Source organism: Streptomyces nymphaeiformis, assembly GCF_014203895.1.
GTDB lineage: Bacteria > Actinomycetota > Actinomycetes > Streptomycetales > Streptomycetaceae > Streptomyces > Streptomyces nymphaeiformis.
The window spans coordinates 57,672-519,044 of sequence record NZ_JACHJY010000002.1 but is presented as its reverse complement, the minus strand read 5'-3'; the positions used below and the strand labels follow the sequence as shown (position 1 = coordinate 519,044).

The 461,373-nt window shown below is 72.6% G+C and carries 370 protein-coding genes, 1 tRNA gene and 15 pseudogenes (2 of these 386 running past the window's edge); 191 read left to right on the top strand and 195 right to left on the bottom strand.

The genetic code is table 11. The annotated features are described in order from the left end of the window. A protein-coding gene (gene zapE, locus GGE06_RS08205) for a cell division protein ZapE (RefSeq protein ID WP_184930399.1) crosses the window boundary here: on the bottom strand, positions 1–882 show its 5' portion. Its footprint begins 210 nt before the window's first position; the window shows 882 of its 1,092 coding nt (coding positions 1–882); its start codon is at positions 880–882; its stop codon lies beyond the left edge, outside the window. A gap of 366 nt (positions 883–1,248) precedes the next feature. Here zapE and GGE06_RS08200 point away from each other — a divergent pair, with 366 nt between their 5' ends. Further along, positions 1,249–1,851 carry a hypothetical protein gene (locus GGE06_RS08200; RefSeq protein ID WP_184930398.1) on the top strand — a complete coding sequence of 201 codons (603 nt, stop codon included), beginning with the start codon at positions 1,249–1,251 and terminating at the stop codon, positions 1,849–1,851. 64 nt (positions 1,852–1,915) lie between these two features. Here GGE06_RS08200 and GGE06_RS08195 read toward each other — a convergent pair whose 3' ends face one another. Continuing rightward, positions 1,916–2,491, bottom strand: a complete 576-nt coding sequence (locus GGE06_RS08195) for a TetR/AcrR family transcriptional regulator (RefSeq protein ID WP_116157160.1) — start codon at positions 2,489–2,491, stop codon at positions 1,916–1,918. Positions 2,492–2,619: 128 nt separating this feature from the next. Between GGE06_RS08195 and GGE06_RS08190 the strand changes: the two genes are divergently transcribed. From GGE06_RS08190 to GGE06_RS08160, 7 genes are all read left to right on the top strand, one after another. Next, entirely contained in the window at positions 2,620–3,465 is an 846-nt protein-coding gene (locus tag GGE06_RS08190) for an SDR family NAD(P)-dependent oxidoreductase (protein ID WP_184930397.1), read from the top strand. A 313-nt stretch (positions 3,466–3,778) separates the two neighbouring features. Further along, entirely contained in the window at positions 3,779–4,546 is a 768-nt protein-coding gene (locus GGE06_RS08185; protein WP_184930396.1) for a GntR family transcriptional regulator, read from the top strand. 112 nt (positions 4,547–4,658) lie between these two features. Beyond that, positions 4,659–4,886 (top strand): 4Fe-4S dicluster domain-containing protein, encoded by a 228-nt coding sequence (locus GGE06_RS08180; protein ID WP_116157163.1) that lies wholly within the window; start codon positions 4,659–4,661, stop codon positions 4,884–4,886. 14 nt (positions 4,887–4,900) lie between these two features. Beyond that, positions 4,901–6,247: an ABC transporter substrate-binding protein gene (locus GGE06_RS08175; RefSeq protein WP_116157164.1), complete on the top strand. Its 1,347-nt coding sequence runs from the start codon at positions 4,901–4,903 to the stop codon at positions 6,245–6,247. After that, on the top strand, positions 6,244–7,185 hold the full coding sequence (locus GGE06_RS08170) for an ABC transporter permease (RefSeq protein ID WP_312883058.1): 942 nt from the start codon (positions 6,244–6,246) through the stop codon (positions 7,183–7,185). The genes GGE06_RS08175 and GGE06_RS08170 overlap by 4 nt, the downstream gene beginning before the upstream one ends. Next, positions 7,182–7,922, top strand: a complete 741-nt coding sequence (locus tag GGE06_RS08165) for an ABC transporter ATP-binding protein (RefSeq protein ID WP_116157165.1) — start codon at positions 7,182–7,184, stop codon at positions 7,920–7,922. The genes GGE06_RS08170 and GGE06_RS08165 overlap by 4 nt, the downstream gene beginning before the upstream one ends. 108 nt (positions 7,923–8,030) lie before the next feature. Continuing rightward, the gene (locus tag GGE06_RS08160) at positions 8,031–10,811 is read left to right on the top strand and encodes a fumarate reductase/succinate dehydrogenase flavoprotein subunit (RefSeq protein ID WP_184930395.1); all 2,781 of its coding nucleotides are present in this window, start codon (positions 8,031–8,033) and stop codon (positions 10,809–10,811) included. A gap of 30 nt (positions 10,812–10,841) precedes the next feature. Here GGE06_RS08160 and GGE06_RS08155 read toward each other — a convergent pair whose 3' ends face one another. Together GGE06_RS08155 and GGE06_RS08150 are read right to left on the bottom strand one after the other, a co-directional pair. Then, positions 10,842–11,795: an immunity 49 family protein gene (locus GGE06_RS08155; protein WP_184930394.1), complete on the bottom strand. Its 954-nt coding sequence runs from the start codon at positions 11,793–11,795 to the stop codon at positions 10,842–10,844. Positions 11,796–11,994: 199 nt separating this feature from the next. Further along, positions 11,995–12,816 (bottom strand): lipase family protein, encoded by an 822-nt coding sequence (locus GGE06_RS08150; protein WP_312883056.1) that lies wholly within the window; start codon positions 12,814–12,816, stop codon positions 11,995–11,997. A gap of 456 nt (positions 12,817–13,272) precedes the next feature. Between GGE06_RS08150 and GGE06_RS08145 the strand changes: the two genes are divergently transcribed. Next, positions 13,273–13,959, top strand: a complete 687-nt coding sequence (locus GGE06_RS08145; protein WP_184930392.1) for a hypothetical protein — start codon at positions 13,273–13,275, stop codon at positions 13,957–13,959. Positions 13,960–14,135: 176 nt separating this feature from the next. Here GGE06_RS08145 and GGE06_RS08140 read toward each other — a convergent pair whose 3' ends face one another. Both GGE06_RS08140 and GGE06_RS08135 read right to left on the bottom strand, forming a co-directional pair. Further along, positions 14,136–14,627, bottom strand: a complete 492-nt coding sequence (locus GGE06_RS08140; protein WP_312883055.1) for a DNA-3-methyladenine glycosylase I — start codon at positions 14,625–14,627, stop codon at positions 14,136–14,138. Positions 14,628–14,665: 38 nt separating this feature from the next. After that, the gene (locus GGE06_RS08135; RefSeq protein ID WP_312883054.1) at positions 14,666–15,271 is read right to left on the bottom strand and encodes a TetR/AcrR family transcriptional regulator; all 606 of its coding nucleotides are present in this window, start codon (positions 15,269–15,271) and stop codon (positions 14,666–14,668) included. 136 nt (positions 15,272–15,407) lie between these two features. Between GGE06_RS08135 and GGE06_RS08130 the strand changes: the two genes are divergently transcribed. Beyond that, the gene (locus GGE06_RS08130; RefSeq protein ID WP_184930391.1) at positions 15,408–16,469 is read left to right on the top strand and encodes an NAD-dependent epimerase/dehydratase family protein; all 1,062 of its coding nucleotides are present in this window, start codon (positions 15,408–15,410) and stop codon (positions 16,467–16,469) included. 6 nt (positions 16,470–16,475) lie between these two features. Here the strand turns inward: GGE06_RS08130 and GGE06_RS08125 are convergent, their stop codons facing one another. Together GGE06_RS08125 and GGE06_RS08120 are read right to left on the bottom strand one after the other, a co-directional pair. Then, positions 16,476–17,588: a sensor histidine kinase gene (locus GGE06_RS08125; RefSeq protein WP_184930390.1), complete on the bottom strand. Its 1,113-nt coding sequence runs from the start codon at positions 17,586–17,588 to the stop codon at positions 16,476–16,478. Then, positions 17,585–18,313 carry a response regulator transcription factor gene (locus GGE06_RS08120; RefSeq protein WP_116157171.1) on the bottom strand — a complete coding sequence of 243 codons (729 nt, stop codon included), beginning with the start codon at positions 18,311–18,313 and terminating at the stop codon, positions 17,585–17,587. The genes GGE06_RS08125 and GGE06_RS08120 overlap by 4 nt, the downstream gene beginning before the upstream one ends. Before the next feature lie 133 nt (positions 18,314–18,446). Here GGE06_RS08120 and GGE06_RS08115 point away from each other — a divergent pair, with 133 nt between their 5' ends. Genes GGE06_RS08115 through GGE06_RS08105 form a run of 3 tightly spaced genes read left to right on the top strand, consistent with a single transcriptional unit; the run spans position 18,447 to position 20,480 of the window. Beyond that, positions 18,447–19,124, top strand: a complete 678-nt coding sequence (locus tag GGE06_RS08115; protein WP_116157172.1) for a glycosyltransferase family 2 protein — start codon at positions 18,447–18,449, stop codon at positions 19,122–19,124. A 46-nt stretch (positions 19,125–19,170) separates the two neighbouring features. Continuing rightward, positions 19,171–19,818 (top strand): TIGR04282 family arsenosugar biosynthesis glycosyltransferase, encoded by a 648-nt coding sequence (locus tag GGE06_RS08110; protein WP_184930389.1) that lies wholly within the window; start codon positions 19,171–19,173, stop codon positions 19,816–19,818. After that, entirely contained in the window at positions 19,815–20,480 is a 666-nt protein-coding gene (locus GGE06_RS08105; protein ID WP_184930388.1) for a class I SAM-dependent methyltransferase, read from the top strand. Before GGE06_RS08110 ends, GGE06_RS08105 begins: the two co-directional genes overlap by 4 nt. Here the strand turns inward: GGE06_RS08105 and GGE06_RS08100 are convergent. Then, positions 20,453–20,875 carry a hypothetical protein gene (locus GGE06_RS08100; RefSeq protein ID WP_312883053.1) on the bottom strand — a complete coding sequence of 141 codons (423 nt, stop codon included), beginning with the start codon at positions 20,873–20,875 and terminating at the stop codon, positions 20,453–20,455. The two genes, GGE06_RS08105 and GGE06_RS08100, sit on opposite strands and share 28 nt — an antisense overlap. After that, positions 20,872–22,047 carry a molybdopterin-dependent oxidoreductase gene (locus tag GGE06_RS08095; protein ID WP_221517891.1) on the bottom strand — a complete coding sequence of 392 codons (1,176 nt, stop codon included), beginning with the start codon at positions 22,045–22,047 and terminating at the stop codon, positions 20,872–20,874. The genes GGE06_RS08100 and GGE06_RS08095 overlap by 4 nt, the downstream gene beginning before the upstream one ends. Before the next feature lie 113 nt (positions 22,048–22,160). On the opposite strand from GGE06_RS08095, the gene GGE06_RS08090 reads away from it, so the two are divergent. Continuing rightward, positions 22,161–23,561, top strand: coding sequence for a glycosyltransferase 87 family protein (locus GGE06_RS08090; RefSeq protein WP_184930386.1), 1,401 nt, complete (start codon positions 22,161–22,163; stop codon positions 23,559–23,561). Positions 23,562–23,583: 22 nt separating this feature from the next. Here the strand turns inward: GGE06_RS08090 and GGE06_RS08085 are convergent, their stop codons facing one another. Then, complete coding sequence (locus tag GGE06_RS08085; RefSeq protein WP_116157176.1) at positions 23,584–24,801, bottom strand: PucR family transcriptional regulator; 1,218 nt, start codon at positions 24,799–24,801, stop codon at positions 23,584–23,586. Positions 24,802–24,889: 88 nt separating this feature from the next. On the opposite strand from GGE06_RS08085, the gene GGE06_RS08080 reads away from it, so the two are divergent. The 6 genes from GGE06_RS08080 (at position 24,890) to GGE06_RS08055 (ending at position 32,946) form a co-directional block, all read left to right on the top strand. Next, on the top strand, positions 24,890–26,431 hold the full coding sequence (locus tag GGE06_RS08080; RefSeq protein WP_184930385.1) for a flavin-containing monooxygenase: 1,542 nt from the start codon (positions 24,890–24,892) through the stop codon (positions 26,429–26,431). Positions 26,432–26,505: 74 nt separating this feature from the next. Next, positions 26,506–27,474 carry an alpha/beta fold hydrolase gene (locus tag GGE06_RS08075; protein ID WP_184930384.1) on the top strand — a complete coding sequence of 323 codons (969 nt, stop codon included), beginning with the start codon at positions 26,506–26,508 and terminating at the stop codon, positions 27,472–27,474. Continuing rightward, positions 27,471–28,331 carry an SDR family NAD(P)-dependent oxidoreductase gene (locus GGE06_RS08070; protein ID WP_184930383.1) on the top strand — a complete coding sequence of 287 codons (861 nt, stop codon included), beginning with the start codon at positions 27,471–27,473 and terminating at the stop codon, positions 28,329–28,331. The genes GGE06_RS08075 and GGE06_RS08070 overlap by 4 nt, the downstream gene beginning before the upstream one ends. A gap of 273 nt (positions 28,332–28,604) precedes the next feature. Next, positions 28,605–28,787, top strand: a complete 183-nt coding sequence (locus tag GGE06_RS08065; RefSeq protein ID WP_116157179.1) for an SflA family class IV lanthipeptide — start codon at positions 28,605–28,607, stop codon at positions 28,785–28,787. Positions 28,788–28,789: 2 nt separating this feature from the next. Continuing rightward, positions 28,790–31,345, top strand: a complete 2,556-nt coding sequence (lanL, locus tag GGE06_RS08060; RefSeq protein ID WP_184930382.1) for a class IV lanthionine synthetase LanL — start codon at positions 28,790–28,792, stop codon at positions 31,343–31,345. Between the two features lie 92 nt (positions 31,346–31,437). Beyond that, complete coding sequence (locus tag GGE06_RS08055; protein ID WP_184930381.1) at positions 31,438–32,946, top strand: DUF4246 domain-containing protein; 1,509 nt, start codon at positions 31,438–31,440, stop codon at positions 32,944–32,946. A gap of 81 nt (positions 32,947–33,027) precedes the next feature. Here GGE06_RS08055 and GGE06_RS08050 read toward each other — a convergent pair whose 3' ends face one another. Next, a complete protein-coding gene (locus tag GGE06_RS08050; RefSeq protein WP_116157182.1) occupies positions 33,028–33,690 on the bottom strand; it encodes a deoxynucleoside kinase in 663 nt (220 codons plus the stop codon). A 352-nt stretch (positions 33,691–34,042) separates the two neighbouring features. Between GGE06_RS08050 and GGE06_RS08045 the strand changes: the two genes are divergently transcribed. Further along, a complete protein-coding gene (locus GGE06_RS08045) occupies positions 34,043–35,905 on the top strand; it encodes an alpha/beta-hydrolase family protein (RefSeq protein ID WP_246532377.1) in 1,863 nt (620 codons plus the stop codon). A gap of 19 nt (positions 35,906–35,924) precedes the next feature. On the opposite strand, the gene GGE06_RS08040 is transcribed toward GGE06_RS08045, so the two are convergent. Both GGE06_RS08040 and GGE06_RS08035 read right to left on the bottom strand, forming a co-directional pair. Continuing rightward, the gene (locus tag GGE06_RS08040; RefSeq protein ID WP_184930380.1) at positions 35,925–36,698 is read right to left on the bottom strand and encodes a CPBP family intramembrane glutamic endopeptidase; all 774 of its coding nucleotides are present in this window, start codon (positions 36,696–36,698) and stop codon (positions 35,925–35,927) included. Positions 36,699–36,744: 46 nt separating this feature from the next. After that, entirely contained in the window at positions 36,745–36,927 is a 183-nt protein-coding gene (locus GGE06_RS08035; protein WP_116157184.1) for a CsbD family protein, read from the bottom strand. A gap of 172 nt (positions 36,928–37,099) precedes the next feature. Between GGE06_RS08035 and GGE06_RS08030 the strand changes: the two genes are divergently transcribed. From GGE06_RS08030 to GGE06_RS08020, 3 genes are all read left to right on the top strand, one after another. Next, positions 37,100–37,489 carry a TOBE domain-containing protein gene (locus tag GGE06_RS08030; protein WP_116157185.1) on the top strand — a complete coding sequence of 130 codons (390 nt, stop codon included), beginning with the start codon at positions 37,100–37,102 and terminating at the stop codon, positions 37,487–37,489. A 117-nt stretch (positions 37,490–37,606) separates the two neighbouring features. Then, positions 37,607–38,419, top strand: a complete 813-nt coding sequence (gene modA / locus GGE06_RS08025; protein ID WP_116157186.1) for a molybdate ABC transporter substrate-binding protein — start codon at positions 37,607–37,609, stop codon at positions 38,417–38,419. 91 nt (positions 38,420–38,510) lie between these two features. After that, complete coding sequence (locus tag GGE06_RS08020; protein ID WP_116157187.1) at positions 38,511–40,454, top strand: ABC transporter permease; 1,944 nt, start codon at positions 38,511–38,513, stop codon at positions 40,452–40,454. Between the two features lie 70 nt (positions 40,455–40,524). Here GGE06_RS08020 and GGE06_RS08015 read toward each other — a convergent pair whose 3' ends face one another. After that, positions 40,525–40,944, bottom strand: a complete 420-nt coding sequence (locus tag GGE06_RS08015; RefSeq protein ID WP_184930612.1) for a TOBE domain-containing protein — start codon at positions 40,942–40,944, stop codon at positions 40,525–40,527. Positions 40,945–41,401: 457 nt separating this feature from the next. On the opposite strand from GGE06_RS08015, the gene GGE06_RS08010 reads away from it, so the two are divergent. From GGE06_RS08010 to GGE06_RS08000, 3 genes are all read left to right on the top strand, one after another. Continuing rightward, positions 41,402–42,478: a hypothetical protein gene (locus GGE06_RS08010; protein WP_184930379.1), complete on the top strand. Its 1,077-nt coding sequence runs from the start codon at positions 41,402–41,404 to the stop codon at positions 42,476–42,478. 40 nt (positions 42,479–42,518) lie between these two features. Continuing rightward, positions 42,519–43,610 (top strand): hypothetical protein, encoded by a 1,092-nt coding sequence (locus GGE06_RS08005; protein WP_184930378.1) that lies wholly within the window; start codon positions 42,519–42,521, stop codon positions 43,608–43,610. Between the two features lie 116 nt (positions 43,611–43,726). Beyond that, complete coding sequence (locus GGE06_RS08000; protein ID WP_184930377.1) at positions 43,727–44,338, top strand: hypothetical protein; 612 nt, start codon at positions 43,727–43,729, stop codon at positions 44,336–44,338. A gap of 68 nt (positions 44,339–44,406) precedes the next feature. Here the strand turns inward: GGE06_RS08000 and GGE06_RS07995 are convergent, their stop codons facing one another. The 8 genes from GGE06_RS07995 to GGE06_RS07960 form a co-directional block, all read right to left on the bottom strand. Further along, positions 44,407–45,084 (bottom strand): HAD family hydrolase, encoded by a 678-nt coding sequence (locus GGE06_RS07995; protein WP_246532376.1) that lies wholly within the window; start codon positions 45,082–45,084, stop codon positions 44,407–44,409. A gap of 27 nt (positions 45,085–45,111) precedes the next feature. Next, a complete protein-coding gene (locus GGE06_RS07990; RefSeq protein ID WP_184930376.1) occupies positions 45,112–48,153 on the bottom strand; it encodes an alpha-mannosidase in 3,042 nt (1,013 codons plus the stop codon). A 45-nt stretch (positions 48,154–48,198) separates the two neighbouring features. Further along, entirely contained in the window at positions 48,199–49,944 is a 1,746-nt protein-coding gene (locus GGE06_RS07985) for a glycoside hydrolase family 35 protein (protein ID WP_184930375.1), read from the bottom strand. A 38-nt stretch (positions 49,945–49,982) separates the two neighbouring features. After that, complete coding sequence (locus GGE06_RS07980) at positions 49,983–51,947, bottom strand: glycoside hydrolase family 5 protein (RefSeq protein WP_184930374.1); 1,965 nt, start codon at positions 51,945–51,947, stop codon at positions 49,983–49,985. A 93-nt stretch (positions 51,948–52,040) separates the two neighbouring features. After that, positions 52,041–52,886, bottom strand: a complete 846-nt coding sequence (locus tag GGE06_RS07975; RefSeq protein ID WP_116157194.1) for a carbohydrate ABC transporter permease — start codon at positions 52,884–52,886, stop codon at positions 52,041–52,043. A 7-nt stretch (positions 52,887–52,893) separates the two neighbouring features. Beyond that, the gene (locus GGE06_RS07970) at positions 52,894–53,895 is read right to left on the bottom strand and encodes a carbohydrate ABC transporter permease (protein ID WP_184930610.1); all 1,002 of its coding nucleotides are present in this window, start codon (positions 53,893–53,895) and stop codon (positions 52,894–52,896) included. A 5-nt stretch (positions 53,896–53,900) separates the two neighbouring features. Continuing rightward, positions 53,901–55,184 (bottom strand): ABC transporter substrate-binding protein, encoded by a 1,284-nt coding sequence (locus tag GGE06_RS07965; RefSeq protein WP_116157196.1) that lies wholly within the window; start codon positions 55,182–55,184, stop codon positions 53,901–53,903. A gap of 139 nt (positions 55,185–55,323) precedes the next feature. Then, complete coding sequence (locus GGE06_RS07960; protein ID WP_220378515.1) at positions 55,324–56,514, bottom strand: ROK family transcriptional regulator; 1,191 nt, start codon at positions 56,512–56,514, stop codon at positions 55,324–55,326. Positions 56,515–56,694: 180 nt separating this feature from the next. On the opposite strand from GGE06_RS07960, the gene GGE06_RS07955 reads away from it, so the two are divergent. Further along, complete coding sequence (locus GGE06_RS07955) at positions 56,695–58,821, top strand: alpha-galactosidase (RefSeq protein ID WP_184930373.1); 2,127 nt, start codon at positions 56,695–56,697, stop codon at positions 58,819–58,821. A gap of 35 nt (positions 58,822–58,856) precedes the next feature. Then, on the top strand, positions 58,857–59,711 hold the full coding sequence (locus GGE06_RS07950) for an alkaline phosphatase family protein (RefSeq protein WP_184930372.1): 855 nt from the start codon (positions 58,857–58,859) through the stop codon (positions 59,709–59,711). A gap of 4 nt (positions 59,712–59,715) precedes the next feature. Here the strand turns inward: GGE06_RS07950 and GGE06_RS07945 are convergent, their stop codons facing one another. Next, positions 59,716–60,414, bottom strand: coding sequence for a substrate-binding domain-containing protein (locus GGE06_RS07945; protein ID WP_184930371.1), 699 nt, complete (start codon positions 60,412–60,414; stop codon positions 59,716–59,718). A 75-nt stretch (positions 60,415–60,489) separates the two neighbouring features. Here GGE06_RS07945 and GGE06_RS07940 point away from each other — a divergent pair, with 75 nt between their 5' ends. The 8 genes from GGE06_RS07940 to GGE06_RS07905 all read left to right on the top strand — a co-directional run bounded on the left by GGE06_RS07940 (position 60,490) and on the right by GGE06_RS07905 (position 68,582). Then, on the top strand, positions 60,490–61,257 hold the full coding sequence (locus GGE06_RS07940; protein WP_116157200.1) for an IclR family transcriptional regulator: 768 nt from the start codon (positions 60,490–60,492) through the stop codon (positions 61,255–61,257). A 104-nt stretch (positions 61,258–61,361) separates the two neighbouring features. Next, positions 61,362–62,573, top strand: a complete 1,212-nt coding sequence (locus GGE06_RS07935) for a 4-hydroxybenzoate 3-monooxygenase (protein ID WP_116157201.1) — start codon at positions 61,362–61,364, stop codon at positions 62,571–62,573. A 25-nt stretch (positions 62,574–62,598) separates the two neighbouring features. After that, entirely contained in the window at positions 62,599–63,624 is a 1,026-nt protein-coding gene (locus tag GGE06_RS07930) for an amidohydrolase family protein (protein ID WP_116157202.1), read from the top strand. Between the two features lie 29 nt (positions 63,625–63,653). Beyond that, a complete protein-coding gene (gene ligK / locus GGE06_RS07925; protein ID WP_184930370.1) occupies positions 63,654–64,343 on the top strand; it encodes a 4-carboxy-4-hydroxy-2-oxoadipate aldolase/oxaloacetate decarboxylase in 690 nt (229 codons plus the stop codon). A 9-nt stretch (positions 64,344–64,352) separates the two neighbouring features. Continuing rightward, positions 64,353–65,273, top strand: coding sequence for an amidohydrolase family protein (locus tag GGE06_RS07920; protein WP_116157204.1), 921 nt, complete (start codon positions 64,353–64,355; stop codon positions 65,271–65,273). 24 nt (positions 65,274–65,297) lie between these two features. Then, positions 65,298–66,602 (top strand): protocatechuate 4,5-dioxygenase subunit alpha, encoded by a 1,305-nt coding sequence (gene ligA / locus GGE06_RS07915; protein WP_184930369.1) that lies wholly within the window; start codon positions 65,298–65,300, stop codon positions 66,600–66,602. A 1-nt stretch (position 66,603) separates the two neighbouring features. Then, positions 66,604–67,578 carry a Gfo/Idh/MocA family oxidoreductase gene (locus GGE06_RS07910; RefSeq protein WP_116157206.1) on the top strand — a complete coding sequence of 325 codons (975 nt, stop codon included), beginning with the start codon at positions 66,604–66,606 and terminating at the stop codon, positions 67,576–67,578. Between the two features lie 2 nt (positions 67,579–67,580). After that, the gene (locus GGE06_RS07905; RefSeq protein WP_116157207.1) at positions 67,581–68,582 is read left to right on the top strand and encodes an aldo/keto reductase; all 1,002 of its coding nucleotides are present in this window, start codon (positions 67,581–67,583) and stop codon (positions 68,580–68,582) included. Between the two features lie 186 nt (positions 68,583–68,768). Here GGE06_RS07905 and GGE06_RS07900 read toward each other — a convergent pair whose 3' ends face one another. After that, on the bottom strand, positions 68,769–69,854 hold the full coding sequence (locus GGE06_RS07900) for a tyrosine-protein phosphatase (protein WP_246532374.1): 1,086 nt from the start codon (positions 69,852–69,854) through the stop codon (positions 68,769–68,771). A gap of 168 nt (positions 69,855–70,022) precedes the next feature. On the opposite strand from GGE06_RS07900, the gene GGE06_RS07895 reads away from it, so the two are divergent. Continuing rightward, complete coding sequence (locus GGE06_RS07895; protein WP_147321039.1) at positions 70,023–70,754, top strand: hypothetical protein; 732 nt, start codon at positions 70,023–70,025, stop codon at positions 70,752–70,754. Next, positions 70,751–71,077 (top strand): winged helix-turn-helix domain-containing protein, encoded by a 327-nt coding sequence (locus tag GGE06_RS07890; protein WP_184930368.1) that lies wholly within the window; start codon positions 70,751–70,753, stop codon positions 71,075–71,077. Before GGE06_RS07895 ends, GGE06_RS07890 begins: the two co-directional genes overlap by 4 nt. On the opposite strand, the gene GGE06_RS07885 is transcribed toward GGE06_RS07890, so the two are convergent. From GGE06_RS07885 to GGE06_RS07875, 3 genes are all read right to left on the bottom strand, one after another. Continuing rightward, positions 71,074–71,754: a DUF6445 family protein gene (locus GGE06_RS07885; RefSeq protein ID WP_184930367.1), complete on the bottom strand. Its 681-nt coding sequence runs from the start codon at positions 71,752–71,754 to the stop codon at positions 71,074–71,076. The genes GGE06_RS07890 and GGE06_RS07885 overlap by 4 nt on opposite strands. 108 nt (positions 71,755–71,862) lie before the next feature. Continuing rightward, the gene (locus GGE06_RS07880) at positions 71,863–72,942 is read right to left on the bottom strand and encodes a hypothetical protein (RefSeq protein WP_116157211.1); all 1,080 of its coding nucleotides are present in this window, start codon (positions 72,940–72,942) and stop codon (positions 71,863–71,865) included. Positions 72,943–72,976: 34 nt separating this feature from the next. Continuing rightward, positions 72,977–77,767: a DUF6531 domain-containing protein gene (locus GGE06_RS07875; protein WP_184930366.1), complete on the bottom strand. Its 4,791-nt coding sequence runs from the start codon at positions 77,765–77,767 to the stop codon at positions 72,977–72,979. A gap of 418 nt (positions 77,768–78,185) precedes the next feature. Here GGE06_RS07875 and GGE06_RS07870 point away from each other — a divergent pair, with 418 nt between their 5' ends. Beyond that, positions 78,186–79,469, top strand: coding sequence for an extracellular solute-binding protein (locus GGE06_RS07870; protein WP_376773512.1), 1,284 nt, complete (start codon positions 78,186–78,188; stop codon positions 79,467–79,469). Positions 79,470–79,563: 94 nt separating this feature from the next. Here the strand turns inward: GGE06_RS07870 and GGE06_RS07865 are convergent, their stop codons facing one another. Together GGE06_RS07865 and GGE06_RS07860 are read right to left on the bottom strand one after the other, a co-directional pair. After that, on the bottom strand, positions 79,564–80,157 hold the full coding sequence (locus GGE06_RS07865; protein WP_147321040.1) for a hypothetical protein: 594 nt from the start codon (positions 80,155–80,157) through the stop codon (positions 79,564–79,566). Between the two features lie 11 nt (positions 80,158–80,168). Continuing rightward, positions 80,169–88,754, bottom strand: a complete 8,586-nt coding sequence (locus tag GGE06_RS07860; protein WP_246532430.1) for a golvesin C-terminal-like domain-containing protein — start codon at positions 88,752–88,754, stop codon at positions 80,169–80,171. A gap of 364 nt (positions 88,755–89,118) precedes the next feature. Here GGE06_RS07860 and GGE06_RS07855 point away from each other — a divergent pair, with 364 nt between their 5' ends. From GGE06_RS07855 to GGE06_RS07820, 8 genes are all read left to right on the top strand, one after another. Further along, entirely contained in the window at positions 89,119–89,820 is a 702-nt protein-coding gene (locus GGE06_RS07855; RefSeq protein ID WP_184930364.1) for a VanZ family protein, read from the top strand. Positions 89,821–89,888: 68 nt separating this feature from the next. Beyond that, positions 89,889–90,566: a response regulator transcription factor gene (locus GGE06_RS07850; RefSeq protein ID WP_116157217.1), complete on the top strand. Its 678-nt coding sequence runs from the start codon at positions 89,889–89,891 to the stop codon at positions 90,564–90,566. Then, positions 90,559–91,641, top strand: a complete 1,083-nt coding sequence (locus GGE06_RS07845) for a sensor histidine kinase (RefSeq protein ID WP_116157218.1) — start codon at positions 90,559–90,561, stop codon at positions 91,639–91,641. Before GGE06_RS07850 ends, GGE06_RS07845 begins: the two co-directional genes overlap by 8 nt. Positions 91,642–91,726: 85 nt before the next feature. Then, positions 91,727–92,938: an NAD(P)/FAD-dependent oxidoreductase gene (locus tag GGE06_RS07840; protein ID WP_184930363.1), complete on the top strand. Its 1,212-nt coding sequence runs from the start codon at positions 91,727–91,729 to the stop codon at positions 92,936–92,938. Between the two features lie 18 nt (positions 92,939–92,956). Next, entirely contained in the window at positions 92,957–93,910 is a 954-nt protein-coding gene (locus tag GGE06_RS07835) for a sigma-70 family RNA polymerase sigma factor (protein WP_312883052.1), read from the top strand. Positions 93,911–94,043: 133 nt separating this feature from the next. Continuing rightward, entirely contained in the window at positions 94,044–94,406 is a 363-nt protein-coding gene (locus GGE06_RS07830) for a hypothetical protein (RefSeq protein WP_116157221.1), read from the top strand. Beyond that, complete coding sequence (locus GGE06_RS07825) at positions 94,403–96,259, top strand: GMC family oxidoreductase (protein ID WP_116157222.1); 1,857 nt, start codon at positions 94,403–94,405, stop codon at positions 96,257–96,259. The genes GGE06_RS07830 and GGE06_RS07825 overlap by 4 nt, the downstream gene beginning before the upstream one ends. Further along, positions 96,256–97,122: a hypothetical protein gene (locus tag GGE06_RS07820; protein WP_116157223.1), complete on the top strand. Its 867-nt coding sequence runs from the start codon at positions 96,256–96,258 to the stop codon at positions 97,120–97,122. Before GGE06_RS07825 ends, GGE06_RS07820 begins: the two co-directional genes overlap by 4 nt. 13 nt (positions 97,123–97,135) lie before the next feature. Here the strand turns inward: GGE06_RS07820 and GGE06_RS07815 are convergent, their stop codons facing one another. Together GGE06_RS07815 and GGE06_RS07810 are read right to left on the bottom strand one after the other, a co-directional pair. Beyond that, positions 97,136–98,296: an amino acid aminotransferase gene (locus tag GGE06_RS07815; protein WP_184930362.1), complete on the bottom strand. Its 1,161-nt coding sequence runs from the start codon at positions 98,294–98,296 to the stop codon at positions 97,136–97,138. Next, positions 98,289–99,347, bottom strand: coding sequence for a DMT family transporter (locus GGE06_RS07810; RefSeq protein ID WP_312883051.1), 1,059 nt, complete (start codon positions 99,345–99,347; stop codon positions 98,289–98,291). The genes GGE06_RS07815 and GGE06_RS07810 overlap by 8 nt, the downstream gene beginning before the upstream one ends. A 158-nt stretch (positions 99,348–99,505) precedes the next feature. Here GGE06_RS07810 and GGE06_RS07805 point away from each other — a divergent pair, with 158 nt between their 5' ends. Continuing rightward, the gene (locus GGE06_RS07805) at positions 99,506–99,994 is read left to right on the top strand and encodes an Lrp/AsnC family transcriptional regulator (protein WP_116157225.1); all 489 of its coding nucleotides are present in this window, start codon (positions 99,506–99,508) and stop codon (positions 99,992–99,994) included. Between the two features lie 88 nt (positions 99,995–100,082). Further along, positions 100,083–103,457, top strand: coding sequence for a pyruvate carboxylase (locus GGE06_RS07800; RefSeq protein WP_116157226.1), 3,375 nt, complete (start codon positions 100,083–100,085; stop codon positions 103,455–103,457). Positions 103,458–103,502: 45 nt separating this feature from the next. Here the strand turns inward: GGE06_RS07800 and GGE06_RS07795 are convergent, their stop codons facing one another. Together GGE06_RS07795 and GGE06_RS07790 are read right to left on the bottom strand one after the other, a co-directional pair. Next, the gene (locus GGE06_RS07795) at positions 103,503–105,116 is read right to left on the bottom strand and encodes a multicopper oxidase family protein (protein ID WP_184930361.1); all 1,614 of its coding nucleotides are present in this window, start codon (positions 105,114–105,116) and stop codon (positions 103,503–103,505) included. Positions 105,117–105,190: 74 nt separating this feature from the next. Beyond that, entirely contained in the window at positions 105,191–105,610 is a 420-nt protein-coding gene (locus GGE06_RS07790; protein ID WP_184930360.1) for a DUF6153 family protein, read from the bottom strand. A 178-nt stretch (positions 105,611–105,788) separates the two neighbouring features. Here GGE06_RS07790 and GGE06_RS07785 point away from each other — a divergent pair, with 178 nt between their 5' ends. Then, positions 105,789–107,588, top strand: coding sequence for an ATP-binding SpoIIE family protein phosphatase (locus GGE06_RS07785; RefSeq protein ID WP_184930609.1), 1,800 nt, complete (start codon positions 105,789–105,791; stop codon positions 107,586–107,588). 48 nt (positions 107,589–107,636) lie between these two features. Here GGE06_RS07785 and GGE06_RS07780 read toward each other — a convergent pair whose 3' ends face one another. After that, a complete protein-coding gene (locus GGE06_RS07780; RefSeq protein WP_184930359.1) occupies positions 107,637–109,853 on the bottom strand; it encodes an RICIN domain-containing protein in 2,217 nt (738 codons plus the stop codon). Between the two features lie 211 nt (positions 109,854–110,064). Between GGE06_RS07780 and GGE06_RS07775 the strand changes: the two genes are divergently transcribed. Then, entirely contained in the window at positions 110,065–111,099 is a 1,035-nt protein-coding gene (locus GGE06_RS07775) for a LacI family DNA-binding transcriptional regulator (protein ID WP_221517940.1), read from the top strand. Positions 111,100–111,145: 46 nt separating this feature from the next. Here GGE06_RS07775 and GGE06_RS07770 read toward each other — a convergent pair whose 3' ends face one another. The 3 genes from GGE06_RS07770 to GGE06_RS07760 all read right to left on the bottom strand — a co-directional run bounded on the left by GGE06_RS07770 (position 111,146) and on the right by GGE06_RS07760 (position 115,216). After that, positions 111,146–112,312: an esterase-like activity of phytase family protein gene (locus GGE06_RS07770; RefSeq protein WP_116165154.1), complete on the bottom strand. Its 1,167-nt coding sequence runs from the start codon at positions 112,310–112,312 to the stop codon at positions 111,146–111,148. 134 nt (positions 112,313–112,446) lie between these two features. Continuing rightward, positions 112,447–114,048, bottom strand: a complete 1,602-nt coding sequence (locus GGE06_RS07765) for a M4 family metallopeptidase (RefSeq protein WP_116157232.1) — start codon at positions 114,046–114,048, stop codon at positions 112,447–112,449. A gap of 187 nt (positions 114,049–114,235) precedes the next feature. After that, positions 114,236–115,216, bottom strand: a complete 981-nt coding sequence (locus GGE06_RS07760) for a LysR family transcriptional regulator (protein WP_184930358.1) — start codon at positions 115,214–115,216, stop codon at positions 114,236–114,238. 236 nt (positions 115,217–115,452) lie between these two features. On the opposite strand from GGE06_RS07760, the gene GGE06_RS07755 reads away from it, so the two are divergent. The 4 genes from GGE06_RS07755 to GGE06_RS07740 all read left to right on the top strand — a co-directional run bounded on the left by GGE06_RS07755 (position 115,453) and on the right by GGE06_RS07740 (position 120,125). Next, positions 115,453–116,073, top strand: a complete 621-nt coding sequence (locus GGE06_RS07755; RefSeq protein ID WP_116157234.1) for a carbonic anhydrase — start codon at positions 115,453–115,455, stop codon at positions 116,071–116,073. A gap of 8 nt (positions 116,074–116,081) precedes the next feature. Continuing rightward, positions 116,082–116,726 carry an L-threonylcarbamoyladenylate synthase gene (locus GGE06_RS07750; protein ID WP_184930357.1) on the top strand — a complete coding sequence of 215 codons (645 nt, stop codon included), beginning with the start codon at positions 116,082–116,084 and terminating at the stop codon, positions 116,724–116,726. A gap of 212 nt (positions 116,727–116,938) precedes the next feature. After that, positions 116,939–118,489, top strand: coding sequence for a FadD3 family acyl-CoA ligase (locus GGE06_RS07745; RefSeq protein WP_184930356.1), 1,551 nt, complete (start codon positions 116,939–116,941; stop codon positions 118,487–118,489). Between the two features lie 13 nt (positions 118,490–118,502). Next, entirely contained in the window at positions 118,503–120,125 is a 1,623-nt protein-coding gene (locus GGE06_RS07740) for a flavin-containing monooxygenase (protein WP_116157237.1), read from the top strand. Positions 120,126–120,198: 73 nt separating this feature from the next. On the opposite strand, the gene lipP1 is transcribed toward GGE06_RS07740, so the two are convergent. From lipP1 to hsaA (GGE06_RS07690), 10 genes are all read right to left on the bottom strand, one after another. Further along, positions 120,199–121,113 carry a LipP1 family hormone-sensitive lipase gene (gene lipP1 / locus GGE06_RS07735; RefSeq protein WP_220378516.1) on the bottom strand — a complete coding sequence of 305 codons (915 nt, stop codon included), beginning with the start codon at positions 121,111–121,113 and terminating at the stop codon, positions 120,199–120,201. Next, a complete protein-coding gene (locus GGE06_RS07730; RefSeq protein ID WP_184930355.1) occupies positions 121,110–121,874 on the bottom strand; it encodes a glucose 1-dehydrogenase in 765 nt (254 codons plus the stop codon). Before GGE06_RS07730 ends, lipP1 begins: the two co-directional genes overlap by 4 nt. Further along, the gene (locus tag GGE06_RS07725) at positions 121,874–122,644 is read right to left on the bottom strand and encodes a glucose 1-dehydrogenase (RefSeq protein WP_184930354.1); all 771 of its coding nucleotides are present in this window, start codon (positions 122,642–122,644) and stop codon (positions 121,874–121,876) included. Before GGE06_RS07725 ends, GGE06_RS07730 begins: the two co-directional genes overlap by 1 nt. A gap of 8 nt (positions 122,645–122,652) precedes the next feature. Further along, positions 122,653–124,332 carry an FAD-dependent oxidoreductase gene (locus GGE06_RS07720; protein WP_184930353.1) on the bottom strand — a complete coding sequence of 560 codons (1,680 nt, stop codon included), beginning with the start codon at positions 124,330–124,332 and terminating at the stop codon, positions 122,653–122,655. A gap of 98 nt (positions 124,333–124,430) precedes the next feature. After that, positions 124,431–125,300: a MaoC/PaaZ C-terminal domain-containing protein gene (locus tag GGE06_RS07715; protein ID WP_116157240.1), complete on the bottom strand. Its 870-nt coding sequence runs from the start codon at positions 125,298–125,300 to the stop codon at positions 124,431–124,433. Continuing rightward, the gene (locus GGE06_RS07710) at positions 125,300–125,788 is read right to left on the bottom strand and encodes a flavin reductase family protein (RefSeq protein WP_116157241.1); all 489 of its coding nucleotides are present in this window, start codon (positions 125,786–125,788) and stop codon (positions 125,300–125,302) included. The genes GGE06_RS07715 and GGE06_RS07710 overlap by 1 nt, the downstream gene beginning before the upstream one ends. Beyond that, positions 125,776–126,669, bottom strand: coding sequence for a VOC family protein (locus tag GGE06_RS07705; RefSeq protein ID WP_116157242.1), 894 nt, complete (start codon positions 126,667–126,669; stop codon positions 125,776–125,778). Before GGE06_RS07705 ends, GGE06_RS07710 begins: the two co-directional genes overlap by 13 nt. Positions 126,670–126,694: 25 nt before the next feature. Then, on the bottom strand, positions 126,695–127,567 hold the full coding sequence (gene hsaD, locus GGE06_RS07700; protein ID WP_184930352.1) for a 4,5:9,10-diseco-3-hydroxy-5,9,17-trioxoandrosta-1(10),2-diene-4-oate hydrolase: 873 nt from the start codon (positions 127,565–127,567) through the stop codon (positions 126,695–126,697). Positions 127,568–127,579: 12 nt separating this feature from the next. Then, on the bottom strand, positions 127,580–128,746 hold the full coding sequence (hsaA, locus tag GGE06_RS07695) for a 3-hydroxy-9,10-secoandrosta-1,3,5(10)-triene-9,17-dione monooxygenase oxygenase subunit (protein WP_116157244.1): 1,167 nt from the start codon (positions 128,744–128,746) through the stop codon (positions 127,580–127,582). 117 nt (positions 128,747–128,863) lie between these two features. Next, entirely contained in the window at positions 128,864–130,033 is a 1,170-nt protein-coding gene (gene hsaA, locus GGE06_RS07690) for a 3-hydroxy-9,10-secoandrosta-1,3,5(10)-triene-9,17-dione monooxygenase oxygenase subunit (protein WP_116157245.1), read from the bottom strand. A 182-nt stretch (positions 130,034–130,215) separates the two neighbouring features. On the opposite strand from hsaA (GGE06_RS07690), the gene GGE06_RS07685 reads away from it, so the two are divergent. After that, positions 130,216–131,091 (top strand): IclR family transcriptional regulator, encoded by an 876-nt coding sequence (locus tag GGE06_RS07685; protein WP_221517889.1) that lies wholly within the window; start codon positions 130,216–130,218, stop codon positions 131,089–131,091. A 67-nt stretch (positions 131,092–131,158) separates the two neighbouring features. Here GGE06_RS07685 and GGE06_RS07680 read toward each other — a convergent pair whose 3' ends face one another. From GGE06_RS07680 to GGE06_RS07640, 9 genes are all read right to left on the bottom strand, one after another. Continuing rightward, positions 131,159–131,935, bottom strand: coding sequence for an SDR family oxidoreductase (locus GGE06_RS07680; protein WP_184930351.1), 777 nt, complete (start codon positions 131,933–131,935; stop codon positions 131,159–131,161). A 13-nt stretch (positions 131,936–131,948) separates the two neighbouring features. Continuing rightward, on the bottom strand, positions 131,949–132,995 hold the full coding sequence (locus tag GGE06_RS07675) for a ferredoxin--NADP reductase (RefSeq protein ID WP_184930350.1): 1,047 nt from the start codon (positions 132,993–132,995) through the stop codon (positions 131,949–131,951). Next, a complete protein-coding gene (locus GGE06_RS07670; RefSeq protein WP_184930349.1) occupies positions 132,988–133,305 on the bottom strand; it encodes a hypothetical protein in 318 nt (105 codons plus the stop codon). The genes GGE06_RS07675 and GGE06_RS07670 overlap by 8 nt, the downstream gene beginning before the upstream one ends. Before the next feature lies 1 nt (position 133,306). Further along, positions 133,307–134,461 carry a 3-ketosteroid-9-alpha-monooxygenase, oxygenase component gene (locus GGE06_RS07665; RefSeq protein WP_184930348.1) on the bottom strand — a complete coding sequence of 385 codons (1,155 nt, stop codon included), beginning with the start codon at positions 134,459–134,461 and terminating at the stop codon, positions 133,307–133,309. A gap of 25 nt (positions 134,462–134,486) precedes the next feature. Further along, a complete protein-coding gene (gene dmpG / locus GGE06_RS07660; protein ID WP_184930347.1) occupies positions 134,487–135,509 on the bottom strand; it encodes a 4-hydroxy-2-oxovalerate aldolase in 1,023 nt (340 codons plus the stop codon). Positions 135,510–135,521: 12 nt separating this feature from the next. Then, on the bottom strand, positions 135,522–136,433 hold the full coding sequence (locus GGE06_RS07655; protein ID WP_221517888.1) for an acetaldehyde dehydrogenase (acetylating): 912 nt from the start codon (positions 136,431–136,433) through the stop codon (positions 135,522–135,524). A gap of 7 nt (positions 136,434–136,440) precedes the next feature. Beyond that, positions 136,441–137,223 (bottom strand): 2-keto-4-pentenoate hydratase, encoded by a 783-nt coding sequence (locus GGE06_RS07650; RefSeq protein WP_116157251.1) that lies wholly within the window; start codon positions 137,221–137,223, stop codon positions 136,441–136,443. A gap of 312 nt (positions 137,224–137,535) precedes the next feature. Next, a complete protein-coding gene (locus GGE06_RS07645) occupies positions 137,536–138,450 on the bottom strand; it encodes an SDR family oxidoreductase (protein ID WP_184930346.1) in 915 nt (304 codons plus the stop codon). Between the two features lie 40 nt (positions 138,451–138,490). Then, on the bottom strand, positions 138,491–139,267 hold the full coding sequence (locus GGE06_RS07640) for an SDR family oxidoreductase (RefSeq protein WP_184930345.1): 777 nt from the start codon (positions 139,265–139,267) through the stop codon (positions 138,491–138,493). 78 nt (positions 139,268–139,345) lie between these two features. On the opposite strand from GGE06_RS07640, the gene GGE06_RS07635 reads away from it, so the two are divergent. From GGE06_RS07635 to GGE06_RS07615, 5 genes are all read left to right on the top strand, one after another. Continuing rightward, positions 139,346–140,119, top strand: coding sequence for an enoyl-CoA hydratase family protein (locus GGE06_RS07635; protein WP_116157254.1), 774 nt, complete (start codon positions 139,346–139,348; stop codon positions 140,117–140,119). Positions 140,120–140,133: 14 nt separating this feature from the next. Beyond that, positions 140,134–140,982, top strand: coding sequence for a CoA transferase subunit A (locus tag GGE06_RS07630; RefSeq protein ID WP_184930607.1), 849 nt, complete (start codon positions 140,134–140,136; stop codon positions 140,980–140,982). Beyond that, entirely contained in the window at positions 140,979–141,746 is a 768-nt protein-coding gene (locus tag GGE06_RS07625) for a CoA-transferase subunit beta (protein WP_116157255.1), read from the top strand. The genes GGE06_RS07630 and GGE06_RS07625 overlap by 4 nt, the downstream gene beginning before the upstream one ends. Next, positions 141,743–142,807: an NAD(P)H-dependent flavin oxidoreductase gene (locus tag GGE06_RS07620; RefSeq protein WP_184930344.1), complete on the top strand. Its 1,065-nt coding sequence runs from the start codon at positions 141,743–141,745 to the stop codon at positions 142,805–142,807. Before GGE06_RS07625 ends, GGE06_RS07620 begins: the two co-directional genes overlap by 4 nt. 98 nt (positions 142,808–142,905) lie before the next feature. Next, positions 142,906–143,451 (top strand): VOC family protein, encoded by a 546-nt coding sequence (locus GGE06_RS07615; RefSeq protein ID WP_184930343.1) that lies wholly within the window; start codon positions 142,906–142,908, stop codon positions 143,449–143,451. Between the two features lie 111 nt (positions 143,452–143,562). Here the strand turns inward: GGE06_RS07615 and GGE06_RS07610 are convergent, their stop codons facing one another. Genes GGE06_RS07610 through GGE06_RS07595 form a run of 4 tightly spaced genes read right to left on the bottom strand, consistent with a single transcriptional unit; the run spans position 143,563 to position 147,295 of the window. After that, positions 143,563–144,720, bottom strand: coding sequence for an acetyl-CoA C-acetyltransferase (locus tag GGE06_RS07610; protein WP_184930342.1), 1,158 nt, complete (start codon positions 144,718–144,720; stop codon positions 143,563–143,565). Between the two features lie 33 nt (positions 144,721–144,753). Beyond that, a complete protein-coding gene (locus GGE06_RS07605) occupies positions 144,754–145,347 on the bottom strand; it encodes a TetR/AcrR family transcriptional regulator (RefSeq protein WP_116157259.1) in 594 nt (197 codons plus the stop codon). Further along, on the bottom strand, positions 145,344–146,132 hold the full coding sequence (locus GGE06_RS07600; protein ID WP_184930341.1) for an SDR family oxidoreductase: 789 nt from the start codon (positions 146,130–146,132) through the stop codon (positions 145,344–145,346). The genes GGE06_RS07605 and GGE06_RS07600 overlap by 4 nt, the downstream gene beginning before the upstream one ends. Continuing rightward, complete coding sequence (locus tag GGE06_RS07595) at positions 146,129–147,295, bottom strand: acyl-CoA dehydrogenase family protein (RefSeq protein WP_116157261.1); 1,167 nt, start codon at positions 147,293–147,295, stop codon at positions 146,129–146,131. The genes GGE06_RS07600 and GGE06_RS07595 overlap by 4 nt, the downstream gene beginning before the upstream one ends. Positions 147,296–147,340: 45 nt before the next feature. Between GGE06_RS07595 and GGE06_RS07590 the strand changes: the two genes are divergently transcribed. The 9 genes from GGE06_RS07590 (at position 147,341) to GGE06_RS07550 (ending at position 165,904) form a co-directional block, all read left to right on the top strand. Further along, complete coding sequence (locus GGE06_RS07590) at positions 147,341–148,201, top strand: enoyl-CoA hydratase (RefSeq protein ID WP_116157262.1); 861 nt, start codon at positions 147,341–147,343, stop codon at positions 148,199–148,201. Further along, positions 148,201–149,379: an acyl-CoA dehydrogenase family protein gene (locus GGE06_RS07585; protein ID WP_116157263.1), complete on the top strand. Its 1,179-nt coding sequence runs from the start codon at positions 148,201–148,203 to the stop codon at positions 149,377–149,379. Before GGE06_RS07590 ends, GGE06_RS07585 begins: the two co-directional genes overlap by 1 nt. Next, entirely contained in the window at positions 149,379–150,365 is a 987-nt protein-coding gene (locus GGE06_RS07580) for an acyl-CoA dehydrogenase family protein (RefSeq protein WP_184930340.1), read from the top strand. The genes GGE06_RS07585 and GGE06_RS07580 overlap by 1 nt, the downstream gene beginning before the upstream one ends. 87 nt (positions 150,366–150,452) lie before the next feature. Beyond that, positions 150,453–151,823: an MFS transporter gene (locus GGE06_RS07575; protein WP_184930339.1), complete on the top strand. Its 1,371-nt coding sequence runs from the start codon at positions 150,453–150,455 to the stop codon at positions 151,821–151,823. Continuing rightward, the gene (locus tag GGE06_RS07570; protein ID WP_184930338.1) at positions 151,820–152,893 is read left to right on the top strand and encodes an acyl-CoA dehydrogenase family protein; all 1,074 of its coding nucleotides are present in this window, start codon (positions 151,820–151,822) and stop codon (positions 152,891–152,893) included. The genes GGE06_RS07575 and GGE06_RS07570 overlap by 4 nt, the downstream gene beginning before the upstream one ends. A 130-nt stretch (positions 152,894–153,023) precedes the next feature. Next, positions 153,024–154,238, top strand: coding sequence for a Kelch repeat-containing protein (locus tag GGE06_RS07565; protein WP_184930337.1), 1,215 nt, complete (start codon positions 153,024–153,026; stop codon positions 154,236–154,238). Positions 154,239–154,254: 16 nt separating this feature from the next. Next, positions 154,255–155,478 carry a Kelch repeat-containing protein gene (locus tag GGE06_RS43640; protein ID WP_184930336.1) on the top strand — a complete coding sequence of 408 codons (1,224 nt, stop codon included), beginning with the start codon at positions 154,255–154,257 and terminating at the stop codon, positions 155,476–155,478. Then, complete coding sequence (locus GGE06_RS07555; protein ID WP_184930335.1) at positions 155,475–156,620, top strand: Kelch repeat-containing protein; 1,146 nt, start codon at positions 155,475–155,477, stop codon at positions 156,618–156,620. Before GGE06_RS43640 ends, GGE06_RS07555 begins: the two co-directional genes overlap by 4 nt. Positions 156,621–156,658: 38 nt before the next feature. Beyond that, positions 156,659–165,904, top strand: coding sequence for a Tc toxin subunit A-related protein (locus tag GGE06_RS07550; protein ID WP_184930334.1), 9,246 nt, complete (start codon positions 156,659–156,661; stop codon positions 165,902–165,904). Between the two features lie 45 nt (positions 165,905–165,949). Here the strand turns inward: GGE06_RS07550 and GGE06_RS07545 are convergent, their stop codons facing one another. The 3 genes from GGE06_RS07545 to GGE06_RS07535 form a co-directional block, all read right to left on the bottom strand. Continuing rightward, positions 165,950–173,590 (bottom strand): SpvB/TcaC N-terminal domain-containing protein, encoded by a 7,641-nt coding sequence (locus GGE06_RS07545; RefSeq protein ID WP_221517887.1) that lies wholly within the window; start codon positions 173,588–173,590, stop codon positions 165,950–165,952. Between the two features lie 141 nt (positions 173,591–173,731). Then, on the bottom strand, positions 173,732–174,949 hold the full coding sequence (locus tag GGE06_RS07540; RefSeq protein WP_116157272.1) for a glycosyltransferase: 1,218 nt from the start codon (positions 174,947–174,949) through the stop codon (positions 173,732–173,734). Between the two features lie 42 nt (positions 174,950–174,991). Further along, positions 174,992–175,927, bottom strand: a complete 936-nt coding sequence (locus GGE06_RS07535) for a zinc-binding dehydrogenase (RefSeq protein ID WP_116157273.1) — start codon at positions 175,925–175,927, stop codon at positions 174,992–174,994. A 76-nt stretch (positions 175,928–176,003) separates the two neighbouring features. Between GGE06_RS07535 and GGE06_RS07530 the strand changes: the two genes are divergently transcribed. Next, positions 176,004–176,669 (top strand): TetR/AcrR family transcriptional regulator, encoded by a 666-nt coding sequence (locus GGE06_RS07530; RefSeq protein ID WP_184930332.1) that lies wholly within the window; start codon positions 176,004–176,006, stop codon positions 176,667–176,669. 149 nt (positions 176,670–176,818) lie between these two features. Here GGE06_RS07530 and GGE06_RS07525 read toward each other — a convergent pair whose 3' ends face one another. Next, the gene (locus GGE06_RS07525; RefSeq protein WP_184930331.1) at positions 176,819–177,454 is read right to left on the bottom strand and encodes a hypothetical protein; all 636 of its coding nucleotides are present in this window, start codon (positions 177,452–177,454) and stop codon (positions 176,819–176,821) included. Between the two features lie 396 nt (positions 177,455–177,850). On the opposite strand from GGE06_RS07525, the gene GGE06_RS07520 reads away from it, so the two are divergent. Further along, positions 177,851–179,452 carry a hypothetical protein gene (locus GGE06_RS07520; RefSeq protein ID WP_184930330.1) on the top strand — a complete coding sequence of 534 codons (1,602 nt, stop codon included), beginning with the start codon at positions 177,851–177,853 and terminating at the stop codon, positions 179,450–179,452. A gap of 403 nt (positions 179,453–179,855) precedes the next feature. After that, a complete protein-coding gene (locus GGE06_RS07515) occupies positions 179,856–183,218 on the top strand; it encodes a S8 family peptidase (RefSeq protein ID WP_376773510.1) in 3,363 nt (1,120 codons plus the stop codon). Positions 183,219–183,256: 38 nt separating this feature from the next. On the opposite strand, the gene GGE06_RS07510 is transcribed toward GGE06_RS07515, so the two are convergent. Beyond that, on the bottom strand, positions 183,257–184,210 hold the full coding sequence (locus tag GGE06_RS07510) for a nucleoside hydrolase (RefSeq protein WP_116165160.1): 954 nt from the start codon (positions 184,208–184,210) through the stop codon (positions 183,257–183,259). A 145-nt stretch (positions 184,211–184,355) separates the two neighbouring features. On the opposite strand from GGE06_RS07510, the gene GGE06_RS07505 reads away from it, so the two are divergent. From GGE06_RS07505 to xdhC, 4 genes are all read left to right on the top strand, one after another. Continuing rightward, positions 184,356–185,747 (top strand): M1 family metallopeptidase, encoded by a 1,392-nt coding sequence (locus GGE06_RS07505; RefSeq protein ID WP_116165161.1) that lies wholly within the window; start codon positions 184,356–184,358, stop codon positions 185,745–185,747. Between the two features lie 323 nt (positions 185,748–186,070). Further along, positions 186,071–187,558 carry a xanthine dehydrogenase small subunit gene (locus GGE06_RS07500; RefSeq protein ID WP_184930329.1) on the top strand — a complete coding sequence of 496 codons (1,488 nt, stop codon included), beginning with the start codon at positions 186,071–186,073 and terminating at the stop codon, positions 187,556–187,558. Beyond that, entirely contained in the window at positions 187,555–189,915 is a 2,361-nt protein-coding gene (xdhB, locus tag GGE06_RS07495; protein ID WP_116157278.1) for a xanthine dehydrogenase molybdopterin binding subunit, read from the top strand. The genes GGE06_RS07500 and xdhB overlap by 4 nt, the downstream gene beginning before the upstream one ends. A 1-nt stretch (position 189,916) precedes the next feature. Next, on the top strand, positions 189,917–190,726 hold the full coding sequence (gene xdhC / locus GGE06_RS07490) for a xanthine dehydrogenase accessory protein XdhC (RefSeq protein ID WP_184930605.1): 810 nt from the start codon (positions 189,917–189,919) through the stop codon (positions 190,724–190,726). A 108-nt stretch (positions 190,727–190,834) separates the two neighbouring features. On the opposite strand, the gene GGE06_RS07485 is transcribed toward xdhC, so the two are convergent. Beyond that, positions 190,835–193,672, bottom strand: a complete 2,838-nt coding sequence (locus GGE06_RS07485; RefSeq protein WP_184930328.1) for an AfsR/SARP family transcriptional regulator — start codon at positions 193,670–193,672, stop codon at positions 190,835–190,837. Between the two features lie 334 nt (positions 193,673–194,006). Here GGE06_RS07485 and GGE06_RS07480 point away from each other — a divergent pair, with 334 nt between their 5' ends. From GGE06_RS07480 to GGE06_RS07470, 3 genes are all read left to right on the top strand, one after another. After that, positions 194,007–194,804 carry a bestrophin-like domain gene (locus GGE06_RS07480; RefSeq protein ID WP_184930327.1) on the top strand — a complete coding sequence of 266 codons (798 nt, stop codon included), beginning with the start codon at positions 194,007–194,009 and terminating at the stop codon, positions 194,802–194,804. 295 nt (positions 194,805–195,099) lie between these two features. Next, positions 195,100–195,930 (top strand): DUF1684 domain-containing protein, encoded by an 831-nt coding sequence (locus GGE06_RS07475; protein ID WP_184930326.1) that lies wholly within the window; start codon positions 195,100–195,102, stop codon positions 195,928–195,930. Positions 195,931–196,091: 161 nt separating this feature from the next. Continuing rightward, the gene (locus GGE06_RS07470) at positions 196,092–196,640 is read left to right on the top strand and encodes a rhodanese-like domain-containing protein (protein WP_184930325.1); all 549 of its coding nucleotides are present in this window, start codon (positions 196,092–196,094) and stop codon (positions 196,638–196,640) included. Here GGE06_RS07470 and GGE06_RS07465 read toward each other — a convergent pair. Together GGE06_RS07465 and GGE06_RS07460 are read right to left on the bottom strand one after the other, a co-directional pair. After that, a complete protein-coding gene (locus GGE06_RS07465; RefSeq protein WP_116157284.1) occupies positions 196,609–197,943 on the bottom strand; it encodes a uracil-xanthine permease family protein in 1,335 nt (444 codons plus the stop codon). The genes GGE06_RS07470 and GGE06_RS07465 overlap by 32 nt on opposite strands. After that, positions 197,940–199,088 (bottom strand): aryl-sulfate sulfotransferase, encoded by a 1,149-nt coding sequence (locus GGE06_RS07460; RefSeq protein ID WP_312883050.1) that lies wholly within the window; start codon positions 199,086–199,088, stop codon positions 197,940–197,942. The genes GGE06_RS07465 and GGE06_RS07460 overlap by 4 nt, the downstream gene beginning before the upstream one ends. Before the next feature lie 168 nt (positions 199,089–199,256). Here GGE06_RS07460 and GGE06_RS07455 point away from each other — a divergent pair, with 168 nt between their 5' ends. Beyond that, complete coding sequence (locus tag GGE06_RS07455; RefSeq protein ID WP_184930324.1) at positions 199,257–199,811, top strand: helix-turn-helix domain-containing protein; 555 nt, start codon at positions 199,257–199,259, stop codon at positions 199,809–199,811. Further along, positions 199,811–200,341, top strand: coding sequence for a DinB family protein (locus GGE06_RS07450; protein ID WP_184930323.1), 531 nt, complete (start codon positions 199,811–199,813; stop codon positions 200,339–200,341). The genes GGE06_RS07455 and GGE06_RS07450 overlap by 1 nt, the downstream gene beginning before the upstream one ends. 47 nt (positions 200,342–200,388) lie before the next feature. Here the strand turns inward: GGE06_RS07450 and GGE06_RS07445 are convergent, their stop codons facing one another. From GGE06_RS07445 to GGE06_RS07435, 3 genes are all read right to left on the bottom strand, one after another. Next, positions 200,389–202,275: an AMP-dependent synthetase/ligase gene (locus GGE06_RS07445; RefSeq protein WP_116157287.1), complete on the bottom strand. Its 1,887-nt coding sequence runs from the start codon at positions 202,273–202,275 to the stop codon at positions 200,389–200,391. 136 nt (positions 202,276–202,411) lie between these two features. Beyond that, the gene (locus GGE06_RS07440) at positions 202,412–203,722 is read right to left on the bottom strand and encodes a serine hydrolase domain-containing protein (protein ID WP_184930322.1); all 1,311 of its coding nucleotides are present in this window, start codon (positions 203,720–203,722) and stop codon (positions 202,412–202,414) included. Between the two features lie 242 nt (positions 203,723–203,964). Then, on the bottom strand, positions 203,965–205,392 hold the full coding sequence (locus GGE06_RS07435; protein ID WP_184930321.1) for an MFS transporter: 1,428 nt from the start codon (positions 205,390–205,392) through the stop codon (positions 203,965–203,967). Between the two features lie 92 nt (positions 205,393–205,484). Between GGE06_RS07435 and GGE06_RS07430 the strand changes: the two genes are divergently transcribed. After that, complete coding sequence (locus GGE06_RS07430; RefSeq protein ID WP_116157291.1) at positions 205,485–206,411, top strand: LysR family transcriptional regulator; 927 nt, start codon at positions 205,485–205,487, stop codon at positions 206,409–206,411. Positions 206,412–206,449: 38 nt separating this feature from the next. Here the strand turns inward: GGE06_RS07430 and GGE06_RS07425 are convergent, their stop codons facing one another. Both GGE06_RS07425 and GGE06_RS07420 read right to left on the bottom strand, forming a co-directional pair. Continuing rightward, positions 206,450–207,346 carry a formylglycine-generating enzyme family protein gene (locus GGE06_RS07425; RefSeq protein ID WP_184930320.1) on the bottom strand — a complete coding sequence of 299 codons (897 nt, stop codon included), beginning with the start codon at positions 207,344–207,346 and terminating at the stop codon, positions 206,450–206,452. 83 nt (positions 207,347–207,429) lie between these two features. Next, positions 207,430–208,833 (bottom strand): sulfatase family protein, encoded by a 1,404-nt coding sequence (locus GGE06_RS07420; RefSeq protein WP_116157293.1) that lies wholly within the window; start codon positions 208,831–208,833, stop codon positions 207,430–207,432. A 367-nt stretch (positions 208,834–209,200) separates the two neighbouring features. On the opposite strand from GGE06_RS07420, the gene GGE06_RS07415 reads away from it, so the two are divergent. The 3 genes from GGE06_RS07415 (at position 209,201) to GGE06_RS07405 (ending at position 213,110) form a co-directional block, all read left to right on the top strand. Further along, positions 209,201–209,998, top strand: coding sequence for a VOC family protein (locus GGE06_RS07415; protein WP_184930319.1), 798 nt, complete (start codon positions 209,201–209,203; stop codon positions 209,996–209,998). Positions 209,999–210,046: 48 nt separating this feature from the next. Then, positions 210,047–210,847, top strand: a complete 801-nt coding sequence (locus GGE06_RS07410; RefSeq protein ID WP_184930318.1) for a crotonase/enoyl-CoA hydratase family protein — start codon at positions 210,047–210,049, stop codon at positions 210,845–210,847. Positions 210,848–210,917: 70 nt separating this feature from the next. Continuing rightward, positions 210,918–213,110, top strand: coding sequence for an ATP-binding protein (locus GGE06_RS07405; protein ID WP_184930317.1), 2,193 nt, complete (start codon positions 210,918–210,920; stop codon positions 213,108–213,110). 31 nt (positions 213,111–213,141) lie between these two features. Here the strand turns inward: GGE06_RS07405 and GGE06_RS42275 are convergent, their stop codons facing one another. The 3 genes from GGE06_RS42275 to GGE06_RS07390 form a co-directional block, all read right to left on the bottom strand. After that, on the bottom strand, positions 213,142–213,282 hold the full coding sequence (locus tag GGE06_RS42275; RefSeq protein WP_246532371.1) for a hypothetical protein: 141 nt from the start codon (positions 213,280–213,282) through the stop codon (positions 213,142–213,144). A gap of 7 nt (positions 213,283–213,289) precedes the next feature. Then, positions 213,290–218,194, bottom strand: coding sequence for a DNA repair ATPase (locus GGE06_RS07395; protein WP_184930316.1), 4,905 nt, complete (start codon positions 218,192–218,194; stop codon positions 213,290–213,292). Positions 218,195–218,294: 100 nt separating this feature from the next. Continuing rightward, the gene (locus tag GGE06_RS07390; RefSeq protein WP_246532370.1) at positions 218,295–220,355 is read right to left on the bottom strand and encodes a flotillin family protein; all 2,061 of its coding nucleotides are present in this window, start codon (positions 220,353–220,355) and stop codon (positions 218,295–218,297) included. A gap of 218 nt (positions 220,356–220,573) precedes the next feature. Between GGE06_RS07390 and GGE06_RS07385 the strand changes: the two genes are divergently transcribed. Together GGE06_RS07385 and GGE06_RS07380 are read left to right on the top strand one after the other, a co-directional pair. Next, positions 220,574–221,635, top strand: coding sequence for a PucR family transcriptional regulator (locus tag GGE06_RS07385; RefSeq protein ID WP_184930315.1), 1,062 nt, complete (start codon positions 220,574–220,576; stop codon positions 221,633–221,635). 185 nt (positions 221,636–221,820) lie between these two features. Next, positions 221,821–222,855 carry a terpene synthase family protein gene (locus GGE06_RS07380; protein ID WP_184930314.1) on the top strand — a complete coding sequence of 345 codons (1,035 nt, stop codon included), beginning with the start codon at positions 221,821–221,823 and terminating at the stop codon, positions 222,853–222,855. 27 nt (positions 222,856–222,882) lie between these two features. On the opposite strand, the gene GGE06_RS07375 is transcribed toward GGE06_RS07380, so the two are convergent. From GGE06_RS07375 to GGE06_RS07350, 6 genes are all read right to left on the bottom strand, one after another. Further along, on the bottom strand, positions 222,883–224,334 hold the full coding sequence (locus GGE06_RS07375; protein WP_116157301.1) for a cytochrome P450: 1,452 nt from the start codon (positions 224,332–224,334) through the stop codon (positions 222,883–222,885). Then, on the bottom strand, positions 224,331–224,954 hold the full coding sequence (locus tag GGE06_RS07370; RefSeq protein ID WP_116157302.1) for a GTP-binding protein: 624 nt from the start codon (positions 224,952–224,954) through the stop codon (positions 224,331–224,333). Before GGE06_RS07370 ends, GGE06_RS07375 begins: the two co-directional genes overlap by 4 nt. Further along, positions 224,935–225,291, bottom strand: a complete 357-nt coding sequence (locus GGE06_RS07365) for a DUF742 domain-containing protein (RefSeq protein WP_116157303.1) — start codon at positions 225,289–225,291, stop codon at positions 224,935–224,937. Before GGE06_RS07365 ends, GGE06_RS07370 begins: the two co-directional genes overlap by 20 nt. Next, positions 225,288–225,695 carry a roadblock/LC7 domain-containing protein gene (locus GGE06_RS07360; RefSeq protein WP_246532369.1) on the bottom strand — a complete coding sequence of 136 codons (408 nt, stop codon included), beginning with the start codon at positions 225,693–225,695 and terminating at the stop codon, positions 225,288–225,290. Before GGE06_RS07360 ends, GGE06_RS07365 begins: the two co-directional genes overlap by 4 nt. Position 225,696: 1 nt before the next feature. Then, positions 225,697–227,046 (bottom strand): sensor histidine kinase, encoded by a 1,350-nt coding sequence (locus GGE06_RS43635; RefSeq protein WP_184930313.1) that lies wholly within the window; start codon positions 227,044–227,046, stop codon positions 225,697–225,699. 544 nt (positions 227,047–227,590) lie between these two features. Next, entirely contained in the window at positions 227,591–228,133 is a 543-nt protein-coding gene (locus tag GGE06_RS07350) for a sortase (protein ID WP_184930312.1), read from the bottom strand. A 322-nt stretch (positions 228,134–228,455) separates the two neighbouring features. Here GGE06_RS07350 and GGE06_RS07345 point away from each other — a divergent pair, with 322 nt between their 5' ends. Together GGE06_RS07345 and GGE06_RS07340 are read left to right on the top strand one after the other, a co-directional pair. After that, positions 228,456–229,520 (top strand): right-handed parallel beta-helix repeat-containing protein, encoded by a 1,065-nt coding sequence (locus GGE06_RS07345; protein WP_116157306.1) that lies wholly within the window; start codon positions 228,456–228,458, stop codon positions 229,518–229,520. Between the two features lie 49 nt (positions 229,521–229,569). After that, positions 229,570–230,598, top strand: a complete 1,029-nt coding sequence (locus GGE06_RS07340) for a methyltransferase (protein WP_116157307.1) — start codon at positions 229,570–229,572, stop codon at positions 230,596–230,598. An 80-nt stretch (positions 230,599–230,678) separates the two neighbouring features. On the opposite strand, the gene GGE06_RS07335 is transcribed toward GGE06_RS07340, so the two are convergent. From GGE06_RS07335 to GGE06_RS07305, 7 genes are all read right to left on the bottom strand, one after another. Beyond that, on the bottom strand, positions 230,679–231,011 hold the full coding sequence (locus tag GGE06_RS07335; RefSeq protein WP_030690533.1) for a TcmI family type II polyketide cyclase: 333 nt from the start codon (positions 231,009–231,011) through the stop codon (positions 230,679–230,681). 35 nt (positions 231,012–231,046) lie between these two features. Beyond that, positions 231,047–231,526, bottom strand: a complete 480-nt coding sequence (locus GGE06_RS07330; RefSeq protein ID WP_116157308.1) for an SRPBCC family protein — start codon at positions 231,524–231,526, stop codon at positions 231,047–231,049. Position 231,527: 1 nt separating this feature from the next. Further along, positions 231,528–231,785: an acyl carrier protein gene (locus tag GGE06_RS07325; RefSeq protein WP_116157309.1), complete on the bottom strand. Its 258-nt coding sequence runs from the start codon at positions 231,783–231,785 to the stop codon at positions 231,528–231,530. A gap of 27 nt (positions 231,786–231,812) precedes the next feature. Then, positions 231,813–233,063: a ketosynthase chain-length factor gene (locus GGE06_RS07320; protein ID WP_116157310.1), complete on the bottom strand. Its 1,251-nt coding sequence runs from the start codon at positions 233,061–233,063 to the stop codon at positions 231,813–231,815. Beyond that, on the bottom strand, positions 233,060–234,328 hold the full coding sequence (locus GGE06_RS07315; protein WP_116157311.1) for a beta-ketoacyl-[acyl-carrier-protein] synthase family protein: 1,269 nt from the start codon (positions 234,326–234,328) through the stop codon (positions 233,060–233,062). The genes GGE06_RS07320 and GGE06_RS07315 overlap by 4 nt, the downstream gene beginning before the upstream one ends. Beyond that, positions 234,325–234,750, bottom strand: coding sequence for a cupin domain-containing protein (locus tag GGE06_RS07310; protein ID WP_116157312.1), 426 nt, complete (start codon positions 234,748–234,750; stop codon positions 234,325–234,327). The genes GGE06_RS07315 and GGE06_RS07310 overlap by 4 nt, the downstream gene beginning before the upstream one ends. A gap of 89 nt (positions 234,751–234,839) precedes the next feature. Next, on the bottom strand, positions 234,840–235,961 hold the full coding sequence (locus tag GGE06_RS07305) for a SchA/CurD-like domain-containing protein (RefSeq protein ID WP_116157313.1): 1,122 nt from the start codon (positions 235,959–235,961) through the stop codon (positions 234,840–234,842). A 231-nt stretch (positions 235,962–236,192) separates the two neighbouring features. Between GGE06_RS07305 and GGE06_RS07300 the strand changes: the two genes are divergently transcribed. Next, positions 236,193–237,851, top strand: a complete 1,659-nt coding sequence (locus GGE06_RS07300; RefSeq protein ID WP_184930311.1) for an FAD-dependent oxidoreductase — start codon at positions 236,193–236,195, stop codon at positions 237,849–237,851. 65 nt (positions 237,852–237,916) lie between these two features. Further along, on the top strand, positions 237,917–238,597 hold the full coding sequence (locus tag GGE06_RS07295) for an adenosylcobinamide amidohydrolase (protein ID WP_116157315.1): 681 nt from the start codon (positions 237,917–237,919) through the stop codon (positions 238,595–238,597). A 115-nt stretch (positions 238,598–238,712) separates the two neighbouring features. Here GGE06_RS07295 and GGE06_RS07290 read toward each other — a convergent pair whose 3' ends face one another. Next, complete coding sequence (locus GGE06_RS07290) at positions 238,713–239,360, bottom strand: alpha/beta fold hydrolase (protein WP_116157316.1); 648 nt, start codon at positions 239,358–239,360, stop codon at positions 238,713–238,715. 342 nt (positions 239,361–239,702) lie between these two features. Here GGE06_RS07290 and GGE06_RS07285 point away from each other — a divergent pair, with 342 nt between their 5' ends. Continuing rightward, a complete protein-coding gene (locus tag GGE06_RS07285; protein WP_184930310.1) occupies positions 239,703–241,940 on the top strand; it encodes an alpha-N-acetylglucosaminidase in 2,238 nt (745 codons plus the stop codon). A gap of 60 nt (positions 241,941–242,000) precedes the next feature. Here GGE06_RS07285 and GGE06_RS07280 read toward each other — a convergent pair whose 3' ends face one another. Next, positions 242,001–243,587, bottom strand: coding sequence for a TerD family protein (locus GGE06_RS07280; protein WP_221517885.1), 1,587 nt, complete (start codon positions 243,585–243,587; stop codon positions 242,001–242,003). Between the two features lie 185 nt (positions 243,588–243,772). Here GGE06_RS07280 and GGE06_RS07275 point away from each other — a divergent pair, with 185 nt between their 5' ends. The 3 genes from GGE06_RS07275 to GGE06_RS07265 all read left to right on the top strand — a co-directional run bounded on the left by GGE06_RS07275 (position 243,773) and on the right by GGE06_RS07265 (position 248,752). Further along, positions 243,773–245,866: a DUF4139 domain-containing protein gene (locus GGE06_RS07275; RefSeq protein ID WP_184930308.1), complete on the top strand. Its 2,094-nt coding sequence runs from the start codon at positions 243,773–243,775 to the stop codon at positions 245,864–245,866. An 8-nt stretch (positions 245,867–245,874) separates the two neighbouring features. Continuing rightward, complete coding sequence (locus GGE06_RS07270) at positions 245,875–247,437, top strand: DUF4139 domain-containing protein (protein WP_184930307.1); 1,563 nt, start codon at positions 245,875–245,877, stop codon at positions 247,435–247,437. 100 nt (positions 247,438–247,537) lie between these two features. Beyond that, positions 247,538–248,752, top strand: a complete 1,215-nt coding sequence (locus GGE06_RS07265; RefSeq protein ID WP_116157321.1) for a nitric oxide synthase oxygenase — start codon at positions 247,538–247,540, stop codon at positions 248,750–248,752. Between the two features lie 21 nt (positions 248,753–248,773). Here GGE06_RS07265 and GGE06_RS07260 read toward each other — a convergent pair. Next, positions 248,774–249,327 (bottom strand): annotated as a pseudogene (locus GGE06_RS07260) (helix-turn-helix domain-containing protein); the annotation flags it as partial. Between the two features lie 139 nt (positions 249,328–249,466). On the opposite strand from GGE06_RS07260, the gene GGE06_RS07255 reads away from it, so the two are divergent. Then, the gene (locus tag GGE06_RS07255; RefSeq protein WP_246532368.1) at positions 249,467–249,748 is read left to right on the top strand and encodes a hypothetical protein; all 282 of its coding nucleotides are present in this window, start codon (positions 249,467–249,469) and stop codon (positions 249,746–249,748) included. Here GGE06_RS07255 and GGE06_RS07250 read toward each other — a convergent pair. The 5 genes from GGE06_RS07250 to GGE06_RS07235 all read right to left on the bottom strand — a co-directional run bounded on the left by GGE06_RS07250 (position 249,738) and on the right by GGE06_RS07235 (position 254,218). Continuing rightward, entirely contained in the window at positions 249,738–250,355 is a 618-nt protein-coding gene (locus GGE06_RS07250; protein ID WP_116157323.1) for a class I SAM-dependent methyltransferase, read from the bottom strand. The two genes, GGE06_RS07255 and GGE06_RS07250, sit on opposite strands and share 11 nt — an antisense overlap. A 37-nt stretch (positions 250,356–250,392) precedes the next feature. Beyond that, entirely contained in the window at positions 250,393–250,740 is a 348-nt protein-coding gene (locus GGE06_RS07245) for a DUF190 domain-containing protein (protein ID WP_116157324.1), read from the bottom strand. 156 nt (positions 250,741–250,896) lie between these two features. Further along, positions 250,897–251,022: an ALQxL family class IV lanthipeptide gene (locus GGE06_RS41990; protein WP_198540420.1), complete on the bottom strand. Its 126-nt coding sequence runs from the start codon at positions 251,020–251,022 to the stop codon at positions 250,897–250,899. Between the two features lie 65 nt (positions 251,023–251,087). Then, positions 251,088–253,967 carry a class IV lanthionine synthetase LanL gene (gene lanL / locus GGE06_RS07240; RefSeq protein WP_184930306.1) on the bottom strand — a complete coding sequence of 960 codons (2,880 nt, stop codon included), beginning with the start codon at positions 253,965–253,967 and terminating at the stop codon, positions 251,088–251,090. Between the two features lie 92 nt (positions 253,968–254,059). Then, positions 254,060–254,218 carry a hypothetical protein gene (locus tag GGE06_RS07235; RefSeq protein WP_181924412.1) on the bottom strand — a complete coding sequence of 53 codons (159 nt, stop codon included), beginning with the start codon at positions 254,216–254,218 and terminating at the stop codon, positions 254,060–254,062. A gap of 227 nt (positions 254,219–254,445) precedes the next feature. On the opposite strand from GGE06_RS07235, the gene GGE06_RS07230 reads away from it, so the two are divergent. From GGE06_RS07230 to GGE06_RS07185, 10 genes are all read left to right on the top strand, one after another. Beyond that, on the top strand, positions 254,446–255,480 hold the full coding sequence (locus tag GGE06_RS07230) for a hypothetical protein (RefSeq protein WP_116157326.1): 1,035 nt from the start codon (positions 254,446–254,448) through the stop codon (positions 255,478–255,480). 46 nt (positions 255,481–255,526) lie between these two features. Next, positions 255,527–257,395, top strand: coding sequence for a serine/threonine-protein kinase (locus tag GGE06_RS07225; protein ID WP_184930305.1), 1,869 nt, complete (start codon positions 255,527–255,529; stop codon positions 257,393–257,395). 138 nt (positions 257,396–257,533) lie between these two features. After that, on the top strand, positions 257,534–259,048 hold the full coding sequence (locus GGE06_RS07220) for a sensor histidine kinase (protein ID WP_116157328.1): 1,515 nt from the start codon (positions 257,534–257,536) through the stop codon (positions 259,046–259,048). Further along, positions 259,045–259,446 (top strand): roadblock/LC7 domain-containing protein, encoded by a 402-nt coding sequence (locus tag GGE06_RS07215; RefSeq protein WP_116157329.1) that lies wholly within the window; start codon positions 259,045–259,047, stop codon positions 259,444–259,446. The genes GGE06_RS07220 and GGE06_RS07215 overlap by 4 nt, the downstream gene beginning before the upstream one ends. Further along, complete coding sequence (locus tag GGE06_RS07210) at positions 259,443–259,796, top strand: DUF742 domain-containing protein (protein ID WP_030690507.1); 354 nt, start codon at positions 259,443–259,445, stop codon at positions 259,794–259,796. The genes GGE06_RS07215 and GGE06_RS07210 overlap by 4 nt, the downstream gene beginning before the upstream one ends. Beyond that, positions 259,777–260,403, top strand: coding sequence for a GTP-binding protein (locus tag GGE06_RS07205; protein ID WP_116157330.1), 627 nt, complete (start codon positions 259,777–259,779; stop codon positions 260,401–260,403). Before GGE06_RS07210 ends, GGE06_RS07205 begins: the two co-directional genes overlap by 20 nt. Beyond that, entirely contained in the window at positions 260,400–261,629 is a 1,230-nt protein-coding gene (locus GGE06_RS07200) for a cytochrome P450 (protein WP_184930304.1), read from the top strand. Before GGE06_RS07205 ends, GGE06_RS07200 begins: the two co-directional genes overlap by 4 nt. Further along, positions 261,626–262,870: a cytochrome P450 family protein gene (locus GGE06_RS07195; RefSeq protein WP_116157332.1), complete on the top strand. Its 1,245-nt coding sequence runs from the start codon at positions 261,626–261,628 to the stop codon at positions 262,868–262,870. Before GGE06_RS07200 ends, GGE06_RS07195 begins: the two co-directional genes overlap by 4 nt. 211 nt (positions 262,871–263,081) lie before the next feature. Then, positions 263,082–264,176, top strand: coding sequence for a tryptophan--tRNA ligase (trpS, locus tag GGE06_RS07190; RefSeq protein ID WP_116157333.1), 1,095 nt, complete (start codon positions 263,082–263,084; stop codon positions 264,174–264,176). A 55-nt stretch (positions 264,177–264,231) separates the two neighbouring features. Then, positions 264,232–264,669: an Lrp/AsnC family transcriptional regulator gene (locus GGE06_RS07185; protein WP_116165164.1), complete on the top strand. Its 438-nt coding sequence runs from the start codon at positions 264,232–264,234 to the stop codon at positions 264,667–264,669. A 17-nt stretch (positions 264,670–264,686) separates the two neighbouring features. Here the strand turns inward: GGE06_RS07185 and GGE06_RS07180 are convergent, their stop codons facing one another. Continuing rightward, positions 264,687–265,139: an SRPBCC family protein gene (locus GGE06_RS07180; RefSeq protein WP_116157334.1), complete on the bottom strand. Its 453-nt coding sequence runs from the start codon at positions 265,137–265,139 to the stop codon at positions 264,687–264,689. A 235-nt stretch (positions 265,140–265,374) separates the two neighbouring features. Here GGE06_RS07180 and GGE06_RS07175 point away from each other — a divergent pair, with 235 nt between their 5' ends. The 4 genes from GGE06_RS07175 to GGE06_RS07160 all read left to right on the top strand — a co-directional run bounded on the left by GGE06_RS07175 (position 265,375) and on the right by GGE06_RS07160 (position 269,157). After that, positions 265,375–266,463: a substrate-binding domain-containing protein gene (locus GGE06_RS07175; protein ID WP_116157335.1), complete on the top strand. Its 1,089-nt coding sequence runs from the start codon at positions 265,375–265,377 to the stop codon at positions 266,461–266,463. A 104-nt stretch (positions 266,464–266,567) separates the two neighbouring features. Continuing rightward, on the top strand, positions 266,568–267,350 hold the full coding sequence (locus tag GGE06_RS07170; protein ID WP_116157336.1) for an ATP-binding cassette domain-containing protein: 783 nt from the start codon (positions 266,568–266,570) through the stop codon (positions 267,348–267,350). Further along, positions 267,347–268,621 carry a sugar ABC transporter permease gene (locus tag GGE06_RS07165; protein ID WP_184930303.1) on the top strand — a complete coding sequence of 425 codons (1,275 nt, stop codon included), beginning with the start codon at positions 267,347–267,349 and terminating at the stop codon, positions 268,619–268,621. Before GGE06_RS07170 ends, GGE06_RS07165 begins: the two co-directional genes overlap by 4 nt. 29 nt (positions 268,622–268,650) lie before the next feature. Then, on the top strand, positions 268,651–269,157 hold the full coding sequence (locus GGE06_RS07160) for a DUF6328 family protein (protein WP_116157338.1): 507 nt from the start codon (positions 268,651–268,653) through the stop codon (positions 269,155–269,157). Between the two features lie 17 nt (positions 269,158–269,174). Here GGE06_RS07160 and GGE06_RS07155 read toward each other — a convergent pair whose 3' ends face one another. Then, positions 269,175–270,164 carry an aminoglycoside phosphotransferase family protein gene (locus tag GGE06_RS07155; protein WP_246532366.1) on the bottom strand — a complete coding sequence of 330 codons (990 nt, stop codon included), beginning with the start codon at positions 270,162–270,164 and terminating at the stop codon, positions 269,175–269,177. A 252-nt stretch (positions 270,165–270,416) separates the two neighbouring features. Between GGE06_RS07155 and GGE06_RS07150 the strand changes: the two genes are divergently transcribed. Then, on the top strand, positions 270,417–271,700 hold the full coding sequence (locus tag GGE06_RS07150) for an amidohydrolase family protein (RefSeq protein ID WP_116157340.1): 1,284 nt from the start codon (positions 270,417–270,419) through the stop codon (positions 271,698–271,700). Between the two features lie 180 nt (positions 271,701–271,880). Beyond that, positions 271,881–273,155 (top strand): amidohydrolase, encoded by a 1,275-nt coding sequence (locus GGE06_RS07145; protein ID WP_184930603.1) that lies wholly within the window; start codon positions 271,881–271,883, stop codon positions 273,153–273,155. Positions 273,156–273,212: 57 nt separating this feature from the next. Here the strand turns inward: GGE06_RS07145 and GGE06_RS07140 are convergent, their stop codons facing one another. The 3 genes from GGE06_RS07140 to GGE06_RS07130 all read right to left on the bottom strand — a co-directional run bounded on the left by GGE06_RS07140 (position 273,213) and on the right by GGE06_RS07130 (position 275,623). Continuing rightward, entirely contained in the window at positions 273,213–273,587 is a 375-nt protein-coding gene (locus GGE06_RS07140; RefSeq protein ID WP_116157342.1) for a VOC family protein, read from the bottom strand. 262 nt (positions 273,588–273,849) lie between these two features. Then, positions 273,850–274,536: a hypothetical protein gene (locus GGE06_RS07135; protein ID WP_184930301.1), complete on the bottom strand. Its 687-nt coding sequence runs from the start codon at positions 274,534–274,536 to the stop codon at positions 273,850–273,852. 46 nt (positions 274,537–274,582) lie between these two features. Further along, positions 274,583–275,623 (bottom strand): NAD(P)-dependent alcohol dehydrogenase, encoded by a 1,041-nt coding sequence (locus GGE06_RS07130; RefSeq protein WP_184930300.1) that lies wholly within the window; start codon positions 275,621–275,623, stop codon positions 274,583–274,585. Positions 275,624–275,864: 241 nt separating this feature from the next. Between GGE06_RS07130 and GGE06_RS07125 the strand changes: the two genes are divergently transcribed. Then, positions 275,865–276,587 carry a LamG domain-containing protein gene (locus tag GGE06_RS07125; RefSeq protein ID WP_184930299.1) on the top strand — a complete coding sequence of 241 codons (723 nt, stop codon included), beginning with the start codon at positions 275,865–275,867 and terminating at the stop codon, positions 276,585–276,587. A gap of 24 nt (positions 276,588–276,611) precedes the next feature. On the opposite strand, the gene GGE06_RS07120 is transcribed toward GGE06_RS07125, so the two are convergent. Continuing rightward, positions 276,612–277,751 (bottom strand): aminotransferase class V-fold PLP-dependent enzyme, encoded by a 1,140-nt coding sequence (locus GGE06_RS07120; RefSeq protein ID WP_184930298.1) that lies wholly within the window; start codon positions 277,749–277,751, stop codon positions 276,612–276,614. 241 nt (positions 277,752–277,992) lie between these two features. Here GGE06_RS07120 and GGE06_RS07115 point away from each other — a divergent pair, with 241 nt between their 5' ends. The 4 genes from GGE06_RS07115 to GGE06_RS07100 all read left to right on the top strand — a co-directional run bounded on the left by GGE06_RS07115 (position 277,993) and on the right by GGE06_RS07100 (position 282,077). After that, complete coding sequence (locus GGE06_RS07115) at positions 277,993–278,724, top strand: hypothetical protein (RefSeq protein WP_116157346.1); 732 nt, start codon at positions 277,993–277,995, stop codon at positions 278,722–278,724. A 165-nt stretch (positions 278,725–278,889) separates the two neighbouring features. Then, on the top strand, positions 278,890–279,942 hold the full coding sequence (locus GGE06_RS07110) for an iron-siderophore ABC transporter substrate-binding protein (protein WP_184930297.1): 1,053 nt from the start codon (positions 278,890–278,892) through the stop codon (positions 279,940–279,942). A 15-nt stretch (positions 279,943–279,957) separates the two neighbouring features. Continuing rightward, entirely contained in the window at positions 279,958–280,992 is a 1,035-nt protein-coding gene (locus GGE06_RS07105) for a FecCD family ABC transporter permease (protein ID WP_116157348.1), read from the top strand. Then, positions 280,989–282,077: a FecCD family ABC transporter permease gene (locus GGE06_RS07100; RefSeq protein WP_116157349.1), complete on the top strand. Its 1,089-nt coding sequence runs from the start codon at positions 280,989–280,991 to the stop codon at positions 282,075–282,077. The genes GGE06_RS07105 and GGE06_RS07100 overlap by 4 nt, the downstream gene beginning before the upstream one ends. 6 nt (positions 282,078–282,083) lie before the next feature. Here GGE06_RS07100 and GGE06_RS07095 read toward each other — a convergent pair whose 3' ends face one another. After that, positions 282,084–282,656, bottom strand: coding sequence for a histidine phosphatase family protein (locus tag GGE06_RS07095; protein WP_184930296.1), 573 nt, complete (start codon positions 282,654–282,656; stop codon positions 282,084–282,086). A 304-nt stretch (positions 282,657–282,960) separates the two neighbouring features. Here GGE06_RS07095 and GGE06_RS07090 point away from each other — a divergent pair, with 304 nt between their 5' ends. Both GGE06_RS07090 and GGE06_RS07085 read left to right on the top strand, forming a co-directional pair. Next, positions 282,961–283,188, top strand: coding sequence for a CbtB domain-containing protein (locus GGE06_RS07090; protein ID WP_116157351.1), 228 nt, complete (start codon positions 282,961–282,963; stop codon positions 283,186–283,188). 14 nt (positions 283,189–283,202) lie between these two features. Further along, positions 283,203–284,024, top strand: coding sequence for a CbtA family protein (locus tag GGE06_RS07085; protein ID WP_184930295.1), 822 nt, complete (start codon positions 283,203–283,205; stop codon positions 284,022–284,024). A 92-nt stretch (positions 284,025–284,116) separates the two neighbouring features. Here the strand turns inward: GGE06_RS07085 and GGE06_RS07080 are convergent, their stop codons facing one another. Further along, positions 284,117–288,901, bottom strand: coding sequence for a hypothetical protein (locus tag GGE06_RS07080; protein ID WP_184930294.1), 4,785 nt, complete (start codon positions 288,899–288,901; stop codon positions 284,117–284,119). 132 nt (positions 288,902–289,033) lie between these two features. On the opposite strand from GGE06_RS07080, the gene GGE06_RS07075 reads away from it, so the two are divergent. Next, positions 289,034–289,375, top strand: a complete 342-nt coding sequence (locus tag GGE06_RS07075; RefSeq protein ID WP_184930293.1) for a hypothetical protein — start codon at positions 289,034–289,036, stop codon at positions 289,373–289,375. Here the strand turns inward: GGE06_RS07075 and GGE06_RS07070 are convergent. After that, the gene (locus GGE06_RS07070; RefSeq protein WP_116157355.1) at positions 289,357–290,274 is read right to left on the bottom strand and encodes a LysR family transcriptional regulator; all 918 of its coding nucleotides are present in this window, start codon (positions 290,272–290,274) and stop codon (positions 289,357–289,359) included. The two genes, GGE06_RS07075 and GGE06_RS07070, sit on opposite strands and share 19 nt — an antisense overlap. Before the next feature lie 61 nt (positions 290,275–290,335). Here GGE06_RS07070 and GGE06_RS07065 point away from each other — a divergent pair, with 61 nt between their 5' ends. Further along, entirely contained in the window at positions 290,336–290,686 is a 351-nt protein-coding gene (locus GGE06_RS07065) for a DoxX family protein (RefSeq protein ID WP_184930292.1), read from the top strand. Positions 290,687–290,712: 26 nt separating this feature from the next. Here the strand turns inward: GGE06_RS07065 and GGE06_RS07060 are convergent. Together GGE06_RS07060 and GGE06_RS07055 are read right to left on the bottom strand one after the other, a co-directional pair. Next, positions 290,713–291,330 (bottom strand): annotated as a pseudogene (locus tag GGE06_RS07060) (DDE-type integrase/transposase/recombinase); the annotation flags it as partial. Positions 291,331–291,451: 121 nt separating this feature from the next. Then, complete coding sequence (locus tag GGE06_RS07055) at positions 291,452–292,870, bottom strand: polysaccharide lyase 6 family protein (RefSeq protein WP_116157358.1); 1,419 nt, start codon at positions 292,868–292,870, stop codon at positions 291,452–291,454. Between the two features lie 549 nt (positions 292,871–293,419). Here GGE06_RS07055 and GGE06_RS07050 point away from each other — a divergent pair. Further along, the gene (locus GGE06_RS07050) at positions 293,420–297,172 is read left to right on the top strand and encodes a choice-of-anchor D domain-containing protein (RefSeq protein WP_184930291.1); all 3,753 of its coding nucleotides are present in this window, start codon (positions 293,420–293,422) and stop codon (positions 297,170–297,172) included. A 62-nt stretch (positions 297,173–297,234) separates the two neighbouring features. Beyond that, positions 297,235–298,599: a hypothetical protein gene (locus GGE06_RS07045; protein WP_181924414.1), complete on the top strand. Its 1,365-nt coding sequence runs from the start codon at positions 297,235–297,237 to the stop codon at positions 298,597–298,599. A 15-nt stretch (positions 298,600–298,614) separates the two neighbouring features. Here GGE06_RS07045 and GGE06_RS07040 read toward each other — a convergent pair whose 3' ends face one another. From GGE06_RS07040 to GGE06_RS07020, 5 genes are all read right to left on the bottom strand, one after another. Continuing rightward, positions 298,615–299,493, bottom strand: coding sequence for a DUF4232 domain-containing protein (locus GGE06_RS07040; protein ID WP_184930290.1), 879 nt, complete (start codon positions 299,491–299,493; stop codon positions 298,615–298,617). 53 nt (positions 299,494–299,546) lie between these two features. After that, positions 299,547–300,620 carry a 5'/3'-nucleotidase SurE gene (gene surE / locus GGE06_RS07035; RefSeq protein ID WP_184930289.1) on the bottom strand — a complete coding sequence of 358 codons (1,074 nt, stop codon included), beginning with the start codon at positions 300,618–300,620 and terminating at the stop codon, positions 299,547–299,549. 118 nt (positions 300,621–300,738) lie between these two features. Then, a complete protein-coding gene (locus tag GGE06_RS07030) occupies positions 300,739–302,007 on the bottom strand; it encodes an MFS transporter (RefSeq protein ID WP_184930288.1) in 1,269 nt (422 codons plus the stop codon). A gap of 93 nt (positions 302,008–302,100) precedes the next feature. Next, positions 302,101–303,492 (bottom strand): NAD(P)/FAD-dependent oxidoreductase, encoded by a 1,392-nt coding sequence (locus tag GGE06_RS07025; RefSeq protein ID WP_184930287.1) that lies wholly within the window; start codon positions 303,490–303,492, stop codon positions 302,101–302,103. 329 nt (positions 303,493–303,821) lie between these two features. Next, positions 303,822–304,679, bottom strand: a complete 858-nt coding sequence (locus tag GGE06_RS07020; RefSeq protein WP_312883048.1) for a PaaX family transcriptional regulator — start codon at positions 304,677–304,679, stop codon at positions 303,822–303,824. Positions 304,680–304,835: 156 nt separating this feature from the next. Here GGE06_RS07020 and GGE06_RS07015 point away from each other — a divergent pair, with 156 nt between their 5' ends. The 5 genes from GGE06_RS07015 to GGE06_RS06995 all read left to right on the top strand — a co-directional run bounded on the left by GGE06_RS07015 (position 304,836) and on the right by GGE06_RS06995 (position 310,449). Further along, positions 304,836–305,747 carry an SDR family NAD(P)-dependent oxidoreductase gene (locus tag GGE06_RS07015; protein WP_184930286.1) on the top strand — a complete coding sequence of 304 codons (912 nt, stop codon included), beginning with the start codon at positions 304,836–304,838 and terminating at the stop codon, positions 305,745–305,747. A gap of 11 nt (positions 305,748–305,758) precedes the next feature. After that, positions 305,759–306,628 carry an amidohydrolase family protein gene (locus GGE06_RS07010; protein WP_184930601.1) on the top strand — a complete coding sequence of 290 codons (870 nt, stop codon included), beginning with the start codon at positions 305,759–305,761 and terminating at the stop codon, positions 306,626–306,628. 10 nt (positions 306,629–306,638) lie between these two features. Beyond that, positions 306,639–308,153, top strand: coding sequence for an acyl-CoA synthetase (locus GGE06_RS07005; RefSeq protein ID WP_184930285.1), 1,515 nt, complete (start codon positions 306,639–306,641; stop codon positions 308,151–308,153). 30 nt (positions 308,154–308,183) lie between these two features. Continuing rightward, on the top strand, positions 308,184–308,639 hold the full coding sequence (locus GGE06_RS07000; RefSeq protein ID WP_184930284.1) for a MaoC family dehydratase: 456 nt from the start codon (positions 308,184–308,186) through the stop codon (positions 308,637–308,639). Positions 308,640–308,802: 163 nt separating this feature from the next. Further along, the gene (locus GGE06_RS06995) at positions 308,803–310,449 is read left to right on the top strand and encodes an IclR family transcriptional regulator domain-containing protein (protein ID WP_184930283.1); all 1,647 of its coding nucleotides are present in this window, start codon (positions 308,803–308,805) and stop codon (positions 310,447–310,449) included. Between the two features lie 112 nt (positions 310,450–310,561). Here GGE06_RS06995 and GGE06_RS06990 read toward each other — a convergent pair whose 3' ends face one another. After that, complete coding sequence (locus tag GGE06_RS06990; protein ID WP_116157367.1) at positions 310,562–311,272, bottom strand: TetR/AcrR family transcriptional regulator; 711 nt, start codon at positions 311,270–311,272, stop codon at positions 310,562–310,564. Between the two features lie 149 nt (positions 311,273–311,421). Between GGE06_RS06990 and GGE06_RS06985 the strand changes: the two genes are divergently transcribed. Beyond that, entirely contained in the window at positions 311,422–313,056 is a 1,635-nt protein-coding gene (locus GGE06_RS06985; protein ID WP_184930282.1) for an amidohydrolase, read from the top strand. 7 nt (positions 313,057–313,063) lie between these two features. Here GGE06_RS06985 and GGE06_RS06980 read toward each other — a convergent pair whose 3' ends face one another. Continuing rightward, a complete protein-coding gene (locus GGE06_RS06980) occupies positions 313,064–314,119 on the bottom strand; it encodes a LacI family DNA-binding transcriptional regulator (protein ID WP_116157369.1) in 1,056 nt (351 codons plus the stop codon). Positions 314,120–314,264: 145 nt separating this feature from the next. Between GGE06_RS06980 and GGE06_RS06975 the strand changes: the two genes are divergently transcribed. From GGE06_RS06975 to GGE06_RS06955, 5 genes are read left to right on the top strand one after another with little or no spacing between them, the layout of a single operon-like run. Further along, entirely contained in the window at positions 314,265–315,902 is a 1,638-nt protein-coding gene (locus tag GGE06_RS06975; RefSeq protein ID WP_184930281.1) for an ABC transporter substrate-binding protein, read from the top strand. Continuing rightward, the gene (locus tag GGE06_RS06970; RefSeq protein ID WP_184930280.1) at positions 315,899–316,852 is read left to right on the top strand and encodes an ABC transporter permease; all 954 of its coding nucleotides are present in this window, start codon (positions 315,899–315,901) and stop codon (positions 316,850–316,852) included. Before GGE06_RS06975 ends, GGE06_RS06970 begins: the two co-directional genes overlap by 4 nt. Next, positions 316,849–317,718: an ABC transporter permease gene (locus tag GGE06_RS06965; RefSeq protein WP_116157372.1), complete on the top strand. Its 870-nt coding sequence runs from the start codon at positions 316,849–316,851 to the stop codon at positions 317,716–317,718. The genes GGE06_RS06970 and GGE06_RS06965 overlap by 4 nt, the downstream gene beginning before the upstream one ends. Before the next feature lie 5 nt (positions 317,719–317,723). Beyond that, the gene (locus GGE06_RS06960) at positions 317,724–318,707 is read left to right on the top strand and encodes an ABC transporter ATP-binding protein (protein WP_184930279.1); all 984 of its coding nucleotides are present in this window, start codon (positions 317,724–317,726) and stop codon (positions 318,705–318,707) included. Further along, complete coding sequence (locus GGE06_RS06955) at positions 318,704–319,498, top strand: ABC transporter ATP-binding protein (RefSeq protein WP_312883047.1); 795 nt, start codon at positions 318,704–318,706, stop codon at positions 319,496–319,498. Before GGE06_RS06960 ends, GGE06_RS06955 begins: the two co-directional genes overlap by 4 nt. 133 nt (positions 319,499–319,631) lie before the next feature. On the opposite strand, the gene GGE06_RS06950 is transcribed toward GGE06_RS06955, so the two are convergent. Continuing rightward, positions 319,632–321,131, bottom strand: a complete 1,500-nt coding sequence (locus tag GGE06_RS06950; RefSeq protein WP_116157374.1) for an alpha/beta fold hydrolase — start codon at positions 321,129–321,131, stop codon at positions 319,632–319,634. A 138-nt stretch (positions 321,132–321,269) separates the two neighbouring features. Here GGE06_RS06950 and GGE06_RS06945 point away from each other — a divergent pair, with 138 nt between their 5' ends. The 3 genes from GGE06_RS06945 (at position 321,270) to GGE06_RS06935 (ending at position 324,216) form a co-directional block, all read left to right on the top strand. Beyond that, positions 321,270–322,202: a MerR family transcriptional regulator gene (locus GGE06_RS06945; protein WP_184930278.1), complete on the top strand. Its 933-nt coding sequence runs from the start codon at positions 321,270–321,272 to the stop codon at positions 322,200–322,202. Positions 322,203–322,318: 116 nt separating this feature from the next. Continuing rightward, a complete protein-coding gene (locus GGE06_RS06940) occupies positions 322,319–323,146 on the top strand; it encodes a VOC family protein (protein ID WP_312883046.1) in 828 nt (275 codons plus the stop codon). A gap of 113 nt (positions 323,147–323,259) precedes the next feature. Next, the gene (locus GGE06_RS06935) at positions 323,260–324,216 is read left to right on the top strand and encodes an SMP-30/gluconolactonase/LRE family protein (protein WP_184930277.1); all 957 of its coding nucleotides are present in this window, start codon (positions 323,260–323,262) and stop codon (positions 324,214–324,216) included. Between the two features lie 74 nt (positions 324,217–324,290). On the opposite strand, the gene GGE06_RS06930 is transcribed toward GGE06_RS06935, so the two are convergent. Continuing rightward, the gene (locus GGE06_RS06930; RefSeq protein WP_184930276.1) at positions 324,291–325,760 is read right to left on the bottom strand and encodes an MFS transporter; all 1,470 of its coding nucleotides are present in this window, start codon (positions 325,758–325,760) and stop codon (positions 324,291–324,293) included. 122 nt (positions 325,761–325,882) lie between these two features. On the opposite strand from GGE06_RS06930, the gene GGE06_RS06925 reads away from it, so the two are divergent. Further along, positions 325,883–326,338: a MarR family winged helix-turn-helix transcriptional regulator gene (locus GGE06_RS06925; protein WP_116157378.1), complete on the top strand. Its 456-nt coding sequence runs from the start codon at positions 325,883–325,885 to the stop codon at positions 326,336–326,338. Between the two features lie 7 nt (positions 326,339–326,345). Here the strand turns inward: GGE06_RS06925 and GGE06_RS06920 are convergent, their stop codons facing one another. Continuing rightward, a complete protein-coding gene (locus GGE06_RS06920) occupies positions 326,346–326,714 on the bottom strand; it encodes a DUF2568 domain-containing protein (RefSeq protein ID WP_184930275.1) in 369 nt (122 codons plus the stop codon). Between the two features lie 183 nt (positions 326,715–326,897). On the opposite strand from GGE06_RS06920, the gene GGE06_RS06915 reads away from it, so the two are divergent. From GGE06_RS06915 to GGE06_RS06895, 5 genes are all read left to right on the top strand, one after another. Continuing rightward, positions 326,898–328,241 (top strand): RNA polymerase factor sigma-54, encoded by a 1,344-nt coding sequence (locus GGE06_RS06915; RefSeq protein ID WP_184930274.1) that lies wholly within the window; start codon positions 326,898–326,900, stop codon positions 328,239–328,241. A gap of 158 nt (positions 328,242–328,399) precedes the next feature. Next, the gene (locus tag GGE06_RS43370) at positions 328,400–329,332 is read left to right on the top strand and encodes a hypothetical protein (RefSeq protein ID WP_221517883.1); all 933 of its coding nucleotides are present in this window, start codon (positions 328,400–328,402) and stop codon (positions 329,330–329,332) included. A gap of 43 nt (positions 329,333–329,375) precedes the next feature. Beyond that, the gene (locus GGE06_RS06905; RefSeq protein ID WP_184930272.1) at positions 329,376–331,820 is read left to right on the top strand and encodes a M15 family metallopeptidase; all 2,445 of its coding nucleotides are present in this window, start codon (positions 329,376–329,378) and stop codon (positions 331,818–331,820) included. A gap of 2 nt (positions 331,821–331,822) precedes the next feature. Then, positions 331,823–333,211 carry a hypothetical protein gene (locus tag GGE06_RS06900; protein ID WP_181924415.1) on the top strand — a complete coding sequence of 463 codons (1,389 nt, stop codon included), beginning with the start codon at positions 331,823–331,825 and terminating at the stop codon, positions 333,209–333,211. After that, positions 333,196–335,031, top strand: coding sequence for a PKD domain-containing protein (locus tag GGE06_RS06895; RefSeq protein WP_184930271.1), 1,836 nt, complete (start codon positions 333,196–333,198; stop codon positions 335,029–335,031). The genes GGE06_RS06900 and GGE06_RS06895 overlap by 16 nt, the downstream gene beginning before the upstream one ends. Before the next feature lie 98 nt (positions 335,032–335,129). Here the strand turns inward: GGE06_RS06895 and GGE06_RS06890 are convergent, their stop codons facing one another. Next, the gene (locus GGE06_RS06890; protein WP_184930270.1) at positions 335,130–336,554 is read right to left on the bottom strand and encodes a sigma 54-interacting transcriptional regulator; all 1,425 of its coding nucleotides are present in this window, start codon (positions 336,552–336,554) and stop codon (positions 335,130–335,132) included. A gap of 289 nt (positions 336,555–336,843) precedes the next feature. Between GGE06_RS06890 and GGE06_RS06885 the strand changes: the two genes are divergently transcribed. The 3 genes from GGE06_RS06885 (at position 336,844) to GGE06_RS06875 (ending at position 341,420) form a co-directional block, all read left to right on the top strand. Next, positions 336,844–338,619, top strand: coding sequence for a S8 family serine peptidase (locus tag GGE06_RS06885; RefSeq protein WP_184930269.1), 1,776 nt, complete (start codon positions 336,844–336,846; stop codon positions 338,617–338,619). A gap of 203 nt (positions 338,620–338,822) precedes the next feature. Continuing rightward, entirely contained in the window at positions 338,823–339,725 is a 903-nt protein-coding gene (locus GGE06_RS06880; protein ID WP_116157386.1) for an AurF N-oxygenase family protein, read from the top strand. Between the two features lie 33 nt (positions 339,726–339,758). After that, positions 339,759–341,420 (top strand): FAD-dependent oxidoreductase, encoded by a 1,662-nt coding sequence (locus GGE06_RS06875; RefSeq protein WP_184930268.1) that lies wholly within the window; start codon positions 339,759–339,761, stop codon positions 341,418–341,420. 77 nt (positions 341,421–341,497) lie between these two features. Here GGE06_RS06875 and GGE06_RS06870 read toward each other — a convergent pair whose 3' ends face one another. Both GGE06_RS06870 and GGE06_RS06865 read right to left on the bottom strand, forming a co-directional pair. Further along, positions 341,498–342,076, bottom strand: a complete 579-nt coding sequence (locus tag GGE06_RS06870; RefSeq protein ID WP_116157388.1) for a Type-2Aa cytolytic delta-endotoxin — start codon at positions 342,074–342,076, stop codon at positions 341,498–341,500. Positions 342,077–342,189: 113 nt separating this feature from the next. Beyond that, positions 342,190–343,008, bottom strand: a complete 819-nt coding sequence (locus tag GGE06_RS06865; protein ID WP_184930267.1) for a LysR family transcriptional regulator substrate-binding protein — start codon at positions 343,006–343,008, stop codon at positions 342,190–342,192. Between the two features lie 63 nt (positions 343,009–343,071). Here GGE06_RS06865 and GGE06_RS06860 point away from each other — a divergent pair, with 63 nt between their 5' ends. From GGE06_RS06860 to GGE06_RS06845, 4 genes are all read left to right on the top strand, one after another. Continuing rightward, positions 343,072–343,470 (top strand): DUF5997 family protein, encoded by a 399-nt coding sequence (locus GGE06_RS06860; RefSeq protein ID WP_184930266.1) that lies wholly within the window; start codon positions 343,072–343,074, stop codon positions 343,468–343,470. Between the two features lie 87 nt (positions 343,471–343,557). Beyond that, a complete protein-coding gene (locus GGE06_RS06855; RefSeq protein WP_184930265.1) occupies positions 343,558–344,517 on the top strand; it encodes a universal stress protein in 960 nt (319 codons plus the stop codon). A 271-nt stretch (positions 344,518–344,788) separates the two neighbouring features. Then, positions 344,789–345,289: a nucleotide triphosphate diphosphatase NUDT15 gene (locus GGE06_RS06850; protein ID WP_116157390.1), complete on the top strand. Its 501-nt coding sequence runs from the start codon at positions 344,789–344,791 to the stop codon at positions 345,287–345,289. 95 nt (positions 345,290–345,384) lie between these two features. Continuing rightward, a complete protein-coding gene (locus GGE06_RS06845) occupies positions 345,385–346,185 on the top strand; it encodes a VOC family protein (protein WP_116165173.1) in 801 nt (266 codons plus the stop codon). A 51-nt stretch (positions 346,186–346,236) separates the two neighbouring features. Here GGE06_RS06845 and GGE06_RS06840 read toward each other — a convergent pair. After that, positions 346,237–347,331, bottom strand: a pseudogene (locus GGE06_RS06840) (hypothetical protein); the annotation flags it as partial. Here GGE06_RS06840 and GGE06_RS06835 point away from each other — a divergent pair. Beyond that, positions 347,321–347,500 (top strand): annotated as a pseudogene (locus GGE06_RS06835) (CorA family divalent cation transporter); the annotation flags it as partial. The pseudogenes GGE06_RS06840 and GGE06_RS06835 overlap by 11 nt on opposite strands. A 306-nt stretch (positions 347,501–347,806) precedes the next feature. On the opposite strand, the gene GGE06_RS06830 reads toward GGE06_RS06835, so the two are convergent. Continuing rightward, positions 347,807–348,529 (bottom strand): DJ-1/PfpI family protein, encoded by a 723-nt coding sequence (locus tag GGE06_RS06830; protein WP_184930262.1) that lies wholly within the window; start codon positions 348,527–348,529, stop codon positions 347,807–347,809. 142 nt (positions 348,530–348,671) lie between these two features. On the opposite strand from GGE06_RS06830, the gene GGE06_RS06825 reads away from it, so the two are divergent. From GGE06_RS06825 to GGE06_RS06815, 3 genes are read left to right on the top strand one after another with little or no spacing between them, the layout of a single operon-like run. Then, entirely contained in the window at positions 348,672–349,307 is a 636-nt protein-coding gene (locus GGE06_RS06825) for a metal ABC transporter ATP-binding protein (protein ID WP_184930261.1), read from the top strand. Continuing rightward, positions 349,304–350,191, top strand: a complete 888-nt coding sequence (locus tag GGE06_RS06820; RefSeq protein WP_184930260.1) for a metal ABC transporter permease — start codon at positions 349,304–349,306, stop codon at positions 350,189–350,191. The genes GGE06_RS06825 and GGE06_RS06820 overlap by 4 nt, the downstream gene beginning before the upstream one ends. Further along, positions 350,131–350,964, top strand: coding sequence for a metal ABC transporter solute-binding protein, Zn/Mn family (locus GGE06_RS06815; RefSeq protein WP_184930259.1), 834 nt, complete (start codon positions 350,131–350,133; stop codon positions 350,962–350,964). Before GGE06_RS06820 ends, GGE06_RS06815 begins: the two co-directional genes overlap by 61 nt. Positions 350,965–351,032: 68 nt before the next feature. On the opposite strand, the gene GGE06_RS06810 is transcribed toward GGE06_RS06815, so the two are convergent. Together GGE06_RS06810 and GGE06_RS06805 are read right to left on the bottom strand one after the other, a co-directional pair. Then, positions 351,033–352,691 carry a class I adenylate-forming enzyme family protein gene (locus GGE06_RS06810; RefSeq protein WP_184930258.1) on the bottom strand — a complete coding sequence of 553 codons (1,659 nt, stop codon included), beginning with the start codon at positions 352,689–352,691 and terminating at the stop codon, positions 351,033–351,035. Then, the gene (locus GGE06_RS06805; RefSeq protein WP_184930257.1) at positions 352,688–354,463 is read right to left on the bottom strand and encodes a CoA transferase; all 1,776 of its coding nucleotides are present in this window, start codon (positions 354,461–354,463) and stop codon (positions 352,688–352,690) included. The genes GGE06_RS06810 and GGE06_RS06805 overlap by 4 nt, the downstream gene beginning before the upstream one ends. Positions 354,464–354,606: 143 nt before the next feature. On the opposite strand from GGE06_RS06805, the gene GGE06_RS06800 reads away from it, so the two are divergent. Further along, a complete protein-coding gene (locus GGE06_RS06800) occupies positions 354,607–355,785 on the top strand; it encodes an acyl-CoA dehydrogenase family protein (RefSeq protein WP_312883045.1) in 1,179 nt (392 codons plus the stop codon). Here GGE06_RS06800 and GGE06_RS06795 read toward each other — a convergent pair. After that, positions 355,772–356,872: a sugar ABC transporter permease gene (locus GGE06_RS06795; RefSeq protein WP_184930256.1), complete on the bottom strand. Its 1,101-nt coding sequence runs from the start codon at positions 356,870–356,872 to the stop codon at positions 355,772–355,774. The genes GGE06_RS06800 and GGE06_RS06795 overlap by 14 nt on opposite strands. Next, positions 356,869–358,086: an MFS transporter gene (locus GGE06_RS06790; protein WP_312883044.1), complete on the bottom strand. Its 1,218-nt coding sequence runs from the start codon at positions 358,084–358,086 to the stop codon at positions 356,869–356,871. Before GGE06_RS06790 ends, GGE06_RS06795 begins: the two co-directional genes overlap by 4 nt. A 201-nt stretch (positions 358,087–358,287) precedes the next feature. Between GGE06_RS06790 and GGE06_RS06785 the strand changes: the two genes are divergently transcribed. From GGE06_RS06785 to GGE06_RS06770, 4 genes are all read left to right on the top strand, one after another. Then, entirely contained in the window at positions 358,288–359,019 is a 732-nt protein-coding gene (locus GGE06_RS06785) for a hypothetical protein (protein WP_184930255.1), read from the top strand. Between the two features lie 151 nt (positions 359,020–359,170). After that, entirely contained in the window at positions 359,171–359,860 is a 690-nt protein-coding gene (locus GGE06_RS06780) for a sigma-70 family RNA polymerase sigma factor (RefSeq protein WP_184930254.1), read from the top strand. Positions 359,861–360,028: 168 nt separating this feature from the next. Beyond that, positions 360,029–360,274, top strand: coding sequence for a hypothetical protein (locus tag GGE06_RS06775; protein WP_184930253.1), 246 nt, complete (start codon positions 360,029–360,031; stop codon positions 360,272–360,274). Then, a complete protein-coding gene (locus GGE06_RS06770; RefSeq protein ID WP_376773509.1) occupies positions 360,271–362,607 on the top strand; it encodes a heavy metal translocating P-type ATPase in 2,337 nt (778 codons plus the stop codon). The genes GGE06_RS06775 and GGE06_RS06770 overlap by 4 nt, the downstream gene beginning before the upstream one ends. Before the next feature lie 67 nt (positions 362,608–362,674). Here the strand turns inward: GGE06_RS06770 and GGE06_RS06765 are convergent, their stop codons facing one another. The 4 genes and pseudogenes from GGE06_RS06765 to GGE06_RS06750 all read right to left on the bottom strand — a co-directional run bounded on the left by GGE06_RS06765 (position 362,675) and on the right by GGE06_RS06750 (position 365,927). Continuing rightward, entirely contained in the window at positions 362,675–362,917 is a 243-nt protein-coding gene (locus tag GGE06_RS06765) for a hypothetical protein (protein WP_184930252.1), read from the bottom strand. Between the two features lie 554 nt (positions 362,918–363,471). Then, positions 363,472–364,899: pseudogene (locus GGE06_RS06760) on the bottom strand (IS1182 family transposase). Between the two features lie 137 nt (positions 364,900–365,036). Beyond that, complete coding sequence (locus GGE06_RS06755; protein WP_184930251.1) at positions 365,037–365,594, bottom strand: hypothetical protein; 558 nt, start codon at positions 365,592–365,594, stop codon at positions 365,037–365,039. Between the two features lie 156 nt (positions 365,595–365,750). Then, entirely contained in the window at positions 365,751–365,927 is a 177-nt protein-coding gene (locus tag GGE06_RS06750; protein ID WP_184930250.1) for a hypothetical protein, read from the bottom strand. Between the two features lie 679 nt (positions 365,928–366,606). On the opposite strand from GGE06_RS06750, the gene GGE06_RS06745 reads away from it, so the two are divergent. From GGE06_RS06745 to GGE06_RS06735, 3 genes are all read left to right on the top strand, one after another. Then, positions 366,607–368,256, top strand: coding sequence for an AbeC-like domain-containing protein (locus GGE06_RS06745; RefSeq protein ID WP_246532365.1), 1,650 nt, complete (start codon positions 366,607–366,609; stop codon positions 368,254–368,256). Between the two features lie 26 nt (positions 368,257–368,282). Continuing rightward, on the top strand, positions 368,283–368,678 hold the full coding sequence (locus GGE06_RS06740; RefSeq protein ID WP_116157456.1) for a hypothetical protein: 396 nt from the start codon (positions 368,283–368,285) through the stop codon (positions 368,676–368,678). 172 nt (positions 368,679–368,850) lie between these two features. Then, positions 368,851–369,351 carry a very short patch repair endonuclease gene (locus GGE06_RS06735; RefSeq protein WP_312883042.1) on the top strand — a complete coding sequence of 167 codons (501 nt, stop codon included), beginning with the start codon at positions 368,851–368,853 and terminating at the stop codon, positions 369,349–369,351. A 174-nt stretch (positions 369,352–369,525) separates the two neighbouring features. Here the strand turns inward: GGE06_RS06735 and GGE06_RS06730 are convergent, their stop codons facing one another. The 4 genes from GGE06_RS06730 to GGE06_RS06715 form a co-directional block, all read right to left on the bottom strand. After that, entirely contained in the window at positions 369,526–369,840 is a 315-nt protein-coding gene (locus GGE06_RS06730; RefSeq protein WP_184930248.1) for a hypothetical protein, read from the bottom strand. A gap of 177 nt (positions 369,841–370,017) precedes the next feature. Further along, positions 370,018–371,160: a hypothetical protein gene (locus GGE06_RS06725; RefSeq protein WP_184930247.1), complete on the bottom strand. Its 1,143-nt coding sequence runs from the start codon at positions 371,158–371,160 to the stop codon at positions 370,018–370,020. A gap of 1 nt (position 371,161) precedes the next feature. Then, positions 371,162–371,971: an IS5 family transposase gene (locus GGE06_RS06720; protein ID WP_184930246.1), complete on the bottom strand. Its 810-nt coding sequence runs from the start codon at positions 371,969–371,971 to the stop codon at positions 371,162–371,164. A 226-nt stretch (positions 371,972–372,197) separates the two neighbouring features. After that, positions 372,198–372,608 carry a PH domain-containing protein gene (locus GGE06_RS06715; protein WP_147321138.1) on the bottom strand — a complete coding sequence of 137 codons (411 nt, stop codon included), beginning with the start codon at positions 372,606–372,608 and terminating at the stop codon, positions 372,198–372,200. Positions 372,609–373,134: 526 nt separating this feature from the next. On the opposite strand from GGE06_RS06715, the gene GGE06_RS06710 reads away from it, so the two are divergent. Together GGE06_RS06710 and GGE06_RS06705 are read left to right on the top strand one after the other, a co-directional pair. After that, the gene (locus tag GGE06_RS06710; RefSeq protein ID WP_184930245.1) at positions 373,135–374,628 is read left to right on the top strand and encodes a restriction endonuclease; all 1,494 of its coding nucleotides are present in this window, start codon (positions 373,135–373,137) and stop codon (positions 374,626–374,628) included. Positions 374,629–374,776: 148 nt separating this feature from the next. Next, a pseudogene (locus GGE06_RS06705) lies at positions 374,777–375,584 on the top strand (IS5 family transposase). A gap of 193 nt (positions 375,585–375,777) precedes the next feature. Here GGE06_RS06705 and GGE06_RS06700 read toward each other — a convergent pair. From GGE06_RS06700 to GGE06_RS06690, 3 genes and pseudogenes are all read right to left on the bottom strand, one after another. Further along, positions 375,778–375,851, bottom strand: a tRNA-Met gene (locus tag GGE06_RS06700). A 367-nt stretch (positions 375,852–376,218) separates the two neighbouring features. Then, positions 376,219–376,479: pseudogene (locus GGE06_RS43630) on the bottom strand (helix-turn-helix domain-containing protein); the annotation flags it as partial. 151 nt (positions 376,480–376,630) lie between these two features. Continuing rightward, complete coding sequence (locus tag GGE06_RS06690) at positions 376,631–377,191, bottom strand: TetR/AcrR family transcriptional regulator (protein ID WP_116157391.1); 561 nt, start codon at positions 377,189–377,191, stop codon at positions 376,631–376,633. 115 nt (positions 377,192–377,306) lie between these two features. Here GGE06_RS06690 and GGE06_RS06685 point away from each other — a divergent pair, with 115 nt between their 5' ends. From GGE06_RS06685 to GGE06_RS06665, 5 genes and pseudogenes are all read left to right on the top strand, one after another. Beyond that, complete coding sequence (locus GGE06_RS06685; RefSeq protein WP_184930596.1) at positions 377,307–377,993, top strand: SDR family oxidoreductase; 687 nt, start codon at positions 377,307–377,309, stop codon at positions 377,991–377,993. 125 nt (positions 377,994–378,118) lie between these two features. Next, positions 378,119–379,123 carry an NADP-dependent oxidoreductase gene (locus tag GGE06_RS06680; RefSeq protein ID WP_184930244.1) on the top strand — a complete coding sequence of 335 codons (1,005 nt, stop codon included), beginning with the start codon at positions 378,119–378,121 and terminating at the stop codon, positions 379,121–379,123. Positions 379,124–379,215: 92 nt separating this feature from the next. Continuing rightward, the gene (locus GGE06_RS06675) at positions 379,216–380,100 is read left to right on the top strand and encodes an alpha/beta fold hydrolase (protein ID WP_116157394.1); all 885 of its coding nucleotides are present in this window, start codon (positions 379,216–379,218) and stop codon (positions 380,098–380,100) included. 287 nt (positions 380,101–380,387) lie between these two features. Next, a pseudogene (locus GGE06_RS43980) lies at positions 380,388–380,846 on the top strand (helix-turn-helix domain-containing protein); the annotation flags it as partial. A gap of 37 nt (positions 380,847–380,883) precedes the next feature. Then, positions 380,884–381,459: a transposase gene (locus GGE06_RS06665; RefSeq protein ID WP_116157395.1), complete on the top strand. Its 576-nt coding sequence runs from the start codon at positions 380,884–380,886 to the stop codon at positions 381,457–381,459. 50 nt (positions 381,460–381,509) lie between these two features. On the opposite strand, the pseudogene GGE06_RS43975 reads toward GGE06_RS06665, so the two are convergent. From GGE06_RS43975 to GGE06_RS06630, 7 genes and pseudogenes are all read right to left on the bottom strand, one after another. Continuing rightward, positions 381,510–381,845: pseudogene (locus GGE06_RS43975) on the bottom strand (IS5/IS1182 family transposase); the annotation flags it as partial. A gap of 288 nt (positions 381,846–382,133) precedes the next feature. Then, a pseudogene (locus GGE06_RS43365) lies at positions 382,134–382,391 on the bottom strand (ATP-binding protein); the annotation flags it as partial. A gap of 389 nt (positions 382,392–382,780) precedes the next feature. Next, positions 382,781–385,348, bottom strand: a complete 2,568-nt coding sequence (locus GGE06_RS06650) for an ABC transporter permease (RefSeq protein WP_184930243.1) — start codon at positions 385,346–385,348, stop codon at positions 382,781–382,783. A 79-nt stretch (positions 385,349–385,427) separates the two neighbouring features. Further along, a complete protein-coding gene (locus GGE06_RS06645; protein WP_184930242.1) occupies positions 385,428–386,204 on the bottom strand; it encodes an ABC transporter ATP-binding protein in 777 nt (258 codons plus the stop codon). A 265-nt stretch (positions 386,205–386,469) separates the two neighbouring features. Next, positions 386,470–387,147, bottom strand: coding sequence for a response regulator (locus GGE06_RS06640; protein WP_116157398.1), 678 nt, complete (start codon positions 387,145–387,147; stop codon positions 386,470–386,472). Continuing rightward, a complete protein-coding gene (locus tag GGE06_RS06635; protein WP_312883041.1) occupies positions 387,144–388,751 on the bottom strand; it encodes a sensor histidine kinase in 1,608 nt (535 codons plus the stop codon). Before GGE06_RS06635 ends, GGE06_RS06640 begins: the two co-directional genes overlap by 4 nt. A gap of 178 nt (positions 388,752–388,929) precedes the next feature. After that, positions 388,930–389,205 (bottom strand): hypothetical protein, encoded by a 276-nt coding sequence (locus GGE06_RS06630; protein ID WP_184930240.1) that lies wholly within the window; start codon positions 389,203–389,205, stop codon positions 388,930–388,932. Between the two features lie 236 nt (positions 389,206–389,441). Between GGE06_RS06630 and GGE06_RS06625 the strand changes: the two genes are divergently transcribed. Both GGE06_RS06625 and GGE06_RS06620 read left to right on the top strand, forming a co-directional pair. Further along, complete coding sequence (locus tag GGE06_RS06625) at positions 389,442–390,005, top strand: hypothetical protein (protein WP_184930239.1); 564 nt, start codon at positions 389,442–389,444, stop codon at positions 390,003–390,005. 327 nt (positions 390,006–390,332) lie between these two features. Next, positions 390,333–390,674, top strand: a complete 342-nt coding sequence (locus tag GGE06_RS06620) for a DUF5713 family protein (RefSeq protein WP_184930238.1) — start codon at positions 390,333–390,335, stop codon at positions 390,672–390,674. A 25-nt stretch (positions 390,675–390,699) separates the two neighbouring features. Here GGE06_RS06620 and GGE06_RS06615 read toward each other — a convergent pair. Both GGE06_RS06615 and GGE06_RS06610 read right to left on the bottom strand, forming a co-directional pair. Further along, a pseudogene (locus GGE06_RS06615) lies at positions 390,700–391,575 on the bottom strand (IS5 family transposase). Positions 391,576–391,868: 293 nt separating this feature from the next. Further along, complete coding sequence (locus GGE06_RS06610; RefSeq protein ID WP_116157403.1) at positions 391,869–392,360, bottom strand: DUF5994 family protein; 492 nt, start codon at positions 392,358–392,360, stop codon at positions 391,869–391,871. A 299-nt stretch (positions 392,361–392,659) separates the two neighbouring features. On the opposite strand from GGE06_RS06610, the gene GGE06_RS06605 reads away from it, so the two are divergent. The 3 genes from GGE06_RS06605 (at position 392,660) to GGE06_RS06595 (ending at position 394,956) form a co-directional block, all read left to right on the top strand. After that, positions 392,660–392,869, top strand: coding sequence for a hypothetical protein (locus GGE06_RS06605; RefSeq protein ID WP_376773508.1), 210 nt, complete (start codon positions 392,660–392,662; stop codon positions 392,867–392,869). 151 nt (positions 392,870–393,020) lie between these two features. Continuing rightward, positions 393,021–394,208, top strand: coding sequence for a PP2C family protein-serine/threonine phosphatase (locus GGE06_RS06600; RefSeq protein WP_184930237.1), 1,188 nt, complete (start codon positions 393,021–393,023; stop codon positions 394,206–394,208). Positions 394,209–394,395: 187 nt separating this feature from the next. Further along, on the top strand, positions 394,396–394,956 hold the full coding sequence (locus GGE06_RS06595; protein WP_184930236.1) for a DUF5994 family protein: 561 nt from the start codon (positions 394,396–394,398) through the stop codon (positions 394,954–394,956). A gap of 407 nt (positions 394,957–395,363) precedes the next feature. On the opposite strand, the gene GGE06_RS06590 is transcribed toward GGE06_RS06595, so the two are convergent. Beyond that, on the bottom strand, positions 395,364–395,567 hold the full coding sequence (locus GGE06_RS06590) for a cold-shock protein (protein ID WP_093872186.1): 204 nt from the start codon (positions 395,565–395,567) through the stop codon (positions 395,364–395,366). A gap of 247 nt (positions 395,568–395,814) precedes the next feature. Continuing rightward, positions 395,815–396,153, bottom strand: coding sequence for a helix-turn-helix domain-containing protein (locus GGE06_RS06585; protein ID WP_116157406.1), 339 nt, complete (start codon positions 396,151–396,153; stop codon positions 395,815–395,817). 857 nt (positions 396,154–397,010) lie between these two features. On the opposite strand from GGE06_RS06585, the gene GGE06_RS06580 reads away from it, so the two are divergent. The 6 genes and pseudogenes from GGE06_RS06580 (at position 397,011) to GGE06_RS06555 (ending at position 402,112) form a co-directional block, all read left to right on the top strand. Further along, complete coding sequence (locus GGE06_RS06580; RefSeq protein ID WP_184930235.1) at positions 397,011–397,400, top strand: ATP-binding protein; 390 nt, start codon at positions 397,011–397,013, stop codon at positions 397,398–397,400. A gap of 416 nt (positions 397,401–397,816) precedes the next feature. Continuing rightward, positions 397,817–398,673 (top strand): annotated as a pseudogene (locus GGE06_RS06575) (IS5 family transposase). A 928-nt stretch (positions 398,674–399,601) separates the two neighbouring features. Beyond that, positions 399,602–400,105, top strand: coding sequence for a MarR family winged helix-turn-helix transcriptional regulator (locus GGE06_RS06570; RefSeq protein WP_116157407.1), 504 nt, complete (start codon positions 399,602–399,604; stop codon positions 400,103–400,105). A gap of 136 nt (positions 400,106–400,241) precedes the next feature. Continuing rightward, positions 400,242–400,856 carry a DsbA family protein gene (locus GGE06_RS06565; protein WP_184930234.1) on the top strand — a complete coding sequence of 205 codons (615 nt, stop codon included), beginning with the start codon at positions 400,242–400,244 and terminating at the stop codon, positions 400,854–400,856. A gap of 27 nt (positions 400,857–400,883) precedes the next feature. After that, positions 400,884–401,690 (top strand): MBL fold metallo-hydrolase, encoded by an 807-nt coding sequence (locus GGE06_RS06560; RefSeq protein ID WP_116157409.1) that lies wholly within the window; start codon positions 400,884–400,886, stop codon positions 401,688–401,690. Positions 401,691–401,695: 5 nt separating this feature from the next. Next, the gene (locus tag GGE06_RS06555) at positions 401,696–402,112 is read left to right on the top strand and encodes a nuclear transport factor 2 family protein (RefSeq protein WP_184930595.1); all 417 of its coding nucleotides are present in this window, start codon (positions 401,696–401,698) and stop codon (positions 402,110–402,112) included. 166 nt (positions 402,113–402,278) lie between these two features. Here the strand turns inward: GGE06_RS06555 and GGE06_RS06550 are convergent, their stop codons facing one another. From GGE06_RS06550 to GGE06_RS06530, 5 genes are all read right to left on the bottom strand, one after another. Continuing rightward, the gene (locus tag GGE06_RS06550) at positions 402,279–402,935 is read right to left on the bottom strand and encodes an NADPH-dependent F420 reductase (protein ID WP_184930233.1); all 657 of its coding nucleotides are present in this window, start codon (positions 402,933–402,935) and stop codon (positions 402,279–402,281) included. A 35-nt stretch (positions 402,936–402,970) separates the two neighbouring features. Then, positions 402,971–403,420, bottom strand: a complete 450-nt coding sequence (locus GGE06_RS06545; protein WP_246532364.1) for an LLM class flavin-dependent oxidoreductase — start codon at positions 403,418–403,420, stop codon at positions 402,971–402,973. Positions 403,421–403,936: 516 nt separating this feature from the next. Next, positions 403,937–406,561 carry an RICIN domain-containing protein gene (locus tag GGE06_RS06540; RefSeq protein ID WP_184930232.1) on the bottom strand — a complete coding sequence of 875 codons (2,625 nt, stop codon included), beginning with the start codon at positions 406,559–406,561 and terminating at the stop codon, positions 403,937–403,939. Between the two features lie 39 nt (positions 406,562–406,600). After that, entirely contained in the window at positions 406,601–408,970 is a 2,370-nt protein-coding gene (locus tag GGE06_RS06535) for a non-reducing end alpha-L-arabinofuranosidase family hydrolase (RefSeq protein ID WP_184930231.1), read from the bottom strand. A 358-nt stretch (positions 408,971–409,328) separates the two neighbouring features. Further along, positions 409,329–410,909 carry a sigma-70 family RNA polymerase sigma factor gene (locus GGE06_RS06530; protein WP_184930230.1) on the bottom strand — a complete coding sequence of 527 codons (1,581 nt, stop codon included), beginning with the start codon at positions 410,907–410,909 and terminating at the stop codon, positions 409,329–409,331. Positions 410,910–411,484: 575 nt separating this feature from the next. On the opposite strand from GGE06_RS06530, the gene GGE06_RS06525 reads away from it, so the two are divergent. Further along, positions 411,485–411,802, top strand: coding sequence for a hypothetical protein (locus GGE06_RS06525; protein WP_246532363.1), 318 nt, complete (start codon positions 411,485–411,487; stop codon positions 411,800–411,802). A 46-nt stretch (positions 411,803–411,848) separates the two neighbouring features. Here GGE06_RS06525 and GGE06_RS06520 read toward each other — a convergent pair whose 3' ends face one another. Next, entirely contained in the window at positions 411,849–412,031 is a 183-nt protein-coding gene (locus GGE06_RS06520) for a hypothetical protein (protein WP_246532362.1), read from the bottom strand. Positions 412,032–412,102: 71 nt separating this feature from the next. Further along, the gene (locus tag GGE06_RS06515) at positions 412,103–412,723 is read right to left on the bottom strand and encodes a TetR/AcrR family transcriptional regulator (RefSeq protein WP_116157415.1); all 621 of its coding nucleotides are present in this window, start codon (positions 412,721–412,723) and stop codon (positions 412,103–412,105) included. Between the two features lie 267 nt (positions 412,724–412,990). Here GGE06_RS06515 and GGE06_RS06510 point away from each other — a divergent pair, with 267 nt between their 5' ends. After that, a complete protein-coding gene (locus GGE06_RS06510; protein WP_246532412.1) occupies positions 412,991–413,524 on the top strand; it encodes a TetR/AcrR family transcriptional regulator in 534 nt (177 codons plus the stop codon). Positions 413,525–413,924: 400 nt separating this feature from the next. Here GGE06_RS06510 and GGE06_RS44280 read toward each other — a convergent pair whose 3' ends face one another. From GGE06_RS44280 to GGE06_RS06480, 7 genes and pseudogenes are all read right to left on the bottom strand, one after another. After that, complete coding sequence (locus GGE06_RS44280; RefSeq protein ID WP_512701019.1) at positions 413,925–414,203, bottom strand: helix-turn-helix transcriptional regulator; 279 nt, start codon at positions 414,201–414,203, stop codon at positions 413,925–413,927. Between the two features lie 123 nt (positions 414,204–414,326). Beyond that, positions 414,327–414,611 (bottom strand): annotated as a pseudogene (locus GGE06_RS44275) (helix-turn-helix domain-containing protein); the annotation flags it as partial. A 144-nt stretch (positions 414,612–414,755) separates the two neighbouring features. Continuing rightward, positions 414,756–415,109 carry a DoxX family protein gene (locus tag GGE06_RS06500; protein WP_184930228.1) on the bottom strand — a complete coding sequence of 118 codons (354 nt, stop codon included), beginning with the start codon at positions 415,107–415,109 and terminating at the stop codon, positions 414,756–414,758. Continuing rightward, positions 415,106–417,073: an acetoacetate--CoA ligase gene (locus tag GGE06_RS06495; RefSeq protein WP_184930227.1), complete on the bottom strand. Its 1,968-nt coding sequence runs from the start codon at positions 417,071–417,073 to the stop codon at positions 415,106–415,108. Before GGE06_RS06495 ends, GGE06_RS06500 begins: the two co-directional genes overlap by 4 nt. After that, the gene (mhpA, locus tag GGE06_RS06490; RefSeq protein ID WP_184930226.1) at positions 417,070–418,647 is read right to left on the bottom strand and encodes a bifunctional 3-(3-hydroxy-phenyl)propionate/3-hydroxycinnamic acid hydroxylase MhpA; all 1,578 of its coding nucleotides are present in this window, start codon (positions 418,645–418,647) and stop codon (positions 417,070–417,072) included. The genes GGE06_RS06495 and mhpA overlap by 4 nt, the downstream gene beginning before the upstream one ends. A 9-nt stretch (positions 418,648–418,656) precedes the next feature. Next, positions 418,657–419,595, bottom strand: a complete 939-nt coding sequence (locus GGE06_RS06485; protein WP_116157421.1) for a fumarylacetoacetate hydrolase family protein — start codon at positions 419,593–419,595, stop codon at positions 418,657–418,659. A gap of 28 nt (positions 419,596–419,623) precedes the next feature. Beyond that, positions 419,624–420,769, bottom strand: a complete 1,146-nt coding sequence (locus GGE06_RS06480; RefSeq protein ID WP_184930225.1) for a VOC family protein — start codon at positions 420,767–420,769, stop codon at positions 419,624–419,626. 135 nt (positions 420,770–420,904) lie between these two features. Between GGE06_RS06480 and GGE06_RS06475 the strand changes: the two genes are divergently transcribed. Continuing rightward, positions 420,905–421,540 (top strand): TetR/AcrR family transcriptional regulator, encoded by a 636-nt coding sequence (locus tag GGE06_RS06475; RefSeq protein WP_184930224.1) that lies wholly within the window; start codon positions 420,905–420,907, stop codon positions 421,538–421,540. A gap of 169 nt (positions 421,541–421,709) precedes the next feature. Here the strand turns inward: GGE06_RS06475 and GGE06_RS06470 are convergent, their stop codons facing one another. Beyond that, entirely contained in the window at positions 421,710–422,333 is a 624-nt protein-coding gene (locus GGE06_RS06470) for an LmeA family phospholipid-binding protein (protein WP_246532361.1), read from the bottom strand. Positions 422,334–422,829: 496 nt separating this feature from the next. Here GGE06_RS06470 and GGE06_RS06465 point away from each other — a divergent pair, with 496 nt between their 5' ends. Beyond that, positions 422,830–424,443, top strand: coding sequence for an MFS transporter (locus GGE06_RS06465; RefSeq protein ID WP_116157424.1), 1,614 nt, complete (start codon positions 422,830–422,832; stop codon positions 424,441–424,443). Between the two features lie 298 nt (positions 424,444–424,741). Here GGE06_RS06465 and GGE06_RS06460 read toward each other — a convergent pair whose 3' ends face one another. The 4 genes from GGE06_RS06460 to GGE06_RS06445 form a co-directional block, all read right to left on the bottom strand. Beyond that, entirely contained in the window at positions 424,742–425,389 is a 648-nt protein-coding gene (locus GGE06_RS06460) for a TetR/AcrR family transcriptional regulator (protein WP_184930223.1), read from the bottom strand. 99 nt (positions 425,390–425,488) lie between these two features. Further along, positions 425,489–426,577, bottom strand: a complete 1,089-nt coding sequence (locus GGE06_RS06455) for a catalase family protein (protein WP_184930222.1) — start codon at positions 426,575–426,577, stop codon at positions 425,489–425,491. Between the two features lie 28 nt (positions 426,578–426,605). After that, a complete protein-coding gene (locus GGE06_RS06450) occupies positions 426,606–427,946 on the bottom strand; it encodes a Dyp-type peroxidase (protein WP_184930221.1) in 1,341 nt (446 codons plus the stop codon). A 14-nt stretch (positions 427,947–427,960) separates the two neighbouring features. Continuing rightward, positions 427,961–428,569 carry a hypothetical protein gene (locus GGE06_RS06445; RefSeq protein ID WP_184930220.1) on the bottom strand — a complete coding sequence of 203 codons (609 nt, stop codon included), beginning with the start codon at positions 428,567–428,569 and terminating at the stop codon, positions 427,961–427,963. A gap of 419 nt (positions 428,570–428,988) precedes the next feature. Here GGE06_RS06445 and GGE06_RS06440 point away from each other — a divergent pair. After that, a pseudogene (locus tag GGE06_RS06440) lies at positions 428,989–430,039 on the top strand (PP2C family protein-serine/threonine phosphatase). Positions 430,040–431,280: 1,241 nt separating this feature from the next. Here the strand turns inward: GGE06_RS06440 and GGE06_RS06435 are convergent. From GGE06_RS06435 to GGE06_RS06385, 11 genes and pseudogenes are all read right to left on the bottom strand, one after another. Further along, positions 431,281–431,799, bottom strand: a pseudogene (locus GGE06_RS06435) (hypothetical protein); the annotation flags it as partial. A 136-nt stretch (positions 431,800–431,935) separates the two neighbouring features. Next, positions 431,936–432,130, bottom strand: a complete 195-nt coding sequence (locus tag GGE06_RS06430) for a hypothetical protein (protein WP_116157458.1) — start codon at positions 432,128–432,130, stop codon at positions 431,936–431,938. Between the two features lie 114 nt (positions 432,131–432,244). Continuing rightward, complete coding sequence (locus tag GGE06_RS06425; RefSeq protein ID WP_184930219.1) at positions 432,245–432,898, bottom strand: ABC transporter ATP-binding protein; 654 nt, start codon at positions 432,896–432,898, stop codon at positions 432,245–432,247. Further along, entirely contained in the window at positions 432,891–433,883 is a 993-nt protein-coding gene (locus tag GGE06_RS06420) for an ABC transporter ATP-binding protein (RefSeq protein WP_116157460.1), read from the bottom strand. The genes GGE06_RS06425 and GGE06_RS06420 overlap by 8 nt, the downstream gene beginning before the upstream one ends. After that, positions 433,880–434,716 carry an ABC transporter permease gene (locus tag GGE06_RS06415; RefSeq protein WP_116157461.1) on the bottom strand — a complete coding sequence of 279 codons (837 nt, stop codon included), beginning with the start codon at positions 434,714–434,716 and terminating at the stop codon, positions 433,880–433,882. The genes GGE06_RS06420 and GGE06_RS06415 overlap by 4 nt, the downstream gene beginning before the upstream one ends. Further along, a complete protein-coding gene (locus GGE06_RS06410) occupies positions 434,709–435,701 on the bottom strand; it encodes an ABC transporter permease (RefSeq protein WP_184930218.1) in 993 nt (330 codons plus the stop codon). The genes GGE06_RS06415 and GGE06_RS06410 overlap by 8 nt, the downstream gene beginning before the upstream one ends. Beyond that, positions 435,698–437,296 carry an ABC transporter substrate-binding protein gene (locus tag GGE06_RS06405; RefSeq protein WP_184930217.1) on the bottom strand — a complete coding sequence of 533 codons (1,599 nt, stop codon included), beginning with the start codon at positions 437,294–437,296 and terminating at the stop codon, positions 435,698–435,700. Before GGE06_RS06405 ends, GGE06_RS06410 begins: the two co-directional genes overlap by 4 nt. Before the next feature lie 88 nt (positions 437,297–437,384). Beyond that, complete coding sequence (locus tag GGE06_RS06400; RefSeq protein ID WP_116157463.1) at positions 437,385–438,470, bottom strand: acyl-CoA dehydrogenase family protein; 1,086 nt, start codon at positions 438,468–438,470, stop codon at positions 437,385–437,387. Beyond that, positions 438,467–439,648 (bottom strand): acyl-CoA dehydrogenase family protein, encoded by a 1,182-nt coding sequence (locus tag GGE06_RS06395; protein WP_116157464.1) that lies wholly within the window; start codon positions 439,646–439,648, stop codon positions 438,467–438,469. The genes GGE06_RS06400 and GGE06_RS06395 overlap by 4 nt, the downstream gene beginning before the upstream one ends. After that, on the bottom strand, positions 439,645–440,613 hold the full coding sequence (locus GGE06_RS06390; protein ID WP_116157465.1) for an NADPH:quinone oxidoreductase family protein: 969 nt from the start codon (positions 440,611–440,613) through the stop codon (positions 439,645–439,647). The genes GGE06_RS06395 and GGE06_RS06390 overlap by 4 nt, the downstream gene beginning before the upstream one ends. A gap of 68 nt (positions 440,614–440,681) precedes the next feature. Next, positions 440,682–441,269: a helix-turn-helix domain-containing protein gene (locus GGE06_RS06385; protein WP_184930216.1), complete on the bottom strand. Its 588-nt coding sequence runs from the start codon at positions 441,267–441,269 to the stop codon at positions 440,682–440,684. Positions 441,270–441,336: 67 nt separating this feature from the next. Between GGE06_RS06385 and GGE06_RS06380 the strand changes: the two genes are divergently transcribed. Next, positions 441,337–442,290, top strand: coding sequence for an NAD(P)/FAD-dependent oxidoreductase (locus tag GGE06_RS06380; protein WP_184930215.1), 954 nt, complete (start codon positions 441,337–441,339; stop codon positions 442,288–442,290). Between the two features lie 97 nt (positions 442,291–442,387). Further along, positions 442,388–443,161 carry a VOC family protein gene (locus tag GGE06_RS06375; RefSeq protein ID WP_116157468.1) on the top strand — a complete coding sequence of 258 codons (774 nt, stop codon included), beginning with the start codon at positions 442,388–442,390 and terminating at the stop codon, positions 443,159–443,161. A gap of 16 nt (positions 443,162–443,177) precedes the next feature. Here the strand turns inward: GGE06_RS06375 and GGE06_RS06370 are convergent, their stop codons facing one another. The 9 genes from GGE06_RS06370 to GGE06_RS06330 form a co-directional block, all read right to left on the bottom strand. Next, complete coding sequence (locus tag GGE06_RS06370; RefSeq protein WP_147321045.1) at positions 443,178–443,735, bottom strand: hypothetical protein; 558 nt, start codon at positions 443,733–443,735, stop codon at positions 443,178–443,180. 39 nt (positions 443,736–443,774) lie between these two features. After that, on the bottom strand, positions 443,775–444,524 hold the full coding sequence (locus tag GGE06_RS06365) for a PIG-L deacetylase family protein (RefSeq protein WP_246532360.1): 750 nt from the start codon (positions 444,522–444,524) through the stop codon (positions 443,775–443,777). Then, complete coding sequence (locus tag GGE06_RS06360) at positions 444,521–445,468, bottom strand: SIS domain-containing protein (protein WP_246532359.1); 948 nt, start codon at positions 445,466–445,468, stop codon at positions 444,521–444,523. Before GGE06_RS06360 ends, GGE06_RS06365 begins: the two co-directional genes overlap by 4 nt. Positions 445,469–445,573: 105 nt before the next feature. Further along, positions 445,574–446,692: a GntR family transcriptional regulator gene (locus GGE06_RS06355; protein WP_116157471.1), complete on the bottom strand. Its 1,119-nt coding sequence runs from the start codon at positions 446,690–446,692 to the stop codon at positions 445,574–445,576. A gap of 82 nt (positions 446,693–446,774) precedes the next feature. After that, positions 446,775–448,082 (bottom strand): alpha/beta fold hydrolase, encoded by a 1,308-nt coding sequence (locus tag GGE06_RS06350; RefSeq protein WP_116157472.1) that lies wholly within the window; start codon positions 448,080–448,082, stop codon positions 446,775–446,777. A gap of 91 nt (positions 448,083–448,173) precedes the next feature. Continuing rightward, entirely contained in the window at positions 448,174–448,560 is a 387-nt protein-coding gene (locus tag GGE06_RS06345) for a VOC family protein (RefSeq protein WP_116157473.1), read from the bottom strand. Between the two features lie 74 nt (positions 448,561–448,634). After that, complete coding sequence (nadE, locus tag GGE06_RS06340; protein ID WP_116157474.1) at positions 448,635–449,465, bottom strand: NAD(+) synthase; 831 nt, start codon at positions 449,463–449,465, stop codon at positions 448,635–448,637. 66 nt (positions 449,466–449,531) lie between these two features. After that, positions 449,532–450,683, bottom strand: a complete 1,152-nt coding sequence (locus tag GGE06_RS06335; RefSeq protein ID WP_184930214.1) for a sulfite oxidase — start codon at positions 450,681–450,683, stop codon at positions 449,532–449,534. Between the two features lie 256 nt (positions 450,684–450,939). Further along, entirely contained in the window at positions 450,940–453,015 is a 2,076-nt protein-coding gene (locus GGE06_RS06330) for an ATP-binding protein (protein WP_312883039.1), read from the bottom strand. Positions 453,016–453,316: 301 nt separating this feature from the next. Here GGE06_RS06330 and GGE06_RS06325 point away from each other — a divergent pair, with 301 nt between their 5' ends. Next, positions 453,317–454,558, top strand: coding sequence for a GNAT family N-acetyltransferase (locus GGE06_RS06325; protein ID WP_116157477.1), 1,242 nt, complete (start codon positions 453,317–453,319; stop codon positions 454,556–454,558). A gap of 18 nt (positions 454,559–454,576) precedes the next feature. Here the strand turns inward: GGE06_RS06325 and GGE06_RS06320 are convergent, their stop codons facing one another. From GGE06_RS06320 to GGE06_RS06300, 5 genes are read right to left on the bottom strand one after another with little or no spacing between them, the layout of a single operon-like run. Beyond that, positions 454,577–456,181, bottom strand: a complete 1,605-nt coding sequence (locus GGE06_RS06320; RefSeq protein ID WP_184930212.1) for a molybdopterin-dependent oxidoreductase — start codon at positions 456,179–456,181, stop codon at positions 454,577–454,579. A gap of 42 nt (positions 456,182–456,223) precedes the next feature. After that, complete coding sequence (locus tag GGE06_RS06315; protein WP_184930211.1) at positions 456,224–457,141, bottom strand: amino acid ABC transporter permease; 918 nt, start codon at positions 457,139–457,141, stop codon at positions 456,224–456,226. Continuing rightward, positions 457,138–457,803, bottom strand: a complete 666-nt coding sequence (locus tag GGE06_RS06310) for an amino acid ABC transporter permease (RefSeq protein WP_116157480.1) — start codon at positions 457,801–457,803, stop codon at positions 457,138–457,140. Before GGE06_RS06310 ends, GGE06_RS06315 begins: the two co-directional genes overlap by 4 nt. A 10-nt stretch (positions 457,804–457,813) precedes the next feature. Beyond that, positions 457,814–458,662, bottom strand: a complete 849-nt coding sequence (locus tag GGE06_RS06305; protein WP_116165181.1) for a glutamate ABC transporter substrate-binding protein — start codon at positions 458,660–458,662, stop codon at positions 457,814–457,816. 30 nt (positions 458,663–458,692) lie between these two features. Further along, complete coding sequence (locus tag GGE06_RS06300; RefSeq protein ID WP_116157481.1) at positions 458,693–459,448, bottom strand: amino acid ABC transporter ATP-binding protein; 756 nt, start codon at positions 459,446–459,448, stop codon at positions 458,693–458,695. 228 nt (positions 459,449–459,676) lie between these two features. Here GGE06_RS06300 and GGE06_RS06295 point away from each other — a divergent pair, with 228 nt between their 5' ends. Continuing rightward, positions 459,677–460,135: a Crp/Fnr family transcriptional regulator gene (locus tag GGE06_RS06295; RefSeq protein ID WP_116157482.1), complete on the top strand. Its 459-nt coding sequence runs from the start codon at positions 459,677–459,679 to the stop codon at positions 460,133–460,135. Positions 460,136–460,171: 36 nt separating this feature from the next. On the opposite strand, the gene GGE06_RS43360 is transcribed toward GGE06_RS06295, so the two are convergent. Continuing rightward, positions 460,172–461,373: the end of a helix-turn-helix transcriptional regulator gene (locus GGE06_RS43360; protein WP_184930210.1), read on the bottom strand. Its footprint extends 1,627 nt past the window's final position; the window shows 1,202 of its 2,829 coding nt (coding positions 1,628–2,829); its start codon lies beyond the right edge, outside the window; the stop codon is at positions 460,172–460,174.

Below are 461,373 nucleotides of genomic sequence, written 5' to 3'. Positions count from 1 at the left end.
CACACCGTCCAGCACCAGGGTGGGGAACCGTTCGGCGAGGGCCAGGTAGTCGGGCACCCCCGTAGCGGCCTCGCACAGGGCGTCGAAGGCGAACCAGACCACGTCACCGCGCACCGCACGGGCCGGCAGCTCCCGCAGGTGGGCCTGGACGGGGGTGGCCTCCGCGGGCTCCGGGGCGGTGAGGCCGAGCGCCTCCAGGCCGGTGCCGCCCGGGGGCAGGCACAGCCCCGTGGCGAACCGGCGCCCGCCGTCCGCCGCCGCGGGTGCCTCGACGCGGCGGAAGTCCACCGGGCCCGTGACGTCGAGGACGTCCATCCGCTCCTCGATGAGCTGGATGGTCGGCTCGAAGAGGTGGTGGTAGAGCGGGTCCGGCATCAGTCCGGCGGGCGGGTAGTTCGAGGTGGTGACCAGGGTGATGCGACGGTCGAGCAGCGTGCGGAAGAGGCGTGCGATCAGCATCGCGTCGCCCGCGTCATGAGCGTGGAACTCATCGAAGACCAGGACCCGGCTGTCGCCGATCAGCTCGTCGAGGGCGCTGTCGACGGCGCTCTGCCCGTCGTGGCGGGTGCCCGGCCTGTTCACCCCGTCGTGCAGCCTGCGGAAGAAGTCGTGGAAGTGCAGGCGGCGTTTGCGTCCCGTGGGCAGCCCTTCGTAGAAGGTGTCCACGAGCCAGGACTTCCCCCGGCCCACCGGGCCCCAGACGTACAGGTCGCGCGGCGGCCGGGGGAAGGTCCAGGCCGGACGGGCGAGTTCGGCCGCCATGCGGGCCAGCCGCTCGACGGCGGCCTCCTGCGCGGGGGCGACCGAGAAGCCGCGTCGCGCGGCGGCCTCGTGGAAATGGCGGCGCATGGCCTGGGCGTGCTGGGGCACCGGTCGGTTCATCCGTTCGTACGTCGGGGTTCGGTCATGGTGGCGGAAGAGGGATCAGGCGCCGGGTCCGGGGGCCGTCTCCGACTCCCACAGTGCCGCCGGGTCCCCTCCCGTCTCCGCGGCGGGGCCGTCCGACGGCAGCACGAACTCCACGCTCTGATCCCCCTGTTCGGCCCCCGAGAACAATCATGATCACATCAGAGACCGCCACGCGGACAGCCCTTTCCCCTGACGGCGTGATGCCGGTGACGTCGGTGTCCGAGCAGGGGGAGGCAGGGAGATGCAGCTCCCGACCCTGACCGCGACTGCGGGGGTACCCGGGGGTGCCTCAGGGCTGTCCCCGATGTGTGCCGTGTGGCCCGCGAGCATGATCGTTCCATGACGAACACGACGCGCCAGTGGGCCGGTTTCACCATCGCTCCGCTGTGCATGACGGCCTACGGAGTCATCCGGCTCACCGATGCCACCCACGGCCCCGGCATCTCCTGGAGTCTCGGGCATCTCGCGCTGCTGGCATCCGTGTCGGCCTTCGTGCCGGTGATGTGGCGCCTGAGACGGTGGGCGACGGCGGGGCGCGGGCAGGCCGCAGGCCTGTTCGCCGGTTTCGCGGCCGCCGCAGGGCTGCTCGGGGCGGCCGCGGCGACCGCGCAGACGGTGATCGACCTGGCGGTGGGCTTCCTGTGCGCGGACCGGGAGGCCATGGACATCATGTTCGACGAGGTCCGGAGCCACCCGGGCGTCACGCCTGCCATCTACACGATCGGCCCGCTGCTCTTCTACGTGGGCCTGACCCTGCTCATGGTTCAGCTGGCGGCGATCCGGCGCATAGCGGTCTGGCGGCCGCTCCTGGTGGTCGCGGGCATCGCCGTCACGGCGATGAGCCTGGACTTCCTGCCCCTGGGCGGCCTGTTGCTGCTGCTCGCCCTCGCACCCCTTGAGCGACAGCGGCGGCTTGCCCCACCGGACGTGGTCCAGGACTAGCCTGACAGCGCCCGCGGCACGGCGGGTGCGGGGCGTGGACGGGGCCGCCGGCGAGCGGTGGCGGCTACTCGTCCGTCCCGTATCGCAGTCCGTCGAGGATCAGGTCGAGCAGGCGACCGGAGCGTTCGCGCTGGGCGGGTGAGCTGGTGATCAGCGCGACACCGGCGAGGCTCAGGCCGACGTCGAAGGCGTCGACGTCCGAGCGGAGGACGCCCGCCTCGGCTCCGGCGCGCAGGAGCGAGTCGATCGCCGCACCGAGCTTGTCGAGGGTCTCGGCGAAGGGGTCCGCACCGGACGCGACCGCGGCACGCAGCGCGTCCGCCATGCCCTCCTTGGCGGCCAGGTAGTCGATGAACCCGTCCATCCACTGGCGTAGCGCCCGGTCCGGCGGGAGGTCGGCCAGCAATTCGGCGGCGCTGTCGCAGACGCGGGCCAGCTCGTTGCGATAGGCCGCCTCGACCAGCGCCTCGCGGGTGGGGAAGTGGCGGTAGAGCGTGGCGGAGCCGACCCCGGCGGCCTTGGCGATCGCGTCGATCGGCACGTCCGCGCCCTTCTCGGCGAACGCACGCACGGCCGCTTCGAGGATGCGCTCCCGGTTGCGGCGGGCGTCCGCGCGCAACACGCTCGGTTGCGTGGTCAAGGCTGCTCCCTTCGTCAGGATCCAGTCTATCTGGACAACCGGGGAATCCCCCGGTTAGCCTCTCGATTAAATGGGGAGTTCCCCGGTTACTGGCCGGCGCTCCGTTCAGACAGGCAAGGAGACCCTTGATGGCCAGCGAAAAAACCGTTCTGATCACAGGCACCTCGTCCGGCATCGGCCTCGCCACCGCCGTGGCCGCCGCCCAGGCCGGCTGGACCACCATCGCCACCATGCGCGACACCGGAAAGGCCGAGGCCCTGCTCAAGGCCGCAGCCGAGCACGCGGTCGCCGACCGCGTCCAGGTCAAGCGCCTGGACGTCGCCGACGCCGACAGCATCACCGCGTGCCTCGACGAGGTGATCGCCGAGCACGGCCGCCTCGACGCGCTGGTCAACAACGCCGGGGCCGCCCGGGTCGGCACCATCGAGCAGATGAGCCTCGCCGACGTCCGCGCCACCATGGAGGTCAACTTCTTCGGCGTCGTCTCCGCCACCCGCGCCGCCCTGCCCCACCTGCGCGCCTCTCGGGGCCGGGTGATCACCGTCACCAGTGTGGGCGGAGCCGTCGGCCAGCCCTTCAACGAGGCGTACTGCGCGGCCAAGTTCGCGGTCGAGGGCTTCATGCAGTCGCTCGCCCCCGTGGCCGACACCGTCGGCGTCGACGTCACCGTGGTCGAACCGGGCGCGGTGGCCAGCGAGTTCGTCTCCAACCTCGGTCTGGACGTCCCCGCCCTGCTGGCCGCGGCCGGACCCTACGCCCCGGCCCTCCAGGCGTACATCGCCCGCACCCAGAAGTCCTTCGGGAACGCCCAGACGCCGTTCGAGGCCGCGGCCCCGATCATCGAGGCCCTGGCCGCGGAACACCCCCCGTTCCGCGTCCAGACCTCCGACTGGGCCCGCGAGTTCGTCGGCACCACGCTCACCGACCTCGACGGCTCCGCCGTCCAGACCCTCACCCGCGCCTGGCTCCGCTGAAGCACTCCACGTCGACCGGCCGGGACATCGCTGCGCGCGACGCACGCGGCGGGCCCGGCCGCCCGTCGGGGAGCCGGGCCCGCGGCCCTCACGGTGAGATCACGTTCCCGCTGATGACGGCCGGCGGCTGAACGCACCCGCGCGCGAACCGGCCGCATCGTGGGTGGCCGGTGGTCCACGTGGTGGACGCCGATGTGGCGGATCTTGCCGCATCGGCGGAGAAATAGCAGGTCAGGGCGGTTCGTACGAGACGTCAGGTGGCGCAATACTGCGGCAACACCATCGGCGGCACTCCACGAGTACGTTCCCTGCCATGCCAGCCGAACCCACCCCCGCAGCCCGCCCGGTCGCCGCCGCGCGCCGTCGTCGACTGCGTGCGGACCGGGCCCGACAGCTCGCCGATCTGCTGCGCCACCAGATCCTCGCGGGCGGCTTCCCCCAGCGGGTCCTCCCCCTTGAGGACGTCATCGCCGCGGACTACCGGGCCACCCGCAACACCGTCCGACAGGCCCTGGACCTGCTGCGCGGTGAGCAGCTCGTCGAGCGGCAGCCCGGTGTCGGCACCGTGGTGGTGTGCGAGAAGTACCCGCACGGCCTGGACCGCCTCCAGGGCCTGGCCGAGACCCTGCACGAACACGGCCGGGTCACCAACGAGGTCCGTACCGTCGGCCCGGTCTCCGCCCCGGGCCCGGTGGCGCACCGACTGGGACTGCCCGACCACAGCGATGTGCTCTGTATCGAGCGGCTGCGCCGCCTGAACGGGCTTCCGCTGTCCTTGGACCTGTCCTACCTGCCCATGGACGTGGGCGGTGAACTCCTCGGCTGCGACCTGGAGAACACGGATGTGTTCCGGCTCCTGGAATCGCTCACCGGCGGTCCGCTCGGGCATGCCGAGATCACCCTGGAGGCGGTCACCGCCGACGCGCACTCCGCCGCGGTGCTCCAGGCCCCGCGAGGCGCGGCCGTACTGATGCTGGAGCGGCTCACCTGCCTGCCCGACGGGCGCCCGGTGGACCTGGAGTTCATCCGGTTCCGCGGCGACCGCATCACCATGAGCGGCGTGCTGCGCCGGTCCCTGTGAGGCGGGGAAACCGCCACCCGGCTCCCGGCTCGCACCCCCCTTCATCGCTGGTCTTTCGTCTTTCTGCCTTCCTCATCCCTCGTTGCTTCCCCTTCGGGTCCTGGAGACCGCCATGCCTCTTGTTCCACAGCGCTCGGACGTGCCCGTGACCATCGACGAGTCCAAGTGCATCGACGGCTGCACGCTCTGCGTCGACATGTGTCCGCTCGACTCGCTCGCCATCCGCGAGGACGACGGCAAGGCGTACATGCACGTGGACGAGTGCTGGTACTGCGGCCCGTGCGCGGCGCGCTGTCCCACGGGGGCGGTCACCGTCAACATGCCCTATCTGCTCCGCTGAAAGGCCGGCCTTCCATGCCCAGCAAGAGACTTCCGCTCCTCCCGCTCCTGGCCACCGCGCTGCTTCCCCTCGCCACCGCCTGCGGTGGCACGGCAGGCGCCGACAGCGACGGCGCGAAGAGCGTCACGGTGACCGTCGGCTACCAGTCGAAGACCATCAACACCGTCACCGCCGGCACGCTGCTGCGCTCCCTCGGCTACTTCGAGGAGGAGCTCGCGGCGCGCGGGAGGAAGGACGGCGTCTCGTACAAGGTCGTGTGGCAGGACTACGCCACGGGTGCGCCGATCACCGCCCAGATGACGGCCGGGAAGATCGACATCGGGTCGATGGGCGACTTCCCGCTGCTCATCAACGCCGCCAGGGGCAAGCAGCTGGGTCAGCCGACCCGGCTGGTCTCGGTCACCGGGTACAACCTGCGCGGCGGGCTCAACACCGTCGTGACCGCGCCCGGTTCCTCCCTGAAGTCGCTGGCCGACCTGCGCGGCAAGAAGGTGTCCACCAGCGTCGGCTCGGCCGCCGACGGCACGCTCGTACGGGCGCTGGAGCGGTCCGGTCTCGACCCGCAGACGGACATCCGGAAGCTCAACCAGCAGCCCAGCGTGGGCGCGTCAGCGCTGACCGCCGGCAGTGTCGACGCGCTGTCCCAGTTCGTCGCGTGGCCGGGACTGCTGGCCTTCGAAGGCCGGGCCAAGGCCCTGTACGACGGTGCGGTGCTCGATCTGCCGACCTTCCACGGGGTCACCGTACGGCAGAAGTTCGCCGAACAACGGCCCGGCATCCTCGACGACTTCCTCAAGGCGCAGCGCCGGGCCACCGACCACCTGCGCACCCGGCCCGTCGCCGCGGCCGAATCCGTGGCGAAGGCCACCGGACTGCCCGCCGAGGTGGTCTACCTCTACAACGGCGCGAACGGCATCTCCACCTTCGATCCGCAGCTCCGCCCGGAACTGGTCGCCGCGCTGAAGGAGGACGTGCCGCTGCTGAAGGCGGCCAAGCTGGTCGGCGACGTCGACGTGGACGCCTTCGTCGACCCGGCGCCGCTGAAGCGGGCCGCGTCGAGCCCGGCGTACCCGAAGGCGACCACGGCCAAGCCGGAGCTGTGGCTCAAGGGGCAGGCCACCACCCGTTCCTTCGACAGTCCCGAGGAGCTGCTGAAGGCCGTCAAGGGCGCCGACGTACGGGCCGCCTACGTGCCGGACGCGCTGACCGGCACCCTGTGGTTCGCCGACAAGGCGGTGTGGGTCGCGGACGGCGAACGGCTTCGGGCCTTCGTCACCCCTGCCAATGCGCGGACGTACGTCTCCAGGCATCCCGGAGCCCGGGTCGTGGGCTACGCGGACGCCGTGCGGCTGGCGTCGTGAACGCGGGCCGCCGTCTGGTCCGCGCGGGTTCGCTCGCCGCGGCCCTCCTGCTCTGGCAGCTGCTGACCTCGCTGGACGTCAACCTGTGGCTGCGGTTCGAGCAGTTCCCCACGGTCGTCGAGGTGGCCTCGGCCTTCGCGGACCGGGTCGGCACCACGACGTACTGGCAGGACCTGGGCCACAGCCTGGGCCGGATCACGGTGGGCTTCCTGCTGGCCGCGGTCCTGGGGGTGGCGGCCGGCACGGCCGTCGCCCGCTCCCGGTGGGCCGCCGACCTGCTCGGCCCCCTGGTGGAGGTGGTACGGCCCGTCCCGGCCATCGCCCTGGTCCCGGTCGCCATCCTGCTGCTGCCCACCAACGAGCAGGGCATCGTCTTCATCACGTTCACCGCCGCCTTCTTCCCCGTCCTGGTGTCGACCCGGCACGCGGTCCGTGCGCTCACTCCGGCCTGGGAGGAGGCCGTGCTCACGATGGGCGGCGGTCGGCTGCGGGTGCTGCGCTCGGTGGTGCTGCCGGGCGCCCTCCCGGGCGTCTTCGGCGGGCTGTCGGTGGGCATCGGCGTCGCCTGGATCTGCGTGATCTCCGCGGAGATGATCTCCGGCGAGTACGGGGTCGGCTACCGGACCTGGCAGGACTACACCGTCGTCGACTATCCGGGGGTGTTCGTCGGCATGGCCACCATCGGCGGCCTCGGTTGGCTCACCTCGACCGCGGTGGAGTTCCTCGGCCGTCGCGCGACGTCGTGGCTGCCCCGTCCGACGGCGGGCGGGGCGGCCGGCACCTCGCGCGCGCTGTTCCGCCGGGCCGCACGGGTGACCCGTACGACCCCTGAGTTCCCCGCCCACAGCGACACGGACGCCGACGCGGGCGCCAAGGCCGGCGTCCTCGCCGACGCCGCCGCACCCACCGCCGTTCCCCGGAAGGAGCCGGTTCCATGAGCCCCGCACCCGCGCCCGCCGGCGCCGAACTCACCCTGGACGCCGTGCGGCTCGGCCACCCGGACGGCGCCGCCATACCGGGCACCGTGACGCTGAGCATCCCTCCCGGAGAGCTGCTGGCCGTGGTCGGCCCCTCCGGCTGCGGCAAGTCGACGCTGCTGCGTACCCTCGCGGGACTGCTGCCCCCACGGGAGGGAACGGTCCGCCAGGACGGTCAGCCGATCGACCGGCCCGCCGCCGACCGGGCCCTGGTGTTCCAGCACGACGCGCTGCTGCCCTGGCGGACCGTCCGCGCCAACGTGGAGCTGCCCCTGGCGATCCGACGGGTCCCCCGTGCCGAGCGGCGGCGCTCGGCCGCCGACTGGCTGGACCGGGTCGGCCTCGCGGGCCACGCCCACAAGCTGCCGCACCAGCTGTCCGGCGGCCAGCGCCAACGGGTCCAGCTGGCCCGCGCCCTCGCCGGACGCCCCCGCGCGGTCCTGATGGACGAGCCCTTCGGCGCGCTGGACGCGCACACCCGGGCCGGGATGCAGGACCTGCTGGTCGAGATCCTGCGCGGTACCGGCGCCACCGTCGTCTTCGTCACCCACGACGTGGACGAGGCCCTGCACCTCGGCGACCGGGTCCTCCGACTCGGCTCGGGGCAGGTGATGGGCGTTCCGCATCCCCGTGAGCGCGACGCCCGAACGGCCCCCGGCACCGAGGAAGCACGCCGCCGCATCCTCGAATCCCTCTGAGATCTCCCCCGAACCCCGAACCCCGAGCCTCGGACCCCGAACAAATCCCGAGCCCATCCCAGGCATCCATCCCGACATCCATCCGAGCGTCATCCGAAAGGCACCCCTGTGGACACCCTGGTGGACACCCCTCTCGCCATCCCCTCGCTCGCCGACGCGACCGAACTGTCCTGCGACGTCCTCGTCATCGGCGGCGGCACCGCGGGCACGATGGCCGCGCTGACCGCCGCCGGACGCGGCGCGTCCGTGCTGCTCCTGGAGAAGGCGCACGTCCGCCACTCCGGCGCCCTCGCCATGGGAATGGACGGGGTCAACAACGCGATCATCCCGGGCCGGGCGGAGCCCGACGACTACGTCGCCGAGATCACCCGCGCCAACGACGGCGTCGTCGACCAGTCCACCGTCCGGCAGACCGCGACCCGGGGCTTCGGGATGGTCCAGCGCCTGGAGTCGTACGGGGTGAAGTTCGAGAAGGACGAACACGGCGAGTACGCGGTCCGCCAGGTTCACCGCTCCGGCTCGTACGTGCTGCCGATGCCGGAGGGCAAGGACGTCAAGAAGGTCCTCTACCGGCAGCTGCGGCGGCGGGAGATGCGCGAGCGGATCCGGATCGAGAACCGGGTCATGCCGGTGCGGGTGCTCACGCACCCGGAGGACGGACGGGCGATCGGCGCGGCGGGATTCCACACGCGTACGGGCGACTTCGTGATCGTCCGGGCGGGCGCGGTGATCCTGGCCACCGGCGCGTGCGGCCGACTGGGCCTGCCCGCCTCGGGCTACCTCTACGGCACGTACGAGAACCCGACCAACGCCGGCGACGGCTACGCCATGGCCTACCACGCGGGGGCCGCGCTCACCGGGATCGAGTGCTTCCAGATCAACCCGCTGATCAAGGACTACAACGGGCCGGCGTGCGCGTACGTCGCGAACCCGTTCGGCGGGTACCAGGTGAACCGGCACGGCGAGCGCTTCGTGGAGTCGGACTACTGGTCGGGCCAGATGATGTCGGAGTTCGCGGCCGAACTCGCCTCCGACCGGGGGCCGGTGTATCTCAAGCTCAGCCATCTGCCGGAGGAGACCGTCGGCGCCGTCGAGTCGATCCTGCACACCACGGAACGGCCCACCCGCGGCACGTTCCACGCGAACCGCGGCCATGACTACCGCACCCACGACATCGAGATGCACATCTCGGAGATCGGGCTGTGCGGCGGACACTCCGCCTCCGGGGTGCGGGTGGACGCCCACGCCCGTACGACGGTGCCCCGGCTGTACGCGGCGGGCGACCTGGCATGCGTCCCGCACAACTACATGATCGGCGCGTTCGTCTTCGGCGATCTGGCCGGAGAGGACGCGGCCCAGTACCGCGCGTTCGAGGGCGAGTTGCCCGCGGAGCAGCTGGCCGCCGCCCATCGACTCGTCTACCGGCCGCTGCGCAATCCCGACGGACCGCCGCAGCCGCAGGTCGAGTACAAGCTGCGGCGGTTCGTCAACGACTACGTGGCGCCGCCGAAGACCGGGGCGAAGCTGTCCCTGGCGGTCGAGGCGTTCACCCGGATGTCGAGCGAGATCGACGGCATGGGGGCTCGCACGCCGCACGAGCTGATGCGGTGCGCCGAGGTCTCCTTCATCAGGGACTGCGCGGAGATGGCCGCCCGGGCCTCCCTGGCCAGGACCGAGTCGCGGTGGGGGCTGTACCACGAGCGACTCGACCATCCGGGTCGGGACGACGCGGGCTGGCTGCACCACCTCGACCTGCGCAAGTCCGCCTCGGGAACGATGGAGTTCACCGCGCGGCCCGTCGAGCCGTACGTGGTGCCGGTGCCGGAGTTCGCGCCGGCACCGGGAGCCGAGCGGCTGCTGGGCGAGGTCGCACTGGTGCCGGTGGCCACGGCGGGGCCGCGGGAGGCCGCCCCTGCCGCAGCCACGACTCCGGTCGCCGCCCGCCCGACAGCGCCGCCGACAGCCCCCGAAAACGCCGCAGCCCCCGAAACAGACCCGGCAGAGGTCACCGCGCCCAGCCCGGTCCTGCTCCGCCTCCTCTCCCTCGCCGAGGAGTCCGCCGAGCTGGAGGAGTTCCGTCCGTACCTCGCCGATGCCGATCCGGCGGTGCGGTCGGCCGCCGTGACCGCCCTCGGCGAGACGGCGCCGGCCGGCGCCGGGCCCGTGCTCGCCGCACATCTGCTGGACTCGGCACCCCAGGTCCGGGCCGCCGCCGCGGCGGTGCTGCGCGAGCTGGTCGAAGTGCTGCCGCCCGAAGCCGAGTTGGGCACTGCGCTCAAGGCTGCGTCGGCCGTCGCCGACCCGGCCGTCCGAGCGGCGGCGCTCGACGTAGCGCGCGCCTTGCGGCTGGGCGATGCCGTAACCTACGCGGCCGCGCTGGCCGACGACGACATCGAGGTACGCATCACCGCCGTGCGGGCCCTGGTGTCCGTGGACGCGGTCGCCGAGCTGGCGGTGGCCGCCGCCGACCCGGCCCGCGAGGTGCGGGTAGCGGTGGCCCGCGGTCTCGCGGCCGTGTCCGCCCCGGCCCCGGCGACGCTGGACGGGCTGATGGACGACCCGGACCCCCTCGTCAGGGGCGCCGCACTCGGCGCGCTGGCCGCGACCGGCTGCCCACGGCCGTACGCGGCGCGGGCCACGGCTGCCCTGACCGATCCCGCCTGGCAGGTCAGGGCGGGCGCCGCGAGCGCGCTGCGGGCGGCCCCGGCCGCCGAGGCCGTCACCGCCCTCGCGCGAGCCCTGACCGACCCCAACGCGGATGTCCGCAAGGCCGCGGTCCTCTCGCTCCTGGAGCACCGCACCGACCCCGGGGCCCGGACCGCCCTGGCCACGGCCACCCGCGACCCTGATGCCGACGTCCGCGCCTATGCCTCCCGCACGACCGTGTGACCGCGTGACATCCGTGGCCCGGAGGTGTGGCTACCTGGCGTGCCAGTGGCCGAGGTCGTTCCGCTCGGTGTCCGCGGCTCGTCGGAGGGCGTCGGTGCGGCCGACGATGCCGTGGGGCAGGTAGCCGGAGCGGACGCGCAGCTCCCACCCGTGCACCTGGACGGCGAGGGCGGTCAGGGCGAGGGTGTCCAGGGGCAGCAGCGTCCGTGGGGCGGGGTCCGTGCCCACGCTCTCGCGGTGTGCGACCAGCCGGGCCACGAGTGCGTCCTCGAAGGCCGCCTGGTCGTCGTCGAGCAGGACGCGCAGCAGCTGCTGGTCCGGCGTCAACCCGTCGGCCGCGTCCAGCCGTCGAACGGCTTCGACGCGCTCCTCCGGGTCGGGCTTGCGCAGGGGCACGGTCGGCCAGTCGCGGGGGAGGTGCCCGCTCTCCTCGGTCAGATAGCCGCACAGCGCCTCCATGGCCGCCAGATCGGCCGGCGTCGACACCGACGTCAGCTCCGAATACGGCACGCCGTCGCGGATCGCGGACGCGAAGTCGTCCCGGAGCAGCAGTCCGGTGACCCGCCGCCACTCCCACACCAGGCCGCTGACCACGACCGCCGCGAAGGTGTCCAGCCATGTCCGCGCCGTGGGAGCCTCGTCGATGACGTCCTGGAACGCGAGCTCCTCGCTCGTCAGCTCCTCGTGGACCAGCGGAAACCGGATCTCCTGGTCGCCGTTGGGATAGCAGCCCAGGCTGATCACTCCCAGCGCACACTCCGCCGCGGTCAGCAGCACGACGCGTGACGCGTCGTCGAGCTCCGGTGCGCTCAGGGTGCGGGCGGCGACGTGGTCGAGCAGTTCGTCGCCCATCTCGCGCAGTCCGTCGAGGCGGAAGGAGCCGTAACGCATGCTGTGCCAGCGGCCGAAGGCCCTCCCCCCGATGTCCTCGAGCGCTTGGGCTATGCGCTCGTCGTTCACCTCGTGATGTGCCACTCCCTGCACGACTGCCGTCCTTCCATGATCGATCCGGCCGGGCAGCGGCACGCTATCAACGAGCTCGGACATCCCTTCCCCACGCGAGCCCGGCCGAAGGAGGAGCGCGCCGAAGTGCCGGCCCGGCTGTAGGGGATCGGTCCCGGGCGGCTGACGGGCCGTCGGCGCGAGGGGGTCGGGGCACTTCCGTCGTCGGCGTCTCGATCCTTCAGGCGAGGTTCTTCTCCATCGCTGCGACGTAGTTCTTGACGGGGTGGTCACGCAGGGCGTCACTGGCGGGGGCGAAGGGATCGGCGGTGGCGCCCTTGAGCCGGTCCGTCAGCGCGTCCGTCAGCGGCATGGAGGAGCGGACGCGGCCACCTGCGTCGATGTAGTGCAGGGTCTCGACGTGGGTGTAGGCGGGCTCGGGCGGCAGCTGCGGGACGATGTCGTTGTTGTTGACGTAACGGTGCAGGCGGTCCTTGAAGGTCTTGTTGCAGGAGGCCGCCAGAAGCCGGTCGCAGGTGCGGGGCTGGCCGTAGGTGTAGATGCCGTCCGCCTGCAGCCGCGGCTCCTCCAGGTACATGCGGCAGCCCGCGAGCATCGCGAGTGCACCGCCGAGGCTGTGTCCGGTGCACCACACGCTCTGCTCGTTGTCGCGGAAGTCCGCGAGCGCGTCCCTCACGGCGGGAAAGACCGAGTCGAGGGCCTGACCGAAGCCGTAGTGGATGTAGCCGGTCCTGGCCGGCCCCGGCGACGGGGGTGTGGTGGTGTCCGAGAGCCAGTCCCGGATCTGCGCGGGCTCGGTGCCCCGGAATCCCGCGATGATCATCTTGTCGCTGGCCATCGTGTACGCCTGGGTGTCCGCCAGCGGGAACGGCGGGGTGAACCGCGTGTGATGGTGGCGCACCCGGTCGAAGCCCCAGCCTCGCGCCTCGGCCTCGACGGTGGCCTCGTCCTTGTAGGCGAGGTCGGCGGCCTGGACCATCCAGTACGCGAGCCGGGGACTGTGCTTCCTGGCAGCGTGGTCGATCGTCGACGGTACGAACACGGTTTCTCTCCCGGCCATGATGAGGAGGCGGATCGCCCGCGGAGCAGCCCGCGGACCGAAACGCCGGTCCGGGCCGACCGGGCAACCAGACGCTATGCGGGAACCGGTGCGGTTCCCGGCTCCCACAGCCCGGCCGATACGCAGGAACGATCCCTCCTCACCCGGACGGACCGGGGCCGCGCACGGCAGGTGGGCTCGGATACGGCCGCCCGGGTACCGGACTCACCCCCACAGGTGCGGCGGCCCGGACCGTCTCTGAGCGGAAGCCGTGGCCTCTCTCTCGGGAGCGAGCCCGGGACGCCCGCAGCGCTCTTCGCCTGCACCCGTGTCCGACGGACACGGCCCTGACACCCGTCTGAGGCCGTGAGATGCGCGGCCTGCCCACCTGCCCGCTATATCTTCCGAGGGCAGGACGGCGACAACCACTCCGCACTCGAACGTAAGGGCCATTGAACCGTGACCGGACGCATCCCCGAGCCCACCGAGAGATCGAGTCCGCACGGGCCCGTCGGTGAGCACCGGTGGCCGATGGCCGCGGCCGTCGTCGCCGCGATGGTGCTCACCCTCCTGCTTCCCGACGACCTCCGTCTGGCGCCTCGCTGGGTGCTCCCGGCCGTCGAGGGACTGCTTCTGCTCGCGCTCATCGCCGGCGACCCCGGCCGGATCGACCGGCGCTCGACGGTACTGCGCACCATGTCGATCGCCCTGGTGGGCGTGCTCGCGCTCAGCGCCGTCTGGTCCACCGTCCGGCTGGTGGACGACATCCTCCAGGGCGGCAAGGAGACGGGCTCCGCCACCAGTCTGCTGCAGAGCGGCAGCACGGTATGGGCCTGCACGGTTCTGGCGTTCTCCATGCTCTACTTCGAGCTCGACTGCGGCGGGGCCGCTGCGCGTGCCCACCACATGCCCGCAACGCCCGCGCTCGCCTTCCCCCAACAGCTCAACCCCGAAGTGGCGAGGGCGGACTGGCGGCCCCGGTTCGTCGACTACCTCTACCTCGCGCTGACCAACGCCACCGCGTTCAGCCCCACCGACGTGATGCCCCTGGCGCCGTGGGCCAAGATCACCATGGGCGTCCAGTCCCTCGTCTCCCTGCTCATTCTCGGCCTGGTGGTCGCCCGAGCCGTCAACGTCCTCGCCTGACCCGCGGCACAGCGCGCGGCGGCGTGCCCGTCGTGCGGCCTGACATCAGACGCGTCGCCCGCGGCGCCTGGTCTTCGCGCGCGTACCAGCTCATCGACCGCCATCGAAGACCCCCGTCAAGGCTTTCCGGGCCCCAGGGCACCGGCACCAGCGGTCAAGCATGAGCCAACCGCCGGTCACCGGGTCAGCGTCTGGAGGGCGCCATCGCATCGGCCTGGCTCAGCCGGTGAGGTGGAGACCGTCTGCGGTGGGTCCACCTCGTCCGGGCCCGGTTCGCTGCGCCAGAAGAACGCGGCCAGCGAGCCCTCCTCTGCGGCCAGGTCGACCGCTCGGCGGGCGTTGTCGACGACGGCCTCGATCTTGCCCCGGTGGCGGACGATCCCCGGGTCCTGGAGGAGCCGGTCCACATCGGCCTCGGTGAACTCCGCGACCAGATGGAAGTCGAAGCCTGCGAACGCCTTCCGGAAGTTCTCCCGCCTGGCCAGGATGGTCCGCCAGCCGAGTCCCGACTGGAACCCTTCCAGACTGATCTTCTCGAACAGCCGCCGGTCGTCGACGACGGGGAAGACTCCGTCCTCCACGCCTTGCCGGATCCACTCCTGATGGTCTGCCATGTGATCCGGTGCCTGGCTCTTGTCGGCCGCGAAGCGGAGCAGGACGACGAACACGTAGATCTCCTTCGATTGACTTCTGGCGGTGGGCGGGGTCAGTGAGCGGAGCCCGCTATCGGGCGGCCGTGCGCGAGGCGTTCGTCCAGCCAGGCGTGGAGGCGGTCGACCTCCCGCCGTACGAACTCTCCGTCGTGGAAGGCGTTGGACAGGGTCGCCGCGCCCTGGCTGAAGGCCAGGACGTGCATCGCGAGGTCGTCGGCCTCGACGGCGAGGCCGAGCTCCTCGAACTGCGCCCGGAGCCACGTACGGAACAGGTCGAAGACGGCCACGGCCTGGGGCCGCGCGGGATGACCGAGTTTGGCGAGCTCGTTCGTGAGGGTCCCGACCGGGCAGCCGAAGTCCTGGATGTCCGCCCCGTTGGCGATGACGATCTCCACGAACCGCCGCACCCGCTCGGCGGGGCCCGGCTCGTCCCGGTCCCACTCCGCGAGCATCGCGCGCGTGCTCTGGAGCCGGGCCTCGATGACCGCGCCGAGGATCTCGTCCTTGCTCTTGAAGTGGTGGTAGAAGTTGCCCCGCGAGATGCCCACCGTCTCGGCGATCGCCGCGAACGACGTGTGCTCGAAACCCTTCACGTAGAAGAGCCGGTTCGCGGCGTCGACGATCTGCGCCCGCGTCGTCCCCGCACCCTCGGCCACCACGTAACCCCCACGGCCCTCACCCTGCAACTAGGACAGGCGTCCTAGCGCTTCTGCGTGTTGCGCGACCGATGACGGAAGTCTTACGGACCGGCGCGGGCTCCCGCTGATCCCGGATCCGGTCCGTAGCGTCGCTCCCATGCGCGTACTCGTCACAGGAGGAGCCGGGTTCATCGGCTCGCACATCGTCACCGCCCTCACGAAGGCCGGGCACGAGCCGGTGGTTCTCGACGCCCTGCTGCCCAGCGCGCACGGCGTGACCCCGGAGGTGCCGGCCGTGGAGTTCCTCCACGCGGACGTCCGGGACCGGCTCGTGGTCCGAGCCGCACTGCACGGGGTCGACGCGGTGTGCCACCAGGCCGCCATGGTCGGTCTCGGCAAGGGGTTCGCCGACGCGCCGGAGTACGTGGGCAGCAACGACCTCGGCACGGCGGTCCTGCTCGCCGCCATGGCGGACGTCGGCGTGCGGCGGCTCGTCCTCGCCGGGTCGATGGTCGTGTACGGGGAGGGGCGCTACGAGTGCCCCGCGCACGGTGTCGTACGGCCCGGCGCCCGGCTGCCCCAGGACCTCGCCGCCGGCCGCTTCGAACCGCGCTGCCCCGCCTGCGGCGCCGAACTCGCCCCCGGCCTGGTCGCGGAGGACGCCCCCGTCGACCCCCGCAACGTGTACGCGACCACGAAGCTCGCCCAGGAGCACCTGGCGGCGGCATGGGCGCGCGCGGTGGGCGGCACGGCGGTCTCGCTGCGCTACCACAACGTGTACGGGCCGGGGATGCCCCGCGACACCCCGTACGCCGGTGTCGCCTCCCTCTTCCGCTCGGCCCTCGCCCGGGGCGAGGCGCCCCGCGTGTTCGAGGACGGCGGTCAGCGCCGGGACTTCGTGCACGTACGGGACGTGGCGGCGGCGAACCTGGTCGCGCTCGAGGCCGCCGACGGCCTGCCGGCCGGCGGGCTCGACACGTACAACACCGGCAGCGGCGAGCCGCACACCGTGGGCGACATGGCCTTCGCGCTCGCCCGGGCGTGCGGTGGCCCCGAGCCCGTGATCACGGGCGAGTACCGGCTCGGCGACGTCCGGCACGTCACCGCCGACTCGTCGCGGCTGCGCGGCGAGCTCGGCTGGCGACCCGTGGTCGGCTTCGCCGAGGGCATGACGGAGTTCGCCGGGGCCGGGCAGCGGGCCTCGGCGGGCCTCTCCTGACCTCGGTCAGCCCGCCGCAGCCGGCAGGGTGACCTCGAAGCGGCAGCCGCCGGGGACGTTGCGGACCTCGGCGCGGCCCGCGTGGGCCTCGACGATGCCGCGGACGATGGCGAGGCCGAGCCCGGCGCCGGCCGGCGGGGTGCGGGCCTCGGTGCCGCGCCAGCCGGTGTCGAAGACGCGGGTGAGGTCCTCGTCGGGGATGCCGCCGCAGCCGTCGGTGACGGACAGGACGACGGCGTCCGCACGGTGTTCGGCCGCGACCGCGACGGTCCCGTCGGCCGGCGTGTGACGGATCGCGTTGACGAGGAGGTTCGCGAGGACCCGGGTCATCTCCTTGCCGTCCACCTCGACGGGCACGGCCGCGACCTCCTCTCCCACGAGCCGCACCCTGTGCTCGCGGGCCAGCGGGTCGGCGCCGCTCAGGGCGTCGCCCACCAGGTCGTACACGGACATGCGGCTCGGGCTGAGGATCAGGGCGCCGGCGTGGATGCGGGAGAGTTCGAAGAGGTCGGTGACCATGGCGGTGAGGCGCTCGACCTCGGTGCGGATCTGCCGGTGGTAGCGGGCGGGGTCGTCGGCCATGCCGTCCTCCAGGGCCTCCGCCATGGCGCGCAGCCCCGCCAGCGGGGTGCGCAGATCGTGGGAGATCCAGGCGACGAGCTCGCGGCGCGAGGCTTCCAGGGAACGCTCGCGCTTGCGGGACGCGTCGAGCTTGGCGCTGGTCGCGGCCAGTTCACGGCTGAGCGCGGCGAGTTCGGCGGTGGCGGCGCCGTCGGGCGCGGAGAAGCTGCCGCCGTCGCCGAAGTCGCGTGCGGCGCGGGCGAGGGCCCGGCTGCGGGCCACCACCCAGCGGCCCAGGACGAGGGCGGTGCCGAGCGAGACGAGGGCCGCCATGGCGACGACGACGGTCACCACCCACAGGTCGTGCCCCGACAGGAACATCGCCTGCGCGACGGCGAGCGTCCCGGCGAGCATCGCCGTCACCGTCACGGCCGCGACCACCGTCAGCGAGACCGCGACCGAACGGTGCCGTACGAGACGGAGGACGATCGCTCCGGCGAGACCGGCGCAGACGGCTCCCGCCAGGGCGAGAACGGCGATCAGCAGGACGTCCTTCATGAGGCTCCCCCGTCCTTCCGCGGCTCGAAGCGGTATCCGACGCCCCATACGGTCTGGATGAGCCGGGGCCGCGCCGGATCCTCCTCGATCTTGGCGCGCAGACGCCGCACATGGACCGTGACCGTGGAGAGGTCGCCGAAGTCCCAGCCCCACACCCTGCGCATCAGCTCCTCCCTGGTGTGCGCGGCGCCGGGCCTCTCCAGGAAGTACGCGAGGAGGTCGAACTCTCGGAGCGTGAGGGCGAGTTCGCGGCCGGCGCGGGTGGCCCTCCGGGTGACCGGGTCGACGGTGAGGTCCGCGTCGCGCAGGACCGACCGGCCGGCCGCCGGCCCGGCTCCGCGACTGCGCCGCAGCACGGACTCGACGCGCAGCACGAGCTCGCGCGGGCTGAACGGCTTCGTGACGTAGTCGTCCGCGCCCACCTCCAGGCCCGTGATCCGGTCCTCCTCGTCGCCGCGGGCGGTCAGCATGATCACCGGCACCGGCCCGGTCCCCCGCAGCCGCCGGCACACCTCGAGACCGTCGAGACCGGGCAGCATCAGGTCGAGCACGACGAGGTCCGGCCGCCGCTCCTCGGCCCGCAGCAGGGCGTCGGGGCCGTCGGCCGCGTGCTCCACGGCGAACCCGGATCTGCCGAGGTATCCGGTCACCACCTCGGCCACGGTCGGGTCGTCGTCGACCACCAGGATCCGGGCCGGGGGCGGCGGGGCGCTGTGCTCGCTCATGCCGCACAGCGTCGCATCCGCCCGGCGGGCGGTCACGGCCACTCGGGCGTACGGCGGCGGACGTTCGCGTTTCGTAAGGAGTGGAGCGGCCCCGGAAGGCCCTGCGGTTCCTACGGTGAGGCATGTGACACCCATGACCGTAGATGTCGTCCTTCCCTGCCTCGACGAGGCGGATGCCCTGCCCTGGGTCCTGGCCCGCGTGCCGGCCGGATGGCGGGCGATCGTCGTCGACAACGGCTCCTCCGACGGATCGGCGGCCGTCGCCGCCGCGCACGGCGCCACCGTCGTGCACGAGCCCCGGCGCGGCTTCGGCTCCGCCTGCCACGCCGGACTGCTCGCCTCCGACGCCGAGTTCGTCTGCTTCTGCGACTGCGACGCCTCCCTCGATCCCGGCTTGCTGCCCGGCCTCGTCGGCGCGGTGGCCGACGGCTCCGCCGACCTTCTGCTGGGCCGCAGGCGCCCCACCGGGCGCGGCGCGTGGCCGGCCCACGCCCGAGCCGGGAACCTCGCCCTGTCCCGGCTGCTGCGCCGGCGCACCGGGCTGCGGCTGCACGACCTCGGCCCCATGCGGGCGGCCCGCCGCGAGGCGCTGCTCGGCCTGGGTCTCGACGACCGGCGCAGCGGCTACCCGCTGCAGATGGTCGTCCGGGCGGCCGACGCGGGCTGGCGGGTGCGCGAGGTCGACGTTCCGTACCTGCCCCGGACCGGCCGGTCCAAGGTCACGGGCACGTGGAAGGGCACGTGGCAGGCGGTCCACGACATGCGCAAGGTGCTCGACGAACCGGCACCGGCGGGCGGTGGCCGTCCGTGACCAGCCTCTCTCCGCACAAGCCCGCGGCGTCGGGCGGTGGCCGTCCATGACCGCGCCCCTCGTCACCACCCTCCTCGTCATCGCCAAGGAGCCCCGGCCCGGCCGCGTGAAGACCCGGCTCACTCCCCCGTTCACCCCCGAGGAGGCCGCCGCGCTCGCCGAGGCCTCGCTCGCCGACACGCTCTCCGCCGCCGCACGCGTCCCGGCGGACCGGCACGTCCTCGTGCTCGACGGGCAGCCGGGCCCGTGGCTTCCACCGGGCTTCGCGGTCGTGCCCCAGGCGGGCGGCGGGCTCGACGTGCGCCTTGCCGCCGCGTTCGCCGGCTGCCCGGGGCCGGCCCTGCTCATCGGCATGGACACTCCGCAGGTCACACCGGAGCTCCTGGCCCCCGCCCTGCGCCGGGACGCGCACGACGCCTGGTTCGGGCCCGCCGCCGACGGCGGCTTCTGGGCCCTCGCTCTCGCCCGTCCCGCCCCTTCCCTCCTCCTCGGAGTCCCCATGTCGACACCCGACACCGGGGCCGTCCAGTACGCCCGTCTGCGGGCGGCCGGGCTGCGCGTCGGCACCCTGCCCGTCCTGCGGGACGTGGACACCGCCCCGGACGCCCGGCAGGTGGCGGCCGCCGCGCCGGGGACCCGTTTCGCGGCCCGGTACGCCGAACTGACCACCGCGGCCACGGGAGCGGGCCGTTGACCACGACGACGGCGTGGCGGGCCGACCCGTACGACTGCGCCCTGCGCACCGGCAGGGGCCCGCTGTTCCTGCGCCGGCACGACGGCTGGCTCCTGCCCCTCGACATCGAGCGCTGGTGCACGGCCCCCGACGGCGCCGACCGCTCCGTACTCGACCGCTGTCGGGGCACCGTCCTCGACGTCGGCTGCGGACCGGGGCGGCTCGTCGCCGCGCTGGCCGCCGAGGGCCAGCGCGCCCTGGGCGTCGACATCAGCCCCGAGGCCGTCGCCCGCACCCTGCGGATCGGCGGGTCGGCCCTGTGCCGGTCGGTCTTCGAACCGCTGCCCGGCGAGGGGCGCTGGGACACCGCGCTGCTGATCGACGGCAACATGGGGATCGGTGGCGACCCGACCGCCCTGCTCCGCCGGCTCCGGCACGTCGTGTCGCCTTCGGGGCGCCTCATCGCGGAGTGCGCGCCCGTGGACGTCGACGAGTGCTGCGAGGTACGGGTCGACGACGGCCGGGGCGGGCGCGGGGCGCCGTTCCCCTGGGCCCGGGTGGGCAGCCGCGCCCTGGCCGCGCACGCGCGACGTGCCGGGTGGGACGTCTCCGGACAATGGACACGGGAGGGGCGTACGTTCCTGTCGCTCGCCCCTCAGCCGTCCGCCGGCACCCGCCCCTGACGGCACTCCCGCCGGCGCCGTACGGCGATCAGCAGGCCCGTCACCACCGTCACGGCCGCCAGGACGATCGCGAGGTTCCGCCCGTACGGGAGGGGCAGCGCCGAGGGGTTGGGCGGCGCTCCCGGCCGTACGAGAAGAGGGAGCGCCACGAGGACCACGCTCCCCGCGACCAGCAACGCCCCGCGCAGCGGGCCCCGCCGGCGCCGTCCCACGAGCAGCAGTCCCACGGCCAGGACGAGGGGGGCGAGGATCCCGTCGTGCAGGACGAGTGCGCCCGCCAGCCACACGAGCACACCGAGGGGATCCGGCTGGTCCGTCACCAGCCACGCTCCGAGTCCCATGAGGGCGAGGCCCAGCGCCCCGAGTCCGTACCGCAGCACGCTCACCGTCCTCACAGCACCTCCAGCCTCTGCACCCACTTCGTCTGCAGGACCCCGGGCCGGCCGGGTGCGATGATCCGCGCCGGGAAACCGTGGTCGAGCGTGAGCGGCTGCCCGTTGAGGGTGAGGGCGAGGAGGGTGAGCGGATCGTCCGCGTACTCCGCGCCCATCTCCATCACCCGGTAGGCCCCGCTCACCTCGAGCGACGTCACCCGCACGGCGTCCCGGCCGGGCCGTCCGCCGGCCCGCTCGATGAGGTCCCGGAGGCGTACCCCGCCCCAGTCGGCGCCGACGCTCCAGCCTTCGACACAGGCGATCGGCAGCCGGGCTCCGGCTCGGGGCATCGATCCGAGGGCGTCGAGCGTGAGGACGTACGGGCGGGGTCCCGCGACCTCCAGGCGCCAGCCCGCCAGACGGCGCGCCGTCACGCCGGCCGCGGCGGCGGTCCGGTTCACGGGCAGCCCCTGCGGGCCGTGGTCGGGGTGCCGGGGCGCGAGCAGGTCGAACGTCTTCAGGGGCGTGAAGGACTGGCCGACGGTCGTCAGCGTCACCACGCCGACGGCGCCGCCGGTGGCGAGGAGCAACGAGCGCCGGTCGACGGCGTCCTGGACCGGCAGGGCTTCGGTGCCTGCCGAGCGACGGCTCCAATGGTCCCTGATCTCGGGGGCCTTGACGGCGATGTGCAGCAGGATCGAGCCGGTCGCCACCCAGGCGACGGCGAAGTGGACGGGGACGAAGGAGAAGGGCCACGGGTACCACTCGACGATGTTGAGCAGCCCCGTCAGCACCTCGAAGACGGCCGAGGCCACGAGGACCGCGACGGACAGGCGCTCCAGCGCGTGCCGCACCGACCGCACCGGCGGCCACACGAACAACCGGGGGTACACCGCCCACAGTTTCACGAGCAGCAGCACGATCGCCGCCAGTCCGGTGGCGACGTGGAGGCCCTGGGTGAACGCGTACCCCCACGCCGGCCGTGCGGGCAGCCGATCGGCGAGCCAGGCGGGCGGCTGCTGGAGGTAGTGGCTCACGAGGCCGGTGAGGAGGCAGACGGCGAACGCCGCGCCGAGCCACCGGCCGACGGCCGTCGCGGTTCTGGCGTCGTGGAGGCGCCCGGTGAAGGCGGGCGGCCGGACGGCCGGGGGCCGGAACGCGGGGCGCGGCGGCCGGGGCATGCGGAACGTCATGCCGTCCATGACACCGCCGCGAGCGGCGCCGTGGACGGTCCGACACCTTACGAAACCCGAACGCCCCGCCGGGTCTCCTCCGCACCCGTCGTGCGCGCTGCCAGTCTGCGCCCATGACCCGCGACCACCGTCTCCCGCTCCCCCTCGTCGTCACCACGCTTCTGCTGGCGCTCCTGACGGCGTCGCTGGCCCTGCTGCTCCGCGCGGGCGCGCACGGGACCGGGTTCCTGGCCGGGTACGCGGGCGCGTGGGCGGTGTTCGCGGCGGCCGCGGTCGCCCTGCGGCGTGTCCCCCGCCGGCACGTCGTCCCGCTCGTCCTCGCGGGAGCGGTCGCGGTGACGGCGACGGGCCTGGTGGCGGCGCCGCGGACGAGCACGGACTCCTACCGGTACGCGTGGGACGGCCGGGTCCAGGCATCGGGCGTCTCGCCGTACGATCACGCGCCCGCGGACCCGGCGCTCGCCGGACTCCGGGACGACTGGCTCTTCCCCCGCGCCGCGGTCTGCGAGCGGGACGGCGCCGCCCTCGCGTCCCTCGGCGACGGCCGGTGCACCCGGATCAACAGGCCTGCCGTCCACACGATCTACCCTCCGGTGGCCGAGGGCTGGTTCCTCCTCGTCCACGCCCTGTCGCCGGAAGGCGTCCGCCACAAGGGGCTCCAGGTGGGCTCGGCCGTTCTCGCCCTGGCCGTCAGCGGCCTCCTGCTCGGTGTTCTGCGGCGGCGCGGGGATCCCCGCCGGGCCGCCCTGTGGGCGTGGTGCCCGGCGGTCCCCGTCGAGGCCGTCGACAACGCCCACGTGGACGTCCTGGCCGTGCTCCTGTCGGTCGGCGCGCTCGCTCTGGTGGCACGCCGCCGTCACGTCACGGGCGGGGTGCTGCTCGGTCTGGCCGTCGCCGCGAAGCTGTTGCCCGCGCTGCTCCTGCCCGGCGCGCTGTCCGGAATCCGGCGGGCCCGTACGGTCGCGGCCGTGGCGCTGACGGCCGCGGCGACGGTGGTGCTGACGTACCTGCCGTACGTCCTCCTCTCCGACGGTTCGGTCCTGGGCTACCTGAGCGGCTACGTCCGGGAGGAGGGCTACGACGACGCGGGCGCGGGCGGCCGCTACGCCCTGCTCCGCCTCGTGCTGCCCGACGCGTGGGCGCCGCCCGTGGCGATGCTGGTCATCGTGGCGGTGTCGGCGGCGGTGTGGTGGCGCGGCGACCCCGAACGCCCCTGGCACGGTGCCCTGTCGACGACGGGCACGACGTTCCTCCTGCTGACTCCCGGCTACTCCTGGTACGCCCTGCTGCTCATCGCCCTCGTCGCCCTGGACGGTCGCTGGGAGTGGCTCGGCGTCGCCCTGGCCGGCGCGGTGGCGTACCTCGTCGGCCCGGTCACCGGCGCCGTGGGGGTGACCACCGCGTACGGGGCGGCGGGAATCCTGGTCGTCGCCCTGTGGTGGACGCGGCGCCGCAGCGTCGGACGCCGCCCGATGAGCGTCGAGCCGCGAAGCGCGTCCGCTCCCACGAGGTGACGCACAGCGCGCTTCGGCGGTGTCAGGGGTGTCCGCGCCACTGGAGGACCTTGAGGGCGGTGCCGACCTCGACGGTGTGCTGGGCGAGCGGGCGCGGCAGGAGCTGGTCGGCGCGGGCCAGGCGCCGGAGCAGGGTGTTGCGGTGGGTGAACAGCCGGGCGGCGGCCCGGGTGGCGTTGCACTGTTCGGCGATGAAGACGCGCAGCGTCTCGGTGATCTCGGGCGGCGCGGTCTCCAGCTCGCCGAGGGTGCGTTGGACGAACCGGTCGGCGCCTTCGGGGTCCGCGGTGAGCAGGGCGACGAGTTCCACCTCGTGGTGGAAGGCCAGCCGGGACGGTGAGGTGAGACGGGTGAGCATCTGCTGGGTGGTCAGGGCGTCGAGGTGGCTGCTGCGGAAGCCGTCGACGCCCGGTGCGGTGGAGCCGACCGCGACCCGCACGTCCGGCAGCTGGTCCAGTGCGGCGCGCGCCCGGTCGCCGTCGGGTCGACCGTGCACCCACAGCCAACGGGTGGCGGCGCTGGCGATGACGCTCAGGGGGCGGAGCTGGCCGGCGGCCTCGGCGAGCGCGTCGGCCGCCCGGTCGAGCCGGCTCAGGTCGGCGTCGGGGGCCTCGGTCCAGACGATCGCGGCGGTGTGCGTCGGCTGCAGCCGGTAGCCGAGGCGGCTCTCTGCGCGCTCCCGGGTGATCGGAGCCCCCTCGAGGAGCAGGGTGACGGTCTCCCGGCGCTCCGCGTGGGTGCCGCGGGTGAGCTCGTCCCGCTCGGCGCGCATCCGGGCCGAGATCGCGCCCACCGTGTCGTCCACGAAGGCGGAGATGGAGCGCAGGGACACGTCGAGGAGTTCACGCAGCTCCTGTGGATCGCCGGTGAGCGAGCAGGCGATCTGCGTCCACATCCGCACGGCGACGCTCTCGCCGACCCGGTAGGCGTCCAGGGCGGATTCGTCCAGGCCCCGCCGGATCATGTCCCGGGCGACGGCCAGTGGTGCCTCCGTGTCGTTGGCCGGGACCGGCTCCCCCGGCGCGCGGACGTTGGAGGCAGCCCAGAACAGCAGGTTGGAGCGGTTGGTACGGCGTGTCCCCGCAGCCAGCACGGGATCGGCGGCGATCTGTCGCCTGGCTTCGCCGGAGAGGGTCGCCGCGTCCAGCTCGGCGAGCCAGTCGGCCGAGGGGGTGAGCGCGATCTCGGCGCCCCGGCGGATCAGCTCCCGCACCCGGGGAGAGGGCGACTGCCACGACATGCGCCCATCGTACTGGTGCAGATCGTCACCTTCGCGCGATCAGGCTGGTGCTGTTTGCACGTTGGTGCCGGGCCGTGGCGGCACCACCATGGACGCACCCTTCCACCACCACTGCCGGGAGCTGCCCGTGTCCTCGTCCCCCGCAAGGTCCGCCGTCGAACACCTCGACGTCCTCATCGTCGGAGCCGGGATCTCGGGCATCGGCGCCGCCCGGTACCTGAGGACCGAGCTGCCGTCGAAGAGCTTCGCGATCCTCGAAGCGCGCGAGGCGTCCGGCGGGACCTGGGACCTGTTCCGCTATCCGGGCATCCGGTCGGACTCGGACCTGCACACCTTCGGCTACGAGTTCAAGCCCTGGCGCGACGAGCAGTCCATCGCCGACGCGCCCCGGATCCTGGACTACCTGCGGCAGGCGGCCGCCGAGAACGGCCTGGAGGCACACACCAGGTACCGCCACAAGGTGCTCGGCGCCTCCTGGTCGACCGATGACGCACGGTGGACCGTCGAGGTCGAGCGCACCGACACCGGCGAGCGCTCCACGCTGACCTGCGGCTGGCTGTTCTGCGCGGGCGGTTACTACCGCTACGACGAGGGCTTCACGCCCCGGTTCGAGGGCCTGGACCGGTTCCGGGGTCCGGTCGTGCACCCGCAGCACTGGCCGGAGCGGCTCGACTACGCGGGCAAGCGCGTGGTGGTGATCGGCAGCGGGGCGACCGCGGTCACCGTGGTACCGGCGATGGCGGACACCGCCGCGCACGTCACCATGCTGCAGCGCACGCCGACGTACGTCCTGCCGATACCGCGCGCCGACGTCGTCGCCAACGCGCTGAAGAAGTACCTCGGCCAGCGGCGCGGCTACGCACTGGCCCGGCGCAAGAACATCGTCCAGCAGCGTCTGATCTGGAGCTTCTGCCAGAGGTTCCCGAAGGCGGCGCGGCGCCTGATCCGATGGGTCAACACCCGCCAAATGCCTGCCGGTTACCCCGTGGACCTGCACTTCAACCCGCCGTACGACCCCTGGGACCAGCGGCTGTGCGCGGTCCCCGACGGCGACCTGTTCCGGGCGATCCGCGAGGGCCGGGCCTCGGTGGTCACCGATCGGATCGCCACGTTCACCGAGCAGGGCATCGTGCTGGAGTCCGGTCGCGAGCTGGCGGCGGACGTCGTCGTCACCGCCACGGGGTTGAACGTGCAGGCGTTCGGCGGCATCCGCCTCACCGTCGACGGCCGGGAGGTACGGCTGCCGGACACCCTGGCCTACAAGGGCATGATGCTCTCCGGCGTGCCGAACTTCGCCTTCGCCATCGGCTACACCAACTCCTCCTGGACGCTGAAGATCGGCCTGCTGTGCGAGCACTTCTGCCGTCTCCTCGCCCACCTGGACGCCCACGGCTACGACATCTGCCGACCCGAGCCGGCGGACCCCGGGATGCCGACCCGTCCGTTCCTGGACTTCGGGGCCGGATACGTCCGGCGCGCCGTCGACTCGCTGCCTCGCCAGGGGGACCGGATGCCGTGGCTGACCTCGATGGACTACCGGGACGACGTCAGGCTGCTGCGGTCCGGCAGCGTCGCCGACCCGGAGCTGGTGTTCTCCCGGGCCGCCGTCCGGGCGGAGGCGACGGCGTGACGGGCAGGGACGACGGCGTGGCAGACACCGCCGTGACCCGCGGGACCCCGGCGGCCCCGGAAGAGGGAGCCGCCGTGACCAGGGGCACCGCGACCACGCCGGAAGGCGGAGCCGCCGCCGAGGACCTGTTCGTCGACCTGCCGGCCGGCCCTCGGCTCGCGTACCGGGTGCACGGCCCGGCCGACGGCGAACCGCTGCTGCTGGTCGCCGGCCTCGGCCTCGACCTCACCTCCTGGCCGGCCCCTCTGGTGGACGGGTTCACCGACCGCGGCTTCCGGGTGGTGCGGTTCGACAACCGGGACGCCGGCCGGTCCAGCCGGATCGCCGCGCCGCCGCCGGGCCGGACGCGCCAGCTGCTGGCCCGGCCCCGCCCCGACGCGTACGACCTGGCCGACATGGCCGCCGACGCCCTGGGCCTCCTGGACGCCCTGGGCATCGACCGGGCCCACGTGGTCGGCATGTCGATGGGCGGCATGATCGGGCAGACCCTCGCGGCCCGCCACCCCGACCGGGTCGCCACTCTCACCTCGATCTTCTCTACCACCGGCGACCGTCGGGTCGGCCGGCCCGCCTGGTCGACCGTCGCGCGGCTGGTCAAGCCCGCGGCCGCCACCGTCGAGGAGTCCGTGACCCGGCACCTGGAGTTGATGGCGCACATCGGCGGCCCCGGCTTCCCGCCCGACGAGGCGTGGGAGCGGGCCTGGGCGACCGCCGTGTGGGAGCGCACGGGAGGCGGTCGCTCCGGCGCGCCGGTGGCCCGGCAGATCGACGCCATCCGCGCCTCCGGCGACCGCACCGCCGAACTGCGCCGGATCACCGCGCCCACGCTGGTCGTGCACGGGGACCGCGACCTCATGGTGCATCCCAGCGGTGGCCGCGCCACGGCCGCCGCGATCCGCGGCGCCCGGCACGTGGAGATCGCGGGCATGGGCCACCATCTGGCTCCCGGCGTCCTCGGCCGTCTCGTCGAGCTCACCACCGAACTCGCCCGTACCCACGGGGCCCGCCCCGTGCCCGCCCCATCGACAGGAGAACCCGTATGAGCAACAGCGTGCGCGACAAGGTGGCCGTCGTCACGGGCGCCGGCTCCGGCATCGGACGCCGACTGGCCTTCGAACTGGCCAAGCGCGGCGCCCGGTTGGCCGTCAGCGACGTCGACGACATCGGCCTCGGCGAGACCGCCGACCGGGCCAGGGCGCTGGGCGCCGAGGTGCACACCGCGCGCCTCGACGTCAGCGACCGTGCCGAGGTGGAGACGTACGCCGCGGCCGTGGCCGCGCACTACGGGGTGGTGCACCAGATCTACAACAACGCCGGGATCAGCGGCGGCGGTCAGACGGTCCTGGAGGCGGACTGGGAGGTCTACGACCGGACGCTCGCGGTCAACCTGTTCGGTGTCATCCACGGCACCAAGGCCTTCCTGCCGCACCTGATCGCCTCCGGCGACGGGCACGTGGTCAACGTCTCCAGCCTCAACGGCTATCTGGCGCAGCCCACCCTCTCGGCCTACTGCGCGAGCAAGTTCGGCGTCCGGGGGTTCACCGAAGCGCTGCGCACCGAGCTGTTGAGCGAGCGCCTGCCGGTCCGGGTGACCGTGGTCCACCCCGGCGGCGTGAAGACCAACATCGCCACCGCCACCCTGTCGCAGGCACGCGACCAGGGCCTCGCCCCGACGGCGGCCCAACTCGACCGCACGCGCGTGTACAACGACAAGCTCCTGAAGATGCCCGCCTCACAGGCCGCCCGCGTCATCGTCGACGGCGTGGAGGCCGGCGCCCCGCGCATCCGCGTCGGCTCCGACGCCAGGACCGCGGACCGGCTTGTCCGCCTGCTGCCGGGCCTGTACCCGAAGCTGACCGCCGCGGTCGAGCGGAAGCTGTTCGGCGTCGCTGGGCGGTGACCGAGGACTGCGCGTGCGGCGCGTCAGTCCGCCGCCGGGGACGCGGCGCGGCGGGCACTCGGCTGATTGCGAGGACGGTACTCCACGCTTCGAATGCGGAATCCGCCGTCCGTTCCGGAACGTGGGAGTCCTCGAGAGTGGCGTCTGCGGCCCTCTTGCCAGCGCGTTCGACCGCTCCCTACCTTTGTGCAGCGAGTCCCGGCCCAGTGGGTCCACCGGCCCGCGTCGGCCATTGTCCGCTCCTCAACGCACGACACACCATGGAGGCGTCACATGCCCTTAGCCGTGCCGGATCTTCTGGAAACCGACGGATTCCGCGACGCGGGTCTGCTGGAGATCGACGACGAGGCGATCGCGTTCGAGGACGACGACCGCGGTGACCGCGAGCACACGGCGTGTCTCGCCGACCCCTGGGTGACCGCCACCACCCGCTTCGCCTGTGACCTGAACTCGTAGCGGTGGCCGTTTCCATCGCCGGCCGCAGCGGCTGGTCCGACGACACGTGGTCGTACCTCAACGATCCGCGGATGCCGGCGATGGAACACGGATGGAAACTGCACGTCTCGGCACGTCCCGGCGACCTCGACGCCGTGACCCGACTCGTCCTGCCGGTGCTGGCCCGGTACGTCTGCCACGCGAAGTTCGCCCGTGGCCCGGAGACACTGCGCCGCCTCAACTCCGGGGTGGTGAGCGCCGGAGCCGTCGGCAAGGCGATCACCGTCTACCCCGTGGCCGACGCCGTGGTCGACGTGGCCAGGGACCTCGCCGCCGTACTGCGCGACCGGGAGGGCCCGCGGGTCGTCAGCGATCGGCGGGTCGACCCCAGGGCCCCCGTCTACTACCGCTACGGCCCCTTCACCGGCGACTACCGCACCGGCCGGAGCGGACGACTCGAGTCCGTCATGACCGGGCCCGACGGCCGGATCTTCGACGGCCTGGCCGTCGGCCGCTACCGGTGCCCGCCCTGGGCCGAGGACCCCTTCGCGATCGGCTCCGGACGCGGTGACGAGCCGGCCTCCGCGCCCGGCTTCGACGGCGGGCGCTACACCGTCACCGCGGGCATCGCGCGCGCACCCCGCGGAAACGTCTACCGCGCGGTCGACCGCGCCCAAGGGCGGCCGGTGGTGGTCAAACAGGCGAGGGCCTTCGTGGGCGAGGACGAATCCGGTACGGACGCCCGCCACCGGCTGCGCAACGAGCGCACGGTCCTGACCGCGCTCGACGGCGTCACCGGCGTGCCGCGCGCACTGGACTACTTCGCTCACCGGACGGACGAGTACCTGGTGATGAGCGACTGCGGCACGCGAGACCTGCGCAGGGACGTTCTGCTGAACGGCCCCTACCGGGCCGACGGCACCCGGTCGGCGCGCGCCCTCTCCGTCCTCGCTTCCCGGCTCCTTGCCATCCTGGACGCGATCCACGGTCGGAACGTGGTCGTCCGCGACCTCAAGCCCGACAACGTCGTACTCGACGACGCGGGCCCCGGCCGGTGCCACATGATCGACTTCGGGATCAGCGAGTGGAACGGCTCCGGCCCCGGAGGGGCGACCCCCGGCTACAACGAGCCCGTTCTGCCCCCGACGGGACCGGCCTCCCCCGCCGACGACTACTACGCCCTCGGGGCGACCCTCTTCTTCGCCGCCACCGGCATGGACCCGGTGATCGTCGACACCGACCACGAGGTCAACCGGGACCGGACCCTGGCCTGCCTGGCAGGGGCACTCCCCGGGGAGGTCCACCGGGGCATCCGGGCCTCGATCACCGGCCTGCTGAGCTTCGACCCGGCCGTACGGACCGTCTCGGCCGGCCGTCTGCGCTCCGGCACGCCCGGAACCGTGCGCGGGCCCGCGCGCCCCAGGATCGACGACGACCTGCTGGACGAGATCATCGCGCACACGACCGCCTTCTGCGTCGGCGAAGCGCGGGCGATCGTGGACCCGGAACGGGCCGCACAGCTGAACGTCCCCACCTCGATCGACGTCTACGGCGGCAGTTCGGGGCTCGGCCTCGAACTCCTGCACCATGCGCACCGGCCCCATGTGCGGTCGGCCGTCACCGAGTTGGCACGCTGGACCGCGGGTCAGAAGAGGAACCTGGCGCCCGGCTTCTACACCGGGCGCACCGGCGTCGAACTCTTCCTCACGAAGGCGGAGGCGGGGACGGGGATGGGGACGGGGACGGACGCCGAGGCGCAGTCGGGACACCCCGTCCTGCCGGACCGCGCGCCGGACGGCGGGCCCCCGGAGGCGGACCTGATCGCGGGCGCCGCCGGAATCGGCCTCGGCCGGCTGCTCCTCGCCCGGCACGCCCTCGGGTCCGGTCAGCGGCCTGCCGCGGACCGGCACCTCGCCGTCGCCGCCGACTGCGACCGAATGCTGGCATCGGGCACCGCCCGGCTGACCCCGACCGGTGCGGACACGGCCGGCAGCGCCGCACTCCGCGAGGGCATCGCGCACGGCGAGGCGGGCGTCGCCTGGTTCCTGCTCGAGTACGGCGCCGCGACCGGGGACCCGGACGCGATCAGCCGCTCCGAGAAGGCCGCCGCGCACCTGGCCGCCCTGACACCGGACGTCATCGCGGCGGCGGCCGCACCGGGCGCGACGCGCCGCTACGGCTCGTGGTGCCGGGGCCTGGCCGGCATCGGGTCCGTACTCGTGCGGGCCGCCGACCTCCTCGACGAGCCCGGGTACCTCGACCTCGCCCGGCGGGCCGCGCGGGCCTGCGCCGCACTGGCCCCGCGGATGCCGCTGGTCACGCAGTGCTGCGGGCTGGCCGGAGCGGGCGAACTGATGGTGGACCTCGCGGAGGCGTCCGCGTCCGAGGAGTTCCGGGACGCGGCCGAGACCGTCGCCCTGCTCATCCTGAGCCGCAGCGGCGGCACTTGGTCGCGGCCGGTGTTCCCGGACACCGGTCTCACCCGGGCGAGCGCCACGTGGGCCGGTGGCTCCGCGGGCGTGCTCGCCTTCTTCCGACGCCTGCACGACCTGGGCGGCCCACGGCTCGGGTTCGCCTGAGTCGGACGAGCCCGCCTTCGTCCACCGAGGCGGTGTCAGTCGGCTGACGTATCCTTCCCGGCACCTCACACCGACTGGTAGGACCAAGACCATTGACTGACCTGTCCGCTTTCCCGCTGCCCTTCCACACGGCCCGTTCCCTGCCGTTCGCGGATCCCCGAACGCTGCGGGAGCTTCAGATGATGCAGTGCAGCTCGCACCTCCGGGCGAAGCCCGGATGGTTCGACAAGATGAACGACGCCGACATCGTCGCCCGGTGGACGCGGGAAGCACTCGACCAGGGCCTCACCGAGGCGCAGATACGTTACGTACTCGCAGAACTCGCGCACTACGCCGCGCTGCGGGACGAGCGAACCGGCATCGAGGTGTCCGCCGTCGACGGGGTGTGGCACTCGGACGCCTTGGTCGACGACGAGCTCAGGAGCCGGCTGCGCGGCGCGGTCCGGGTGCTGGAAGAGGTCCCCGAGGCAGAACTGGACTGGCATCCCGGCTCCGACGGCCAGGTGCTCGACCTGGTTCATCCCTCCCTGTTCTGCCTCGTGAACGGGGTGAGCGGCGCTCCCGAGCAGGCCTGGCGGAACCCGACGAACCACTACTCGCGGTACGAGTTCTCGGAGAGGTTCCAGTGGCTGCCCACGGACGTCGACGTCACGGACGACGGCGACGTCGCCTTCCGGTCGTACGTCAACAACGTCCACCCCGAGACCCACGGCGAACTGGCCGCCGTTCTCCCGGACTTGTTCGCGCGCATGCGCCCGCTGTTCGAGAACGTGCTCACCGATCTGCGCCATCCTCGGCCCCCGCGGATCGAGGCCGATCCGTACGGATGGTACGGCCCGGAACCGGAGTATCCGGACAAGGCCTCCTACAGCGACGACGAGGCCTACGAGGAAGCCCGCCGCGCATGGAATCGGGCCCAGGACGAATGGTGGGAGAACCGCCGCCCGGTCGTCCCGGACGCCCCGGCCTACACCCCGCCCGAGTCCCCCGAGGAGTCCGCCCGGATCGACCTGCGCGGGCGGAGCCTCCAGGTCATCGTCAAGCTCGCCACCATCCGCCTCACGCCGGACAAGCCCGAGTACCAGGGCGGTTCCTGGCATGTGGAGGGGATGCTGAACGAGCGGATCGTCTCGACCGGCATCTATTACTGGGACAGCGAGAACATCACGGAAAGCCGCTTGAGTTTCCGGGCGGCGCTGGACGACCCGGACTACGAACAGAACGACGACGACGGTCTGCGTGACGTCTACGGTCTCGAGGACGAGGACGCGCTGAACCAGGTTCTGGGATCCGCGTCGACGCCGGAGGGCCGCTGCCTGGCGTTCCCGAACGTCCTGCAGCACCGCGTCGGCTCGTTCCGCCTCGCGGACACCACCCGTCCGGGGCATCGCAAGATCCTCGCGTTCTTCCTGGTCGACCCGTCGGAGAGGATCGTCTCGACGTCCGACGTGCCGCCGCAGCAGCCGTGGTCCGACACGTCGACCATGACGCTGGAACAGGCCGAGGAGTACCGCGAAGAGCTCATGCGGGAACGCAAGTTCTTCGTCGACGAACACAACGAGCAGCTCTACGAGCGGGAGTTCTCGCTCTGCGAGCACTGACGGCTCGGGCGCGGCCGGCCGCGCGGCCCGGAGGGCCGCCGAAGCGGCGGGGACGGTGTTCTCCCCCGCCGCTTCGGCGCCTCAGGCGCGGGACCTGGCGGCGACCAGCGCGTCCTTGACCTCCTGCGCCACGCGGGCCGCGTCGTCCGCGTTGTTCACCACGTCGGTGCGGTTCATGTCGATCACCAGGACCTCGCTGGCCGAGTAGTGCTTGTGCACCCAGTCGTCGTAGCCGGACCACAGCGTCCGGTAGTACTCCACGAGGGCCTCGTCCTGCTCGAAGTCACGGCCGCGCAGCCCGATGCGGTGCAGCACGGTCTCGAAGTCCGCCTTGAGGTAGACCATGAGGTCGGGTGCCTTGCGGTACGGCAGGGCGTCGATCTCGCGCATCATCTCGTTCAGCAGGCCCTCGTACACCTGCATCTCGAGGGAGCTGATGCGGCCCAGGTCGTGGTTGACCTTGGCGAAGTACCAGTCCTCGTAGATCGACCGGTCGAGGACGTTGTCGCCCTGCTTGTACGCCTCCTTGATCGACGCGAACCGGGTCTGCAGGAAGTACAGCTGGAGCAGGAAGGGGTAGCGCTTCGCCTGGATCTCCTCGGGGCTCGCCGTGTAGAAGAGCGGCAGGATCGGGTTGTCGTCCACGCTCTCGTAGAAGACGTCGCTGCCGAGCGCCTTCGCGAGCAGCTCGGCCACGCTCGTCTTGCCGATCCCGATCATGCCTCCGACGCAGATCACCGACATACCTCACTTCTCCCTGGAGACTTCCGTTCGCGGGCGGGGACCGGGCTCCCCGCACCACTGTGACGCGTGGCGACGGCCACTCGATTCCCAAGGATCGGCATGATCAGTGTCACGTGGTCCGCCCGCCCCCCTGAGGCCCGGCCCGGACCGCCGTCCTCGGCGGGTCCGACCGGCCGCTTCGCGGGTGCCGCCCGGAGAGACGAGTCATCGCCTCCCGGCCGCCTTGAAGCATAGATGACGAGTCACCCCAGGTCGGCCCGGTGGACAGGGCCCCGGCCCTTCGGAACGCACGGAGGAGTCACCGGTGGCAGGCCGGGTCGGGCCTTGGGATCATTTGTCCCGGAGGACAGCCATGGCTCCTGATGCACACAAGCCTTCGCCGGACGGCTCTCCGGACCCCGAGGAAGCCGACGGCCCCGAGCCTGCCGACGGTCCCGAACCGACGGACGGTGCCGAGCCGACCGCCGATGCCGAACCGACCGCCGACGCCGAGCCGACCGCCAGTGCCGAGTCGGCCGATGGCACCGAACCGACCGCCGGCGCCGAGCCGCCCGAAAGCACTGAGCCGGCCGAGGGTGCCGGAAAGCGACGTTGGTCGCCGCGGCTCACGCTCCCCGGCTGCTGGGGCGCGCTGCTCCTCGCCTGTCTCTCCTTCACCCCGTCGCTGCTGCCCCGCGGCGGGGTGCTCCAGGGGCTGATCTGCGGCATCAGCGCGGCCATCGGCTACGGGCTCGGTGTGATCGCGGCCTACGTGTGGCGCGCGTTCGCCGACCGCGAGGCACGCGAGGCGTCGCGCAGGTCGTGGCAGGTCCTCGTCGTCTGCGGGATCGCGCTGTTCGGTCTGTCGTTCGGATTCGGCCAGTACTGGCAGCACGAGATCCGCCAACTCATGGGGGTCACCGAATACAACGTCCTCGCCGCCGTCGCCTGTCCCTTCATCGCCGTGCTCGTCTTCTGGCTCATCCTGCTCGCGGGCCGTGGGCTGCGGCGCCTGTACCGGTGGCTCGCCCGTCTCCTCCGCCGCTGGATCGGGCCGCGCGCGGCCCGGGTCGTCGGCTGGGTCGTGGTGGCCGGCCTGGCGTGGTCGGTCATCAGCGGCGTCCTGCTCTCCGGCTTCGTGAACGCGGCCAACGAGGCGTTCTCGCTGCGCGACACGACGACGCCGGAAGGCATCCACCAGCCCACGTCCACGCTGCGGTCCGGCGGACCCGGCTCGCTGGTGCCGTGGGACACGCTGGGCTACCAGGGCCGGGCCTTCGCCGGCAGCGGTCCGACGGCCCGGGACATCGGCGCCTTCACCCACCGCCCGGCCCAGGAGCCCGTCCGGGCCTACGCCGGGCTCCAGACCGCCGACGACACGGAAGCGCGCGCCGAGCGGGCCGTCGCCGACCTTCAGCGGGCCGGCGGTTTCAAGCGCGCGAACCTGCTGGTCATGACGACCACGGGAAGCGGCTGGGTCGACCCCGCCGCCGTGGACTCGTTCGAGTACCTCGGCGACGGCGACTCCGCCACCGTGGCGATGCAGTACTCCTACCTGCCGTCGTGGCTCTCCTATCTCGTGGACCAGTCCAAGGCGCGCCAGGCCGGCCGGGAGCTCTTCGACGCGGTCTACGACGTCTGGTCCAAGCTGCCCCAGGACCAGCGTCCGCGGTTGTTCGTCGCCGGCGAGAGCCTGGGGTCCTTCGGCGGCGAGGCGGCCTTCAGCGGCGAGTACGACCTGCGCAACCGCACCGCCGGCACCCTGTTCGCCGGTCCCCCGAACTTCAACACCCTGTTCCGCGAGTTCAGTGACCACCGGGACGCGGGCAGCCCGGAGATCGAGCCCGTCTACAAGCAGGGGTGGACCGTACGGTTCACCGACGACCCGACCACCGGGATCACCCCGGCGGACGAGCCCTGGAACGGCACGCGGGTGCTGTACCTCATGCACCCGTCCGACCCGATCGTCTGGTGGAGTCCGAACCTGGCGCTTTCCGAGCCCGACTGGATCGGCGAGGCGCCCGGCAGCGACGTGCTGGAAGGGATGTTCTGGATCCCCTTCGTCACCTTCTGGCAGGTCACGGCGGACCTGCCGTTCTCCACGGGCGTACCGGACGGCCACGGCCACACGTACAAGGCGGCGTACGTCGACGGCTGGAACGCCGTCATGCGGCCGTCGGGCTTCACGTCCCAGGACCTGGACCGGTTGAGGGACATCATCCACCCTGATCATTGAGCCCCGTGCGGGCGGGAAGTCAGCGGAGCAGGAACCCGGCGACGTAGCCGAGCGCGTTGACCGCCCAGTGCAGGCCCATGGGCGCCAGCACGCTGCCGCTGCGGCGGCGCAGCTCGCAGAGGAGGACGCCCGCCGCGGCCGTGAACAGCACCGCGCCCGTGATCGCGAGCACGGAGCCGAATGCGCCGTCTCCGACGACCGTGGTCAGCGCGGGCTTCGCGGTCGCCAGGCCCAGGGACGGCAGGATGTGCCACAGGCCGAACAGCAGACTCGACACCGTCGTCGCCCAGACGGTCCCCCGGGCCCGGCGCACCAGCCCGTAGAGCACCCCGCGGAAGGCGATCTCCTCCACCAGGACGGTGCCGACGGGGACGACCACGAGAACGCGCGCCGCCAGCTCGCTCCCCGTCATCCCTTCGTACCGCCGGTCCTCGAACAGCGACCGCGTGTCCGGCAGCAGCGCTCCGACGGCGTAGACGAGTCCGACGAGTCCCACCAGGGCCAGCCCCCACTTCGCGCCACGGGCCAGGGTCCCGGGCGCCAGCCCCGCGTCCGCGAGGGTGCCTCCCGCCCAGCGGAGCACCCCGAGCAGCGACGCGCTGACCGCGACGGCCGTCAGCAGGCGCAGCGGGCCGGTCAGACCGTGCAACAGGAGGTTGGCCGCGACGAGTAAGACGACCACGAGGCCGACGGCCGGCCAGGTGCCGAGCGGCCCGGACCACCGGCTTCGTGCCCGGTCGTCCGCGGTGCGGTGCTCGGCGCCGTCTGGATCGCGGGAGGGCTCCGGAGTCATACCGTCCTCGACTGTGGCCTTCGGGGCGTCTCGTCCCTCCCCCGGGTCAGTGGTCTCGTTTGAGCGAGTCCCTGATGCCTTCGGCCCGGCGGCGAACGCTCGCCGCCTTCTCCCGGATCTTGACCTTCATCTGGTCCGTCTTGCCCTCGGCCTCGAGGCGCTCGTGGCCGGTGATCTTTCCGGCGATCTCCTTGAGCCTGCCCTTGGCCTTGTCCACGCTGTCGCCCATTCCCGGTGTCCCTCCGTCGCGTCGGTCACCACCCTCCAGGTTAGGTTCGGGCGCCCCGACGTGCTCGCCGGGGCGCCGTCCTCGTCCATTCCTCCAAGCACCCTCGCATTCGCCATGGAGACTCCGACGACTTTGTTGCAGATGAGCAAGATCGGGCCCTACGGTGTCGCATATGCAGTCCTACACCATCGGGCAGGCCGCACGGCTTCTGGGCGTGAGCCCGGACACCGCGCGGCGCTGGGCGGACGCGGGCCGGGTGGCGACCCACCGCGACGAGAGCGGTCGTCGAGTGATCGACGGCAAGTCGCTGGCCGCGTTCTCCGTGGAGATCGCGCAGGGCGACGACGAGGACGCGTCGTACACGTCGGCGCGCAACGCGTTCCCGGGCATCGTCACGGCGATCAAGCTCGGTGACATCGCGGCCCAGGTCACCATCCAGGCCGGACCGCACCGCCTCGTCTCCCTCCTCACCCGTGAGGCCGTGGAGGAACTGGGACTGGAAGTCGGCATGCAGGCCACCGCCCGCGTGAAGTCGACCAGCGTGCACATCGACCGCACCTGACCCCTCACGCAGTACCAGGAGATCTCGACCGTCGCGCGGTCGGCCCCGCTCCACGCCTTTCGCACTTCCGCACCTTCCGTTCTTCCGTTCTTCCGTTCCCAAGGAGCTCAGAGCCTCATGACCTTCACCGTCACCAGACGCCGTGCCGCCGCTGCCGCACTCACCGCCGCCCTCCTCGTCCCGCTCGCGGCCTGCTCGTCGAACGACGACACCGACAAGGGCGCCAGTGGCTCCACCTCCTCCGGCTCGGCCGGCACCGCGCCGAAGGCGAACCTCACCGTCCTCGCCGCCGCGTCCCTGACGGACGTGTTCAAGACGGCCGGCGCCGCGTACGAGAAGTCCCACCCGGGCACGAAGCTCACCTTCTCCTTCGCCGGCTCGCAGGAGCTCGTCGCCCAGGTCTCGCAGGGTTCGCCCGCCGACGTCCTGGTCACCGCCGACACCAAGAGCATGGACAAGGTGAAGGCCGAGACGAGCACCCCGGCGGTCATCGCGAAGAACCGGCTCGTCATCGCCACCGGCAAGGGCAACCCCTTCAAGGTCGACGAGCTGAAGGACCTCGCGGACACCAAGCTCAAGGTCGTCCTCGCCGCCCCCGAGGTACCGGCCGGCAAGTACAGCAAGAAGATCCTCGACGCCCAGAAGATCACCGTGAAGCCGGTCTCCCAGGAGCCCAACGTCCGCGCGGTGCTCAGCAAGGTCGAGCTCGGCGAGGCCGACGCCGGACTCGTCTACAAGACCGACGCCGAGAGCGCCGAGGGCAAGGTCGACGCCGTGGAGATCCCGGACGCGCAGAACGCCGTGGCCTCGTACCCGGCCGCCACGCTGAAGGACTCGAAGAACGCCGAGGCCGCCGCCGCCTTCGTCGCCTGGCTGTCCTCGCCCGAAGGCCAGAAGATCCTCCAGGACGCCGGCTTCCAGAAGCCGTGACCGACCGGGGTCGCTCAGACCGCGGAGGGCTGCCCGCCACGGGGGGACGGGCAGCCCTCCGCTTCTTCTCCTCATGTCTTCGGGATCATCGATGAAACGATCAGGCGCACTCGCGTCCGGTACGCGTCCGCCCCTCACCCTGGTGCTGCCCGCGCTGGCGGCCGTGGCCTTCCTGGCCCTGCCCCTGGTCGGCATCCTCGTACGGACCGAGTGGAGCGCGCTCGCGGACCACCTGAGCTCGCCGGGCACCGTCCAGGCGCTGAAGCTCTCGCTCCTGGTCTCCTTCTGGGCGCTCGGGCTCTCGCTGCTGCTCGGCGTGCCGCTGGCGTGGCTGCTGGCCCGGGTGCCGTTCCGCGGCAAGGCGTTCGTCCGCTCGCTCGTCCTGCTGCCCATGGTGCTGCCGCCCACCGTCGGCGGCGTCGCCCTGCTGCTTGCCTTCGGGCGGCGCGGGCTCCTCGGACCGTGGCTGGAGGGCACCTTCGGCATCACGCTGCCGTTCCACACCTCCGGCGCCGTGCTCGCCGCGACCTTCGTGGCCATGCCCTTCCTGGTCATCAGCCTGGAAGGGGCGCTCGGCGGACTGCGTCTCCGTTACGAGGAGACCGCGGCCTCCCTCGGCGCCTCACCGGTCCGGGTCTTCTTCACGGTCACCCTGCCCATGGTGACGCCCGGAGTCGTCGCCGGCGCGGCCCTCACCTGGGCGCGCGCGCTGGGCGAGTTCGGTGCCACCATCACCTTCGCCGGCAACCTGCCCGGCACCACCCAGACCCTCCCGCTCCAGGTCTACCTGCTGCTCCAGGACGAGCCCGAAGCCGCGACCTCCGTGTCCCTGCTGCTGCTCGCCATCGCCATGGCCGTGCTGATCGCCCTGCGGGGACGGTGGACGGGCACACCGGCCGACCGCGAGCGCCACGCCGGACGCGAGACCGTTGCGGACCCGATCGCCGCGGAGCCGACGGCCGGCGTCGCCCAGGCCCTTCCGCCCGCGCCCTCCGGCGGACGCTGGGCGCTCCGGGCCGAGGTCACGGGCTTCACCCGGCTCACCCTCGACGCCGAGCCCGGCACCACCATCGCCGTCGTCGGCCCCAACGGCGCCGGCAAGACCACCCTGCTGCGGGCGCTCCTCGGCCTCACCCCCCGCGCCCACGCCGACCTCACCCTCGGCGCCGTCGACGTCACCGCCCTGCCCCCGCACCGCCGGCGGGTCGCCTGGGTACCGCAGGACGGCGCGCTCTTCCCGCACCTGACGGCCCTCGCCAACACCGCGTACGGTCTGCGCGCCCAAGGCGTCGCCCGTACGGAGGCACGGCGGGAAGCCCAGGCCTGGCTCGACCGCCTCGGAGTCGGCCACCTCGCCCACCGCCGCCCCGGCCAGCTCTCCGGCGGACAGGCCCAACGGGTCGCCCTGGCCCGCGCGCTCGCCGCCCGCCCCCGGCTCCTCGTCCTCGACGAACCGCTCGCCGCGCTCGACCAGACCACCCGGGCCCACGTACGCCACACGCTGCGCACCCATCTCGCGAGCTTCGGCGGCGTCTGCCTCATCGTGACGCACGACCCCGTCGAGGCCGTGTCGCTCGCCGACCGCGTCCTCGTCCTCGACGAGGGCCGCGCGCTCCAGGACGACAGCCCCACCGAGGTCACGCGCCATCCCCGCTCGCCGTGGGTGGCCCGGATGCTGGGCCGCAACGCCTGGCCGGGCACCGCCACCGCGGAGGGCCTCGCGCTCGACGCCGGCGGTGTCCTGGTCGCGACCGATCCGCCGGCGGTCGGCACCGCGGCGCTCGCGATCGTCGCGCCCGAGGCGGTGTCGATCCACCGCGAGAAGCCGGGCGGCAGCCCCCGTAACGTCTGGCCCGGCACCGTACGCGAGATCACCGCGAGCGGCAGCCGGCTGCGCGTCCTGATCACCTCCGAGAAGGCGCCCGACCTCGTCGCCGAGATCACCCCGCAGGCCGCCGCCGAACTCGGCCTCGCCGACGGGGTGTCCGTCTGGACCAGCGTCAAGGCGACCGAGGCCACGGTCGTGGCCGTCTGACCGGCCGTGAACGAAGTCGAGGGCCGTGCTCCGTCCGGAGCACGGCCCTCGTGCATGACGGAGTTCCCGGTCAGGCGGCGGAGACGGAGATCTCGGTCGACTTGATCAGGGCGACGACGGCGGTGCCGGGCTTCAGGCCGAGGTCCTCGACGGCGTCCTTGGTGATGGCGGCGGTCAGTTCCCCGCCCTCGACGGAGACCTTCACGGACGCCATGGCACCGCCGGTCGAGACCTCGGTGACGGAGCCGGCGAGCTGGTTACGGATCGAGATGCCCTCGACCGGGCCGGTCGCGAGGGCGACCTCGGTGGACTTCACGAGGGCCCTGACCGCGGAGCCCTCGGCCAGTGCGAGGTCCTTGACGGCGTCGGCGGTGATCGCGGCGGTGACGTCCTGACCGCCTGCCAGGCGCACCTTCACGGACGCCATGGCCTCGCCCGTGGTGACGGCGGTGACGGTGCCGGGGAGCTGGTTACGAATGGACAGGGTCATGGAGAACGCCTCGCAGAGCCGGAAACGAGCGGTGGTCGCTTCCATCCTCGCGCCTTCGGAAAAGGTCCGCCCGTCGCGGATCCCGCACCGAGGTGCGCGGAACACACCGGCTGACGTGAACCGCACCAGCAAGACGTCAGCGCACACGCACCTTGCAGATGTGCCCCGTTGAGGCCCGATCACCTCTTGGATGATCCACTGCACTCAGGGTGTCCCCGGCCGGATATTTCTGTGCCCAGATCCAATCGCCCCGGCGGTTCCCCGACTGCTTGACTGACTTCCACCGGCCCCGTCGCGGAGGAGTGGCTCTCGCCGCGACGGAACTGCCGGCCAGGAGGTCCCTGCGTGCCGTGCGCGGTGTTCGGCACGCAGGGGGTCCTTCTTCACGGGACTGCGCTCGAACCGTCCTTCGAGCCCCGGTCACCGTCCATGTCGACCATCAGAGAGATGGGATCCGATGACAGGAAACACGTCGCTGCGCCTTGCTCCGAGCAGGGTGCTGGTCCTCGGCGCGGCGCTGGCCCTGGCCGTGCCGGGCACCGCCTACGCCAACACCGTGAGCGTGACGGTGAAGACCCCCGGGGCCACCAGCGGCCCCGCCTCCGCCAACTCCGAGATCTCGACCCACGCGGACTGTGCCGGCGGTCTCGTCTCCGGCGGTGGGATCAACCAGGCCGTCGGCACCGGCGCCGGCGCGAACGGCAACCACGTCAACGGCACTTCGCCCAGCTCCGACGGCACCACCGAGTACACCGGCTCCACCGGTGTCGTCGGCACCGACGTGACGCACTGGCTCGGCATCGGCGGGAGCGGGGGCCAGGTCAGCGCCTCCTTCTCCACCACGCCTTACGCCCTGTGCTTCACCAGCAGCCTGATCAACCACACCCAGGTCGTCATGAACAAGGCCAACACCCCCACCGCCGGGGCGACCGTGGGCCGCGTCACCGCGACCTGCCCCGCCAACACCCGCCTCCTCGGCGGCGGCGCCCGTACCGCTCCGGGCGACACGGGCGGCTTCAAGACGATCGCGAGCTACCCCACCTTCAACGACTCCGCGCACGCCTTCGGCGCGAAGGCCGCGGCGGACGGGGAGACCGACCCCGACTCCTGGTCGGCGGTCGGGTGGGACTCCGGCGCCAACAGCGCCGACTACACGTACGCGTACGCGATCTGCAGCGGTAGCGGCATCAACGTCAGCGGCGCCACGGTGAAGGTCCGCTACGCCGAGGTCGGCGGCCCGACCACCGGGAGCACCGGCCAGACGGCGACCGTGGGCTGTGGGCAGGGCGACGGGAACCTGGTCGGCGGCGGTGCCGCGATCAGCGGGGGCAGCGTGACCACCACCGCCTTCACCGGTCCGGGTTCGCACGGTGACCACCTCAACGGCAGCTTCCCCAGCACGTCCGGCGGCGCCGCCGTCGGCGACGGGACCACCACGGCGGCGTACTGGACGGCCTCCGCCCACACCGGAGGCCAGTCCTCACCCGGCACCTCCACCGACGTATGGGCCCTGTGCGCCAACGACGGCGTCTGAGCCGGCCGGCCATGCGCATGAACACACGGGAGAGAGTTCGATGAGCACGAGAATCCGGCGGGGCTCCGCCACGGGCAAGGCCCTGATCCTGGCCGCGCTGCTGACCGTCGCGGTGCCGGGGGCCGCGTACGCCAAGACCGTCGACGTCGCCGTCGTCACCCCCGGGGCCACCATGGGCCCCGCGACTCCCTTCACCGGGATCTCCTCGCACGCCGACTGCCCCGACGGCCTCGTCTCCGGCGGCGGGGCCGACCAGGCCATCGGCAGCGACGAGATGTCCAACGGCAACCACGTGATGGGCATGGTGCCCAGTGCCGACGGCGCCACGGAGTACACGGACGCGCCCGGGGTCGTCGGCACCGACGCCACGCACTGGATGGCGTTCGGCGGAAGCGGGAGCCGCAGCAGCGAGGCCTTCTCCACCACCCCGTACGCGATCTGCCTCACCAGCAACCTCATCAGGCACACGCAGGTCGTCATGAACAAGGCCCAGGGACCGTCCGCCGGGCTGTCCTCCAAGCTCGTGACGGCGACCTGCCCGGCCGGCACCGTCCTGATCGGCGGCGGCGCCCGCACCACCCCGGCCAGTGTCGGCAGCCTCAAGCCGGTCGCGAGCTTTCCCACGTTCGACGACGCCGGGCACCACTTCGGCTCGATCGCGGCGGGCGACGGTGAGCGCGACCCCGACTCCTGGACGGCGGTCGGCGGGATCGGCGGCGGACGCGGCGAGGACAACATGACCTACGCGTACGCGATCTGCAGCACGGACGACATCGACCTCGAGCACGTCTCCACGACGGTGCGCTTCACCGAGGTCAGCGGCCCGAACACGGCCTCCACGGGCCAGACGGCGACGGCCGGCTGCTCCCGAGGAGAAGGGCGGCTCGTCAGTGGCGGCGCGGCGATCAGCGGCGGCAACGTGACCACGACCGACTTCAGCAAGGCGACCTCGGGCGGCCCCCACCTCAACGGCAGCTTCCCCAGCGACGCCGTCGGCACCCCGGTCGGCGACGGAGGCGCCGACCCGTCGTACTGGACGGCGGCCACCCACAGCGGGGGTTCGCCCTCGCAGGGCAGCTACTCCGACGTCTGGGCGCTCTGCCTGGACGTTCAGCACGGGCACAAGCGGTAGGCACGCCCCCGGACCCCGCATCGCCAATTGGCTTTTCAACAACTCCGTGGTGTAGAAAGCTCCGTCGATCAATCATGATCACGTCACAGAGCACTCTCATTCGGGGGAATGGAAGAATGACCTCAACTCGCCGTGTCCTCAGCGCGATCGCGCTCCTCGCCGCCCTGAGCGGCGTCGCCGCCTGCGGGCCGGAGGACCCCACCGCCGAGGGCGTGACCGGAGGTTCGGGCAGCAGCGCCTCGCCGTCGGCCTCGCCGTCCAAGACCTCGGACTCCGGCGAGGCCGGAGACGGCCCGGCCGATGACGTCGACGGCGACGGAAAGGGCGGCGACTGCGGCAAGCCGCCGACCCTGCCCGCGGGCGTCCTGAAGGTGAAGGTCGAGCTGATGCGTGACGCCGGCGGCTTCGAGGCCGCGGAGGCCAAGCCGCACTGCACGCCGAACGACTGGATCTACGGCGCCGACAAGGGCGACCCGACCAAGCACTACGTCCTCCCCGGGAACGTCAAGGCGTTCCTGGCCCTGGCCGCCGGCCCGGGCCAGTGGAAGCAGGTCGACCACGAGCAGCTGGCGCTGCACGTCGACCGCTGCCTCGCCGAGGAGATCGGGGCCCCCACCGACGACTACCCCAAGGTGGAGGCGCCCTACGGCTGCTTCGGCAACGTCTACGAGATCACGCTGAACGCCAAGGGCGAAGTGGACACGATGAAGGAGATCTGGAGCGTCTGACGACCTCCGAACACCCGGCCGGAGCCCAGGCTCCGGCCGGGTGTTCCGGCGTCCCCGGCGCCGGTCCGCTACAGGGCGGAGTCGTGGCCGGGGTCGCCGACCAGACGCCGCAGCAGGGCGAGGTCCACGTCCAGGAGGCTGCGCGCGACCGTCCGACGCGGGGCGGGGGCGATGGGGGTGTGCGAAGGGATCGCCAGGACCGAGCAGCCGGCTGCCTCCGCCGACGTGATGCCGGTCGGGGTGTCCTCCACGGCGACGCAGGCCGCCGGAGGGACGCCGAGCGTGGTCAGGGCCGCCCGGTAGGGGTCGGGGAACGGCTTCGTGCGCGGGGTCTCGCCCTCGGCGACCGAGGCGGTGAACCATCGCCGCCCGAGGGCGTCGAGGACGGTGTCCACCACCGGTCGCGGCGAGGCGGAGACCAGGGCGGTCGGGACCCCCGCGGCGCCGAGGGCCGTCAGGAGCTCCACGGCCCCCGGCATGGGGACGACCTCCCGGCGTACGCGTTCCGTGAAGCGCCGTTCGAGGGACTCGCCGAGCCGGGCCCGATCGGGCCGCCCGGCGGACCGGGCGGCGAGGTGGGCGGCGCTGTCGTCGATCGCCCGGCCGAGGACGAAGGCGAGGTCCGCGTCCGTGAGGGCGATCCCGAGCCCGAGGGCCTCCTCCTCGACCACCCGCAGCCAGAGCCGCTCGGTGTCGACGAGTGTGCCGTCCATGTCGAAGAGGACGGCCTGCAGTGCGGTGTCCAAGGAAGCTCCCGGGTGCTGGTGAGGTCCTCAGCCCTCGGATCGGCGCGCGATCCTCAGCGTGCGGATCTCGAAGGGGCGGAGGGTGAGGTGCGGTCCCGTGTCCTCCGGGGTGTCCGGGCGGACGGGCACGGTGCCGTCCACGGGGCGTTCCAGGAGGTCCGTCTCGGTCACGGTCTCCCAGGGGAGGGCGAGGGACAGTGTGGTCCGGGCGCGTCCGCCGTGGGCTTCGTACAGGCGGACCACGACGTCGCCGGAACCGTCGTCGGCGAGCTTGACCGCCTCGACGACGACGCCGTCGTCGTCGGTGGCGACCAGCGGTGCCACCGCCGCCGCGCCGGGGACGGCCCGCTCGGGCAGGTTGGCCTCGTAGCCCTCGCGCACGGCGGCCGCGACGTCGGCCCCGATCACGAAGCCGTACCGCAGCCGGTGCCGGCCCTGGTCGGCGTCCGGGTCGGGGTAGCGGGGCGCCCGGAGCAGCGTGAGGCGGACGGTGGTCGTGGTGCCGCCGTCGGGGCGGACGTCACGGGTGACGTCGTGGCCGTAGGTGGAGTCGTTGACCAGGGCGGCGCCCCAGTCGTTCTCGCCGACGTGCAGGAAGCGGTGGGCGCAGATCTCGAACTTGGCGGCGTCCCAGCTGGTGTTGGTGTGGGTGGGGCGCTTCACGTGGCCGAAGGGGATCTCCGCCGTGGAGTGGTCGGCGCGCACGTCCAGCGGGAAGGCGGCCTTGAGGAGCTTCTCCTTCTCGTGCCAGTCGATCCCGGTGTCGACGTCGAGCCGCCGGGAGCCCTCGCGCAGTGAGAGGAGCTGCTCGATCCGGGAGTCGCCGAAGGTCCGGACGACCCGGACACCGCCGGGCTCGGCGCGCACCTCGTCGGCCGCGGTGAGGTCGCGGACGGTGTTGCGGTAGAACTCCTCGATGTCCCAGGCGTCGTACTGGTTGGGGAAGTCCTGGTGCAGTTGGAGCAGGTTGGCCGCCGCGCCGGGGGCGAGGGCCTCACGGCCGGTCTCCAGGTCGACCGCCGAGACGACCAGGCCTCGGGCGTCGATCTCGATCCGTACGAGCCCGTTGTCGAGGGTGAAGCCGTCGCCGGAAGGCACCGGCACGACCGTCGGGTCGGCGGGTGCGGTACGGACGGCCGCGCCGAGCGCGGGGAGGCCGCCGCGGGCGTACGGGGAGGCGTTGAAGACGACAGTCCCCTCGCCCTCGCCGGCCAGCGCGCGCTGCGCCGAGGCGACGATCCCCTCCAGTTCGGCCAGGACCTCGGCGTACGTCCGCTCGGCCTCGCGGTGCACCCAGGCGATGGAGGAGCCGGGCAGGATGTCGTGGAACTGGTGCAGGAGGACGGTCTTCCAGAGCCGGTCGAGCTGCTCGTACGGGTAGGGGAAGTCCGTGCGGACGGCCGCGGTGGCCGACCAGAGTTCGGCCTCGCGCAGCAGGTGCTCGCTGCGCCGGTTGCCCTGCTTGGTGCGCAGCTGGCTGGTGAGCGTGCCGCGGTGGAACTCCAGGTAGAGCTCGCCGACCCACACGGGGGCGTCGGGGTACTCGGCCTCGGCGCGCGCGAAGAAGTCCGCGGGCCGCTCGACGACCACCCGGGGCGAGCCCTCCAGGTCGCCGAGGCGCGCCGCGCGTCCCAGCATCTCGCGGGTGGGGCCTCCCCCGCCGTCGCCGTAGCCGAAGGGCAGGAGCGAGCTGTTGGCCGCTCCCTTGTCCTGGAAGTTGCCCACGGCGTGGGCGAGTTCGGCGCCGGTGATCTCGGCGTTGTACGTGTCGACGGGCGGGAAGTGGCTGAAGATCCGGGTGCCGTCGAGCCCCTCCCAGCGGAAGGTGTGGTGGGGGAACTTGTTGGTGGTGTTCCACGAGATCTTCTGGGTGAGGAACCAGCGCACGCCGGCCAGCTTCATCAGCTGCGGCATGGCCGCGTTGTAGCCGAAGGTGTCGGGCAGCCACATCTCCCGGGTCTCGACGCCGAACTCGTCGAGGTAGAAGCGCTTGCCGTGGACGAGCTGGCGGGCGAACGCCTCGCCTCCGGTGATGTTGGTGTCGGGTTCCACCCAGAGGCTGCCGACCGGCAGGAACTGACCGGTCTTCGCCTTCTCCTGGACGCGGGCGTACACCTCGGGATGCCGCTCCTTGAGCCAGGCCAGTTGCTGGGCCTGGGACATGGCGAAGCGGAAGTCCGGGTGCTCGTCCATGAGCTGGGTGACGTTGGAGAGCGTCCTGGCGACCTTGCGGACGGTCTCGCGCAGCGGCCACAGCCAGGCGGTGTCGATGTGCGCGTGGCCGACGGCGGAGACGCGGTGGGCGCTGGGTGCGGCCGGGGACTCCAGGGCGGGGCGCAGCACCTCGCGGGCGGCGGGCGCGGAGCCGGAGACGTCCTGGAGGTCGACGGCGTCCAGGGCCCGTTCGATCGTCCGGAGGAGTTGCCAGCGGCGGGGGTCGGCTTCGGGGAGGGCGTGCATCAGCCCGCCGAGGACGTCCAGGTCCTGGGCGAGTTCCCAGACCTGGGTGTCGAAGACGGCGAGGTCCGCGCGGAGCAGCCGGTACAGGGGGTCGCCGGCGTCGCCGCCTCCGGTGATCCAGGCGGGCGCGCCGCCGAGGGGGGTCGGTTCGTGGCTGTCGCAGAGGGCCGGGTTGGCGGCGGCCTCGACGGTGTAGGTGACCTCCTCTCCCCCTCGGACCGGGTCGGCGACCGGGATCCAGCTGTTCCGGGGGTTGAGCGCCTTCAGGACGGTGCCGTCGGGCCGGTACACCAGGCCCTCGGTGGAGAATCCGGCGCCGGTGACGTCGAAGCCGAGGTCGAGGACGGCTTCGACGCGCTGTCCGGCCCACTCCTCGGGGATCCGGCCGGTGATCCTGAACCAGCTCGTCGACCAGGGCGGTCCCCAGCGGTGTCCGATCCGGACCGGGCGGTACGGCGCCGCCAGGCCGGCGGCGACCGGCACCGGCTCGCCGGGGACATCCCAGATCTCGACGTGGAGGGGGACGGCCCGGGCGTGTACGGCGGGCCGGATCCGTTCCTTGAGCACCCGCTTCAGGCGCTGCTCGACGAGGCGTTGCTTGCTGTGCATGGGGCTCTCCGCGCGGGTGTCGGTGCCGGACAGAACGGGGGGGTGTCAGTCCTCTGCGGGTCCCAGGTCGGGCCGGTCGCGCAGTTCGACCGTCCGGGTGGTGGTGGCATGGAGTTCGAGGACGGTGATGTCGTTGCGTCCGGGACGCAGGACCGGCGCGGGGACGTACAGGGTGGTCTGGGGGCCCCGTGACCAGTACCGGCCGAGCGGGAACCCGTTGACCCAAGCATGGCCCTTGGTCCAGCCGTCCAGCGCGAGGTAGCCGTCGGCGGGCCGGGCGAGTTCGAAGGAGCCCTGGTGGAAGGCCGGCCCGACCAGGGGCCCGGTGGGGGCGACGGCGAGGTCGTCGATTCCGTCGAGCGGGAGCGGGCTGCTGCTCCAGTCGGCGAGGTCCTCGCCGTTGACGGTGACCCGGCCGAGCAGGCCCTTGCGGTCGTGGATGCCGGTCCCGTAGTTGACCCGACCCTGGTTCTCCACCAGCACCGTGAGGCGGGCTCCGCTCCTGGGCGTGAGGAAGGCCAGGGCGTGTTCGTGGTTCTCCCGTTCCAGGACGCCGACGGGCTGCCCGTCGACGAAGACCTGGGCCCGGTCGCGCACCTCCCCCACCCGCAGCACGGTCGCCCCGGCCGTGGGCAGCTCCGCCTCGTACCGCACGAACCCGAACGACTGGCCGAGCTGTTCCATGGTCAGCGGGCGGTCGGCGCGGACGGGCCGCCCGAACAGGCTTGTCCGGTCGAACAGGGCGGCGGACGCGTCGAGCTCGACGACGGTCGGGGCGAGCTTCGGGCCGGGCGCCGGGACCGGCTCGTCCGGGACGGGGGCGTACCGGGCGATGACCTCGCGGAAGGCCTCGTACTTGGGGGTCGGGTCTCCGGCCTCGTCGAGGAGGGCGTCGTAGTCGTAGGAGGTCACGGTGGGGCGGTAGGTGCCCTTGTCGTTGGCTCCGCTGGTGAGGCCGAAGTTGGTGCCGCCGTGGAGCATGTAGATGTTGACGGAGGCCCCGGCGGCGAGCAGCCGGTCCAGGTCTGCCGCCGCGTCGGCGGGATCGCGGGTGGTGTGGGCGGCCCCCCAGCGGTCGAACCAGCCGATCCAGAACTCCGAGCACATCAGGGGGCCGGTCGGCTGGAGGCGGCGCAGTGCGTCGAGGCCGGCCTCGACACGGCTGCCGAAGTTCACGGTGCGCAGGACCCCGTCGAGGCCGCCGCGGGCGAGGTCGGCGGGCTGGTCGCAGGTGAAGAGCGGTACGTCGACGCCGTGGGTGCGGAGCAGGCCGGCGAGGTCGGCGAGGTAGGCGGGGTCGTCGCCGTACGCGCCGTACTCGTTCTCCAGCTGCACGGCGATGACCGGCCCCCCGGCGCCGGCGAGGTACGGCTTGAGCGGCGGGAGGAGGGCGGCGAGGTAGCCGTCGACGGCCGCGAGGAAACGGGGGTCGCGGCTGCGCAGTGCGATGCCGTCCTCGTCGAGCAGCCAGGAGGGCAGGCCGCCGCCCTCCCATTCGGCGCAGATGTACGGGCCGGGGCGGAGCAGCACGTGCAGGCCCTCCGCGGCCGCGAGATCGAGGAAGCGGGGCAGGTCGAGACCTCCGTCCAGCCGGAACGCACCGGGCCGGGGGGCGTGGAGGTTCCAGGGGACGTAGGTCTCGACCGTGTTCAGTCCCAGCAGGCGTGCCTTGTGGAGCCGGTCGGCCCACTGGTCCGGGTGGACGCGGAAGTAGTGCAGTCCGCCCGAGATGATGCGGAACGGCCGGTCGTCGAGACGGAATCCGTCGTCGGCGATCTCCAGTCGGGGCATGCCGGGGTGCTCCTAGGTGTGGGTGCGGAAGGAGGTGGTCAGGCGAGCGGGCGGCAGAGCAGGGCGTCGGGGACGCCGTAGTGGGACCACTTCCAGGTGTAGGCGACGCCGGCGAGGTATTCGCCGTCGGCGCACTGGCCCTTGTAGTAGCCGGGGGCCCAGTCGCTGGCGTTCGAGCCGCCGGTGGCGGGGCGGTTGTCGCCGTGGTCGAACCAGAGCACGCGGCCGTTGGTGGGCAGGGAGGCCGCCGCGGGGGCGCAGAGGAGGGCGGCCATGGAGTTGCCGTTCACGCTGTAGCCGACGGCGAAGGTGCGGTCGGGGCACTGGAGCTTGTTGTAGCCGCTCGCCCAGTCGCCGCCGGTGACGTACCGCTCGTCGGTGACGACGGTCCAGGATCCGGTGCCCTTCGCCGGCTGGCCGGCGTCGGTGCACAGGCCGCGGCTGTCGCTGCGGCCGAGGCCGACGAGTCGCTGGGTGTCGGGGCAGTTGCCCTTGCGGTTGCCGGGTGACCAGTCCGGCTTGGCCAGCATGGTGGCGGAGACGTCGTAGTCGGCGTAGTCCAGGTTGAGCATGTTCCAGCGCGGGGTCGTGGCGATCTGCCCGGTCCTGGCGGGCGCGGCGACGAGCTTGTTCCAGTCCGTGGCCCGCCAGTCGCCGGCGTCCATGAGGCCGAGCCGGGTGCCGTCGGTGCTGTAGTTGACCATGGCCCAGTTGTCCTGCGGCTTGCCGGTCGCGTCGGTCCAGCCGACGAGCGGCCAGATGGCGAAGTCGGTGTCGTTGTTCACCAGGATGTCGGTGAAGCGGCGGAACCAGTCGCGCTCCTTGGCGTTCGGCTCGCCGCGGCCGGAGGCACCGAACTCGCTGATCCACACGGGGGCGGTGAAGTGCTGTCCTGACCGGGTGACGAACAGGGCCTGGTCGTCGACGACCTTGACGAGTTCCTCGGGGGTGAGGTCCTGGTAGCGCGGGTCGTGGGTCTCGCCCGTGCCGGTGGCGCCGGTGTGGTTGGGGCCGGTGTACGCGTAGAAGTGCGCCGAGTAGACCAGCTTGTCGGAGCGGATCAGGGTGTTGGAGAGGGTGGCGACCGGGGTGAGCGTCGGGCGGCTGTGGGGGGTCAGGTCGGTGGGGATGCCCTGCCAGTTGATGCCCTCCATGATGATCAGGAGGTCCGGGGCGGCCTGCAGGATCTCGTTCCCGGCCTGTTCGAGCGCCTTGTTCAGGTCGTAGTCGTTGCCCCAGCCCCAGTTGGCGTCGTTCCAGGTGTCGCGGCGGACCTCGTTGCGCAGGTCGGCGCCCACGACGCGCTTGTTGTCCCGGTAGCGCTTGGCGAGGAAGACCCAGTCGTCGATCCACTGCCGGGTGGACTGGCCGCTGTTCCAGCGCTCGTTGCCGTCGAGGCCGCAGCAGAAGCGGTAGCTGGTGGTGTGGTTGTTGAGGATGACCGCGAAGCCGTCGTCGGTGAGCGCCTGGATCACGGCGTCCATGACCTGGAGCGGGGTCTTGCCCTTGAGCTGGGGGTTGGCGGCCACCGCCGCGTCGGGGACGGTGGTCGTGTCGTGCACCAGGGCGTTGGCGAACGGCAGCCGGATGCTGTTCAGCCCCAGGGCGTGGAAGTCGGCGAGGATCTGGTCGATCGGCTTGCGGTCCAGGCCGAGGGGGATGTTGTTCGACTTCTGGTCCGCCTGGTGGTTGGCGGGGTCGTTGACGTCGCCGCTGCCCTCCCAGGTGCCCTGGGCTCCGGCCCAGTTCCCGGACTTCAGCTTGAAGCGGTTGCCGGTGGCGTCGACGACGTAACGGCCCCGGGTGGAGAGCGGTCCGGTCCACGAGGTGGCGAGCTGGTCGGCCGTCGCCGCGACGGGGGCGGGGTCGGTGGCGGTCTCCGGGGCGGCCGCGGCGCCCGGTACGGCGGCGGCGAGGAGCGCCGCGGTGGCGAGCAGCGCGGGCAGGCCGCGTACGGCGGACCCGGCCGGTCGGGTGGTTCGGAAAGTCCTGGCGGTTCGCATGAGGTGTCCCTCCGTCGTAGTGGGGTGAGGGAGTGCGGGTGGTGCGGCCCCGGACCGGGGTCCGGGGAGACTGGTGGGCCGATGCGTGTCCGGTCAGCCCTTGAGGCCGCTGGTGGCGATGCCTTCGACGATGTAGCGCTGGGCGACGAGGAACATGACGACCAGAGGCGTGATGGTGACGACGGCGCCGGCGAAGAGGCCGGGCAGGTTGATGGTCTGCGAGGTGAGGAACGTGGACAGCGCGATCTGCGCGGTCCAGGCGGACGGGTCCTGTCCGATGACCAGGGGCCACAGGAAGGAGTTCCAGCTGTCGATGAAGGACAGTGCGCCGAGCGAGGCCAGCATCGCTCCGGAGCTCGGCAGGGCGATCCGGCCGTACAGGCCCAGCCAGCCGAGGCCGTCGAGTCGTCCGGCGTCCTCGATCTCGCTCGGGAACTGCAGGTAGAAGTTGCGGAACAGCAGCACCGCGAACGGATTGAAGAGGCCGGGCACGACGATGCCCCAGAGGGTGTTGACGCCGCCCATGGAGCCGACCACGACGAACGTCGGCACGAAGGTGACCGAGCCGGGGATCATCAGCGTGGCCACCACCAGGGCGAGCACCACCCCGCGTCCCGGGACCGGGATCCTGGCAAGGGCGTAGCCGGCGGCGGAGGCGAGGAGCGTGGACACGGGTGCGGTGACGGCGGCGATGAGCAGCGAGTTGCCGAGGGCCGGGCCCATGGAGACGGCGGGGTCGTCGAAGAGGGCGGTGAAGTTCTCGAAGTGCATCGTCGAGGGCCACCACGTCCACTCGGGCGCCGTCAGGCTCCGGGAGTCCATGAGGGAGTTGCGGAGCATCAGGTAGAAGGGCGCGAGGAAGGCCGCGGTGAGCAGGCCGACGAGGAGGCCGCGGGCGCCGAGGCGCGCGGTGCGGGCCAGTGCGGGCAGGGTCGTCATGCGCTTCTCATTCTCCGCTCCTGCCGAAGCCGGTGAACCGGCCCTGGATCAGGGTCACTCCGACGATGAGGGCGGTGAGCACGAAGGCTCCGGCGGAGCCGATGCCGTAGTTCTGGCTGCCCATGGCGGTGTTGTAGAGGTGGACCAGGGGGGTCTGGACGGGGGCGGTCCCGGTGCCGGACTGCCCGCTGTTGAAGAGGTTGTAGAACTCGTCGAAGGCCTGGAAGGCGGCGATGAACAGCAGCATGAGGACGGCGACGGAGGTGTTGCGCAGCATGGGCAGGGTGACGCCGGTGAGGAGTCGCCTGCCGGTGGCGCCGTCGAGTGCGGCCGCCTCGTACAGCTCCTTGGGGATGGCCTGGAGCCCGGCGAGGAAGAGCACCATGTAGAAGCCGACCTGGAGCCACAGGCGCAGCGTGACGAGGACGATCCAGTAGAGCGGTGGCGAGGTGGACTGGAGCCAGGCCACCGGCTCCGCGCCGAACCAGCCGCCGATCGTGTTGGCGATGCCCGCCGGAAGGCCGTTGAACAGGCTCATCTTCCACAGCAGTGAGGCGGCGACGTACGAGACGGCCGCCGGGATGAGGAAGGTGGTGCGGAACAGGGCCCGGCCGCGCCGGATCCGGTGGACCAGGAGCGCGAGCCCCAGGGAGACGGCGAAGGTGACCGGCACGATGAAGGCGGTGAAGAGCAGGATCTGGACGAGCGAGTCGCGGAAGGCCTGGTCGGACAGGAGCGTCCGGTAGTTGTCGAGTCCGACCCAGTGGCCGAGGGCGATGGTGCCGCGCGCGTCGCTGAGGCTGAGCAGGAAGCTCCAGCCGATCGCGACGTACTTGAAGATGCCGAGCCCGATGAGCACGGGTGCGGTGAGGAGCACGAACGCGGTCCAGCCGGACCGGCCGGCGCGGGGCCGGCCGGACCGGGCGGTCCGGGCGGCGCCGCGCGGGGTGGCCGCGGGGCGCCCGGTGCTCTCGGGCTTCGTCGTGGTGGAGGTCGCCGAGGCGTTCATCGGTGTCACCGGCCGAGCTGCTTGTCGATCTCGCTCTGGGCCTTCTTCGCCGCGTCGGCGAGGAGGGCGGCCGGATCGCCTTCGCCGCCGGTTATCTTCGCCGCGGCCGCGTTGAAGGCGCTGCTGATCGCGGTGTCCCAGGTTCCCGGGTTGTGCTTCCCGTACTTCTCTGCCAGGACCACGGTCTCCTTGGCGGTGCCGGTGGAGAGCTTCTCCGCGGTCGCCGCGACGGACTTGCGCGGCGGGACGTGGAATCCGTAGCTCTCGGCGAAGTCCCGCTGGAGGGAGGACTGCTCGACCCACAGCCACTGGGCGAACTTCTTCGCCGCCGCCAGGTTCCTGCTCTTGGCGTTCACGCATTCGGTCCAGCCGCCGACCCGGACGACGGGGGTGCCGCCGGCCTTGAAGGCGGGCCAGGGGATCACGCCGAAGTCGTCGCCGAGCGCGTCCTGGACGGCGGGCATCGCCCACAGGCCGCACCACTGCATCGGCACGACGCCCTGGGTGAAGGCGGCGGGGTCCCACCAGTCGGTGGTGAAGCCGAGGAGCAGCGACTTGTCGTCGTGCAGGCGCTTCAGGGCGGTGACCGCCTCGAGGGCCCGGGGCGATCCGAACGCCACCTTGCCCTCGGGGGTCACGAGGTCGCCGCCGTTGGACCAGACGGCGTTGCTGGCGCTGTCGCCGATGCCGTCGTTGCCGACGAAGAGGCCCTTGTTCTTGCTGGTGGTCAGGGCCTTGGCCGCCGCGGCGAGACCGTCGAAGGTGGTGGGCGGGGTGATCCCGGCCTTCGCGAGGACGCTCTTGCGGTAGTAGAGCATGATGACGTCGTCGATCATCTTGACGCCGTACAGCTTGCCGTCGACGGTGACGGAGCTGATGGCGTTGGCGTTGAAGTCGCTCCGGGCGCTGCCGTACACGTCGTCGAGCGCGGCGATCTGCCCCCGCCGGACCATGGCCTCGCTGAAGTCGCCGATCTCGAAGACGTCGGGGGCCGCGTCGGTCAGCAGGGTCGCGTTGACCTTGGCCGAGTAGTCGCCGGGAACCCACGTCACCTTGACCGCGATGTCGGGGTTGGCCTTGGTGAAGGCGGTGGCGTAGCGGAGCACGGCCTGCTGGGTGCCGGTCTCGCCGTAGGCGTGGTACCAGACGTTGAGGGTGGTCTTCGCTCCGGAGGAGGAGCCGCCGGTGGGGTCGGTGCTGCAGGCGGTCGTCAGGACCGTTCCGGCGGCGACGAGCAGCGATCCCGTGAGGAAGCCTCGTCGGCTAAGCTCGGCTCTGCGTGCGCTCATGTCGTATGTCCTTCTGTGAGGGTGTGCGGGGCGGATGTGCTCCCTGGTCGGCGCCTTCGTCAGTGCTTGCCGGCAGAGGAGGGCGGCGGCCAGGGAGTCGTACGCGACGGCTGCGGGGACGGCGGTTTCGCCGCGCCGGTCAGCCGACGCCGATCGTGGAGGGCGACGCGGGCTGCGGGAAGAGGGCCTGTATGGCCACGGCGGCTCCCCCTCGGGCCCATTCCTCCCAGGGCAGCGGGCGCAGCGAGAGCGGACAGCGGGACGCGGCGCCGAAGACGTGCGCGGCGTACGCGTCCTGGATGTGGCGGCCGAGGAGGTCGTAGGCGTCGACCCCCTCACCGCTGACGACGACCCGTTCCGGGCCGACGACGTTGACCAGGGTGGCGATGCCGACCCCGATGGCGCGTCCGGCGCGGGCGAACGCCTCGCAGGCCTCGGGGCTGCCCTCGCGGGCCATCCCGACGACCTCGCCGAAGGTGAGGCGCGGGTTCGCGGCGGCCTCGCGGACCGCCGCGAGGATCACGTCGGTCGAGGCGATGGACTCGACGCAGCCGCGTGCGCCGCAGCGGCAGCGCGGTCCGGTCGGGTCGACGCAGACGTGTCCGACCTCGCCCGCGACGCCGTAGGCGCCCCTGAGCAGGCGCCCGTTGACGACGAGGGCGGAGCCGATGCCCGAGCCGATGGTGACCAGCGCGAAGTACTCGGTGCCGATGCCCTCTCCGAACCAGTGCTCGGCGACGGTGAGGGCCCTGACGTCGTTCTCGACGGTGACCGTCAGGCCGGTGGAGGCGGCGAGCAGTTCGGCGAGCGGGACGTCGCGCCAGCCGAGCAGGCCGGAGTGGCGGAGCCGTCCGCTGTCGCGGTCCACGTCGCCGTTCACGGCGACGCCGAGGTGGCGCGTACGGTCGCGGAACGCCGGGTCGGCGTCGAGGAGTTCGTCGACCAGGCCGGCGACCTGGACGGCGACGGCCTCGGGGGTGCACTCGTTCAACGGCCGGCCGGCCGTGGCCCGGATGCCGGCCCTGAGGTCGCAGACGGCGCCGAAGAGTTCACCGGCGCTGATCTTCAGTCCGATGAAGTACTCCCGGTCGGGCGCGACCGCGAGCGGGTTGACGGGTCGTCCGGCGCCGGGGGCGGTGCGCTCCGGCGGGAGTTCGTACAGGTAGCCGTCGTCGATGAGCGGCCTGGCCGCCTTGGTGACGGCCGTCGAGGAGAGTCCCGTTCGCCGGGCCAGTTCCACTCTGCTGAGCGGGCCCTCCGCGAGGAGCAGGGCGAGGACCGCGGTCTCGGCGGGCGCACTGACCAGAGGCTGGGAGTGATGTCGAAACACGGGTGCAACGTAGAGCAAATAAATAACTTCTTCCAGTATTGATTTGAGAGTTGGGGCTCCCCTACGCTCGGGCCCGCTTCTGTGCCCATCTCCGGCACATGGAAAGCGACTTCGGCGACTCTCCACGCAAGTCGCCCTGGATACGGCCCTGTTACCACCGCACCGTCAGGGGATCCATCCGTGCTTGCCGCACTCCCGCCCGTCACCTTCCACCCCGACCTCGGCCTCGCGGTCCTGCGGACGCCCCACAGCGTCTACGCCCTCCGCCTCGCCGCCGACGGCAGCCCCCGCAACGTCCACTGGGGCGGGCCGCTCGGCATCGACGCCCTGGCCGCGCTGCCCGACGCGGCCTCACCCGCCGCGAGCAGCTTCGAGGCGGACGCCGCGCCCGACGAACTCGCGCCTCAGACCGGGGCACGCTTCGGACCGGCCGGCCTGCAGGTCCGCTTCGCCGACGGCACCCGAGGCACCCAGTGGCGCTTCGCCGGCCACCACGTCGACGGCGGGGAGCTGCGGCTGCGCCTGGAGGACCGGCACCGCCCGCTGCGGGCCGAACTCTGCTATCGCGTACGGCCCGACACGGACGTCATCGAACGCTGGACGGAACTGACCCACACCGGGGAGGCGGACGGATCGCCCGGTCCGATCTCCGTCGACCGGCTCGACTCGGCGTCCTGGACCGCTCCCCCGCTGGCCGACTACCGGCTCAGCCACCTGGCGGGCGGCTGGAACAGCGAGTTCCAGCTGCAGCGCGACCGGCTTCCGGTCGCCGAGACCGTGCTGACGAGCCGCCGGGGACTCACCGGCCACCACGCGAACCCCTGGCTGGCCGTCGACGACGGCACCGCGAGCGAGGTACGGGGCGAGGTGTGGAGCACCGCGCTCGCCTGGAGCGGAAGCTGGCGCGTCACGGTCCACCGCGATCCGGTCGGCCGCACCACCTGGACCGGCGGCTTCGGCCACGAGGGGGTCGGCTGGACCCTGCGGCCGGGCGAGAGCCTGCGCACCCCGGTGTACGCGGGCCTCTACACGCCGGACGGTTTCGGCGGGGCCAGCCGCGCCTGGCACGCGTACGTGAGCGGGAACGTGCTGCCGGAGCCCGAGCGCGACCGGCCGGTCCTCTACAACTCGTGGGAGGCCACCGGGTTCGACGTCGACGAGGCCGGTCAGATCCACCTCGCGCGGCTGGCCGCCGGGCTCGGCACGGAGCTCTTCGTCCTGGACGACGGCTGGTTCGGCACCCGCCGTGACGACCGGTCGGGCCTCGGCGACTGGACGCCCCGCCCCGAGGCCTTCCCCCGGGGGCTGCGTCCGCTCGCCGACGAGGTGCACCGCCTCGGCATGCGGTTCGGTCTGTGGGTGGAACCGGAAATGGTCAACCGGGACAGCGAGTTGTACCGGGCGCATCCGGACTGGGTCGTCCACTCCGGCCGGCTCGACGCGACCGAGCTCCGCAACCAGCTGGTGCTGAACTTCGGCCGGCCCGAGGTGGAGGCCTGGGCCCACGAGACCCTCGACCGCCTGGTCCGCGAGCACGACGTCGACTGGCTCAAGTGGGACGCCAACCGCCCCTTCACCGAAGCGGGTTGGGACGGCCACCCCGACCCCGACCGGCTCTGGATCGATCACACCCGGGCCGTCCACCGCATCATGGACCGGCTCCGTGCCGACCACCCCGGCCTGGGCATCGAGGCGTGCGCGGGCGGTGGCGGGCGCGTCGACCTCGGCATGCTCGCCCGCACCGACCAGGCCTGGACCTCGGACAACACCGATCCGGTCGACCGGATCGGGATCCAGCACGGCTTCTCCCAGCTGTTCCCCGCCCGGGCGATGGCCGCGTGGGTCACCGACAGCCCGAACCCCGCCACGGGCCGGCGCACCCCGCTGCGCTTCCGCTTCCACGTCGCCATGGCCGGGGCGCTGGGGCTCGGCGGGGACCTGACGTCCTGGACCGAGGAGGAGTTGAAGGAGGCCACCGAGTTCGTCGCCGCGTACAAGCGCATCCGCCCGCTCGTCCAGCGGGGACACCAGCATCGCGTCGCCTTCGACGGTCCCGTGTCCGCCGTCCACTACGCGGCGCCGGACGACAGCGAGCACGCGATCCTCGTCTGGCGCCCCACCACCCGCTTCGGCCACGCGCCCGCCCCCGTGCGGCTGCCCGCGCTCGACCCGGAGGCGCGCTATCTGGACCTGGACGTGGACCGGGTGCACAGCGGTGCCGTCCTGGTGAGCCGGGGCATCGACCCGCGGCTTCCCTCCGGCGACTACGCCAGCAGCCTGATCCGGCTCCGCCGCGTCGGCCCCTGACCCCCCCTCCACCCACGACACCTCTGGACAGCCCCATGGACACCGCACCGGACACCGCCCGCGTCCTGGTGGTCGGCATCGACGGCGTACGCCTCGACCTGCTCCCCGAACTCGGCACCCCCCACCTCGACGGGATCGCCCACGAGGGCTTCCTCGCACCCGTCGAGGTGGACGCCGCGACACCCACGATGTCCGGCCCGTGCTGGGCCACCGTCGTCACCGGTGTCGGCGTCGCCAAGCACGGGGTGTGGGGCAACCGCCTGGACGGCAACCGCCTCGACGTCTTCCCCGACTTCACGACCCGCCTCGCCGCCGACTGCGGACGCCGCACGTTCGCCGTCGGAGGCTGGGCTCCGCTCTTCCTCGCCCAGCAGGGCGGCCCGCTCTTCGTCGCCCCCACCCGGCTCGGCTATGTCGCTCCCCGCGAGGACACGCCCGAGGCCTGGGAGGAGGTGGACACGCGGGTGACCACCGACGCGGAGCACCTCCTCGGCCTGGACGAGGACCTCCACGCCGGCTTCGTCTACCTGGGCGCGGTCGACGAGACCGCCCACTTCCTGGGCTGCGGCGCGGAGTACCGCGCGTCGATCGAGGCGGCGGACCGCCGCCTCGGCCGCCTCCTCGCCGCCGTGCGCCGCCGCCCCTCGTACGAGCAGGAGCGGTGGACGGTCATCGTGGTCACGGACCACGGCCACCGCGACGAAGGGGGACACGGGGGCCGCAGCCCGCTGGAGCGCACGGCGTGGATCGCCGCGTGCGGCCCGGGCCTGTCCGCCGGTGCGGCCCCGCAGGTCCTCCACCACGCCGATGTGGCCGCCCAGGTGTACACCGCGCTCGGCATCACACCCGACCCGCACTGGACCCTGGACGGCGCGCCATTCCGCGTATGACCGGTCAGTCCTCCCCCGGCGCCCGCATGCCCCGGGCCCGCGCGGTCCTCGTCGCCGGCTCGGACCCGAGGAGGTCGAGGACTTCCCGGGCCCGGGCCGGCCGGGTGGAGGACGCCGGCACTCCCGCGCTGAAGACCGAGTCGATCGCGGTGTCCCCCGGCAGCGGTCCGACGACGACCACGCCCGGCAGGTCCATCAGCTCGCTGTGCTGCTGGAAGGCCAGGTCGGCCTGCCCGGACGACAGCAGGCCGCCGGCGGGCACCCCCGGTGCCGCCTGGACGAGTCGGTCGGCGAGCGTCTCGGTGAGGCCGAGTCTGCCGATCAGGTCGACGAGTGCCGTCCCGCTCGGGCCCGTGGAGTAGGCGATCCTCCCCGCGGCCAGGAGGGCGGCGCGCAGGTCGGACTCCGAGTCGAGCGCCGGGACCGGCGTCCCGTCCGGCACGGCGGCGACGACCTGGGAGATCCACAGCGGCCGCACCGTCTCCGCCAGGAGGTGCCCTTCCGCCGCCAGCGCGGCCAGCGCTCCGTCGGCCAGCACGAGCAGGTCGGCCCGCGCGCCCTCGCGTACGCGCCGTGCGGTCTCGACCCCGCCGGCGGCCTCGAACCGGACGGGGATCCCGTGGGCGAGCCGGATGTGCTCGGAGAGCTCGGCCAGGATCGGCCGGGTCGCCATCGAGGACAGTCCGGAGATCTCTCGGTTCAACTGGACTCCTTGGTGTGCGGCAGCTGGTACGGCGGGCAGTCGGGCTGCTCGGCGCCGGTCTGCGAGACTGGCCGCGTGAGCGCGACCCAGATCTCAGCAGCGGGAAAAGTCCTCAAGGTCCTCTCGGCCTTCGGCCGTGAGCACTCCTCACAGACCCTGTCGGAGATCGCACAGCGTACGGGTCTCGCTCTGAGCACCACGCACAGGGTGGTGACGGAGCTCGCCGGCTGGGGCGTCCTGGAGCGCGGCGAGGACGGGGCGTGGCATGTCGGGCTGAGGCTCTGGGAGATCGCCTCGGGATGCCCGCGCACCCAGATCCTGCGCGATGTGGCACTGCCCTTCATGCAGGACCTCTACGAGGTGACCCACGAGAACATCCAGCTCGCGGTGCGCGAGGGCACCGAGCTCGTGTTCGTCGAGCGGATCGCCGGGCACCGGTCGGTGGAGCTGCTGACCTCCGTCGGGACGCGTTTCCCGGTCGCCTCCACCGGAATGGGCCGGGTGCTCCTCGCGCACGCGCCGCGGGAGATCCAGGAGGAGGTCCTCGACTCGCCGCTGCGGTCCTGGACCCCGCACACCGTCGTCGACCCGAAGGCGCTGCGCACGCAGCTGGACCGGATCCGCCGCGAACAGGTCTTCGTCAGCGACCGGCAGCTCTCGGCGAGCACGGTCGCCGTGGCCGCGCCCGTGCGGATCGGGCGCAGGGGTCCGGTCAGTGCCGCGCTCGGAATCGTGTTCACGGCACAGGGCGCGAGCCGTGCGCGCGCGTTGCGGGAGCCGCTCCTGAGGGCGGCGCACGGGATCTCCGACGAGCTCGCCCGGCGTACCCACACGACCGCCTGAGAAAAGAGCGGGCTTCCGCCTGACGGAAACGCCCGCGACCGGCCGCGGCACCGGCTGTCAACGTTCGACGTGTTCGGAACGTTCTCAGTTGCTCAGGAGATGCCATGGCTGATGCCGTCGTCGACACCGTTTCCTCGGTTCCAGTCGCTGTCGTCGGTGCCGGCCCAGCCGGCCTGATGCTGGCGCACCGGCTGGGGCGCGCGGGGATCGACGCGATCGTGGTCGACACCCGCACCCGCCGTGAGATCGAGACGACGCAGCGGGCGGGCATCCTGGAGGCCGACGCGGCCCGCGACCTGGTCGAGACCGGCGTCTCCGACCGGATTCTGCGCGAGGGCCACGAGCACGAGGGCACGGTGCTCCGGTTCGGCGGCCGGCCGCACCGCATCCCCTTCAAGGAACTGGTCGGCGAGTCGGTGTGGCTCTACCCGCAGACCGACGTGTTCATCGATCTGGCCGACGCACGGGAACGCGACGGCGGCACGGTCCACTTCGGTGTCGGGGACACCGAGGTCCTCGACGTCACGACCGGTGCCCCCCGGGTCCGCTACACCGCCCCCGACGGATCGCGTCACGAGATCCGCGCGCGGTACGTGGTCGGTGCGGACGGCTCGCGCAGCATGTGCCGCAACCTGGTCCCGGAGGACCGGCGGGTGCGGTACGGCAAGGAGTACCCGTACGCGTGGTTCGGCATCCTCGCCGAGGCGCCGGTCAGCGCGCCCGAGCTCGTGTACGCCCACTCCGAGCACGGCTTCGCGCTGATCAGCCAGCGCTCCGAGTCCGTGCAGCGCATGTACTTCCAGTGCTCCCCCGACGAGTCCGTCGACGCCTGGTCCGACGACCGCGTGTGGGAGACGCTCCAGGCGCGGGTGGCCGGTGAGGACGGCTTCCGGCTGAACGAGGGTCCGATCACCGACAAGACGGTGCTGCGGTTCCGCTCCTTCGTGCAGGAGCCGATGCGCTGGGGTTCGCTGGTGCTCGCCGGGGACGCCGCGCACACGGTGCCCCCGACCGGCGCCCGCGGGCTCAACCTCGCCCTGCACGACGTGAAGGTCCTGGCCGAGCTCCTGCTGCGGGCACTCGGCGGCGCGGGCGACGCCGCCCTCGACGACTACCAGCCGCGCGCGCTGCAGCGGGTGTGGCGGGCGCAGAACTTCTCGCACTGGATGACCCAGCTGCTGCACACGGCGCCCGGCGGCTCGCCGTTCGACCTGCGCCGCCAGCTCGGCGAGCTCGACAACGCCGTGGGCACCCGATCCGGGCGCACCTACCTCGCCGAGCAGTACACCGGCTGGCCCGCCAGCTCCCGCGGCTGACCCCGACGACCTCAGGAGACACCCCATGATCATCGACTGTCACGGTCACTTCACCACCGCGCCGCCACAGCTCGCGCGGTGGCGGGACCGCCAGGTGGCGGCGGTCGGCAGCCCCGGGGACGCTCCCGACCCCGACTCCCTGGTCATCACCGACGACGACCTGCGCCGGGCGATCGAGGGCAACCAGCTGCGGCTCATGGACGAGCGCGGCAGCGACCTGACGATCTTCTCCCCGCGGGCCAGTTTCATGGCCCACCACATCGGCGACTTCCAGGTCTCCTCGACCTGGGCGCGGATCTGCAACGACCTGGTCCACCGGGTCAGCACGCTGTACCCCGAGCGCTTCGCGACGGGCGCGATGCTGCCGCAGTCCCCGGGGGTCGACCCCGCGACCTGCCTGCCCGAGCTGCGGCGCGCGGTCGAGGAACTGGGCGCGGTCACGGTCAACCTCAACCCCGATCCGTCGGGCGGGCGTTGGACCGCGCCGCCGCTGACGGACCGCAGCTGGTACCCGCTGTACGAGGCGATGGTCGAGTACGACATCCCCGCCATGATCCACGTCAGCACCTCGTGCAACCCCGCCTTCCACACGACCGGCGCCCACTACCTGAACGCCGACACCACGGCGTTCATGCAGCTGGTCCAGGGCGACCTGTTCGCCGACTTCCCGACGTTGCGGTTCGTGATCCCGCACGGCGGCGGGGCGGTGCCCTACCACTGGGGCCGGTTCCGCGGCCTGGCGATGGCGCTCGGGAAGCCGGACCCGGAGGCGCTGCTCGACAACGTCTTCTTCGACACCTGTGTCTACCACCAGGCCGGCATCGACCTGCTGACCCGGGTGATCCCCAGCCGGTCCGTCCTGTTCGCCAGCGAGATGATCGGCGCGGTCCGCGACGTCGACCCGCGCACCGGCCACCACTTCGACGACACGAAGCGCTACGTCGACGCCACCGAGCACCTGTCGGACGAGGGGCGTGCCGCCGTCTACTCCGGCAACGCCCTGCGCGTCTACCCCCGACTCGCCGCCCGCCTCGCCGCGGCCGGCCGCTGACCCCGTCGCTGACCCCAGGAGAAGTACGCATGGAACACACCGAGATCGGCGTCGTCCACACCAAGGTCGACCGTGCCGACCCCGCGGCCGTCGCGGAGCTGTCGAAGTTCGGCGTCGCGACGATCCACGAGGCCATGGGCCGGGTCGGCCTGATGCGCCCCTACCTGCGCCCGGTCTACCCGAAGGCCCGGATGTGCGGCACGGCCGTGACCGTGCTGCTCCAGCCCGGCGACAACTGGATGCTGCACGTCGCCGCCGAGCAGATCGAGGACGGGGACGTCGTCGTCGCGGCCTGCACGACCGAGAGCGAGGACGGCTTCTTCGGCGAGCTGCTCGCCACCTCGTTCCGCGCCCGGGGCTGCCGGGGCCTGGTCATCGACGGCGGTGTCCGCGACGTCGCCGACCTGGAGGGGATGGACTTCCCCGTCTTCTCCCGCGCGGTCAACGCCAAGGGGACGGTCAAGGCCACCCTCGGCTCGGTCAACGTGCCCGTGGTCTGCGGCAACGCCCTCGTCCGGCCCGGTGACGTGATCGTCGCCGACGCCGACGGCGTCGTCGTGGTGCCGCGCGAGCGGGCCGCCGAGGTGGCCGCCGCGTCGGCCGCGCGCGAGGCCAACGAGGAGGGCAAGCGCGCGCAGTTCCGCGCGGGCGCGTTGGGCCTGGACATGTACGGGATGCGCGGCCCGCTGGCCGAGCTCGGACTGCGGTACGAGGACTGAGGACGGCTCATGACCACGAGTTTCGAGAAGACCCCCGGCTGGCTGGACTGGTACGCCGGTCCCAGCCGCCCGGAGTTCCGGCTCCCCGACGGCGCCGTCGACGCGCACTGCCACGTCTTCGGCCCCGGCGCCGAGTTCCCGTACGCGCCCGAGCGCAAGTACACGCCGTGCGACGCCTCCAAGGACCAGCTCTTCGCACTCCGCGACCACCTCGGCTTCGCCCGCAACGTCGTGGTGCAGGCGACCTGTCACGGCGCCGACAACACCGCCATGGTCGACGCCCTGCGGGCCTCCGGCGGCCTCGCCCGGGGCGTGGCGACGCTGCGGCCCGACGTCACCGACGCGCAGGTGCGGGAGCTGCACGGGGCGGGCGTCCGCGGGGTGCGGTTCAACTTCGTCAAGCGCCTGGTGGACGCCGCGCCGAAGCAGGACCTGCTGGACATCGTCGAGAAGATCGCGCCGTACGGCTGGCACGTCGTCGTCTACTTCGAGGCCGCCGACCTCGCCGACCTGCGGGACTTCTTCCTCTCGATACCGGTGCCGCTGGTCATCGACCACATGGGCCGGCCGGACACCGCCAAGGACCCGGACGGGCCCGACTTCGAGGCGTTCCTGAACTTCATGCGGGCCCGGCCCGACATCTGGTGCAAGGTGACGTGCCCGGAGCGCCTCTCGGTGAGCGGCCCGCCGGCCCTCGACGGGGAGCAGCGGGCCTACCGCGACGTCGTCCCCTTCGCCCGGCGCGTCGTCGAGGAGTTCCCCGACCGGGTGCTGTGGGGCACCGACTGGCCGCACCCCAACCTCACCGACCACATGCCCGACGACGGGCTGCTCGTCGACTTCGTCCCGCACATCGCGCCGACGCCGGAGCTGCGGCGGAAGCTGCTCGTCGACAACCCGATGCGCCTGTACTGGCCCGACGCCGACTGACCCTCCCCCGATTGGAGCCCCAGCATGTCGCTGGACAAGACCTACAAGCTGGTACCGGGGACGACCATTTTCGACTCCGAGCAGTCGGCCAAGGGCTACCACCTCAACCAGTTCTGCATGTCGCTGATGACGGCGGAGAACCGCGCGAGCTACCTCGCCGACGAGCGCGCCTACCTGGACGCCTGGCCGCTGCGGGAGGAGCAGAAGCGGGCGTTGCTCGACCGCGACCTCAACGCGGCGATGCGCGAGGGCGGGAACATCTACTTCCTCGCCAAGTGGGGTGCCACGCTGGGCTTCTCGTTCCAGCAGATGGCGGGCTCGATGACCGGCATGACCGAGCAGGAGTACCGCGACATGATGGTCGGCGGCGGACGCCCGGTCGAGGGGAACCGCATCGACCACGCCGTCCTCGAAGCGGCCCACGCCCCGGCGGCCCCCGCCGAGCACGCCACGATCACCGGTGCCGTCTTCACCTCGCACGTGCCGGCGATCGGCGCGGCACTCGACCACGGCAAGACCGACGAGCCGTACTGGCAGCCGGTCTTCGCGGGGTACGAGTACTCCAGGGCGTGGGAGCGGGAGAACGTCCCCGACGTGGTCTTCCTGGTCTACAACGACCACGCCAGCGCCTTCGACCAGTCGATGATCCCGACCTTCGTGCTCGGCACCGGCGCCTCCTACCCCGTCGCCGACGAGGGGTACGGGCCCCGCCCCGTGCCCGGCGTCGAGGGCGACCCCGACCTGGCCGCGCACATCGCGCACTCCCTGATCCGGGACGACTTCGACCTGACCCTCGCCAACGAGATGGCCGTCGACCACGGACTGACCGTCCCGCTGTCGCTGATGTTCGGCGACGTGGAGAAGTGGCCGTGCAAGGTCATCCCGTTCCACGTCAACGTGGTGCAGTACCCGGTGCCCTCCGGCGCCCGGTGCTTCAAGCTCGGCCAGGCCCTGCGCAAGGCGATCGAGTCGTACGACCGGCCGCTCGAGGTGCAGGTGTGGGGCACCGGCGGCATGAGCCACCAGCTCCAGGGCCCGCGCGCCGGACTGATCAACCGGGAGTGGGACAACGCCTTCCTCGACCGGCTGGTCGAGGGCCCCGCCGACCTGGCCGAGGTCCCCCACCTGGAGTACGTCGAGGAGGCCGGCTCCGAGGGCATCGAGCTGGTCATGTGGCTGATCGCCCGCGGCGCGATGAGCGATGTCGACGGCTCCGGCGAGGTCGAGGTCAAGCACCGCTTCTACCATGTGCCGGCGTCGAACACCGCCGTCGGCCACCTGATCCTGGAAAACCGCCCCCGGGCCGAAGAGCCCGCCGAGAAGGAGTGACATGACTGACGACCGGACCCTGCGGATCGCCCTGGCCGGGGGCGGCGCCTTCGGCGCCAAGCACGCGGCCGCGCTGAAGCGGATCGAGGGCGTCGAGGTGGCCGCCGTCGTGAGCAGCAGCCTCGAACGCGCCCGGAAGTTCGCCGCGGAGCAGGGCGTGGGCCGCGCCGTCGCCTCCCTGGACGAGGTCCTCGCGATGGACGACGTCGACGCCGTCGTCCTCGCCACGCCCACCCAGCTGCACGCCGCGCAGACGCTGGCCTGCCTGGAGGCGGGCAAGCACGTGCAGGTGGAGATCCCGCTCGCCGACTCGCTGGGCGACGCCGAGGCGTGTCTGGCGGCGCAGGAGCGCACCGGGCTCGTCGCGATGGTGGGCCACACCCGGCGCTTCAACCCGAGCCACCAGTGGGTGCGGCGGCGGATCGAGGCCGGCGAGTTCGGCATCCAGCAGATGGACGTGCAGACGTACTTCTTCCGCCGGAAGAACCTCAACGCGCTCGGGCAGCCGCGCTCCTGGACCGACCACCTGCTGTGGCACCACGCCGCGCACACCGTCGACCTGTTCGCCTACCAGGCCGGTTCGCCGATCGTGCAGGCGAACGCGATCCAGGGGCCGATCCACCCCGAGCTGGGCATCGCGATGGACATGTCGATCCAGCTGCGCGCGGCGAACGGCGCCATCTGCACGCTGTCGCTGTCGTTCAACAACGACGGCCCGCTGGGCACCTTCTTCCGCTACATCGGCGACTCCGGCACGTACATCGCCCGGTACGACGACCTGTTCACCGGCAAGGAGGAGCCGATCGACGTGAGCGGCGTCGACGTGTCGATGGACGGCATCGAGCTCCAGGACCGCGAGTTCGCCGCCGCGATCCGCGAGGGCCGGGAGCCCAACTCCTCCATCGCCCAGGTGCTGTCCTGCTACCGGACGCTCGCGGCCCTGGAGGAGCAGCTGAACGCGGCCGCGGGCTCGTGAGCATGCCGACGGCCCGCCGGATCGGGCCCTTCGAGGTCCCGGCCGTCGGCCTGGGCTGCATGAACCTGAGCCACGCGTACGGCGTGGCGCCGACGCCGGAGGAGGCCGAACGGCTCCTGCTGACGGCCGTGGAGGAGGGCGTGACGCTCTTCGACACCGCCGCGCTGTACGGCTTCGGCGCCAACGAGGAGCTGGTCGGCCGGGTGCTCGCCGGCCACCGGGACCGGATCGTGCTTGCCAGCAAGTGCGGGATGACCGGGGTCGACGGCCGCCGGGTCATCGACGGACGCCCGGAGACGATCCGGCGCACCGCCGACGAGGCGCTGGCCCGGCTCCGTACCGATGTCATCGACGTCTACCACCTGCACCGGCTCGACCGGAAGGTGCCGGTCGAGGAGAGCGTCGGGGCGATGGCCGAGCTGGTAGCGGCCGGGAAGGTGCGCGCCCTGGGGCTGTCGGAGGTGTCGGCCGCGACCCTGCGCCGGGCGCACGCCGTGCACCCGATCGCCGCGCTGCAGAACGAGTACAGCCTCTGGTCGCGCAATCCCGAGGAGGGCACGCTGGCGGCGGCCCGCGAACTCGGGGTGGCGCTGGTGGCCTTCAGCCCGCTGGCCCGCGGCGTGCTCACCGACGCCCCGCCGGACCTGGACGCGCTCCCGGCCTCCGACATCCGGCGGGGCATGCCGCGCTTCGACGCCCGGCACTACCCGGCCAACCTGGCTCGGCGCTCCGAGCTGGCCCGGCTCGCCGAGCAGGCCGGCATCGGCCTTCCTCGGCTGGCCCTGGCCTGGGTCCTCTCCCGGGGTCCCCACGTCATCGCGATCCCGGGAACCCGGTCGGTGGCACACCTGCGGGAGAACCTCTCGACGCTCGACGCCGACGTGCCCGGCGAGGTGCTCGACACGGCGGGGCGCCTGCTGAACAGCGCGACCGTGCACGGCCCCCGCTACAACGAGGCCACCCTCGCCGAGATCGACACCGAGCGCTGCGGGCGCGCGGGCTGACCGGGGCTCACGGGCCGCCGCGTCGGCGGCGGCCCGTGAGCGGCGGGTCAGCAGACCTCCAGCGCGTAGAGGCGTGCGGCCTCACGACGTGGCCCGAGCAGGACCGGCGCGCGCTCGTCGCGGAGGTCGGTTCGAACACCGCCCCGGGGCTCGCCCGTCCCCGCGTCGCTCCCCCGCCGACCGGGCTCAGCCGACGAGGAGGGCCTTCTTCAGCCGCTTCAGCTCGCGGTGGTCGATGCCGAGGGCGTCCTTGAGGTAGCGGTCGAAGGAGCCGTACGTCGCCTCGACCTCGTCGTAGCCGGAGTTGAGGTACTCGGCGCGGACGTCGAGGAGCGGCTTGTAGACGGCGGCCTGCTGCGGCGGCAGGTGGCCGAGGAGGGCGTCGTTGGCGGCCTTGCGGTACGTGTTGCTGGCGAGGTAGTCGGCCATGACGGTCTCCCTCGGCACGCCGAGGGCGGTCAGCAGGGCCGCGTTGGACCATCCGGTGCGGTCCTTGCCCGCCGTGCAGTGGAAGAGCACGGAACGCTCGTCGTCCTCGCCCATCGCGTCGAGCACCTGGCCGTACGCCTTCTTGCCACCGTCGCCGCTGACCATGGCCTTCTCCGCGTCGATCATCATCCGCTCCGCCTCGGCGGGGGTCCTCGGCATGCTCGGGAAGGCGCCCGAGCCGGCGAAGACGTCCGCGACGACGTAGTCGGCGCCGGCGGGGACCTTGTCGGGGTCCTTGGCGCGCTCGTCCTCCATGCGCAGGTCGAAGACGGTCTTGACGCGCAGGCGCCGGAGCTTGGCCTGGTCCTCGTCGGTCAGGTGGTTCAGGGCGTCGGAGCGGTAGACCTCGCCCATCCTGACCCACTGGCCGTTCTCGGTGCGGTAGCCGCCGGCGTCGCGGAGGTTGACCGTGCCGGAGAGCTTGACGAGCCGGTCGGCGAGTCGCAGGCCCTGGCCGCGGTCGGCCTCGAACCAGAACCACTGGCGGTCGGCGGCGGGCAGGCCGGTGACCACCGCGCGGCCCGTGGCGGCGCCCCGTGCGACGACCCTGCCGTTGGCGCGGATCTCGACGCGCGTGACGCCCTCCGCCTTCCAGGCGAGGGTGAAGGAGCCGTCGGCCTCGGCCGTGACGGTGGCCTCGGTGAACGGAACGGCCCGGCCGGAGTGGTGCTGTTCGGGGTTCCGCGGCTGGTCCCACGCGGCGGCGGTGGCGGCCGGCGCGAGCGGCACGGAGAGGGCGAGGGCGGAGGCGACGGCGGTCGCGGACAGAGTGGCCTTGTTCATGGCCGTGAGACTGGGCGGCCGGGGCGAACCTCGCATGAACGCGGAATGGCTGGAGGGCACCCCACCGAAGACAAGTGGCACAACGTGCCATTCATGCAAGGCGTGCAGGCGACAGGCGACGGACTCGACTCTCTTGTCACAACTGGTTTGTGATGCAAAGCTGACGGCATGACAGACGCATCGATGCCCTCACCCGGCACGCCCCGCGACGTCCTCGCCGGCCTCGGCGACCTCACCCGCAAGGTCCGTGCCGCGCAGCGCGGCACCTGGTTCCCGCTCCTGCTGATGGGGCTGCTCACCCTGGGCGGGATCCTCGTCGGCCGCTTCACCACCGAGGTCGAGACCGTCCCCTGCCCGACGGGCGGCAGCTGCACCCTGGTCAGCCAGGGCTCGCCGGTCTACTGGCCCGTCGGGCTCGCCCTGGCCTACACCGCGACGGCGTACTTCTACGTCCGCCGCTCCCGTTCCCGTGGCGTCGGCACACCCGTCCGCCCGTACGTCCTGACCGGCATCGCCCTGGTCGCGCTGTCGAGCGCCACCGCCCTCTGGACCCTGCGCCACGGGATCCCGGGCCCCGGCGAGCAGGTCGACCTCTGGGGCCTGCACCTCGACCCCGGCTCCGGTGTCACGCTGTTCCTCGAACGGCTCGCCGGGAACGCCACGGCCGTCGGGCTGCCGCTCCTCGTCCTCGCCCGGGTGGAGCGCAGCCGCGCCCTGCTGCTGCTCGCCGTCGCCTACCTGGCCGTCGAACTGGTCCCGCTGCCGACCGGCTGGGCGGGGATCCCCGCCACCTCGGCCTGGGCCTCCCTGCCCCACTTCGCCGTCCCCGGCGTGCTCCTCCTGCTCGGCGCCCTCGGCTTCCGCCTGGCCGAGCCGACCGGACGGCGCAGCGCGGCATGACCGATCAGCCCGAACCGCACCCCGTCACCGGTCTGGACGACGTCGTCCACCAGCGCGTCCGCCTCGGCATCCTCACCGTCGCCCACCAGGCGCGCCGCGTCGAGTTCGGCTTCCTGCGCACGGCGCTCGGCCTCACGGCCGGAAACCTCAGCCAGCACCTGTCCGTCCTGGAGAAGGCCGGACTGATCGACATCGAGAAGGGCTACGAGGGCAAGCGCGCCCGCACCTGGCTCTCCCTCACCCCCTCCGGCGATCGCGCCCTCAAGGACGAGGTCACCCAGCTCAAGCGGCTCATCCAGCAGATCGAACAGGGCGGCTCCTAGGCCATCCAGAAGAAGACGGCCGTCATCCGCTTGTCCTCCAGGGTGGTGCCCGCGTACGCGGTCGCGGTGTGGATGAGGTTGGCCGAGTACAGCAGCAGGCGGTTGTAGCGGGGCGGGACGCGCAGGTCCTCGGTGAAGGAGTCCGCCGGCACGAAGCGGGTGCCGAGCGCGTCGACCAGGTTGTTGTGCGGGGCGAGCACCTGGTTGCCGCCGAGGACACCGCCCGGCAGGTTCTGGCGGTAGAAGCTGGTGCCGCAGTCCTTGGGCAGGTCCGGGCTCAGGTACAGCACCGCCGCGTACCGGCACAGGCTCCGGGAGTCGGTGTGCGGGCGCGGTTCGCACTCGCCCTCGCCGACGACCTGGACGCAGTTGTGGTTGAAGGTGCCGCCGCCGACGGGGTCCACGGTCCAGAGCTTCTGCACCCCGACGGTCTTCCGTACCAGCTTCTCCACATGGGCGAGTTCGGCCGGTTCGAGGCCGGGCATCGTGCGCAGGCCCGGCCACGGCTCGGGCTTGTGGGGGTAGCCCTCGACCCAGTCGTCCCGTTCGAGCATGCGGACACGTACGGCGTCGGGGTCGGGCAGGACGTCGTCGAGGATCCAGTAGTCGCGACCGCGGGTGGGTCTGCGGTACGGCAGGACCTGGACCTGGCTGGTGCGTGGGGGGTTCGTCGCCATGCAGCGAACGCTAGTGCGGGGGCTGACGCCACCCGCCAAAGCGCCGCCAAGACTGCGGCAAGACATCGTCATGCAGGCAATCCGCAGGAAAAGTCGGCCGCGAGGGGGTCACTGGAAGCTGAGCCGGTGCGGGTGGTCCGGGTCGGCCGGGCAGGTGTGGACGCGCATGAGACCGCGGCCCAGGTAGACGCCGACCGGGTCGATGACCCGCGGGTCGTCCGCCGCGTCGCGGTCCTCGACCGGCAGCCAGCTGCGCGAGGCGCCGTCGCACTCCACCCTGGCGACGGTGAGCAGCGGCGGCATCGGCGTCCCGCACGTGGCGCAGTCCACGGGCCTGGGGTCGGTCAGGTGCCAGGAGGCGAAGCCTCCGACCTTCCAGCCGGGGGCGATCGAGAGGTCGCTCATGTAGTCGATCTCTTCGGGCTCCTGCGCGCGGGCGGCGGCCATGGCGGCCTCGTACTCCTCGTACGTCGCGTAGCTCGCGGGCGAGGAGGAGTCGTACGCGTCGTCCTCGTCCTCGTCGAGGAGGCCCTCCTCCCACTCGGCGATCTCCTCCTGGAGCTCCTCCCCGAGCAGCCCGAGGTACTCGTGCTCGACGACCTGTTCCGGGTGGACGACGCAGGAGGTGGGGACGCACTCCTCGCGCCCCGCGACCGGCGGTTCGGGCTGCGGGGCGAGCACCGCGCCGACGTCGGCCGAGCGGCGCCAGCGCAGCCGGACGTCGATGGTCCGCTCGGGGCCGTGGGCCTCGAAGGGGCACCAGAAGACCTGGAGCAGGTCGTGCCCCTCGGGCCCGACGAGGTCCGGGACGTCCCGGGTGTGGAGCTGGGCGACGGCGAGCAGCGGCAGCGGGTCCTCGTCGCGGAGCTCGGGGACGTGCGTTCCCCTCGCCATCCCGTCGAGGAGCCGCCGCTCCTCGACGGTGAACTCCCGCCCCCGGGCCTCGTCCTGGATGCGCCGGCGGAGCCGTACGTCGGTCAGCAGGTGTCCCGTGCCCTTGGGGTGTACGGCGGTGCACACCGGCCACGGCTCGTCGGCGGGCCAGAGGAGCGGCCCCGCCACCGAGCTCTCCTCCGGCTTCGCCGTGCCCTGCCGGGGGTGCAGTCGCGTGGTCGTCCGCCGGTGCCGGGCGAGCGCGGGGAACACCGCTTCGACGTCGACGGGGCGCGGGGGCGTGGTGCGGGTCATGCGCGGATCCTCCAGGGGCGGTTCGGTTGCGATGCTATAGGCCCGGTACGGCGGTCCGGACGCCCGCGGCCGGATTCTCGATGCTGTGGGTGAACGAGAAGCCCTTGTTGCCGAAGGCCGTGAACTCCAGCCGGATCGGGATCGGGTTGGAGCCCGCGTAGATCGGCTTGATGTGGTACTGCACGACCTCCTTGTTCTTCGTCACCTGGTCGAAGATGACCTGCTCCACCTGGTCGCGCTGGTCGGGCGAGTTGGTCGGGGTCTGGGTCTGGGTGACGAGGTTGTGCCAGGCCAGGCGCCCCTTGCCCGCGCCGCCGAGCCGGTCGGCGAGGAGGTGGCCGCGGGCCTCGTTGAAGGCGGTGCCGTCGCCGCGCCAGCCCGGCGGCTTGAGCTTTCCGGCCTCCGTGCCCTTCTTCGCGTCGATGATCTCGGGCCGCAGGCAGGCATAGACGCCGGTGGGCCTGCCCAGGTGGTCGAGGCGTCCGTACCGGATCGAGCCGTCCCAGTCGTAGGCGTCCATCTGGCACCGCTTGGGCGCCAGGCCGAGGGGGTCGGTCCACACCCACGGATTGACCACGTACGTCGAGGGGTTGGGCGCCGGGGCGAGGCCGAGCGGGTCGGGGCTCGTGAAGCGTGCGGTGTCGGGGTCGTAGTGCCGGAAGTAGCTGGAATGGAGGCCGGTCTCGGGGTCGGCGTACTGCCCGGGGAAGCGCAGCGGGATGTAGGCGGTGGCGGCCGTGTTCCATCCCGTGGTGCCCCAGGTGGTGGACCGGCTGCGCCAGGCCGTGTCCCCTTCCGCGGAGACCAGTTCGGTGGGGGTGCCGACCAGGTCGGTGACGACGGCGAAGAAGCGCGCGTCGACCTCGTCGTCGTCCAGCGGCCTGCGCTCGTACTGGACGAGGGGCCGGTGGCCCTCGTACTCCCAGGTGAGGATGGTGCCGGCGGTCTCGTCGTACTGCTCGACGAGGAGGGGGCCGTCCCAGGTGAAGCGGATCGTCTCGACGACCGTGGTGCCGTCGGCCGCCATCCGGTGCTTGGCGCTGCGGCGGCCGAGCGGGTCGTAGGCGTAGGTCCACAGGGTGCCGTCGGGCGTGGTGCAGGAGACCAGGCGGTCCTCGGCGTCGTAGGCGTACCGCCATGCGTCGGGCTTGCGGGAGAGGCGGGTGCGGCGGCGCAGGACGACCCGGCCGGCGGCGTCGTGCTCGTAGTGGACGGCGCCTGCGGAGACCAGGTGGGCGCCCTCGTATGCGCGCGGGCCGCGGGCCTCGGTGTGGCCTGCGGCCTCGGGCCATTCGGCCGAGGTCTGGTTGCCGGCCGCGTCGTACGCGTACCGCTCGACCCAGTCGGGTGCCTCGACGGACAGCGGCCTGCCCACCGGGTCGAGGGTGATGCGCTTGTCCCGGCGCGTGCGGTTTCCCGTGGTCTCGCCCAGGGTGACGGGGTAGCCGTCGGCGCGGTAGGCGTAGTCGCGGGCGCGCACCGGGTCCGGTGAACCGGGCGCCGTCAGCGTCTGGCCGACGGGACGGCCGATCCGGTCCCAGTCGGTGGTGAGCGTGGTGGCCGACCCGGGGGCGCCCCAGCTGCGGGTGAGTTCGCGGCCGAGGGGGTCGTGGGTGAAGGTGAGCGCGTGGCCGCCGGTGACGAGGGCGACCCGGTCTCCCGCCGCGTCGTACAGGAGCCGGCTGATCGCGCCGGTCGGCGTGATGCGCATGACGCGGCGTCCGGCCGTGTCGTAGGCGTGCCGGAGGGTGCGTCCGTCGACGGTCTCGGCGAGGGGCCGGCCGAGCGCGTCCCGTTCGACGGTGAGCGTGGAGGTGGCGGTGCGCGCCTCGACGAGGGCGCCGGAGCGGTCGTAGGCGTAGTGGGTCACGGCGCCGTCGGCGTTCCGCGCCGTCAGGCGGTCCATGGCGTCCCAGGTGTAGGCGACGGTCCGGCCGAGGGCCGTGGTGCGGCTGGTCAGCCGGTTCGCGGCGTCGTAGCCGTACGAGAGGTCCCGGCCGTCGAAGTCGGTCTCCGCCTCCAGGCGTCCGGCCGCGTCGTAGCGGTAGTGCCAGTCCTGGCCGAGCGGGTTGGTCACCCGCAGCAGCCGCAGTTCGGTGTCGTAGCGCAGTTCGTGGCGGGCGCCGTCGGGCGCGAGGCGGGCGACGGGCTTGTCGAAGGGGCCGTACTCGGTGGTCCAGACGCCGCCGGCGGCGTCGGTGTACGCCAGGCAGTTGCCCTCCGCGTCCCAGCTCCAGGACTCCCGCGTGCCGTCGGCGGCGACGCGGTGCCGCAGGCGGTCGTCGTGGTCCCAGGAGAACTCCTCGCGCCCGCCGGCCGGGTCGGTGATCACGAGGGGCCGGCCGCGGTGGTCGCGCTCCACGGTGGCCACCCCGCCGTCGGTTCCGGTGATCTCCAGCGGGAGGCCGGCGCGGTCGGAGCGGATGCGGAGGGTGGCGCCGAGCGGGTCGCTGACGGAGGCGACGGCGCCCGTGGCGTCGTGGGTGAAGCGGGTGACCGCGCCGTCGGGGCCTTCGGTGGAGGTGCAGTTGCCGAGCTCGTCGAAGGTCTGCCGCCACGGCGTGCCGTCGGCCGCGACGACCTCCAGCGGCAGGTTCCGTTCGTCGTAGCGGGCGGTCGCGGTGCTCCCGTCGGGCAGCCGGACCTCGACGAGGTTCCCCGCCTCGTCCCAGGTGAGTTCGGTGGTGTGGCCGAGGGGGTCGGTGCGGGTGAGGGGGCGGTCGTACGGGTCCCAGGTGAGGCGGGTGGTGTGGCCGAGGGGGTCGGTCTCGGCGACGACCTGGAGCCGGTCGTCGAGGACGAGGGTGGTGGTGGCGCCCGTGGAGTCGGTGTACCGCGTGACGCGGTGGCCGGTGTCGGGGTGGACGTCGTAGGCGAACCGCGAGGAGAGGATGCCGTCGGGGCCGACGGTGCCGGAGACCCGGCCCTCGGCGTCGTAGACGTACCGGAACGTGGTGTCGTTGCGGTCGGTCCACGACGTGATCCTGCTGTCGCCGTCGTACGAGAAGGTCATGGCCGGCCCGGCGGGGCCTTCGGGGCCGGTCAGCCGGGTGAGGTCGCCCGACGGGGAGTAGGCGTAGCCCACGACCGCGGCCGGTTCCCCGGGCCCGCGGACGGCGAGGCCGGTGACGCGCGAGGCGTCGGCCGCTATCTGGAGGACGTAGCCGCCCGAGTGCGAGACGGCGGTCGGCGCGCCGTCGGAGCGGCGCGAGAAGGCGATGCGGTTGCCGTTGCGGTCCTCGATCGCGGACAGCCAGTAGGCGGTGGAGCTGCGGTAGGGGCTGCCGGTGTAGACGCGGACCTGGCCGCTGTGCGGATCGTGGATCTCGTACGAGGTCTCGTCGCCGGACACGCCGCCGTGCGCGAGCGGCAGGCGGTCGCCCTCCAGGGGCATGACCCGGTCGTCGCCGGGGCGGGGCAGCCGGGGGTAGATCAGGACCGCTCCGTCCTCGCGGGCCCAGATCGCGCCGCCGCCCGAGGCGTCGACCTCGATCCGCTCGTCGAGGGTCGAGGCCCAACTGCGGCCGAACCACTGGCCGTAGCGGTAGGTGGAGACGTGGGTGCGGCGCAGGACGAGCGGCAGGACGCCGGGCAGGGTGAGGTCCGTCTGGGGCAGCAGCATCTTGCCGGTGGCGACGTCGACGGGGTCGTTCTTGCAGACCGTCTTGTCGAGGGAGACGCCGTTGGCGCGCGGGTCGTCCTTGGCGTCGCTGACCGAGTTGGGCCTCGTCCGTACGTCGTCGTGGTCCTTGCGCGGCGATCCGTTCCCCTTGCCGCCGTGGTCGTTGTCGTGGTCGCCCTTGCGCTGGCGGGCGAAGCGGTCCCGGAGGTCGTCGTCGGTGTTCTTGTGGTCGACCGAGATCTGCTTGACGACCTTCGGCAGCGTCTGGCCGACGTGGTCGCCCATCGACTTCGCCGCCTTGGTCAAAGCCTCCATCGCCTTGTCCGCGACCGGGTCGATCGCGTCCGCGATCGAGTCACGCCCCCGGGTGCGGCCGTGCGCCGTCTTCGCCTTCGTGAGTTTGCCCGTCGTCTTCCCGTGGATCCGCACGCTCACGGTGTTGAGCTGGGTCGAGGCGTGGTCGTGCTCGTCGTGCTCGATGTGCAGGTTCTTCAGACCGCTGCCCGGGCCTTTCGAACCGCTCCCGGCCGAGGCCAGGTTCATGGCCTCCTTGCCGGACTGCACTCCGTCCTTGAACCCGTCCGTACCGGCCTTCTTGGTCTGGTCGAGGTCCACCCCGTCCTGCAGCCCGATCGCCATCGCGCCCAGCTGCACGACCAGGTCCGCCGCCATGCCCTCCAGGGCCGCCACCGCCGGCTCGGTCAGCGCCGACACGACGTACCCGACGGCCTCCTCCACACACTCCTTGATCAGCCGCTTGACCACCTCCTGCGTGGCCCGCATCGCCCCCGCGCCGATCAACGACGACAGACCGAACGTCACCGGGATCAGCGAGATCGCGATGCCCGCCTCGGAGGCCAGATAGCCCAGCTGCACCAGGGCCGCCAGCTTCATCCCCTCGACCGCACCGGCCGCCAGGTCCAGACCGCCCGCGATCGTCCGGGCCGCACCGGCGATGTCCTTGAAGTGCTTGCCCTTGACCTTCTGCCAGTGCTCGTCGAGGGCGTCGATCGCCTCGCCCTCGCCCGAGGACAGCAGCCGCTCGAAATGGTTGTTCGCGAGCTGGCCGTCGTCCTCCAGGTCGTCCGCGAACTCCCGCAGCGCGTCCGCCATCTCGCGGTACGCGTCCTCGTCGACGTTCGGCCAGGCCACACCTATCAGGTCGAGAAGGGTGTCCGCCCAGTCCGGCACCGTGACAGCCACGTTGTGTTCCCCCGTCCGTGGAGTCTCCTCCCGCCGGTCGATTCGACCGGCCTCAACAGTCGTACCACGAACCCCTGGTGAATGATCGTCACGGGAGGCGAACCTCCACGCACCCTCCCCGAACGCCCGGCCGGGACCGGGCGGCCGGCCTCCGGCCTCCACGAGCGCGGTGCCAGGCGGTGGCGGCGGTCGGCAGCGGTCCCGGCCGCCACAGGACGCACCGGGCGGCAGCCGGCGGATCCGGGTTCTACGCGCGTCATCATCGGCATGGCCATATCGGCACCGCCATATCGGAAAACACCAAGGGGAATGCCTGGGATTGGAGCAATGGCATAACCGTCGAGTAGGGGGCGAAATATGGCCTCTGGCCAGGAGAGAATTCCGGACGCACTGTCCAAAAGAGCAAGAGGAATGACCCGTGCGACCGAGACTCTTCGGCATGACCGCCTCCGTGGCCGCTTTCGGCCTCCTGGGTTCCCTCGCCACCGCCTGCGGCTCGTCCGGGAGCGACGGGTCCACGCTGCGTCTGGTGGCCCCCGAGTACGGCGACAGCCCGGCGACCAGTTCCAAGGCGTACTGGGACAAGCTGACCGCCGCCTTCACGGCCGCCCACCCCGGCAAGAAGGTGGAGGTGACGCTGTACCCGTGGGCCGACGTCGACCGCGAGGTGACGCGCATGGTCCAGGAGGACGACGCCCCGGACGTCGCCCTGATGGGCGCGTACTCCGACTTCGCCGCGCAGGGCCGCCTCTACTCCGCCGACGAACTGCTGTCGATCAGGGCGGAGGCGAACTTCCTGCGGCCGCTCGTGGCGGCGGGGTCGGTCGACAACACGCTCTTCGGCCTGCCCTTCGTGGCCAGCAGCCGGCTGCTCTTCTACAACGAGGACCTGTTCGACAAGGCCGGCGCGAAGCCCCCGAAGACCTGGTCGGACCTGAAGAAGGCGGCGGAGGAGCTGAAGAAGGTGGGGGTGCGCTACCCGTACGCCCTGCCGCTCGGTCCCGAGGAGGCACACGCCGAGGCACTGATCTGGGAGCTGAGCAACGGCGGCGGGTACACCGACGTCAGTGGCGGCTACAGCATCGCCTCCGAGCAGAACACGCAGACCTTCCGCTGGATCAAGGAGAACCTGGTCGCGCCGGGTCTGACCGGCCCGGTTCCGCCGGCGCGGCTCAACCGGCAGGACGCCTTCGCCGCGTTCCTGCGCGGTGACGTCGGCATGGTCAACGGCTATCCGTCGCTCCTCCACGAGGCGAGGGCGCGGGGCATGAAGGTCGGCACGCTCAGCATGCCGGTGTCGGACACGCTGGGCGAGGGGAAGAAGCCGCCGGCGGCGGGCGTCGCCGACTGGATGATGGCCTTCCGGCACGACGGCAACCGTGAACTGGTCGGCTCGTTCCTGGACTTCGTCTACCAGGACAAGAACCTCAGCGAGTTCGCCGGGCGCTACCACCTGCTGCCGTCGACGGTGTCCGCCTCCGAGGCCTCCGAGGGCTCGGCCGCGGACGACCACAGCACCGAGCAGTTCTTCACCGCGCTGAACAGTGCCCAGCTCTACCCGGTCAACGAACCGTCCTGGCTGAAGGTCAGCGACACCATCAAGCGGAACATCGGCAAGGCCGTCGCGCCGTCCGCCGACCCGAAGGCCGTCCTCGAGGACATCGCCGACCAGGCCCGGGAAGCGCAGCAGGAGCAGCAGTAGCGGGTCCCGGGTCTCCCCGCTCACAGCGGTACCGGGCGCCGATGGCATCGGCGCCCGGTACCGGACTCACTGATCAGCGCTCAGGCGTGCCGTCCTAGCGCTTCCCCTCCCAGGGGTCGATGCCCTGCGACCAGAGGCGCCGCTGCTCGTCGTCGCCGAGGAAGAGCGCCGAGGGCCTGCCCCACAGGGCGAGGTCGCCGAGCGGGCACTCGTCGAACTCCCCGCGCAGGACGCGCACGAGGAACTCGACCATGCCGCAGTCGTAGCGCCGCCACAGGTCGTCGTCCCGGTTGCGCACCAGGATCGGCCACGCGTCGGGGTCGTCGCCGGACGCGTCCCAGCACAGCAGGTCCGAGCTGCCGGTGACCCCCCAGGTGATCAGCACGGGGTCCGCGCCGTCGAGCTCGGGGGACTTCTTGTCCCGCGCCCAGGCGTCCTCCGCGTTGACCGTCTCCAGGAGCATGCCCCCGAACGGGGACGCCGGTTCGGCGCCCTTGTGCTCGGGCCGCTGGATCACCAGGTAGGCCTGGATCGAGCCCGGGCCGTAGGCCCCGATGAACTGCCGGTAGTCGGCGGGGAACCCACGGCCCCACGAGGTGCTCATGCGGTCCCAGTCGATTGCCGCGCCGCCTTCGTCCGGCGGCGGCACGAGGCGCCGGAGCGCCTCCCATTCGGCCACCTGACTCACTCTCTCTCCTCTCATTCCATCGATCCGGTCGGGACCTGCCGACCGGTGTTCGGATCGTTGAACATGCCGAGGTTCCGGCCTGCCAGGGTGTTCGACACGAAGGTGTCGATCCTGATGCCCGCGGACCCGTCCGGGTTCGTACCGTACGCGGTGATCTTGAAACCGAGCGGAACGGTTCTCCGGCCGCTGTAGGTGGGTGTCACCGAGTACAGGACGTCCTGTCCGGCCGCGACCGCCTCGGCGACCTGGTTCTCGTAGTTCTTCATGTTGTTGGAGCCCTGCTGGGAGCCGGTCTGCCAGTCGTTGGCGCCGCGCGAGCACGTCGCCAGGTTGTTCAGGTCGGTGCCCGAGCCGCTCAGCTGCTTGCCGAGGAGGTGGCAGGCGTTGATGTTCTGTTCCACCGGGTGCGCCCCGAGGAAGCCGGCCGTGCGCTGGGCCCACCGGTAGCCGGGAGGCGCGACCTTGGAGACGTCCGTCTTGGTGCCCTTGTGCGTCTCCAGGTAGGACTTGTTGAGGCAGGACGTCACACCCGTGGCGCGGTTGCCGTTGGCCTTGTCGACGTCTCCGTGCTTGACCCAGCCGCACTTGCTGTCGTCATCGTCGTCGTCGGTGCCGCGGGGCTTCGGCTTGGGCTCGGGGTCGGGCTTGGGCGAGGGCGCCGGCTCGTCGTCCTCCTCCGCCGCCTCGTCGATGGCCTCCTCGATGCGGTCGGCGGCCTCCTCGACCACGGCGACCACGGCCGCCACGATGACCACCGCGGCGACCACGGCCACGGCGACCGCGAGGATCGGGATGGCGGCGAGCGCGAAGGCGAAGTGGCCGTCGATCTCGACGTTGCTGATCGGGTTGCCGCCGGTGAAGGCGTAGCGGTTGCCGGTGAAGGCGTCGGTGCCGAGGCCCATGTCGGCGAGGGCGCCGTTGTACATGTCCCGCGTGGTGAAGCGGTTCAGACCCGGCGCGTAGTCCCGGAAGCCCATGTCGTAGGTGCCGGACTGGGCGTCCCACCGCTTGGCGTTGAAGCGGTAGTGGTTGTACTCCTCCTTCGTCGGGTCCCCGGCGTCGGGCTTGTCGATGCCGGTGAACTCGCTCTTGTCCTCGCTGCCGTAGGCGGTGTAGCCGTAGGTGGCCTTGGTGTCGCCGTTCTTGTCGGTCAGCGTCTCGACGTCGGTGTGGCTGTTGTAGCCGTAGTACGCGTCCTCGGTGGTGCCGTCACTGTTGTGCGTGACCTGGGAGAGCCGCTGGCCCCACGGGCTGTACTCGTAGGACTTGGTCAGCTTTCCGGCGACCTCCTCGTTCAGCACCTCGTTGGACAGACCGAGGTAGTTGAACGTGGTGGTCTTGCCCTCGGCCGTCTTGGAGACCGTGCGGTCCAGCGGGTCGAAGGCGTAGGTCGTCGACTTCATCGCGCCGGATCCGTCGCGCTGCTGCGACTCGACCACGTGGTCGAAGCCGTCGTAGACGCTGCGGGACACGACCTGGCCGCCGCTGGTGACGGACTCCTGTCGGCCGAAGGGGTCGTAGGTGAAGGAGGACGTGACGCCGGAGGTCGAGGAGCTGAGCAGCCGGTTGCGGTCGTACGTGTACGTCGCGGAGGACGCCTTGTCCGACTGGCTGATGACGTTGGCGTTGTCGTCGTGGACGAAGGTCTCGGTGTTCGCGCCGTTGCCGGTCTTGACCGACTTGGCGAGGCGCTCGACCGGGTCGTAGGTGAAGTCCGTGGTCGATTCGAGGTACGCCGCGTGGTTGTCGGCGTTCATCTTCTTCGCCACGTCCTGCGCCTTGTTGCCGTTGGCGTCGTAGGCGTAGGTGTGCGAGGAGACCAGGGTGCCGTTCGGCTTGTTCTCCGTCTGGGACTTGACCGCGCCGTCGAGGTAGTACGTGTTGTCGACGGTGTTGCCGTTGGGCTTGGTCTCCCGGAGGGCCAGGCCGCGGTCGGTGTACGTGAACGAGGTGACGTTCGGCGACGGGTCCGTGGCGGTGTCGCCCACGGAGATCGTCTTGACCTTCTCCCGGAGGTCGTACGTGTACTTGGAGTACTGGTCGGGGTGGGTGGCGGTGTCCGGGCGGCCGTTGATGTCGTACGTGTAGGAGGTGGTCTTCTTCTCCTGGCCGGCCAGCGACTCGGTGACCTGGCGGACCTGGTTCAGATCCGTGTAGGCCATCCGGTAGGCGTCGACCCGGGTGCCCGACGAGGTGTCGGCGATCGACTCCATGTTGCCGTTGACGTCGTACGCGTAGGTGAAGGTGTGCTTCTCGGTGTCGGTGTCACCGGAGTTGTCGCGCACCAGCTTCACGCCGTCGGCCACGACCGCGCCGCCGCTGTTCTGGAACAGCTGGAGCTTGCCCGTGTTGCCCTGGGTGAACGTGAACGAGCCGAGGCTGATCCAGGCACCGGCGCCGGTGGCCTGGCTGATCGTCTTGTCCGTGGTTCCGGCGGAGTGCGTGACCGTGTACTTGGCGGTCGTCGCGGCCCCGGAGACCTGCGGGTACTTGACGTACGCGGTGTACGTGCCGTCCTTGGGGATGTTCAGCGTCCAGGTGAACGCGTCGGTCCCGGCGCCGGCGGCGTGGACCTGGTGGTCGTAGCCCTGCTGCCCGGTCGCGCTCCCCTTGGTCCAGGTTCCCGTGGAAACGGTGTTCTGGGTGTCGGAGTTGTCGACGAGCGGCACGGCGCTGCCGACCGGGACGCCGTCGTCGGTCTTGGTCCTGAGCGTGCCGTTCGGGTAGTACGTCCAGCCCATGGTGCGGCTGGAGGAACCGCCCGCCGAGGTCAGCGTCCTCGACGTCTGCTGGCCGACGTCGTTGTAGCCGTAGGAGGTGGTGATGTCCCAGGCGTCGGTCGACGACTTCGCCCACCCGTTGTCGAAGTAGGTGTACGTGGTGTCGTTGCGGACCGTCTGGCCCTGCGACGCCGGCGCCGAGGTCCTGGAGACCCGGCCCACCTCGTCGTAGAACGTCTGGGTGTAGACGTCCGACTTGTTGTAGCGCGGGTCCGCCGGGTCGTACGGCTGGAACTGCTTGACCGGACGGTTCAGCTTGTCGTACTCGGTGCGCGCGGCGAAGTCGTCGGGGTTCGCCGTGTCGTTGCCGCGCGGGGTGGTGACCTTGACGGCGTTGCCGACCTGGTCGTACTCGTACGTGGTCGTGCGGTACGTGATGTTCGGCGCGGTCCCCGTGTGCGGGACCTTGACCTGGACCTGCTTGCCCCGCTCGTCGTAGCCGACCAGGGTCTCGTTGCCCTCGGCGTCCTTCGACGCGACGACGAGCCCGTCCTTGTCGTAGGTGCGGGACGAGGTCTTGCCGAGCGCGTCGGTGGTGGAGACGGCCCGGTGGTCGAGGTCGTACGCCGTCTTGCTGGCGTAGTCGGTCGTGTCCGGGGTCGCGTTCCGCCGCGGGTCGACGACCGTGACGGGGTTGCCGACGTTGTCGTACTCGTAGGAGATCTTGTGGCCCGCGGCGTTGACCACGGAGCTCAGCTGGTAGATCTCGTCGTAGGTGTTGGTGGTGACGAAGTCGTTGGGGTCCGCGGTGGTCGCGGTGCCCTTCGGCTCGGTCGTCGTCCGCAGGTGGCCGGTCCTGTCGTAGGTGTAGGCCGTCCTGCGCTCGGGGGCCGTCGGCGAGTCCTTCGGGGCCGTCGCCGAGGTGATCTGGTCGTTCGCGTCGTACACCGCGGTGGATTCCGCGCCGTGCGGCGCCGTGACCAGCGTGACGTTGTCGTTGGCGTCGTAGACGGGAGCCGGCGTGGTGATCAGCTCGCCCGCCGCCTGGTTCTTCGGCACGGTGCTGACCAGCGGACGTCCGTACGCGTCGTACGTCTGCGTGGTCTTCTTGCCCAGCGCGTCGGTGATCTCGGTGACCAGACCGCGCACGTCGTAGACGACCGACGTGGTGTGCTGCAGCGCGTCGGTGGTCTTCGCCGGGTATCCGGTGGGACCGAACTCGGTGAAGGTGGTCGGGTTGCCGTTGGCGTCGACCGTCTTCGTCGGCTGGCCGTAGGCGTCGTACTGGTGGACGGTGGTGTAGTCGTCCGCCGTGGCGGTCGCGACGCCCTTGGGGTCGGTGACCTTCGTCAGGTTGCCGAAGGAGTCGTAGCCGAACTCCCAGGTGCGGCCGCCCGGGGAGGTCTTGCGGAAGAGGTCGGTGGCGAAGCCGTCCAGACGCGTCTGGTACTGGAACTTCTGCGCGTCGGCCGGGAAGACGCCGGGCGCGCAGTCGCTCTGCGCCGGGATGCCGTTCTTGTTGCTCTCGGCGTCCCGCTTCCACAGCGGGTAGCCGGTCCGCTGGTCGTAGCACGACACCGTCTTGGCGCCGTTGGCCTCTTCCAGGTAGACGACGTTGTTGTCGGCGTCCCAGGACAGCTTGCTGACCTGCGACTTGGCGTTGGTGGTCTGCACCGGACGGCCGAAGTCGTCCGTCACGTAGTCCGTGGCCCGGTTCTCGGCGTCGGTGACCCTGGTGGCGGTGAACTTGGCGTTCGCGGCGTCAGGGGCGTACGTGAAGGAGGTGGTGCCCTGCCGGCGGTCGGTGATCGCCTTGGTCCACCAGTGGTACTTCGGGTCGTCGCCGGTCTGCGGGAAGTTGTACGTGAGCTGGGTGGCGTTGCCGCGCGGGTCGGTGACCTTGACCAGCTTGACGTTCTTGTTGCCCTGGGTGGCGTCGTACTCGAAGGCGAAGACCTTGGGCTGGGACGAGCCCGTGCCGTCGGTCAGCTTGGTGAGCAGGCCCTTGTCCGAGTACTCGAACGTGAGCTTGCGCCCCGAGATGTCGGTCATCGACTTGACGTGGTCGAGGACCTTGGGTCCGGCGCCGTCGGCCTTGCCGTAGTAGGTGACGGTCAGCGTCTGCCGGCCGACCGGGTCGGTGATGTAGGCGAGGAACTTGGTGGGCTTGTTGTTGGACTTGCGTTCCTCGTACGTGTAGGTCTGCGTGTTGCCGTTCTTGTCGACGACCGACGTCATGTAGCCGTCGCAGCCGAACACGAACCGGGTGCCGTCCGGGCGCGTGAGCGTCCAGGCGTCCGTGATCGGGTCCTTCTCCGGGGTGCAGTCGAGACCCGGCTTCGGCGTGACCTTGAAGTGGACGCCGGCCGGGGCCTTCCACGAGCCGTCCGGCTGCTTCCGGAAGACGTGGGTCGTTCCGTCGCCGTCCGGGAGGCGGATCTCGGTCGGGTTCGGCTTGGGGTGGAACTCCAGCGGGGCGCCGAGGCGGATCGGCCCGGCGGCCTGGCCGGACCAGCCGGCACCGAGCACGGTGTCCGAGGTGTCCAGGGAGTTGTAGGAGAACCGGACGAAGGTGTTGAGGCCTCGGCCCGGGTTGGAGAACGCGTTGTAGTTCCAGACGGTGTTGCCGGACGCCGCGTTGTTCATGACGGTCGAGCCGGCGCCGGTGTTCTTGCCGGCGAAGAAGTAGAACTTCTCCAGGCCGAGCGTGTTGGAGGTCGGGTCCTCGACGGCCACGTTCTGCTGGAGGCCGGGGATGCCCGCCGTCGCGGACGCCCAGGTCCCGGCCGTCTTGTTGTAGACGTCCCAGGTCAGCGCGTAGTCGGTGCGCTTGTTGCCCGAGTCCGAGTTGATCGGGGTGCTCACCTGCGCCTGGAGCGTCACCGAGTCGCCGGGCGCGACGTCCCGGGGCAGGGCGGTCCTGATCTGGTTGCCGCCGTTGGTGACGTCCGTGCCCTCGGGCAGCGTCCACCGGTAGGTGAGGACCTGGTCGGCGGCCGTCCAGGTGGCGGCGGTGGTGTTGGTGAGGGTGAAGTCCACCGTGTAGGTGGTGTTCGGGGTCATCCGGGCCGGGGTCTGCGGCGCGTAGTACGTCGACTCGGTGGTGGAGTCGATGTACGTGAGGACGATCCTCGGGCGGAGTCGCTGCTCGGCGCCCTCGGAGGAGAGGAACAGCGTCCGCTCCTGCGAGGCGGTCTCGTCGGCCGTCCTGACCATGACGCCCTGCTGGGAGGCGGGGGTGGTCACCCAGGACTGGGCGAGCGAGGTGACGTTCCACTCGTGGCGGGCCGGGTCGTTGCTGATGGCCCCGTTGTCGGCCACCGAGGCGCCGGAGTCGCCGCCCTGGCTGGTCCAGTCCGTGCCGGCGGTCGCCTTGGTCCAGGTGGCGGCCTCGTCGAAGTCACGGGTGAGCGGCCGGATTTCGTAGACCGCGCCCGCGGCGTCCGTGGTGGTCTGCGTGCTCCACAGGCGCACGTCCGCTTCGAGGACGCGGGCGGTCGTGGGGATGCCCAGCGCGGGGAACTTCAGCAGGGCACGGGTCTTGCCGTACGTCGCCGAGTTGTTGCCGACCGACAGCCAGGTCTGCGGGCCGCCGTCGTCGAGGGTGTCGTGCGGGGCGGTGGGCTGCGCCGAGGACAGGGTGGTGTCCTGGGACGCCTCCAGGATCTTCGTCGTCCGGCCGGCCTTCGGCAGCCGTACGAGCTGTGTCGGGGCGGGGACGACCTGCCCGTCCTTCGTCTTCACCGCGACCATGTAGTAGTACGCGCGCCCGAACGGGTCCGCGTCGTCGGCCTTGGTGGGGACGGCCGTGGTGTCGGTGAACGCCGTCGTGCCCGCCGGGACCGGCGAGACGAGGGTCGAGGCGGACGGCGTGAAGGTCTGGAAGACGGAGCGGTGGACCTGGTACTCGACGATGTCGTCGCCGGTGGCGACCGGGTCCTTGTCCTGGTACGCCGACCAGTTCAGCTCCGCGCCCGTGTCGTGGATGACGGACGGGGCGGCGAGGTCGACGCCCTGGCGGCCGAAGGTCACGACGAGACGCGGGTAGTTGGCGGTCTCGCCCGCGTAGGCGAACTCGCTGCCCTCGTAGCGCGGGCCGCCCTTGGGGCCGGTGGCGCTCTCGTCGCCGGCCTTGATGACGAAGCCGTTGTTGGCGTTCGTGCCGTCGACCCAGGACTGGACGGTCTTCGTCACCGGGAAGGAGTGCCAGGCGTTGAGCTCGCCGGCCTTCTTGGTGACCACGCCGCCCTTGGTGAACCGGACGGCGTCCGCGATCACGGAGGTGGTCGCCGACGCGGGACCGTCACCGAGGACGATCTTGCCGAGGGTGCCCGCCTTGAACGGGTGGGAGCCGAGCGTCTTCCACACGCCGGCCGTGCCGGCCTGCTGGTTGACGGTGTACGTCTTGCTGCCACCGTCGTACGTGACGGTGTAGGGGGCGTTGGCGGCCCGGTCCGACGCGGGTATGTAGTGCGTCTCGACCTGGTAGGTGCCGTCCTCGGGGAGGCTGGGCTGCCAGGTGTACGTGTCGCCCGCGACCGAGTCCTTGTTGTACAGGTAGTCCTGGTTCACCGCGTACTGCGTGTACGCCGTGTTCCCGGAGGCGGGCCAGGCGCCGACGGCCGCGGTGCGGCCGGTGTCGCCGTCGTCGACGACGACGGCGGTGCCGGACAGCTCGCCGGTGATCGCGTTGGCGCTGTTCCAGGTCGCCGTGGACTCGGTCCAGGACTGGGTGGCGCGGTGGGCCTCCAGCTGCACCTCGGTGTCACCCGTGGTGTGCGTCTGGTCGTAGTAGAGCCGCAGGTCGGCGGAGTCCACCGTGGTGCCCGCGGGGATGCCGCCCAGCGGGAACCTGACCAGGGCGCGCGAGGCGCCGGTGCTGGTGTTGCCGACGGACAGGCGCCAGTTGTCGTCGTAGTTCGTCGTCGGGCCGTCCGACGAGATCATCACGTCCTGGGCGGTCGTCGGCGTCGGCGCGATCGAGATCGTCGGATCGACCGTGACCGGATACGTCCGCTCGGGGGCGGCCAGCCACTTCGCGTCCGGCGTGACCGTCAGCTTCCAGCCCTTGCCCGCCCGCGTGAGCTTCTGCTCGACGGACGTGCTGTAGGCGGCCCCGTACGGCGAGGAGGCGTCCTTCCTCGCGTCCGTCATGAACGCGGCCGGGATCACCAGGACCGGCTGCGCGGCCTCGCCGTAGAAGGCGACCGAGCCGTCCTTGCCGGCCTTCGGCGTCAGGCCGCCGGCGTCGAGGGTGAAGGTGAACGAGACCGGCCCGGCGGGCCGTTCGTCCAGGACGATGTTCTCCTTGACCCGGCCGGGGCCGACCTCGTACGACAGGTCGGCGCCGGCCACCGCGTCCTTGTAGGTCACGGTGCTGCCCTGGGCCGTGGGCGCCAGCCTGCCCGCGCCCTCCAGGCCGAGCGTCACCGCGTGCCCGTTCCCGGCCTCGAACCTGAGCAGCCGGTGCGCGTCCGAACCGAACCAGCTGCGCGCCGCGTTCGTCGTGTTGCCGAAGGCGAAGCCGCCGCCGGCCGTCGCACGGACCGTCGGATCGATGTCCTGCCAGGACTTCCCGGCGCGGTACGCGGTCGGTACGGCCGACACCTCGGCCTGCACCCGGCCGTCGGACAGCTTCCAGTACCGCGCGTTCGCGGTACGGCGGTCCTTGAGCTCCGCGACGCGCTTCGGCTTCGGTGCCGCCTTGCCCTTCGGCAGCGTCTCCCTGGTCGGGAGCACGGGGGTACCGCCGGTCGAGACCTGCGGCGCCCGGGCGTCGCCGGCGTCGTCCTCGTCGGAGAACCAGCCCTTGAACGTGTCGAATACGCCTTCGTCACCGCCGTCCGACGCCGGCGCGGCGAATGCCACGCCCGGCATCATCGAGGCGGTGACCGCCGAAACCACGAGGCAGGCAAGAGCCCGCCCGAATCTCACTTTCACGCCATTCCTTTCGTTCGCGCCCACACGCGCATAAGCGAAATGGGCACACGGGTGCCCAGCGGGTGGGTTTCTAACCAAACGCGGAGAGCGGTGTCAACCGACTTCAGAATTAGGACATTTGACGGTGCGGCAGGGACCGGTAGGGCATATTCGCCCGAAATGACCGCGCCCTTGCATTCACCGGTCCGAACGGTGTAGGCACCTGTCGAATTCTCATCATCCGATTGCGGAGTTTCGTATATCGCGGGTGTATCGAAAAGCGCATACGCCGCCGCGACGGCCTTCCGTCTTCCATGGCGGCATGAACCACGACACGCCCCTGTCCGTGCCACCCCGCCGGATCGTGCTCCTCGCCCTCACGGTCCTCGGCCTGGCGAGCGCCCTGTTCGTCCTGAGGCGGCCGCTCATGATGTCCGCTCCGAGGTGCCTGGCCGGGCGGTGGCACGGCTGCCTCGACACGTTCAACGGGGTCGTGCTCCTCGCCCTGGCCGCGCTCCCGCTGTCCGCCCTGGTGGTGTGGGCCCTGGCCCGCCGGCGGCGGGCCGCCGGTGCCGGGGCGGCGTGGCGGAGGTCGCTGGCCGAGGTGGGCCTGGCGCACGGGACGGTGCCCTTCCTGTGGCTGACGCTGATGCCGGGCGCCGGCGCCGGCACCGTCCCCGGCCGGGTGAGCCTCGTACCGCTGCGGGACCTGGTCGCGATGGGTCCGCTCGGGATCGCCGGGAACCTGCTGGTCTTCGCCGCACTCGGGGCCTTCGCGCCGATGCGGTTCGCGGCCGTGGCGTCCGTACCGCGGATCCTGGCGCTCGGGGCGGGCTGCTCGGTCCTGGTCGAGACCGCGCAGTACGTCCTACGGCTCGACCGGGTGTCCTCCGTGGACGACGTCCTGGTCAACGCCACCGGCGCGCTGCTCGCCGCGCTGGCCACACGCCGCTGGTGGCGCACCGGGGCGGCGGTGGCACCGTCTGACCGGCCCCGCCCGGCGGCGCCGGCACGGACGGCCTGAGCCGCACGGCCGATGCGCCCGCACCTCCGCATACGTCGGCGACATGTCGGGTTGCCTAGGCTTCAGCCATGCGCGTACTGATCGTGGAGGACGAGCCCTACCTGGCCGAAGCCGTGCGGGACGGTCTCCGGCTGGAGGCGATCGCCGCCGACGTCGCCGGCGACGGCGACTCCGCCCTGGAGCTGCTCGGCATCCACTCCTACGACCTCGCGGTCCTCGACCGCGACATCCCCGGCCCCTCCGGCGACGAGGTCGCCCGGCGCATCGTCGCCTCCGGCAGCGGCATCCCGATCCTCATGCTCACCGCCGCCGACCGCATCGACGACAAGGCCTCCGGTTTCGCGCTCGGTGCCGACGACTACCTCACCAAGCCGTTCGAACTGAGGGAGCTCGTGCTGCGGCTGCGGGCGCTCGACCGCCGGCGCGCGTACGCCCGGCCGCCGGTCCGCGAGATCGCGGGCCTGCGCCTCGACCCGTTCCGCCGGGAGGTCTTCCGCGACGGACGCTACGTCGCGCTCACCCGTAAGCAGTTCGCCGTGCTCGACGTCCTCGTCGCCGCCGAGGGCGGGGTCGTCAGCGCCGAGGAGCTGCTCGAACGGGCCTGGGACGAGCACGCCGACCCCTTCACCAACGCCGTCCGCATCACCGTCTCCGCCCTGCGCAAACGGCTCGGCGAACCATGGGTCATCGCCACGGTGCCGGGCGTCGGCTACCGCATCGACGCAGGCGGGCCCACGGATGCCTAGACGCCCGGGGCTCAGCGTCCGCCTGCGACTCACGCTCAGCTATGCCGGGTTCCTCGCCGTCGCGGGAGCGCTCCTGCTGGCCGTGGTGTGGGGCTTCCTGCTGCGCTACGTACCCGACAACACGCAGGGGCTGCTGGGGATCTCGCCCAACCGCTACCTCCTGGTGCGCACCTTCGGCCCCGCCGCGGCCGTGGCGATGGCCTTCCTGCTCGTGTTCGGCCTGGTCGGGGGATGGTTCCTCGCGGGCCGGATGCTCGCGCCGCTCACCCGGATCACGGCCGCGGCCCGGACGGCCGGGAACGGATCGCTGTCCCACCGGATCCGCCTGGACGGCCGCCGGGACGAGTTCCGCGAGCTCGCCGACGCGTTCGACTCCATGCTGGAACGGCTCGAGTCGCACGTCGCCGAGCAGCAGCGGTTCGCGGCGAACGCCTCCCATGAGCTGCGCACCCCCCTGGCCGTCTCGCAGACGCTGCTCGACGTCGCCCGCAGGGATCCGACGCGGGACCGGGAGGAGCTCCTGGCGCGCCTCAAGACCGTCAACACGCGCGCGATCGACCTCACGGAGGCCCTTCTGCTGCTCAGCCGCAGCGACCGGGGGACCTTCCGCCGCGAGAGCGTGGACCTGTCCCTCGTCGCCGAGGAGGCCGCCGAGACCCTGCTGCCCCTCGCCGAGCAGCGCGGGATCACGCTCGACGTCACCGGGGAGGCGGCACGGACCAGCGGCTCCTCGGAGCTTCTGCTGCGGATGGTGACGAACCTCGTCCAGAACGCCGTCGTGCACAACCTCCCCGCCGGCGGCACGGCGACGGTCCACACCGGGACGCGGGGCGGCACGAGCCTCGTACGGGTCGAGAACACGGGCCGTCCGGTCCCGCCGGAACTGGTGCCGACCCTCACCGAACCCTTCCAGCGCGGTACGGAACGGGCGCGCACCGAGGAGCACGCCGGCGTCGGCCTGGGCCTCGCCCTCGTGCACAGCATCGTCCGCGCCCACGACGGAACCCTCGACCTCGTCCCCCGCCCCGACGGCGGTCTCCGCGTCACGGTCCGACTCCCCCACACGGATATGTGACGCAGGTCACATTCCGCTCCTGTCAGGAATCGGGGCGCCGCCCCGGTCAATCCACCGAAGGCAAGCGAACCGACAGGAGCACCCCATGAAGCACCGCATCGTCGTCCTCGGCGCCGGCTACGCCGGGAGCTACGTGGCAGGGAACCTCGCCCGACGGCTGTCCCCGGCGGACACCGAGATCACCGTGGTCAACGCCGTGCCGGAGTTCGTCGAGCGGCTGCGGCTGCACCAGGTCGCGGCCGGCCAGGAGATCGCGGCACCGCGGCTCACCGACGTCTTCGCGGGTACGGCCGTGCGGCTGCGCCTGGCCCGTGTCACCGCCGTCGACCCCGACCGCCGGGTCGTCACCGTGGCCGACGCCGACGGCGGCTGCGAGCTCCCGTACGACACCCTCTTCTACGCGCTCGGCAGCCACGGCGACGACCAGCGCGTCCCCGGCGCGGCCGAGCACGCCTTCGACGTCAGCAGCCGCCCCGCGGCGCTGCGCCTGCGCGAGCGCCTGGACAGCCTGAGCGAGGGCGGCAGCGTGCTGGTCGTCGGCGACGGGCTGACCGGCATCGAGACCGCCACCGAGATCGCCGAGTCCCGGCCCGGTCTCTCCGTGACGCTGGTCGCCCGCGGCGAGCTGGCCGCCCGACTCTCCGCCGGGGCCCGTGACCACCTGCGCCGGGCCTGCGCCCGTCTGGGCATCACCGTCCTGGAACACGCCACGGTCGAGTCCGTCGAGGCGGCGCGGGTGCTGTGCGCCGACGGCACCGCCCTGGCGTCCGACGCGACCGTGTGGACGGCCGGGTTCGCGGTCAGCCCCCTCGCGGCCACGGGCGGGCTCGACGTCACCGGGGACGGTCGGATCGTCGTCGACCGCACCATGCGGTCGGTCTCGCACCCGGACGTGTACGCCGTCGGCGACAGCGCGTACGCCCTCGGCGACAACGGCCTGCCCCTGCCGATGTCCTGCGCCTCGGCCGGCTACACCGGCATGCAGGCCACGAACTCGGCGGTGGGCCGCCTGACCGGCCGCAAGGCCGGGAACACCAAGCTGGAGTACGTGGGCAACCACATCAGCCTCGGCCGGCGGGACGGGATCCTGCAGCTGGTCGACGGCGAGGGGCGGGCGAAGCCGAAGTACCTGGGCGGCCGGACGGCGGCCCGGGTCAAGGCGGGCATCCTCTGGATGTCGCTGTGGACCACCTCGCACCCGACCTTCGGCCTGCCCAAGCGCGGCCTCCGCGTCACCGCCGCGGCGGAGGGGTCCTCTCCGAAGACGGAGCCGTCCGCCCGGAAGGCCGTCGCGTAGCCGGCCGAGGACATCACCGTGGACGGCATCACCATCGACGGCTTCGACACCGGCCGGTTCGAGGCCAGCCGGAACCGGCTGGCCTCCCTGGCGTACCGGATGCTCGGCTCCGCCGCCGACGCCGAGGACACCGTGCAGGACGCGTTCCTGCACTGGCAGGCCGCCGACCGGCAGCGGATCCGGGTGCCGGAGGCCTGGCTCACGAAGGTCGTCACCCATCTGTGCATCGACCGGCTCCGCTCGGCGCAGGCCCGCCGCGAGCGCGCCGCCGGAACCTGGCTGCCCGAGCCGCTCCTCGACGGCGACCCGATGCTCGGCCCCGCAGACACCTTCGAGCAGCGCGAATCGGTCTCCCTGGCCGTGCTGACGCTCATGGAGCGCCTGTCGCCCCTGGAGCGGGCGGTCTACCTGCTGCGCGAGGCGTTCTCGTACAGCCACGCCGAGATCGCCGAGATCCTCGACGTCTCCGAGTCCGCGAGCCAGCAGCACCTCCACCGGGCCCGGGGCCGTCTCACCGCCGCGCGACGGCGCGGCGGTGAGGTCGATCCGGCCTCCGCCCGCAGGCTCGTCGAGGAGTTCTTCGACGCCGCCTCGTCGGGCCGTACCGAACGGCTCGTGGCGCTGCTCACCGACGACGTGACCGCCGTCTCCGACGGCGCCGGGCCGAGCGAGAGGCTGCTGCGGTTCGACACTCCCCAGCGCGTCGCCGCCGTCGCCCGGGGCGGGTTCCGGCCCAGTCCCGCGAAACGGCGCCTCGCCGGTGGCACACCCGCCGTCCACACGGCGCGCGTCAACGGCGCTCCCGCGATCCTGTTCACCCTCGGCGACCGGGTCATCGGCGCCGTGACGTTCGACATCGCCGGCGGCAGGATCGCCACCGTGCGCGGCATCGCGGCCCCGACCCGCCTCGTCCGCCTCAACGCGGCCTGGCGGCGCCAGGAGCCGGGCACACCGCTGGTCGCCCGGTGGTGACGCGAACGCGCTCTCGTTCCCCGTACGACAGAGCGATCAGTACCAGTCGCCCGAGGGAGCGCCCGGCGACGCGATCAAGCCGTTCCGGGGGCGCGGGGCATGGGCCGCCGACCCGTGGGGCACCGATCCCCGCGTGCCCCACACAGACGAGACAGAGCAGTTCACCGCCTTGTCGGCGCGGCTGACCGGCTTCGACGACGTGGACCTGATCGCCACCGGGCTCGTCGAGGTGTACCGCGCGGTGGCCGTGGAGCAGCTCGGCACGGAGCTGTACGGACGGCTGCTCGAAGGGACCGAGCCGGTGGACGACGCGTCGCAGGCGGCGGCCCGGGCGGTGACGTACCTCTGGTACACGGGCAGTTGGCCGGGCCCGCCGCCCAGGCTGGTGTCCTCGCGGGCGTACGCGGAGGCTCTGGTCTGGAAGGCGGCCGGTCTGTCGGCTCCCGCCGCCGCCCCCGGAGGGTACGGGAGTTGGGCCGAGGTGGGCGGCCGGTGACGCGGTACGACGTGATCGTCGTCGGCGCCGGTGTCGCGGGCTCGCTCGTCGCGCATCGGCTCGGTCGGGGCGGACGGCGACGGGTGCTCGTCCTGGAGGCGGGCGCCGGCGCCCCCGAAGCGGCCGCGGCCGACCCGCTCACCGACTACCTCAGGGCGTCCGCCAGGCTGCCGGGCTCCCCCTATCTGCCCCATCCGGCGGCCCCCTGGCCGGAGATGACGGACCTCGCCGGTACCGACGACGGGACCCCCGGCTTCCGGGCTTCCGGGCATCTGCGGCAGGACGGCCCGCTCCCGTACGCCAGTGGATACGTCCGCGTCAACGGCGGCACCGGCAACGTCTGGACCGGTCTCGCGCCCCGCATGCTGCCGGAGGACTTCGACACCGAGTCCTTCGGGTACGGCCGCCGGTGGCCCCTCGGCTACGACGACCTCGAACCCCACTACCGGGCGGCCGAGGAGCACCTGGGGGTGGCCGCCGACGCCGACGAGCAGCGCGCGCACCTCGGTCTGCGCTTCCCCGACGACTACGTCTTCCCGATGCGCCCGCTGCCCGCCGCCCGTCTGGACCGCCTACTCTCGGCCCGTCTCGACGGGCGGCGCGTCAAGGACCCCGTCGCCCTGGGCGAGGTCGAGCTGAGGGTGGTCGGCACCCCGCACGCCCGCAACGGCGTCCCGGACCCCCGGTACGGCGGCGGCCGCGGCTTCGTCCCGCGCGGGCGGGGCGGGCGGCCCGATCCGGACAGCCGGTGCGTGGGCAACGCGACCTGCATCCCGCACTGCCCCTCGTACGCGAAGTACACGCCGCTGAAGACGCAGGGGCGGTGGAGCCCGTCGGTCACGCTGCGGGACCGGTCGGTGGTGAGCCGCGTCCTCGTCGACGGGCGGGGGCGCGCCACGGGCGTGGAGTACCGCTCGTACGGCGGCGAGGTGTCCGTCGCGCACGCCGATGTCGTCGTCCTCGCCGCGCACGCGGTGGAGAACGCCCGGCTGCTGCTCCTGTCGGGGCTCGCCGGCCGCAGCGGCCAGGTCGGCCGCAATCTGATGGACCATCCGGTGCTGCTGACCTGGGGTCTGCTGCCCGAGGGCGAGCGGTCCTGGTCGTATCGGGGACCCGGGTCCGTCTCCGGCTTCGAGGGCTTCCGGGCCGGTCCGGCGCGCCGGCTGCGGGCGCCGTTCCGGGTCGAGTTCGGGACCTGGGGCTGGATCTGGGCGAAGGGCCCCGTCGAGACGGACGTGGACCACTTCCTCCGCGAACGCGGCCTGCTCGGCAAGGAGTTGAGGGAGGCCGTCGCGGACCGGGTGCGCAGGCAGTTCACCCTGCAGTTCGAGATGGAGCAGGGCGCGGACCCCGCGAACCGGGTCACCCTCCACCCGTCCGAGCGTGACGCGCTCGGCCTGCCCCGGCCGCTGGTCACCTACGACCTCGACGAGCACGTCAAGGAGGGCATGGCCGCCGCCCGCGCCGTCTCGGACCAGGTCTTCGCGCTGCTCGGCGCCGAGGACCACACGGACTACGCGCCGTCGGCGGCCTGGCCGGGCCGGTTCGAGCACCGCGGCCGCGCGTACGGCTATCGCGGGGCGGGTCATGCCGCCGGAACGCACATCATGGGCGACTCCCCGGACACGTCCGTGGTGGACGCCTGGCAGCGCTGCTGGGACCACCCCGGTCTGTACGCGGTCGGCTGCGGCAGCATGCCCTCGGTGGCCACCTCCAACCCGACGCTGACGATGGCCGCGCTCGCGCTGCGCAGCGCCGAGCGCATCGAGGCCGATCTGACGGCCCGCGACCGCCCCCTCTCCCCCGTGGCCGCCACGACGACCGCCCCGACCACCCCAGGAGCCCCCGCGTGACCTCGCTGCCCCTGCCGCCCGTGCCCGAGCCCTTCCGGCTGCCGTTCCACTACGGGGCCCTGCACCAGATCGGCGTCGACTGGCTGGTGGACCCGGGTCCCGTCCGCCGGCTGCTCGCCAAGCACCACCCGGACCTGACGGCGGCCGCGTTCGACGACGGGCGGGCGCTGGTCTCGCTCAACTACCAGCTGTACTTCGCGCAGTACGCGTTCGGCGGCGGCGTCACCCAGGAGATCGAGTTCAACGTCATCGCGTTCCCGACGGCCGAGGCGGACCGTCTGCCGCGGCTGTCCTACGCCCAGTACGCGCAGGGCTGGGACCAGACGAAGCTGCTCGGCATCGCCCGGCTCCACGTCGTGTGCGACAACCCGTTCGCGATCAGGGCGGGGCGCGAGCTCTACGCGGAACCCAAGTACCCGGGATGGTTCGAGGTCGGCCTGCCGTCGCTGAACGGACCCGAGGGCGCGACCTGGACCGTACGGTGCAAGGCGGCCGAGGTCGGGACCGACGACGCCCTGGAGCGCGGGCAGGCCCCGCTGCTCGACCTCACGGCGAGGCTGGACGGCCTGACCTCCGTCGCCGCCAACTCCGCCCCGGTCACGGGTTACGGGACCGACCGCGAGGGCCGGCTGCTCGCCGGACCGATGAACGTCCACCAGCCGTACGGCTGGTACGACCTGGCCGCCCCCGAGCACTCCGGGCGCACCCGTCTCGCGGTCCACGCCCCGGACGGCGACCTGGGCCGCGACCTCCAGGCCCTCCTGCCCGACGGCACACCGGCCGCGGGCGCCTGGACCTTCCAGTCGCCGCCGGTCGCCGCCCACAACCGCCCGTACTACCTGCCGACGGGTCCGCGCGTCTGAGGGCGGCCCGGCGTCAGAGGGCGTCGGCGATGCCTCCGGCCAGGTACGGGATCCGGTACGCGGGGACGCCCGCGATGTTGATGCGGCCCGCGGTCGTGCCGTAGATGCCGGACCGGTGGCGCATCCGGCGCATGCCCTCGGGGGTGAGGGGCAGCATCGAGAACATGCCCTTCTGCCGGGCGAGGGCGCTCGCGTGCTCCTCGTGGCCGAGGGCGCCCAGGTGGGCGACGAGGTCCGTCCGGTTGGCGGTGATGCGCCGGCGCATGACGTCGAGTTCGGCGAGCCAGAGGGCCCTGAGGCGCTCGTCCTCCAGGACGGTGGCGACGACGGCGGCGCCGTGGTCGGGCGGCATGGAGTACAGGGTGCGGGCGGCGTTCTGGAGGGCGGTCTCGACGTGCCGGAGCGCGCGGGCCGAGGAGCCGAGGACGATGGCGCAGCCGGTGCGGTCGCTGTAGAGGCCGAAGTTCTTGGAGCAGCTGACGGCGATCAGCACCTCGGGGAGCCGTTCGGCCAGCATCCGGGTGGGGGCGAGGTCCGCTTCGAGGCCGTCGCCGAGGCCGTGGTAGGCGAGGTCGACGAAGGGGACCCAGCCGTTCGTCGCGGCGAGCGCGGCGAGCTCCTCCCAGGTCTCGGCGGTGGGGTCCGCTCCGGTGGGGTTGTGGCAGCAGCCCTGGAGGAGCACGACGTCGCCGGGTCCCGCCGCGCGGAGGTCGTCCAGCATCCCCTCGGGGTCGAGCCAGCGGAACGTGCGGACGGTGAGGCCCGCGCCTTCGAGGATGGGGCGGTGGTTGACGTACGCGGGGTCGCTGATCCACACCGTCGTGCCGGGGCGCGTCTGCCGTACGAGGTCGGCGAGGAGGCGCAGGGCGCCGGTGCCGGCCACGGTCTGGACGGCGGTCGCCCGTGCGGTGAGGGCTTCGGTGCCGAGGACGGTGGTGAGCATGGCGCGGTTGAAGGCGGTGTTGCCCGACAGGCCGAGGTACTCCTTGGAGCCGGAGCGTTCCGCCAGGCGCATCTCGGCCTCCTTGACGGCCGCCATGACGGGGGTGACGCCGGTGTGGTCGCGGTAGACGCCGAGGACGAGGTTGAGGCGCTCGGGGCGCGGGTCGGCGGCGTACTCGGCCGTCAGGTCCCACAGCGGGTCGGCGGGCGGGGCGGGGAGGAGCTCAAGCATCGGCGGAGACCTTGGTTCGGGCGGATCGGTCGGCGGGGGCTCCGGCGGGGGAGCCGTCGGCGGACGCGACGGTTCGGGGGCGTCGGTTGGCGAGGGCGACGCCGAGGGTGATGAGGGGGACGCCGATGACGACCGGCAGGGTCGGCTTCTCGTCGAGGAGGGGCATGGCGAGGAGGACGACGGCGACCGGGCTGAGGCTGCCGACGACGGAGCTGCGCTCGGGGCCGAGGCGGCGGATGGCGAACGCGTACATGAGGCCCGCGCACAGGCCGACGCCCAGGCCCTGGACGACGAGGAAGAGCGCGATGTCGCCGCCGGCCGCGTGGGCGATGCCGGTGGGCAGGACGCCGGTCAGGACCAGCAGCGCGATGACGGCGAAGGAGGGCAGGCAGAGCAGTCCGATGGACCCGATCGGGTCCAGGTCCACCTCCCGCAGGCCGACGGTGTAGAGGGCCCACAGGCCGCTGGCGACGAGCAGCGTGCCCGTGCCGAGCAGGACGTCCGCGTCGAGGGCCGCGGTGTAGCGCCAGACCAGGGCCACGACGCCGGCCACGATGAGGGCGAGGCCGGCCGCCTGGGTGCCGCGCGGGGCGCTCTTGCCGCCGGCGACCATGAGGGCGGAGACGAACAGCGGGACCATGCCGGGCACGATGGCCCCGACGAACGCGGCCGAGGTCAGGGAGCCGCCGTACATGGCGGCGAGGAAGAACGGGACCCCGGCGCCGCAGATGATCTTGGCCGCGGGGGCGAACCGGACGGCGGCCAGCCGGCGCCTGCGCCGCCACAGCGCGGGGGCCAGGACCACGAGCGGCACGCCGAAGCGCAGCAGCGCCGCGTCGGCGGGCAGCAGCGTGGAGCTGCTCAGAGCACGGGCGCTGAGCGCGAAGGCGGCCCAGATGGCCACTGTGAGCAGCAGCGCGAGCATGCCCACGGCCTGCGGGGAGAGCCCGCCGAACCGGCCGGCACGGGGCTTCCCCTCGTACCCCGCGGGCGGAGTGCGCGTCTCGCGCCCCTCCCCCGTTCCCGCCCCCACCGATTGCGTCGCGGCCACCGGCCGTACCTCCCACTCGAAGCCGTTCGGGCGGAGCCGATGTCCGGCTTCACCCCGGTAAGCAACCGTAGAGCCTGGGCCGGGGCAGGCGATTGCCAGTTCTGCCCTCCAGACATAGCGTGGGGGCAGAATCTGCCAAGATCCGCCAAGGAGAACCGATGGACGCCGTGGACTTCCAGATCATCCACGAGCTGCAGAGCGACGGCCGCCTCTCGAACCAGGACCTCGCCGACCGGATCAGGCTGTCCCCGTCCCCCTGTCTGCGCCGGGTGCGCCGCCTGGAGGAGTCGGGGCTGATCGGCGGCTACACGGCCACCGTCGACCAGGTGGCCTTCGGTCTGCCGATCACCGTCTTCGTACGGATCCGCCTGGAGCGCCACACGGCCGAGGCGGTGAACGTGTTCGAGCACCACGTGGGCCTCATCGACCACATCCAGGACTGCTATCTGATGGCGGGCAGCAGCGACTACCTGCTGAGGGTCGTCATCGAGAGCCTGGAGGCGTACGAGACCTTCGTCCGCACCCGGATCCACGCCATCCCGGGCATCGCGTCGATCGAGTCGAGCTTCGCCTTCGGCAGCGTCAAGCAGTCGAAGGTCTTTCCGCGGCCGGGGATCCCGTCGAAGCGGCCGGCCGAGGGTCGATGATCCATGTCACGGGCGCCGGATCTTCAGCAGGCGGCGGCTCAGCCCGTAGCGTTGCCGCGACGAGCCGGGCACGGTGAAGGGATCAGGGATGTTCCGCAAGGTGCTGGTGGCCAACCGCGGCGAGATCGCGATTCGCGCGTTCCGCGCCGGCTATGAACTGGGGGCGCGGACGGTCGCCGTCTTCCCCCACGAGGACCGCAATTCACTGCACCGGCTGAAGGCCGACGAGGCCTACGAGATCGGTGAACCCGGCCATCCGGTGCGGGCCTATCTGTCGGTGGAGGAGGTCATCCGGGCGGCCCGCCTGGCCGGTGCCGACGCCGTCTACCCGGGCTACGGGTTCCTCTCCGAGAACCCGGACCTCGCGCGCGCCTGCGAGGAGGCGGGCATCACGTTCGTGGGCCCGTCCGCGCAGACCCTGGAGCTGACGGGCAACAAGGCGCGTGCGGTGGCCGCCGCCCGCGAGGCGGGCGTGCCCGTGCTCGGCTCCTCGGCGCCCTCGACCGATGTGGACGAACTCGTGGCGGCCGCCGAGGACATCGGCTTCCCGGTGTTCGTGAAGGCCGTCGCGGGCGGGGGCGGCCGCGGCATGCGCCGGGTCGAGGACCCGGCGACGCTGCGGGAGTCCATCGAGGCGGCGGCCCGCGAGGCGGAGTCCGCGTTCGGCGACGCCACCGTGTTCCTGGAGAAGGCCGTCGTCGACCCGCGCCACATCGAGGTGCAGATCCTCGCCGACGGCCGGGGCGACGTCATCCACCTGTTCGAGCGGGACTGCTCGCTCCAGCGCCGCCACCAGAAGGTGATCGAACTCGCGCCCGCCCCGAACCTCGACCCGGCGGTACGGCAGCGGATCTGCGACGACGCGGTGAAGTTCGCCCGCCGGATCGGCTACCGCAACGCGGGCACGGTGGAGTTCCTCCTCGACCCCGAGGGCAACCACGTCTTCATCGAGATGAACCCGCGCATCCAGGTCGAGCACACGGTGACCGAGGAGGTCACCGACATCGACCTGGTGCAGTCGCAGCTGCGCATCGCCGCCGGGGAGACCCTCGCCGACCTCGGGCTCTCCCAGGAGTCCGTCGTCCTGCGCGGCGCCGCCCTGCAGTGCCGGATCACCACCGAGGACCCGGCCAACGGCTTCCGCCCGGACACCGGCATGATCAGCGCCTACCGCTCGCCGGGCGGCTCCGGCATCCGGCTCGACGGCGGAACCACCCACGCCGGTACGGAGGTCAGCGCCCACTTCGACTCGATGCTGGTCAAACTGACCTGCCGGGGACGGGACTTCAAAACCGCCGTCGACCGGGCCCGACGCGCGGTGGCCGAGTTCCGCATCCGGGGCGTGTCCACGAACATCCCCTTCCTGCAGGCCGTGCTCGACGACCCGGACTTCCAGGCCGGGCAGGTCACGACGGCGTTCATCGAGCAGCGACCGCACCTGCTCACCGCCCGCCACTCGGCCGACCGGGGCACGAAACTGCTCACCTACCTGGCCGACGTCACCGTGAACAAGCCGCACGGCCCCCGCCCCGAGCTGATCTCCCCGGCGACCAAGCTCCCCCGGCTGCCGGCCGGAGAGCCGCCGGCCGGCTCCAGGCAGCGCCTCACCGCGCTCGGCCCGGAGGGCTTCGCACGGAGCCTGCGCGAGTCGCCGACCCTCGGCGTCACCGACACCACCTTCCGCGACGCCCACCAGTCCCTCCTCGCCACCCGGGTCCGCACGAAGGACCTGCTCGCCGTCGCCCCGGCGGTGGCGCACACCCTGCCGCAGCTGCTCTCCCTGGAGTGCTGGGGCGGCGCCACCTACGACGTCGCGCTGCGCTTCCTCGCCGAGGACCCCTGGGAACGCCTCGCCGCGCTGCGCGAGGCCGTGCCGAACATCTGCCTCCAGATGCTCCTGCGCGGCCGCAACACCGTGGGGTACACCCCGTACCCGACGGAGGTGACCGACGCCTTCGTACAGGAGGCCGCCGCCACCGGCATCGACATCTTCCGGATCTTCGACGCGCTCAACGACGTCGACCAGATGCGGCCCGCCATCGAGGCCGTACGGGAGACGGGCACGGCGGTCGCCGAGGTCGCGCTCTGCTACACGTCCGACCTCTCCGACCCGGCGGAGAAGCTCTACACCCTGGACTACTACCTGCGGCTCGCCGAGAAGATCGTCGCCGCCGGTGCGCACGTCCTCGCGGTCAAGGACATGGCCGGTCTGCTGCGCGCCCCCGCCGCGGCCCGGCTCGTCTCCGCGCTGCGCCGCGAGTTCGAGCTGCCGGTGCACCTCCACACCCACGACACCGCGGGCGGCCAGCTCGCCACGTACCTCGCGGCGATCCAGGCCGGCGCGGACGCCGTGGACGGCGCGGTGGCCTCCATGGCCGGCACCACCTCGCAGCCCTCGCTGTCGGCGATCGTCGCCGCCACCGACCACTCCGAACGGCCGACCGGCCTCGACCTCCAGGCGGTCGGCGACCTGGAGCCGTACTGGGAGAGCGTCCGCAAGATCTACGCCCCCTTCGAGGCGGGCCTGGACTCGCCGACCGGGCGCGTCTACCACCACGAGATCCCCGGCGGGCAGCTCTCCAACCTGCGCACCCAGGCCGTCGCGCTCGGCCTGGGCGACCGCTTCGAGGACGTCGAGTCGACCTACGCCGCCGCGGACCGGATGCTGGGCCGTCTGGTGAAGGTCACGCCCTCGTCGAAGGTGGTGGGCGACCTCGCTCTGCACCTCGTCGGCGCCGGGGTGGCGCCCGAGGACTTCGAGGCGGCACCGAACCGGTACGACATCCCCGACTCCGTCGTCGGCTTCCTCCACGGGGAGCTGGGCACCCCGCCCGGCGGCTGGCCCGAGCCGTTCCGCAGCAAGGCCCTCGAAGGCCGCGCCGGCCCCAAGCCGACGCCGGAGCTGACCCCGGAGGACCGCACCGGCCTGGCCGAGGACCGGCGCGCCACCCTCAACCGCCTGCTCTTCCCCGGCCCGACGAAGGCGTACGAGGCACACCGGCAGGCGTACGGCGACACCAGCGTGCTCGACAGCAAGGACTTCTTCTACGGGCTGCGCCCCGGAAAGGAGTACAGCGTCGACTTCGGGCCCGGCGTGCGGCTGCTCATCGAGCTGGAGGCCATCGGCGAGGCCGACGAACGCGGCATGCGCACGGTCCTGTCCACCCTGAACGGCCAGCTGCGGCCGATCCAGGTCCGCGACGACGCGGCGGCCGCGGACCTCCCGGTGACCGAGAAGGCCGACAGGTCCGACCCGGGCCATGTCGCCGCGCCGTTCGCCGGCGTGGTCACGCTGGCCGTCGCCGAGGGCGACGAGGTCGGGGCCGGCGCGACGGTGGCCACGATCGAGGCGATGAAGATGGAGGCCTCGATCACCGCCCCGAAGGGCGGCCGGGTGTCCCGCCTGGCCATCACCAGGATCCAGCAGGTGGAGGGCGGCGACCTCCTCGTCGAGATCCGGTAGTCCGGGAAACGGCCGGGACACCGAGCGGGGTGTCCCGGCCGGGGCCTACTGCTTCAGGTAGCCGAGGACGGTCATCATCCCGGACTCGGCGTGGTAGACGTTGTGGCAGTGGATCATCCACAGGCCCGGGTTGTCGGCGTCGAAGTCGACCTCGATCCGCTCCCCCGGCAGCACGATCGAGGTGTCCTTGCGCGCCCCGCCGTTCGCGTGCGCGTAGGTGTGCCCGTGCAGGTGCATGGGGTGCCACATCGTCGTGTCGTTCACGAACGCCAGGCGGACGCGCTCGCCCGAGCGCACGGGGTAGCGCTGCGCGGGGTCGTACTTCTTGCCGTTGATGGCCCAGTCGTACTTCATCATCGAGCCGGTCAGGTCGAACTCGATGGTGCGGTCGGGCCTGCCCGGCTCCAGGCGCACCGATTCCGCCGCCTTGAGCTGACCGCCGTGCACGACCTTGCCGTCCAGCTCCTTCGGACGCGCGGAGGAGCCGGGCGCGGCTCCTGTGCCGGTACGCAGCACGGCGAGAGCGGTGCGGCCCTTGCCCTCGGCGAGCGCGGTGAGCGGGAAGGCGCCGCTTCCGACGGTGACGAGGGCGTCGACGCGCTCGCCCATCCCGAGCAGCACCGCGTCCGCCTGCGCGTGCTCGACCGGGAAGCCGTCGGTGTGGGTGACGGTCAGCCGGTGCCCGCCGAGCGCGACCCGGAAGGCGGTGTCGCCGCCGGCGTTGATGATCCGGAGCCGGATCCGGTCGCCGGGCCTGGCGGTGAAGGTCTGCGGGTTCTGCGGGGTACGGCCGTTGACCAGGTAGTACGGGTAGCCGACGTCGCCCGCGTCACCGCCGAGGAGATCGCTGGCGGCGCCCATGAGCATGCGGGAGGGACCGGAGGGCCGGGGGGACGGTGACGTCCGGGTGGTCATCGACATGCGGGACATGTCATGGCCCTCCGTACCACCGGATCCGCTCATGTCCATGCCGCCGTGGTCCATGCCTCCCATGCCCTTGCCGAGCTCGGCGAGGACCGCGTCCGGAGTGGAGCCGTCGACGCCGTCGACCCAGTCGTCGAGGACGATCACCCACTCCTTGTCGTACGCCAGCGGCTCCCTGGGGTCCTCGACGATCAGCGGCGCGTACAGGCCGCGGTCCTGCTGGACTCCGGAGTGCGGATGGAACCAGTACGTGCCGGGACGGGAGACCGCGAAGCGGTACTCGAAGGAGCCGCCGGCCTTGACGTCACGCTGGGTCAGGCCGGGCACGCCGTCCATGTCGTTGCGCAGCGCGAGTCCGTGCCAGTGGACGCTCGTGGCCTCGGGGAGGTGGTTGGCCAGGGTCAGCGCGAGGGTGTCACCGGCGGTGACCCGCACCTCCTTGCCGGGGAGCTCGTCCCCGTACGCCCAGGTGCGGACGGTGCGCCCGCCACCGAGGTCGAGCGGGGTCTCGACGGCGGTGAGCCTCACCTTCCGCTCGGGGCCGGGCTTGCGCAGTGCCTCGGTCTCCCCGATCTCCTTGCTGTCGGGGGTGACGTAGTCGGCGGCCGGCGTGGTGCCGGTGCCGCGCGTGGAACGGTCCGTGCCGCTCATCGAGCCGGAGCAGGCGGTCAGCAGGCCGGTGCCGGCGACGGCGAGGCCGGCGCCGAGGACGGTACGACGGGTGGGTCGGTTCATGGCTGAGGAACCTCAAGACGTGGTCGTTGCAGGGGGGCGGTCTTCCGCTCGCGGTGGGGAGCGGCCGAGCCCGCCTATATGCGCAACAGGGACAGGCGCGTCAGGAGGGAGCCGGGCGGGGCGGGCGGCGGGATCGCGCGGAGCGCGTACGCAAGGCGCGCCGTCGGCGGCGGCAGGTCGCGACCGGGCGTGCGCCGTCCGAGGGCGCGGGTCAGGAGGGCCACCCCGATGCCGACGCCGAGCACGGCGAGGCAGACGGCGGCGGCTCCGGCGCCGTGGGCGGGCGCGGGGCGCGTCGAGTGAGGTGTCGGAGCGGCGGCCCGGTGCTCCGCCGGTGCGGCCGCCATGACGTGGTCGGCGTGGGAGACGCGGCTGTCGGTGGTGGCGTGCTCGCCGGGGTGGCCGAGGGCGTGCATGAGCACGATGCCGAAGAGCAGCGCGACGGAGAGCAGGCACCGGCCCAGCCGGGTCGCCGTCTTCGGGCGTACGGCCACGTCGGTCTCCTTCCTCGGTACGACGCCTACGGGTCGGACGCAGCCGATGATACGGGGTGGGGGTATGAAGCCCGATCCGGCCCGATCGAGAAGGTGCCTGACAACAGGAGGCACCGATGAGGTTTACGGTGCACACTGGGCACGAAATGGCGTCGAGTCCTGCTTGGGGGCCGAAAGAGTGAACGGCGGCAGCGGCGGACGGCGCCTGCCCGGCCGCGGCTCGGCCGGGCAGGACCCGGCGGGAAGCCGCTCGACCTGGGAGAACGCCCGCTTCCGACGGGGCAGGGGCGTTCTGCCACCGGACAGGTTCACCCTGCGCAGCCGACTCGCATGGCTGAATTCCGCCACCACCAGGATCGGCACGACCCTGGACCTGGAGCGCACCGCGCAGGAGCTCGCCGAGTTCACCGTGCCCCGCTTCGCCGACGGGGCGGCCGTGGACATCCTGGAGAGCGTCCTGCGGGGCGACGAGGGCTCCCGGTGGACGGAATCGGGCATCCCCGCCATGCGGGCCACGGCGCTCTGCGCCATCGAGGAGCTCACGTCCCTGGAGCCCACACCGGTGGGCGAGACATTCGTCCACGCCGAGAAGCCGCACGAGACCCTGCTCCACCGGTACTGCCTCCGGCAGCGCAAGCCGGTCCTGCTGAGCCGCATGCGCGACGAGGACTTCATCCGCGTCGCGCCGACCGTCAGCGCGGCGGAGAAGATGCGCGCCGCCGGTGTGCACAGCTATCTGGCCGTCCCCCTCATCGCCCGTGGGCTGCTCCTCGGCAGCGCCGACTTCGTGCGTGCCCCGGGAACTCCGCCGTTCTCCTCCACCGACCTGGCCCTGGCGGAGCAGCTCGCCTCCAGGGCGGCCGTCTTCATCGACAACGCCCGGCTGTACGGGCGCGAGCGCGAGCACGTCGTCCAGTTGCAGCGCAGCCTGCTGCCGCGGGTGACTCCGGCGACGCCGGGCCTGCTGGTCCACGCCGAGTACGCGCCCGCGGCCGCGCACCACGGCGTGGGCGGCGACTGGTACGACGTGATGGCGCTGCCGGGCGGGCGGACGGCCCTCATGGTGGGCGACGTGATGGGGCACGGGCTGCCGGCCGCCGCCACCATGGGGCGGTTGCGGACCGTCGCCCGCACCCTGATGACCCTGGACACGGCCCCCGAGCGGATCCTGGCGCGGCTCGACCTGGCCACCCGCGACCTGGAGGACGAACAGGTCGCCACCTGCCTGTGCGCCGTGTACGACCCCGCCGACTCCAGCTTCACGCTGGCGAGTGCCGGGCATCTGCCGCCCCTGCTCCTCGACGGTCAGGGCGGCGCCTCGTACGTCCCGGTGCCGACCGGCGCGCCGCTGGGGGCGGGGGTGATCCCGTACGACCCGCTGCGGCTGCGCGTCCCGGACGGCGCCCACCTGGTCATGTACACCGACGGCCTGGTGAAGTCGCGGGAGGAGGACGTCGACGCCCAGCTGGACCGGCTGCGTTCGGCGGCGCTCGGCCTCACTCCCGAGGCACTGGAGCAGGGTGGTCTCGTGGAGTGCGCTTCGGCCACCGCCGCCCGCTTCGACGAGGCGGTGCTCCTGGTGACGGCGGACGCCCCGCTCCCGGCCGGCGATCTGCGGGTGTGGCAGCTGCCGCAGGACGGGCGGGCCGCCTCGGTGGCCCGTGGCCTCGTCACCGACCAGCTCGCCGCTTGGGATCTCGAGGAGCTGGCCGACGTCTCCGAGCTCGTCGTCTCCGAGCTGGTCGGCAACGCGCTGCGCTACGGGAACGGCCCGGGCGAGCTGCGGTTGCTGCGCGGGGAGCGGCTCGTCGTGGAGGTCTCGGACACGGGCCCCGACCTGCCGCAGATCCAGCACGCGGACCTCAGCGACGAGGGCGGCCGGGGACTCCAGCTCATCAACATGCTGTGCCGCAGATGGGGTTCCTGTCGCACCGTCACCGGCAAGGTGGTCTGGGCCGAACAGAACATGCCGTCCTGAGGCGGGAGCGGGCCCCGGGCGGCTGCCCGGGGCCCGCGTGCCGAAGGATCAGGCGATCGTCCACCGCTGGAGGGCGGAGCCGGTGTCGGCCTGCTGGGTGACGGTGGCCCCGTCGGCCGTGGAGGCCGTGGTCATCGACAGGCCGCTGCGGGCCGAGGTGACGGTGTAGCCGCCGGCCGCCTGCCGGACCAGGTTCCAGCGCTGGTTGGAGCCGCCGTGGCAGGTCCACTGGATGACCCTCGCGCCGGCGGTGAGGGAGCCGTTCTCGATGTCGGCGCACTTCCCGGACGAGCGGTTCCTGATCTCGTACGTGCCGTCGGTCTGCTGGGTGAGGGTCCAGCTCTGGTTGGCGCCGCCGTTCGGGTTCCAGGTGATGAGCTGGGTGCCGTCGGTGGCGCTGCTCCCCGGGTTGTCGAGCGCCTTGCCGCCGGTGGTGAGCGTGTGGACGCCGTTGAGGGAGGCCGAGACCGCGGTCAGCGTCAGGGACTGCTCCCCCGGTGTGCGGCCGCCGCCGACGGCGTTCCCGGTGGTGTCGCTCCAGCTGCGGGCGGGGGTGGTCTCGCTGAGCCGGCCGCTGTCGCCGGAGAGGCCGACGACGAGGCCGCTGTAGCGGTTGACCAGCTTGTACGTGCCGGTGGGGCCGTTGTCCGTGGCGGAGGCGCCGCGGATGACGAACCACTCCTGTCCCGGGCCCGTGGTGGCGGGGGTGGCCGTGGGCCTGGTGCCCCAGGCCCGGGTGGCGGTGCCGGAGCCGTCGACGCCGAGCAGGTTGCCGGTGGAGGCGTTGGCGATGCGGTAGGAGCCGTCGCCCTTGGCGGTGAAGGTCCACGCGTCGAGGCCCGAGCCGGTGGCGGCGGGCACGGAGGTGGTCGCCGGACTGCCGGGGACCTGGGCGAGGACCCGGCCGCCGGCACTGGAGATCCGGTAGGTCCCGCCGGAGTCGACCGGGGCGGCCGGCTCGTTCGTGCCGACGCTCAGGTTGACGTACTCGGAGCTCGCTCCGCCGGAGCAGCCGAAGGAGCAGTAGGCGCGGAAGTCCTTGCCGACGATGCCGGAGCCCGTCCTGTTGCCGCTGTCGAGGAACCAGCGGTACCAGGAGGCGGTCCTGTAGCTGCCGGTGTCGCCGAGCCGGAACCACTTCTGGGTGGTCAGGTCGTCGGTGGCGTAGATCTCCTGCGGGGCGTTGCCGCTCTGGTCGACGGCCTGGGGCTCGCCGAGGTAGAGGCCGAGGTAGGCGTTGTAGGTGATGTCCATGACGAACAGCGGTGACGTCGGGGGCGTCAGGCCGGCGGCGACCTGCTGGCTCACGGAACCGCCGTTGGCCGGGTCGTACTCCTTGGCCGTCGGCACGTATCCCGTCGTGCTGCTCGCGCCGACCGGGACCATGGTGCTCTCGCGGCCGCCGACGCCGGGCTCGGTCCAGGTGCCGTCGTACCACTTCCTCCAGGTACCGGGCGCCATCTTCCCGGAGAGGGGGGCGCGGGCGACGTGGCCGTAGAACGCGGCCCAGCCGCCGCCCTTGTTGACGATCCGGGAGCCGTAGAAGGCGTAGAAGTAGCCGGAGGCGGTGTCGACGAAGAGGCGCGGGTCGCCGGTGCCGTAGTGGTAGGTCTGCTGCGGGAAGGCGGCGGCGTCGCCGCGCCGGGTGCTGTACCGCGAGGTGATGACGTGGTCCTTGACGGTCCAGGTCCTCCCCTGGTCCGTGGAGACCGCGTAGTCGATGCCGTCGTAGTGGATGCCGTCGCCGAAGGGCTGGGGGGTGAACTCGTTGTGGACGAGCCCGTACCAGTCGCCGGTGTCGGGGTCGACCCACATGCCGGTGAGGTCGCAGTAGTTGCGGTGCGCGTAGCCGCTGCCGGCCGGGGCCTGGGTGGATTCGACGCCGGTGGGGCTGTTGTCGCAGCGCCAGGTGGTGTCGTTGTTGCGGTCGTCCTTGTTGTTCGGGTTCACCGCGTCGCTGAGGGTGCCGGACCGGTTGGCGGTGTCGAAGTCCGGTCCGGTGTAGAAGGTCCAGCTCCGGCTGTCCTTCGCTCCGTAGAGCGCGTGCGCCTGCTGGTAGTAGAAGGTGCCGTCCTTGTCGATGTACGGGCTCGCGGGGGTGTCGTCCGGGCGGGTCCAGGACCCCTTGGTGCCGACGGTGACGGTGTACGCGGCCGTCGGCGGGACCGCCGAGGCCGCGGGCGGGGCCGCGAGGGTGCTGCCGCCGGTGACGGCCAGGGCCGCCGCGGCGAGCAGGCTCACCGTTCTGCTGCGCGGAGATCTCACACGTACTCCTCAGCTCGTGGGGGCGCACGCCGGGTTGGCGTGCAGGAGGTACGGCCGGATGACGCAGGCACGGACCCTAGGGCTTCTTTGACCGGTAAAACAAGACCCGGGCGACGGGGAACCACGGCCCACGGGCGCCTTGACCGGGGGTGGGGACCGCGTTACGTTGCGAGCCCATCCGGACCGGTACGACGGGGGCGCCGTGGTCACCATGAGGGACGTGGCCGAGCGCGCCGGCGTCACCAAGCAGACCGTCTCCAACGTCGTCACCGGACGGGTGCCCGTGCGCCCCGCCACCGAGGCGCGGGTCCGCGACGCGATCGCCGAACTCGGCTACGTGCCGAACCTCGTGGCGCGCTCCCTCGCCACCGGCAGCACCCGCACCGTCGGGCTGTTCGTGCCGACCGTCCGCGCCCCCTTCTACGCCGAACTCGTCGAGCACGTCGAGGACGTCCTGGAGGAGCGCGGTCACCGCCTGCTGCTCTGCACCACCCGGCTCGACGGGGAGCGCGCCCGCCGGCACCTGGCGGGGCTCACCAGCCGCTCGGTGGACGCCCTCCTGATCGCCGGGGACCAGGGCCTGACGGGTCATCTGCCGCTGCTCGCGGGGGCCCGCTTCCCCGTGGTCCTCTGCGCCTGGGAGGCCGGGCTCCCCGACGGGCTCCCCGACGGCTTCCCGGTCGTCACCCTCGACTACGAGCACGGCGGGCACCTGGCCGGCCGGCACCTCCTCGACCTCGGGCACGAACGGGTGGCCGTCCTGGCCAGTCCCGCGCACGGGGTGCGCGTGGCGGGCTTCCGGCGCGCCTTCGAGGAGGGCGGGATCGCGCTGCCCGACAGCGCGGTGCACCTGGCCGCGGAGCCCACCTTCCGGGGCGGCCTGGAGGCGGCGGCCGCGGCGCTGCGGGCGGCTCCCGGCACGACGGCGCTGTTCGCGACGCACGACCTGCTCGCGGCGGCCGCGGTGGAGGCCGCGCGGACCCTGGGCCTCTCGGTGCCGGAGGACCTCTCCGTGGTGGCGCACGACGACACCCCGGAGGGGCTGTTGTCCCGTTCCCCGCTGACCTCCGTCGTCCTGCCCAAGCGGGACATGGCCCGGCAGGCGGTCGAGGTGGCGCTCGGCGCCCTCGACGCCCCCGCCTCGGCCGATCTCCGGCCGAGGCTCCTGCGCCCTGAACTCGTCCTCGGCGACAGTACGGGACGGGCCCCCGCGCACGGGGGCGCACGACGAACGGTCCGCCCCTGAGGACGGACCGTTCGACACCTGTGCCCTGGAGACGCCCGGGCGGAGGTCAGCGCACGGCGAGGGCGACGATCTGGGTGACCGCGTCCTCGGCGAAGTTGTCGTCACTGACCAGGATCAGCGACCGCTCGCCCGACGGCAGCCTCGGGCCCCACGTCATGCCTTCGGTGTTGTCGACGGTGGAGAGGCCCAGGGTGTCGAAGTCCGCGACGAGCGTCTTGCGCATCGCCACGACCGGCTGCCCCGCGAGGGAGTCCATCGCCTGCACGTCGGTCGCACCACGCGTGGTGGCGTCGAAGAGGCGGATCTTGTAGCCGGCGCCGGCGACCCAGGTGCGCTCGAGCACGAGGTAGCGGTTCGGGTCGTCGGGGAAGGCGAGGATCGACGGGACGCCGGTGTCCGGGCCCCAGGGGCTGTTCGGGTCGTTGACGGCGAAGATCTTCTCGACGGGGTACGCGAACTGCCCGAGGACCTTGCCGTCGCGCGTCTGCTTCGTCACGCGGACGAGCGCGCCGTGGTCCACGTCGGGCTCCGGGCCGTCCTGGAGCAGCGGACCCTCGACGGCGCTGGTCAGCACGCGGCCCCGGTCGCCGAAGGTGATCGCCTCGATCGCCTGGTTCCGGCGCGGTCCGCGCTCCTCCATCGTGATCTCGTAGTTCGCCGGCAGCGGCAGCCGGCCGAGGTAGGCGCCGGTGGGGCCGGCGAACTGGATGGACGGCTGGATCACCGGCGGGCCGACGGTCTTGGGCCGGTCGCCCTCCTGCGCCCACCAGTAGTCGCAGGAGCGCGGGTCGACGCGGATCTCCTCCGGGTCGACGGCCTTGCCGTCGCCGACCGTCGGCGCGGGGTAGACCGAGCCGTCCGGCTGGAGGAAGGGGTGGGTGCCGGTGAAGTCGACGGCGTGCACGCCGTTCGCGTCGACGTCCAGCTCGGCGGTGTAGAAGCGGGCGGGCTGGAGGTACGAGCGGTCGTCGCTGATGAACACGTACTCGCCGGTGCAGCGGTCGCGGTCGACGCCGGAGAGGCCGCCGACGGTGGTGCCCTGGAAGTCGAGCTTGTGGGGGACGATCTTCTCGCCGAGCAGACGGGCCTGCGCGGCCCGCACCGGCCGGTGGTCGTGTCCGCCCGGCTGGGCGGCCACGGCCACGGCGGGGGCCAGCGTCGAGGTCAGGAGCAGGGCCGCGGCGAGCGCCCGGCGCGTCAGGGATGAACTCATGCGGTTGATCTTGCCGTCGTCCGCCCCGGCGGCGCAGTCGCCCATCCGGGTATTCCCGGCAGTACGAGACCGACGGGCCCCGCCGTGACGACGGGGCCCGAACTGGTCATCGGATCAAACGATATGAGGATACGTCAGAGGACGTTGACCCCGGTCCAGGCCGCGGCCACCGTGGCGTACTCGGGGCTGGTGGCGCCGTACAGGTCCTTCGCCGCGTTCAGGGTCGCGGTGCGGGCGCCCTTGTAGTCCGTGGTGGAGGTCATGTAGACGGTCAGCGCCCGGTACCAGATGGCGGAGGCCTTCTGGTTGCCGATGCCGGTGACGGTGGAGCCGTTGTACGTCGGGCTGTTGTAGGAGACGCCGTTGATGGTCTTGGCGCCGCTGCCCTCGCTGGCGAGGTAGAACCAGTGGTTGCCGACGCCCGAGGAGTTGTGCACGTCGAGCCGGCCGACGGACTTCGACCAGTAGTCGGCGGAGCGGCCGTCCAGGGAGGGCTTGTCGAAGCGGCGCAGCCACGGCGGGGTGGACTGGTCGCTGAAGAGGTAGTCGGGGGTGTCGATCGGGTTGTTGGCGTACCACTCGACCATCGTGCCGAGGATGTCGCTGGTGGCCTCGTTCAGGCCGCCGGACTCGCCGCTGTAGCGCAGGTTGGCGGTGGCCGAGGTGACGCCGTGGGTCATCTCGTGGCCCATGGTGTCGAGGTCGACCTGCTCGGGGTCGGTGGTGCCGTCGCCGTCGCCGGTCATCATGCAGAAGCAGGCGTCCGACCACTGGGCGTTGTCCCAGTTGGTGCCGACGTGGACGAAGACGGTGGCGCCGCGGCCGTCGTTCTTGATGCCGTTGCGGCCGAAGGTGCTCTTGTAGTAGTCGAAGGTCTTCGCCGTGTTGGCGTGGGCGTCGACGGCGGCGGTGGCGCGGTCGGTGGAGAACTTGCGGCCGTCGCCCCAGATGTTGTCGGCGTCGGTGAACAGCGTGCCGGAGGAACTGTTCAGGGACGAGGACGAGACGTTGTGCGCGTCCTTGGTGATGTGGCCGCGGACCGGGTCGATCAGGGCGAAGGTGCCGTTGGCCTGCAGGGTGGTGTCGAGGGAGATGTCACCGGTGTACTCGGAGTGGCCGGTGCCGGTCGCCTCGTGCTCGGTGTCGTAGTTCTCGATCGCGGCGCCGGTGGTGGCGTCGGTGACGAACACCTCGCCGTGCGGCTGGCCCTTGTCGCCGAGGCCCTGGACGGTGGTGCGCCAGGCGAGGCGGGGGGTGCCGTCGGCGGCCCACACGACCAGCTCGGGGGTGGACCTGGCGCTGCGCACGAGGCCGTTCGAGCGGTTCAGCGCGCCGGCCGAGGCGCCCTTGGCGTCGACCGCCGGGGTGACGGAGCCGAGCGCGACCTTGTGGGCCTTGGCGTGGGTGGAGCCCTTGAGCGAACCGTCGGCCTTCTGGTGGACGACGAAGTCGCCGCCGACGACGGGGAGGCCGCGGTAGGTCCGGTCGAAGCGGACGTGCTGGGTGCCGTCGGCGTCGATGACGACGTCCTTGACCCGGAGCGCCTGGCCGGCCCCGAAGCCGAAGGTGTCGGCGTGGCGGGTCACGTTGGCCTCGGCCCGGGCTATCGCCGTGTCGCGGACGGAGGTGACGCGCTGGGCGGCGTCGGGCTGCGAGTACGCCGGTGCGGCGAGCGTGCCCGTGGTGATGACGGCGGCGGCGACCATCGTGGAGAGGGCCAGCAGAGGACGGGACATGACGGGGTGTTCCTTCGCTCGTCGTGGGGGGTGACGACGTCCTTGGACGTTGACGCGAAGTGTTCACCAGGTGACATGTTCCTGACGTGATCCCATATGGGATATAGCCGGGGAGCTATAGGGGGTGCCGTGCTGCGGCCCGCCCGGCCGCCGGGCCGCGGCCCTCGGACCCGCCCTGCGGGACCCGTCAGCCGTCCGCGCCGAGCGCGAACTCGGCGCCGCCGTCCTCCCACCAGGCGAGGTACTGCGGCCGCTGCCGTACGAGCGACAGGTACTCCGAGAGGAGGCGCCCGCCCACCGCGTCGGCGAGCTCGGGCGGGACGGATTCCGTGTTCCAGGCCAGCTGCAGCCGCCGGTGGAACGGGACGTCCACGAGCGGCCGCTGCACGGTGCCCTGGGCGGGCACGTCGGCGCTCGGCCACACCCCGCAGACGGCGCGCCGCCCGGCGACCAGGAGCTGCGCCACGGACAGGTCCGGCGTCACGTGCGCGATGCGCGGGGTGAACCCCGCCGACTGGCAGGTGAGGTGGAGGTAGGCGTGCACCCCGCTCTCGTCGGCCTCCGGCATGACCCACTCCTCGCCGTGGAGGTCGCGCAGGAGGACCCGTTCCTGGCGCGCCAGCGGATGGTCCTCGGCGAGCAGGACGAAGACCGGTTCGCGCAGCAGCGTGCGCGTCGCGACCGACTCGCCGACGGAGAGCGGGAAGCCCGGGAACTCGCCGAAGACCGCGATGTCGCATTTCGACTGGCTCAGCGCCTTCACCAGGGTGTGCACGGAACGGCGCGCGTCGATGGTGACCCGGTTCTCCGGGACGAGTTCGAAAAGGGCGGATATGAGCAGCGACACCAGGGGGCCGGCGGTGCCGCCCGCCCGCAGCGGCGCGGTGGTCCCCCGGTCCGTCTCGGCGGCCGATCGCGCGTGCTCGCGCAGCCGGTCGAAGCCGACCACGAGGTCGCGTGCGCAGCGCAGGACGTACTGACCGTTCTCGTTCGGTTTCACCCCGTCGGCGCTGCGGGTGAAGAGGGGGCCGCCCAGTTCCTGCTCTATCCGCTTCAGTTGAGCGCTCGTGGCGGGCTGGGAGAGCTGGAGGCGCGCGGCGGCTCTGCGGATGCTGCCGGCCTCGGCGACGGTGAGCAGGACACGGAGGTGACGGAACTCGAGGTGCATGTACATTCCCCGCTCAGGGCGGAGGGCACCCTTGCGCACCCCCCGTGACCAGCAGTACCAGCTGCCCCGGGGGCATGGTCACCAAGCCTCTGACGGGCCTGTCGGGGCGGCAACCACGGGAGGGCAAAATCTACGTGCCCATGCCAGGCTTTGCAGCGGCATCACGCGCCCGGGCCGGATCGCTCGCCCGGGGCCGGGCGGGGTCCGGTCGGGAGCGGCTCGTTAGAGTAGGTGCCATGCCTCGCACCTCTCCCTCGGTCGCGCTCGACGCGATGCTCGCCGGCAACCGGCGTTTCGTCGCCGGCCGGCCGAACCACCCCAACCAGGACGCCGCCCGCCGCGCGCAGCTCGCCCCCGGGCAGGAGCCGTTCGCGGTCATCCTCGGGTGCTCCGACTCGCGGCTCGCGGCGGAGATCATCTTCGACCAGGGGCTCGGCGACCTCTTCGTGGTGAGGACCGCCGGGCACGTCCTGGGGGCCGAGGTCCTGGGCAGTGTCGAGTACGCCACGAGCATGCTCGGCTGCCGCCTCGTCGTCGTCCTGGGACACGACTCGTGCGGTGCCGTCGCGGCGGCCCGCACCGCGGTGGAGGACGGGCTGCCGGCGGCCGGATTCGTACGGGACGTGGTGGAGCGGGTGACGCCGAGCGTCCTGGCCGCCCGCGCCGCCGGTCTGACCGAGGACGCCGACATCATCGACGAGCACATAAGGCACACCGTGCAGCTGCTCATGGACCGTTCCCGGGTCCTGTCGGAGCAGGTGCGGACGGGCGAGGTGGCGGTCGTGGGACTCGCCTACCAGCTCGCCGAGGGCAATGCCCGCCTCGTGACGTCCCACGGCGTCGAGAGCGCGGAGTGAGCGACCCCATGGCACAGCGTTTCGACTGCTCGGACCCCTCGGCCCGCCGGGCCGGACTCGACGCGGCGGTGGCCGCCATCGGACAGGGGCGTCTCGTCGTCCTCCCGACGGACACCGTCTACGGGATCGGCGCCGACGCCTTCGATCCCCGGGCCGTCGCCGGTCTGCTCGCCGCGAAGGGACGGGGCCGTCACAAGCCCTCCCCCGTGCTCGTCGGCTCGAAGGACGCGCTCGACGAGCTGGTCGGGGACCTGCCGCGGACGGCCGAGGACCTGATCGGGGCGTTCTGGCCGGGCGGTCTGACCCTGGTGCTCCGCCACCGGCCCTCGCTCTCCTGGGACCTCGGCGAGACCGGCGGGACGGTGGCCGTGCGGATGCCCGATCATCCCCTGGCGCTCGACCTGCTGGCCGAGGCGGGCCCGATGGCCGTCTCCAGCGCGAACCTCACCGACCGGCCGTCGCCGGAGGACTGCGACGCGGCCTTCGGGATGCTGGGCGACTCCGTGGCCGTGTACCTCGACGGGGGCAGGACCGCGGGTCCGGTGTCCTCGTCGATCGTCGACCTGTCCGGCGACGCCCCGGTCCTCGTCCGGGAGGGCGTGCTGTCCGCGGCGGAGCTCGCGAAGGTCGTCCCCGGGCTGATCGTGCCCTGACCGTCCTCCCCGTCACCGGCGCCGCCGTCCCCGTCCTTCCGGGGGCGGCGGCGCCGTCGTTCCGTCGGGAAGAAGTCCCGTCACCTTCCCGGTGAGCGGGAACCGCCCCCTGCGCCGGGGCGCCTCCCCCTGCCAGGCTCCGACCCGCTGTGGTTCCACCGCCCGCGCCCCGCCCGGGGGAGGGCGGTGCGGCAGGGAGGACGTGACAGATCATGAGGGGCGCGCAGACCATCGCCCGGCTCGCGGACTGGGCCGCGGAGCGCTACGGGGATGAGGAGGCCCTCGTCTTCGGCGAGGAGCGCTGGACGTTCGCGGAGCTCCGCGACCGGGTGGACCGGGCGGCACGCGCGGTGATCGCCCAAGGGGTGCGCCCGGGCGACTCGGTCGCCGTGTGGGCGCCCAACAGCGCGCGCTGGGTGGTGGCCGCGCTCGGCGCGGTGGCGGCCGGCGGGGTCCTCGTCCCGGTGAACACCCGCTACAAGGCCGCCGAGGCCGCCGACATCCTGCGCCGCTCGCGCACCCGGCTGCTCTTCACCGAGCACGACTTCCTCGGTACGGACTACCGGGCGCTGCTCGCGGACTCGGGGGAGGAACTCCCGCTCCTGGAGCGGACGGTGGCCCTGCACTCGGCGGACTGGTCACCGTTCCTGTCGGGTGCGGAGGGGGTGACCGGGGAGCAGCGGCTCGCCCGTACCGCCGCCGTGAGCCCGGCCGACACCGCGGACGTCCTCTTCACCTCCGGCACCACCGGCCGCCCGAAGGGCGTGCCCACCACCCACGGCCAGAACCTGCGCGTGTACGACGCCTGGGCCCGCACGGTCACCCTCCGGCGCGGCGACCGGTACCTGCTCGTCAACCCGTTCTTCCACACCTTCGGCTACAAGGCCGGCGTCCTCGCCTGTCTGCTGCACGGGGCGACGATCGTCCCCGAGCAGGTCTTCGACGCCGACGCCGTGCTCGGCCGGATGCGCGACGAGCGCATCTCCGTCCTGACCGGTGCTCCGACGGTCTTCACCTCGCTCATCCACCACCCCGAGCGGGAGGCGTACGACCTGAGCTCGATGCGCATGGCGGTCACGGGCGCGGCGAACATCCCCACCACGCTGATCGAGCAGATCAGGACGTGCCTCGGTGCACGGAGCGTCAACACCGCGTACGGCCTGACCGAGTCGACGGGCGTGGTCGCGATCTGCCCGCCGCACGAGTCCCCGGAGACCCTGGCCCGCACCTCGGGGACGGCCCTGGAGGGGACGGAGCTGCGCATCGACGCCCCGTCCGGGGAGCCGGGCGAGATCCTCACCCGCGGCTACCACGTGATGCACGGCTACCTCGACGACCCCGAGGCCACCGCCCGGGCCGTCGACGAGGACGGCTGGCTGCACACGGGGGACGTCGGGGTGCTCGACGAACGCGGGTTCCTGCGGATCACCGACCGGCTGAAGGACATGTTCGTCGTGGGCGGGTTCAACGTGTACCCGGCGGAGGTGGAGCAGGTGCTGCGCGGCCACCCGGCCGTCCGGGACGCGGCGGTCGTCGGCGCGCCGGACGCGCGGCTCGGGGAGGTCGGCGTCGCGTACTGCGTGCCGGAGGACGGGGCCGGCATCGACGCGGCCGAGCTGACCTCGTACACGCGTGAGCGGCTGGCGAACTTCAAGGTGCCGCGCGCCTTCCGTTCGGTGCCGGCGCTGCCGCACAACGCGGCGGGCAAGGTCGACAAGAAGGCGCTGCGGCGGTCGGCGGGGAACACCATCACCACTCGATGAGGAGAGTACGAACGTGAACGACAGCAACACCGAGTCCCCCGACGTCGTCGACGTGGTCGTCGTCGGGGCGGGCGTCACCGGCCTCTACGCGGTGCACAGGCTGCGCGGTCTCGGCCACAGCGTGCGCGGCTTCGAGCGCGGGGACGACGTGGGCGGCGTCTGGTACTGGAACCGCTACCCGGGCGCCCGCTGCGACGTGGAGTCCGTGGACTACTCGTACTCCTTCGACGAGGAGCTCCAGCAGGAGTGGGACTGGAGCGAGAAGTACGCGACGCAGCCGGAGATCGTCCGCTATCTGCGTCATGTGGCCGACCGCTTCGACCTGCGCCGCAGCTACAGCTTCGGCACCTCGGTGCTCTCCGCCGAGCTGGACGAGGAGACGCTGCGCTGGACGGTCCGCACGGACGGCGGCGAGGTGGTGTCGGCCCGGTACTGCGTGTTCGCCGTCGGCTGCCTCTCCAGTACGCACGTACCGGACATCCCGGGCGTCGGGGAGTTCGCTGGCGCCACCTATCACACGGGCGCCTGGCCGCACGAGGGCGTGGACTTCGACGGGCTGCGGGTCGGGGTGATCGGCACCGGGTCCTCCGGCATCCAGGCCGTCCCCCTGATCGCCGAGCAGGCGGCGCACCTCACGGTCTTCCAGCGCAGTGCCAACTTCAGCATCCCCGCGGGCAACGCGCCGCTCGACGAGGAGACCCGCCGGCGGCAGAAGGCCGGCTACGCCGAGCGGCGGCGCCTCTCGCGGCTCAGCGGCGGCGGCTCGCCGCACGCGGCGCACCCGTCGGCGACGTTCGACGTGTCCCCCGAGGAGCGGCGGGCCGCCTTCGAGGAGCGGTGGGAGCTGGGCGGCGTGCTGTACTCCAAGACCTTTCCCGACCAGCTCACCGATCCGGCGGCGAACGAGGCGTCCCGCGCGTTCTGGGAGGAGAAGGTCCGCGCGCTCATCGACGACCCGGCCGTCGCCGACCTGCTCGTGCCCACGGACCATCCGATCGGCACGAAGCGGATCGTCACCGACTCGCACTACTACGAGACGTTCAACCGCGACGACGTGACGCTCGTGAGCCTGCGGGAGAACGCGATCGAGCGGATCGACGCCACCGGGATCGTGCTGGCCGACGGCAGCCGGGTGGAGCTCGACGCGATCGTGTTCGCGACCGGTTTCGACGCGATGACCGGGGCGGTCGACCGGGTGGACGTCCGGGGGCGGGGCGGCAGGACGCTGAAGGACGTCTGGAGCGGGGGTCCCCGCACCTATCTGGGTCTCGGCGTCGACGGCTTCCCGAACCTGTTCAACCTCACCGGCGCCGGCAGCCCGTCGGTCATGGCGAACGTCGTGCTCTGCGCCGAACAGCACGGCGACTGGCTCGCCGACTGCCTGCGCCATCTGGACGAGCACGGCTACCGGGCGATCGAGGCGAGCCCGGAGGCCGTCGAGGAATGGGTCGCGCAGTGCCGCGACCGGGCGGCTGCCACGCTGTTCCCGGCGGCGAACTCCTGGTACCTGGGGGCCAACATCCCCGGGAAGCCGCGGGTGTTCATGCCGTTCATCGGTGGCTTCGGGGTGTACGGGGAGATCATCGCGGACGTCGCGGCCTCGGGTTACAAGGGGTTCGCGCTGATAGGCCCCTGACACGCCTGCGACCCGGAAAGCGCACCGCCCCCCACCCGATCGGGTGGGGGGCGGTCGTACGCGTACGCGTCGGTCAGTCCCGGGCGAGGGCCTCGCGCAGGGCGGCGAAGGCGGTCTCTCGGGCCTCGTTCGCCGCGGGCAGGGCGCCCGCCATGGAGAGGAAGCCGTGGAACATCCCGGCGTGGTGGTGGGAGGTCACCGGGACGCCCGCGGCGGTGAGGGCCTCCGCGTACGCCAGGCCGTCGTCCCGCAGCGGGTCGAAGCCGGCGGTGACGACCTGGGCCGGCGGAAGCCCGGACAGGTCGGCGCCCGCCAGCGGGGCCGCGTAGGGGCTGGTGCGGTGCGCCGGGGCCTGCAGATAGCCGTCCCAGTACCAGCGCAGGTGGTCGGCGGTGAGGAAGTAGCCCTGGGCGTTCTCCCGGTGGGAGGGGCGGGAGCGGGTGGGGTCGAGCATCGGGTAGTAGAGCGCCTGGCAGGTGACCTCGGGGCCGCCGCGGTCGCGGGAGAGCAGGGTGAGGACGGTGGCGAGGTTGGCGCCCGCGCTGTCCCCGGCGACGGCGATCCGCCGGCCCGGGTACGTCGCCGCCGCCCACAGCAGGGCCGTGTAGGCGTCCTCGGGGGCGGCGGGGAAGGGGTGCTCGGGGGCGCGGCGGTAGTCGACGGAGACGACGACCGCCTCCGTGGCCAGGGCGAGGGAGCGGCAGAAGCCGTCGTGGCTGTCGAGGTCGCAGAGGACGAAGCCGCCCCCGTGACAGAACACGATCACGGGGGCGGTCTCGTGGACGCCCGGGTCGTAGACGCGGACGGGCACGCCGTCGGCGTCCTCGTCCGTGACGCGGGCGACGGGCGGTGGTGGGACGGCCGGCCCGGGGCGGGCGGCGAAGAAGGCGCGCACCTCGGTGATGTCGGTCATCTCCGTCGCCAGCGGGGGGAAGCCGGCGGTGGCCAGGTCGATGACCGCCTGGACGTCGGGGTCGGGTCGGTTCACGTGTCGGCTCCGTTCGGGGTCAGGAACGGCATGCGGCCCGCCGACGCGCCGCCGTCCACGGCGAGTTCGGCGCCGGACAGGTAGGAGGAGTCGTCGGAGGCGAGGAAGGCGACGAGGTGAGCGACCTCCTCGGGCTCCCCGACCCGTCCGAGCGGGGCGCCCGGATGCTCCTTGGTGCCGAGGTGGGCGGTCATGGCGGTGGCGATGGCTCCCGGGTGGACGGAGTTGACCCGGATGCCGTCCGGTCCGAGTTCGAGGGCGGCGGTCCGGGTGAGGCCGCGGAGCCCCCATTTCGCCGCTCCGTACGCGCCGTGCCCCCAGATGCCCTGGAGGCCGGCCTGCGAGGAGATGTTGACGATGGAGCCGCCGCCGCTCTCCCGCATCGCGCCGGCGACGGCGCGGACGCCGAGGAACGGGCCGATCAGGTTGACGCGGAGGATGGCCTCCAGGCGGGCCGGGTCCTCCTCGGTGATGGGCGAGGTGGAGTAGACGGCGGCGTTGTTGACGAGGACGTCGAGCCGGCCGAAGGCGTCCACGGCGGCGGCCACGGCGGTCGCCCAGGACCGGTCGTCGGTCACGTCGTGGCGTACGAAGCGGGCGGCGGGGCCGAGGGAGGCGACCGTCGCCTCTCCTTCCGGTTCCAGGACGTCGGTGAGGACGACCTTCGCGCCGAGGGCGGCGAAGAGGCGGGCCTCGGCCTCGCCCATGCCGCGGGCCGCGCCGGTGATCAGCGCGACCTTTCCGGTGAGGTCGACGGGCATCAGGGGTTCTCCTCGATCGGTCGGAGGGTCGGGCCGGTCGTCCAGCCGCCGTCGACGGCCAGTTCGGCGCCGGTGACGTACGAGGCGGCGTCCGAGAGCAGGAAGGCGACCGCCCGCGCGATCTCCCGGGGCTCGCCGACCCGGCCCATCGGTGTGTTCGGGTACTTCCCCTCGCCGCGCTCGATGCCCACGTGGGCGGTCATCGGGGTGTGGATCATGCCGGGGTGCACGGAGTTGACGCGGATCCGGTCGGCGCCGAGCTCCACCGCGCCGAGCTTGGTGAGCCCGCGCACGCCCCATTTGGCCGCGCCGTACCCGGCGGTCCTGGCCAGGCCCATGAGGCCGGCGGCGGAGGAGACGTTGACGATGGAGCCGCCGCCGCTCTCCCGCATCGCGGGGATCACGGCGCGCATGCCGAGGAAGACGCCGGTGAGGTCGACGTCCACGACGTGCCGGAACGCCTCGGCCGTCTGCTCCTCCAGGAGGTGCGAACCGCCGGAGATCCCGGCGTTGTTGACCAGGCCGTCCAGCCGGCCGAAGGTGGCGACGGCGAAGTCGGCGACCTCGCGCCAGTCGTCCTCGGAGGTGACGTCGTGGCGGACGAACCGGGCGTGCGCGCCGAGCCGCTCCGCCGCGGTCCGTCCCTCCTCCTCCCGGACGTCGGTGAGGACGACGCGGGCGCCGGACTCGACGGCCGCCCGGCCGGCCTCCGCGCCGATCCCCCGCGCCCCGCCGGTGATGAGCACCGTCCTGCCGCGCAGGTCCGTCATCGGGCCGGTCACCGCGCCTCGGCGGAGCGCGTACGGGCGATGTGGTCGGCCGCGAGCCAGCTGAAGGTCATCGCGGGGCCGATGGTCGCGCCGGGTCCCGGGTAGGTCTCGCCCATGACGGCGGACGACACGTTGCCGGAGGCGTACAGGCCGTCGATGGGCGTGCCGTCCTCCCTCAGGACGCGGGCGGTGGCGTCCGTGACCAGGCCGCCCTTGGTGCCGATGTCGCCGGGGTGGACGGGGATCGCGAAGTACGGGCCCTTCTCCAGGGGCGCCAGGTTGGGGTTGGGGAGCGTCGGGTCGCCGTAGTAGCGGTCGTAGACGCTGTCGCCGCGGTGGAAGTCCTCGTCGCGGCCGGCGCGGGCGAAGCCGTTGAAGCGGTCGACGGTGGCGCGCAGCCGCTCCGGGGCGACGTCGATCAGGGCGGCGAGGTCCTCGACGGTCGGGGCCTTCTTGACGAAGCCGCTCTCCAGCCACGGCTTGGGGAAGGACTGGCCCGGGAAGAGGCCCATGAAGATGTAGCGGGACTTGGCGGTGGCGTCGAGGATCAGCCAGGAGGGGACGGTGGTCGCCCCGGGCTTGTCGTTCGCGTACATGGCGTCGACGAACTCGTGGTACGGAGCGGCCTCGTTGGCGTACCGCTCCCCCGCCTGGTTCACGATCGCCATGCCGGGGATGCCGCGGTCGGCGACGAGGAAGAACGGCCTGCCCTCGGGAGGCACCACCGAGGGCGCGCCCCACACCCGGTCCATCAGGTCGGTCGCGGCGCCGAGGGCCATGGCCGGCTCCAGGGCGTCGCCGGTCTGGCCGTCGGACGCGGAGCTCCACTCGGTGGAGGTGGGCCCCGGCAGGTACTTCTCGCGGAGCTTCTGGTCGTGGGAGAAGCCTCCGGAGGCGAGGACGACGCCGCCGGTCGCGCGGACGGTGAGCTCGCGGCCGTTCCGGGTGATCCGGACGCCGGTGACCCTGCCGTCCTCCTCGACCAGGCCGGTCAGCGGGGCGGAGAGCCACAGGTCGGCGCCGAGGGCGTCGAGGGAGTGCCGCATGCGGGCGATCAGCGCCTCGCCGAGGGAGAGCGGCTCCTGGCCGGAGAGCCGGGCCTTGACCGCCTGGGCGCCGACCTTGAGGGCGGTGCGGCGGCCGGACCAGGTGCGTCCCACCATGTTCAGCTGCCGGAAGTCCTTGGAGGTGATGGTGAGGCCGTACGTGGGCAGGCCGGCGCGGCGCATGGTGGCGCGCTGCTCGGGGCCGAGCTTCTTGAAGTCGAAGACCTGCGGTTCGACGGAGCGGCCCTGCGGGTAGCCGCCGAGCCGCTCGGGGTAGTAGTCGGAGTAGCCGGGGGTGTAGACGAACCTCACGGCCGTGCGGTCGTGGAACTCCCGTACCATCCGCGGCCCGTGGGCGACGTAGGCGTCCTTGCGCTCGGCGGGGACCCGGTCGCCGACCGTGGCGTCCAGGTAGGCGCGGGCCTTCTCGGGGGTGTCGCCGAGTCCCGCCTCGTCCAGGTGGAAGTTGTCCGGGACCCAGATCGCGCCGCCGGACAGGGCGGTCGAGCCGCCGTAGACGTCGGTCTTCTCCAGCACCAGGGCGGTGAGTCCGCGGAGCCGGGCGGTGATGGCCGCGGCCATGCCGGCGGCGCCGGAGCCGACGACCACCACGTCGTACGTGTGGTCCCACTGGTCGTTCATCGCGTTCTCCCTGGTTGTCTCGGGTGGGTCGGCGGCCGGGGCGGGCCGTCCTCCGCCCCGGCCGCCGGGTCGTCGCGCGCGGTGAGCCGCGCGTCGGTTCAGCGGGCGGTGATCCGCGCGTCGGTGAGGACCGGCGCGTCCCCGCGGTCCGCCGCGGTGGCCGTGAGCCGGTAGCCGTCGGGGGTGTCCCAGACGCGCAGCCGCAGGGTCTCGCCGGGGTGGAAGACTCCGGCGAAGCGCGTACGGCAGCCGGCGACCGCGCTCGCGTCGCCGTCGAGCAGCCGGTCGGTGACGGCCTTGACCGCCATCCCGAAGGTGCAGAGCCCGTGCAGGACGGGCCGGTCGTGGCCGGCGCGCCGGGCGGTGGCGGGGTCCGCGTGCAGCGGGTTCCAGTCACCGGTGAGCCGGTAGAGCAGCGCCTGCTGACGGAGCGTCGGGATCTCGGCCACCAGGTCGGGTTCCCGATCGGGGACGGGGAGGCGCTCGGAGGGGCCTCGGTCGCCGCCGAAGCCGCCCTCGCCGTGGACGAAGATCTGGTTGCGCTGGGTGATCAGCGGCTCGCCGTCCTCGCCGGTGAGGGTGGACTCCTGGACGATGACGGCGGCCTTGCCCTTGTCGTGGACGGCCGTGACCCGGGTGGCCGCGGTCGCCCGGGCGGCGGTGGGCAGCGGGCGGTGGACCGTGATCTCCTGGCCGCCGTGGAGCACGTTCGCCAGGTCGATGTCGACGCCCGGCAGGTCGAAGACCTGGAAGCCGACACCGCCGGTGCCGCCGGCGACGACTCCGAAGGTGGGCAGGACCTGGAGGCCCCGCTCGTGTCCTTCGTACGTGTAGCGCAGTTCGCGCGGGTCGGTCTCGGGGACGCCCGCGCCGAGGGCCAGGTGGTAGAGCCGTACGTCGCGCTCGTCCCAGCCGGCCTCGGTGCGCACCGGCGGCGCCGAGGTCGCCTTCTCGACGTCGATCGGCATCAGAACGCGCCCACGGCGTAGCGGCTGCGGAAGAAGAGCAGCGGCCGGCCGTCCTCGCCGGCGTCGAGCGCCACCACCTGCGCGGTGACCAGGTGGTGGTCGCCGGCCTCGTAGACGGCGTCCAGCTCGCACTCCACGTGGGCCAGGGCTCCGTCGATGCGCACGGTGCCGTGTTCGCCGGTGCTCCAGGGCACCCCGGCGAACTTGTCGGGGCCGCTGCGGCCGAGCGCGGCGCAGGTGTCCCGCTGGTCCTCGGCGAGGATGTTGACGCAGAAGCGGCCCGCGCGCTCGATCCTCGGCCAACTGGTGGAGTTCTTGCCCACGGCCAGCATGACCAGCGGGGGGTCGAGGGAGAGCGAGGCGAAGGACTGGCAGGCGAAGCCGACGGGCTCCACGGCGTCGGCGTCGAGGGTGGCGACGACCGTGATGCCGCTGGCGAACCGGCCGAGCACGTCGCGGAACTCGGAGGGCGGGATCAGCCGTTCCACTGGTGGCCCCAGAAGCTGTCGGCGGTGATCTCCTTCGCGACCCAGGTGGCGGGGTCGACGACGAGGCCGTCCCAGCCGTACTCGACCTGGAAGCCGCCGGGGGCCTGGGCGTAGAAGGACACCATGCGGTCGTTGGTGTGGCGGCCGAGGCTGGAGGCGATGGGGATGCCGGCGGCGTGCATGCGGTCGAGGCCGCGGCCCACGTCGTCGAGGGTCTCCAGCTCCACCATGAAGTGCACGATGCCGGGGGGCAGCGCGCCGGGGTAGAGGCCGAGGCTGTGGTGGCGGCGGTTGGGGCTGAGGAAGTGCATCCAGTGGAAGTCCCGCTGCTCGGTGGCGGTCGGGACGGCCTGCGGCGGCAGCTTCATGGAGTCGCGCAGCTGGAAGCCGAGCAGGTTCTCGTAGAAGTCGAGGGCGGCCTCGACGTCCGGCACGGGGAGCACGACGTGGCCGAGGCCGAGGTCCCCGGTGACGAAGCGGTTGCCGTACGGGGTGCCGAGCGCGGTGTGGTCCTGCGCCTGGCCCCAGTAGATCTCCAGCGGGTTGCCGCCCGGGTCGGTCACGTGGATGAGGCCCTGGACGCGGCGCTCGGTGAGTTCGGCGGGGTCGGCGGCCTTGACGGCGACGCCGGCGGCCTCCAGTTCCTCGGCGACGCGGGCGAGTGCGGCGGCGTTCGCCACCTCCCAGCCGGCGGCGAGGAGCCGGTCGCTCTCGCCGGCCTGGATGACGATGCGGTGGGCGCGGTCGTCCAGGCGGAGGCAGAGGGTGTCCTCGGTGGTGCCGGATGCCTCCACCATGCCGAGGACGTCGAGCGCGTAGCGGCGCCATTCGTCCAGGGTGGTGGTCTCCAGGCGGAGGTAGCCGAGAGCGCGGATGTCCATGGTGTGCACCCCTTCTGTGGAGGTCTCAGTGGGAGAAGAAGTCGACGGCGAGGCGGTTGAACTCGTCGGCCCGCTCGGTCTGGGCCCAGTGGCCGCAGTGCGGGAAGACGTGCAGACGCGCGTCGGGGATGGTCTTGAGGGCGACGAGGGCGCCGTCGAGGGGGTTGACGCGGTCCTCGCGGCCCCAGGTGAGGAGCACCGGGTGGGTGATCCGGTGGGCCTCGCGCCAGAGCATCGTGTCCTCGGCCCAGGCGGGGTCGGCGAACGAGGCCCCCATCCGGGCGCCGCCGAGGCGGGTGTCGGGGTCGGTGGCCGAGGCCCAGCGTTCCTCGACGAGTTCGTCGGTGACGATCGACTGGTCGTACGCCATGACGCCGAGGAACGCGCGCATCTGCTCCCGGGTGGGCTCGGGCGAGGCGTTGAACTCGAAGAGCCGCTTGATGCCTTCGGTCGGGTCGGGCGCGAAGAGGTTGACGGAGACTCCGCCGGGGCCCATCAGGAGGAGCTTGCCCACCTTGTCCGGGTGGTCGAGCGCCATGCGGACGGAGGTGCCGCCGCCGAGGGAGTTGCCGATGAAGTGCGCCTGCCGGATGCCCAGTTCGTCCATGAGGGCGGCGACGGCGGCGGCGCTGAAGCTGAAGTAGTCCTTGTCGAGCTCCGGCTTGTCCGAGCGGCCGAAGCAGGGCTGGTCGACGAGCAGCGTGCGGAAGTGCTCGGCGAAGACCGGGAGGTTGCGGCCGAAGTTGCTCCAGGCGGAGGCGCCGGGGCCGCCGCCGTGGAGCATGATGACGACGGGGGCCTCGACGGCCCGGCCGGCGGGGGCGGCCTCGTGGTAGTGGAGGGTGAGCCCGGCCGCCTTGGCGGTGCGGGAGGTCGACTCGTACGTGAGCTCTGCCATCGTCGGCGCCTCTCAGGCCATGGTGTCTTGGATGTCGATGCCGAGCGCGCTCTGCCCGTACATGACGAGGGCCCGCTCGGGGTCGTTGGCGGCGTGGCCGCGGCCGGTGTGGGCGTCGCGCCAGGCGCGCTGGACGAGGCCGGGGCCGGTGCGCATGGCGCTGCCGCCGGAGTTCTCCATGAGCAGGTCGACCGCCGCGACGGAGCGCTCGGTGGCGAGCACCTGGTCGCGCCGGGTGCGCGTGCGCAGCTCCATCGGGATCTCCTCGCCGCGCTCGGCGAGGGCGTACATCTCGCCGATGTTGCGGGTCAGCTGCAGCCAGCTCGCGTCGATGTCGCCGGCGGCGCGGGCGATGCGGACCTGCGCGAAGGGGTCCTCGGCGACCTTCTGCCCGTACGAGACGCGGAACCGCTGCCGGGTGGCCTCGGCGTACGACTCGAAGGCGCCCTCCGCGATGCCGACGATCGGGGTGGAGATGGTGGTGGTGAACACCCCGGCGTAGGGCAGCCGGTACAGCGGCTCGGGGTTGACCTCGTGGCCGGGCACCTTCAGGGCGGTGACCGGGCCGAAGCTCAGGGCGCGGTGCTCGGGGACGAAGACGTCCTCGACGACCACGTCGTTGCTGCCGGTGCCGCGCAGGCCGACGGTGTCCCAGACGTCGTCGACGCGGTAGTCGGAGCGGGGGATCAGGAAGGTGCGCATGTCGACCGGGTTGCCCTCGCCGTCGGTGACGAGGCAGCCGAGGAGCGCCCAGCGGGCGTGGTCGCAGCCGGAGGAGAAGTGCCAGCGGCCGGAGAGCCGGAAGCCGCCGTCGGCGGCGGTGGCCTTGCCGGTGGGGGCGTACGAGGAGGCGATGCGGGTCTTGGGGTCCTGCCCCCACACCTCCTGCTGGGCGCGGGGGTCGAACAGGGCGACGTGCCACGGGTGGACGCCGACCACGGAGGCGACCCAGCCGGTCGAGCCGCACGCCTTGGCGATCTCCTTGACCGCCGAGTAGAAGACCACCGGGTCGGCCGCGCGGCCGCCGAAGGCCTTGGGCTGGAGCAGCTGGAAGAAGCCGGTGTCCTCCAGTTCCTTGACGGAGGTGTCGGGCACCCTTCGCAGCGTCTCGGCCTCGGCCGCGCGGTCGCGCAGGGCGGGGGCGAGGTCGCGGATCGCTGCCAGGACGTCATCGGCCATGGGGGCATCCCCTTTCGGGTCGTGGTGGGGGAATGCCAGGACCGTACGGCGTGCCGTACGGCAGCGAAATGCGCTGCTCCCACTGAGCGGGAACCCGCCCGGGGGAAGGCCTTCGGGTCAGACCATCGGGTCGTGGACGTCCATGCCGAGGGCGTCCTGGGCGTACAGGACAAGGGCCCGCTCGATGTCGTTGGCGGCCTGGCCGCGGCCGGTGTGGAGGTCGCGCCAGGCCCGCTGCAGGACGTCGTCGCCCACGTGCAGCGGCCCCCGGCCGGCGTTCTCCATGAGGAGGTCCACGGCCGTGAGGGCGCGTTCGGTGGCGAGCGCCTGGTCGCGGCGGGCGCGGGCGCGCAGCTCCCTCGGGATCTCCGCGCCGGCGCGCGCGACCGCGTACAGCTCCGCCATGTTGCGGGCGAGTTGCAGCCGGGCGGCGTCGATCTCGCCGGCGGCGCGGGCGATGCGGACCTGCGCGAAGGGGTCCTCGGCGGTCCTCCTGCCCTGGTCGTTCCGCAGGCGTGCGCGGGCCGCGCCGAGCTGGTCCTCGTGGGCGCCTTCGGCGATGCCGACCATCGCGGTGGAGATGGCGGTGGTGAAGACGGCCGCGTACGGCAGCCGGTACAGCGGTTCGGGATGGATCTCCTGTCCGGGGCAGCGCAGCGTGGTCACCGGGCCGTAGCCGAGCGTCCGGTGGGCGGGCACGAAGGCGTCCTCGACGACGAGGTCGTTGCTGCCGCTGCCGCGCAGGCCGACCGTGTCCCACACGTCGTCGACGCGGTAGTCGGACCGGGGGACCAGGAAGGTGCGCATGTCCACCGGCCTGCCCTCGCCGTCGGTGACGAGCCCGCCGAGCAGGGCCCAGTGGGCGTGGTCGCAGCCGGCGGAGAAGTGCCACCGTCCGGAGAGCCGGAAGCCGCCGTCGACGGCGGTGACCTCGCCCGTGGGGGCGTGGGAGGAGCAGATCCGGGTGGAGCCGTCGGCGCCCCAGACCTCCTCCTGCGCCCGTGGGTCGAACTGGGCCACGTACCAGGGGTGGACGCCGAGGACGGATGCCGCCCAGCCGGTCGATCCGCACGCCTTGGCGATCTCGTGCACGGCGGCGTAGAAGACGGCGGGGTCGGCGGCGAGTCCGCCGTACGCCCCGGGGAGGAGCAGCCGGAAGAAGCCCGCGGCCTCCAGTTCCCGGAGGGAGGCGTCGGGCACCCGGCGCAGCGCCTCCGCCTCGGCGGCGCGCTCGCGCAGGGCGGGGGCGAGGGCGCGGACCGCCGCGAGGACGTCCTCGTCGCGCATGGGTGCCCCTCTCGGAATCCGGTCTCGTCGTGCCGTGACGACAGGGAACCTACGCGTTACTGTTCCGAGACGGAACTCCCCCTTCCCAGTGCCTGTCATCCTCTGGCAATCTCCACGCAATACCGGAGATTACGGACTCGGCCAGGGGCCATTCGGCTGTGCCGTCCGTGTGGGAGGTGTCGATGACGACCCATGCCGTCGAGGCTGTCGAGGCCGGGATGCCGCCTCTGTCCCTGCTGGAGAAGGCGGCGAAGGTGCTGAGCGCCTTCGAGAGCGCGGGCCCCCGGCTCACCCTCACCGAGGTCGTGCAGCGCTCGGGCATCCGGCGCTCCTCCGCGCACCGCATCCTCGACCAGCTGGTGCAGCTGCGCTGGCTGGAGCGCGAGGGCCGCGACTACCGGCTGGGCATGGGCATGCTGGAGCTCGGGGCCATGGCCTCGCACCACAACCGGCTCCGCAGGGCGGCCCTGCCGCATCTGCACGCGCTGCACGAGTCCACCGGGCACCTGGTCCACCTCACCGTGCTCGACGGCTCCGAGGTGGTCTATCTGGAGCGGATCGGCGGCTCGGACGACTCCGTCGTGCCCTCGCGCATGGGCGGCCGGCAGCCGGCGTACTGCACGGCCTCGGGCAAGGCGATCCTGGCCTTCGGCGACAGCGGGCCGATCGAGCAGGTGATACGGGACGGGCTGCGGCCGCGTACCCCGCGCACCCTCACCCGCCCCGAGTCCTTCCGCCGTGAGCTGGCGATGACGCGGGAGCGCGGCGTCGCCTTCGACCACGAGGAGGGGTACCGGGGGGTGTTCTGCGTGGCCGCCCCGCTGCGCGGCGCCGGCCGGGCCGTCGCCGCGGTCTCGGTCAGCGGCCACGGCGTCCACCGCGAGATGGAGCGGCTGGCCCCGGCCGTGCGCGGCTGCGCGCGGTCGGTGTGGCAGGCGATGTTCGGGCCGGGGCGGCAGTCGGAGAAGCGCGCGAGGCCCGAAGGGTCCGTGGCGGGGATCCCGCAGCCCTCGATGGACAACATGATGGCGTGGCTGCGGTTCAGCGACTGGATGTAGCCGCTGGAGGGACGTGACGACGCCGTCCCCGGAGTCCGTACGGGCTCCGGGGACGGCGTGCTTCCGGCTACCAGGTGCGGTCGCCGCGGAGGACCGCGTCGGCTCCCCCGTCGGCGAAGACGACCTGCCCGGTCACCAGGCTGTTCTCGGGCGAGACGAGCCACGCGAGGAGCGGGGCGACCTGCTCGGGGCGGGCGTGGCCGTGCAGCGGCATCGGCACGCTCCGCTCGACGAGCCCCCGCATCTCCGGATCGTCGAGCAGCGGCCGGGTCAGCGGTGTGAGGACCACGCCGGGCGCCACGGCGTTCAGCGGGACGCCCGCGCCGGCCCACGCGTCGCCGGGGGCGGCACGGCGGACCCAGCGGGAGATCGCCGCCTTGGACGAGGAGTACACGAGGTGCCCCTCGCCCCGGTCGACGGCCGCCCGCGCGGCGGCCACCGCACCCGCCTCGTCCCCGGCGAGCGCGGCGTCCACGATCGCGGTATCGACCGGGTGGACCGAGTCGATGGAGCCGACGACCACGGCCCGCGGCTCCGTGCCCGCCGCGAGCAGCGGACGCAGTCCGTCGAGCGTGGCCACGGCACCGAAGTGGTTGACCTTGATCGTGAGGGGGTCGAAGTGCGCGACGCCCGCGCAGGAGACGACGGCGTCGAGACGGCCGCCGGTCAACTCGCGGGCCCGGGCGACGAGTTCGGCCCGACCCTCGGCCGTGGACAGGTCGGCGCGGATGTCGCCCTCGGCGAGGTCGGCGCCGATGACGGTGTGGCCCCGCTGCCGCAGGAGGGCGGCGACGGCCTCGCCGATGCCGGAGGCGGCTCCGGTCACCAGGCAGGTACGGGACATGGCGGTGCCCTCCTCAGGAGTAGGTGATCTCGACCCGGTCGGTGAGCGGGAGGGCCTGGCAGGCCAGGACGTACCCCTCGGCGATGTCCCGGTCGTCCAGGACGTCGTTGCGGAGCATCTTGACCTCGCCCGCCACGACCCGGCAGGTGCAGGCGCTGCAGGCGCCCTCCCGGCAGGAGTACGGGGCGTCCACGCCGGCGGCCAGGAGCACGTCGAGCAGGGGCGCCGTCGCCGGCCAGGCGACGGTGTGGGTCTCGCCGTCGAGCTCGACCTCGGCCGTGCCGCCGCCCGCCGCCTCCGTGTCCACCGGAACGGCCGGGGCGTCGAAGACGTCCGCGCCGAGGGAGAAGAACCGCTCCCGGTGGATGCGGTCGCCGGGCGCGCCGAGCGAGCGCAGGGCCTGCTCGACGGCGTCCATGAGCGGCTGCGGGCCGCAGACGAAGGCCTCACGGCCGGCGTACGGCGCGAGGGCGGCGGCCAGCCGGTCCACGGACGGCAGGCCCTGGAGCGACTCCAGCCAGTGGTGCACGAGCAGTCGGTGCGGGTGGTCCTGGGTCAGGGCCCGCAGTTCGTCGCGGAAGACGACCGAGGACTCGTCGCGGTTGGCGTAAAGGAGCACCACCTTGCCCCGGCCGGCGGCCAGCGCCGATTTGGCGATCGACAGGACGGGGGTGATGCCGCTCCCTCCGGCGACGAGCAGCAGGTCGCCGTCGAGGGAGTCGGGGGTGAAGGTGCCGGCCGGGGGCAGCGCCTCCAGCTCGTCGCCGGCCGCGAGGCGGTCGCAGACCCAGTTGGATCCGTACCCGCCGGCGACGCGCTTGACGGTGATCTTCAGGGGCTCGCCGGTGTGCGGCGAGCTGGCGAGCGAGTAGCAGCGGGCGGCGGGCCGCCCGTCCGCTCCGGGCAGCTTCAGGGTGAGGAACTGCCCGGGGCGGTACGCGAAGCGGTCGGCGCTCTCCGCCGGCGCCTGGAGCACCAGGGAGTGCGCGTCGGCCGTCTCGACGACGACCTCGACGACCCGCAGCCGGTGGGTGCGGGCCCCGCTCGTGGACTCAGACATCGACGGCCTCCGGGGTGCCGGGCGCCGGGGCGCCGAACGGCAGAGTGCCGGACTCCCGGGCTCCGGCCGTCGGGGTTCCCGGCTCCAGGGTGCTCACCGTCAGAGTCCCCTCCTCCACCGCGCGGGCGATGCTCGCCCGCAGGGACCGGCAGGTCCGCATCCGGGCGGTGGTCACGCCCGGGCCCACCCGGTCGCGGAACTCCGCGCAGGCGACGGCCGCGTCGGCCGTCCACTGCACGGAGGTGTGGGCGACGCTGAACTTCTCGCACAGGACCTGGTTGCCGCAGGCCGCGCACTCCACCGCTCGCATCTCAGGCTCCGGTTTCCGTCTCCGCCGCGCGGCGCGCGAGGTTCTCCTCGACCTCGGCGCGCCAGGCCGTGTTGGCGCGCTGGGTGTCGATCTCGAACTCGAAGCGGCGGGTCATCTCGTCCTTGACGTCGGCGACGTCCACGTAGAACTGCTCGTACCAGCGGCGCAGTTGGTAGACCGGGCCGTCCTCCTCGGTGAGCAGGGGGTTGTCGATCCGGGTCTTGTTCCGCCAGATCTCCACGTCCTGCTCGAAGCCGACGGTGGCACCCTCGGCGGTGAGCCGCGCCGCCTCCGCGGCCTGCTCGTCGGTCATCCCGGGGAGCCGCTTCACGATCGCCCCGTACTGGAGCAGGAAGCTGTTCTCGTCGATCGGGTAGTGGCAGTTGATGAGGACGATCTCCATCTCCACGCCGCCGCCGACGTCGCTGTAGAGGTTGTCGATCATGTAGGAGGGGCCGAAGTAGGAGGCGTCGGAGCGCAGGCGGCCGGAGCTGAGGGTGCCCAGTTCCATGTCGCCGCGGGGGCTGCTCTCCATGTACTGCGTGGCGACGTGGCCGTCGAAGACGTTCTTGAAGTACTCGGGGAACGCGTAGTGGACGTAGTAGAAGTGCGCCATGTCCACGACGTTGTCGACGATCTCGCGGCAGTTGGCGCCCTCGACCCGGAGGGTCTTCCAGGTCCAGTCGCTCCACTGGTCGGCCTCCGGGCCGTGGATGCCCGGGATCTCGGGGACGGTCACCTCGGCGGGCGGCGGGTTGCCCTCCGGGTCGTTCCACACGAAGAGCTGCCTGTTGCGCTCCAGGGAGGTCCAGGCGCGGGTCCTGGCGCGGGGCGGGACGCGTCGGGCGTACGGGATGCCGGCGCATCGGCCGTCGCCCGACCAGCGCCAGTCGTGGAAGGGGCAGGCGATGGCGTCGCCCTTGACGGTGCCCTGGGCGAGGTTGCCGCCCATGTGGGGGCAGTAGGCGTTCAGGACGTGCAGCCGTCCGTCGTCCTCGCCCTGGAAGACCACCAGCTTGGTGCCGAAGGCCTCGATCTCGTGCGGCTTGCCGTCCTTGAAGCCGTCGGCGAGGCCGAGGCAGTGCCAGCCCCGGGCGAAGCGCGCCGGCGGCCTGCCCGTCTCGATGACCCGGACCTCGTCGTTGAGAGCAGTCATCTCGTCCCTCCTGGTTCCTGTCGGTTCAGTTCTGTGCGGCGAGTTCGACGGCGATGTCGATGAGCTGGTCCTCCTGGCCGCCGACCAGGCGGCGCTCGCCCGCGCGCAGGAGGATCTCGGCGCCGGAGACGCCGTAGCGCTCGGCCTGCCGGTAGGCGTGCTTGAGGAAGCTGGAGTAGACGCCGGCGTGGCCCATGAGGAGGGCGAGCCGGTCGAGCCGGCACTCGTCGTCCATGACCGGGCGGACGACGTCCTCGGCCGCGTCGATGATCTTCAGGACGTCGATGCCGGTGCGGATGCCCATCTTGGCGCAGACGGCGACGAGCGCCTCGACGGCGGTGTTGCCGGCGCCCGCGCCGAGGCGGCGGGTGGAGCCGTCGATCTGCAGCGCTCCCGCCCTGATCGCGGCGATGGAGTTGCCGGTGCCGAGGGCCAGGTTCTCGTGCCCGTGGAAGCCGACCTGGGCGTCGCCGCCGAGTTCGGCGACCAGGGCCTCGACCCGGTCGGTGACGTCGTCCATGACCATGGCGCCGGCCGAGTCGACCACGTACACGCACTGGCAGCCCGCGTCGGCCATGATGCGGCCCTGCCGTGCCAGCTTCTCGGGGGTGGTGGAGTGGGCCATCATCAGGAAGCCGACGGTCTCCAGGCCCCTCTCGCGGGCGAGTCCGAAGTGCTGGGCGGCGATGTCGGCCTCGGTGCAGTGGGTGGCGATGCGGCAGATGCCGGCGCCGTTGCCGTGGGCGGCCCGGATGTCGTCCTTGACGCCGAGTCCGGGCAGCATGAGGAAGGCGATCTTCGCCCGCCGCGCGGTGTCCACGGCGACCTTGATCAGCTCCTGCTCGGGGGTCCTGGAGAAGCCGTAGTTGAACGAGGACCCGCCGAGCCCGTCGCCGTGCGTCACCTCGATGACGGGGACGCCGGCGTCGTCGAGGGCGGCGACCACGGACCGTACGTCGTCGGCGGTGAACTGGTGCCGCTTGGCGTGCGAGCCGTCGCGCAGCGAGGAGTCGGTGACGCGGATGTCGAGGGTGTCGGAGTAGGCCATGCGAGGTGCTCCTTACGCGCCCGGGGCGAGGATCGCCTTGGCGAACTCCTCGCCGACCTTGGTGGCGGCGGCGGTCATGATGTCGAGGTTTCCGGCGTAGGGCGGCAGGTAGTCGCCCGCGCCCTCCACCTCCAGGAAGATCGCGACGCGGGCCATCCCGCCGTTCTCGGGGCTCGGGTCGTCGAACTGCGGTTCGGCGCGCAGCCGGTAGCCGGGGACGTACGAGGCGACCTGCTCGGCGATCTCCTTGGCGGAGAGGGCGATGGCGGCCCGGTCGGCGTCCTCGGGGACGGCGCAGAAGACGGTGTCGCGCATGATGACGGGCGGCTCGGCCGGGTTGAGGATGATGATGGCCTTGCCGCGCGCGGCGCCGCCGATGGTCTCGATGCCGCGTGAGGTGGTACGGGTGAACTCGTCGATGTTGGCGCGGGTTCCGGGCCCGGCCGAGACGGAGGCCACGGAGGCGACGATCTCCGCGTACGGGACGGGGACGACGCGGGAGACCGCGTACACCATGGGGATGGTGGCCTGTCCGCCGCAGGTGATCATGTTGACGTTGCTCTCGTCGAGGTGCTCGCGGAGATTGACGGGCGGTACGACGGCGGGGCCGACGGCCGCCGGCGTCAGGTCGACGGCCTTGATGCCGAGCTCCGCGTAGCGCGGGGCGTTGGCCCGGTGGACGTAGGCGCTGGTGGCCTCGAAGACGATGTCGGGCCTCTCGTCCTGGGCGAGCAGCCAGTCGACGCCCTCGTGGCTGGCCTCGACGCCGGCGCGGGCGGCGCGGGCGAGGCCCTCGCTCTCGGGGTCGACGCCGATCATCCAGCGGGGTTCGACGTGCTCGGAGCGCAGCAGCTTGTACAGCAGGTCGGTGCCGATGTTGCCGGAACCGACGATGGCGGCGGTCGCCTTTGTCTTGATGGTCATGATCACCTCAGATGAACGAGAGGGAGACGGCGCCGAGGCCGGTGAACTCGGCGGTGTACGTGCCTCCGGCCGCCACGTCGACGGCCCGGGTGCAGGAGCCGGGCAGCACCACGTGCCCCTTCTTCAGGGACACGCCGAAGCGGGCGACGGTACGGGCCAGCCAGGCGACGGAGCGGGTCGGATCACCGAGCACGGCGTCGCTGCGGCCCTCGGCGAGGAGCTCCCCGCCGGCGGTCAGCCGCGCGTCGACGGCCGTGAGGTCGAGCGCGCGGGGGTCCCGCCCCTCGCCGATCACATAACCGGCGGAGGAGGCGTTGTCCGCGATGGTGTCCGCGATGGTGATCCGCCAGTCGCGGATCCTGCTGTCGATCAGTTCCAGGGCGGGCACGACGCGTTCGGTGGCGGCGAGGACGTCCGCCGGGGTGCAGGTCTCGCCCGGCAGGTCGTCGCCGAGGACGAAACCGACCTCGACCTCGACGCGGGGGGCGCAGTAGCGGGCGGCGGTGACGGGGACGTCCTGCCGGAGCTCCATGTCTCCGAGCAGGTGTCCGTAGTCCGGTTCGTCGACGCCCATCATCCGCTGCATGACCGGGGACGACAGGCCGACCTTGTGCCCGCGTACCTCCGCGCCGGCCGCGAGGCGGTGGCGGATGTTGACGAGCTGGATCTCGTACGCGTCCTCGGTGCCGATGCCGGGGAACGCGTCGATGAGCGGGGCGATCGGGGTGACGTGGTCTTCGGCGGAGCGGAGCAGCTCGGCCGCCTCGAGTCTCTGGCGGTCCGTGAGCATGGCGGGTCCCTCCTGCGGGGCGGTTGGGGCTGTGCGGGGAGGCTAGGCCGGGGTGGTCGGCGGCGGGGAGCGCCAGTTCCCGGTGAGCGGGAAAGGCCCACGAGGGGGGCGGCGCGGGGGTCTGCGCCCGCCCGGCCGGGGCCCCGGCTCCCGCCACGTCGCCCCGAGCCCACCAGGCCGGTTGCCTCGGCCCACGCCCCGTGTGGGCAATCGTCCCGCAGGGCGAGGGGGTCCCCTCTCGCCCCAGCGGAACGACTGCCCACAACGGCGGGGCGCAGGCCCACAACGGGGGCGCGGAAGCGCCTGCGTTCGTCAGCGGGTGCCGTAGACCGGGTGTGGCGGCTCCGCGGACGACAGGAGCTTCAGGGCCGTCTCGCCCGCCTCCGCCGGGGTCCAGCGCGCCCCCTTGTCCGCCGTCGGGCCCGGCCGCCAGCCCTCCATGACCGTGATCCGCCCGGCCTCCGCCTCGAAGACGCGGCCGGTGACCCCGGCCGAGGCCGCGGAGCCGAGCCAGACGACGAGGGGGGAGACGTTCTCGGGGGCCATCGCGTCGAACCCCCCGCCCTCCGCCGGCGCGGCCATCGTGTCCGCGAACGTCTGCTCCGTCATCCGGGTCCGGGCCGCGGGCGCGATCGCGTTGACCTGGACCCCGTAACGGCCCATCTCCGCGGACGCGACGAGCGTGAGGCCGACGATCCCGGCCTTGGCCGCCGAGTAGTTGCCCTGGCCGACGCTGCCGAGCAGCCCCGCCCCGGAGCTCGTGTTGACCACCCGCGCGACGGGCTGCCGCCCGGCCTTGGCCTCGGCCCGCCAGTGCGCGGCCGCGTGCTTGAGCGGCAGGAAGTGGCCCTTGAGGTGGACGCGCATGACGGCGTCCCAGTCGTCCTCGTCGAGGTTGACGAGCATGCGGTCGCGCAGGAAGCCCGCGTTGTTGACGAGGGTGTCGAGGCGGCCGAACGTGTCCACGGCCGCGGCGATCAGCGAGGCGGCGCCGTCGGCGGTGGCGATGTCACCGCCATGGGCGACCGCCTCCCCTCCCGCCGCCCTGATCTCGTCGACGACATGCTGCGCGGGCCCCGCGCCGCCCCCCGTGCCGTCGAGGCCGACGCCGAGGTCGTTGACGACGACCTTGGCGCCCTCGGCGGCGAAGGCGAGCGCGTGCGCGCGGCCGAGACCGCGGCCGGCCCCGGTGACGATGACGACCCGTCCGTCGCACAGTCCTGTCATGGTGAATCCCTTTCGGTTTCGGTGAGTGGGTCGAGTCGGTTCAGTGGTTGACACTTGCCGCGTCCAGGAACGCCGGCCGTTCCCCGCCTCCGTGCACGAGGAGGCTGGCGCCGGTGATGTACGCGGCCCGGTCGGAGGCGAGGAAGACGCAGGCGTCGCCGATGTCGGAGGGCTCGGCGAGCCGGCCGAGGGGTACGGTGCGGCCGACGGAGGCGACGCCGTCCTCGTCCCCGTAGTGCAGGTGGGACAGTTCGGTGCGCACCATGCCGGGGACGAGCGTGTTGACCCGTACCAGCGGCGCCCATTCCACCGCCATGGACCGGGCGAGGTTGTCCAGGCCCGCCTTGGCGGCGCCGTAGGCGGCGCTGCCCGGTGAGGGGCGGGTGCCGCTGACGCTGCCGATCATGACGATGGACCCTCCCCCGGGCTGATTCCGCATCACCTCGTACGCGGCGAGGGAGGCGGTCAGCGGTGCGACGAGGTTCAGCTCGACGACCCGGGCCTGCTGTGCGGCTCCCCCCTCGCCGAGCATCCGGAAGGGCGTTCCTCCGGCGTTGTTGACCAGGACGTCGAGGCGCCCGTGGTCGGCCCGTACCCGGTCGAAGAACTCCGTGACGGCGGCCGGGTCGCGAAGGTCCACGGGGAGGAAGCGGGCCGTGCGCCCCGCCGCCTCGACGGGCTCGTCCGGGGGCCTTCGCGCGCAGGTCACGACCTCCGCTCCCGCTTCGAGCAGAGCGCGGGCTATCCCGGCGCCGACGCCCCGTGTGCCGCCGGTGACGACGGCGACGGAACCCGACAGATCGATGGTGACTGGCAAGGGACACCTCCCGCAGCGCGCGAACCGCTGCTATCTTCCACCTAACAAACGTTTGGTGGAAAGGTAGCTGATCTGGTCATGGGTGTCTCCACCTCCGCCCCGGACAAGGGCATCGCCGTCGTCACCGTCGACTTCCCCCCGGTCAACGCCCTCCCCGTACAGGGCTGGTACGACCTCGCCGCCGCGGTGCGCGCCGCCGGCGCCGATCCCGAGGTGCGCTGCGTCGTGCTCACCGCGGAGGGCCGCGGCTTCAACGCCGGCGTCGACATCAAGGAGATCCAGCGCACGGCCGGGCACGACGCCCTCCTGGGCGCCAACCGCGGCTGTTACGAGGCCTTCGCCGCCGTCTACGACTGCGCGGTGCCGGTGGTCGCCGCCGTGCAGGGCTTCTGCCTCGGCGGCGGCATCGGCCTGGTCGGCAACGCCGACGCGATCGTCGCCTCCGAGGACGCGACCTTCGGCCTGCCCGAGCTGGACCGGGGCGCGCTCGGCGCGGCCACGCACCTGTCCCGGCTCGTCCCGCAGCAGCTGATGCGGGCCCTGTACTACACCTCGCGCACGGTCACCGCCGAGGAGCTGCACCGGCACGGCTCGGTCTGGCGGGTCGTCCCGCGCGAGGAGCTGCTCGACGCGGCGCTCGGACTCGCGCGGGAGATCGCCGCCAAGGACGGACAGCTGATCCGGCTGGCCAAGGCCGCGATCAACGGCATCGATCCGGTGGACGTCCACCGCAGCTACCGCTTCGAACAGGGCTTCACCTTCGAGGCCAACCTCAGCGGCGTCGCCGACCGGGTCCGCGACACCTTCGGCAAGCAGGACACCTCCGAGACCGACAAGGAGCAGCAGTCGTGAGCAGGAACAAGACGATGACCGCCGAGGAGGTCGTGGGCCGGCTCCGGAGCGGGATGACGATCGGCATCGGCGGCTGGGGCTCGCGGCGCAAGCCGATGGCCCTGATACGGGCGCTGCTGCGCTCCGACCTCACCGATCTGACCGTCGTCTCGTACGGCGGCCCCGACGTGGGCCTCCTGGCCGCGGCCGGGAAGATCCGCAAGCTGGTCGCGGCCTTCGCCACGCTCGACTCCGTCCCTCTGGAGCCGCACTTCGGCGCGGCCCGGCAGCGCGGCGACTTCGAGCTGGTGGAGCTGGACGAGGCCATGGTGATGTGGGGCCTGACCGCCGCCGTGCACCGGCTGCCCTTCATGCCCATCCGGGCCGGGCTCGCCTCGGACGTGATGACCGTCAACCCCTCGCTGCGGACCGTCACCTCCCCGTACGACGACCGCGAGGAGCTCGTCGCCGTCCCCGCGCTGCACCTGGACGCCGCGCTGGTCCACCTCAACCGGGCCGACGCGCACGGCAACGGCCAGTACCTCGGCCCCGACCCGTACTTCGACGACCTGTTCTGCGAGGCCGCGGACGCCGCGTACGTCTCCTGCGAGCGGATCGTCGAGACCCCTGAGCTGCTCAAGGACGCGGGACCGCAGTCGCTGCTGCTCAAGCGCGCGTTCGTCGACGGTGTCGTCGAGACGCCGAACGGCGCGCACTTCACCTCCTGCGCGCCCGACTACGACCGCGACGAGGCCTTCCAGCGCGCCTACGTCAAGGCGGCCCGGGACCCGGAGGCCTGGCGGGAGTTCACCGCGCGGTTCCTGTCCGGCGACGAGGACGCCTACCAGGCCGCGGTCGCGGCGTTCCACGAGGAGGAAGCATGAGCGACACCCTGACGAGCGCGACGAGGGCCGAGTACTGCGTCGTCGCCTGCGCCGAGGCCTGGCGGGACGCGGGCGAGGTCCTGGCCAGCCCGATGGGCACCGTCCCGATGATCGGCGCCCGCCTCGCGAAGCTCACCTTCTCCCCCGACCTGCTGCTGACCGACGGGGAGGCGCTGCTCATCGCCGACGTGCCGGCGGTCGGCGCCGCGCCCCGGGTGGTGGAGGGCTGGCTGCCGTACCGCCAGCACCTGGCCATGGTCGCCACCGGGCGGCGGCACGTGATGATGGGCGCGAGCCAGCTCGACCGGTACGGCAACCAGAACATCAGCTGCATCGGCGACTGGGCGCGGCCGAAGCGCCAGCTCCTCGGCGTGCGCGGCGCTCCCGTCAACACCCTGAACAACCCGACCAGTTACTGGGTCCCCAAGCACTCGACGCGGGTCTTCGTCGAGCGGGTCGACGTGGTCTGCGGCGTCGGCTACGACCGGGCGGCCGAGGCCGGCCCCTCCGCGAGCCGCTACCACCGCCTCCCGGACGTCATCAGCGACCTCGGCAGCTTCGACTTCGAGACCCCGGACCGCACGATGCGGCTGCGCTCGCTGCACCCCGGCGTCACGGTCGAGGAGGTCGTGGCGGCGACCGGCTTCGCGCTGACCGTCCCCGACGAGGTGCCGTACACCCGCGAGCCGACCGCCGAGGAGCTGCGGCTGATCCGCGACGAGATCGACCCGAAGGGGCTGCGCGACCGGGAGGTCCCCTCATGAGCGACGCCACGATCGCCACGCCGCTCACCGAACTCGTCGGGGTGCGGCACCCCGTCGTGCAGACCGGCATGGGGTGGGTGGCCGGTCCCCGCCTGGTCTCGGCCACCGCCAACGCGGGCGCGCTCGGGATCCTGGCCTCGGCGACGATGAGCGTCGACCAGCTGCGCTCCGCCGTCCGCGAGGTGAGGTCCCGCACGGACGCGCCCTTCGGCGTGAACCTGCGGGCGGACGCCGGGGACGCGGGCGAGCGTGTGGGGATCATCATCGACGAGGGCGTGAAGGTGGCCTCGTTCGCGCTCGCGCCGTCCCGTGAGCTGATCGCCCGGCTCAAGGACGCCGGGGTCGTCGTCATCCCCTCCATCGGGGCAAGGCGGCACGCCGAGAAGGTCGCGGCCTGGGGCGCCGACGCGGTGATCGTGCAGGGCGGGGAGGGCGGCGGCCACACCGGCAGCGTCGCCACCACCGTCCTGCTCCCGCAGGTCGTGGACGCCGTGGACATCCCGGTCGTCGCGGCCGGCGGCTTCCACGACGGACGCGGCCTGGTCGCCGCGCTCTCCTACGGCGCGGCCGGCATCGCCATGGGCACGCGCTTCCTGCTCACCTCCGACAGCACCGTCCCCGACGCGGTGAAGGCCCGCTACCTGGCCGCGGCGGTCACGGACGTCACCGTCACCACGAAGGTGGACGGGCTGCCGCACCGGATGCTGCGCACGGAGCTGGTCGACGCGCTCGAACGCTCGGGCCGGGCCGCCTCGCTCCTGCGTGCGGTCCGGCACGCCGCGGCCTTCCGGCGCGAGTCCGGCATGAGCTGGCCGCAGATGGTCCGGGACGGCCTGGCGATGAAGCACGGCAAGGACCTCACGTGGAGCCAGATCCTGCTGGCCGCCAACACCCCGATGCTGCTCAAGGCGTCCATGGTCGAGGGCCGTACGGATCTCGGCGTGATGGCCTCCGGGCAGGTCGCGGGGCTGATCGACGACCTGCCGTCCTGCGCCGAGCTCGTCGACCGCCTCATGGCCGAGGCGCGGGCGACCCTGCGCGTCCTGCCGTCCACGGGCTGACCGGCCCCACGAACGCACAGGTCCGCCGGAGTACCTTCACCCCGGCGGACCTGTGTCTCGACCGCACGTCCTCCGCACCTACTCCGAACGGAAGCACCATGCCGATCCAGCGGCTGAACCACGCCGTCCTCTTCGTCTCCGACCTGGAGCGCAGCCTCGCCTTCTACCGCGACGTGCTCGAGTTCCGCCCGCTGCCGCAGGCCTTCCCCGGGGCGGCGTTCCTCCAGGCGGCGGGCTCCGCCAACGACCACGACCTCGGCCTGTTCCAGTCGCCCGAGCCGGGCTCGGCGCAGCGCACCGGGAAGGTCGGCCTGTACCACCTGGCGTGGGAGGTGGACACCCTGGCCGAGCTGGGCCGGATACGGACCCGCCTCGCCGGGGCCGGGGCCCTGACGGGGGCGAGCAACCACGCCTCCACCAAGGCCCTCTACGGCCGGGACCCGGACGGCATCGAGTTCGAGGTGTGCTGGCTGGTCCCGGACGCGGCCGTCGCCGGGGAGCTCTCGGCGATGACCTCGCCCACCCGCCCGCTGGACATCGACGCCGAGATCGCGGTCTACGGCGCGGAGACCCCGGGAGGCCCCCGCACCGATCACGCCGTGTGGCGCGAGGTCTTCGCGCGAGGCGTCACAGACGCTCGATGATCGACCCGTCCTTACCGGCCCCCTCGCACCGCTCGGCCCCAGGGGGCCTCCCGGGCTTCGGGGGCCTGCGCCGGCCTCCGGCCGGACGGTCCGTGGTCGGGGCCTCGTCCGTCAGAGACGCTCGATGATCGTCACGTTCGCCTGGCCGCCCCCTTCACACATGGTCTGCAGGCCGTAGCGGCCGCCGGTGCGCTCCAGTTCGTGGAGGAGGGTGGTCATCAGCTTGGTGCCGGTCGCGCCGAGCGGGTGGCCGAGGGCGATGGCGCCGCCGTTGACGTTGACCTTCTCCGGGTCGGCGCCGGTCTCCTTCAGCCAGGCGAGGACGACCGAGGCGAAGGCCTCGTTGATCTCGACGAGGTCGATGTCGTCGAGCGTCATCCCGGCCTTCTTCAGCGCGTACGCCGTCGCCGGGATCGGCGCCGACAGCATGCGGATCGGGTCCTCGCCGCGCACGGACAGGTGGTGGACCCGGGCGCGGGGCGTCAGACCGTGTTCCCGTACGGCGCGCTCCGAGGCGATCAGCATCGCCGAGGCCCCGTCGGAGACCTGCGAGGAGACCGCGGCGGTCAGCCGGCCGCCCTCGACGAGCGGGTTCAGGCCGGCCATCTTCTCCAGGGTGGTGTCGCGGCGCGGCCCCTCGTCGGTGGTGACGTCCCCGTACGCGACGATCTCGCGGTCGAAGCGGCCCTCGTCGATGGCGCGGGCGGCCCGCTGGTGCGAGCGGAGGGCGAACTCCTCCATGTCCCGGCGGGAGACGTCCCACTTGGCGGCGATGAGCTCGGCGCCGTGGAACTGGTTGACCGGCTGGTCGCCGTAGCGGGCGCGCCAGCCCTCGGAGCCGATGTACGGGCCCTCGGTGAGCCCGAGCGGGTCGGCGGCCTGGCGGCTGGCGAAGGCGATGGGGATCATCGACATGTTCTGCACGCCGCCCGCGACCACCAGGTCCTGGGTGCCGGACAGGACGCCCTGCGCGGCGAAGTGCAGGGCCTGCTGGGAGGAGCCGCACTGCCGGTCCACGGTCGTGCCGGGCACCTCCTCGGGCAGTCCGGCGGCCAGCCAGCAGGTGCGGGCTATGTCGCCGGCCTGCGGGCCGACGGTGTCCAGGCAGCCGAAGACGACGTCCTCGACGGCGGCCGGGTCGGTGCCCGAGCGCTCCATCAGGGCCTTGAGCACATGGGCTCCGAGGTCGGCCGGGTGGACGGCGGACAGTCCGCCGTTCCGCCGGCCGACCGGGGTGCGTACCGCTTCGACGATGTAGGCCTCGGCCATGACCGCTCCTTCTTCTCTGTCCACGATGTCATGTCATGTGCGGGTAGCCGGGGCGATGCCTTCCAGCACCATCGACAGGTACTGGCGGGCGATCTCCTCCGGGCTGTGCTGTCCGCCCGGCCGGTACCAGGACGCGGCGACCCAGACGGTGTCGCGCACGAAGCGGTAGGTGAGCCGGACGTCGAGGTCGGTGCGGAAGTCCCCGGCGGCGACGCCGCGCTCCAGGGTCCTGAGCCAGGCCTCCTCGAACCTCCGCTGGGAGCCCGCGAGATAGCCGAAGCGCGGCTGCTCCCGCAGGTGTCTGGACTCCTTCTGGTAGATGGCGACGGCGGCGCGGTGCCGGTCGATCTCCCGGAACGATTCGGTGACGAGGGCCTCCAGGGTCTCCCGGGGGCCGAGCCGCGCGGCGAGCACGGCGCCGTACCGGGCCCACAGCTCGTCCAGGAAGGCGCGGAGGATCTCGTCGAGCATCGACTCCTTGGAGTCGAAGTGGTAGTAGAGGCTGCCCGCGAGCAGGCCGGCCGCGTCGGCGATGCGGCGGACGGTGGTGGCGTCGTACCCCTGGGCGGCGAAGACCTCGGCCGCCGTGTCCAGGATCTCGCGGCGCCGCCGGGGCGCCGGTCTCACGGGTGCTGGCTGCTGACGGAGAGGACCTCGCCCGTCAGGTACGAGGAGTAGCCGCTGGCCAGGAAGACGATCACGTTGGCCACCTCCCACGGCTCGGCGTAGCGTCCGAAGGCCTCGCGGGAGGTCAGTTCCTCCAGGAGTTCGGGGGTGGTGACCTTCACGAGGTGCGGGTGCATGGCCAGGCTCGGGGAGACGGCGTTGACCCGCACCCCGTAGTCGGCGGCCTCCAGGGCGGCGCAGCGGGTGAGCGCCATGACGCCGGCCTTGGCGGCCGCGTAGTGGGCCTGGCCCTTCTGGGCCCGCCAGCCGATCACGGAGGCGTTGTTGACGACGACGCCCCCGGCGCCCGCGGCCTTCATGCGGCGCAGTGCGGCGCGGGTGCAGCGGAAGGTGCCGTTCAGGGTGACGTCGAGGACCTTGTCCCACTGTTCGTCGGTCATGTCGACGAGGTCGGCGGTGCCGCCGAGGCCCGCGTTGTTGACGACGATGTCGAGGCCTCCGTGGTGTTCCACGGCGAGGTCGAACAGGGCGGCGACCTGGGTCTCGTCGGTGACGTCGCAGGGCAGGGCCGCGACGCGGTCGGCGCCGAACTCCGCGGCCAGCTCGGCCTCGGTCTCCTTCAGCCTGCGGGCGTGGGCGTCGGAGACGACGACCCGCGCGCCTTCCTCCAGGAGCCGCCGGGCGGTCGCGCCGCCGATGCCGGCGCCCGCCGCGGCGGTGACGACGGCACCGCGGCCGGCGAGCAGACCGTGGCCCGGCACGTAGGGGGGTGGGGTGCCGGTCATGGGCGGACCTCCTTGGGCAGGCCGAGGACGCGCTCGGCGATGATGTTCCGCTGGATCTCGTTGGAGCCGGCGTAGATGGTGTCGGAGCGGGAGAAGAGGTAGAGCCGCTGCCAGTCGGTGAGGTCGTACGGTTCGCCGTCGGCCAGCATCCCCGCGGCTCCGCAGACGTCCATGGCGAGTTCGCCGAGCTCGCGGTGCCAGGTGGCCCAGAAGATCTTCCCGATGGAGGCCTCGGGTCCGGGTGCTCCGGCGGCGACGCCGTCGAGCATGCGCAGGGCGTTGAACCGTATGGTCTCCAGGCCGATCCAGGCGCGGGCGATGCGGTCGCGGATCAGCGGGTCGGCGGCGGCGCCGTTGCGCTTGGCCAGGTCGATGACGGCTTCCAGCTCGCGGCGGAAGCCGACCTGCTGGCCGAGGGTGGAGACGCCGCGCTCGAAGCCGAGCGTCGCCATGGCGACCCGCCAGCCGTCGCCGGGGGCGCCGACCACGTGGGAGGCGTGGGTGCGGGCCCCGTCGAAGAAGACCTCGTTGAACTCGGACGTCCCGGTGAGCTGGACGATGGGCCTGATCTCGACCCCGGGCTGGTCCAGGGGGACGAGCAGGTACGACAGGCCGTGGTGGCGGGTGGATCCGGGTTCGGTGCGGGCGACGACGAAGCACCAGTCGGCCTCGTGCGCGAGCGAGGTCCACACCTTCTGTCCGGTGACCACCCACTCCTCGCCGTCCCGTTCCGCGCGGGTGCGGACGTTGGCCAGGTCCGAGCCGGCGTCCGGCTCGGAGTAGCCCTGGCACCACTGCTCCTCGACGCTGACGATCCTGGGGAGGAAGCGCTCGCGCTGTTCGGGGGTGCCGAAGGCGATGAGGGTGGGCCCCAGGAGCTGTTCGCCGATGTGGCTGACGCGGGCGGGGGCGTCGGCGAGGGCGTACTCCTCGTGGAAGGCGACCTGCTGTTCGAGGCTCGCGCCCCGGCCGCCGTACTCCTTGGGCCAGCCGACGCAGGTCCAGCCCGCGGCGGCCATGTGCCGCTCCCAGGCGAGGCGTTCGGCGTGTGCCTCGTGTTCCCGTCCGGGGCCGCCGCGCCCGCGCAGGGCGGCGAACTCGCCCGTGAGGTTGGCGCTCAGCCAGCCGCGGACCTCTCTGCGGAACTCCTCGACGTTGCTCATGGCCGTACGTTAACCTACCAAACACTTGTTAGGGAAGGAGGGCGGATGTCCGCTGCCCGCACCGCGTCCACCACGGCCCCGGTCCGCTACGAACGCCTCGGCCCCGTGGCCGTGGTCACGATGGACCGGCCCGATTACCGCAACGCCCAGAACTCCGCGATGACCTACGCCCTCGACCGCGCCTTCTACCGCGCGGCCGACGACGACGAGGTGAAGGTCGTCGTGCTCGCCGGAGCGGGGAGGCACTTCTCCGCCGGCCATGACATCGGCACCCCCGAGCGGGACGCCCACCTGCCGTTCGACCGGCGCGCCGGACTCTGGTGGGACCACTCGGACAAGCAGGGCGCGGAGAGCCGCTTCGCCCGCGAGTCCGAGGTCTACCTCGGCATGTGCCGCCGCTGGCGCGAACTGCCCAAGCCGATGATCGCTTCGGTGCAGGGCGCCTGCGTCGCGGGCGGACTGATGCTCGCCTGGGTGTGCGACCTCATCGTCGCCGCCGAGGACGCCTTCTTCGCCGACCCCGTGGTCCGCATGGGCATCCCCGGCGTCGAGTACTTCGCCCATCCCTGGGTGATGCCGCCGCGCATCGCCAAGGAGTTCCTCTACACCGGCGACCGGATGGACGCCCGGCGCGCCTACGAGGTCGGCATGGTCAACCGGGTCGTGCCGCCGGGGGAGTTGACGGAGCGGACCATGGAACTGGCCTCCAGGATCGCCGAGATGCCCCGCATGGGCCTGGCCCTGACCAAGCGCGCCGTCAACCAGGCCGAGGACCTCCAGGGCCTGCACACCGGCATGGACTCGGTCTTCGGCCTCCACCACCTCGCGCACGCGCACAACGCCGAGACCGCCCCCGACGCGCTGGGCGGCATGGACATACACCGGATGAAGGCGGCGGGAGCCTGATGGACCTCGACTTCACCGCGGCGGAGGACGCCTTCCGGGCCGAGGCCCGCGCCTGGCTCACCGCCCATGTGCCCGACGTCCCGCTGCCCTCCCTGGAGACGGAGGAGGGCTTCGCCGCCCACCGGGAGTGGGAGCGGACCCTGTCCGCCGACCGCTGGTCGGTGGTCTCCTGGCCCGAGGAGTACGGCGGCCGGGGCGCCTCGATCCTCCGGTGGCTGATCTTCGAGGAGGAGTACTACGCGGCCGGCGCCCCCGGCCGGGTCAGCCAGAACGGCATCAACCTGCTGGCCCCCACCCTCTTCGAGCACGGCACCGACGAGCAGCGCGCCCGGATCCTGCCCTCCATGGCGAGCGGCGAGGTCATCTGGGCGCAGGCCTGGTCCGAGCCCGAGTCCGGCTCCGACCTCGCCTCGCTGCGCTCCACCGCCGAACGCACCGACGGCGGCTGGCTGCTGCACGGCCAGAAGACCTGGTCGTCCCGGGCGGCCTTCGCCGACCGCGCCTTCGGCCTCTTCCGCAGCGGCCGGGACGATACGAACACGGCGAAGCCGCACCAGGGCCTGACGTACCTGATGTTCCCGCTGGACGCCGACGGGGTGACCGTACGGCCCATCGGGCGGCTCGACGGCAAGCCCGCCTTCGCCGAGCTCTTCCTCGACGACGTGTTCGTGCCCGACGAGGACGTGATCGGCGCGCCGGGCCAGGGCTGGCGGGTCGCGATGAGCACCGCGGGCAACGAGCGGGGGCTCACCCTGCGCAGCCCCGGCCGGTTCACGGCCGCCGCCGAACGCCTCACGGCACTGTGGCGGGAGACCGCCGATCCCTCGGACACCGCCCTGCGCGACCGGGTCGCCGACGCGGTCATCGCCGCCCGCGCCTACCGTCTTTCCGCCTACGCGGGCGCCTCGCGGCTCGCGGCCGGGGGCTCGATCGGCGCCGAGTCCAGCCTCAACAAGGTCTTCTGGTCCGAGCTCGACATCGCGCTCCACGAGACCGCCCTCGATCTGCTCGGCCCGTACGGCGAACTGGCCGACGCGGCGGAGGACGCTCCCGCGCACGGCGGCTGGGCCGAGGGCCACACCTTCTCCCTCGCCGGCCCCATCTACGCCGGCACCAACGAGATCCAGCGCGACATCATCGCCGAGCGGCTGCTCGGCCTCCCGAAGGGACGCCGGTGATGCGGTTCCTCCTCGACGAGGAGCAGCGGGAGTTCGCCCGCTCCCTCGACTCCATGCTCACGGCGTCCGACACCCCCGCGGCCGCCCGGGCCTGGGCGGCCGGGGAGTCCGCGCCCGGCCGCGCGCTCTGGTCCCGGCTCGCGGAGGCCGGCGTGTTCGCCCTCGCCGTCCCCGAGCGGCACGACGGACTCGGCCCGCTGCCCGTCGAACTGGCCGTCGCCTTCACCGAACTGGGCCGCCACGCCGTGCCGGGACCGCTGGTGGAGACGGTCGCCGCGGCCGCGCTCCTCGACCGGCTCGACGACGCCGCGGCCACCGCGTGGCTGCCGCAGATCGCCTCCGGGAAGGCGGTCGTCTCCCTGTGCGTGCCGGCCGCCGGCAGCCCCTACGCCCTGGACCCGGACGCCGCCGACGCCGTGCTCGTCGTCGAGGGCGACACCGTACGCCGGGCGGAGACGGCCGGCCCCGTCCAGCCCTCGGCCGACCCCGCGCGCCGGCTCGCCCGCCCGCTCGGCGGCGCCGTCCTGGCACAGGGCCCGGCGGTGACCGCCGCCACCGCGCACGCCACCGAGGTCGCCGCCCTGGCCACCGCCGCGCAGTCCCTGGGCCTTGGCCGGGCGCTCCTCGACCGGACCGTGCGGTACGTGAAGCAGCGCACCCAGTTCGGGGTCGCCATCGGCTCCTTCCAGGCGGTCAAGCACCGGCTCGCCGACACGCTCCTCGCCCTGGAGTTCGCCGAGCCCCTGCTCCACTCGGCCGCCCTGGCCCTGGCGGAAGGCGCCGGCCACAGCGCGGCCGAGGTCGCCGCGGCGAAGGTCACGGCCGGCGAGGCCGCCCACGCCGCCGCCCGCACCGCCCTCCAGCTCCACGGGGCCGTCGGCTACACGGAGGAGCTGGACCTCGCCCTCTGGATCCGCAAGGCCCGCCCCCTCCGCGACGCCTGGGGCACCCCCGCGGCCTGCCGCGCCCGCGTCCTCGCGTCCTGACCGGCGCCCGCTGCCCGGGACCGGGCAGCGGGCACCCGCACACTCCCCACACCGCTCACCGTTCCCCTACCGCACCCGGGAGTCAGCGTGTCCCCGCACACCCCCGAGAGATCCTCCGACCCCGCCCTGCTGCGCAGGGTGGCGCTGTCGAGTCTGCTCGGCACCGTCATCGAGTACTACGACTTCCTGCTGTACGGCACGATGGCCGCGCTCGTCTTCGGCGAGCTGTTCTTCCCCGAGTCCGATCCCGCCGTCGGCACGATCGCCGCCTTCGGGACCCTCGCCGCCGGCTATGTGGCGCGCCCGCTCGGCGGCGCCGTCTTCGGTCACTTCGGCGACCGGCTCGGCCGCAAGTCCATGCTCGTCCTCACCATGGCCCTCATGGGCGTGGCGAGCTTCCTGATCGGTGTCCTGCCGACGTACGGGACGATCGGCGTCGCCGCTCCCGTGCTCCTGGTGCTGTTCCGCGTCGTCCAGGGCGTCGCCATCGGCGGCGAGTGGGCCGGCGCGACGCTCATGGTCGTCGAGCACGCCGACCCCCGGCGCCGCGGCCTGTGGAGCGGCGTGATGCAGATGGGCTCCCCGATCGGCTTCCTGCTCTCCACGGTCGCCGTCACCCTCGCCTCGCTGCTCCCCCGCGCGTCCTTCCTCGCCTGGGGCTGGCGCGTCCCCTTCCTGTTCAGTGCGGTACTCCTCGGCATCGGGCTCTACGTCCGCGTCAGCATCAGCGAGAGCCCGCTCTTCCGGCAGGCGGCGGAGTCCCGGGACGCCGGGTCGGCTCCCGGCGTCCCGCTGGCGCAGGTGCTGCGCAGGCCCCGCAACCTCGTCCTCGCGTGCGCCGTCGGCATCGGCCCGTTCGCCCTGACGGCGCTGATCAGCACGTTCATGCTCACCTACGCCACGGCCATCGGGTACGCCACCTCCGAGGTGATGACCGGGCTCCTGTTCACCTCGGTCACGGGCCTCGTGTCCATCCCGCTGTTCTCCGCGCTCTCCGACCGCGTCGGCCGCCGGGGCGTCGTCCTCGGCGGTGCCGCCGGCGTCGTGCTGCTCGCCTTCCCCGTGTACGCCCTGGTCGACGCCCGCTCCCCCGCGCTGCTGATCCTCGGCATGGTGATCGGCCAGGTGGTGCAGTCCGCGATGTACGCGCCGCTGGGACCGCTGCTCTCGGAGATGTTCGGCACCCGCGTCCGCTACACCGGCGCCTCGCTCGGCTACCAGCTGGCCGCGCTGATCGGCGGCGGCTTCACCCCGATGTTCGCCGGCAGCCTGCTCTCCCGCTCCGACGACATCCGCAGCACCCCGCTCGTGGTGCTCGCCGTGGTCTGCGGGCTCGTGACCGCGCTCGCCGTCTGGCGCACGGCCGAGACCCGGGGCCGGGACCTGTCGGACGAGGACCTGTCGGCACCGACCGAGCGGCCCCGTACCCGTCCGGCATCGAGAGGAGCACAGGCATGAGGCTGACGGAGGAACAGGAAGAACTGCGGTCCGCCGTGCGGGCCGTGCTCGGACGCCACGCGGACGGCGCGGCCTGGCGGCCGCTCACCGAGCAGATCGGCGTCGCCGGCCTCGCGGTCCCCGAGGAGTACGGGGGCGCCGGGTACGGGGCCCAGGAGGTCCACGTGGTGATGGAGGAGCTGGGACGGGAGCTCAGCCCCGTCCCGTACCTCGGCTCCGCGGTGCTCGTGGCGGGCGCGCTGCTCGCCTCGGACGACGCGGCGGCCTGCGCGCGGCTGCTGCCGGATCTCGCCTCGGGCGCCGGGGTGGGCGCCCTGGCGTGGGCCGAGCTGGGTTCGTGGGACCCGTCGGCCGTACGGGCCGAGGCCGCCCCCGGGCCCGGGGGGAGCTGGCGGATCACCGGCGCCAAGGAGCACGTGCTCGACGGCGCGGAAGCCGGTGTCCTGCTCGTGGCGGCCCGTTCCGGAGCGGGGGTCTCGCTCTTCGAGGTGCCCGTGGACGGTACGGGCGTGGACCGCGAGGCGGCCGTGACGATGGACTCCACCCGGGCGCAGGCGCGGGTGGTGCTCACGGAGGCGGAGGGCCGGCTCGTCGGAGCCGAGGGGGCGGGCGACCGGATCCTCTCGCACGTCCTCGACCTGGCCTGCACGGCACTCGCCGCCGAGCAGGTCGGCGCCGCCTCCCGCTGCCTCGACGTCACGCTCGCCTACGCCGGGGAGCGGGTCCAGTTCGGCCGGACGATCGGTTCCTTCCAGGCGGTCAAGCACCGTCTCGCGGACGCGTACGTCCTGGTCGAGTCGGCGCGGTCGGCCGCGCTCGGCGCGTCCCTCGCCGCCGCCACGGGCGACCCGGAGCTGAGCCGACGCGCGGCCGCCGCCAAGTCCGCCTGCTCTGAGGCGTTCTCGACGGTGGCGGGCGAGATGATCCAGCTGCACGGCGGCATCGGCATCACCTGGGAGCACGACGCCCACCGCTACTTCAAGCGGGCGCACGGCTCGGCGCAGCTCTTCGGCCCCCCGGCGTGGCACCGCGCCCGTCTGGCGGCCGACTTGGGCCTGATCGCGGTCTGAGGACCGCACGGAGGCACCCACGTCACCCATCCGTCCGGAGTGATCGTTTCTTCCTACTCCGGACGGATGACCTGGTGTGTTCGCGCCCAACTCCCCGGGGAGGAACGCCCCGACGAGGAGGTGCGGCATCGTGTGGGAACGGATGCGCCCGCCGCGGGTCCGCGGCATCCGGGACGGGACGTCGCCCGCCGCGACGGGGATCACGCCGGGCGTGTGGCAGTCGGCTGCCGACATGCCGTACGCGGGGTTCTGGGCCCAGCCGTCCGACGCGGCGGCCGTCCTCCGCGACGACGAGGTCCTGATCGCGGGCGGCGAGGACGGGCGCCGGCTGCCGACCGACGGCAGCATGGTCCTCACCGTGTCGACCGGCGTCTGGACGTCCACGCCACCGCTGCGGCAGGCCCGCCGGCTGCACACCCTGACCCGCCTGGAGAACGGCCAGATCCTCGCCGTCGGCGGTATCGGAGCGGGCCCCGGAGTACCTCCCGTCGGCCTGGCCACGGCCGAGTTGTACGACCCCGCCGGCGGCGGCTGGGTCCCCGTCGGAGGGCTCTCCGAGGGCCGCTTCTCCCATTCGGCGACCGCCCTGAAGGACGGCCGTCTGCTCGTCGCCGGCGGCTGCACGGCCCGCGACGACCACTCCCTGCGCACCCTGCGCACCGCCGAGCTGTACGACCCCGGCACCCGGCGGTGGACGCAGGTGCGCGCCCCGATGACCGACGCCCGGTTCGGGCACCCGGCGGTGCGGTTCGACGACGGCCGGGTGCTGCTCGTCGGCGGGGCGCTCGCGGTGGGGCGGGGCAGTTACGCGGCGCTCGGCCACTGCGAGCTGTTCCGGCCCGGCGACGCCACCTGGACGCCGACCGGCACCCTCGCCACCGCCCGCAAGGGCCATCAGGCGACCCTGCTCCTCGGCGGCGGCGTGCTCGTCACGGGCGGGGACATGCGGGGCTTCCGGGACGAGGACTGGGCCTACGACCCGTACAGCCAGTGGACGACCGAGCGCTACGACCCGACCGCGGGCACCTGGAGCGCCGACAGCGACATGCCGTGGGGGCGCAGTCATCACCGGGCGGTGCGGCTGAAGTCGGGCGCCGTGCTCGTGCTCGGCGGCACGGACGACTCCTCGCTCGCCGTCGGCTACCAGAACGCCGTGCTGTACGACCCGGGCGCCCGCGCCTGGTCCGACGAGTTCCCGATGGCCGAGGGCCGCTGGGCCCCGGCCGCGCTGGCCCTGCCGGACGGGCGGGTGCTCGTCCTGGGCGGTCTCACCCACTCCGGTGCGGCGGCCCCGGTGCCGGGCGAGGACCAGGTCACCGCCGCCACCGAGATCTACACGCCCTGATGCGCGAGGAGTGGCAGTGCGCGACCTACTGGCCGGCGGAGCGGGCACGGCCGCGGGCACGGCATCGGCTCCGGCCGGGCACGGCCTTGCCGTGCGGACCGGAGGGGGCGGCTGGACGGCCGCCGGGGACCTGCCGGTTCCCCTGGTCTACTGGCACGGCCAGTACGAGGGTCCGGTCACCCTCGAGGACGGCCGGGCGCTCGCCGCGGGCGGCGCGGGCCCGCTCCTGGTCTCCCTGGACGACTCCTGCGTGTACGAGCCGGGTCCCGGCTCGTGGACGGTGACCGGGTCCCTGCTCCTGGGCCGGCGCCTGCACTCGCTCACGGCGCTCCGCGACGGCCGCGCGCTCGCCGCCGGGGGTGTTCCCGGACGGCAGGCCTATCCGCAGCCGACCGTCGGCCACGCCGAGCTGTTCGAGCCCGGCAGCGGGACCTGGCGGGCCACGACGGAGATGACCGAGGCACGCAACGGGCACTCGGCGACGGTGCTCGACGACGGACGGGTCCTGGTCGCGGGCGGCCAGCGGCCGCGCTCCGCCCACGACATGCTCACCCTCGCCGGCGCCGAGGTCTTCGACCCGGTGCACGAGACCTGGACGCCGACGGGCGCCATGACCGTGGCCCGCTGGGGCCACGCGGCGGTGCCCCTGCCCGGCGGCCGCGTCCTCGCCGTGGGCGGCATGGTCGCCACCACGCGGTACGGCGCCTCCCCGTCCCTCGGCCTCTGCGAGGTGTACGAACCGGGGAGCGGCACCTGGCGGCCGACCGGGTCGCTGCGCGAGGCCCGCGCCCTGCACCAGGCCGTGCCCCTCCCCGACGGCTCCGTGCTCGCCGTCGGCGGGGACCCCGGCCGCTCCTCGGACGACGCCCGCTTCCACCCGTACAGCCTGGCGAGCACCGAGATCTACGACGTGGCGACGGGCGTCTGGCGCCCGGGGCCGCCGCTGCCGTGGGGACGCTCCTACCACCGGGCGGCGGCGACCGGGGACGGCGTGCTGGTCTTCGGCGGCACCGAGAGCGCCTGCCTGCACACGGGGTTCGCGAGCACGCTGCGCCTGCGGGACGGCGCCGGGCGCTGGGAGGCCGCGGGGCCCCAGCTCACCGGCCGGTGGTCGTTCGGGGCGACCGTGCTCGGGGACGGGCGGGTGCTCGCGGCCGGCGGCGTCTCCCGCATGGACGCCGCCGCACCCCGCGCCGGCGAGGGCGTCCCGGCCCGCTCGGCGGAGGTGTTCGCGCCATGAGCCGAGGGCAGTGGGCACCGGCCGGCGAACTGCCGTGGGAGCGGAACCTGTTCGGAGCGGAGAGCGCCGCGGTACGGCTCAAGGACGGGCGGGTCCTGATCGCCGGCGGCGGCGACGAACGGCTCGGCCCGCAGGACGGGACCGCGCTCTTCGACCCGCGCGCCGGGGCGTGGACCACGGCGGCACCGTTGCGCGAGGCGCGGCGGATGCACTCGACCACCCTGCTCGCCGACGGACGCGTCCTGGTGACCGGCGGCTCCGGCAGGGCGTCCGGCTTCCCCGTACGACCACTGGACAGCGCCGAGCTGTACGACCCCGCCGAGCGGAGCTGGTCGGACGGCGGGCGGATGGGGCAGGCGCGCTGCGGGCATTCCGCGACCCTCCTCCCGGACGGCCGGGTGCTCGTGGCCGGCGGCACCACGGCCCGCTCCGCCGACAGCGAGCGCTCCCTCGCCTCGGCCGAGGTCTTCGACCCGGCGTCGGGGCTCTGGGCCCCCACGGGCTCCATGACCGACGCCCGCTCCCTCCACCCGGCCGTGGCCCTGCCCGGCGGCGGGGTGCTCGTCGCGGGCGGCTGGGCGGCGACCCGGCGCGACTGGCGGACCGGCGCGGGGCTCGCGTACTGCGAGCGCTACGACCCCGCCACCGGCCGCTGGACGGTGACGGGCGGCTTCTTCGCGGCCCGTACGGGACACCGGCTCACGACCCTGGCCGACGGGACGGTCCTCGCCACCGGCGGGGGCGACCCCGACGCGGGCACGCAGGGCCGCCCCGACCCGTACAGCCGGGCCACGGCCGAGCGCTACGACCCGGCGACCGGCACCTGGAGCCGTGAGGCGGACATGCCCTGCGGCCGGGCGCTGCACCAGGCGGTGCGCCTGCCCACCGGGGAGGTCCTCGTGATGGGCGGCACCGACGACGCGCTGGGCGAGGCCGGTTACCGCAGCACCGCCCGCTACGACCCGCGCTTCGGGACCTGGACGGAGGGGCCGGGGATGGCGGTCGGGCGGATCGACTTCGCCGCGGCCGTCCTCGCCGACGGCCGGGTCCTGGTCGCGGGCGGCTCCGTGCGGACCGGACCGGCCGCCCCCTCCGGCTCGTTCCTCCGTCTCACCCGCACCAGCGAACTGTTCACCGCGTAATCGCTCGCCCCTCCCCCACGGCACAGAGGAGTTCCGCCATGACCGAAGCGACCGCCGGCCCACCCGACTCCGCCCCACCACCGGTCCGGCGCCTCGTCACCGGCACCGTCACCGAGGACGGCCGCCCTGCCGCCGCCGGGACCCGGGTCGCGCTCACCGCCCGGCGGCTGCGGTCCACGAGCGGGCTCGGCGAGACCCGGACGGGCGGCGACGGCCGCTACCGCCTGGAGTACGAGGCGCCGGCCGAGCCCGCCGGTCTGGTGGTGAGCGCCTCGTCGCCCGACGGCCGGTCGGCCGAGGTCTCCTGCCCTGCGCCGCGCGCCGAGGAGACCCTGGACGTCGCCCTGCCCGCCGACCCGCGCACCGAGTACGCCCGGGTCCTCACGGCGCTCGCACCGCTGCTCGACGGCACCGATCCCGCCGGACTCACCCCCGAGGAGGCGGGCTTCCTCGGCCACGCCTCCGGCGTCGAACCGGACCGCGTCCGCCTGGTCGCCGCGGCCGCCCGGCTCGCGGCCGGCACCGGGCAGCCGGCGGAGCCGTTCTACGGGCTGCTCCGCCGGGGCCTGCCGGACGACCTCGCCGAGCTCGCGCTGCGGCGGACGAGCGCGGTACGGGACGCGCTGACGGCGGCGGCGGAGACCCGTCTGATCGACTCGGCGGACGGGGCAGAGGAGCTCGTCGCCGCCGTGCGCGCCGGCCAGCTGGGCGCTGAAGGACGTGCCGGGTCCGTGAGCAGCCCTCGCACCACCGGAGTGGACAGCGCCGCGAGCGTCGACGGCGCCCGGCCGTCCGCTCTCGCCCGCCTCTTCACGCTCACGATCCCGGACCCGGAGGTGCGGCAGCGGCTCTTCTCCGCCCACCTCGACCACGACGGACCCGAGGACCGCGCCCACGAGACCCTCCTCACCGTCGGCGCGCCGCCCGCGACGATCGAACGCCTGTCTCTGGCCCTTGAGTTGAGCAAAGTGGCCGACGGGCACCCCGAGCTGGTCGGCGCGCTCCTCGACCGCTTCGACAGCGGGGAGCTCGCCCACCCGCGCGAGCTCGTACGGCTCGACGGGCACTGGGAGGGCCTCGTCGCGGAGGCGGGCGGCCCGCCGCACGCCAGTCCGCCGGCCTTCACCCCGGAGGAGTACGCCGACGAACTGCGCTCCCGCGCCGAGCGGACGTACCCGACCGCGTACGTCGCCCATCGGCTCGCCACCGACCCGGCACCGGACACCGCCCCCGCCGCCCGCTTCCTGGCCGCGAACCCGGACTTCGACCTGGTGAGCACCCCGGTCGACGCCCGCAGCGTCCCCGACGAGGAGGCCCGGCCCGAACTGGCCGCACTCCAGCGGGTGTACCGGGTCGCGCCGCGCTTCGACGCGGTGCGGGCGCTGCGGGACGAGGGGTTCTCCTCCTCGGCCGCCATCGCGGGCGTGGCCCGGGACACCTTCGCCGCGCGCATGGCGGAGCACCTCGACGAGGCCGAGGCCCACGCGGTGCACGCGCGGGCGCTGCGGGTGCACGCCGCCGCGGTCAACCTGGTGGCGGACCTGCGGACGGCCGGCCAGTTCGAGGTGCCGTGGCTGCCCCGCGTGGAGGAGCACGCCGATCTGGTCCCGGACTGGGGGGAGCTGTTCGGCTCCGCCGACTCGTGCGCGTGCAAGGAGTGCCGCACGCTCTACAGCCAGCCCGCCTATCTGGTGGACCTGCTGTACTTCCTCAAGCGGGCGCCGAGTTCGGGGACGATGGGCGAGCTGGGCGAGAGCCCGATGGCGGACACGCTGTACGCCCGGCGCCCCGACCTGTGGCACGTGAAGCTCAGCTGTGACAACACCGACCTGACGCTCCCGTACATCGACCTCGTCAACGAGCTCCTGGAGAACGCGCTCGTCCGGGACCCCGCCACCGGGGACGAGGTGCGGCAGAGCAGCGGCGACTCGGCGCATCTGCGCATCCAGCCCCAGTGGACCAATGAAGGCGCCTACAACCGGCTGGCCAACGCCGTGTATCCGTGGTCGCTGCCGTACGACCTCTGGGCCGACCGCGCCCGCAGCTACCTCGGCCTGCTCGGGGTGCGGCGCGAGGAGCTCATGGCGACCCTGCACCCGGCCGACGCCGACTCGGTCGAGGTGGTCGCGGAGGGTCTGGGCATCACCCTGGGCGGCCTGCGGATGATCACGGGCGAGTCCACCGAGCCGGGCCGGACCCTGGCCGCCTTCTACGGCAAGCCCTCCGCGATGCCGCCGCAGGAGCTCCTGAACTCCGTGTCGACGGTGCGGGCCATGATGGACACCGCCCAACTGGACTATCCGGACCTCGAGTCGGTGCTCGACACGCGATTCGTCGATCCGGACGGGACGCTGCACGTCGTACCGACCGATCCGGACCACCCGTGCGCCACGGAACTGCTGCGGATCGACGGGCTCACCACGGACACCCTCGACCGGCTGCACCGCTTCGAGCGGCTGCGCAGGGTGCTCGACTGGCCGGCGCACCGGCTCGACCGGGTCATCGCCACCTGCACGCCGGGCGAGCTGACCGCGACGACGCTGTCCTGCCTGGTCGCCGTGCGGCGGCTGTCCGAGCGGTTCGGCCTGCCCGTGGAGCGGCTGCTCTGCCTGTACGGCCCGCTGGACACCCGTCTCTACCGCACGGGCGACGATCCCTCCCTCTACGACCGGCTGTTCCTCGACGACGCGGTGGTCGCCGGAGTGCCGGGCGGCCGCAACCCGTTCACGCTGAACGCGGCCCGCACCGAGGTCGACAGCCCGGGCGATCTGCACTCCTATCCGCTGTCGGCCGCTCTGCTCGGCATCCTGGAGATCACGGACGCCGACCTGGCCGTGATGCTCTCCGGACCGCACGCCGTGGTCGCCGACACGCGGGTGACGCTCGCCAACCTGTCGGCCCTGGTGCGGACGGTGACGCTGGCCCGCGCCGTGCGGCTGCCGGTCGCCGACCTGCTGCGGCTGTTCGAGCTGCGCGGCGGCAGTCCGCTGCGGCCCGACGGGCGTCCGGCGCCCGGGGCGGTAGCGGCCGGCGAGACGGAGCTGCCGGCCGGCCGGCCCGTACGCCTGAGTCCCACGCCGGTCGACGACCCCGGACGCCGGGAGTCATCGGCGGGCGCCGGGGGTGCGCTGGGCGAGCCGCCGGCGGCCGCGGACTCGGCGGCCCCGGTGCGCGCCTCGCTCGCCGACACGGCTCGGTTCGCCGACGAGGTGGAGGCGATCCTGGCCGGCGGGACGACCGTGGCCGAGGTCGACGCCGTGCTGACCGCGACGACCGGGCCCGAGGGCTCGACCGTACCGTCGGACGCCACGCTCGGCTCCGTGCTCACCGGGCTGCGTGCGGCCCTGCGGGCGGTGTCCGAGCAGACCGCGCAGACCACGGACGACACGGGATCGCTGACAGGGCGTCAACTCTCTCTGCTCGGTTGGGAGCCGGCCCGGGTGGAGCAGGCGGTGGCGACGCTGCTCGGCACGGCCGTGTACGCGGTGGAGGTTCCCAACGACGTCGGTTCCCGCCCGTATCCCGCGGATCTCCCCGTGCGCTTCGAGCCCGGCTCCGACGGGCAGGGCCTGCTCCGGTTCACCGGGCCGATGACGCTCGCCCAGCGGGACCGGATGTACGCCCTCGGCTCCGGCGAGCTGTGGGGGATCTACGTACGGAAGCTGTTCGCGGGGCCCCGGGACTTCGTGACCACCCGGATGAACGCCTACCGGATCCCGCTCTACCGCACGCCGCTGACCGCCATGCCGGCCGATCTGGTGCTGCCGCCGGAGCTGGTCGGCAAGGTGTTCCACGATCCTTCGGCGGGGACGCTGTGCTCCCTCGGTCATCGCAGTCAGGACGAGATCGACGCGCTGTCCGCCGCAAGCGGCGACGAGGACTTCCAGCGCGCGGTGCACCTGCTCCAGGGCGTGCAGGGCGAACCGATCGAGGGCGAGAACAAGTTCCTGGACAGGTCGCACGCCGATGCCCTCTTCGACGAGCCGCAGTCCCCGGCCGACCGCTTCCGGCTGGTCCTCTCGGTGCTCCTCCCGGAGCTGCGCCGGCGGATCGGCGAGACGACCGTGAAGCTCCAGCTCGGCCAGGCGACCGGGCTCGACGCGGCCTCGGCGGACGCGCTCCTCGGGACGTGGCTGCGGGCCCTGTCCGTGCCGGGTCCGCTGGTCCTGGACTTCCTCGATCCCGCGTTCGTCGACAGCGACCCGGCGGTGGCCGTCACGCGCACCGGCTTCCCCGTCCAGTTCACGGCCCTGGCGCTGCTGCACCGGGTGGCCCTGGTGCTGGCGCGGCTGCGCGTCACGGGCGAGGAGCTGCCGTGGGTGATGGGGTACGCGACGGGCGCCGGCTGGCTCGACCTGGCCACTCTGCCGCCGGCCCGCGTCGAGGGCGCGTCGCCGCTCTACCGGCCGTTCGTCCGGCTCCTCGACCTGCTCGCGCTGCGCCAGACGGTCCCGGGCGGCTCGGACACGCTGGGGGCCGTCCTGGCCGCCGGTCACGAGCCGGGAGCGTTTCCCTACCGCGTCTTCGACACCCTGAGCGCGCGCACCGGGTGGGACCGCGAGGACGTCGAGGTGCTGTGCACGGGCAGCATGCTGGGGATCGGCCTGCCCGGTGAGCTCGGGGACGAGCGGGGCCTCGGCAAGCTGCGGGCGGCCTTCTCGCTGCTGCGCCGCCTGGGGGTGTCGGCGGCGCGTGCCCTCGCCTGGATCCCGTCGTTGCTGCCGATGGACATCGTGCAGTCCGTGCAGATGGCCGCGAAGGCGCGGTTCTCGCCCGAGGACTGGCTGACCGCCGCCGTGCCGGTGGCGGACGCGCTGCGCGAACGGCAGCGGGCGGCGCTCGTGTCGTACCTCGTCGCGTACCCGCTGACCACCAGCGTCGGATTCCCGTACTGGAAGGACGTCAACGGCCTCTACGACCACTTCCTGCTCGACGTCGAGATGGGCAACTGCCGGCTGACCACCCGGATGGCGCAGGCGATCAACACGGTCCAGCTGTTCGTCCAGCGGGTGCTGCTGGGTCTGGAGCCCCGGGTGCGGCCCGGGGACGACGAGACCTGGGAGCAGTGGGAGTGGATGAAGCGCTACCGGCTGTGGGAGGCCAACCAGAAGGTCTTCCTCTACCCGGAGAACTACTTCCAGCCCGATCTGCGGGCCGGTGCCTCCCCGCTCTTCACCACCCTGCGCAACGAGCTGATGCAGAAGGAGGTGGTCGGCGACAACATGGAGGAGGTCTACCGCGGCTACGTCGACCGGCTCGACTCGGTGGCCCGGCTCCAGCCGTGCGGGATCGTCCACGACCTGTCCACGGGCGTGGAGGTGGTGCACCTGTTCGCGTGCACCGAGTCCGCTCCCCGTGTCTTCCACCACCGCACCTGGACCAGGAACCGGACCACGTGGACGCCGTGGGAGAAGATCGAACTCGACATCGACACCCCGGCCCTGGTGCCGGTGGTGTGGAACAGGCGCCTCCATCTGATGTGGCCGACGTTCGTCAAGGTGGGGGACGCCAAGGCGATCACGACGCTGCCGGATCCGATGAAGGCGGACTCGGCGATCGAGGCGCCGTCCCCGTACTGGAAGATCCAGCTCAACTGGACCCAGTACGCCAACGGCGCATGGCAGCCGAAGCGGATCACGCAGGACACGATCACGACGCTGAAGTGGCCGCAGAGGTTCGAGGAGGACGAGGCCAACCCCTTCCAGAACACCGGCCCCTACCGCCTCTACCCGCAGGTCGACCCCGTCAGCGGGGAGCTGACGGTGTGGAGCGTCCACAACTTCGCCAGCTTCGTCAACCCCGATCCGGCGAGGGGGACGGTCTCCGGGGCGTTCCGGTTCGGCCGGCGCACGGGGGCGGTGAGCACCGTCCCGACGCTGTTCGTCCACGAGGACGATCCTCAGCACAACAGCAGGGGCCAGCGGTTCATCGCGCCGACGGACACCCAGAACATCAACAACGAGTTCGTCCAGCACCACCCGCCGAACCTGCCGGCCGGGTATCGCGACCGTGTCCACCTCCCCGAGCTGACCCAGTTCTGGGGCAGTGACCTGGTCCTGGCCAATCCGCAGGGCGACCACCTCTTCCGGATCCAGCTGCCCGTCAGCTTCGTCTCGCCGTCGGGCTGGTTCCTGGACTCCGGCACGGTCACCGACGGTGCCCGCAGCTACCACGTCACCGCGGACACCCGCACGACGAAGCCCCGGTTCCGGTTCACTGCGATGTACCACCCGCACGTCGAGCTGTTCACGCGGCTCCTCGACGAAGGCGGTACGGAAGCGCTCTTCGACCGGTCGGTCCAGCTGGACCCCGGTGCGAAGTGGCCGCTGTTCGACTTCGCCTCGTACCAACCCCAGGACAGCGTCTCCCCGGAGCGGCCCTCCGAGGCGGAGGTGGACTTCACGCCGGAGGGCACCTACGCCGACTACAACTGGGAGCTCTTCTTCCACATCCCGCTGCTCATGGCGCAGCGGCTGAGCGCCAACCAGCGTTTCGCCGAGGCGCAGCGGTGGTTCCACACGATCTTCGACCCGACCTCGCGGTCCGGCGGCGAGGCGCCCGCGCGCTACTGGATCACCAAGCCGTTCTTCCAGCAGGAGGACTACCAGCGGGACCGGATCGAGGACATCCTCAAGCGCCTCGCCGAGGGCGACGACGGCGAGCGGCGCCGGGTCGAGGAGTGGCTGGCGCATCCCTTCCAACCGGACGTGATCGCCAAGTTCCGGACGACCGCCTACCAGAAGGCCGTCGTCATGCGGTACCTGGACAACCTGATCGCCTGGGGCGACAGCCTCTTCCGCGAGGGCACCCTGGAGGCCGTCAACCAGGCGACACAGATGTACCTGCTGGCCGCCGAACTCCTCGGGTCCCGGCCCGTGTCCGTACCGCCGCCGAACGAGCCGGCACCGCTGAGCTACGCCGAGCTGCGTTCCCGGGGCACGGCGGCGCCGGACCCGGTGACGGCGGCGGAGCACCTGATCCCGGCGGGCGGGACCGAGGCGCCTCCGACGCGGATCGCGCCCGGCCTCGGGCTCGGCTGGCTGACGTACTTCCGCATCCCGCCCAACGACAAGCTGCTCGGGTACTGGGACACGGTCGAGGACCGACTGTACAAGATCCGGCACTGCCAGGACATCGAGGGCGTCCAGCGGGCGTTCGAGCTGTTCGGCGCCCCGATCGACCCGGCCCTGCTCGTCGGCGCGGTGGCCTCGGGCGCGGACCTGGCGTCCGTACCGGAGGATCTGGGCGGGCCGCTCCCCCACTACCGCTTCACCACCATGGTCGCGAAGGCCAGGGAGTACACCGCCGAGGTCAAGTCCTTCGGGGCGCTGCTGCTGTCCGCCCTTGAGAAGCGGGACGCGGAGGCGCTCGCCCGGCTGCGCTCCAGCCACGAGACCTCCCTCCTCGACGCGGTGCGCGAGGTGCGGCTCGCCCAGGTCACCGCGGAGGCCCACGCGGTGGCGGGGCTGCGGCAGGCGCGCGAGGCGGCGACGAAGCGGCAGGACTACTACGGCTCGCGCCGGAAGATGAACGCCGGCGAGAAGGTGCACGAGGCCCTCACCTGGACGGGGATCGGAACCCAGTCCGTCGCGGCCGTCATCGACATGACGGTGAGCGTCATGCGGCTGCTCCCGGAGCTCAAGCTCGGCGTGCCGACCACCCTCGGTGCGACCTGGGGCGGCACCAACCTCGGCGAGGCCCTCAAGGGCCTGTCGGGTTCGCTCTCGCAGATCGCCGGCACGTTCCACTCGGGGGCCTCGCTGGCGGCGACGCTCGCGGGCTACGAGCGGCGCTCGGAGGACTGGGACTTCCAGAAGGGCCAGGCCGACTCGGACGTCGCGAACTTCGACGCGCAGATCGCGGCGGCGGTCGTCCGCCACGAGAACGCCCGCCGGGAGCTCGCCAGCCACGACCTCCAGGCCGCCCACACCCGGGAGGCGGACCGCTTCCTGCACGACAAGTACACCGGCCAGGAGCTGTACGACTGGATGGTGGGGCAGCTGTCCACCTCGTACTTCCAGGCGTACCAGCTGGCGTACGAGACGGCGAAGCGGGCCGAGCAGGCGATGCGGTACGAGCTGGGCACCGACGGCCCGCCGCTCGTCCGCTTCGGCCACTGGGACACCCTGCGCAAGGGCCTCCTCGCGGGCGAGCGGCTCGCGAGCGACCTGAACCGGCTCGACGCCGCGTATCTCGCGGAGAACGCCCGGGAGTTCGAGCTGTCGAAGGCGGTGTCGCTGGCCCAGCTCGACCCGAACGCGCTGCTGTCCCTCAAGGAGACCGGCAGCTGCTACGTGTCGCTTCCGGAGGCGCTGTTCGACCTGGACACGCCCGGCCACTACCTGCGGCGGATCAAGACGGTGAGCTTCACCGTGCCGTGCGTCGGCGGGCCGTACACCAGCGTGAACCTGACGGCGACGCTGCTGCGGAGCAGTGTGCGGACGGACCCCCGGCTGCCGGGCAACCGCTATGCGCGGCAGAGCCCGGACGGCCGCTTCCGGGACTACGCGGGCCCGATCCAGTCGGTGGTGACCAGCAGCGGCCAGGACGACAGCGGGCTCTTCGAGACGGGTCTGCGCGACGAGCGCTTCCTGCCGTTCGAGGGGGCGGGCGTCATCGGCGAGTGGCGGCTGAGCCTGCCGCAGGAGTTCCGGCAGTTCGACTACGAGTCGATCGCCGACGTCGTCATGCACCTGCGGTACACGGCGCGCGACGGCGGGTCCGGCCTGGCCGACCGGGCCGTGTCCGAGCTCCGCGACGGCCTGAACGGCTGGCTCCACGCGCACGGCGGCAAGGGCCTGCTGCGGGCGTACAGCGCGCGGCGCGAGCTCGGCGACCAGTGGTACCGGTTCGTGAGCGGGGCGAGCCCGACGCTGCGGTTCCCGGTGTCCAAGCGGTGGTTCCCGCGCCTGTTCGCCGACGACGGCATCGAGCTCGCCGATCCGACGGTCGTCCTCGTGCTCTCGACGGACCTCGTCCCCGACGGCACGAAGCGGTACGTGGACTGCTACGGGAGCGGGACCACCGACCTGAGGGTGACCCTGACGCCCCCGGGGGGCGGCGGCACCCCGTCCACGCTCAGCGCGGACCCGCAGCTGAAGGGCCAGCCCCGGGCCCGCTTCACCGACGCCGGCGGGCGGGTCGCCGAACACGACGAGGACTGGCTGCTGACCGTCCCGGTGCAGGGCCTCGACCCGCTCCTGCGGAAGGACGGCGGGCTGAACCCGGACGCGGTGGTGGACGTGCTGCTCGTGTGGGAGTACGAGGTGACGCGGGTGGCGTGAGCAGGGACGAACGGGGGCCGCGCGTCGGGCGTGGCCCCCGTTCCGTCATTTGCGCCGGGTGACGATCTTGTTGAGGTCCGAGGTCTCGTCCTGCAACTCCAGCTTCAACTTGTGCAGTTCGTCGATGAGCGCATTGCGGTACTCCAGCGTGTAGGGGGTCTTGCCCGCCACCGCCTTCTCCAGCCGGTTGAAAATCTCCTCGTTGTACCCCCTGCCGTGCGCCCCCTTGTGGCCCGGGATCGAGACGAGGTTCTCCTCGGCGGTCCTGACCTTCAGGTCGGGCAGCCCCGGCACGCTCGCCTTCTCGAAGATCACCTCGAACTTGGGGGTGAACTCCTTGGGGGACTTGTCCGTGGCGACGTGATGGTCCTGGGGCTTCTCCACGGGCTTCTTGGGCTCCTGGCCCGAGTCGAAGAACTGCTGCCGGGCCGCCTCGTCCCGCTTCTTCTTCTCCGCCTCCGCCTGCGCCCGTTCTTTGAGCCAGGGGTTCGACGGGGCCGGCGCGGCCTTGCGCGGTGCCGCTCCCGTCTGCTCCTTGGTCGTCGTGCCGCCCTTGTCCGGCGGCTTGCCCGCGCCCCCGGCGGAGGTCTTCGGCGGCGCCGGGTCCGGTTCCTTGGGGACCGCCGGGACGAACTTGCCGTCCACCCAGTTGCCGTGGACCTCCTCCGTCCCGGGGTCCGGCTCCGTGCGCGGCGGCGGAACCACCGCCGGCGGCTGCGGCTTGGTCTCGTGGGTGGCGTACACGTAGGCGCCGTAGGCGATGGCGCCGACGACGATGACGGCGGCGGCCAGTTTGAAGTAGCCCGGCGCCACCCTGGCCACGACGCCCGCCGCCTCCAGAGCGGGTGCGGCGGCAGCCGCGGCCGCCGCGTACTTCCCGCCCTCGTCCACGAGCCGCCCGTCAGGGTCGCGGAACCGCACCGGCCCGCACCTCGCGTAGGCGTAGCGGCACGGGCCGTCCGTGAGGCCCGCCGGGTCGCAGCTCGTCCAGCGGCCCAGCCAGGGGGCGTAGTAGCGGGCGCCGAAGTAGCTGAGGCCGGTCTCGTCGTCGCGCTCCTTGCCGGTGTGGCGGTAGCGCTTGAGACCGGTCTCGGCGGCGGTGCGGCCGGACTGGAAGGCGGTCGTGCCGTACGGGTGGTACTCCTCGTGGCCCACCAGGGCGCCGTTCTCGTCGAGTTCGACGCAGACGGACTCCAGGTGGTCGGCGTACCGGTAGCGGACGGCGGGCGGGCCGGCGGGGAGGGTGGGCGTCTCGACGAGGGCCACGCCCTCGCCGGTGTCGCCGACGTGCAGGGTCTCTCGTTCGAGGACCGTGCCGCCCGTGCCGTACTCGCGGTACAGCTCGAAGCCGCCCGCGTAGCGGCGTTCGTTCTTGAGGGCGCCGGCCGCGGTCACCGTCACCTTGCGGACCCGTTCGCCGCCGGAGTCGTACACGTAGTACGTCGTCTCGGGCGTGCCGTCGTTCACCACCTGCCGCGCGGTGGCGGCCAGCCGGTCGCCGTGGTCCCAGCGCATCAGCGGCAGGTGCGGCATGCGGGTCGTGTTGCCGTGCGCGTCGTGGTCGTAGCGGGCGCCGTAGCCTCCTGCCGTCGCGTAGTCGGGCAGGCCGCCGGTCTCGCCGGGCAGGCTGGTGGCGAGGAGCCGGTTGCTGTCCAGGGCGTACTGGTGGTGGCGCCGCCACAGGGCGGGGCCGGGGGCGTCGGCGTCGCCGCCCTCGTGGTGGGCGAGGTGCATGAGGTTGCCGACTCCGTCGTAGCGGTAGCGCTCGACGTAGCCGCGCAGGCCCTGGAGGTCGTTCGGGTGGATACGGGCCCCGGCGAACGGGTAGTCCCGTCGGCTCGTGTCGGGCGGGTCGAGCAGGAAGCCGGTCTGGCCGGTGTGTTCGCGGCCGCTCGCGGCGACGAGCCGGTAGAGCGCATCGTGGGTGAAGTCGCGGCCGTTGCCGACGCCGGCGATCGTGGCGAGCGCGGTGTCCTCGACGCGGGTGATGTTGCCGACCGGGTCGCGGGTGTAGTGCAGGTCCTGCACCACGGACGCGTTCGTGAAGAGCAGCGAGGCCGTGGTGTCGGGGTCGGCGGGCCGGGTCGTGCGCACGCCGGTGAGGCGGAAGGTGAACGGGTCGTAGGTGTACGTGCTGCGGGCGCCGTTGCCGTGGTCGACGCGGGTGCGCCGTCCGTGGGCGTCGTAGTCGACGCCGGTGAGGAACGCGGTGGCCGCCGCCGCGCCACGGAGCCGCACCTCGACGCGCTCGGGCAGGCCCGCCTCGTTGTACGCCCACCGGGTGCGGCTGCCGTCGGGTGCGGTGGTCTCGACCGCGCGGTCCAGGGCGTCGTATGTGGTGCTCGTGGTCAGCGCCGGGCCCGGTTCCAGGAGGGGTTCGGCCGCCTCGGCGATCCGGTCCGGGTCGGTGAGGGCGCCGAGGGCGGACCAGTCCGGGGCGCCGGTGTGGTCGCGGGCGAAGCGGCGGGCAGTGGCGAGGAGGTTGCCCCGGAAGTCGTAGCGCTCGCTGGTCGTCACGCCGGCCCCGTCGTACACGCGGAAGGCCCGGCCGCGCAGGTTCCGCTCGGGCTCGGGGTGGGTCTCGCCGTAGACGCGGTACTCGACGAGGACCTCGGGTCCCGGGGGTGACGCGGGGTCGCGCGGGGCGCCGGAGAGGGTCGTGTCGCCGCTCGCGGTGACGTGGGTGCCGACGGGGCGGCGCAGCGCGTCGTACGTGACGCGGGTGCGGAATCCCCGGCTGTTCCAGGTGAAGGGCAGTCCGTCCGCCGCGTCCCGGAGGGTCCAGCGGGTGCCGGTGTCCGGGCCGTGCTCGACGAGTGCGCGGCCGGTCATGTCGTAGCCGGGGGTGAAACCGCTCGGGGAGAGGTTCTGCGGGTCGTCGAGGGGACGGGCGCCGGGCGGGAGGGGCGGGACGGTGTGCTGGAGCACCCGGATGCCGCGCGGATCGTGGACCCAGAGCGCGGCGCCCTCCACGTCCAGCCGCGTGAAGGTGACGTGCTTCTCGTCGACGCCGTCCGTCCTGTTGTGCGCGATCGTCAGGGCGGTGTGCCCGAGGCTGTCCAGCAGGGAGAGGCCGGGGGTGCCGGCGTGGGCGGCGGCCTGGCGGGCGGCGCGGCGTTCGGCGGGCAGGGCCGAGGTGCTCATCCGGGCGTACCAGCCGTTGCCCGGTTCGAGGGCGGTGTCGTTCTGGTCGTGGTCGGTGACGTGCCAGGGCGAGAAGTCGACGCGGCGGTGGCTGCCGTCGGGGAACTCGGTGCGGATCTGCCGTCCGATCGCGTCGTAGAAGTACAGCGCGGTGACGCCGTGCTCGACGGTCTCCTCGAAGCGGTGGCCGCTCTCGGGCGGGCCGAAGTACGGCTCGTACCGCTTGACCGGGTTGCCCTTGTTGTTGACGACGGTCTTGCCGTCGACGACCCAGCGCAAGGGCCCGCCCGGCTCCTCCGGTTCGGCCTGGACTTTTCTGACCAGGGGGTTTCCGGTGCCGTCCGCGTAGAGGAAGGCGGCCTGGAGGGGGCTCTCGGCCTGCTCGTCCGCGTGTCGCTCGCGGGTGAGCACGGCGGTGCAGGGCGGGTGCTGGGCCCAGAGGACCTCGCCGTCGCGGAGTTCCTCGCCGAAGTGGAAGAGCGATCGGCCGCTCGCGCCGCGCAGCAGCGTCCGGGCGTGCGCGGGGTCGTAGTCGTCGGTGACGAAGTAGGCGGTGAGGGCGGGGAGTTCGGGGTTGAGCGCGGTCGCGTCGAGCCCGTCGAGGTGGTCGCCGGTGCCGTCCTTGCCGCCGCGCGCTTCCGCTGCGGGCAGGCCCAGGGTGTCGAAGCGGACCTCGGTGTGGTTGCCGTTGATGTCACGGATCCTGCGGGGCGCCATGACCCGGTAGTCGTGGGCGAGCACCTCGGTGCGGTTGCCGAGGGGGTCGGTGGTCGCCTTCAGGGAGAGCCCGTACGGGTCGTGTTCGAGGCGGGTGGTGTTGCCGAAGGGGTCGGTCCACCGGGCGGGCAGGAAGAAGCGGCTCGGTGCGTCGGGGTCGTACTCCGAGCCGTCCGAGCAGCGCCAGTACCCGCCGGCGGCGTCCTCGCCGAGGAGCCGTACGGCGGCCGGGCCGCCGAGGTGTCCGCTGACGCTCCGGTCCGCCTGCGCGGCACGCACCTCGGGGGTCGCCCGGTCGCCCAGGAGCGCGGTGAGCATCGCGTCGGTCCGGGCGAGGCCGTACGTCCCGTACGGGAGGGCGCGGGCGGTCAGGCCGCCCAGCGGCAGGGGCGCGGAGAACGTCTCGTCGTAGTACAGCGTGCGGACGAGTTGGAGGAGCCGCTTCTGCGGAGTCGTACGGTCGGGCAGCTGGTGGTGGTCGAGTGCGGCGACCGGTGTCCCGCCGCTCTGGTACCGCTCGCCGAGCCGGAACCGGCGCAGCCCGTCCAGGGTGACCGATCGTCCGTCGCCCGCCTGTGCGGGCCCGATCCCGGTCAGCTCGTAGGTGCGGGTCTCGCACCGGAGCGGGAGTCGGTGCCGGTCGGGATCGGGCGGGAGGGCGTCGGTGGTGCGGCTCTCGGTGTAGACGGCGTGCAGTTCGCCCTGGACGGCGGCGACGAGGGTGTCGGTGCCCGGGGGCAGGAGGGGGTCGGCGAAGGGGGCGGGACGGGTGCGCGGATAGGCGACGGTGACGGACTGGAGGACGGTCCCGTACGGGTCGACGGTGACGTCGAGGGTGTGGGTGACGCGCGGGTCGGGCGCGGGCGCCGGTCCTGTCAGGTCGAGTTCGTAGTGGTGGGCGACGGTCTCGCTCGGGAAGGTGTGGAAGACGGCGTGCTGCCGGCCGGCGCGGGGCTGGAGGAGCCGGATGCGGTGGGCGTGCGTCGTGGCGGCGAGGAGGCGGACCGGTGCCGGGGGCCGCTCGCCGTCCTGCACCGCGTCGAGGTCGAGTTCGTACGTCTCCTCGCGCAGGACGGCGCCCCTGAACGCCCGGAGGGCCTCGCGTCGTGCGCCGGGGTCGAGCGGCATGCCGTCCAGGTCCGGGCCGGGCGGCGCGTACTCCTCGGACGCGCGGACGTACTCCTGCCGGAACGGGTGCAGCGGGTCCCGGCCCTCGACGGGCACCCCGGTGTGGTGCCAGCTGACGGTGCGTACGGGCGGCTGGTGGAGGCGGTGGTCGGCGGTGACGTACGGGCTGTCGGCGTTGGCCGCGGCGAACGTGCCGTAGTCCTCGACGTCGGTCCGCTCCACCCGGGCGAAGCCGCGGAACTCGCGCTCGGTCCCGTCGAAGCAGCCGTGGTGGTAGCTGTAGCGGCTGGTGAAGGCCGTGCCGCGCCACTTGTCGCGGGCGGTCGTCCGCTCGACGACGTGGACGGGGAAGGGCAGCGCCGTCGCCCAGGGCGTGCCGGCCCGGCGGTCGCGCAGGGCGAAGGCGGTGGAGGGCGCGTACGCGATCTCGGTCTCCGCGCCGAGGTTGTTGCGCATCCGGGTGAGGAGATGCGGCTTCACGCCGCCCATCAGGTCGAGGTAGCGCAGGGGGCGGCCGGAGTCCGCCGGAAGGGGTGAGGACCACACCAGGCAGGCCGTGCCGTTGCCGAGCAGGTCGACGGCGAGGACGTCGGTGAGGGCGTCCACCGGGGGCAGTGTCGGGAGTGGCACCGGGGGCGCGAAGTCGTTGCCCGACCGGTTGAAGTGGATCCGCGCGCCGTCGGAGCGGAGGTGGACGACGTCCGTGGCGCCGGAGCCGTCGACGTCGGCGAGGAGGACGCGCCTCCGGTCGAAGCGGTCGGGGTGGTCGGTCGGCGCCCCGGCCATCACGATCTTCGGGCCGAAGCGGCCGTGTCCCAGGTTCGGCCAGTAGCAGAGGTCGCCGTTGCGGATACGGACGAGGTCGGTGAGGCCGTCCCCGCTCATGTCGGCAAGATGGACCGACTGTTCGGCGTCGGCGAAGACGAGCACCGGGCCGCGTTCCTCGTCGCGGGCGCGGGTCTCGCGCCGCTCGGGTCCGAAGCCGTCCTCGCCGAGCGAGGGATGCCAGACCAGGGCGTCGTCCTCGGTGACGAGGACGTCGGCGAGCCCGTCGCCGTCGAGGTCGACGAACCGCAGGTTGGGGTCGGACCAGTCGCGGTCGGGCAGCGACGCGAAGGGGGTGTGGGGCTCCCACGTGCCGTCGGCGGCGTGCTCCTGGAAGCCGGGGTCGGGCCCGGCGAAGCGTACGAGGTCGGGGCGGCCGTCCCCCGCGAGGTCGAGGAACTCGGCCCCGTCGGCGAGGGCGAACGAGGGGCGGTGAGGGACGGACTCGGCCGGCCCGAACCGCGCCCCGGCCGGGGTGAGCGGGCTCAGGTTGCGCTTGTAGAACCAGCCGCCGCCCTGCTCGGAGAGGATGCCCGGCAGTCCCTCGCCGTCCAGGTCGACCCACCGGTACCGGGTGCCGTCCAGGCCGGCGGGCAGTCCGTCCAGGCCGTCCCCGTCGAGCTCGCGGAGCGTGTGGTCGACGACGGCCTCGGAGTAGTCGAACTCGACCGGCGGCACGGACCGGACCCGGTGGCCGTCGCCGTCGCGCTGGTGGCCGCGGTGCGTGACCGCCGCGAGGGTCGTGTGCACCCCGTACGCGTACCGGAAGTCCGTGGAGCGGACGAGACAGCCGGCGCCGACCTCGGGCTCCTCGGGGAAGTGATGGAACATCAGCACGCGTCGGCACAGCCGGTGGCTGCGCACCTCGAAGCCGGAGCGGAACGAGGAGAAGGGGTCGGGGCGGGCGCTCCAGGCGCCCGTGCCGTGCGGGGTGGGGGCGGTGGGGTCGTGCTCGCCGTAGTCGAGGACGAGTTCGAAGTGCCACTGGTCGTCGGCGGGAAGCGGGCGCCGCCCGGTGGCTGCTTCGAGGGAGGACGGCCAGGGGGTGCGGTTGCCGTAGCGGATCCGCTTGAGGTGGCGCTGGGCGGAGCGCTGCCGGTTCCGCTCGTGGCCGGCGGTGGTGTCCACGCCTTCGTCGTCCTCGGGCTTGTACCCGTACGCGACGAGGTTGCCCCGGTCATCGTGGCGCTCGCAGATCAGCCAGGCGAAGACGCGGGAGGGGTCGGCCGGGTCGGCGATCCGGGACTCGAAAGTGGTCCCGTACCAGGTGGTGACGTCGTCGCGGGAGATCGAGCGCCAGCAGACGTCGGTCGGGTCCTCGGTGTTGGTCCAGCGCTCGATGCGGGCGAAGACGCCCTCGACGCGGGGCCGGTAGCGCCGGACGGCGTACGAGCTGCCGCCGATCGTGCGCGGCGGCAGTGCTTCCGGCACCCAGTGGTCGCCCTCGGGGACCAGGACGGGGACGAGGTCCTCCGCGCCGGACAGGATGAACACGTCGGAGTCGGCGGCGTCGTCGTACCGGGGCACGCCTTTGTCGGTCTTCCGGGTGATCGCGGGCAGCCCGAGGCTCCAGCCGAGGCCGAAGGGGCCGTTGCCCGCGCCCGAGTCGTAGGCGAGTACCGGGTCCGGTCCGAACCCCGAGCGCCCGGGGGTGGCCGCGACCGGCACGGTCAGGGCACCGGCGCCGGTCACCGGATCGGCCGCGAACTTCTCGCCGATGCCCTTGATCGCCCCGCCGCCCTTCGGCAGGGACACGGCGGGCGGAGCCTGCGGTGGGGGGCCGGACGTGGGTGCGGACGGGGGCGTGGGCGTGGCCGGGGTGACGGGGCCGCCGTCGGTCGCGCCCGTCATGGATTCGCTGCTGACGGCCACCACAACCCCCACGTGATCATCGGCTCAGGTGCTCGGAAAGCTAGTACACCGATGCTTTCTGCCGCATCCCCGACATACACGCCATTCGAAGCACTCCGCTCGCCCCGGGCGCCGAAGTGCGCCGCACGCGCCCCGCCTGCGTCAGCCGGTGGACCGCGGGCCGATGTGGGCGAGCAGCGCGGCGGCGCCGTCCTCCGCGGCGAGCCCGTGGGCGAGTTCGGCCGCGCGGCGGCGGTGGGACGGGTCGGACACGCAGGTGGTGATCGCGTCGGCGAGGTTCTCGGCGGTCAGGTCCGCGAAGGGCACGGGCCGGGGGGCCGCTCCGAGGGCGTGCAGCCGCGACGCCCAGAAGGGCTGGTCGTACATGACGGGGACGGGCACGGCGGGTGCACCGGCCCGCAGTCCGGCCGCGGTGGTGCCCGCCCCGGCGTGGTGGACGACGGCGGCGGTGCGGGGGAAGAGCCAGTCGTGCGGAACGTCCCCGACGGCCAGGACGTCGTCGGAGTCGGGGCCGACGAGCCCGGCCCACCCCGCCTGCACCACCGCGCGCACGCCCGCGCGCCGCACCGCCGCGCCCACCAGTTCGCCGAGCCGCTCCCCCTGCCCCGCCGCCATGCTGCCGAAGCCGATGAACACCGGCGGCGGACCGGCCTGGAGGAAGTCGACGAGCTCGGCGGGGGGTTGCCAGCCGTCCGGCCGCGCGGGCCACCAGTACCCCGTGACGTGGACCCCGGACGGCCAGTCCTCGGGGCGCGGCACCACCAGCGGGCTGTAGCCGTGGAAGGCCGGCCGGATGTCCCCCGCCGCCGAGGGCGTGCCGGCGGGCAGCCCGAGGCGGTCGCGCAGCCGGGTCACGGCGCCGGCGAAGACCCCGTCGGCGCGCTTCAGCACGTCCCGGCCCGCGGCGAGGTTGCCCTCGGGGCCGAGGCCTTCGGCGTTCCGCGCATGGGGTAGCGGGAACTCCCGGGTGGCGAACGACGGTACGAGGTAGGTGCCGACGACCGGGACGCCGAAGGCCGCACCGGCCGTCCGGGCCAGCGGCGCCGGGCCGTGCGCGGTGAGCAGCAGATCGGCGCCGCCCGCGACGGCGTCCGCCACCCCGTCGGCGAGCCCGTCCGCGTACGCCCTGGTCAGGGCCTGGACCTCCGCGCGCGAGGCCGCCCGGGACCAGTCGCGGATCAGCGCTTCCGGGTCCCCGGGCACGGTGCGGTGCTCGAGACCGCACCCGGCGATCAGTGCGGCGAAGGACGGGTGGGCGGCCACGGCGACCTGGTGGCCGGCGTCGAGCAGGCGCCGGCCCAGGCCGGTGAAGGGGGCGACGTCTCCCCGGGATCCGGCGGTGATGATCAGAATGCGCATGGCGTCATCCTCCTCCGGGCCGGCGTCGCCGACGCTCGGATTTCAGCTCTGGTCGAGGGTCAGCACCGCCTTGCCGTGGAGGTCTCCCGCGAGCAGGGCGGCGACCGCGTCGGCGGCGTCGGCCCAGCCGCCCCGCCAGGTGATGCCCGGGTCCAGGGTGCCGTCGGCGACCCGGTGGGCGAGCCAGCCGAGGTCGCGGTCGAGGCCGGTGCAGGAGAGGAGGAAGAAGGTCACGACGGACCGGTCGTGGCGGCCCTGGTCGCCGAACAGCGCCCCGAACGGGAAGTCCTCGCCCGTGCCGGCGGAGTGGCCGAGGGCGACCAGCGTGCCGCCCTCGCCGAGGGTGTCGTACGCGTCCACGAGGAGCGGTCCGCCGACCAGGTCGACGACTCCGTCCACGGGCCGGGAGACCTCCTTCGGCGCGCGGACCACCTCGTGTGCTCCGAGGCCGCGCAGGAGGGCGCCGTTCGTGGCCGGGGAGCTCGTCGACGCCACGACGCGGGCGCCCGCGGCCCGGGCGAGCTGGACGGCGTACCGTCCGACGCCGCCGGTCGCCCCGGTGATGAGGACGTCGCGTCCGAGGAGCGGGCCGAGGCGGTGCAGGGCGCGCAGGGCGCTGGTGCCGGCGACGGGGACGGTCGCGAGGGCGGCCGGGTCGGCCCCGGCGGGGGCGACGCCGATCAGGGCGGTGTCGACCGCGCGGAGTTCGGCCCAGGCGCCGTCGGGCATCAGGGTCACCACGGGGGTGCCGGCGGCGGGTCCCGAACCGTCCGCGGCGGCCCGCTCGACGACGCCGGCGGCTTCCCAGCCGAGGACCGAGCCCGTCGGGGCGGCGGCGAGGCCGAAGGCTATCTCTCCGGGGTTGAGCGAGGTCGCGGTCACGCGGACGAGCGCCTGGTGGGGGGCGGGTTCGGGGTCGGGGGCGGTGCCGAGGCGGAGACCGCCGGGGGCGGAGGGGTCGACGAGAAGGGCGCGCATGGAGGACCTCCGAGAATCTGCCACTGAGTGGCATAAGCCTATAGGTAGCGTTCGCCGCTCGGATACAGTGAGGGAGATGACGGCCGAGAGCTCCCCTACGCCCCCCACGTCGCCCACGCTCCCGCTGCGCGAGCGCAAGAAGCTGCGCACCCGGCAGACGCTGATCGACACCGCGCTCGACCTGTTCGGCGCCCACGGCTTCGACGGCGTGACGCTGGACGGGCTCTGCGAGGCAGCCGAGGTGTCGAAGCGGACCTTCTTCCGCTACTTCGACAGCAAGGAAGACGTCGCCATGGCCCCCACGCAGGACCTGTGGGCGGCCTTCCTCGACGTCCTGGAGACGTGCCCGGCCGACGGCCGGCGGCTCCTCGCGCTGTTCGAGGACGCCCTCACCGAGGCCATCGGCCGGATGCCGGCCGACGGCTGGGCCGAACGCGTCCTGGCCTCCCGCCGCCTCGCGGCCCTCACGCCCTCGATGGACGCACACGGCCTCGCCTTCTGCGACCGCACGACGCGCTCCGCACTCGCGGTGGTCGAACGCCGCTTCACCCTCCCCGGCCCCGACGGCCGGCTGCACGCCCGCCTGGCGCTGGACCTGCTCGTCGTCCTGTTCCACCGCACGCTGGACGCCTGGGTGACCCAACCGACCGGCCACACCCCCGACGACCTCGTCCACCGCCTCCACGCGACGGCAGCGGAACTCCCGTCGGCACTGACCGCGACGGCGGGCCCGCAGGTCTGAGTCCGGCGCCGTGCCGCATGGGGGCGTGCGCGTTCACGGCGTACGGACGCGAGACGCTTTCGGGGACGTAGTCATGCTTGAACCCTGGATGCGCTGCCGACGGGCCACGGACCGGACCAGCACACACCGGTGGTCCGGTCCGTACGCCTTCAGCCCACGTGCACGGCGACGCCGCACAGGCCGAGGCCCCGGCGGGCAGCCGTGCGCCACACCCGCAGGGGGCCGTCGAGGACGGACTCCTCGTCCTCGATGTAGTCCAGCCAGTCCTGGGCCTCCGCGGCGGCGCGCCCGGCCGGGGTGAAGGTCAGCGCGCGCTCGACGCGCGGCAGGCTCTCGCGCACCTGGGCGGCGGTGAGCAGGAAGGTGCCGCACCAGCCCGGGAGCAGTGCCGCGCGGGCGGGGCCGATGGCGTGGAACAGGGACGAGACCGCGTACTCCTTGCTGTGGACGGAGATGAACATGCCGTCCTCGTCCTGTCCTTCCCACACGTCGTCCAGCACGGAGAAGGAGGGGTCCGCGCTCCCGGCGCACACCTCGTCGACATGGCGACCGGGTGCGGTGAGGTCCTGGAAGGACGCGATGGCGGCCCACGCGTCCCTGTCCGCGCGGCCGAGGGCGTACCAGGTCCGGAAGTCGGGGAGCGGCTCCTCCCGCCAGGCCGACCAGCGCCGTTCGGCATCCGGGTGGGCGCGGTCGGCCCGCATCGCGGGGAGGAGGCGTGGGGAGAGGTCGGTGATGACCTGATCGGTGTGGCTGCTGATCGCCCACGCGCTCGTGAATCCCATGTCCGGGACGCTACCTCCCACCACCGACAAGACCGTCGAGCCGCTTGACCATGACGACCACGCCCGGGCCCGTGTGTTCGTCCGCCGGGCGGTCGATGCCGTGGGCGCTCATCGGCCCATGCCAGGACACCCCTGACCGCCGGCCCGCCCGCCGTGTGGATCTTGTGGGGATCGGTGACGGGTCTTGCACCGAACCGGACGACGGGCGGGCGTCCCCCGGCCGTCCTGGCAGCCGGACCCTCGCTCGCCCGCGCGGTATTCATCGACTGATTCACCGTCAAACAGGGCGCATGCATGCCGTGTTACCGACGATTCGGGCACGGTTGCGCTCCTCTCCGGCGTTCTGGAACCCTCCGTTCGACTTAGCTGACACACCGACAACGGAGGCAACCTCCCATGCCCTCACGGCGCATACGCCGCGCCTGGCTCACGGCGGCCCTCGCGGCCTCGCTCGCCGTCACCGGTCTCGTCGCTCCGGCCCAGGCCCAGGACGTCCCGACAGGCTCCTCGGACCCCACGGTCCAGGAGCCGCTCACGACCGTGGCCGCTCCCCCGGCGCTCACGGCCGCCGGCTGGACCTCGCCCGGCGGCACGGCCGACGCGAGCGACTTCACGATGTCGCCCGGCGCGCTGAACTCCGAGACCACCACCCGGGTCGCCCGCCTGGACTCCGTACTCCCCAAGTCCGGCGTGCAGAACCTCCTCGCGGGGGCGAACCGCACCGTCACGCCCTGGTGCTCCCGCGACCCGTTCGGCACCGCTCCCGACCCCGACACCAAGTACTGCCTGCAGAGCGACGACTCCACCTCGCCCGAGTGGATCCCGCAGGGATTCACCGGCGTCTCCGACGCCCAGGACGACGAGTTGTGGGGCACGGCCGGGAACATCCAGCTGTTCGCCTCGTACGACGGCTCGGACCCGGGCCGGGAGACCGACCCGGATCCGGCGACCGGTGACTGCACCGAGGCCGAACTGGCGGCCGACGACGCCTGCAACCAGAAGGGCGTCCGGATCACCTTCGTGCAGAGCCGGACCAACCCGGCGACCGGCAGCCCCGAGATCAAGTACCGGCACGTCCTGCTGGGCTGGACGTACATCAACTCGGCGGACCACGTCTCCTTCGACGGGCTGCACGCCTCCGAGTACCCGATCCAGAAGGGCGTCCACGCCGGCGGGATCGTCTGGTACGGCAACTACCTGTACGTCGCCGACACCCGCAACGGCCTGCGCGTCTTCGACATGCGCTACATCATGGACCTGGACCCGGACGGCGACCCGAGCACGCACGACGCGATGGGCGCCGACACCGACGGGGTGAAGACCACCGCCGACGTGCAGGACAAGACGAAGGTCGGCCGGCACGACAACGTCTGGTACAGCTTCGGCTACCGGTACGTGATGCCGCAGGTCGCCGCGTGGAAGTTCAAGGCGGCGCAGGGCAACCCGGCGGGTTCGTACGCCTGCGTCCCCACCGGCGCCCCGAAGGCCTCGTACATCTCGCTCGACCGCAGCACCACCCCGGACCGTCTGATCATGGGCGAGTACTGCCGCCCGGCGCCCGGCTACCCGTCCACCGGCCGCGTCTCCTCGTTCGAGATCGCGGCCCTGGAGGGCCGCACCGCCGACGTCACCTCCGAAGGCTGGGCCAACTACCTGCCGTTGACCAACGGCGGCGCGCAGGGCGCGACCGTCCACGACGGCACCATGTACGTCAACGAGTCGAAGGGCACGGACGAGCCCGGCCAGCTCTGGCGCTACGGCTGGAGCACCGACAAGCAGCTGGTCACGAACGGCCGCCTGCCGATCAAGACCGCCCGGGGCGCCGAGGACCTCTACGTCGATCGCGGTACGGGCCGGCTGTGGTCCCTCTCCGAGCACCGCCCCGGGTCGGATCCCGACTGCACCGCGAACCGGGACGCGGCCGACCCGGTGGGCACGGACTACTGCCAGCGGGTGCTCTACGGGCACAAGCTGAGCTGGCTCGACGGCCAGCCGTAACCACGGGGACCCGCCCCTGCCGTACCCGGACGGAACGCCGTTCCGTCCGGGTACGGATACGGCCAAGTGGACGGTCGCGCTCCGAGCACTCGGGACGCGCCCTCCGAAATCGCCGTGGGGCCTGCCCTGGAGGGCGATCCGCAGAGGCCCACGCCCGTCGCCGTCGCAGAAGGATCGTCCCGCTGTCACAGTGCCGTCACACCGTCATCGTCGCCCCGTCGCACCCGCGGCCCGCACGATGGCCTGAAACCGTACGACTGAACGCCCCTCCCCCGAACCGTCGTTGATCACGCCTGTGTCGCCTCACATACTGCGCTGACCGACGGCGGGTGCTCTGGCACCGCCGGCCGGATCCGACCACCCGACCTCGTCCCGAGCTCCTGGGGGAGACTTGCGCGCACACGTGCACAGAGCACGCGCCTTCACCGTCGCGGCGGCCACATCGGTGGCCCTCGTCGCAGGCATGACCGGCCCCGCGACGGCGATCGCCGTCCACGCGGCGGCCGCACCCGACACCGCCCCGCGCCTCGGCGGCACCGAACGGATCCCGCTCGTCACCGGCGACCACGTGGTGGTGAACGCCAAGGGCCGCATGGTGGGCTTCGAAGCCGCCAAGGGCCGTGAGCACATACCCGTACAGGTGGAGCGCACCGGGGACCACACCCTCGTCGTGCCCGCCGACGCCCGGCGCCTGATCGCCACGGGCCGCCTCGACCAGCGGCTCTTCGACCTCGACGTGCTCACCGACCCCCGGCTGCGCAGGAGCCAGCGCGCCGGGCTCAAGCTGATCGTGCGGTACGAAGGGGCTGCCGGCGCCGCTCGCGCCGAGGTCCGCGCGGCCGGCGACACCCAGGTGCGGCGCACGTTCCCGACGATCAACGCCGATGCCGTCCGCACCTCCCCGGACGACGTGGCCCGGATCTGGGAGGCGCTGACCGACCGGCAGAACACCGGCGCCCGCATCGCCGCGTCCGGCATCGCCACGGTGTGGCTGGACGGGGTGCGCGGAGCGAGCCTGGACCGCAGCGTCCGGCAGATCGGCGCCGACAAGGCCTGGGAGTCCGGCTTCGACGGCACGGGCGTGAAGATCGCCGTCCTCGACACCGGCGTCGACAGGACCCACGCCGACCTGAAGACGCGGGTCGTCGCCGAGAAGAACTTCTCCGCCTCCGCCGACGCCGTGGACCGCGTCGGACACGGCACGCACGTCGCGTCCATCGCCGCCGGCACCGGCGCCGCGTCCGGCGGCCGGTTCAAGGGGGTCGCGCCCGGCGCCGAGGTGATCAGCGGGAAGGTCCTCGACGACGAGGGGTACGGGGACGACTCCGCCGTCATCGCGGGCATGGAGTGGGCCGCCGCCGAAGGCGCGGACGTCGTCAACCTCAGCCTCGGCGGCCCCGACAGCCCCGGCACCGACCCGCTGGAGGCGACGGTCGACCGGCTCTCCGCCGAGAAGGGGATCCTGTTCGCGATCGCGGCGGGCAACGAGGGCGAGTCCGGTCCGTCGTCCGTCGGTTCGCCGGGCACCGCGGACGCCGCGCTGACCGTCGGCGCCGTCGACAAGGACGACCGGCTCGCGCCCTTCTCCAGCACCGGTCCGCGGGCCGGTGACGGCGCCGTCAAGCCGGACCTGACCGCGCCCGGCGTCGGCATCACCGCGGCCGCCGCCGCGGGCAGCATCATCGACACGCGCCCCGGCACGCCGCACCCCGCGCCGGGATACCTCCAGATCGACGGCACCTCCATGGCCACCCCGCACGTCGCGGGCGCCGCCGCGATCCTCAAGCAGCGGCACCCCGACTGGAAGTCCGCCGAGCTCAAGGGCGCGCTGACCGGCTCCGCCGAGGGCGGCGCCTACACCGCCTTCCAGCAGGGCACGGGGCGCGTCCAGGTCGACCGGGCGCTCGCGCAGAGCGTCGTCGCCGAGCCGGTGTCGCTGAACTTCGGTACGGCGCTCTGGCCGCACGCCGACGACAAGCCCGTGACGAAGAAGGTCGCCTACCGCAACCTCGGGACCACGGACGTCACCCTCGACCTGTCGGTGTCCGCCCTCGACCCGTCGGGCAAGCCGGCGCCGGCCGGGTTCTTCGCGCTCGGCGCCTCGAAGGTGACCGTGCCCGCCGGCGGCACGGCCGAGGTCGACCTCGTCGCGGACACCCGGATCGGCGACGCCGACGGCTCCTACTCGGGTTACGTCACCGCCACCGGCGCGGGCCAGTCCGTCCGTACGGCCGCGGTGGCCGTACGGGAGGCGGAGTCGTACGACCTGACGGTCCGGACCCTCGGCCGCGACGGCGCCGACGCCCCGTACTTCGCCAACACCCTCACCGGCGTCGACGGACCCGCCACGGGCTTCCAGGCCCGCGTCGACAACGAGCCGGGTGCCCACACGATCCGGGTGCCCAAGGGCACGTACACGTTCAACACGGCCGTCTACCAGGACCCGTCGGACTACGCCGCGGGCACCGACTGGATCGCCCAGCCGAAGCTGGACGTCTCCGCCGACACCACGGTCGTCGCCGACGCCCGCACCACCAAGCCGGTGGACCTCACCGTGCCCGGCATCGACAAGGCCGACTACGCGGGGACGTACTACGAGGTCGATTCCCCCAGCGGGCGTGTCGGCAACGGCTGGGTCCTGCGGGGCTTCACCGGCTTCCGCACCGCGCACCTGGGTCCTGCGGTCACCGACGGCTCGCTCCTGCAGACCTGGGACGCGCACTTCCTGAAGGACGACACCAGCCAGTACTCGGTGGCCTTCGGCGGCAAGGTCGGCACGGTCGCGACGGGCTACACCCGGCACGTGAAGGCGGACGAGTTCGCCACGCTCAAGGTCGGTCTCGGCGCCTCCGCCCCGGGGAAGACCGCGCTCGCCTCGCCGTACGCCCATCTGCCGGGCGCACCGGAGGGCAACGGCTTCTCCGCGCGGCAGGCCGCGCCGGGCACGCGCACCTTCTACGTCTCCACCGCAGACGGCGCCCAGTGGCTGACCCGGTTCAACCAGCTGGGCGAGCCGGACCAGTGGGGCTACCCGGCCTTCGAAGGCGGGTACGAGATGGCCCGGCCGAAGCGCTACGAGGCCGGCCGGACGTACCGGGAGAACTTCAACACGGGTGTCTTCGGCCCGCTCCTGGGCGAGGGCACGGGTGTCTTCCGTACGGCTCCCGACCCGGCCACGGGCGAGCAGCAGCTCGTCGGCTCCGTGCCGCTGTTCGCGGACGGCAAGGGGCACCCGGGGTCCGTCCCGTACACCTCGGCCAGGACGACGCTGTACCGCGACGGCGTCAAGGTCGCCGAGAACGACGATCCGCTGACCGGCTCGCAGCCCTTCACCGTCGACGGCGGCGACGCCCGGTACCGGCTGACGACGTCCGTGGAGCGCGCGGCGAAGGTCGCCGCGGCCTCCACCCGGATCGAGGCCGGCTTCGCCTTCCGCTCGAAGCAGGTCGCGGCCACGACGGCGCTGCCGGTGTCCACGGTCCGCTTCGCGGCCCCCGTCGACCTCTCCTCACGCCTCCCGGCGGGCACGACGGTCCTGGTCCCCGTGACCGTGCAGGGCGCGGCGGCCGGTGCGAACCTCGGGTCGCTCGCCGTGTCGGTGAGCTACGACGACGGGAAGACCTGGCGGTCCGTGAAGGTCGTCGGCGGTCTGATCTCCGTGAAGAGCCCGGCGAAGGACGCCGGCGTCTCGCTCTCCGCCGAGGTCACGGACAAGCAGGGCAACGCGTCGACGCTGACCGTCCACAACGCGTGGTTCGGCAGGTGACGACGGGCCGGTAACCGGTCGCGCCACTCGGCGGAGGGTCAGCAGGCCGGCCCTCCGCCGAGCACGCGTACGGCTTCCACGATCAGATCCCAGAACGCGTCCGCGTCGACCTCCATGCCCACTTCCGTGTCGGCGGGCCGGCCGGTCACCCCGTGCAGGTCCACCACCGTCGCGCCCCGGGTGTGCGTGCCGTTCAGCTCCACCCTCACCGCGGCCCGCACCAGGCTGACGAGCGACGGGTTGACGAGGTGGGCGACGGTGAGCGGATCGTGCAGCGGGGGCGCGTCGAAGCCGTACACCTCGCGGTACGTGGACGCGAAGTAGGTCAGCAGGTCGACGCAGAGCCCGGCCAGCGGGGTGCCGAGCGCGGCGATCCGGGCGACGACCTCGGCGGTGGCCCGCACCTGGTGGGTCGCGTTGAGACCGAACATCGTGACCGGCACGCCGCTGCGGAAGACGATGTCGGCCGCTTCCGGATCGCACAGGATGTTGAACTCGGCCGCGGGCGTGGTGTTGCCGCGCTCCGTCGAGCCGCCCATGAGCACGATCCGCTCGATCCGCCCGGCGAGCTCGGGGTGGGCGAGGAGGAGGACCGCGATGTTGGTGAGCGGCCCGGTCGGCACGAGCGTCACCGGCGCCGGGTGCGCGAGGAGCGTGTCCCGGACGAGGGTGAGGGCGTCCCGCGGGTCCAGCGGCACGTCGGGCTCGCCGACGCCGAAGCCGGGGCCGTCCAGGCCGGAGTCGCCGTGGATGTTCTCGGCGATCCGGGGCGGACCGTGCAGCGGGCGGTCGCGGCCCGCGGCGATCGGGACGCCCCGGATCCCGGCCACCGAGCAGACCCGGCGGGCGTTGAGCGTGGTCTTCTCCAGCGTCTGGTTGCCCGCGACGGTGGTGATCGCGAGCAGGTCGATCGCGGGGTGCGCGGCGGCCAGGAGGATGTTGAAGGCGTCGTCGTGACCGGGATCGCAGTCGAGAATCACGGGAACCGGCATGCCCTCACCGTGCCACATGCGCCCCGGTGTGCACAGGACGCGGGCTCGGCCGGGTGACGGGCGGCGGCCGGATCTCGCCTCTCCCGGGGTACGGGGTGCCCGGAACTCGCCCGTCCGGGCGTACGGGCGTTCTAGCGTGCCCGGCATGACCTCGCCCAGGTACCGGCGTGCGCCGCTGCTCGCCCTCGCGGCCGTCCTGCTGCTCCTCCCCGGGACCGCGGCGGCACAGGATCCCGTGGCCCCGCCCGCTCCTGCGGAGGTCGCGACGCCCGACCGGCCCTCGTACGACGTGTCGCTGCGCTCCGACGCCGACGGCATGCACTGGACCGGACGCCAGACGGTGTCGTTCCGCAACGCCTCCCGCACTCCCCTGCGTTCGGTCGACGTACGGCTGTGGGGCAACGGCACCGACAGGTGCGGAGCGCCCGGCGCGCCGTCCCCGGTGCGGGTGAGCAGGGTCGCCGGCGGGGCCCCGCGGCCGTTGGCCGTCGGCTGCACCGCACTGCGGATCGACCTGCCCGCGCCGCTGCCGTACCGGGCACGGACGAGCATCTCCTTCGACGTCTCGATCGCCGTCCCGCACCGGATCCACCGCTTCGGCCGGGACGGCGCCCACCGCTATCTCGGCAACGCGCTGCCGCTTCTGTCCGTACGCGACGCGCGGGGCCCGCACCTCGACCCGGACGTCGGCTTCGGAGAGAGCTTCTACACCCTGACCGGCGATTTCCGGGTGGTGCTCGACCACCCGGACACGCTCGTCGTGCCCGCGACGGGGACCACCACCCGGCGCGCGGGCGCGCCCGGTCGCACGGTCAGCACGAGTGTGGCGCGCGGGGTGCGGGACTTCGCGTGGGCGGCGGGCCCGTTCAGGACGAGGAGGGTGACGACGCCCGGCGGCGTACGGCTGAACGCGTACTGGACGGCCACCACGTCCCCCGAGGGCGTCGCCCTCGACCTGAAGAACGCCGTGGGCTCCGTCGACGCGTTCGGGAAGCGTTTCGGGCGCTACCCCTACGGCGAACTCGACCTCGTCATGAGCAACCGCCTCGCCGACTTCGGCAGCATGGAGTTCCCGGGGCTCGTGCTGCTGTGGACCGAACCGGAGGGCTCGGCCGTCGTGCACGAGATCGCCCACCAGTGGTTCTACGGCATCGTCGGCAACGACCAGTTCGCGGCGCCGTGGCTGGACGAGTCCTTCGCGCAGTACGCGAACCAGACGTACTACCGGGACGACACCGCCACCTGCTGGGAGGACCAGGGTTACTGGCCCAGCGGGACGGCCGCCCTCACCCGGACCATGGGCTACTACGCGGACGGTCACCGGTCCGAGTACGTCCAGGTCGTGTACATGCGCGGCGCCTGCGCCCTGCACGACCTGGAGCGCGTCCTGGGCAGCCGGACGATGGCCGCCGTGCTGCGCGGCTACGTGCGGGACCACTGGCAGGGCGTCGCCACCACCGCGGACTTCAAGCGCGCGGCCCAGGCGGCGACGGCGAAGGACCTCGGCCCGTTCTGGACGGAGCACCGGATCTTCTGACGCGGGGCCCGGTGCCGGGATCCCGTCGGCTCGAAGCTCGTGGCTCCTTGACCTCCGTGATCGTCAGCCACTACCTTGCCGTCACCTACGACCCGTGACGACCGAGAGGAGGCGACCGACGGATGAACACCCACTCCGACCTGAGTCGCCTCGCGCACAGCACGGTCTGGGTTCCGGGTCGCATCGCCCACGGCTGCTGACGACGCCGTTCTCGTTCAGGCTTTCCCTTCCCCTTCCCGGCACGCCGCTGTCGCGTGCCGTCGCGCGCCCGGTTCTCTCCCGTGGCGCGTCCAAGCACAGAAAGCTGCTCGACTTTGGCGAACATGATCACCGTCAACGGCAAAGAAGCTCCGATCTCACCGGCCCCGGCCCACACCACGGTCCTCGACTTCCTGCGCGAGCGGGGCCTCACCGGCACCAAGGAGGGCTGCGCCGAGGGCGAGTGCGGCGCCTGTTCGGTCCTGGTGGCCCGCCCCGGGGTGGACAAGCCCACCGACTGGGTGGCGGTCAACGCCTGTCTGGTCCCGGTCGCGGCGCTCGACGGCCAGGAGGTCGTCACCTCCGAAGGCCTCGCCACACCCGGTGAGCCCGGAACGCCGGACGCCCTGCACCCCGTGCAGCGGGAGATGGCGGCCCGCGGGGGATCCCAGTGCGGTTATTGCACGCCGGGGTTCGTCTGCAGCATGGCGGCCGAGTACTACCGGCCCGACCGCTGCCCTCACCCGACGTCCGGGACCGAGACCGAGACCGAAGCCGACTCCGGCACCGGCACCGGCACCGACTCCGAGCACGGGCCCAACGGGTTCGATCTGCACGCGCTCAGCGGGAACCTGTGTCGCTGCACCGGCTACCGCCCGATCCGCGACGCCGCCTTCGCCGTCGGTGCGCCCACCGAGGACGACCCCCTCGCACAGCGCCGCGAGCAGGCCCCGCCCGCGCCGGTCGCCACCGCGTACGTCCAGGACGACAGCGTGTTCCTGCGGAGGAGCAGCCTGGCCGAGACGCTGCGGCTGCTGCGCGAGCGGCCCGACGCCGTGGTGGTGGCCGGGTCCACCGACTGGGGCGTGGAGGTGAACATCCGCTCCCGGCGGGCCGGTTGCGTGGTCGCCGTCGACCGGCTCCCCGAACTGCGGGAGCTGCGCGTCGAGTCCGACGTCATCGAGATCGGCGCGGCGCTGACCCTCACCGAGATCGAGCGCCGCCTGGACGGTCGGGTACCGCTGCTCGCGGAGCTGTTCCCCCAGTTCGCCTCGCGGCTCATCCGCAACGGCGCGACCCTCGGCGGCAATCTCGGCACCGGCTCCCCCATCGGCGACAGCCCGCCGGCGCTGCTCGCGCTCGACGCGTCGGTGGTGCTCGCCGACGCCGACGGGGAGCGCGAGGTCCCCCTCTCCGACTACTTCACCGGCTACCGGCAGAGCGTGCGCCGCCCCGGCGAGCTGATCCGCGCGGTGCGCGTCCCGCTGCCGCTCGCGCCCGTCGCGGCCTTCCACAAGATCGCCAAGCGGCGCTTCGACGACATCTCCAGCGTGGCGGTCGCGTTCGCCCTGGACGTCGAGGACGGGATCGTCCGCACGGCGCGGATCGGCCTCGGCGGCGTCGCCGCCACCCCGATCCGCGCGCTCGCCACCGAGGCGGCCCTGGAGGGCAGGCCGTGGACGGCGGAGACCGTCGAGGCCGTCGCGCCGGTGCTGCGCGACGAGGGCACGCCGATGGACGACCACCGGGCCAGCGCCGCGTACCGCTCCGCGATGCTCGGGCAGAGCCTGCTGAAGCTGTACGCGCGAACCACCGAGGCGGTGTCGTCATGAGCCAGTTGTCCCAGCGTCCCGAGAAGTCCGTCGTGGGCCTCCCCCTGCCGCACGAGAGCGCCGTCCAGCACGTCACCGGCACCGCACTGTACACCGACGACCTCGTCCACCGCACCAAGGACGTGCTGCACGCCTACCCGGTCCAGGTCATGAAGGCCCATGGCCTCATCACCGCGCTGCGCACCGGACCGGCGCTCGCCGTGCCCGGCGTGGTCCGCGTGCTGACCGGCGCCGACGTGCCCGGCGTCAACGACGCCGGGATGAAGCACGACGAGCCGCTCTTCCCCGACGAGGTCATGTTCCACGGGCACGCGGTCGCCTGGGTGCTCGGCGAGACCCTGGAGGCCGCCCGGCTCGGCGCCGCGGCCGTCGAGGTGGAACTCGACGAACGGCCCTCCCTGATCACCCTGCCGGAGGCGATCGCGGCCGGCAGCTTCCACGGCGCCCGCCCGGTGATGGTGACGGGCGACGTCGACGCCGGCTTCGCCGACTCCGCGCACGTGTTCACCGGGGAGCTGCACTTCTCCGACCAGGAGCACTTCTACCTGGAGACGCACGCGGCGCTCGCCTACGTCGACGAGGCCGAGCAGGTCTTCGTGCAGAGCAGCACCCAGCATCCCTCCGAGACGCAGGAGATCGTCGCCCACGTGCTCGGGCTGCACAGTCACGAGGTGACCGTGCAGTGTCTGCGGATGGGCGGCGGCTTCGGCGGCAAGGAGATGCAGCCGCACGGCTTCGCGGCCGTCGCCGCGCTCGGCGCCAGGCTGACCGGCCGGCCCGTCCGGGTCCGGCTCAACCGGACCCAGGACCTGACCATGTCCGGCAAGCGGCACGGCTTCCACGCCCGGTGGAGGATCGGCTTCGACGCCGACGGCCGCATCCAGGCCCTCGACGCCACCCTGACGGCGGACGGCGGCTGGAGCCTCGACCTGTCCGAGCCCGTGGTGGCCCGCGCCCTCTGCCACATCGACAACACGTACTGGATCCCGAACGCACGGATCACCGGCCGCATCGCCAGGACCAACAAGGTCTCCAACACCGCCTTCCGCGGCTTCGGCGGCCCCCAGGGCATGCTGGTGATCGAGGACATCATGGGCCGGTGCGCGCCGCTGCTCGGCCTGGACCCGGCGGAGCTGCGGGAGCGCAACTTCTACGGGCGGGGCCAGTCCACGCCGTACGGGCAGCCGGTCGTCCAGCCGGAGCGGATCACCGCCGTCTGGGAGCAGGTCAAGGAGAACGGCGGCATCGCCGACCGCCGGCGTGAGATCGCCGCCTTCAACGCCGCGCACCCGCACACCAAGCGGGCCCTCGCCCTCACCGCCCTCAAGTTCGGCATCTCCTTCAACCTCACCGCCTTCAACCAGGGCGGCGCGCTGGTGCTGATCTACAAGGACGGCTCCGTCCTGATCAACCACGGCGGCACCGAGATGGGCCAGGGCCTGCACACCAAGATGCTCCAGGTGGCGGCGACCACGCTGGGCATCCCGCTGCACAAGGTGCGCCTCGCCCCGACGCGTACGGACAAGGTGCCCAACACCTCCGCCACGGCGGCCAGCGCGGGCACGGACCTCAACGGCGCGGCGGTGAAGAACGCCTGCGAGCAACTGCGCGAGCGGCTGCTCCAGGTGGCGGCGACGCGGCTCGGCACGAACGCCTCGGACGTCCGCATCGCCGAGGGCGTCGCGCGCGGCCTGGGCTCCGACGAGGAGCTGGCCTGGGACGAGCTGGTGCGCACGGCGTACCTCCAGCGGGTGCAGCTGTCGGCGGCCGGTTTCTACCGGACCGAGGGGCTGCACTGGGACGCGAAGGCGTTCCACGGCTCGCCGTTCAAGTACTTCGCCCACGGCGCCGCCGCGGCCGAGGTCGAGGTGGACGGCTTCACCGGCGCGTACCGCGTCCGGCGGGTGGACATCGTGCACGACGTCGGCGACAGCCTGTCCCCGATGATCGACATCGGTCAGGTCGAGGGCGGCTTCGTGCAGGGCGCGGGGTGGCTGACCCTGGAGGACCTGCGCTGGGACGCCGGTGACGGACCGCACCGGGGCAGGCTGCTCACGCAGGCGGCGAGCACGTACAAGCTGCCCAGCTTCTCGGAGATGCCCGAGGAGTTCCACGTCACCCTCCTGGAGAACGCCGCCGAGGAGGGCGCGGTCTACGGCTCCAAGGCGGTGGGGGAGCCTCCGCTGATGCTGGCCTTCTCCGTACGGGAGGCGCTGCGGCAGGCCGCCGCCGCGTTCGGGCCCGGCGGGATCGGCGTCGAGCTGGCCTCGCCCGCGACGCCGGAGGCGGTGTACTGGGCGATCGAGTCGGCCCGCGACAGGGTCGGGACCGGCGCGGAAGCGTCGGTCGGTGCCTGACATGACGTGGTTCGCCGCGGTCGCGCGGCTGCGGGCGCGCCGGGAGTCCGGCGTGCTCGTGACCGTCGCGACCGTGCGCGGCCACGCCCCGCGCGACGCCGGCGCGAAGCTCGTGGTCGGGCACACCGAGACCTGGGGCTCGATCGGCGGCGGCAACGTGGAGGCCGTCGCGATCGACCGGGCCCGGGAGATGATCGCCGCGTCCGTTCGGGAGCCGGAGCTGATCGACTTCGCGCTGAACGACAAGGTGGCCAACCGGCACGGTGTGCAGTGCTGCGGCGGCACGGTGTCGGTGCTGCTCGAACCGCTGCCGGTGGTACGGGCGGTGGCGGTCTTCGGCGTCGGGCACGTCGGGCTCGAACTGGCGCGGATCCTGGCCCGCCAGGACCTCGACCTCCATCTGGTCGACTCCCGCGCCGACACCCTCGCCGAGGGGCGCCTCGGCGTGCTCGCGGACGCGGTGGCCCGGGTGCGGGTGCACCACACGCCGCTGCTGCCCGAGGAGGTCCTGGAGGAGCTGCCGTCCGGCACGCACGTCCTGGTCATGACCCATGACCACGCCGAGGACGCCGCACTGTGCGACGCCGCCCTGCGGGCGCCGCACCTCGGCTCGATCGGGCTGATCGGGTCGGCGGCCAAATGGGCGCGGTTCCGCAAGCGGCTCGCGACCGAGGGCGGTCACGACGAGGCCGCGATCGACCGGATCAAGACGCCGATCGGTCTGGCCGACATCACCGGCAAGGAGCCCGCGACGATCGCCGTGAGCGTCGCCGCGGACCTGCTGCGCACCTTCGAGGCCGAGGGCGCCTGACGGTGTCCCGCACGCGCGCGTGCGGGACACCGTCCCCTCGGCGGCGGTCGCGGGCCGCGCCGGTGGACAGCGGCTCGTCGCCGACGTCCTGGGGCCCTGTCGCCCGGCTCACCGCCTCAGCTTGAGCCGGATCGCCTCCGCGTCGTCGTGCCGGAGCCCGTCGAGCAGCTCCCAGGCCTTCTGCCACGCCTCCCGCGCCTGTTCCGGTCGGCCGGCCGCCGACTCGGCGTCTCCCAGGTGGTCGAGCGAGAGGGCCTCGCCGTACGCCGCGCCGACCTCGCGCAGGCCCTCCGCCGAGATCCGGAAGCACTCCGCCGCCCGCTCCAGGTCGCCCGTCTCCTGGTGCACGACGCCCAGGCTGTCCCAGGTGAGGGCCAGGCTGCGCCGGTCCCCCAGCTCCTCGAAGACCCGGCGGGCCGCGTCGCACATGGCCAGCGCCTCGGCGTGGTTGCCGAGGAGGGCCTGGAAGTAGCCCACGTTGTTGAGGGCCTTGGCCTCTCCGCCCCGGTGGCCGAGCTCCCGGAAGAGCCCGAGTGCCCGCTCGTTGTGGTGCAGCGCCCCCTCCGGACGCTCCTGACGCTCGTACCGGCTCGCGAGGTCGAGGTGGACGTCGGCCTGGCCGAGCAGGTCGCCCTCGGCGGTGGACAGGTCGAGTGCCCGCCGCAGATGCGTCTCGACCTCGGCCTCCCGGCCGCTCCACCGCAGGGTCACGGCCAGGCTCCGGTGCGCCCGGGCCCGGGCCGTCGGGTCGTCGAGCCGCTCCGCCGCCGCCAGGGCGGCCCGCTGGACGGTCTCCCCGTCCACCCAGTGACCGGCCCAGTTGAGGTACGTCTTCAGTACGTGGGCCAGCTGCCAGCACGCCAGGTCGAGCCCGGCCGCACCGGCCCGGACGACGGTCTCCACCAGGGCGGAGTGTTCGCCGGTGAACCATTCCCGCGCCTCGCCGATGTCCGCGAGGTCCTCCGGGCGCGCGCCCCGGCCCGCCTTCGGGGGCAGATCGACGGGGGCCAGCTGGGGGTCCATGAGCAGCGCGCCGCGCTGCGCGGTGTGCAGGTAGTGCTCGGTCATCCGTCTCAGGGCGGTTCCGCGGCTCGTGGCGGAGTCGGTTCTTTCGCCGAGCTCCCCCGCGTAGGCGCGCAGGAGGTCGTGGAAGGAGTACCTGCCGTCCTCGCCCTCCGTGACGAGGTTGGCCTCGGCCAGCTCGGTCAGCAGGGTGTGCGCCCGGGCCGGCGGGAGCGCCGCGAGGCTGCCGGCCACGGAGACGGTGATCCCGGGCCCGGGGTGGACGGCGAGCAGCCGGAAGAGGCGTGCGGCGTCGGCGCTCAGCGTCTCGTACGACCAGGAGAACACCGCGCGGACGTCGCTCCAGGCGTCGCTGCCGGTGAAGGCGTCGAGACCGCGGGCGCGGCGGAGCCGCTCGACGAGCCGGGTCAGGCTGAGGGCGGGGGTGACGGCCGCGCGGGCGCCGACGACGGCGAGGGCGAGCGGGAGGCGGGCGGCCAGTTCGACGGCCTCGTCGACGGCGCGGGGGTCCGCCGTGACGCGGGCGCGGCCGACGCGCGCGGTGAGGAGCTCGCGCGCCTCCTCGGGCGAGAACACGTCCAGGGCGACGGGCTGGGCGTCCTCGACGGCGACGAGGCCGAGGAGCTGGTCCCTGCTGGTGACGACGGTGAGGCTGGTCGCGGATCCGGTCAGCAGCGGGCGTACGTGGGCGGCGTCGCGGGCGTTGTCGAGCAGGATCAGATAGCGGCGTCCGTCCGTCAGCGTGCGGTAGAGGGCGGTGCGGGCCTCCTGGGAGGCGGGGACGCGCGCGCGTGGCACGCCGAGGCCTTCGAGGAGGCTGCGCAGGGCGCTGTCGGGGGTGACGGCGGATCCGTCGGGTGCGAAGCCGCGGAGGTTCAGGTGGAGTTGGCCGTCGGGGAAGTCCGTGCGGACGCGGTGCGCCCAGTGGACCGCGAGGGTCGTCTTGCCGACCCCGCCAGGGCCGGAGATGACGACGGGTCCCGTGCCGGCGTGGCTGCGCGCGTCCTCCAGGAGGGCGTCGAGCCGTGCCAGGGCTGCCCGCCGGCCCGAGAAGTAGCGGGAGACCGGGGGCAGTTGGGCCGGGACGTGGACTCCGGAAGCCTTCTCGGGTGCGGGTGCGGGTGCGGGTGCGGGTGCGGGCGAGGGCGAGGGCGCCGGGGGCTTCCTCGCGGGCTCGCCGTGGCCCTGGAGGATGTCGGCGAGCGCCTCCTGCACGGCGCGGCCGGGCGAGACGCCGAGCTCGTCCGCGAGGATCTTGCGGAGCCGGTGGAAGACGGCGAGGGCCTCCGCCTGCCGGTCGGTGCGGTGCAGGGCCACCATGAGGTGGCGGTGGAATCCCTCGCGCAGGGGGTGCTGTTCGGTGAGCGCGTACAGCTCCGCCGCCAGGCCGTCGTACCGGCCGAGCCGCAGGTCGGCCTCGCAGCGCCACTCCAGGGCGACCAGCCGCGCCTCGTCGAGGGCCTGGAGGACCGGCCCGTACAGCAGGCCGTGGTCGAGTCCGGGCAGGTCCGCGAGCGGGTTCCCGCGCCAGAGCGCGAGTGCGCTCGCGCACGAGCGTCGTACGGTCTCCCAGTCCTCGCGGAGCCGGGCGGTACGGGCGTTGCCGAGGAGTTCCTCGTGCCGGTCGCTGTCGAGGGCGCCGCGGTCCACGTCCAGGAGGTACCCGGGCGGCACCGAGCGGAGCCGGCCGGCGCCTTCGGCTCCGAGCGCCCTGCGCAGGCGGGTCACGTGGTTGTGGAGGGAGCTGGAGGCCGTCGCGGGCAGGTCCGTGCCCCACAGGGCGGCCTTGAGCTCGTCGGAGGAGACCACCTGACCGCGTTTCAGGAGCAGGATGCCGAGCAGGAGCCGGACCTTCGTGCTGCCTATGACGAGAGGGCCGTCGGCGTCCTGCGCCGCGAGTGGGCCGAGCAGACCGAAACGCATCTGTGTGACTCCAGGGCTCGGTGGATCGGATGGCCGCGTACGTCGGCGAACGGGCCGGTCACAGGTTGTACGCCACACCTCGCGCTCCAGGCGAACCAGACACGCGTTCATGTCTCGAATTTGCCTCCAGGCAAAGGGTGTTGGCCCGGCATCCAGCAGTCGACAACACCCGAAGAAAACCGGATGGTCTGGATCCGCTACGCGGCCCAACGCGGGTCCTCCGTCCGGGGGCGAACAAACGTTTCCGTTGTTCCGCGCCGTGACGTACCGGGCGATGATCGGCGCCCCGCCGGAGCCGTCAAGAGCTCCGGCCGTTCCCGGAGGTGCTCCTCTCGTGCTGATCGTCATCGTCGTCGCCGTCGTGGCTCTGCTCGCCGGTCTCGCGGCGAACCGGTTCCTACGGCCGAGGCTGATCAAGGAGGACGACGGAACGGGCATGGCCGTCAAGGACCTCGTCGGCCCGCTCCTGACGATGACCGTCCTGCTGCTCTCCTTCGTCCTGGTCACCGCCAACGGCTCGTACGGCAAGGCCGAGGTCGCCTCGCGGGGCGAGGCCCGGGCCCTGGACCAGCTCGTGGAGACGGCCGAGTACGCGCCGCAGGCGCAGCGGGCGCGGATCCAGGCCGACGCCGTCTGCTACGCCCGGGCCGTACGCGAGCAGGAATGGCCGGCCATGTCCGACGGCCACGGATCGCCGGCGCCCAGCGTGTGGTCGACGGACTTCCGCCTGACCTTCCGTACCCTGGAGGGCAAGCCGGTCTTCGGCATGCTGGTCAGTGCCGACAGCAAGCGCTCCGACGAGCGCGAGGAACGCCTCACCCAGGCCAGCCCGAGCATTCCCAGCGCCATCTTCTGGTTCCTGCTCGCCACCCTCTTCATCACCGTGACGGCTCTGGGCTTCTGCCTGCCCCGGAAGAACAACCGCGGCCAGCTGGTCACCCTGACGGTGATCACCGCGCTGCTGACGACGATGCTGGTCATCATCCGGGACGTCGACCGCCCCTTCGGCGGCATCATCGACGTGACGCCGACGGCGATCACCGAGGTGGAGCGGCAGGCCACCCGCGACTTCCTCTCCCACAGCCCGGCCACCGGCCTGCCCTGCGACGAGCGGGGGACCCGGCTCGCCTGACCGCCGCCGGCCGCGTGCGGGGACCACTGGCGCCGCGCACCGGTGGTGTGTTCTCCTGAACCCATGAGCCTTCTCGTGACGCGCCGACACGTGGACTACGTGCGCGTCACGACCATGGCGTGTTCCCGCTGACACCGAGGCCCCGACCCGGCGTCCGGCTCCCGACGCGCATGCCCAGGCGGCTCCTGGGCGCCTCCTGACGGCCTCGTCCTGCCCCGCGCTCCGTCTCCCCCCGCCATCGGCGGGCCGCACGGCCGCGCGCATCACACCATCCCACCGCAGCAGGAGGAGACGCATGAGCGTCCGCGACACATCCGTTCCCGATCCGGAGGTCTTCGCCGAGGAGTGGGAGGCCTGGCACCGCGACAAGGACGCCCGGCTCGCCTCGGAGCACGGCTTCCTCTCGATCACCGGACTGCACTGGCTGTCCGCCGAGCCGCAGACGTTCCCCGGCGTGCCGGGGGCCTGGTCGACGGGACCCGACGGGGTCGTCGTGGAGCTCGACGAGGGCGAGGAACTCGTCGTCGACGGCGTGACCGTACGGGGACGGCACCTCTTCGGCGTCATCCCGGAGCGCGGCGGCGTCGACGCCGTCCGGGGCGACACCGTCATCGAGGTCGCCAAGCGCGGCGGCAACGACATCGTCCGGCCCCGGCACCCCGGCCACCCGCTGCGGACCGCCTTCGCCGGGACCCCGGCGTACGCACCCGACCCGCGCTGGGTGGTCACCGGCCGGTACGAGGCCTTCGCCGAGCCGCGGCCGACCACGGTCGGCGCCTCCGTCGAAGGCCTCAAGCACGTGTACGACGCTCCGGGCCGGGTCGTCTTCGCCCTGGACGGGCAGGAGTTGAGCCTGACCGCGTTCAACGGGCACACACCTGGCAGCCTCACGGTGCTGTTCACCGACGCGACCTCGGGCGTCACCACGTACGCGGCCAACCGGAACCTCGGCGTGGCGGCCCCCGGGCCCGACGGCACGGTCGTGCTCGACTTCAACCGGGCGACCAATCTGCCCTGCGCCTACACCGACTTCGCGACCTGCCCGCTCCCGCCGGCCGAGAACCGGCTCCCCGTCGCGGTCGAGGCCGGGGAGCGGATCCCGCACGAGCGCCTCGCCCAGCGGTGACCCACCGCGGTTCGTTGCGGCGTCGTGACGACGTCGTGGCGACCGCGTGGCGATCCCGTCCGCCACGCCACGGCGCCTCCGGCGTCACCTAGCATCCCGGGAAACGGTCCTGCCGCCGCTGCCGCGGGGCCGTTTCCCGTCATCCCCGAGGACAGGTTCCCATGGGCATCTCCCGCACCCTCAGCGTCGCCGAAGCACTGCCACGGCTGCCCGAACTCCACGTGGTCGACGTCCGCACCCCCGGAGAGTTCGCCTCCGGCCGCCTGCCCGGCGCCGTCAACGTGCCCCTGGACCGCATCGACGACAGCCTGGCGGACCTGCGGCACACCGCCGAGACCGGACCGCTGCTCCTGGTGTGCGCCTCCGGCACCCGCTCCGGCAAGGGCGCCGAGGTCCTCGCCTCCCACGGGATCGCCGCGGCGAGTCTCAGCGGTGGCACCCGGGCCTGGGCCGACGCGGGGCACGGGCTCGAGTACCCACCCGGCCCGGTGCGGGCCGTCTGGGGGATGGAGCGTCAGGTGCGTTTCACCGCCGGGGCCCTCGTGCTCCTCGGCCTGGTGCTCGGGCTGCTCGTGCATCCGGCGTTCCAGCTGCTGTCGGCGGCGATCGCCGGAGGCCTCGTGTTCTCGGCGCTCACCGACACCTGCGGCATGGCGGTGGTCCTCGGCCGGCTCCCGTTCAACCGGCGTGGCCCGGCGCCTCTGGGGTGACGGTCTCGCGGTCGCTCCGCCCGAGGAGCGCGCCGAGGAGAACGGCCGTGAGCGTTCCGGCGACGACGCCGCTGCCCAGAACCGTACGGGCCAAGGCGGGGAAACCCGCGTACAGGTCGGGGCTGAGCAGCGGCAGCAGCCCCGCGGTGAGCGCGAGCGCGGCCGTCAGCGAGCCCGCTCCCGTTCCGGACAGATCGGCCCGGCGCAGCATCTCGACACCCATCACGGCGATCACCGCGTAGACGACGAGGGCCGAGCCGCCCACGACGGCCTCGGGGATGCGGGCCAGGGCCCGGGAGACGGGCGTGGCCAGGCCGAGGACGACGAGGAGTGCTCCGGCTCCGGCGGTCACGAAGCGGCTGCGGACCCCGGTCAGCCGCCCGATGCCGATGTTCTCGGCGCTGGTGACCATGAGCGAGGTGCCGAACAGGCCGCCGGCCAGGGACACCAGGGCATCGGCGCGGGCGACGCGGGGGACGTCCCGCTCGGGGGCGGGAGTCCGGCCGACGGTCTCGCTGTTGAGCACGGTCTGTCCGGTGATCTCGGCGAGCGTGGTGAGGCTGAAGAGGAGCAGCGGCAGCGCGGCCACCAGGTCGAACCGCGGTGCGCCGAAAGGAAGGAACACGGGCAGCGCGAAGCCGCCGCCGGCCGCGGGACCGAAGGACCCCAGGCCCGTCCCCACCGCGATGAGGGTTCCCGCCGCCATCCCGATGAGGACGGACGTCTGTCGCCAGACGCCGCGCAGGAACACGTACGCGGCGACGGTCGCCGCCACGGTCAGCGCGGCGAGGAGCACCGCGCGCGGCTCCCCCGTCCCGTCCGGTCCGGTGACGAGCCGGGCGGCGACGCGGATCATCGCGACCCCGATGAGCAGCACGGTCACGCCCATGACCAGCGGCGGGAAGAACCGTACGACCCGGGCGTACAGGGGAAGCACGGCGAGCAGCAGGGCGGCCGCGAGGAGGACGGCGCCGGTGGCGGTCGGCGCGCCGTGCTCCTGGGCGATCTGGAGGAACAGCGCGGTCGCGGCGCCGCCGGGGAGCATGACGAACGGCAGTCGGCCGCCGATCCGCCACACGCCGAGGGACTGGAGCAGGGCGCCGGCGCCGCACAGCAGCAGGACGGTGCTGAGCAGGGAGGCCGTCGCGCCGGGTGACGTCTTCAGGGTGCCGGCGACGAGGAAGACGGTGGAGACGGGGGCGGCGATCATCGCGAGGACGTGCTGGGCCGCCAGCGGCACCAGGCGCCGCAAGGGGACGCGCGCGTCGACGGCTTCGGGGATCGGGGTGGATGCGGTCGTCATGCCGTCGTCTCCAGCCACGGGATCTGGGCGGGGGTGTAGCGGTAGGCGCGGAAGACGGCGTTGGGCTGGGACGGGAAGAGGCTGCGGACCTCGCTCTCGCCGTAGCCGGCGAAGTACGGGACGACGTACTCCCAGCACAGGTAGCCGTCCTTCGTCACCTCGAAGAGGCGGCCGGACGGGGAGTCGGTGACGAGCGTGTTGCCGTTCGGGAGGCGCTGGGCGGAGCCCATGAAGGGCGCGAAGAAGAACTCGCGGGCCGGGTCGTGGTACTCCCACACGATGTCGCCGCCGGTCCGGTCGATCTCGACGACCCGGGAGTACGGGACGTCGTGGCCGGGCCGGAAGACGCCGTTGTCGAAGACGAGGAGCCGGCCGTCGTCGAGTTCGGTGGGCGCGTGCTGCTGGCTGACCGTACCGGGGCGGCTCCGCCAGAGGATCTCGCCGGTGTCGCGGCTGATGACGACGACGGCCGAGACGCTCCGCAGGCTGGCGAGGACGTTGCCGTCGCGCAGGGGTGTGACACTGTTGATCAGCGGCCAGTGCTCGCGGGCGTAGGCCTCGTGCAGCGGGTAGGCGTCGCGGTCGAGGTGGTCCGCGGCGCGCCAGGACCAGAGGAGTTCGCCGTCCGGGCCGACCTCCTTGATCGTGTCGGCCCAGACGAGGCCGCCGGCGGCCTCGGAGCCGGGCACTCCGCCCCGTACCGCCGCGGCCTCGGTCCCGGCGAGGGGTTCGAGGGCGGTGTAGAGGACGCGGCCGTCGTCGAGGTGGTGGGCGTCGTGGTGCTGCAGGGGGTCCCGGTGCTCCCGCAGCACGGTTCCGTCGGGTGCCGCGTGGAGCATGACGCCGCCCCGGTACTTGTGCCACATCGGGAAGAGGGCGTCCTCGCCCGGGAGTACGCCGTTGTAGGCGAGGGTCCCGTCGGCGAGGAGCCGGGCGTGGCGGCCGGGACGGTACGGGAGGTCCCACCGGTGGACGGTGCGGCCCTGGAGGTCGATCAGATACACCTCCCCGGTGCCGGTGAGCGGTGCGTAGAGGGTGTAGCCCTCGGACGCGGCCGTGGCGTCGAGGGCGATGAGGCCGGTGGGACGGCGGCGGCGCGAGTTCTGGTCGATCGCGGGCGCGTCGGGTTCCTTCGAACTTTTCACGTCGGGCTCCTTCAAACTTTCTTTGATGAGAACAACCGACTTTGACGTTAGGGACGTTGTGTGACGGGCGTGTGTCGGCAGTACGAAACCGTCTCCGGGTTTCCGCACCGCGCCGCGTAGGGTGCCGTCAGGCGCCACCGGGCGCCGGAGGGGAAGGACGGGACGACCATGGAGGCCGCGAACACACCGAAGGTGGGCGCCGCCGTACGGCGCCGGCGACGGGCACTCGACCTGACGCTCGCCGAGGTGGCGCGGAGCAGCGGGCTCTCCTCCCCGTTCCTCAGCCAGATCGAGAACGACCGAGCGCGCCCCAGCATGCGCTCGCTCCAGCGGATCGCGGACGCCCTCGGGACGACGGCGGTGCAGCTGCTCGCGGCCTCGGACGAGACCCGCACCGTCGACGTGGTGCGCGCGGACGACGACAGCGGCCTCAGCCAGGAGGCCCGCGTCCGCCCCGTGGTGCGCGGCCGGCACCAGCTGCACGCCCTCGAGTTCGTCGGCGCGCACGAGGCGGACCGCGAGTTCCGGCACCGGAACGACGAGCTGCTGTACGTGGCGGACGGCTCGGTGGAGGTGGAGGCCGACGGCCGCGTCCACCGGCTCGGCCGCGGTGACACGCTGCTCCTGTCCGGCGGCGTCCGCCACCGCTGGCGCACGACCGAACCGGGCTCGCGGGTCCTGGCCGTCGCGATCGGCGACCACGTGGAAGTACTGGAGGGCTGATGACCTGGAAGGCGCCGTCGGTGGAGCGCAGCCGACAGCTGGGCGGCCTCGGCACCGTGACCGAGCGTCAGATGCTGGAGGGCTGGCTCACCTGGCACCGGGAGACGCTCCTCGCCAAGTGCGCCGGGCTCGACCCGGCGCAGCTGGCGCGCGCGACGGTGGAGCCGTCGGACCTCACCCTGCTCGGTCTGGTCCGGCACATGGCGGAGGTGGAGCGGTCGTGGTTCCGGCGCGGGTTCGCGGGTGAGGCGGTCGGCGAGGTCTTCACCGGGCCTTCGGACGGTAACGAAGGGCTCGACGGGGTCGAACCCGCGGACGCGGAGCGGGACTTCGGGCTGTACCGGGCCGAGGTGGAGGCCTGCGACGCGGCGGCCGCCGGGCACGACCTCGACGAGACCTTCCTGTCCTCGCGCGGGGTCGCCCTCAGCCTGCGCTGGGTCTACATGGTGATGATCCAGGAGTACGCCCGCCACAACGGCCACGCCGACTTCCTGCGGGAGCGGACGGACGGGGCGACGGGGGACGGGTGACGTCCGGTACGGCTGCCGCCTCGCCGTACCGGACGGGCAGGTCCGCCTCAGGCCTCGCGGGCGCCCTCGTACATGGCCTCGACGAGTTCGGCGTACTCGCGCTCCACGACCGGCCGCTTCACCTTGAGGCTCGGGGTGAGCTCCCCGTGCTCGACGTCGAGGTCGCGGGGCAGCAGCGAGAACTTCTTGATCGTCTGCCACCGCTGCAGGTCGCCGTTGACGCGCTGGACGAACCCGTCGATCAGCGCGTGCACGTCCGGCGAGGAGACGACCTCGGCATAGCTACGGCCCCCGAGGCCGTTCGACGCCGCCCAGGGCATGAGGACGCTCTCGTCGAGCGCGATCAGGGCGGTGCAGTAGTTGCGGCCGTTGCCGATGACCAGGATGTTGCTGACGAACGGGCACACGGCCTTGAACCGGCCCTCGATCTCCGTGGGCGCCACGTACTTGCCGCCCGAGGTCTTGAAGAGGTCCTTCTTGCGGTCGGTGATCCGGACGAAGCCCTCCTTGTCGATCTCGCCGATGTCCCCGGTACGGAACCAGCCGTCGCTCTCCAGGACTTCGGCGGTCTTCTCCGGAAGGTTGTGGTAGCCGCGCATGATGCCGGGTCCCCTCAGGAGGATCTCCCCGTCCTCGGCGATGCGGACCTCGGTGCCCGGCAGGGGCCGGCCGACCGTGCCCACCCGGTAGTCGTCGACCGGGTTGACGGTGCAGGCCGCGCTGGTCTCCGTCAGGCCGTAGCCCTCCAGGACGGGCACGCCCGCCCCGGCGAAGAAGTAGCCGATGTCGGGGGCGAGGGCGGCGCTGCCCGAGGCGCTGCCGCGGAGCTCACCGCCGAACGCCGCCCGGATCTTGCCGTAGACCAGCTTGTCGGCGAGGGCGTGCTGGACGCCGAGCCACAGCGGCACCTTGCGGCTCCCCGTCGCCACCAGGCTCTCCTGCCCGGTCCTGGCGTGGTCGCGGGCCACCTGCGCCGCCCACCGGAAGATCCTGTACTTCGCTCCGCCCTCGGCCCGCGCCTTCGCGGCGATGCCGTTGTAGACCTTCTCGAAGACCCTCGGCGCGGAGGCCATCACGGTGGGCCGGACGACGGGCAGGTTGGTGACGATGCGGTCGACGCGCCCGTCGACCGCAAGGACGTGTCCGGTCTGGATCTGACCGGATATCAGGGCCTTGCCGAAGACGTGGGACAGCGGCAGCCACAGGAACTGCACGTCGTCGGGTTGCAACAGCCCGCTGACCTCCTGTGCGGCGCCCTGGTAGGACCAGCAGTCGTGCACCAGGCGCACGCCCTTGGGGCGGCCGGTCGTCCCGGACGTGTAGATCAGGGTGGCGAGTTGCTCGCGCTCGATGGACGCGACGGTCGTCTCGACGGCTTCCGGGTGCTCCCCCAGGTACGCCCGGCCGCGCTCCTCGAGCTCGGCGAGGCTCAGTACATCGAGCCCCTTCGCCCGAGGGAGATCGGCCTCCGGGTCGAAGACGATCGCGTGGTCGAGGTCGGGCAGGCGGTCCGCGTGTTCGACGACCTTGGCCAGTTGGGCGGCGTCCTCGACGAAGATCGCCCGGCTGCCGGAGTCGGCGAGGATGTACGCCGTCTCGTCGGCGTCGGTGCTCGGGTAGACGGCGGTCGCGGCGGCGCCCGCGCACATCACGCCCAGGTCCGCGAAGATCCACTCCACCCGGGTCGAGGAGGAGATCGCCACCCGTTCCTCGGTCCGCAGCCCGAGGGAGAGCAGCCCGGCGGCGATCGCGGTCACGCGATCCGCCGCCTGGGCCCAGGTCAGCGACCGCCACTCCTCGGCGCCGGGCGCGCCCTGGCCCACCGCCACGGGGTGGCGGTAGGCCTCGCGGTCGGGTGTGGCCCCGACCCGCGAGAGGAAGAGGTGCGCCACCGAATGCGGCCGGCTTTCGAGCAGGTCTTGCGCGGAACTCATGGCGACCTCCGGGCCCACTGCGCCCGTCAACACATATTGACCGGCGGGTAACTTACGAGCAGTGGTGTGAGGCTAAGGGGAAACCCACCGCCGCGTAAGGGGAGCCGGGGAGGAAATGCCCGCGCGCAGGCGGGACTTACGGCCGGAACCCCCAGTCCTCCGGGCCCCGGTCGCCGAGCAGGGCGCAGACGAACTTCTCCTCGGTGGCGCGCAGCCGGGCCAGCAGGGCCGGGTCCAGCGTGGCCTGGCCGGTGACGGAGACCGTCACCGTGCGCCGGCCGTCGCGCGTGGCCGCGGCGAACTGCGTGTAGCCGGGGGTGTTGCCGGTGTGGCCGAGGACCGTGCCGCAGCGCGTGGTGTACCGGAAGAGGCCCAGGCCGGCCGCGTTGACGCCGGGGCCGGCCGGTTCGGAGGAGCCGCCGGGGAGGAAGTCCTGCTGGGCACGGCGGGTGGTGGGGCTCAGCAGCTCCGGTCCGGCGTAGCCGCCGATGAACCGGCTCAGGTCGGCCGGGGTGGAGACGATGCCGCCCGACGCCCAGGCGCCGGAGGCGCTGATCGCCTCGCTGACGTCCTCGGGCGGCTCACCGGGGGCGGTGAGGTAGCCGTGCAGGAACGGGCGGGGAAGCAGGTAGCCCTGCGGGAGGCTGGTCCTCTCCAGATCGAGCGGTCCGTACACGAACTGCCGCAGCAGCGACTCGTACGAACGGCCGGTGACCTGCTCGGCCATCAGGGCGACCGCGATGTTGTCCGAGTTGGAGTAGGCGTAGCGGCTGCCCGGCGGGAAGCCGAGCGGTCGGCCCGCCACGAAGTCGAGGAGGCGGCGGGAGTCGAAGTGGTGGCGGGGGTCGGCGCGGACGATGTCCTGGAACGCCTGGCTCTTGCTGTAGTCCGGAAGACCGCTGGTGTGCTGGAGCAGTTGACGCAGGGTCACCGTATGCCAGGCCGCGGGTAGTCGGGGCAGGTGTCGGCCGATCGTGTCGTCCAGGTGCAGGGCCTGCCGGTCCACCAGGCTCAGCGCGACCGCGCCGCTGAAGGCCTTGGCCACGCTGGCGATCCGCATGTGGTCGTCGGGTCGGGGCGGGCGCCGCGTGCCCACCTCGGCCGTGCCGGCCCGGTAGACCTGCCGGAGGCCGTCGCGGGTCAGGATCGCGATCGCCCCGGGCGGGCCGCCGGGTGCCGCCACCAGGTCGGCGAGGGCCCGCTGGAGCGCCGGGTCGCCGTGGCCGTGGCCGGACGGAGCCGGTCCGCCGCGGCCGGAGCCGGACGGCGCCGGGCCGGGCGGTACCGCCGCGACCGGCGTGGCCGCGCCGCCGCTCAGGACCGCGGCCGCCACCACCGCCCCGACGGCCGCCGTACGGAACCGGCGCCTCGGGCGCGGTCCGCTGCGGCCACGGGCGGGGCTCGTGGAATTCCGGCCGTCGTACGCGGCGGGGACACGTCGGGGCATGCGCTACCTCCTCGGGTACGGAACGGGGAACGGCGGGCGGGCCGCGGGGCCCACGGGTCCGGATCCGGTCGGGCGATCGGCCGTCCGGGCGCCGGACCGCCCTGTCCCAGGCTGCGGCCACCGTCTCCCGGACCGCGCTCCCCCGCGCGCCGCCTGCGCCATCCGGCCCACACGCGGGCGGTGTGACCGCCCCGGCGCCTGCGCGCGTACGGGGGTGGCACCGCCCCCGGGAGCGGCCGCGCTCAACGGGTCGGCGCGGACCCGGTCCGGTATCCGATGGTGACCAGGCCCGTGGCCACCAGGACGACCGCGCCCACCGTGCGCAGCGCCGGGCTCATCGCGTCGGCGAAGGCCGCCGTACCCGCGGCGGCGTCGTGCACGGCGAGCACGGTGCCGGTGACGGCCACGCCGAGGGCGGCGCCCATCTCCCGGGCCGAGGTGCCGAGCCCGGAACCGAGACCGGCCTGGTGCGCGGGCAGGGCGGAGACGACGCCGACGGTCAGGGCGGGCATGCACAGGCCGGTTCCCGCCGAGATCACCAGCAGCCAGCAGGCGTACAGCGCGTACGGGGTGGCCGCGTCGGCGGTGGAGGTGCCGAGGAGTCCGGCGCCGATGAGGAACAGCCCGGTGGTGACGGCGGGGCGCGGCCCCGAGGCGGCCTGCCAGCGGGTCGCGACCTTCGGGAAGAGGGCCATGCCGATCGTGAGCGGGACGATCGCGAGTCCGGTGACGGCGGGGCCGTACCCCTTGACGTACTGCAGGTACTGCGAGTTCGCGTAGAAGAGCGAGAAGAGGCCGAAGAACCCGGTGGCCGTGCCCAGGACGGCGGCGCGCAGCTGCCGGGAGCGGAAGACCCGCGGGTCGAACAGCGCGGCCGGCGAGCGGAGCGCGTACCAGGTGAAGAGCCCGGTGAGCACCGCGCCCACCGCGAAGAGGACGAGGATGCGGGGCGAGGTCCAGCCGTACGTCGGGCCTTCGATGATGCCCGCGAGGACGGCGACGAGGGCGGCGACCAGCAGCACGGTGCCACGGGGGTCGGGGCGCCCGTGTGGCGAGCGGTCGGTGCGCGGGACGGCGACGGCGACGGCGACGGCGAGCAGCGCGGCGAGGGGGACCATCAACCAGAACAGGGCGCGCCAGGACAGGAACTGGCCCGTCGCTCCCCCGCCGACGTTGCCCGCGAGGCCGCCCAGGCCGACGGCGAGGGTCCAGGACGCCAGGGCCCGAGCCCGGCCTTCCGGTCCGGCGAGCTGCACGAGGATCGACATGGTGGCGGGCATGATGCAGGCGGCCCCGGCGCCGGACACCCCGCGGCCGGCGATCAGCAGCGCGGGCGACGCGGCGAGGGCGCTCAGCGCCGCCCCGGCGGCGAACAGGGCGAGACCGACGAGGAGCACGCCCTTGCGGCCGCGGCGGTCGCCCAGTGCTCCGGCGGGGATGAGCAGTCCGGCGAAGACGATGACGTACGCGTCCACGGTCCACAGCAGCTCGGTGGAGGACGGGTGGAGGGCGGAGGCGGCCAGTTGGGGGATGAGGAGGTTGATGGCGGCGACCATGCTCTGCGCGACGAGGACGCAGGCGCACAGGGCGAGCAGGGTCGACCGCCTGAGCACGTTCGGCGTGGTGCCGGCCGGGGCGGAGGCGGGCGGTGAGAGGGCAGCGGAAGACATGGCTCCTCCAGGGAGCTTCGTGGTCAGGGGATGTGCGTTCACCGTAGGCTCGGCCCGTTGATTACTTCCAGTGCATCTTTTGCAAGGAGTGAGTGCGTGTGACGCAATCCGTGGACGCCGGCGGCCTCGACCTCAACCTTCTTCTCGCCCTCGACGTCCTGTTGGAGGAGCAGAGCGTGCGGGGAGCGGCCCGGCGGCTGCACCTGTCCGAGCCGGCCACCAGCCGCACGCTCGGCCGGATCCGCAAGGCGCTCGGCGATCCGATCCTGGTGCGCGCCGGCCGCGCGATGGTGCCGACGCCGTACGCGCTGTCGGTACGGGCCGAGGTCGGCGCGGTCGTGGAGCGGGCCAGGGCGCTGTTCGCGGCCTCGGGTCCGACCGATGTCCGGACCGTCGCGCGGACGTTCACGGTGCTCGGCCAGGACTCGCATCCCGCCCTGCTCGGCCCCGCGCTCCTCGCGCGCGCCGGCCGGGAGGCCCCGCGGGTGCGGCTGCGGTTCCTGAACGAGAGCCACATCGACGCGCCGACGCTGCGGGAGGGCGTCGCCGACCTGGAGATCGGGGTCATCGACACGGTCCATCCCGAGGTGCACACCGAGCACCTCCTGGACGACCACATGCTCGCGGTGGTCCGCGCCGGGCACCCGCTCCTGCGGGGGCGCCTGACGCGGCGGAGGTTCGCGGCGGACGCGGACCATCTGGTGGTCTCGCGCCGGGGACGGCTGCACGGCCCCGTCGACACCGCGCTGGCCGAGCACGGTCTGCGACGGCGGGTGGTGGCGAGCGTCGGCACGTACCCGGCGTCGCTGTTCATCCTCCGCGACACGGACCTCGTCGGCCTGATCAGCGCACGGAGCCGCTCCCTGGCCGAGTCCCTCGGGCTCGTCACCTTCGACGTCCCCCTCGACCTGCCGCCGCTGCCGGTCGGCATGGCCTGGCATCCGCGCCACGACGCCGACCCGGCACACGCGTGGCTGCGGGGGTGCGTACGGGACCTGATGCTGGGCCGGTCCGGGTGATCCCGTCCATCCGCCCCCGTCACGGCGGGCGGATGACGCTAGTCGGCGTCGGCGGCCACCCTGAAGCCGATGTTGCCGGTGGAGCTGTCGGGTGTGTTGGAGCTCCGGGCGGCGACGCGGTACCGGTTGCAGTAGGAGTCGTGGCACAGGTACGAGCCGCCGCGCATCGCCCGCGCGGTCCCCCCGCCGGGTGTGAACGGGTCCGCGCTCCACTCCCAGACGTTGCCGACGGTGTTGTAGAGGCCGAAGCCGTTGGGCCGGAAGGACTTCACGGGGGCCGTGCCCGCGTGCCCGCCGCCGGTGGGCAGGTCCGGGAAGTCGCCCTGCCAGATGTTGCACAGGGAGCGGCCGTCGGCCGTGAGCTCGTCACCCCACGGGTACCGGCGCTGCTCCAGGCCGCCGCGTGCCGCGTACTCCCACTCCGCCTCGGTGGGCAGCCGGGTGCCGGACCAGGCGCAGTAGGTTCGGGCGTCGTGCCAGGACACGTGGACGACGGGGTGGTTCTGCCGGTCGGTGACGTGGGAGCCGGGGCCTTCGGGGTGGCGCCACGAGGCGCCGTCCACCGTCCTCCACCACGGGACGCCCGGTACGGGCGGGGACATGGCCGCCACGTCCTTCTCCAGGAAGGCCCCGAAGGTGAAGGAGAAGCCGAAGCGCTCGGCGTCGGTGACGTGTCCGGTGGCTTTGACGAAGGTGGCGAACTGCGCGTTCGTCACCGTCGTGGCCGCGATGCGGAAGGGTTCCACGGCCACCTCGCGGACCGGGCCCTCGGCGTCGGCGGGAAAGCCGTCCGGGTCGTCGGTGCCCATCAGGAAGCGCCCTCCGGGCAGGGAGAGCAGCTGCCGGACCGCTCTGGAGGGTCGGGCCGGAGGGCGGGACGGGGCGAGGGTCAGGACGGGGAGGTGGGCGTGACCTGGGGTGCAGCATTCGGGCATGACGACTCCGGCGGAATCGGAAGGATGGGCGGCCGGCCCCGGGCGTGGCGGCGCGGGGCCGGCCGGCAGTGCTGTGGCGCGGGTCAGGCCACGCGGTCGGCGGCGAGCTGCGCGGCCAGGGCGGGAATGCCGAGGGCTTGCTCGTCGGCCGGTGTGGCCTGGTAGAGCTTGTTGGTCAGCTGGTACGGGTCGTTCACGAGGTCGTAGTACTCACGGAACTTCACCTGCCCGGTGCCGGACACCGTGCCGTTCCCGTCGGTCGTGAGGTCGTAGTACTCCGTGTACTGCTTGTCCTTGGCGACGTACGAGGACCAGGTGGGTGCGCCACCGGTGCCGGTGCCCTGCTTCCACCACTCCACCAGGAGGTGGTCGCGGCTGTATCCGGAGAGCAGGGAGCGGCCGTCCTGCGCGGCGTCCGGGGTGATGCCGGCCGCGTCGAGGACGGTCGGCGCGATGTCGATGTTGGCGACGATGCGGTTGTCCTGGGTTCCCGCGCCGAGCCCGCCGGCCGGCCAGGAGAGGTAGAACGGCACCTCGTGCGCGGGGCGGTAGGGCACCGACTTGGCCGTCCAGCCGTGGTCGCCCCAGCTGAAGCCGTTGTCGCCGATGTAGATGACGAGGGTGTTGTCCAGCTGCCCCAGGGCCTGGAGCTTGTCCTTGAACGCCTGGACGGCGTCGTCGACGGAGAGCAGGGTGCGCAGCTGCTCGGCACGGATGGTCTGGCCGTCGGCGAGGGTGCCGGTGGCGTTCTTGATGTACGCCGGCTTGTCGCTGCGGTCGTTCTCGGGGACCGAGGGGCGGCCGTTCCAGTCGGGCACGGGCGTGCCGGCGTACTTCGCCTCGGGGGTGCGGGGCCCGTGGGAGGCGTAAGGGGTGACGTACGCGAACCAGGGCCGGGTGTCGGTGGCGGCCTTGTCGAGGAAGTCCAGGGTGCGGTTCTTGACGATGGTGGTCGTGTAGCCGTTGATCGTCTGGACGGTGCCGTTGACGTTCCACTGGGCGTCGACGTACGCGGGCTGGAGGAGGGCGAACTCCTCGAAGTGCGGCGGGTTGTCCGCCAGGGTCCAGGAGTTGAGGTACTTGCCGAACAGGCCGGTGCGGTAGCCGGCCTGCTTGAGGTACTTCTGCACGGTGGTGCTCTGGTCGAGCGCGTACGAGGCCTTGTTGTTGCGCACGCCGTGGTGGTGGGCGTGACGGCCGGAGAACACGCTGGAACGCGAGGGCGCGCACAGCGGGGTGGTGACGTGGCCGTTGGTGAACTTCACGCCCTGGTCGGCGAGCCAGGCGACGGTCTTGGGCAGGGCCCATTCGGTGTGCTTGGGCTGGTCGTCGGTGACGATCAGCAGGATGTTCGGCCGGCCGGCGGCAGCGGCGGGGCCCGCGCCGGCGATCTGTCCGAGTGCGGGTACGGCGGTCGCGGCCGCGACGGCGGCGGCGCCGCCGAGGAAGCCTCGTCGGCTCACCTGCGGGCGTCGGTTCTCGCTCATGATGTCCGTTCCTCTGGGTGCGGTTGCACTGGGGGCACGACGGACGGAGGCACGGGGAACGTGCCGTCGGGCCGCCGTGGGGAGGGGAAGAGACGGGAGTCGGGCGGGGGCGCCAGGTGGGGATCCCGTGGGGGAAGGGGCGCGTTCAGCGCGCCGGGGCGACCGTACACAGGGCGCTCGCCAGGTGCCCTTGGTCGACGTGGCGGCGCGCAGTGAGGATTCCTGCTGCCATGTGCACGACAGTATGCGGAGTGGTTCCGCGGTTCCATGTACGGCGGATGAAATGGCGGACGGCCGTGTCTCCGACGGGCGGGAGGCGGTGCCCGGTGCGAGGCTGAGGCGTACAGGACCGCGAAAGGGAATCGTCATGCTCTCCACCGCCTTCGTACCGGGCTCCCCCTGTTGGCTCGACCTCGGCGCCCCCGACGTGCCGTCCGCCGCCGCCTTCTACGGCGGTACGTTCGGCTGGGAGTACGAGTCCATGGGCGAGGGACAGGACGCGGAGGGCGGGATGTTCCGGAAGGACGGGAAGATCGTCGCCGGGCTCGGCAGGCTCACCGAGCCGGGGGCCCGCTCGGCCTGGATGATCTACTACGCCGTCACCGACGCGGACGAGACGACCCGGGCGGTGGAGCGCGCCGGCGGCACGGTGCGGGTGGCGCCCAGGAGCTTCGGCGAGCAGGGCCGGATGGCCCAGTACAGCGACCCGCTGGGGGGACAGTTCGCCGTCTGGCAGGCAGGCGAGACCAAGGGCTTCGAGCTGGCTGACAAGCCCGGATCGCTGAGCTGGACCGAGCTGTACACGAGCGACGCGGCGGCCGCGAAGGAGTTCTACGGCGAAGTCCTCGGCTGGCAGTACGCCGACATGGACCTGCCGGGCGGCACGGGCACCTACACCCTCATCACCCCCGCGGGACTGCCCCAGGAGCGCATGCACGGCGGTCTCATGCAGGTGCCCGCCGACGCCCTCACCCTCGCGAGCGGACGGCCGTACTGGCACCCCGTCTTCGACGTCGAGGACTGCGACGCCACCCTCACCAAGATCACCGCGATCGGCGGCGGGGTGCAGATGGGACCGCAGGACATGGAGGGGGTCGGCCGCCTGGCCGTCTGCCTGGATCCGTCGAACGCCGACTTCGTGGTCCTCACCCCGCCGTCCGACTGACCGATCGCCGCTCTGGTCCCCGGACCGCGGTCACGTGAGAATGCCCCCATGACCGATGCATCAGCGACACCGCCGGAGCAGGACGCCGTCCGCGTCGAGCGCGACGGGCCCGTGACCACGGTGGTCCTGTCCCGGCCCGCCGCCCGCAATGCCGTGGACGGACCGACGGCCCGTCAACTCGCCGACGCATTCCTGGCGTTCGAGGCGGACGAGGAGGCCTCGGTCGCGGTGCTGTGGGGCGAGGGCGGCACGTTCTGCGCGGGCGCCGACCTCAAGGCCGTCGGCACCGAGCGCGGGAACCGGGTGGAGCCCGACGGCGACGGCCCGATGGGGCCGACCCGGCTGCGCCTGACGAAGCCGGTCATCGCGGCCGTCAGCGGCCATGCCGTGGCCGGCGGCCTCGAACTGGCCCTGTGGTGCGATCTGCGCGTGGTCGAGGAGGACGCGGTCCTCGGAGTGTTCTGCCGCCGCTGGGGAGTGCCGCTGATCGACGGAGGCACGGTCCGGCTGCCGCGGCTGATCGGCGAGAGCCGTGCCATGGACCTGATCCTGACCGGCCGACCGGTCCCGGCCGCCGAGGCGTACGAGATCGGGCTCGCCAACCGCCTCGTCCCACCGGGCCGGGCGCGCTCCGCCGCGGAGGAACTCGCCCGGGAGATCGCCGCCTTCCCCCAGCTGTGCCTCCGCCACGACCGTCTCTCCGTCCGGGAGCAGCACGGCCTCCCCGAACCGGAGGCCCTGGCGGCCGAACTCCGCCACGGCATGGTGCCCCTGTCGGCCGGCGAGACCCTCAAGGGCGCGGCCCGCTTCACGTCCGGCGCGGGCAGACACGGCTCGTTCACCGCCTGAGCGCGGCGGCGCCGACGGGCCGAGGCGGAATCTGGTGAGTCCGGCCACGGGGCTCGCTACCATGCGCGATGTGAATTCACGCGCGCGCTGGCTCGTAGGCATCGCAAGCACAGCCGGGGCGTTCGCCGCCGCCGGTGCGGGGTGGGACGCGTTCGGGGACGTCGGCCCCGTGCAGTACACACTCGCGGGAGTCACCGCGCTGGCCAGCGGGGTTCTGGCCTATGCCCAGAGCACCCGTGGCGGCCCGAGCGGTCCGGGTCATCCCGTGCCTCGGGAACTCCCCCGCGGCATCACCGACTTCACCGGCCGGGTCGGTGAACTCGTCGAACTGGAAGGGCTCCTGCGCCGACGTGGCCGGTCGACCGGACCTCTCGTGGCCGCCATCGCCGGCAAGGGAGGTCTCGGCAAGACGACCCTCGCGATACGGGCCGCGCAGCGCGCCGCGGACGACTACCCCGACGGCCAGCTGTTCGCGAACTTACGGGGATACGACCTCGAACCAGCCGAACCGGCCGGGATACTGGCGCACTTCCTGCGGGCGCTGGGCACCGACCCCCGTGAGATCCCGGACGCGCTGCACGACCGCGAGCAGCTGCTGCGCACCCTCACCGCCGGGCGCCGCCTGCTCATCGTCCTCGACAACGCCAACGGCCCCCGTCAAGTGCGGCCCCTGCTGCCCGGCGCTCCGGACGTCGCCGTGATCGTCACGAGCCGCACCCCGCTCAGTACCATCGAAGGAGCGCACACGATCGTGCTTGACCTCTTGGAACCGGATGAGGCGGTCGAGCTGCTGGGACGGGTGGCCGGTGCGCGGCGCGTGGCGGACGACCCGGCGGCCGCGCGACGCCTCGTGGCGCTCTGCGGGCATCTGCCCCTGGCCGTGCGCATCGCCGGGGCGCGACTGGCCGAGCGGCCCGACGTCCCGCTGGCGGACCTCGCCGACCGGCTCGCCGACGAGCGGGACCGGCTCGATCAGCTGGAGATCGGGGACCTCGACGTCCGCTCCACGTTCAGGCTCAGCCATCAGGGTCTGCCGGAGGAGGAGCAGCGGGCGTTCCGCATGCTGGGGCTCTTCCCCGGCGCGGACTTCACGGCCTGGGCGCTCGCCGCGCTCATGGACGTCCCGCTGCGCGCCGCCGAACACCACATCGACGCCCTGGTGTCCGCGCAGCTCGTCGACGCGACCGGGCCCGACGAGACCGGCACCGCCCGCTACACCTTCCACGACCTGATCCGCGCCCTGGCCCGGGAGCAGTCCGAGCCCGGGGCCGCCGCCGCGACACAGCGGCTCCTGGGGGCGTACCTGACGCTGGCCGCGACCGCCGAGGACCGCTTCCAGCCCGGCGAGGTCCGCAAGGCCGGCGGGCACCCTCGCCACCCGGCCGACGCTCTCCCGCTCGACCGTCTGCTCCACGATCCGGTGTCCTGGTTCATCACGGAGCAGCGCAACATCATCGCGTGCGTGCGGCTGGCCGTCGCGCGCGAGTTCTGGGACGCGGCGTGGGAACTCACCCACATCGGCGCGCCGTTCTTCGAGATGCTGGCCACCTGGGACGACTGGGAGGAGGCCGTCGAGCTGTCCCTCGGCGCGGCTCGCCGGTCGGGCAACCGCTGGGCCGAGGCCATCACTCTCTTCGACACCGGCGCGCTCCGCCGGGACCTGGGCCGGCTCGACGAGGCCCTGGTGGCGTACGAGGGCGCCCGCGCCGGGTACACGGCCTCGGGCGACGAGCACGGCCTGGCCGCGCTGCTGCTGCTCGAGGGCATCATCCACCGCAACCTCGGGGACTGGGAGCGGGCCGCCCAGTTGCTGGGTGACGGTGTCGTACGCCTCGGGGCGGTCGGGGACCGCAGGCTCGCCGCCCAGTCCCGGCGCAGCCTCGCGGTGGTCCGGAGCGGCCAGGGCCGGCACGGCGAGGCGATCCCTCTGTTCCAGGAGGCGCTGGCCGAGTTCCAGAGCCTGGGCGACCGGCGGGCCGAGGCGTACGCCTGGCGGAACCTGGCCCAGGCGCAGCTGGAGTACGGCGAACCGGCCGCGTCGGCACACTCGTTCAGCCGAAGTCTGGAGATGACCCAGCGGCTGCGGGACCAGCGGGGCGAGGCGAGGGCCCTGCAGGGCCTCGGCCGCGTGAGCGCCGCCGAGGGAGCGGCGGCGGTGGCGCTGCGGCGGTTCGCCCAGGCCCGGCAGATCGCCGAGGCGATGCACGACCACGTCCTCACCCGGGAACTGGACAGCGACATCGCCTCGACGAACCGCTCGTAGCGGGGGCGTCCGGCTGCGCGCCCCGTCCGTGTCATTCGCGTATCCGGTAGAGCTGGATGTCCCGGTTGACGAAGAGGTGGACGTAGCCGCACGTCCAGCAGATCAGGCCGGTCGCCGACTCGTTCGCCCAGGCCATGTTGAGGAACTCCATCCCCGTGCTGTTCAGCTTCACCTCCCGCTCACGGAAGGTGTCGCTGTCGCACACCTGGCAGCGGATCGCCTTCTGCCCGATCGCCGCGTGCACCGGCTTGGCCATGCTGTGTCTCTCTTCCTCCGCCGGTTCGGGCGGTGTCCTGGGACGGGTGCCGCGCGTCCGTCGCGCGGGTGATCGCCGTCTCGACGGCCGCGATGCGGTCGGCGAGCAGGGCGAGGGCGGCGACGGCGCGGGTCCGCGGGTCGTCTCCGGTGCCCCCGAGCGCGCGGGCGCGGCGGTGGGCGGCGTTCAGTTCCGTCCGGCGGGCGGCCTGTGCCGGGGTGAGGGTGCCGCGCAGGGCGGCGAGGGTGAGGAGGTTGGACTCGGCCCCGGTGGTGAGCGTCTGGGCCTCGGCGGTGTAGTGGTCGTCGATCAGGGCGGCGAGTTCGGCGTCGTCCATGACGGGCGAGATGCGCGCCGTGATCTTGTTCATCGTACGGTACGACCCCTGGAGCCGGAACGGCGGTTCCGTGCGGGCCTCTTCGGCGGTGGCGGCGGACGCGATGTACTCCTCGTTGACGGCGAGGACCGTCTCCCGGGCGGTGAGGACGTGCCGGAGGACGGCGAGGAGCTGGTCGAGTTCGGCCGGGGCGTACGGGTGGGTCAGCCGGTCGCGGCGCGCGCCCGGGTCACCGGCGGCCAGCCCGGTCAGGAGCTCCAGGTCGGCGCGGTCGCGGCCGGCGAGCGGGGCGAGGAGCGGGTGGGAGGTGAGGGCGTTCTCGACGAAGCTGAACGCGAAGGCCTCGTCCTTGCCGGTCAGCACGTCGCCGAGGTTCCACACGTCGGCCCGGTCGGCGAGCATGTCCGGCACCCGGAAGGCACGTCCCGACTCGGTGTACGGGTTGCCGGCCATGCAGACGGCGAAGCGCTTTCCCCGCAGGTCGTGCCCGTCGAGGGTCCGGGTGGCGTCGCAGAGGGGGATGAACCTCTGCAGGAACTCCGGCGAGGTGTGCTGGATGTCGTCGAGGTACAGGAGGACGTTGTTGGCGGCGGCCAGCGCGAAGGCGATCTTCTCCAGCTCCCGGCGGGCGGCGGCGTCGGGCGCCGCGTCGGGGTCGAGGGAGGTCGTGCGCTGTCCGAGGGCGGGGCCGTCGACCTTGACGAGGAGCAGGCCGAGGCGTTCGGCGACGTACTCGATCAGGGTGGTCTTGCCGTAGCCGGGCGGGGAGAGGAGCAGCAGCAGCCCGTGGGAGTCGCTGCGTTTGGCGTCTCCGGCGGCACCGAGCTGCTTGGCGAGGTTGTCGCCGACGAGCGGGAGGTAGACCTCGTCGACGAGCCGGTTGCGGACGAAGGACGACATGACCCGGGGGCGGTGGGCGTCCACGCGGAGCCGGGCTCGCTCGGTGGTGAGGAGTTCCGTCCGCTGCCGCTGGTAGGCACGGAAGGCGGGCACGTCGACGGCGGCGAAGTCCCCTGTTCTGGTGAGGAATTCGTCGAGCCGCAGTTCCAACGACCGGGCCTGGACCCGCGGGTGGCTGCCGAGGAGTCCGGTGACCGTGGCCGTGGTGGGGGCGGGGACCTCGTAGCGGTCGAGCTCGGGGCACAGTTCGACGGCGACGGCCTCGGCGAGCACGCCCGCGTCGTGACGCCCGCCGGATGCCGTGGCGTACGAGGTGAGCCAGGCCTCGACGAGCTGGCGCCGCGCGCCCGGCCCGGTCAGGGCGGCGAGGCCGTCGGCATAGGCGGAGGAGGAGACGGCGCCGCGGAACGCGTCGAGGAGCGTGCGCGCCTCGCCCGATACGGCGAACCCCTCGGGTCCGGCGGCGAGTTCGTCTACCAGGTAAGCGGCCGCCGCCGCGTCCCCCGTCTCCTCGGCGAGCTCGCTCCTCAGCCCGTCGAGGGCCGAGTCCGTGCCGAAGAGTTCGCGGGCCCGGGTCAGCGAGACCGCCCGGTGGGTCCACTGCGCGCGGGTCTCGGCGGTGGTGGAGCGGGCCCAGAAGATCTGGGCCGCCGCGCGCGCCTCCCCGGAGTGGCGCAGCGGTCCCGCGCCTTCGCTCAGGGCCAGTACCGCTTCCAGGATCAGCGCCGCGTCGTGGTCGTGGACGCCGCGCTCGTAGCCCTCGTCGTAGGCGCTCTCCGCCGCCTGCCGTGCGAGCGCCGTGAGGTCCGCCCCGGCCAGGCCCTCCGGGCCGTGCTCGGCCAGGAGGCGTGCGGCGAGGTGTTCGGCCCGGTAGACCTCGGGCGACTCGGAGGGCAGGGTCCGACCCCAGAGCGGGCGGGTCGCGGCGAAGGCGGGGTCGGTGACGGGCGCGCGGTAGTCGGTGCCGGTCAGGGCGAGCGCGAGACCGTCCTCGTGGGGTACGAGGGTCGGCTCGGGGGCCTGTCGCGTGACGGCGAAGCGGTGGCGGCCGAGGCGGATCGTGGCGCCGCCGTCGGAGAACAGCTCGGTGCGGTCCCGCAGGGCCCGGCCGGCCTCCTGCCGGGCGGCGCCGAGGCGGCTCTCCAGCTCCTCCGCCCGTACCTGGTCGCCGAGCTCGCGCAGTTCGGCACCGGTGCGGCGGACCCGGGTGACCATGGGGTCGGAGGCGAAGTAGGTGTGCACCTCGTCCAGGTCGGCGAGGGTAGCGGCCCGCCGGGCGACGGCCTCCAGGATGCGGCCGGCCGAGTCGGCGAGGCGTTCGGCGCGGCGGGCGCGGGCGTCCTGGAGGGAGTGCTTGCGCGCGGTGAAGGCGTCGTGGATCTCGGTGCGCCGCTCGGCGATGCCGGTGAGGAATCCGTCGTGCTCGGCGAAGCGGGATTCCAGGTTCTCCAGCTGGAGCAGGAGCCGGCCGAGCTGTTCGTCGCAGCGGTCGGGGGTGTCGGCGGCGGCCAGCGCGCCGGTGACCGCCTGGCCGAGCAGGGCGAGTTCGGCGGTGAACTCCGCCCGGCCCTCCTGGTCGAGGAGGGCGGCGCGGCGGGCGGCGAGGAGGGCGCGGGCGCGGTTGAGCGCGCCGAGGACGTCGGCGATCCGCGCGAGGATCGAGGCGCGGACGGTCGCGTCGCCGATGTCGAGGCCGGTGATGACCTCGCCGAGGGTGCGCAGTTCGTGGGTGTGGGCGTCGATGCGCTCGCCGACGGGGCCGGTCTCGGCGACGGTGGACAGCGCCTCCGCCTCGGTGGCGAGGCGTTCCGCCGCGGTGTGGTGGGCGGCGAAGGCGTCGTCGCCCTTGAGGAAGGCGACGGCCCGCCGGGCGGCCGAGACGATGTCGGCCTCGACGTCGCCGGCGAGGGTGTCGATGCCGGCCGTGTCGGCGTACCGCATGTCGCGCAGCGTCACCAAGTGACCCTGTGCGCGGCGGAGTTCGGTGATGCGGGAGATCCACTCCCCTGCCGTGGCGGGCGCCTCGCCGCGGATGCGCCGGACGAGGCGGCTGATCTCCTGGGCGGACTCGGCGAGGGCCTCGGCGGCCTGCCGGGTGAGCGCGGTGACGGTCCCGAGCTCGTCGAGCACCTGCGCGGCCGTGGCCTTCAGGGCGGCCAGGGGTGCGCCCAGGTCGCCGGCTTCCGGGTCCCCGAGCCAGTGGTGGACGTCGCCCGCGCGCTCGCAGGCGGCGACGAGCGCCTCGTACAGCTCGCCAGCGGGTGACGGCTCGGTGGCCTGCCGGGCGATCGACAGGCAGTCGGCGATGCCGCGGACGAGGTCCGCGTTGCCGATGCGGGCCAGCGGGCCCGCGGGCGCGGGGCGCCGGTGGGTGTCGGAGACGTACGGCGTGCGCCAGATCTGCACCGGGTGGACCCGGCCGGGCTCGCCGGGCTCGCCGCGGAGCACGGCCATCGTCCCGTCGTCGAGGAGCGCGTATCCGCCGCAGACGACCGGGTTCGCGATCTCCTTGCCGATCACGTCGTACGGGAGGAGCAGGGTCCGGCCCTCGGCGCGGGCGCGGAAGACGAAGAGGAGGTCCTCGCCGTCGGGCGAGCGGACCGCCCGGTCGAAGGCGAGGCCGGCCGTGTCGGTGCCGAAGGTCTTCACGGTGCCGGAGGCGAGGCAGTAGCCGCCGGGGAACACGATCCCCTCGTCCTCGGGCAGCCGCAGGCAGGCCTGTCCGATGCCGTCGAGCCTGACGACGGTGCCGGTCAGGGTGTTGAAGACGAGGTGGCGGCGGACCTCTTCCTTGTACGGGCGGACGCGCACCAGGATCAGGGCGCCGACGACCGCGTACGCCACCTCGGCGTCGGCGAGGGACTGCAGCGGCTCGTCGACCGGCTCGGTGTGGACGGCCCCGGCCGTGTCGGTGTCGTCGTCCGTCCTGACCGTCAGCGTCCCGCCGGCCGTGGAGACGAACAGCCGGCCGCCGAGGGAGATGCGCGGGTGCCGGCCGGGGACGTGGTCGTCGCGGGTCGTCTCCACCCAGGCGAGGTCGTCGGAGGGAGGGAAGACGTGGTCGCGCTCGCCCTGGGCGTCGAGGAACCGCGTCTCGCCGGAGGGCCCGACGGACCAGCGCAGGACCCGCAGGTCGTCGCCCTGTTCCCCGGTACGGAAGACGGCGAGGATGCGGCCCTCGGTGCGCCGCAGCCGGAGCAGGCGCGCGCCCCGGTAGTAGCGGTGCAGCGCGGAGAACTCCCGTACGAAGCCGGGGTCGTCGAGGAGTCCCGGCACCGCCTCCGGGGGCAGTGCGTTCAGGTCGCGGTCGTGGAGGGTGAGGACGTCGGCGACCGAGACCTCGGAGAGCCCGGTGCCGGCGGGCCGGGAGCCGAGGAGGAGCAGGCCGTCGCCGACGGCGACGACGTCCTGGGGCACGCAGGCGCGCTCGGTGGTGATGCGGCGGGTGTCGGTGAGGGCGAGCTCGCCGGTGCCGAAGGCCGCGACCCGGGCCTCGTTGAGGGTTCCGGCACGCCCGGCCAGTTCGGCGGCCTGCGCGGCGAGCCGGTCGCGCAGCACCGTGTACGTGTCCTCGTCGATTCCGGCACCCATCTCGTCCCGCTCCTTGTACCGTGGTGAGTACGGGTCCGGTGCCGCCAACTCCCCCGTTTGCCGGCACCGGACCCTCTGTGACCGCTCCCCCCCGGGGCGGTCAGCTCTTGGCGGCGCCGTTCAGCGCCGTCGTGTCCGCCGGGGCAGCCGTGGCCGGTCCGGGGACCTGCGCGGTGGACTCACCGGAGTTCACGGCCCTCGCGAGGAGCGCGGAGGCGGCGCTGAGGTTCTGCACGTCGGTCGTGGACAGCGAGCTCAGCACCTTGGTCAGGTCCTCCGTGAAGGAACCGGAGCCGTCCAGCCAGGGGCCGGCGAGCGCCTTCGCGGTACGGGAGTTGTCGATGAACCCGTCGACCGACCTGCCGAGCGCGACCGACTGCACCAGACGGTCGAGGAAGACCGACTCCCCGCCGACGATGTTGATGTCGGCGTTCTCCAGGCCGGTCGCGAGGACGGTGGCCTGCGCCTCGGCGACCTGCCGCTGGACGTCGAGCCCGGCGAGCCGGATCTCCTTCTCGGCGGCCAGCCGCAGCCGGTACTCCTCGTGGGTGCGCGAGGCCTCGTCCAGGGCGGCCATCGCCGCCGCCTTCTCGGTCAGACCGGCCGCTTCGGCCTTCAGCTTCTCGCCGATCGCCGTGGCCTCGGCGAGCGCCTTCTCCCGCGTGCCGACCGCGTCGGCCAGTGCCTTCTCCCGCGTGCCGGCGGCTTCGGCGCGCAGCCGTGCCTCGGTGGCCTCCGCCTCGGCGCGGCCGGTCTTCTCGATGACCTCGGCCTCCATGTCGCGCACCCGCACGGCCGCGAGGCCCTCGGCCGCGGCCTCGGCCTGGATGCCCTCGGCGAGGCGGATCTTGGCGCGGGCGTCCATCTCGGCGGCCTTGTTGCGGGCCTCCGCCAGGGTGAGCTCCTCCGCGGCCTTGTGGACGGCGGCCTGCTCGGCCGCCTCCGCCGCCTTGATGTCCTTGACGAGCTTCTCCTGCGCCTCGGCCTCGGCGGCGATGACGACGGCCTGCCGGGTGCGCTCGGCCTCCTCGACCATGCGCAGCCGCTTGATGGACTCCTCCTGCTCGGCGACCGTACGGTCCACCGCGACCCGCTCCCGGATGACCTCGGCGATCTCCCGGCGCTCGGCCTCGACCTCCTTGTCGGCCGCGATACGGGTGAGCTGGGTCTCCCGTTCGCGGGCGATGACCTCCAGGAGGCGGTCCTTCTCGATCCGCTCGTTCTCGACGGCGATGACCCGCTCGCGGTTCTTCTGGGCGACCGCGACCTCGCGGGCCTGGTTCTCGCGCTGGACCCCGAGCTGCTCCTCGGTCCTGAGGAAGGCGCTCTGCGACCGCAGCCGCTCCTCCTCCACCACGCGCGCGGTCTCGGCCTCCTCCCGCGCCCGCGAGGTCTCGATCTCCCGCTTCTGCTTGATCTCCGCGTCGGCCTGACGCCGCTCCAGCTCCAGGATGGCCTCGCGGGCGTCGACGTTCTGCCGGGTGATCTCCTTCTGCTCGTTCTGCCGGTACTCGTTCGTCCGGATGTTCTCCACGGCCGTCAGCTCGGTGATCTTGCGGATGCCCTGGGCGTCGAGGATGTTGCCGGGGTCGAGCTGGCTCAGCGGCGTCTGCTCGACGTGGTCGATGGCGGCGTCCTCCAGGTGGTACCCGTTGAGGTCGATGCCGATGAGCTCGATGATCCGGAACCGCAGTTCCTCGCGCTTGGTGTAGAGGTCGGTGAAGTCGAGCTGCTTGCCGACGGTCTTGACGGCCTCGGAGAACTTGGCGTGGAACAGCTCCTCCAGGGTCTCCTGGTGGCTGGCCCGGGCGGTGCCGATGGCCTGCGCGACCTTGATGACGTCCTCGACGGTCTTGTTGACCCGTACGAAGAACGAGATCCGGATGTCGGCGCGGATGTTGTCCCGGCAGATCAGGCCGTCCCGGCCCATCCGGGAGATCTCGAAGGTCTTCACCGAGATGTCCATGACCTCGGCCTTGTGCAGGACCGGCAGGACGATCTGCCCCGTGAACGTGACGTCCACCTTGCGCGTCCTGGAGACGATCAGCGCCTTGCCCTGCTCGACCTTGCGGAACAGCCGGCCGGCCACGAGGAGCACGGCGACCGCGACGAACAGGACCACGGCGATCAGCACGCCGACGCCCCCGGTGATGGCATCCATGAGGAACCCCCGCATGTTTCTGTCTCCCGGCATCGAGCCACGGCCCGTGCCCTCCCGTGGGGCCATCCTGAGGCAAGATCACCCGTGCGGCATTGCCGTGATCCGGCAGTCTTCGACACCTCCTCGATGCCGGGTGCGGACCCCGGCCGAGGACGTGCCACCCTTGATCACCGCGCGTCAGGAACGCATCAGGGACGCGTCAGGACGGGGGAGGAAGCGTGACGGAGCGGGAGTCGGCCGAGGAGTACCTGGAGGGGTACACCGAGATCCTGGCGGAGGCGTGCGCGGCCCGGCGCAGGCTCACCCGGGAGGAGCGCGAGGCCCTGGGCGCGCGCGGGGAGCGGGCCGCGGAGGCCGGCATCGGACTGCGGGCCCTCGTCCGGGCCCATCTCGCCGCCGCCCGGCGGGTGCGCCCCGGCCTGTCGCAGGCCGACGCCGACCACCTCCTGACCACCGTCGAACAGGCCGTGGACGCCTTCGCCGAGGGCCACGAGCGGTCCCAGCACCTGGCGGTGCGTCAGGAGGAGGCGGCACGGCGCGAGTTCATCGACGACCTGCTCCACGGCCGGAGCGGTCTGGGCCGCCTGGCGGAACGGGCCGAACACTTCGGACTGCTCCTGTCCCACGCGCACGCCGTGGCCGTCGCCCAGGGCCCGGAGCCGTACAGCGACGGCTACGCGGTCGCCCGCACCGTCGCCGCCTCGCTCGTCGCCCGCTTCGGCAGCCGCCGCATCCTGCTCACCACCAAGGACGGACGGCTGATCTGCGTCGCACCGGCCGACGAGCCCGAGGTGCTCGCCCACTTCGCCAAGCAGGCGCACGCGGCGACCGACGGCGGCCAGGTGGCCATCGGCCGGCCACACCCCGGCGCGGGCGGTGTCGTCCACTCGTACGAGGAGGCGCTCAACGCGCTCGCTCTCGCGGCCCGCATGAATCTGGACGACCCGGTCCTGCACGCCGCCGACCTCCTCGTCTACCCCGTCCTCACCCGCGACCGGCAGGCCATGTCCGAGCTCGTCGGCACCGTGCTCGGCCCGCTCCGCGACGCCCGCGGCGGCGCGAAGCCCCTCCTCGCCACGCTCACCGCGTACTTCGACTCCGGCTGCGTCACCGCGCAGGCGGCCCGCGCCCTGAGTCTGAGCGTGCGGGCCATGACGTACCGCCTCGACCGCATCCACCGTCTGACCGGCGCGGACCCCGCCGATCCCGTCCAGCGCTACACGCTCCAGACGGCCGTGATCGGCGCCCGCCTCCTGGACTGGCCCGATCAGCCGCTGTGACACATCGGGCGGCGGCCACCGGAGGTTGCTTCTGTTTCGGGAGTGGACACGAACTGACCGTTGATCCGGGATAGTTGAACGGTTTCCGGTCGTCTCCGGTGGGCAGGTTTGCAGAGCCGCGGACCGGGCATCGTCCGGCCTCGCGGCACAGCGATGCGGACCGGAGTAAGAAGGAGGTCGGTCCCATGACCGTGCGTGCCGTCGAGCTGCCGCAGCTGTGGATGCCCTACGCGCTGCGGGTGAATCCCTGCCTGCCCGCCCTGCACGAGGAGAGCGAGTCCTGGGCGCGCGGCATGGGGATGCTGGACGACGATCCGTGGTCCTCGGCGGGGCGGCCGGCGATATGGACCCGGTCGAGGTTCCACGCCATGACCGTCGACCAGCTGACCGCCTGGACCCTGCCCGACGCCTCCTTCGACGCCTTACGGCTCAACCACCGGTTCAACATATGGGCGCTCGCCTGGGACGACTACTTCGCGGCCGCCTTCAAGCAGACCGGTGACCTCCCCGCCGCGCGGGCCTTCACCGCCCGGCTGCACGCCTTCCTGCGGCCCGAGCCCGGAGCCCGGCTGCCGGAGCCGCTGAACGCCGTCGAGCGGGGGATCGCCGATCTGCAGCAGCACCTCTTCCCCCCGCGCCTCGCGCATTGGCGCGCGGAGTTCAACCGGGCCCTGGCGCGCTACGTCGACGCGGGTGTCGAGGAACTCGCCAACAGCCAGAGCGGTCGCATTCCCCATCTGATCGATTACGCGCCGTTCCGGCGGGAGAGTTTCGCCGCCTACACGGCCCCGTATTCCGTCGAACTGGCCACCGGTGCCCGAATACCCGAACAGATACGGCACACGCGTACCGTCCGCGCCCTGCTCGACGCCTTCATGGATTTCATGGGGCTGGCGAACGACATCGCCTCCTACGAGAGGGAGGTGCACGAGGAGAAGGACGTCAACAATCTGGTCCTCGTCGTCGGGACCTCCCTCGGCATCTCCCTCCACGACGCCGTGCCCGCCGCCCTGAACCTGGTCAACGCCCGGCTGCGGGACTTCGAGCACATCCGGCAGGGCGAACTGCCGCCGCTCGTCCGGCGGTCCGGCCTCGGCCGCGACGAGCGGGCCGAACTGGAGACCTGGCTCCGGGGAGCCTGCGGCTTCCTCTCCGGCCTGCACGCCTGGTACACCGGGGCGCCCCGCTACGCCGCCGGGGACGGATCGTTCCCGGAGTGAGGGCAGCGGAGTCGCCCCGGTGCGGGCCTACCTCCCGAACAGGAAGCGCCTGACGCGCGTCAGCCACGAGGCGCGGGGCTCGGGACCTCGTGCCGTCCCGGAACCGGTCGACTGCACCGGCAGCGGGGGCGGCGCGGGCCTGCCGGTGCTCTGGGCCGGCGGGGCCGGGAGCGGGGCGGGGACGTCGTCGGCCTGGGGCGGGCGGGCGGCGAAGGTCACGGGCAGGGCCGTGAGGTGCCGGGCCCAGGTGGAGGAGCGCCAGCTGAGGCTCTCCTCCGGGACGGCCAGGGCGATGTCGGGAAGCCGGGTGAGCAGGATGTCGATGCCCGCGTCGGCGATGATGCGGCCGATGTCCTGGCCGGGGCATTCGTGCGTGCCGGCGCTGAAGGACAGGTGGGCGCGGTTGTGGTGCACGGGGGTCTCGGCGTCCGGGCGGATCGCCTGGTCGACGTTGCCCGCGGCCAGACCGAGGAGGAGCATGTCCCCCGCCTTGATCTGCTGCCCCCCGAGGGTCGTGTCGTCGTTGGCCCAGCGGCCCGGGCACACCATGAGCGGCGGCTCGTCCCACAGGACCTGCTCCACGGCCTCCGGCAGGGTCATCTGGCCGCCCGCGAGGGACCCGCGGAAGCGGGGGTCGGTGACGACCATGCGCAGGACGTTGGACATGAGGTTGGCGGTGGTCTCGTAGCCGGCGAGCAGGATGAGCCGCAGGTGGTGCTGGACCTCCTCGTCGGTGAGTCCCGCGGGATGGGCGAGGAGGGCGGAGGCGATGTCGTGCCCCGGCCGGACGTGCTTCTCGGCGACGAGCTGTTCGAGGCACTTGAGCACGAAGTCGTTGCTGGCGAGCGAGGTCTCGGTGGCCTTGAAGAGGTCACGGGCGGCGTGCACGAGCTGGGGGGCGGCCTCGTCGGACATGCCCAGCAGATGGCTGAGGGTGAGCATGGGCACGGCCTCGGTGAACTGCTCCACCAGTTCCGCCTCGCCGTTCTCGCAGAAGGTGTCGATCACCTGGTGGGCGAAGCGGGTGATGTGGCGCCGGACGCCCCGGTGGTCGAACTGGTTGAGGCCCGCGGTGACCGCGCCGCGGAGCCGCTGGTGCTCCTCGCCGTCCGCGCAGACGCAGTCGGGGCGCCAGCCGATCATCGGGATGAGCGGGGAGGTGGCGGGGTCGATCTCCCCGCTCCGCCAGCCGTGCCAGACGCGGGGGTCGCGGGAGAACTGGGTCGGGCGGCTGGCCACGTCGCGGTTCTCCAGGTAGCCCAGGACGAGCCAGGCGCGCACGTCGCCGTCGAGCAGGACGGGCGCCACCGGGCCGTGGGCGGCGCGCAGCTCCTCGTACAGGCCCATGGGGTCCGTCGCCGCGGCGGGTCCGTAGAGGCGGGTGGCTCCGCCGGGGCCGTCGCCGATGTGGGCCGGGCAGCCGGGCGGCGGGACCGCGCCGGGCTGTGCGGTGGCGTGTTCGGTGGGTGGGACGGTCATGCGGTCTCCTGGGCGGCGGCGAGGGTGTACAGGTAGCCCATGAGCGCGAGCAGGGCGTCGCGGCAGGACGCCCGGTCCCGTGCGTCACAGGTGACGATGGGCACGGTTTCGCTGAGGGCCAGAGCGGTGCGCAGGTCACCGAGGGGGTACTGCGGGGCCTCCGGGAAGGCGTTGACGGCCACGACGAACGGGACGCGGCGGTCCTCGAGCCGGGTGATGACCTCGAAGGAGACCTCGATCCTGCGGGTGTCGACGAGGACCACGGCGCCGAGCGCGCCTTCGAAGATGCCGTTCCACAGGAACCAGAAGCGCTCCTGTCCGGGGGTGCCGAACAGGTAGAGGATCAGCTCCTCGTTGATGCTGATCCGTCCGAAGTCCATCGCGACGGTCGTGGTCTTCTTGTCCTTGACACCGGGGTTGTGGTCGATCCCGACGCCCGCCTGCGTCATGGTCTCCTCGGTGGTCAGGGGCGGGATCTCGCTCACCGCCCCGACCATGGTGGTCTTGCCGACCCCGAAGCCGCCGACGACCACGACCTTGACCCCTCTGGCCCCGTGGGACAGCAGCAGGTCGCCGTCGTGTCGGACGGCCTCGCGTACGTCAGAGCTTGCGTAGTCCATGGATCACCGCCTCCAGTAGGCCGCGTTCGGGATATGCCGCCACCGGCACGGGTGCGATCGCCTCGACCCGCTCCTCCTCGACGAGCGTGGAGAGCAGCACGGTGACGACGCTGAAGGGGAGGCTGAGGTATGCGGAGACCTCGGCGACCGAGAGGGGGTACGAGCACAGGTTGAGGATGGAAGCCTGCTCGGGCTGCATGGCGGGGTCGGGCTCGGACCTGGTCGCGATGAGGGTGACGAGGTTGAAGGTCTTGGCCGAGGAGTCCTGGCCGCCGGTAATGACGTAGAGCGGGACGGGTGTGCCTTCATTCCAGGGGCCCTGGTTCTCCGATGTCACATCGCCTGCCCGACGTCCTCACGGGGAGGGCTGGTCATGTGCTGGCCGATCCGGATCACCAGCGTCCGCATGCGGTCGCCGAGGAGTCCGGCGTCCACCTCCGGGTCGGCGAGGACCGCGAGATAGGCCCCGGGGCCGGCCGCCATCATGGAGAAGTAGCCGCCGTCGGCCTCGATCCCGACCATCCGCGTCGATCCGTCCCCCTCCGGGAACATCTGCGCGATGGCCCGCGCCAGGCTCTGGATGCCGGAGCAGGCGGCGGCGATCGCGTCGGCGGTGTCGGGGGCCGTGTTCGCCTGCCCGATGCACAGGCCGTCCGACGACAGGACGACCACGTGTCGCACGTACGGGACGCTGCCCACGAGCTCCGTGAGCATCCAGTCCATGTTCGGCAGTGGCTGCATGTTACTCGTCCTCATCTGACGGATCGCTGGGGGAAGAAGAAGGGTCGGCGACCGGTCTCTTGTCGCCTCGCTTGTCGCCTTGGAACGCCTCCCACATCAGGCCCGGCTGGCGGGCGGAGGTGCCCTTGGAGGCCGCCGGATCGGCGGGCGCGGGCCCCGTCTGGACGACGGGGGTGGGGACGGGCGACTCGCGTCGTCGCTGCGGGAGCACGGGGGACTCCCGTCGTCGTTGCGGGAGTCCGTTGGCGGTCTTCCTGACCTCGGCGGTTCCCGTGGCGGCGTCGCGCGGCGGTGTCGGCCGGGGCAGGAGGGGTCCGCCGGCGGTGCGCTTCCGGATGTGGTCCGGGATCCGCAGGGCGGACGGCGGGACCGTGGTGATCAGCCGGCGGGGCACGAGCACCACGGCCCGTACGCCTCCGTAGGCGGAGGTGCGCAGGTCGACCTCGCAGCCGTGCTCGCGGGCCAGCCGGCTGACGACCGGGAGGCCTAGCTGGGTGAGCTCGCCCAGGCCCGAGAGGTTGATGCCGGTCTGCGACTGCGCCATGACGCGCTCGACGCGCTGCCTGACCTCTTCGGTGAGTCCGACGCCGCGGTCCTCGATCTCGATGGCGATGCCGGAGGGCACCTCGCTCGCGGTCACCTCCACGGGGGTGTGCGGCGGCGAGAACGTCGTGGCGTTGTCGAGGAGTTCGGCGAGCAGGTGCATCAGCGGTTCGGCGCCGGGGCCGATCACCGCGACCTCCGCCACCGACGTCAGCTTCACCCGGGGGTAGTCGACGATGCGGGACATGGCCCCGCGCAGGACGTCGTAGAGCGGGATCGCCTTCGACCACTGGCGGCCGGGGCGGGCGTCGCCGAGGACCGCGATGCTGGCCGCGAGGCGGCCGATCAGGGCGTTGCGGTGGTCGACGTCCTGCAGGCCGCGGGAGACCACGAGGTCGTTGCCGTGCAGGATCTGCATGGCGTGGAGGTCCTTGGCGAGCTGGTGCACGATCGCCTGGACCCGGCGCGCGACGGCCACGAGGGCGCGCTGGGAGGCGTCCCGGGTGTGCTCCTCGGCCTCGACGGCTTCGAGGAAGGTCCGCATGGCCCCTTCGAGCGCCTCGGTGTAGTCCGGGTCGAGGTGCTTGCCGAAGGTGATGGCGCGCAGGATCTCCGAGGAGGGGTCGCCCTTCTGCAGCCGGGCGACGGTCGCGGGCAGGAGCTCTTCGGCGAGCCAGACGACGGCGGCCCGCTGGTCGGCCAGTCTGCCGAGCAGCTCGGCCTCGCGCTGGGCGTGCCGCTCCGCCGCCTCGGCGCCCGCCCGGGTGTGACGGCCGGCTTCCGCCGCGCGGGTTCGGCGCGCGGCCACGGCCGAGGTGAGAGCGGTCAGGAGGACCGCGGCGAGTCCGCACCAGGCGACCGGTGTCCGTATCTGCGCGGGACAGACCAGCAGCGCTACGGCGGTGGCCGCGGCCAGAACTCCGGGAGGGAGGAGCCATACCCGGGCGACTGCGGTCGGCCGGGGTCTGGAAATTGAACCTGCACGAACCATCAAGGGGTCCCTAAACCGTCTGAAATGAACGGACCGAGGTATGCGATGCGCCGGCGGGTCGCTTCGAGATCGCGTCGATGGCCGTTTCCTCACAGCCGCGCTCCGTCCGTGCGCTCGCAGCGTTCATGACTCGCTGTGAGCGCTCCGCAACACATCGGGGAGCATAGTCAGTTCGGGTTCGCCATGTGACCTTGCTGGAAGGAAGGCCTCCACCGGTCATTCCGTTCTCATAAAAGCGACCAACTGCGGCATGGAAAATGCAATAAACCGATCACGTTCTGACTTCAGCCGCACAAAGGAGTGGCCGCCACCCGGACGTCCGGGTGGCGGCCACTCCTCATTCGGCGATGCGGCTCGGCGATCAGGCCGAGGTACGGGCCTTCCTCGCGCGTCGACGCAGGTGGACCGCCCCGCCCGCCACGGCGCCGGCGAGCAGCACGCCGCCCAGGGCGAGGGGGTTGCCGGTGGAGTCCGTCGCGGGTTCCCCGGCGGGGCCCGGCGCGGGGGCCGCGGCGCCGGCCGCCCAGCCGAAGCCGGCCTCGACGCCGCCATGGGGCCGGCCGGAGATGTGGTACGTGACGGTCTGCTTGATCCGCGGCGGGCACTTCAGGGTGACGGTGTCCGTGCCGGCGGCGGCGCCCTCCGGCACCACGAACTCGCCGACCAGGACACCCGCGCGGTCTCCCGGCAGGAGGTGGAACTTGCCACCCGCCTCCGACTCTCCCTTGCCGTAGGTCTCCTTGCCGCACGCGGTGGTGGTGACGGTGACGGTCGTGCCGGGCGAGGCGTTCATCGGGCTGATGCGGACATCGGGGGACCCGGGCGCGGCGAGCGCCGTGGGGGCGGACAGGACGATGGCGCCGACGATCAGGCTGACCTGCAGACCGGTACGTGCGCGACGCATGCTTCTCTCCTTCGGTGGAGCTTTCCGGCCGGCTTCTTCGCGCGGCACCTGTGCTGTGCTCCGTGCACGAGGCAAAGGGAGGTGCGCGGCCCCCGCAATTCGGGGAGCGCGTTCGGCCGTCGGCCGGTCGGACCCACGGCCGCCGCCGCCCGCGCCCGTCACAGCAGGTCACCGCCGCGGGCGTACCGCCCCCCGGGTGATCTCGCCCCGCACACGAACGGACCAGTGCCCCCGCGCCCGTGCACCAGGGCCCCCGGTCGGCCCCGGCCCGCCCGGGGGATCAGCGGTGGCGGGCCGGAACGGGCGCTCATAACTTCGCGATATGACGAAACGACAGATCGCCCTCCTGGCGTGCACCGCGGCCCTCGCGGCCTCCGGGCTCGGCGCCGCCGCCCCCGCCGCGGCCGGCCGGTCGGTGCACCGGGTGAAACCGGGCGAATCGATCCAGGAGGCCGTGGACGCCGCGCGCCCCGGCGACACGATCATCCTCGCCCCCGGCACGTACCGCGAGAGCGTCCACATCACCACCCCGCACCTGACGCTCCGTGGTTCGAGCGTCTTCCCCTCCGTCCTCGTGCCCCCCGCCGCCCCCGGCACCGGTACGTGCGCCCAGGCCGGCAACGGCATCTGTGTCACCGGCACCCAGGACCGTCCCGTCGAGGACGTGACCGTGCGCTCGCTGACCCTCCGGGGCTTCGCGAAGAACGGCCTGTGGGCCAAGTGGACCGACCGCCTGGACGTCCAGCGGGTCACCGCCGAGTCCAACGGCACGTGGGGCATCGCCCAGGAGCGGTCCGTGCGCGCGGTGGTGCGCCACAACACCGCCCGGAACAACGGCGACGCCGGACTGTTCCTGGCCAACACCGTCACCGAGGAGGGAGGCGCCACCGACACCCGGGGCACGGTCGTCAGCGGCAACCGCGTGTCCGGCAACCGGATCGGCATCACCGTGCGCCGGCTCCGGAACCTCACCGTCGACCACAACGAGGCGACCGGCAACTGCGCCGCCGTGTTCGTCGTGGGCGACGAGTCCACGCCGCGCGCCGGGGCGATGACCGTCCGCCGGAACACCATCCGGGAGAACAACAAGTTCTGCCCCAAGACCCCGCGCCTGCCCGCCCTTCAGGGCTCGGGCATCGTGCTCACCGGCGCCGAGGACACCCTCGTCGCGCACAACACGGTCGAGGACAACGTGGGCGACACGCCGCTCTCGGGCGGCATCGTGCTCTTCAAGAGCTTCGTGGGCGTCCCCAACGAGCGGATCGAGATCCGCGACAACGTGGCGCTGCGCAACGGCGCCGCCGACCTCGCCGACCGCGACACCGCCAAGACCAACACCTTCCGCGGCAACACCTGCGGCGTCTCCCAGCCCGCGGGCATGTGCTGACCTCCCTCCGTCACCCGTACGGCACGACAGCAAAGGCAAGGCGAAACAGATGACGACCGTCGAATCCGCTCCCCCGCCGCCCATGCGGCTGCGAGAACTCGTCTTCGGCGCGGCGTGCGCCGCCGCCGTGCGTGCGGCCGCCCGCCTGGGCGTGGCCGACGCGCTGGGCGACACGCCCATGAGCGCGGAGGACCTCGCGGCCGCGGTGAAGACCGAACCCCGCACCCTGCGCAGGCTGTTGCGCGCCCTCGCCTGCCAGGGCGTCTTCACCGAGCAGCCCGACGGCACCTTCGCGCACACGGAGATGTCCCGGCTGCTGCGCGAGGACGACCCGCACAGCCTGCGCTACATCGCGCTGTGGTGCACCGAGCCCTGGACCTGGGACGTCTGGCCCAAGCTCGACGAGGCGGTGCGCTCCGGCCGCAACGTCTTCGAGGACGTGTACGAACGGGAGTTCTTCTCGTACCTCAACGAGGAGGCTCCCGAGTCCGCGTACGTGTTCAACCGGGCCATGACGACGTCGAGCCGCCAGTCGGCCGAGGACGTCGCCGAACTGCTCGACCTGCGCGGGGCCTCCTCCGTCGTGGACATCGGCGGCGGTCAGGGCCACGTCCTGGCGAGCCTCCTGGAGAAGCACCCCGGGCTCCACGGCACGCTGCTCGACCTGCCGGCGGTGGTCGGCAACGCCGATCCCCGGCTGCGGGAGGGCGGCACGCTGGCCCCCCGGGTCCGGATCGTGCCCGGTGACTGCCGGGAGGACATCCCGGTCCGCGCCGACGTCTACGTCATCAAGAACATCCTGGAGTGGGACGACGACAGCACCCGCAGGACGCTCGCGAACGTCCGGAAGGCGGCGGAGCCCGGCGCCCGCGTCGTCGTCATCGAGAACCTCGTGGACGACACCCCGTCGATGCGGTTCACGACCGCCATGGACCTGCTCCTGCTGCTCAACGTGGGCGGCGCGAAGCACACCCGGCAGAGCATGGTGGACCGGCTCACGGACGCCGGGCTCGTCATCGGCGAGATCCGCCCGGTGAATGCGTACCTCCACGCCTTCGAGTGCACCGTGCCCGCCTGACCCGTCCGACAGAACTCAGGCCGCCCGCTCCGCGAACCTCGCGGGGCGGGCGGCCTCGGGTTTCGCCCGGTGTTCCCGGCTCAGGAGCCGGCGTCCCGCTCCCAGCGGTAGAAGCAGTGCGCCATGGCGTCCTTGGGGCTGCGCCAGGTCGTCGGGTCGTACGCGCTGACGTACGCCGACAGACGCTCGCTGACGCCGCGGAACTCGGGGTGTCCGGCCAGCCTGGCGACGTTCGGCGCCGGGTCCTGCTCGGACTCGATGAGGTGCAGGTAGACGTCGCCGAACTGGAACAGGCTGCGCCGCGCGACCCCCACCAGGTGCGGCAGCTCGCCGCGGTCGGAGTCGGCGAACACGTCCGCGATCGCGGGCGCCGAGCCGGGCGCCATACGAGCGACGATCAGTGCGTGGTGCATCGGTGTCCTTCCTCGGATGGTCCTGACCGGGTGCGTCAGGCGGGCCTGACGGACGCGGTCCGGCCTTCGCGCGCGGCCTGCACGACCTTGTCCCGGATGAGGGCCATCTGGGTGCGCGAGTTGCGGTTGATGTTGTCGGTCATCCACGCGTCGTCGACGGGGGCGTCGGGCTTCATCGCGAAGTCCTGGACCCACCGCATCTGGACGCCGCCGGGCAGCTCCTCGTACTCCCAGGCGATGTCCATGTGCGCGAACGGCCCGGTCTCGACGCGACGGGCGCGGACCCGGCGGTTCACCCGGTCCACGGTGCGCTCCGACACCCAGCTCCAGACCTTCCCGTTGTCGTCCGGGTGCATGGTCAGGCGGAAGGTGGTCGTGTCGCCCTCGCGCTCGAGGACTTCGACGGAGGCGTACTCGCTGAAGAGCCGCGGCCAGTTCTCGATGTCGTTGGTCATGTCCCAGACGAGGTCCAGGGGGGCGTCGATGGTGATGCTGTTGTCGGTGTGTCCGGACACGTCAGACTCCTGCGAGGGCGTTGTTGACGAGGGCGACGAACTCGGCGGGCGTCTTGCAGCGCTCGGCGTCGGTGGGCAGCGCCACACCGTGCCGGTTCTCCAGCTCGCCGACGATGCCGAGCAGGCCGAGCGAGTCGACGCCGAGGCCGCTGAAGGGGGTCTCGGGGGACCCCGCGAGCTGCTCCGGGGCGACGGTGACGCCGGCCGACTGCTTGATCAGCGCGGCGAGGTCGCCGTAGGTGAGTTCCGTGGTGATCATGTGCGTTCTCTCCTTCGCCGCCCGGTCCTACCGGGCGAGTCCGCCACCGCGGCGCACGACGAGCGCCGCGTTGGATCCCATGAGTCCCCTGCTGAGGACGAGGGCCGTGCGCAGCTCGGCGGGCCGAGCGCGGGACATCACCACGTCGAGGTCGCAGTCGATGTCGTACACGTGGGGGGTGGGGGGCACCAGGCCGTGTTCCATGGCGAGCACGGCGGCCGCGGTGTCCAGTACGGGTGCCCCGCAGTAGGCCCGGCCGTAGCCGGTCTTGGGGGCCGTCACCGGGACGCGCTTGGCGTGCGCGCCCAGGACGTCGGTGATCGCCAGGGCCTCGGCGCGGTCCGCCTCCGGTACGCCGAGGGCGTCGGGGAAGACGACGTCGATCTCCTCGGGGGCGCAGCCGGCCTCGTCGAGGGCGACCCTGATGGCCTGGGCGAGTCCCTCGCGGGACTCCTTCCAGCGGGAGGCACCGGTGAAGGTGGCGCCGTGGCCCGCGACCGTGGCCCGCACGGTCGCGCCCCGGTCGAGGGCGCGGGTCTCGTCCTCGACGACGAGCATGGCGCCGCCCTCGGCGGGGACGAAGCCGCAGGCCTTGGCCGTGAAGGGGCGGTAGGCGCGGTCCGGGTCGTCGACGGTGCTGAGCTCGCGGTAGCCGAGCTGGCACACCATCGAGTACGGGGCGAGGGGCGCCTCGGCAGCGCCGACGACCACCGCGCCGGTTCCGCGCCGGACGGCGCGGGCGGCGTGGGCGACGGCGTCGAGGCCGCCGGCCTCGTCGCTGGCGACGACCCCGCAGGGCCCCTTGAAGCCGTGCCGGATGGAGATCTGGCCGGTGCTCGCGGCGTAGAACCAGGCGATGGACTGGTACGGGCCGACGAACTTGGAGCCCTGTCCCCACAGCTTCTGCAGCTCGCGCTGGCCGAACTCGCCGCCGCCGGATCCCGCGGCGGTGACGACGCCGATGTCGAAGGGCTCCTCGGGTCCCTCCTCGTGGCCGAGTCCTGCGTCGTCGAGGGCGAGCGCGGCCGCGGCCATGGCGTAGTGGGTGAACCGGTCGGTCTGGACGAGGAAGCGCTCGTCGATGAGGGCCGAGGCGTCGAAGCCCTCGACCTGCCCCGCGACCTTGAGGGGCAGGTGCTCACAGCCCTCGCGGGTGATCCGTCCGAGAACGCCGAGGCCTTCCCGGACGGACTTCCAGTACGCGTCGGTGCGCAGTCCGTTGGGGGCGATGACACCGATCCCGGTGACGACCGCCGGCCGTGGCCGCTGTGTGCTCATCGTGTCCTCCCGCCCGGCCCGGTCAGGAGCACGGCGGACTGGAAGCCGCCGAAGCCGCTGCCGACGGAGAGCACGTTCCTCAGCTTCCGGGGGCGGGCGGTGCGCGGCACGTAGTCCAGGTCGCACTCGGGGTCGGGGATCTCGTAGTTGGCGGTCGGGGGCACCACCTGGTGCTGCAGGGCGAGCACGCAGGCGGCGACCTCTATCGCGCCGATCGCGCCGAGCGAGTGGCCCACCATGGATTTGATGGAGCTCATCGGCGTGTCGTACGCGTGGGCGCCGAGCGACCGCTTGACGGCGGCGGTCTCGTGCCGGTCGTTCTGGCGGGTGCCGGAGCCGTGCGCGTTGACGTAGTCGATCGCCGTGGGGTCGAGCCTGGCCTGGTCGAGCGCGGTGTCGATCGCCCGGGCCATCTCCAGTCCCTCGCCGGTCAGACCGGTCATGTGGTAGGCGTTGCCGTAGGTGGCGTAGCCACTGATCTCGCAGTAGATGTGCGCGCCCCGGGCCCTGGCGTGCTCGTACTCCTCCAGGACGAGGACCGCCGCGCCCTCGCCCATGACGAAGCCGTTGCGGCGGTTGTCGAAGGGCTTGGAGGCGTGCTCGGGGTCGTCGTTGTCGGGCGACGTGGCTTTGATGGCGTCGAAGCAGGCCATGGTGATCGGGGAGATCGGCGAGTCCGACGCCCCGGCTATGACCACGTCCGCCCGGCCCTCCTCGATGGTGTGGAAGGCGTAGCCGACGGCGTCGAGGCCGGAGGTGCAGCCGGTGGAGACCGTCTGCACCGGGCCCTGGGCGCCGTACTCCTCGGCGACCACCGAGGCGAGCGTGCTGGGCGCGAACGCCAGGTGCAGCTTCGGATCGGCGGCGCGGTGGTCCACGTCCCAGCGCGCGCCGCGTTCGCTGACCAGGACGTAGTCGTGCTCCAGGCGGGTGGTGCCGCCGACGGCGCTGCCGAGGCTGACGCCGACGCGCCAGGGGTTCTCGGCGGCGGTGTCGAGCCCGGAGTCGCGTACGGCCTCTCCCGCGGCGACGACGGCGAACTGCACGTACCGGTCCGTGTGCCGGCTCAACTCGGCGGACAGGCCGTGGGCGTACGGGTCGAAGTCGCACTCGGCGGCGATGCGGGAACGCAGGCCGGCCGGGTCGAACAGGGTGATGCCGCGGGTCGCCGTACGCCCCTGGGTGAGGAGGTCCCAGAACGCCGCCGTTCCGGCGCCGCCGGGGGCGACCACGCCGATGCCGGTGACGGCCACGCGCCGGGTCACTCGAGGGCCCCCTCCCGCTCGCGCGCCCCCTCCGGCTCGGTCGCCTCGGTGTCGACGTGGCCGAGGCTCGGGTGCGGGGCGAGGGGGCCCAGGTGGAAGACCATGCGGGCCTCGACGTCGCCGACGTTCCGGAACCGGTGCCGGACGTCGATCGGGATGAGCAGCCCCTGGTCCGGGCGGAGCGTGTGCGTCTCGCCGTCCAGGTCCACTTCGAGCAGGCCCTGGACGACGTACACGAACTCCTCGGAGTACGGGTGGTAGTGCTCGCCGATGCGGTCGCCCGGCTCGATGAGGGCCAGCCCCATGAAGCCGCTGGTGGAGCCGACCGTGGCGGGCGTGAGCATGGCCCGCAGGTCCCCACCGCGTCTGCGGTTGGGTTCCGTGTCGCTCAGGTTCACGATGCGCGGACGCTGCTGGAGCATGGTTGATACCTCCGGGTGTGGCGATGAGATGTGACGCACGGTCGGGGGCGCGGCCCCTGGGAGGGGGCCGGTGCCCCGGGTCCGTCCTCTCAGGAGTCGGCCGCGCGGCGGTCGGTGACGGGCAGCATGTCGGCGTGCGACAGGAGCCGGTTGAGGTTGCGAGCGGTGTCCAGGGAGCCCTCGACGCCGATCGCGGCGCCGTCGAGGAGACGCTCCAGGACCTTGGCCTTCCGCTCGCCCTTGACGCCGAGGGCGGCGGCGGGATCGAGGTCGAGGTCGCCCTCGGCGTCGACGAGCCGCACCACGACGTCGTCGCGCTGGAAGACGGTGCTGCCGTAGATCGGGCTGTCGGGGTCGGCCGCCGCCTCCGCGTCCTGCTGGGCGAGCAGCCGGGCCAGGTCCGTGCCCCGGCCTTCCTTGGCCGGGTAGTACAGGGCGTGGCGGCTCAGGTCGGCCGGCTCGGGCCGGGCGGAGACCACGTGGTGCACGGCCGGGAGGGCCGCACGGGTGAAGAAGACGCGGGCCGACTCGGGGTCGGTGAGGTCCCGGTCCTGCTCCAGGTAGGGGTTGATGGCCTCCTCGACGGCCCGTACCCCGGGCTGTCGGGCGACGTGCCGCAGGGCGGACAGGAGGTCGCCCTCCACCTCGACCGCCCGCACGACGCGGTTGCCGTGCATGAACAGCGAGGTGCGGCGCAGTCGCGTGTTCTCGTCGACCTGGGCCTCGGGCGACTCGTAGCCGGCGAGGAGCTCCGCGACCTTCGACTCGGAGCCCGGCTTGACGGTGAAGGTGAGCGCGTGGCGCGTCACTCCGTCGCCGACACGGGCCGCGACCTGCTCGCCCGCGGCGGTCTCCGGGGTGAGCGGCCGCTGCGCACCGGTCTCCCGGAGGATGCTGTAGCGCATGGACCGGGTGTCCCGGACGCAGCTGTGCATCGGCTTGACCATCTCGACGTGCTCCTCGCTGTTCACCCAGGCGAGGAAGGGCGGGGCGCTCTCCCATTCGCTGGTGATCAGCCACTGCGAGGGGTTCTCGATGGACTGGCACAGCTGGTCGCTGATGTGGCCGGGGACGCCGGCCACCTGCTTGCGCATCACCTCGTACGCTTCGAGGAACTGCTGCTGGGCTCCGTCGTACAGGTCGAGCAGCAGGATCACCCGCAGCCTGGACCCGTCGAACACCGACTGCGATATGCGTGCCGTGCTGGTCATACGGCGCACCTCTTCTCGTCTGCGAGAGCGGGGAGGGACCACCTGGCTCGGATGGCCGGGGTCGTCATGTACCGAACCTTCACGCGGGCCACACGTCGACGCGAGCCCCACGGGGCGGATGAGTGAACCGCGCGTCATTCGGGTGGCCCTCGCGCACGGTCCCGGGCTCTGCCGGGCAGGCATCTGCTTCCCATCCCCGACCCGCGTCACCGGTGACGCTGGAGGCCATCGATGAACCGAAGCGAAGCGACCGGTGAGATCGGACACCGCACGCCCGTCCTCATCGTGGGAGGCTCCCTCGTGGGCCTGTCCACCTCGCTCTTCCTGGGGCGTCTCGGCGTGCCGCACACGCTCGTCGAACGCCACGCCGGCACCTCCGTCCACCCGCGGGGACGCGGGAACAACGTGCGCACCATGGAGGTGTTCCGCGGCGCGGGCGTCCGGCAGCGCATCCACGAGGCCGCGAAGATCCTGTCCTCGAACAACGGGATCCTCCAGACGCCCAGCCTGGTGGGCGACGCCGGCGAGTGGCTGTTCCGGCAGATCGACCCCGGCGGCGGCCTGGCCAGGTTCAGCCCCGCCGAATGGTGCCTGTGCAGCCAGAACGACCTCGAACCCGTGCTCCTCGAAGCCGCGCGGGAGCTGGGCGGCGACCTGCGGTACTCGACGGAGCTGATGTCGTTCGAGCAGGACGCCGAAGGCGTGACCGCACGGGTCAAGAGCCGGGAGACCGGCGAGCACACCACCATCCGGGCGGAGTACCTCGTCGCGGCGGACGGTCCGCGCAGCCCGATCCGCGAGCAGCTCGGCATCGGGCAGACCGGCCCGGGCGACCTGTTCCACAACGTGAGCATCACGTTCGAGTCGCGTGACCTGGCGGCCGTCGTCGGCGACCGGCGGTTCATCGTCTGCTACCTCACCTCCCCGGAGGGGGACGGGGCGCTCCTGCCGGTGGACAACGGCGAGCGGTGGGTGTTCCACGCCCCCTGGCACCCCGAACACGGGGAAACCCTCGAGGAGTTCACCGACGAGCGGTGCAGGGAGCACATCCGGCGTGCCGTGGGCGTGCCGGACCTGCACGTGGAGGTCACGGGCCGGGCGCCGTGGCACGCGGCCGAGCGGATCGCCGAACGGTACGCGGACGGGCGGGTGTTCCTCGCCGGCGACTCGGCCCACGAGATGCCGCCCACGGGCGCCTTCGGCTCCAACACCGGTATCCAGGACGCCCACAACCTCGCCTGGAAGCTCTCCGCGGTCCTCGACGGCTGGGCCGGTCCCGGGCTGCTCGATTCGTACGACGCGGAACGCCGGCCGGTCGCCGAGGCGACCAGCGCCCGCGCCTCGTCGCGTTCGGTCGAGCACAGCCACCCCGGGTACTCCCCGGAGCCGGGGGCGGGCGGGCCCGGCGGGAAGCGGGGCGGCATCCTCAACGTCGCCCTCGGGTACCGCTATCCGCGCGGCGCGGTCCTGGGCGCGGACCCGGCGGTGCCGGTCGTCCCGGACGGACTGCGCCTGACGGGCGAGCCCGGCAGCCGCGCGCCGCACCTCTGGCTGGACCGGTCGGGTGACCGGATCTCCACCCTCGACCTGTACGAGCGGACTCCCGTGCTGCTGAGTTCGGCGGGGGCGCTCGGCGCCTGGCACACGGCGGCGGCGCGCGTCGCCGAGCGCCTCGCGGTGCCCCTCGCCTCGTACCGCATCGGCGAGGGACCGGACGCGGAGCTCGCGCCCGTCGACGGAGAGGACTGGGCCGCGGCCCACGGCGTCACCGTGGACGGTGCGGTCCTCGTTCGCCCGGACGGCTTCGTCGCCTGGCGGGCCGAGGGGACGTCGGAGGACCCGGAGTCGGCCCTCCGCGCGGCCCTCGCCACCGTGCTCGACCTGGGCTGAGGCCCGGCGCCACGGGACGGGCGGGGCCGACCCGCCCGTCCCGTGGCCGCGCGTTAGGGTGTGGGGTGCTTCCGCGAACCCTCCTCACCGGCCCGTCGCTGGCCGACGCCGCCCTCCTCGGCCATGTGGAACAGGGCCGGGAGTGGCCGCTCCTCGTGTGGGCCCCCGGCCCGGGCGTCCGCATGGTGTCGAGCGCGGTCCTCGGCGGAGGCATCGGCGAGCGGCGCTGGGTCGTCAACGCCCAGGTCCCGCCCGGCTACGCCCGGCTCGACCCCGTCACGCACCTCCGCGACCTGGCCTCCGGGGCGGGACTCGAAGGCGAGGGCGTCGGCCTCATGACCGCGGCCTCGGTCGCGGACCGGCGGCACGCCGCGGACGGCGGCGCGCAGGCCCTGGTGACCGCCGGGATCGGGGTACGGGGCTGGGCCGCGGCCCCGGGAGCCGGGGGCGTCGCCGCACCCCGGCCCGGAACGATCAACATCATCGTGTCCCTGCCGGTGCCGCTCACCGACGCCGCGCTGGTGAACGCGGTCGCGACCGCCACCGAGGCGAAGGTCCAGGCCCTGGTGGAACTGGGCGCCGACGCCTCCGGGACACCGACGGACGCGGTCTGCGTGGCGGCGCCGTCGCCCGTCGGAGCGGCCGAGCCCTTCGCCGGGCCGCGCTCCCTGTGGGGCGCACGCCTCGCCCGCGCGGTGCACGCGGCGACCCGCGCCGCGTGCGCGGATCAGCTCGTGCTCCGCTGATCCTGGCATCTCCCGAGGCTCCTGCGCGGAGGCACGCGACCCGCCGGCCCCGGCTCCTCCCGGGCCGCCTGAGCGGAGCGGCTCGCGGCCCGCTGATCCGGGCCCCCGGCCCGTCTCAGCCGTGTGACAGCAGCGCCGCCGTGAGTTCGGCCGCGCGGCGGTGCCAGAGGTCCGCGCCGCGGAGCATGGCGTGGCCGCCCGTCGGCATCGGGATGCCCGCCGCGTCGGCGCCCGCCGCCTTCGCCCGGCGGACGAACTCCCAGGACTGGCGGGCCGAGGTGACCCGGTCGGTCTCGTCGTGGAGCAGGTAGAGGCGACGTCCGCCGAGGTGCTCGACGGGCTCGTCGGCGGGGCACCACGGTGCGAGGGCGACGACCCCGCGTACGGCGGGATCGCCCGCCGCACGGAGGGCGGCCCGGCCTCCCATGGAGTGGCCGACCAGTACGACGGGAACGGGCCCGGCCTGCTCGCGGAGCCGCGCGAGGGCGGCCTCGGCGTCGCGGGCGGCGTCGGCGCGGTCCCCGTTCCAGCCGCGGTGGCGGTAGCGCACCTCGGCGACCAGCACTCCCCTGCCGCGCACGGCCCGGGCCACGGCCCCGGCGAAGGGGCGCATGCGCAGCGCCGGCAGGTTGAGCGCGGGCGGCGGCTCGGGACCTTCGGCGCGGCCGCCGTGGAGCAGCAGCACCGCGGCGGTGGGCACGGCGGGCGCGCTGCGGACGACGAGCGCGGTCGGATCCGCACGACGGGTGGGGCACAGGTTCATCGCGCGGCCTTCCCGCTCGCGCCCCGGCACGGTGGCCGGGGGACGTACGCGCGCGTGCGGGCCGTGCGGGACGGGTGACCGGGCCGCTGCGCCATGGGGCCTCCAGGGGTGGCGTGGACGGGACGACGTGAGGGCCGCAGTCTGCCAGGCCGGACGGGCCTTCAGGTACACCGCCCGCCTCTCCGGTGCTCGATGACCCGGCCCGGCTCGCTCCCTCGGTTCGAACACGCACACCCGCACGGATGAGCCCCGCCGTTCCCCCGGCTCCGCTTGCGTGGCCGGGGGCGCGGGCCGTCGGAGAGTGGTCGCCCGAGCCGTCGTCCCGTTCGAGCAGGGAGCCAGATGGGCAGCCGCCTGATCCGTCGTTGCCGCACCACCTTCGTCGTCACGGTGCTCGCCGTCGTGACCGCCGCCGCGCCCGGGATGCCGGGGCCGCCGGGCACCCACGCCTCCGCCGCCGCGCTCCCCTTCGACCCGGGCCCGGCCCGGGCGGGCCTGGAGCGCCTGCTGCCCTCCCGGGCAGAGCAGTTCACCCTGGTCCCGGTCGAGGAACCGGCCTCCGGGGACTACTTCTCGGTCTCGGGCAGGGCGGGCGCGATCCAGGTGAGGGGCACCTCGCCGGCCACGCTGCTCACCGGGGTGGGCTGGTATCTGGAGCGGGTCGCGGGGGTCGACATCGGCTGGCCGGGCGACAGCCTCGGCCGGCTTCCGGCCACGCTCCCCGCGGTGTCCGGGACGATCACCCGGTCGGCCGCCGTGCCGCACCGCTACGCCCTCAACGACACCGACGAGGGATACTCCGGGGCGTACCGCGACTTCGCCTCGTACCAGCGTGACATCGACCTGATGGCGCTGCACGGGGTGAACGAGGTCTTCGTGCCGACCGGCGCCGAGTACCCGTACTACCGGGCCCTCCAGGGGTTCGGCTACGACGCCGCGGAGCTGCGCGCCTGGATCCCGGGACCGGCGCACCAGGCCTGGTGGCTGCTGCAGAACATGTCAGGTTACGGCGGTCCGGTGTCCGAGCAGCTGATCGAGGCGCGGGCCGCTCTGGGGAGCCGGATCGCGGCGCACCTGCGTGCGCTGGGGATGACGCCCGTCCTGCCGGGCTTCTTCGGCACGGTGCCTCCGGGCTTCGCCGCCCGGAACCCGGGCGCGGTCACCGTCCCGCAGGGCAAGTGGGTCGGGTTCGCCCGGCCGGACTGGCTGGACCCGACCGGACCCGTCTTCGCGGAGCTGGCCGCCGCCTACTACCGGGTGCAGCAGCGCCGGTTCGGTGACAGCGACATGTTCAAGATGGACCTGCTGCACGAGGGCGGCACCCCCGGTCCGGTCGATGTGACGCGGGCGGCGGAGGCCGTGCAGCGGGCCCTGGAGACGGCGCGTCCCGGCGCCACGTGGGTGATGCTCGGCTGGCAGAACAACCCGTCCACGGCTCTGCTCGGCGGAGTGGACCGGAGCAGGGTGCTGATCGTCGACGGCCTCTCCGACCGGTACGAGGGCCTCGACCGCGAGAAGCAGTGGGGCGGCACGCCGTACGCGTTCGGCGCGATCGCCAACTTCGGCGGTCACACCAGCCTGGGCGCCAACACCGGCGTGTGGACGGAGCGCTTCCGGGCCTGGCTGACCCGGTCGGACAGCGCGCTGCGCGGCATCGCCTACCTCCCGGAGGGCACCGGCGGGAACCCCGCCGCGTTCGACCTGTTCACCGAACTCGCCTGGGAGCCGGGCCCGGTCGACCAGCGCGCCTGGTTCGCCGCGTACGCGGCCCGGCGCTACGGCGGCGCCGACCCGCACGCGGCCGCCGCGTGGGAGCAGCTGCGCCTCGGCCCGTACAGCGGTGCCTCCGGTACGTGGAGCGAGCCGCAGGACAGCCTCTTCACCGCGCGGCCGAGCCTGACGGCGACGAAGGCGGCCCGCTGGAGCCCGACCGCCATGCGGTACGAGGCCGGCACGGTGGAGCGTGCCCTGGCCGAGCTGCTCCAGGTGGCCCCGGCGCTGCGGGCCTCGGACGCGTACCGCTACGACCTGGTGGACGTGGCGCGCCAGGCGCTCACCAACCGCGGCCGCGTCCTGCTGCCGCGGGTCAAGGGCGCGTACGAGGCCGGGGATCTGGAGCGCTTCCGGGCGCTGGTGCGCGAGTGGAACGCCTCGGAGGAGCTGCTCGGCCGGCTCGTCGCCTCCGACCGGCGCTTCCTGCTCGGTCCGTGGCTCGCCGCCGCCCGCTCCTGGGCAGCCGGCACGGAGGAGCGCGACCGCCTGGAGTACGACGCCCGCTCGATCCTCACGACCTGGGCCGACCGGGGGCCGAGCGATTCCGCCGGCCTGCACGACTACGCCAACCGCGAGTGGGCCGGTCTCGTGCGGGACGTGTACGCGCCGCGCTGGGCGGCGTACTTCGCGAGCCTCGACACGGCGCTCGTGCAGGGGACGGCCCCCGCCGCCATCGACTGGTTCGCCGGGGAGGACGCCTGGGCGCACGGCCACCAGGCCTATCCGACCTCGCCGACGGGTGACCCGGTCGCCCTCGCGGGCGAGGTCGCGGCGGCCCTGACCGTGGCGAGCGCGGCCGGGCGGTGACGCGGTGCGCGGCCGGGCCCCTCGATGAGGTGGGGCCGGCCGCCGTCGGTGTCCCGGCGGTCACCCCCGGCCGCGTGAGAACCAGTTCTTCCGCGGGGCCGACCCGTCCTGCTTGTCCGGCCGGGCCGGGTCGCCCGGGGCGGCGAACGGGACGGGTGCCGCCGCGCCCGGCGGGGCCGGGGGCAGGGGCCGGGTCGGCGGCTGCAGACGCTTCAGCCTCGCCCGCCACGGGCCGTCCGCCATCTCGAAGTGGACGATGAGCGGCCCCTCGGGAAGCGGAACGGTCTCGCGTCGCTTGCCGATCTCGTTCACCACGTTGTCGTACCGGGGCAGGGTCGTGTGGTCGTCGTGCCCCGCGAGCTCGTAGACGTGGACGATGAGGTTGTCGTCGCCGCGGTAGTGGACGGCCAGGTCCGCTACGCCTCCCGTGTGCAGCAGTACGTCGGGGCCGCGGAACTCCGCCTCCTCCTCCGTCAGGCGACGGGCCGCCGCCAACGGCGACACCTGGACCTGCCAGGGCCCTTCGGCCTGCAGCTTCAGACGGAGGGTGCCGTTCGCCGGGACCGTGGCGAGCAGCCGACCCTGGAAGTCCTCCTCCGTACTGTTGACGAGGTTGTCCTCCTCCTTGTTGCGCCGGTTGAGCACCCAGAGGCCCGTGTACCCGTCGCCCCGGACGTCGAGCTGGACGACGACCGGCCCCGGCGGAAGCCCGGCCACGGTGATCACGTCGTTGTCCCGTCCCGTCTCGGTGTACGGCTCGAAGACGGGCCCGTACGTCCACCAGCCGGCGGCGCCGGGAGGGGCCGGGGTCACGGGCGGGACCGCGGCGGGAGGAACCGCCGCCGGAGCACCCACCGCGGGCGGAGGTGCGTATCCGGGCGCGGGAACCGCCCCCGCGGGCGGAGGCGCGAAACCGGGCGCGGCAGCCGGCCCTGCGGACGGAGGTGCGAAGCCCGGCATCGGCGCGGGAGCCGCGACGGCGGGCGGAGGTCCGTACCCGGGCGCGGGAACCGCCCCCGCGGGCGGAGGGACGAATCCCGGCGCGGCAGCCGGCCCTGCCGGCGGAGGCGCGAAGCCCGGTGCGGGCGCGGGAGGAGCCATGGCCTGCGCCGGCACACCACCGCCGGGCGGCGCTCCGTTGTCTCCCTCGTCGGCCACGTCCACGCCGTGGTCCGTGGCCAGACCCGCGAGACCGCTCACCCATCCCTGGCCCACGGCGCGGAACTTCCATCCGCCCGCCCGCCGGTAGAGCTCGGCCAGCACCATCGCCGTCTCCCCGGCGGCGTCCGTGACGTCGTACCGCACCACCGAGGTGCCGTCGGGCGCGAAGGCCTCCACCGACAGTCCGGCGGCGTCCCGCATCGCGCCGCGCTCCGTCGAACCGACCACGAGGACGCGGGTGATCCGCTCCTCCACGGCGGTGAGGCCGACCTCCAGCCACGCCGTACCCGACGGGCCCGGCCCCGTCGCCGCCTCCGTCAGGCGGACGGCTCCGGAGGGATGCACCGGGGCTCCGTGGAAGACGACGTCTCCGTCGCCCCTGACCTTTCCGGTCTCCCCGAGCAGCAGCGCCATCGCGTCCACGCCACCGCGCACGGCGATCCTCAACGGCACCGACGGAACAAAGCCGTTGCTTCCCTTGGTCATCTCCCCCACGGCAACCCGACCCTTCCTTCTCCGCTCCCACCCGAGTCCCTCACAAAGAGGATCTTGCAGCCGTCGGCGCTCCCGGGACAAGGTCCGGGCCCTGCGCCGCCGCCGGTGCTCCGGGACCGCACGGACCCGTCCGGCGTAGGCTTCCCTCCGACACGGACGGGCGAAGTGGGGGGCGCATGACGGTCGGTACGGCGCGCAGGTGGGGGTCGAGCCTCGACTCGGTCGTGGTGTACGCGCAGGGCGCGCTCTGCCGGCGCCTGGCCCGGGGCGTCGTGCCGCCGGACGGCCGGGTACGGGTGACGGGGCTGCCCCGCGCGCTCGACCCCGGTTCGCTGCGGGCCCGGGTCCTGGGCGCCTCCGGAGCGCGGGTGACCGAGGCGCGTGTGGAGGTCGAGGCAGAGCCGTACGACGACGGCACCCCCGACGAACTGCGGCGCGAGGTCGACCGGCTGAGCGAGGCCCACTTGGCGGCGCGGGCGCGCCGCGACCGGCACCAGGCCCTGATCGCGGAGGTCGACGGTCTGCGCCCGATTCCGCCCGGCCGCAAGCGTGAGGACCCGCACCGGCGCACGCCGGTCGACGCCTGGCTCGAGCTCGCCGATTTCGTCGACGAGCGGCTGACGGGGCTGCACGCCCGGCTCGTCGAGCTGGACGAGGCGGTACGGCTCGCCGAGCACGAGTGCGACGTCGCCTACGACAGGCTCCACCGCGCCTCCACCGACGCGCCGTCGGCTCATGTCGCGACCTCGGTCTGCGCCGTGCTGACCCTCGACGGCGGCGCCGGGTCGGAGGAGGTGGAACTGGAGCTGGAGCTGGAGTACGGCGTGCCCGGTGCCGTCTGGGTGCCGACGTACCGCCTCACCCACCGTCAGGGCGACGGCAGCGGGCAGCTGGTGCTGCGTGCCTCGGTCGCGCAGCGCACCGGCGAGGACTGGACCGGGGTGCGCCTCGCCCTGGCCACCGCCGACCTGCGCCGCCGCACCGATCTGCCGGCGCTCCGCTCGCTCCGGATCGGTCGGCGCCAGTCCGCGCCCGCGCCGTCCGGCTGGCGCGAACCTCCGGCGGGGCTCGCCGACCTGTTCACCGGGTACGAGGCGGCCGGCCCCGCGCCGCTCCGTGGCGGCTCGGCGGTGGCGGGCGCCGTCGCCGGCTCCGCGTCCCTGCCCGTGGCGGCACCGCCACCGCCCGCGCCGCCGGCGTTCGCCGGTCCGCCGCAGCCCGGTGACGCGTACGGCTTCGCCCCGGAGTTCCTCGGGAGCGGGGCGCCGGACGCCGTGCGGGCGGCGGCGCCGCGGCCGGCCGGCCGGCCGCGCGCCGGTGGCCGGGGCGGCTTCGGATCCCGCCCGCCCCAGGCACCCGCGGCTCCGGGCGCGGCGGCTCCGGGCCTGGCAGCACCCGCTGCGGCGGCTCCGGCTCCGCCGCCACCGCCGGCGGGTCCGCCGCAGCCGAGCGGTGCCGAACTCGACTACGCCGCCCTCGTGCTGTCCGGCCCCGAGGAGCCGGGCGCCCGCCGTGGCCGGCTGTTCCCGGGCGCCTCATCCGACGCGGTGGCCGACGAGTACCGGCGCCGCGCCGAGGCGGTGGCCGGTCTGCCGCTGCCCAGGCACGCGGTGCGCCCCCGTACGTCGGCGGGCTCGTTCGACCACCGCTTCGACGCGGCCGCCCGCGCCGACATCCCCTCGGACGGCACCTGGCACACCGTCACCGTCGGCGAGATCCCGGTCGTCCTGCACACCGAGCACATCTGTGTGCCGTCCGTGGACCAGACCGTGTACGCGACCCTCCTGGTCTCCAACACCACCCGTCAGGCGCTGCTCGCCGGCCCGGTCGAGGTCACCGTCGACGACGAGCACCTGCTGACCGCCGCCCTGCCCACGCTCGCGCCCGGCGGCGTCCGCCGCCTCGGGCTCGGGCCCGCCGAGGGCGTCCGCGTCACCCGCCGCACCCATCTGAAGGAGTCGACCGCGGGGCTGCGCAACCACGTCACCGTGCTCGACCACCGCGTCCACGTCGAGCTCGCCAACCGCCTCGCGGGGCCCGTCACCGTCGAGGTCCACGAGCGGGTGCCGGTCTCCTCCGAGCCGGACGTCCGCATCGAGGAGCGCGCCGACTGGACGGCGCCCGAGGACGCCGCTCCGGAGCGGCACGCCCCGGGCACCCGTGTCTGGCGGGTGGAGCTGCCCGCCGGCGGCACCGCCGCGCTCGACGGCGGCTACGAGATCCGCATCCCGGCTGGCAAGGCCCTGGTCGACGGCAACCGCAGGAGCTGACAGACGCCATGTCCACGGAACCCAAGCCGATCGCCCTTCCCGTCACCGCCGTCACCTGTCTGGAGGACCGCGCCCACGTCGAGCGCACCGCCGTGCTCGACCTGGAGGCAGGCGTGCAGCGCCTGCGCCTCGGGCCGGTCAGCGCGCTCGCCGTCGACCGCACCCTCCACGCCGAGCTGGCCTCCGACCATCCGGCCACCGTCCTCGACGTGCGGGTCGTCCGCGACTGGACGCCGCGCGGACCGGTGCCGCCCGCCGAGGGCGACTCCGCGCTCCGCCACCGCGCGCACGCCATCGAAGAGGAGCGGCTCGCCGTCGAGCAGCGGCGCGACCGGCTGCGGGCGCGCCTCGACCTGCTCGGCCGGCTCGCGGCCGATCTGCTGCGGGAGATCGGCGAGGGCGCCGGTCACGGGGAGTCCGAAGGGGCCCGCTGGGGCCGGGAACTCGACCGCGTGGACGCCGAGCGGGACACGTACGGCGAGGAACTCCGCACCACGGAAGCCCGGTTGGCGGCCCTCACCACGGAACTCACCGAGGCCCGGCGGGCCGTGGAGCTCGCCGAGGAGGATCCCGCCGAGCTCGTCGCCCACGTCGAGCTGACGGTGGACTCCACCGTGGCCGGGCCCGTGCGCCTGCGGCTGAGCCACCTCACGCCGTGCGCCCTGTGGCGGCCCGCGTACCGTGCCGTGCTCGACGGGGACTCCCTGACCCTGGAGACCGAGGCCGTGGTCTGGCAGCGCACCGGCGAGGACTGGTCGGACGTACGGCTGACGCTGTCGACCGCCCGCTCGGCGCTCGCCACCGAGCCGCCGCGACTGACCGAGGACCGGCTGACGCTCAAGGACCGGGCGCCGGCGGAGCGCCGCACGATCGACGTCGAGCTGCGCGAGGAGGAGATCGCGACGCTGGGGCCGGCCCCGGTGCTCGGTCTGCCGGGCGTGGACGACGGCGGCGAGACGCGGGTCCTGCACTCCCCCGCACCCGTCTCCGTGCCGAGTGACGGCCGCGCCCACCGGGTGCCGCTCTCCTCCTTCACGACGGCCGCGGGCAGCGAGTACGCCTGCTCCCCCGAACTCTCCCCGCTGGTGACGCAGTTGGTGCGGTTCGACAACCTGTCCGGGCACGCGCTGCTCGCCGGTCCCGTGGACCTGGTCAGGGGCAGCGGCTTCACCGGCCGCGGCACCCTGGACTTCACGGCGCCCGGCGCGGCCGTCGAGCTCGCCTTCGGCAGTCGCGACGACCACCGGGTGGTGCGGTACGCGGAGGAGTCCCGCGACACGACCGGCCTCACGCAGCGGACCGTGGTCACCCGCACGGTCCGGCTGCACCTGTCCCGGTTCTCGGCGCCCGGGGAGGCGGACGACCGGCTGGTCGTCCTCCGGGAGCGGATCCCCGTCTCCGAGGTCTCGGCGGTGGAGGTGCGCCTGCGCGGGGAGGCCTGCTCCCCGGCGCCGGACGCCGTGGACGACGAGGGCATCGTCCGCTGGGACGTCACGCTGCCGCCGGGCGGACGGCGTACGGTCACGCTGGTGTACGAGCTGTCGGCGACGTCCAAGGTCGCCGGGCTCTGAGCCGCGGAGGGTCAGGGGGCCGGGCACCTTACCAGCCCGGCCCCCTTCCCATCCGGAACTCCCCCTACTCTCCACAACCGTGCGGTTGCATGCGGTAGTCATGAGGGCGGGAGGGAACACCTTGGTCTTCAGTCTGGGTCGCCGCCGCAAGGCCGCCGCTGTCAGCGTTTGTCCGTTCACGTCCGCCCCCTCGTCCGGCGAGTGGCAGGGCCGACCACACACGTCCGTACCGCAGGTGACGGACCGCCGGGAGGCGGAGAGCTTCGTCCGGCAGTTCCACCACGAGCAGCCCGACGCCGGGGACGCGGAGCGCAGGGTCCGCGAGGTGCTCGCCGAGATCGACCGGAGCGGCACGTACGAGCACACCCCCGCCGAACTCTCCTTCGGCGCCCGGGTCGCGTGGCGCAACGCGGCCCGCTGCATCGGCAGGCTCTACTGGCGGAGCCTCGTGGTGCGCGATCTGCGGCACGTCGCCTCGGCCGACGGCATCGCCGCCGACTGCTTCGAGCATCTGCGGATCGCCGGGAACGGCGGCCGGATCCGCCCGGTGATCTCGGTGTTCGCCCCGGACCGGCCGGGCCGTCCCGGGCCCCGGATCGTCAACGACCAACTGGTGCGGTACGCGGGGCACCGCACCGCCGGGGGCCGCTGGATCGGCGACCCGCGCGCCGCCGCGTCGACCGCCCGCGCCCGCGATCTGGGGTGGAAGCGGTCCGAAGAGGCCTTCCAGGTGCTTCCGTTGATGGTCGAGGAGCGTCCGGGCGCGCGGCCCGAGTGGTACGAGCTGCCGGACGGTTCCGTGAGGGAGGTGCCGCTCCGGCATCCGGACCACGGATGGTTCGCGGAGCTCGGACTGCGCTGGTACGCGGTGCCGGCGATCAGCGACATGACGCTGGAGATCGGCGGGGTGCGCTATCCGGCGGCGCCGTTCAACGGCTGGTACATGGGGACGGAGATAGGTGCCCGCAACCTCGCCGACGCCGAGCGCTACGACCTCCTCCCGGTGGTCGCCGACCGCCTGGGCCTCGACCGCTCCTCGGAGCGGACGCTGTGGCGGGACCGGGCGCTCGTCGAGCTCAACGTGGCGGTGCTGCACTCCTTCCAGGAGGCCGGGGTGACGATGGCCGACCATCACACCGAGTCCGAGCGCTTCCTGCGGCACATCGCGCAGGAGAGCCGGCACGGCAGGCCCACGCCCGCCGACTGGAGCTGGATCGTGCCGCCCGTGTCCGGCTCCACGACACCCGTCTTCCACCGGTACTACGACCCGGTGGACACGTCCCTGCGCCCCGCGTTCCTCGCCCGGGAGCACTGAAGGCGCCCCGCCCCTCCCTCGGGCGGCGGGGCCGGGCGGCAGGCGGACGGTCATGATCAGGTGGCAGGTCGTCCCGCCCGCGCCGCGGTGGACGTGGACGGCTCGCCGGCGAAGGTGGCGGTCTGCCCGGCCTCCACGGTGTGCTCCGTACCGTCGACGATCAGCGTCATCCGGCCGGCGGTGACGCTGACGGTCTCCACGACTCCGGCCTGATGGGGGTGGCCGGGGCACTCCTCGTCCGGCTCCAGGGTCCAGCGCCAGCCCTCGACCGGCGCCGGGCCGGAGGTCGTGAGCACGAGCCGGGCCTCGCCGCCCGGCCTCCCGGTCCAGAGCGGCGCGACGGCGTCGGCGGTCACGACGCGGACGCGGCCTTCGGCCGGGCCTTCGAGGAGGGCGGAGACGGAGACGCCGAGGGTGTCGGCGAGCCGGACGAGGGTGGCGAAGTTCGGGTTGCCCCGCGCCTTCTCCAGGCCCACCAGAGCACCCTTGCCGACCCGGGCGCGCCTGCCGAGCTCGTCCGGGGACAGACCGGCCCGGTCGCTGGCCGTCCGCACGTCGCGGGCGAGGGCCCGCAGGGCCGCCTCCGTCCCGGCCTCGGCCCGAGTGGCCCCTCCGCCGGGTGAGGGGGACGCTGGAACTGAGCGCGTCCGGGGTCCCGGGCGCCCCGAGGGGAGCGCCCGCCCGGCCGGGAAAGGCCGCGTCATACGTATGCTGATGAAGATCCAGATGGACACCCCGGCCTCCAACGAGGCCATCAAGCAGGGCAAGCTGCTGGAACTCATCGAGTCCTCCCTGAAGGAACTCCAGCCCGAGGCCGCGTACTTCACCACCGAGAACGGCTGTCGAACCGCGTTCATCTTCTTCGACCTGGCCGAACCCTCCCGGATGCCGAAGATCGCGGAGCCCTTCTTCATGCAGATCGACGCCAAGATCTCCTACACGCCGGTGATGAATCCGGAAGACCTCCGCAAGGACCTTTCGGCGATCATGTCGTGAGCGGCTTCCGCCAGGTCAGGGAGTACCGGCGGAGCACGTGCCGGCGGTAGCGCACGCCGGGCAGCAGCCGTCGCGCCTCGGCGCGCACCTGTGCGTAGCTCATGCGCGCATCGGCGACCGGCATGCCCTCGGGGGTACGTGCGCCGCGCAGCGACTTGACGATGCGGACGGCCGGCTGGGTGGCGATCCTGAACGCCCAGTCGGCGACGCCTTCGTCGAGGGCCAGGCCGACCACCACCAACGCGCCGCCGGGCCGCAGCAGTTCACGCATGCGGGTCAGGGCCGACCCGAAGTCCAGGTGGTGGACGGTGGTCACCGAGCAGATGAAGTCGTAACCCTCGGCGGGCAGGTCCACGGTGAGGAAGTCGCCTTCCACGAAGGTGAGTTCCGGACGGCACGCGGCGGACTCGCGGGCGCGGGCGATCATGTCCGGGGACGTGTCCACCCCGGTGACGTGCCGCGCCCGCCCGGTGAGTCTCCGTGCCAGCAGACCGTCGCCGCAGCCGACGTCGAGGGCCTCGCCGCATCCTGCGGGAACGGCACGCAGGATGCCCGCGTGGCGGGCCACGTTGGTGTTCCAGTACGGCTCCGGGTCAGGCTCGCGCATCGGGTCATCGTAGGCCCGGCACCGGGGCGAGACGGACTCAGGCGGGTTTCTCGCGGCCCACGTAGCGGATGACCTCGCAGTCGTCGAGGATCACCAGGCCCTCCTCGACCAGCTCGTCGAGCTCCGGCAGGAAGCCGCGGACCTTCTCCTCGGTGTCGACGATGACCACGGCCACGGGGAGGTCCTCGCTCAGCGAGAGCAGCCTCTGGGTGTGGATCAGGGAGGACGCCCCGAAGCCCTCGATGCCGCGGAACACGCTCGCGCCCGCGAGACCGGCCTCGCGTGCCCGGCCGACGATCTGGGTGTACAGCGGCTTGTGGTGCCACAGATCGGTCTCCCCCACGAAGACCGTCACCCGCAGGGCCCTGCCCGTCAGCCTGGTCATCGCCGCCTCCAGCCGTGAACGCGGGGGGCGCGGCACGCCCGTACTTCGAGTCTACGGTCGTGCCGACGAGGGCCGACGATCGTGCCGCAGCGAGCCGACGGCCTCCCGGGGAGGGGGCCGGCCGGGGATGCCGGCCCCCTCCCCGAGCGGAGTCGGTCAGCAGCCGCTCGTGAGCCAGCGGCAGGCCGTGATCAGCGCGGCGGCGTGCTCCTCGCCGCGGGCGTCCTCGGTGCGGACCTCCTCGGGCAGGACCTGCAGGGCGTCGATGTCGAACTCGGTCATGACGATCTCCTTCGATTGATGCGGATACTTCGGTGGATCGCCGGCGGCCTCGGGCCGCCGGACACTCAGGGGTGGGCCGGCCCGCCCTCGGGCAGCCAGGCCCGCGGGCCTCCGCAGCGCATGCGCAGCAGCAGGGAGAGGCTCCCGGCGAGGCCGGTGGCGTACTCGGCGAGGACGGTCCTGCGGTTCTCGTCGGGCACGAGGAGGCGCCCGTCGCGCAGCACGGCCTGCGCGGCCAGGTGCTCGACGAGGAGCTCGGCGGCGGCGCGGTGACGCTCGTCGCCCGTGCGGTCGGCGGCGTCGAGGAGGAACTCGGCGTTGCCCGCGAGGCCGTGGCAGGTGGCGGGCGAGTCGGTCACCCTGCCCGCCCGGACGGCGCGGGCCGCGCCGTCCACCAGGTCGAGCACGCGCTGGTCGGACGCGCCGGTCGCCGCCCAGAGCCGGACCAGGAAGGTGCCGACGCCGGAGGAACCGCTGCACCAGTGCCGGGCGAGCTCCGGGGAGTCGGAGAGGTGGCGGGCCCGGTCGACGGGCCAGAGCGCACCCGCCGGTCCGCTGCGCGCGGCGGTCGCGAGGGTGGCTCCCGCCCCGGTGGCCGCGTCGAGGAACCGTACGTCCCCGGTGGCCTCCGCCGCGAGCAGGAGGAACGTGCCGACCCCGGCCACGCCGTGCGCGAAGCCGTAGTGCCAGGCGCCGGCGAGCGCCGAGGCGAAGTCCTCCGGCACCGGCCAGAAGACCCCCTCCGGGGTGCGCCGCGCCGCGCCGAGCAGTCCGTCCGCGACCTCGGCGGCGCGGTCCAGGAACCGGGGGTCTCCGGTCGTGCGCCAGAAGTGCAGCTGTGTCAGTCCGGAGCCGGCCACGCCGTGGCAGACGTCCGGGTGGGGGCCGCGCACGGGCAGGCCGAGGGCGAGCGCGACGGCCCGGTCCGTCAGGGCGGCGTCGTCCAGGGCCCGAGCGGCGTCGAGCAGGGCCCAGGCCGTGCCCGAGCGGCCGAAGTGCAGGCCTGGCGGGTCGCTCGGCAGGGTCTCCTGCCGCTCCACGGTCCAGTGGGCGGCGGAGCGGAGGCCTTCGGCGAGCGCTTCGCGCGTGACGGTGCCGGTCTCCGGGAGGCCGAGCCCGGCGTCCCAGTGGCCGAGGGCCCGGGCGAGGAGGGCGACGCCGCCGGCCGAACCGTGTTGCAGCGCCACCGGGTCGCAGGTCTCGCCGAACGAGTCCGAGGCCCACAGCCGTTCGGGGTCGTGCGGGCGCATCGTGGCCAGCAGGTGGGCGATGCCGTCGTGCAGGAGACGCGCCCGCGTGGTGGCCGGGTCCGGGCGTTCGGCGACGGACCGATCGGCGTCCGGGCGTTCCGCGAGGGTCCGATCGGCGTCCGCGCGTTCCCCATGGGTCCGCTCGGCTTCCTGCCCCGCAGGTGTCCCCGCCAGGAACTCCCGTGCCCGGTCCAGGCTCCATCGCTCCCCGGGTTCGTCCCGCGTCAGCCCCAGGATCAGCGGCGCGTGGCGTCGTACGAGTGCGTGGTCGCGGGAGAGCAGGTCCACGAGCTCTCCGAGGCGCCGCTCGTCCGGCCGTGCCGTCTCCCGCGGGAGGTCCTCCGCGAGGACGGGATCGGCACCGCTCAGGGCGTGCAGGACGGTGGCGCCGAGGGCGTAGAGGTCGACGGTCGGCGGCAGGGCGGGGGCCACCTGGTCGAGGGCGCGCAGCTCGGGGGCCGTGTAGCCGGGGGTGGCGCCGAGTGTCCAGCGCTCCCCCTCCCGGGCCGCCATCTCCAGGTCGATGAGGACGAGCCGTCCGTCCGGGGTGACCATGACGTTGTTGGGGTTGAAGTCGTGCAGGGTGACGCCGAGTTCATGGACGGTGGCGACGAGATCGACGAGCTGTCGGACCCGTGACGCGGCCGTACGGTCGTCGGCGCAGGCCTCGCCGTCCCGGGCCAGGTGCTCGGCGACGGTGCGCCGCAGCGTGGCCCCCGGGACCGCTTCGGTGGCGAGGAAGACACTGCCCTGCTGTTCGAACACCTCGACGAGTCCGGGGACCCGGTCGGGGCGCTCCCGCCCGAACCGTTCGAGCAGTGCGGCCTCTCGGCGCAACAGGTCCCGGACGTCCAGGCCTTCGAGGCCGGCCCCCACGTGGGGCCGCGCCTGCTTGACGACGACCTGCGCGCCGGTGCGGGTGTCCTCGGCCCGGAACACCCCGCCCTTGTTGGAGTGCTGGATCGCGCCCCGTACGAGGAAGCGGTCGCCGAGCAGGACGGGCTTGGCGGTGGCGGTGCTGCGCGCGGGTGCGGCGGGGCGGTCGGGGAACGGGTCGCCGGCCCAGGCCGGCGGGCTGAACCAGGCGTTGCGCTCGTCGGCGACCGGCCGGCCCTCGGGGTCGGTGAGGCGGGCGGCGAAGGAGCCGTCGGCGGTCAGTTCGCGGACGCCCTTGAACACGCCGTACCGGTAGAAGACCTGGCTGCCGGGGAGGTAGCGCCGGTCGGAGAGGACGGCGGGGCCCGGAAGTCCCTCGGTGGCGCGGTGGAGTTCCTCGGCGAGCAACCGGAACTGCTCGTCGTCGGCGGGGTACACGGTCAGGAACTTGCCGCCCCCGCCGCGTGCGAAGCGTCCGGACACCAGCGCGGCGACCTTGGCCGGGGTCCCGGCGAACTTGAAGGCCGCGCGGCGGGCCACCAGGACCTCGGCGGACCGGGCGAGGACCAGAGGCGCCGAGAGCGGGGTGGCCGGGACGTGCAGCTTCCATCCCTGGGCCCGTGCGACGGCGCCGTCGGGCACGACGTGGCACCAGAACGCGCCGGGTTCGACGCTCCAGTCCGCCCCCGCCGGATCCGGCGGGGTGCGGGCGATCACTGCGCGCACGACGTCCGGCAACAGGGCCCGGTCGGCGGGGCTTTCGGCGCGCGACCGCCGGGGGCCGGGGCCGGACGGGGAATGCGCGGTGGGTGACGACACGCTCTTCGTCCTCGCGTTTCGCATGGGTGACGAGCAGGGGCCGGATGTCCTGCCGTAAGGCCGGGTGTCCCCGCGGAAGGGACCGGTCGGTCCTACTGGAGGGGCCGGTCGTAGTCGTCGCCCCAGCTGGTGTCCAGGGGGTTCGCGGCGACCGTCCGTGTCGTCCCCGGTGCGTCGTCCGTCGTGGCGGCGGTCGCCCCGCCGGCGAGCAGGACGGCGAGGAGAAGGAGGCAGCGGACGGCAACGGACATGGTGCGGCTCCTGGTTCGGGAGTGGAGAGGGCGGCGGGAAGCTCCGTGTCTGGCGGGTTCACGCCGTATGTCGGCCTGATGGGGTTTCCCTCGGCCGGACACCACCAGTTCATCCCGGCGAGCCCGCTTGGTCCAGCGCCATGACCTGGCAATACCCTGCATGGCACGGAAGTAGCAGGGCCGCATCACGGGGGAAACGGGTGACTACTGGGGTGGATGTGGACGGAATGCCTCGACTGGACGCCGGGGCCGTCGCCGTCTTCGCGTACGTACTGGAGCACGGCAGCCTCCCTGCCCTGCCGCCGGACGGGCTTCCGGCCCTCGGGCTGAGCGGGGCGGAGGTCGAGGCGGCCTGCCGCACCCTGGAGCGGCTGCGTCTTCTGCGGCCGGCGCCGGGGCACCCCGGGGAGCTGATCCCGGTGAACCCGGAGGCCGCCGCGGCGGAGGTCGTCGGGCCGGTGGAGGCGCAGCTCGCCCGGGCCGCCGCGCACGCCCAGTCGCTCCGTGACGATCTGCACTCCCTGATGCCGCGGTACCGCGCGGCCCGGCGCGAACAGGGCCGCCGGGAGGGCCTCGACGTGCTGCCCGACATGGCGGCCGCCTCCGCGATGCTCACCGAGGAGTCGGCCCGCTGCCGGGAGGAGGTGTTCAGCATCCAGCCCGGCGGCGGGCGGGCCGCGCACCGGCTCGGGGACGCCGTCGAGCGGGACGTGGCGATGCTCCGCCGGGGCGTGCGGATGCGCACGCTGTACCAGCACTCGGCACGGTCCAGCCTGTCGACCCAGGGGTACGTGGAGCGGCTCACCGAGGCCGGTGCCGAGTACCGGACCGCCGCCGAACTCCCCGACCGGGCCGTGGTGTTCGACCGGTCCGTGGCCTTCCTGCCCCGGCGCGCCGACGGCGGTACGGGCGAGGGCGCGGTCCTGGTCCGGGACCCCGACGTGGTGGCGTACCTCTGCCGGGTGTTCGAGCAGCACTGGTCCGGGGCGGTCCCGTTCCGGGGCAGCAGCGAGGCGGCGTACAAGGAGGTCGGTCCGAGTCTGCGGCGGGCGCTCGTGGGACTGCTCGCGGAGGGCGCGAAGGACGAGGTGATCGCCCGGCGGATGGGGATGTCGCTGCGTACGTGCCGCCGCCACATCGCCGATCTGCTGGAGGAATTGGGGGCGGAGAGCCGCTTCCAGGGCGGTGCGCTGGCGGAGCGCGCCGGGCTCACGGGCACGGAGCTCGGCACGGACTCCGCCGAGGGCGCGGCACACCGGTAGGGTGCCCTCCGTTCAACGGTGTTCTGCGTGGGGAGACATGGGTTACATGGGTGGTCAGCAAGCGGACCGGAGCGGCTCCGAGATCTTTCAGCCACTGGCGGCGGACGACCCGACGACGGTCGCCGGTTACCGGCTCGCCGCCCGGCTCGGCGCCGGCGGCATGGGCAAGGTGTACCTGTCGTACACGCCCGGCGGCCGGCCGGTGGCGATCAAGCTGATCCGTCCCGAGTTCGGCGAGGACGCCGAGTTCCGCCGCCGGTTCGCCCAGGAGGTGCGCTCCGCGCAGCGCGTCCAGGGGCTGTTCACGGCGCCCGTCATCGACGCGGACCCCGAGGGCGCGCAGCCGTGGCTGGCCACCGCGTACGTGCCGGGTCCCTCGCTCGCCGACGCGGTCGTGGCGCACGGCGCGCTGCCCGTGGAGACGGTGCTGCTGCTCGTCGCCGGCATGGCCGAGGCGCTGCACGTGATCCACGGGGCGGGCATCGTGCACCGCGACCTGAAGCCGTCGAACGTGCTGCTCGCCTCCGACGGGCCCCGCGTCATCGACTTCGGCATCGCCCACGCGGCCGACGCGACCTCCCTGACGGGCAGTGGGGTCACCATCGGCACGCCGTCGTTCATGGCGCCCGAGCAGGCGGCGGGCAGCCGGGTCACGCCGGCCACGGACGTGTTCGCGCTCGGTCAGGTCGCGGCGTACGCGGCGACGGGCGTCCCCGCCTTCGGCGAGGGCACCGGTCACGGGGTGCTGTACCGGATCGTGCACGAGCAGCCGGACCTGAGCGCCGTGCCGGAGCGGCTCACCGAGCTGGTGACGCGCTGCCTCGCGAAGGAGCCCGAGGCCCGGCCGTCGCTCTCCGAGATCATCCGGCTCTGCCAGGCCGCGAACGCGGCGACGGTGCTGCGCCGCCCCGAGGACTGGCTGCCGGGCGCGGTCTCCGCCGAGATCGCGGCCCGCACGGCGGCGCCCGCTCCCCCGCAGACGCCCCCGCCGCCGACGACCGCCCCCTCGGCCGCGCCGGCGGGGTACGCGCCGACGGCGCCGTCCGCGCCGTCGACCCCGCCGCCCGGCTACGGCCCTCCGGTCACCCCGCCGCCGAACACGGTGCCGGTCGTCCCGTCGCCCCCGGTCGCCGCCCCGGCCGCCGCCGCGCCCGCGCCCGGCTTCGCGTACGCGCCGACGCAGGGGCCGGGCGGTCCGGCGTACCCGCCGCAGGCCTACCCCGGTCAGCCGGGGCAGACCCACCCGGGCCTGCCCGGGCCGACCGGTCACCAGCAGCCGCAGCAGCCGCGGAAGAAGGGCGGCGGGCGCGGGCTCGTGGTCGCTCTGGCCGCCGTCCTCGCCTTCGCCGTCGCGGGCGGCGCGACCGCCTACGTCGTCCTGAAGGACAAGGACGAGCCGACGTCCTCGAACGCCGGCGGGAAGCCGAACGGGAAGGGCTCGGCGAGCCCGCAGGGCTCCGGGGGCACGGGCACCGGGACCGGGAGCCCCGCCCCGACGCCGACGAAGGCACCGGACCCGCAGGCCGCCGCGTACAAGGACATCGACCTGACGGCCGGCTACCACCTGACCCTCGGGGACGAGAGCGTGCGCCCGCAGGTCGGCGAGGACAACAACTACGACCTCTCGTACGACACGGGCGGGTACCTCGACGCGGAGAGCAGCGGCGGCAACCTGGTCCTGCTCGACCCGGGCCAGGAGGGCTCCCTCGAAGCGTGCCGCGCGGAGACCCGGTTCACCCAGAACATCTACGTGAACAAGCTGTCGCCGGGCCGTCAGGTCTGTGTCACGACGGGGACGGGCCACCTCGGCCTGGTCACCGTCAAGGCGTTCTCCCCGGAGGACTCGCCGAGCACCTACATGACGCTCGACCTGACGGTGTGGCGCAACGCGGCTCCCTCCGCCTCGTCGAGCTGATGACTTCCGATCACTTTCGATGCATATTCCGTGATCTGAATACCGATCCGATCAAGAGAGGTTCCTAACCGATCAAGATCGGATCTATAGTGCCGACGTTACGACTCCCCCGCGTGCCTGTTCCCGAGAGTCTGGTTGATGTCGGCGCCGTCCACCCCCTTCCGCCCTGCCCTGCTCGCCTCGTTGCTGACGGCCGCCGCGGGCGGTGCGCTCGCCGTCGCGGCGACCGCCGCCGCGCCGGCCGAGGTCCGTCCCGCACTCGGCTGGTTCGCCGGCGGCGGCGTCCTGCTCCTCACCGCCGCCGCCTTCGCGGTCACCTGGTACGGGCGGACCTCACGCTCCCTGAGCCGCCGGATCGAGGCGCTCACCTCCGAACTCGCCTCCCGTGAGAACCGCACCGCCCGCGAGACGGCGGCGCTGACGGAGCGGTACGAGACGGAGGCCGCCGCCTCGGAGGCGGCCCACGCGGCACGGACCGCCGAGCTGACCGAGGCCCGGGCCGTCGACGTACGGCGGCTCGAGGACCGGCTGCGGCGCGCCGAGTCCGGCCGGTCCGCCGCCATGGCCGCCGCCGCCAACGCGGCCGGCCGCATGCAGGCCCTGGCCACGAGCATGCTCGCCGACCTCCGGGAGATGGAGCACCGGCACGCCGACGAGGACGTCCTCGCCGACCTGCTCCACCTCGACCACCGCACCGCCCAGGCCGGCCGGCTGGCCGACTCCGTCGCCGTACTGACCGGAGCCCGGTCCGGCCGGCGCTGGGCCCGTCCCATCGTCATGGAGTCGATCCTGCGCGGCGCCATGGGACGGATCGGCGGCTACCAGCGGGTGCGGCTGCACTCCAGCAGCGACGCGGCCGTCGCCGGGCACGCGGCCGAGGGCGTCATGCACGCCCTCGCCGAACTCATGGACAACGCGGCGAACTTCTCGCCGCCCACCGCCGAGGTCCACGTCTACGTGGAGGAGGTCCCGGCCGGAGTCATCATCTCCGTCGAGGACAGCGGCCTGGTCATGAGCGATGTCCAGCTGCGCCGCGCGGAGGCCGCGGTCGGCTCGACCGCGCAGGACCTGGCCGGTCTCTCCGGCACCCGGCTCGGCCTGGCCGTCGTCGGCCGGCTGGCCCGCAAGCACGGTCTGACCGTGTCGTTCCGCCCCTCGGCGCGCGGCGGCACGGGTGCGCTGCTGATGCTCCCGCAGGAGCTGATCAGCCACGCGCCCGTCGAGCCCCCGGCCGCGCCCGACGCCGCCCTGCCGCCCGTGGCGGGCCGCCGGCTGACGGCCCCGCCCGCCCCCGAACCGGCCGGCGAGCCCGAGACCAGCCACGACTCCGCGGCCGAGCGCACCGGCGAGCACCCCCTACTCGGCGAGAGCGGGCTGCCGCGCCGCCGTCGCGGCCGGGCGATGGCCGCCGCCCACCCCGACGGTCCGGAGGCCGCCGGGCAGCCCCGCCCGACGGGCCCGCGCACCGGCGCGGCGGCGGGCGCCGCCACCCGGTTCGGCAGCTTCCGCCAGGCGGTCCGCGGCGGGGGCGGCCCGACGGCGGAGACACGTACGACGACCGGCGACGAGCCCGCCGCCGAACCCCCCGCCGCCGCGCCGAGCGCCGACGCACCCACCACGAACTCCCCGCACCCGGAAGGCACCCCGTCATGACCGGCACCACCACCGACGAGAAGCTCAGCTGGCTCCTGGAGGGCCTGCTGGAACGCACCCCGGGCACCCGTCACGCCCTGGTGCTCTCCCGGGACGGCCTCAAGCTCTGCCGTACGCCCGAGCTCTCCGTCGACCAGGCCGACCAGCTCGCCGCGATCGCCGCCGGCATCCAGAGCCTGTCGCACGGTGCCTCCGTGGAGTTCGGCGACGGCACGGGCGGGGTCCGCTCCGCGATGGCCGAGTTCTACGGCGGCATCCTGTTCATCGTGGAGGCGGGCGAGGGCGCCCACCTCGCGCTGGTCGCCGACGAGGACGCCGACGCCGGACTCGTCGGCCACAACATGTCCGAGCTGGTGGAGCAGTTGAGCGAGCACCTGGTCGCGAGGCCCCGGGGATGAGCCGCGGCAGGCCGGGACGGGACGACTCGCCCGACCGGCTCTACACCCTGACCGGCGGCCGCAGCCGCGCCGGGTCCGACGCCTTCGACCTGGTGACGCTCGTCGTCTCCGAGAGCGATCCGGTCGCCGGCATGCAGTCCGAGCACGCCGCGATCCTGCGCATGTGCCGTTTCCCCACGGCCGTGGTGGAGGTGGCGGCGGGACTCGGCCTGCCGGTGTCGATCACGCGGATCCTCCTGGCCGACCTGCACGACACCGGCCGGATCAGCGCACGGCACCCCCGCGCCTCGTACCGCCTTCCCGATCACGACATCCTGGAGCAGGTGCTCGTTGGACTCCGTAACCTCTGAACAGCGCCAGACCCTGCACAGCACCGCCGACAACGGACTGAAGATCGTCGTCGTCGGCGGTTTCGGAGTCGGCAAGACCACCCTGGTCCGCTCGGTCAGCGAGATCCGTCCGCTGAACACCGAGGAGACCATGACCCAGGCCGGCGAAGGCGTCGACGACACCGTCGGCGTCGCCGCGAAGACGGCCACCACGGTCGCCTTCGACTTCGGCCGGATCACGCTGGACGCGCACAACGTCCTGTACCTGTTCGGGGCGCCCGGCCAGGAGCGGTTCTGGTTCCTGTGGGACCGGCTGTTCTCCGGGACGCTCGGCGCGGTCGTCCTCGTCGACACCCGGCGCCTCGCCGACTCCTGGTACGCGATCGACCGCCTGGAGCACCACGGCACGCCGTTCGTCGTCGCCTGCAACGACTTCGGCGGCCCCGCCCACACCCCCGCGCAGATCCGCGAGGCCCTCGACCTCGCCGACGAGGTGCCGCTGGTCTTCTGCGACGCCCGGTCCCGCGAGTCCAGCAAGCAGGTGCTGATCTCGCTCGTGGAACACCTGCGGACCGTCGTCGCGGCCGCGCGGCCGACCCCCCACCCGATCCCGGAGCCCACCCCGTGACCCTCCCCGAGCCCCAGCCGGTCCCGCTGAGCGGGCCCCGGTTCCAGACCGACCCCACCGAGCTGTACCGGCAGATCCGACGCGAGCACGGGGCCGTCGCCCCGGTCGTGCTCGACGGGGACGTGCCCGCCTGGCTGGTCCTCGGCTACCGCGAGCTGCACCAGGTGACCAGCGACCCGGTGCTGTTCTCCCGCGACTCCGAGCTGTGGAACCAGTGGGACGCGATCCCGGCGGACTGGCCCCTGCTGCCGATGATCGGCCGCAAGCAGCCGTCCATCCTCTACACCGTCGGCGAGCGGCACCGCGAGCGGGCCGGGGTCGTGTCCGACGCCCTGGAGGCGATCGACCCGTTCGTCCTGAAGGAGCGGGCCGAGCGCTTCGCCGACGAGCTCATCGACGCGCTGTGCGGCAAGGGCTCCTGCGACATCATCGCCGAGTACGCGATGCTCCTGCCGGTACGGGTCCTCGCCAGCTGCTACGGCTTCGCCGACGAGCAGGGCCCCGGCCTCGTCACCGCCATGAACGACATGATCAACGGTCAGGAGGGCGCGCTGGAGGGCCAGCGGCACCTGGCCGGGTCCATGTTCGCGCTGCTCGCCGCCAAGGCGGAGACGCCGGGCGACGACGTCGCCTCCCGGATGCTCGCCAACACCGCCGGGTTCACCGTCGAGGAGGTCGCCCAGGACCTCATGGTGATGATGGCCGCGGGCCACCAGCCGACCGCCGACTGGATCGGCAACTCGCTGCGCCTGATGCTGACCGACGACCGGTTCGCGGCCTCGCTCGCCGGCGGCCGGCACAGCGTCGGCGAGGCGATGAACGAGGTCCTGTGGGAGGACACCCCGACGCAGAACGTCGCCGGGCGCTGGGCCTCGCGCGACACCCACCTCGGCGGACGCCGGATCGGCCGCGGCGACCTGCTGCTGCTCGGTCTGGCCGCCGCCAACTCCGATCCGCACGTGCGCACCGACTCCGGCGCGTTCACCGGCGGCAACAACGCCCACCTCTCCTTCGGTCACGGTGAGCACCGCTGCCCGTTCCCCGCGCAGGAGGTCGCCGAGACCATCGCCCGGACGGGCATCGAGGTGCTGCTCGACCGGCTGCCGGACGTGGATCTCGCGGTCGCCGAGAGCGCCCTCGCCCGCCGTCCCTCCCCCTGGCTGCGCGGCCTGACCGCGCTCCCCGTGACGTACACCCCGACCCCCGCCCTTGGAGCCCTCGGATGAGCTGCCCGTACGACCACACCGCCGCGTCCGGCACCGATGTGATCGAGCTTGACCCCTTCGTCGCGGACCTCGACGGCGAGAGCGCCCGGCTGCGCGCCGCCGGCCCGCTGGCCCGTGTCGTCCTGCCCGGCGGAGTGGCCTGCTGGGCCGTCACCCGGCACGCCGAGGCGCGCAGGCTGCTCACGGACGCCCGTCTCGTCAAGGACATCGACGTCTGGGGTGCGTGGCAGCGCGGCGAGATACCCCTGGACTGGCCGCTGATCGGTCTCGCGAACCCGGGCCGGTCGATGCTGACCGTCGACGGCGAGGAGCACCGCCGGCTGCGCACGCTGGTCGCGCAGGCGCTGACGGCACGCCGGGTGGAGCGGCTGCGCGCGGGCATCGAGTCCCTCACCGGGGGGATGCTCGACCGGCTGGCCGAGCGGCCGTCGGGCGAGGTCGTGGACCTGAAGGCGGAGTTCGCGTACCCGCTGCCGATGAACGTGGTGGGCGAGCTGATGGGCGTCGACCCGGCCGACCACCCGCGGATGAAGGCGCTGTTCGACAAGTTCTTCTCGACACAGACGCCGCCCGAGGAGGTGCCGCAGATGATGGCGGACCTGGGCGCGCTGTTCGCGGGGATCGTGGCGGGGAAGACGGAGAACCCCGGCGACGACCTGACGAGCGCGCTGATCGAGGCGTCGGAGGGCGGCGACCGGCTCACCACGGAGGAGATCACCAACACCCTCCAGCTGATGGTGGCGGCCGGGCACGAGACGACGATCAGCCTGATCGTGAACGCCGTGGTCGCCCTGGAGACCCACCCCGAGCAGCGGGCGCTCGTGCTCAAGGGCGAGGTGCCGTGGGAGAACGTGATCGAGGAGACCCTGCGCTGGTCGACGCCCACCTCGCACGTGCTGATCCGGTTCGCCACCGAGGACATCGAGGTCGGCGACCGGGTCCTGCCGAAGGGCGAGGCGCTGATCGTGTCGTTCGGCGCGATCGGCCGGGACGAGGAGCAGCACGGACCGACGGCGGGCGAGTTCGACGTGACCCGGACGCCGAACCGGCACATCTCCTTCGGGCACGGCCCGCACGTGTGCCCGGGCGCCGCGCTCTCGCGTCTGGAGGCGTCGGTGGCGCTCCCCGCCCTGTACGAGCGCTTCCCGGAGCTGCGTCTGGCGGTGCCGCGCGAGGAGCTCCGCAACAAGCCGGTGGTCACGCAGAACGACCTGTTCGACCTGCCGGTCGTGCTGTCCTGACCCGACGCTCCTCATGTGCCCCGCGGTCTCGGCCGCGGGGCATGTACGCTGGGGCCATGCATCTGTCGTCGTGCCTCAGCTGGTGGCGCTCCTTCTAGGAGCGGCCACCACTCGCGCACGACCGGGCCGTTCGGACGAACGGCCCTTTCGCGTTTCCCGGCTCTGGGTCCTGTCGTCCCGACGGCGCCACCGACCCACACCAGGAGACCCGATGACCACCACCCTCGCTCCCGCCGCCCCCTCCGCCGACGACGTCCTCGGGACGTCGGCGGCGCGTACGCGCAGTGCCGTCCTGGAGCGGCAGATCCTCGAAGATCCGGGGCGGTTCCGCATCCTGACCGGCGACCGCCCCACCGGGCGGCTGCACCTGGGGCACTACTTCGGCACCCTGCACAACCGGGTCAGGCTCCAGGACCTCGGGGTGGAGCTGTTCGTGATCGTCGCGGACTACCAGGTCCTGACCGACCGCGACGTGGCGGACCGCCTCACGGAGCACGTCGAGGAGCTGGTGCTCGACCACCTCGCCATCGGCGTGGATCCGGAGCGCAGCACGGTCTTCACCCACAGCGCCGTCCCCGCCCTGAACCAGCTGCTGCTGCCCTTCCTCAGTCTCGTGTCCGTGGCCGAGCTGAACCGCAACCCCACCGTCAAGGACGAGATCGCGCACTCCCGGCAGTCCGCCGTGAGCGGTCTGATGTTCACGTATCCCGTCCACCAGGCCGCCGACATCCTCTTCTGCAAGGCGAACCTCGTCCCCGTCGGGCAGGACCAGCTCCCGCACCTGGAGGTCACCCGGACCGTCGCCCGCCGGTTCAACGACCGCTACGGCAGCGGCACCGCCGTCTTCCCCGAGCCGGACGCCCTGCTGTCGGAGGCCCCGCTGCTGCTCGGCACGGACGGCACCAAGATGAGCAAGAGCCGCGGCAACTCCATCGCGCTGGCCGCCGGTGCCGACGAGACGGCCCGGCTGATCAAGGGCGCGAAGACCGACTCCGAGCGTCACATCGCCTACGATCCGGCCGGCCGCCCCGAGGTGTCCTCCCTCCTGCTGCTCGCGGCCCTGTGCCAGGGCCGTACCCCCGAGGAGGTCGCCGACGACATCGGCTCCGCGGGGGCCGCCGCACTGAAGCGGACGGTGACGGAGTCGGTCAACGAGTACCTGGCGCCGATCCGGTCCCGCCGCGCGGAGTACGCGCGGGACCGCGCGTACGTGCTCCGGATCCTGCGCGAGGGGAACGAGCGGGCCCGGGCCGTCGCCGACGCGACGCTGGCGGAGGTGCGGGCGGCGATGAACAGTCGCTACTGACGTATGTTTCCGGCATGGGATCGACGGAGGGGATCATGCGATGAGCGAGGCGATCGTGGACGCCATCGACCGGGCGCTGCTCGCCGAGCTCCAGCGGGACGCCACCCAGGCGTACGCGGTGCTGGGCAAGGCGGTCGGTCTGTCGGCGGGCGCCGCGCACGAGCGGGTGCGGAAGCTGCGGGAGCGGGGCGTCATCCGCCGTACCACCGTGGACGTCGATCCCGCCGCCCTCGGCCAGGACGTGCTGGCCTTCGTCATGGTCGACTCGTCCGCCTGGATCGGGGACTCGGCGGCGGCGTTCGCCGCGATCCCCGAGATCCAGGAGGCGCACGTCATCGCCGGCAGTGCCTCGGTCCTGGTGAAGGTGCGCACCACCACCACGGTCCGGCTGCAGGACGTGCTGCGCCGGTTGTACGCCATCGAGGGTGTGAGCGGCACGCAGGCGACGGTGTCCCTGGAGACCTTCTTCGAGCGGCCGGTCCCCACGGACTGATCCGGTGCCGTCCGGCGTCAGACGGCGGTTCCGCTCTCCAGGATGCCCTTGAGGGTCATCTCGTCCTTCGGCATCTCCTTCCGCACGTGCGGGCGGACGACGAGGGGGACGAGTGCCTTGCCGATGCCGTGCCCCTCGAAGTCGAGGGAGAGGGTCAGGCGGGAGCGCTCGCCGTCCTCCAGCGGCTCGATGGTGCCCTGCACGTCGCCGCGTACGGGGCCGTCGATGCCGTGCACGTGCCAGTGCCTCGGCGGCTCCAGCTCGATGACCTGCATGGTCGAGGTGAACTGCCGCTTGCCGAGCCGCCGGGTGACGGCGACCTTGGAGCCGACCGCGAAGGGGGCGTCACCGATCTTGCGGACCGAGACCGCGCTCTCCTGCCACTCGGGCAGGTGCGTCGGGTCGGTCACGTAGGAGAAGACGTCCGCGGGCGTGCGGGCGATGTCGATGGATTCCTTGATGGCAGGCATGGCGCCTTCTTCGTTCGACGGGGGACCCCGCCGAAGGCCGAAGCGCCGAGGCGGGCCCGTAGTCGCTTCGTACAAATCGTCCCACTCCGGACGGCGGCCCGCCAGCCCCCAGCCACGAGGCACACCCGCTTGCCGGTCACCAGGTTGCGGCTAATGTCGATATGTAGGCCATATGTACATCCTCGTTCCCACGCTCACGAGGTGAGGGACAGGGGGCGTACGGAAGGAGCCTCCCATGACCCGTACATTGCGGAGCGCGATAGCCCTCGCCGGAGCCGCGGCCCTCTCCCTGGGAGTGGCGGCGACCAGCGCGCAGGCCCTGGGCGCGGGGAGCGAGCAACAGGGGAACGTCAGGATCGGTCTGCTGCTGCCGGAGAGCAAGACGACACGGTACGAGAAGTTCGACCGGCCCTACATCGAGCAGAAGATCAAGGAACTGGCCCCCGACGCCCAGATCGACTACTACAACGCCGCGGAGAGCGCCACCACCCAGCAGCAGCAGGTCAACACCGCGCTCGCCAAGGGCGACAAGGTGCTCATCCTGGACGCGGTGGACGCCAAGTCCATCCAGTCCTCCGTGCAGAAGGCCCATGACGCGGGCGTCAAGGTCGTCGCGTACGACCGCCTCGCGCAGGGTCCGGTCGACGCCTACGTCTCGTACGACAACCACAAGGTGGGCGAGCTGCAGGGCAAGGCGCTCCTCGCCGCGCTCGGCGACAAGGCCAAGAGCGGCGAGATCGTGATGCACAACGGGTCGCCGACGGACCCGAACGCCGCCGAGTTCAAGGCCGGCGCCCACTCCGTCCTCGACGGCAAGGTGAAGATCGGCAAGGAGTACGACACTCCCAACTGGGACCCGAACAACGCCAACCAGCAGATGTCCGGCGCCATCGCTTCCCTCGGCAAGGACAAGATCGTCGGTGTCTACTCGGCCAACGACGGACTGGCCGCCGGCATCGCCACCGCCCTCAAGGCCGCCGGCATGAACGTGCCGCTGTCCGGCCAGGACGCCCAACTCGACGCGATCCAGCGGATCCTGAGCGGCACTCAGACCTTCACCATCGAGAAGCCGTACAAGCCCGAGGCCGACATCGCCGCCACCATGGCCGTCAACCTGGCGGAGGGCAAGACGCTCGGGTCCGACCTGACACCCACCACCGTCACCAGCGACGGCAACCGCAAGGTCGCGGCCCAGCTGCTCAACCCGGTCGTGGTCAACAAGGACAACATCAAGGACACCGTCGTCAAGGACGGGCTCTACACGATCCCGGAGATCTGCACTCCGACCTACGCGGCGGCCTGCAAGGACGCCGGTCTCGAATAGCCGCGCAGCGCATCCACCGCGTTTCGCCGTCCACCGCGTATCGCTACCGCGTATCGCATCCGACAGTCGCGGCGCTGTTCGCGCGAGCAGAGGAGGCGGTTCCCGTGCCGGAGCCACCCGTGCTCACCCTGCGGGGGATCTCCAAACGGTTCGGCGCGGTCCAGGCGTTGAAGGACTTCGATCTGGAGGTCCACGCCGGCGAGGTCGTCGCCCTCGTCGGCGACAACGGCGCCGGCAAGTCCACCGCCGTCAAGTCGATCGCCGGGGTGAACCCGCCCGACGAGGGCGTCATCGAGTGGCAGGGCCGGGCGGTCGGCATCCACCGGCCCCACGACGCCCAGAACCTCGGCATCGCCACCGTCTACCAGGACCTCGCCCTGTGCGACAACCTCGACGTGGTCGGCAATCTCTTCCTCGGCCGCGAACTGCGCCGCTTCGGCGTCCTGGACGAGGTCCGGATGGAACAGCGCTCGCGCGAACTGCTCGACACCCTCTCCATCCGGATCCCCAGCGTCCGGATCCCGGTCGCCTCCCTGTCGGGCGGCCAGCGCCAGACCGTCGCGATCGCCCGCTCCCTGATCGGCGACCCGAAGGTCGTCATCCTGGACGAGCCGACCGCCGCCCTGGGCGTGGAGCAGACCGCCGAGGTCCTCGACCTGGTCGAGCGGCTCCGCGATCACGGTCTCGGCACCATCCTGATCAGCCACAACATGGTGGACGTGATGGCGGTCGCCGACCGGATCGCCGTCATGCGCCTCGGCCGGAACAACGGCTTCTTCGACAAGCGCTCCACGACCACCGAGGAGATCATCTCCGCCATCACCGGGGCCACCGACAGTGCCGTCACCCGCCGCCAGGCCCGCAAGCGGCAGGAGGAGGAGCAATGAGACGGGACCGAGCCCCCGACAACGGCGCGCAGGAACCGGCGCCCGAGGCCATGCCGGCGGTCGACGCCCGGCTGCTCGTCCGCGAGGAGGGCCTGAAGGGATACCTCGGGGAGTTCCGCCGCAAGCTGCGCAGCGGGGAGCTGGGGTCACTGCCCGTCGTCGTCGCCGTGATCATCATCTGGACGGTGTTCGGCAGCCTCGACTCCACGTTCCTCTCGGCCCAGAACCTCTCCGACCTCAGTCAGCAGATCGTCGGCACCGGCATGATCGCCGTCGGCATCGTCTTCGTCCTGCTGCTCGGCGAGATCGACCTCTCCGTCGGCTCCGTCAGCGGCCTGTGCGCCGCCATCTTCGCCGTACTCAACGTCATCAACGGCATGAACCAGTGGCTGGCGCTCCTCGTCGCCCTCGTGGGCGGAGCGGCCGTCGGGCTCATCCACGGGTTCTTCTTCGCGAAGGTCGGCGTGCCGGCGTTCGTGGTCACCCTGGCGGGCAACCTGTTCTGGAACGGCCTGATGCTCCAGATCCTGGGCGCCAACGGCACGGTCAACATCCCGAGCGAGAGCATCGTCTCCAAGCTCTACTCGACGATCTTCCACAGCCCCGCCGCGGCCTACGTGACCGCGGCCGTGGGCGTCGGGCTCTTCCTCGCGGCCTCGCTCCTCGACGCCAGACGCCGCCAGGCCGCCCGCGTGCCGTTCCGGCCGGTCGCCGAGATCGTGCTCCGCACGGTCGTCATCGCCGCGATCGCGTTCGCCGCGGCGTACATCCTCAACCAGTACCAGGGGCTTCCGCTCGCGCTCCTCATCTTCCTGATCCTGCTCGTGGTCCTGGACTTCGTGCTCCGCCGCACGACGTACGGGCGGCGGATCTTCGCCGTCGGCGGCAACATCGAGGGCGCGCGCCGCGCCGGCATCAGCGTGCCGTTCGTCCGGATGACCGTCTTCTCGATCTCCGGGCTCATGGCGGCGGTCGGCGGCATCTTCCTCGCCGGGCAGATCCAGTCCGCGAGCCAGACGTCCGGCGGCGGCAACCTGCTGATGAACGTCATCGCCGCGGCCGTCATCGGCGGCACGAGCCTGTTCGGCGGACGCGGCTCGGTCTGGTCCGCCCTCCTCGGCGCGCTGGTGATCGGGTCCATCCAGTCCGGCATGAACATCATGGGCGTCAGCAACGCCGTCCAGTTCATGATCACCGGATCGGTCCTGCTGGCCGCCGTCGTCGTCGACTCGCTGTCCCGCCGGAGCCAGAAGGCCGCGGGCCGCGCCTGATTCCACCGGGCTCCGGAAGGGAGACCTCCATGGCGGCGGACGACCCGAACCCTCGGGAAGGGCTGCGGCACGGCCGGAACGAGACCGAGGAGGAACGGGCCGACCGGCGCTGGACGGACATCATGCAGGAGATCCGGGTGGCGCAGACCGGAGTGCAGATCCTCCTCGGCTTCCTGCTCACCGTCGTCTTCACCCCGATCTTCCAAGGGCTGGAGCGGGCCGACAAGACGATCTACGTCATCACCATCGTCCTGGCATCGCTGGCCACCAGCGCGCTCATCGGCCCCGTCGCCTTCCACCGGGTCGTGTCGGGTCGCCGGATGAAACCGCGGGCGGTCACCTGGGCCGCACGCCTGACCTTCGCCGGCCTCGTCCTCCTCGTGGCGACCCTGACGTCGGCCCTCCTCCTCGTTCTGCGGGTGGCCACGCGGAACACGTACGTGCCCTGGCTCGTCGCCGTCGTCTTCACGTGGTACCTCGTGTGCTGGTTCGCGCTGCCCCTGTGGGTTCGTTTCCGCCACACCAGCGACGAGTGAAACGGTCTTCCGGCCGTTCAGAGCACCAGCGAGTCGGTGAAGAGTTCGTTCACCCAGAGGGCGCTCGCCTCGGCGCACCCCGTCGTCGGCGTTCCGGGGAAGAGGCGGAACCAGGAGACCGCCCTGCCGAGGGCGGCGAGCCGGGCGGCGAGCGACGCGGCACGGCGCAGCTCCGGGAGGGAGTGGCCCAGGTCTGTCCAGGGCTCCAGGTAGGCGTCGCGCAGCCCGTGCACATGCTCGGGGCCGTGCCGCTCCCGGACGGCACGGGCGGGGACGAGGAGGCTGGCGAAGGGGTGGGCGACATTGGCGTCGCCCCAGTCGAAGAAGGTGAAACGGCCGGCGGCGGGGGCGAGGAGCTGGGCGTCGTGCAGATCGCAGTGGTCGAGCGAGTCCGGGATCCCGTACGCGTCGAGTTCGGCGCACCAGTCGAGGAGCCGGGGCCGCTGCTCCCGCAGGGCGCGGCGGGCGTCCGGGTCCAGGGTGGCGTTGCCCTCGACGAGGCCGTCGAAGATGCCCGGCAGCTGACCGGTCCGGCCGCCGGGCACGCCGAGAGCCGTCAACCGGTCCGCGTACGGGGTGAGGGCCCGCTGCATCCGCGCGTACTGGCCGAGCGCCTGCGCCCAGGACTCCGGGCCGGCGCCGCCGGCGTCGAGGACGTTCCGGAAGAGGGGTCCGCCGTCGGGGAGGAGCGACCAGCCGCGCGCGGCGTCGACCGCGAGGGGCGTCACGACGTGCTCGGGCACCCAGTCGGCGAGCGCGCCGCCGAGAGCGGCCTCGAAGGCGGCGTCGGGCGCGCTCGCCTTGAACCACACCGCCTCGCGCTCACCGGCTCCGATGCGGAACCGCACGAGGATCGACCAGGGCCGGACCCTGACCTCACGGGGCCCCGTCTCCTCCAGACCGTGCCGGCCGAGCTCCCGCTCCGACCAGCCGAGGGCGGCCGCCCTCCAGTCCTCGTCCTCCCAGGGGGTGACCGCGTCGGCGAACTGCCCGCGGTCGACGGTCATGGACATCGCTCTTCCCATCGGGCGATTGCACCATCGGGGGCGGCTTCGGCGCACCCGAATTTCGGCGGGCCCGTACGGGAAGCGGAGCGACACGTACCGATATTCGTATACCAAAATGACGAGCCAGGAAACCCCTTACTGGCCAGTTCATAAGGGTTGCCCTCTCCTGTCGATCTTCACCCTTGTCCACCTCGACTCACTTGGTATACAAAACGGGGAACCGCCGCCGGCCCACTCCCCCAAGGAGCTTCCATGTGCCTCGAAGCCAGCCCTCCGCCCTCCCCCTCGGTGACCCGCCGCGGCATCCTCGCGGGTGCGGCCGCGCTCGCCGGCACCGTGGCCGTGTCCGGCACGGCGGCCGCCGCGGCCCCCTCGACGGCCGCGGCCCGGGGCGACGGCAGCCCCGCCGGGGGCGACCTCGTGATCCGGGGCGGCACCCTCCTCGACCCCGCGACCGGCGAGGTCACCGAGAACGCCGTCGTCGTGATCGAACGCGGAACCGTACGCGCGGCGGGCCGCGAGGGTGCCGTCACGGTCCCGGAGGGAGCCGAGGTCCTCGACGCCCACGGCCACTGGGTCCTGCCGGGCCTGGTGGACGCGCACATCCACCTCAGCACCGCCACCGAGGCCCGCGACGCCGTCCGCCAGGGCGCGACCAGCGCGCGCAGCGGGTCGACCACCTTCTACCAGGACATCGCCGTCCGCGAACTCGCCCGGCACAGCCCGGCCCTCGCGCCCCGCGTGACGGCCGCCGGCGTCTTCGTCACCCCGGACCTCGGCGACACCGTCCTCGCCGACCCCGACCTCACCCCGCTCGCGCGCCTCAAGGACGGCGTGCGCTCGGCCGAGGCGCTGCGCCGCGTCGTCGAGGTCAACCTCGCGCGCGGCGCGGACGTCATCAAGACCCGCGTCAACGAGCGCGCCGGGCTCCCCGAGCAGGACCCGCTGGCCCAGGTGTACTCGTACGAGCAGCTCGCCGAGATCGTCGCCGCCGCCCGGCGGCGCGGCAAGGGCGTCCTGTGCCACAGCTACAGCGAGCGGGGCTGCCACGACGCCGTCACGGCCGGCATCCGGTCCCTGGAGCACGGCGCGTTCGTCGGCGAGCGCACGCTGGTCGAGATGCGGCGCAGGGGTACGTACTTCACCCCCACGCTCTCCGCCATCGCCGGCATGGTCGACTCCCCGAACCCGATCCTCGCCGAACGCGGCCGCACGTACCTGCCCCTGCTGCAGAGGGCCGTCCTCGCCGCGCACGAACTCGGCGTGCCGCTCGCCGCGGGCACCGACTCCTCCGGCGGTACGGTGCGGCCGATCGGCCGCGAGGTCGAGCTCATGCGGGCCGCGGGGCTGTCGGAGCTCGACGCGATCCGCACCGCGACGACGGGCGCCGCGCGGCTCCTCGGCACGGAACGCACGGTGGGCCGACTGGCCCGGGGGTACGCGGGCGACGCGATCCTGGTGGCGGGTGACCCCCTGTCGGACGTGACCCTCCTGAAGCACCCGACCCGCGTGGTACGAGCGGGCGTCCCGGTCTGACCACCCCCTGACGGGCCCCGCCCGTGTGGGCATGCGTTCCGCTGGGGCGAGGGGGTCCCCCCTCGCCCCAGCGGAACGCATGCCCACAACGGAGCGACCAACCACCCCCGTCCCCGTCCCACCCCCTCCGAAGGAGCCCCCGTGCAGCCCCCGTCCACCCCCGCCCTCTCCCGTCGCACCATGCTCGCCGGTGCCGCCGCCCTCGCCGGGGCCACGGCCACCGGCGCCGCGACAGCCGGCACCGCGCAGGCCGCGACCGGGACCGACCGTGCCGAGCGGCGCGACAGGACCGTCGTGTTCCGCAACGTGCGTCCGTTCGGCGCGGCCAGGGCGACGGACCTCGTCGTCGACGACGGCAGGATCTCGGACGGCCCCGCGCCGCACGGCGCGAAGGTCGTCGACGGCGGCGGCCGCATCGCGCTCCCGTCCCTCGTCGACGCGCACATCCACCCCGACAAGACCACCTGGGGCGGCTCCTGGGTGTCGCGCCGCCCGGCCTCCACCATCGCCGACTACGTCGCACAGGACGTGGACCTGTTCCGCGCGCAGCACCGCCCGGTCGCCGAGCGCGCCTACGGCCTGATGAGCCACGCCGTCGCCCGCGGCATGCGCGCCCACGCCGACGTGGCCCCGGCCTACGGCCTGGCCGGGGTGGAGGGCCTGGCGGAGGCCCGCGAGCGGCTGCGTCACGCCCTGGACGTGCAGATCGTGGCCTTCCCGCAGCACGGTGTCATCCGCACCCCGGGCACTGCGGCGCTCCTGGAGAAGGCCGCGCGCGAGGGCGTGATCGACATGATCGGCGGCATCGACCCGATCGGTTTCGACCACGCGCTCGACGAGCAGCTGGACGTCGTCTTCGGCATCGCGGACCGGCACGGCGTCGGCGTGGACATCCACCTCCACGACCGGGGCGAGAAGGGCATGCAGGCGATGCGCGGCATCGTGGAGCGTACGCGCGCGCTCTCCCTCGCCGGCAAGGTCACCGTCAGCCACGTCTTCTGCCTTCCGGGCCTGACGGACAGTGAACTCGGCTCCATCGCAACCGACTTGGGCGAGCAGGACATCGCCCTCACCACGGTCGCCCCGTCGGACTCCCTGGTGCTGCCGATCGCCCGGCTGCGCGAGCACGGCGTGCGGGTCGGGCTCGGTTCCGACGGTGTGCGCGACTCCTGGAGCCCGTTCGGCGACGCCGACATGATGCACCGCGCCCACATCCTCGGCTGGGTGACGGACGTGCGTCTCGACGACGAGCTGTCGGAGTGCTACCGCGTCGCGACCCACGGCGGCGCGGACGTCATGGGCCTCGCGCACGCCGACTTCAGGCCCGGGTCCCCGGCCGACTTCGTCCTGGTGCAGGGCGAGTGCGTGCCGCAGGTCGTCGTCGACATGCCGCGCCGTGACGTGGTCGTGCACGGCGGTGTCGTCGTGGCCCGCGACGGGGTGTTCCTCGCCTGACGCGGCCCCGCCGTACGGGCCCGGTTGCCATCGGGCCCGTACGGGGCGTGGGTCGGCCTACAGGTACGGCCGGGTGATCAGCTCGATCGCGTGGCCGGAGGGGTCCTTGAAGTAGACCCCGCGACCGCCGTGTTCGGTGTTGGTCTCGCCGGGGCGCCGCATCTGCGGGTCGGCCCAGTGCTCGATGCCGCCGTCGCACAGGCGCTGGTACGCCCGGTCGAACAGTTCGTCGTCGACCATGAAGGCGTAGTGCTGCATCTGGATGTCCACCGGGGGTTCGGCGAACTGGAGCAGGACCCCGTCGGTGAGCTGGATGTTGAGGAAGGGACCCCAGGACGGCGCCTCGGGGAGTTCCAGCAACTCGCGGAAGAACCGCGCGGATTCGTCGCGGTTCTTGGACGCGATGATGGTGTGGTTGAACGTGACTGCCATGTGGATGACCTCGCTGTCGATTCGGCGGGTGGAAGGGACTCGCAGTGCCGGTGCACTGGGGGGGTCCACGTGCCGAACCGTCGGGGTGCGTGTGGCGCACCCGCCGGGCGGTCAGTCGTCCACCGGATGACCCGTCTGTGCGTGGCGCGAAGCCGGTCCGGTGTTCATGACGGTCGACGCTACTCGATCGGCCCGCGCCGGGACAAGGCGGTCCGCCCGGTCACGCCGTACCGGCCACACCGAACCGGCCATGCCAGGCCCGTCACTCCGTCCCCGTCACGAACTCCCGGTCCCCGTACCGCACCTGGGCCCGGTCCCAGTCGGCGCCGAGGGCCGTCGTGAACCTCCGGGCCAGCGGGAGGTCGTCGACCGGAGCCACGAGCACGAGGCGTCCGTCGAGGGTGACGGAACCGCCGCCGAGCTTGTCGCGGGCCTCCGGGTCCGCGACGAGCGCCTCTCGCAGGCCGCTCGCACGGACCCCGGGGACCTCGATCTCCACCGCGTCGGTCTCCGGCGACGTGCGCGGCAGGCAGCGGAAGGTGAGCACGGCCTCCTGGTCGTACTGCTTCGCGATGACGCCCGCGATGTGGTGGAGCCCGTCGCGGCCGACCCCCTCGACGTCGAACTCGCGGGACCGCTCGTACGTCGCCTGCCTCAGCTCCTCGGACCAGAAGACGCCGTCGAGCAGTTCCGAGGCGCCCGGCCGTGCGCCGTGGGCGCGGATGATCTGCCGCACCTCGTGGCCGAAGCGGACGAGGCGGGTGTCGAGGCGCGGGTCGTCGGGGTCCGTGATGATCGCGGTGTTGTCGGTCGCGAAGACCTCGGCCGCCGGACAGTCCTGCGTGTCGGGGCTCGCGTACGTGCTCGGCGCCCCCGTGACGCCCAGCAGGAGGACGGCGACGGTCGAGGCGAGGAGTCGGGCGCGTCGCCCGGTGCCGGTGTTCTTCATGGCGTGATCAACGAGCCCCGGTGAAGATCGTTGCGTCCTCGGTGGGTCAGCCGTTCGGAAGGATGACCGCCCGGCCGTTGATCCGCCCCGCGTGCAGCCGCTCGTACGCCTCCGGGGCCTCGTCCAGGCCGTACGTCTCGACGTGGACGTCGACGGCGCCGGTCCGGGCCAGGTCGAGCACCTCGATCAGCTCGGCGCGGGTCCCCCAGTACGGGGAGGTGACGGAGACCTCGTACGGCACGGCGCCGAAGCCGACGGGCAGGGCGCCGCCGCCGAGTCCGACGATGGTGATGTCGCCCTCCACCGCGGCCATCGCGCCGGCGGCCGTGACCGTCGGCTGCGCGCCCACGAAGTCGAGGACCACCTCCGCGCCGCGGCCGCCGGTGACCTCGCGGACCGTGGCGGCGGCGGCCGCGTCGGACAGGACCGCGTCGTGCGCGCCGACGGTCCGGGCGAGCGCGAGCTTCTCCTCGGTGACGTCCAGGGCGACCACGCGGGCCGCGGTCATGGCGCGCAGCAGCTGGATGGCGACGTGACCGAGGCCGCCGGTGCCGATGACGACGGCGGTGCTGCCGGGAACGAGCTTCGGCAGCGAGTGCTTGATGGCGTGGTACGGCGTGAGACCCGCGTCCGTGAGCGGGACGGCCCGCACCGGGTCGAGGCCGCCGAGCGGCACGAGGTGGCGCGTGCTGTCGACGATCATGTACTCGGCGATGGCGCCGGGCGCGCCGAGTCCGGGCGGCCTGATCCCGAGCTCCGCGGCCCGGAGGCAGTAGTTCTCCTTGCCCTGGGCGCACATGAAGCAGGCGCCGCAGCCCCAGGGGCCGTACACGGCGACGGGGTCGCCGACGGCGAAGCCCTCGGCGCCGGAGCCGAGCGCGGCGACGGTGCCGACGCCCTCGTGGCCGAGGGTCAGGGGCAGCGGGAACGGCAGCTGGTCGGCGGGCCAGCTCATCACGGCGATGTCGGAGTGGCAGACACCGGCGGCGGTGACCCTGAGCAGCACCTGTCCGGGGCCGGGTTCCGGGTCGGGGACGGTGACGACCTCGGGCGGGGTGCCCACGGTGCGGTACTGGAGTGCCTTCATGAAGGAGTCCTCTCGGGTGTCTCTGCGGCCTCCGCGGCCGGGGCCGGCGGCGTTGATACGTACCCCCCGAGGGGTGTGTTCGAGTGCCGCCGTCCTGGTGAGGCCTTCGACGCCGGGCGTCGAACACGTCCACCCCCAGGTGGCGTTTTGTCGCCAATCGCCCCCTCTCCGCATCCGTGCGCGGCAAGGTGGGCAGCTCTCCCGTGGGTCGACGGAAGGCCCGCGCGAAAGGAGTGGTGCCGTGCTCAACGAGTTCTTCGACCGATTCCGGCGGGGCGGCGACGGCTCCGGCCGGGGCGGTCCGGCGTCGACCCCCGCGAACCTCGTCCTCGAAGCGGACTTCTCCTCCACCGAGCAGTGGTCCGCCGGCCACTCGTGGGCCTATCCCGACGGCGGGCCGACGAACACCGGCGACAACAAGCTCGACTATCTGGTGGAGGACCCCTCGTACAGCCGGACGGGGACGTTCCGGGCCACCCGCAGAGCCGACGGCCTCTGGGACGCCGGGCTGCTCACGACCGAGGGCAGCGCCGAGGGGTTCCTGGTGCGGGCGGGCGACGTCCTGGAGGCCCGGGTGCGGCTGCCGGCGGAGACGGGCGCCTGGCCGGCGATCTGGACCTGGCTCGACGGCGGCCAGGAGATCGACGTCTTCGAGTACCACCCCGACAACCCGGACCTCCTGGAGCTGTCGAACCGGGTGCGGGGGCGGTACCACTACTTCCGGGACCCCGCCGTCCGGCCCGGGGCGTGGGTGGACCTGCGGGTCGAGTTCGGGGCGCGTTCCGTGGTGTGGTGGGTGAACGGAGCCCGCGCCTTCGACGACCGCCGGGGGGTGGGGCGTTCCTGGAAGGCCCACCTCATCGTGAACCTCTCGGTCTGCGCGGGCCGGTACCACCCGGCACCCGACCCGGACGCGTCGGAGATGTCGTACGAGGTGGCGGAGCTGCGCGTGTACCGGGACTGAACGGCCCCCTCCCCCCGTACCCGCTCAGCCGTCCGCGAGCAGGGTGCGCAGGCCGGCGGCGAGGCGTTCGTACTCCTCGGCCCGGTTGTAGATCTGCGCGCAGATCCGGATGCCGCCGCCGTCCGGCCAGGGCCAGATCAGCACCCGGCAGCCGAGCCGGGCGGCGATCTCCTCGCGCAGCGCGGTCGCCTCCTGCTGCGTACGGGCCAGGCTTCGCGGCAGGCGCAGGGAGCGCATGGCGAGGCCCTCGGTGTACGGGAGCGGGGTCAGGCCGGGGATGCCGGCCAGCAACTCGGCTCCGTGGCGGGCGAGTTCGCTGTTGTGGGCGCGGACGCTCTCGGCGCCGAGCCCGGCGATCAGGCCGAGGCCTTCGGGGGCGGCGAGCCAGCCGGTGTAGTCGGTGGTGGCTCGGTACTCGACCGCGCGCGGGAAGCCCCGCTCGTCCTCCCAGGAGCGCACGGGCGCGGCCACCCGTGCCCGGTACGCGGGAGCCACGGCCAGGACGGCGCTGCCCGGCGGGGCGTACGCCCATTTGTGCAGGTTCCCGAACCAGAAGTCGGGCTCTCCGGCGAGCGGTTCGGCGAGCATGCCGGGGGCGTGGGCTCCGTCGACGACGGTGGTGACGCCGCGCTCGCGGAGTTCGGCGAGCAGCCGGGGGCCGGCGACGGTCCGGGCGGTGGGCGAGCTGATGTGGTCGAGGACCGCCACCTTGGTCCTGGGGGTGAGTCCGGCGATCACCGCCTCGCGCACCGCGTCCTCGTCCGGCAGGGTGGGGTCGAGGGGGACGGTGACCGTCCGGGCGCGGCGGGCCGCCGCCGCGACGACCGTGCCGTAGCCGTGGTCGGTGACCAGGACCTCGTCGTCGGCGTCCAGGCCCAGGGCGTCCAGGGAGAGTTGGGCCGCCTCGGTGGCGTTGGTGACGAAGGCGATCCCCTCGGGGTCGGCCCCCAGGTGGGCGGCGACGCGTCCGCGGGCCTCGGCGACGCGGTCGGGGACGCCCAGGAAGAAGGCGTCGGGGTCGGCCGCCGCCTCGGCCGCGAGCTCCTGGTGGAGCCGGGCGACCGGGGTGGGGACGGCTCCGAAGGAGCCGTGGTTGAGGTGGGCCACGTCCGGGCTGAGACGGAACAGTTCGGGGCCGCCGGGGAAGCCGGCCGGCGTGCTCATCGGACCTCGCCTGCGACGGTGCGGGCGGGGACGGCTCGGGTGCGGGTGTCGGAAGGGGTCACCCGGTTGATGATCCGGGTCCGCGCCCGGTCGCGCACCCCCTTTCGCGCGTCGGCCGTCCGCCGTCGACGCGCGCGCCACAGGGGGGAAGGGTGCGTCGGGACGACGGGTGTTGCGTAGGCTCGAACGGAGCGTTCCGCGTGGTCGCGTACGGCGCCGTTCCTACGACGAGGAGGACCTTGTGAGCACCGCCGGAGAAGGACGGCAGCAGCTGGACGAGGCGAGTGTCCTCAACGCGAAGAGGACGCTGCTCCAGCTCCTCGCCCGGGCGGGCGTCTGGTCCGGCGACGCGGAGGAGCTGATCGGGTTCGTCGAGGCGGGCGCGCTGGCCCTCGCGTACGAGGAGGTGGGCGCGGTCGGGCGGAGCGCGCCCGACGGGAAGGGCGAGCCGTACGCCGCCGCTTGGCTGGACGGGGCGCGGGCGGTCACGGAGGCGCTGGGCGCGGTCTCCGAGCGGGCGCTGAGGCATGCCGTGGCCGCGGATCCGTCGGCCGCGTCCCCGGACGACCGTCCGCCCGTCGGGCGGACCGAGCTGGAGCGGACGAAGGTGGCGGTCACTCCGCTCTACCTGTCCTTCGCCGATGTCTCCGACCTCGATCCGGAGGTCACCGAGCAGGTGCTGCGGGCTCTGCTCGGCACGATGAGCTCGCGTCAGCGGGCGGGGTACGCGGGCCGGCTGACGGAGTTCACCTCGGACCACCGCGCACGCCTGGAACGGCTGTACGCCGAGTACGGGCCGGGCAGCGCGATCGCCATCCACGGCCGGTACTCCCTGATCCACTCCCCCACGAGCGTCGCCGTCCTCGAACGGCTCGCCACGGCACCGGCGGACCTGCACGTGGAGTGGGACGCCGCGGAACTGCCGCCGGCGTGGCTGGACGGCCTGACGACGGCGTGGGAGGCGTCGGGCTGACGGCGCCTCATCGGGGCGGTTCGGGCCCTGGCGCTCCAGGCCAGGCGAGGATAGGTTAGGCTCACCTAACAAACGCCTCGCGATGGCCGCTGCCCCGGCATTCCCCTGCCCGGAGGGCATCGGGCGGGGCGTCAGCACACCTCTGCCCGGAGACAAGGATCCACCATGCCTTCTGTGTTCACCCCCTTCCGCCGCCGCGTTCTCGTGGCGGGTGCCGCCGCGGTCTCGCTCGGCCTCATGGTGACCGGGTGCGGCTCGGACGACAAAAAGGACGACGCGAAGGACTCCGCGGCCAAGGCTCCGGCGGGGGCGTTCCCCGTCACCATCAAGAGCGCGCTCGGCGAGGCCGTCATCAAGGAGAAGCCCAAGCGCGTCGTCACCCTGGGCCAGGGGTCGGCCGAGACGGCCATCGCCCTGGGCGACGTCCCCGTCGGCATCGAGAGCTACCCCTGGGGCAGCGACAAGACCGGCTACCTGCCCTGGATCCACGACGCGGTGAAGAAGGCCGGCGCCACGCTGCCCAAGCAGTTCGACGGCGGCGAGGAGCTCGACATCGAGGCCATCACCGAGCTCGAGCCCGACGTCATCCTCGCCCCCTGGTCGGGCATCACGCAGAAGCAGTACGACCTCCTCAAGGACATCGCGCCCACCGTCGCCTACCCCGACAAGGCGTGGAGCACCGACTGGGACCAGCAGATCGACATCGTCGCCAAGGCGCTCGGTCAGCCGGAGAAGGCCAAGGAGCTCACCGCCAAGATCGACAAGCAGCTCGCCGACGCCGCCGCCTCGCGCCCGAACTACAAGAACGTCACGTTCTCGTACATCTACAACACCGGCCCCGGCACCCTCGGCGTCTTCAAGCCCGAGGAGCAGCGCGTCGCGATGGTCTCCAAGCTGGGCCTCAAGGTCGACCCGGTCGTGAACACCTTCAAGGAGACCGAGGGCACCGACTCCGCCCTCATCGGCCTGGAGAACGCCAACAAGCTCTCCAAGAGCGACATCGCCTTCACCTTCTACATGGACGACAAGTCCCGCAAGGAGATCGAGGCGCAGCCGCTGTACGCGGCCATCCCCGCGGTCAAGAAGGGCGCGCTCGTCCACAGCAACGACCAGCCCTTCGTCACCGCCTCGTCGATGATCAACCCGCTGACGGTGCCGTACAGCATCGAGCGGTACCTGCCGATGATCGACAAGGCCGTCGCCAAGGCCGGGAAGTAGCGGCGGGTTCCCGGCGTGACCACTCTCTCCCGGATCGGGCAGGGCCCCGCCGTCGTACGGCAGGGCCCTGCCCGGCACTTCGCAGCCGGCGCGCTGTGTCTGATCCTGCTCGCGCTCGCGGTCCTCGCCAGCGTGATGTTCGGCAGCAAGCCGACGTCCGCGGCCGACGTCCTCCGGGTCGTCACCGGTGACGGCGACGGCTATGTCCGCACGGTCGTCGAGAGCCGCTATCCGCGCACCGCGCTCGGGCTGCTCGCGGGCCTCTGCCTGGGCGTCGCCGGCACGCTGATGCAGGGCATCACCCGCAATCCGCTCGCCGAGCCGGGACTTCTCGGCATCAACGCGGGCGCGTCCGCCGCCATCGTCGCCGCGACGGCGTTCCTCGGCGCCTCCGGGCAGCACGAGACCATCTGGTGGGCCCTCGCCGGCGCCCTGGCGACCGGTGTGGTCGTCCACCTCATCGGCACGGCCGGCGGCGGCAGCGGACCGGTCCGCCTGGTGCTCGCCGGTGCGGTGCTCTCCGCCGTCCTCGCCGCGTTCATCCAGGCCGTCGCGCTGTCCCGGCCGCAGGTCTTCGACACGTACCGCTACTGGGTCGTGGGCTCGCTCGGCGGGCGCGGGTTCGACGCCTTCTGGGCGGTGCTGCCGTTCGCCGCCGTCGGCTTCGCCCTCGCCGTCCTCCTCGCGCCGGGGCTCAACGCCATGGCGATGGGCGACGACAAGGCCGCGTCGCTCGGCGTCAGCCCCGCCCGCGTCAAGGGCGCCGGTCTCCTCGCGGCGACCCTGCTCAGCGCCGCCGCGACGGCCGCCGTCGGCCCGATCGCCTTCGTCGGACTCGCCGTCCCGCACCTCGTCCGGGTGCTCGTGGGCGCCGACTTCCGGCTGCAGATCCTCTTCACCTCGCTCGCGGGGCCCACCCTGCTGCTGTTCGCCGACGTCATCGGGCGCGTGCTGCTCCGCCCGCAGGAGCTCATGGTCGGCGTCGTCACCGCGTTCGTGGGCGCCCCCGCGCTGCTCTTCGCCGTCCGTCGTATGAGAGGAGCGGCATGAAGACCGCCGAGCGGATCGACACCCCGGCCGTGACGGCGTCGCGGCCCGTACGGCCCACGGGCCGGAGCCTCGTGCGGATCGGCCCGTGGGTGGCCGTCCCGGTGCGGCGCCGTACCGCGATCGCCGCCGCGGTGACGCTGCTGCTGCTCCTCGGGGCGGCCGTGGCCACGCTCTCCCTGGGCCGGCTCGGCATCGACCCGGCCGACCTTCCGTCGGCGCTCATGGGCGAGGCCACCGGCAAGAACGCCTTCGTGCTGAACCGGCTGCGCGGCCCGCGCCTCGTCGTCGCCATCGCCACCGGCGCGGCCTTCGGCCTGTCCGGGGCCCTCTTCCAGTCGGTCACCCGCAACCCCCTGGGCAGCCCCGACGTCATCGGCCTCGGCGCGGGTTCCGGGGCGGGCGCGGCGGCCGCCGCGCTGTTCTTCCCGGACGTCGTGCCGGTGCCCGTCGGCGCGCTGCTCGGTGCCGTGATCGCCATGGCGGTCGTCTACTTCTCCACGGGGTCGGGATTCCGCAACCCCGGGCGGCTCGTCGTGGCCGGCATCGGTGTGGCGGCGATGTCCACCGCCCTCACCCAGTACGTGGTCTACGCCGTCGAGCGGGACAAGGCGAGCGCGCTGACCGCGTACATCAACGGAAGCCTCGCCGCCCGCTCGTGGGAGGACGCGACGACGATCTGGCTGGTGCTGCTCGTGTGCCTGCCGCTCGCGGCGCTCCTCGCGCGGCCCCTGAGCATCGTCGAGATGGGCGACGACCTGTCGACCGGCCTGGGCGCCCGCCCCGCCCGTACGGCGACCGCGGCGGTCTCGCTGTCGATCGTCCTGTCCGCCGGCGCCGTGAGCGTCGCCGGACCGATCGCCTTCGTCTCCCTGACGGCGCCTCAGATCGCCAAGCGGGTCACCCGCGGCGGCGGCCCGCACCTGGTCATGTCGACGCTGCTCGGCGCCCTGCTCCTGGTCCTCGCCGACCTCACCGCCCAGCAGTTGCCGCTCTTCGACAACCTGCCGGTCGGCCTGTACACGATGGCCGTCGGAGGGGCGTACCTCGGCTACCTCCTGCTGCGGGAGTGGAAGCGCCCGGCCTGACGCCCTCTACCCCTGTACGAGTTCCTCTCCCGCGCGCAGGTTCCAGCGGCCGGCGCGGCCGGTGAGGTGGACGGCGGTCAGGGGGCGGACGTCCAGGCGCCAGGCCGTCACGTCCGGTGCGGCGAGGGCGTGGACCATCGCGGCCCGGATCACGTCCGGTTCGGCGACGGCGGTGACGCGGCCGGAGCCGGCCGTGAGGCCGTCGAGCCAGGCGCCGACCCGGATGCGCAGGTCCCGCAGGGACTCCCCGCCGTGCGGGGCCGCCGCCGGGTCGGACAGCCAGGCGGAGACCCCGGCCTCCTCGGCGGCGGCCACGGCCTCCAGTGTCTGTCCGCGCCAGCGGCCCATGGCGCAGCCGGCGAGTTCCTCCAGGGGCTCCGCGCACAGACCGAGGGCCTCGGCCGTACCCCGGCAGCGCGGGGACGGCGAGGCGTACGCGCGCGGGGACGGGTCGACGGCGGACGCGACGGCCTGGGCGCGGGCGATGCCCGCCGGGTCGAGCGGCCCGTCGTCGTCGAACCGGACCTCGCGGAGCGCTTCGCTCGTCGCGGGCGAGATCAGCGTCAACCGGAGGGTCATCGGGGTTCCTTTGCGACGGGCGGGACGCGGGAGCGTGTTGTGGCGGGTGCGGTGCGCGGGACTCTACCCGGGGGCGTACGAGGGTGATCCAGGCCTCACGCCCTTGGCTGCGGCCCCCGCGCGCGGTACCGTCAGGCGACATTTGAACAGCGTGACGACGGCGAGACGGAAGTCCGGTGAGAATCCGGCACGGTCGCGCCACTGTATGCCGCGGCGTCCTCCTGGGACGTCACGGGGAGTCAGACCCGTGGACCGTCGTCCTGCACCACCGTCTGGGACGCGAGTTCCCGCAGGAGGTTCCATCATGGCCGAGGCCCTCGTCTCCGCTGCTGTTTCCACCCCGTCCGTCGCCGCACCGGCTCCGCTGCCGGTTCGCGCGGTGCTGCCCTGGGCGTTCTTCGTCGGGCTCCTCGCGCTGATCGCGCTCTACTTCGTGGGCGCCGAGCAGGGCGCCACCTCCGTCTTCGCGGGCACCGACGTGCACGAGTGGGTGCACGACGGGCGCCACCTGCTCGGCTTCCCCTGCCACTGAGGGGCGCCCAGCACATGCACGCCTCAGCTGTCCGATCCCTGCTGGTCCGCGGCATGCTCGCGGGCCTGATCGCCGGGCTGTTCGCCTTCGCCGTGGCCTACGCGGTGGGTGAGCCGCCCGTGAACGGCGCGATCGCCGTGGAGGAGGCCAAGGCGGCCGCCGAAGCCCCGGCCGGCCACGGCTCCCACGCGGGCCACGGCGGCGCCGTCGCCGAGCCGGCCGCCGAGGAAGAGGAGGGGGTCAGCCGCTCCACCCAGTCGACCTTCGGCCTCGCCACCGGCGTCCTCGTCTACGGGGTGGCGCTCGGCGGCATCGCCTCGCTGGCGTTCTCGTTCGCGCTGGGCCGCATCGGCCGCTTCAGCCCCCGGGCGACGGCGGCGCTCACCGCCGCCGCCGCGTTCACCACCGTCTATCTGGTGCCGTTCCTCAAGTACCCGGCGACGCCTCCGGCCGTCGGCAATCCGGACACCATCGGGAAGCGCACCACCCTGTTCTTCCTGATGATCCTGCTCAGCGTGCTGCTCGGGATCGCCGCCCTGATCGCCGGGCGCCGGCTCGCGCCGCGCCTGGGGAACTGGAACGCGACCCTGGCGGCCGGCGCCGGCTTCGTCGCCGTCACGGCGGTCGCCTTCGCCGTTCTGCCCGACAACGAGGACTCGGTCGCGGCGGGCTTCCCCGCCGGGCTGCTCTGGGACTTCCGGCTCGCCTCCCTGGCCATCCAGGCCGTGCTGTGGGCGGTGTTCGGGATCGCCTTCGGCGTCTTCGCGCAGAAGGTGCTCGCGCCCCGGGCGGACACCGCCGGCCCGGAGATCCACGCCGGGGCCGCCGCCGGCTGACCGGCCGCTCCTCCGACGACGCCGCCCCGTCCACCGCCCCGGTGGGCGGGGCGCCGTCGTGGGCGTGGGCCGGCCGGTGAGGCGGCCGTCCGTCACCTGCCGCGAGCCCAGGCCTCCTCGAACATCTCGTGGAGGGGTGCCGTCGGCAGCACCCGCAGGAACGGGGAGCGGATCCGGTTGTCCCACATCGGTCGCACCTGGTGGGTCGTCAGTTTCACGGTCTCCAGGGGAAGGTGCGGGGCCTTGAGCTCGGTCCAGTCGCCGGGCAGGAACAGGGTCCGGCCGGCCCGTGCGCGCTTGGCCTCCAGGACCGCGCCGGTGGCGAGGAGTTCCGCCCGGACCTCCGCGTGCCGCTTGGTCGACCAGCCGTTCCACCGCCGCACGTTCCGGTCGGTGGGCGCGGCGAGGGTCGCCAGCTGGAGGTAGAGGGCGGCCGCGTCCTCGCCCACGCCGAGCTTCTCCGCCGCCCGGGCGACGAGCTCCGGGCAGGACTGACGGGGGTCGGCTTCGTACGCGCCGGGCGGTACGGCTCCGGACCCGGCGCGGCGCATCATGCGGTCGAGGCCGCCGCCGGTGAGGAGCGGTGCCACACGGTCCAGTTCCTCGCCGAGGTCGGTGATCCCGCGGAGCTCCCGCCAGGTCTCCGGGTCGGTGACGGCCGCGGGGCGGAGGAAGGAGGCTCCGCCGGGGGCGCACACCACGAGGGGTCCGGAGTCGTAGGCGCTGACGCGATCGGGCCGCTCCTCCGGGTGTCCGGCCACGGGGAGTCGGTCGGGCCCGAACCGCTCGGCGATCCTCGCCGACGTGTCCTTGACGCGGCCGCCGGGGAGGTCCAGGAGCAGTTCCGGGCGGTCGAGTTCGGCGCGGAGCCGCTCGTACAGGTCCGCTGCGCCGGCCAGGGCGGGGTCGCCGACGGGCCGGTCCGTCCAGGCCCAGACGAGGGCGCTCGCGATCTCCGTGAGCGGGAGCCCCACGGGCGTCCGGTAGGGCAGCTCGGGGCCGGCCGGCGGCACGGCCCTGACCTCCACGCCCAGGCCGTGCGGGTTCCCCTCCAGTTCCCAGCCGGCCGCGGGCACGGTCGCGTCCTCGGCGGCGTCGTAGCCGCCGGCGAGGCGCCGGGCCCACACGTCGGCGAGGCCGAGGTCGGCTTCCAGGGCGTCGGCCGTCTCGTCGTGCACGGCGGGCCGGGCCCCGAGGAGCTCCCGCCACGCCCCGGCCATCCGTTCCACGGCGGCGACGAGTCCGCCCGGCTGCCACAGCTCGGCCGGGTCGTCGGGCAGCGCGGCGGCCAGGACGGCCCTCCGGCCCGCGCCACCGAGCCGGGTGCGCAGCCGTTCGTACGTCTCCGCCGTCAGCGCGCTCGCCCTGTAGGGGGCCTTGCGTACGAGGGCACGGTCCTCGTCCCGGCCGTCCCGGCCGACGAGTCCGGCGACGACGAGCCGGGCCACGGCCCTTCGTACGCCGGTCAGTTCGGCGAAGCGCGCGGCCGCGGACTCCGGCAGGGCGAGCGGGCCGTGGGTGTCGACGGCGGCCACGAGGGCGCGCAGCCGCTCGGCGTCGTCGCGCTCCACGCGCACGTGCCGTACCTCGGTGGCCACGTCCGGGACCGGGTCGGTGTGCGGGTTCCCGGCGACGGGCGCGACGAACCAGCGCTCCGCGTCGCGGTCCCGTACGGCCGCGGACGCGACGGCCGTGCCGCCCGCGCGCAGGAGGTCCACGAGCGCGGGGACGGACGTCCGCCCCGCCCACCAGCGGCTGCCCGCGCGGGCGAACGGCTGGTCGGCCCAGGTGTCCAGGAGCGCGAGGAGCGCGGCCCGTTCGGTGTCGGGGGTCGGCGCCACCACCGCCCGCCAGGCGACGGCGTCGATCGAGCCGAGGAGCTGCGACCAGTCGTGCGGCGGGGCGGGCGGCGAGAGCCGGCGCACCTCCTCGACGATCGTCCCGGCCAGGAAGGCGCCGTCGGCGGCGAGCGCGGTCAGCGTCGCCGGCAGGGCCACGTCGGGGGTCCGCCGCCAGGCGTCGGGCTCACCGTTCTCGACGAGGCCGCGCAGGGCGGGGACGAGCTCGGTGTCCGGGGCGGACCGGCGGAGCCGCACGGGCGGCGCCTCGGCGAGGAGGGCGACCCGCCGGTGCAGGGCGCGCCGGCGCTCCTCGACCCGGACGGCCCGCTCGGCCACCGCGGCGACGGCCTCGGCGAGGACGGGGGCGGTGACGTCGGGCAGTTCCCGTGCCACGGCCTCGCGGAGCGCCGTCGTGCCGCCGGACGCAGCCTTGAGGAGTGCGTCCGCCGTCTCCCGGCCCACGGCCCGCAGCGCCCGCGACCCGGCGGCGTCCCTGGTCCGGAGCAGGTACCAGAAGGCCGGGGGCAGGGCCACGCCGTTGGAGGGGGTGACCCGCCGGGGCGGCTGCACGCGGGGGTGCCGGGGCGAGTGGTGTCCGTCCAGCTCCCACAGCAGGACGCCGTCCGCGGCGTACGCGCGGACGCCCGTGCGTGTCTCGGCGTCGGCGAGGACGACGTCCTCCGCGGCGCCCTCCGGCGGCGCCCACAGGGCCCAGGGCTTCTGCCCCTGGCGGTCGATGGAGAACCGGGCCGTGCGCCCGTCGATGCTCTGCACCAGGTACTCGTCGGCCGCGGGGTCGCGGTGGGGGGTGCGGAACAGGATCCGGGTCCCGACGAGTCCGTCCCTGCTGCCGAGCGGGGAGTCGGCCAGTCCGGCGGGCAGCGGTGCGAGGTGGAGGGCCTCCACGGCCAGGGCCATGCCCTCCTCGGAGGGTTCCGTCGCCGGGTCCGCGCTCACGGGGCGGCCGGGGAAGTCGGGCACGTCGGCGCCGCCCCGCGGCTCTCCGGTGACCGGGTCCACCAGCTCCCAGGGGCGACGCCGGTACACGCCGTTGGTCCAGATCCGGGTGCCGTCGCCGAGCTGCAGCTCGTTCCCGTCGATGCCCTCCGTGTCGCCGGGGCGGAGCGCGCGCAGACCGCCGTGCCGTCCTCCGCCGTCGGCGGTCTCGAACTGGAAGCCGTAGGCCCCGTCCAGCTTCCCGCCGAACGGCACGAGACCGCCCGGCTCGTCCGGGGTGAACGGCTCGTCCGGCCGGTCCGCCCAGTGGGCGGTGTCGCAGAAGTAGGGGTCGGGCTTGACGGTCCAGCTGACGAGGAAGGATCCGCCGGCGTAGTGGACGGCGTACATGGTCGCGTCCTCCGGCACCGTGAACCGGCAGGAGCCCCGGACCCCGTCCGGGTCGACGGCGACCGCCCGGTCGCGCCCGAACACGGTGAGCACCGGCCAGGTGCAGGTCACCCCGGCGACGCCGGTCACGCCCGGGACGGGGACGGTGTCGTCGGAACCGTCCTCGGCATCGGTCTCGGCTTCCGCTTCGGCTTCTCCTTCCGCTCCCGCTTCCGCTGCGAACTCCTCGTACACCGACTCCAGGGCGGGCCAGACCAGTTCCTCCGGGAGGCCGGCCGCGAGCGAGCGGCGCAGGGCGCCCGCCGCGCTCGTCGCGCCGAGGGCGTCGGCGATCCCGCCGAGCGCCGTCACGGTCGGGCGGTCGAGGAGGGTCTCCAGCTCGGCCACGGACTCCTCGGCGCCGGCCATGCCGCCGCCCCCGACGATGTCGACGAGCCTGCCGACCCGTCCGGCGACCTCGTGGGCGATGCCTTCGTTGCCGGGGAGCAGCGTCACCGCCGATCCGGGCTGCCGGCCGCGCGACCTGGGCCAGCTCGGCAGCAGGTCCGCGTGCACGGTGCCCTCCAGGCGGGGGCCGAACACGGGGTCGGCGGCGAGCGCGGCGAGGTCGCGGCGGGACTTCTCGCCCCAGAAGCGCATCCGGACGTCCGGGCCCGGGTCGGCGACCGCGACCCCGGCGGCCAGGCAGGCGTCGAGGACGTCGGCGTCGAAGCCCTGGTAGTGGTGGCGGGTGGTGTGCAGGGTGACCGGCGCGCCCTCGGCCCGCAGGCGCGGCCCCAACCGGCCGATGAGGTCGAGGAGTTCCGCGGGGAGCGGCTGGCGCGCGACTCCGCCGCCGGCCTGCAGGGCGTACTGGTACATGCGGACGAACCCGCCCAGCCAGACGTGCAGCCCGCCCTCCGGTACGACCCGGCCGGCCTCCATCGCGGCGGTCGCGCCGCAGCCGATGAGCAGCCGCAGCCACGCGCCGCCGTCGGTGACCCCGCCGGGGAAGACCTCCACCAGGCCGGCGGCGCTCGCGTCCGTCGGCGGATGGGCCGTCAGGAGGGGTGCGGCCGCCGTCAGGAGGGCGTCCGGCACGGACTTCTTCCGGGTGGCGGACAGGATCGCGCCGACGAGCCGGGCGACCTCCGCGTCCCCGAGTCCTGCCGTCTTGGCGGAGGCCCGTACGCGACGCACGAGGTCCGCCGGGAGGTCGGCGGGCGAGGCCGCCCACGCGGTGAGGAACGCCTCCAGGGCGGTGTGCGCCGCGGCGGGCTCCAGCGTCTCCGCGAGGAACCGCTGGTGGGCGCCGAACTCCTTGGCGGGCATGGCCCCGCCCTTGGCGAACAGCAGCCCGTTGGCCCGGCGGTAGGCGGGATCGACCGGCAGTCCGTGCTGGTCCTCGGCCGCTCGCGCCGCCACGTAGGCCCGCCCGCCCGGCCTGCTTCCGTAACCGATCAGGCGGTGCCCCACCGTGTCCCAGAACCAGGGCAGGTGCTCCGGCGGCAGCTGCCGCGCCCGCCGCGCCATCGCGTCGACGACGGCACCGGGCTTCGTCCAGGACCGGTTGATCTCGGCCCCCATGTCCTGGACCAGCGCACGCGCGGCCTCGACCGCGGCCGGGTCGTGGGCGGCGACCCAGTCGGCGTAGGTGGTCGACACGTGCGTACCGGTGGCGGGCAGCAGGGCATCCAGCGAGACGATCATGCCTTGGATCGTCGCACGGGCCACTGACAACGCCCTGGGCGGCGGGTGTTGTGGCGTCCCGGGACGTCCCGGGGATGCTCGGACGGCTCGGAAGCGGCGCCTCCGTGTCCGCGGCCTGCCACGATCGCCGCCATGTCAAAGATCCGTTCCGCCCTCTCCGTGGCGGGGGCCCTGGCCGCCCTCGCCTTCGCGGCCTCACCCGCCTCCGCGGGCACCGACGGCCAGCAGATCCTCTTCAGCGACGACCGCGGTGACACCTACTCGGTCCTGATCTCGGGCCACAACCAGGACGGTCAGCCGGTCAGCCACTGCTTCGACACCCCCGCGACCGACAACTACCTGTCCGGTTGGTGGTGGAAGGGAACCGTCGCCGTCACCGGCTACGCGCGCTCCGGCTGCTCGGGAGAGCTGTACGACTTCGGCTTCACCGTCCCCGCGAACTGGTCCAGCGACTACTACCAGGTGTGGGACTGACCCGTGTCCGCGTCCCGGATGTGCGTGCAGCAGCGGACGAAGTCCCGTACGACCGGGTCCGTGTCGGCGGCGGGGGTGCGGGCGACGCCGACGCGGGTCGGTCCGATGCCGGTGACGGGTCGGTAGACGACGCCCGGGCGGGCGTAGAAGCGGGCGGCCGACTCCGGGGCGAGGGCGACGCCCTGGCCCTGGTCGATCGCGCTGAGCCAGTCGTCGGGCTGGTCGACGACGGCCCCGATGCGGGCGGGCCGGCCGCCGCGCGCGTCGGCGGCGAGCCAGAAGTCCCGCCAGGCGCCCGTCTCGGCCGGGGCGGCGACGAACGGCTCGTCCAGGAGCTCCTCGAACGCGATCGTCTCGCGGCCGGCGAGCCGGTGGTCGGCGGGGAGCGCGACCCAGCGGGGTTCGGTCAGCAGGACGTCCACCCGCAGGTGCTCCTGGCCGGGGAAGGGCAGCCGTACGAGGGCGACGTCGACGTCCCCGGCGGCGAGTCCGGCCGTGGGGTCGGACCAGGCCGCCTGCCGCATCGCCACCCGCCAGTCGGGTCTGCGGCGCGTGAACTCCTCGACGATGGGACGGGTGGACTCGTTGGCCGCGCTCGCCAGGTAGCCCACGCGCAGGACCCGTTCCTCCCGGCCCACGGCTGCCTTCACCTCCTGGAGCGCACGGCCCAGGTCCGCAAGCAGCCGGGGCGCCCGCTCCGCGAGCACCCGGCCGGGTTCGGTGAGGGTCATCCCGGCCTTGGAGCGGGTGAAGAGCCGGGCGCCGAGCTGCGCCTCCAGGTGCTTGATCTGCTTGGTCAGCGCGGGCTGCGAGACGTACAGCCGCTCCGCCGCGCGCGTGAGGCTGCCTTCCTCCGCGACGGCGACGAAGTACCGCAGGAGCCGGGTGTCCACATCCATGCCGCCAGGTTATGGATGCCGGCATTGGACGCCAAGACCGCGCGTGGGGAGCCTTGAGGACATGTCCCTCACCTACGCCTCGGTCACCCTCCTCACCGCCGCCGCCAACGCCGGCATCGCCGCCGCGGACTTCGCCCGGGCCCGCTTCGTCCTCGCCAACTCGGCCGAGGTGGGCGTGCCCGAACGCTGGATCCCCTGGCTCGCGGCCTTGAAGGCCGCGGGCGCCGCAGGGCTTCTGCTCGGCCTCCTGGGCGCCCGTCCCATCGGCCTCGCGGCCGCCGTCGGACTGGTCCTGTTCTTCCTCGGCGCGGTCGCGGTGCACGTCCGGACCCGCGTCCTCCACAACATCGCCTTCCCGGCCGTGTTCCTGGCCCTGGCGACCGGCTCCCTCGCCCTCGCCGCGACGCGCTAGGTGTATTGACCTGCAGCGTTGTTGACGCGGGTGAAGCGTTCGACCTTGCCGTTGGTCTGCGGCCGGTAGGCGCGGGTGAGTTTGCCCGTGGCGCCGAGGCCGGCCAGGGCGGCCTTCCAGGCCAGGCCCTTGCGGTAGGCCCAGGCGTTGTCGGTCAAGACCCGCTCGATCCGGTCGATGCCCTGGGAGTGGAAGAACGCGGCCGCGCGGATCAGGAAGCCCGCGCAGGTCGCGACCTTCTCGTCGCCGTGGATCTCGCTGTAGGCCGGACGGGAGTGGTCGTCGACGGCGGAGTGGATGTAGTCGAAGCCCATGTTGCTGCGGGTGGCCCGGCCGGCCTGGCGGCCCAGGGTCCTGTGGCCGCCGCCGTCGGGGATCCGGCCGAGCTTCTTCACGTCCACGTGGATCAGCTCGCCGGGACGGTCGCGTTCGTAGCGGCGGATCACCGTGCCGGTCGGCCGGTCCGGCCAGGCGAGCCGGTTGAGCCGGTGGCGGGTCAGGATCCGGTGCACGGTGGAGGCGGGCAGGCCCAGGATCGGGCCGATCCGGGCCGGGCCGAGCTTGCGGCTCCGTCGCAGGTCGCAGACGCGTTCGACCAGCAGTCTCCTACCGAAGCCGGTCAGCCGGGCATTACGGTGGGCCACGAAGACCTCCGGGCGGTGAGTTCCTAGACGGCTCCCACCACACCGGAGGTCTTCGCCATGTTCAAGACCACGGCCGTGTCAACAACGCTCGTGATCAATACAGCCGGACAGGCCCTAGGGGTCAGGAGGCGTTCGGGCCCACGTCCGTGGGGGTGAGGGGGCGGCGGACCGGGGGCAGGGTCGAGTACTCGTCGGCGCCGATGTCCCGGGCCGTGCCGCGGACGTGGCCGTCGATGTCCTCGGGGACCGGGGTCGTGGTGAGCGTCGCGGCGCCGATCGCGGGGCTGTCGGCCGCGAGGCGGAGGATTCCGTCGGACGAGGGCACGAGGCGCGGGTCGACGCGGGTGTAACCGCCTGCGGGGATCGTGCCGTTGGAGGCCGCGCCCCACAGGATGTTGCTCTGCCAGGTGAAGCCGGTGGTCGCCCCCATCGCGACGAGGCTGCCGCTGTCCCCGACGAGGAGGTTGTCGGCCACGACCACGTCACGCGGCTCGTAGGCGCGGGTCTCGCCGGAGAGGGAACTCTTGTTGGCGCGCAGGGTGTTGTGCACGATCACCGCGCGGTCGCAGGCGTCGTTGCCGCGCCGCTCCTCGGTGGTCTCGCCCTCGTGGTGGTCACGCGTGGTGCCGCTGCCGATCACCAGGGCGCGGCCGGTGAGGCCGGCGAGGTGGTTGTTGACGACGAGGTGGTCGTTGCCGTAGAGGCGGATGCCCTCCTTGCCGCCGAGCAGCCAGTTGCCGTCGACGGTGGAGCCGTTGCCGTGGCGGAGCACGATGCCGCCCTGGCTGTCGCGGACCGTGTTGTACCGGATGGTGTTGCCGGAGGACTTCACCGAGATGGCCTCGGGGTCTCCGTCGCACCGCTCGAAGAGGTTGTACTCCACGGTCGCGTCGGCGTCGGACAGGGCGCGGCTGCTGACGCCGAGCCGGATCGACTCGCCGCCGTTGGCGCCCGCGTAACGGTGGTCGGAGAAGTGGTTCTTGAAGACGTGGAGGCGCTGGGCGATGGCGGTCGTGCCGGGGCCGTCGACGACGAGGAAGATGCCCTGGGTGGTGCGGTCGTGGAAGTGGTTCCGGTCGATCTTGGCGTCGTCGCCCTCCACGAGGACCCAGTCGAGGCCGTCCACGTCCGCGAACCGGATGTCGTTACGGGTCAGCCGGATGCCCGTGGTGCCGGCCGGGATCTCCAGGGTGCCGCTCTGCCGGAGGGCGAATCCGCTGATGGTGACCGCGCTCGCGCCGTCGAGGACGAAGCTGCGCTCGCCCTGGAGGACGGCGCCGCCGCGGGTCTGCGAGACGATCGTGATGCCGCTGCGCCCCGAGACGTCGATGGCGCCGCCCGAGGGGACGGTGTACGTGCCGTCGGCGACGACGATCCGGTCGCCGGGGACCGCCCGGTCGATCGCGCTCTGCAGCGCGCTCAGCGAGGTGACCGGCGCCGGTTCGGCCGCCGAGGCGCCGGTGGCGAGCAGGGTGTCGAGCGGGACCGCGGCGGCCGCCGCGCCCAGCAGCGAGCCCTTGAGGAAGGTACGTCGTCGCATGATGCCTCCTGGAGGTGGGGTGGTCGTCGTTCTGGGTGGTCCTGGCACCAGGGAGGTCGTCCTGGCCCGGGGACGCCGAGGGGCCCTGGCCCGCCGGGGCGCTGGGCGGGCCCCCACGGCCCGTCCCGTGCCCCGACCGGTCAGGGCCGGTTCGGACGGCCGCCTCCCCGGCGGCCCGGACGTGTCCCGGCCGGTGCCACCCCCACGACGGCTCCCGTCAGGACGACGGCCGCAACGGCGCCCGCCTCGGTGCTGCGCGTTCCGGTCTGTGCCTCGGAACGCGTCGGCAGGACTCCCGGGCGGGTGGTCACGCCTCCCTGGCCTGCCGACACGCACCACCTTGCCGAGCGCCGCTCACGTCTCGCTCACGTTCCGCTAACGCCCCCGGACGTGACGGACCGTCGGGAGACCGTTCGGGCCGCCCTCCGATCGGGTGGACCTGCGCGGCGGAACCGGACATCATGGCGTTCGCGCGAGACGGCCGGTTCACGATGAGGCCGGCGGAGCGTCCCGGTCTTCGTCCTCGTGCGCCCACCTGAAGGGGGAGAGATGGCCGGCCGACGCAGGGCGATCGCCCGACTGATGACGATGTCGCTCACGGTGGGCCTCCTCGGGGGGACGGCCGCGGGGACCGCGGTCCCCGCCGATCCCGGGCCACCGGACGCCGCCGTCGCCGCCGCGCTCCCCCTGGCGCCCTCCGCGGACCAGACGACGATCTCCCAGGACGATCTGCGCACCGGCTGGGACCGGGACGAGCCGGGGCTCGCGCCCGACCAGGTGTCCAGTTCGGACTTCGGCCTGCAGTTCTCCACGAGCGTCGACGGCCAGGTCTACGCGCAGCCGCTGGTCGTGGGGCGCACCCTGGTCGCGGCCACCGAGAACAACAAGGTGTACGGGATCGACGCCGCCACCGGCGCGATCGGCTGGACGAAGGACTTCGGCGCCCCCTGGCCCGCCGCCACCATCAACTGCGGTGACCTGGTGCCGAACATCGGGGTCACCTCGACGCCGGTGTACGACCCGGCGAGCAACGCCGTGTACCTCACGGCCAAGGTGAACGACGGCGCCGACGCCCAGCATCCCAACTGGTACGTGCACGCGCTCGACCCGGCGACGGGCGCCGAGCGCGCCGGCTGGCCCGTGAAGGTGGCGGGCGCGCCGGTGAACGATCCGGGCCGGGCGTTCAACCCGTACACCGCGGCGCAGCGGCCGGGGCTGCTCCTGATGGGCGGTTCGGTGTACGCGGCGTTCGCCTCGCACTGCGACCGCGGCCCGTACGTGGGCTACGTCATGGGTGTGAACACGTCGACCCGGAAGACGACGCTCTGGGCCACCGAGGACTCCTCCGCCAACGGCATGGCGGGGATCTGGATGAGCGGGGGCGGTCTGGTCTCCGACGGTCCCGGCCGGATCGTGTTCTCGACGGGCAACGGGGTCTCCCCCGCGCCCGGCCCCGGCAACCAGCCGCCGGGGCAGCTCGCGGAGTCGGTGGTCCGGCTCGGGGTGAACAGCGACGGCACGATGTCGGCGCAGGACTTCTTCAGCCCGTCCGACGCGCCGGTGCTCGACCAGAACGACACCGACCTCGGCTCGGGCGGCCCGGTCGCGCTCCCCGAGCCGCTCTTCGGGACCAGCCGGTATCCGCGGCTCCTCGTCCAGATCGGCAAGGACGGACGGCTGTTCCTGCTCGACCGGGACGACCTCGGCGGCCGGAGCCAGGGCCCCGGCGGCACGGACAAGGTGCTGGGCACCTTCGGTCCGTACGAGGGCGTCTGGGGGCATCCCGCGGTGTACGGCGGGCAGGGCGGTTACGTGTACACGATCGGCAGCCGGGGGCCGCTGCGGGCGTTCGCGTACGGGCTCACCGGCTCGGGGCTGCCCGGGCTCACCAACACGGGCAGCAGCACCCAGACGTTCGGCTACACCTCGGGTTCTCCCGTGGTGACGTCCACGGGGACGAATCCGGGTACGGCGCTGGTGTGGGCCGTCGCGTCGGACGGGGCCAACGGTGCCAACGGGCAGCTGCGCGCGTACGACGCGGTGCCCGTGAGCGGGGCGATGCGGCTGCGCTGGTCGGCACCGATCGGCACGGCCTCGAAGTTCTCGGTGCCGGCCACCGATGGCGGTCGGGTGTACGTGGGGACGCGGGACGGGAAGGTGATGGCCTTCGGCCGTCCCGCCAACGCCGCTCTGACGGGTGCTCCGGTGGACGCCGGCGAGGTCGCGGTCGGGTCGACGGGGACGGCGACGGCCACCGTCACGGCGACGCGGGACGTGACGATCACGGGGGTGAGCACGCCGGCGGGCAGCGCGTTCTCGGCGTCGTCGGCGGGGCTGCCCCGTACGCTGCGGACGGGCGACACCCATACGGTCCAGGTGTCGTTCTCGCCGACCTCGCCGGGGCCCGACACCTCGTCCCTGACCTTCGCCACCGATCTCGGCGACAGCGCGCTCGGTCTCACCGGGTACGGGACCCGGCCGGGCCTCCTCGCGACCCCGGCGGCCCTCGACTTCGGGACGGTGGCCACGACGACGCGGAAGACGCTCGGCGTGACGTTCACGAACACGGGGACGGCCGACGAGACGATCTCCTCGGTCTCCCTGCCGTCCAGCCCCTTCACCGTGTCCGACCCGCCGGCCGCCGGCACGGTCGTCCCGCCGCGGCAGTCCGTCACCGTGCAGGTGGCGTACGCGCCGACGGCAGCCGCCCAGGACACCGGGACGCTCGCCGTCGGCAGCACGAACGGCACGGTGTCCGTGGCTCTGAGCGGCACCGCCGTGACGGGTGAGGCGCAGCTCACGATCACCCCGACCTCGACGGCCTTCGGCCAGGTGAAGGTCGGCGAGTCCGTGACGAAGACCTTCGACATCAGCAACACCGGCAACATCCCTCTCACCATCACCAAGGCGAAGCCTCCGGCGGCCCCCTTCCAGGTCACGAATCCGATCAGCGAGGGCCAGGTCCTCGGCCCGGACGACGTGGTCCACCAGGCCGTCACCTTCTCCCCCACGTCCATCGGCGCGGTGACGGCCGCGTACGAGCTGACCTCCGACGACGGGAGCGGTTCCCACAACGAGGCCCTGACCGGCTCGGGTGTCGCCGGGACCACGGTCACCGTCCCCACGCCCGGCGCGGGCGGCTGGAAGCTGAACGGCTCCGCGCGGATCTCCGGCAACGACCTCCAGGTGACCCAGGCGAGCGCCTCGCAGCGCGGTTCCGCGGTCTGGCCCGTGCCCGTCCTGACGGACGGTCTCAAGGCCTCGTTCACCACGGTGATCGGCGGCGGCACCGGCGCCGACGGCATGACGTTCTCGCTGCTCGACCCGGCGCGGACCACGCCGTCCGCGCTCGGCGGGGTCGGCGGCGGCCTCGGGTACACCGGCCTCCCGGGCGTGGCCGTCGCCTTCGACACGTTCAAGAACGCGGGTGATCCGTCCGCCAACTTCGTCGGCATCGCCACCGGGGGCAGCGGCTCGGCCCTCACGTACGCGTCGACGACGACGAACGTGCCGAACCTGCGGTCGGGCACGCACACGGTCGCCGTCTCGGTCGCTGGCAAGACGGTCACGGTCTCCGTGGACGGCACCCAGCGGCTGCGGACGACGGTCGCCTCGCTCACCCCGACCGCCCTGCTCGCCTTCACCGGCGGGACGGGCAGCATCACCGACATCCACGCCGTGCGGGGCGCGACGATCACCGCCTCCTCGTACGCCGTGCCGCCGCCGGGCCCCAACGGCTGGACGTACAACGGCAGCGCGGCCCTCTCGGGCACCACGCTCGTCCTGACCCCGGCCCAGGCCTATCTGAAGGGCTCGGCGGTCCAGGCCACCGCGGTGCCGTCCGCGCGGCTGCGGGCCCGCTTCACCGCCACCCTCTCGGGCGGCACCGGCGCCGACGGGCTCGCGCTCATGCTCCTCGACGCGTCCCGTGCGACGCCCACCGCCCTCGGCGGCGGGGGCGGCGGCCTGGGCTTCGCCGGCCTGCCCGGCGTGGCGGTCACCCTGGACACGTACCGCAACGCCGGGGAGCCGTCGTCGAACTTCGTGGGCGTCGCGACCGGCGGCTCGGGCACCACCCTCCAGTACGCGGCCACCTCGACGGCCGTGCCCGCGCTGCGTACGGGCAGCCATGTGATCGACGTGAACGTCACCGGCGCCGGCCGCCTCGTCGTCCTGGTCGACGGCACCCAGGTCATCGACGTGGCGCTGACGCTCCCCAACAACGTCCTGGTCGGATTCTCCGGTGGCACCGGCGGTTTGACGGACCGTCACGCGGTCACGGAGGTGCGCGTCGGCTACTGAGGTACCCTGCTCGCCGCTCGGAGCACGGACCCGATCTCTTCGACGAGAGGCGAGCGACACCGATGACCGAACTGAGCCGGATATACACGGACGAGTGCCTGCGCGGGGACGGCGGCCTGGCGACGGCCGTCGCGCGGGCCGAGCTGCCTCCGGCCTTCGAGGAGGCGTGGCGCCCGCACCTGCTGCCCCGGCCCTGGTTCGTCCCCGCCTCGGAGACGGCCGCGTTCGCGCGGGACCTGGAGGGACTGTTCGGCCTCCTGCTCTCGCTGCCGGAGCGGCTCTTCGACGGGGACGTCGAGCGGTACGCGGCGGCGATCGGGCTCGAACCGGCGCTGGTGGCGCTGCTCCGCCGGGCCGGGTCCGGCGTCCCCGCCAAGCTGGGTCGTGCCGACGCGTACCACGACGGCACGGCGTTCAAGCTCCTGGAGTTCAACCTCGGCAGCGAGGTCGGCGGCCTCGACATGGACGTCTTCGACCAGGCGCTGCTGCGGGTCCCCGAGTTCGCCGCCTTCGCGCGCGAGCACGGCCTCGGCCACGTGGACATCGCCGCGCGGACGGCCGCCGTCCTGCGCGACCGCGCCCGCCCCGCCCTGTCCGGCTCCTCCGAACCGGTCATCGGCCTCATCGAGGGGCGCGGAGGCGTCGGCCCGTACGGCCGGCTGATGCGCGCCACCCAGGAGGCGATGGCCGAGCAGGGCCTCGACCTGCGGATCGGCGAGATCGGCGACGTACGCGCGCGTGCCGACGGAAAACTCACCCTGGACGGCACTCCGCTCGACCTGGTGCTCCGGAACTTCGCGGCGAGCCAGCTGCTCGACGATCCGGAGGGGCCGGCGGTGGCGGAGCCGTTCTTCCGCGCCCACGAGGCGGGCAGGACCGTGTTGTTCACCTCGCTGGAGAGCGGCCTCTACTCCCACAAGAGCGCGCTCGCCCTCCTGTCCGACCCGCGGTCGGCCGGGGCCTTCGACGCCGGCGAGCGGGCCCTGGTCGACCGGGTGCTGCCGTGGAGCCGGGCGCTGCGCGCCTCCGGTCCCGGCGAGCCGGTACAGCCGTCCGAGCTGGTCGAGCTGGTCGAGCTCTGCCGGGAGCGGCGGGAACGGCTGATCCTCAAGCCCGGGGCCGGGTACGGCGGTCTGGACACCTTCGTCGGCTGGGAGTGCACCGACGCCGAGTGGTCCAAGGCCCTGGACCTCGCGGTCGAGCGCGGCGGCTATGTGGCGCAGGAGCGGGTCGTGCCGCGTCCCGAGCCCGTGTACGACCCGGCGACCGGGACCGTGGAGGACTGGATCGCGGCGCTCGGCTTCTTCCTCACCGACGACGGCTACGCGGGCGCGCACGCGCGCGTGAACCGTGCCGACGGCGGCGCGATCGTCGGGATGAGCAGCAACCCGGACACCCGGATGGCCGGGGTGTTCACGTACGCCTGACGGGGTGCGGCGGGCTCAGCGGTCGTCCTCCTTCTTCCAGGGACCGACGCCGAGCCTGCCCGTGGTGCCGAGGTCGAGCTCGGGGGTCACGGTCACCGGGGCGGCGCCGGGCTTCGCCCACACGCGCGCGTAGGGGGCGTTCACCGGCATGCCGGCCTCGACGGTGTTGCGCCAGACGAGCCCGGCGTACGCCCGCTCGCCGGGCTCGAGCGCGAGCGGCAGGGCAGGGCCGTCGGCTCCGGTGCCCGTGGCGACGGCCTCGCCGCCCTTGAGCACCGTCACGCCTTCGACGGGCTCGTGGTCCTCGTCCCGGAGTTCGACGCGGGGGTGGCCCTGGAGCCGGTACGTGCCGGTGCCGCAGTTCTCCAGGTGGAGGCCGACGACGCGCAGGCCCATGGCGGCGTCGCCCTGGTCGGCGTACACGCGCACACCCGAGGGCGGGCAGACGCCGCCCTCGGACGGTGCCTCGGACGTCGGGACGCTCCGCACCTTCACGACCTTCACGCGCGCGGTCCCGGACGCACCGGGCGGGAGGTCGTCCGCGGTGACGGTGCGCCGGACGGTCGCCCCGGGGGCGACGGCCGGGGCCGTGTCCTCGACGCTGGTGAGCGCCTGCCCCGCCTCCGAGAGGAACTGGAGGGTGACGGTGTAGGTGAAGGGTTCGGTCTCCCGGCTGGTGAGGGAGTACGCGGCGCAGGGGCGGGGACCGGTGCCCGTGGCGAGGACGGTGACGCCGTCATCGCCCGGAGCGGCGGAGACGCGGTCCCCCTTCCCGCAGCCCGTCGTCGCGGTGGCGCCGCCGCCCCCGGCGGCTCCCCGGGACTCGGCACCGCAGGCGGTGAGGAGCAGGAGGCCGGTGAGGGCGGCGGGAAGGGCGAGGCGGGTTCGGCGCATGGGAGTAGTCGACCAGGCCGGGCTCCCCTCCGCCGAGGCGGGGTCCCGAAGCGTCAGCGGCGAGGGGCGTCGCGTTCGACGTACGCGCGGATCTTCCGCAGCGTCTCGGGGTGCGGTTCCCGCACGCCGTAGGTGCGGTCGGCGGTCACCGGTGCCACGGCGATCCGGCCGTCGCGGAACAGGGCGGTGGAGTCGGCGTCCTTCACCGTCTCGGTGCACGGATCGCCCGGCTTCTCCTCGCAGAGGCCGAGGCCGATCGCGAAGGAGTTCTCGCCGGTCTGCTCGTAGGCGTGCCAGACGACCTGTCCGTGGCCGACGCGTGTCCAGAGGGGCGGGCCGGCGGGGGTGCCCGTGCTGACGTCGGGGTAGTCGACCTTGAGGGCGAAGTCGGGTGTGAGCAGCCCGCGTTGCCGGAGGCCCGCGACGAAGCGGGCGCCGAACTCGGCGTTGGCGCGGTAGTTGACGCGCGGGAAGAACGTGTTCGTCTCGTCGCCGGCGGACGAGAAGGCGATCGCGGGGACGTGCTGGTCGATCGCGGCGACGGCGGCGCCCACCGTCCCGGAGTCGTTGACCTGGGCGGAGACGTTGGGTCCCGAGTTGATGCCGGTGAGGACGAGGTCGGGGGCCCCGGTCCAGCCGGCCTTGGCCTTCAGGCCGGCGCGGAGGGCGAGCTTGACGGTGTCGGCGGGGGTGGCGGACGGGGAGTCCTTCGTGCAGGAGCCGTCGGCGAGGCAGACGCCGTAGACGGCTCCCCCGGAGGGGGCCTGGGCGCAGTCGTCCTCGTAGCCGGCGGGCAGGGCGGTGCGGCGCTGGGCGGTGAGCACGCCGCCGTTGGTGACGGCGGTGCCCTTGCCGGACTGGACCTGCCAGGGCGCCATGACGACGACGTCGGCCCCGGCGGCGCACATCGCGCGGCGGAGCTCGTACAGGCCGAGGCCGTCGGAGTTGCTCGCCTTCGCCGCCTGCATCGAGTCGTCGTCGGAGATCAGGATCCGCATCCCGGCCAGCGGGAGCGGGGCGGCCTTCTCGGGCGTGGTGGCGTACGCGGTCACTCCCGTCGCGGCGAGCAGCGCGGCCCCCAGGGCCGCGAGTCCGATTCTTCGCGTGGTCGACGTCTTCGACGACATGGGCGTGGTCCCTTCGGTGGGGAGGGGTGCCGGGCGGCGCTCGGTCAGGTCGCGCCGCCCGGCGTCGCGGCTCCGGGACGGCCGCGAGTCCGGGGGTGGTGCCGTGCGGACGTACCGCTCAGCGCACCGACTTGATCGGGACGACCGCCGCCGCGCCGACCAGGGTGATCAGGGCGGCCGTGAGGTACAGCCCGTCGTAGCCGATCGCGCCGACGAGCGTCGCGGCCAGGAACGGGGCGAGGATCTGCGGGCCGGCGTTGGCGACGTTGAGGACGCCCATGTCGCGGGCCGCGTCGTCGGCGCTGGGCAGGACCAGGGTGACGAGGGCGGTGTCCACGGCCATGTAGCAGCCGAAGGCGAGGCCCGCGATGACGGTGAAGACCAGCATGCCGGTCCAGTCGGGCTTGACGACCGGGACGACCATCGCGAGGCCGGAGAGGGCGCAGGAGATGCCGACCAGGGGCTTGCGGCGGCCGATGCGGTCGGAGAGCAGTCCGCCGAGGACGGTGGCGAGCAGGGTGACGCCGGCGTCGATCGGGGCGATGAAGGCGACGGCCTCGGTGGGATCGAGTCCCTCGGGGAGGGCGATGTGGTCCTGGAGGATGTACATCTGGAAGAGGGAGACGGAGAAGAAGCCGAGCATCATCAGAAAGCGGCCGATGAAGACCCAGCGGAAGTCGGCCGACTTCATGGTGTCCGCGAAGGCGGCCAACTGCCTTCTCAGCGGCACCGGTTCGCCCGCCGGCCGCTTGCGCTCGCGTACGACGGCGGTGAAGAGGACGGCCGCGCCGGCGATCACCGCGCCGAAGACGAGGTGGCCGAGGGGGATGTCGGAGGGCACGAACAGCGCGGCGGTGGAGATGCCGACGGCAGAGCCGATGGGGGTGCCGATGCCGACCATCGCCGAGGCCAGGCCGCGTCGTTCGACGGGGACGCGGTCGGGGACGACGGCGGTGAGGGCGGCCTGGTAGATGTTCATCATCGCCTGGACGAGGCACCAGGCGATGGTGACGAGGAGGACCGTGCGGGCGGCGCCGAGGAGCGCGAGCGCGCCGAGGGCCGCCAGACCGCCGCCCAGGATCCACGGGTTGCGCCGTCCGGAGCGGTCGGAGAGCAGACCCGCCAGGGGGTTGAACAGCGTGGCGAAGATCGCGGCGACACCGGAGACGAGACCGAAGTTGGCGACCTTGTCCGCCGGGTCGACCAGTTCGACCTGGACGGGCAGGAGCACCGCGCCGATGCCCATGTAGACCATGTACATGGCGGCGTTGGCCACCGTGAGCATGGGCATCAGGCGCCACAGGGCGCCCCGGCCGGCGGCGGCCGGGCCGGAGGTCTGCGGCTCCGACTCGGCCGGTGGCACCGGCCGGACTTCGGATGCGTTCATGTCGTTCTCCTCGGCCGCGGCCCCCGGGAGGCGGGCGTGCGACGGGTCAAGCGCGAGCGGGGCAGGCGGTGCGGTGGTGCGAGGGGGGGCGGGTCAGCTGTCGAAGCCGAGGCCGAAGCGGTCGAGGGTGCGCAGCCAGAGGTTGCGGCGCCCCTCGTTCCGGTCGGCCCGCGCCATCGACCACCTGGTGATGTTGATCCCGAGCGAGCGGACGGGCTCGGGCGGGAACGGCAGGGGCTTGCGTCGTACGAGTTCCAGGTCGGTGCGCTCGGTGTGCTCACCCGCGAGCAGGTCGAGCATCACGTCGGCACCGAAGCGGGTGGCGCCGACGCCGAGCCCGGTGAATCCGGCGGCATAGGCGACCTTCCCTTGGTGACACGTGTCAAAGAAAACGCAGAAGCGGGTGCTGGTGTCAATGGCCCCGCCCCAGGCGTGACTGAACCGAACCCCTTCGAGCTGCGGAAACGTCGTGAAGAAATGTTCGGCGAGGGTCGCGTACGTCTCGGGTCGGCGGTCGTGCTCGGCGCGCACCGGGCCACCGTGGTAGACGGCGTCGTAACCGCCCCAGAGGATGCGGTCGTCGGCGGAGAGCCGGACGTAGTGGAACTGGTTGGCGCAGTCCGCGAAGCCCTGGCGGCGCTTCCAGCCGACGGAGGCGAGCTGCTCCTCGGTGAGCGGCTCGGTCATCAGCGCGTAGTCGTACACGGGGACGGTGTACGGGCGGTGGCGCCGGACCAGGGACGGGTAGGCGTTGGTGGCGAGGGCGACGCGGCGGGCGGTGATCCGGCCATAGGGGGTGTCGACGGCGACGACGGCGCCGTGCTCGTCGAGCGAGGTGGCGGGGGTGTGCTCGTGGATGCGGACGCCGAGGTCGAGGCAGGCCCGCTTGAGTCCCCAGGCGAGCCGGGCGGGGTTGACCATGGCGACGTCGTCCTGGTGGAACACGCCGCCGAGGAAGGTCGGGGAGTCGATCTCCGCGCGGACCGCGTCGGCGTCCAGGAGGAGGGGCTTGCCGCCGAAGCGGGCGGCGGCCTCGGCCTCCTCGGCGAGGCCGTCGAGCTGGTAGCGCTCGGTGGCGACGACGAGGGAGCCGGTGCGCTCCCAGTCGCAGTCGATGCCGTACCGCTCGATCGCGTCCTCGATGCCCTGGAGGTTCTCGCGGCCGAGGCGCTCCAGGCGGCCGATCTCCTCGGGCCAGCGCTGGAGGCCGTTCGCGAGGCCGTGGGTGAGGCTGGACTCGCAGAATCCGCCGTTGCGTCCCGAGGCGGCGCCGCCGACCTCGTCCGCCTCGACGAGCACGACGTCCGTGGAGGGGTCGCGCTCCTTGGCGAGGAGGGCGGTCCACAGGCCGGTGTAGCCGCCGCCGACCACGAGGAGGTCACAGGTGGTGCCGCCGACGAGGGCGGGGGCGGGCTGCGGCCGGCGGGGGTCGTCGAGCCAGAACGGGGTGTGGTCGACGTCCCGGAGCGAGCTGAGGTGGTCCATGGGGATTCCTTCGGGGTCGCGGAGACGCCCGGGCGCGGGGCGTCTCCGAAGTGCCGCCATGAGACTCCGCCGCGCACGACAAGGTCAATGGTGTTGACGTAAGAGCGCCTGGGCCGGCCGACTCCTGGACGCCCCGCAGGTCAGCGCGTCGACTCCCGGTGGTCGGGCGACTCCCGGCCGTCGGGCGACGCCCGACCACCCGGGCGATCAGACCGCCGGCCCCTGGACGCCCCGCGGCGACTGCCCTGCCGGCGCCCGGCCGTCCCGCCGGCGCCCGGCTCACCCGGGCAGTCGCCGCCCCGCCCACCCGGGCAGTCACCCCCCGACCGCTACCCCTCCGGCTCCCAGCGGTCCAGGATCTCCTCCGCGATCCGCCGGGCCCCCGGCTCGAAGCGGGCGGAGAGGTCGCGGAAGAGCGTCTCCGCGGTCTCGGCGGGCCAGTCGGCGGGCAGGTGCTCGGCGGGGAGGTGGGGGTCGCGGCGGACCAGGTCGAGCCAGTCGGTGTGGAGCAGGAGCAGCCGGCCGAGGTCGTCGCGCGCCTCGCCGGGGGCGGCGCCGTCGCCCCAGCGGGCGAGGAAGGCGCGGTATCCGTCGGCTATGGCGTCGACGTCGAAGGCGGTACGGAGCAGATCCCCGGCCTCGGTGGGCGCGGCGGCCTCGCCATGGAAGGCCCTGATACGGCCCCCCAACCCGAGCTCGGCCGCGATGGGCGCGACGTCGACCCGGCCGGGGGCCACCCAGAGGCCGCTCTGCAGGGGGCCGAAGCCCGCCCACATGAGCCGCGAGCGCAGGTCGTGCCGTTCCCGGCGCCAGGACTCGGGCAGCGAGAAGCCGACCAGGGTCCAGGTGCCGTCCCAGGCGCGGTTGACGGCGCCGGTGCGGTGGATCCGCTCCTGGCCGTCGGCGAGGACCTCCGCGGCCCGGGGCGTGAGCGAGAAGTACATCCGGCGTCCGCGGCGGTGCCGTTCGAGGAGTTCGCGGCCGACCATGCGGGTGAGGGTCGAGCGGACGGCGTCCTCGCCGACGTCCACGCGCGCGAAGGCGTCGATCACGCTCGCCGAGGACAGGGCGGTTCCGGTACCGAGGACGTGGATGCCGAAGAAGGTCAGCATCAGGGACTGCGGGCGGGGCGAGGAGCCGGGTTCGGCGGGCGATCCGGTCTCGGCGGTCGGGGCGGGCTGTGTCACGGGGACAGCGTAGGGCGGGATCCGGCAGCCCGCCTCAATATTCGGCAGTTCATTGACGGCCGACAAAAGAATGCCTAACTTGTTCGCTCGACGGTGCCTGTCCGGCCGCGATCCCCCGCGCCCCGCACCGCGTTTCACGGGAAAGGACCCCCGTTCATGACTCATGTGGACCTCTCCGGCAAGGTCGCCGTCGTCACCGGCAGCGGCCGCGGACTCGGCCTCGCCTACGCCCGCTCGCTGGCCGCCGCCGGCGCCGCCGTGGTGATCAACGACGTCGACGCCGAGGCCGCCGTCGATGCCGTGCGCCTCATCACCGCCGACGGCGGCCGCGCCGTCGCCGAGGTGGTGCCGGTCGGCTCCGCCGAGGCCGCCGAGGCCCTCGTCGCCCGCGCCGTCGACAGCTACGGCCGGCTCGACGTCATGGTCACCAACGCCGGAGTCCTGCGGGACCGGGTGCTGTGGAAGATGACCGACGAGGACTTCGACACCGTCGTCGAGGTGCACCTGCGCGGCACCTTCACCTGCGTCCGCGCCGCCGTCGAGCAGATGCGCGCCCAGGGCGAGGGCGGCCGGATCGTCGTCGCCGGCTCCCCCGCCGGCCAGCGCGGCAACTTCGGGCAGACCAACTACGCCGCCGCCAAGGCCGGGATCGCCGCCATGGTGCGCACCTGGGGCATGGAGCTGGCGAAGGCCGGCATCACCGCGAACGCCGTCATCCCGGTCGCCGCGACCGCGATGACCAAGACGATCCCCGTCTTCGCCCCGCACGTCGAGGCGTTGGAGCGGGACGGCATCGCGTTCCCGGACGGCCTGCGCAAGGGCGAGGGCTTCGGCACGCCCGAGGACGTCGCGGGTCTGGTGACCTTCCTCGCCTCGGACGCGTCCGCCGGGGTGACCGGCCAGTGCGTCGGCATCGGCGGCGACAAGCTCTCCCTGTGGTCGCACCCGCAGGAGGTGTCGGTGGCGTACGCCGACGGCGGCTGGAGCGCCGACGCGATCGCCGCCGCCTGGCCGGTGACCGTCGGACGCACCCCCGAGACCTTCGGCATCCCGGCGCCGCAGCTGTGAGCGCCGGCCCGATGGACGTGGACGCGCTCGTCGCCATCGACGTGCACACCCATGCCGAGGTGTCCGAGAAGGGCGGGGCGTCGCTCTCCGCCGAGCTCGACGCCGCCGCCGGGGCGTACTTCAAGGCGGAGCACCGCCACCCCACGCTGCCGGAGATCGCCACGTACTACCGCGAGCGGCAGATGGCGTGCGTGGTGTTCACGGTGGACGCGGAGTCCGCGACCGGCACTCCGCCGGTTCCGAACGAGGAGATCGCCGAGGCTGCGCTGCAGCACCCGGACGTGATCGTCCCGTTCGCCGGCGTCGATCCGTACAAGGGGAAGGCGGCGGTCCGTCAGATCCGGCGGCTCGTCGACGAGTACGGGGTGAGGGGCTTCAAGTTCCACCCGAACGTCCAGGCCTTCCACCCCAACGACCGCATGGCGTACCCGCTGTACGAGGCGATCGAGGACGCCGGGGCGATCGCGGTCTTCCACACCGGGCAGACGGGCATCGGCGCGGGCGCTCCCGGCGGCGGGGGCATCCGGCTGAAGTACTCCAACCCGATGGACGTGGACGACGTCGCCGCGGACTTCCCCGGGATGAAGATCGTCCTCGCCCATCCGTCCTTCCCGTGGCAGGACGAGGCGCTCGCGGTGGCCACCCACAAGCCGGAGGTGTACATCGACCTGTCGGGCTGGTCGCCGAAGTACTTCCCGCCGCAGCTGGTCCGGTACGCCAACAGCCTGCTGCAGGACAAGGTGTTGTTCGGCTCCGACTTCCCGCTGCTCGCGCCGGACCGCTGGCTGGCCGACTTCGCCGAGCTCCCGATCAAGGACGAGGTCCGTCCGAAGATCCTCAAGGAGAACGCGGCCCGACTGCTCGGGCTCACCGGAAACTGAGGGGTACCCCATGCGCAACCAGGGCATCGGCTCCTGGCCCGCCCGCCGCGACCGCCGGTCGCCACGGCGCACCGCCCTTCTGCACGAGGGCCGCGCGATCGACTACGCCGAACTCCACGACCGCTGCACGCGGTTGGCCCACGCCCTGCGGGGTGCCGGGGTCGGGCGGGGGGACCGGGTGGCGTTCCTCGGGCCCAACCATCCGTCGTATCTGGAGACGCTGTTCGCGGCCGGGCTCCTCGGAGCGGTGTTCGTCCCGCTCAACACCCGGCTCGCGGCGCCGGAGTTGCTCCATCAGCTGACCGACTCGGGCAGCACCGTCCTGGTGCACGCCGGGCAGTCGGCCGAGCGGGTGAAGGAGCTGGCGGAGGGGGCCGGCGTCGGCACCGTGCTCGCCGTGGACGGCGGACCGGGTGCCCCGTACGAGGAGCTGCTCGCGGCCGCGTCGACGGAGCCGGTCGACGAGGAGGTGGGGCACGAGGACGTCTGTCTCATCATGTACACCTCGGGCACGACCGGCCGTTCCAAGGGTGCCGTCCTGACCCACGGCAACATCGTCTGGAACGGCCTCAACGTCCTCGTGGACACCGACCTCGCCGGCGACGAGGTGGCCCTGGTCGCCGCACCGCTGTTCCACACCGCCGCCCTCAACATGAGCTGCCTGCCGGTCCTCCTGAAGGGCGGCACGGTCCTCCTGGAGTCCTCCTTCGACGCCGCCCGCACCCTGCGGCTGATCGAACGGCACCGGGTGACCTGCATGTTCGGCGTTCCGACGATGTACGACGCGATGGCCGCGGCCCCCGGGTGGGCCGACGCCGACCTGACCAGTCTGCGCAACCTGCTGTGCGGCGGCGCCCCGGTGCCGACCCGCACCGCCCAGGCCTATCTGGACCGCGGCCTCGCCTTCGTCCAGGGGTACGGCATGACGGAGACCGCGCCGGGCGCCCTGATCCTGGACCGGGCCGACTCGGTGAGCCGCGCCGGTTCGGCGGGCGTCCCGCACTTCTTCACCGACGTCCAGGTCCTGCTGCCCTCGGGCGAGGAGGCCGGGCCCGGCGAGAAGGGCGAGGTCGTCGTCGCGGGACCGAACGTGACCCCGGGCTACTGGAACCTTCCGGAGGCGACCGCCGCGGCCTTCCGCGACGGGGGGCGCTTCCGGTCGGGCGACGTGGCCACGGTCGACGAGGACGGCTACGTACGGCTCGTCGACCGCCTCAAGGACATGATCATCTCGGGCGGGGAGAACATCTACCCGGCCGAGGTCGAGGACGCCCTGCTCGGGCACCCGGACGTCGCCGAGGCGGCCGTCATCGGCGTGCCCGACGCCCGCTGGGGCGAGGTGGGACGCGCCGTCGTCGTCACCCGCGCGGGAGCGACCGTCACCGCGGAGGAGCTGATCGCCCACCTGGAGGCCCGGCTCGCCCGCTACAAGATCCCCAAGAGCGTCGTCCTCGCCCCGGACCTCCCCCGCAACGCCACCGGGAAGCTGCTCAAGGCCCCGATCCGGGCGCGCTACGGCGCCTGAACCCCCCTTCCACGAACAAGGAGTACCACCATGGCTCTCACCGTCCACGGCATCGACGAGATCAAGGCCCAGGCAGGGGCCGGCCTCGGTCACAGTTCCTGGGTCGAGATCGCCCAGCCCCGCGTCGACACCTTCGCCGACGCCACCGACGACCACCAGTGGATCCACGTCGACGCCGAGCGCGCCGCCGCCGGCCCCTTCGGCGGCACCATCGCCCACGGCTATCTGACGCTCTCGCTGCTCATCCCGATGTGGAGCGAGCTGCTCCAGGTCGAGGGCGTGTCGATGGCTGTCAACTACGGCCTCAACAAGGTGCGTTTCCCCTCCCCCGTGCGCGTCGGCTCGAAGATCCGCACGCACGGCCGCGTGGTGTCCGTGGAGGACGTCAAGGGAGGTGTCGAGGTCGTCGTGGACCTCACCGTGGAGATCGACGGCGTCGCCAAGCCGGCGTGCGTCGCACAGGCGGTGTACCGCTTCTTCGCCTGATCCCGGTGTACGCCGAGGGGGCGGCCGCTGATGCGGCCGCCCCCCTTCCGCGTACCGCGCGCCGGGGCGTGGCGGGGGCGGCGGTACGGTTTCCCCCGCCCCCACCGCCCCCACCGCCCCGAGAAGCCGCGACAGCCCCGCCAAGCCCTGAGGAGCCCCGACGATGCCGCAGACCGCCGAGGCCGAGGGCGCACCCGACGAGCTCGTCGGACCGCTGGAACGAGGGCTCGCCGTGCTCCGCGCGATGGCCTCGGGACCCGACGTCCGCCACCGCCCCGGCGACCTCGCCCGGACGACGGGCCTCGCCCGCTCCACGATCGACCGGATCGCGACGACGCTCGTCCGCCTCGGCGTCCTCAGGGCGGAGGGGCGCGATCTGCTCCTCGCCCCGGGGGCCGCCGAACTCGGCAACGCCTACCTCGCCTCCTGCGGGCTCCCCGAGCTCCTCGGGCCGCAGGCCGCAGCGCTCGCCGACGCGCTCGACGCGTCGGTGTCCCTGGCCGTCCCCGACCGCGACGGGGTCCGCTTCCTCACCCAGGCCACCCGTCGGCGCGCCATGGCGACGTCCTTCCGGCCCGGTGGGCTCCTGGCGGCCGAGCGGTGCGCGCCCGGCGCCCTGTTCGCCGCGGAATGGGACGAGACGGATCGCGAGCGGTGGCGGGCCCGGCGTGCGCAGGACCCGCCGGACACCGGGTCCGCTTCCGTACCGCCCGACGAGGTCGAGGCCGGGTTCCTGGAGCGGGTACGGGAGGCGGGCGAGAGCGGCATGGCCGTGGACGACCAGCTCCTCGAGCCGGGACTGCTCTCCGTCGCCCTTCCCGTACGGGGACCCGCGGGCGCGGTGGTCTGCGCGGTCAGCGTCGTCAGCCACACGAGCCGGCACAGCGCCGCGTCCCTCGTGGAACAGGCGCTCCCGCCGCTGCGCCGGGCAGTCGCTGCGATGGAGGCCGCGCTGACGGCGGCACCCGTCGGCGCCGCACCCGCGGGCGGTGCTCCGGCGCCCGTGGCCGTACTGAAGGAGGAGCTCGGCTCGGGCTTCCTCCAGTCGCTCGCGCGCGGCCTCGACGTCCTGCGCGCCTTCGGGTCCGTCCGGGGCCCCGTGCGGCTCTCCGAGCTCGCCCGGCTGGCCGGGCTCCCCCGCGCGACGGCACGCCGGTCGCTGATCACCCTCCGCCATCTGGGGTACGTACGGGAGGAGCCCGGCGGTTTCGTCGTACTGCCCCGGGTCCTGGAGCTCGGCCACACGCGTCTCTCCGGCCTGAGCCTGCCGGAGATCGCGACCCCGCACCTGGTCGACCTGGTCCTTCGCGTCCAGGAGTCCGCGTCCGTCGCCGTCCTCGACGGGGACGACATCCGGTACGTCGCCCGGGTCGCCGGCACCCGCATCATGCACATCGACATCACGGTCGGCACCCGGCTCCCGGCGTACGCGACCTCGATGGGCCGCGTCCTGCTCGGGGCCCTGCCCGGGGAGGAGCGCGCCGAGCGCCTCCGGCGGATCACGCCCTCGGCGCTGACCCCGTACACCGTGACGACCCGTGAGGGGCTCGACGAGGTGGTGGCGGCGACGGCCGCGCGCGGCTACGGGTGGGTCGAACAGGAACTGGAGGAGGGCCTGCGGTCCCTCGCGGTCGCCGTCACCGACCGCGAGGGTCGGGCGATCGCCGCGGTCAACGTGGCCCTGCACGCGGGCCGCGCCACACCGGAGGAGAGCCTGACGACGCTGCTGCCGGCGCTGCGGGAGACGGCGGGGCGGATCAGCGGGGACGTCGCGGCGGTGGGCCGCTTCTCGTCGGTGCCGACGGGCTGACACCACCCCGTCGAGCCCGCGGCGGCGTCAGGCGCCCGGCCCCGTCAGGCGCCCGGCCCCGTCAGGCGCCCGGCCCCGTCAGCCGCCCTGCTCCGTCAGCCGCCCTGCTCCGTCAGCCGCCCTGCTCCGTAGGTCGCAGTGCCTCCACCGCCGCCAGCATCAGTTCCAGGGCGAACGGGTAGCCGCTGTCGCGCATGTCGGCGGCCAGGAGGGGGAATGTCGCGGCGATGTTCGGGTGGGTGTCGGGGGACAGCCGGCCGTAGACCGCGTGCCAGACCTCCTCGTCCTTCTCCCGCGCAGCCGTCGGCAGGGCCGCCGCCGCGGCGTCCTGGGCCGCGAAGGCGAGGGCCTGGTCGACGAAGGCGTGGTAGATGCGGACGGCGAGGTCGTCGGGGAAGCCGGCGCCCCGGAGGATGCCGAGGATCCGTTCGACGGCCCGGGTCTCGTGGGGGCGGCCGGTGGTGCGGTGGGCCGCGAGGGCCGCGGCCTGCGGGTTGTTGCGGTAGCAGGAGTTGATGCGCAGCCCCATCGCGCGGAGGTCGGTGCGCCAGTCGCCGGTCGCCGTCCAGCCCTCCTGCGCGCGGCCGATCAGCTCGTCGGCGACGGCGAGGAGCAGGGCGTCGGTGTTGCGGAAGTAGCGGTAGAGGGCGGTGGGGTCGGCGCCGAGCGCGGCGCCCAGTCTCCGTACCGAGAGGGCCTCGGCGCCGTGCTGGGCGATCAGGCGCAACGCGGTGTCGACGATGAGCCGCTCCGAGAGGACGGCGCCCTGTTTGGTGGGGCGGCGGCGCTGCCGACTGCCTTCGGGGACGACGCGTTCGGACATGGCCGGAACATTACGTCAACGTAGTTGACGTGTAAACGGCCCCGCGCGTCCGGAGACGGCCGGAAGCTTACGTCAACGCCATTGACGTGTGAACCGCCCGCCCGCTTGCATGGCGCCCACCCATCCACACCACAAGTTCTGGAGCGCCCATGACCACGGCCGATCTGGTCTTCACCCGCGGGCCCGTCTTCACGGCGGACCCGGCCCGCACCCGGGCGACCTCGCTCGCCGTCGTCGGCGAGCGGATCGTGGCCGTCGGGCACGACGAGGTGCGGGACCTCGTCGGGCCCGGCACGGAGGTCGTCGACCTGACCGGGAAGCTGCTGCTCCCCGGCTTCCAGGACGCCCACATCCACGCCGTCGGCGGCGGCAAGGAGCTGGCCGAGTGCGATCTCACCGGCACGGTCGGCGTCGCCGACTACCTGGAACGGATCCGGGAGTACGCGGACGCCCACCCGGAGCGGGCCTGGATCACCGGCGGCGGCTGGTCGATGGAGAGCTTCGAGGGCGGGATGCCCACCCGGCAGCTGCTCGACTCCGTCGTCCCCGACCGCCCGGTCCTGCTGTCGAACCGTGACCACCACGGCGCCTGGGCCAACTCCCGCGCCCTGGAGCTCGCGGGGCTCACCGCCGACACCCCCGATCCGGCGGACGGCCGGATCGAGCGGGAGGCGGACGGCACCCCCAGCGGCACGCTCCAGGAGGGCGCGATCGGGCTCGTCGCCCGACTGGTGCCCGAGGCCACCGCCGAGGAGCGGCTCGCCGGTCTGCTGCGCGCCCAGAAGCTGCTGCACTCGCTCGGCATCACGGCCTGGCAGGACGCGCTGCTCGGCTCCTTCGGCGGCATGGCCGATCCGTCGGAGGCGTACCTGACGGCCGCCGGCGACGGTTCGCTGACCGCCCGGGTGACCGGTGCGCTCTGGTGGGACCGGGAGCGGGGCGCCGAGCAGATCCCCGAACTGGTCGCCCGCCGCGAGAAGTTGAACGTCGGCCGGTTCCGCGCCGGCACGATCAAGATCATGCAGGACGGCGTCGCGGAGAACTTCACCGCCGCCATGATCACCCCGTACCTGGACGGCTGCGGCTGCGCCACCGCCAACAGCGGGCTGAGCTTCGTCGACCCCGAGGCGCTGCGCGGGTACGTGACCGAGCTCGACGCCCTCGACTTCCAGGTCCACTTCCACGCCCTGGGCGACCGGGCCGTCCGTGAGGCCCTGGACGCCCTTGAGGCCGCGATCGCCGCCAACGGGCGCCGTGGCAACCGCCACCACCTGGCCCACCTCCAGGTCGTCCACCCCGAGGACCTGCCGCGGTTCGCGGCGCTCGGCGCCATCGCGAACATCCAGCCGCTCTGGGCCGCGCACGAGCCGCAGATGGACGAGCTGACCATCCCGTTCCTGGGCCCCGAGCGCGCCGCCTGGCAGTACCCGTTCGGCGATCTGGTGCGGGCCGGGGCCACCCTCGCCGCCGGCAGCGACTGGCCGGTCAGCAGCCCGAACCCGATCGAGGGCATCCACGTCGCCGTCAACCGCCGCGACCCCGAGGCCACCGACGACCGGATCTTCTACGCCGAGCAGCGCATCGACCTCACCACGGCGCTCGCCGCCTACACGGCGGGCACCGCGCACGTGAACGGCCTCGACGACACCGGCAGCCTGCGCCCCGGCAACCTCGCCGACCTGGTCGTCCTGGACCGCGACATCCTCACCGGCCCGCCGGAGGAGATCGCCGAGGCCCGGGTCGAGCGGACGTACGTCGGCGGACAGCTGGTCCACTCGGTCTGACCGGGCCTCAGGCCCTCGGTCGCACCGACGACGCCCGGACGTCGAGGCGCGTCGGGACGAGAGTCCCGGCGGGCTCCCGGCGGCCGTGCTCCAGGACCGCGACGAGGTGCTCGACGCCGGCCTCCGCGACCGCCTCGGGCCGCAGGCTCAGCGTGGTCACCGGCGGCTGGGTGTGCAGGGCCGTGGCGTCCTCGCTGACCAGGACGACCAGCAGGTCGTCCGGGACCTCGTAGCCGTGGCGGCGCGCCGCCTCCAGGACGAGGGGCGGGCTCGCCTCGGCCACGACCAGGAGGGCGTCGGGGCGATCCCGGCCTTCACCGGTCAGGGCGGTCTCGACTCCCTGCACCACCGGCCCGTTGCCCGCTTCCGCGACGCGCACGGCCCGCTCCGGCAGGTCGTGGGCGGCGCACCACTCCCGGTGCGCGGCGTCCACCTCGGTGTGGAAGCGGGTGGTGCTGTCCGGCACCACGAGGACCGGCCGCCGGGACCCCTGCTGCCACAGGTGGTCGAGGGCCTCGCGGACGGCGCCGCCCGCGTCGACGTCCACCCAGTAGGCCCCCGGCAGCCCCTCGACGGAGCGGTCCGTGAAGACGGGGATGCCGGCGGCGAGCAGGCCCTCGACGACCGGGTCGTCGGCGACGGGGTCGGCGACGACCACCGCGTCGAGGGACAGGTCGGCCCACTCGCTCTGCAGGGAGCCGGCGGGCAGCAGCACCACGGCGTAGCCGCGGCGCAGCGCGGTGGCCGCGGTGGCGCCGGTCAGTCTCGCGAAGTACGGCGACTCGAGAAAGGTCCATGGAGTGGCGGCGAACTCGCCGACCACGTACCCGATCAGCCGGGCCCGTCCCGCGCGCAGCTGGCGCGCGGTGGCGTTGGGCCGGTAGCCCATTCTGCGCGCGGTCTCGCGGGCCTTCTCCCGTACCTCGGGGGAGAGCCTCCCGGTGCCGTTGAGCGCCGCCGAGACGGTCGTCTTGGACAGGCCCGCCTCGCGGGCCACGTCGACGAGGCGGACGCGCGGGGTGGGCGGCGAGGGCTGCCCGCCGCGCCCTGAAGCTTCGGTCATGGGGTGATGGTGCCACCCCCGTGACCTCTGCAAAACCGTTCCCGCAAAGTCGCGTGCAGGTCTTGTGCGGGAACGTTCCCGCACCAATACTCGCTCCATCCCCCCGAGCCCGTCACTACACCTGTAAAGGGGTGGGTCCCTCCCCATGCGCATGCCCAGAGCCCTCGCGCTTCTCGCCTGTACCGCCGCCCTCGCGGCCACCACCAGCGCCTGCTCCGGCGCCACGAACCCGCCCGCGGCCGGCGGCGGCGCGAACTACAAGGTCAGCCCTACCTCCGCCCCCGCACAGGGCCCGCTGGACTCCTTCACCTGGTCCCTGTACGCCGAGCCGTACACGCTCGACTACGCCCTGGCGTACGACTACCCGCCGAACACCGTCCTCGCCAACGTGTGCGAGCAGCTGCTGCGGGTCACCCCCGACATGAGGATCGTGCCCGGCCTCGCCGTGAAGTGGCGGCAGCCCGACCCGCGCACCCTCGTGTACACCCTGCGCCCCGGGGTGAAGTTCCACGACGGCACCACCATGACCGCCGACGACGTGGTCGCCTCCCTCAAGCGCCAGATGGACCCGAAGACCGGCTCTCCGTGGGGCTCCTCCTTCAAGACCGTCGACTCCGTCGAGAAGACCGGCCCGCTGGAGGTGACGATCCGCCTCGGCAAGGCCGACGTCCTCTTCCACGAGCTGATGGCCGCCTCCCCCGGCACGATCGTCAGCGCGGCCTCCCTCGCCGAGGAGGGCAAGGACTACGGCACCCCCAAGGGCAAGCTGAACTGCACCGGCCCGTACGCCCTCGACAAGTGGAACCAGGGCGACAGCATCACCCTCAAGAAGCACGACGCCTACTGGGACAAGACGCTCACGCCCAAGTCCGAGCAGGTGAAGTTCACCTTCATCGAGGACGCCGCGGCCCGCTCCAACGCCTTCCTCTCGGGTACGGCCGACGGGGGGTACATGGTCCCGTCCTCCTCCTTCTCGCAGCTGCGCACGGGCAGCAAGGGCACGCTCCTCTTCGGACCCAACACCGCCGCCGCGAACCTCGCGGTCCTCGACTTCCACGGCACGCTCAGCAACCTCAAGGTCCGCAAGGCCCTGTCGATGGCCCTCGACCGGAAGAACATCATCAAGGCCGCGGCCGGCGGCGTCGGCGTCCCCGCCAAGGCCCCCGCCGCGCGCGGCGCCTGGGCGCTGGCCCCGGAGAAGACGGCCGAGCTCTTCGACACGCTGCCCGAGCCGGTGTACGACGTCGCGGCCGCGAAGAAGCTCGTCGAGGAGGCCCACGCGAACGGCCGCACGGTCACCATCGCCACCAGCTCGATGGCTCCCGAGATCAGCGTCGTCGCCAACGCCGTCCAGGCCGCGGGCCGCCAGATCGGGCTCAACGTCGTCCTGAAGCCGGTCTCGCCCGACGCGTACAGCAGCATCTTCGTCGACCCGAGCGCGCGTGACGGCCTCGACCTCGTCATCACCAACGGCTACGACAACACGCCCGACCCGCTGGAGTTCTACCAGTACCTGCGCACCGGCGACTTCGGGAACTACGGCCGCTGGTCGAACGCCGAGTTCGACGTCGCCTTCGACCGCGCGAACTCCGAGCCCGACCCGGTCAAGCGCACCGAGCTCACCGCGAAGCTCCAGAAGATCGCCATGGACGAGCTGCCGATCATCCCCGTGTACGAGGCGCCCTACTCGGTCTTCCTCGGCAAGCGGATCACCGGCGCACCGACCGGCATCGCCCAGCTCTACTACCCGTGGGCCGCGACGATCGGGGCCTCCAAGCGATGACGCGCTACCTCGTCGGACGGCTCCTCGGCCTGGTGGCGGTGCTGTTCGTGACCTCCCTCGTGGTCTTCGGCTCCGTCCACCTGGCCCCCGGCGACCCGGTGTCGTTCCTCCTGCACGGCCGCCCCGCGACCCCCTCGGCCGTGGCGGCCCTGCGGGCGGAGCACCACCTCGACGACCCGCTGGTCACCCAGTACGCGAAGTGGCTCGGCGGGGTGCTGAGCGGCGACTTCGGCCACTCCGCCCAGTACCACCAGGACGTGGCCTCGCTGATCGGCTCGCGCCTCACCGGCACCGCCCTGCTCGTCGGCTACGCCGCCGTGCTCGTCGCGGTGCTCGGGGTGGCCACCGGCATCCTCGCCGCCCTGAAGCCCGGTCTCCCGGACCGGGTGGTGCTGATCGGCACGGGTGTCGCCACCGCCACGCCCTCGTTCGTGACGGCGATCGCGCTCGTCTCGGTCTTCTCCGTCCAGCTCGGCTGGTTCCCCGGGCCGGGCGGCGGGACCCCGGCGGGCCTCGCCGACCGGCTGTACCAGCTGACCCTGCCCGCCTTCGCCCTGGCGCTGTCCTTCGCGGGACTCCTCGCCCGGGTGACCCGCTCGGCGATGCTCGACGAACTCGGCCGCGAGCACGTCGAGGTGGCGCGGGCCCGCGGCGTCGCGGGCCGGTCCGTGGTCCGCCGGCACGTGCTGCGCAACGCGCTCGGCCCCGTCGTCACCGTCGGCGGCACGATGCTCGCCGGCCTCCTCATCAGCACCTCGATCGTCGAGACCGCCTTCGACGTCCCCGGGCTCGGCTCCCTGCTCGTGCAGTCCGTCACCGCGAAGGACTTCGCGGTCGTCCAGGCGATCACCCTGCTCAGCGTCGCGGCCTTCGTCCTCGTCAACCTCGTCGTGGACCTGCTCGCCCCGCTCATCGACCCCCGTCTCTCCCTCGGGGAAGGCTCCTCATGACCTCCACCACCTCCGCGGTGCCGTACCGCAGGCCCGGGCTGCGCGCCCTGCGCCTGTTCGGCCAGGGACCGCTCTTCGCGGTCTCGGTCGCGGTGCTCGTCCTGCTCGTCCTGGTCGCCGTGCTCGCGCCCGTCCTCACCCCGTACGACCCCGAGGCGCTCGACCTGTCGGCGAGCCTCGTCGGCACCACGGGCGACCATCTGCTCGGCACGGACCAGTCGGGCCGGGACATCCTGTCCCGGCTGCTCGTCGGCGCCCGCACCGGTCTGCTCGGGCCGCTGCTCGTCGTCGGCGTCTCCACCCTGCTGGGCACCCTGCTCGGCGTGGTGGCGGCCTGGCGGGGCGGCTGGGTGGACACGATGCTGTCGCGGTCCATGGACCTCGTCTTCGCGATCCCCGGTCTGCTGCTCGCGATCCTGCTCGTGTCGGTCGTCGGCGAGGGACTCACCGCGCCCGTGATCGCCATGTCCGTCGCCTACACCCCGTACGTGGGCCGGCTCGTCCGGGGCATCGCCCAGCAGGAGAAGGCCCGGCCGTACATCGAGGCGTACCGGGTGCAGGGCTGGTCCGGCTGGACCGTCTCCGTACGCCATCTGCTGCCCAACATCGCGCCGACGGTCTTCGCGCAGTCCGCGATGAACTTCGGGTACGCGCTGATGGACCTGGCGGCCCTGTCCTTCCTCGGCTTCGGGGTGCAGCCGCCGGCCGCCGACTGGGGCGCCATGATCAACGAGGGGCAGGCGGCCGTCCTGCAGGGGGCGATGCTGCCGGCCCTCGCGCCCTCCGCGTGCATCGTGCTCGCCGTGGTGGCGTTCGGCATCGTCGGCGAGGGGCTCGCCGACCGGATCGCGAAGCGGGAACGGTGAACGCGATGAACACAGAGGCGACCGCGCCGGTCCTGGAGATCGAGGACCTCGGCGTCCGCCTGGCCGGAGACCGGGCCGCCCGGCCCATCCTGGACGGGGTGAGCCTGACGGTACGGCCCGGGGAGACGGTCGGCCTGGTCGGCGAGTCCGGCTCCGGCAAGTCCGTGGCCTGCCGCAGCGTCCTCGGGCTGCTGCCCGCGGGCGCCCGCACCGACGGAGAGGTCCGCGTCGCCGGGCGGAACGTCCTCGCGATGAACCGCGCCGAGCTGACCGCGCTGCGCGCCCGGCGGGTCTCCATGGTCTTCCAGGACCCCCGCGCCTCCGTCAACCCGCTGCGACGGGTGGGCGACTTCCTCACCGAGGGACTGCGCGCCGCCGGGACGCCCGCCGCCGAGGCGACCGCCCGCGCCGAGGAACTCCTCGACGCCGTCGGCATCCGCGATCCGCGCGGTGCCCTGCGGCGTCATCCGCACCAGTTCTCCGGCGGCATGCTCCAGCGGGTCGTCATCGCGGCGGCCCTCGCGAGCGAGCCGGACCTCCTCGTCGCCGACGAGCCGACGACGGCGCTCGACGTCACCACGCAGGCCGAGGTCATCTCGATCCTGGCCCGGCTGCGGGCCGAGCGGGGCACGGGCATGCTGTTCGTCACCCACGACCTCGAACTGGCCGCCGCCGTCTGCGACCGGGTGTACGTCATGTACGCGGGCCGGATCGTGGAGACCCGGTCCACGGACGAGTTGTTCGACGCGCCCCGCCACCCGTACACGGCGGGCCTGCTCGCCTGCACCCCGCGCCTCGAACCGGGCGCGCCGGCGCCCCGCCCCCTCCCGGGCCGCCCCGTCTCCCTCGCGGAGGCTCCGCCCGGCTGCTCCTTCGCCGCGCGCTGCGCCCACGCGGTGCCGCGCTGCACGGAGGAGAAGCCCGCGCTCGTACGCCACGGGGACGGACTCGCCGCCTGCCACCGTGCCGAAGAAGGGATCACGCTGTGACCGTCGCGCCCAAGGAGGGCCTCGTCGTCGAGGGACTGCGCAAGCGGTACGGGGACCACACGGCCGTCGACGACGTGTCCTTCGCCCTCGCGCCCGGCTCCTCGCTCGCCATCGTCGGGGAGTCCGGCAGCGGCAAGACGACCACGGTCCGGATGCTCGTGGGCCTGGAACGGCCGGACGGCGGCACGGTCCGCCTCGACGGCCGGGACCGTTCGGCCCGGCCCCGGGGCCGGGCCGAACGGCTCGCCAGGGCCCGGGAGATCCAGATGGTCTTCCAGGATCCGTATCTGTCGCTCGACCCCCGGATCTCCGTCTCGGGCTGCCTGGACGAGGTGCTGCGCCTGCACACCGACCTCGACCAGGCCGCGCGCCGGGACCGGGTCGCCGAGCTCCTCGACCAGGTGGGGCTCGGCGCGCGCGAGGCCTCGGCGCTGCCCCGGGGCCTGTCCGGCGGTCAGCGTCAGCGCGTGGCGATCGCGCGGGCCCTCGCCGTGAAGCCCCGGGTCCTCGTCCTCGACGAGGCGGTCGCCGCGCTCGACGTGTCGATCCAGGCGCAGATCCTCGAACTGCTCGGCACGATCCGCCGGGAGTCGGGCATCGGCTATCTGTTCGTCACCCACGACCTGGCCGTGGTCCGGCACATCGCGGACGAGGTGCTGGTGCTGAAGTCCGGCCAGGTCGTGGAGACGGGCCCGACCGCGCGCGTCCTGGACGCGCCGGAGCACCCGTACACCCGGCTCCTCCTGGACTCCGTGCCCCGGCGACTCAGGCGGCCGGCGGGGCAGGGGTGACGTCCGCCTCCCCGGTCCACGGGGGCCGGGGAGGCGGTCCCGTCGGTCCCGCGGGTGCGGTCGGGCCCGGAGGCACCGTTCAGTCCCGCAGGTGCCGTCGGTCCCGGACGTGCCGTTCGCTTCCGCGGGTGCGTCAGTCCCGCAGGCGTGCGAGGACCGCGCGCATCGAACGCTCCAGGACCGCCCGGGACTCGTCGGTGGGATCGACCAGTTCGAAGCCGTGGTGGGCGTTCGGGGCGTCGATGACCTCGACGTCGGCCCCGCGCTTCCCCGCGGCGGTCAGGAACTCCTCGACGGTCGCCGCGATGGCCTCGTGCTCGAGTCCGGCGCGGGTCAGCACGATCGGAGGCCCGTCCGCGGTGCCCACGGTGTCCACCGGGCGGAAGCGGGACTCCACCGTCTCCCAGCCGGGCAGCGGCGCCAGAGCCGGATAGTTGGCCGCGACGCACCGCAGCCACGGCGTGGGCGCGGCGAGCCAGTCCGCGGCGAGGAGCCCGCCGGTGGAGAAGAACCAGAGCGCGATGCGGTCCCCGTCGACGCGCGGATCGGCGCGGACCTGCTCGACGGCCGCGGCGAGGTCCCCGGCTGCCCGGGGGTAGTCGGCCAGGCCGTGGAGCCGGAGGTCCACGGTGACTCCGACGACGCCCGCGCCCGCCGCGTAGCGGCCGTACCCCAGGAAGCACGGCGTGTCCCGTGGCGTGGGGCGCCGCTCGGGGTCGATCGGGCCGCCGTGGACGAAGACGATCGCCGGCCGGGGCCCTTCGCCGTCCGGGAGGTGGAGGTCGACCCGGCCGACGCGGTCGCGCGGCCGCTCGGGCAGGTCGACGAGGAAGGGCCGCAGGTGGGACGGCTCCTCGTGCTCGTGCTCGGGCGCCGTCACCCGGTGGCCCTCGCCGGCGGCCGCGCGGACGAGCACCTCGGCCAGTTCCCCGGGGACGGAGAGCATCGGCCAGTGGCCGGTGGCGAGGTCGAAGAAGCGGAAGCGGTCCTCGGTGAACACGCGGAGCTGCGGCGGGCCCGACGCCACCGCCATCTCGACCATGGCGATGCTCTGCCCGTTGGCGTTGCAGAGGATGCCGGTGTTCGGCAGGGTGCGCGCGGCGCCGGTCAGGTGCAGCGGCTCGGTGAGCGTACGGGGCGGCTGCGGCGCGGCCTCGCGCTCCAGGCGCGCCAGGGCGTCGGCGGGGATGCCCTCGATGCTGCCCCACCTCGGCCAGGTGCCCGGCGCGGGCGGCGGGACCGGCGCGTCGGGCCGTCCCGCGAGCAGCTCACGGACCTCCGGGTCGGGTACGGAGCGTACGGCGGCGTCGCCGCCCTGCGGGGGTCCGGTGTCGACGGAGACGATCCGGGTGACGCGCCCGGCCCGCCGGTCGGCGGCGCCGAACACCGGGTACAGACCGTATCCGTGCCCGACGAGGACGACGTCGGTCGCCGTGATGCCGTCGATCAGCCGGACCAGTTCCTCGATGTGCGTCTCCAGGCCGGTCCCGTCACCGGCCTCGGCCCGCCGGTCCCCCGTCCCGGTCAGGGTCACCGGGTGGGCCTCCGCTCCCGCCTCCCGCAGCCGGGCCGCGGTCTCCTCCCACACCCAGCCACCGGTGAAGGTGTCCGACACCAGTACGAACGCCGTCATGACCGTCTCCTCGCCTCTTGGGGGATGTCTCGCGGTCACGTTAGGAACTCCCCCTGCGGGAGATTCAAGCGCGCCGTCGGGCCGACAGAATGGTGGGGTCCGAAGGTGGTCGCATCCCGCTGAAAGAGGTTCACCGCAGTGTTGTCCGACGGCCTGTTGAGCATCGGGGAGCTGGCCGCGCGGGCGGGTGTCACCGTCAAGACCGTGCGGTTCTACTCCGATCGCGGTCTGCTGCCCGAGGCGGCCCGCAGCTCCGGCGGCCATCGCCGGTACGGGGCCGAGGCGCTCGACCGGCTGCGGTTCATCCGCTCGCTGCGCGCCCTCGACCTGCCGGTGCCCGAGGTGGAGCGGGTCCTGGAGCGGGACGGGTCCGACGCGGTCCTCGAAGAGGCCGTCGCGGGTCAGTTGCGGGACGTGGGCTCCCAGCTGGTGGCGCTGCGCTGGAAGGAGGCCTCCCTGCGGCTGATCCAGGAGTCCGGCTCCGGGGAGCGCGTGGAGCGGCTGCGGCTGCTCGGCGCGTTGCCGGCCCCGCCGGACACGGACGCCCTGGCGCGTTTCTGGCGTCGGGCCCTGCCGGCGCGGCTGCCGCAGCGGGTGGTGTCCACGGTCCTCGACGCGGTGGTGCCGACGCCTCCGGAGGACCCGGGCCCGGATCAGGTGCTCGCGTTCGCCCGGCTGCACGCGCTCGTCACCGACCCGCGCCTCGAACGGCCGGAGTTCCGGCCCGCGCCGCCGCTGCCGGACGGCGAGTACCGTCCGGTCGTCCTCTACGAGGGACTCGCCGAGGCGTACGGGCTCGCCTCGGCCGAGGTCCGGGCGGGGCGGGAGCCGCACGACGGCGGGGCCCTGGACTGTTTCGTCGCCGCCTACGCCCTGGCGCGCGGGGAGCGGGACACGCCGGACTTCCGGCGCCGCCTCCTCGGCCTGCTCGCCCTGGACGACAGCCCGGTGCTCCCCCGGTACTGGAAGCTGGCCGCCGGCCTGTTCGCCCCGGGCGAGCCGCCCCTCGGCCTGCTGCACCACCACCTCTCGACGGCCCTCCGGGACGAGGTGCACGGCCCGGCCGCCTGACGTCTCCGGTGCACCCGGGGGTGTGGTGATCGGCGGCACCCGGGTGAGTGCGCGCTTGCGGGGCGGCGGGACGGGGAAGGGGCGCACGGACTCAGGACGACGAGGAGGTGGTGCCGGTGTCGGGGCCGACGACCGGGGACGGGATGGGAGCACCGTGCTGGCTGAGCCTGTCCGCGCGCGATCCGGAGGAGGCGCGGCGCTTCTACGGGGCCGTGCTCGGGTGGACGTTCCGGCGGGCCGAGCTCGACGACGCGTACGTGGTGGGTGAGCGGGACGGGGTGCCGGTGGCCGGGATCGCGTCGCTGGCCGCCGAGCCGGCGGTGCCGGTGGCCTGGACGGTGTTCTTCTCCGTCGACGATGCCGACGCGGCGGTGGCGCGGATCCGGGAGCGCGGCGGGACGGTCGGCGTGGGGCCGATGGCGTATCCGCTGGGCGGGCGCGCGGCGATCGCGACGGATCTCGACGGTGCGGCGTTCGGGGTGTGGGAGGGGCGGCCGGTGTCGCGCTGGCACGTCGGAGAGCGGCAGGCTCCGGCCTGGGTGGAGCTGCACACCCGCGACGCGTTCGACGCGGCCGTTTTCTACGGCGGCGTGCTCCGCTGGGCGGAGGGGCGCCCGGGCGCGAGCGAGGTGTCGTACGAGCACGACCGGGTGGTGCTGCGGCGGGACGGCGAGGCCGTCGCCCGGCTCTACAGCGGGCCGGTCGAATCCGCCTCGCCCCGTCCGCAGTCGGGGCCGCGCTGGCTGGTCCGCTTCCGGGTGCGCGATCTGACGGCGGCTCAGGAGGCGGTCGTGGCGCACGGCGGGTCGGTGGTGCCGGGCGGCGAGTGGGCCGGGGTGCGGCCTTCGGACGCGGACGACACGCGCCGGGTGGTGGTCCGGGACCCGGACGGGGCGCTGTTCACCCTGGAGGCGGAGGACGGAGGAGGATCCGAAGCCGTGTGATCCACCGCTCTCCGTTCGAAAGCTCCTTGTGTGGACCGTAGATGATCCTGCAATCTTCATATCGCACAGGATCAGGTTCGGCATGCATGAGCGACGCAGGAGGGAAGGGCCCCATGAGCGGCGAGCGCCCCGGGCTGTACGAGATGTTCGACGAGCGGTTCCTCACAGGACGGTGCATGTACGGGGACGACGCCCTCGAGGTCCTCTACACGGGCTGCCGCTGGGCGGAGGGGCCGATCTATCTGCCCGCCTGGCGGCAGCTGATCTGGAGCGACATCCCGAACGACCGGATGCTGCGCTGGGACGAGGAGACGGGTGCGGTCGGCGTCTTCCGCCGCACGGCCGGACACACCAACGGCAACACCCTCGACCGCCAGGGTCGGCTGATCTCCTGCGAGCAGGGCAACCGGCGCGTGACGCGCACCGAGCACGACGGCACGGTCACCGTCCTCGCGGACCGCTGGCAGGGCAAGCGCCTGAACAGTCCGAACGACGCGGCGGTGAAGTCCGACGGGTCGATCTGGTTCTCCGATCCGGACTTCGGCATCACCAGCGACTACGAGGGTTACCGCGCGGAGAGCGAGATCGGCTCCAACAACGTGTACCGCATCGATCCGGACAGCGGTGAAGTGCGGCTGGTGTCGGACGGGTTCGCCGCGCCGAACGGTCTCGTCTTCTCCCACGACGAGCGGCAGCTGTTCGTCTCCGACACCCGGGCGGGATTCATCCGGGTCTTCGACGTGCGCGAGGACGGCACGCTCTCCGACGGCAAGGTCTTCGCCGACGCGTCGGCCCGGGAGAAGGCCCGTTTCGACAACCTCCGCTTCGACGCGGACGGCCGCCTCTGGGCCGCCGCGATGGCCGACGGCGTGCACTGCTACGACCCTGACGGCACCCTCATCGGACGGCTGAACGTCCCGGAGGCGGTCGCCAACATCTCCTGGGGCGGCGCCAAGCGCAACCGTCTCTTCATCGCCGCCGAGACCAGCCTCTACTCGGTCGTGATGAGCGCCACGGGCACCCACCCGACCGGCCCCGGCCGCCGGCCCTGGCTGGACACGGCGGCCTGAGGCGCGGCGGCGCGAGGCCGCGGGGTCCGAGGCCCGGCGGTCCGAGACCTGGCGGGACAGGGGCCTCGCGGCCGTCAGGACGCGGTCGCCCCCGAGGTCGTGCGCGGGCCGGTCCCGGATTCGGCGCCCCGGGCGTCGCCGGAGGCCGGTGCCGCGAACCTCGCGGGGATCAGCGCGGCGACGACGGCCGCCACCAGGCCGACCCCGCAGCCGATGAGCATGGCCACGCGGAAGCCGTCCTCGGAGGGCAGCGCGTGACCGCCGAGGGTGGTGGTCATCTGGGCCAGGACGACACCGATGACGGCGGCCGAGACGGAGGTGCCGATGGAGCGCATCAGGGTGTTGAAGCTGTTGGCGGAGGCGGTCTCCTCCTGCGGGACCGCGCCCATGATGAGCGCCGGCATGGCCCCGTAGGCGAGTCCGACGCCGGTGTTGCAGATGAGGGTCACGGTGAGCAGGCCCCAGGTGGAACCCATCAGGGCGAGGGAGGAGCCGTACCCGGCGGAGATGACGAGCGCGCCGACCGAGAGCGTGACCTTCGGGCCGCGGGCGGCCGAGAGCTTGGCGCCGAGCGGCGCCAGGATCATCATCATCAGGCCGGCCGGGGCCATCCAGAGCCCCATCGCCATCATCGACTGGCCCAGGCCGTAGCCGGTTGCCTCGGGCAGCTGGAACAGCTGGGGGACGACCAGGGACTGCGCGTACATCGCGAAGCCGACCAGGACCGAGGCCGCGTTGGTCATCAGGACGACCGGGCGGGCGGTGACGCGCAGGTCGACGAGCGGGTCGGAGGTGCGCAGCTCCCAGACGCCCCAGGCGAGCAGGACCACGGCCGCGACGGCGAACAGGCCGAGGGTGGTGGCGCTGCCCCAGCCCCAGGTCGCGCCCTTGGAGACGGCGAGCAGCAGGGCGACGAGACCGACGCCGAGGCCGAGGGCGCCCGGCAGGTCGAAGCGGCCGGGGGCGGCGGCGCGCCGCCCGTCGGGGACGACGCGCCAGATGAGGGCGCCGACCACGACGCTCAGTCCGGCGGCGACCCAGAAGAGCACGCGCCAGCTGGCGTTCTCGGCGACGGCGGCGGAGAAGGGCAGGCCGAGGGCGCCGCCGACGCCCATGGAGGCGCTCATCAGGGCGATGGAGCCGCCGAGCTTCTCGGGCGGGAGGACGTCGCGGAGCAGGCTGATGCCGAGGGGGACGACGCCCATGCCGAGGCCCTGGAGTCCGCGTCCGACGATCATCGGGACGACGGAGGGGGCGAGGGCGCAGACCACCGAGCCGGCGACGAGCGGGACCACGGAGGCGAGCAGGACGCGCCGCTTGCCCAGGGTGTCGCCGAGCCGGCCGGCCACGGGGGTGGCGACGGCTCCGGCGAGGAGGGTGGCGGTGATCACCCAGGAGGCGTTGGAGGCGGTGGTGCCGAGCAGCTTGGGGAGGTCGCCGATGAGCGGCACCACCAGGGTCTGCATGAGTGCGGCGACGATGCCGGCCATGGCGAGGACGCCGACGACGCCGCCGGGGCGGGCGTCGGGCTTGGAGCCGTCCACGGGTTCTCCCTCGGTACTTTCTTCGGTTTTTCAGGAACAGTCATATGCATGATGCACATTGATTGCAGCATGCACAAGCCATGCATGATGCACATGATCGCGCGACAAGAGAGAATGGCTCCATGGACAAGCCCACCCACCTGGTCGAGTTCGAGAGCATGCTGCTCGGACGGCACGCCCACCTTTACGGGCCCCGCTCGCGGGCGGCCGGAGACCACCTCGACCGCAGCGCGTACGTCCTCCTCACCCGCATCCGGATGCACGGGCCGATGTCCATCGGACAGCTCACCGAGGCCTTCGGCCTCGACGCCTCCACCCTCAACCGGCAGACCGCCGCGATGCTGCGCGCCGGAGTCGTGGAGCGCATCCCTGATCCGGACGGCGGCATCGCCCGCAAGTTCCGCATCACGGAGGAGGGCGAGCGCCGCCTGGACGCCGACCGGGCCTTCAACGTCGCGGGCCTGGAGCGGGTGATGGAGGACTGGTCACCCGAGGACGTGGCCCGCTTCGCCGCCTACCTGGAACGCTTCAACCGGGACATCGAGCGCCTCGAAGGCCGCCCCTGGCCCCGGCCGTGACAACCCGTCAGGCGCCCCGGTGCATGGCGGCCCGCCGGTCCGCCGTCGCCAGGGCGGTGTTGACGAGCGCCACGGCGGCGAAGGAGAGCGCCCACACCGGCCGGCCGAGGTCGAGGAGCGCGAGCGCCGCCGCGCCGAACACCAGGGCCTTCACGCACAGGACGCCCGCGAGCGGCACCCGGAACCGGGCCCTCGGGGCGGCGAACAGGCCCCAGACGAGGGCCGCGAGGGCGGGCGCGGCGACCGCGAGCAGCAGCCGGAGCGCCACGTTCTCCGCGCCCTCCCATCCCCACCAGGCCAGGACGGCCAGCGCGGCGAGCTCAAGCAGGAACGCCAGACCTTCGTTCAGTACGTGCAGCGGCGTGGGCAGCTTCATCGGGGACCTCTCGACGTCGATCACGCGTACGACCGCCCGAGCTTAAGACCCGCCGGGTCGGACGTCTCCGGGTTTGACACCTCCGGGGACCCGGCGGACGGTGGGACTCGGGGAGGGGCGTGACTCGGGGGCGGGTGTGGCTCCCGGACGGGTGCGCTCCCCCGGCGAGGAGATGAGAACCGGATGGCTGCCGGGATGGACCTCGGGACGACACCGGCCATGGCCCCGCACACCACACCGGCCCTCGTGACCTTCGCCGCCTTCCTCCAGCTGCCCGCCCTCGACCTGGAGGCCCGGGTCGCCCAGGAGCTCGCGGAGAACCCCGCACTCGAAGAGGACCCGGAACCGGCGGCCTGCCCCCTGTGCGGAACCCTCTTCGGCTCCCCCGGCCTGTGCCCCTGCCTGGACGGCACTGCCGCACGGGCCACTCGGCAGCCCGGGCCGGGACCCGAGCCGCCCGCCGACGAGCGCGCCGCGTGGCTCCTCGCCGAGGTCGGGGCCGTGCTCCCCGCCGAGGACGCCCCGCTCGCCGCGTACCTCCTCGGCAGCCTCGGTCCGCGCGGTCGCCTGGACGCCCCCGTCGAGGAGATCGCCGCCGCCCTCGGCGTCACCCCCGGCCGCGCCCGGCGCGCGCTGGCCGCCCTCCGCACGGCGACGCCGGCCGGGACCGGTGCCCACGACCTGCGCGAATGCCTGCTGCTCCAGCTCGACCGCTGGGAAGAGCGACACGGCGCACGGGTTCCCCTGGCCAGGGCCGTGCTCAGCCGCCACCTGGAGTCCCTGGCCGACGAGGACGGCTTCGCGGAGGCCGCGCGGGCGCTCGGGGTGCCGGTCGAGGAGGTACGACGGGTCAGGGCGTTCGTCCGCTCCGAGCTGCGGCCCTCGGCCGAGCCGGACCTGACTCCCCCACCCGCCGCCGCGTGTGCTCCGCCCGACCTGGTGATCACCGGGGACCACCAGGGCTCCTACACGGTCACCCTCCTCGAACCCCTGCGCCTCCGGCTCGCTGTCAGCCCCTCGTACCTCGCGTTCGCCGCCGACTCCGGGGGATCCGGCCCTGCCGGTGAGCGCCTCGCGCGAGCCCAGGTCTGCCGGGCACGGGAGTTCCTCGCGCGGCTCGACGGCCGCTGGCGCACGCTGCGCCGGATCGCCGAGTACGTCATGGACGCGCAGCGGCCCTTCCTCGACGAAGGACCGGCCGGGCTGCGCCCGCTCCGCCGGCGTGAGGTCGCGAACGCCCTCGGCCTGCACGAGTCGACGGTCTGCCGGGCCGTCGCGGGTCGCGTGGCGCTGCTCCCCTGCCGCCGGACCATGCCGCTCGCCGGTTTCTTCGGCGCGGGCACCGACGTCCAGACGGCCCTCCGCGACCTCGTCGCGCACGAGGCCCGGCCGCTCTCCGACGCCGAACTGGCGGGGCTCCTCGCCGAACACGGCTTCCCCGTGGCGCGCCGTACGGTGGCCAAGTACCGCACGGCCCTGGGCATCGAGCCCCGCGCCCACCGGGCGGCGCGGCCGCAGGCCGCCTGAGCCCGCCGCCGTCCCGAAGACCCCTTCGTGTCCGACGCCGGTGCGCACGAAGGGATCTTCGGCACACGAGAGCCGGACCCCCGCCACCACGGCCTCCAACCGCTGGCACGGAACTTGCAGGGAGAAGGGCGAGCGTCGAGGAGGCCGCAATGCACAACATGGATCGCACACAGCTCGAGTTCGGTTACGGGACCGGCGGCGGCACGGCCGGAGAGGCGGAGGCGTACGGCGCGTACGCGCCCGAGTTCGAGGGCGCGGCCGGGTACGGCTCCCAGGAGGCCGAGGGCGGCTTCGACGAGGTGCGGGAAATGGAGCTGGCCGGCGAGCTCCTGGAGGTCGGCGACGAGGCGGAGCTCGAACAGTTCCTCGGCGGGCTGATCCGCGCCGCCGCTCCCCTGCTCCGGGGCGCCGCGGGCAAGACCCTTCAGGGCCTGCTGCGGGGCGCCGCCCGGCAGTTCCTCCCGGTGCTCGGCTCGGCCGCCGGCAATCTCGTCGCTCCCGGGGTCGGCGGGCTGATCGGCTCGCAGCTGGCGTCGAAGGCGGGGAGTCTGCTCGGGCTCGAAGTGGAGGGGCTGAGCAGGGAGGACCAGGAGTTCGAGGCGGCCCGCCAGTTCGTCCGGTTCGCCGCCGACGCCGCCCGGACGGCAGCGGGTGCCGACGGCGGGGCGGGGGCGTACGGGGAGTACGAGGGCGACTTCCGGGGCGAGTTCGGGGACGGCGCCGGGGCCGAGTTCGAAGGGGCGGGCCAGGAGTACGGGTACGAGTTCGAGGGCGCGGGCGGTCTCGCGGGCGAATACCAGGGCGAGGGCGAGTACCGAGGCGCATACGAGGGCGAGTACGAAGGCGGGTACGCAGGCGAGTTCGAAGGCGACCCCGAGGGTGACTTCGAGGGCGTCGGCGAGGCGGACGCGGGGGCCGCGCGGGCCGCCGTGCTGAGCGCCGCACAGCGGTACGCCCCCGGGCTCGTCCCTCTGGTCTCCGGTGCCGCCTCCGCCGTGCCCGATCTCAGGGGTCCCGCGGCCTACGGCGGGCGGCGCTCCAGCGGCCGCTGGGTCAGGCGGGGCCGGACCATCATCCTCCTCGGCATCTGAGGCACCCGAGGCACCCGAACGGGCACCCGAAGGGAGACCGGCCATGGCCACGTACGAGTGCGAGTGCGGCGGCGGGCACCACCGGCACGCCGCGGAACCGGAGCGGCCCACCGCTCCGGAGCTGCGGGAGTACGCGGCGGAGACGGGCCTGCTCGGCGGCGAGTACGACAGTCCGCTGACCGAGGCGGAGGAGAGCGCGCTCGCCACGGAACTCCTCGGCGTCGCCGACGAGCAGGAGCTGGAGGCCTTCCTCGGCTCGCTCCTCGCGCCCCTCGCGCGGCACGACGGCGGGTTCCTCAGCGCGGCGGCGGGCGAGGCGCTGGGCGGGGTCCTGAAGAACGTGGCCCGGACCGTGCTCCCGCCGGCTCCTCCGACAGGCGGGAGGGGGGTGAGCAGTCCCCCGTGCCTCCCTCCGACAGGCCGGAGGGGGGCGCCCGGCCCCGGATGCCTTGTGGTGGACCGGCTGCCGATGCTGCGGCAGCACGTCGGCACCAGGCCCGACCTGATCCTGAAGTGGAACGCGATGGACCGGCCGTCCCGGATCGACGTCGTGGTCCATCTGCACGGCTTCGCGCTCCACGGCGGGAGGATGACCCTCCCCGTGGACATGGAACCGGTCAGCGGGCTTGAGTTCCACACCGCCGGAAACGCCCCCGGCCGCACCGCTCCTACCCTGCTCGTACTCCCCCGGGGCCATCACGTCGACGGACCGTCGGGCCGGCGCTACTCGCATCCCGCCCTTGAGCCGCCCGGAGCGATCGACCGCCTGGTCGCCGAGGCCCTGGCCCGCTTCAGGGCCGCGACGGGCGTGGACGCCCCGCGCGGGCGGCTCGTCCTCACGGCTCACTCCGGCGGCGGCGCCTCGCTGGTGAAGATCCTGCGGACCGTCGACCCGGACGAGGTGCACACCTTCGACGCGCTGTACCAGGACCCGACGCCGCTCATCGACTGGGCCCGGCAGAGGATCGACCGGGGATCCGGCGCCCTCCGGGTGCTCTACCGGCCGTACGAGAAGACCGCACGCAACAGCGAACGGGTGGCAGCCGCCGTGCGACCGGCGGGCTCTCCGAGGTTCCGGGTGGAGTGGACGAAGGTGCAGCACATGCACATCCCCCGGCTCTACGGGCCGCTGCTCCTGGCCGACGTGGCCGCCGACCTGCCGGGCACGGGACCGGCCCCCGCGCCTCGTCGCGGCACCGCCGTACGCGAAGTCGCGGACACGTACGGGGAGCTGGCGAGCGGGACGGGCGACCGGTGGAGCGGCACGCCCGAGCAGCTCGACTTCCGGCAGCGGGTCCTCAGCGCGCATCTGGCCCACTCCCGGCAGAAGGGCCGGCCCGGACGGGACCTGGCGCCCGACGAGCTGAGCCACGTTCCCGGAACTCCGGACCGCATCATCATGCGGAGCGACGCCGCCGCCGCGGCCGGCCGGCTTCTCGCGGCCGCCAACGCGGCGCTCGCCGAGGCACGCGCGTCGGGGGACGCGGACTCCGGACACACCACGCGGCTCACCGCGACCAGCGGCTACCGGGGCAGAGAGCGTCAACGAAGCCTGTGGCTGGGGCACTTCACGGGCTACTACGACGTGACGGCCACCGCCCGAGCGAAGCTCCCCGGCGGCCCGCACGGTGACCGGGCCGTCCGGTACATGCTGGTCGACTTCCCCATCCCCGACAAGATCGCCGCGCCCGGGTACAGCAACCACCAGAACGGGATCGCGATCGACTTCCTCCAGGAGCGGGACCGGGGTCACGGGATCGCCAACAGCACCGGGAAGAGAGCCGTGCGGCGCTGGCGCTCCACCTGGTTCTACGGCTGGCTGCGGGCGAACGCGCACCGCTTCGGCTTCGGGCCCCTTGCCACGGAACCGTGGCACTGGATCTTCCGGGGCAGTCCTTCGACCGAACTCTTCGGCTTGGGCTCCGAGTCGATGGATCCCCAGGAAAGCGAGTTCGAAGTCGCGAGGCGGTTCGTCCGGCTCTCCGCCGCCGCCGCGCGGAACGCGGCGATGGCGCCGCGCGACCGGTACCACCGCTACAGGCCGTACCGGGGCCGGGCAGGCGACCGCGCGGTCGGCCGGGCCGCCGTCTTCACCGCCGCCCGGCGGTACGCGCCCGGGCTCTACCGCTCCTTCCACCGGTACGCGCGCCCGGCACCGTGGTACTGGCCGCGCCGCCGGTACGGCCACCGGTACCCGGGCGCCACGCCCTGGCCCGTACCCCTCCCGTACGAACCGACGCCGGAACCGATGCCGTACGCCGACACGGGCACCGACCCCGGACCGGTCGACACCGGACCGGTCGACACCGGACCGGTCGATGCCGGACCGGTCGACACCGGACCAGAGGCCGCCCCGGACGCCCCTGCGGCCCCGCCCCCTGCCCGCGCACCGGCCGAGCCGGTCGCCGAGCCGTCGGCCGCTCCCGCACCACCGGATTCGGGCACATGGGTGCGCCGGGGTGACCGGGTCATGATCACGGAGGCCTGACCATGCGCGGAACGCCGTCGGCCGCCCGCCGGATGCTCTCCGGCGAGGCGCGGGCGCTGCTGACCCGGCTCGACCAGGTCCGGCCCTTCGCCGTGCGCGAGACGATGCTCCCCGCCGCCGCCCCGTCCCCGGCCGCCCAGACAGGGATCGAGCGGACGCTCGCGGCGGGGCGGCGGGAGCTGCGCGGCCGGGTCCTGGCGTATCTGGACTGGCTCGACGGCGGGGGCGCGGCGGCCTCCCCCGCCGAGATGCAGCGCCGGTTCACGGCGCTGCGCTGGCGGTTCAACGACGTCCTCGGACAGTTCGACCTCTTCCAGCAGACGATCACCCAGCGCAGTGAGCACGAGGTCGGTCTGTGGCTGTCCGGGATGGACGTGGCGGCGGCCGACGCGCTCGACCTGCCGGACCTCCCTTTCGAGGCGCCTCCCGTGGTCTGCTACCTCGACCGGGGTCCCGGCGCGGCGATCCGGCGCGCCAGGACCCGGTTGCCGGGTGGCGGTTCGAGCCCCGTCGCGATCGTGCGGGTGCCGCGCGAGCGGATGGTCGGCGGGTACGGGCTGAGCTCCTCGCTCTGTCACGAGGTGGGCCATCAGGGCGCCGCGCTCCTCGGCCTGGTGCCCTCGCTCCAGGCCGAGCTGCGGGCGCGGGCGGCCGGTCCCGGCGGCCGACTGCCGCTGTCCTGGGCGCTGTTCTCCCGGTGGATGCCGGAGATCGTCGCCGACTTCTGGGCGATCGGGAAGCTCGGCGTGACGGCGACGATGGGGCTGATCGGAGTGGTGAGCCTGCCCCGCAGGTTCGTGTTCCGCCTCGACCCGTTCGACAGCCACCCGTTCCCCTGGATCAGGGTCCATCTGGGCGCCGCCATCGGTGAGTTGCTCCATCCGGATCCTCAGTGGCGGGCGCTCGGCGAGCTGTGGTCCGCGCTGTATCCGCCGGACGGTCTCGACCCGCAGGCGCGGGCGCTGCTCGACGCGTTGACCTCCGCCGCGCCCGGTCTCGCGGACCTGCTGGTCTCCCACCGTCCGCAGGGGCCGGCGGAACCGTCCCTCGGTCGGCTGTTCCGGCCGGCCGAGCGGTCGCCGATGCGGCTGCTCGCGCTGTACGAGGCTTCACGGCGCCGTCCGGAGCTGCTCGACCGGGCCGCGCCGACGCTCGCGTTCGCGGTCCTGGGTCAGGCCCGGGCCGCCGGTCTCCTCTCCCCCGAGGCGGAGAGCCGCCGGGTCGAGGGGCTGCTGCGGGGCTGGGCCCTGCGCAGCACGCTCGCCACGGCCGCCGCCTGCGCCCGCCGTTCTCCTCCGGCCGTCCGGCCGGTCACCCCCCGGAAGGCCGTCCCCGTGGGCGCCGGTCTTCTCCGTTCCCTGCCCGAGGAGGAGTCATGGGCACACCGCTGACACCGCGCTCGCCGCTCCAGGTCACGCTGACCGCCGCACCCGCCGAGGTGACGCGGGGCGAGATGGTGCGGCTGCGGGCCGACACGACGGAGCCGGGCGTCACGTACTCCTGGTCCGTCTCGGGCGGCTCGCTCGCCCGGTGGACGGCCACGGACGCCGCGGTCGTCTGGGACACCCGTACCGCCGACCCGGGCGTCGAGAACGCCACGGTCACGGTCACCGACACGCACGGGCGGACCAGCACCCAGGTCGCCGACGTGCGGATCAAGATGCCGGTGGTCGACGGGCGGCACGCCTCGCTCTCCGTCCACCTGGAGCCTGCGGGGGCCGTCAGGACCGACAGCCAGGCGCTGTGGACCGCCATCCGCAACAGCAGCGAGTCCCTCGGCTTCGCCGAGTACCAGGACTTCATCGACCTGGTGCTCTGCCGGCCCTCCCACGGGCTCGACCGGGAGACCCGGCAGCTGCGGACCGAGGGGCGGGACGAGCTGAAGGCCCTGCGCAAGGGGCAGGCCCTGCCGTACCCGGACGTGGACGCGTACTGGCTCCTGAAGACCGCGACCGAGGCGTTCATGCGGCTGCGCTGCGGGATCCTCGTCGACCCGAGCCGTCCCGGAGAGCCCTTCGAGGGCATCGACCTGCTCCAGGAGCAGGCGCGCTACCAGGACGACGGCGTGACGCGGCAGGAGATCGAGTCGATGTGGCAGGCCTTCATCGAGCCGATCCCGCAGGACCCCGACTTCTACACGCTCCCGTACTTCGCCCGGATCCTGGAGGGGCTGCGGGACGTGCCGGTACGCGGCACGGGGAAGCTCGGCTTCCCGTGCGACGCGATCCTCCGGTACAAGCTGACCCACCCCTGCCTCATCGAACTGCTGTGGAACTACTGGGAGGAGGAGAGTCTCCTCGTCCAGTCGCTGATCGAGATCAGCCGCCGCTTCCAGAACATGCGGCGCGCGGTGGAGCCGGATCCGCTGGCCCATCTGGAGATCGCCCCGCTGCTGCCGCTCGGCAACCTGCTGTGGGGGTACATCCAGGACGAGCAGCACCGGCTCTCGGTGGTGCGGCGGGCGTACGAGTACGACCACCACTACGGGATCACGCTGCTCGGCCGTGCGGTGCCGCCGCTGCGCGGTGCCGACAGCCGCTCCAAGTTCCTGGAGGCCTTCCACAGCCTCCTGAAGCTGTGCACGACGTTCTTCACCCAGGCCGACGACATGACGGTCAAGCCGGACGGGTTCCCGGTCCTGAACGCGCTGAAGGAGGTCCATCTGCTGCTCACCGAGGGCCAGCACAACCAGTACGGCGACCTGCCGTGGACGGCCCGGCAGGAGATGCTGATGCAGCAGTGGCTGCTCGCCCGGCCGGAGATGCGGCACTTCCTGCCGGCGCGCGCGATGGTGGCGTACCCGGAGCCGTGGATGGGCACGGTCGACGTGATGAAGAAGCTGCAGGGCTGGACGGACACGCCCACGCTGCACTTCCACAACCTCGCGGTCTTCGGCGAGCGGATCCTGCTCTCCATCCGGTTCGGCGACTGGAACTCGGTCATCGAGCGCGACGAGGCGGCGAACTGGGCCCGCTACTGGCGGGCGGAGATCCAGGGCTACATCCACGCCTACCGCGCGGCGACGGGTGTCGACCTCACGTCGGACCGGCTCGACGTCACCATGCCGGCCGTCCATCTGCGGCGGCGCACCGCCCAGCAGGCCGGCCCCGTCGGGCGCCGGCGTGCCGCGATCGGCGGAGCCGTCGGGGCCGGGGCCGGGATGACGAGGCGCCGGATGCGCCGCACACCGCCCGCGGACCGGCCGTACTGAGGACCTCGGGTCATGGCGTACGGGACGCTCTCCGCGGGCCTCCCCGGCGGGGAGTCCGAGCACGGCACGGTGTTCGGCCTGGACGGTGGGCGCGCCGCTCACCCCTCCGGTGCGCCGTTCGCGGCGCGGCGGCGGAGCTGGAGGGCCCGGTCCGTGACACCGAGGGCGCGCGCCGCCTCCTGGAGGTTGCCGTCCGCCTCTCGTACGGCGATGAGGACGGCGGTCTCGCGGGCGCGTACGCCGATCTCCTTGAGGCACACGCCCGAGGCGAGGGCGGTACGGATCGACTCCTCGAACCCGGCGTCCGGCCAGCCGCGCGGGGGCTCCCCGGAGTCCGGACCGGCTCCGGGCGGGCGTTCCTCGGGCGGTACGTCTCCGGCGCTGATGAGTCCCGAGCCGACGTGCCGACGTGCCATTCTTCCGACCAGCTGCCGCAACTCCCGTACATTGCCCGGATAGTGACGCTCCATGAGGAGCCGGCAGACCGCCGGGTCGAAGTCCTCCGCGCCGGGGGTGCCGTCGCCCTGGCGTGCGTCGCGGAGGAAGTGGCGGGCCAGGGGAAGGATGTCCTCGGGGCGTTCGCGGAGGCTCGGCAGGCGGCAGGTCCAGGCGGCGATGCGGTGGTAGAGGTCGCCCCGGAAGCGGCGGGCGCCCTCGTCCGTGGTGAGGTCGCGGTTGGTGGCGCAGACCAGCCGGAAGCCGGTGGTGTGCCAGGTGTTGCTGCCGACCCGCTTGTAGGTGCCTTCCTGGACCACGCGGAGCAGTTCGGCCTGGAGTTCCAGGGGCAGTTCGCCGACCTCGTCGAGGAAGAGGGTGCCCCGGTCGGCGAGGGCGAAGGCTCCGTCGCGGGAGGCGAGGGCTCCGGTGAACGCACCCTTCTCGTGGCCGAAGAACTCGCTGCCGGCGAGCGCGGGCACGATGGTGGTGCAGTCGAGGAGGACCAGCTGTTCGGCTCCGCGCCGGGGGTCGAGGGCGTGCACGAGCCGTGCGACGAGTTCCTTTCCCGTACCGCTCTCGCCGGTGACGAGGACCGAGGCGTCGCTGTAGACGGCCATCTCGACGATGTCCCGGAGGAGTCGTTGCCAGGCGGGTCCGGCGCCGACGAGGTTGTCGCTGACGAGGGGTGAGGCGACGAGCGCGTCGACGGCGGCCCAGCGGCGCAGGCGCCGTACGGCGTCCTCGGCGGGGGTGGCGGAGGCGTCCCAGGTGAGGACGTCGGTGGCGCCGGCGCGGAGCAGGGGCCACGGGCCCGCTCCGTCGAGGGCCGTACGGGTGAGGGCGACGGCGAGGATCCGGTGCCGTCCGCCGTCGCCGAGGCCGCCGAGACGCTCGGCGACTGCGTGGTCCGCGGTGGTGAAGAGGAGCACGCCGGGGCCTTCGGTCCGCCCGTGCCGTGGGCGGTACGGGTCGAGTCCGGCGCGGCGCAGGAGCGCGACGGCCTGCTCGCCGCGCTCCTCGTCGTCCGGCGGGTGGAAGGCCACCCAGGCCCGGACGGTGTCCGCGCCCCCACCTTCGTCACTCACGGTTACCGATTATCGCGCGGCGCGGTCCCGCCCGCATGTTCCGGGCGCCTGGGACCCGCCCGGACGGGAGCTCCGGGGAACGAAGGGGGCGGACGGGGGGATACATCCACCTTCCTGACGTGCCCAGATCAACAATATGTAACGCCAACCGGCTTCTCGGACAGAACACTTCCTTCCGCACCGCCCTTCTGGGATCTTGCGTCCACCCCACACATCACAGGGCCCGGCCGGCGCCACCCGCGCCACCGGGTCATCGGAGGACGCATTGTTTTCCCAGATATCCGGCCGGATGAGACTCTCGGCCCTCGCGCTCGGCACGACCCTGGCGCTCGGCACGGCCGCCGGTCTCGCTCAGGCCGCGCCCCTCGACAACGAGCCGCTCGCGGCCCGTTCGGTCGCCCCCGCCGCCGCTCCCGCGGCCGCCGCGGCGCCCGCCGCCTGGGCCGCCGGGACCCGCGCCTACCTGGTCATCACGGCTCCCGGTGACACCACCGCGGTCCGCAACGCCGTGGCCGCCAACGGCGGTTCGGTCTTCTCCTCCTTCGACGCGATCGGCGTGATCGTCGCGCACTCGACCTCCGCCTCCTTCGCCGCCACGATGCGCGGCGTCGCCGGCGTCCAGAAGGTCGGCGCGACCCGCACCTCCGACGTCCCCTCCGACGCCTACAACCCGGCGCTCCCGGCCAACCCGGCGCAGGCCGCGGCTCCCACGACGGAGCCCGTCCGCTCGGACATGACCCAGATCAAGGCCGACCAGGCCTGGGCCGTCAACCAGGGCTCCGCCACCGTCAAGGTCGGCATCCTGGACACCGGCGTGGACGACCAGCACCAGGACCTGGCGCCGAACTTCAACGCCGCCGACTCGGTCTCCTGCGCGTACGGGAAGCCGGACACCCGGGTCGGGGCCTGGCGCGACGTCGACACGCACGGCACCCACGTCGCCGGCACGGTCGCGGCCGCCAAGAACGGCAAGGGCGCCATCGGCGTCGCGCCGGGCGTGAAGATCTCCTCGGTACGCATCGCCGAGCCCGGCACCACGCTGTTCTTCGCGGAGAACACGATCTGCGGCCTCGTGTGGGCCGGTGACCACGGCTTCAAGGTCACCAACAACAGCTACTACACGGACCCGTGGCAGTTCAACTGCCCGAACGACCTGGACCAGGCGGCCATCCTGGAGGGCGTGGGCCGCGCCCAGGCGTACGCCGAGGGCAAGGGCTCCCTCCAGGTCGCGGCGGCCGGCAACTCCAACGTCGACCTGGCCAACAAGACCACCGACACGTCGAGCCCGAACGACTCGACGCCGGTGACCCGGACCCTCACCAACGACTGCCTCGACATCCCGGCCGAGCTGCCGGGCGTGGTCACGGTCGCGGCGAACGGCACCAGCGGCACGTCGAAGGCGTCGTTCTCCAACTACGGCAAGGACGTCATCGAGGTCTCGGCCCCCGGCGAGTCCGTCTACAGCACCGCCCCCGGCGGCAAGTACGCCACGCTGAGCGGCACGTCGATGGCCTCCCCGCACGTGGCGGGCGTGGCCGCGCTGCTCGCCAGCGCCAACCCCGCGTACACCCCGGCGGACATCCGGGCGAAGCTCGGCGAGCAGGCCACCGACCTGGCCTGCCCCGCGGACGCCCGGTGCACCGGCACCACCGCGAAGAACAGCTTCTTCGGCGAGGGCCGCGTGGACGCCCTGAAGGCCGTCGGCAGCTCGACCCCGCCGGCCGGGGCCTACTTCGAGAACCTCACGGACGTCGCGATCCCCGACAACACCACGGTCGAGAGCGCGATCACCGTCAGCGGCGTCACCGGCAACGCCCCGGCCACGCTCAAGGTGGGCGTGGACATCAAGCACACCTACATCGGTGACCTCAAGGTCGACCTGGTGGCCCCGGACGGCTCGGTCTACTCCCTGCACAACCGGACCGGCAGCGGCACCGACAACATCCTCCAGACGTACACCGTCAACGCCTCGTCCGAGGTCGCGAACGGCGTCTGGAAGCTCCGCGTCAGCGACAACGCGACCGCGGACACCGGGAAGATCGACGCCTGGAACCTGACCTTCTGACCCACCCTCACCCGGGGAACGGGGCCGGAGCCGCTGTGGCTCCGGCCCCTTTCGCGTACCCGGGGGCACCCCGCCCGGAAGAAAGTCCGTACCGGGGGGTAGGCCTCCCCGGGGCCCTTGCTATACGTTCCGTCTAACAAGCTTGCTAGACGCAGTGTCTAACAAGCGCCCGAGCCGCACGAGCGACCCCGAGGAGCCGCACCATGGCAAGCAGCACCGTCCGCCCGGACGACGAAGACCGCGACGTCGCCGCACGGCTGCTCCTGTCGGCCGCGAAGCTCTCCTACGACCCCGCCGCCGAGGTCGACTGGGACACCCCCCTCGACAAGGACTTCCACGGCCAGAGCCCGGAGTGGAACAGCCTCTACGGGACGGCCTACTGGCAGGAGATGACCGAGGAGCAGCGCAAGGAGCTGACCCGTCAGGAGTCGGCCTCGGTGGCGAGCACCGGCATCTGGTTCGAGATGATCCTCCAGCAGCTGGTGCTCCGCGACATCTACCTCATGGACCACACCGACCCCCGGTTCCAGTGGGCGCTCACCGAGATCGCCGACGAGTGCCGCCACTCGATCATGTTCGCCCGGGGCTCCGAGAAGCTCGGCGCGCCCGCCTACCGGCCGAAGCGGGCCGTGCTCGAGCTCGGGCGCTTCATGAAGACCGTCGGCTTCGGCGAGGCCGCGTACGCCGGCATCCTCGTCGCCGAGGAGGTCCTCGACGTCATGCAGCGCGACTGGATGCGCGACGAGCGGGTCGTCCCCTTCGTCCGGACCATCAACAACATCCACGTCGTCGAGGAATCCCGGCACATGAAGTTCGCCCGGGACGAGACGCGCCGCCACCTCGCCCGCGCGAGCAGGCCGCGCCGCCACTTCCAGGCCCTCGTCGTCGCCATCGCCGCGTACTACATCATCACCAGCCTGGTGAACCCGGAGGTGTACGTGCGGGCCGGACTCGACCCCGAGCGCGCCCGCCGCGAGGCCGCCGCCAACGAGCACTACAAGGCGCTGCTGCGCGCCAGTTGCGCCGGGCTCATGGAGTTCCTCGCCTCGGCCCGGCTGCTGACCCGGCCCGCGCTCCACTTCTACAAGCGCGCGAACCTCATCTGACCCCCTCCCCCGGATCCGAGCTGAGCCGACGCCATGACCTACGCCATCACCCAGACCTGCTGCAACGACGCCACCTGCGTCGCCGTCTGCCCGGTCAACTGCATCCACCCGACGCCGGACGAGCCGGACTTCGGCACGACGGAGATGCTCTACATCGACCCGAAGAGCTGCATCGACTGCGGCGCCTGCGCGGACGCCTGTCCCGTCGACGCGATCTTCCCGGCCGACCGCCTCACCGAACGGCTGCGGGAGTACGAGGGGATCAACGCCGCCTACTACGCGGACCGCGAGCCCGCTCCCGTCCTCGCCTCGCCGACCTTCCACCCCTGGGGCGAGCCGGACTTCGCCCGCTCGCTCCCCTCCGACTTCGCCCCGATCCGCGTCGCGGTCGTCGGCACGGGACCGGCCGGCATGTACGCCGCCGAGGACCTCCTCCTGCACACCAACGCCGAGGTGACGCTGATCGACCGGCTGCCGGTCGCCGGCGGACTCGTCCGGTACGGCGTGGCGCCCGACCACCCGGCGACCAAGGGAGCCGGGGAGACCTTCGCCCGCTTCCACTCCCACCCCCGGGTCCGCATGCGGCTCGGCGTCGAGATCGGCACGGAGGTCACCCCCGAGGAACTCACCGCGCACCACGACGCGGTCGTCTACGCGGTGGGCGCGCCCTCCGACCGCCGGCTCGGCATCCCCGGCGAGGACCTGCCGGGCAGCGTCTCGGCGACCTCGGTCGTCTCCTGGTACAACGCGCACCCGGAGACCGGTGCGGACGCCGTCCGGCCCTCCGCCGAGCGGGTCGTCGTGGTCGGCAACGGCAACGTGGCGCTCGACGTCGCGCGCGTCCTCGTCACGGACCCCGACGCCCTCGCCCGTACGGACGTCGCCGACCACGCCCTCGCCGCCCTGCGGGACGCGTCCGTGCGGGAGGTGGTGCTCCTGGGCCGCCGCGGACCCGAGGACGCCGCGTACACCACCTCCGAACTGCTCGCCCTCAAGCACCTCCCCGGGGTCGACCTCGTCGTCGACGACCGGGACCCGCGCACCGGCGCGGCCGTCGACGCGGCCGCGCCCGGCACGAAGGCGGCACTCCTCAAGGGCGTGGAGCGGGAGGCGGTGGACTGGACGGGGTCCCCGGCACGGGACCGGCGGCGGATCGTGCTGCGCTTCCACTCCGCCCCCGTCGAGGCCGTCGGCAGCGACGCGGTGCGGGCGGTCCGGGTGACGGAGGACGGAGAGCCGTCCGGTACGGAGATCGCGGCGGGGCTCCTCGTCCGGGCCATCGGCTACCGGGGCGTGCCGCTCGCGGGGCTGCCGTTCGACGAGACGACCGGCACCGTGCCGCACGAGGCCGGCCGGGTCGTGGGACTGCCCGGCAGCTACGTCGTCGGCTGGATCAAGCGCGGGCCCTCCGGGGGCATCGGGGCCAACCGGGCCTGCGCCGGGGAGACGGTGGGGACGCTGCTCGCGGACGCGGTCGCCGGGGCGCTGCCGAAGCCGACGGGCACTGCTCAGGAGTTCCGCCGCCTCGCGCGGAGCCGCAGCGGGAAGGGGATCGTCGACGCGCGCGGTCTCGCCTCCATCGACCGGGCCGAGCGGGCCCGGGGCCGGGACGCGGGGCGTCCGCGGGTCAAGCTCGCCACGGTGCCGGAGCTCGTCGCGGCGGCGCGGGGCGGCCGGCTGCGGCTGCGGGGCTGATCGACCGGACGGCCCTGAGGATCCGGCCCGGGACGGCGGGCCGGTACGGGTCGGCCGTACGGTCAGACGCCGTACGGTCAGACGGAGACGGCCAGCGCCTGGCGGACGACGATCGCGTTGAGCCGCACGGCGAAGGACACGACGTCGGTCAGGTCGAGCGCCAGCGTCTCGGCCTTCGGCAGCTCGACGGTCACGTCGACGCAGAAGGCCAGGGCGTACATGTGGTCCCCGGTCTCCTCGTCCTGGAGGGCGAAGAACAGGTCCCGGTAGAAGCGGGTGCGGTCCCCGGACTCCTCGTAGAAGGAGAGTCCGGGCCGGCCCTCCTGCGCGGCGAGGCCGGTGAAGGCCTGGACGAGCTCCCGCTCGACCGTGGCCCAGAAGCCGGCCTCCGCGCACTCCGGCGGCAGCGCCTGGCGGACGGCCTCCTTGAGGGAGAGGACCATGACGAGGACGGGGGCGTGCTCCTGGAGCCCCCAGCCCCGGACCATCTTCACCACGTCGCTGTCCGGGACGGCCGAGGCCGCCCGGTGGATCGCCTCGAAGTCGAAGTTGACGGTCGCCGGGGCGATCGCCTCCTGGAACACCCGGTCGATGGACCGGGCCTGCGCGAGGTGGTCCGGTGCCACCTCGACGACGGTCCTGAAACTGGCGGCCAAAGCTCCTCCTGGATGATCTCGGTGATCGATGCGGTGATCGATGCGGTGATCAGGAGGGGTCAGTATGCCGAGGCGCCCGCGACCGGGTGCCCTGCGTCCGCCGTGCGGACGGTTCAGCCGCGGCCGCGGCGCGGCTTCCCGCTGCGGCCGGAGCCCTGGCCGCCCTTGCGGGACGCCGCGGGCCTGCCTCCGGTCCGGGAGCCGCCGCCCGGCTTCCCGGACCTCGCCGGCTTCGCGGCCCGCTGCTCCCTGGGCTGCTTCTGGCCCTTCTTCTCCTCGGCGCGGCGGCCCCGGGTGCTGTTCACGGTGCGGCCGCGCACGATGCCGATGAACTCCTCCACCAGGTCGGGCGCCTCGTCCGCCGCCGGCCACGACAGGGCCACCCGCGACTGCGGGACGCCGACGAGGGTCCGGTAGGTGAGGTCCTTGCGGTGGTGCAGCCGGGCCAGCGACTGCGGGACGGCGAGCACGCCGACACCGGCCGCGACCAGCTCGATCGCGTCGGCCGTCGTCGCCGGGCGCTCCATGGCGGGGCGGCCGGGCGGCTGCTCCCAGCCGAGGGTGTCGTCGAGGGGGTGCAGGACGAGCTCGTCGGCGAGGTCGTCGGCCGAGACCTCCTCGACCGCCGCGAACAGGTGGTCCTTGGGGACGACGACGACCGTCGTCTCGGTGTAGAGCGGGATCGCGCTGAGGTCGTCCCGGTCGACGGGCAGCCGGACGAGGCCCGCGTCCACGGTGCCCTCCCGGAGCGCGCCGAAGGCCTCGGCGGGGGTCACGGCGACGAGCGTGAGGGGTACGTCGGGCAGGCGCTCGTTCCAGATCCGCACCCACTTCGCGGGTGTCGCTCCCGGCACGTAGGCCAGCCGGAAGGAGGGGGAAGGGGTAGCGGAGGAAGAGGGGGAATCCGAGGGGGAAGCGTCCGTGCCTGTCACCCCGCCAGGTTACCGGTAGCCGTGTGGTCGGAGCTCGCCCGCATGCTCGATACCCTTGACACCATGACGTCGCACCAGAACACCCAGACGATGAAGCCCGCGACCGCGGCGAAGAAGCTGGGTGTGTACCTCGAGGCCACCCCCGCAGAGTTCCAGGAGGGTGTCGTCTCGCGCACCGAGCTGAACGAGCTCCAGGCCAACCCGCCCGCCTGGCTCCAGGAGCTCCGCAAGAACGGTCCGCACCCCCGTCCGGTCGTCGCGGCGCGGCTGGGCGTCTCCATCGCCGGTCTCGCGCGCGGCGGCATCACCGACCCGCTGACCACCGAGCAGATCGAGGCGCTCCGGCAGGAGTCCCCCGAGTGGCTGCAGAAGGAGCGGGCCACCCAGGCGGAGGTCCGCAAGGAGAACGTCCGCATCAAGGAGCGCAACGAGGAGCGGGCGCGCAAGCAGCAGCGCGCCTGATCGGTTCTCTCCCCCACGCCGGTCCGGACCGAAGCACCTCGGTCCGGACCGGCGTGGCGTTTCTCCGTGTGCGGCAGGCATGGCCTCATGAGTGACACCAGCACTGCGTACGAGCCGGCGGTCGTCGTCGGCGTGGACGGGTCCGAGCACAGTCTGCGGGCCCTGGAGTGGGCGCTGAGCGCCGCGGAGGGCATGGGCGCGCCGCTGGTGGTGGCCCATGTGCGCTCGGAGGCGCTCCAGCTGGGCGCCGCCCGTATCGCCTCCCTGGGCAAGGAGCCGGAGCTTCCCGACACCGTCGCGCGGGCCGTACGGACGGTGGTGGAGGAGCGGGGGCACCGGGTGCCGGTGCGGTACGACTCGCTGGACGGGTCCGTGACGGACGCCCTGCCGGAGGCGGCGCGGGGGGCGCGGCTCCTGGTGACCGGTTCCCGGGGGCACGGCGGCTTCGCGAGCCTGCTGCTCGGCTCGACCAGCCGGACGCTGGCCATGACGGCGCCCTGCCCGCTGGTGGTCGTCCCGCACGAGGCGCGCGCCGCCGCGCTCGTGGACGGAGCGGAGGCGGGGCGGGTGCTGCTCGGTCTGCACACGGAGGAGACTCCGGACGAGGCGGTGGGCTTCGCCTTCGAGGCGGCTCACCACCGGGGCGTGCCGCTGGAGGCGGTGAGCGCGTTCCGGATGCCGCCGCCGCAGGCCGCGCTGCTTCCGGTGTCTTCGCCCGCGCTCCAGGTGCCGCCGCCGCTGCCCGCCGCGGACGAGGTGGAGGAGGCGGACGGGCTGGTGAAGGAGGCCCGCCGGCAGCAGGAGGAGCGGCTGCGGCCGTTCGCCGGGCGGTGGCCGGGGGTGGAGCTGGTGCCCGTGGTGGTGCCGGGGGACGCCGCGGGCCGGCTCGTGGAGGGGTCGCGGGACGCGGGTCTCGTGGTGGTGGGTCGGCATCACCGGCACCGCTTCGGCGCGCTGCACATCGGTTCCGTCGCGCACGCGGTGCTGCATCACGCGCACTGTCCGGTCGCGGTGGTGCCGCCCGGGGCCGCGCCGCACAGGGCATGACGGTCCGGGCATGACAGTCCCCGGCGGTCCGGGTCGGTTCGCGCGGTCGTCGGCCGTCGCCGACGGCTCCGTGCCCGACCGGCCCCGCCGGGGGCCTGGCCAGAGCCGAGATAGGGTCACGCGGGCCTTCGGACGTCTCCGTCGGCGGGTGCGGCTCTTTCCGGTTGTCCGGTGTAAGAACGAGTCTCCTCCCTTTTCGGCTCTTTTCAAGGGTTTTGCGGCTTTTATTGCGCGCGGGGGCGTTGTCGGAGGCGCCTGGTAGACAGGGGCCATGACGACCGCAGATCACGCCGCCACCGCCGCCCGCAACCTCAAGGCGCCGCCCGCCCGCGCCTCGCTCGGCGCGGGGGTCGTGGTGACCGACGATTCCGGCCGCGTCCTGCTCGGCCTGCACCGCTCCGGGGTGTGGGAGCTGCCGGGCGGCATGGTCGAGCCGGGCGAGTCGATCGAGGCCGCAGCGGTCCGCGAGCTGGCCGAGGAGACGACGCTGGTGGCGGAGGCGGCCGAGGTCGAGCTCCTCGGGCTGGTCCTGGACTCCGTCACCTCGTCGGAGCTGACCCGGCTGACCGCCGCCACGGCCGTACGCGGTTTCCACGGCGTGCCCGCCGTGGCCGAGCCGGACAAGATCGAGCGCTGGGAGTGGACGGACCCGGACCAGCTGCCGGAGGCCCTGTTCCTGCCGTCGGCGCAGGTGCTGCGGATGTGGCGGCCCGGGCTCCCGATCCCCGACGGCCCGTTCCACCGCTACGGCCTGGGGCGCCTGCCCGACTAGGGGGCGCTCACCGTGCGTCACCGCGCGGGTCCGGGCGAGCGTGGTTAGCGTGGCACAGGGAACACGTCATCGAATCGGAAGTGGGAGTCACCGTCATGGCCGCACGACCTGAAGGCACGCCGGTCTGGACCGACGCGATGTTCACCGACGTCGAGGGCGCGAAGACGTTCTACGGCGATGTTCTCGGCTGGGACTTCGGCGAGGCCTCGTCGGAGTTCGGCAACTACACGCAGGCGTACAAGGGCGGCAAGGCGGTCGCGGCCGTCGTCCCGCCGATGCCGGGACAGGACGGCGAGCCGCAGTCGGCCTGGTGTCTGTACTTCGCCTCGCCGGACGTCGCGGCGACGGCGGAGAAGATCCGGGGCGCGGGCGGCAGCGTCCTGATGGAGCCGATGCAGGTCGGCGACTTCGGCTCGATGTGCATCGCGCAGGATCCGACGGGCGTCACGTTCGGCGTCTGGCAGGGCGGTACGCACGAGGGCTTCGAGCGGGAGAACGAGCCCGGCGCGTACGCCTGGGCGGAGGTCTTCACGCGGGAGCCGGCGAAGTCCGACGCCTTCTTCACGGAGGTCTTCGGCTACGGCTCGAAGAAGATCAAGGACGAGCACATGGACTACCGCGTGTTCGACGTCGGCGGTCCGCAGCCGATCCTCGGGCGGATGATGATGTCGGCCGAGGACTTCCCGGCGGAGATCCCGGCGTACATCCAGATCTACTTCGCCGTCGACAACTGCGACCTGGCCGTCGAGCGGGCCGAAGCCCTCAAGGGGAAGAAGGTGTTCGGGCCGATGGACAGCCCGTTCGGCCGGTTCGCGGCGATCGTGGACCCGCAGGGCGCCGCCTTCGCGGTGATCGACGAGAAGACGACCGTCGGGGACATGCCCGAGTTCGAGTGAGGGCACGCGGTGGTGGCGGCGCGGCGCCACGGGGCGCCGCGCCGCCGTGCGTCAGGCGCCGTCGCAGACGGCGACGATGCCGTTGAAGACGCCCACGTACGCGGTGCCGTCGGGGCCGAGGGTGATCGGCGCCCAGTTGTTGTCGTAGGACAGGCCTGTGCCGGTGAAGCGCGAGTAGGCGCGCCGCCCGGTGCGGAAGTCGACGGCCGTGAGGTACCAGGCGTCGATGCCCCAGGCGTTGGGGCGCTTCTCGTAGAAGTAGAGCAGGCCGTTGGCGGTGGACAGCTTGGGGACGGTGGAGGGCGAGCGGACGTCGCTCTCCCAGACGGTGTCGCAGCCGCTGCCGTCGGCGCGGACGTCGATCCTGGTGGCGCCGCCGACGACGCTGCGGCCGAGCAGGAGCGTCCCGAGGTTCTCGTAGCCGTAGTTGTTCTCGACGACGAGGCTGTTCCCCCAGCTGATCAGGGAGTTGTCGGTGGTGGAGGCGCCGGATCCGAAGACCGGCACCTTGCAGACGAGCCGCTGGGAGTCGGGCACGCCGGCGCCGCGACGGTAGACGAGGACGTTCATGCGGTCGTCGGCGTTGTCGGTGATGGCGACGTACTGGTCCTCGGTGCCGAAGAGGTCGGGGGTGGTGCCCGAACCCTGGTTCACCGAGCCGGGCTTGGTGCCGGTCCCCCGGTCGTACGTCTCGCGCCACTGGACGTGGGGGACGCCGTCGGCGTCGGCGCGGAAGCCGTACAGGGCGTGGTCGGTGACGATGGAGACGCCGTCCTCGGCGACGGAGAAGGAGTTCTGGATCTCCTCGCCGTCGAGCCGGATCGCCCGCAGGGCGCCCGTCGCGGGGTCGACGGTGCCGACGCGGCCGAGGCGGGTGACCCACCAGATGCGGCCGTCCCAGTCCGGCATGACGGAGGTGACGGGGTCGCAGACGCCGCTGGGGAAGAGGTTGGTCCAGCTGACGCAGTCGTGGGGCACGAGGGAGGTGAGGTCCCAGTCGTTCTCGACGGCGAACTCCCAGGCGCCGTCGGCCTTCTGGCGGTGGGCGATGCGCAGGACGTGCTGGCGGGAGTCGGCGAGGACGACCCGGTCGCGGTCGTCGAGGTAGAAGTAGGCGCCGCCGGAGGTGTCCTTGAAGATCTCCGCCTGGGCGGCCATCCCCTTCGCTCCCACACTCGTGGGAACTATGTATGGCATGACCTTCAACTCCATGCCGGAGCTGCAGTGGGACCTCGGATACCCCCTAGCCATCGGCCCGATGGGGGTGGTATGCGTCAGTTTGTACGTGACCTTCAAGCGGCGGGACTGGCTGTAGGAGGTACCTGAGCCACACGCGCGGTGCGCACGGTTTACCCCTGCACTTCCCACTCGAAACGCCTATATCGATCACTGGGGAGTCCCTGGGGAGAAGTGATGCGGGTGATCTCTTCACCCTCCCGCCAACAGCGCTCTGACCTGGGCTTTTGGAGGCCGGTAGACGCTGGGGAGAATCTGGGGAGAACCAGAGCCGCCAGCAGCGCCTCAGACCTACGCCATCGAGCCCGTCCCCCCTCCGGTTCCCCGCCTGCCGCACCGCGCACCGATATCGCGGCCGATCACAGCGAGTGACGCGGACGCTGCCTCAGTCGATCCGGCTCGACGTCCAGACGGTGCCCCGTGCCTCGTACTCCAGCATGGTCTCCAGGCCGTTCGCCGCGTCCGGGCCGAGTTCGCGGCGGACGAGCCAGAGGGCGAGTTCGATGCCGGAGGTGACGCCGCCGGCGGTGACGAGGTCGCCGTCGTCGACGACGCGGGCGTTCTTGAGGATGCCGCCCTGCTGTTCGAGGTCCGGCCTCGCCTTGTGGTGAGTGGTGCAGGGGCGGCCCCGGGTGAGGCCGGCGGCCGAGAGGAGCATGACTCCGGTGCAGAGGGCGCTGACGGTGAGTCCGAGGCGTACCGCGGCGGCGAGGGCGTCGGGGAGAGTGCCGCGGTCGATCTCCGCCCAGACGCCGGGGCTGTCGCGCCGGGCGTAGCCGCCGCCCGGGACGACGAGCAGGTCCGCCTCGTCGGGCGCCCAGGGGCGGATGCCGCGGACGGTCGTGCCGTAGGCGGCGGTGACGGTGCGGGCGCCGGTCGCCGAGACGTAGCGGACCTCCACCGGACGCGGGGTGAAGAACCCGGCAGCGGAGAAGACCTCGTACGGGGCGGCGAAGTCCAGTTCCTCGACTCCGTCGAACATGGCGACGTGGACGCGCAGCGGGCGGGTCGCGTCGGCGGCGGACGCGTCTGCGGAGACGGCCGTTCCCGTGAGTGCGCCCGTGGCGCCCAGGGCGGTGGTCGCGCGGAGTAACTGCCTGCGGTTCATGGGGGCTCCCTGTTCCGGGTGGGACGACGTGAAGGGGGTCGGGCGGCGGTGTCCTGTGGTTCCCGGCCAGGTCGCGGGAACCCGGCGCCCCTGTCGTCCGACTTCTTCACCGCACACGCACAGCAGCGGCGAAAGGCAGAGGATGGGCGGACTGGACATACGCATGCGCGGAGTCGCCTGCCGGCACGGCCGCAACGAGGCCGTCGTCGGAGTAGATCTGGAGATCGCCGCCGGTGAACGCGTCGCCCTGACCGGCACGAACGGGTCCGGGAAGACGACGCTGCTGCGGGCGGTCCTCGGGCTGCACCGACACACGAGCGGCACTGTCGAGGTCGGCGGGCGCGGTGCGCGCTCGGCCGCCGAATGGGCGTGGCGGCGGCGGTCGTGTGCGTGGATCCCGCAGAAGCCGGCCGCCGGGCGGTTTCCGCTGCGCGGGGACGAGGTCCTCGCGAGCAGTGGCGCACCGGCCGAAGCGGCCGAGGCCGCGGAACGGCTCGGCGTCGGCGCTCTGAGCACGCGGCCCGTGGACACTCTCTCCGGTGGGCAGTTGCAGCGCATGTACCTGGCCCGGGCCATCGGCTGCGTGGCCGCCGGGGCACAGGTACTCCTCGCCGACGAGCCGACCGCCGCCCTCGACTTCGCCGGTCAGGAGGAGGCCGCCGACGTGCTCACCGCGCTGCCGGTCACCCTCGTCGTCGTCACCCACGACCGTGCGCTCGCCGAGCGCTGCGACCGCGTCCTGGAGATGGCTGCCGGCCGGCTGCGGGAGGTGCGGTGAACGCGCTCGCGGCCGCCGATCTCGGCGCCATGTTCCAGCTCGTGCCCGTCCAGCGGGCGGGGTTCGCCCTGCTCCTGGCGGCCGTGGGGCTGCCGGTGATCGGCGTCGTCATCGTCGGCCTCGACATCATGCCGGTGCGGTTCGCGATGATGCACGTGGCGCTCCTCGGCATCTCCGTCGGCCTCCTGACCGGTCTCGACCCGATGCTCTGCGCGCTCGTGGCCTGCGCCTTGTCGGGGGCCGGGGTCGCGCCGCTGGCCCGTACGCCGGACGGCCTCTCGGGCGCGATGGGCCTGCTGATGAGCCTGGCCATCGCCGCCGCCCTCCTCGTCCTGGCCGTCTCCGGCGTCAACGCCTCAGGCTCGTTCGCCCTGCTCTGGGGGTCGATCCTGTCCGTCGGCACGGCCGACCTCGTCGTCCTCGGCGCGCTCGCCGTGGCCGTACCGGCACTGTTCCTGTGGCGGCGCCGGGAGGTCGCGCTGCTGCTGTACGACCGGGAGCTCGCCCAGTGCTCTGGCGTACCGGTCCGCTTCCTCACCACCGCGCTGCTCGTGCTGGTCGCGGTGGCGGTCGCCGGAGCGATCAAACTCACCGGCGCCCTGCTCGTTGACGCCCTCACCCTGCTGCCGGCGCTCGCCGCGCGGCGTCTGGGCCACTCGCTGTGGTCGATCACCCTGTGGGCGGTCGGCATCGGCGTCACCGTCAACCTCACTGGCTTCCTGCTGGCCCTGTGGCTGGACTGGCCCCCCGGGCCGGTCCTGGTCCTGACGGCGGGGGCCGTGGTCCTCGCCGCACATCTCATCCCCGAACGGAGAAACAGCTCATGGCGCGCACCCGCGTCCGCACCCCCCGCATCGCCCGTATCGCTTCCCTCGTCGCACTGAGCGCGGCCCTGCCGCTGTTCACCGGGTGCGGGAGCGAGGACACCTCTTCCTCGGGCACGGAGGGCCAGTCCGGCCACAAGGCCGCCGGGCACAAGCCGGTGGTGGTCGCCACGACGACCTGGGAGGGTGCTTTCGCCAAGGCGGCCGGGGCCGCGGACGTCACGGTGATCGTGCCGCAGTCGGTCCACCACGCGCCCGACTACGACCCCAAGCCGTCCGACCTCGCCGCCGTCGCGAAGGCGGACTTCGTGCTGTACGCGCCGTTCGAGCCGTACGCCGCGAAGATCAAGGAGGCGGCCGGCTCGAAGGCGAAGCTGGTGGAGGTGCACCTCGACAACGATCCGGCCAAGGCCGGAGCCGAAGTCACCCGCCTGGGTGGCCTGTTCGGCACGAAGGACACCGCCGACCAGTGGAAGAGCCGCCTCGACAGCGAGGTGGCGAAGTTGAACGGCGAGCTCAAGGCCGCCTGGCCGGGCGGGAAGAGCCCGTCCGTCGTCAGCCAGGTCTTCACCGCCTGGGTGGCCGGCCTCGCGGGCGCCACACCGGTCGGTACGTACGGCCCCGAGGCCGTCACGCCCGCCCAGCTGGCGACCCTATCGGCGAAGAAGCCCGCCTTCGTCCTCGACAACGCCCACATGTCGACGGGCACGGTCCTGCCCGACTCGGGAGCGAAGCAGGTCGAGATCGTGAACTACCCGGGCGAGGACCTGGACCTCCTCGCGGTGTACCGCAACGCGGCGGCCGAGTTGAAGAAGGCCATGGCCGGATCCTGACCGGATGGTCGGACGGAGGGGGAGGGCCACCTGCTGGTGGCCCTCCCCCTCCGTCGTCTCCTATGCCATCACGCCCGGACGAACCCGGCGCCCTGCTCTTCCGCGATCCGGCGCCGCAACGCGGCTCGATCGGGTTTGCCGGCGGCGGTGAGCGGCAGTTCGGGCAGCAGGAGCAGGTGCTCGGGGTGCTTGTGCCGGTCGAGACCCCGCCCGGTCAGGTACGTGCCGAGGTCGGCGAGGCTCGGCAGGTGTGAGCCCTTCGCCACCAGACAGGCGGCAAGCCGCTCACCCATCAGCGGGTCCGAGACCCCCACGCACACCGCGTCCCGTACCTGCGGATGGGAGACGAGTTCGCGCTCGACCTCGGCCGGGCTGATGTTCGCGCCACCGCGTATCACCACGTCCTTGAGGCGGCCGACGACGTGCAGGACGCCCTCGTCGTCGAGGAACCCGAGGTCGCCGGTGCGCACCCAGCCCTCGGGGGTGCGGTAGCGGGCGTCGAGGTCCGGGGAGGCCACGTAGCAGAGCGGGGTCATGGGGCCGCGCGAGACGATCTCGCCGATCGCCCCGTCCGGCAGCGCTTCATGCGTGTCGGGATCGGCGATGCGGATCTCCGCCACCCGGGGGTCAGGCGTACCCGCGACGACGCCCGAGCCGTCGGTGGGCGGCACGAGGTGCCGGAGTCCGGTGTGGCAGTTGACGCCGTCCGCCGACCCGTACAGGTTGACCACAGGGCAGCCGAACGCCTCGGCCGCCGCCTTGGCGGTGGCCTCGTCGAGGGGGGCGCCGCCGAGGACGAGGGCGGTGGGGGCCGGTAGTGGGTCCGCCGTCTTCTCCAGAGCGTCCAGCATCATCCGGATCATGGTGGGGACACCGAGGACGTGGGTGGGGGCGTGTTCCCGTACGGCGGCGAGCGCGGCCTCGGGGGTGAAGTGGTCGAGCAGGACGAGGGTGCCGCCGTGCCGGGCGAGGGTGACGGCCGTGCCGTTCGAGCCGAAGGCCGAGCCGAGCGGGACGAGGAAGAGGCAGCGGGGCGGGGTGTCGTCGGGCATGAGCGAGGCGAAGAAGTTCCCCCGACCGCCGGCCAGGGCGTTGTGCGAGTACGCGATCATCTTCGGCTCCGCCTCCGAACCGGAGGAGACGAGGATGCGCGCGGCGCTGTCGGGGTCGGGGCGGGCCGGGACGAAGCCGGTGGGGTCGGTACGCAACAGCTCCCTGAGCGGAATCGTTCCCTCAGGTGCGGTTCCGGGGCCGGCGGAGATCACGTGCCGGAGGGCGGACAGGGCCGGCGCGAGAGCGAGGAGATCGGCCGCGTGTGTGCGTCCCCGGTGCTCGGTCGCCACGATCACGGAGACGGCCTCGGCGCGGCGCAGCAGGCACTCGGCCTCCACGGCGCCGCGCCCGACCGGGAACGGGAGGGCCACGGCCCCGAGGGCGGCGAGCGCGAGGTCGGCGATCACGGCGTTGCGGTCGTTGGGCAGTTGGACGGCCACGACGTCCCCGGCGCCGATGCCGAGCCCCCGCAGTCCTTCGGCCAGACATCGGACCTTGCGGTCCAGGGCCGTGTAACAGAGCTTGCCCTTGGCGTCGAGGATCGCCGTGCGGTGCAGGTCGGCGATCTGCCGGGCTCTGAAAAGGCTGTAGAGGTCGAGGTCGGGGCAGGTGCCGTCCACCGCCCACGAGCGGCGCAGCTGGGAGGGCAGGAGGTCGGTCAGGGTGACGGTCACGCGAAGCTCCAGGGGTCGGGAACGGCGGGGGCACCGTGCGCGTCCCGGCTGATCGAGCCGGACAGGCGCGGGTCGTGGTGGAGGGCGGACAGGTCGGTGGTGACGGCGGTGGCCGTCAGGCCGTGGGACCGCAGCTGATCGAGGGCGTCCTCGGTGCACATGCCCCGCACGTCGTGCGCGGCGGCCGCGGCCGCGCTCGCGTCGCTCGGGGCGATCCAGCCGTCGGACGTCCGCAGGGGGTGCCGGAATCCGGCAGGCGGCCGGGGATCGAGCCCCTGGCGGACCCAATGCAGTGCGGGAGCCAGCAGGGTGTCAGCTGCCCCGAGGAGGGACGAGTCGACTCGTACGCCGTGACCGGTGCGCTCGCGCAGGAGCAGTCCGGCGAGGATCGCCTCGGTGCCGTGCAGGCCGCCGAGGAGGTCGAGGAGCGTCATGAGGGACGGTACGGGCGGTTCGCCGGCCGGGTGGACGGCCTCGCCGACGCCGGTGCGGGCCTGCACCATGAAGTCCGTGCCCATGGGGGCGTCGGCGATCCGGTCGGCCCAGCCGCCGGTGTACGCGTAGACGAGCGCGGGGTTGACGGCGGCGAGGTGCTCGGCGTCGAGTTCCAGCTCCCCCGCCTTGCCCGGGGCCCAGTTGTGCAGGAAGACGTCTGCCTCAGCGGCGAGTTCGCGCAGACGGCGACGGTCGGCCGACGACTTGATGTCGATCTCGACGGCCTCCTTGCCCCGGTTGAGGGCGAGCCAGCGGGCCGAGATCCCGTCGCAGGCGGGCGGCATGCCGCGCAGCGGGTCGCCGCCCGGCGGCTCGATCCGGATCACCCGCGCTCCGAGCAGCCCCAACAGGTGGGCGGCGAGCGGCGCTTGGATACGCCGTCCCGCTTCGAGGACGGTCAGACCGGACAGCGGCCTGCCGGACATCGGAGCCCCGGCGGCGGCCGCCACGGCCCCCGGACCGAGCGCGGTCAGCGTCCACGGGTCGGCACCGTCGTCCTCGGCGGCCCGCTCGCCGAGCGTGCGCAGGCGGCACACCTCTGCTCCGGACAGCCCGGCAGCCTGCCGGATCCGCGCCCACACGTGGAGCCGGGTCACCTCGTGCAGGTCGACGGGGAACGGTGCGCAGGCGGTGGCGTATCGGAACTGGAACGGCCGCCAGCCCGCCCGTATCGCGTCGGCGGGGGCGTTCAGGGCGCGCCAGAAAGCCGCCCATGCGCCCGGGTCGAGCGTCTCCAGTTCGAACAGGACGCCGTCGGCGGAGCTGAACGGCGGTCCTCCTGCGGACAGTTCGACGGCCTCGGGTTCGTCGGCTCCGGCGGCGGCGAGGTACTGGGAGACGGTGAGCAGTCCGGTGCGGTCGGCTGATGTGGTGACGTGTGAAGCGGGGCCGCCGCGGGCCTGGCCGATGAGTCCGGCGAGCAGGCCCTGGACGGTGAGTACGCCGGTGGCCGTGGCCAGGTAGTCGACGCCGAGGCCGCGCGGGGCACCGTGACGGCGGCCGTGCACGGTCATCACTCCGGTGGCGGCCTGGGCGGTGGCCTCGTCCTCGATGCCGGAGCCGGGCACGCCCCAGGCGGTGCGGGCCGTGACGCCGGCGAACCCGTCTCCGCCGAGGGCGATCCCCTCGGAGTCCACGTCCCCGTCGCCCGGCCGCGCGCCGAGCCGCCGCAGATGGTCGGCGACGACCCGGCTGAGGGCCGGAGGTCCGGCGATGTCGCATCTCAGTGCGTCGAGCGGGCGGCGGACCTCGGTGTGCGTGATCGCTGGTGACGCCATGCCTCTCCTCTCCTGGCGCGGCGGTGGCCGTCGCACGCGGGTTTCCACAGGGGCGGGAACTGACGGGCCGGTACGCCCGACCACTTCCACGGGCAGACAGTCGGACGCGTGTTCTGTCGGGTTCCCGAGATGGAGGAAAAACCGTGACGGAATATGACGTAACGAAGGTCGACCTGATGCGGGAGCGGGTCTCCACGTTCGTCCGCGACCGGGTGTTCCGGTGCGAGTCCCGGCTCGACAGCGGAGGACCGGACGCCCGGGAGCTGCGTGAGCGCTTGCGGGAGGAGGCACGCGCGGCCGGTCTGTGGGCCCTTCCCCTGCCGTCCGAACTGGGAGGCGGCGGGATGCCGTTGGACGCATACGCGTCCATCGCCGAAGCCGAGGGCGCCAGCGATCACGGTCCGGCCGCTCTCGGATCGGCGCCCCTGGTCGACGTGACCATGCTGTCCCGCCACGGGAGCGCGCGGGTCCGTTCCGCGTACCTCTCCGGTCTGGTCTCCGGTGACCTGCGCACGTGTTACGCCATGACGGAGCCTGACACGCCCGGCACCGAGCCGCTGCTCACCGCCACCCGGGCGGAACGGCGTACCGGCGGGGGCTGGAGCGTCACCGGGCGCAAGTGGTTCGTGTCGAACGCACGGGACGCGGACATGGTGACCGTGCTCGCCCGCACCAGCGGAACGGCCGGGGACCGCGACGGCCTCTCACTGCTCCTCGTCCCCACCCGCTCCCGCGGCTTCCGGGTCGTCCGCGAACTGCCCGTCCTGGGCGCGGCCGGGCAGTACGAGATCGAGTTCGACGGCGTCGAGGTCGACGAGGACCATCTCGTCGGGGAAGCCGGCCGCGCGCTCACCGTGGCAAGCGAACGCCTCCAACTGGGCCGCACCCTGCGGGCGTTGCGATGGGTCGGCCAGGCCCAGCGGGCCTTCGACCTCATGTGCGAGCGTGCCGGGGAACGGCAGGGCGTGCGCGGACCGCTCGCGGACCGCCAGCTCGTCCAGCAGCACGTCTTCGAGGCGCTGTTGGCCCTGCGCACCACCCGTCCGCTCGTGTACGAGGCGATGGCCCTGGTCGCCGAGGGGCGCGACGCCCATGTGGAGGTGGGCCTGGCGAAGACGGCCGCCGCGCGAACGCTCCAGGACGTCGCCGACCGTGCCGTCCAGGTCTTCGGCGCGGCCGGCCTCGGGCCGGACACCCCGCTTCCCGCGCTGTTGCGCACGGGGCGGACGGCCCGGATCCTCGACGGGCCGGACGAGCAGCACGTCTCCTCCGTCGCCCGGCGCGTGCTGCGGTCCCGGCAGGAGGCGGTCACACCTGCCTGAGATCGACGCGACCGAGGAGCGCGGAGAGGCCGAGGGCCAGGAAGAAGTCCCCCCAGACCAGTTCGTGCCGGACGGCCGTACCGCCGCGCGCGTCGTAGCAGCCGTCGAGGAGCATGCCCGCCGGACGGGAACTCCCCGCTCGGGTGAGGTGGACGTGCACGAGCCGGTGCAGTACGGCCTCCGCGCGGGCCGCGCACGCGGAGGTCCACGCGGCCCCGGGAACCCGGGCGAGCTTCAGCAGCGCGACCGCCGCGATGGCGGCTGCGGAGGTGTCCAGGAAACCGTCGGGGTGGCCCGCCTCGGCCTGGGGGACGAGCGGGCCGGTGAGGAACTCGCAACGGTCGAGGAGCAGTTCGGCCGCGCGTGACAGTCGGCCCGAATCTCGTGAACTCCGGTCCGCGTGCAGGACGGCATCGGCGACGGCCAGGAGGAGCCATGCTTCGCCCCGGCTCCAGCCGGGCACCGGGTCCCGTTCCGCCACCCAGCCGCCCGCGTCGTCGAGTCGCCATGCGGGGCAGGGCCGTTGGGCGCCCTCGCCACGGGATTCGCCGGGCAGGCACAGGTCGAGGTGCCGGTGCAGGTGTGCGGCGCCGGCCGCCTGCCCCTCGGACCCAGCAGTGGCCAGCAGGGGTGCGAGGCCGGGGACTCCGTCCGCGCGTGCCCGCAGCCGTGGGCCGCCCAGTGCGGCGCCCCACGGGACCAGGCCGAGGACCTGATCCCAGGCCGCGAGTGCCGCCATCGCCGCGCGCCCGCGTAGAGCTCCGGCAGCATCGTCCCCGGTGGCCAGGGCCGTGCCGTACCAGAAGATGAGCCCACGGGTCGCGGTGTCCGCCTCGACCCACGGGGCGAGCCGGGTGGTGGCGGCAGCGGCCTCCGCGCGGTCGGCGTCGCTTCCGGTGTGCCGGGCGCGCAGCCAGAGCAGGCCGGCCCAGAAACCGCCGGTCCACGAGCCTCGCCCGGTGGTCGTCCAGCGGCCGTCGGCCGGATCGGCGTACAGCGGGAAGCGCACGCCCACCTCGCCGGCCGTCTCAGCGACGCGCTGGAGCAGCAGGTCGAGCGCGTCTTCGGCCCACGCACCGGCGGTCATGCCGTCACTCCCGTTCTCATACGGCGGTCCCGCAGTGCCCAGGCGTAGGCGACCGCCCCCGCGACGGCGAACTCCGCCGCCACAAGCAGCCAGCCCTGGCCGTACCGGCCGCGCTCCACGAGCAGACCGAACAGCGGCGGGCCCACGGCGAATCCGGCGAAGAACCCCGAGGCGACCAGCGCCGAGTCCTGCCCGGCGCGGCCAGGCGCCGAGCGCTGCATCACGAGTACCATCGACACCGCGTTCCCGGACACCGCGAACACCCCCACCGCCACGGCCGCTCCCCATACGACGGGCTCGACGCGGACAGCCACGGCCAGGAGCAGGGCCGCCCCGACGGCTCCCCCGGCCAGCAGGCCCGGAAGCCACGGGGCCCGGCCGGGCGTGGCGGCCCGGGACCAGCCGACCCGGCCGGCGATCCCGGCGACGCCGAGGACGGCGACCAGCCCGCCCGCCACCGCCGGTCCCATACCGAGGCGTTGGGCGCCGAACAGCGCGAGGTAGGTGTTGACGGAGGCGATGCCCGTGCCCAGGAAGAGTGAGAAGGCCGCGAGCCAGGGCACGGGGCTGCCGGGTCCCACCGGCGCGGGCAGTACGGCACCGCCCTTCGGGGATGCGTCGGCCGGCAGCGCCCACCAGGCCCACAGGGCCGCGAGGAGCGCCGCGCCGGCGGCCACCCACACCGCGCCCCGCCAGCCGAGGAGACCCGCCGCCGTGGCAAGGGGCAGCCCGGCCGCGAAGGCGCCCAGCTGGACCCCGGACTGCTTGGCACCGGTGACCGCCCCCCGCTTCGGCGCCGGCACGGCGGCCAGGATCGCCTTGTTCGTCGCGGGGTTGGCCAGCGCCTGCGGGAGGCCGCCGAGCGCGACGGCCCCGAGGAGCAGGGCGGGCCCCGGAGCCGCACCGACGAGACCGAGCGCCACCGCCGACACCGCGAGCAGAGACACGAGCGCACGGCGAGGGCCGACCCGGTCCACGATCCGGCCGCCGGCAGGCGAGAGGACGGCAGCGGTGCCGAAGCCGACCGTGGTAGTCAGACCGAGGACGGTCTCCGACATGCCAAGACCTTCGACGAGGCGCGGACCGAGAGCTCCGATCAGGAAGAGCTGCATCATCGAGAAGGCCATGGCGGTCGTGAGGAGCGCGGTCAGACCACGCGGCGCGCCCGGACGTGCCTCGACCGGTGCGGCTGCCTCCGTACCTGCGGTCCTCACGTGGCGCCCCTCCCCTCGCGACGACCGGTCCGTCCGTCGTCGACATGGAGGAGTCGTACCGACCGCGCCGGAAGTTCCCGAGGCGCTCTTGTGGCACGCGCCACAGTCGCGTACTCATGACCCGACAGGTCGAGGGGGCGGCCTCACCACGGCCGTACCCGCCCTCACGCCTCCGGAGAGGGGTGCAAGGATGGGCGCGCCATGACACCAGGCCGATGTTCGCGAGGAGGGCGGGCCGCGACGTTCGCGGCCGTCTGCGTGCTGCTCGCGGCCGTCGGCCACATCCTCATGTCGGGGCAGGTTGTGCCCGGTGGGGCGCTGGCTCTCGCGTTCGCGGCCACCATGGCCGTCGCCTGGTTCCTCGCCGGCCGCGAGCGCGGCCTGTTCGCCGTCACGGCGACGACGGTGGCGGTCCAGAGCGTGCTGCACACGGCGTTCTCCTGGTCCCAGCCTGCCGGCACCATGCCCACGAACGCCGCCCGCGCGCCCATGGACCATACGCACATGACGCACGAGGCCATGCAGCACGCGGCCATGGGCCACATGACCATGGGTCATGAGGCCATGCAGCACATGGCCATGGGCCACGAAGCTGTCGCGCGGGTCGGCACGGCCATGACCGAGGCGCCCGCCGCACACGACATGACGAACATGTCCTCGTCCTTCGGCATGTTGTCGGCGCACCTCCTCGCCGCGCTCCTGAGCGGGCTGTGGATGGCGTACGGCGAGCGCGCCGTCTTCCGCGTGCTGCGGGCGCTGCCGCTGGGGCTCTTCCGGCCCTTGCGCCTGCTGCTCGCCGCCATCGTCCCCGTACCGCCGCAGCCGTCTCGCGTCCGGCCGGGTCGCTCCAGCGACGAACGCGCTCCCCAAGGGCTTCTTCTCGCCCATTCCGTCATCTCCCGGGGTCCCCCGCAGGCACTCGCTGTCCTCTGACAGCCGGCTCCCCGAGCCCGACGGTCCGGTGCGTCTGCACGTCCGTCGCTCGGGCACCGGCCATGCCTTTCGCATGGCCGCATGACACCCGTCACCGGCGCCGCCCGTTCGCGCGCCGCCGGACTCTCCTGCCTCGTAAGGACTTGTGGCGATGACTCCTGCCCACGGCCCCCTCCACCAGGGACCGACGAGACCGACCCGCCCCACCCACACGCCCGATGCCGACACCGATGCGGCGACAACCCTTCTCGCGCTCGCGGCCCGGGACGGCGACCCGGCAAAGGCCGACCTGTTCGTCCGCGCCCTGCACCGCGACGTCTGGCGGTACGTGGCCTACCTCAGCGCCGACCGTCAGGCGGCCGACGACCTCACCCAGGAGGTCTTCCTCCGCGCGATCGCCGCGCTGCCCCGCTTCCAGGGGCGTTCCTCGGCCCGTACCTGGCTGCTGTCGATAGCGCGCCGGACCGTGGTCGACAGCCTGCGGCATGCCGCCGCCCGCCCGCGTCTGTCCGACCGCGACGACTGGCAGAGGACGGCGGAGCAGACCCAGCCCCAGGGCCTTCCCGGTTTCGAGGACGGCGTGGCACTGGCCGAACTCCTGGCCTCCATCCCGGCCGAGCGGAAGGACGCCTTCGTCCTCACCCAACTCCTGGGAATGCCCTACGCCGAGGCCGCCGAGGCCATCGGCTGTCCGGTCGGCACTGTCCGTTCGCGCGTCGCCCGGGCCCGAACCTCGCTGATCGCCCTGCTGCGGGGCGATGAGGACCCCCGGCCGTCGCCCGCCGACGCCGCGGGCGCGGGCGCACGCAGAAGGTTTACGCGGGCGCCCGCCCTCGCCTGACACACCTCGCCGCACGGTGACAGGGGCGGGCCCGCCACGCGCGGGCCCTCCCCTGGAGCCTTCGCCCGCCCAGGGATCGCGGGAACTGAACCGGTTGTCGGTCCGACTCCTTCAGGAACGCCCCCGGTGCGAGGGGCACAGTACGTTCGTACTTGGGAGAGGCAGCCGATGGACAAGCCCCGAGAAACCTCCTCGCGTGTGATCGCCGTGCTGCGAGGCATCGCGCCGGCTCCCGCCCTGTGGGGGTTCCTGCTGCTCCTGGCGCTGGTGTTCGCGGGTTCCTACGCGCTCGGATCCGCCGTGGGACCGATCAGGCCCGGCACGGAGTCCTCGTCGACGGACGGAGGCGGCAACGGCGGCGGGCAGGGAAGCACGTACGGCGGGGAGCACGGCCACCAGGGAGCGCACCCGTGACGGACGTGCTGACGACCGACCTGGCCGTGGGCGGGATGACCTGCGCGGCGTGCGTCGGCCGGGTCGAAAGGAAGCTCTCCCGGCTGGAGGGGGTCTCGGCCACGGTCAATCTGGCGACCGGACGGGCCCGGGTCAGTCATCCGGCCGCCCTCCCGGTCGACGTTCTGGTGGCCGCCGTCGAGAAGGCGGGCTACACCGCCGCCCTACCCGAGCCACCGGCCGAGCAGCGGCCCGGCCGGGACGCGACGAGGTCCGAGAGCACGAAAGGGGAGCACCACAGGCTCGTTATCACGGCCCTTCTGGCCGTGCCGGTACTGATCCTTTCGATGGTCCCGGCACTGCAGTTCCGCAACTGGCAGTGGTTGTGTTTCGTGCTGGCCGCGCCGGTGGCGGTGTGGGGTGCCTGGCCTTTCCACGTACGTGCGTTGCGCGGCGTGCGTCACGCGGCGTCGACCATGGACACCCTGGTGTCGCTGGGGGTGGTGGCCTCGCTCGGCTGGTCCACGTACGCGCTGTTCCGGGGAGGCGCCGGGGAGCCCGGAATGCGGATGCCGTTCACGCTCGCTCCCTCGGCCTCGGACGGCATGGCGCACCTCTACCTCGAAGCGGCCGTGGGCGTGCCGCTGTTCGTGTGGGCGGGCCGTGTCCTGGAGGCTCGCGCCCGTCGCGGTACGGGGGCGGCCCTCCGGTCGCTGGCCGGGCTGAGCGTCAAGGACGTCACGGTGCGCGAGAAGGGAGCCGAACGCCGCCTCCCGCTCTCGGAGTTGCGTGTGGGACAGGTGTTCGTCGTGCGTCCGGGCGAGCGGATCGCCACGGACGGCGAGGTGCTTGAGGGCAGTTCGGCGGTGGACCTCTCCCTGGTCACCGGGGAGAGCGAACCGGTCGAGGTCGAGCCGGGTTCCGCAGTGATCGGCGGGGCGGTCAACGCCGAGGGTCTGCTGCTCGTCCGGGCCACGGCGGTCGGCGCCGACACACGGCTCGCCCGCATCACCCGGCTGGTGACCGACGCGCAGGCCGGCAAGGCCCGTACGCAGCGGCTGGCCGACACGGTGGCCGGCGTCTTCGTCCCGCTCGTCTTGGCCCTGGCCGTCGGCACCCTCGGGTTCTGGCTCGGCACCGGCAGCGCGCCGCAGGCGGCGGTCACGGCCTGCGTGGCCGTCCTGGTCGTGGCCTGTCCGTGCGCGCTGGGCCTGGCGACTCCGACAGCGCTCATGGCCGCGACCGGCCGGGGCGCCCGCCTCGGGATCCTGGTCGGCGGACCGAAGGCGCTGGAGGGGCTGCGGCACATCGACACCGTCGTACTCGACAAGACCGGCACACTCACCTCCGGCCGGATGTCCGTCCTCCGTGTCACAGCCGTCCCTGATGAACTGGGCGGGCTGGGCGGGCTGGGCGGGCTGGGCGGGCTGGGCGGGCTGGGCGGGCTGGGCGGGCTGGGCGGGCTGGGCGGGCTGGGCGGGCTGGGCGAGGATGCCGTTCTGCGGCTCGCCGGGGCCCTCGAGCAGGGCTCCGAGCATCCGCTCGGCAGGGCGATCGTCGCTCACGCCCGGTCGGCACCCACCGGGGAGCCACTGCCGGGCGTCGCCGAGTTCCGCGCCCTCCCGGGCCGGGGTGCGCGCGGCGTGGTCGACGGCCGGCTCGTGGAAGTCGGCGCTCCGGAGGGCGAGCTGCCCGCTGCCCTCGCCGACGCGCTGACCTCGGCCGAGGCCGAGGGCCAGACCCCCGTCCTGGTCCGCGTCGACGGTGAGACTCAGGCTCTGATCGCGATCGGAGACGCCGTGCGTCCTGGAAGCTACCGCGCCGTCGACGCGCTCCGCCGCCTCGGGGTGCGGCCGGTCCTGGCCACCGGCGACACGAAGGCGACCGGCCTGGCCGTGGCGGCGAGCCTCGGCATCGAGGAGGTCCACGCGCGCTGCGCGCCCGAGGACAAGGCAGCCCTCGTACACGCGCTGCGGGAGCAGGGGCACCGGGTCGCCGTGGTCGGCGACGGGGTCAACGACGCCGGCGCGCTCGCCGCCGCGGACCTGGGCATCGCCCTGGGCGGCGGCACGGACGTCGCCATCGGGGCGGCGGACGTAACGCTGGTACGGGACGACATCGAAGCACTCGCCGACGCCGTACGCCTCGCCCGGCGCGCCCTCGGCACGATCCGCGCCAACCTCGCCTGGGCCTTCGGCTACAACGTGGTGACCGTACCCCTGGCCATGCTGGGCCTGCTCAACCCGATGCTCGCGGCCGCGGCGATGTCCGCGAGCTCGCTCCTGGTCGTCGGCAACAGCCTCCGGCTGCGCGCCTGGCAGCCCCCGTCGGCACCGCGCCGCCGCACCCGGTAGCGCGCAGCGAACGCCGACGGCCCGCCCGGCTCCGTACGAGGAGGCGAGCCGTCGGCGGCCACGTACGTCAGGCCGAGGACGGAGCCGGGGCAAGAGCCCCGGGAACGGTCAGACGGTCCAGCGCGCCGGCCTTGGCCTGGGCCACGAGGTCGGCGAACTGCTCCTCGCTCATCTGCACGTGCTGTCCGAAGTCGTCGGTGATACGGACGCGCCTGTCCTCGGGGGCATCGACATCAACGAAGAGCTGCGGGCACCCGCAGTCACACTTTCCACAGAAGGTCGCGATCGGTTCCGGGCTCGTCTCAGGCATGCGCGCCACCTCGCCGTCTCGGGATTCGTGTTCGTTCCGGCACATCAAGGCTGCCCAGCAGCCGATACCAGCCAAACCGGCCCAACACGTGAGGAAAAGCACCAGCGTGTCGGGGAACCAGACAGGGCCGCCGTACGACTGCACACCCTGTCCACAACACTCCACATCGCCCGTTCTACCCGTTTGATCCTTGCTGTGATTCCGCCCACCCGGACGCTTTGCCCCCGGACTCGAAAGGCCGCCGCGCGAGGCCCGTACACCGCAACGCCCGCCCGCCATAGCCATGATGACCGCACGCCAGACGGGCTCGGCCTTCTCCCCCGAAGAGCGTCGCCTCAGGGCGGGCCACCGAGGGCGCGCCGGACGCTGGATACCTTGTGCCGGTGCAGGGACGGGACAGCTAGGAGCGTGTCTCAGTAACGGGCAACTGTCCGGGGGGCCGTGCTGGCGAGAGCGCCAGGTTGCCCGGTCAGCGGCGCGCGGGGGCGGCGCGGGGGTCTTCCGGGCCAGGATTGGGGTGTCGAGGCCCGCCGGGGCCGGGGCGAGGGGCTCGGTCAGCCGATCGCTGCGGCGAGTCCGGCGGTTCCGGCGTGTCGGAAGGCCTTGCGGAAGTTATGGCAGGCGGCGAGCAGGCGCCATTCGCCTCGTGCGCCGTCCTCGCCGCGCAGGAGGAGCTGGCGGCCGTTCTGGCAGGTCATGATCTGTCCGAAGACGGGTTCGACGATGGCCTTGCGGCGGCTGTAGGTCTTGCGGCCGGGTTTGGTCCGCAGCTTGCGGGCCATGCGCTCCTTCAAGGTGGCGTCCGTGGGGATGCGGCCTCGGGGTGCGGGCGGGACCTGCTCGTCGTGGCCGAGACTGCCGGTGGCCATGAACGTGTCGGTGCCGCAGGACAGTTGGCGGTCCCTGGCAGCTTCGAGGTTCGTGTCCGAGCAGTAGCCGGCGTCCACGAGGGCCTGCTTGGGGTGGGTGCCTGTGTTGCGGGCGGATTGGTCGAGCATGTCGGTGTAGTTCAGGGCGTCCGAGGCGTTGGTCGTCACGTCGGCGGCGGTGATGACCTGATGCTGCTCGTCAACGACGGCCTGGGCGTTGTAGGCCTGGATGTAGGCGCCGTCGCCGTTCTTCATGATCCGCGAGTCGGGATCGGTGAAGTTGGCCTGGGTCTTCGGCTTCGGTCACGCCTTCGCGGCGGCGGCCTCGCTGGCGTCGGTGACGGCCTGTTCGTCGCTGGTGCCGGTGCGGTCCTGGCGGCGGCGTTCCTTGTCCTGGGCGTGCTTGAGGGCCTTGGCGGCGGCCTCGGCCTCGATCTGCGCGCGGGCGGCCTGCAGGCGCGCGAGGCGCTTCTCGCGGCGGTCTAGCTCGGCGGGCAGGTCGACGTCCTTGCCGTCCGGGCCGAACTTCTCGTCCTCGGCGGTGTCGGTGGCCTCCGCGTCGGCCAGCAGCGCGGCGGCCTTCGCCTCCAAAGCGGCGAGCTCGGCCTCGACGCGTTCCTCCTTGTCGACCAGGCGGCCGTAGCTCATTGCCTTGTGCTTGGAGGCATTGGCCTCCAGCTTCGTGCCGTCCAGCGCGACGCGGCCCATCTTGACCATGCCGAGCTTCTGCGCGAGGCGCAGGGACTGGAGGAACAGGCCGGCGAGGGCGTCGAGGTGGCGTCGGCGGAACCGGGCGATGGAGCGGAAGTCGGGGGCCTGGTCGGCGGCGAGGAACCGGAATGCGACGTCGTCGACGCATTTGCGTTCGACCGCCCGCGAGGAGCGCACCCCGGTGGTGTAGCCGTAGATCAGCAGCCGGAGCATCAGGCGCGGGTCGTAGGGCGGGTAGCCGCGCTTCTCGGTGTAGTCGGCCAGGACCGGTCCCAGGTCAAGCACATGGTCGACCAGGTCGGCGACGAACCGGGCCAGGTGTCCCTCGGGCAGCCAGTCGTCCAGCGACGGTGGCAGCAGCAGGACCTGCTGCGGGTCGAACGCCCGGAAGGTCTTGTCCACCGCCGCCGGACGGCGCTGCGGCCGCTTCACCTCGACCGGCTCGGCCTCGAACAGCCCATCCTCACCACGTATACCGGGATCATCCCGTACGAAAGATCACGAGACACAGGTGGGTTGCCGGTCACAGAGACACGCTCCTAGCGGCGCAGGAAGGTCCCGCCGTCGATGACCCAGAGGCTGGCCGGAACCGCGCCGCACTTGACGACTTCGGAGTGCATCTGGGGGTTGGTCCGGGCCCAGCCGACCCGGCGCTGGTGCTGCTCGTCGGTCGGGTAGAAGGTGAGGCCAGCCTCGGGGTGCTGGCCCTCCTCGAAGAGGTACGGCTCGCCCCCGAGCGGGGTGACCACGGTCTGCGAGATGGGCCCGGTCACCGTGATGGAGCCGTTCCCGTCGACGGTCAGGCAGTCGACGTCGAACTCGGCCCGGATGGTGCCGGTCTTCTCGAACACGTGCTGCACCACGACGTGCCCCCGGGTCTGGCCGTCGACCGTACGGGCGCTGACCCGCGCGGTGAGCCGCTCGCCCGGGTTGGGGCCCGGGCCGTGCTCGTTGAGCAGGGTCCAGCTGTGCAGCGCGAGGTGCTGGGCCGGTAGGGGGGTGGCCGGTGTGGGCGCGGCCGCGGCGGTGCCGGCCGTCCCGGCCGCGAGGGCCACGGCCGCAGTGGTGAGCGCGATGGCGGTGGTGAGCTTTCGCATGGTCAATCCTCAGTGACGAGAAGGGAGTCGGGCTGTCTCCCGACTGCCTCCAACCTCCCAGCTCACCCCCGGTCGCGGCATCCGCCGCGGGGAGGGACCAGCTCCCCCCCAAGCGGGGGAACCGCTCCTCCTCCGCCCGACTTACCGAGTGACGTGTCACCGCGCGGCGTGGCGTATTGCGTCCAGGGCGAGAGCGGCCGCGGCCAGGGCGGCGGCGAGGCCCGCGACCGCTGCCGGGGCCGGGGCCGGGGCACGCTCCCCGGTGACGCCGAGGAAGTCCAGCCCGGAGACGTGGTTGACCATCCCGTACCAGAGCATCGGGTCCCCGGCCACGTCACGAGCCCTGCCGACCGGACACCCGGCGGGCAGGCCCCCGCCAGCCCCACATGCCCCGACGAGCCCGTCGCGACCGATCCGCCGATCACGGGAGCGGAGCCGCTTGCTCGTTACTGACCCACGCTCCTAGCGCCGACCACTGACAGCGCGGGCCGTTCCGAGAATGCCCGAAGTTTGCGCCAAACGTCAGCAGGCTGGGGCACTTACGCAGGTCAGAGCATCCCCACACCCCCACACCAAGTGTCTTCTAAGCACTTGACCGAAGGTTCGAGTCCTGCGGAGGCGCGCGACGGAAGGCATTCTCCGGTTACGCACAGCTCCTCAATGGAGATCGAACGATCGGCGCGCCCAGCCCCCGGGTCGACGTGTCCGCCCCCAGCTCCGGATGAGGCCCCGTCCCTCGGGATGAACACACGTCGCGCCCTTCGCGTAGACAGCGAGGGTGGGTCACCGGCCGCCCCAAGCACTCGATTCGGCCCGAACCGAAAATCTTGAGCACTCAAACAGCCCCTCCACGAGGGGGTGGCTTTCGGTCATTGTCCGCCCGGAACACCTCACCGACCGCCTTGTGCGGGTTTGCGGTATGGCGCCCCCTCCTCCACCCGAGGACGATGCCCCTCTGTGTCCGCCCCTGATCTTCAGCGCGGTCGACACGAGGAGACACGGGGGTGGGACCTTGTCGTACGCGGAGCACCAGTCGGTGTTCTCAGCTCCTGCGGTACCTCTGGGCACCGCAGCCAAAGTTGGAGAGACGATCGGCCACGGCACCTACACCGAAGGCGTCACCCGTCGGTTGAGCGCTGCCGCCTTCGTCCGTGCCGACTGGTGGGCCGTCCTCCGCGCCATCCTGGCACAGCATTGGAAAGCGCTGAAGGCCGCGGTGCGGAAGCGTCTGCGATGGATCTTCCCGGAGAAGGCCCAGGAGGTCGCCGAACAAGAAGAGCCGGCGCCCCCTGCGGTCGTACTGGGCGAGGACTACGCCGTTTGGGTCCGTCGTCGGATCAAGAAGCCGGCGCGACCGGTGCCGGTCTACGGCTTCCACCAGGAGCCGGTGGTGCACGCGTGCGACCGGGCCGTCCGGCACATGCGTGGACGCCGGACGACGATCGTGGTCCTCGTCGCTGCCGTCGCGTGGCAGACAGGCGTCGGTACCCTCGGTGCGGGGTGGGCGGCCCTCGTCCTGCTGGCCGGGGCATGGGGCGTGCACCTGGTGGATCGCTACTTGGCGCAGTTGCGGCTCAATGCCCTACTGGCCGGGGAACTGCAAGCGCCTGAGGCAGCGGATCAGGCCCACGCCCTGCCCTACCAATACGAACGCCGCCCGACCGGCGACCGGCACCGATTCATCGGGGCGGGACTCCAAGCGTGGCACGAGGCCGTCATCGGCATCGATGTCGAGCCGGCCCCTGAGAACCAGGACGCCGAGCACGATGCCGCAGCGGAACCGTTCCCGAGCCCTGGCTCACCGACGGTGCGCTCCGGAAGCCCCGACATGGCGGCGGTGGCCAAGGCGGTGCTCGACGCGTTGACGAAGCACAACGAGCCGGTGGCCAAGAAACCGCTGAAGCACTTCACCGCCGCTCAGCTGCACGCTTACATCGCACGCCGTCTCGACGACCCGGCACCCTCCCACCACCAGAGCCATCCGAAACTGCGGGTGGAGGTCGTGGGAATCTCCGGCATCCACCAGAAGCGGTGGAGCCAGATCGATGACAACACCTGGCGCAGCCTCCATGCCCTCGCCGTGGACGAGACCGGTGACAAGCCCGCCGAGGAGGTCGCCCGTCGATACATCTGGGCCCGGGTCACCGCCTGGAACGGGGAGCTCGTGGCGGCAGTTCTCGTCCACTTCGCATACCAAGGCGGTTTCCTGCGCGTCACCGTTCGCCCCCACATCATGGGGCCCCTCAATCCGAGGGTGGCCGGGCTCGTTCCGGCCGTCCCGCTCACTCCCACGTGGCTGGCCCGGGCCGCCTTCAACGCGCTCGTGGACGTCTACGTCGGCCTTGACCGTCTTCTACGCCGCAAGACCCGCCCGCGCCCCGAGCTCGACCCCGGCAGCGGCCCCGTGAGCCTCCGCGAGGTCTACAGCACCCGCCGCCTGGACGACATGCACGCGTACGACGACGCCCGCTACTACGTGCAGATGATGCAACGCAGGGTCTTCGACTCCACGGAGATCTTCTTGCGCGACCACAACGTCGACATCGCCGCCTACCGCCAGCAGTCCACCGCGATCTACAACTTCGGCGTCATGAACGGCGGCACCATGACCGGCCCCCTCCAGGCTGCGCCCCTCTCGGCCAATACGTCCATGAGCAACTGACCCTTCGAACAAGCCAGGAGCCCAGCATGCCCCTCCGAGGCCAGCCCGACCCCGTCCCGAACGGCGTGAACTTCGGCATCATCAACACCGGCCGCATGACCGGACCCGCCCAAGCCGCCCCCTTCTCCCAGAACGCCGCTCAGACCAACAACCTCACCAACGAGGCCGTGGACAGGGCCCGCGAGAGCATCGACGAACTGCGCCAACGCCTGGAAGAGCTGCGCGACCAGCACCCCGGAGCGGACGGCGCCCTGCGCGACCTCGACATGATTGCCCCCCGGTTGGACGAGCCCGACCGAGACCCCGGAGCCCTCCGCTACATGATCGAGAGCCTGGTCGAACGGTGCGGAGGCATCCCCGGCGTCCTCGCGGCGGCCCAACTCGTTCAATCCACGGTCACGGCGCTGCTGCCCGGCTCCTGATGCCTCCCCGTCGCGCAGCCATGTCCGACCGCTGCTACAGAACCCCTCGCTAAAGACCGGGAAAGAACGCGATGCCGGGTTCAGTCGCAGCATGAGCGGCGGTCGTGAACGGCTCGGGCAGATCACCGGTACGACGCCCGTAACGGCGAGGCGCCCCGATGGTTGATCAGGCGTGAGAATCCAGGGACGCCGCACGGGGACGCCGGCGCCGCGCGATGCCAACGCGCGGAGGGTCATGGTCGCCCAGCGAAGCCGGGACACGGCTCCGGAGCTTGCGCTTCGCCGGGCTCTGCACTCATTGGGCTTCCGCTACCGCGTGGACCTGCCGATCGTCGGCATGCCGCGTCGTCGCGCCGACGTCACGTTCACGAAGTGGCGCACCGCCGTGTTCGTACAGGGCTGCTTCTGGCACGCCTGCCCGAGTCACCTGCATATGCCCCGGCACAACTCGGAATGGTGGCGGCAGAAGCTTCGGGGAAATGCCCGCCGTGACGAGGAGACCGATGCCCACCTCACGCTGATCGGTTGGCTGCCCCTCCGCATCTGGGAACACGAGACCGTCGACGGCGCGGTCAAGCGGGTGGCGGCGGCGCTCGCCACCCGGGGGCATCCCCGTGGCCTGGCCATCAGCACCTGGGCTCCCGTGTCGGAACGGGCGACCGAGGGCTCGTAGAGGAGCGCGTGCGGCATCCAAACACACGCAGGACGGGACTCTCAGTCGTGGGGAAGCCACCACGACACCAGCACCACCCCAGTGGAGGTGGAAAACGCCTTGCGTAATCGGCAGGACAGGGGGGGAGCAACCTGAGCGGCCCAACCCTGACCTGACACCCCATCAGAACGAGCGTCAAATGAGCGTCACGAGCGTCATCTCAGCGTCAAGATATCGCCCGTAACGCCCACCCCGCCCATAAAGCGCACACGGAAAACCCCAGGTCAAAGCTCTTACTTCACCGGCTCCAGGATCGCCACGCACTCCACGTGGTGGGTCATCGGAAACAGGTGGACGGCCGTCATCCACCCGCATCGTAAGTGGACGAACGACGTAGACCGGGTAGTGGGCGTGTCCGACGAACGCGGTGTCGGTCTCGGCGGCCAGGCGCTTCGTCTGGGCGCACGCGGCATCGAGCTCGGCGACGAGGAGCCGGGTGTGCTCGCCCATGGCCGCCTCCGTCTTCGGCCGCTGGCGGAGACGGTTGGGGTCGGTGAACAAGACGCGCAGGCGCGTGCTATCTCAGCCTCTTCGTCGGACACCACCAGGGCGCATCCGAGGATCAATGTCGATCTGGCGGTTCCCTGTCCTGTACTGGCCTTACGGCCGGACGACGATCAAGGGCGGTCACTCCGCTGGCAGCGAGGTGGCCCGGTCGAGGAAGACACGGGGCTGGAAGACCAGACGCCACTGCCCCGGCATCGGTTCGGGACATGGACGGGCCTGGGCGTTCTCCCTGGCCCATCGCAGCTCGGCGCTGACGCGCTTTCCACCCGAGTGGGCCAAGACCGCCAGCACGGTGCCCGCGGCTGCCATGTCATGACGCACCGCGCAGATCTCGAAGTCGTCCAGTGGAAACGGCTCGAACGCCCGGCGGACCTCGCTGCGCACGGACTTCCCGTACTTGTTGTGCAGGTCGTGGGTCATCAGGCCGCTGAGGGATCCGTAGTTGCGGCGCTTCCACCAGGTCAGCAGCTCATGGGTCTGCTGGTAGAGAGGATGGTCGGTGAACTCCTTACTGCCGGGCCGATACTCGGCCGGCTTCCACTGCTTGTTGGCTCGATCCGCTTCGGCCTGTTCTGTGATAGCGCCGAGCGTCTCTTTGAGCTGTCGGCCCACGCTGGACCATGTGACAGGCTCCTCGGCCTGGTGCCGCTGCTCTTTCTCGCGTGCGACGGCCCAGTCGACGACGGCGAGGAGCCGGTTGAAGGCCTTGGTCGCCACAGTGATGTTGTCGTAGTTGAGGATGCTGCCGTGCACAATGCCGTTGCGGTACAGCTCAAAAGCGGGTTCCTCCTGGGTAGCGCTGCGGCCCTTGGTGAACGTCTTGTGGGCGTGGGCAAGACCGAGGTGGTGGCCGACAACGCTGTCCCAGGCGTGGAGCTCTTCAGGCTTGCGGGCGTGGAGGCCTCGCCGGACAGTTTCGAACTCGTTGACGAAGCCGTCCATGACGCTGAGCAGGACATGGACGGTGGAGTAGAAGCGGCCGTCGAAGTAGTCCTGGCGGGCCTTGTCGACCAGATCCAGTCTGCGGCGCATGGCAGGCAGTTTCCGCAGGGGAAGAAGCATGAGCGCCAGGCGTTCGGGGTCGTGGTAGCGCTCAATCAGCAGTTGCTCGGCCCGGTCTGCGTCACCGCCTGCGGAAGCGTGGATAGTACGAACCGCCGCGAGGGAGAGCCGGTCGTGGAAAATCCAGTGCTTGTCGCCGAGCAGCTGGTAGAAGGCATCGACAGTGTCCGCCAGCTCACGCATCTTCTTCTTACTGATCATTTCAGAAAGAGGTTCTGAGTCGCCGCAAGCAGATGAGGCTGCAGGCGAGTTGGAGCAGTCCGAGGTGGAGGTCGGCTCGTATCTCGTAACAAGTGCGGAGCCGTTTGAACTGGTGGAGCCAGGCGAAGGTTCGCTCGACGACCCATCTGGTCTTGCCTAGACCGGATCCGTGGGCGGTGCCCTTGCGGGCGATCTTCGGTGTGATGCCACGGGCCCGGAGCAGGCGTCGGTACTTGTCGTAGTCGTAGCCGCGGTCGGCGAACAGTCGACCAGGTCGGTGGCGGGGACGGCCGCGCCGCCCGCGGATGCGGGGTATCGCGTCCAACAGCGGCATCAACTGGGTAACGTCATGCCGGTTTCCACTGGTCAGCGACACGGCGAGGGGCATTCCATGCCGGTCGGTGATCAGGTGGTGCTTGCTGCCGGGGCGGCCGCGGTCAACCGGCGAAGGCCCGGTATGAGCACCCCCTTTCAAGGCCCGCACGTGAGAGCCGTCGACCGCGGCGTCGTCCATGTCCAGCAGGTCAGCCCTGCGGAGTTCCGCCAAGAGGATCTCGTGCAGGCGGGCCCACACGCCGGCCTCGGTCCAGTCCCGCAGACGTCGCCAGCACGTCACCCCGCTGCATCCGATCGTCTCGATCGGCACGTCCGCCCAGGTCACACCCGTGCGCAGGACGTAGACGATCCCGCGCACGGCCGCACGGTCATCCGCCGGCAGTCGGCCTGGGTACCGCCGACGCCGCGGTGGTCGAGGAGGGAGCAGTGGAGCAACGCGTTCCCACAGGTCATCAGGCACAAGATCATCCAGCACACTCGGAACCCTGCGGCCCGCCGGCCCGATTGCCAAGCCCTGAGCCCAGCCCATTCTGGAATGATCAGTTGCAGGAGCGGGAGGGCGACGAATCAGGCTCTCGCAGGGAACGGCCCGTGTTCCGTTCCGCCGGCGATCGTTCTCCTCCGGCTCTTCCTCGTCGTGCCCCGCTCACTTCCGGCCCAATGAGGGATGTACCTGTGTCGAACGGAGACCAGAGGGCGGCTCAGTCGGCGAGCGCGCGCGCTCGCATCTGCTGCATCATCTGGATCTGAGCGCGGACCCTGTTGTTGGCCCGCTTCCTCGTGAAGCCGGTCAGCATCAGCAGCATCAGCAGTTCTTCACCCTCATGCCCCCGGACGACGATGGTTTCCGCCGTCGCCAGCTCGCTGCCCAAGGGGAGGGCGTCGATGGAATCGATCTGGCTCCACGGCAGGAAGGCACGCTTCAGCACTCCGCGGTACCGCAACCCTTCGCCATCGGCTCGGACGCCGGCGAACGGAGCAGTCACCACGATCCATGCACCCGGAACCAAGAACATGGCGGTCACGATCAGCCCTCCGACCGAACGCATGTCGTCACTGAAGACTCCGCCCAGGCCCGTCATGAGCAGCAGCAGCCCCGGGACGAAGTGCACCCACCGCCAGGAACCCCTCAAGAACACGGACGGCCCCACAAGCTTCTCCCTCCCCAGCTCGCTCCGTGTTTATCGGAGCGGACGCGTCCCCCGACGCGTTACGGGACCGATCGTAGCCGTGAGCCGACATTCCGAACCCGGCCCTGCCTTTCTGAAATGATCAGTTAATCGATGCTGCTTGTTGCCGGCCGGTCTTGCCGAGCAGACGCAGCAGCTTCAGTTGCCGCTCCAGTTCGAGGAAGGAGGGAAGACCACGAGCCGATGCGTAGGACATGCGGCCCATCGTAAGAACCGGTACTGACATCGGCCGGGGGAGCGGGTTCGCCACGCTCCCGGACCTCTCGGCGAAGGAGGAGGGCCTGCAGGGAACGCAACCGGTCCGCCCCTCCCCCAGCGCGAACAGGGTATCCACTGCGTGGGAAAACGGTCATGCCGCGCACGAGTCAGGCCATGGATCCGGTCTTGGGATTGCCGGGCTTCGCGTGGGGGCAGTTCTTGTGCTTTGACGTGGAGTGGGGGCCGGTGAATGGCGCGCAGGAAGTCGTTGGCGGGGCAGTTGTTGCAGGTGTACCAGGAGCGCCAGAAGGCGAAGGCTGCTGCGGCCAAGCGGGCGGAGGCGGAGCTGGCGCGTCAGGCCCGGGAGGCGGAGCGTGTCGCGGCCGCGCGGGCCAGGGAGGATGCCCGCAGGGAGCGTGAGGCGGCGCAGGCGTGGTCGCGTGCCCAGAAGGAGAAGCAAGCGCTGCAGAGTGCCGACGCGCGCAGGGCTGAGCAGATTGTGCGGGATCTTGAGAAGCGGGATGCGGCGCGGGCAAAGGAGCTGGAGCAGAAGCGGCGTGCCGAGGCCCGCGAGAAGGCTGCGGCCGAGCGGCTCGCGAAGCAGGAGGCCGTCGAGGGCATGCGGCGAGAGGCCTCTGAGCGGACGGCCGAGGTGGAGGAGCGGCTGAAGGCTCTGTCTTCGGTTCTGCGTTCACGTCCTGGAGGGCTGCACCAGCTGCGGTTGGAGGCGGAGCGGGCTTTCGGCGAGGGGGATCTCGAGGGATTCGCGGTCGGTGTGGAGGAGGCGCTCGGCTCTGTGAGTTATCCGGAGGGGCTCGGCGGGGCGCGACGGGTGGCGTTCGCGCCGGAGGCGCGGGAGCTGGTGTTGGAAATGGAGCTGCCGGGTCAGGTGGTGGTGCCTTCGGTCGCGCAGTACCGGTTCAAGGCTTCTGCTCCCCCGGCGGTGGTTCCGCAGCCGCGGAAGGAAGCGGAGACGAAGGTTCTGTACCGGGATCTGGTGGCGCGGCTCGCGTTGCGGGCGATCGATGAGGCTTTCGCGGTGACTCCGCCGGCGCTGGTGGACCAGGTCGCGTTCAACGGCAAGGTGCGCGCCAAGGACCGGGCCACGGGGAAAGCGATCGAGCCGTGCCTCATCAGTGTGCGCGTCAACCGGGAGGGGTTCTCGGAGTTGGTCCTGGACGAGCCCGAGCTCGATCCGGTCGCCAGTCTGCATCATCTCAACGCGATCGTCTCCCAGCACCCCTACGACCTGGAGCCTGTACGGCCTGTCGTCTCATTCGACCTGTCCCGATACAAGATCGCCCCGGAGCGGGATGTCGTCGCCGGCCTGGACAGCAGGCCTGACCTGGTCGCGATGGACCCGACCGACTTCGAGCACCTGATCCGGCGGCTGTTCGAGAAAATCGGGCTGAAGTCATGGGTGACCCAGGCATCGCGGGATGACGGCATCGACGCCGTCGCGGTCAACGAGGAACCGCTGATCGGCGGTCTGTGCATCATCCAGGCCAAGCGCACCAAGAACGTCGTGTCCGCCGAGACAGTACGGGCGGTCGCGGGACTCGTCGTCGACAAGGGCGCGTCGAAGGGCATCGTGGTCACCACCGCATGGTTCGGCAAGGCCAGCTGGGACTTCGCACCACGCAACCGGGTCGAGCTCATCGACGGCCGCCATCTCAAGTCACTGCTCCTGGAACACCTCGGCATCGACGCTCTCATCGGGCTGTCCAAGCTGCCCCCCAACTGACAGGCCCGAGACCTGAGCTGACGTCCCCAGGGGCGGCTGGGGGCGACGGCACCTCGCTCAGTTCACTGAACCTCTTTCATCCTGTGCTGGAGGGTGACTTGGGCTGGTCAGCGGGTGTGGTGACGAGGCAGGGCCCCTCGTCGTTGGCGTGGTGATTCCACTCAGCACACCGGCGACCGAAGAGGCCCTGAAGGTTTCCGTATCCTGCCACGCTCGACATCCCGCATGGGACGTCGAGCATGTCGCCTGGCTTCTGTACGAGCATCGCCGGGCCCGCAACACCCGCTGGCGCAAGCTCGGCTGCTTCCAGCAGGCGCTGCTCACGCTGGTCCATCTGCGGAAGAACGAGACGTTCTCGCAGCTCGGATCCGGTTTCGGGATATCCCAGGCCACCGCCTGGCGATACGTCGACGAGGCCCTGGAGGTCCTGGCTTCCTGGGCGCCCGGCCTTCATGAAGCCCTCACCGGCCTCGGCGAGGGCGACCATGTCATCGTCGACGGCACCCTGATCCCGATCGACCGGATCCGCGCGGACGAGCCGTACTACTCGCAAAAGCACCGCAAGCACGGCATGAACGTGCAGGTCATCGCCCGGCCCGACGGCACACCGCTGTGGTTCTCCCGCGCGACGCCAGGCAGGACCCACGACCTGACCGCGGCCCGCGCCCACCGCCGTCGTCCAGGCCTGCCCGACCCGGCAGATCCTCGTGCTCGCGGACCGCGCCTACCGGGGCGCCGGCGCCACCTTCCGCACCCCGTACTACCGGCACCGCGAACAGACCGCCCACTACCAGCACTTCAACCGCGACCACGCCCGCCTCAGAGCGCCCGGCGAACGCGCCTTCGCGCAGCTGAAGTCCTGGCGACTGCTCCGCCGGGCGCGATGCTCCACCCGCCGCATCGGAACCATCGTCCAGGCCGTCCACACATTGCTGACCTGCAGCTCTTCAGGATGAAAGAGGTTCACTGACTCGCTGATGTCGATCCGACGAAATCACCTCAGGCCCGCATCGTGTCCTGAGGGCCTGCCTCCTACACGTCAGGGAGAGGCCTCGCCGATTCGGGCGACGAGAACCGGACGGACGGCTTGAGATGCAGGCGCACGCATGAGGCCCGGATCCACAGGATCCGGGCCTCATGTCACTTCAGTAGCGGGGACAGGATTTGAACCTGCGACCTCTGGGTTATGAGCCCAGCGAGCTACCGAGCTGCTCCACCCCGCGTCGGAAAGGCCAACTGTACGCCACCCGCGGCACCGTCCAAGACCAGGTCGCTTGGTCTGCTCAGCCGTCCGTACATCCTGGACCCGTGAGAGCAGGTCACGAAGCCCAGCGCGAGATGTTCGAGGACCCGCCGGTCTTCTCCTCCTGCGAGCAGCACGCCCGGTCCACCGGTTTCCCTCGCCGCCCTGCGCCGGTCTGACCGTCGAACCACTCCATGTTCAGTTCGGCCAGGAGACCTCGCCCCTGGGCCGGGTGGCGCCGGAGAACTGAATGAGATCCGGGTGGTGTGGGTGCCTCTTCGGTGATCCACCGCCCCTTTACCCGCTTCATCGGGCGGCTGGGCCGCCCAGGTTCCCAGTCGTTCAGGAGGAGGACATTCAAACCGGCAGGCCAGCGCCTTGACCTGGGCACTCTGCAACGGGGGGAAGGAAGCGGGACGCCCGGAGCGCTTGCGGTTGGTCAGTCCGGCCAGGCCCCGCTCGGCGAAGCGGCCTCGCCACCTGCGCACAGTGTCCAGATGTAGGCCGGTCTCCTGGGCGATGCGCGCGTTGGAGCGTCCACGCGCCGCGTGCAGAACCACCTGTGCCCGCAGACGCAGCCGGTACTCGGTCTTGTGGCCGTAGGCCATCTTCTTCAGCCGCTCACACTCGGAGGCGGTGAGGAAGATCGGGCATGCGGAAGCCAGAGGCAACGCGGAGAGCCGTTTACGAGAAGTGGATGACGACAGGGTGCGAGAAGCGCACCCTTCCTGCGGCGTGCGCCCTGCACGGTGGTTCCGGTCAGTTGGTGGCCGTCAGTGCCTCGCGTGCGGTGGTGAGGATCTTCTCGGAGAGCGGGGAGCCTTTGGTGGCCCGGGACAGGACGAGGGCGCCGAGCATGGTGCACAGCCGGGTGATGCCGTCCTGGTCCTTGGTGTCGAGCCAGTCGGCGAAGTCGCCCACTCCCTGGGTGTAGACGCGGCGGGCCTCGCTCTCTCCGCCGTCGCGGGCCATGTCGGTGGCGAGTGCGGCGGCGGGGCACCCGTCTGCCGCGCTGTCGCGGTGCTCGGCGGAGAGGTAGGTGTCGATCAGCGCCCGCTGGGCGGCGTCGCGCTGCCCGGCGTACTGATCGAGCCCGTCCTTGTGGTGCTGGGCGAGTTCGCCGAACGCGTGGGCGGTGGCCTCGTCGATGAGTGCCTCCTTGGAGGCGAACTGCTTGTAGAAGCCGCCGTGGGTCATACCGGCCGCCTTCATGAGGTCGGCGACGCTGACGTGGGTCCCCTGTTCCCTGAACAGGCGGGAGGCGGTTTCAACGACCCGTCGGCGGTTCTCCTCCGCCTGCGCCTGCGATACGCGGCCCATCGGCCACCTCCCGATTGGATGTCGACTGGCATCTATCTTAGACCAGTGCTTAGATTGCAGTCGTAATCTAATTTGTGTGGGTCGCTTGACGGCGGCCGTGGCGCTGGGAGTGGGCATGGAACTGAAGGACGCGGTAGCAGTGGTCACCGGCGCCAATCGGGGGCTCGGACGACACCTGGCCGCCCAGCTCATGGAACGCGGGGCCAAGGTGTACGCGGCGGCCCGTCGCCCCGAAACGGTGGACCTCCCGGGTGCCGTCCCACTGCGGCTCGACGTGACGGACGCGGAGTCGATCCGGGCCGCGGCTCGCACCGCCTCCGACGTGACGCTGCTGGTCAACAACGCGGGCATCTCCACCGGAACGCCCCTGATGACGGGCAGCCCGGACATGGTGCGCTTGGAGATGGAGGTGAACTTCTTCGGCCCGCTCGCCGTGACGCGGGCTTTCGCCCCGGTCATCGAGTCCAACGGCGGCGGCGCCGTGCTCAACGTGCTGTCGGTCCTGTCCTGGCTGCACCCGGCCGACCTCGGCGCCTACGCCGCGGCGAAGGCCGCGGCATGGGCGCTGACCGGCGCGGTCCGGGAGGAGCTGGCGCCCCGGGACATCACCGTCTCGGCGCTGCACGTCGGATACATGGACACGGACATGGCCGTCGGCGTTCCCGCCCACCAGAAGACCGCCCCCGCCGAGGTCGCCGCCCAGGCCCTGGCCGGCATCGAGCGGGGACTGCCCGAGATCCTCGCCGACGAGACCACCCGGCACGTGAAGCGGAGCCTGGCCGCATCGCCGAACGCAGCGTGAGGCGCGCCGCCGCATCGGCATGGGGCGTCATGAACCAGCAGTGAATACCAGAAAGTATCTCGTACCGGGGCATCCCGAAGCGAGCGGAGATCCCGTCCCTGTGCGGACGAGGCAGGGAGACAGCGATGAAGGCCTACTTGATCGAGAAGTACGGTGACCAGTCCGCGGTGCGCGCCGCCGAGATGCCCGATCCCGAGCCGGGCGCCGACGACGTGCTGGTCAAGATCCATGCGGCGAGCGTCAACCCGCTGGACTTCAAGATCCGCGATGGCGCCTTCAGGATGATCCTCCCGTACCGCCCCCCTCTCGTGCTGGGCAACGACCTCGCCGGAGTGGTGGTCCAGGTCGGCTCGGCCGTCACCCGGTTCGCGGTGGGTGACGAGGTCTACGCCCGGCCCGACAAGGACCGTATCGGCACCTTCGCCGAACTCATCGCCGTCCACCAGAACGACCTGGCCCACAAGCCGGCCACCCTCACCATGGCGGAGGCCGCCTCCCTTCCCCTGGTGGCCCTCACCTCATGGCAGGCGCTGGTCGAGAGGGCACAGGTCCAGCCGGGCCAGAAAGTCCTGATCCACGCGGGCTCCGGCGGAGTGGGCACCGTCGCCCTCCAACTGGCCAGGCACTTGGGCGCACACGTGGCCACCACCGCGAGCGCGGCCAACGCCGCCCTGGTCAAGGAACTCGGCGCAGACGTCGTCATCGACTACCGCACCCAGGACTTCGAGGAGCTCCTGGACGGCTACGACGTCGTCCTGGACACCCTCGGCGGCAAGACCCTGGAGAAGTCGCTGCGGGTCCTCAAGCCCGGCGGGAAGGTCATCAGCATCGCAGGGCCGCCCGACGCGGACTTCGCCCGCGAGCTCGGCGCGAACCCGGTCCTCCGGCAGGCGATGAACGCGCTGAGCTTCAAGACCCGACGCCACGCCAAACGCCAGGGCGTGACCTACTCCTTCCTGTTCATGAAGGCCAGCGGCGACCAGCTGCGCGAAATCACCCGGCTCGTCGACGCCGGAGAGCTTCGCCCCGTCGTCGACCGTGTCTTCCCCTTCGAGCAGACCCGCGAAGCCATGGAGTACGCCGAGAAGGGCCGCGCCAAGGCCGGCAAGGTCGTCATCGCGATGGCGTGAGGGCCGGCACCCGCCCCACCACCGACAGACCCCGGGTGGCGAGAGGATCCCGCCTCCCACCACCCCTCCCTTCCGTACCCCAGGAACCGATCATGAGCGCACCGCGCAGTTCCCCCACGCCCGCCCCGTCGTCATACAAGGACGTGCCGACCCGTTCGGTGTCCGTGGACGGCGTCGACTTCGTCTACCGGCAGCTCGGCCCGGAAGGAGACGGCGTACCGCTGATCCTGCTCCACCACCTGACCGCAGTCCTGGACAACTGGGACCCCCGCGTCATCGACGGACTCGCCGCCCGGCGCCGGGTCATCACCTTCGACAACCGCGGAGTCGGCGCGTCAGGCGGTTCCACCCCCGACACCATCGAAGCGATGGCCCGCGACGCGGTGCTGTTCATCCGAACCCTGGGCTTCGAGCACGTCGACCTGCTCGGCCTGTCGATGGGCGGCTTCATCGCCCAGGTCATCGCAGCCGAAGAACCGCAGCTGGTGCGCAAGGTCATCCTCGCGGGCACCGGCCCCGCCGGAGGCCCGGGCATCGACAAGGTCACCGCACTCACCCTCCGGGACGTCCTGAAGGGCTTCCTGACCCGCAAGGACCCCAAGCAGTTCCTCTTCTTCACCGACACCGAACACGGCCGACGCGAAGCACGCGCCTTCCTGGAACGGCTGAAGGAGCGCACGGACCGCCGCGACAAAGCCATCTCGCTGACGTCGTTCCGCGCCCAGCTGAAGGCCATCCACCGGTGGGGCCTCCAGCCGCCAGCCGACCTGTCCCGCATCCGCCAGCCAGTCCTGGTGGCCAACGGCGAGAGCGACCGGATGGTGCCGAGCGAGAACACCCTCAACCTCGCCGCACGGCTGCCCCGGGGCGAACTCGTCCCCCTCTACCCGGACGCCGGGCACGGCGGAATCTTCCAGTTCCACGACGAGTTCGTGGCCAGGGCCCTCGCATTCCTCGAAGCACGGCCCGACACCTGACCGCTGAGGCCACATCCCCCGCCGTTCCCGGGCGCGGCCGGGACAAGGCGGGCCCGGGACGAGCCAGCCCGCCCTCGACCAGACGCCCTCCTGCCCGTCGGCAGTCCCAGCGGCATCCCCGAGAACGCCCTCGACACCGCATGCCGGATCCACCTCGCCACCTGGCCACAAGCACGCCGACGCCCAACCTCGAAGTCAACCCCCGAAGGACTTACGACGTAGACCACTTACTGATCTTTTCGTTAGTTCGGTGGCTGCGGCGGAGTCGTTGATGGGATCCTGATGCGGTGTCTTTCAAGTCTTCGCCTGTCGTTCCTCCTTTGACGCGGCCGCAGTTGTCCGAGGCCCGGCGCGTGCGGGCGGCCGAGTTGTTCGATCAGGGACGCCCGGGCGCCGAGATCGCACGGATGCTGGGAGTCAGCGAGGAGAGCGTGCGGCGGTGGAGACGGGTCTGGGAGAAGGGCGGCGCCGATGCTCTGCGCCGGCGCCCGGCCACCGGGCGTCCGCCCAAGCTGGACGATGCCCAGGTCGAGCGGGTGCGGGCCGCGCTGGAGCAGGGTGCCCAGACACACGGCTTCGAGGCCGATCTGTGGACCCTGGAACGAGTAGGCCTGGTGGTCCAACGAATGACAGGGGTGACGCTGTCGAAGGCCTCGGTGTGGCGACTGCTGACCGGCCGGCTGGGATGGAGCCTGCAACGGCCCGAGCGACGGGCGGTGGAGCGCGACGAGTCCGAGATCGCCCGCTGGATCGCCCACGAGTGGCCGCGGATCAAAAGGGGCGGTGAACACACGTGCCTGGATCGTCTTCCTCGACGAATCGGGAGTGTCGCTGCTGCCGCAGGTCCGTCGCACCTACGCGCCTCGCGGCCGCATACCTCTTCTGCGGCACCGGTTGAACCGGAAACGCGCGTCGATGGGAGGGGCCCTGGGATTCCATTCCACCGATCCCGAGCGAGGTCCTCGCCTGTGCTTCCACCTCACACCCGGCAGCTACGACACCGCCGGACTCATCGAGGTCCTGGAGCAGATAAAAACGTTCTACCGCGGCGAGCGAGTGGTACTGGTCCGGGACGGACCGTCCGCTCACTGGAGCCGGGCGATGCGGGCCTGGGCCGCCGAGCAGGACTGGCTCACCCTGGAGCGATCACCCGCCTACGCACCCGAGCCCAACCCGGTGGAACTGCTGTGGTCCTCGCTGAAGAAACACGAACTCGCCAACCTCGCCGGCGACCACCTCGCCGCTGTCGCCGATGCCACCGAACAGGGCATTCGCCGGATCAACGACAACCCCCGACTGCCCTGGTCCTTCCTCGCCCACACCCGCCTCACCCTCCACCCACTAACCCCACTGAACTAACGAAAAGATCAGTAGCAGTAAAACCCCGCCGCCACACTCGAGAGGAACGACTAGGCCTTCTCTGGCAAACGATCTTGGATGGGTTCGCGGAGCCAGAGGATGAGTGCGGCAAGGTGAACGCCAGCCTTGTAGCGGGTGGCGATCACGCGGAACTGCTTGAGACCGTTGACACAGCGTTCGACCACGTTGCGGACCCTGTAGAGCTCGCTGTCGAAGGCCGGTGGTCTACCTCCGGCCTGTCCGTGCCGCAGGCGGTTGACCTTCTGGCCCGCTTGCTCCGGGCTCACAGCCCGGATGCCCCACCACCGATGCAGCTGCCCACCTCCTCTAGAAGACACCATCGATTCCCGACTCGCGAGGTGGCTACGCTGCGCGACACGACCAGCATTCGTGACCTGCTCCTGACCAGCAACGATCCGCCCCCCAATCCAACTCCCGCTGGGGAGAATCTGGGGAGAAGCGAGGTCGCCGGCAGCACGGCACAGCTGTGCATCAAGGCCATCCTCTACCCGCCTCGCCACTCTCTGTACGGCGCACCGCCTTCGGGACCCATCACAGATGGTGACACGGACTGTGCCTCGCCCGCTGCCGTCCGCTTCTGGCTCTGACACGTTGGGCAGCGGGAGTTCGATGCGGAAGGTGGAGCTCTGCCCGGGGGCGGCGACGGGGGCACCGCGGCCGTTGTGGGCGATGACGAGGCCGAGGCCCGAACCGCCGGTGGTGCGGGCGCGGGAGTCGTCGGTGCGGTAGAAGCGGTCGAAGACGTGCTCGCGGTCCTCGGCGGTCAGGCCGGGTCCCTCGTCGGCGACCTCGAGGACGGCCCGGTCGCCCGCGGTGCCGACGCCGACGCGGATCGGGGTGCCGGGCGGATGTGGGTGACGGCGTTGCCGATGAGGTTGGTGACGATCCCCGGGGGATACCCGGTGAGGCACTTCTGTATCGGCGACGACATCGACTACATCATCACCGACCGCGACGGCGGCATCTGGGTCTCGTACGTGACGAGGGCATCTACGGAGACCACCCGGAGACCAGTGCCGGCCTGGCACGCTGGGACACCGACGGTACCCACCTGGAGCCCCAAGGGACGGCTCCCCGTATGGCCCCTCGGCGGAAGCGCGGGCGCTACCGAGGAGGCCGTGGCCTGGCTCGTGTGGTAGAGCCACGAAGGCGCCCTCTTTTCCCGAGTCGATCCCGCCACCGGCGACTTATGGCTGAAGCTTGGGTGCATTACCCGAAGACGGTGACCGCGCAGCAGTCCGCCCCCGCCGAGGCGAGGGCGGCGTACCTGGAGCGAAGGTCAATGATTGGGTTGATGCTGCTAGGCGTCGGTGACGGCTCGCAGGGGGCTGAGTGCGGCGGCCCGTCGGGCGGGCACGGCGGCCGCAGCCGCGCCGACGGCGAGGGAGAGCGCGACGATGAGGGTGAGGGTGGCCCAGGGCGGGGAGAAGGAGTACTGCGGGATCGCGCCGTTGGCCAGTCCGCTGACCTTCCACGCTCCGAATACTCCGCCGGCCAGCCCGAGGAGGGTGCCGAAGGCGGCGACGCAGAGGGCCTCCAGTTGGATCATGTGGCGGATGCCGGAGCGGTGCATGCCGATGGCGCGCAGGACCCCGATCTCACGGGTGCGTTCCGCAACCGACATGACGAGGGTGTTGATCATGCCGAGCGCGGAGACCAGTACGCCGATCGTGAGCAGCCCGAACATCATCGTCATCAATTCGCCGGCGACGCCGGCCTGCTCCTGGACGAGCTGGTCGCGGTCCTGGACCTTCAGCAGCGGGCTGTCGCTCACGGCGGCGCGCAGGTGCTTCTCCAGGTCCCTGGAGACTGCGCCGTCGGTGGTGCGGACCAGGATGCGCTGCACTGAGTCACGCAGGTAGCTGTCCTCTTGTACATCGGCGCGGTAGCCGAGGACGTCCTGAGCGGTGGGGTTGTCCTGGTAGACGCCGATGACGGTGTAGGGCCGGTCGCGGTCGCTGGTTCCGGGGCCGATGCTTGCCTTGAGCTGCTCGCCGGTGGTGACGTGGTGGTCGCGGGCGAAGCTGTGGGAGACGGCGATCTTCCCGGGGGCGAGGTTCTTGATGGAACCGCTGAGGAACTGGAGCTTCATCACGTCGTCCACGGTCTTCGGGTCGACCCCGGAGACCGCCTTGACGTAGGGGCCGGCGCTGATGGTGGAGTCCGCCACCGGGGAGGCGGTCCGTACGCCGGGCACGTCGGCGACGCGTTGGACGGCGTCGGAGTCGATGGCGGTGGTGGTGTTGCGGGTGCTGATGATGTAGTCGGCGCTCAGGCCGGCGGCGGCCTGGGCGTCCAGGGCCTGGTTCGTGGACTGGTTGATGACGGCGAGGCCGGAGACCAGCGTGGTGCTGATCATCAGCGCGGCGGCGGTGGCGGCGGTACGGCGCGGGTCGCGCAGGGTGTTCTCGCGGGCGAGGTCGCCTACGACGCCGAGGCGGGCGGTGAGCCGGCCGAGGAGGCGGATCACCGGGCCGGCGAGCAGTGGAGCCAGCGCGATCAGTCCGGCAACGAGGATGCCGGCCCCGAACATTGCGGTCTGGAGGTTGTCGTCGGTGGCGCTGGTCGCGTCGCTTAGCGAGAACAACAGGCCGGTACCGAGGAGTGCCATGACCAGCCCGATGATTCCGCGGATGCGGGAGACCGTGGCGGACGGGGGCTGTTCGGCCGTGCGCATCGCCTCGATGGGTGCGATCCGCGCCGCGCGGCGTGAGGGCAGCCAGGCGGCGAGCACGGTGACGCCGACCCCCACGGCGAGCGCGGCGAGGACCGTGGTCGGGCCGATGACCAGCGGCCCGCTGGGCAGCAGGTCGCCGGAGGTGTCCAGGACGCTTGGCAGCAGCGTGGCAACCCCCAGGCCCAGGAGGAATCCGAGAGCGGACGCGGCGAGGCCGACCAGGGCCGCTTCGCCGAGGACTGAGCGGACCACCTGGCGGCGGGTGGCGCCGATCGCCCGGAGCAGGGCGATCTCGCGGCTGCGGCGTGCCACGAGCATGGTGAAGGTGTTGATGATGAGGAACGTGCCGATGAACAGCGAGACGGCGGCGAAGAGCAGGGGCAGCCGTTCGTAGCTGTGGGTCTTGGTGTTGATGAGGACGGACTGCTGGTCCGCCTGGGCGCTGCCGGTGATGGCCTCGGCGCGGTCGGTGGGCAGGACGGCGGTGACGCGGTCGGCGAGCTCGGCTTGGCTGGTGCCCGGGGTGGCGGTCAGGTCGATCTGGGTGTAGCGCCCCGGGGCGGCGAACATTTTCTGGGCGGTGACCTTGTCGAACACGGCCAGGGTGCCGCCGGCGTTCACTCGGCTGTCATGGGTGGACACCAGGCCCACCAAGTGTTTCTTGAGGACCGGTCCGTCCTTGGCGAGGGTGACGGTGTCGCCGAGTACATAGTCGGCGGTGGCCGCGGTGCCGCGGTCCAGTGCGATCTCGTCGCTGTTGCGAGGAGCGCGACCGGCGGTCAGCGGGTAGCGGCTGTCCTTGCCGTCGGCACCGGGCACGTAGGCGGCAGCGAACTTGCCCATCATGCTGTCGGCCCGTATCGGCGTGCCGTCCTTGGCGGACAGGGTGACCGAACCGTTGGCTTCCGGGCGGACGGAGGCGACGCCGGCGAGGGTCGACAGCTTGCGTACCAGGGTGTCGTCCAGGGCGCCGTACTGTTCCTGGTCGGAGGCGCCCGGACGGAGCGTCGGAGTCACGCTGACGGAGATGTCCGCGTAGTTGCGGGCCATGGAGGCGCGGTAGGCGGCGGCGGTGGAGTCGGCGAAGACCAGTGAGCCGGTGATGAACGCGACGCCGAGGCAGACCGCGAGCACGGTCATGATGAGACGGGTTTTGTGCGCGAGGACATTGCGCAGGGCTGTTCGCAGCATGGTGAGCTTTCGAAGGCGGAGGGGAAGCAGATGGAGGGGCGGGTGGCCGGGGAGGACGGTGGCGGGCTGACGGATACGTTCAGGTAGTGCGGCCCTGGGCCTCGAACGCGAGCATCCGCTCAAGCACGGCGTCGGCGGTGGGAGCGTCCAGCTCGTCCACGAGCCGGCCGTCGGACAGGAAGACCACCCGGTCCGCGTAGGCGGCGGCCAGGGGGTCGTGGGTGACCATCACCACGGTCTGCCCCAGTTCCCGTACCGAGTCGCGCAGGAAGCTGAGTACCTCCGCACCGGAACGGGAGTCGAGGTTGCCGGTCGGCTCGTCGGCGAAGATGATCTCCGGGCGGGAGGCCAGGGCGCGGGCCACGGCGACGCGCTGCTGCTGGCCGCCGGAGAGCTGGGCAGGGCGGTGCGCGAGCCGGCCCGCGAGGCCGACGGTGGCCACGATGGTCTCCAGCCACTCCGCCTCGGGCCGCCGGCCGGCCAGCCGCAGCGGCAGAACGATGTTCTCCAGCGCGGTCAGGGTGGGAAGCAGGTTGAAGCCCTGGAAGACGAAGCCGACCTTCTCCCGCCGCAGCTCGGTCAGCTGCCGGTCGTTCAGGGAGGACAGTTCGACTCTGCCGATCCGGGCCGAGCCCGAGGTCACCGGGTCCAGGCCGGCCATGCAGTGCATCAGCGTGGACTTGCCGGAGCCGGAGGGGCCCATGACGGCGGTGAACCGACCCCGCGCGAACTCCACGGACACCGCGTCCAGCGCGGTGACCCGGGCCTCTCCCTTCCCGTACGTCTTGGTCAGGCCGGACGCGTGGGCGGCCGGCTCGGTGAAGGGTGAGCTGAGGGAAGGGAATGTGTGTGACATGGAAACTCCGCCTGGGCTAAGACGGCCCGCGAGGAGTGCCGCGAGCCGGGGGACACATCCATCCTCAAGGCCCTGAACTGCTGAAACGTCGTACTGGAGGCGGGAGTTCGCCTCTGCCGAAGGGCAGGCTTCCGGCGGCGGTTCTCTGCCGGAGGGCAGAGGTCCGGTCGAGGCCCCTCTGCCGTGGGAGAGAAGACGGGTGGCAACACCACCGGTGTCCAGCACCCCGGCGGGCAGCTGCGTCAGAAGGCCCGGTGCGGGGCCGTCAGGAGGCCAGGCCGGTGCGGTGGGCCAGCAGCGCGGCCTGTACGCGGCTCGCGGAACCGGTCTTGTCCAGGATGGCGCCCACATGGGTTTTGACCGTACCGACGCCGATGCCGAGCCGGGTGGCGATGTCCTGGTTCGACAATCCCTGGCCGAGCATCGCCAGGACCTCCCGCTCCCGGCCGGTGAGCGGGGTGAGTCGCTTGTCTGCGAGCGCCTCCCCGGCCTCTTGCGGCGTGCCGGAACGCAGCATCCGGGAGATCACCGTGCCGGTCACACCCGGTGAGAGCACGGCGTCTCCGGCGGCGGCTGCCCGTACCGCGCTGATCAGCTCCTGCGGACCCTCGTCCTTCAGCAGGAAGCCGGCGGCCCCCTCCCGCAGCGCCCGCACCACGTTGTCGTCGTCACCGAAGGTCGTCAGCATCACCACGCGCGGCGCCGGATCGAGTGCGAGCAGCGGAGCGATCGCGGCCAGCCCGTCGCACACCGGCATCCGGATGTCCACCAGTGCCACATCCGGGTGGTGCGCCGCTGCCTTCTCGACGGCCTGGCGGCCGTCGGCGGCTTCGGCAACCACCTCGATGCCGTCCGCGTGGCGCAGGATCAGGCGGACCCCGTGTCGGATCATCGCCTCGTCGTCGGCGAGCAGGACACGGATCGGGGCGGCGGGCTCGTTCACGAGGTCTCCCAGGGCGGGGCGTCCCGTACGGACGGGACGGTGAATCGGTCGATGGAGATGAGCCGCTGTGCGGCGTCGAAGCAGTAGCGGGTGATGGGAAAGGCACCGGGCTGGGAGCCGGGACCGGCGGGCGGATAGACGCAGCCCACCGCGTCGGCGGGCCGCGGCGGCTCGTGCCCGGTGGCTGCGGCACGCACGGCCGGACTGTCGAAGACCCCCTTCAACTCCTGGTACGTCATGCCAAGGCGCGGCTTTACGGGCGGGCTCATGCCCCTCGGCTGGCTGCACACCAGGGCGATGGCGAGTGCCATCAGCATCCACAGTGCCGCCGCTCCGAGGACGAAGGTCAACGCCCTGGCAGTGCGCGGCGTGCGCGACAGCGCCGCCGCGTTGTCGAACCCATTGTCCCGTCCGTCCGATGGGGAAGCCGCCTCGCCGGTCGTCAGCGGCTTGCTTGCGACGGTGTCGTCCGGCTCGGCCGGGACGACAGCGGTCACCTGGAATCCGCCGGACGGCAGCGCGCCGGCGTCGAGCGTCCCGCCGAGCAGCTCCACCCGCTCGCGCAGGCCCGCCAGGCCACGCCCCGTCCCGGCCTCGGACGGCGTGTCGACCGAAGCCGGTGGCGCACCGTTGCGGACCGTGACGCGCACTGGCTGGTTGTCATGCTCGACTCGCACGGTGACGTGGGAGGCCGCCGCGTAACGGTGCACGTTCGTTAGGGACTCCCGTACCACCCGGTGTACCGCGCGCCGCACCCGCGCCGGGAGTGCGTCGAGGTCGGGGCCGCTCCATTCCAGCCGTACGGCGATCCCGCCGTCGCGGGACTCCGCGACCAGCGTCTCGATGTCGGCCCGGGTACCGGTGGCGTCGGTGAGCGCGTCCGGCCCCGTGTCCCGGCCGAGCGGGCCGAGCACCCCGAGCGCCTGCCGCAGTTCACGCATCGCGTCCCGGGTGGTGTGCCGGACCAGGACGGCCTCCTCGCGCAGCTCGGGGGCGGCCTTGGCAAGGGCGAGTTCCAGACCGCCGGCATGCAGGGAGATCAGACTGAGCCGGTGGCCCACCAGGTCGTGCATCTCGGCGGCGATCGCGGACCGCTCGTGGAGGCGGGCTTCACTGTCCGCGGACCGTCGGGCACGCTCGGCCGCGTCGCCGCGTTCGCGCAGCGCACACAGCAGCCGGGCCTGCTGCCCGGAGACCGTCCCGACCAGGCCGGGTACGACCACGGCGGCCACCGCCATGGCCAGCCCGAGCTCCAGGCCGTAGACGGCCGAGCCGGGGCCGATCTCGGGGCCGGCCGCAGTCGCGGACGCCATGATCAGCGCACTCGCGCCGCCCAGCAGACGGACACGATGACGCGGACGGACCATGCCGATCGCCACCGTGTACGCGGCGGCTGCAGTCACCGGGCCGGCGCCGGGCGCCGCCCCGGCCAGGACCGCGAGGGCCAGGAGCGCGGCGTCGGGCCAACGCCGCCGCAGCGGGAAGATCGCGACGGCGACCAGGATCACGAAGAGATGGAATCCGGCACGCGGCAGGTCCCACAGCAGGGCGACCGCCCACAGACACAGGGCGGCCACCGCCACACCGGCCGTCTCCTTGACCACCCGACCACATCCTTCCGGACGCGCCGGATTATCCCGATCGGGCTGGACACAACGACGGAAACGGCTGAGGACACACACATCGTCCAGTATCGATCGCGTCGGACGGGCGGCCATGGACCTCAAGACCGATCCGGGACTCTGCCTTTCGACAGAGACGGTGGTCGGCTGTGGCGACCGATTAAGGACGGCCTGTTCGTTCGAGCGTTCGGCGTATTTTCGCGAGCTGTTCCTTCGTCTGGCTGTCGGTGCGTGTGCTGTGCCAGAGGGTGCCCTCCCACTTCACGTACCGGGGTTCGCCGTCACGGAGGAGGACGGGCTTGAGGTGTCCGTGGAAGAGGAGTGTGCGGCCCTGGTTCCGGCGGAGCCGGCTGAACCACATCGCGCTCTTCTCGTGCCGGGCGAGCCGGTTCGCGGCGATGCCGGGGAGAGTGCCGCGGAAGCGAGGCGAACACATCGGCAACGAACTCCGCCAACTCACCCCGGAGCCGTTCCACCTCCCCCAGCCTCATAGCCAGAAGATGCCCGCCACCAGGCGAGATCACCCGACGTAACGAAGCACTACTAGGCGGGCACCACACCGTGCGGACCTGGAGGCGCAACCGTCACCGATGGCCCAACGCGGCGCTGTACTCTTCCCGTTGATCTTGATCGACGGAAGCCGTGATTGGCATGAACGGGGAAAACATGAGTATGCGTGACGTCCGAGCGGTGACCCGCATCGTGGGCCGCCGGACCGCCTTGCGTTACCTGGCCCTCGGGGTCGGAGCGTCCTTGATCGCCGCCTGCAAGGGCGGGAGTGGCACCGACGGCGCGAACGGGATCACCGGCGGCGACGGGCAGCCGACGGTGACCGGCCGAGCCTTCGCCGCCTTCATGCGCGGCAGGTGGTCGGTCACCTCGGAGATAGGCAACGAGGACCCGGCTACTTTCACTGCGGTCATCGACGACGGCGTCTGGAGCCTGGAATCGGGCGGGCAGAGCGCGAAGGGCACCTGGTCCCTGTCCGGCGGCCGGCTGTCCTTGCAGGTGCCGGAACATCTGGGCAGCATCGAGAATCCGGGCGACCTGGAGGAGGCTGCGGCCACGAACGTTCCCGCCTCCATCGGCGACTCCCTCTCCGTGTCCCTCCCCTGGCAACCGCCCGGCTCCTCCAGCAGCAGCGAAACGCTCAGCGTGGACTACGCAGGCAACACCCTGCGTATCCGGCACATCGAGGGCGACAACATGAACACGTTCACCTGCACTCGCGCCTGACCGCGTACCGGCGTGGGACGGGCGCGCGACGCGAAAACCCGCCGCCGCGTATCCGTCTCCCTCACCCCGGCCGGCCGGGCGGCCCTCACCGAACTGGACGGCAGAGTGACATGGTGGCGGCTGGCCCGCACCATTCCCGCCCAGCCGGCTGTGGTCGGCCGCACACCTCGACAGCCCGGCCACCGGTACATCAGCGCGACGGCCGGACCGCTAGGGCCTGCTGTGAAAGTCCTGGTCGCATGGGGTCTGTCGTCCGTTGGCGGCGTCGTTGTCAGTGGTGCTGCGCATGATCGGCGCGTCAGCTTTTCTCGGAGGTAGGGAAGTGCCATGCCGATCACAAACCAGCAGGTAGCGGGACACACATTCCTGCGACGGATGTACGACGACTCGTACTTCCCTGATCACGTGATCGGCCGGGGGAAGGCGATCCTGCTGCGGCTGTGCGAGCGCATCGAGGTCGAGCAGCCGTCGGACCTGGAGAGCTTGTATGCACTCACTCAGGCTGCGACGGAGGAGTTCAACCTGCTGGACAGGGAGTTCGTGGCGGCCGGGAGCGGGATCGAGACGGTGGCGCGGGAGTGGATCTGTGACGAGTTCTGCTTCGTCGCGTCGGCATACGGGTTCACGGACGCGGATGCGGAGGAGCTGACCGCCGGCCGGGACTGGTGAACCAGGACGGGAGGGCTACCTCCGTTCAAAGCCACTCGTTGAGAGCTGCGATCAGCACGGTCGCCTCGTAGCGGACGGCGAGCTTGTCGTAACGGGTGGCCACGGCCCGATGACGCTTGAGGCGGTTGATCCCGCACTCGACCGCATGGCGCTCGCGGTAGTCGACCGGGTCGAAATGCGGCGGCCAGCCGCCGCGGGAGCCGAGCTTCCGACGGTTGCGCGCTTGGTCGGCCTTGTCCGGGAGGGTGCAGCGGATCCCGCGGCGGCGCAGGTAGGCGCGGTTTCTGCGGGAGGCATACGCCTTGTCGGCGCGCACGCGGTCGGGGCGGACGCGTGGCCGGCCCGGTCCGATGCGGGGCACACGCACTTTCTCCAGTACGGGTTCGAACTGCGGCGAGTCGCCGCGCTGCCCGGCCGTGATGACGATCGACATGGGCTTTTGGTCCTGTTCGACGGCCAGGTGGAGCTTGGAGGTGAACCCGCCGCGCGAACGGCCCAGCCCGTGATCCTGGGGCTCGGTGAAGATGCCGCCCGGTGGTTCCTTCTACAGGTGGCCCTGCTTGCGGGCCCGGCCGCATGCTGATGGGCGCGGCACACCGTGGAGTCGACGCTCAGGTCCCAGACGATCGCACCTGTCGCGTCGGCCAGAGACTGGGGCTTCGTGAGGATCCGCTGCCAGGTGCCGTTCCGCTGCCACCGGCGGAACAGGTCGTAGACCCTGCCCCACGGCCCGTACTCAACAGGTACGTCTCGCCACGGAACACCGGTCCGGACCCGAAACCGCATGCCGTCGATCAACTGCCGCCGAGGCCAGATGGGCGGCCGCCCCCGCCTTCATGCCCTTCGGCAACAGCGGTTCCAGCACCGTCCACCGCTCGTCCGTGAGATCTCCCCGCCCCATGAACCGTGATCATTCACAGCCCAAGATCCACTGGAAACCGGCCCCGGTGCTTGCCGTGTTCCGGCAGGATCTTGCCGTCAAGGCTGCCGCGGTTCAGGGGGGTACGCGGCGAGCGGTTCGATCATCATGGTGGCGCGGCCCCGGGTCGTGCCTGCGCTCCTGGTGAGGGCAGGGTCACTGCCTCCCTGGAGCGCCTGCCAGCTCATGGCGGGGGCGTTTCCCGTCATGAGCTCTTCATCCGAAGCCCCAGGTCTGTGACTTGGGGCTTCGTCGCCGTTCGGGGCGGTGCCGGCCTACGGGCCTGCGGGGTGGGGGAGTTTGGCGAGGAGGATCTCGGTGGCCTGGGTGACGTTGTCGGCGCGGACGGCTCGGGCCATAGCCGTGCGGGCGGCTTCGGGCGTCGTGTTCGGCGGGACGAGCATGAGGGAGAAGTGGTCGTTGTCGCCGCGGGTGATCAGGACGGTGTCGTCGCCGACGGGGAAGGAGTCGAGGTGCACGACCCGGTCATCGACGACGAGACGGCTGGGGATGCTGTTCCACGCGGAGGCGTCCAGGCCGACCCGGGTGACGGGCCCGAGGTGCTCGGTCAGGGCGGTGACCAGCGGCGGGATCTCCCGCTCGACGTCACGTGAGCGCGGCCACCACGCGCCGTCGAGGAGGCTCTGCCGGGACCCCGTGGTCTCCAGCCGGAGCAGCGCCGTGCCGGGGCCGACGGACCGGTGGACCTCGTCCGGCAGGAGGCGCGGAGGGGTGGGGCCATGAGGGGAAACGCCTGCGTCGGTCATGATCGGTCCGCCCGTCCACGGTACTTCCGCCGCCGTCCCTCGGTGGCGGCGGGCGCCGGGCCGGGCGGGGCGGCGGCCCCGTTCTTTCACCGTACTCCGGCAGGGCCCGTGTACGCGCCGCTCCCGGTGCGGAGCCGTCCGGCACCGGCCTCGTCGGACGTACTACCGGGGCGCCCCCGCTCGGGCCGCCCGCGGACGCGTCCCCCGGCGCGTCCCCCGGCGCGTAGAGGACGGTGCCGCCTTGGACCGCAACGAACCAGAAGCCCTGCCTCCACCGGGCCCACGCGGAGATCCGCGTCGTGGCCGCCACACCGGACACCGCCCGTAGGGTGGCCGAGGTCCTCCGCCGCTGCTTCGCCGGCGGGGAGCAGCGCAGCTATCCCGCCCCGGGCGGAGGCACCCGTCTCCACCTCACCGTCGACACCGCCCACCCCGCCGAACCGGCCCGGTCCTGGCTGACCACCAGCAGGCCCCCGAGCGGCACCGGGCCCCACGCCGAGGAACCCTGACGGCCCTTCGCCCCGGACGGGCACGCGTGGCGGCTCCTGCCGCCGGGAGGCATCCTGGAAGCCACACCGCAGTGCCGCCGACACCCGGGCGCACGACGGCCCCGGACCAGGCCACCGGCCCCTTGGAGGCTCCGGATGACCCTCGGACGCCATGAGGACCGGGGCCCGGAGCGCTCGGGAGAGCTTCGGAGAGATGCTGCTGGGCGGGCTCCTGGACCACGCCCACGCGCTGCCGCCCGACCATGTCGGCCCCATCGTCGCCGGCACGGTGGCCCTGATCGGGGGCCGCGAGGTGCGGATCCTGCTCCAGGACTACGGGCAGCGGAATCTGGTCCCCCTAGCCGGGGACGGACTGAAGGACGGTGAGCCCCTGCCCATCGACGGTTCGGAGGCCGGCCGGTGCTTCCTCACCGCGCGTCCGGTCGAGGTGCCGTCGGCCGACGGGACGCGGGTGCACGTGCCGCTGCTGGACGGCGGAGACCAGGCAGGCGTCCTTGCCGTCACCCTGGACACGATCGACGACGACCGCCGCCTCCTGCGCAGGATCGCCGGCGTGCTCGCCGACGTGCTGCAGACCAAGAACGGCTACACCGACCTCTTCTTCCGCACCCGCCGCGGCGAAGCGATGAGCGTCGCCGCCGAGATCCAGTGGTCGCTCCTGCCCCCGCTGGCCATGACGATGTCCCGCGTGGCGGTCGCCGGAGTCCTGGAACCCGCCTACGACGTGGCCGGCGACAGCTTCGACTACGCCCTGAACGGCGACGTCCTCCACCTCGCCATGATCGATGCCATGGGCCACGGCCTGGACGCGGCCACCATGGCGACCGTCGCCATCGGCGCGTACCGACACGCCCGCCGCACCAGCGTCGAGCTGTCCGAGATCTACCTCTTCATGGACCGGGCCATCGCCGAACAGTTCGCCCCCGACCACTTCGTCACCGCCCAGATGCTCCGGCTCGACACCGGAACCGGCCGCCTCCAGTGGGTCAACGCCGGCCATCCCGCCCCCATGCTGATCCGCGGCCACCGCGTCGTACGCCGCCTGAACAGCCCCACCACCCTCCCCGTCGGCTTCGGCGGAGCACAACCGCAGGTCAGCGAGACGGTGCTCGAACCCGGGGACCGCATCCTCTGCTTCACCGACGGCCTGATCGAGGAACACCAGAGCGGGCAGGAGGAGTTCGGCGAGGACCAGCTGATCGACTGGATCCACCGCCTGGACCGGGCCGACCGGGGCGTACGGGCCGTGGCGCGCGACCTGTCCCACACCCTCAGACGAGCCCGTGGTGAGACCACCACCGACGACGCCACCCTCGTCCTCGTCGAGTGGCACGGGTAACGGACTCTCCGCACGTCCGGCAGCGTGGCCGACCGGAGGAAGCGGCCAGGCCCCCCGCTTCCGGCCCCGGCGCGGAGTACGTTGGAGGTACCGGGGGCACCTCGTACCCCGCCTTCACGCGGATGTCGTTCTCGGCGATCGCTACGCCGGGCCGCCCACAGGCGTCCCGGGGACGGGTCTCGGCCTCATGACCAGCACGACCGTTCCCACCCGCCGGGCACGCCTGGCACTGACACCACGCACCTCCCTCGCCGGCCTGCTGGACGGCGCCTGGTGGCCGTACTCACGCGATCTCACCGCCGAGCTGCCGCCCCTGGTAGACGCGCTGCGGGACCGCAGCGGCCGCATCACGCGCATCACCGCGAACCCCGGACCCTGGCCCGTCTCCCCGTACCAGATCCCCGTCGGCGGACATGCCGTGCACGTCGGCTGGTTCACCGACCTGGACCCCGACGCGATGATCCTGCTGTCGTACAACCGCGACCACTGCGACCTGCTGGTGATTCCCCCCGAGACCGCACCCGACTCCGCCACACGCCTGATGGCCGCCGCGTCCACCCCCGGCAACCTCCACACCACGAGCACCCTCATGTCCGACGAGAACGCGACCGGTCGCCGCCTTCGGGAGGCCCAAGCCGGTGAGGACACCTGGGAGACGGAAGGCGGGGCCTACCCCCAGCCCCATCCCCGCCCTCGCCCCGTCGTCGGAGCACGCATGATCGCCCTGCCGCGAAGCATGTGGAGGTGAGCCTGCCGTCTGCAGGTCAGCCCCTCTCCGCATGGCCGAGCCGCTCCCCAGAGTGCCCGCTGCCGCGCCCTGACCGCCGACATCCGAGCCGACGCCGAGGGCCGCTACGACAACGCGGAGGCGGGCTGGCGGTCCGGTATCGAGTGGGCGCTGCTGTGGATCGAGAACACTGCCAGACAGTCGGCCGAAGGCCGGCCGTCGCCGCCCGGGAAACATGTGCCCCGTCGCGCTTGGCGTCGCCCAGAGCGCGCCCGCCCCGGGGTTGCCGGGACAACAGGCCAACGCAGAGGGCGCCTTGCCGGTGGAGAGGGAGGGAAACCAGGAAGGCCCTGCTCCTCCTGGGAAGCAGACCTGAAAAGAGCAGGGCCTCGGGGCAGGCTCAGCCACCCCCCGGGGGGCGGGAAGGGTCAGGCCGGGGTGATGTTCTCCGCCTGGGGGCCCTTTTGGCCCTGGGTGACGTCGAACGTCACGCTCTGCCCTTCCTGGAGCTCGCGGAAGCCCGAGGAGTTGATGGCCGAGTAGTGGGCGAAGACGTCCGGGCCGCCGCCGTCCTGGGCGATGAAGCCGAAGCCCTTCTCCGCGTTGAACCACTTCACAGTTCCCGTAGCCATGTCTCATGCCTTCCAGTCGATGAACGCCTCCGCACAGTGCGGGAGGCGGAGGTGATCGCCCTGGTTCCTGCGGCACAGCACAGCAAAAAGCCCACGCCTGGAGCGTGGGCAAAGGGGGCTTCCGAACCACGACAGCTAACAGGAACGCTACACGCTCGCACCCTGCGTCACCACAGGAGACAGCGACACGCTCGGAACCGGATGGAACACATGGCGCCCGCCGGCGCCCGGCGGGCACGGCACCATCTCAGGCCGCAGGCGGCGGCCCGGCCCCTTCGGCAGCCCGGCGGTACTGCTCGTTGAGGCGCTGGGCCTCTTCGAGCTGGTCCTCGAGGATGATGATGCGGCAGGCGGCCTCGATCGGTGTGCCCTGGTCGACGAGTTCGCGGGCGCGGGCGGCGATACGCAGCTGGTAGCGGGAGTAGCGGCGATGGCCGCCCTCGGAGCGCAGCGGGGCGATCAGCCGCGCCTCGCCGAGGGCGCGGAGGAACGCGGGTGTGGTGCCGAGCATCTCGGCGGCCCGACCCATGGTGTAGGCGGGGTAGTCGTCGTCGTCGAGACGGCCGAACGAGTCGTCTGCTGTCATTGCACCTCTCTTGGGGAACGCGTCGAGGGGCCCGGGTGCCGTACTGGCACCCGGGCCCCGAAGGAACTACTACACCACCTGCCGGCCCTGATACTGCGCCGGCCTTCTGTGTCCGCAGACCCGACCTGGCTGCTGTCGGGGTTGCGGGGATCGCGGTTGCGTGACCGGAGACCACCTCACTATCGATGTCCTGCGGTACCCGGGCTCAAGACTTCCGCCCGGGCGATCCTGATGGCGCGGGTTCCTCCGTTCTTTCCTCTGGATCCATCACTGCTGGTGTTGCGTACTGCTGGTGGCCTCTGGCAGCGCCACCCCGGCCGGTAGCCGGCCCCGTCGCCGATCCTGCTCTGGCTTGGAAACCTGCTGCCGAGCCTCCCGGCGCGCGCGCCCGCAGCCGACGCCTTCACCGGGTACTGCTCATTCGACTTCACTGCTGGGTACTGCGCACTGCACCTACGGGTACCGCATCTGCCATGACAGCGGTCCCGTGCCGGCGGCCCCTGATCACTGCGGGCCACCCGGTCCGGTGGCCAGTCCCGTCGCCGTCCTGCAACCAGCCTGGCTTCGAAACTCCGCCACCGAACCGTCCTGCAACTGCGGGTACTGCGGTCCTACTGCCCGGCAGTTCACCTCTGCCGGGCTTTCGATCTCTTCGGCTACGAGAGAAACCATAGCCAGACCGCAGAGTAATGTCTACTCCAGCCGATGCAGATTTCTGAGTGCGTGAAGGTGAGGTAATCGATCTCGGACAGCGTCGCCCGAAGGAGCAGGACGGCTATTGCCAGGTTGTCCGCCACCAGGGCGGGTACATGCACAGGGCGGTAAGAGACGAAGATCAAGAGATCGAGGTGGCCCCGGTGGACACGATGAGCGTCAACGTCGCAGCCGCCCGTTCCACCGGCTCCATCGCCGACGCCCGCGACCGCACCCGGGCCTTCCTCGACGACCTACTCCCCCCGGCCGGAGCCGAGGCCGCCCACACGGCTGTCCTGGTCGCCTCGGAACTCTTCACCAACGCCCTGCGCCACGCCGGCGAAACCTGCACCCTGGAACTGACCGCCCACCCGGACAGCATCGAGGTAACCGTCCGCGACCCCAGCCCCCAGACACCGCGCATGCGCACCCCCGACCTGAACAGCACCACGGGAGGCTTCGGCTGGCCCATGGTCAACCGCCTCACCCACACAACCCACGTCACCGCCGCCCCCGACGGCGGCAAAACCGTACGCGCCCTCCTCCCCCGATAACCCCCGCCACACCTCCCCCAAGCCGGCACCACGGACCTGAACTTCCCCGCACCGGCCGCCATCGCGTCGCACGCCGCCATGCTCACTAACCGATATCCCTCGGTACGGGGCCTTGGCGTACAAGGCAGGCAAGCGGGTCTCAGCCCCTGGCGAGCCGGGCGGCCGCCAAGGGCCCCGCCCTTGTCGGCAACGACGTGCAGCCGATCAGTTATCGGCTGATTCTCAGAGTGCCGGGTGGCGGTGTCGATGAGGTTGGGAAAAGGGGCGGTGCCTCGCGGGGCGGGTGGGGTTACGAGTGAGGTGCAAGGGCGCCTGTTTCCGTCTCGTCCCACGATGCCCTGCTGTTGAGGTGGTGTGCTTCGACTGCTGTCGTTGCGCGCCTGGGCGCATTCGGTTCGCGGCGGTACGTCGGAAGCATGACGAAGCGACGTCCGTACCCGAGTGATCTGTCCGATGCCCGCTGGGAGTCGGTCGAGCCGGTCCTGTCGGCTCGGCGGCTGGAGCGCCGAAGCAGAGCCTTGAACTTCGGTCGGCCGCCCGAGCACGAGTTGCGCGACATCATGGATGCGATCTCGTATGTCGACCGGACCGGGGTGCAGTGGCGTTACCTTCCGCACGACTTCCCGCCCTGGAACACCGTCTACGGCTACTTCGCCAAATGGGCCGACGAAGGGTGCTCGCCCAGCTCAATGGCTTGCTCAGGCAGTTGCCGAGGGAGAAGGAAAGCAGGAACGGCGAGCCGTCGGCGTATGTGATCGATGCGCAGAGCGTCAAGACCTCCACCGGCGTCCCGGCCTCGAGCCAGGGTGTCGACGCCGGCAAGAAGATCGTCGGCAGGAAGCGGAGCATCGTCACCGACACCCTCGGCCTGCTCCTTGCCGTGCTGGTCACCGCGGCGAGCGTGCAGGACTCCACCGCCGGCGCCCGCCTCCTGGACCGGGTCGCCGTCGACCATTCCTGCATCCGCAAGGCGCGGGTCGACGGCGGCTACCGTCAGCATCTCGTCGAGCATGCCGCCACCCGCGGCATCGACATGGAGATCACCGCCTGCAAGCCCGGGACCAGGGGTTTCACTCCGATTCCGAAGCGGTGGACGGTCGAGCGGACCTACGGCCGGCTCATGCTGAACCGCCGTCTGGCCCGCGACTACGAAACCCTGCCCACACGCTCCGAAGCCAAGATCCACCTCACGATGACCAGCCCCATGGCCCGCCGCCTCACCCACGAGAACACCATCTCCTGGCGCAACCCGAAAAGCATGCAGAGCACCTGATCTCAAGATGAAACATTGGGCGAAAACGACCTCTTAAGCGCCGTACGCACGTGAGTTGAGTCCATGCCACCGGGGCAGACCTGAGCCGAATCCGAGGCATGGACCGACTGGGTGGCAGCCACCGTCGAGCGTCTCGACCCGCTGAACCCAACCTGCCCGACATCCCCAAGCTACAACCGACGACCTAAAGCCCGTCCTCGGGCGCTGGAGTCACCTACGGCCCCTGAGACGACATCCCCCCAGCACCACGGGACGTCACGCCCAAGAAGCGAAGGGACGGACTGACCAACCGCGCGGCAGTCGGCCTCACCACCTCCGCCGCGGGGCCACCTCCACACGGGCGCGCGGCCCAGGCCGACAGCCTTGAACTACACATGACGAACCATCAGGAAAGGCGCCGTTCGTGCGTCAAACGTGCGTCACGTGCGTCAGATACGCGTCAAGATATCGCCCTTAACGCATGTGACGCACATAATGCACACTCGGCAAAGTCGCAGGTCGGCGACCCGGGCAGGCGCATTGGGGCAAATCGGCCGTGTGCATTGTGTGCGCTGCGTGCATTACGTGCGCGAGTCTGACGCACGCCGACCACAGCGTCCACCACCCTCATCCTAGTTTCGCCCCCGGAAACAGGGCGCCCGCGCGCTCGGGATCCGGTGCGCCGAAGGTGCCTTCCGCGCCGACCAACAACTCCGACGAAAACCAGCGCGCTCAGCCTCGGGCAACAAGGACATCGCGGCCGCCTCGGCGTCGCCGAGGCGACGGTCCACACCCTACGTATCCCGGCTGAGATCGCGGCCACTCTCAGCAATGCCCCAGCCGGCTTCGACGATCGGCTCGCCCTTCCAGACCGGGAGCCGCGGGCTCGTCACCGGCCGTGCGGCATGATCGTAGGGAAACGGGGCCGGCAAGAGGGGACGGCGAGGCTGTGAACGAGCGGGCCGAGCAAGCGCGGATCTCGACGGCGAAGGAGGCCGCGGACAACGATCTGGTGCTGGCCTTCGGCCGCCTCCAAGGTGCCGCCAACCGCCTCGAGTACATCCTGGGCCGGGCCCTGGAGAAGGAGTGCGGCATCAGCCACCTCATGTACGAGGTGCTGCTCATCCTGGGACGCTCCGGTGAGCCCGGCCTGTCGATGCGGGCCCTGGCCCAGGAGCAGGTGCTGACCACGGGCGGCGCCACGCGGCTGGTGGACCGCATGGTGGAGGCCGGGCTCGTCGAGCGGGTCGAGGACCCGGGCGACCGGCGCGGCCGCCTCGTCCAGCTGACGCCGAAGGGCGCGCAGAAGGCGGTGGCCGCGTCGCGGGTGCATGTGGAGAACATCCGCCGCTACTTCCTGGAGCCGATTCCACCCGGCGACCGGGACCGGTTCATCGAGGATCTACGAATCCTGAGTCATTCGGCGCGTGACGTGCTGCCGCGCCTGCCCTGACGCTGCGCCCTGCGAGGGACTTTCGGCCTGCCGGGAAGGGGCGTCGGACTCCCAGGAAATATCTGACGCGTCAGATACTGTTTCGTCAGGTACATCGCTCGCGTTCGGCGGGCGCCGCATCTCAAGCGAGGCCATCATGAAGCTCGTGAACGTCTTCGACGCCTATTGCGGCTGGTCGCACGGGTTCTCCGGCACCCTGCGCCAGGTCGCCGCCCGCCACTCGGGACTGCCGGTGGAGGTGGTCTCCGGCGGCCTGTTCACCGGGCCGCGCCGGGTGCCGATCCGCGAGTTCGGCTACGTCCAGGGCGCCAACGCCAAGATCGCCGAGCTGACCGGCGCCGAGTTCGGCGCGGGGTACACGCGGCTGATCGCCGACGGCTCGTTCGTCATGGACTCCGAGGCGGCGGCCCGGGGCGTCGCGGCCCTGCGCGCCGCCGCCCCCGACCACGCGGTGGAGTCGGCCGCGGCCCTGCAGCGCGCGTTCTACGTCGACGGCCTGAGCCTGTCCGCCCCCGCGACCTACCGGACGGTCGCCGAGCGCATGGGGCTGGACGCCGACGCCGTCGTCGCTGCCTTCGAGGCGCCCGGGGTGCGGGCCGCGGCCGAGGCCGACTTCCGCCGCGCCGCCGAGCTGGGCGTCAACGCGTTCCCCACGCTCCTCGCCGTCGACGGCGCGCGCGTGAGCGTACTGGCCCGCGGCCACGCCACACCCGACGAGATCGACCAGCGCCTCGCCGCGCTCACCGCCTGACCCCCCACCCCTTACGGAGCCCCCCCCATGAGCACGCTCTCCTTCAAGATCCTCGACCTGGACTTCCCCGCCGGGTCGAAGAACAAGACCGCCACCCTCGTCACCGGCGAGCACGAGGCGCTCCTGGTCGACGCCGCCTTCACCCGCGCCGACGGGCACCGCCTGGTCGCCGAGATCCTCGACTCGGGCAAGACGCTGACCACGGTGTTCATCAGCCACGCCGACCCCGACTTCTACTTCGGCGCCGAAGTCATCGCCGACGCCTTCCCCGAGGCGGCCTTCGTGGCGACCCCGCTCGTCATCGAGCACATCAAGGACTCCTACGAGGGCAAGCTCAAGGCGTGGGAGGCGCTCGGCCCGAACCTGCCCACCCGCCTGGTCGACCTCGCCCCGCTCACCGGCAGCCTCACCCTGGAAGGCCACCGCTTCGACCTCAAGGGCGGCCCGGCCGAACTGCCCGACCGCCACTACCTGTGGCAGCCCGAGCAGCGGGCCCTGCTCGGCGGCGTCCTCCTCTTCCAGCAGGAACACGTCTGGGTCGCCGACACACCCACCCCCGAAGATCGCTCGGCATGGCTGAAGCTGCTCGACGAGATGGCCACCCTCAAGCCCGCGCTGGTCGTGCCCGGCCACCGGCTGCCCGGCGCTCCGGCCGATGCCTCCGCCATCACCGCCACCCGCGACTACCTGCTCGCCTTCGAGGACGAACTGGCCAAGGCCGCGGACGGCGCCGCGCTGACGGAGGCCCTGGTGACCCGCTACCCGGACTACGGCATGCTCATCGCCGCGCAGATCGGGGCCAAGGTCGCCAAGGGCGAGATGAAGTGGGGCTGACCGAAATGCCGTACGAGAACACCGACTTCGCCGCCTCCCCCGCCGATGTCGTACGCCGCCAGTACCTGGCCTCGGCGGCCGGTGACCTTCAGGCACTGCGGGCCACGCTCGCCCCGGACGTGGAGTGGACGGAGATGGCCGGCTTCCCGCTGGCCGGGACGTACCGCACGCCCGAGGGCGTCACCGCGAACGTGATGGAGAAGCTCGGCGCCGACTGGGACGACTGGACCGCCCACGACGACACGTACGTCGTGGACGGCGAGAACGTCGTCGTCCTCGCCCGCTACACCGCGACCAACAAAGCCACCGGCAAGCCCATCGACGTACGCGTCGCCCACCACTTCACCGTCCGCGGCGGACTCATCGTCCGCTTCGAACAGTTCGTGGACACCGCGCTCGTCCGCGATGCGATGACCGCCTGACGAAATGGAGTGGCGCCCCGCAAGTAGCCGCCCCGTCGGCCTGCTCGCAGGGCGCTGCGCAGCAGCGGCGCGGGGGCGAACACGCGCCGCCGCCTCGGACGACGCCGTCCAGTGCCGCCGCACCTCGTCAGGAGCCAGCGGAAGAGGTCGCCGCGACAGCTGCACATCAGGCTGCGGCTGCTGGCCGGTCGAGCATCGCCCACAGCCCCTCGGCGTCGACGTTGGCGCCGAAGAGCTCGGTGCCGGGCTGCAGCCGTACACCGTCGGCCAGCGATCCCACCACGACAGGATCGAAGCCGAGGTCATCGACAAGGTGCCCGACCGCCGCGATGTCCTCGGTATCGTCTCCGGCGATGGCTATCGCCCTGCGCCCCGCCGCGCCCGACGGCCGGGCCCCGTCCTCCAGATCGTGGTAGCCCATGTGATTGAACGCCTTGACCACCCGTGAACCGGTCAGAAACCGCTGCACGGTCTCGCTGGAGGAGACGGCGGGATCACTGAGGTCGTCCCGGACACCGTCCGTCTCCCACCAGTAGTTCATCGCGTCAATCACCAGCTTGCCGCGCAACGCGTCCACCGGCAGCGTGCGGTACTTGCCGAGCGGCAGTGCGAGCACGACGGCATCCGCCCCGGCCACGGCCTGATCGACCGTGACCGACACCGCGCCCGGCGTCAGCACCTCGACCGTGAGCGCGATCTTCTCCGGGTCGCCCGAACCGGCGATCAGCACCCGATGGCCGGCACCGAGCGCGAGCCGCGCCAGCACCGTCCCGACCTTTCCCGCGCCGATGATGCCGAGCGTCCGTACGTCGCTGAAGTCCATGTCCGCTCCCTCCGTTCCTCGGTACGTCCCTCGGGTCAGCCCGCGAGGATGTCGCGGACCATCGGCACGGCCTTGGTGCCGTACAGCTCCACGGCGCGCAGCCGGGCGCTGACCGGCATCGCGCCGGAGCCGTAGATCATGTCGAAGCGGCCGACGCCGAGGCCCTTGATGGCGGCGGCCATCTTGCGGGCGACCGTCTCGGGCGCGCCGATGCGGTCGCGCATGACCTTGTAGCGGGGCCAGCGCAGTTCACGGGCCTGCTCGTCGGTGTCGGCGACGAAGCCGGGCGAGTGCATGCCGACGGGGTGGGCCGTGGTGCCGAACTGCTCGGCGGCGCGCCCGTACAGGTCGACGTACGGGGCGAAGCGGGTCGGGCTGCCCCCTGTAATGGCGATCATCAGCGGGAACCCGTACTTCGCCGTACGCACGACCGACTGCGGGGTGCCGTCGACGCCGACCCAGGTGGTCAGCCCGTTCTCCGTCATCGCAGACATGTAGAGGCAAAAGCAGGTCAAAGAGAACCGCAGGCCAGCGGCTCGCGAGACGCGAAACAGACGCAAGATCAATGTGCATTACGCGCACGATGGGCGCTACGTGCGATCTCCGACGCACGACGGAGCGGCAGGTCAATGAGCGGCGGCTCGCGGTGTTGCAGCGGGTGGGAGCAGGGTGCCCTGCGGGCGTACGGGAGTCCACCTCCTGCAAGACCACGTGTCAGGCGCTGCAGGACCAGGACCTGACCACGGTCTCCCGGAAGGGCGGGCACTGAAGCGTCGTCCTGACGGGCGCCGGCCAGCACTGGCTGGCGCACGGCACCTGCCCTCCCCGCGGGTCACGCCCGCGAAAGACCCAGGCCGCCGCTCCGCAACCGCCGCCCACGGGCCGCTCTACAGCGGAAAGCCGCCCTCCGGCCGAGATGTCCCATCGGCCAGGAGGGCGGCAGCCTGTCAGTGATCGCGCCTCAGCTCAGACGTCGAACGTGAGTGCATCCGGTGTCGGGGTCAGGAGGGGTCGCCGTACTGGAGGCCGCGGCCGTTGGTGCCGACGTACACGCGGCCGAAGGTGTCGGGGTCGCCGGTGATGACGCCGACGCCGCCGATGCTGCCCCACTGGTGGGCGTCGTCGTTGACGCGGAGCCAGGTGGCGCCCTTGTCGGTGGAGCGGAAGACGCCGGTGACGTCCTTGACGGTGCCGATCAGGTAAAGGGCCTGGTAGGAGGCGCCGGGTGCGGCCTTGCCGAAGCCGAGGGCGGAGGTGGACTTCACCGTGCTGAGCGTGGTGAAGGTGCGGCCGCCGTCGGTGGAGTGCAGCAGCCCCTTGTCATGGCCGGCGATCCACAGGTCCCCGGCGATGCCGGGGACGGCCGTGAGCCGGCCGTCGGGCAGGTCGGTGGCCCGGGCGGTGAAGGTCGCGCCGCCGTCGGTGCTGGCGTGGAGCGTGCCGCCGGACAGGGAGTAGAAGGTCCTGGCCGAGGAGCGGTCGGCGACCACCACGGCGTCGGTGCCCAGGCCGCTGACCCTCGACCAGCTCGCTCCCTTGTCGGTCGAGCGGTACGGGGCCTGGCCGGCCTGGGTCCAGACGATGGTGGAGCCGTCCGCCGCGAGCGCGGCGCGACCGTCCTGGGCGCCGGCCACCGGCTCCGACCTGAAGCCGGTCCAGCTGGTGCCGCCGTCGGTGGAGTAGGCACCGTCCTGCGCGCCGCCATGGCCGACACGGACCATCACCGAGGGGTTGGACTGGGCGAAGTCGATGTCGGTGCTGTTGGCCATCATCGGGTTGCTCAGCCGCCCTGCGGGCACCTTGGTCAGGTCGTCGTGGCGGAAGCCGCCCTGGTCACCCATGGCGGTGATGACGGTGGCACCGCCGGGCGGGGCGATCGCGTCCATCAGCGCGGTCTCCTCAAGGCCACGCGCCCCCACGGTCCAATGGCTGGTTCCGCCGTTGTCGGTGGCGTCGGCGTCCTTGCTGCGCCAGATGCCGTTGCCGGTGCCGTACAGCACGTGCCCGGAGGCGAAGGGGTCGATGGCCAGGGCGGTCATCCAGTGACCGGTGTGGGTGCCGACGTACGGAGCACCCGAGGCGTCCCGCACCGACTTGTCCGCCAGCGCCTTCCAGGTCGTGCCGCCGTCGGTGCTCCGGTAGATCTCGTCCTCGGGCCACCAGCGGTCGAGGGTGGTCACCATGACCGTGGACGGCTGCCGCGGGTCGACGGCCAGGCCGGAGAACCCGTAACCGCCCTGGGACGGCGAGATGTTCTTCCACGCCCCGCCGGCCGGCGTGTACTTCCACACCGAACCCCCCGTCACGCCGTTGGGCCCGAGGTTGTCGGTGTACGTCAGGTACAGCGAGCCGTCACCGGAGAGCACGCCGTGCTGCGGCATCTGGCCGGTGGGCTGCCCGGAGACGGCCTGCCAGGTGCTGCCGCCGTCGGTGGAGCGGTACAGGGAGGTGGACTTGTCGGCGACGCCGACATAGACCGTCTTGCTGCCGGCCGGGCCGTACGTCACGAAGGAGATGCCCGCGCCGCTGCTCGCCCCGTCCTTGACGGGGAACGAAGAGACCTGACTCCATGTCACACCGTGGTCGGTGCTGCGCCACAGGCCGTTCTTGCGGGTGCCCAGCAGCAGGGTGCCGTTGTCGGAGGGGTCGATCACCAGACGTTCGCCCGCCCCGCGGCCGTCCTCGTTGCCGCCCAGTTTGAACGGCAGAGCGGTGCGCTGGAAGGTGCGACCACGGTCGGTGGAGCGCAGGATCGCGCCGTTGCCGGCCCAGTCGTTGGTGTAGGTGCCGGTCGCGAGGTAGAGCCGGTTGGCGTCGACGGGGTCGGTGGCCAGCGCGTCGATGCCCAGCAGGTTCCAGTCCTTCTCGCCGAGCCAGTCGGTCAGCGGGATCCACTGCTCGGCCGCGGCGTCCCAACGGTAGGCGCCGCCCATGTCGGTACGCGCGTACAGCAGCCCCTTCTCCCGGGGGTTGAACACCAGCCCGGTGACGTAACCCCCGCCCACCACCTGGGCGTTCTTCCACGCGTACGGTCCGGTCCCGGTGGCCGGGGCCTCGGCCGTCTTCACCAGCTTCCACTGCTGGTTGGTGCTGCCATGGCCGCCGTACTGGATGACCGCCGCGCCGTCGGCCGTGGAGCCTCCGGAGACGTCCAGGACCTGGCCGCTCCTGCGGGAGGTGAAGGTGACGGCGCCGGAACCGCTCACCTCGTCGATCCGCCACTCCTGGGAGGCGGAGGAGCTGTCGGTCTGCTGCTCGGCGGCAGCCGCCTGCGCGGTCGAATCGCCCGCTATGCCGAGCACTTTGCCGCTGTTGCGGTTCACCAGCTCGTAGTAGCCGTCGCCGGTGGAGCGCAGCCTCCACTGCTGGTTGGCCGTGTTCTGATCAGTCCACTGCTGGATACGGGTGCCGTCGGCGGTGGAGAAGGCGTTGACGTCCAGCACCTTGCCGCTGCGTACCGAGACCAGCTTGTAGTAAGCGCTGTCGTCGACCGTCGCGGCCTGCGAGTCGTCCTGCACGAACAGGAGGTACGGCACGACGGTGGCGGGCACACCGAGCAGCAGGGCGGTGGCGGTCCTGCGACGGCGGTGACGTCCGCGGCGTCCGGCGTTGGCGGGGTTGTTCATGGGGGGTGTTTCTCCTTGTGTAACCGTGGATCGGGCAGGTCAGCGCTGCAGGGTGAGGACGCCCGGCCGGTACGGCAGTTGGTCGTAGGGTCCGCCCGCGGTAGGGGACTTGCCCTGGTACAGGAACTGCAGGTTGCAGGGGTCGATGGTCATGGTCTGGTCGGGGTTGGTACGGATCAGGTCACCGTGGCTGATGTCGTCGGTCCAGGTGGCGCCGCTGTTGGCCTTGCCCGCGAAGGGGTTGTTTTCGCCGGCGGCCTGCGGGGTCCACGCATCGCTCAGGCTCGAGGCCGTGAACGAGCGGAAGTAGCGCCGCTCGTTCGTACCCCGAGCCTCGACGATCATGAGGTACTGGTTCTGGCCCTGGACCTTGTAGACCTGCGGCGCCTCGAAGAGGTTCTTCGCCGTGTCGCTCATGACCGTCGTGTACGACGAGCCGAAGTTGCCCGGGAAGTTCCCGATCGGCATGCTCGCCCGGTAAATCTTGCCGTTGTCACCGGCGAAGAACAGGTACATGTTCTTCTCGTCGGCGATCAGGGTCTGGTCGATCGGTCCAGTGCCGGATTCGGTGCGGGGGATGCTGCCGGTGAACAGCGGCTGCGGCGCGGACCAGCTGTTGGGGTTGGCGGGGTCGCTCGACGTGCGGTAGCTGAAGGGCGAGGCACCCCACTGGTACGCCAGCACCCAGATCTTCTTGGGCGCGAAGTAGAACAGGGTGGGCGCCACCGCGTTCTGGCTCATCCGGATCTGACCGGCCGACGCCATGTCCGACCAGTTCGTGAAGGGGCTGAACGCCATCGAGCCGTACGAGGTTCCCGACGCGCTCGACGCGTAGACCAGGTGCTTGCCGCCCAGCATCACGTGGGTGAAGTCCTTCACCGCGGCCCACCCGTTCGACGGCTGCGCGAGGGGACCCGTCGAACTCCACTTGTACGTCGGCGGAAGGGCGCACGTTCCGCCGCCCGTCAGGGAGGGGCCGGTCCACTTCTGGTTGCCGACGGACGCACAGGAGTACAGCTGGATCGTGGTGCCGTTCGCGGTGGCGGCGCCGACGGCGTCAAGGCACAGCCCGGACTGGACGCCGGTGATCGCGCCGCCGGCATCGACGTTCCACTGCTGGTTGGCGCCGCCGTTGCAGTCCCAGATGACGACCGGGGTGCCGTTGGTGGTGCCCTTGCCCTTGGCGTCCAGACACTTGTCGCCGTACACCCTCAGCTGCTTGGCGGCGGTGTAGGTCCAGCGCTGGTTGGTCTGCCCGCTGCAGTCCCACAGTTGGGCCCGGGTGCCGTTGGTGGTGGAGGAGGAGGAGCCGGGAACGTCGAGGCAGCGGCCGGAGGCGACGCCCTTGATCTCCCCCGTACCGTCGGTCGGCCTGCCCGGGGTGGTACCGGAGCCGGAATGGAGAGCGCTCATGACGGCGGTGTACGCCGGCTTGGGCTTGCCCCCGCTGTCGAACAACAGCGGGCTCTCGCCGCTGCGCCAGGAGTCGCTGTCACGGACGCCCCACACCGTGATGCCGGTGCACCGGGGCACGGACAGGCAGGTGCTGACCGCGTCCGCGTAGTGGGTGGGTGAGGCCTGGGCGATGTCCAGCTCGGTGATCTGGACGTCGACGCCCAGGGCGGCGAAGCCGGCCAAGGTGGTCTTGAAGCTGGCCGGCGGGCCGCCCGCCCCGAAGTGGCTCTGGAACCCGACGCAGTCGATCGGCACGCCGCGGGACCTGAAGTCCTTGACCATGCGGTAGACGCCCTGGGTCTTCGCGTCCGACCAGTTCTCGATGTTGTAGTCGTTGTAGCAGAGCTTGGCCGAGGAATCGGCCGCACGGGCGGTGCGGAACGCCTCCTCGATGAAGCCGTTGCCGAGCACGTTCCGGAAGACCGAGTCGCGCAGCCCGCCGCTGCCGCCGTCGGCGAACGCCTCGTTGACCACGTCCCAGGCGTAGATCTTGCCCTTGTAGTGGCTGATCTCGGTGGTGATGTGGTGGTTCATCACGTCGCGCAGCGTCTTCGCGTCGTGGATGGCCCCGACCCAGGAGGGGAGCTGCGAGTGCCAGACCGTGGTGTGGCCGCGCAGGCGCTGGCCGCGCGCCAGGGCCCGATCGACGATCCGGTCCGCGGGGCCGAAGCTGAAGTTGCCGCGGGACGGTTCGACGGCGTCCCACTTCATCTCGTTCTCCGGGGTGATCATGCTGAACTCCCGGTCGGTGATCGCGGTGTACGCGGAGTCGCCGAGCCTGCCCGCGGCCACGGCCGTGCCGAAGTACCTGCCCGAGGGGGCGGCCTGGGTGCCCAGGCCCGCGGCTCCGGCGGAGCTGGGGAGGAGCGTCACGACGCCGGCCACCAGCGCCGTGGCCGACAGCCCTACCGCCCATGTCCGGCGACGCCGGCGGAGCCGGTGCAGGCCCTTCATGATTCACCTCGCGGGTGCTGCGTTCCGGTCGCGCTGGGTTCGTGGGTGTGTCGCGTCATGTGAGGCGCTTTCTTCAGGGGATACGTCAGTGGGGGTCGGGACCCTGCCGCGTCGGCACGTCATGACGGGCCGCGGGAAGGACACCCCTGAAGTGGAGGCTTGCGAGCGCGCGGTCTCGTAACGGAAAAGTCGCGCCGTCCGCAGGATTACCCGGTGACGCATCTCGCAGGCAGAAAGCGTTATGCCGGACGCCGTGACCTGGTCGCGCCCATGGCAGAGGGGCGCCGCACCGGTCTGCGGTGAACGCCGGTCACGGTGTGGGTCAGCAACTGTGGATGGATCGCCCGAGGAGCGGTGCTCAGGCCCCGGGGCTGCGCACGATGAAGGAAGCCTGGCCGGCGAAGGTCCGCGTGCCGTCGGAGCCGTCGAGCCAGATACCGCCGTCGCGGTGGCGGAGGACCGATCCCGGATAGTTGTGCGCGTGCAGGGTCACGGACCCGGCGACCGCCCCGGGACGGGGACAGAAGGTGGCGTCCTCACGGAACAGTGCGCTGCCGTCGTCGGTGCTCAGCCGCAGCCGCAGGTAGCTGTGACGGAGATACCGGCCGTCTGCGGCGCGGAAGGTGACGCACCGCATGTCGGCCAGTCCCCCGACGACCGTGAAGGTGACCCGCTGACGTGCCTGCGCGCCGCTGGACGCGGTCACGCCGCCGAGGGAGGCGAAGTCGCCCTTGTAGGTGACGAACAGGCCGGGACTGTCCGCGGACTCCAGCGATCGTGCGCCCAGCGCAACGGTGCCCGGGACGGCGGACGGGCCGACCGAGGGCCGGCTCACCGGGGACGGACTCGCCGGGGACGGTCCGGCGGAGGTGGCGGTGCGCGAGGGAAGGGGCGTGGGGGTGCCGACCGTGGGAGCGGCGGTGGCGCCGGGAACTCGGGGCGCCGGTTCGGGCCAGGTCGCGTAGGTGGCGGTCCCGGCGAGGAGCACCGCACCGGTCGCGAGGCTCACCAGCGGATGAGCGGTCACCGCCTGGAGCTTGCCGGCAAGAGCGCCGTGCAGACCGCCTCCCCCCGTCGCCGTGCCGACGGCGACGGGGGCCCCGACGAGGCCGGCAGCACTCGCCGCCGTACCCGACAGCAGGCCCTTGGCGGCCAGCGCGGCGACCAGTGCGGCCGGGACGGTCAGCGTCGTGAGGCTGAGCGGCAGCAGTTCGGCCGGCACCCGTTCCGTCGACGTCCCCGTGCAGACCGGGCAGTCACGGGTGTGCCGCGCGATCCGCTTGCGCCACACCGATGCACGGTCACCGTCCCAGCCGACGACGGTCCCGTCCAGCTGCGGACAGCGCGGGTCGGCCTCCAACGCGGCGACGATCGTCCGGCACACTTCCAGCTGCTCGCGCATGCGTTGCAGGCGCACTCCGACGTGCGCGACCGTGAGCCCCGTCGCGGCGGCCATGTCCTCCCGGCTGAGCAGGCCGGCGCATTCCTGCCACCACAGGGACAGCAGCACCCGGTGGTCCGGGTCGAGCCACCGGCCGGCCTCGACGACCCGGCGCCGCTCGTCCGACACGTGCAGCCGCAGGATCGTCACGTCCACGGGCTCGGCGCCGGCGTCCGGTATCCGGCGTGCCTCGTCGATGACCGTGGTCCGGTCGGCGAGGGCGTGCTGCCGATGCCAGTGGGTGTTGATCTGGCGGAGCGTGATCGACACCAGCCAGGACCGGAAACTCTCCGGGGCACGCAGGGCGGGTAGGTCACGCACCACGCGCAGCAGGGTCTCCTGGACGACGTCGTCGACGTCGGCATGTCCGCTCAGCGCTCGCCCGACGATGTTGTAGACCAACGGCAGGTACGCGGCGATCAGCTCCTCGCGCGCCCGATCGTCACCAGCCTGCGCCGCGACGACCAGCCCCACGTGGTCTGCATCAATGAGCCCCATTCCCACCTTCCCCAGGGGAGCGATCCGCCGAGTACGGCGGCACACCCTAGCCTCGACGAAGGCATACGGCCAAAGCCTGCGCCTCGGACGGACGGTCTGGCCCGTGCCGACATGGAAGGCCCGGTGCGCGGGGAGTGTGCCCGGTCACACTCGCCCAACTCGCTGACGGCCCATTCAAGCCGATGACCTCGGAAGGCCGCGCGCCCGACAGTCACCCCTCACGCATGACGGCCCCTCAGGAATCGCGCAGTCCGTGCGTCAACGTGCGTCACGTGCGTCGAATATGCGTCAAAATATCACACCTAACACACGTAACGCCCATCACGCACACTCAGAGAAACGCCAGGTCAGCGGCCCTTTTCAGCAGGCTCAAGGATCGCGATGCACTCGACATGGTGCGTCACAAAAAACAGGTCCACACAAAACATGTCGAAGAAAACCACAGGTCAGCGGCGTGCGGGCCGCGAAACGGACACAAGATCAATGTGCATCATGTGCATGAAGGGCGCTACGTGCGACCTCTGACCCACGTCCGAAGGGCAGCTGGGGCACCACGCAGCCGAGAATCGCGCAGTTTGGCGTTCCCGAATGCCCTTTGCGTCACGACTGGCAACGACACCGACTACCCGCCCGGCGACGGCTCCAGTAGTGGTGGCTCCGTCCTTCTGACCGCTGGCATCCTGCGAGCGATCCGTGAGTGGTTCGACACGCGTGGCGTTTCCGCGCAGCGGCAGATCGAGCGCTACAACCGGGACGAGCTGATCGCCGACTTCGACGAGGCAAACGGCCCCACCGCCCCGGGGCGGCTGCCGCCGAGGAGGCCAGGCTGCCCGGTGGCACTCCATCCGATGCCGGCGCGACCGCCCGAGCGGCGCGCTTGTTGTCCGATCTGAAGTCCACCGGGCTGCACGCGGTCATCGATGCCGGGTGGCTCGATGGTCAGCGGGCGTGGAGGAAATGGCGGTCCGCGTCAGTCAGGGCCTGCCCGAGCAGATCGACGATGTGGTCGAGTTCGTCGCGGGTGGCGATCAGGGGTGGTGCGATCTGCACGACCGAGTCGCCGCGGTCGTCCGCGCGGGCCAGGAGTCCGAGGGCACGCAGGCGTGCGGGAAGGAACTGCACAGTAGACCGGACTCACGCACGGATCACGACGCCCAAGGGCGATCACGCCCTCATCCCGCGGAGGGGAGCGGTCAGCCTGATCCCGCGTCTGCGACTGCGCGCAGCCCATGAAGGAACAGGTCGAGGAACCGGTCACGGACTGCGTGCGTGTTCATGCCGCGGAGGCGGGCGATGTGTGTGCTGAACCCGCCGATCGACGCCGCGAAGGTCTCCGCGGCCACGGAGCGGTCGATGTCGCTGCGGAGTTCACCGCGCACCTGGGCGTCGCGGAGGACGTCCTCGATGACGGCCAGCGGCTGGTCGATGCAGTCGCGCTGGAACGTCGCGTAGAGCTCGGGGTGGTCGGGGAATTCGAAGCTGCAGTGAGCTCCGATCAGCCAGCGGGGACTGGCGAGATGCTCGGCCATGGCGTCGTAGAGAAGCCGTATGTCCTTTTCGAGGCTGCCCGTGCACGGCGGGTCGAGCCGCACGGACAAGGTGGCCAGGCCGGCCAGGATCAGATCTTCGCGCTCGGGCCAGCGCGAGTAGAGGGTTCGTTTGGCGACCTTGGCACGCGCGGCGACGGAGTTGATACGGAAGCCGGCGATGCCGACCTCGGCGAGTTCGTCCACGACCGCCTGGAGTATGCGTTCATCCGCGCCCGGGTCGCGGGGCCGTCCACGCTTCGCCGCGGCCGGTGACGTGCGTGCCATGCCTGTCCCTTCCAGTGTGCTCGTGGTCCAGTTTCCCAGGTGGCCCGGATCGATCGTCAGGGCCGGGCTTCACCCGTGTCCCTTTTCACTACCGAAACGGTTTCGTATTCATGTTTCCTCGGGATAGATTCTCCTCGCACGGAACGGTTCCGTTCGAGGGAGTCGCTGATGTTGACGGAGGCCGAGCGCAAGACGTCAGCAACGTCGGCGCGGCCGGACCGCGCGAGGCCGCCGCGTAGCCGGATAACGCCCGAGCGCGAGGCAGAGATGTACGAGGCCGTGCTCGATGTGCTGCGGGAATCCGCTTACGAGGCCCTGACCATGGACGCCGTGGCCGCCCGGGCCCAGTGCAGCAAGGCCACCCTTTACCGCCAGTGGACGGGCAAGCCGGAGCTGGTCGCCATGGCGCTGCGCCATCAAAAGCCCGCCACCCTTGCCGGTGTCGACACCGGATCCCTGCGGGGTGACTTCCGGGCGATGGTGGCGCAACTGGACGACCGGCAGATGATGAGGAACGCCTCGCTCATGCGCGGCCTCGTCCAGGCCGTGCACACCCATCCCGATCTGTTCCAGGCGCTGCGCGACCTGCTCGTCCACCCGGAGCTGACGGGACTGGACAAGGTGCTCGCCCGGGCGGTCGAGCGGGGTGAGATCAGCGCGGCCTCGCCGACCCTGACCTACGTGCCGCACATGCTGCTCGGTGCCCTGATCGCCCGTCAGTTGATCGAGGACAGGTCGCCCGACCGAGCCTTCGTGAGCCATTACATCGACGCCGTTGTCCTCCCCGCCCTCGGCACCTGAACCGCCGCACAACGGCGTACGGCACCACAAGCGTCGTGCGGCGCCATAGCGGACCGTCTGCCGATCGAGTCAATCCACAAGCTGGCCGCCATCACCCGGGGACGTCATCAAGGACGCGGCGCGAAGCGGCGGCTCACTTCTGACATGGGGCGACCTGCGGCTGTGGATGGCGGGCGGGCTGCCGCACCTGCACCCGGACGACCAAGGTGGACGCCTGGTCGCCGGCGACCGGGAGACACCGGTCGGTGAACCGCTGCTGTCCGGACTCGTCGCGAGCTCAGACGCAGGCACATCCTGCTCCGTCTGGGCTGCATGCCAGCCCACGGACGACGTCCTCAGGGGCTTTGTCGCGATCCTGCTACCCACTGGGCTCGACTCGGCAGGGCGGTGTGCCTCGGAATCAGCCGTTGTCCGTGCCGGTCCGGCTGTGCTGGCCCTGGAGCAAGACGCTGCTGGGTGTCACGCCGAACGCCTGCTTGAAGGCTGTGCTGAAGTGGCCCATGTTGCTGAAGCCCCAGCGGAAGGCAACGTCGGTGACCGTCGTGCCGCCATGCGCACGTGAGAGGTCCCGGTAGCAGGCCTTCAGGCGACGCTCCCGGATCCAGCGACCCACTGTTGCGCCCGTACCGGCATGAACGAGATGCAGCGTGCGAACGGAGATGTCGAACGCCTCGGCGATGGAGGAAGCGCAAAGGTCCGGATCATCCAGGTGATCCTCGATGTACCGGCGGGTCCGTATGACCAGCGCCTCGCGGGCGCTGCTGGAAACAGGCTGCTCCGGAGCGGGGACGAGGGCCGTTTCGAGGGTGTCGAAGAAGGTCTGGGAGGCAACGGCCAGATCCGCGTCGGACAGGTGGTCGAACTCGCGCGTGATGGCCTGCAGCTGAGCGGCAGCGATCGAGGCGAGCCCTGACCCCGGCCGCACGGAAACGAGACCGCCGGCGCGGGAGGCACTTCCGGCAATCGCCTGGGGCAGCCGCTCGCGGGGCAGGAGCAGGTACAGCTCACGGTGGTCCCCCACGACCTCGAAGTCGTGCGCCAGTTCACTGTCCCAGACCAGCAGGTCGCCGGGACCGAGTTCGACCTCGCTGCCGCCGACGTACCGGGCTGACCAGGACTCTTCAGCAAGATCGTGTTACGAGCTCAAAGCCGGCCGAGCAGACGGAGGACGGTCCGTGATCCGTCGGGGGCGACAAGGTCTCATGCGTCGCGACGGCGCACATTTAGGACATCAGCCGGCTGCGACCGTCGCCCCGGCGTACGCCACCGCCGTCAGGGCCAGGACGGCGGCCGGTAGGGCCCGCATGGGCGGATCGCCGTGGCGCAGGTGGACCACTGCGGCCGCGGTCATGAGCAGCGCGAATCCGATCGCGGCGGTCATCCCGAGTAGGGCGGAAGCCAGTCCGAGTACCAGTCCGACGGCTCCGGCCACTTCCAGGGTGCCGACGACGCGGTAGAGGCCCGGTGGCATGCCGAGGTGTGCTGCCGCCTGCCGCATGAACGGCACCGCGGCGATCTTCCCCAGTCCCAGCGGGAGGAAGACGAGGGACAGTACGGCGGCGAGGGTGACCTGTGCGGTGGTCACGCCGGCCGCCTCCGGCGTTCGGCGCCCAGGCGGGCGAAGTGGTCGATGAGGTCGGGGGCGTCCACGGCTGCCGGGTTGACGACCTGCTCGACCGGGGCGCCCTGGAGGAGGCGCTTGACGGGGACTTCGAGTTTCTTGCCGGTGCGGGTGTGCGGGATGCCGGGGACTTCGAGGATCTCGTCGGGGACGTGGCGGGGTGAGGCGCCGGTCCGGATCGCCTCCTTGATCTTCTCGCGGAGCGGGTCGTCCAGGGTCGCGTCGTCTGCGAGGACGACGAACAGGGGCATCCAGTAGCCGCCGTCGGGTTCTTCCGCGCCGATGACGAGGGCCTCGGTGATCTCGGGGAGGCGTTCGACGGCGTCGTGGATGTCGGCGCTGCCCAGGCGTACGCCGTTGCGGTTCAGGGTGCTGTCGGAGCGGCCGTGGACGATCACGGAGCCGTGTCCGGTGACGGTGATCCAGTCGCCGTGCCGCCAGACGCCGGGGTGGGAGGAGAAGTAGGCGTCGCGGTAGCGGGTGCCGTCGGGGTCGTTCCAGAAGTACAGCGGCATGGACGGCATCGGGCGGGTGACGACCAGTTCGCCCACCTGGTCCACGATCGGGAGGCCCTCGGCGTCGTACGCGGCCAGGGCCACCCCGAGATGAGGTGCGGACAGCTCCCCGGCCCAGACCGGTGTGTTGGGGGCGCTGCCCGCGAAGCCGGAGACGACGTCCGTGCCGCCGCTGGTGGACGCGAGCAGGACGTGGTCGCCGACGTGGTCGCGGACCCAGGGGTAGGCGGAGGCCGGCAGGGCGGAGCCGGTGCAACCGACCACGCGGATCGACGACAGGTCGTGTGCCGAGGGGTCGATGCCGTACTTGGCCATGCCCAGCAGGTACTGGGGGCTGGTGCCGAAGACGGTCACCCGGTGGCGCGCGGCCAGCTCCCACAGGACGTCGAGCCGGGCGAAGGGTGCGGGGCTGCCGTCGTACGTACAGGTCGTGGCGCCGGTCAGCAAGGTGGAGGCGACCAGGTTCCACATCATCCAGTGGGTCGTGGTGTACCAGAGCAGACGGTCGCCGGGCCCGAGGTCGGAGTGCAGGCCGAGGGTCTTCAGGTGCTCCAGCAGGACGCCGCCGTGACCGTGGACGATGCCCTTGGGCAGACCGGTGGTGCCGGAGGAGAACACGACCCACAGCGGGTTATCGAACGGCACCGGCGTACACGTGAGTTCCTCGGCGCGGGTGGACGCGTCCTCCCACGGCACCACCAGCGACGGGAACGCTCGCGAAGGCCACGGCAGGCCCACGTGGTCCACCAGCAGCGTCGCCTTCAACGTCGGGAGATGCGCGGCCAGTTCACCGGCGGCCTCGCGGCGGTCGTGGGTCGTGCCGTTGAAGAGGTAGCCGTCGGCGGCGATCAGGACGGTGGGTTCGAGCTGGGCGAAGCGGTCGGCGGCGGCCTTGGGGGCGTAGTCCTGCCCGCAGACCGACCACACCGCGCCCAGGCTCGCGGCGGCGAGGAAGGCGACGATGGCGTGCGGGGTGTTGGGCAGGTAGCCCACGACCCGGTCCCCCTTGCCGACGCCCAGATCGCGCAGTGTGGCGGCGACGGAGGCGACCTGGGCGCGCAGCCGGCCGCCGGTCACCTCGTGACTGGAGCCGGTCTCGTCGAGGGCGATGATCGCCACGGCGTCGTCGGTGAGGTTGCGCAGGGCGTGATGGGTGTAGTTGAGGGTGGCGCCGGGGAACCACCGGGCGCCCGGCATCCGCTCCTCGGCCAGCACCTGCTCGTACGGGGTGTCGGACTCGATGTCGAAGTACTCCCACACCGCGCGCCAGAAGCCTTCCAGGTCGGTGACCGACCAGTGGTGCAGGGTGGCGTAGTCGGTGCCGTCGAGCCCGGCGTGGCGGGCGAAGTCCATGATGCGGCTGTTCACGACGGCCTTGGGGTCAGGGGTCGTGAAGGGGTCCGGCCTGGTCATCGTGTGGCGCTCCTCAGCAGGCTCTTCTCGGCGGTCTGTTGGAGGGGGAGGGTGCTGCGCGTGGTGTGCAGGAGGGCCGCCCAGGCGGCGGTGTCGGTGAAGTCGTGCCTCCCGGCCGGAACGACGTCCATGACGACGCGGTCGGGGCGCAGCAGGACGGCATCCACCCTGCCGGCGCGCAGCCAGGCTGCGAGAGTGCCGTCGTCACCGAGGCCGGTGACAGGGATCGTCCGGGCGCCGAGCGCGTGGGCGAGGGCGTTCAGTGCGGGCCAGGGTTCGGCGGCGGTCAGGACGGTGAAGGAGTCGCCGAGCAGTTCGTCGAGGCGGATGCGCCGTCCGTCGAGTGCCACCCATGGTTGCGGGCAGTGGGTGCCCGCGAGACCCCTGCGCATACGGCGCCGGACGAGGGGCCCGGCGGTCAGGGACGGGCTGAGGTCCCGGCCCGCCGCCGCGGTGAGGCCGGGTATGCGGCAGGCAGCGGCCAGGATCCTGCGGCGTAGTGCGGCGGCGCCGTCCTGGCCGCCGGTCATGGCCCAGCCCATGGCGACCGCGAGCCGGATCACATGCCGTGTGTGCGGCTTGCGCTCGCTCTCGTACGTGTCAAGCAGCCGCTCGTCGCCGCCCTGGCCCAGGACGCGGGCCAGCTTCCAGGTGAGGTTGTAGGCATCACGCAGGCCCGCGCACAGCCCCTGCCCGATGAACGGCGGGGTGAGGTGGGCGGCGTCGCCGAGGAGGAAGACTCGTCCGCTGCGCCACCGGTCGGCGATGCGCGCCCGGAAGGTGTACTGGGTCTCGCGGACGATCTCGAAGTCACCGTCGTGGGAGGGTGGCATCCATGGGGCGATCAGCTCCCGCACCGGTTGCCGCTCGTCCTGCAGCCGGAACTCCCAGCGGTAGCGGTCTTCGCCGACGCGCATGAAGGTCGCCGGGCGGTGTGGGTCGCAGACCTGGTCGACGCCTTCCCAGCAGCGGACGTCGGCGTTCGTGCGGACGTCGACGACGGTCCATCGTTCCTCGAAGCGCAGGTCCTCCCACGTGGCGCCGATGGCGTCGCGGGTGAGGCTGTTCGCCCCGTCGCAGCCGAGGACCGCCTCGGCCCACAGTTCGTACTCTCCGTCGTCGTCGCGGTAAGTCACGCGCACGGGGCCGGCGGTGTCCGGGCCGACGCCGGTAACCTCCACGCCGCTGCGCAGTTCGCATTGCGGGTTCCGGGCGAGGGCCTCGCGCAGCAGTCGCTCCAGCTCGGGCTGGTCGAACATGCTGGTCTGCGGGTAGCCGTGATGACCGTGCTCGGAGCGCCGGAACTCGGCCATGACCCGGTGCCGGGCGTCCAGCAGCCGCAGTCCGTTCGCGGGGCGGGCTATCTCTGCGAACTCCTCCCCCACGCCCGCGGCCTGGAGGATCCTGCGGACCTCGTCGTCGGTGGCGACGGCGCGCGGGAGCGGGTAGACGTCCCGGTGGCGTTCCAGGACGACGGTGCGCACCCCGCGCCGGGCGAGGAGGAGGGCGGCAGTCACGCCCACCGGTCCCGCGCCGATGATCACCACGGGTACCTGCTGTTCGGTGCGGCTCACCTCAGGTCCCTACTTCGCGTCCGTGACGGAGGTTCGCTGCTCGCCGAGGTCGATCCGGCCGTCCGGGGTCGCGATCGTCGCCGTGATCACGTCTCCCGCGTGCAGGTAGTGCGGGTTCTTCGCCTGGGACTTGAAGAAAGCCTTCCACTTCAAGGCGGGCGGCAGCAGTGCGCCGACCTTCTCGACCGGCTTCGGCGGGGCCTTGAGGGCCGTGCCGCCGGGCGTGCCGGTCAGGAGCAGGTCGCCGGGGTCGAGGGTCTGGAAACGGGCCAGCAGGGTGAGGGCCTGCGCCGGGCGGACGATCATGTCGGCGAGGGTGCGGTCCTGGCGCAGCTCGCCGTTGACGGACAGCTTCAACCTGAGGTCGAGGAGATGGACGAAGTCCTCCGGCTCCAGCAGGGCGAGGTACGGACCGGTCGGTGTGAAGGTCGGGTAGGACTTGCTCTCGTAGAACTGCGTCTTGGTCAGCTGGACGTCGCGCGCGCTGATGTCGTTGGTGACGACGAGCCCGGCGACGTACGACGGCAGGTCCCGCTCGTCGACCGTGGTGCCGATGGGCAGGGTGGCGCCCATGACGAGCCCGAGTTCGACCTCGTAGTCGAGGAACTTCACGTGCGAGGGCCGTACGACGGGGTCGCCGGGTCCGCTGACCGACCCGGACGCCTTGCGGAAGAAGGCGGGCGGGATGTCGCCCGTGAAGCCCGAATCACGGGCGTGACTCCGGTAGTTGACCATCTGGGCGACCACCCGGCAGGGGGTGGTGACCGGCGAGAGGACGGCCAGGTCGGCGACGGGCGTGCCCGCCTCGGTCGAGCGAGCCGCCTCTCGTACGGCGTCACGATCGGCGATCAGCTCGGCGGTGGTGGTGGCCTTGGTGTCGACAGGGATGGCCCGGTGGCCGCGGACGACCCACCATCCGTCGGCGGTGCGCAGGACGTTGGTGCTCATGTCAGTACCTTCGTGAGGGGGTCGGTGTTCAGGACTTGGCGGCTTTGAGCAGGCCCAGCAGGCGCGCCGGGTCCATCTCGTTGTCGCCGCGCAGGGCCTGGATGACGTCGCGGACCCGCTGCGGGGAGGGACTCGCGCCGAGGAAGTCACGCGTGGCCGGTGGACCCCACTGGGCAAGACCGCTGGTCGACATGGGTGCCCACCCGGGCTCGACGTCGCTGGAGAACAGGTCGCCGTCGGCGAAGTGCTCCAGCATGAAGCGGTCGGGGTCGCGCCAGTAGTCGAAGAGCTGGCTGCCCTGGATGTGCCGACCGACGCCCCAGCTGCGCTGGTATCCGCGTTCCTTGAGGTATTCGCCGCCTACGGCGATCGAGTCCAGGTCGGTGACCTGGTAGGCGGAGTGGACATAGCCGGTCCCCGGTCCCAGGTGCATGGCCAGCGTGTGATGGTCGGCCGGCACGCTGCCGAGGTCGCAGCGGATGAACGCCATGGTCGGGCCGCGGTCGCGCTGCCCGTCCAGGAAGAGAAAGTCGGACACGATCATCCCCAGCGTGTCCAGGTACCAGTCCAGGGCCCGGCCGAACACGCGGGTCTCCAGGACGACGTGGCCCAGCCGCTGGATCCGGGACGGCTCGCGCGGCGGGCGCTGCGTGGTGTTCGTACGACGATGATCCGTACCGAAGTTGAGCAGCAGCGGCAGCTGCTCGGGCAGCGCCGGCAGCTGCTCGCCGCAGTGCACCACCCGCACCGGGAAGCCGGACGGATCGAGCAGGTCGACCGTCTTTCCGCCACCGGGTACGTCCGCGTCACGCACGTCGGAACCGGTGGCCCGCGCCAGCCGGTCCAGATCGGGACGCTCCGCCGCACGGAACGCCGGGCCGATGAAGCGGGACGTACGCCCGCGCCGGATCACCATGCACGGCGAGCCGGCGAACGTGCCGCGCAGCCACAGCTCGCTGTCGGTGCGCGCGGCGATCTGGAAGCCGAAGTCCCGGGCGAAGACCTCGGCTCGCTCCAGGTCAGGCTTCTCGAACTCCAGCCAGGCCAGGTCCGCGACCTTGATCACGGGATTCCGGGAGCGGCCGGGATGCTCGCCCCTCAGGGCTCCCTGTTCGCTATGCAGGTCCTGGTGGGCCGTTTTGGCATCGGCCCCGTGGACGCGGGTCTCAGACATGGTGTCCTCCGAGCAACATTGCCGTAATGAGGAAATCATCAACTTTGACAGTTCCGTCGTCAAGATGTTCCCGGCTGGAAATGATGGATTCATCAGAACTGCAGTCGTCATCGCCTGCGCGGTTAGACTTGGCGCATGCCTACGTCAGCCCCGCCCAGCAACCGATTCGAGCGACGTCGCGCCGAGACCCGTAGCGCGCTCATTCGCGCCGCCCGGCAGATACTCGCCGACAGCGGGGACACCGGCATCAGCATCCAGGCGATCGCCGAGCGCGCCGACGTGGGCTTCGGCTCCTTCTACAACCACTTCGAGTCGAAGGCCGAGCTGTTCGAGGCGGCGGTGGTGGACGCCCTGGAGGAGTACGGTCGGAACTTCGACCAGCGCCTGGCGGAGATCGACGACCCTGCGGAGCTCGTCGCGGCGGGCTTCCGGCTCAGCGCACGCATGGCCGACTCCCACCCTGAACTGATGCAGGTCTTGCGCCGTCGCGGCCTCGGTCACATCCACTCGGACAACGGCCTGGCCCGGCGGGCGCTGCGTGACATCGAGGTCGGCACGGCCTCCGGCCGCTTCACCGTGGCCGACCCGACTGTGGCCCTGTCCGCACTGGGCGGCACCCTGCTGTCCCTGGTGGAGCTGAGGTTCGCGCGCCCCGACATGGACGGTGACGAGGCCGCGGTGAACCTGGCCGAGATGGCCCTGCGCATGCTGGGCGTACCACCGGACGACGCCCACGAGGTCGCCCGGCGCCCCCTCCCCGGCCCCGTCTGAGACGACCGCTCCTACCCGGCGGCGGACGAACCCTGCCGGAAGGCGACCGAGCGGCCGGTGAAGGCGGCGTCGATTCCGTCCCGCGTGGTGGTGACGGATCGCAGGTGCAGCCCCTCGGGGACGCTCTCCAGCGGGATGGGATCTTCCAGGGCTCTGTCCAGCAGCGTTTTCAGCGGAGGAAGCAGCTCGCCCCGGACGGTGCGGACATCCGTGAAGGCGATGCGGTTGCCGTTGCCGCCGAGACGGCCGCGCTCACGGTGACGTCGCCGACGACCGGCAGAACGGCCGTCGCACTGATCCGGTCCGTTTCACCACCTGGTGACATCCGCACACCGAGCGCGCCCGACACGTCACCGTACGAGAGGAACGCGGTCGCCTCGACATGGTCGGCGTGAGCCTCCTCAGCACTCCCGGAGGTCTTCAGCCCGTCAAGGCGTACGGTCAGCTTCGTCACCGGCAGGGGCCGAGTCGAGCCGTTCGCGGGTATGTCATGGGCGGCCAGGTCGATGTGCCGGAGGCTGCCCTTCGCCAGCTGGGTGAGCACGGGGAAGCCGCTGACGCGTACCGACGGCTGATCCGCGGTTCCCATGCCGTGCTGGAACGCCTCGGCCGTATGGCTCTCCGCACGAGCCGCCGCGATCCGGTCCACCGCGACGCCACCAGTCAGCAACGCCGCCATAGAAGCAGCGACGACGATCAGGAGCCGCCCCCTCGGGGCAGAGAAGCCCGTGGACAAGGAATCGCCGCGGTAGGGCTCGCCGACGCGTCCGTCATCGGGCTGGGGCTGGTACATGGGAGTGCTCTCCAGAAGGCGGTCAGGAACTTCTCGGGGTGAGGCTCTGAGACGAGGGCGCCGATGCACTCGGGCCGGCCGAGCCCTCGGACGCAGGCCGCGGCTCGGTCACCGTCCGCACCCATCGCGATCAGCGCGGCGGTCGCGGTGCGGGTGCCGTCGTCGGGCCAGGTCCCGGCGTTCACGCACTCCAGCAGGCCCAGCGGATGCCCCTCCAGCGCCCGGCTCAGCGGGCCTGGTCGGCCGTTGGTGACCGGACACCGTGCGCCACACCACACCCTCGGGCAGGTCAGGTCGGGAGCTCCGGTCAGCGGCGGGGAAGGCGACTCAATAGTTGCACACTAGTGAGCAACTAGCTAACCTGCACATGGATGGGCAATTAACTTGCCCTGCGGTGCCTCGCAGGCAGACAGCCGCGCCCGCGCCGATCCTCTCCCCCGAAGCCTCCCGCTTTCTCTCTTCCCCCCCCCCCCCCCCCCCCGCCGAGGAGCCCTCGATGCCGCTCTTTGCCAACACACCCGCCGAGAAGATGACCGAGCCCTACCCACGCCGCTGGTGGGCCTTGCTCGTGCTCTGTCTCAGCCTGCTGATCGTCGTGATGGCCAACACGTCGCTGGTCGTGGCCGCGCCGGACCTGACGCAGGACCTGGGACTCTCCAGCAGCGACCTGCAGTGGGTCATCGACGGCTACACCGTCCCGTACGCGGCGCTGATGCTGGTACTGGGAGCGATCGGCGACAAGTACAGCCGCCGGGGCGCGCTGATCCTGGGCCTGCTGATCTTCGCGGCCGGTTCGGTGATGGGCGGCCTGGTCGACGAGACCGGCCTGGTCATCACCGCGCGCGCGATCATGGGCGTCGGCGCCGCCGTGGTCATGCCGGCCACCCTCTCCCTGCTGGTCGCGATCTTCCCGAGGGCAGAGCGCGCCAAGGCCATCACGGCCTGGAGCGCCACCTCCGGCCTCGCCATCGCCGCCGGACCGGTGGCCGCCGGCTGGCTGCTGCAGGACCACGCCTGGGGCTCCACCTTCCTCATGAACGTGCCCATTGCCGTCCTCGGCGTCGTCGGAGCGCTGGTACTGGTACCGCCGTCCAAAGCGAAGGGCATGGGCCGCATCGACTATGTCGGCGGTCTGCTGTCGATCGCCTCGGTCGGCAGCCTCGTCTACGCCACCATCGAAGGCCCGCACTTCGGCTGGGGCACCGGCCCGATCACCGCGGCCGTGGTCGCCGGCCTGAGTCTGGCAGCCTTCATCGTCTGGGAGCTGCGCCACCCCAACCCCATGCTGAATGTGCGGAAGTTCAAGGAGCGCCCCTTCAGCGGCTCGATGCTCGCGGTGCTGTTCTTCTTCTTCGGCACCTTCGGCTCGATCTACTACTCCACCCAGTTCCTGCAGTTCGTCCTCGGCTACGACGCGCTGGAGACCGGCATACGACTGCTGCCGCTCGCCGGAGCCGTCTTCGTCGGTGCCGCGGTGACCGGCAAGCTGGCCCCGAAGCTGGGCGTGAAGCTGATGGTCGGGACCGGCATGGCCATCGGCACGGCAGGCGTCTTCCTGCTCACCCAGATCGAGTCGGGCTCGACGTACACCGACTTCCTGGCGCCCCTGCTCCTGCTCGGCTTCGCCATCGGGCTGAGCCTGTCCCCGGCCACCGACACCATCATGGGCGCCTTCCCCGAATCGGAGCTCGGCGTCGGCGGCGGCGCCAACGACACCGCGCTGGAGCTCGGCTGCGCCCTGGGCATCGCCGTCCTCGGCTCACTGCTGGCCACGTCCTACAAGGACAAGCTGACCGAGCTGGTCGGCGGCCACCTCCCGGCCGCCGCGATGGACACCGCCAAGGACTCGGTGGGCGGCGGCATCGCGGTCGCCGAACAGGTCGCCCTGAACCCCCAGGGCGGCGCCCAACAGGCCCAGGCCCTGCTCGGCGCGGTGCACGAGTCCTTCGCCCACTCCATCGCCCACACCAGCCTCATCGGCGGCATCATCATGGCCGCCGGCACGCTGATCGTCATCGCCGTCCTGCCCGGCCGCAAGCGCGTCGCGAAGCACCGTCAGGAGCAGACGGACGGGACGGCGAGGCAGACCGAGACCGTAGGCGCCGCCTGAACCCCACGGCATGACCGCGGCTCATGGCCGCCGACCGGAGGCCGGACAACGTTCCGGCCTCCTCCATCATGGACGGGCCGTACCTGAGCGGTGCACGGCCCCGGACGGTGCCGGAAGGGACAGCCGACACCCTCCTCTTGCTGCGTGCGTCCAGGGTGCCGACCGGGAAGAACCGAGTGGCCCCCGGCTGGGACTTCCCGGTGCGACGGAAGGGGGTGCACCAGGCAGGAAGTCGCCCGGAGGCAGCGCCTTGGCACCGGGTCCGCTCGCACTTCCGCGCCGGCGGCCGGGCCGCGGCTCAGCCGTCGCCGCCGGCCTCCGGGGCGACCGAGGCCGCCACCTCTTCTACAACAACGCCCGCCCGCTCCTCCGGCACGCCGGCCGCGATGAGCGTGGTGACGGTCACCCGGGTGCCGTCGTCCTCCAGAGCCCCGGTGTTGACCTCTTCCAGCAGGGCGAGCGCCATCGCCTCCAGAGCGGCGCTGAGCACCGCGGGCGGCAGATGAGAGTGGAAGACTCCGTCCCGCTGGCCCCGCTCCACGACGGCCGTCGCCCTGACACGGGCGGGTTCGAGGATCTCGGCGACCCTTTCGACGCCGAGATCCCGCTGGGCGAGCGCCAGGAGCATCCGGTACCGGTCTCCCACCGGCCACATCGCCAACGAGAAGCGCGCGAGCGCCCGCTCGGCCGGCTCCGTCGCCTCCGCCGCGCCTGCCACGGCGCCCTGAAGAGCCTCGGCGGCCTCCTCGGCCAGCGCCTCCAGGAGCGCGGCACGTCCGGGGAAGTGCCCGAAGAGCGTTCGCCTGACGACACCGGAGGCGCGCGCCAGCTCCTCCAGGGTGGTGTCGGGGTTTCGCCCGAGCTCCTGGCGAGCGGTGGCCAGGATGCGTGCCCGGTTGGACCGTGCGTTGCGTCGCTGCGGCACGCGGCCGACGGGCTGGGGCACGGAAGGAACCTCGAAGAGTCCGGACGGAAACGGGCACCACCATTCTGGCACGCGAGCCGCTGCACGATCTGCGGCCGTATCCAGAGCCGGCCTGCCTGATCAGGCGGGAAGCTCCTTGATGTCGGACGGCTCCTCGGGCTCGATGCCGTTGACACGGTGACGGAAGTCGCTGGAGGCGGGATAGGCGGCGCGGCGCGACCGCATGATGGAACCCAGGGGACGGTGGGCCTCCAGGGCGTGCCAGGGGCTGAAGGACAGGACGTCGTCCGCGTAACGGCGGCGGGCGTCACTGTAGGCGTCCTGCGCGGGCAGGTGCAGCACCGCCACGGTCTCGTGCGGGGACAGTTCCTCGGGCCACAGGACCGAGGCGTCCTCCACGGGCATCCGTTCGACGTCCGTGCACAGCTGGGCGCGGATGTCGTACTCGGCGCTGTCGTGCGCGAAGAAGTCGACGACGAGGTCGCGCAGCGCCGACTCGCCGGCCTTCTTGTGGACGCGGCTGCCGGTGAGGGCTCTCACGTTCGCCGAGCGGGGCGCGGCGGAGATCTTCGCGACATGGTCGCCGTAGCGCAGTGCGGCCATGGAGTGGAAGGTCTCGCCGAGGATGTGATCGTTGGCGGCGGCCAGGGTCTCGACGGTCGGCGGGAGCGGGCGTCCGGAGCGGGTGAGGGCCTTGGCGGCCACGCGGGCGGCCGCGCCGGTGAGCTGGAGCTGCTGGTCGCTCTGGCGGGGCTGCTTCTCCAGCAGGTCCTGGAGCTTGGCGTACTCGGCGATGTTGCCGAAGGGCAGCGTGGGGTGGTTGACCAGGAGGAAGTCCTGGGTGGTGAAGCCGTCGTCGATGGCGCGGGGTCCGGGTGCGCCGATCACCTTGATCGCGATGCCGCGCTGCACGGGCACCTGGTCGGAGCGCAGGTCGCCGGGGGCGGAGGAGAAGCGGACGATCACCGGGTAGGTGGCCGGTTCGGCGAAGAGGCCCTGAGCGAGGTGGGCGGGCAGGTTGGGCTGGACGCGCAGTTCGCCGGCGAGGACGCCGTGACTCTTGGCGTGGGCGTCGCGCAGGCCGTGCCGGTGTTTGTCGGCGACCTGCTGGTTGGCCTTGCCCATGGCCTCGACGACCTGGCGGATCAGCTCCTCCTCGTTCGGAAACGGCTGTTCCAGGTCGGGGCGGTAGGAGACGTACGAGGTCATGGGGAGTGCCTTCGCGCGGGGTGGGGGGTCAGTTGCTGCTGAGCCTGCGGATGGCGGACAAGCTGGGCATGAAGAAGTACTCGCCGCCGAGGAGGGTGTTGAAGGACTGGATGTTCTGCACCCGGCGGGGCGGGGTCCCGGGCACGGTGAAGTAGGCGCCCTTGTCCTGGAGCGAGATCATCGGGTCCTTCTCCTTACCCAGGCCCATGAAGTTGCCGGAGCCGACCCATTCGCTCTGGAGGAACTCGACGTTGTCGATGGCGCGGGCGCCGAGGGCGATGAAGTCCAGGCCGCGCGGTGTGCCGTCGTCCTTGAGGCGATCCGGGGGCAGAGGGGTGCCGTAGGAGGTGCCGCGCCGGATGATGCGGCGGATGTTGACGTCGGTGAGAACCGTGAGCTTGGTGTCGCGCGGGTTCATCCGGCGGATGTGCGAGCCGAGCGGGGTGCACAGTCCGCGTGGGTCGGCGGAGTAGTCGAAGTCGTTGATCCGGTTCGGGTCCTCACCGATCGCGGGGGTGTCGCGCTCCGGGGTCAGGGCGAGAGGTGCGCCGCTGCGCCAGCGGCCGACGAGCTTGGCGGCCAGCAGTTCGCGTTCGGCTTCGGTGGAGGCGTTGTCGTGCAGCCACTTGTTGAAGGCGGCGACGTGGGAGTGGTACTTGCGGAAGACGACGTACGTGCCGTTGCGGCCGAGGACGTCCGGGGCCGGTACGGGCAGCGGCGTACCGGTCTCGCTCGGGTAGCCGAGGACGAACTCACCGGCCTTGATGGGCCGTCCGTCGCCGGGCAGGGGTTCGGCGCCGCTGCCCTCGATCACCGGCTGGCTGAAGCCGTCCCGGTATCCGAAGACGTTGAACCCATCGGCCGCGAAGTCCTGGTGCGACAGCAGCCGGACGCCGGGGACCTCGCCCAGTTCCTTTTCATAGGCGCCGACTTCGGCCCGCCAGTCGTCCTCGCTGGCGGCATACACCGTGACGGCGATGTGCACGCGCGGGGTGCCGAACGGGAACTCCCAGCGCTCCGGGGCGTTCACGCCGGTGTCCCGCAGCCGCTCGGCGCGGGCGGCCATCCCGGCACGGAAGTTGGCGGGGAAGGAGGCCAGTGACTCCTGCGGTACGCCGAGCGCCACCAGCCCCTGGTAGCTGAGGGCGAGAGCCAGCCAGGACGGCTGCGGCTCGTCCCAGCGGGCCGCCGAGGTCACCCGCGGGGCCAGCCGACGCAGCAGCTCCCTGCCCCCTGCAGCGTCAGTGATCTCCAGGATCGCGTGGGTACCGAAGTAGGGCTCGGGTCGGGCCCGCAGCAAGGTCGCCTGGATGTCGTCGAGATCCAGCGTGGGCGGGCGGCGCAGACGCCGGAACAGCGGAGAAGGCATGGCGGAGCCTGCCGTCAGTTGAGGTCGGACAGGAACCGCTGCACGGCGGCCTCCTGCCGCTTGAGCCGACCGGCCTCCGCAACAGTGAGGTCGGGGTGCGCGACGTACCACGCCTCCGCCGGGAGCTGGTGCTTGACGATGAACTCCTTCACGTCCGGCGAGGTGATACCGGGCCATCCCTCGACGTTGCTGAACAGGTAGTCCATGAAGTCGGGGATCTTGGTGGCGAAGTCGTCGATGTAGGGGTCCCACTCGCCGTCGAAGGCAGTCGCGAACAGCAGCTTCGTGTCGTTCTCCAGGAACACGAACCGCATGTTGTGCAGCGTGCCGACCTGACCTGCGCCCGCCAGGTTCCCGCCGACCAGCTTGAAGAACTTCCGCAGCTGCTTCGCGCCGTCCGGCTTCAGCGGCAGGATGGTCGTCAGCTCGGACACCTCGCCGCTCTTGGCGCCGATCCGGCCGGCAGTGGTGACGGCGTGCTTGGCCTTCTCCTCCTTGTCAGCCAGAAGCTCGGCGATACGCAACTTCAGCGCGATCTTCGCATCCGCCAGCGCCGAGTCGGCCTTCTCCCGGACGGCCTCAGGCAGCTTCTGGAACCTGTCCTGCAGATCCTTTTCACCCATGGCACTTCTCCTCGGGATCGAGCGCCCACGCTGTCAGCCGGCACAGAATTTCCCATTCGGCCAGGTAAGGGATGCCACGGCGACATCCGAAGGTGCCCACCCACACCCACTGACCATCTCAGCAGAACTGATTAAAGCATCAGACAAGCAGTCCCGCCTGTCAACGCATGACACCCGATCGGAGGCATGCCGCCGGATCCCTACCGGCGACGTCTCCTTGGCGCCTTCCACCGCAGCCACCGCTCTTGCGCAGGGAGGCCCGAGCAGCCGCGGCGCGACAGCCCGCTCCAGCCACCTTCCCCTCGTTCACGCACGTCGACAACCCGAGCAAGGCGCTTCTCCGACCACCACCTCCGCACCGACTTCGACTCGCTCCCGCTCCACGCGCGGCGTCACGACGACATCCACATGCGGCATCCATGCCAGCAGCCCCAAGCAGCCTTCAGACCGGCCCGGCCCCTTCCAGCGAGAAATCGTTCCACGCGCTGCCGGGAGCGGTCGCACTCCGCGATCTGGCGTACGCGGATGCCACGAGGCGTTCTTGTCGATGTCGAGCCGGCCCCGTGAGCAGCTGATCGGCCGGTACCTGTTCGACGTCTTCCCCCACAATCCGAACGACCCGCCGCGACCGGTATGCGCAACCTGTATGCCTCACTGCGCCAGTCGCGGACACCGGCGAGCCCGACACCATGGCCGTGCAGACTACGACGTGGGGTACCCCGACCGGCCCGGGGTGTGGGACGAGCCGTACTGGAGCCCGGTCGCTCCTGACGGCACCGTGGCTCTGCTGCTGCACCGGGTCGAAGCGGTCGCCGAACTCATCCGCGCCCGCGGCGGCCGACCGGGCGGACCGCGCGCCGAGCGAGCTCTACACCCGCGCCCGGAAGTTGCAAGAGGTCAACGAGCGCCTGCGTCAAGCCCACGCCCGGGAGGGAGAGGTCGCCCTCCACCTGCAGGAGGCGATGCTGCCCGCGCCCCGCCGCTCGGCCACCACCGGGCCGCGGTGTGCCACCGGCCAGCGGTGGGAGCCTGAACGTGTGCAGCGACTGGTACGCCCTCGTCGACCTGCCTGAGGGCTGCCGCACGGCCGTCGCGGCCGGCGTCATGGGCCAGCTCGGCAGCGCACCGTGTCCGCCGCCTCCCGAGTCTCCGACGGCCCCGCCCAGGCCCTGGAGGTTCTCAGCCTGTACGCCCGCTCCGTCGACGGCGCCGTATCCACCACCGCCGCCTGCGTCCTCGTCGGCTGGAACGCCCGCACCCTCATCTACAGCAGCGCCGGCCACCCCACCCGTGCTCCGGCTCCCCGATGACACCGTCACCTACCTCGACCAGGCCAGCGACCCACCGCTCGGCGCCCGCCCCGAACACAGCGCCGCGGACCCGGACCAGCTCGCCGACACACTTCTGACCCGCCTCATCCCTGCGGCCGACCTCACCGACGACACCGCCCTCATCGTGATCCGCCTGTAGACGAAAAGCCCGAGGACCTCGCCGCCACCGGATCGGGAGCGGTTGACCCAGCGGACGCCCCCTCACGAGCACGCGAACCTCGTGTCACGGAACGTCACTATCGAGAGGCGGATAGGCAGCGGCAGTCAACAGCTCGGCAGCCAGCGCCCCGGCCACTGCAAGCTGCCCACCGTCACCCAATCGAGGGCTCCGCCCGGCGGTCACCAATCGCGCATGACGACCCATCAGAAACCGTGCCGTCCGTGTGTCAAACGTGCGTCACGTGCGTCGAATACGCGTCAAGATAACGCACGTAACGCCCATCACGCACACTCGGAGAAACGGCAGGTCAGCGGCCCTTTTCAGCGGGCTCAAGGATCGCCACGCACTCCACATGATGCGTCATCGTCATCAGGTCGAGCATCTCCTCCCCCGAGACGATCTCCGAGAGCCTTGTGCCCCAGGACGCGCCCTTACCAAACGAGCTCGTGCACGGTAGACGGTGAGACGTCGAGCCCTGGACGGTTGATCATGGCTGGGTGGTGGGGACCGTGACTCGTGCAGCAATCGTCAACAGCCGTCGGATCACCGGCCTGTCGGCCGACGTGATCGCTGAACTCGTCGCGGACCTGGGTCCGTTATGGCATGAGCTTCACCAGGCAAAGCCGGTCTCTCGGCCGCGGAAGCGGGCTGTGGGAGCCGGCGCGAAGCACCGACTGATGTTTCATCGACCGGCTCCTGGCCACGCTCGTCCATCTCCGTCACGGAGTCACCCATGACGTGCCGGCCTGTTGCCTGGACATGTGCTGGCCCGTGGTCAACGCGCTCCTGAACGACCCCGCCGACTAATCAGCGGGGCTCCTCGGGGAGCATGCTCATGAACCCACGACGCGCGTTCGGACCACAACCGAGGACGAACCCGCCCTGGACGGCAAGGGCACGAACCGTTGGACACTTACCGAAGGCTCCCGCCGAGACGGACCGTTCAGAACACGCACGACACACGCACGACACGATCATGCTCCTCCCCCGACACTGTGCGTAGCCGCTTCTCCGAGCCGAGAACCAGCCTTGACCAGGGGCTGTGCTCCTGCCGAAGCAGTGCCGGCCGGGGAGAATCCGGGGGGAATCAAGCCGCCTTGGGGAGCGTCCGGGGAGAATCGACCGCGTAAGGCGGTGTCATCGTGAAAGCTCCGGAAAGGAGCAAAGTCGCAGGCCAGCGCCCGTTGGACGTCTATCTGCGCAGGTCAGCACCCCGAGGGCGAGGACTTCTTGAAGATCTTCTCGAAGTCGAGGCGGGTGACGGCCTCGACGGTGGAGGAGCGCTGCGGCAGCTTGTACTCGGCGAGGGTGGCCAGGGTGCGCGGGTCGAGCAGCTTCAGGAGGAAGCCGCTGAAGGTGCCGCAGACGGTGACCAGGCGGCCGGCGGCGTCGAAGGTGACGGTGGCGCACTCGCCGCCGACGGCGGCGATCTTCTCGCTGGTGACCCGCGGGGCGCGCCCGAGCGGCCCGGACCAGGGGTGGGTGCCGCTGCCCGCGCCGTCGGCGTGCATGCCGCTGCGGCCGTTGGGGGCGAGGTACGGGTGCTGGGCGGGGCCCTTGCCGGGCACGGGCCGCGCGGTGGCGGGGGCGCCCTCGTAGGGGGCGACGAGGCGGAATCCGGGGGCGAGGGGTATCTCCTCGGCCTGGGCGACGGGTGCGGCGCCCGCCAGGAGGGTCGCCGCGAGCGCGGTGACCAGCGCGAACGCGCGTGCTCGTCTGCGGGGCGGTGGGGTGGTCAAAGCGGCTCCTCGGGGTCCTGACGTGTGTCGCGCCGGCGGCAGACGTCAGGGCCGAGTGCAGGAGATGCACATGGAACTGCCCTGTGTTTCACGGGCAGTTCACAGCAGTTCACGGGAGTTCACGGAGCCGTGACGATCACGGTCTGAGGCTGGAGACCACGTCGGCGGTGGCGGCGACGCCGTTGTGGATGGTGGGCGCCATGCTGGTGCCGGCGAGGAAGAAGCCGAGCAGGGCGCAGACGAGGGCGTGGGTGATCTTCAGCCCGCCGGTCCGCAGGAAGATCACGGCCAGCACCAACAGCAGCAGCACGACAGAAATGGAAACGGCCATCGCTCTCACGTCCCTCCGTCGCCGCACCGGAATTGCGGCGTTCGGCGGACAGTGTGGCGGAATGCGCGGTCCGTCCGGGCGTATGGCGGGGCGGCCATACGGGTGAGATTTCGGTCAGGCCGCGGTGGGCAGGCAGTCCTTCCATTCGACCGTACGGTCGCACCAGCGGTTCAGCAGGACGCGGTCGTGACCGACGGCGAGGAGGCCGGCGCCGGTCTCCTCGCGGTAGGTCTCGACGGCGGCGACGAGGGCCGCGGTGGTGGAGGCGTCGAGCATGGCGGTCATCTCGTCGCAGATCAGCCAGCGGGGACGCAGCGTCAGCGCGCGGGCCAGGCAGGCGCGTTGGAGCTGGCCGTCGCTGACCTCGTGGGGGCGGCGGCCGAGGAGGTCGGGGGTGAGGCCGACGGCCGGGGCGAGGGCGGCGACCCGCTCGCGGGCCTCGGCGCGGCGGCCGGCGGCGCGCAGGGGTTCGGCGAGGGTGAGGCGGGGGTCGGCGGCGGTGCGGGGCTGCTGGAAGACGACGCCGACGGCGGTGCGCCGGGCGCGCGGGGCGCGGTGGCGCCAGGCCCGTACCTCGGTGCCGTCGAGGACGAGGCGGCCGGCGTCGGGGCGGTGGAGGAGGGCGGCGACCCGGGCGAGGGTGGACTTGCCGCAGCCGCTGGGGCCGAGCAGTCCGACGGACTCGCCGGGGGCGACGGTGAGGGAGGCGCCGCGGAAGACGGGGGCGCGGCGCTCGTATCCGGCGGTGACGGAGTCGAGTTCAAGCACGGGGCTGCTCCGGGTGGTGGCAGGCGACGCCGGCCGTGGGTTCGGGGCGGGTGGCGCAGCGGGCGGTGGCGCGGGGGCAGCGCGGGGCGAAGGCGCAGCCGTCGGGCAGGGCGGAGAGTTCCGGCGGCATGCCGGGGACGGGGGTGAACGCCCGGTCGGGCAGCGCGTCGAGGAGCCCGCGGGCGTAGGGGTGGCGGGGTCCGGTGGGGCCGAAGAAGCGGTGGGCGGGGGCGACTTCGACGATCCGGCCCGCGTACATGACGGCGACGCGGTCGGCGATGCGTGCGGCGGCGGCGAGGTCGTGGGTGATGAGGAGCAGCGCGCGGCCCTCGTCGGCGTGGCGGCGCAGTTCGTCGACGGTGCGGTCGACGAGGTCGCGGTCGAGTCCGGTGGTGGGTTCGTCGGCGAGGAGCAGTCGGGCGTCGCCGATGAGGGCGAGGGCGGTGGCGGCGCGCTGGGCGAGGCCGCCGGAGAGTTCGTGCGGGTACCGGTCGAGGTGTCCGGCGGGGAACGCGGCCCGGTCGGCGGCGTCCTCGGCGGTCTTGCGCCGGGCCCGGCGGGAGGTTCCGGTGAGGGCGCGGACGGTCTCCTCCAGATGGGACCGTACGGTCCGGACGGGGGTGAGGTGGGCGGCGGGGCTCTGCGGTACGAGGCCGACGCGCCGGCCCCGTACGGTGCGGGCGAGGGTCTTCTCGTCGGCGGCGAGGAGGTCCGTGCCGTCGAGGAACGCCGTGCCGGACGTCTCGGCGTTCCCGGGGAGGAGGCCGAGGAGGGCGGAGGCGAGGACGGACTTGCCGCAGCCGCTCTCCCCGACGAGGGCGAGGCACTCCCCCGCCGCGAGGTCGAAGTCGGCGTCGCCGACGGCGGCGACGGTCCGCCCGCCGGGCAGCCGGAAGCGGACGGTGAGGCCGCGGACGCTGAGGACGGCGTCCCCGGCGCGCTCGGCCGTGACGGCCTGAAGGGCGCGTGCGATGCGGGCGGTCACAGGGTCAGCTCCGATCGGCGGCGCGGGTTGAGGCGGTCGCGCCAGGCGCCCGCGAGGCCGGCGACGGCGAGGGTGGGGACGATGAGGAGGAGGCCGGGGTAGAGCGTGGGCCACCAGTACCCGGCGAGCAGGGAGGAGCGGGCGTTCTGCACGAGGTTGCCGAGGCTCGCCTGGTGGCTGGGGAGGCCGAGGCCGAGGAAGGAGAGCGCGGACTCGTGCCACATGGCGTGCGGGACCATGAGGACGGCGGCGAGTCCGGCCTGGGGCAGGACGGCGGGCAGCAGGTGCCGGACGGCGACGCGCCATCGGCTCGCGCCGCCGGAGACGGCGGCGTCCACGAACGGCCGGCCGCGCAGGGAGAGGACCTCGGCGCGGACGATCCGGGCGGTGGAGAGCCAGTGGGTGACGGCGACGGAGGCGATGACGGGCCAGACGCCGGGCCGGAAGAGGGCCACCACGAAGATGCCGAGCAGCAGGTGCGGCACGGACGAGAAGGCGTCGACGAGCCGCATCAGCCAGCGGTCGGGCCGGCCGCCGAGCGCCCCCGCCGCGGCGCCGACGGCGGTGCCGACGACGGTGGCCACGAGAGCGGCGACGAGTCCGACGAGGAGGGAGATCCGCAGGCCGTGGACGCACCGCAGGAGGAGGTCGCGGCCGAGGTCGTCGGTGCCGAAGGGGTGGTCCCAGGAGGGCGGGAGGAGTTTGCGGGAGAGGTCGACGGCCTGCTCGTCGAACTGCACGAGCGGGGGCACGAGGAGCACGGCGAGGACGAGGACGGCGATAGTGCCGGCGGAGGTCCACAGCCGCAGCCGGTGGGTGCGCGGGTCAGCCATCGAAGCCCGCCCTCGGGTCGGCGAGTCCGTACAGCAGGTCGGAGAGGAGGTTGCCGAGGAGGACGGCGGCGGTGGCGAGGACGGTGAGGGCGGCGAGCAGCGGGAAGTCGACGGAGGTGGCGGCGGTGACGGTGGCGGCGGCGATGCCGGGCCAGCTGAAGACGGTCTCCACCAGGAGGGCTCCGGTGATGAGTTCGGGGACGCGGGAGCCGACGAGGGTGAGCATGGGGAGCATGCCGGAGCGGAGGGCGTGGCCGGTGAGGACGGTGCGTTCGCGCAGGCCGCGGGCGCGGGCGCCGCGCACGGGGTCCTCTTCGAGCGCGTCGCCGACGCCCTGGCGGACGTACAGGAAGAACCAGGGCAGCTGGGAGAGGCCGAGGACGAGCGCGGGCAGCACGAGGTGGCGGGCGATCTGGCCGGCGGTGACGGTGTCGCTGCCGGTGTCGGTGAGCCCGCCGGCGGGCAGGACGCCGAGCTTCAGGGCGAAGAACCAGACGGCGAGGAGGCCGAGCCAGAACGCGGGGGCGGCTTCCAGGGTGTACGCGGCGGAGCTGACGGCCCGGTCCACGAGGCCGCCGCGGCGGCGTCCCGCGAGGACGCCGAGCAGGGTGCCGAGGGCGAGGGCCACGGCGAAGGCGGTGGCGGCGAGGAGGACGGACCAGCCGAGGCGTTCGCCGATGACCTCGGTGACGGGGCGGCGCAGCACGGCGGAGTCGCCGAGGTCGCCGGCGAGGGCCGAGGTGAGCCACTCCCACCAGTGGGTGAGGAGGGGCCGGTCGACGCCGAGGTTGGCGCGGAGCTGGTCGAGGTTCTCCTGCGAGGCGGTGAGTCCGGCGGTGCCGGCGTAGGCCTTGACGGGGTCGAAGGGGGAGGCTTCGGCGACGGCGAACACCGCCAGGGTGACGCCGAGGAGGACGGGGACGGCGGCGAGTGCCCGCCGTCCCGTCATCCGGGCCATGGCCCCCCAGGGGAGGCGGCGGGTCACTTCTTCGGCTTCCAGTCCTCGACGTTCCACCAGGGGCCGGAGGCGAGGCCGTGGTCGTGGGGTTCGGTCTGGGTGCCGGGTCCGTCCCAGGCGTCGTTCATGACGTAGAGGTGGTCGATGTGGGTGAGGAAGGTGTAGCCGGGGTTCTTGGCCAGTTCGCGCTGGACGGTGTCGTACGCGGCGCGCCGCTTGCCGGGGTCGTCGGTGCGGCGGCCGTCCTCCAGGGCGCGGTCGACGGTCGGGTCGTCGTACCGGGCCATGTTGTGGAAGCCGTCGCCGGCGAGGGTGGACTTCAGCAGGAGGTACTGGTCGAAGTCGGGGTCGCCGGGCGAGCCGCCGCCCGCGAGGACGGCGTCGGTCTTCATGCGGGGTTCGATGACCTCCCAGGTGCCCGCCCGGGTGGTGATGTCGAGGCCGGCCTTCTTCGCGTCGGAGGCGTAGGCGAGGGCGTGGTCCTGGCGGAGCTTGTCGCCGGAGAGGTACCAGAGGGGGAAGGCGGCGCGGACGCCGTTCCTGACGCGGATGCCGTCGGGGCCGGGCTTCCAGCCGGCCTCGTCGAGGATCTTCCGCGCGCCGGCGAGGTCGTGGCGCCGCTCGGTGCCCTTCGCGAACCAGGGGCTGTCGGTGGGGACGGGTCCGTAGGCGGGCTTTCCGGCGCCTTCGAGGATCTTGTCGACCATGGCCTGCCGGTCGACGGCGAGGTCGAGGGCGCGGCGGACGGCGGTGTCGCCCGCGACCGGGTTGTGGGTGGGCAGGGTGACCGTGCGGTAGTCGAAGGTCTTCGCCGTCCACGTCTTCTTCGACCGGTCGCCCTTGAAGCCGGCGGCGAGGGCGGGCGGGAGGACGGCGCCGTCGAGGTCGCCGGCGCGCAGGCGGGTGGCGCGGACGTCGTCGTCCTTGATGATCGCCATGGTGAACCTCTTCACCGCGGGCGCGCCGTTCCAGTGGCGGGGGTTGGCGGCGAAGGTGAGCTTCTCGCCCTTGGACCAGCCGGTGAGGACGTACGGTCCGGTGCCGATCGGCTCGTCGGTGAAGGCGCCGGTGTTGACGTCCTGCTTCGCGGTGACGTGCTCGGGGGCGATGGCGTGGACGGTGCGCTGGGCGAAGGGCGCGTAGGGGTACTTGAGCCGGAAGACGACGGTGCCGTCGCCGACGGCCTCGACGCTCTTGAGGGCGTCGAGTTCGGTGCGGGAGGGGTTGTTCGTCCTCGGGTCGAGGATCGTCCGGTAGGTGTGGACGACGTCCTTCGCGGTGAAGGGGACGCCGTCGCTGAAGGTGACGCCCTTGCGGAGGGTGTACGTGTAGGTGAGGCCGCCGTCGCCGACGCGGGGCAGCCGCACGGCGAGGGCGGGCTTCAGCCTCATGTCGGCGTCGAAGGCGAGGAGTCCGTCGAAGATCTTGGAGTTGCCGTCCTTGCCGTAGCCGAGGAGGGGGCTGAGGGTCTCGGGCTCGTAGGCGATGCCGACGACCGCGGAATCCCTGGGTCCGCCGGAGCCGCCGGCAGTGGAGCCGGGATTCGTGCAGGCCGCGACGGCGAGGGCGAGCGCCCCTCCGAGTGTCGCGGCGGTCGCTCGGCGGACGGATCGGGCGGCCAAGGTGTCCACACCCCTCTTGAAGATCAACTGTTATTGCAAACAGCTCGCAATTAAACAGTATGTAAAGGGGTGTGGACACAGGGGCCCCTTACACGGGTGCCTGAAGGTCCATCAGGTCGGCGATCACGTCCTGGTGCCGGCCCGTCGAACCGAGCGCGATCTGGTCGGACTTGGCCCGCTTCAGGGCCAGGTGCGCCGGGTGCTCCCAGGTCATCCCGATCCCGCCGTGCAGCTGCACGCACTCCTCCGCGGCGCGCACCGCCGTCCTGGAGCAGTACGCCTGGGCGACCGCCACGGTCAGCGGGGCGTCCGGGCTGCCGGTGGCGAGGGCGTCGGCGGCGGCGCGGGCCACCGCCCTGGCCCCGACGAGGTCCAGCCAGAGCTGCGCCATGCGGTGCTTGAGGGCCTGGAAGGAGCCCACGGGCCGGTTGAACTGATGGCGCTCGCGGGTGTACCGGACGGTCTCCTCCAGGCACCACTCCGCGAGGCCGAGCTGCTCGGAGGCGAGCAGTCCGGCCCCCGCGAGCAGCCCGCGCCGGACGGCCGCGCGGGCCGCGTCGCCGTCGGCGAGCCGGGTGCCGCTCCCGGGCTCCGTGGTGACGCGGGCCAGGGGGCGGGTGAGGTCGAGCGGGGTCTGCGGCTCGATCGTCGCCTCTCCGGCCGGTACGGCGTACAGGCCGTCGGCGCGCGGCACGAGCAGGACGTCGGCGACGGCGGCGTCGGCCACGCCCGCGACGGTGGGGCCGGGTCGCGGCTCCGCGTCCGGCGCGGCCGACAGGGGCACCGCGAGGACCGCGACGCGCTCGCCGGAGGCGAGTGCGGCGAGCAGCTCCACCGCCGGGCCGCCCTCCCCCGCGAGGGCGAGCAGCGTCTCCGTGGCGACCACCGCGCCCGTGAGGTACGGCAGCGGCGTCACCGCCCGGCCGAGCTCCTCCAGGACCACGGCGGCCTCGCGGTGGGTCGCGCCCTGGCCGCCGAGGGCCTCGGGCACGAGGAGCCCCGCGGCGCCGATGTCGCCGGCGAGGGACTTCCAGAGGCCGGGGACGTAGGGGCTGTCCGTCTCGATCCGGTCGAGGAGGGTCTGGTGGCCGGCCCGGTCGGCGAGCAGCGCGCGGACGGCCGCCCGCAGGTCGTCCTCGGTCTCGGAGTACAGCAGATCGGTCTGCGCTGTCATCGGGTCAGGTCCTTCCAGGCGACGTCCTTGTCGTTGCGGGGCTCCGAGGGCAGTCCGAGGACCCGCTCGGCGACGATGTTGAGGAGCACCTCGCTGGTCCCGCCCTCGATCGAGTTGCCCTTGGAGCGCAGATACCTGTATCCGGCGTCCCGGCCGGTGAAGTCGACGAGTTCGGGGCGGCGCATCTCCCACTCCCCGTACAACAGGCCCTCGTCGCCGAGCAGTTCGACCTCCAGGCCGCTGATGGCCTGGTTGAGCCGGGCGAAGCCGAGCTTCATGGCGCTGCCCTCGGGGCCGGGCTGTCCGGCGACGAGCTGCTGGCGGAGGCGCTCGCCGGTGAGCCGGGCGACCTCGGCGTCGACCCAGAGGTCGAGGAGGCGGCGGTGCAGGTCGTGGGTGCGCAGCTCGGGGCGCTCGCGCCAGGTCGCGGCGAGCTTCCCGATCATGCCGCCCTCGCGGGGGATGCGGGCGCCGCCGATGGAGACCCGCTCGTTCATGAGGGTGGTCTGGGCGACCCGCCAGCCGTCGCCGACCTCGCCGAGGCGGTGGGCGTCGGGGATGCGGACGCCGGTGAGGAAGACCTCGTTGAACTCGGCCTCGCCGGTGATCTGGCGCAGCGGCCTGACCTCCACGCCGGGGTCGGTCATGTCGCAGACGAAGTAGGTGATGCCCCGGTGCTTGGGCGCCTCCGGGTCGGTGCGGGCGATGAGGATGGCCCAGCGGGCGAGGTGCGCGCTGGAGGTCCACACCTTCTGCCCGTCGATCACCCAGTCCTCGCCGTCCCGTACGGCACGGGTGCCGAGGGCGGCGAGGTCGGAGCCCGCTCCGGGCTCGCTGAAGAGCTGGCACCAGACCTCCTCGCCGACCCAGAGGGGCCGCAGGAAGCGGGACTTGACCTCTTCGGAGCCGTACGCGAGGAGGGTGGGGGCGGCCATGCCGAGACCGATGCCGATCCGGCGCGGGTCGTTGTCGGGGGCGCCCGCGGCGGCGAGTTCGGCGTCGACGACGGCCTGGAGGGCGCGGGGCGCGTCGAGTCCGCCGAGGCCGACCGGGTAGTGCACCCAGGCGAGTCCGGCGTCGAAGCGGGCCTTGAGGAAGTCGGTGCGGTCGGTCGTGGCCGGCGGGTGCTCGGTGAGCAACCGCCTTGTGCGGGTGCGGAGTTCCTCGGCGTCGGTCATGCGTGGGCTCCTTCCGGGAGGACGACCAGCCGGCCGGTGGTGGTGCCGTCGGCGACGCGCTGGACGGCGTCGGCCGCACGGGCGAAGGGGACGCGCTCGCCGATGAGCGGCTTGATGAGCCCCTTGGCGGCGTAGCCGGTCAGGGTCTCGTGGCAGCGGGCGATCGAGGCCGGGTCCTTCGCCGCGTACAGGCCCCAGTGGAGGCCGAGGATCGAGTAGTTCTTCACCAGGGCGTGGTTCAGGGCGGGGGCGGGGACGGTGCCGCTCGCGAAGCCGACGATCACGATCCGGCCCTCGAAGGCGACGCACTTGGCGGACTGCTGGTAGGCCTCGCCGCCGACCGGGTCGTAGATCACGTCCGCGCCACGGCCGCCGGTGGCGGCCTTGACGGCGGCGACGACGTCCTCGGAGCGGCGGTCGATCACCAGGTCGCAGCCGAGGGCGCGGGCGACGGCCGCCTTCTCGGGTCCGCCGACGACGCCGATGACGGTGGCGCCGGCCGCCTTGCCGAGCTGGACGGCGGCGCTGCCGACGCCGCCCGCCGCCGCGTGGACGAGGAGGGTCTCGCCCTCCTTCAGGGCGGCGCGGCGGTGCAGGCCGAACCAGCCGGTCTGGTAGCCGATGTGCAGGGCGGCGGCCTCGGCGTCGTCGAGCGCGTCCGGGGCGGGCAGGAGCCCGGCGGCGTCGGCGAGGGTGTACTCGGCGAAGCCGCCGTGCGGGAGGGCCGCGGTGGTGATGACCCGGCGCCCGTCCTCGGTCTCGGCGCAGACCTCGACGCCGGGGGTGAAGGGCAGCGGGGGCCGCACCTGGTAGTGGCCGCGGCAGAGCAGCGCGTCGGGGAAGTTGACGTTCGCGGCGCGGACGCGGAGGAGGACCTGGCCTTCGCCGGGCGTGGGCGGTTCCACCTCCTCGCGGCGCATCACCGCGCCCGGTTCGCCGTTCTCGTACACACGCCATGCCTGCATCCGGAATGCCTCCTCCGTACCGAGCGGTCGGTGGCATACTAAGCGGTCGCTTGCCCTGGGGGAACGGTTCAGCCGGACTTCTTGGGGCGCGCCCTGACGTGCATGCGCTCCCCCTGCGGCCCGAACAGGCTCAGGAACTCCACCGGCCCCTCGTCCGTCGGCCCGAACCAGTGCGGGACGCGCGTGTCGAACTCGGCGGCCTCGCCGGCGGTCAGGACGACGTCGTGCTCGCCCAGGACGAGCCGGAGCCTCCCGGAGAGCACGTACAGCCATTCGTACCCCTCGTGCACCCGGGGCTCCGGGTTCTCGTACGGCTTCTCCTGGATCACCTTGTACGCCTGGAGCCCGCCGGGCTGCCGGGTCAGCGGGTACATCGTCCGGCCGTGGCGCACGATGGGCTTCGCCCTGACCCGGGGGTCGCCCACCGGCGGGGCGCCGACCAGCTCGTCCAGGGGGACCTGGTGGGCGCGGGCGAGCGGCAGGAGCAGTTCGAGGCTGGGCTTGCGCTGCCCGGACTCCAGCCGGGAGAGGGTGCTCACGGAGATCCCCGTGGCGGCGGAGAGCTCGGCGAGGGTCACCCCCCGGTCACGGCGCACCCGGCGGAGCCGGGGGCCGACCTCGGTCAGCACGGCGTCGATGCGGTCGTCTTCGGTCATGGCGCCAGTCTTGCAGAACCGGCAAGATTTCTTGCGGTCACGGCCGGCTTCGACCGAGTCTCGACGCATGAACGCACAGACGGACCACACGTACGACGCGCTGGTGATCGGCGGTGGCGCGGCCGGGCTCAGCGCGGCACTGATCATGGGCCGCTCGCGGCTGCGCACCCTGGTCGTCGACGCGGGCGAACCCCGCAACGCCCCGGCCGCCCACATGCAGGGGGTCCTCTCCCGGAACGGCATGAGCCCCGCCGACTACCTGGCGACCGGCCGGCGCGAGCTCGCGGCGTACGGCGTGGGCGTACGGGACGGCAGGGTGACCGGCGCGGCACGGGACGGCGACGGCTTCCTGGTGTCCCTGGCGGACGGCACGCGTGTGCGTGCACGGCGCCTGGTGGTGACGACCGGGCTCGTCGACGAGCTGCCGGAGATCGACGGGGTGGCCGAGCGCTGGGGCAGGGACGTGCTGCACTGTCCCTACTGCCACGGCTGGGAGGTCCGCGACCTGCCGTTCGGGGTGATCGCCCACCCGGCGATGCCCGCGCACCAGGCGCTGATGGTCTCGCGCTGGTCCGAGGACGTGACGCTCTTCCTCCACACGGCCGGCGAGCCCTCCGCCCGGGACGCGGCGCTGCTCGACGCGGCCGGGGTCGAGGTCGTGGCCGGGGAGGTCGCCGGGCTCGCCGTCGAGGACGACCGGCTGACCGGCGTACGGCTCGCCGACGGGCGGTTCGTGCCGCGCGCGGTGGTCTTCGTGGGGGCGCGGCGCCTCGCGGCGCGGGACGGGGTGCTGAGGGAATTGGGCGCGGAGCTGCGCGAGACGCCGTTCGGGGAGTTCGTCGCGGTCGACGAGACCGGCCGGACGAGCGTGCCCGGCGTCTGGGCGGCCGGGAACGTGACGGGCCCGCAGGAGCAGGTGGTCGACGCGGTGAGCCGGGGTTACCGGGCGGGCGTGGCGATCAGCAACGAGCTGCTGCTCGTGGATCTGGAGGAGGAGGCGGCCCGTCGGCCGGCCGGATGAAAGAGGGCGATTGGGGCTGCGCCGCGTGGGCTCAAGGGTGAGGATCGGCCATGGTGACCACATTCGGCCACGTACGACATAAGGACGGGACACCTCCATGCTCGGTACGCAGTTCACCAAGGGCTCTCCCAACTGGCTCGACCTCGGCAGCCCCGACACGGAGGCCGCCGCCGCGTTCTACGGCGCCGTCTTCGGCTGGGACTTCCGGTCGGCGGGTCCGGACTCCGGCGGCTACGGCTTCTTCCAGCAGGACGGCGCCACGGTCGCCGCGCTCGGGCCGCTCGACGAGGGCGCGCACAGCGCGTGGACGGTCTACTTCCAGACCCCGGACGCGAGCGCCACCCAGAAAGCCTCGGAGGCCGCGGGCGGCACCACGCGCACGGAGGCCTTCGACGTCATGGACGCGGGCCGCATGGCCAACCTCACCGACCCGGCGGGCGCCGAGTTCGCCGTCTGGCAGCCGGGGACGGTGCAGGGCCTGGAGAAGACCTCCTCCCCCAACACCCTCATCTGGGCCGAACTCCACGTCCCCGACCCGGAGTCCACGCTCGCCTACTACAAGTCCCTGTTCGACTGGCGCTGGGCCGAGATGGACGCCCCCGGCATGACCTACCGCGTCATCTCCACCGCCGAGGGCGACCAGGAGGACGCCTCCTTCGGCGGCACGGCGGAGGCCCAGGAAGGGATGAAGCCGTCCTGGGTCCCGTACTTCGCGGTCGAGGACGCCGACGCGACCTCCCGCTCGGTCCAGGGCAACGGCGGCCAGGTCCTGATGCCCGCCGCCGACATCCCCGACGTCGGCCGCATCGCCTGGCTCGCGGACCCCTTCGGCGCGATCTTCGCGGTCCTGAAGCCCTCGCCGAGGATGTGACCGGCCGGCGCTCGCCTCAGCGGCTGCGGGCGCGCAGCCGCTGGGCGCCGAGCAGCACGGCATCCCAGCCGATCGTCTCGGGCACCGGCCACAGCTCCGCGATCGTCCGGTCCCCGTGGTGGACGAGGAGCAGGCCGCCGTCAGCCGTCGTCAGGCGGACCTCGGACCAGGGATGGCTCCAGAGCCGGTCGGACCCGTCCCACAGCTGGAGGCCCCGGCTGGTCACGCGCAGCTCGAAACGGTGGGCGTCCGTCGGCTTGGACGGCCGTCCGTCCACCAGGGGAGGACGGACGGCGTAAGCGCTCAGCACGGTCTCCCCCCGTTCGAGGGCCACCTCGCGGACGCCGTTCACCCGTCCGATCCGGGCGCCGGACCAGGTGCCGAGGACGCCGCAGGCCAGTACGACCAGACCGCCGAGGCCCCACGCCCACGCGTACCGCCCCAGCAGCTCGACCAGCCCGTACGGGAAGTAGGCGACCGTCGCGGCCACCGGCGCGACCGCTCCCGTGATCCCACCGCCGACCGCGCCCCGGACCGCCCTTCGGCGGATCGACAGCTGCGCCTCGTACGCCATCAGCTCCACCCCCCGTGGTGCCCGCGACCCCGACCGACCCTACCTGCCGAAGAGTTCGAACGTCACCGCCGGGCGGTCGCCGAAGCGGGTGGAGGCTCGGGACGTCGCCGTGGTGAGGAAGTCGCGGACGTAGGCCTCCGGGTCCTCGTCCGTCAGGGCCTCGATGTAGGCGCGGTGGCAGAGGAGGGAGCGGATCGCGCGGTCCAGGCCGGGGGTCGCGTCGGCCGCGTGGGTCGGGGTGCTGGAGGCGGCCACCGCCACCCAGCGGACGCCGTTCCAGGGGGCGAGGCCCTGCTCCTCGGTCAGTTCGGGGAAGATCCAGCGGTTGCCCGCGTCCGCCGCCGCGTCGAGGGTGGCGCGGCCGACGGCCAGGTGGTCGGGGGTGTTCCAGGGGGCGCCGGGGCCCCCGCCCCAGGTGTCGCGGTGGTTGAGGGTGATCACGAGTTCCGGGCGGTGGCGCCGGATCGCGGCCGCGATGTCACGGCGCAGGTCGAGCCCGTACTCGATCACGCCGTCGCGGTGGTCGAGGAACTCGACCGTGTCCACGCCGACGACCGCGGCGCTGTCCCGCTGCTCCTGCTCGCGGAGCGGGCCGCAGACATCGGGGGCGAGGGTGTCGATGCCGGCCTCGCCGCGGGTCGCGAGGACGTACGCGACCTCCTTCCCCTCGTCCGTCCAGGCGGCGATCGCGGCCGCGCAGCCGTACTCCAGGTCGTCGGGGTGGGCGACGACGCACAGCGCGCGCTGCCAGTCGCCGGGCATCTCCAGGAGGTTCTCGTCGTCGATCATGAGCGCAGGATACGGGCGGCGTCCGACGCCGTGGGGCGGAACGCTCCGGCCAGGATGACCGAGCGTGAGATGTGGCGCGGGCGGTCGGGGTTGAGGCCGCGCCGGTCCGCGAGGGCGACCGCGAGCCGCTGGACGCGGACGAGGGCCGCGACCGGGTCGATCGCGTCGGCGGCGAACAGCGCGCCCGTGGAGTCCACCTCGTCGCGGAGGCCGGACGGCTCCGGGCCGATGCAGCAGACCAGGCTCGAACGGTCGCTGATGCTGATCGGGCCGTGGCGGTACTCCATCGCCGCGTACGACTCCGTCCAGGCGCGGGCCACTTCGCGGAGCTTCAGCGCCGCCTCGTCGGCGAGCCCGACGGTCCAGCCGGTGCCGAGGAAGGTGAACTGGCCGCGCCGCTCCCAGGCGGCGGGCAGCTGCTCGTACAGGACGAGTTCGGCGTCGGCGATCGCGGGCCCGAGGTCCACCCCGAGCCCTGCGCGCAGGAGTTGGAGGGCGGTGGTGGCGAACCGGGTCTGGACGACGGAGCGTTCGTCGGCGAAGCCGAGGTCGACGATCCGGTCGGCGAGCCGCCCGGCGGGGCTGTCGGGGACGCCGGTGACGACGAGCGTCGGGACGCGGCCGGCGGCGCGGGCGAGCAGGTCCACGACCTCCGTGGTGATGCCGGAGCGGGTGAGGGCGACGATCCGGTCGTAGCCGCGGCCGAGCGGGGTCGCGTCGGAGGCGGGGAACGCGTCGGTCTCGCCCGCGCCGAGGGACTCCCGCAGGGCCGCGTAGGCGCGGGCGATGAAGTACGAGGTGCCGCAGCCGACGACCGCGACGCGCTCGCCCCGGGCGGGCAGCAGGGCGGCGTCGCGGTCGGCGGTCTCGGCGGCGCGGCGCCAGCAGTCGGGCTGGCCGGCGATCTCCGCGCCGACGTGGGTGCTCGTCATCCGGGTGCTCATGGTCCGGGTCCTCTCCTCACAGGGGCCCTCGCGGGTCCGGACCGAGTTGTATCCGCGTGGGAGCAGAGCACACCATGAGCAATTCGTGCTCATTGCTTGGACTTTTCACACGGCTCCCCGGGCCCGCCCGCCGCAGGAGGCCCGGACCACGAGGCGCGGTCGCAGCTGCACCTGGTGGAGCGGGGCCGCGTCCCCCTCGGCGAGCCGTCGGAGCAGGATCTGCGCGGCGAGGCGGCCGAGCTGGTACTTGGGCGGCGAGACGGCCGTCAGCGGGGTCTCCGCGACATCGGCGAACTCGTTGTCGTAGCTGATCAGGGCCAGGTCCTCGGGCACCCGAACCCCGGCGCGGCGGGCCGCCCCGAGCATCAGGGCGGCCTCCCGGTCGCCGAAGCAGAGCGCGCCGGTGACACCGGCTGCGCGCAGCGCGGCGAGCGCCCGGTCGGCGCGGTCCGTGTCCCAGCGGGCCATCACGTCCCGCTCGTACGCGGGGGCGGCGGGCAGTCCGAGGTCATCGAGCGCGCGGGCGAAGCCGGACTCGATGGGCGCGGTGGTGGGCGCGTCGGTGCGGGCGACGAGCCCGAGCCGCTCGTGGCCGAGGGCCCGCAGATGCCGCACGGCGTCGTAGGCGCCGCCTTCGTGGTCGGTGCACACGTGCTCGGTGGGGTCGCCGGGTCCGTGGGCGGCGAGCCGGCGCTCGACGAGGACGGCGGGGACGGGCAGGGCGAGGAGCTCCTCGGCGCGCCGTCCCGGGTCGGTCGCGGTGTGCAGGCTGGGGACGAGGAGCAGTCCGTGGACCCCGGCGGAGAGGAGCCGTTCGACGGCGGCGTCCTCCTCGTCGGGGTCGTAGTGCGAGCAGGCGAGCACGAGCCGGGCGCCGGCCGCCGCGAGTTCCTTCTCGATGCCCTGGAGGACGCGCGGGTAGTAGAAGGTGGTGTCGGGCACGAGGACGCCGACGATCCGGCGGTCGGCCCGGTCCCGCTCGGGCCGGTGGGCGGAGAAGGTGCCCGCCCCCTGGCGCCGTTCGACGAGCCCCAGGGCCACCAGGTCCTCGTAGGCGCGGCGGACGGTGGTGACGGACAGGCCGGTCTCGGTGGCGAGGGCCCGCTCGGTGGGGAGCTTGCTGCCGGGGGGCCAGGTGCCGTCGAGGATGCCGCGCCGCAGCTCCGCCATGAGGGCCCGGAACTTCAGCTCCCGGCCGGAGGCCGGTGTCTCGTGTGCCGCCATCCGGGCCCCTTCGCGCAGGCCGGGGCGCGTGCCCCGGTGTCATTGCTGATCGATTGCGCGGCGAATCCTATGACCTGTGTCCTCAGATCTCTCCCCGCGCGAGGGAGAGGAGCCGGTCGAGGACGCGCGGTCCGCCGGCCCGCACCCCGTCGTGCTCGAACTCGTCGGTCACCCAGGTCCGCAGGCCGCGTACGGCGCGCGCGGTCTCCAGGGAGTGGGCGGTGTCCACGTACATGTCGTCGTGGTAGACGGCGGCCGCGACCGGGACCTCGTTGGCGGCGAGGCGCTCGCGGTCGTACAGCGGGGTCCAGTCGGTGCGCGCGGCGAGCAGTTCGGCGGTCTCGCGGAGCGGGCGCAGGGCGGGGTCGGTGGTGAAGTGCCAGGGGTGGACGGTCTCGCCGGTGAAGAGCAGCGGCGCGCCCTCGGCGAGGGCCGTGCGGGCGTCGAACTCGGGGTGCTCGGCGCGGACCCGCTCGGCGGCCCAGTCGGTGGGGCCCCGGCCCTGGGCGTAGATGGCCTCGTGGAGTACGGCGTAGAGCGGGTGTCCGGCGTACGAGAGGTGGGCCTGGACCTGTTCGAGGAACGTGTCGGAGAGCGCGGGTCCGCCCGGGGTGGGCACGAAGGCGCCCTCCAGGAGCAGGTGGAGCTGGTGGGTGCCCTCGCCGGAGCCGAGGAGGATGCCGAGGGACTGGAAGGCCTCGACGGTGAGGAGCCCGCCGCCGGGGAGGGTGACCTCGTGGTCGAGGAGGTGGGCGGCGATGGCGCGGGCCCGTTCGGCGTCCTGGGGGTGGCGGGCGAAGTGGGCCTCGTTCTTCCGCAGGACGCGGGGGTAGGCGGCGCGGTAGACCTCGTCGGCGGTGGCGTCCAGGGAGGGCAGGCCGCCGGTGACGAGGACGGTGTCCAGGCCTTCGGGGGCGGTGGAGAGGTAGTGGGTGGCGCAGAAGCCGCCGAAGCTCTGGCCGAGGACGGTCCAGGGGGCGCCGCCGGTGAGCCGGCGCCGGATCAGCTCGCAGTCCTTGACGATGGAGTCGGCGCGGAAGTGGGCCAGGTAGTCCGCCTGCTCGGCCGGGCCGCCGCGCAGCGGCAGGGTCTGGCGGTTGGCCGGGGTGGAGCGGCCGGTGCCGCGCTGGTCGAGGAGGAGGACGCGGAACTCCCGCACGGCGCGGCCGAGCCAGGCCTGCGGGCCGATGAAGCGGCGGGCGCCGAAGCCGGGGCCGCCCTCCAGGTAGACCAGCCAGGGCAGCTCCTCCTGGCCGGAGCGGGCCCTGTCGCTCGCGACGACCTCACGGCCGAAGACCTCGATGCGCTCGCCGTCGGGACGGGCGTGGTCGAGGGGGACGGGGAAGCGGTGGTCGGTGAGGACGAGACCCGGCTGGCGGTAGGTGGTCAACGCTGCTCCTGTTCGTACGCCCCCGCGAGGAGATTGGATCACACGGCGGGGGCGGGGGGCGGCGCGGGACGAGGCCTTTCGTGGTGCCGCGTCAGCCGTTCGAGAGGACCGCGATGACGTTGCCGGCCGGATCGGTGAACCAGGCGATGGCGGGGCCGTGTCCGTCGCGCACGATGCCCTTCTCGTCGGCCTCGAAGCCCTCGTAGCGTTCGAACGTCACTCCGCGCCCCGTCAGCTCGTCGACGGCCCGGTCCACGTCGTCGACCTCGAAGTTGAGGATCGTGAAGGTGGCGGGGGTGTGGTTCTCCTTGGGATAGACGAAGACCCGCGCCCCGCCCGGCAGGGTGAGGTTGAGCATCCGCATCCCCTCGGGGCCGGTGTCCTCCACCCGCAGGCCGAGGACGTCGCCGTAGAAGCGGCGCGCGGCGTCGAGGTCGTCGACCGAGAAGCAGCTGTACGCCGTGGACTCGCCGAACATGACGTGCTCCCTTCCGGGGGCCTGACGCACCAGGCGCCCCTTCCAGGATCCTCCGACTCCGCCGCGCCGTCCGCTCAGGGAGCGATCGGCAGCTGCCGCTTGTGCTCGGTGAGCTCGTAGCGGCGGACGATCGTGGCGTAGGCGGCCTCCGCGACCGGCTTGCCCTCCAGGAAGTCGTCGATGTCGTCGTAGGTGACGCCGAGCGCGTCCTCGTCGGCCTTGCCCGGGTCGAGGGTCTCCAGGTCGGCCGTGGGGGTCTTCCACACCAGCTCGGCCGGGGCGCCCAGCTCGTCGGCGATCGCGCGGACGCGGCGCTTGGTGAGGCCGGTCAGCGGGACGACGTCGGCGGCGCCGTCGCCGAACTTGGTGAAGAAGCCGGAGACGGCCTCGGCGGCGTGGTCGGTGCCGACGACGAGTCCGTCGTGGGCGCCGGCGACCGCGTACTGGGCGATCATCCGCTGCCGGGCCTTGATGTTGCCGTGCACGAAGTCCTGGTGGTGGGCGTCGCGGAAGGTGACGCCGCCGGCGAGGGAGGCCTCCAGGGCCGCGTCACTGGCCGCCTTGACGTCCACGGTGAGGACCCGGTCGGCGCGGATGAAGCCGAGGGCGGTCTGCGCGTCGTGCTCGTCGGCCTGGACGCCGTACGGCAGGCGCATCGCGTAGAAGGTGGCGTCGTGGCCGGCGGCGCGGGCCCGCTCCACGGCGAGCTGGCAGAGCCGGCCGGCGGTCGTGGAGTCGACGCCCCCGCTGATGCCGAGGACGAGGGAGCGCAGCCCGGTGGAGGTGAGCCGCTCGGTGAGGAAGGCCACCCGGCGCTCGATCTCCGCCTTCGGGTCGAAGGTCTCGGCGACCTGGAGGTCCCGGGCGATCTGCAGCTGGAGGGCGGTGGACGCCGGGTCGGTCACGGAGGTCTCCTCGTCAGGGTCGGTCGGCGGTGTACCCGCTGGTACGGGGGTGCACCGGGGTCGACTCTACGCGCCCGCCGACCGGGCTCCGGACGCCTCCGGGGTGCACAGCACCTCGACCCGCTGGACGAGGTTGTTGGCGAAGCCGCCGCGGTTCCAGGGCGGGTCCAGCGGCTGGACGTTCCCGGCGGCGTCGGTGGCCCGGACGGTCAGGTGGCGCAGTCCCGGCGTCGCGGTCCAGGTGGTGCGCCAGGCGGACCAGGCCCAGGGGTGCGCGGGGTCCCGTGCGATCTCGGCGTCGGTCCAGGCCGCGCCGCCGTCCTCGCTGACCTCGACGCGGGTCACCGGGCCGTGCCCGGACCAGGCGCGCCCGGTGAGCGGCACGGCGCCCGGGCGGACGACGCGGGTGCGGGACATGAAGTCGGGGAAGCCCGGGGGCACCATCAGGGCCCGGGGCGCGATGAGCGTGACGGGCTCCCCCGGTTCCTCGGCGTCCCGGCGCAGGCGGTAGGCGACGCTCTGCTGGAAGCCGGTGTACGGGGTGTCGGTGAGCGTGATGTCGTGGAGCCACTTCACGTGCGCCATGCCGTACCAGCCGGGGACGACGAGCCGGAGCGGGCTGCCGTGCTGCGGCGGCAGGGGCGCGCCGTTCATCGCGTACGCGACGAGGACGTCCCGGGCGGGGTCGGCGGCCGTGGCCAGGGGCAGGCTGCGGCGGTAGTCCTGCTCGACGCCGCGCTCGACGCCGTGGTCGGCGCCGGTGAAGACCGCCTCGGCCGCGTCCTCGGCGGTGCCCGCCTCCGCGAGGAGGTCGGCGAGCGGGACGCCGGTCCAGTCGGCGGTCCCGACCGCCTCGACCAGCCAGGGCTGGCTGACCGGGCGGGGGGTGAGCCGGGCGCGGCCGTTCCCGGCGCACTCCAGGGTCACCCGGCGGGTGACGGCGGGCCGGGCGCGGAGCTCCGCCAGGTCCAGGTCGAGCGTCCGCAGGACCCGGCCGCCGACGGTGAGCCGCCAGCCGTCCGCGTCGGTGGCGGGGATGTCGTAGTGGACGAGGACGTAGTGGAGGCCGGGCGGGGTGACGTCGTACCGCAGGGCTTCGAGGGGCAGTCCGTGGTTCCGGGCGGCGAGGGCGAGCTCCTGCGCGGTGACGCCCTCCTCGGGCCCGGCCACGCGCCCCGGTGTGCTGATGTCACCCAGACCGCTCAGGGATCCGTCCATGCCCTCATGGTGCGCCGGGGCGGGGGGCGGGGCATGTCGGGCCGGGGGCGGCAGGGGGCCCAGGGTCTGTCCGGCGGATCAGGGTCGGATGGGCGGCGGCGTCTGGTGCAGGGGGTCTCCCAGGCCCGCCAGGGCCGAGGGGACGCCTCGCAAGGCGCCGGAGCGCCCTGATGGCGGAGCTACTCGGGCGTTTCGGCAACGCCGCGAGGTGCCGTGCCAGACGCCGCGGCCCCGGCCGTGATCCGCCGGACAGGCCCTACTCCTGGCGGCGGCCGCGCAGGGCACGGTCGAGGCCGTCCTGTGGGGGGCCGGTGAGGGCGCGGCCGAAGATCTCCTCGTAGACCGGTTCGCCGATGGTCGCGCGGGCCGTGTCGGCGTACTTCTCGCGGAGCGCCCGCAGGCCGATCAGGCCGCGCCGGGGCTGGCCGGTGGAGCGCCAGTACGCCTCGCCCGTGCCGCTCACGTCAGCCGCGCGCTCGCCGTCGCCGGCGGCCGCGAGGGCGGTCGCGAGGACGTCCAGGCCCAGGGCGACGCCGAGGCTGGCGCCCAGGCTCCTGGTGCCTTCGAGCATGGCGCGGGCGTGTCCGGAGGCGGCCGCCGGGTCGCCCTCCAGGAGGCCGGTGAGGGCGAGCTGGTACTCCAGGGCGGTGCGGGTCCAGTGCTCGTCGAGCTCCTCGCACAGGGCCCGCAGCCGCAGCGCCCGCTCCCGGGCCTCGGCGAGGCGGCCGAGGCCGGTGAGGGCGAAGACCCGGACGAGGTGGCAGCGGAGCCGGGCGGCGGAGTCGGCGGGACCGCCGGGGGCGGCGTCGAGGACGTGGCCCACGACGACGTACGCGGCCATCGGACGGCCGGTGGTCAGGGCGAGGAGCCCGGCGAGGGCGGCGGCGTCGAGGGTGAGGTCGCCGGGCCCCTCGGTCTTCTCGTACGACGAGTGCTCGGCGTGCTCCGTGTGTCTGGCCTCGCGGGCGCAGCGCTCGCTGATCTCCTGCGCGGGGCCGGACTCGCCCTGGAGGACCAGGGTGACGCCGAGGGCCCACAGCGCGCGGGCCCGGGTGCGGCCGCGGGCCTCGCTGAGGAGGAGGGCCTGTTCGAGGCCGTCGCGGGCCTCGCGGAGGCGGCCTCGGCAGGACCAGGCGAAGGCGACGGAGCCGACGAGGTCGAGGGCGGCGTCGGGGTCGGTGCGCAGCAGCCGGTCCAGGGCGGTGCGCAGGTCGGTGTGGTGCGCGTCGACGGTGCGGTACCAGTGGAGCTGGCGGGCGCCGTGCCATTCGGTCTCGGCGCGGCGGGCCAAGGCCCGGAAGTGGGCGGCGTGCCGGTCGGCGACCGCCGCGGTCTCGCCGGTCCGTTCCAGCCAGGTCGCCCCGTACGCGCGGATCGTGTCGAGCATGCGGTGCCGGCCGGCGGTGTCGGGCGGGCGGACGACGGAGGAGCGGACGAGCCCGTCGAGCGCGCCGGGCAAAGTGGCGCGGTCCAGGGGTCCGCCGGCGCAGACGGCGGTCGCGGAGGCGAGGTCGAAGGGCCCGCGGAAGACGGAGAGCCGGGCCCAGAGGAGGCGTTCGAGAGGGGTGCCGAGCTCGTGGCTCCAGCCGATGGCGGCGCCCAGGGTCTGGTGGCGGCTGGGCCAGACCCGCTCGGTGTGGGCCAGCAGGTCGAAGCGGGCTCCCGGCGGGCTGTCGAGGCGGGTGCCGAGCTGGTCGCGGACGGCTTCGGCGCCCTGGAGGCGGATCTGCGCGGCGGCGAGTTCCAGGGCGAGCGGGATGCCCTCCAGGCGTACGCAGATCTCGCCGGCGGGCCCGGCGGCGGGGAAGTCCTCCCCGGCGGCCCGGCGGAGCAGCTCCAGGGCGTCGCGTCCGGCGGGCGGCAGCGGGTCGAGGGCGACGACCCGCTCCCCCGGGACGCCGAGGGGGCGGCGGCTGGTGGCGAGGACGGTGAGTCCGGGGGCGGCGGCGAGGAGTTCGGTGACGAGCCGGGCGCAGGATTCGGCGAGGTGCTCGCAGGAGTCGAGGACGAGGAGCAGCCGGTCGTCGGCGAGCCGGTGGCAGAGTCCGGTGGTGGCCATGCCGGGGGTGTGGTCGGCGAGGTCGACGGAGTCGGCGACGAGGGCGACGAGGAGCCGGTCGCCGTCGAGCTGGCCGAGGTCGGTCCACCAGGCGCCGTCCGGGTGGGCGTCGGCGGCGAGGTGCGCGGCGCGCAGCGCGAGCCGGGTCTTCCCCACGCCCCCGACGCCGGTCACGGTGACGAGGCGGTGCTCCGCCAACGCGGCGGATATGCGCTCCAGTTCCGTGCGGCGTCCCACGAAACCGGGGTTCTCGTCCGGCAGATGTCCACGCACGGGAGCAGTCTCCCTCATGCCGGCCTCGAACGGACCTGCGGAGCCGGTTCGTTACGGTGCCGATCTCCGCTCCGGACCCGGCGGACGCCGCCCGTCACGCTGCCGATCTCCGCTCCAGACCCGGCGGGTGCCGCCCGCCACGCTGCCGTCCTCCGCTCCGGACCCGGCGGAACGGACTCGCCGGGCCGCCCCTCTCCGTTTCCGGAGCGGGAAATTCGTTTGACCCTGCCACAGGGCGCGGCTGCACTGTGCGGGGCGTCACGAACGGTGGTGCCGGTGTTCCGGAGAGGCGGCAGTACCGATGGAGATTCGTCCCACGACCGAGCAGGACCGCGGTCTCTTCGTCGACACGATGCACACCGCCTTCGGGCTCTTCCCGGACACGCCGGCCGAGGACGGCGGCGGGGTCTGGTGGTCGGCGCTCGAGATGGACCGCGGCCTGTTCGCCCTGGCGGACGACGGGCGGCCCGTCGGCACGACCGCTTCGTACTCCTTCGAGCTCACGCTGCCCGGTGAGGTCCTCGTCCCGGTCGGCGGGGTGACCGCCGTCGGCGTGCTGCCCTCGCACCGGCGCCGGGGCGTGCTGAGCGCGATGATGCGGCGGCAGCTCACCGAGCTGCGGGCCCGGGGGGACTTCCTCTCCGTGCTGCTCGCCTCCGAGGCCACGATCTACGGCAGGTTCGGCTACGGCCCGGCGACGTACACGCAGCGGCTGACGGTACCGCGCCGGCGGGCCGCGCTCGCCCTCCCCCGGGCGCTCGGGACCACGGGCGCGACGGACGCGACGGACACGGCCGACGCGGGCTCGGTCGAGGTGCTGCGCCGTGCCGACTGCGCCGAGGTCCTCGAAGAGGTCTACGACCGGTACCGCCGCGCGCAGCCCGGCGCGCTGTCCCGGCCGCACCGCTGGTGGGGTCTGCGGGCGGGGCAGCCCCCGATCGCTCCGGCAGCGCGGTACGTGGCGGTCCACCGGGACGCCGACGGGATCCCGGACGGGTACGCCAGTTACACGGTCGGCGACGACCGCACCCTGACCGTGGACGAGACGATCGCCGGCGACGACGCCGTGTTCACGGCCCTGGCCCGGTTCGTGCTCGAACACGACCTGGTCGAGAAGGTCGTGTTCAAGCACGTCCCGCCCGGGCACCCGCTGCGCTGGCAGCTCGCGGACTTCCGCGCCGGCGAGGTGGTCAACCCCACCGACTGGCTCTGGGTGCGGCTGCTCGACGTGCCGGGCGCGCTGACCGCGCGCGGCTGGTCCGCGGACGGCGAGCTCGTCCTCGATGTCGACGACCCGTTCCTCGGGGGGCGCGGCCGGTACCTGCTGACCGTCCGGGGCGGCAAGGCCGAGTGCGTCCCGACGGACCGGGAGCCCGATCTGTCCCTGGACGTGCGGGACCTGGGCTCGGTCTACCTCGGCGGCACCGCCCCGAGCACCCTCGTGCGCGCCGGGCACGTCCGGGCCCACCGGCCGGGCGCGGCCGCGCTCGCCGACGCCCTGTTCCGCGGGGAGCGCGCCCCGCACTGTCTGCACTGGTTCTGAGGGTCCACCGGCCGGGGGTCACGCCCTTCCGACGGTGACGTCGATCGAGTGCCAGCCCTGTGCTCCGTCGGGCATGGTGTCGGTGCGCCGTTCCGGCTGGGTGGTGCCGGTGCCGTCGGTGGCGCGGACGGTGAGGGTGTGGCGGCCGGGGGTGGCGGCCCAGGGGTGGACCCACTGGCGCCAGGTGTCGACGCCGTCCTGCGCCGCGAGGCGGGCGTCCTGCCAGGGGCCGTCGTCCACCCGTACCTCGACCCGGCGGATGCCCCGGTGCTGGGCCCAGGCGACCCCGGCGACCATGACGGTGCCGGCGGCGGGGTGGGCGCCGTCGCGCGGGGTGTCGATGCGGGACTGCGTCTTGACGGGGGCCTGCGCCGCCCAGCCGCGCGGGACCCAGTAGGCGTCGTACGCGGCGAAGGTGGTGAGTTCGATCGACGCGATCCACTTGCAGGCGGAGACGTAGCCGTAGAGGCCGGGGACGATCATGCGCACGGGGAAGCCGTGGGTGAAGGGCAGGGGTTCGCCGTTCATCCCGAAGGCGAGGAGGGCGTCGCGGCCGTCCATGACGGCTTCGACGGGCGTGCCGATGGTCATGCCGTCGACGGAGCGGGCGACCAGCTGGTCGGCGGGACCGCCCTCGGAGGGCGGGCGGACGCCGGCCTCGCGGAGCAGGGGGGCGAGGGGGACGCCGAGCCAGCGGGCGTTGCCGACGAGTGGACCGCCGACCTCGTTGGAGACGCAGCACAGGGTGATGTCCCGCTCGACCGTCGGCCGGGCCATGAGCTGCCGCAGGGTGAGGGTGCGTTCCTCGCGGACGCCGCTGCCGTGGATGCGCAGCCGCCAGCGGTCGGCGTCGACCTTGGGGACGATGAGCGCGGTGTCGACGCGGTAGAAGTCGCGGTTCGGGGTGATGAAGGGGCCGAGGCCGGGGACGTCGAGCCGGGCTCCGGCGGGCACGCCCGGTGCGGGGGAATCGGGTCGGGGCAGGACGAGGGCCGCGCGGGAGGCGGCGGCGTTCTCCTGTACGGGGGTGCCGACGGCGCGGCCGATCGCGGCGGCGCCCGTCGCGGCGAGGCCGGTGGAGGCGGCGACGATCAGGAATCCGCGCCGGTCGGCCCGCGCGGTCCCGGGCCAGGGGGTGAGGAGCCGGCCGATCAGGGCGTACAGGAGGAGCGCCCCGGCCGCGGCTCCGACGAGCGAGGGGACGGCGTCCGTGACGGACCCGGAGTCGGGGCGGGTGACGGCGGCGACGGCCCCGAAGACGCCGAAGGCCCCGACGGCTGCCGCGCCGAGCAGGCGGTGGCGCAGCGCGAGCAGCCCGACCCCGAGGGCGAGGAGGGCGAGCAGGAGCAGGATGCCGAGCTGGAGGACGGTCTTGTCGTTCTCGCCGAAGGCGCGGATCGCCCACTCCTTGACGGGCGCCGGGGTGCTGTCGACGACGGCGCCGCCGACGGCGGGGACGGGGCTCGCCTCGGGGCGCACCCAGTGGGCGACGAGGTCCGCGACGGCCAGGGAGACGTACGCCGAGACGAGGCCGCCGAGCGCGGCGAGGAGACGGTCGGTGCGGGTGGGTCGTTCGCGGCGCGGTTCGTCGTGGGGCTCGGGCGCGGGCCTGGTGGCGTTCATGCACGCTATTTCGGCACACGCGGACGGCCCGGACGGGCCGCATCACCCGGATGGGCCTCGGCGCGTGTCCGGGTGCTCGCCCGGTGCCGCCAGTTCCTCCACGGCCTCGACGCCGACGACCGCCCCGGTGGTTTTCTTGCCGCGCCGCAGCCGGCGTTCGAGCCGGGAGGCGAAGGTGGTGAGCGCGAAGTTGAGGGCGATGAAGATCACGGCGACGACGGTGAAGCAGGCGATCGTGTTGGCGCCGTAGTTGGCGCTCATCGGGCGGACGGAGGCGAGGAGTTCGGAGAAGCCGAGCATCGCGCCGCCGAGGGCGGTGTCCTTGACGATGACGACGAGCTGGCTGACGAGGGCGGGCAGCATGGCGGTGACGGCCTGCGGCAGGAGGACGTGGGTCATGATCTGGCCCTTGCGCATGCCGATGGCCTTGGCCGCGTCGGTCTGGCCGGTGGGGAGGGCGAGGATGCCGGCGCGGACGACCTCGGCGAGCACGGAGGCGTTGTAGAGGACGAGGCCGGTGACGACGGCGTACAGGGGGCGGTTGTCCGGGCTGATGTCGGTGAACTCGGAGTAGGCGGCGTCCGCGAAGAGCATGAGGATCAGGACGGGGATGGCCCGGAAGAACTCGACGACGGAGCCGGCGACGGAGCGGACGACAATGTGGTCGGAGAGCCGGAGGATGCCGAGGAACGCGCCGAGGGGCAGCGCGATGACCATGGAGAGCGCCGCGGCGATGACGGTGTTCTTGAGGGCGGGCAGGATGTACGTCTCCCAGACGCGGGCGTCGGTGAAGAAGGGCGCCCACTTGGCCCATGCGAGCTGGTTCTTGTCGGCGAGGCTCGCGGCGACCCACCACACGACGGCGGCGAGCCCGATCAGGAACAGCACGCTCCAGAGGACGTTGCGCCGCCGGGCGCGCGGGCCGGGGACGTCGTAGAGGACGGTGGGCTTGTCCTTCACCGCTTCACCGCCACCTTCTTGGCCACCCAGCCGAGGAGGAGCCCGGTGGGCAGGGTGAGGCAGAGGAAGCCGACGGCGAAGATCGCGGAGATGAGGAGGAGCTGGGCCTCGTTCTCGATCATCTCGCGCATCAGCAGGGCCGCTTCGGCGACGCCGATGGTGGCGGCGACGGTGGTGTTCTTGGTGAGGGCGATGAGGACGTTGGCGAGCGGTGCGACGACGGAGCGGAAGGCCTGCGGGAGCACGATCAGGCGCAGCACCTGGGGGAAGCTGAGGCCGATGGCGCGGGCGGCCTCGACCTGTCCGAGGGGGACGGTGTTGATGCCGGAGCGCAGGGCCTCGCAGACGAAGGCGCTGGTGTAGGCGGTGAGGCCGAGGACGGCGAGGCGGAAGTTGATGGTGGTGAACCGTTCGGCGCCGAGGCTGACCCCGAGGGTCTGGAAGAGGCCGAGCGAGGTGAAGACGATGATGACGGTGAGGGGGATGTTGCGGACGATGTTGACGTAGGCGGTGCCGAAGCCCCGCATGAGGGGGACGGGGCTGACGCGCATCGCGGCCAGCAGCGTCCCCCAGACGAGGGAGCCGATCGCGGAGTAGACGGTGAGCTGCACCGTCACCCAGAAGGCTCCGAGCAGGTCGTACCCCTGGAGGAAGTCGAACACGGCGGCCGGCTCACTGGACGATGACGCCGATCTTCGGGGCGGGTTCGTTCTGGTAGCCGGACGGGCCCAGGTTCTTGTCGACTGCGGCCTGCCACGAGCCGTCGGCGACCATCTTCTCCAGGGCCGTGTTGATCTTGGCCTTGAGGTCGCTGCCCTTCTGGACGCCGATGCCGTAGTTCTCGTTGCTCATCTTGAAGCCGCCGAGCTTGAACTTGCCCTTGAACTCGGGCTGCGCGGCGTACCCGGCGAGGATCGCGTCGTCGGTGGTGACGGCGTCGATGACCCCGTTCTCCAGGCCGGTCAGGCACTCGGAGTAGCCGCCGTACTGCTGGAGCTGGGCGTTGGGGGCGATCTTGTCCTTGACGTTCTGCGCAGAGGTCGAGCCGGTGACCGAGCAGAGCTTCTTGTTGTTGAGGTCGGACGGCTTCTTGATCGAGTCGTCGTCCGCCCGGATCAGGACGTCCTGGTGGGCGAGCAGGTACGGACCCGCGAAGTCGACCTTCTCGGCGCGCTTGGGGGTGATCGAGTACGAGGCCGCGATGAAGTCCACGTCACCGCGCTGGAGCAGGGTCTCGCGGTCGGCGCTCTTGGCCTCCTTCCACTCGATGTCCTTCGGGTCGTGCCCCAGCTGCTTGGCGACGTAGGTCGCCACGTCGACGTCGAAGCCGGTGTACTTCCCGTCGGGGGTCTTCAGGCCGATGCCGGGCTGGTCGAACTTGATGCCGACGACGATCTTGCCGTTGTCGCCGCTGTCCCGCGGCGCGCCGGCCGCGGCGTTCGCGAGTCCGGTCGAGGTGACGGAGAGGACGACGGCCGCGGCGGCGGCCACGACGGCCCTGCTGGTCCTGAGCGGGTTCATGAGGATCACCCCTGGGGCTGGGCTGGCAGGTCAGTGGTGGAGGATCTTGGAGAGGAAGTCCTTGGCGCGGTCGCTGCGCGGGTTGTGGAAGAACTCGTCCGGGGTCGTCTCCTCGACGATCCGTCCGTCGGCCATGAAGACCACGCGGTTGGCGGCGGAGCGGGCGAAGCCCATCTCGTGGGTGACGACGACCATCGTCATCCCGTCCCGCGCCAGTTGACGCATGACCTCCAGGACCTCGTTGATCATCTCCGGGTCGAGTGCGGACGTCGGCTCGTCGAAGAGCATCACCTTCGGATCCATGGCGAGGGCGCGGGCGATCGCCACGCGCTGCTGCTGGCCCCCGGAGAGCTGCGCCGGGTACTTGTCCGCCTGCGAGGCGACACCGACCCGGTCGAGGAGGGAGCGGGCCCGCTCCTCGGCCTTCTTCCGCTCCTTCTTGCGGACCTTGATCTGCCCGAGGGTCACGTTGTCGAGCACGGTCTTGTGCGCGAAGAGGTTGAAGGACTGGAAGACCATGCCCACGTCGGCCCGCAGGGCCGCCAGTTCGCGTCCTTCGGCGGGCAGCGGCCGCCCGTCGACGACGATCTCGCCCGCGTCGATGGTCTCCAGGCGGTTGATCGCCCGGCACAGCGTCGACTTCCCCGAGCCGGACGGCCCGATGACGACGACGACCTCGCCGCGGTGGATCGTGAGGTCGATGGACTGGAGGACGTGGAGGGTGCCGAAGTGCTTGTCGACCCCGCGCAGTACGACGAGCGCGTCGCCTCCGTCCGGGACGGGCATGGCACCCTCCTGGGTCACGCCCCCCGCTTGCCGCTCCCTCCTCACGTTCATGCTCCGCCTTCCACCCGCCCGGCGCACTCCGGACGACGGGCGTACGGAGGGTGAGGAAGCCGGTACGCAGCGGGGTGCCGGCCCCGGGCGTGCCCCGCCCGGCGGACCGGACCCTGCGCGCTGCGACGGGCGGGCCCACACTGGGGGTGGGAGCCGAGTGCGCGAGGAGGGTCCGCCATGAGCATCGCCGCACCCAAGGTCAGCACGTTGCCGCCGGAGCACCGGGAGCGGCTGATGGCCTTCGCCGAGGACGTGTACTTCGATTCCGGCCACCGCCTCTTCGAGGAGCAGCAGCACGCCGACCGGTTCTGGATCGTGAAGACCGGCGCGGTGACCCTCGACGCGAAGGTCCCGGGCCGGGGGCAGCCCGTGATCGAGACCCTGCACCACGGCGAGCTGGTCGGTCTGTCGTGGCTGTTCCCGCCGTACCTGTGCCAGTCGGGGGCGGAGGCGATGACGCCGGTCCGGGCGTACGAGTTCGATGCGCCGGCCGTGCGGTCGATGTGCCACTCGGACCCGGAGTTCGGCGCCTCGGTGATCTTCTGGGTGGGTTCGATCCTCGCCCACCGCCTGCATGTGACCCGGGTGCGTCTGCTCGACCTGTACGCCCCGCACGGGAGCGGTGTGCTGGCCTGACCCGCGACCCGGGGCGGGTCGCGGGCCTCGGGGCGGTCAGGCGAGCAGGACGGCCGCCAGGTCCGCGCGTCCGGTGACGCCGAGCTTGCGGTAGATCCTGCCGAGGTGGTTCTCCACGGTCCGCACGGACAGGACGTACGTCTCGGCGATCTCCCTGCTGGTGCGGCCGCGCGCGGCCATCAGCGCGATGTCCCGCTCCCGGGCGCTCAGCGGGACCGCCGCGGCGGCTCCGGCGAGCGCCGGGGTGGCCGCCTCCTGGCACCGGCCGCGCAGCGCGAGGGCGCGGGCGGCGGCCCGGGCGGCGCTCGCCGCCCGGCCTTGGCGCCGCCACGCCCCGGCGGCCTCCGCGAACGCCTCGGCCGCGTACAGGTGCAGGCCGAGCGCGCCCATCCGCTCGGCGACGGCCTCCAGGGCGGCCGGATCGGGCCCGTCCGCGGAGTTCACGGCCGCCGCGTGGGCGGCGCGCACCTCCGCGAGCGCCCCCTGGACGAGCGCGGCCGCCGAGACCAGTTCGCCGGCGACGGCGCCACCCGGCGGTCCCCAGCGCAGGACGTCGTGCAGCAACGCCGTCGCGACGGTGGCCTCGCCCCGGCCGAGCGCCGCCCGCGCGGCCCCGAGCATCAGCTCCCGCGCGGGCCCGTCGGCACCGCGCAGCAGGAGGACCCAGCCGTGGGCACGGAGGGTGTCGGTCTGGCAGAGGGGGGTGTACGGGGAGGGGGCGGGCGGGCTCGGTTGCGCGCCGGGGGTCCGGGTGGGCGCTGTCGGCGCGGTGGCCCGCGTCGGCGACGCCGGAGCGGCCGTCGTCAGCGGGTCCGGCCGAGGCCCCCAGGCGGGCGTCAGGTCCTCCGGCGCGCAGGCCGGTGCCAGCTCCTCCGCCTCCGGAGGGACGCAGCCCCTCTGGGCCGCGGCGAGGACCAGGCCCGCCACGGCCCGTTGCTCCGCGAAGGGCTGGCCGCAGAGGCGGGCCAGGGCCCGGGCCTCGCGGAAGTGGGACAGGGCGTCGGTGACGAGGCCGCGTGCGAGGGCGATGCGGCCCCTGACCCAGGCGAACCAGACGGTGAGGGCGGGGACCGCGTCCCGCATGGCCTCCTGGCCTTCGAGGGCGGTGCGTTCCGCCTCGTCGAGGCGGCCCGACTCCAGGAGGGCGGCCGCCACGAGGTACAGGCTGCGGGCCGGGTAGTAGGCGGTCCACCGGTCGGCGAGCCCGCACTGCACGGCGTAGGCGTGGCGGCCGGTCC

What these genes read in the sequence shown, in the direction of transcription:
- GGE06_RS08200 (WP_184930398.1), top strand. Translation starts at nt 1,249, where the DNA reads ATGACGAACACGACGCGCCAGTGGGCCGGTTTCACCATCGCTCCGCTG.
- GGE06_RS08190 (WP_184930397.1), top strand. Translation starts at nt 2,620, where the DNA reads ATGGCCAGCGAAAAAACCGTTCTGATCACAGGCACCTCGTCCGGCATC.
- GGE06_RS08185 (WP_184930396.1), top strand. Translation starts at nt 3,779, where the DNA reads ATGCCAGCCGAACCCACCCCCGCAGCCCGCCCGGTCGCCGCCGCGCGC.
- GGE06_RS08180 (WP_116157163.1), top strand. Translation starts at nt 4,659, where the DNA reads ATGCCTCTTGTTCCACAGCGCTCGGACGTGCCCGTGACCATCGACGAG.
- GGE06_RS08175 (WP_116157164.1), top strand. Translation starts at nt 4,901, where the DNA reads ATGCCCAGCAAGAGACTTCCGCTCCTCCCGCTCCTGGCCACCGCGCTG.
- GGE06_RS08165 (WP_116157165.1), top strand. Translation starts at nt 7,182, where the DNA reads ATGAGCCCCGCACCCGCGCCCGCCGGCGCCGAACTCACCCTGGACGCC.
- GGE06_RS08130 (WP_184930391.1), top strand. Translation starts at nt 15,408, where the DNA reads ATGCGCGTACTCGTCACAGGAGGAGCCGGGTTCATCGGCTCGCACATC.
- GGE06_RS08125 (WP_184930390.1), bottom strand. Translation starts at nt 17,588, where the DNA reads ATGAAGGACGTCCTGCTGATCGCCGTTCTCGCCCTGGCGGGAGCCGTC.
- GGE06_RS08120 (WP_116157171.1), bottom strand. Translation starts at nt 18,313, where the DNA reads ATGAGCGAGCACAGCGCCCCGCCGCCCCCGGCCCGGATCCTGGTGGTC.
- GGE06_RS08115 (WP_116157172.1), top strand. Translation starts at nt 18,447, where the DNA reads ATGACCGTAGATGTCGTCCTTCCCTGCCTCGACGAGGCGGATGCCCTG.
- GGE06_RS08110 (WP_184930389.1), top strand. Translation starts at nt 19,171, where the DNA reads ATGACCGCGCCCCTCGTCACCACCCTCCTCGTCATCGCCAAGGAGCCC.
- GGE06_RS08095 (WP_221517891.1), bottom strand. Translation starts at nt 22,047, where the DNA reads ATGACGTTCCGCATGCCCCGGCCGCCGCGCCCCGCGTTCCGGCCCCCG.
- GGE06_RS08090 (WP_184930386.1), top strand. Translation starts at nt 22,161, where the DNA reads ATGACCCGCGACCACCGTCTCCCGCTCCCCCTCGTCGTCACCACGCTT.
- GGE06_RS08085 (WP_116157176.1), bottom strand. Translation starts at nt 24,801, where the DNA reads ATGTCGTGGCAGTCGCCCTCTCCCCGGGTGCGGGAGCTGATCCGCCGG.
- GGE06_RS08080 (WP_184930385.1), top strand. Translation starts at nt 24,890, where the DNA reads ATGGACGCACCCTTCCACCACCACTGCCGGGAGCTGCCCGTGTCCTCG.
- GGE06_RS08070 (WP_184930383.1), top strand. Translation starts at nt 27,471, where the DNA reads ATGAGCAACAGCGTGCGCGACAAGGTGGCCGTCGTCACGGGCGCCGGC.
- GGE06_RS08065 (WP_116157179.1), top strand. Translation starts at nt 28,605, where the DNA reads ATGCCCTTAGCCGTGCCGGATCTTCTGGAAACCGACGGATTCCGCGAC.
- GGE06_RS08050 (WP_116157182.1), bottom strand. Translation starts at nt 33,690, where the DNA reads ATGTCGGTGATCTGCGTCGGAGGCATGATCGGGATCGGCAAGACGAGC.
- GGE06_RS08045 (WP_246532377.1), top strand. Translation starts at nt 34,043, where the DNA reads ATGGCTCCTGATGCACACAAGCCTTCGCCGGACGGCTCTCCGGACCCC.
- GGE06_RS08040 (WP_184930380.1), bottom strand. Translation starts at nt 36,698, where the DNA reads ATGACTCCGGAGCCCTCCCGCGATCCAGACGGCGCCGAGCACCGCACC.
- GGE06_RS08035 (WP_116157184.1), bottom strand. Translation starts at nt 36,927, where the DNA reads ATGGGCGACAGCGTGGACAAGGCCAAGGGCAGGCTCAAGGAGATCGCC.
- GGE06_RS08030 (WP_116157185.1), top strand. Translation starts at nt 37,100, where the DNA reads ATGCAGTCCTACACCATCGGGCAGGCCGCACGGCTTCTGGGCGTGAGC.
- modA (WP_116157186.1), top strand. Translation starts at nt 37,607, where the DNA reads ATGACCTTCACCGTCACCAGACGCCGTGCCGCCGCTGCCGCACTCACC.
- GGE06_RS08020 (WP_116157187.1), top strand. Translation starts at nt 38,511, where the DNA reads ATGAAACGATCAGGCGCACTCGCGTCCGGTACGCGTCCGCCCCTCACC.
- GGE06_RS08015 (WP_184930612.1), bottom strand. Translation starts at nt 40,944, where the DNA reads ATGACCCTGTCCATTCGTAACCAGCTCCCCGGCACCGTCACCGCCGTC.
- GGE06_RS08010 (WP_184930379.1), top strand. Translation starts at nt 41,402, where the DNA reads ATGACAGGAAACACGTCGCTGCGCCTTGCTCCGAGCAGGGTGCTGGTC.
- GGE06_RS08005 (WP_184930378.1), top strand. Translation starts at nt 42,519, where the DNA reads ATGAGCACGAGAATCCGGCGGGGCTCCGCCACGGGCAAGGCCCTGATC.
- GGE06_RS08000 (WP_184930377.1), top strand. Translation starts at nt 43,727, where the DNA reads ATGACCTCAACTCGCCGTGTCCTCAGCGCGATCGCGCTCCTCGCCGCC.
- GGE06_RS07990 (WP_184930376.1), bottom strand. Translation starts at nt 48,153, where the DNA reads ATGCACAGCAAGCAACGCCTCGTCGAGCAGCGCCTGAAGCGGGTGCTC.
- GGE06_RS07985 (WP_184930375.1), bottom strand. Translation starts at nt 49,944, where the DNA reads ATGCCCCGACTGGAGATCGCCGACGACGGATTCCGTCTCGACGACCGG.
- GGE06_RS07980 (WP_184930374.1), bottom strand. Translation starts at nt 51,947, where the DNA reads ATGCGAACCGCCAGGACTTTCCGAACCACCCGACCGGCCGGGTCCGCC.
- GGE06_RS07975 (WP_116157194.1), bottom strand. Translation starts at nt 52,886, where the DNA reads ATGACGACCCTGCCCGCACTGGCCCGCACCGCGCGCCTCGGCGCCCGC.
- GGE06_RS07970 (WP_184930610.1), bottom strand. Translation starts at nt 53,895, where the DNA reads ATGAACGCCTCGGCGACCTCCACCACGACGAAGCCCGAGAGCACCGGG.
- GGE06_RS07965 (WP_116157196.1), bottom strand. Translation starts at nt 55,184, where the DNA reads ATGAGCGCACGCAGAGCCGAGCTTAGCCGACGAGGCTTCCTCACGGGA.
- GGE06_RS07950 (WP_184930372.1), top strand. Translation starts at nt 58,857, where the DNA reads ATGGACACCGCACCGGACACCGCCCGCGTCCTGGTGGTCGGCATCGAC.
- GGE06_RS07935 (WP_116157201.1), top strand. Translation starts at nt 61,362, where the DNA reads ATGGCTGATGCCGTCGTCGACACCGTTTCCTCGGTTCCAGTCGCTGTC.
- GGE06_RS07930 (WP_116157202.1), top strand. Translation starts at nt 62,599, where the DNA reads ATGATCATCGACTGTCACGGTCACTTCACCACCGCGCCGCCACAGCTC.
- ligK (WP_184930370.1), top strand. Translation starts at nt 63,654, where the DNA reads ATGGAACACACCGAGATCGGCGTCGTCCACACCAAGGTCGACCGTGCC.
- GGE06_RS07920 (WP_116157204.1), top strand. Translation starts at nt 64,353, where the DNA reads ATGACCACGAGTTTCGAGAAGACCCCCGGCTGGCTGGACTGGTACGCC.
- ligA (WP_184930369.1), top strand. Translation starts at nt 65,298, where the DNA reads ATGTCGCTGGACAAGACCTACAAGCTGGTACCGGGGACGACCATTTTC.
- GGE06_RS07910 (WP_116157206.1), top strand. Translation starts at nt 66,604, where the DNA reads ATGACTGACGACCGGACCCTGCGGATCGCCCTGGCCGGGGGCGGCGCC.
- GGE06_RS07905 (WP_116157207.1), top strand. Translation starts at nt 67,581, where the DNA reads ATGCCGACGGCCCGCCGGATCGGGCCCTTCGAGGTCCCGGCCGTCGGC.
- GGE06_RS07900 (WP_246532374.1), bottom strand. Translation starts at nt 69,854, where the DNA reads ATGAACAAGGCCACTCTGTCCGCGACCGCCGTCGCCTCCGCCCTCGCC.
- GGE06_RS07895 (WP_147321039.1), top strand. Translation starts at nt 70,023, where the DNA reads ATGACAGACGCATCGATGCCCTCACCCGGCACGCCCCGCGACGTCCTC.
- GGE06_RS07890 (WP_184930368.1), top strand. Translation starts at nt 70,751, where the DNA reads ATGACCGATCAGCCCGAACCGCACCCCGTCACCGGTCTGGACGACGTC.
- GGE06_RS07885 (WP_184930367.1), bottom strand. Translation starts at nt 71,754, where the DNA reads ATGGCGACGAACCCCCCACGCACCAGCCAGGTCCAGGTCCTGCCGTAC.
- GGE06_RS07880 (WP_116157211.1), bottom strand. Translation starts at nt 72,942, where the DNA reads ATGACCCGCACCACGCCCCCGCGCCCCGTCGACGTCGAAGCGGTGTTC.
- GGE06_RS07860 (WP_246532430.1), bottom strand. Translation starts at nt 88,754, where the DNA reads ATGCCGGGCGTGGCATTCGCCGCGCCGGCGTCGGACGGCGGTGACGAA.
- GGE06_RS07855 (WP_184930364.1), top strand. Translation starts at nt 89,119, where the DNA reads ATGAACCACGACACGCCCCTGTCCGTGCCACCCCGCCGGATCGTGCTC.
- GGE06_RS07850 (WP_116157217.1), top strand. Translation starts at nt 89,889, where the DNA reads ATGCGCGTACTGATCGTGGAGGACGAGCCCTACCTGGCCGAAGCCGTG.
- GGE06_RS07845 (WP_116157218.1), top strand. Translation starts at nt 90,559, where the DNA reads ATGCCTAGACGCCCGGGGCTCAGCGTCCGCCTGCGACTCACGCTCAGC.
- GGE06_RS07840 (WP_184930363.1), top strand. Translation starts at nt 91,727, where the DNA reads ATGAAGCACCGCATCGTCGTCCTCGGCGCCGGCTACGCCGGGAGCTAC.
- GGE06_RS07815 (WP_184930362.1), bottom strand. Translation starts at nt 98,296, where the DNA reads ATGCTTGAGCTCCTCCCCGCCCCGCCCGCCGACCCGCTGTGGGACCTG.
- GGE06_RS07805 (WP_116157225.1), top strand. Translation starts at nt 99,506, where the DNA reads ATGGACGCCGTGGACTTCCAGATCATCCACGAGCTGCAGAGCGACGGC.
- GGE06_RS07800 (WP_116157226.1), top strand. Translation starts at nt 100,083, where the DNA reads ATGTTCCGCAAGGTGCTGGTGGCCAACCGCGGCGAGATCGCGATTCGC.
- GGE06_RS07795 (WP_184930361.1), bottom strand. Translation starts at nt 105,116, where the DNA reads ATGAACCGACCCACCCGTCGTACCGTCCTCGGCGCCGGCCTCGCCGTC.
- GGE06_RS07775 (WP_221517940.1), top strand. Translation starts at nt 110,065, where the DNA reads ATGAGGGACGTGGCCGAGCGCGCCGGCGTCACCAAGCAGACCGTCTCC.
- GGE06_RS07770 (WP_116165154.1), bottom strand. Translation starts at nt 112,312, where the DNA reads ATGAGTTCATCCCTGACGCGCCGGGCGCTCGCCGCGGCCCTGCTCCTG.
- GGE06_RS07765 (WP_116157232.1), bottom strand. Translation starts at nt 114,048, where the DNA reads ATGTCCCGTCCTCTGCTGGCCCTCTCCACGATGGTCGCCGCCGCCGTC.
- GGE06_RS07760 (WP_184930358.1), bottom strand. Translation starts at nt 115,216, where the DNA reads ATGCACCTCGAGTTCCGTCACCTCCGTGTCCTGCTCACCGTCGCCGAG.
- GGE06_RS07755 (WP_116157234.1), top strand. Translation starts at nt 115,453, where the DNA reads ATGCCTCGCACCTCTCCCTCGGTCGCGCTCGACGCGATGCTCGCCGGC.
- GGE06_RS07750 (WP_184930357.1), top strand. Translation starts at nt 116,082, where the DNA reads ATGGCACAGCGTTTCGACTGCTCGGACCCCTCGGCCCGCCGGGCCGGA.
- GGE06_RS07745 (WP_184930356.1), top strand. Translation starts at nt 116,939, where the DNA reads ATGAGGGGCGCGCAGACCATCGCCCGGCTCGCGGACTGGGCCGCGGAG.
- GGE06_RS07730 (WP_184930355.1), bottom strand. Translation starts at nt 121,874, where the DNA reads ATGCCCGTCGACCTCACCGGAAAGGTCGCGCTGATCACCGGCGCGGCC.
- GGE06_RS07725 (WP_184930354.1), bottom strand. Translation starts at nt 122,644, where the DNA reads ATGACGGACCTGCGCGGCAGGACGGTGCTCATCACCGGCGGGGCGCGG.
- GGE06_RS07720 (WP_184930353.1), bottom strand. Translation starts at nt 124,332, where the DNA reads ATGAACGACCAGTGGGACCACACGTACGACGTGGTGGTCGTCGGCTCC.
- GGE06_RS07715 (WP_116157240.1), bottom strand. Translation starts at nt 125,300, where the DNA reads ATGCCGATCGACGTCGAGAAGGCGACCTCGGCGCCGCCGGTGCGCACC.
- GGE06_RS07705 (WP_116157242.1), bottom strand. Translation starts at nt 126,669, where the DNA reads ATGGACATCCGCGCTCTCGGCTACCTCCGCCTGGAGACCACCACCCTG.
- hsaD (WP_184930352.1), bottom strand. Translation starts at nt 127,567, where the DNA reads ATGGCAGAGCTCACGTACGAGTCGACCTCCCGCACCGCCAAGGCGGCC.
- hsaA (WP_116157244.1), bottom strand. Translation starts at nt 128,746, where the DNA reads ATGGCCGATGACGTCCTGGCAGCGATCCGCGACCTCGCCCCCGCCCTG.
- hsaA (WP_116157245.1), bottom strand. Translation starts at nt 130,033, where the DNA reads ATGCGCGACGAGGACGTCCTCGCGGCGGTCCGCGCCCTCGCCCCCGCC.
- GGE06_RS07685 (WP_221517889.1), top strand. Translation starts at nt 130,216, where the DNA reads ATGACGACCCATGCCGTCGAGGCTGTCGAGGCCGGGATGCCGCCTCTG.
- GGE06_RS07680 (WP_184930351.1), bottom strand. Translation starts at nt 131,935, where the DNA reads ATGTCCCGTACCTGCCTGGTGACCGGAGCCGCCTCCGGCATCGGCGAG.
- GGE06_RS07675 (WP_184930350.1), bottom strand. Translation starts at nt 132,995, where the DNA reads ATGTCTGAGTCCACGAGCGGGGCCCGCACCCACCGGCTGCGGGTCGTC.
- GGE06_RS07670 (WP_184930349.1), bottom strand. Translation starts at nt 133,305, where the DNA reads ATGCGAGCGGTGGAGTGCGCGGCCTGCGGCAACCAGGTCCTGTGCGAG.
- GGE06_RS07665 (WP_184930348.1), bottom strand. Translation starts at nt 134,461, where the DNA reads ATGACTGCTCTCAACGACGAGGTCCGGGTCATCGAGACGGGCAGGCCG.
- dmpG (WP_184930347.1), bottom strand. Translation starts at nt 135,509, where the DNA reads ATGGCCTACTCCGACACCCTCGACATCCGCGTCACCGACTCCTCGCTG.
- GGE06_RS07655 (WP_221517888.1), bottom strand. Translation starts at nt 136,433, where the DNA reads ATGACCATCAAGACAAAGGCGACCGCCGCCATCGTCGGTTCCGGCAAC.
- GGE06_RS07650 (WP_116157251.1), bottom strand. Translation starts at nt 137,223, where the DNA reads ATGCTCACGGACCGCCAGAGACTCGAGGCGGCCGAGCTGCTCCGCTCC.
- GGE06_RS07645 (WP_184930346.1), bottom strand. Translation starts at nt 138,450, where the DNA reads ATGACAGGACTGTGCGACGGACGGGTCGTCATCGTCACCGGGGCCGGC.
- GGE06_RS07635 (WP_116157254.1), top strand. Translation starts at nt 139,346, where the DNA reads ATGGGTGTCTCCACCTCCGCCCCGGACAAGGGCATCGCCGTCGTCACC.
- GGE06_RS07630 (WP_184930607.1), top strand. Translation starts at nt 140,134, where the DNA reads ATGACCGCCGAGGAGGTCGTGGGCCGGCTCCGGAGCGGGATGACGATC.
- GGE06_RS07625 (WP_116157255.1), top strand. Translation starts at nt 140,979, where the DNA reads ATGAGCGACACCCTGACGAGCGCGACGAGGGCCGAGTACTGCGTCGTC.
- GGE06_RS07620 (WP_184930344.1), top strand. Translation starts at nt 141,743, where the DNA reads ATGAGCGACGCCACGATCGCCACGCCGCTCACCGAACTCGTCGGGGTG.
- GGE06_RS07615 (WP_184930343.1), top strand. Translation starts at nt 142,906, where the DNA reads ATGCCGATCCAGCGGCTGAACCACGCCGTCCTCTTCGTCTCCGACCTG.
- GGE06_RS07610 (WP_184930342.1), bottom strand. Translation starts at nt 144,720, where the DNA reads ATGGCCGAGGCCTACATCGTCGAAGCGGTACGCACCCCGGTCGGCCGG.
- GGE06_RS07600 (WP_184930341.1), bottom strand. Translation starts at nt 146,132, where the DNA reads ATGACCGGCACCCCACCCCCCTACGTGCCGGGCCACGGTCTGCTCGCC.
- GGE06_RS07595 (WP_116157261.1), bottom strand. Translation starts at nt 147,295, where the DNA reads ATGAGCAACGTCGAGGAGTTCCGCAGAGAGGTCCGCGGCTGGCTGAGC.
- GGE06_RS07590 (WP_116157262.1), top strand. Translation starts at nt 147,341, where the DNA reads ATGTCCGCTGCCCGCACCGCGTCCACCACGGCCCCGGTCCGCTACGAA.
- GGE06_RS07585 (WP_116157263.1), top strand. Translation starts at nt 148,201, where the DNA reads ATGGACCTCGACTTCACCGCGGCGGAGGACGCCTTCCGGGCCGAGGCC.
- GGE06_RS07580 (WP_184930340.1), top strand. Translation starts at nt 149,379, where the DNA reads ATGCGGTTCCTCCTCGACGAGGAGCAGCGGGAGTTCGCCCGCTCCCTC.
- GGE06_RS07570 (WP_184930338.1), top strand. Translation starts at nt 151,820, where the DNA reads ATGAGGCTGACGGAGGAACAGGAAGAACTGCGGTCCGCCGTGCGGGCC.
- GGE06_RS07555 (WP_184930335.1), top strand. Translation starts at nt 155,475, where the DNA reads ATGAGCCGAGGGCAGTGGGCACCGGCCGGCGAACTGCCGTGGGAGCGG.
- GGE06_RS07550 (WP_184930334.1), top strand. Translation starts at nt 156,659, where the DNA reads ATGACCGAAGCGACCGCCGGCCCACCCGACTCCGCCCCACCACCGGTC.
- GGE06_RS07540 (WP_116157272.1), bottom strand. Translation starts at nt 174,949, where the DNA reads ATGCGCATTCTGATCATCACCGCCGGATCCCGGGGAGACGTCGCCCCC.
- GGE06_RS07535 (WP_116157273.1), bottom strand. Translation starts at nt 175,927, where the DNA reads ATGCGCGCCCTTCTCGTCGACCCCTCCGCCCCCGGCGGTCTCCGCCTC.
- GGE06_RS07530 (WP_184930332.1), top strand. Translation starts at nt 176,004, where the DNA reads ATGACGGCCGAGAGCTCCCCTACGCCCCCCACGTCGCCCACGCTCCCG.
- GGE06_RS07525 (WP_184930331.1), bottom strand. Translation starts at nt 177,454, where the DNA reads ATGGGATTCACGAGCGCGTGGGCGATCAGCAGCCACACCGATCAGGTC.
- GGE06_RS07520 (WP_184930330.1), top strand. Translation starts at nt 177,851, where the DNA reads ATGCCCTCACGGCGCATACGCCGCGCCTGGCTCACGGCGGCCCTCGCG.
- GGE06_RS07510 (WP_116165160.1), bottom strand. Translation starts at nt 184,210, where the DNA reads ATGCCGGTTCCCGTGATTCTCGACTGCGATCCCGGTCACGACGACGCC.
- GGE06_RS07505 (WP_116165161.1), top strand. Translation starts at nt 184,356, where the DNA reads ATGACCTCGCCCAGGTACCGGCGTGCGCCGCTGCTCGCCCTCGCGGCC.
- GGE06_RS07500 (WP_184930329.1), top strand. Translation starts at nt 186,071, where the DNA reads ATGATCACCGTCAACGGCAAAGAAGCTCCGATCTCACCGGCCCCGGCC.
- xdhB (WP_116157278.1), top strand. Translation starts at nt 187,555, where the DNA reads ATGAGCCAGTTGTCCCAGCGTCCCGAGAAGTCCGTCGTGGGCCTCCCC.
- xdhC (WP_184930605.1), top strand. Translation starts at nt 189,917, where the DNA reads ATGACGTGGTTCGCCGCGGTCGCGCGGCTGCGGGCGCGCCGGGAGTCC.
- GGE06_RS07485 (WP_184930328.1), bottom strand. Translation starts at nt 193,672, where the DNA reads ATGCGTTTCGGTCTGCTCGGCCCACTCGCGGCGCAGGACGCCGACGGC.
- GGE06_RS07475 (WP_184930326.1), top strand. Translation starts at nt 195,100, where the DNA reads ATGAGCGTCCGCGACACATCCGTTCCCGATCCGGAGGTCTTCGCCGAG.
- GGE06_RS07470 (WP_184930325.1), top strand. Translation starts at nt 196,092, where the DNA reads ATGGGCATCTCCCGCACCCTCAGCGTCGCCGAAGCACTGCCACGGCTG.
- GGE06_RS07465 (WP_116157284.1), bottom strand. Translation starts at nt 197,943, where the DNA reads ATGACGACCGCATCCACCCCGATCCCCGAAGCCGTCGACGCGCGCGTC.
- GGE06_RS07455 (WP_184930324.1), top strand. Translation starts at nt 199,257, where the DNA reads ATGGAGGCCGCGAACACACCGAAGGTGGGCGCCGCCGTACGGCGCCGG.
- GGE06_RS07450 (WP_184930323.1), top strand. Translation starts at nt 199,811, where the DNA reads ATGACCTGGAAGGCGCCGTCGGTGGAGCGCAGCCGACAGCTGGGCGGC.
- GGE06_RS07445 (WP_116157287.1), bottom strand. Translation starts at nt 202,275, where the DNA reads ATGAGTTCCGCGCAAGACCTGCTCGAAAGCCGGCCGCATTCGGTGGCG.
- GGE06_RS07440 (WP_184930322.1), bottom strand. Translation starts at nt 203,722, where the DNA reads ATGCCCCGACGTGTCCCCGCCGCGTACGACGGCCGGAATTCCACGAGC.
- GGE06_RS07435 (WP_184930321.1), bottom strand. Translation starts at nt 205,392, where the DNA reads ATGTCTTCCGCTGCCCTCTCACCGCCCGCCTCCGCCCCGGCCGGCACC.
- GGE06_RS07425 (WP_184930320.1), bottom strand. Translation starts at nt 207,346, where the DNA reads ATGCCCGAATGCTGCACCCCAGGTCACGCCCACCTCCCCGTCCTGACC.
- GGE06_RS07420 (WP_116157293.1), bottom strand. Translation starts at nt 208,833, where the DNA reads ATGAGCGAGAACCGACGCCCGCAGGTGAGCCGACGAGGCTTCCTCGGC.
- GGE06_RS07415 (WP_184930319.1), top strand. Translation starts at nt 209,201, where the DNA reads ATGCTCTCCACCGCCTTCGTACCGGGCTCCCCCTGTTGGCTCGACCTC.
- GGE06_RS07410 (WP_184930318.1), top strand. Translation starts at nt 210,047, where the DNA reads ATGACCGATGCATCAGCGACACCGCCGGAGCAGGACGCCGTCCGCGTC.
- GGE06_RS07395 (WP_184930316.1), bottom strand. Translation starts at nt 218,194, where the DNA reads ATGGGTGCCGGAATCGACGAGGACACGTACACGGTGCTGCGCGACCGG.
- GGE06_RS07390 (WP_246532370.1), bottom strand. Translation starts at nt 220,355, where the DNA reads ATGGATGCCATCACCGGGGGCGTCGGCGTGCTGATCGCCGTGGTCCTG.
- GGE06_RS07380 (WP_184930314.1), top strand. Translation starts at nt 221,821, where the DNA reads ATGACCGTGCGTGCCGTCGAGCTGCCGCAGCTGTGGATGCCCTACGCG.
- GGE06_RS07375 (WP_116157301.1), bottom strand. Translation starts at nt 224,334, where the DNA reads ATGACCGTCCCACCCACCGAACACGCCACCGCACAGCCCGGCGCGGTC.
- GGE06_RS07370 (WP_116157302.1), bottom strand. Translation starts at nt 224,954, where the DNA reads ATGGACTACGCAAGCTCTGACGTACGCGAGGCCGTCCGACACGACGGC.
- GGE06_RS07360 (WP_246532369.1), bottom strand. Translation starts at nt 225,695, where the DNA reads ATGCAGCCACTGCCGAACATGGACTGGATGCTCACGGAGCTCGTGGGC.
- GGE06_RS07350 (WP_184930312.1), bottom strand. Translation starts at nt 228,133, where the DNA reads ATGCGTCGCGCACGTACCGGTCTGCAGGTCAGCCTGATCGTCGGCGCC.
- GGE06_RS07345 (WP_116157306.1), top strand. Translation starts at nt 228,456, where the DNA reads ATGACGAAACGACAGATCGCCCTCCTGGCGTGCACCGCGGCCCTCGCG.
- GGE06_RS07340 (WP_116157307.1), top strand. Translation starts at nt 229,570, where the DNA reads ATGACGACCGTCGAATCCGCTCCCCCGCCGCCCATGCGGCTGCGAGAA.
- GGE06_RS07335 (WP_030690533.1), bottom strand. Translation starts at nt 231,011, where the DNA reads ATGCACCACGCACTGATCGTCGCTCGTATGGCGCCCGGCTCGGCGCCC.
- GGE06_RS07325 (WP_116157309.1), bottom strand. Translation starts at nt 231,785, where the DNA reads ATGATCACCACGGAACTCACCTACGGCGACCTCGCCGCGCTGATCAAG.
- GGE06_RS07320 (WP_116157310.1), bottom strand. Translation starts at nt 233,063, where the DNA reads ATGAGCACACAGCGGCCACGGCCGGCGGTCGTCACCGGGATCGGTGTC.
- GGE06_RS07310 (WP_116157312.1), bottom strand. Translation starts at nt 234,750, where the DNA reads ATGCTCCAGCAGCGTCCGCGCATCGTGAACCTGAGCGACACGGAACCC.
- GGE06_RS07305 (WP_116157313.1), bottom strand. Translation starts at nt 235,961, where the DNA reads ATGACCAGCACGGCACGCATATCGCAGTCGGTGTTCGACGGGTCCAGG.
- GGE06_RS07300 (WP_184930311.1), top strand. Translation starts at nt 236,193, where the DNA reads ATGAACCGAAGCGAAGCGACCGGTGAGATCGGACACCGCACGCCCGTC.
- GGE06_RS07290 (WP_116157316.1), bottom strand. Translation starts at nt 239,360, where the DNA reads ATGAACCTGTGCCCCACCCGTCGTGCGGATCCGACCGCGCTCGTCGTC.
- GGE06_RS07285 (WP_184930310.1), top strand. Translation starts at nt 239,703, where the DNA reads ATGGGCAGCCGCCTGATCCGTCGTTGCCGCACCACCTTCGTCGTCACG.
- GGE06_RS07280 (WP_221517885.1), bottom strand. Translation starts at nt 243,587, where the DNA reads ATGACCAAGGGAAGCAACGGCTTTGTTCCGTCGGTGCCGTTGAGGATC.
- GGE06_RS07275 (WP_184930308.1), top strand. Translation starts at nt 243,773, where the DNA reads ATGACGGTCGGTACGGCGCGCAGGTGGGGGTCGAGCCTCGACTCGGTC.
- GGE06_RS07270 (WP_184930307.1), top strand. Translation starts at nt 245,875, where the DNA reads ATGTCCACGGAACCCAAGCCGATCGCCCTTCCCGTCACCGCCGTCACC.
- GGE06_RS07265 (WP_116157321.1), top strand. Translation starts at nt 247,538, where the DNA reads ATGAGGGCGGGAGGGAACACCTTGGTCTTCAGTCTGGGTCGCCGCCGC.
- GGE06_RS07255 (WP_246532368.1), top strand. Translation starts at nt 249,467, where the DNA reads ATGAAGATCCAGATGGACACCCCGGCCTCCAACGAGGCCATCAAGCAG.
- GGE06_RS07250 (WP_116157323.1), bottom strand. Translation starts at nt 250,355, where the DNA reads ATGCGCGAGCCTGACCCGGAGCCGTACTGGAACACCAACGTGGCCCGC.
- GGE06_RS07245 (WP_116157324.1), bottom strand. Translation starts at nt 250,740, where the DNA reads ATGACCAGGCTGACGGGCAGGGCCCTGCGGGTGACGGTCTTCGTGGGG.
- GGE06_RS41990 (WP_198540420.1), bottom strand. Translation starts at nt 251,022, where the DNA reads ATGACCGAGTTCGACATCGACGCCCTGCAGGTCCTGCCCGAGGAGGTC.
- GGE06_RS07235 (WP_181924412.1), bottom strand. Translation starts at nt 254,218, where the DNA reads ATGTCCGTTGCCGTCCGCTGCCTCCTTCTCCTCGCCGTCCTGCTCGCC.
- GGE06_RS07230 (WP_116157326.1), top strand. Translation starts at nt 254,446, where the DNA reads ATGCCTCGACTGGACGCCGGGGCCGTCGCCGTCTTCGCGTACGTACTG.
- GGE06_RS07225 (WP_184930305.1), top strand. Translation starts at nt 255,527, where the DNA reads ATGGGTGGTCAGCAAGCGGACCGGAGCGGCTCCGAGATCTTTCAGCCA.
- GGE06_RS07220 (WP_116157328.1), top strand. Translation starts at nt 257,534, where the DNA reads ATGTCGGCGCCGTCCACCCCCTTCCGCCCTGCCCTGCTCGCCTCGTTG.
- GGE06_RS07215 (WP_116157329.1), top strand. Translation starts at nt 259,045, where the DNA reads ATGACCGGCACCACCACCGACGAGAAGCTCAGCTGGCTCCTGGAGGGC.
- GGE06_RS07210 (WP_030690507.1), top strand. Translation starts at nt 259,443, where the DNA reads ATGAGCCGCGGCAGGCCGGGACGGGACGACTCGCCCGACCGGCTCTAC.
- GGE06_RS07195 (WP_116157332.1), top strand. Translation starts at nt 261,626, where the DNA reads ATGAGCTGCCCGTACGACCACACCGCCGCGTCCGGCACCGATGTGATC.
- trpS (WP_116157333.1), top strand. Translation starts at nt 263,082, where the DNA reads ATGACCACCACCCTCGCTCCCGCCGCCCCCTCCGCCGACGACGTCCTC.
- GGE06_RS07180 (WP_116157334.1), bottom strand. Translation starts at nt 265,139, where the DNA reads ATGCCTGCCATCAAGGAATCCATCGACATCGCCCGCACGCCCGCGGAC.
- GGE06_RS07175 (WP_116157335.1), top strand. Translation starts at nt 265,375, where the DNA reads ATGACCCGTACATTGCGGAGCGCGATAGCCCTCGCCGGAGCCGCGGCC.
- GGE06_RS07165 (WP_184930303.1), top strand. Translation starts at nt 267,347, where the DNA reads ATGAGACGGGACCGAGCCCCCGACAACGGCGCGCAGGAACCGGCGCCC.
- GGE06_RS07160 (WP_116157338.1), top strand. Translation starts at nt 268,651, where the DNA reads ATGGCGGCGGACGACCCGAACCCTCGGGAAGGGCTGCGGCACGGCCGG.
- GGE06_RS07155 (WP_246532366.1), bottom strand. Translation starts at nt 270,164, where the DNA reads ATGACCGTCGACCGCGGGCAGTTCGCCGACGCGGTCACCCCCTGGGAG.
- GGE06_RS07150 (WP_116157340.1), top strand. Translation starts at nt 270,417, where the DNA reads ATGTGCCTCGAAGCCAGCCCTCCGCCCTCCCCCTCGGTGACCCGCCGC.
- GGE06_RS07145 (WP_184930603.1), top strand. Translation starts at nt 271,881, where the DNA reads ATGCTCGCCGGTGCCGCCGCCCTCGCCGGGGCCACGGCCACCGGCGCC.
- GGE06_RS07140 (WP_116157342.1), bottom strand. Translation starts at nt 273,587, where the DNA reads ATGGCAGTCACGTTCAACCACACCATCATCGCGTCCAAGAACCGCGAC.
- GGE06_RS07135 (WP_184930301.1), bottom strand. Translation starts at nt 274,536, where the DNA reads ATGAAGAACACCGGCACCGGGCGACGCGCCCGACTCCTCGCCTCGACC.
- GGE06_RS07130 (WP_184930300.1), bottom strand. Translation starts at nt 275,623, where the DNA reads ATGAAGGCACTCCAGTACCGCACCGTGGGCACCCCGCCCGAGGTCGTC.
- GGE06_RS07120 (WP_184930298.1), bottom strand. Translation starts at nt 277,751, where the DNA reads ATGAGCACGCCGGCCGGCTTCCCCGGCGGCCCCGAACTGTTCCGTCTC.
- GGE06_RS07110 (WP_184930297.1), top strand. Translation starts at nt 278,890, where the DNA reads ATGCCTTCTGTGTTCACCCCCTTCCGCCGCCGCGTTCTCGTGGCGGGT.
- GGE06_RS07100 (WP_116157349.1), top strand. Translation starts at nt 280,989, where the DNA reads ATGAAGACCGCCGAGCGGATCGACACCCCGGCCGTGACGGCGTCGCGG.
- GGE06_RS07095 (WP_184930296.1), bottom strand. Translation starts at nt 282,656, where the DNA reads ATGACCCTCCGGTTGACGCTGATCTCGCCCGCGACGAGCGAAGCGCTC.
- GGE06_RS07090 (WP_116157351.1), top strand. Translation starts at nt 282,961, where the DNA reads ATGGCCGAGGCCCTCGTCTCCGCTGCTGTTTCCACCCCGTCCGTCGCC.
- GGE06_RS07085 (WP_184930295.1), top strand. Translation starts at nt 283,203, where the DNA reads ATGCACGCCTCAGCTGTCCGATCCCTGCTGGTCCGCGGCATGCTCGCG.
- GGE06_RS07080 (WP_184930294.1), bottom strand. Translation starts at nt 288,901, where the DNA reads ATGATCGTCTCGCTGGATGCCCTGCTGCCCGCCACCGGTACGCACGTG.
- GGE06_RS07075 (WP_184930293.1), top strand. Translation starts at nt 289,034, where the DNA reads ATGTCAAAGATCCGTTCCGCCCTCTCCGTGGCGGGGGCCCTGGCCGCC.
- GGE06_RS07070 (WP_116157355.1), bottom strand. Translation starts at nt 290,274, where the DNA reads ATGGATGTGGACACCCGGCTCCTGCGGTACTTCGTCGCCGTCGCGGAG.
- GGE06_RS07065 (WP_184930292.1), top strand. Translation starts at nt 290,336, where the DNA reads ATGTCCCTCACCTACGCCTCGGTCACCCTCCTCACCGCCGCCGCCAAC.
- GGE06_RS07055 (WP_116157358.1), bottom strand. Translation starts at nt 292,870, where the DNA reads ATGCGACGACGTACCTTCCTCAAGGGCTCGCTGCTGGGCGCGGCGGCC.
- GGE06_RS07050 (WP_184930291.1), top strand. Translation starts at nt 293,420, where the DNA reads ATGGCCGGCCGACGCAGGGCGATCGCCCGACTGATGACGATGTCGCTC.
- GGE06_RS07045 (WP_181924414.1), top strand. Translation starts at nt 297,235, where the DNA reads ATGACCGAACTGAGCCGGATATACACGGACGAGTGCCTGCGCGGGGAC.
- GGE06_RS07040 (WP_184930290.1), bottom strand. Translation starts at nt 299,493, where the DNA reads ATGCGCCGAACCCGCCTCGCCCTTCCCGCCGCCCTCACCGGCCTCCTG.
- surE (WP_184930289.1), bottom strand. Translation starts at nt 300,620, where the DNA reads ATGTCGTCGAAGACGTCGACCACGCGAAGAATCGGACTCGCGGCCCTG.
- GGE06_RS07030 (WP_184930288.1), bottom strand. Translation starts at nt 302,007, where the DNA reads ATGAACGCATCCGAAGTCCGGCCGGTGCCACCGGCCGAGTCGGAGCCG.
- GGE06_RS07025 (WP_184930287.1), bottom strand. Translation starts at nt 303,492, where the DNA reads ATGGACCACCTCAGCTCGCTCCGGGACGTCGACCACACCCCGTTCTGG.
- GGE06_RS07015 (WP_184930286.1), top strand. Translation starts at nt 304,836, where the DNA reads ATGACTCATGTGGACCTCTCCGGCAAGGTCGCCGTCGTCACCGGCAGC.
- GGE06_RS07010 (WP_184930601.1), top strand. Translation starts at nt 305,759, where the DNA reads ATGGACGTGGACGCGCTCGTCGCCATCGACGTGCACACCCATGCCGAG.
- GGE06_RS07005 (WP_184930285.1), top strand. Translation starts at nt 306,639, where the DNA reads ATGCGCAACCAGGGCATCGGCTCCTGGCCCGCCCGCCGCGACCGCCGG.
- GGE06_RS07000 (WP_184930284.1), top strand. Translation starts at nt 308,184, where the DNA reads ATGGCTCTCACCGTCCACGGCATCGACGAGATCAAGGCCCAGGCAGGG.
- GGE06_RS06995 (WP_184930283.1), top strand. Translation starts at nt 308,803, where the DNA reads ATGCCGCAGACCGCCGAGGCCGAGGGCGCACCCGACGAGCTCGTCGGA.
- GGE06_RS06990 (WP_116157367.1), bottom strand. Translation starts at nt 311,272, where the DNA reads ATGTCCGAACGCGTCGTCCCCGAAGGCAGTCGGCAGCGCCGCCGCCCC.
- GGE06_RS06985 (WP_184930282.1), top strand. Translation starts at nt 311,422, where the DNA reads ATGACCACGGCCGATCTGGTCTTCACCCGCGGGCCCGTCTTCACGGCG.
- GGE06_RS06980 (WP_116157369.1), bottom strand. Translation starts at nt 314,119, where the DNA reads ATGACCGAAGCTTCAGGGCGCGGCGGGCAGCCCTCGCCGCCCACCCCG.
- GGE06_RS06975 (WP_184930281.1), top strand. Translation starts at nt 314,265, where the DNA reads ATGCGCATGCCCAGAGCCCTCGCGCTTCTCGCCTGTACCGCCGCCCTC.
- GGE06_RS06970 (WP_184930280.1), top strand. Translation starts at nt 315,899, where the DNA reads ATGACGCGCTACCTCGTCGGACGGCTCCTCGGCCTGGTGGCGGTGCTG.
- GGE06_RS06965 (WP_116157372.1), top strand. Translation starts at nt 316,849, where the DNA reads ATGACCTCCACCACCTCCGCGGTGCCGTACCGCAGGCCCGGGCTGCGC.
- GGE06_RS06960 (WP_184930279.1), top strand. Translation starts at nt 317,724, where the DNA reads ATGAACACAGAGGCGACCGCGCCGGTCCTGGAGATCGAGGACCTCGGC.
- GGE06_RS06950 (WP_116157374.1), bottom strand. Translation starts at nt 321,131, where the DNA reads ATGACGGCGTTCGTACTGGTGTCGGACACCTTCACCGGTGGCTGGGTG.
- GGE06_RS06935 (WP_184930277.1), top strand. Translation starts at nt 323,260, where the DNA reads ATGAGCGGCGAGCGCCCCGGGCTGTACGAGATGTTCGACGAGCGGTTC.
- GGE06_RS06925 (WP_116157378.1), top strand. Translation starts at nt 325,883, where the DNA reads ATGGACAAGCCCACCCACCTGGTCGAGTTCGAGAGCATGCTGCTCGGA.
- GGE06_RS06920 (WP_184930275.1), bottom strand. Translation starts at nt 326,714, where the DNA reads ATGAAGCTGCCCACGCCGCTGCACGTACTGAACGAAGGTCTGGCGTTC.
- GGE06_RS06915 (WP_184930274.1), top strand. Translation starts at nt 326,898, where the DNA reads ATGGCTGCCGGGATGGACCTCGGGACGACACCGGCCATGGCCCCGCAC.
- GGE06_RS43370 (WP_221517883.1), top strand. Translation starts at nt 328,400, where the DNA reads ATGGATCGCACACAGCTCGAGTTCGGTTACGGGACCGGCGGCGGCACG.
- GGE06_RS06905 (WP_184930272.1), top strand. Translation starts at nt 329,376, where the DNA reads ATGGCCACGTACGAGTGCGAGTGCGGCGGCGGGCACCACCGGCACGCC.
- GGE06_RS06900 (WP_181924415.1), top strand. Translation starts at nt 331,823, where the DNA reads ATGCGCGGAACGCCGTCGGCCGCCCGCCGGATGCTCTCCGGCGAGGCG.
- GGE06_RS06895 (WP_184930271.1), top strand. Translation starts at nt 333,196, where the DNA reads ATGGGCACACCGCTGACACCGCGCTCGCCGCTCCAGGTCACGCTGACC.
- GGE06_RS06885 (WP_184930269.1), top strand. Translation starts at nt 336,844, where the DNA reads ATGAGACTCTCGGCCCTCGCGCTCGGCACGACCCTGGCGCTCGGCACG.
- GGE06_RS06880 (WP_116157386.1), top strand. Translation starts at nt 338,823, where the DNA reads ATGGCAAGCAGCACCGTCCGCCCGGACGACGAAGACCGCGACGTCGCC.
- GGE06_RS06875 (WP_184930268.1), top strand. Translation starts at nt 339,759, where the DNA reads ATGACCTACGCCATCACCCAGACCTGCTGCAACGACGCCACCTGCGTC.
- GGE06_RS06860 (WP_184930266.1), top strand. Translation starts at nt 343,072, where the DNA reads ATGACGTCGCACCAGAACACCCAGACGATGAAGCCCGCGACCGCGGCG.
- GGE06_RS06855 (WP_184930265.1), top strand. Translation starts at nt 343,558, where the DNA reads ATGAGTGACACCAGCACTGCGTACGAGCCGGCGGTCGTCGTCGGCGTG.
- GGE06_RS06850 (WP_116157390.1), top strand. Translation starts at nt 344,789, where the DNA reads ATGACGACCGCAGATCACGCCGCCACCGCCGCCCGCAACCTCAAGGCG.
- GGE06_RS06845 (WP_116165173.1), top strand. Translation starts at nt 345,385, where the DNA reads ATGGCCGCACGACCTGAAGGCACGCCGGTCTGGACCGACGCGATGTTC.
- GGE06_RS06830 (WP_184930262.1), bottom strand. Translation starts at nt 348,529, where the DNA reads ATGAACCGCAGGCAGTTACTCCGCGCGACCACCGCCCTGGGCGCCACG.
- GGE06_RS06825 (WP_184930261.1), top strand. Translation starts at nt 348,672, where the DNA reads ATGGGCGGACTGGACATACGCATGCGCGGAGTCGCCTGCCGGCACGGC.
- GGE06_RS06815 (WP_184930259.1), top strand. Translation starts at nt 350,131, where the DNA reads ATGGCGCGCACCCGCGTCCGCACCCCCCGCATCGCCCGTATCGCTTCC.
- GGE06_RS06805 (WP_184930257.1), bottom strand. Translation starts at nt 354,463, where the DNA reads ATGGCGTCACCAGCGATCACGCACACCGAGGTCCGCCGCCCGCTCGAC.
- GGE06_RS06795 (WP_184930256.1), bottom strand. Translation starts at nt 356,872, where the DNA reads ATGACCGCCGGTGCGTGGGCCGAAGACGCGCTCGACCTGCTGCTCCAG.
- GGE06_RS06785 (WP_184930255.1), top strand. Translation starts at nt 358,288, where the DNA reads ATGACACCAGGCCGATGTTCGCGAGGAGGGCGGGCCGCGACGTTCGCG.
- GGE06_RS06780 (WP_184930254.1), top strand. Translation starts at nt 359,171, where the DNA reads ATGACTCCTGCCCACGGCCCCCTCCACCAGGGACCGACGAGACCGACC.
- GGE06_RS06775 (WP_184930253.1), top strand. Translation starts at nt 360,029, where the DNA reads ATGGACAAGCCCCGAGAAACCTCCTCGCGTGTGATCGCCGTGCTGCGA.
- GGE06_RS06765 (WP_184930252.1), bottom strand. Translation starts at nt 362,917, where the DNA reads ATGCCTGAGACGAGCCCGGAACCGATCGCGACCTTCTGTGGAAAGTGT.
- GGE06_RS06755 (WP_184930251.1), bottom strand. Translation starts at nt 365,594, where the DNA reads ATGCGAAAGCTCACCACCGCCATCGCGCTCACCACTGCGGCCGTGGCC.
- GGE06_RS06740 (WP_116157456.1), top strand. Translation starts at nt 368,283, where the DNA reads ATGCCCCTCCGAGGCCAGCCCGACCCCGTCCCGAACGGCGTGAACTTC.
- GGE06_RS06730 (WP_184930248.1), bottom strand. Translation starts at nt 369,840, where the DNA reads ATGGGCGAGCACACCCGGCTCCTCGTCGCCGAGCTCGATGCCGCGTGC.
- GGE06_RS06725 (WP_184930247.1), bottom strand. Translation starts at nt 371,160, where the DNA reads ATGATCAGTAAGAAGAAGATGCGTGAGCTGGCGGACACTGTCGATGCC.
- GGE06_RS06710 (WP_184930245.1), top strand. Translation starts at nt 373,135, where the DNA reads ATGGCGCGCAGGAAGTCGTTGGCGGGGCAGTTGTTGCAGGTGTACCAG.
- GGE06_RS06690 (WP_116157391.1), bottom strand. Translation starts at nt 377,191, where the DNA reads ATGGGCCGCGTATCGCAGGCGCAGGCGGAGGAGAACCGCCGACGGGTC.
- GGE06_RS06685 (WP_184930596.1), top strand. Translation starts at nt 377,307, where the DNA reads ATGGAACTGAAGGACGCGGTAGCAGTGGTCACCGGCGCCAATCGGGGG.
- GGE06_RS06680 (WP_184930244.1), top strand. Translation starts at nt 378,119, where the DNA reads ATGAAGGCCTACTTGATCGAGAAGTACGGTGACCAGTCCGCGGTGCGC.
- GGE06_RS06675 (WP_116157394.1), top strand. Translation starts at nt 379,216, where the DNA reads ATGAGCGCACCGCGCAGTTCCCCCACGCCCGCCCCGTCGTCATACAAG.
- GGE06_RS06650 (WP_184930243.1), bottom strand. Translation starts at nt 385,348, where the DNA reads ATGCTGCGAACAGCCCTGCGCAATGTCCTCGCGCACAAAACCCGTCTC.
- GGE06_RS06645 (WP_184930242.1), bottom strand. Translation starts at nt 386,204, where the DNA reads ATGTCACACACATTCCCTTCCCTCAGCTCACCCTTCACCGAGCCGGCC.
- GGE06_RS06630 (WP_184930240.1), bottom strand. Translation starts at nt 389,205, where the DNA reads ATGTGTTCGCCTCGCTTCCGCGGCACTCTCCCCGGCATCGCCGCGAAC.
- GGE06_RS06625 (WP_184930239.1), top strand. Translation starts at nt 389,442, where the DNA reads ATGCGTGACGTCCGAGCGGTGACCCGCATCGTGGGCCGCCGGACCGCC.
- GGE06_RS06620 (WP_184930238.1), top strand. Translation starts at nt 390,333, where the DNA reads ATGCCGATCACAAACCAGCAGGTAGCGGGACACACATTCCTGCGACGG.
- GGE06_RS06610 (WP_116157403.1), bottom strand. Translation starts at nt 392,360, where the DNA reads ATGACCGACGCAGGCGTTTCCCCTCATGGCCCCACCCCTCCGCGCCTC.
- GGE06_RS06600 (WP_184930237.1), top strand. Translation starts at nt 393,021, where the DNA reads ATGAGGACCGGGGCCCGGAGCGCTCGGGAGAGCTTCGGAGAGATGCTG.
- GGE06_RS06595 (WP_184930236.1), top strand. Translation starts at nt 394,396, where the DNA reads ATGACCAGCACGACCGTTCCCACCCGCCGGGCACGCCTGGCACTGACA.
- GGE06_RS06590 (WP_093872186.1), bottom strand. Translation starts at nt 395,567, where the DNA reads ATGGCTACGGGAACTGTGAAGTGGTTCAACGCGGAGAAGGGCTTCGGC.
- GGE06_RS06585 (WP_116157406.1), bottom strand. Translation starts at nt 396,153, where the DNA reads ATGACAGCAGACGACTCGTTCGGCCGTCTCGACGACGACGACTACCCC.
- GGE06_RS06565 (WP_184930234.1), top strand. Translation starts at nt 400,242, where the DNA reads ATGAAGCTCGTGAACGTCTTCGACGCCTATTGCGGCTGGTCGCACGGG.
- GGE06_RS06560 (WP_116157409.1), top strand. Translation starts at nt 400,884, where the DNA reads ATGAGCACGCTCTCCTTCAAGATCCTCGACCTGGACTTCCCCGCCGGG.
- GGE06_RS06555 (WP_184930595.1), top strand. Translation starts at nt 401,696, where the DNA reads ATGCCGTACGAGAACACCGACTTCGCCGCCTCCCCCGCCGATGTCGTA.
- GGE06_RS06550 (WP_184930233.1), bottom strand. Translation starts at nt 402,935, where the DNA reads ATGGACTTCAGCGACGTACGGACGCTCGGCATCATCGGCGCGGGAAAG.
- GGE06_RS06545 (WP_246532364.1), bottom strand. Translation starts at nt 403,420, where the DNA reads ATGACGGAGAACGGGCTGACCACCTGGGTCGGCGTCGACGGCACCCCG.
- GGE06_RS06540 (WP_184930232.1), bottom strand. Translation starts at nt 406,561, where the DNA reads ATGAACAACCCCGCCAACGCCGGACGCCGCGGACGTCACCGCCGTCGC.
- GGE06_RS06535 (WP_184930231.1), bottom strand. Translation starts at nt 408,970, where the DNA reads ATGAAGGGCCTGCACCGGCTCCGCCGGCGTCGCCGGACATGGGCGGTA.
- GGE06_RS06530 (WP_184930230.1), bottom strand. Translation starts at nt 410,909, where the DNA reads ATGGGGCTCATTGATGCAGACCACGTGGGGCTGGTCGTCGCGGCGCAG.
- GGE06_RS06515 (WP_116157415.1), bottom strand. Translation starts at nt 412,723, where the DNA reads ATGGCACGCACGTCACCGGCCGCGGCGAAGCGTGGACGGCCCCGCGAC.
- GGE06_RS06510 (WP_246532412.1), top strand. Translation starts at nt 412,991, where the DNA reads ATGTACGAGGCCGTGCTCGATGTGCTGCGGGAATCCGCTTACGAGGCC.
- GGE06_RS06495 (WP_184930227.1), bottom strand. Translation starts at nt 417,073, where the DNA reads ATGACCAGGCCGGACCCCTTCACGACCCCTGACCCCAAGGCCGTCGTG.
- GGE06_RS06485 (WP_116157421.1), bottom strand. Translation starts at nt 419,595, where the DNA reads ATGAGCACCAACGTCCTGCGCACCGCCGACGGATGGTGGGTCGTCCGC.
- GGE06_RS06480 (WP_184930225.1), bottom strand. Translation starts at nt 420,769, where the DNA reads ATGTCTGAGACCCGCGTCCACGGGGCCGATGCCAAAACGGCCCACCAG.
- GGE06_RS06475 (WP_184930224.1), top strand. Translation starts at nt 420,905, where the DNA reads ATGCCTACGTCAGCCCCGCCCAGCAACCGATTCGAGCGACGTCGCGCC.
- GGE06_RS06470 (WP_246532361.1), bottom strand. Translation starts at nt 422,333, where the DNA reads ATGTACCAGCCCCAGCCCGATGACGGACGCGTCGGCGAGCCCTACCGC.
- GGE06_RS06465 (WP_116157424.1), top strand. Translation starts at nt 422,830, where the DNA reads ATGCCGCTCTTTGCCAACACACCCGCCGAGAAGATGACCGAGCCCTAC.
- GGE06_RS06455 (WP_184930222.1), bottom strand. Translation starts at nt 426,577, where the DNA reads ATGACCTCGTACGTCTCCTACCGCCCCGACCTGGAACAGCCGTTTCCG.
- GGE06_RS06450 (WP_184930221.1), bottom strand. Translation starts at nt 427,946, where the DNA reads ATGCCTTCTCCGCTGTTCCGGCGTCTGCGCCGCCCGCCCACGCTGGAT.
- GGE06_RS06445 (WP_184930220.1), bottom strand. Translation starts at nt 428,569, where the DNA reads ATGGGTGAAAAGGATCTGCAGGACAGGTTCCAGAAGCTGCCTGAGGCC.
- GGE06_RS06430 (WP_116157458.1), bottom strand. Translation starts at nt 432,130, where the DNA reads ATGGCCGTTTCCATTTCTGTCGTGCTGCTGCTGTTGGTGCTGGCCGTG.
- GGE06_RS06415 (WP_116157461.1), bottom strand. Translation starts at nt 434,716, where the DNA reads ATGGCTGACCCGCGCACCCACCGGCTGCGGCTGTGGACCTCCGCCGGC.
- GGE06_RS06400 (WP_116157463.1), bottom strand. Translation starts at nt 438,470, where the DNA reads ATGACAGCGCAGACCGATCTGCTGTACTCCGAGACCGAGGACGACCTG.
- GGE06_RS06395 (WP_116157464.1), bottom strand. Translation starts at nt 439,648, where the DNA reads ATGACCGACGCCGAGGAACTCCGCACCCGCACAAGGCGGTTGCTCACC.
- GGE06_RS06390 (WP_116157465.1), bottom strand. Translation starts at nt 440,613, where the DNA reads ATGCAGGCATGGCGTGTGTACGAGAACGGCGAACCGGGCGCGGTGATG.
- GGE06_RS06385 (WP_184930216.1), bottom strand. Translation starts at nt 441,269, where the DNA reads ATGACCGAAGACGACCGCATCGACGCCGTGCTGACCGAGGTCGGCCCC.
- GGE06_RS06380 (WP_184930215.1), top strand. Translation starts at nt 441,337, where the DNA reads ATGAACGCACAGACGGACCACACGTACGACGCGCTGGTGATCGGCGGT.
- GGE06_RS06375 (WP_116157468.1), top strand. Translation starts at nt 442,388, where the DNA reads ATGCTCGGTACGCAGTTCACCAAGGGCTCTCCCAACTGGCTCGACCTC.
- GGE06_RS06370 (WP_147321045.1), bottom strand. Translation starts at nt 443,735, where the DNA reads ATGGCGTACGAGGCGCAGCTGTCGATCCGCCGAAGGGCGGTCCGGGGC.
- GGE06_RS06365 (WP_246532360.1), bottom strand. Translation starts at nt 444,524, where the DNA reads ATGATCGACGACGAGAACCTCCTGGAGATGCCCGGCGACTGGCAGCGC.
- GGE06_RS06360 (WP_246532359.1), bottom strand. Translation starts at nt 445,468, where the DNA reads ATGAGCACCCGGATGACGAGCACCCACGTCGGCGCGGAGATCGCCGGC.
- GGE06_RS06355 (WP_116157471.1), bottom strand. Translation starts at nt 446,692, where the DNA reads ATGGCGGCACACGAGACACCGGCCTCCGGCCGGGAGCTGAAGTTCCGG.
- GGE06_RS06345 (WP_116157473.1), bottom strand. Translation starts at nt 448,560, where the DNA reads ATGTTCGGCGAGTCCACGGCGTACAGCTGCTTCTCGGTCGACGACCTC.
- GGE06_RS06335 (WP_184930214.1), bottom strand. Translation starts at nt 450,683, where the DNA reads ATGGACGGATCCCTGAGCGGTCTGGGTGACATCAGCACACCGGGGCGC.
- GGE06_RS06325 (WP_116157477.1), top strand. Translation starts at nt 453,317, where the DNA reads ATGGAGATTCGTCCCACGACCGAGCAGGACCGCGGTCTCTTCGTCGAC.
- GGE06_RS06320 (WP_184930212.1), bottom strand. Translation starts at nt 456,181, where the DNA reads ATGAACGCCACCAGGCCCGCGCCCGAGCCCCACGACGAACCGCGCCGC.
- GGE06_RS06305 (WP_116165181.1), bottom strand. Translation starts at nt 458,662, where the DNA reads ATGAACCCGCTCAGGACCAGCAGGGCCGTCGTGGCCGCCGCCGCGGCC.
- GGE06_RS06300 (WP_116157481.1), bottom strand. Translation starts at nt 459,448, where the DNA reads ATGCCCGTCCCGGACGGAGGCGACGCGCTCGTCGTACTGCGCGGGGTC.
- GGE06_RS06295 (WP_116157482.1), top strand. Translation starts at nt 459,677, where the DNA reads ATGAGCATCGCCGCACCCAAGGTCAGCACGTTGCCGCCGGAGCACCGG.